The organism is Herbidospora sp. NBRC 101105, from assembly GCF_030269205.1.
Classification (GTDB): domain Bacteria; phylum Actinomycetota; class Actinomycetes; order Streptosporangiales; family Streptosporangiaceae; genus Herbidospora; species Herbidospora solisilvae.
In genome coordinates, this window is record NZ_BSSX01000008.1 from 113565 (window position 1) to 574937 (window position 461373).

Sequence of the window (461373 nt, forward strand, 5' to 3'; positions counted from 1 at the left end):
TCGGGAAAGACGCCCAGGAAGGTCACCCGCCCAAGTATCACCGGTACCTGCGGCGGATCTCGTTGGCGACGGCCCGGATGCGGTCCTGGGTGCGGAGCAGTTTCGCCTCGGCCTGCTCGGTGCGGCCCGCGGCCACCATCCGGCGGTCGCCGGTGCGCCGCCCGATCTCCTGCTTGGCTCTGGCCTTCATCTCACGGAGTTTCGCGTAGAGTCCCATGGCCTTGCGGACTGCCCGATCAAGGGCCCGCCTAACCCATGTGCCGTCCCGACACGAACTCCTGCACGGCGATCTTCGCCTTGATGACCGGACGCCGCCAGCGCTCCTCCCGGTGCAGCGCCTTGGCGAGTTTGCCGGGCCGGCCCCCGTAGAACCAGCGGGCCCACGGCGATCCGGGGCGGGCGAGGCGGACCGCGCCGACGTACCCGAAGACCGGCACGAACACCCCGAGCAGGCCCGACCAGATCTTCCCCTTGAGCAGCGTGACGACGGCGAACACCAGGTTGACGACCAGGACTAGGACGGCGAGCCAGAAGTCGCCGGTGACGTCGTCCCACCCCAGCGGCCGGGCCCCCAGGAGCAGCAGGCCCGTCACGGCGATGGCGACGAAGACGGCGTCGACCGAGGTGCGGCCCGCCTCGGCCCAGTAGACGTCGCGCAGGTGCAGGAGCAGCGCGAACTCGTCGAGGACGAGCCCCGACCCGATCCCGAACAGCGCCGCCGTGACGGCGATCCAGCCCTCGGCGGCCGGGCCGAGCAGCAGCGCGGTCACGCCGCTGGCCATCATCAGGATCACGCCGAACACGACGTGGTGGACGTGCGTCTCGCCCACGCTGACGTTCTTGAACCACCACCGGGCCTGGGCCCGGATCAGCCGCACGTTGATGCGCGTGAAGACGAACGTCACGATCAACGCCACGAAGAAGCAGAACAGCGGCAGCCGGTGGGTGTCGACCACGGCCCGCTGGAAAACCTCACCCATCGGCACGCCCCCCGGGCCGACTCTACCCAGGTGATCTCCTCAGGCCAGGAACCCGCGCAGCAGCGCGGCCGTCCCTTCGAGGTGCTCGGCCACCGCCCGCGAGGCGCCGTCGGGGTCGCCCGCCAGGATCGCCGACACGATCGCCTGGTGCTGCACGGCCGCGTGGGCGATGTTCGGCCCGAGCACCGGAATGGCGTTGAGCAGGTCGGTGACCCGCAGCCGCGCGTCGGCGCACGCCGCGGCGAGCAGCGGCGAGCCGGTCAGTTCGGCGATCGACAGGTGGAAGGCGGTGTCGAGCCGCCGGTAGTCGGCGGGGGCGGCGTCGTTCACCTCCGACAGGCGGCGCAGCAGCACGGCCCGCTGGGACGGGTCGAGGCTCGTGGTGGCCAGGATCTGCGCGGCGCCGCACTCGACGGCCATCCGGAAGGTCAGCGCGTCGGCCAGGTCGCCCGCGCCCATCTGGTTGACCGCCTCGGCGAGGTCGCCGTCCGACGGGTCGGGCGGCCGGTAGAGGACGAACGCGCCACCGTAGCGTCCGCGCCGCACGTCGAGGTAGCCGGCCTCCTGCAGCGACCGGATCGCCTCGCGCAGGGTGACGCGGCTGATGCCCAGGTGGACGGCGAGATCACGCTCCGACGGCAGCCGCTCCCCATGGGGGACGACCCCCAGCTTGATGGCCTGGAGCAGGCGTTCGACGGTCTCCTCGAACGCGTTCCCGGCCCGGACCGGACGCAACAGAGATCCGAGTTGTGTTTCTTTCACCCCACCCTCCCCAGTTGGGCTTCCCATTGGTATTTTTTCATACCGTAGAAGGTGAGGCGCGGTGTGCTGACGGTCGACGAACTACGGGCAGAGGTGCAGGCGGGCCGGATCGACACCGTCCTGCTCGCCGTGACGGACATGCAGGGCCGACTCCAGGGCAAACGCCTGTCGGCGCGGCACTTTCTCGACGAGGTCCTCCACCACGCCGCCGAGGGCTGCAACTACCTGCTGGCCGTCGACGTGGAGATGAACACGGTCGGTGGATATGCGATGTCGTCGTGGGAGCACGGCTACGGCGACTTCGTCATGAAACCCGACCTGGCCACGCTGAGACGGGTCCCGTGGCAGGAGGGCACCGCTCTCCTGCTGGCCGACCTGGTCTGGGAGGACGGCTCCGACGTCGTCCCGAGCCCCCGGCAGATCCTGAAGCGGCAGACCGCCCGGCTGGCCGAACGCGGCTGGACCGCCTTCGTCGGCACCGAACTGGAGTTCTGCGTCTACCGCACCAGCTACGAGGACGCCTGGCGATCCGGCTACCGCGACCTCGTCCCCGGCAACCTCTACAACGTCGACTACTCCCTGCTCGGCACGGCCCGGGTGGAACCGCTGCTGCGCCGCATCCGTCTCAGCATGGAGGGCGCCGGCCTGTACGTGGAGTCGGCCAAGGGCGAATGCAACCTTGGTCAACATGAGATCGCTTTCAAGTACGCCGACGCCCTCACCACCTGCGACAACCACTCCGTCTACAAGAACGGGGCCAAGGAGATCGCGGCCGAGGAGGGCATGTCCCTCACGTTCATGGCCAAGCCGAACCAGCGCGAGGGCAACTCCTGCCACGTCCACATCTCGCTGAGAGACGCCGACGGCACGCCGGTGATGGCCGGCGACGGCCCCCACGGCCTGTCGAAGACCGGCGAGCACTTCATCGCCGGCCAGCTCAGGGCCATGCGCGAGTTCACCCTCCTGTACGCCCCCAACATCAACTCCTACAAGCGCTTCGTGGCCGGCTCCTTCGCCCCCACGGCCGTCAAGTGGGGCGTGGACAACCGCACCTGCTCGCTGCGCCTGGTCGGCCACGGCGGCTCGCTCCGCATCGAGAACCGGGTGCCCGGCGGCGACGTCAACCCCTACCTGGCCGTCTCGGCCCTCATCGCGGCGGGCCTGGCGGGCATCGACGACGAACTCCCGCTGGAGGAGGCCTTCACCGGCAACGCCTACGCCTCGGGCGCCGACACGGTCCCCTCGACGCTGCGTGACGCGCTGGCGGTGTTCGAGGGCTCTACGCTCGCCAGGGACGCCTTCGGCGACGAGGTCGTCGACCACTACGCGAACAACGCCCGGGTCGAGCTGGCCGCCTTCGACGCGGCGGTCACCGACTGGGAGCTCTATCGGGGGTTCGAACGGCTGTGAAGATCATCAACCCGGCCACGGAGCAGGTCCTGGCCGACGTGGAGCTGGCCGACCCCGCCGAGGTCGACCGAGTGGTCGAGCGGGCACGAAGGGCGTACCGGACCTGGAAGGAGGTCGCGCCCGGCGAGCGGGCCCGCCTGTTGCGCGCCTTCGCCACGCTGGTCGAGGAGCACGCCGAGGAGCTCGCGCGGCTGGAGATCGCCAACGCCGGGCACACCGTGGGCAACGCCCGCTGGGAGGCCGGCAACATCCGCGACGTGCTGAACTTCTACGCCGGGGCGCCCGAGCGCAACCACGGCAAGCAGATCCCGGTGCCCGGCGGCGTCGACCTCACCTTCCAGGAGCCGCTGGGCGTGGTCGGGATCATCGTGCCGTGGAACTTCCCGATGGTGATCATGATGTGGGGCGCGGCCCCGGCGCTCGCGGCGGGCAACACCGTCGTCGTGAAGCCCGCCGAGTGGACCCCGATGACCGCGTCGCGGCTATCTGAGCTGGCTCTCGCAGCCGGTCTCCCCGAGGGGGTGCTCCAGGTCGTGCCCGGCGCGGGAGAGGTCGCGGGCGCCCGCCTGGTCGAGCACCCCGACGTCGCCAAGATCGTGTTCACGGGGTCGACCGAGGTCGGCAAGCTGATCGCGGAGCGGGCGGCGCGGCAGGTCAAACGGGTGACGCTGGAACTGGGCGGCAAGTCCGCCAACATCGTGTTCGCCGATTCCGACCTGGAGAAGGCCGCCGCGTCGGCCCCGATGGCCGTCTTCGACAACAGCGGCCAGGACTGCTGCGCCCGATCGCGCATCCTGGTGGAGCGTTCCGTCCACGACGAGTTCCTCGCCCGGCTCACCGAGGCCGTGAAGGCGATCAGGACGGGCGACCCCACGGCTGAGGACACCCAGATGGGCCCGCTGGTCAGCGCCGAACACCTCGCCCGGGTGCGCTCCTACGTGTCGGACCCTTACTTCCAGGGCAGTTGCCCCGAAGGCCCCGGCTACTGGTTCCCGCCGACGATCCTCACCGGCGACGACGACCCGGCCTACCGCGACGAGGTCTTCGGCCCGGTCGTGTCGGTGGTCCCGTTCGACGACGAGCACGACGCCGTCGCCAGGGCCAACGACACGCCCTACGGCCTGTCGGGCTCCATCTGGACCCGCGACGTCGGCCGGGCGTTCCGGGTCGCGCGCGCCGTCGAGGCGGGGAACCTCAGCGTCAACTCCCACTCGTCGGTGCGCTACTGGACGCCCTTCGGCGGCTTCAAGCAGTCGGGCCTGGGCCGTGAGCTCGGCCCCGACGCGCTGGCCGCCTTCACCGAGACCAAGAACGTCTTCATCGCAACGGATTAGGAACCACATGCAACGCTTGCAGGACCGGGTCGCCGTCATCACCGGCGCCGCCGGGGGAATCGGGCTGGCGACCGCGCGCCGGTTCGCCGAGGAGGGCGCCAAACTCGTCCTCGCCGACCTCGACGAGGAGGCGGGCCGCAGCGCCGCCGAGGAGGTCGGCGGCCTGTTCGTCAGGGCCGACGTGTCCCAGGAAGACGACGTGGTCCGGATGTTCGCCACGGCGTTCGCCGAGTTTGGCAGCGTCGACATCGCGTTCAACAACGCCGGGATCTCCCCCGCCGACGACGACTCGATCCTGACCACCGGCATGGACGCCTGGCGGCGCGTGCAGGAGGTCAACCTGACCAGCGTCTACCTGTGCTGCAAGCACGCGATCCCCTACATGCAACGACAGGGCAAGGGGTCGATCATCAACACCGCCTCGTTCGTGGCGGTCATGGGGTCGGCGACCTCGCAGATCTCCTACACCGCGTCCAAGGGCGGGGTGCTGGCGATGACCCGTGAGCTGGGCGTGCAGTTCGCGCGCGAGGGCATCCGGGTCAACGCGTTGTGCCCCGGCCCGGTCGACACGCCGCTGTTGCGCGAGTTGTTCGCCAAGGACCCCGAGCGGGCGCAGCGCCGTCTGGTGCACGTGCCGCTCGGCCGGTTCGCGCGGGCCGAGGAGATCGCCGCCGCCGTGGCGTTCCTGGCCTCCGACGACGCGTCGTTCGTCACCGCCGCCGAGTTCCTCGTCGACGGCGGCATCTCCGGGGCGTACGTGACGCCCCTGTGAGGCCCGTGATCGGTATCACGTGTTACGCCGAACCCGCGCGTTTCACGGTCTGGGACACCCCCGCGGCCCTGCTGCCGTGGGACTACGTCAGGCACGTCGAACGGGCCGGCGGGCAGCCGGTGATCCTGCCGCCCGCCGGCGACCCGGGCGAGCTCGTCGACCGTCTCGACGGCCTGATCCTGGCCGGGGGCGGCGACATCGACCCCGGCCGTTACGGCGGCGTGCGGCACCCGAGGACGGGACACGTCAGGGACTTCCGCGACGACGCCGAGTTCTCCCTCGTCAAGGCCGCGCTCCAGGCCCGCATTCCGCTGCTGGGCATCTGCCGGGGCCTCCAGGTGCTCAACGTGGCGCTGGGCGGCACGCTGGTCCAGCACCTGCCCGACGTGTGCGGCACCGACCGCCACTCCCCCGCGCCGGGCGTCTACGGCCGGGTCCCGGTACGTCTGGAGGAGCCGCTGCGACGGCTCTACGGCACCGGGGAGATCACGCCCGCCCACTACCACCACCAGGCCGTCGACCGCCTGGCGCCGGGCCTGGAACCGATCGCCCGCGCCGACGACGGCACGATCGAGGCCGTCAGGCTCGACGACACCGTGTGGGCGGTGCAGTGGCATCCGGAGGCCGACGAGGAGGCGCCGGTGTTCGGGTCGTTCGTCACCCGCGCCGGGTTTCGTCCGGCCATACGGGGCAGATAGGCTGACCGCACACCATTGATCCCGCGCGGGAGAGCGCCCTGGCAGCCGGCCAGGGACCCTGAAGGAGCAAGCCCTCCCCGCGAACCTCTCAAGGCAAAGGACCGTGCGGGCGAGGTGTCCTCTGGAAAGCAGGCCGGTGGCCTCGCCGAAGGTGAAAGTCCGGCAAAACTCGGGCGAAGCTCTCAGGCACCCATGACAGAGGGGGAGGATGCTGACATCCGACCTTATTCGAGGTGCGCTTCATGTCCCGACCGACCCCGCTGCACGAGGTGCACAAGAGCCTCGGCGCGACCCTGACCGACTTCGCCGGTTGGCTGATGCCGCTGCGCTACGGAAGTGAGTCGGCCGAGCACACCGCCGTCCGCACCGCCGCGGGGCTGTTCGACCTGTCCCACATGGGTGAGATCCACGTGACCGGCGCGGGCGCGGCCGACGCCCTCGACTACGCGCTGGTCGGCAACCTGGGCGCCCTGGAGCCGGGCCGGGCCCGCTACACGATGATGTGCGAGGCCGACGGGGGCATCGTCGACGACCTGATCGTCTACCGGCTGGCGCCGGAGGAGTTCATGGTCTGCGCCAACGCCTCCAACTACCTTCGGGTCGCCCGCGAGCTCACCGACCGCGCGAAGGCCTTCGACGCCGTGGTCGACGACCGCTCCGACGCCTACGCGCTGCTGGCCGTCCAGGGCCCGCGCTCCCAGGAGATCGTCGCCAAGCTCACCGACGCCGACCTGGCCAACCTCAAGTACTACACCGGCCTCCCGGGCACGGTCGCGGGCGTCGGCGCCCTGATCGCCCGCACCGGCTACACCGGCGAAGACGGCTTCGAGCTGTTCGTCGCGGCCGACGACGCGGTGGACCTGTGGGGCGCGCTCATGGAGGCCGGGGCCGCCGAGGGCCTGGTGCCCGCCGGGCTGAGCGCCCGCGACACCCTGCGGCTCGAAGCCGGCATGCCGCTGTACGGCAACGAGCTCACCTCGGCCACCACGCCCATGGACGCCGGTCTGGGCAGAGTCGTGCGCTTCGACAAGCAGGGCGACTTCGTCGGCCGCGCCGCGCTCGACGGGGCCGAACCGGCGAAGCGCCTGGTCGGCCTGGTGATGAAGGGCCGCCGCGTGCCCCGCCACGGCTTCGCCGTCGTCGACGCCGACGGCGCCGTGGTCGGCGAGGTCACCAGCGGGGCCCCGTCGCCGTCGATCGGCCGTCCGATCGCGATGGCCTACGTGACCGCCACCCCCGCCGCCGTGGACATCCGCGGCTCCCACGAACCGGTCGACGTCGTTGACCTGCCTTTCTACAGGAGGAAGAAGTGAGCAGCATTCCCGACGAGCTCAGCTACACCAAGGAGCACGAGTGGGTGGCCGGGCTCGATGACGGTCTGACCGTCACGGTGGGAATCACCGCCTACGCGTCCGAGCAGCTCGGCGACGTCGTGTACGTCCAGCCGCCGGAGGTCGGGTCGAACATCGAGCTGGGCGACGCGGTGGGCGAGGTCGAGTCGACCAAGTCGGTCAGCGACATCTACGCCCCGGTGAGCGGCGAGGTCACCGCGGTCAACTCGACGGTCGTCGACGACCCCTCGCTGGTCAACAGCGACCCCTACGGCGACGGCTGGTTGTTCCAGGTGCGCATCACCGGCACCCCCGACGATCTGCTCACCGCCGAGGAGTACACCGCCCTGATCTCCGGCGACAGCTGATCGTCCGCCCATGGCGATCAGCGTCTTCGACCTGTTCAAGGTGGGCATCGGGCCGTCCAGTTCACACACGGGCGGCCCGATGGCGGCCGCGCACAAGTTCGCGCGCGGCCTGCTGCACGACGGTCTCCTGGAGAAGACCGTGCGGGTGCAGGTCATCCTCTACGGCTCCCTCGGCCTGACCGGCAAGGGCCACGGCAGCGACAAGGCCGTGCTGCTGGGCCTGTCCGGGGAGAAGCCCGAGCTCGTCGACGTCGACGCGGTCGACGGCAAGCTGGCCGCGATGCGCGCGGCCGGCACGGTGTCGCTGATGGGGCAGCGTTCGGTGCCCTTCGTGGTCGGCGACGACCTGGTGTTCGAGCGGAAGGTCTCGTTGCCCCACCACCCCAACGGCATGCGGTTCACCGCGTGGGGCGACAGCGGCGACGTGCTGCGGGAAAAGGTCTACTACTCGGTCGGCGGCGGGTTCGTCGTCGACGAGAACGCCACCGGCGCCGACCGCATCAAACCCGACGACACCCCGCTCCCCCATCCGTTCACCACGGCCGGTGAGCTGCTGGCACAGTGCGCCGAGACGGGTCTGTCGATCTCGGGGCTGATGATGGCCAACGAGCGGGCCTTCGGCCGTACCGAGGAGCAGATCAAGTCGCAGCTGCTGCACCTGTGGCGGGTCATGGACGAGTGCGTGCGGCGCGGGTCGTCGCGCGAGGGCGTGCTGCCGGGCGGGCTGAAGGTGAAGCGCCGGGCCCACCAGCTCCAGCGCCGCCTGCAGAGCGAACCGGCCGACGGCGACCCGCTCCAGGCGATGGACTGGGTGACACTGTTCGCGCTGGCCGTCAACGAGGAGAACGCGGCGGGCGGGCGCATCGTGACCGCGCCGACCAACGGCGCGGCGGGCATCGTCCCGGCGGTGTTGTCCTACTACACCCGGTTCATCCCGGGCGCCGACGACGACGCGGTGGTGCGGTTCCTGCTCACGGCGGGCGCGGTCGGCGTGCTCTTCAAGGAGAACGCCTCCATCTCGGGCGCGGAGGTCGGCTGCCAGGGCGAGGTCGGGTCGGCCTGCTCGATGGCGGCGGCCGGGCTGACCGAGGTGCTGGGCGGCACGCCGGAACAGGTGGAGAACGCGGCCGAGATCGGCATCGAGCACAACCTGGGGCTGACCTGCGACCCGATCGGCGGGCTGGTGCAGATCCCGTGCATCGAGCGGAACGCGGTCGCGTCGGTGAAGGCCATCGCCGCGGCCCGGATCGCGCTGCGCGGCGACGGGAGGCACTTCGTGTCGCTCGACAAGGCCATCAAGACGATGCGCGACACCGGCCGGGACATGCACGCCAAGTACAAGGAGACCAGCCGCGGCGGGCTCGCGGTGAACGTCATCGAGTGCTGAGAAAGTCCTGGGTGTTCCCAATGGGACTGGCGGCGAAACCCCGACAGTGCTGAAATGTCCACCGGAAAGGCGGTGGACATCATTTCCGCAGGCAAGTTCGTCCGGACGCACTGGCTCTTCCTCGTCCTGCTGATGTCGGGGATTGTGATCCGGGTCATCGCGAGCCTGGGGTACCGTCCCGCGTTGTGGTTCTGGGCCGACTCGTTCTCCTACCTGAGCTCGGCCCTGGACCTGCGCCCGCTGGAGTCGCGGCCCTCCGGTTATTCGCTGTTCCTCGCGCCGTTCCACTCGGTGGTCGCCCTCATCACGGTGCAGCACCTGCTCGGGCTGGGCATCGCCGTCTGCCTGTACGCCGTCCTGCGCAAGCGCACCTTCCTGCCGGCCTGGGCCGCCGCCCTGGCGACGGCGCCGGTGCTGCTGGACGCCTACCAGCTCCAGCTCGAACACCTCGTGATGGCCGACCTGCTGTTCACGTTCCTCGTGGTGGCGGCGGTGACGCTGCTCCTGCTCAACCCGCGCAGCTGGGTCATGGTGATCGCCGCCTTCATGCTGCTGGCGTTCTCGGCGACGACCCGCACGCTCGGCCTGCCGCTGATCGGGGTGGCGGCGGTGTGGCTGCTGGTCGCGCGGGCGGGCTGGCGGCGGGTGGTGGCCGGGGCGGGCGCGGCGGGGGTCGCGGTGGCCGGATACGCCTTCTGGTACAACGCCGCCTACGGCAGCCTCGGCCTGGGCAGCAGCAGCGTGTGGTTGTGGTCACGGACGATGACCTTCGCCGACTGCGGCCGGATGAACCCGCCGGAGGACCTGAAGGTCCTGTGCCCCGACATCGGCCCGCGGCTGGCCGCCCCCGCCTACATCTGGGATCCCCAGTCGCCGATCATGAAGACCGGCAAGCAGCGCGACGAGATGGCCTCGGAGTTCTCGATGCTGGCCCTGCGCAGCCAGCCGCTCGACTTCCTGATGACCGGCCTCGGCGACGCGATGTGGGCGTTCCGCTGGGAGCGGGTGGTCTATCCCTCCCCCGGCACCCAGAGCGCCTACGTGTTCCCCGAATACGTGAAACCGCTCACCGACAAGCTCGCCTCGGCCGGGCGGTCGGCCCCGCAACTGATGGTCGAATACCAGGGCAGCCGGGCCGACACCCAGGTGGTCGAGCCGTTCGCGTCGTGGACGCGCACCTACCAGCAGCACGTCTACCTGCGCGGCCCCCTGCTCGCGGCGATCTTCGTCGGCACGTTCCTGGTGATGATCATCAGGTTCCGGGTGGCGACCCTGCTGCCGCTCGGGTTCGCGCTCACCCTCCTGCTGCTGCCCCCGCTGGTCGCCGCCTTCGACCACCGGTACGTCGTCCCGGTCGTGCCGCTCGCCTGCCTGGCGGCGGCGTGCGCGGTGGGGTGGCGGTCACCCGCGGCGAACGTGCAGCGTGACCAGGACCGGAAAGAGCGTGTCCCGGCCCGCCGCGCCGCGCACGCGTGACACCCCCTCGGTGTCGATCCGGGAGACCACCTCGTCGAGGGGGGCGCCGGGGAGGCAGCGTACCGAGATCCGGAGCTTCTCCTCGCCCACGGCCCGGACAGTGATCTTGTCGACCCCGGGCAGGTCCTTGAGCACCATGGCCAGCGTCGCGGTGGCGTAGCCGTGCCGCACCCCGTCCTTGCCCAGCCCGAGCGAGCACACCAGCCAGCGGGCGGCGACGAACACCAGCAGCACGACCAGCGCGGCGGCGACCGACCGGGCCCACGGATGCGCGGTGAACGCGGCCAGTTCCCCGATCTTGTAATCGCCCCGCGCGTCGGACGCGAACAGGACGTAGTTCCCGCCGGTCACCAGCACGACGCCCACCGCCGCCAGCCCGAGACGGTCGCCGTAGGGGGTGCGCATCTTCTCCGGAACCTGCATTCCGACACTCCTCATGAGCTCTTCCGGCGCAGCCGGACGACAACCTCGTGACGGCCGTGGACACCCAGGCCCTCCAGCCGGTCGCCGACGGCGGCGCCGACCTCCTTGAGCAGCCCTCCGGTGCGGTTCCCCCTGGTCAGCACGGTCACCTCGATCTGCCCCCGGCGCAGCCGCACGAAGGCCAGGTCGACCCCCGAGACGGTCATCGCCACGGCGACCAGCGTGCGCTTCAGCCCTGCCCGGGTCAGCCCCAGGACGAGCCCGTCGTCGCCCACCTCAAGGGGAACCAGGCGGGGACGGCCCGGGATCATCGCCAGCAGCAGCAGCGCGGTCCCGCTCACCACCATCAGCGACCCCGTCAGCGCGACCAGCGGCTCGCCCCAGGCCAGGCCGAGCACGCCGGGCAGCCCCGACCAGCCCGTCGGCCATCCGGCGAACGCGCACACCATCTCGCCCACCAGCGCCGTGCCCAGCACCACCAGGGCGCCCGCGACCCCCGCGCCCGCCGGGGTCCGCCCCGGCCGCAGGGCCCGCATGGCCGTGCGGCGGCGGGCCCGGCGGCGGTCCTTGGTCGTCCGGATCTCGTCTACCGCGCTCATGGTCACCCAGGGATACACGGCCGGAGGGCCGCGATCAGCACGCCGGGCCCGGATGACTCGATCTTGTGACAGGTTTTGCCGGGCAAATATGAAACATGCTCACAAAAGGCTAGAGTGCTGCCCATGAGCGACCGGCAGCGATACGACCGGGCCACGTCCCATCTCGACCCCCCGCTGGCCGTCGTCGACCTCGACGCGATGGCCGCCAACGCCCGGTCGATGACCGAACGGGCCGCCGGCACCCCGATCAGGGTCGCGTCGAAGTCGATCCGCTCCCGCGAGGTGCTCCGGCGTGTCCTCGACCTGCCCGGTTACCGGGGGATCATGGCGTTCACCCTGCCCGAGGCCTTGTGGCTGGCCTCCAGTGGATTCCGCGACATCCTGGTCGCCTACCCGACCACCGACCGCGCCGCCGTGGCCGCCCTCGCCGCCGACGAGCACCTGAGCCGCGAGATCACCCTCATGGTCGACTCACCCGAGCAGTTCCCCCTGCTGACCGGACGTCACCCGATCCGGGTCTGTCTCGACATCGACGCCGGTTACGTCGTGGGCCGCTTCCGCGCCGGGGCGCTGCGCTCACCCGTCCGCACCCCGGAACAGGCCGCCGACCTGGCGAGACGAATCGGCAAGAACCCGTCGCTGCGGCTGGTCGGCCTGATGGCCTACGAGGCGCAGATCGCCGGCCTCGGCGACCGCGTCCCCGGCCCCTACGGGGTGGCCGTCCGGTTCGTCCAGCGCCGCTCGCGCCGGGAACTGGCCGTCCGCCGGGCCGCGATCGTCGCGGCGGTGCGCGAGGTGACCGACCTGGAGTTCGTCAACGGCGGTGGCACCGGCAGCATCGAGACCACCGCACGGGAGCCCGCGATCACCGAGGTGGCCGCCGGATCGGGCTTCTACCACCCGACCCTGTTCGACCGGTACAGCAACTTCACCGGCCGCCCCGCGGCCCTCTTCGCCCTCCCGGTCGTCCGCCGCCCCGGCCCCGGCGTCGTGACCGTCCTCGGCGGCGGCTACCCCGCCTCGGGCGCGGGCCCCGGCCGGGCGGCCGTCCCCCACCTGCCCGAAGGCCTGCGCCACAACGGCGACGAGGGCGGCGGCGAGGTCCAGACCCCGCTCCACGGCAGCGCCGCCGACGAACTCAAGATCGGCGACCGGGTGTGGTTCCGCCACGCGAAGGCGGGCGAACTCTGCGAACGCTTCGACACCCTGCACCTCATCGAGGGCGACCGGGTGACCGCCACGGCCCCCACCTACCGGGGCGAAGGCCAAACCTTTCTTTGAGTTACGGCTCCGCCCGCCCGGCCCCGCCCGCCGCCTCCGGACCTCCCCGCGGGCGGCGGCGACCGGCCGCGCCCGGCCCGCCCCTAACGCCTCCGGCGACGCCGCATGATCACGATGACCGCCCCGACGGCGACCGCCACGCCGAGCCCGATCAGTACCGGCGCGATGGGGGACGCCGGGTAGTCGTCGTCCCACGGCTCGTCGGCCGCCGGACGGTGCCCATTGGGGCTCTGCGCCTGCCCCACCATGTCTCCTATGGTCGACACGACCTGCTCGGTCTGCGCCTTGACCTGGGACTTCACCTTGGCCACACTGCGTCCGGCGACCTTCTTGGGGCTGACCCGGTCGGCGATCGCGTCGACCGTCTTGGCCAGTTCGGCGCGAGTGCGCTCTATGCGCCGCTCGAGGGTGTCCGGATCTGGCTCGGCCATGGGGTCGCCTCCTGTCACAGGGTGTGTTCGATCAAGTCTGCCAGGTGCGGGCCGCGCATCCCGCAGCGGCCGAACCGGTAGTTTGTTCGCGTCGAGACACACCGCAACGGAGGCGACATGACCCAGCGACTCGAACCCGGCGACGCCGCCCCCGGCTTCACCCTGACCAGCGCCGACGGCGACGACGTGTCGCTCGACTCACTCCACGGCAAGCGAGTCGTGCTCTACTTCTACCCAGCGGCGATGACTCCAGGCTGCACCAAGCAGGCCTGCGACTTCCGCGACAACCTGGCCGCGCTCACCGGCAAGGGCATCACCGTCCTCGGCGTCTCGAAGGACAAACCCCCCAAGCTCCGCCAGTTCGCCGAACGCGACGCACTGACCTTCCCGCTGCTGTCCGACGAAGACCTGGAAGTCCACAAGGCGTACGGCGTCTACGGCGAGAAGCAGAACTACGGCAAGACCATCATGGGCGTGATCAGGTCGACCTTCGTGATCGACCCCGACGGGAAGATCGAGAAGGCCTTCTACAACGTCCGCGCGACCGGACACGTGGCCCGGCTGCTGAAGGAACTCGGGGTTTCCTGATGCCCGACGGCGGGAGGTAGGATCACTTCCGCCCAGCGGGGTTGTAGCCCAATTGGCAGAGGCACATGACTTAGGATCATGCCAGCGCGGGTTCGAGTCCCGCCAACCCCACTCGCTCGGGACGGCTCGTGGGCGGCGCCTTCGGCGCCTTTCGCGAGCCGTGCCTCGCCTCACCCGGGGGGACGACCCCCCGAACCCCCCGATGCGAAGGGGCTGTCGCCCCCTCGCGCTCCCCCTGGTGCGCTTCGCGCCCCCGGCGTCGCTTCGCTCCGGGTCGCTCTCGCTCCTGGCGAAGGGCTCCGCCCCTCGCGCTCCCTGGAGGGCCTCGCTTCGCTCGGATCGTTCTCGCTTCGCTCGCACTGATCTCGGAGCATGGTGGCGCTTGCCCCTCTGCTGTTTCGGCGGGCGCTCAGCTGGCTTCTAAGAGTCCGTCGGCTCTCGGCCGCCGTCCAGGGCCCTGAGCCTTTTGGCGATCTCGGTCACGTCGTCGAGTTCGCCGGTGGTGACGGCGATGACCACGTTCTCGGCGGCGTCGGCGTCCGTACCGAGTTGCGGTCCCACTCTCAGGACGGCTGTCACTCACTGTCGTACTTCCACGTCTTGAGTTTCAGTCGCTTCTTCGACGTGCCCGGGAAGACCACGACCAGGTGCTCCTCGTCTCCCCCGTTGAGCCGCACATAGACGCGCAGCCGGTAGCGGCCCTTTCCTTCGATCGCCAGGTTCGGCATCGGGGCGTTGGCGCCCACGTCGCCGCCGCCCGCCTCGGGCACGGTCAGGTGACCGTGGGGGGTGGTGATCGGCACCTCGGTGACCTGGTCCCAGCCGGCCAGCCTCAATGGGGGTGCGGTGCGGAAGGCCTTCACGGTGAGGCACAGGTCGATGACGTCCTCGATGTGCCCGACGAGCACCGAACTGCCGGCCACGCCGACCTGCGCGTCGTCCTCGTACAGCCTCTCGATCGCCTGCTCCGCCAGCGTCTCGCCGCGCTCGTCCTTCGGATCGTGGACGTAATAGCCGAAGTCGCCGTCGGCGAACAGGGAGTAGTTGGCCGTGGCCTGGACGACGCCCTTCGTCCGGGGCCACGGGTCGCGGCAGCGGGCGTTCAGCTCGGCGATGTAGGCCTCGTTCGCGGCTTCCATCTCTTCAGACGAGCGCAGCAGCTCGGGCTGGGTCGCGCCGACGATCTCCGGGCAGACGTAGACGAGGTCCGATGAGTCCACGCCCCACGAGGCCCGCTCGCTCCCGGCCCGCCGCAGCAGCGCCTCCTGCTCCTCGCGGTCCTCCGTCCGGCACAACTCCCGCCCGTACGCGAGGATCTGCTGGTCGGACACGGTGTCTGGGAACATGGGCGGCACTCCGCCCATCTGGTCCCGGGCCCGGCACAGGAACGCGTCGTCGCGTTCCTCGGGCTTGAGGTCGCCGAAGGGCGCGAACTCGTAGCAGCCCATCGACCAGCCGCTGAAGGTGGTGCGCGGAGCGGACTCCGGCGGGATCAACGCGACGACCGGCAGTACGACCACGGCCGCCACCGCGACACGGATCAGCCGCTGCCGCGCGGGCGGCAGCGGCTCCGGGGGGAGGCCTCCGGCGGGCATCTCACGGGCGGTCGCCGCGAGCCACACGACGTGCACGAGCGCCACCGCGTCGATGAAGATCGTGAGAACCAGGCTGTCGCTCTCGAAACCTCCGGACAGGTACTGGAGCGGGAACACCAGCAGGTAGCTGTTCAACGACAACCAGCCGGCGGTCAGCGTGCCTCGGCTCCACCGGCCGTCGCGATGCTGCCCGACGAGCGTGAGGACGGTCTCCAGCAGGCCACACACGATCAAGCCGATTCCGACGACCATGCCCGGCCCGAGTTCGGGCAGGTTGAGTTCGTCGAGCACCTCGTTGACCATCCCGGCCACCATGACCGCGAACAACGCTCCGGCCGCCGCACGCAACACCCGGGACCGCCAGCGGATGACGAGCAGGTAGAGGACGTAGATCGCGCTCCACAGGACGATGCAGAACACCAGGTCGACCATGTCCGACAGCAGCCCCAGCGGGAACCACAACACGAGGATGTACGCCACCGCCAGGTACAGCAGCCACCGCAGCGCCCTCTCCCTGCGGTCGAGCGGTCCCGGCGCGGGCACGCGGAGGATCAGCCACAGCAGCGTGGCCTTCACCACGGCCGCCACGATCAGCACCGCCTTCGCCGTGGCGTCGAGACCGTCAGGTGCGTAGAACTCCAGAAGGCTGGGGTGCGTCCATTCGACGGCCACCCAGAGCACGTCGTCGCTGAACACCACGCCCACGGCCGCCGCCGCCAGAACCAGTCCTACTACTGCAATCCTGAAAATCCGCCATAAAAGCATGGGACGCGATCTTAGCGGGGTATGGACGTACCGGCGGACATCTGCAATTTCCGGGCGACGGCGACACTTTCGCGTCAGACCGCCATGCTCACGAGGGTCCACGCGCAGATGGCGATCACCTGCGGAATAGATCCGACACGCTCCCTTATTGCATATTCGGGCTATTCACCGTCAATACCCGACATTGGCAGATGAGAATGTCGCAGCGCATTTCACTTCCCAGCGGAAAACGACCCTGCGAAACCTCGGCCGCTTCACGACGGCCCTCGGCTCGCCGCCGCGCCACCCCGCCCACCCTTCGCGACGGTTCCCACACGGAAGCGGAGGCAGACAGGGTCGCGGCGGCGATTTGCCCTCGGTAAACCGATCGGTTTACGCTGGCCGGAAACAGACCTGTTTACCGGAGGTTCCCATGAAGATCCAAGACGCGACCGTGCTGGTCACCGGTGCCAACCGGGGCATCGGGAAGGCCCTGGCCGAAGAGGCGCTGGCACGCGGGGCGGGCAAGGTCTACGCCGCCGCGCGCAACCCCGAGGCCGTCACCACGCCCGGCGTCGTGCCGGTCAAACTCGACATCACCGACCCCGTCCAGATCGCCGAGCTCGCGGAGCGGCTCACCGACGTCGACGTCGTCGTCAACAACGCCGGCGTCACGCTCGGCACCTCGATCGTGAACGACGACCTCGAGACGATCCGCCGGGAGATGGAGGTCAACTACTTCGGGCCCCTGCAGGTCAGCCGTGCCTTCGCGGCCACACTGACCGCCCGTGAGGGCCACCTGCTGATCGTCAACTCGGTGCTGTCGTGGGCCGTCGTCCCGGGCACCTCCTCCTACGCGGCCACGAAGGCCGCCTCCTGGATGCTGGCCAACGGGCTGCGCCTGGAGCTGTCGCCCAAGGTCGGCGTGACCAGCCTCCACGTCGGATACGTCGACACCGACATGGCCGCGCACGTCACCGGCGACAAGGTGGCGCCGGACGAGGTCGCCCGCGAGGCGTTCGACGGCATCGAGAGCGGCGCCATGGAGGTGCTCGTCGACGGTACGGCCCGGCAGGTCAAGTCGGCGCTGTCCCTCGACCCCAGCGCCATCTACGGAAGCTGAGCGTCGAGCAGGGTCCGCACGGCGGTCAGCAGGCTCTCGGGCATGGGCTCCTTGCGGACCGACGCGTAGGTCATCGCGCCGTCGAAGAGCATCATCAGCTGTTCGGCCAGCTGGCCGGGGTCGGCGGCCCCGGCCAGCCGGGCCTCCGCCTCGAAGTGGGCCTGCATCTTCTTCTTGTACGCCACCGCGGCCACCCGCACCGGATGCGCGGGGTCGCGGATCTCGGCCGCCGTGTTCAGGACCGGGCAGCCCGGATAGTCGTCGATCTCCGACTGGCGGCGGGCCGTGGCGAACAGCGCCATGATGCGCTCGGCGGGCGACAGGCCCGCGTCGGCGGGCGGCAGCAGGTCGGCCAGGACGCAGCTCATCTCCTCGGCCAGGTAGGCCTCGATGAGGTCGTCCTTGGTGCGGAAGCGCTGGTAGAGGCTGCGCTTGGAGACCCCGGCCGTCTCCGACAGCAGGTCGACGCCGGTCACGTTGATGCCCCGGCCGTTGAACAGCCGGCGGGCGCTGGTGAGCACACGGTCGCGTACGTCGTCGGAGGGGATCGTCTCTGCCATGACGCCAAGTCTAGCTCGTGGGGAAACAGATGGGTTTACTCCCCGTCGCAGGCGTCGATGGCCTGGAGGATGTCCTCGGAGCACTGGTGCAGGGAGTCCAGCCGGCTCTCGTCGAGGGCGTCGATCACGAGCTTCCGCACCGTCGCGACGTGGCCCGGGGCCAGCCTCACGAGGTGGGCGTAGCCCTCGTCGGTCAGGATGGCGTTGGTGAACCGGCCGTCGCAGGGGTCGGGCTCGCGCCGGACGAGACCGCGCTTCTCCAGCCGCCGCATCAGGTGCGACAACCGCGACAACTCGGAGTTGACCAGCACGGCCAGGCCGCTCATCCGCATGGTCCGGTCGGGGGCGTCGGACAGGCCGGCCAGCACGTGGTATTCGACGAAGTTGAGCCCGCCCTCGCGCTGGAGCTGCTCCTCCAGGGCCGCGGGCAAGCGGGCCAGCATGAGGCTGAACGACCGCCAGGCCGCCAGTTCGCCGCTGCTCAGCCAGCGCACCCCGTCTGTTGTGGTCATACTCACAGTCTAGGCTATGACTTGAACGTTCATGTCATCGCGGTCTAGTCTCAACTCATTGAAACTTCAACTTCTGAGGAGTACGAGATGAGCAAGCTGAAGATCGCGGTGATCCTCGGCAGCACCCGCCCTGGCCGCAACGGCAAGGCGGTGGCCGACTGGGTCATGACCCGGGCCAAGGACCGCGCCGGCGCCGACTACGAGCTCGTCGACCTGGCCGACCACCCGCTCCCCCACCTCGACGAGGCCTACCCGCCGAGCTTCGGCAACTACGCCGGCGACCACACCAAGGCGTGGGCGGCCACCATCGACTCCTACGACGGCTTCGTGTTCGTCACCCCGGAGTACAACCACTCGACCTCGGGCGTCCTGAAGAACGCCATCGACTACCTCTACAAGGAGTGGAACAACAAGGCCGCCGGCTTCGTCTCGTACGGCTCCCTCGGCGGCGCCCGCGCCATCGAGCACCTGCGGGCGATGCTCAGCGAGCTCCAGGTCGCCCACGTGCGGCAGCAGGTCTCCTTCTCGCTGTTCCACGACTTCGAGAACTTCTCGGTCTTCCAGCCGTCGCAGATCCACGACGCCTCGGCCGACACCCTGTTCGACCAGCTCGAGTCCTGGGCGGGGGCCCTGCGTCAGGTCCGCGCGGGCGTGGCCGCCTGAACGGCTTACGAGCGGGGGAACTCGCAGCGGAAACCGGTGTCGGTCCGCTCGCAGAACCGGGGGAGGTTCTGCCGCGGACCGGGCTGGTCGACGACCACCCCGAACGGCGGCCGCTCGTCCCGCCAGGGCTGATCGACCGCCACCACGAGAAGGGCGCCGAGGATGACGCCCACCAGCCCCGCCGCCAGCAGGGCGACCACACCGAACCGTCGGCGGGGGGCCGGTTCGGAAGCGGAGACGGTACGCCACCCGGGGGCGTCCCATCCGGCCCCGCCGGGTCCGAAGGCGTATCCGGCGGGCGCCGTCTTCGCGGCGGCGGAACCACCGAACCGATAACGGGGCGGCGGAGGCGAGGCGAAACTGCCCGCACGAGGCGCGCCGGCCTCAGGGGAACCCGCACCGGAGGGATCGACACCGGAAGTCCTTGCGCCCAAGGCACCGCCAGGGCCGGTCGGAGCGGAGGGAGCCGCGTCGAATGCCCCAGCACCCGCAGAGCCGGTCGGGGCGGAAGGACCCGCGCCCAAGGCACCGGCAGGACCGGTCGGAGCGGAGGGAGCCGCGTCGAATGCCCCAGCACCCGCAGGGCCGGTCGGGGCGGAGGGACCCGCGTCCACGGAACCGGCCGCCGGGGAACCCGCGCCGGAGCGGGCCGCTCCGAGAGAATCGATGTCAGAAGAACCGGCAGGGCCGTTCTGGGGCTTCGCGCCGAAGGCCCCTGCACGTGCGGGGTCAGGAGCGGAGGCCGTGCCAGGAGGGCTTGCGCCGAAGGCGCCGGTGCCCGGGGAAGCCGGGGCGTCCACCATGGGGATCTCCCTGGTAGGGGAGTCGGCCGGGTCGCGCGGCGCTGTGTTCGTGTCCTCAGTGCCGCGCGGCCCGGCGTCGTGATCCGTCATCGCGAATCTTTTCTCCCTAACACCCCAAGGATGCAGCTCCCGGGATTCATACTGCCCGGCCGCCCGTAAGAGGCGCGTAAGCACCACCCGGACTGCGACCTGGGTCGTAGGGCCGAATCCGCCGCTAGGCGGACCGTGCCGGGAACTGCGCATACGTACTCTTGAGGCGTGCTCGGCAAGCTACGCGCCCTCAGGCGGCGGCACCCCGCGTGGATCGACACGCTGATGGTGACGCCGCTGCTGCTGTACTGCCTGCTGAGCGCGCCCGACATCGGCGCCGGGCTCGACATCACCGGCGGCGAGGGCATCGGGACCTGGGGCGTGCTCGGGCTCTCGGCGCTGCTGGTCGGGCCGCTGTTCTGGCGGCGGCGGTTCCCGCTCGCGGTGATGGCGCTCGTCTCGGGCGTCAGTCTCCTCCAGTGGCTCGGCGACGTCGCGGCGATCCCGGCCAACCTCGCCGTGCTGGTGGCGATGTTCACGGTCGCGGCGTCCTGCTCGCTGCCGTGGGCGGTCGCCGCGGGCGCCGTGGCCGAACTCGGGACCGGCATGGTGCTGAGCGACTGGGGCGAGCTCGACGTCGAGATCTTTCTGAACGCCTCGGTGTTCGTGGTCGCGATCTGGATCGGCGGCATCTACGTCAACATGCGGCGGCGCTTCGTGGAGAACCTGGTCGAGCGGGCCGAACGCGCCGAGAGGGAGCGCGACCAGCAGGCGCTCATCGCCACCGCCGCCGAGCGCGCCCGGATCGCGCGGGAGCTGCACGACGTCGTCGCCCACAACGTCAGCGTCATCGTGGTCCAGGCCGACGGGGCCGGGTTCGCCATCGACAGCGACCCCGACCAGGCCAAACGAGCCGTCGAGGCGATCTCGGCGACCGGGCGGCAGGCGCTCGCCGAGATGCGGCGGCTGGTCGGGGTGCTGCGCGACGACGGGGCGCGGTCGGAGGAGTACGCGCCCCAGCCGGGGCTCGGGCAGCTCGACGAGCTCGTACGCCAGGTGCGCGCGTCCGGGCTGCCGGTGGACATCCGGGTGGAGGGCACGCCCGATCATCTCGCGGAAGGACTACAGCTGGTGATCTACCGGATCGTCCAGGAGGCCCTGACCAACACCCTCAAACACGGCGGGCCCGGGGTGAAGGCCACGGTCCAGGTCGTCTACGGCCCCCGCGACGTGCTGCTGCGCATCGCCGACGACGGCCGGGGCGCCGCCTCGGCCACGGGCGAGGGCGGCCACGGCCTCATCGGCATGCGCGAACGGGTCTCCATGTACGGCGGCGACGTCCACGCCGCCCCCAAGCCCGGCGGCGGCTTCCTCGTGGTGGCGCGCATCCCGGCGGGGGGCCCGCGATGATCCGGGTGATCCTGGTCGACGACCAGGAGCTGGTCAGGGCCGGGTTCCGCATGGTGCTGGGCGCGCAGCCCGACATCGAGGTGGCCGGCGAGGCCGGCGACGGGGCCGCCGCCGTGGAGCTGGTCAAGGGCGGCGTGGTCGCCGACGTCGTGCTGATGGACGTGCGGATGCCGCGCATGGACGGGGTCGAGGCCACCCGGCTGATCACCTCGTTGCCGAACCCGCCCAAGGTCCTCATCCTCACCACGTTCGACCTCGACGAATACGCCTTCGCGGCGATCCGGTCCGGCGCGTCGGGCTTCCTGCTGAAGGACGTGCCCCCGGCCGACCTGCTGAGCGCGATCAGGTCGGTGCACGACGGCGACGCCGTGGTGGCCCCGTCGACCACGCGGCGGCTGCTCGACCTCGTCTCCGCCTACCTGCCCGAGGCGCCCACCGCCCCGGAGCCCGACGGCCTGACCGCCCGCGAGCGGGAGGTGCTCGTCCACGTGGCGCGAGGGCTCTCCAACGCCGAGATCGCCACGCGGCTCACCCTCGCCGAGGCCACGGTGAAGACCCACCTGGGCCGGATCCTGGCCAAGCTGGAGCTGCGCGACCGGGCGCAGGTGGTGGTCTACGCGTACGAGACCGGGATGGTCGGCCGAAAGTCTGACCCGCGGCTACCTCCCCGGTAGCAACAGGAGCCCCGGAGGCGACCCCAGAACCATGGGAAGGCCGTCCCGGCGACCGAAGAAAAGCCGGGGGCGCGTCAATAGCGTTGCTGACCATGACGATGACTACCGACGTCCGCGCCGCCGTGGTGGCACGGGGGCTCAGCAAGATTTACGGCCAGGGCGACGCCGCCGTCCACGCGCTGCGCGGCATCGACGTGAGCTTCGCCACGGGGGCGTTCACGGCGATCATGGGGCCGTCGGGGTCGGGCAAGTCCACCCTGATGCACTGCCTGGCCGGGCTCGACACGGTCAGCGCGGGCCATGTGCACATCGGCGACGCCGACATCACGACCCTGTCCGACAAGCAGCTCACGCTGCTGCGCCGCGAACGCATCGGGTTCGTGTTCCAGGCCTTCAACCTGCTGCCCACCCTGACCGCCCTGCAGAACATCCGCCTGCCGCTGGAGATCGCCGGGCGGCAGGCCGACCAGGTCCTGATGGACCGCGTGGTCGAGACCGTGGGATTGCGCGACCGCCTGTCCCACAAGCCGAGCCAGCTCTCGGGCGGCCAGCAGCAGCGGGTGGCGGTGGCCCGCGCCCTCATCAGCAAGCCCCAGGTGATCTTCGCCGACGAGCCCACCGGCAACCTCGACTCCCGCAGCGGGGCCGAGGTCCTGTCGTTCCTCCGCCGGTCGGTGCGCGAACTCGGCCAGACCATCGTGATGGTCACCCACGACCCGCTGGCCGCCTCCTACGCCGACCGCGTGGTGTTCCTCCGCGACGGGCTGCTGGTCAGCGAAGTGACCCAGCCGACCCCGCAGAGCGTGCACGACATGCTGCTGAAGCTGGAGGCCTGAGCCGTGCTGCGCACCACGCTGGCCGGGCTGGTGGCACACCGGCTCCGGCTGCTGCTCACCTCGCTGGCCATCACCCTCGGCGTCGGCTTCATCGCGGGCACGTTCGTGCTGACCGACACCATCGAGCAGGGCTTCCGCCAGCTCTTCACGGCCGACGCCGACAAGGTCGCCGTCGCGGTCACCCCGAAGGACGAGAACATCCCCGAAGAGGTGCTGGCCAAGCTGAAGACCCTGCCCGGCGTGGCCGCCGCGCAGGGGCTCGTGCGGGGCACCGCGCCGCTGCTCGACAGGTCGGGCCGGGCCGCCGGGTCCACCGCGACGAGCGGCGTCTCCGTCGTCGCCGGGCCGCTCGACCGGACGAACTACGTCAGCGGCCACGCCCCGGCCGGCCCCGGTGAGGCGGTGCTCGACGAGAACACCGCGCGCACGCGGCAGTTCGAGGTCGGCGACACGATCACCGTGCTCGACCTCGCTGAGAAACGGCGCCAGTTCTCCCTGGTCGGCATCATCGACGTGGGCGTCGACCAGAGTCTCGCCTTCACCGGCGCGGTCGGGTTCGACACCGCGACCGCGCTGGAGATGACCGGCGCGAAGGGCTACCACGAGGTCGACCTGGCCGCCGCGGCCGGGGTCTCCCCCGAGGCGCTCAAGAAGGCGGTGTCGGAGGCGCTCGGGCAGACGTACACGATCAGGACCGGTGAGGAACTGGCCCAGAGGCTGGCCGCCGAGAGCAACCTGGAGCTCGACTACCTGGTGCTCGTGCTGCTGCTGTTCGGGTGCGTGGCGATGTTCGTGGCGGCGCTGGTCATCTACAACACCTTCAACATCCTGGTCGCCCAGCGGACCCGCGAGATGGCGCTGCTGCGCTGCATCGGGGCGACGCGCGGGCAGGTGTTCCGGTCGATCCTGCTGGAGTCGGCGATCGTCGGGCTGATCTCGTCGGCGCTGGGGTTGCTGGTCGGGCTCGGGCTGGGCGCGCTCGCCCTCGACGTGATGGGGCGCTTCGACGCTCCCGTCCCGACCGGCGCGAGCATCGCGCTGACGCCGCGCACGATCGTGCTCGGGCTGGTCGTCGGGCTGCTGGTGACCGTGGTCGCGGCGGTGCTGCCGGCCCGCGGGGCGACCCGGGTGGCGCCGATCGCGGCGCTGCGCAGCCAGGTCGAGGAGCAGACGTTCCGGGCGGGGCTGGTCCGGTCCATCATCGCCGGGCTGCTGCTGGCGGGCGGGCTCGGGCTCACCGCCGTGGCGATCTGGGTGCTCGACGGCGACGCCGGGCTGCTGACCGCGATGGGCGGCGGCGCGGTGTTCTTCCTCGGCGTGATCGTGATCGGGCCGATCCTGATGAGCCCGCTCAGCGCGTTCGCCGGGTGGGTGCCGCGCAAGGTCTTCGGCGTGCCGGGGCGGCTCGCCGTCGACAACTCCCGCCGCAACCCGAAGCGGGCCGCGACCACGACGGTCGCGCTGACCATCGGCGTCACCCTGATGACCCTCATCTCGGTGATCACCGCCAGCACCCGCGAGACGGTCGTCGGCAGCCTCGACGAGCAGTTCCCCGTCGACTTCATGATCACCGCGCAGTACGGCCGCGAGGACGGCACGCCCCTCCTGCCCTCCGAGGTGCCCGCGACGCTGCGCGCGCTGCCCGAGGCCGGGCTGGTCGCCGAACTGCGGCGGATCGACCACGGCGGCGTCACCGTCGGCACCCTCCCCGACGGCGCGGCCTTCCGGCCGGAGGTCCGCTCCGGCTCGCTCGCCGCCCTCGGCCCCGGCACCGTCGCGCTGTCCGAGAACCAGGCCAAGGACCTGGGTGTACGGGTCGGCGGCACCGTCCCCCTCGACACCACCGAGGCCGGGAAGGTCGACCTCAAGGTGGTGGCCGTGATCGCCGACGGCAGCTTCAACCAGGCGCTGCCCTACACGGTCACCCTGGCCGACTTCGAGAAGTACTACGGAAAGGTCGGCCCGGCCCGCGTCTACGTCAAGGCCAAGGACCCCGCCGCCGCCGACGCCGCCCGCCGGGCCGTCGAGTCGGCGCTGGTCGCCTACCCGACCGCGCAGCTCTCCAGCGCCGCCGAGGTGCGGGGCGAGTTCGACGAGGCCTTCGACATGATGTTCACGATCTTCGCCGCGCTGCTCGGGCTGGCGATCCTGATCTCCCTGCTCGGCATCGCCAACACCCTGTCGTTGTCGGTGCACGAACGCACCCGCGAGTCGGCGCTGCTGCGCGCCCTCGGCCTCACCCGGCCGCAGCTGCGCGGCATGCTCTCGATCGAGGCGCTGGTGCTGGGCCTGGTCGGGGCGATGGTCGGCGTCGTCATCGGCGTCGCCTTCGGGTGGGCGGCGCTCCAGACGATCCCGAACGAGACCGTCTTCGTCGTGCCGGCCGGCCAGGTGCTGCTCTATCTGGTGTTGTCGGCGCTGGCCGGGGTGCTCGCGGCGGTGCTGCCCGCCCGCCGGGCGGCCAACGCCTCCATCGTGGGGTCACTCGCCTCCAGTTAGCGGGGAACGTGGTCGGGCCACTGCTCGGCCACGAACTCCGGCGCCAGCAGGGGGCGGACGGCCAGTTCGCCGGTACGCCGGTCGATGACGATGCAGCCGCCCCCCACGGTCGCCGGCAGGACGCTCGGGTCCTCCGGCTCGTCGTCTCTGGCCCAGGCCACGAATCCGTCGTCGAAGGCGTAGACGGCGACCTCGGTGGAGCGGGCCCGCCCCCCGTTGAACCATTCTTCGGCCAGCGCGCGGGCGGTGTCCGGGCTCACACCCGCTGACCCGCGCGGTCGAGGACCACGCAGAAGACCCCCGTCACGTTCTCGTACGGCGGCTCGATGGCCATGTGTCCCCGCTGTGCGTCGATCCACAGCACCTCCCCCATTGAGTTCACGGCGTTCCACGCGTGGCTGCCCCCCTGGGGCCAGCGTGTGATGAGCACGGTCGCGGCGCCGTGTCCGGCCGACCGCAACCGCCCGGCCACCACCGCGTAGGCGCGGCGGCCCTGCCCGACGTACTCGAAACGATGGCCGAGCCACTGCTCGGCCCTGGCCACCCCGCCCGCCTCACCCGAGAGGACGGGTTTGCCGACCCGGTCGTATTCGGGCTGGCGGGCCGCCGCGACGACGGGTTCGCCGTGCCACGACGACATGACCGACAGGGCGCAGTCGATGGCATTGGTCGACCGGAACGGGTCGTCGGTCGGCCCTTCGGCGTTGATCAACCGGATCCAGGTGCCGCGCGGATCGGGGAACCTGCCGCTCAACGCCTCGGCGAGATCTCGTTGTGCCTGCGGGTCGGGTCTCGCCAGCCCGCCCGGCACCCCGTAGGGCCGCGACTGCTCCAGCGGACGCGGCCGGGCCGCCCGGTCGAACCAGTCGTCGCCCGCCGGCGGCAACCGGGACGGCAGCGGGGACGGCCGCGGATCGAGGGACGGCGCGGGGGTCTCGGCGGCCTTCTCGTAGTCACGCCACCGGCGCCCGTCACCGGTGACGACGGGATTGTAGACGCCGGTCGGCAACCGCCACCGGGACTGACGCTCGGCCATCGACCCCTTCCCTTCGATGTGACCGATCGTAAGGGGGCGACTCCGTTGAGCAACCGGCTTTCCCGAATCCTGCCGTTCAGGTGGTCTCGATGAGAACCCGGTGGTAGCCGGTGGCGCCGTTCGGCTCCGGCGGGGCGCCGTGGTTGGTCTGCGTCTCGCCGGTCTCGTCGGTGGCCCGGCACGACAGCGTGTGCAGCCCGCTGGTGAGGTCGACGTCGATCGTCCACTGCCGCCAGGTGTCCAGGCCCGGCACCTCGGCCAGCCGCGCCTCCTGCCACGGCCCGTCGTCGACCTTGACCTCGACCTTCGCGATGCCCTTGGTCTGCGCCCAGGCGACCCCGGCGACGACGTTGCGGCCCGGCTTGGTCTTGTTGCGCGGGGTGTCGATGCGCGACTGCGTCTTGATGGGCCCCTTGGCGTCCCAGCCCCGGTCGGTCCAGTACGCCGTCTCCTGGTCGAACCGGGTCACGTTGACGTCGACGACCCACTTGGTGGCCGAGACGTAGCCGTAGAGGCCCGGCACGACCTGCCGGACCGGGAAGCCGTGCGCGACCGGGAGCGGCTCGCCGTTCATGGCGAACGCGAACAGGGCGTCGCGGCCGTCCATGACGACCTCGACCGGGGTGCCCGCGGTCCAGCCGTCGGCGCTGGTCGACAGCAGCATGTCGGCGCCGGCCTTGATCCCGGCCTCGCGCAGCACCCCGGCCATGGCCACGCCGAGCCAGCGGGCGTTGCCGACGTAGGGGCCACCGACCGGGTTGGAGACGCACGTCAGCGTGACGTCGGCCTCGACGATGGGGCGTTTCAGCAACTCGGCGAAGCTGAGCTCGATGGGCCGCTCGACCATGCCGTGGATCTTCAGCGACCACGTGTTCGGGTCGACGTTGGGCAGGGCGAGGGCGGTGTCGACCCGGTAGAAGTCGTGGTTGGGGGTGACGAACGGCGCCAGGTTCGGGATCTTGAAGTCGACCCCGGCGGGCAGCGGCGGCAGCGGCGTGGCCGGTTTCGGCAGCGTGGCCGCGACCTGCGCCCGCTCCGCGGCGACGTTGTTGCGACCGCCGAGCCAGACCCCGGCGGCCCCGGTCACCACGGCGACCCCGGCGCCGGTCGCCACGCCGGTGAACAGGCTGCGCCGGTCGATGGTCCTGAGCCGGTCCCCGGCGAGCATGACCGGCGGCTGCTCAAGCGGCTGAGTCCCGGCCGCGGTGTTGTGCTCGTCGCGCTCGACCGGCGGGGCGGCCTCGTCTCCGGCGGTCTCCTCGGCCGGCTCCCGGACCCGTTCCGCCGTCTCGACCGGTTCCAGCCGCCGGAAGAGCCTGGTCAGCGCCGAGGCTCCGGCCCAGGCCGCGAGCAGTGAGGGGAGCACGTCGAGCATGCCCGCGTCGGGCCGGGTCGCCGCCGCCCACGCGCCGACGACGCCGAACAGCAACAGGGCCAGCCGCCCGTAGCCGACCCGGATCCGGGCCAGCACTCCGAACCCCGCCGCCAGCAGGGCGATCACCACGAAGATCCCGCCGATGAGGACGGTCTTGTCGTTCTCGCCGAAGGTCGCGATGGCCCAGTTCTTGAGCCACGACGGGGACAGGTCGACGGCCGCGTTGCCGACCGCCACCACGGGTGAGGAGTCTCCGCCGATGACGCCGGCCGCGAGCTGGCCGACGCCGACCGCCACGGCGGCGGCGGTCAGCCCGGCGAGTGCCGCGACCCAGGAGGGCGCGGTCGAGCGAGATGTCACACAAGGATCCTACGAACGCCCTGTTCGTACGGGAGCCCCAAGTTCTTACGAAACCGAGAACACCTCGGCCAGGACCGGCACCATCGCCCGCATCGAGATGCCGCGATGGGAGATCGCGTCCTTCTCGGCGGGGGGCATCTCGGCGGTCGTGCGGGTCTCGCCGTCGGGGACGAAGATCGGGTCGTAGCCGAACCCCATGGTGCCCCGGGGCGCCCGGATCACGTGGCCGTGCATGACGCCTTCGACCACCCGCTCCTCGCCCGACGGCAGCGCGAGCGCCGCCACGCACGCGAAGTGGGCCTGGCGGCGGTCGTCGGGCACGTCGTTGATCTGGGCCAGCAGCAGGTCGAGGTTGGCCTTGTCGTCGCCGTGGCCGCCCGACCAGCGGGCCGAGAAGATGCCGGGCATGCCGTTGAGGGCGTCGACGCACAGGCCCGAGTCGTCGGCGATGCAGGGCAGGCCGCTCTGCCGGGCCACGGTGTGGGCCTTGAGCAGCGCGTTCTCGGCGAAGGTCAGACCGGTCTCGGCGACGTCGCCGATCTCGGGGAAGGCCTCCAGGCCGACGAGCTCGATCGGCAGCGCGGCCTCTTCGAGGATGCGCCGCAGTTCGACGATCTTGCCCTGGTTGCGGGTGGCGAGGAGCAGCTTGGTCATGCGAGCGCGGCCTTCTGGAGCTCGGTCAGCTCGGCGCAGCCGAGCGTGGCCAGGTCGAGCAGTTCGTTGAGGGTCGCGCGGTCGAACGGCGCCCCTTCGGCGGTGCCCTGCACCTCGACGAACGCGCCCTTGCCGGTCATCACGACGTTCATGTCGGTCTCGGCCTTGACGTCCTCGACGTAGCAGAGGTCGAGCAGCGGGGTGGTGCCGACGATGCCGACCGAGACGGCGGCGACCGAGTCGACCAGCGGGTCGCCGGGGCACATGCGCTTCTTGCGCATCCAGGCGATCGCGTCGGCCAGCGCGACGTAGGCGCCGGTGATCGCGGCCGTGCGGGTGCCGCCGTCGGCCTGGAGCACGTCGCAGTCGAGCACGATCGAGTTCTCGCCGAGCGCCTTGTAGTCGACGCAGGCCCGCAGGGACCGGCCGATCAGCCGGGAGATCTCGTGGGTCCGGCCGCCGATCTTGCCGCGCACCGACTCACGCTCACCGCGGGTGTTGGTGGCGCGCGGCAACATCGCGTATTCGGCGGTCACCCAGCCGAGGCCGCTGCCCTTGCGCCAGCGCGGCACCCCGCTCTCGACGGAGGCGGCGCAGAGCACCTTCGTGCCGCCGAATTCGACCAGGACCGACCCCTCGGCGTGGGCCAGCCAGTTCCGCGTGATCGTCACCGGCCGGAGCTGGTCGGGCGAACGTCCATCAGTGCGAGCCATGGGCCTCACCCTAGGTCATAGACCGCACCGGATCGGGCCAACTCGATCTCGCCCGAATAGCCGCCCCGGTCGGCGTCGGCGCGCACGCGCGCGTCGTCGTGCCAGGGCACCAGGTGGGTGAGGACCAGCCTCCCGGCCCCGGCCTTGGCGGCGTGCTCGGCCGCCTGGCGGCCGGTCAGGTGGAGGTCGGGCGGGTTGCCGGGCCCGTCGAGGAACGAGGCCTCGCAGAGCAGCAGGTCGGTGTCGCCGGCCAGGCCGACGAGGGCGTCGCACTCGCCGGTGTCGGCCGAGTAGGTGACCGAGCGGCCGCCGTGGGCGACGCGCAGGCCGTAGGTCTCCACGGGGTGGTTGACCAGGGCCGCGGTGACCTGGAAGGGGCCGATCTCGAACGTGCCCGGCGACAGGGCCGTGAAGTCGAAGGCGGTCTCCATCGTGGGCTCCTGCGGCATCCCGTAGGCGGCGTTCAACCGCGCGGGGGCCATGGCGGGGGCGTACACGGGGATCTTGGGAAAGGGGGCGCCGGGGCCGTAGCTGCGGACGACGTGGTAGCTGCACATGTCGAGGCAGTGGTCGGCGTGCAGGTGGGACAGGCAGATCGCGTCGATCTCGAACGGGCTGACGTGACGCTGCAGCGCGCCCAGGGAGCCGTTGCCGAAGTCGACCAGCATCCGGAAGCCCTCGGCCTCGTACAGGTAGCAGGACGACGGGCTCGCCGGGCCGGGGAAGCTGCCGGAGCAGCCGACGACGGTCAGTTTCACGCTGTTCCTCCGAACACGGGCGCGGCCAGTTCGACCGCCTGGATCTCCGGCCCGAGGAACCGCCGCCCGAGGGTCTCGAACAGCAGGGTGTCGCCGGTCGTGCCGAACCGGTGGGCGGGCACGCCCGAGGCCCGCACCAGGCCTCGGTCGCGCAGCACCCGGAAGACGTCTTTGGCGGTCTCCTCGGCGCTCGACACGAGCGTGACGCCGTCGCCGGCGACGTAGGAGATCGCGCCGAGCAGCAGCGGATAGTGGGTGCACCCGAGGATGAGGGTGTCGCAGCCGGCGTCGAGGATGGGCGTCAGGTATTCGCGCACCGCCTCGATGACGGCCTCGCTCTCGGTCTCGCCCCGTTCGACGAACTCGACCAGGCGCGGCGCGGCGACCCCGACCAGCTCGACGTGGGGCGCGGCGGCGAACGCGTCCTGGTAGGCCATCGAGGCGATGGTGGCCTGGGTGCCGATCACCCCGACCTTCCCGTTGCGGGTCGCCGACGCCGCCCGCCGGGTGGCCGGCTGGATGACCTCGACGACCGGCACCCGGTAGCGCTCGCGCGCGTCGCGCAGCACCGCCGCGCTGGCCGTGTTGCACGCGATCACGAGCATCTTGACGTCGTGGGACACCAGATGGTCGAGCAGCTCCAGGGCGTAGGACCTGACCTCGGCGATGCGCTTGGGGCCGTAGGGCTGGCGGGCCGTGTCGGCGACGTAGAAGACCGGTTCGTTGGGCAACTGGTCGATGATCGCGCGGGCTACGGTCAGCCCCCCGAAACCGCTGTCGAAGATCCCGATGGACCCCTGACCATAACTCTCCACCACGGAGTCAGCTTATGGCCGATCATGCGGCGCGTCCCCGTGACACCGAGCACACTCTTCAGCCGCGTCCCACCCTCGCGAGCTGCCGCGACTGCGCGACGAGGCGTCCGGCGGAGTCCCACACCTCGGCGTCCTCGTCGAACCAGCCGTCGCCGACCATCCGCCCGGAGGCGAGGACGGTGAGCCAGCCGGGGGCCGGCAGGGCGCGCAGGTGCCAGGTGAGCTCGACCGTCGGGGCCCAGCCGCGCAGGCCCGCGCTGAAGACCACCGGGGGCAGCGCGTCGACCGCCAGGGCCAGCACGTACGGGTCGGGCTCCTGGCCGTGCCGCAGCCGGAAGTAGGCGCGCGACTCGGGGCGGCCGGTCGGCTCGCCGGTCAGCCAGCCGACGGTGGGCGGGTCGAACAGCAGCTCCATCTGGCCGTTCAGGTACATGTTCGACTCGGGCTTCGGCTCGGGCAGCGGCAGGCAGGCCTCGGGCGGCGGCATCGGGTGGGACGGCTCGCCCAGGTAGACCGGCTCGGCCAGCGGGTCGAGGGTCGCGGTGGTGACCAGCGTCTCCAGGATCGGGCCGTCGGCGCCGACGAGCGAGGCGCGGCTGATCGTCGTCGTCTTGCCGGTCTTCACCTGCTCGACCGTCACCCGGGCCGGGCCCGGCCGCCCGGACCGCAGGAACTGGGCGCCGGTCGAGACCGGGTGCTCGTGCGGCGAGTCGTCGACCGCCGCCCGCAGCAGCACGGCCATCAGATATCCGCCGTTCAGCGGGCCGCCGACCGAGTAGCCCTCGTCGAGGCACACGTCGTAGACGCCCTCGCCGACCCGGACCGCCCGGGTCGCCTCCCCGAAACCGCTCAACGCACCCTCCCGAATGTTGTTCTGGAACACTGTATCTTGACTGGTCCATAGCCGTCCGTACAGGGAGATCCGGGCATTCACCGGCCATGACGGGACGGGAACTGATCGGTCAGTGCGTTTGGGACGTGCGCGGGGTGTGGGTCGGTCACGTGGTGGACGTGCGCATGGTCACCGGCAGCCGCAACCCGTTCAAGAAGAGCGCCGAACCCGAGACCGCCGGGCTGGTCGTGTCGGCCACCCGGGCGCAGTTCCTCCTCGGCGTGCACCGCGACGCGAGCGGCCGGGTCAACGGCACCCTGCAGCAACTCACCCGGCTCCTGTACGCCCGCAGCCTGGTCGTCCCCTGGGATCTGGTGGAAACCAGCGATACAGGAGAAGTGCACCTCAAAGAGCCGAAAGATGTCCTTAAGCGCCAATAGTCAAGAAGGCTGCAAGCGATTCGCTACCGGCACGGCATACTTTCAGACTCGTCGGAGATCACCCCACTTTGCGAGTTGACCCCATGCCTGCCGAGAACCCCCCCGGTTTCCCCTTTGACGTCAGCGGCGGAGACCCGGACCGGACCATCAACTACCGCACGCCGCAGCAGCAGCCGCAGCCGCACGTAGAGCCGACCCGGATCGACTTCGGCGGCACCCAGCAGATGTACGCCCCCCAGCAGCCCCCGCAGCAGGGCCAGTGGCGCCAGCCCGAGGAACTGGGCTACGACCTGCCCCCCGTGGTGCACGCCCCCGTCCAGAAGCGCGGCCCCAAGGGCGCCATCATCGCCGTGATCGTCGCCGTGCTCGTCGGCCTGGTCGGCGGCGGCGGCGTGTGGGCCTTCTCCGCCCTGAGCGGCGGCGGCGCGCAGCCCGCCGAGGTGCTCCCGGCCGGCGCCCTGGCCTACGCCCGGATCGACCTCGACCCGGCCGCCAACCAGAAGCTGGCCCTGTTCAGCATCGCCCGCAAGTTCACCGCCACCAAGGACGCCTTCTCCGGCGACGACCCGCGTGAGGCCCTCTTCAAGGCCATCTCCTCGGACAACGAGAACTTCAAGGACATCGACTACGCGGCCGACATCGAGCCCTGGCTCGGCGACCGCATCGGCTTCGCCGTCATGCCCGGGAAGGACGCGAACGAGCCCGGCTTCGCCCTCGCGATCCAGGTGAAGGACGCCAACGCGGCCCGCGCCGGCATCGCCAAGCTCGACGCCGGCTCCGGCACCAAGACCGGCATGGTCATCCGCGGCGACTACGCCATCGTCTCCCCCACCCAGGCGGAGGCCGACAAGTACGCCACCGGCCCCACCCTGGCCGAGTCGGCCAACTTCACCGCCGACATGGAGGCCCTCGGCGAGCCGGGTGTGCTCTCCTTCTGGGGCGACCTCGGCCAGCTCGCCGCGATGGGCGGCGCCCAGGTCGCCGACCCGGCCCTGACCGACCAGCTGAAGAACGGCCGCTTCGCGGGGGCGCTGCGGTTCGACGGCTCCTACGCGGAACTCGCCGCCATCACCCGCGGCGTCAAGAGCCCGGTCACCGTGCAGACCAGCCCGGTGAAGCTGGGCGAGCTGCCCGACACCACCGCCGGGGCGCTGGCCATCTCGGGCCTCGGCGAGGGCGTCAAGGGCGGCTGGGACCAGATCGTGAAGTCGGTGGAGAGCACCGGCGGCGGCGCCCAGTTCAGCCAGTTCGTCACCCAGGCCCAGCAGCAGTTCGGCCTGACCCTGCCCGACGACCTGGCCACCCTGCTCGGCGACAGCATCACCGTCGCGATCGACTCGCAGGGCCTCGACGGCAACATGCCGAACGCCGGCGCCGTGCTGGCCACCGACCCGGCCAAGGCCGGCGAGGTGCTGACCAAGGTCGAGCAGGCGCTCGCCGTCGCCGGTCAGCCGCTCCAGCTCGCCAAGGCCCCCGGCGAGGGCAAGCTGGTCGTGGCCACCAACCAGGACTACGCGAACAAGCTCGCCGCGGGCGGCACGCTGGCCGACAGCGAAACCTTCCAGACCGCGGTCCCGAACGCCGACTCGGCCGGGTTCGGACTGTTCGTCGACCTCGACAAGATCGAGAACCTCTACCTGCAGGGCATGTCGGAGGAGGACAAGGCCAACCTCCAGGTGCTCCGCGCGGTGGGCATGAGCGGCGGAACTTCGGGGAGCGACGCGAACTTCTCCCTGCGCGTGCTGTTCAATTGACATAAGGGAAGGGCCCCGCCTCAACTCTCAGGGAGGCGGGGCCCTTCTCGTGTATCCGCGGGTCAGGCCCAGAGCTGCCCTTCGAGGCGGTCTTCGGCCTCGTCGAGGGTGCCCTCGTAGGCGCCGGTCGACAGGTACTTCCAGCCGCCGTCGGCGACCACGAACACGATGTCGGCCCGCTCGCCCTCCTGCACGGCCTTGCGGCCCATGCCGATGGCGGCGTGGAGGGCGCAGCCGGTGGAGATGCCGGCGAAGATGCCCTCGGTGGCCAGCAGCTCACGCGTGCGCTTGAGGGCGTCGGCCGAGGTCACCGAGTAGCGGGTGGTCAGCACCGACTCGTCGTAGATCTCCGGGATGAAGCCCTCGTCGACGTTGCGCAGGCCGTAGACGAGCTCGCCGTAACGGGGCTCGGCGGCCACGATCTTGACGTCGGGCTTGTGCTCCCGCAGGTAGCGGCCGACGCCCATGAGGGTGCCGGTCGTGCCCAGGCCCGCCACGAAGTGGGTGACCGTCGGCAGGTCGTCGAGGATCTCGGGACCGGTCGACTCGTAGTGGGAGCGCCAGTTGGCCGGGTTGCCGTACTGGTAGAGCATGATCCAGTCGGGGTGTTCGGCCGCCAGGCCCTTGGCCACCCGGACCGCCTCGTTGGAGCCGCCCGCCGCGGGCGACGAGATGATCTCGGCGCCGTACATGCGGAGCAGCTGGCGGCGCTCCTCGGAGGTGTTCTCGGGCATGACGCAGATCAGCTTGTAACCCTTGAGCCGGGCCGACATCGCCAGCGAGATGCCGGTGTTGCCGGAGGTCGGTTCGAGGATCGTGCAGCCGGGGGTGAGCACCCCGTCCTTCTCGGCCTGCTCGATCATCCACAGGGCGGGCCGGTCTTTGATCGAGCCGGTCGGGTTGCGGTCTTCGAGCTTGGCCCAGATCCGCACGTCGGGCGACGGCGAGAGGCGGGGCAGCCCGACGAGCGGGGTGCGGCCGACCGACTCGATCAGCGAGTCGAAGCGCATGGGTGATCAGCCACCGGCGACGGCGGGGAGCACGGTGACCGTGTCGCCGTCGGAGACGGGGGTGCCGAGCCCGCCGAGGAACCGGACGTCCTCGTCGTTGAGGTAGACGTTCACGAACCGGCGGAGCTTGTCGTTCTCGACGAGCCGGGCCTTGATCCCCGGGTGCCGGGCCTCCAGGTCGCCGATCAGCTCTTCGATCGTGGCGCCGGAGGCGTCGACGGCCTTGGCGCCGTCGGTGTAGGTGCGCAGGATGGTCGGGATGCGGACCTCGATGGCCATGTCTCGTTCTCTCTTCTTGTCTTCAGGTCTGTGGTGTACGGGGAAATGTGAACGTCAATGACAGTCGTAGACCACGACGGAAGGAGAGTGCGCGAAGAGGTACGGTTGCACGCCCAGGGACATGACATCCATTTTAAACGCCCGGTTCCAGGATCTTTACGTCCTCCTCCTCGATCACGCCGTCAACGATCCGGAACGACCGGAACTGGGCGAGCGCGGTGGAGTAGAGGACGTAGTGGGCGCCCGGCTCCGACGCGTAGGAGACGTCGGTGCGCGAGGGGTAGGCCTCGGTGGCCGTGTGGGAGTGGTAGATCACGACGGGCTCCTCGTCGTTGTCGTCCATCTCACGCCAGACGCGGAACTGCTCCATCGAGTCGAACCGGTAGAACGTGGGAGAGCGCTCGGCGTTCTCCATCGGGACGAACCGCTCGGGCACCCCGGCCCGCCCGGCGATGACGCCGCAGGCCTCGTCGGGATGGTCCGCCGTCGCGTGGGCGATGATCCGGTCGACCAGTTCGCGCGAGATCGTCAGCATGGTCGCGAACCTACCAAAGGGCCTGGACGAGGGTGTCCTGCAGGTAGGTCAGCCAGTCGTAGGTGACGAAGGCCGGGTAGCGCGGGTCGTCGTCGGCCATCCCGGCGATCTCCTCATGGGTGTCCTCGGTGACCTCAAGACGTACACCCAGCACTAGCCGGAGGTCGTTGAGGGCGCGCAACCAGGCCTGGGCCTGTTCGGTGGTCAGCGTCACCTTGCCGCCGGCGGCGGTCTCGATCAGCGTGAGCGCGTCGGCCCGCTTGGCGTCGCGCAGATCACCCTCGGTGTAGCGGCGGAACTCGGCGGAGGCGGCGTCGTCGTCGGCGTAGGCCGACGGGAAGAGCCGGGCGAGCACCGGATCGGTCGGCTCGGTGGCGGGCCCGATGCGCAGCGCCCGCTCCAGCGGGTCGTCGCCGGTCTCCCCCGGCTCGACCACGTCGAGCACCATCGAGGCCACCAGCGACCGGAGCACGCCTGCCTCGGCCGCGTCGAGATGGACCGACACGCCCTCGCGCGTCGCCCTGAAACCGTGACCCATCAGCCGTCCTTCTGCAGGGTCGCCCAGAGGCCGTAGGAGTGGAGGGTCTGGACGTCGCGCTCCATCTCCTCCCGCGTGCCGCTCGACACGACGGCCCGGCCCTTGTGGTGGACGTCGAGCATGAGCTTCTCGGCCTTCTCCCGGGCGTAGCCGAAGACGCTCTGGAAGACATAGGTCACATAGGACATGAGGTTGACCGGGTCATTCCAGACGATGGTCACCCACGGCAAATCTGGGCGAACGTCAGCTTTCGGACGCTCAACCTCGATCGGAGCGGTGCTACCCACATCCCCAATCCTGCCTCACCGCGGTCGTAGTCTCGACTCGTGCAAACGTCCATGAGCTCGGCCTTGCTAACAGACATGTATGAGTTGACCATGTTGCGGGCGGCGCTGGCCGGCGGCACCGCCCATCGCCGGGCGGTGTTCGAGGTCTTCGCCCGCCGCCTGCCCGCAGGCCGCCGCTACGGCGTCGTCGCAGGCACCGGCCGGGTCCTCACCGCCATCGAGGAGTTCCGCTTCGGCGACCCGGAGCTGGAGTTCCTGGAGACCATCGTCGACCCGCCGACCCTGTCGTTCCTCGCCGACTTCCGTTTCTCCGGGGATGTGTACGGCTACCGCGAAGGTGAGACGTACTACCCGGGCTCCCCGATCATGGTCGTCGAGGGCACCTTCGCCGAGGCGGTGGTCCTGGAGACGGTGATCCTGTCGATCCTCAACCACGACTGCGCGATCGCCTCGGCCGCCTCCCGCATGACCCGCGCGGCCCAGGGACGCCCGCTGATCGAGATGGGCTCCCGCCGCACCCACGAGAGGGCCGCCGTCGCCGCCGCCCGCGCCGCCTACCTGTGCGGCTTCGCGACCACCTCCAACCTCCAGGCCGGCCGCGAGTTCGGCATCCCGACGGCCGGCACCAGCGCCCACGCCTTCACCCTGCTCCACGACTCGGAGGAGGCCGCCTTCCGCGCCCAGATCGACTCCCTCGGGCCCGCGACGACCCTGCTGGTCGACACCTATTCGGTGGAGGAGGCCGTGCGGACCGCCGTGAAGCTGGCCGGCGGCGACCTGGGCGCGGTCCGGATCGACTCGGGTGACCTGGGCGTGGTCGCCATCGAGGTCAGGCGCCAGCTCGACTCTCTCGGCGCCGACCGCACCCGGATCGTGGTGACGGGCGACCTCGACGAGCACGCCATCGCCGCCCTGGCCGTGGCCCCCGTCGACGGCTACGGCGTCGGGACGAAACTGGTGACGGGCTCGGGCGCCCCCACGGCGAACCTGGTCTACAAGCTGGTCGACCGCGAGGACCTGACCGGGACCATGAAGCCGGTCGCCAAGACCTCGGTGGGCAAGCCGAGCCGGGGCGGCCGCAAGTGGGCCTACCGTTCCCTGGAGGACGGGATCGCGGTCGAGGAGATCGTCTCCAACCGCCCCGACGACTCCCTCGGCCGCCCGCTGCTCGCCCACCTGGTCAGCGGCGGCGAGATCATCGGCCGCGAGCCCCTGGACGACGCCCGCGCCCGGCATCACGAGTCGATGCGCGAATTGCCGCAAATCGCCCATAGCCTGTCGCCGGGCGACCCGGCTGTGCCTACTATTTTCTCCTGATCGCGGGAGAGCGGCGCATGAGGACGACGCCGGTCTCCCGCGATCTTCTAGATTGGGACGTATGACCACCGCGCTTGTGATCGTCGACGTGCAGAACGACTTCTGCGAGGGCGGCAGCCTGGCCGTGACCGGCGGCGCGGGCGTGGCCGCGGCCATCAGCGTCCACGTGGCGCGGGGCGACTACGACCACGTGGTGGCGACGCGCGACTACCACGTCGACCCCGGCGCCCACTTCGCCCTCGACCCCGACTTCATGACGACCTGGCCGGCCCACTGCGTGGTGGGGACGTCGGGGGCGGAGTTCCACGAGAACCTCGACACCGAGCCCATCGAAGAGATCTTCAGCAAGGGCGCCCACGCCGCCGCCTACAGCGGGTTCGAGGGGCACTCCTCCGACGGGGTCGCGCTGGCCTCGTGGTTGCGGACGCGCGGGGTGTCCCGGGTCGACGTGGTGGGCATCGCGACCGACCACTGCGTGCGGGCCACGGCGATCGACGCGCGGGCGCAGGGGTTCGACGTGCGGGTGCTGCTCGACCTGACGGCGGGCGTGATGCCGGTCACGACGGACGCGGCGATGACCGAGATGGCGGCGGCCGGGGTGGAGTTGACGGGCCACCCGATCGTGGCGGACGACCCCGAGGACTGACACCCGGCGTCGGGCGGCCGAGGCCGACCGAAATTTCGGCCTATCGAACCACAATCCGCGCAACAGGCCGGACGACGGACCGGGTTCTCGGCTTCGGGTTGCCATTGCGCAACGTAGGGATACGCTTACCTGGCGTAATATCGTCTAGGTCGGCGGCTGGTCATGTTTGCTCTTGCTCTTGGTGTGTCGTGGTTGGTGCTGACGCCCGTCTGCGTCTGGTTGCTCTTCGGGGTCGGTCAGCCGCTCCGCAACCGCCTCGGCGCCGTCGCGGGGATCGTCGCCCTCGAAGGCGCGACGATCGTCATGGCGTCCACCGGGCACCACCCCGAACCGCCGCCCGTGGCGGCGATCATGTCTCCGCGCCCGGTGCCGTCGCCGGCCGAGTCGGCCTGTCCGGTCCGGCTCCCCCATCCGGATGAGGTACGCCTCTCCCGCACCCACGTCACCATCCTGTGGCCCGCCGTCATCGGCGAGTGCGACACGGCGGCGGTCGTGCTGGGCGAGAAGGGCAACCGCCTGCGGGTGTGGGTGCACGAAGGCGCCCTGGTCGGAAACCACCGGGCGTCGGTGGTCCCGGTCAACATCGACGGGCGCACGGCGTTCGTCGACGTCGCCCGCAAACTGGCCCGGCACCGCTGGGTCGCGGTCGACGGCCGCAGCGGCGAACGCATCCCGACGATCACCCACGGCTGACCTGACCGCGGCCCGGCCACGGACCGGGTGATGCCGGGATCGTCGCACAACCGACGTCCTCAGCTTCATGATCGGTACTGGCGACCAGGCGGGAAAGGGCGACCGTGGTGTGAAGGCGACGATGGTGAGCGTCGCGGCCAGACCCGGCCGTGTGAACGAGGACTTCACCGGAGCCACCCCCACGGCGGCCGTCGTGGTCGACGGCGCCGGCATCCCCGGCGCCGAGTCGACCTGCCGACACGGAGTGGCCTGGTATGCCCACACGCTGGGCGGCAGCCTCCTCTCCCTGTTGTCACTCGCTCCGGGTTCGAGCCTTCCTGCGCTGCTCGCCGAGGCCATCACCCAGGTGACGGACGTGCACCGGCACACCTGCGACGTGACGAATCCCGTCAGCCCGTCGGCGGCCGTGGCCGTGCTGCGGGTGTCGGGCGGCGACCTCGACCACCTGGTTCTGGGTGACACGATCGTCGCCCTCGACCGACCCGCCGGCCCACCGATCGTCACCACGGATCCCCGCGAGCTGAGCGTCAGCCGCGCCTACGAACCCGAGCTGGCGGCCACCATCCCAGGGAGCGACGAGTACAACCGCGTCCTGGCCCACCTGCGCGCCCGCCGAAACCGGCCGGGGGGCTTCTGGGTGGCCAAGGACGACCCGCGAGCGGCGGACGAGGCGGTCACCGGGCGCCGCTCCGTCTCGGAGTTGTCCGCCGCCGTCCTGCTCAGCAACGGCGCCGGCCGGATCGTGGACCTCTTCGGTCTCACCGGCTGGCCACACGCCCTCGCCGTGCTGGCGTCGAACGGACCCGCCGCACTCGTCGACCAGGTCCGGCAGGCGGAGGCAGAACACGCGACGAGGCCGGACGACGCCACCATCGCCTACTGCACCGACCTCGGCGGCCGCTGAGCGCACGTGCACGCCGCTGCCACGGTCGGCGGGTGGGGTCGCGCGCGGGAGGCGGCCTAACCGCAACCGTCGCCCACTCGGCGGCCCGTTGCGCGAACGCCCCACTCCCTAAGGCACCCCGCGCACGTATTCGACCTGGTCGATCAACCCACCCTCGCCGAAGTCGTGGCGCCGGCTCTCCCCCGACTCGACGAACCCCGTCTTCCGGTAGAACCGCCGCGATTGCGGCGTGTCCCGGAACGTCCACAGATGGACCGACCCGAACCCGTCGCGCTCCATCCGCGACAACGTCGCCGCCATCAGCGCCGCCGCGATCCCCGACCCCCACCCGTCGGGATGACCGTAGAAGCCGTAGATCTCCGCGGCGGAAGCCCGGTGAGCGGAGGGGCCGAAGTAGGAGAACGCCAACGGCCGCTCCTCAAGGCGGGCCAGGAGAACCGTCTCGGCCCCCTCGGCCAGCACCGCGTGCCACTTCCCCCGCCGGTGAGCCACCGCCTTCTCGTAGAACGACGGCTCGAAGAACGGCTCGTAGACGATCCAGCCCGCGGCGTGGATCTCCCCTAACGCGTCGCCGTCGTCGGCCCGCGCCACCCCGATCTCGATCGTCATTTACGACCGGCCGCCCACTTGCGGATCATCGCGATGCGCTCGCGGATCTGGTCGGCGGTGGCCTGCGCGATGGCCGGCCCGCCGCAGGACCGCCGCAGCTCGGCGTGGATGACCCCGTGGGGCTGCCCGGTGCGGTGGTTCCACGCCCCGACCAGCCCGTTGAGCTCCTTGCGCAGTTCGGCGATCTGCTCGTGGGGGGCCAGCTCGGGCGGCGCGGCCTTGGGCTTCTTCCTGGCGGCCGCCTGCTGGTCGGCCTGCCGCTTGCGCAGCAGCGAGGCCACCTGTTCGGGCTCCAGGAGGCCGGGGAGCCCGAGGAAGTCTTCTTCTTCGGGGGAACCGGCGGCGGCGGCCGTGCCGAACTCTCCGCCGTCGTAGAGGACGCGGTCGAAGGTCGCCGACGCTTCCAGCGTCTGGAAGGGCAGTTCGTCGCCGAGCGTGTCGGGCTGTTTCTGCTCGCGCTGGGCCTGCTCCAGGAGCAGGTCGTCGAGGCCGTCTTCGTCGCGTTTGCGGCCCAGGACGTGGTCGCGCTCGGCCTCCATCTCGGCCGCGAAGCTGAGCAGCAGCGGCACCGACGGGACGAACACCGACGCCGTCTCGCCGCGTTTGCGCATGCGCACGAAACGCCCGATGGCCTGCGCGAAGAACAGCGGCGTGGAGATGCTGGTGGCGTAGATGCCGACGGCCAGGCGCGGGATGTCGACGCCTTCTGACACCATGCGGACCGCCACCAGCCAGCGCTGCTGCGACGCGCTGAACTCCTTGATCTTGGCGGACGCCCCGGGGTCGTCGGACAACACGACCGTCGCGCCCTCGCCCGTCACCGCGCGCAGGTGTTTGGCATAGGCGCGGGCCGCCTCGTGGTCGGTGGCGATGATGAGGCCGCCCGCGTCGGGCATGCCGCGCCGGACCTCGGTGAGGCGGCGGTCGGCGGCCTGGATGACCTGGCGGATCCAGTCGCCCTTCGGGTCGAGGGCGGCCCGCCAGGCCTGGCCGAGCTGGTCTTTGGTCAGCGGGGTGCCGAGCGTGGCGGTGATCTCGTCGCCGGCGCGGGTGCGCCATTTCATCTCGCCGCTGTAGGCGAGGAAGATGACCGGCCGCACGACGCCGTCGGCCAGTGCGGGCCCGTAGCCGTAGCTGTAGTCGGAGACGCTGCGCAGCGCGCCCTCGGCGTCTTCGGTGTAGCCGACGAACGGGATCGGGTTGTCGTCGGAGCGGAACGGGGTGCCGGTCAGCTGGAGGCGGCGGGTGGCCGGTTCGAACGCCTCGCGCACGCCGTCGCCCCACGACTTGGCGTCGCCCGCGTGGTGGATCTCGTCGAAGATGACGAGCGTCTTGCGGGCCTCGGTGCGGGCGCGGTGGAGCGCGGGATGCATCGCGACCTGGGCGTAGGTCACCGCGACGCCCGTGTAGTCGCGCGAGGTGACGCCCTGGCTGTTCTTGAACTCGGGGTCGATGCCGATGCCGACCCGGCCCGCGGCGTCGGCCCACTGGCGCTTGAGGTGTTCGGTCGGCGTGACGATCGTCACGGCCTTGATGACGCCCCGGCTCAGCAGTTCGCTCGCGATGCGCAGCGCGTAGGTGGTCTTACCGGCGCCCGGGGTCGCGACCGTCAGGAAGTCGCGCGGTTCGCGGGTGAAGTAGAGGTCGAACGCCTCCTGCTGCCACGCGCGCAGCTTCGGGGCGGTGCCCCACGCGGCGCGGTCGGGATATGACGGCGACAGGTGGGACGCGGCCGACGTGCTCACGCGCGCCTCCCGCCGGTCACTCGGACATTGCCGTATCTATCGGTTCCCCTCACGTGGCCACAGACTAGCCGGACCCACCGACAAGACGTGCCGAGGCCGCGAGATCCTCGCCATCGTCGCTGGTAAGTGCTATCGCGCGCCCGTCATGATCGTGTCTATCTCGCGCCGTGCGGCGGGGTCGTCGGGGTGCGCGAGGCCCAGCATCACGACGCTGCGGCCCTCTTCCGCGGTGAGCACGGTCACCCGCAGGAAGGCCGGCTGGTTCACCACGTCGCGGTACCCGGCCCGCACCGCGCGGGTGTGGCCGGTGCGTCCGCCGATCTCGACCTTCTTGTCCTCCACGACGTCGATCGTGTCGCCGTGCAGCAGCAGCCGCGAGTAGGTCTCGGCCAGTTTCAGCAGCGCGGGGCGCGGATCGGCCGCGTCGAGCTTGTCTCCCGGACGGGCCATCACCGTGGCGCGGTCGTCGTTGACGGCGACCGAGGTGAACCCGGTGACGGGCGCGAGCGCGCCCTCGTGCCAGCCCGCCGGTATCGGGTAGGTGAGCCCGGCCAGCCGGTCGGTGACCAGCACCGTTTCGGCCACCGTCTCGACCGGGGCCTCGGGGCGGTTCAGCACGAAGAACACCACGCCCCCGATGACCGCCCCCGCGCCGAGGGACACCAGCGCGATCAGCAGGAGCCGGCGCAGCCTGCGGGGGATGCGGCGCGGCGGTGGAGCGGGCGTGCCGTACCAGCGGGCCGAAGGGGGCAGATCGTCGGCGTCGTCGGTGGGCGGCCAGACCCTCCGCTCGTCCATGCCGCCAAGTCAGTCACGCCGGAGCCCCAGCCGTCAACAAAGATCACGTTTTCGCTATCAGGACAAGAGCCTCGTTCCGTTACGGCTCCGCCCACCCCGGCCCCGCCCGCCGTCCCCGATGAAGGCCGCATCCGGCGCCCACCGGCCCCGCGGGCCGGCCGCCGAAACGGCTCAGCCCCGCCCGCGCGGCAGGAACAACGAGCCGGCCATCCCCGTGTAGGGCCGAGGGGGCGCGATGGGCGCCTGGCCCGCCTGGGTGCCGAGCAGCCCGGACACCATGCTCGACCGCGTCTGCGCCCCCGCGACCCCGCCCCGGTAGGTCACCCACGCCCGCCGCATCCGCAGCCCCTGTCCGGCGGTGAACTGGTTCATGCAGCGGTCGTGCGCGTAGTCCATGAAGTTGTGGATCGGGTCCTCGCCGGGCGCCGTGCACGAGTCGCGCCTCTCGGGGCAACCCTCGGTCGGCGTGGCCTGGAACGGCGTGTCGTCGACGGAGTCGCCCGGCTCGGAACAGCCGTTCTCGAAGGTGTGGACGAGGCCCAGCCAGTGGCCGATCTCGTGGACGCCGGTGAAGCCCAGGCTGAAGTTGCGCAGCGCCCCACCGGGCAGGGTGCGCCAGTCGATGACCACGCCGTCCTGGCTGGGGTTGCCGGCGTACCAGTTGGGATAGGTCGCATAACCCAGCACGAGTTCGCTGAGCTGGGAGACGTACAGGTTGAGGGTCTCCGAGCCGCCCCTGCGCAGGCCGGACTTCATGGGGTCTTCCATGCCGAGCGGGTTGCGGAACCAGTCGCGGTTCTCGGTGCGGGTGATGCCGCGCAGCGCGAACCGCACGCCCGTGTCGGCGCCGCCGTAGCCGCCCGCGTAGGCCCGGTTGAGCACGTTGACCTGCTCGCGGACCGCGGCGTCGGGGGCGCCGGTCTGGCCGTCGGTCAGCACGTGGACCCACAACGGCACGGTCACCGTCGCGGGGATCGGCCCGGGGTGGTTGCGCAGGGCCGCGTTCATCTGGGCGAACTCGGTGGCCGTCAGCGGCCGTGGCTCGGCGCGGCCGGACGTGCGAGCGGGCGACGCGCAGTCGTGGTCATGCGCGTGGTCGTGCCCGTGGTCATGCGCCTGGTCGTGGTCCGCGCCTTCGGCGGGTGGGCCCAGCAGTGAAAAAACGCATGCCAAAGAGACGGCGAGAAGACGCCGGGCCATTCGATTCCCCCGATGCGACCGGTCCGGACCAGAGTTCGAACGCTAGCCGCATCGGAGTCGATCAAGGTGGAGTGACACCCGTCACTTGTCGTCGCCCGACTCGCCCTTGGGGAGACCCTCGTAGATCTCCTTGCATTCGGGGCAGACGGGATACTTCTTCGGATCGCGGCTGGGCACCCACACCTTGCCGCAGATCGCACGGACCGGCGCACCCGTGATGTAGCTCTCGGTGACCTTGTTCCGGTCGGCGTAGTGGCTGAACCGCTCGTGGTCGCCGTCGCCGCCGTGGGACGTGCGCGGGACGACCTCGGTCTTCTGGTCGGGAAGAATCTTCGTACTGCTCACGGAAACCGAGTCTACAAACTCGGATGGCCCCCACCCCAAAAAGGGATGGGAGCCACCGTTTGGGAGTTTCTCAGCCGATGTGCACCGCGGCGCCCTCGGTCTTGCGGCCCGCCTTCACGAGCAGGGCGATGATCGCCGCGAAGACCGCCACGCCGGCGCTGACCTCGAAGCCGAGGTGGAGGCCGTCCATGAACGACAGGTGCGAGGCGTTGGTGACCGCGCCCGCGATCTGCTCGGGCAGGCCCTGGGGGGCGGCGCCGTAGGAGGCGGCGTCCTTGAGCCCGGCGAGCTGGTCCGGGGGGAACGCCTGGGCGGCGGGGCCGAGGTAGCCCTCGTACACCGAGGAGACCTTCGCCGCGACGATCGCGCCGAGGATCGCGGTGCCCAGCGCGCCGCCGACCTGCATGGCCGACTGCTGGAGGCCGCCCGCGACACCCGAGAGCTCCTCGGGGGCGTTGCCGACGATGATCTCGGTGGCGCCGACGAAGACGGGCGACAGACCGAAGGCCAGCAGCACGAACGGGATGGCGCTGTCGACGAACGTCGCGTCGATCGACAGGCGCGACATCAGGAACATCGCGACGGCGGTGATGAGCATGCCGCCCGAGATCATGATCCGCGGCCCGAGCTTGCCGATGAGGAACCCGGCCAGCGGCGAGGCGACGATCATTCCGGCGCTCATCGGCAGCATGCGCAGGCCCGACTCCAGCGGCGACAACCCGTGGACGCCCTGGAAGAAGAAGGTCAGGAAGAACATCGCGCCGAACATGGAGAACGCGGTGAGGATCATCAGGGTCGTACCGACCGAGAAGGACGCGTTGCGGAACAGGCCCAGCGGCAGCAACGGCTGGGAGACCCGGCTCTGCCACCAGAGGAACGCGACGAGGAAGATCACGGCGACGGCGAGGGAGACCAGGGTGCCGGTGTCGCCCCAACCCCATTCGGGGGCCTTGATGATCGCCCAGACCAGCGAGAACATCATGATCGACAGCAGTACGACGCCCAGCCAGTCGACCTTCGAGAGGTACTTGGCCTTGCTCTCGCTCAGCGCCCACCAGCCGACCGCGAGGGCGATGACGCCGACGGGCACGTTGATGAAGAACACCGACTGCCAGCTGACGTGCTCGACCAGCAGGCCGCCCACGATCGGCCCGGCCGCCGACGACAGCCCGATGATGCCGCCCCACGCACCCATCGCCATGTTGAGCCGGTCGCCGGGGAAGGCCATGCGCAGCAGCGCGAGGGCGGCGGGCTGGAGCAGCGCGCCGAAGAGGCCCTGGAGCACGCGGAAGGCGATCAGCGGGCCGATCGACGAGGTGAGGCCGATCGCCAGCGAGGTCAGCGCGAAGCCGACGACACCGATCAGGAACACCCGCTTGTGCCCGAAGATGTCACCGAGCTTGCCGGCGGTGATGAGGAAGACCGCCAGGGCCAGCAGATATCCGCTGGTGACCCACTGGAGGTCGGCGAGCGAGGCCTGAAGTTCGGCCCCGATGACCGGGTTGGCGATGGCGACGACGGTGCCGTCGAGCATCACCATAATCACGCCGAGCGAGACGGCCAGCAGGGTCAGCCACGGACGAGCTGGACCGGCTTCGCCTTGCGCCTCCTTCGGCAGGGCGGTGGTCTGTGACATAACGGGTTCTCCCCCGGATAGAAAGTCAACGCGACGTAGATTATGTCAGTCCATGACAGATGACAAAGTGTTTTATCCGACATATCCTGACAACTGGCAGATGGTGAACTGAATGTTTCGAGGAGGTGACAGGGGTGGGTCTGCGTGAGCGCAAGAAGCTCAAGACACGCGTCGCGCTCATCGACGCGGCCCTCGACCTGTTCCTGGAGCAGGGCTACGAGTCGACGACGATCGACCAGATCGCCGCGGCGGTCGACGTGTCGCCCCGCACGTTCTTCCGCTACTTCGGCTCGAAGGAGGACGTGGCGCTGGCCCCCGCCACCGACGCGCAGGACGTATTTCTATCGGAGCTCCACGCCCGTCCCGGAACCGAGTCCCCCTTTACGGCGCTGGCGCAGGCCATGCGGGCCGCGGTGGCGCTGCTGCGCGACGGCGAGCCGGAGGACAAGCAGCGTTTCCTCAAGGCCAGACAGGTGGTGGAGGCGACCCCGACCATCTTCGCGGGCCAGATGCGCCTGATGCTGGCCAACGAACAGCGGATCCTGGAAGAGGTGGCCAGACGCCGGGGCGCCGACGACCTGCGCAGCCAGTTCGTGACGGCGACCTTCACGAGCACGATCAGAGTGGGCCTGGAGAACTGCACGATCGAGGAACTGAGCGACCTCGACGGCATGACCAAACGTTTGGAAGACACCTTCGCCCTGGTCGACGAGCTGATGGTGGCCGGCTGGGACCGCTGACGCGGATTTCCCCAGGGCCCGGCGGACGCCCCGGAAACGTCGGCCGCCGGGGCGAGGATGCTCCGACCCCGGGTGGGCGGGCCGGTCCTTGGCCCGGGCACCGCTGCAGCATGTCGGCCGCCGCACTGCGGCACACCTCCGGAAACGTCGGTCCGGTGAGCGACGCGTCTGCCCGGGGGCGGGCGGGCTGAGCCGCCTCCGGGCATCGGCACCGCGCGGCAGCACACCCGGAACGCCGCGGCGTGCCCGCTTCGGCGGTCAGTTCTGGGACGGGTCGTCGGGGTAGCTGGCGACGAAGGCCAGTTCGCCCGGTTGCCTTCTGAGGACCGTCCGCCACAACGACGACGGGTCGGGGTGGAAGGTGTCGCCCGGTTCGGAGTCGACGATGTACCAGGCGCCCTGGGCGACCTCCCCGGCGAGTTGCCCATGGGTCCAGCCCGCGTAGCCGGCGAAGATCCGCATCTGGGAGATCTCGCCCGCCAGGATCTCGGGCGGCGCGTCGAGGTCGACGGTGCCGAGGCGGGAGACGCCCCGGCGGCCGGTGTGGAGGCGGCGCCAGCCGAGGGGCTCGGCGCCGCTCATGACGACGGCGAGGGCCAGGGCGCTGTCGGTCTGCACGGGGCCGCCCTCGAACAGCACCGACGGGCCGGTCACCAGAGGATCCCAGGTGGGGAGCACCGACGTGACGCTGATGTCGCTGGGCCTGTTGATCACCACACCGAGCGTGCCGCCGTCTTCGTCGTGCTCCAGGATGAGCACGACACTACGCCGGAAGTTCGGGTCGTCGAGCAGTGGCGTCGCCACCAGCAGCCCACCGACGTAGATCGACTCCGCCATACCCTCCATCATGCGGCAGGAAGGCCGATTCGCGCACGTCACCCCACCCCGTTACTCTGAGTTACGAAATTGAGGGACATGGGAACTCTCCGTACCAGAAGGATCTTGGCCGAGGGGGACCCGTGGGACAGACGAGACCGGCACGCAGGGCATTCGCGCTGCTCGCCGCACCGATGGCGGCGGCGCTGCTGCTGCCCGGCCAGGCGGACGCGGCCCCGCCTCCGCTGCAGGTGAGATACGAGAAGATCGACTGCGAATCCGGCGAGGTCCTGGTCAGCATCACCAACCCGGGCCCCGACGCCCACGAGTTCACCCTCTACCGCGACGACGACGTCATCGCCCGCGGCCGGTCGGCGGCCAACGAGACCGTCGAGGAGTCGGTCCGGATCACCCGGAGCGCCCGCCTCAAGGTCCACGGCGACGGCGAACAGGTCTCCGAACGCTGGATCGACGCCTGCCGCCCCGCCGCCACCACCCGCACGGCCGGCCTCCAGAAACAGGACGGCCAAGGTGCCGAAGACGTCCACCACGGCCTGTTCGACTTCGGCAAGTGGGGCCAGGAACGCGGCGAAGGCGGCGAACGCCACCACGGCCTCTTCGACTTCGACAAATGGAGCCAGGACCGCGAGGAAGGCGGCGAACGCCACCACGGCCTGTTCGACTTCGACAAATGGGGCCAGGAACGCGGCGAAGGCGGCGACCGCCACCACGGCCTCTTCGGCCTCGGCAAATCGGGACAGGACCACGGCGAAGGCGGCGAACGCCACCACGGCCTCTTCGACTTCGACAAATGGGGCCAAGGCCACCACGACCACGGCGAACGCCACCACGGCCTCTTCGACTTCGGCAAGTGGGGACAGGACCACCACGACCACCACGGCGAGTGGTGGGACCGGGGCGACCGGCCGCACGGCGTCTGGTGGAACCGCGAGGAGCACAACTGGTGGGACCGCGACCACCATCACCCCCACGACAACTGGTGGGACCGCGACGACCACCACGGCGGCTGGTGGGACCGCGACGACCACCACGGCGGCTGGTGGGACCGCGAAGACGACCACGGCCCCGACCACGGGGGCTGGGCCGAACGCGACGCCGAGAACATCGGCTGGTGGAACCGCGACCGCGTCCACGACGCGGACGTGCTCCCCTACACCGGCCCGCCCGCCGACCTGTGGGGCAAGGTCGCCACAGCGGGCGGCCTGGTCATCATGGGCGGCGTCTTCTGGTGGCTGGCCCGCGTCTGGCCCCGCCGCACCTTCCCCGTGACCCCGCGCTAGACGAAACGGCCCGGCTGGAATCCCAGACCGGGCCGTAACGCGCCGGGGTATCAGCCCACACCAGAAGGCCGACCCCGCAAGACCGTCAGCGCCATAACCGTCAGCCCGCAAGGCCATCAGCCGCAGGGCCACGCACGCAAGGGCGTCTCCGCTGGGTCATCGCGGGCGACGCCATCCATCCGAAACGCCGTCACACGCAAAGCCCCCAGCCGCAGGGACATCGCGCGCAACCCCATCCATCCGAAACGCCGTCAGCCCGGAAGGCCGTCAGCAGGCGTGCCACGACCCAGGCTCGAGCCGGCCTACGCCTCGGTGAAGCCCCGGGCCTTGCCGCCCGCCGACTCGCGGACCGCCGCCGCGACCGCGCCCGCCACGTCGGGGTGGAAGACGCTGGGCACGATGTAGTTGGGGCCGAGTTCCTCCGGTGACACGACCGCCGCCAGGGCGCGGGCCGCCGCCAGGAGCATCTCCTGGGTCACCCCGTCGGCCTGGGCGTCGAGCAGGCCGCGGAAGACGCCGGGGAAGGCGAGCACGTTGTTGATCTGGTTGGGGTAGTCGGACCGGCCGGTCGCCACGACCGCCGCGTGTTCGCGCGCGTCGTCGGGGGAGACCTCGGGCTCGGGGTTGGCCAGGGCGAACACGACCGCGTCGGAGTTCATCGTCGCGATGTCGTCGCCGGTCAGGATGCCGGGGGCGGACACGCCGATGAACACGTCGGCGCCCTTGACGGCGCCGCGCAGATCTTCGCTGTAGCCCTCGGCGTTGGTGTGCTCGGCGATCCAGCGCAGCGACTCGTCGAGGTCGTCGCGGCCCTGGTGGACGGCGCCGAGGTAGTCGCACACGATGACGTTCCGCGCCCCGGCGGCGAGCAGCAGGCGGAGCACGGCGGTGCCAGCCGCGCCGGCGCCGGCGAGGGTGATGCGGACCTCGGACAGCTCCTTCTTCACGACCCGCAGCGCGTTGGTGAGCGCGGCCAGCACGACGATCGCGGTGCCGTGCTGGTCGTCGTGGAAGACCGGGATGTCGACGAGTTCGCGCAGGCGGCGCTCGATCTCGAAGCAGCGGGGGGCCGAGATGTCTTCGAGGTTGATGCCGCCGAAGCCGGGCGAGATGGCCCGGACGATCTCGACGATCTGGTCGGCGTCCTGGGTGTCGAGGCAGATCGGCCACGCGTCGATGCCGGCGAACCGCTTGAACAGGGCCGCCTTGCCCTCCATCACGGGGAGGGCGGCGGCGGGGCCGATGTTGCCGAGGCCGAGCACGGCGGAGCCGTCGGTCACCACCGCGACCGAGTTGCGTTTGATCGTCAGGCGCCGGGCGTCTTCGGGGTTGCGGGCGATCGCCATCGAGACCCGGGCGACGCCCGGCGTGTAGGCCATCGAGAGTTCGTCGCGGTTGCGCAGCGGCACCTTCGACTTCATCTCGATCTTGCCGCCGAGGTGCATCAGGAAGGTGCGGTCGGAGACCTTGTGGATCGCCACGTCCTCGACCTCGCCCAGGCGGTCGACGATCGCCTGGGCGTGGTCGGTGTCACGGGCGGCGCAGGTCACGTCGATGCGCAGCTTCTCATGCCCGGCGTTGGTCACGTCGAGGGCGGTGACGACGCCACCGGCGTTCTCGACCGCATGGGTGAGCTGGCTCACCGCCTTGCCCCCTGCGGGCACTTCCAGACGGACGGTGATCGAATAGGACACGCTGGGCACGGTAGCCACGTCAATCCGCTCCTTTGCGCATTGGGTGTGCGTCCAATCGTGCCACCATCCAGCAGGTGATATGCCCGGTTCAGAAGAGCGCGGAGGCGAGGCCGCGGCGTGCCTTGGCCACCGACGGGTCGTCGGCGGGCAGGGTCTCGAACAGGCTCAGGAGGTGGACGCGGGCCTTGTCGCGGTCGTCTCCGGCGGTCCGGCGGACCACGGCGATGAGCCGGTCGAAGGCGGCGTCGACCTGGCCGCCGAGCAGTTCGACGTCGGCGGCCTGAAGTTGCAGGGCCACGTCGGCGGGATCGGCGGCGGCCCGCTTCAGCACGTCGGCGGGGTCGAGGTCGAGGGTGCGGCTGAGCAGGCCGACCCCGGCCAGGCCGATCTTGGCCTCCTCGTTGCCGGGCTGGCGGGCGAGCAGCCGCTGGAAGGCCTGGGCGGCGGCGTCGAGGTCGCCGTCTTCGATCGCCATGTCGGCGGCGAGCAGGTCGGGGTCGACGGCCGGTTCCTGCGGAGTGGCCTCGTCGTCGCCGGGCGGGGGCAGCGCCACGCCGAGCTGCTCGAAGACCTGGGCGATGGCCTGGCGGAGCTGCGGCTCGGACAGCGGGCCCTCGAACAGCGGCATGAGCTGCCCCTGGAAGGCCAGGTAGACGGTGGGGATGGCGCGCATGCGCAGTGCCTGGGCCAGCTCGGGGTTGGCCTCGACGTCGACCCTGGCCAGCAACCAGGCGCCCTTGGCCTCGCCGGCGAGCTTCTCGATCGCGTGGCTGAACTCCTGCACCTGGGCGGCCCGCGGCACCGTCGCCTCGACGACGATCGGCACCCCCATCGAGCGTTCCACGACCTCGGTCGTGAAGGTCGCGGCCGTAGCGTCGATGATCTCGGGCGCCGCGCCGGGGGCGGCCGGGTTCTGCGCGGCGGCCTCCCGCCGGGCCTGCGCGTCGAGGGCCTGCTTACGGGCGCCGAGGTCGATGGCGCCGTAGAGCGATCCGGGTCGAGAGAAGTCCGCTGCCATAAGGCCAATCCTGCCGCATCGGCGAGGGCTCCCACTCCGCACCCCGCAAAACCTCTTCTCCGTTACGGCTCCGCCCACCCCGGCCTCCTCCCGCCGCCCGGGGCGCCCGCCGTCCATGGCGTCCAGGACCGCGGGAGCCGGCCGCCGTCACGACGGGCAGACCGGGCCGAGATCAGAACCGGGGCGGTTCGGTGTAGGTGCCCCACTCCTCCCGCAGGACGTCGCAGATCTCCCCGAGGGTGGCCTCGCGGCGGGCGCACTCGATCATGGGCGGCACCATGTTGCCGGTCCCCCGGGCGACCTCGACGAGCTCGCGCAGGGAGGCGTCGACGGCGGCCTGGTCGCGGGCGGCGCGCCGGGCGGCGAGCACCCGGTTCTGCTCCTTCTCCACCTCGTGGCTGATCCGCAGGATCTCCAGCGGCTCCTCGGTCGTGGCGGTGTGGCAGTTGACCCCGACGATCTTCTTCTCGCCCTTCTCCAGCTTGCGCTGGTAGTCGAAGGCGGCCTCGGCGATCTCCGACATGAACCACCCGTCTTCGATGCCCCGCAGGATGCCGCCGGTCATCGTGCCGTCGGGGCCCATCTCGCGGATCTTCGTGAAGATCGCCTCGGCCTCCTCCTCCAGGCGGTCGGTGAGCGCCTCGACGTACCAGGAGCCGCCGAGGGGGTCGGCCACGTTGACGACCTCGGTCTCCTCCATGATCACCTGCTGGGTGCGCAGCGCGATCTCGGCGGCCTTGGCCGAGGGCAGGGCGAGCACCTCGTCGAGCGCGTTGGTGTGGAGCGACTGGGTGCCGCCGAGCACGGCCGCCAGCGCCTCGACGGCGGTCCGGACGATGTTGTTGTCGGGCTGCTGCGCGGTCAGGGACACCCCGGCCGTCTGGGTGTGGAAGCGCAGCCACTGCGCCTTCTCCGACTTGGCGCCGTAGACGTCGCGCATCCAGCGGGCCCAGATCCGGCGCGCGGCCCGGAACTTGGCGATCTCCTCGAAGAAGTCGATGTGGGCGTCGAAGAAGAACGACAGGCCGGGGGCGAACACGTCGACGTCGAGCCCCCGGGACAGGCCGAGCTCGACGTAGCCGAACCCGTCGGCGAGGGTGAAGGCCAGCTCCTGCGCGGCCGTCGACCCGGCCTCGCGGATGTGGTAGCCGGAGACCGAGAGGGGCTTGTAGGCGGGGATCTCGGCGGCGCAGTACTCCATCAGGTCGCCGATGAGGCGCAGGTGGGGCTCGGGGGCGAACAGCCACTCCTTCTGCGCGATGTACTCCTTGAAGATGTCGGTCTGCAGGGTGCCGTTGAGGGCGCGGGCGGGCACCCCCTGGCGTTCGGCGGCGACGACGTACATGCAGAAGATCGGCACCGCCGGGCCGCTGATGGTCATCGAGGTCGTGACGTCGCCGAGCGGGATGCCCTCGAACAGCAGGTCCATGTCGAGGGCGCTGTCGATCGCCACGCCGCAGTGGCCGACCTCGCCGAGCGAGCGGGCGTCGTCGGAGTCGCGGCCCATCAGGGTCGGCATGTCGAAGGCGACCGACAGGCCGCCGCCGCCCGCGCCGAGGATCATCTTGTAGCGCTCGTTGGTCTGCCGGGCGTTGCCGAAGCCGGCGAACTGGCGGATGGTCCAGGGGCGGCCCCGGTAGCCGGTCGGGTGGAGGCCGCGGGTGAAGGGGAACTCGCCCGGCCAGCCGATCCGCCCGAACCGGGGATCGGGGGCCTCCGGGCCGTAGACCGGGTCGACCGGCAGCCCCGACAGGGTGCGGAATTCGCGGTCGCGTTTCGGTGCCGCGTCGAACCTCGCCTGCCACCGCGCCCGGCCGGAGTTGATCTCGTCCATGTGACCTCCCGAGCAGATACTAGGACGTCCTACTAGTTATCGCCACAGTTAGATAGATCAACACCTCAATGTCACACATTGGTAGCGAAATTCCACAGACCTATGACTCCGGGCCGACATCACCAAATATGAGCTGCGTCCCAATCTGCCTACAGGGAGGTGGCAGTGAAGCGCAGCATCGTCATCGCGTCCGCTGTGGTGTTAACCGCGGCGGCGCTGACGGCGCCCGCCACGACGGCGCAGGCCCAGGTGCCGGCCGTCGCAGCCGACACCGCAAGTGAGTACGTCGTCCTTTACAAGGAGGGCGCCGACACCGCCGAGGCCCAGAAGGCCGTCCAGGCGGCCGGCGGCACCGTCGTGAAGGTCAACACGGCCGTCGGCCTCGCCACGGTCAGCACCACCAACGCCGGTTTCGCGACCGCCGTCACGGCCAGCCCGCTGATCAAGGGGGTCGCCCACAACCGGGTGATCGGCCATGCCCCCGAGGTCAACGCCCGCGCCAAGGCCGCGCTGAAGAAGGCCGTCGAGTCGCGCGCCGTCGAGAAGGAAGGCCGCAACCACGGCGGCCAGGTCAACAAGAAGTGGGGCAAGAAGCCCTCCGCCGAGCCGCTCGACGAGGCCCAGTGGGACCTCGACCAGATGAAGGCCAACGAGGCGCACAAGTACGAGACCGGCGACAAGCGGGTCCTCGTCGGCATCCTCGACACCGGCGTCGACGGCACCCACCCCGACATCGCGCCCAACTTCAGCAACCGGCTGAGCCGCAACTTCACCACCGACATCCCGGTCGACGCCAACGGCGACCCGATCGACGGTCCGTGTGAGGACGAGCCCGACCAGTCGTGCAACGACCCGGCGAACGTCGACGAAGACGGCCACGGCACCCACGTCGCCTCGTCGATCGCCTCGCCGCTGAACAAGCTGGGCATCGCGGGCGTGGCCCCGAACGTGACGATCGTCAACATCCGGGCCGGCCAGGACTCGGGCTACTTCTTCCTGCAGCCCTCGGTCGACGCCCTCACCTACGCCGGCGACATCGGCGTCGACGTGGTCAACATGAGCTACTACATCGACCCGTGGCTCTTCAACTGCGTCGACAACCCGGCCGACTCCCCCGCCAACCGCGCGGAGCAGGCGACCATCATCGAGGCCACCCAGCGGGCGCTGAACTACGCGCACCGCAAGGGCGTCACCCTGGTGGGCGCGGCCGGCAACGAGGCGATCGACTACACCAAGACCAACGTCGACTCGGGCAGCCCCGACTTCGCCTCCGAGCCGGGCGAGGTCGCCTACGACCGGACGATCCCGCCGAGCTGCGTCTCGATGCCCGGCGAGGGCGAGCACGTCATCTCCGTCTCCTCGACGGGCATCAGCAAGCGTAAGTCGTACTACTCCAGCTACGGCAACGGGTACATCGACGTCGCGGCCCCCGGCGGCGACACCTACGACACGCCGGGCAACACCCGTGACGTCACCAGGGCGACCCTGTCGGCCTACCCCGAGTCGCTGGCCCGCGCCAACGAGGAGATCGACGAGAACGGCGTCCCGACGGTCGACTACGTGGTGCGCGACTGCAAGGGCTCGACCTGCGCCTACTACCAGTACCTCCAGGGCACCTCGATGGCCTCGCCGCGCGCCGCCGGCGTCGCCGCCCTGATCGTCAGCAAGTACGGCCACGCCCAGCGGGGCGGCGGCTTCGGCCTCGACCCCGGCGTGGTGGAGGCCCGCCTGAAGGCGAGCGCGGTCAAGACGCCGTGCCCGCCCGGCGGCAGCTACACGTACACCCGGCACCTGCCGGCCGGCAACACCGTGACCGCGACGCACATCTGTGAGGGCAACACCCTCCGGAACGGCTTCTACGGTTCCGGCATCGTGAACGCGCTCAAGGCCGTGGGCCACTAAGCCCCGTCAGCCTTCGAAGAGGGCCCGTTCCGCCACCGCGGGGCGGGCCCTTCCCGATGCCCGGCCGCTCCGCTAGTGGGCGGGCGAGTCGCTTCCGGCGTGGAAGTCGCCGGCCGCGACGCGGAGGGTCCGCAGGTTGTCGAACATCTCCTTGAGGGCCGTCTCGTCGTACATGCCGAGACCGAAGTCGGCCCCCATCAGGTCGGCCGTGGCCCCGCGCACGGCCTCGCGCCCCGCGTCGGTGATCTCGGCCAGGACGCCGCGCCCGTCGTTGGGGTTGCGCATGCGCCGGACCAGGCCCGCCTTCTCAAGCCGGTCGACGGTGTTGGTCACGCTCGTCGGGTGGACCATGAGCCGTTCGCCGATCTTCGACAGCGGCAGCGCGCCGGTCCGGCTGAAGGTGAGCAGCACCAGCGCCTCGTAGCGGGCGAAGGTCAAGTCATAGGGCTTGAGCAGCGCGTCCAGTTGCGCGATCAGGATCTGGTGGGCTCTCATGATCGAGGTGACCGCGGCCATGGCGGACGACGGACCGAACCGCTCTCGCCAGGTCTCGGCGGCCCGCTCGATGGGGTCGAACGGCAGGTTGAGGGGCACGCGCCTACCGTAGCGCGGCGATAGTCCGGTTTGGGACTTCACGGACCGTGACCAAACTCAGTCCTTGACCAGAAGAACCACCCCCCAAACATTACGCTCCGTTATGGTTATCGGGGTTCGACGGGGGGTCCTACATGGGGCGTGAGCACAAGGGCGTGTCACGCGAGGAGCTGAAGCAGAGCGCGGTCGTGACGGTGACCGTGCTGCTCGCCCTCGGTCTGGTGACGGCCTGGACGGTGCTCATCCCCGGGGTGATGGCCTGGGACAACATCGTGATCGCGGTGATCGGCTCGGTCCGGCTGACCGGCCCGGTGGCGTGCGCGTTCGCGGCCTGGGTGGCGGTGCGCAAACGCCGGTCGAAGAACCGCCCCGAGTCGTGGCGGGTGCTGAAGGCCCCGCTGGCGATCCTCGCGGTGGTGACCGGCTCGTTCGGGGCGACCGTGATGGTGTTGTCGCTGCGCGCCGTCGCCGACGAGCAGGCCGGGAGGCTGCTGCCCAGCGGCCTGGCCATGGGCGCCGCGGGGCTGGTGCTCTACGTCGTCCTCGGCTGGATCATCGGCTGGCTGATCCCCTATCCGATCACGCCCATGCTCGCCGGCTTCACCGTCTACGCGGTCTTCACGTGGATCTCCGCCCGCACCACCTGGGCCGACCGGCTCGCGCCGGGCACCCGCGAGCCCTACGACCTGTTCGAGGGCCTCAGCACCACCGCGTTCGTCGACCAGACGCTCTGGCTGCTGGGCATCAGCCTGGCCCTGCTCATGGGCTGGACGGCCGCGGTGACCCGCCACTCGGTGGCGCTGGCGGCGGCGATGGTGGCCGTGCTGACGGCCGGGATCGGGGTGGCCCGGCTGGTGGCCGACCACCGTCCCCATCCGGGCCAGGTCGCCTACTCGTGCCAGGACTGGCCGATCACGGTGTGCGTCCACCCCGGCTTGCGAGACGGTCTGCCCGAGCTGGGCACCACCTTCACCGGCATCGCGGCCCGCCTGAGCGGCACCCCGGCGGCCTTCCACCGGGTCGAGCAGCACTCCCGCAAGACCGACGAGACCCTCCAGGGCGGGGTGGTCCCGATCCACGTCGACGACCTCGACACCGGCTACGCCGACCGCGCCGCCCGCGAGTTCGTCGAGCGCCTGTCCCGGCCGTGCCCGGCGCAGCGGTCGGCCGGTTACCGCGAGATCGTGCTGGCCTGGTTGCGCGGCGAACCGCTCCCGCCGGGCGACTACCCCGAACACCAGACGGCCTCGGCCTGGTTCGCGGTGCTCACCGAACAGCAGCGGCGCGAGTGGCTGCGCATGTACTACGCCGACTTCGCCAACTGCCGCCTGCAGGCCGCCCACTTCGGCGCGGCGGCCTACACCCATCCCGTGCCGAGCCCGACGGTGATGTCTGGCCCGCAGGCGAGGTGAAACGGCGGGCTTTGCGGGAAGATGTCCCACCGTGACCGGACAGACTCGCGCACCGCTCGCTCACCCGGCCCCCGTGCGGCGCGGCCCCCGCCGCGCCTGGCGCTGGCTCGCCGGGTTGTTGTTCGCCGCGCTGCTGCTCGTGGTGGGCGGCCGGCTGGCCTGGACGTGGCTCGACCCGTTCGGGGAGCAGAACATCGACCGCAGCCAGCCCGCGCTGCTCCAGTCGATCCAGAACATGAGCCGCTACCAGGCGGCCACCGGCAACTTCCAGGTCATCGTCGACCTGGAGAAGGACGCCGCCTTCCTGCCCGACGCCGTCAAGGGCACCCGCACCCTGTTCGTCGGCGCCGGCACGGTCGACGCCTACGTCGAGTTCGGCGGCCTCACCGGCGAGGCGATCACGGTCTCGGAGGACCGCAAGTCGGTGACCGTGACCCTGCCGCACGCCGCGCTGGAGAAGCCCAGCCTCGACAACAGCCGCTCCTACGTCTACGCGCAGGAACGCGGCCTCATCGACCGCGCCCAGGACTTCCTGTCGTCGAACCCGCCCGACCAGAAGGAGCTCTACCTGCTGGCCGAGAAGAAGATCACCGAGGCGGCCACCGCCAGCGACCTGCGCAACCGCGCCGACCAGAACACCAAGGCCGCCGTCGAGGGCATGCTCAAGGCCCTCGGCTTCACCCACATCACGGTGAAATTCGGTCCCCAGCCATAAGGGTGACGAGGCCTCCGGCCCGGAGGCCTCGTTCGCCCGCTAGAGGTAGCCCCACTTCCGCGCCACGTCGCGGAGCATCTCGGGCACCTCTTCGGGGGCCGGCAGCTCGCGGCCCGGCTGGACCCTCCCGCTCTGGATCTTGTCGCGCCAGTCGCCGATGCCCTTGGTGAAGTCGGTCGGCTTGTTGTGGCGGCCGTAGTCGAGCATCCCGTCCTCGAACGGGATGCCCAGCGTGGCGCAGAGCGCCCGCAGCTCGTTCTCGGGGTCGGCGGTCAGCCTCTCGTAGGTGATCTCGTGCCCGGGCAGGCGGTGGCGGGCCTCCTCCAGGTACTTCATGTACTGGAAGGTGTGCCGCACCGCCTCGTGCATCGGCCGCTTGACCGGGTCGGCCTCGTGCCACGAACGGGCGATCGAGAGCGGGTGGCGCAACAGGAAGACGAACCGCGCGTCGGGCCAGCAGATCGACAGGCGCTTCCACGCGAACACGTTGCTCGGGGTCTTCTCCACGAGGGTCGGCTTGCCCGAGCGGACCAGCTCGCGGTGGAGCAGCCGGTCCCACAGCAGATGTTCGACGTCACTCTGGTTGTGGCCGAGCGCCACGACGGCCTGGCGGACCGGGTCGGTGTTCAGGTTGGTCGAGATGCGCCGGAAGTGGGTCTCGATGGGCGAGTGCAACTGGGAGTGGCTGTTCATCATCGACCGCAGCAGGGTCGACCCCGATCGGGGCGGCGACAGGATGAACACGGGCGCGCGCAACAACCGGTCTGCTTCGAGGTCGGTCGGGGGACGCGCGACGTCGCCCTCAAGACGTGCCGGCATCGGAGACCCCAACGGCTTCGGCGGCGGAGCCGGCCGGGTGGGCAACTTCTGACGCTGGATCGTGTACCCGGTCACGCCCTCAAGGGTCGTATTGACCACTTGCTTCCACTTCATGGCTGGCAACGTAGGGACACCAAGTTAATCGAGGGTTAACTTCGACTGGGAAACTTCGAAGACCGTCAAAGCTCCGCAATCAAATCGTCAGCCGCAGTATAAGGGTCGGCGAGGCCGTCCAACACGTCTTGCGCGAGGCGATATAGCCGCAGGTCACTGGCCGGATCGCCGAATCTGTCCCGCAATGCGCGAAGTGCCGCCGCGGTGATTTCGTCGCGGGCCCGCGCGAGCCTTCTGGCCCTTCCCTCTCCCGTTTCACCCAGATGACGCGCGTGGTCGTCGAGCGCTTTCAGGAGGTCGCCGATTCCCTCCTCCCGGACGGCCACCGTCGGCACCACCGGAGGCCGCCAGGAGCCGCCGCCGAGCGCGATCATGTTGCGCAGGTCGCGCACCGTCGACTGGGCGCCGTCGCGGTCGGCCTTGTTGACCACGAACACGTCGGCGATCTCCAGGATGCCCGCCTTGGCGGCCTGCACGCCGTCGCCCATGCCGGGGGCCAGCAGCACGATCGTGGTGTCGGCGAGGGCGCGGACGTCCACCTCCGCCTGCCCGACCCCCACGGTCTCGACGAGGACGACGTCGAACCCGGCCGCGTCGAGCACCCGCAGCGCCTGCGGCACCGCCCACGACAACCCGCCCAGGTGACCGCGGGTCGCCATCGACCGGATGAAGACGCCGTCGTCGAGCGCGTGGTCCTGCATGCGCACCCGGTCGCCGAGCAGCGCGCCGCCGGTGAAGGGCGACGACGGGTCGACGGCCAGCACGCCCACCTTGTCGCCCCGCGCGCGCAGCGCCTTGACGAGCGCGGCCGTCGAGGTCGACTTGCCGACGCCCGGCGACCCGGTCAGGCCGACGACCCGGGCCCGGCCCGGCGCCCTCAGCTGCTTGGCCGCCTCCCGCAGCTCGGCGTCGGAGCCGCTCTCGACCAGCGAGATGAGGCGCGCGACGGCACGGACGTTGCCGGCGCGCACCTTCCCGACGAGGTCGTTCACGCGGGGACGCGGATGATCAGGGCGTCACCCTGTCCGCCGCCGCCGCACAGGCCCGCCGCGCCGAGGCCGCCGCCCCGGCGGCGCAGCTCGTGGGCCAGGGCCAGCACGATCCGGGCGCCCGAGGCGCCGATCGGGTGGCCGAGCGCGATGCCGCCGCCGTTCACGTTCACCTTGTCGAGGGAGAGGCCCAGCTCCTTGGCCGACTGGATGACGACCTGGGCGAAGGCCTCGTTGATCTCGACGAGGTCGAGGTCATCGGCCGTGAGGCCCTGCTTGGCCAGCGCCTGGGCGATGGCGTTGGCCGGCTGCGACTGCAGCGAGTTGTCGGGGCCCGCGACGTTGCCGTGGGCGCCGATCTCGGCCAGCCAGGTCAGACCCAGTTCCTCGGCCTTGGCCTTCGACATGACGACGACCGCGACCGCACCGTCGGAGATCTGCGAGGCCGAACCGGCGGTGATGGTGCCGTCCTTGGTGAAGGCGGGACGCAGTCTCGCCAGCTTCTCGGCCGTGGTGTCGGGGCGCACGCCCTCGTCGGCCGTGAAGTCGTCGACGGCGACGATCTCGTCGTCGAAGACGCCGTTCTTGATGGCGGCGGCGGCGAGCTGGTGGGACCGGGCGGCGAAGGCGTCCTGGTCCTCGCGGGAGATCTTGAAGCGGGCGTTGTGGCGCTCGGTCGACTCGCCCATGGCGATCTGGTCGTAGGCGTCGGTGAGGCCGTCGAAGGCCATCGAGTCGAGCACCTCGGCCGTGCCGTACTTGACGCCCTTGCGCAGTCCCGGAAGGAGGTGGGGCGCGTTGGACATCGATTCCATGCCGCCCGCGACGACGATGTCAAACTCGCCGGCGCGGATGAGCTGGTCGGCCAGGGCGATCGCGTCGAGGCCCGACAGGCAGACCTTGTTGATCGTGAGCGACGGCACGCTCATCGGGATGCCGGCCTTCACGGCGGCCTGACGCGACGGAAGCTGCCCCGCGCCTGCCTGGAGGACCTGCCCCATGATCACGTACTGTACGTCGGAAGGGGCGACACCGGCCCGCTGAAGTGCGGCCTCGATGGCGACGCCGCCGAGTTCGACGGCGGTCATACCGGAGAGGGCGCCGAGCAAGCGGCCGATCGGCGTGCGAGCTCCGGCGACGATGACGGAACCGGACATTGGAGGGCCTCCTACGCGATATGGGGGCGACGGTGTCACCATACCCAGCAGCGTTCAGCGGATAGTCAAGGAGGGCCGGGCAATGTTTCTGCGGATCGACCACGTGGGCATCGCGTGTCACAACCTCGAGGAGAAGATCGGGTTCTACGAGTCGACGTTCGGCCTCGTCGTGGTGAGCCGCGAGGTCAACGAGGCCCAGGGCGTGCGCGAGGCGATGCTCCACGTGGCCGACGGCGAGGGCGGGACGAGCTACGTGCAACTGCTGGAACCCCTGAGCCCCGAGACGGCCGTCGGCAAGTTCCTGGCGAAGCGCGGCGAGGGTGTGCACCACATCGGTTACGGGGTGGAAGACGTGAGCAAGGCAATGGCGGAAATCGCCGCAAAAGGTGTCAGATTGATTGACGAACGCCCACGTCACGGCTCTATGGGTGCCTCAATCGCGTTTCTCCACCCCAAGGATGTGGGAGGAGTGCTGACAGAGCTGGTCGAGGCTCCGAGGCAGTAATGGAACGTAAGAAAGGTTCATACGTAACAAGTCGCGCAGAAAGTCCGTGGAGGCCTCCAACGGCGCACGCTCGGAGTACGCTGGCCTTCCACCGGACGTGGATCCCACCCTATTGGGCTCCTCGCCTCGGATGTCCCAAACCCCCCGTCCGGCCCGTGTAGCCGTCTCGACAACCCAGGATCGAGCCTCATGCAGTCCGACATCGATGCCCAGCTCAACAATTTCTTCGAAGACGCCCCCTCCCGGGAATTCGACGTGGTGCTTCGCGGCTATGACCGGCACCAGGTCCACGACCACTTGAAGCAGCTCGACACCGATTTGCGGCAGGCGCGCGAGCAGGTCGGCTCGCTCCAGCGCGAGTTGTCCGACTCGCAGCGTCAGTTGCAGGAGCAGGAGCGTCCGACCTACTCGGGCCTCGGCGCCCGGATCGAGCAGCTCCTTCGTCTCGCTGAAGAGCAGGCCACCGAACTGGTGCAGGCGGCACGGTCGGAGGCCAACGAGATCAAGGCCGCCGCCAAGGTCGACGCCGCCGACACCCGGGCCGCCGCCGAGAACGAGGCCGCCGAGAAGCGGGCCCTCGCGACGCGTGAGGCCGACGAGATGCGCACGGCCGCCGAGCGCGACGCCGAGGAGATCCGGGGCACGGCCAAGCGTGAGGCCGACGAGCTGACCAACACGACCGAGCGCGAGGTCGCCAAGCAGCGCGCCACCGCCGACCACGAGGTCGCCGAGAAGCGCGCCGACGCCGAGCGCGAGATCGCCAAGCTGCGCACCACCACCGAGCGTGAGGTCGCCCAGCTCCGCGCCAGCACCAAGCGCGAGCGCGACGAGATCCTCACCACCGCCAAGCGCCAGGCCGACGAGATGCGCGCCCAGGCCCAGCGGGTGCTCGAGGAGTCCGAGGCCAAGCGCGCCCAGGACGAGGCCGAGTTCGAGATCCAGCTCGCCAGCCGCCGCGAGGAGGCCGAGCGTCAGGAGGCCGAGCGCCACGCCACCGCGCAGGCCAACACCCAGAAGCTGGTCGCCGAGGCCGAGCAGCGCGCGGCCACCGCCGAGCAGCGCGCCACCAAGGCCACCCAGCAGGCCGAGCAGACCCGGCGCGAGGCCGACACCCACGCCAAGCAGCTGCTCGCCAACGCCCGCAAGAACGCCGACCAGCTGGTCGCCGAGGCCAAGACGAGCGCCGAGTCGATCACGACCGACGCCAAGAACGAGGCCGAGCGCACCCGCACCGCGATGCAGCGCCAGGTCGACGAGCTGACCCGTCAGCGCGACAGCATCACCAGCCACCTCGCCCAGCTCCGCCAGCTGCTCGGCGGCGCCGCCCTGCCCGGCATGGAGCCGGAGCCCGCGCCCGTCGTGGCCGCCCCCGTCAAGCCCGCCCTGTCGGCGGCCCCGCCGGTCGAGCACAAGCCCGTGCCGAAGCCGGCCGAGCCCGTTGCCGCCAAGGCCGACGACGACGCGGAGTGGTGGCAGGAGTAACCACTCGGCATCGACTCGGGGCGAACGGCTGCAGGACATGAGAAGGGCCCGGCGGGTTTCCCGCCGGGCCTTTTCTCGTCGGTACGACCGGCGGCGCGGCCGGTCGGCGCCGGCTGCGGCGCGGACCGAAGGCGGCGGGCGGCGCCGGCCGGGCGGAGCCGTAACGGAAGACCTAGATCCAGCCCTTGCGCGCGGCCTGCACCCCCGCCTGGAAGCGGCCCGTCGCGCCCAGCCTGTTCAGCAGGGTGGCGATGCGGCGGCGCAGGGTGCGCTCCGACATGCCGAGCTGGCGCAGGATCGCCTCGTCCTTCATGCCGACCGCGAGCAGTTCGAGGATCTGCCGGTCGGCGTCGTCGATCGCGCCCGTGCCGTTGCCCCACACCGGGGAGGCCTCGCGCCACAGGGTCTCGAAGAGGGCGACGAGGGCGTTGGTGAGGGCGCTGCGTCCGACCACGACCGAGGTGAACCGGACGCCTTCCTCCCGGTCGGTGAGCGGCAGCAGGGCGGTGGACCGGTCGACCAGGATGAGCTTGATGGGCACCTCGGCCAGGATCCGGGCCTGCTCCCCCACGGCGGTCACCTGGCGGATCTCGTCGAGCTTCTTGGGGATGTCGAGCACCAGCGAGGAGTAGAGCGCCCGCACCCGCACGCCCCGGGCCAGCGCGGCCGACTCGGCGGCGATGGAGGTGCCGCTGGTGGCGTAGGGCGGGGTGTCGATGGCGAGGATCTCCTCCTGCGCCTGCGCGAGCAGTTCGGCGACCTTGCGCCCGGCGGCGGCGGCCCCTTCGACGACCTCGATGACCCGGCCGGGGTCGGCCCGCAGCAGGCCCTCCTGGAAGTCGGTGGCCAGTTCCTCGGCCTCGACGGCGAGCCGGTCGAGCTCGGCCCGGCGGCGCCGGATCGCCGATCCGATGGCCATCCGCGGGTCGGCGGGCCGGAAGCCGGAAAGGGGGTCGGACTCCATGAGACCGGTGTCCTGAAGGCGCGCCAGCGCGGCCCCCACCGTCTCGGGGGAGGACTCCAGGCGCCGGGCCGCCTCGTCCGGCGTGATCTTGGGGTCACGCAGGAGGAGCCGGTAGAGGCGCTCTTCGAGGGAGCTCAGGCCGATGGCTTCCCACATGGGACAACCTTGGCAGATTCCGGTCACTGACCGGTACCGGCCACCGCAAATCGCGCAATCCATGCGGGATTCACGTCATCGTTGAATCGTCTTCAGACCGGTCGCGCCGGTCCTAGAGGGAGGAAGACAGGTTCGGCCGGCGTTGAGGGAGGCGCCGGCCGTTCTTTTTGCCGGCGGATCTGTGCGTCGTTTCACATGGGCGTGTCGATCACCGCGTAGACGACCTTGCCGCCCGTGACGGGCCGGCGATATCCCCACCGCCGGGTCAGCACCCCGACGAGCATGAGCCCCCGGCCGCCGATGTCGTCGGGGCCCGGGTCGAGCAGCCGGGGCGGCAGGCGCTCGGCGTCCCAGACCTCCACGACGACCGCGTCGCCCGAGCGGTAGACACCCAGTCCGACCTGGCCGCCGGGCTCGCTCACCTTCACCGCGTTGGAGATCAGCTCCGCGGTGACCAGCTCGACCGTGCCCGCCAGATCGCCCCGGCCCCACTGGGCGAGCAGGGCGCCGACACGGTCACGGGCCAGGGCGGCCGACCTCGGATGCGCGGGGAACAATTCGTATCGCGTCGCGACTTCGAGTGCCATGTGCGCATACCACCCGCCCGATCGTAAGCCTCGTTGTACGACATTTGCCTCGAGAATTACATTCCGCCGCTTGCCATATTCCTGAGCGTAAGCATCTCTACACTCGGAGTCAGCGTCCATTCACCGGCTGTCCAGTCGTGTCCGGTCAAGGACAGGACAGCGTTCCCCCCTTACGGCAGGGAGCTGTGCGCACTATGGAGTCATTCGGGGAGGCGCTTCGCCGCCTGAGAGGTGACCTCTCCATTCGTGGCCTCGCCCGCCGGGCCAACTGTTCTCCCAGTTACATCTCCGCGCTCGAATTCGGGAAGAACATCCCGAGTTCGGCTGTGGTGTCGGCCTTGGACGCCGCGCTGGGAGCCGGCGGTGAACTGATCAGGCTGCACGACATGGAGGTGGGTCCGACGGAACGACGAGAGGCGCTCGGCCTGATCGGAATCGTGCTGGGGGGCGCGTCCGGGGCCCTTCCGGCGACCGACGGGCTGGAACGTATCCGGATGCTGGTCGAGCGCCGCCTGGGCGGCCCCGACCTGGGGTTCTGGGAAGAGGTGGCGTGGGAACACGCCCACGGCGTCGGCGCCCACCCGGCCACCGACGGAATAGGGCGTCTGTCGGCCGACGTCCTGGCGCTGGAGACCGCGCTCACCCACGTCAAGGGCAACCCGCCCGCCTGGGCGCGGGTGCGCACCCGGCTGCTCTACCTGCTGGCCTACGCGCTCGGCTCGGCCGGGCGGGAGCACGAGTCGCGGCACTGGTGGGCCGCCGCCCGCCGCGCCGCCGTCGCGGCCGGCGACGACATGCGGGCGTTCGTCGTGGCGCAGGAGGCCATCCAGGCCCTGTACGAGAAGAGGCCCCTCACCCTGGTGCTCTCGCGCGCCGAGGAGGCCCTCGCCGGAGACCGGCCGTCGGTGGCGCGGGCCCGCGCCCTGGGCGCCCGGGCCCACGCGAAGGTGCTGCTCGGCGACCTCGCGGCGGCCTACGCCGACCTCGACGAGCAGGCCCGCGTCTTCGACCGGCTGCCCGCCGACGTGACCGGCGACGCCGCCTCGGCCGAGGGCTGGCCGGTCACCCGCCTGCTGCACAGCCGCTCGCTCGTCTACACCCTGGCCGGGCATCCCCGCGCCGCCGCCGCCCAGGCCGAGGCCGTCGCGGCCTACCCCTCTGCCGCGATCAGGCCGATCGCGCAGATCAGACTGCACGAGGCGATGTCGGCCGTCCGCGGCGGCGAGGTCGTGGCCGGCCTCGCGCACGCCGAACAGGCGTTGACCGCCGCGCAATCTGCCGGATATTCCCACTATGTACGGCAACTGGCGACTATGGTCGCGGATCAGGCGCCGGCCGGACACGAGGCACTGCACTCCTTCCGCGACCGGGTCGCCGGCTTACGCGGAGGCATGTCGTGAACGTCATCTTCACCCACCTGACCGGCCCCGACGCGGCCGTCGTCGTCGACGACGACTACACCGCCGTCTACACGCTCATCAGGGCCGAACCCCCGTACAACTCGGGCCCCCTCTACCACCCCGACCGCTATCGCGAACGCACCGGAAACCAGCTCGACCGCCCCGGCTTCACGCTCGTCGCCGTCGAAGACGGAGCGGCGCTCGCGGGCTTCGCGTTCGGCTTCACCATGCCGGCCGGCCGCTGGTGGGGCGGCGACACCACCCCCGGCCCGCCGGAGGTCGTCGAGGCCGACAAGTTCGCGGTGATCGAACTGAACCTGCGGGCGGAGTATCGCGGCCGGGGAATCGGCAGACGCCTGCTCGCCGAACTGCTCGACGGCCGCCCGGAACGCTACGCGACGTTGTTGTCGCTGCCCGAGGCCGCCGCCCACGACATCTACGAGCACTGGGGCTGGAAGGTGGCGGGCACCTGCCGCCCGGCCCCCGACACGATGCTCGCCGACGTCATGGTGAAGGAGCTGTAGCCGCAGGGCCCGATGTGCTCGACGTGGAACGGCTGCGAAGCCGCCCACCCCAGACCTGGGCCGAGCTTCACGCGAGTGCGGTCAGGAAGTCCGCGACCGCGCGGTTGAAGGTCTCCGGGGTCTCGATGGCCGACAGGTGCCCGGCGCGGCCGATGACCACCAGGCGGGCGTCGGGGAGGGCCTTGGTCATGGCCTCGGCGTCGCCGACCGGGGTGATCTTGTCCTCGTCGCCCGCGATCACCAGGGCGGGCACGTTCAGGCCGCGCAGGGTGTCGAAGGAGTCGGGGCGGGCGGCCATGGCGCGCTGGGCCCAGGCCGCCGCCCGTGCGGGGGCCGAGCCGACCAGGCCGCGCACGCGGCCGACGACCATGCCCCTGCGCTCCAGCGACGTCGTGCCGAGCAGGTTCGGGACCGTGTCGAGGAGGTCGCCGCCGTCGAGGAGCCGTTGCGCGATGGTCTCGCGGTTGGCGGCGGCCTCCGGGGTGTCGGGTGAGGCCTTGGTGTTGGCCAGGATCACCCCCGACAACCGCCCGGGGTGGCGCCGGGCCAGGGCCATCGCCACGTAGCCGCCCATGGACAGGCCGCCGACCACGGCCTTGTCCAGGCCCATGGTGTCGAGGAGCTCGGCCACGTCGTCGGCCATGGCGTCGACCGACGGTTCGTCGTCGCCGAGCGGTGAGCCGCCGAAGCCGCGCAGGTCGGGCGTGACGACGTGGCAGCCGGCGGCCAGGCCGCCGCGTTGGGCCAGCCACATCGCCGACGACAGCGGGAAGGCGTGCAGCAGCACGAGGGGGAGGCCCGTTCCGGCCGTCCGGGTGTACAACTTCACGTCGTCACGGTACTTCGGTGGGCAGGGGCGCCGCCGCCGGGTTCAGCCTCTCGACGATGTGGTTCAGGACGATCCGGACGTACGGCTCCCCCACCCACAGGTGCTTGGCGCCGTCGACGCCGACGACCTCGGCCTGCGGCACCCGCTTGAAGCGGTCGGCCGCCTCGGCGGGGCGCAGGTAGTCGTCGAACTCGGGCACCAGGGCGACCAGCGGCCGGCCGAACTCGGCCCAGGCGTCGAGGTCGGCGTCGGTGGCCCGCTTGAGCGGCGGCGACAGCAGGATCGCGCCCTCGACGAGCGGGTCGCGGCCCCACCGCAGCGCCAGTTCGGTGCCGAACGACCAGCCGAGCAGCCACGGCCGGGGCAGGTCGTTGAACTCGGCGAACTCCAGCGCGGCGGCGACGTCGAGCCGCTCGCCGACGCCCTCTTCGAACGCGCCCTGGGAGGTGCCGCGCTCGGAGGAGGTGCCCCGGGTGTTGAACCGCAACACCGCGACGTCGGCCAGGGCGGGCAGCCGGAACGACGCCTTGCGCAGCACGTGGCTGTCCATCATGCCGCCGTGGGTCGGCAGCGGGTGGAGACAGATCAGCGTGGCGACCGGTGGCGCGGTCTCGGGCAGCGCCAGCTCACCGACCAGCGTCAGTTCGTCGGCGGTCTGCAGCTCGATGTCGCTGCGGCGGGCCGGCAGCACCGTCGACGCCCGGATCTCCACTGTCGTCGTCTCCTCTTCAGTAGCGGGTGCGGCCGGGGCCGCGGTTGAGGCGGTTGCGCCAGCAGGCGGTGTGCCAGTGGCGGCGCTCCTCCTCGCCGCCGGCCCAGTGGGGCCAGCTCACGATGTGGGGCACACCCGGACGGATGGACTGGTCGCATCCCGGGCATCGGTAGGGCCGGTCGGCGGAACCGCCGGTGACCGTGCGGACCACCCAGTCGCCGTCGGCCGCCTCTTCGACGCGGTCGATCCCGGCAGGGCGGATCGGCCCTTTGGGGGACTCGTCGGCTCGGCGGGCGCGGCGGGGGCTCATACGTCCTATTCTTCCAGCTCGGGGAAATCGTCGAGCGACCGCGTCCGGAGGGCGGCGATGGTCTCGAACGGCCCCGACCGATAGCCGCAGCCCAGCTTCATCGCCTCGTCGATGTCGGCCTGGGAGGCGTAACCGCTGCGGAACATCTCGACGGCGTCGACCAGGTAGGGCCGCAGCAGCACCATGGCGTCGAACCCCTCCTCCGTGCCCGGCTTGCCGTCGTAGAAGCCGCCGCCCGTCTTGCGGCCCAGGCGGCCCCGGGCGACCAGGTCGGCGAGCACCTTGGCCGGTTCGTGCCGGGGATCGCCGCCGTCGCGGTGCAGCACGCCGCAGATCTCGTACGCCGTGTCGAGCCCGATCAGGTCGAGCAGCACGAACGGCCCCATCGGCAACCCGGCCTGGACGACCATCGCCGTGTCGATCGCCTCCTTGGAGGCCACCCCGTGGTCGAGCAACTGACAGGCGTGGTTGAGATAGCCGAGCAGCAGCCGGTTGACCACGAACCCCGGACGGTCGCCCACCACGACCGGGCGCTTGCCGATCCTGCGGGCCAGGGCCGCGACGTCGCCGGTGACGGTGCTGTCGGCCGTGCCGACCACCTCGACCAGCCGCATGACCGGGGCCGGGTTGAAGAAGTGCATGCCCACGACCCGCGACGGGCGGCCGGTGTGGCGGGCGATCTCGGTGACGCTCAGGGACGAGGTGTTGGTGGCGAGGATCGCCGACGGCTTGCAGACGCGGTCGAGGTCGGCGAACAAGGGAAGCTTGAGCTCCATGAGCTCGGGGATCGCCTCGACGACCAGATCGGCGTCGGCGAAGGCGGCCCGGTCGGCCGACAGGGTGATCCGCGCCAGGATCGCCTCCTGCTCCTGCGGACTGAGTCTCCCCTTGTCGACGGCCCGGCCGGTCGACCTCTCCAGGTGCCCGCGCCCCCGGGCCAGCGCCGCCTCGTCGGCCTCCACGCCGACGACCGCGAGCCCCGCGCGGGCGAAGACCTCGGCGATGCCCGCCCCCATCGTGCCGAGCCCGGCAACCCCAACCGTCTCCACGAGACCACCTCCGGCTCCGAGTCTCCCAGAGCCGCTTTCGCCGGTAAGGTTCGGGCATGCGGCTGGTCATCGCGCGATGCAGCGTGGATTACGTGGGACGGTTGACGGCACACCTGCCGATGGCGCCCAGGCTCATCCTCATCAAGGCCGACGGCAGCGTGTCGATCCACTGCGACGACCGCGCCTTCAAGCCCCTCAACTGGATGAACCCGCCTTGCAAGATCCGTGAGGACGAAGGCGTCTGGACGGTCACCCACACCAAGACCGGCGAGAAGCTGATCCTCACGATGGACGAGATCATGCACGACTCCAAGCACGAGCTCGGCGTCGACCCCGGCCTGCAGAAAGACGGCGTGGAGGCCCACCTCCAGGAGCTCCTGGCCGAGCACATCACCACGCTCGGCCCGGGCTACACGCTGGTCCGGCGTGAATACATGACCGCGATCGGCCCGGTCGACATCCTCTGCCGCGACCAGAGCGGCGCGACGGTCGCCGTCGAGATCAAGCGCCGGGGCGAGATCGACGGCGTCGAGCAGCTCACCCGCTACCTCGAACTGCTCAACCGCGACCCCCTGCTCGCGCCGGTACGCGGCGTCTTCGCCGCCCAGGAGATCAAGCCCCAGGCCAAGGTGCTGGCCATGGACCGCGGCATCGACTGCGTGACCCTCGACTACGACGGCCTGCGCGGCATCGAACCCGAGAACCCCACGCTCTTCTGAGGGGCGTCCGTCCTCCGTTCGGAGGACAACCCGGTCGGCCGGTCGTAGGTCCCGTGGATCAAGGGTTTTCGCGACATTTGATCCATGACGACAGCGATCCACGTTCGCGGCCTGACCAAGCGTTACGGTGAGGTCCAGGCCGTCGGGGGCCTGGACCTCGACATACACACCGGCGAGGTGTTCGCCATCCTCGGCCCCAACGGCGCCGGGAAGTCCACCACCGTGGAGATCCTCGAGGGCTACCGCAAGCGCGACGGCGGCGAGGTCTCCGTGCTCGGCGTCGATCCGGGCCACGCGACGAGCGCGTGGCGGGCCAGGGTCGGCATCGTGCTGCAGACCGCCAACGACGCCGCCGAGCTCACCGTCCGTGAGACGGTCCGCCACTTCGCCCGCTACTACCCGCACAGCAAGGACCCCGACGAGGTCATCGCCAAGGTCGGGCTGAGCGAGAAGGCCGGGGCCCGCATCCGCCAGCTCTCCGGCGGCCAGCGCCGGAGGGTCGACGTCGCCCTGGGCATCGTCGGGCGTCCCGAGCTGGTCTTCCTCGACGAGCCCACGACCGGTTTCGACCCGGAGGCCCGCCGGCAGTTCTGGGACCTGATCAGGTCGCTGGCCGCCGAGGGCACCACGATCGTGCTGACCACCCACTACCTCGACGAGGCCGAGGCGCTCGCCGACCGGGTCGCGGTCATCGCGAAGGGACGCATCGTCGCCGAGGGCACCCCCCACACGCTGGGCGGGCGGGCCACCGCCGGCGCCCGCGTCACCTGGGCCGACGGCTACGCCGAGACCGACACCCCCACCGCGCTGGTGCGCACCCTCGCCGAGAAGTACGACGGCGAGATCCCCGGCCTGCAGATCGTGCGGCCCTCACTCGAAGACGTCTACCTGGACCTGATCGGGGGCACGGAATGACCGCCACACTGAACATCGGCCTGGCCCGCGCGTCGCTGGAGACCAAGCTCTTCTTCCGCCAGCGCGACGCCGTCATCTTCACCTTCTCCTTCCCGATCATCCTGCTGGTCCTGTTCGGGTCGATCTTCGAGGGCGACCTGGAGGGCACCGGCATCACGGTCGCCCAGCTCTACTCGGCCGGCCTGATCGGCGCGGGCGTGATGGGCGTGGCGTTCCAGAACCTCGCGATCGGCATCGCCATCGACCGCGACGACGGCACGCTGAAGCGCCTGGCGGGCACGCCGATGCCGCGCGCGGCCTACTTCGTCGGGAAGCTGGTCAGCTCGCTGGTGCTCGCGGTGATCGAGGTGGCGCTGCTGCTGGCGGTCGCGGTGCTCCTGTTCGACCTCGAACTTCCCACCGACCCCGCCCGGTGGGCGACACTGGCCTGGGTGCTCACGCTCGGCCTGGCCGGCGCGGCCCTCCTGGGGATCGCGGTGAGCAGCCTGCCGCGCAACGCCAAGAGCGCCGCCGCGGTGGTCTCCATGCCCTACGTGCTGCTCCAGTTCATCTCCGGTGTCTACATCCCCTTCACGGAGCTTCCCTCATGGCTGAACGACGTCGCGGCGATCTTCCCGCTGAAGTGGATGTGCCAGGGCCTGCGGTCGGTGTTCCTGGGCGACGCGGGGGCGGCGCTGGAACTGACGGGGTCCTACGAGCTGCCGAAGGTGGCGCTGGTGCTGGGGCTGTGGCTGGTGGGCGGGCTGGTGCTCTGCCTGGCGACGTTCCGGTGGACCAACCGCGGCGAAAGCTGAGGGCCTTCATGGGCAGGCGGCCCGAGGTGCGGGCCGCCTTCCCCGAGGAGACCAACGCCTGGGAGTCCTTCCGCGGCTGGGAGATCCTGTTCGGCCTGGCCTGGACGACGGCCCTCCTCTTCGTCGTGTACGAGGAGGAGGCCTCCCCCGTGGAGCGGGCCGTCACCATCGGCCTCATGCTTAGCTGCGCGGCCGCCTACCTGCTCATGGGCCGCAAGCTGATCATCGGCGACGAGGAGGACAGCCCCCGGGCGATCCTCTACATCGCCCTGCTCTGCCTGGCGTTCATCCCGGCGACGCTGATCGTGCCGAACGCGTCGTTCGGTCTGTTCACGTTGTGCCCGCAGGTGTTCATGCTGCTCAGCGGCCGGCTGGCCGCCGCGGCGGTGGTGCTGCTCAACATGTCTCCGGCGTTGTGGTTCATCCGGCAGACCGACCTGGCCTTCCCCGACCTGGTCAGGTTCACCGGCACCACCCTGATCGCGATGACCTTCTCGCTGGTGTTCGGGCCGTGGATAACCCGGATCATCCGGCAGAGCGCCGAGCGGGCCGACCTCATCCGGCAGCTGGAGGCGAGCAGGGCCGAGGTCGAGCGCTTGTCGATCGAGAAGGGCGCGCTGACCGAGCGCGAACGGCTCGCCGGGGAGATCCACGACACGATCGCCCAGGGGTTCACCAGCATCATCATGCTCATCCAGGCCGCGCAGGCCGGTCGGGACCCGGCGCGGCATCTGGCTCTGGCCGTGCAGACGGCCCGGGAGAACCTGGCCGAGGCCCGCGCGCTGGTCGCGGCGCTCAGCCCGGCGCCGCTCGACGGCTCCACCCTCGACGACGCGCTGCGGCGGCTCTCGCTGCGGTTGGCGGAGGAGATCGGCGTCGAGGTGTCGCACGCGGTCGAGGGCGAGTCGCGCAAGCTGCCGCCGAGCAGCGAGGTCGTGCTGATCAGGACGACCCAGGAGGCGCTGGCCAACATCCGCAAGCACGCCGGGGCGTCCTCGGTCCGGGTCGTGGTGGGATATGGCCGTAATGACGTCACTTTGACCGTCGCGGACGACGGCGTCGGCTTCGATCCGGCCGCCTCCAGAGGGTTCGGGCTGCGCGGCATGCGCGCCCGGATCGAACAGCAGGGCGGGCGCCTGGACGTCGTCAGCGCGCCCGGAGAAGGGGCGTCCCTGAACGTGACGCTGCCGATGGGAGAGAGATGATCCGGCTCATGATCGTCGACGATCACCCCGTGGTCCGCGAGGGCCTGCGCGGGATGATCGACGGCCATGAAGGCATCACCGTGGTCGGCGAGGCCGGCTCGGGCGACGAGGCCGTCGTCCGGGCCCGCGACCTCACGCCCGACGTGGTGCTGATGGACCTGCGCATGCCCGGCGGCGACGGCGTGGGCGCGACCAGCCGGATCCTCGTGGGGCAACCGGGCGTCCGGGTGATCGTGCTGACCACGTACGAGACCGACCAGGACATCGTGCGGGCCGTCGAGGCGGGCGCGGCCGGTTACCTGTTGAAGGACACCTCGCGCGCCGACCTGCTGGGCGCGATCAAGGCCGCCGCGCGGGGCGAGACGGTGCTCTCCCCCAGCGTGGCGACCAGGCTGGTGACGCGAATGAGAGCGCCCGTAATCGAGTCGCTGTCACCCCGGGAGACCGAGGTACTGTCTTTGGTGGCGCGCGGGCTGACCAACGCCGAGATCGGGCGGGAGTTGTTCATCAGCGAGACCACCGTGAAGACCCACCTGCTGCGGGTGTTCGGCAAGCTGGGCGTCTCCGACCGCACCGCCGCCGTCACCACCGCGCTCAACCGGGGTCTGCTTTAGTGGCGTCCGATAACCAACTTGCATAAAAGAAGCTAATTTCCCGATACTTCCGTTAAAAAGATCTTGCGTCCATAATGGTGCCTTCTGGGGGGCCGGACGGCGAGGTGAAACGGTGACGGGACGAGAATATCGGGGGATGTCGGCGGCCGAACGGGTCGCCGACCGCCGGGAGCGGCTCATCAACGCCGCTTACGGCCTGTTCGCCAATCCCGGCTTCCACGCGACGACGATCGAGCGGCTCTGCTCGACCGCCCACATCTCCAACCGGGCCTTCTACGAGTGCTTCTCCGGCCGCGAGGAGCTGATGCGGGCCGTCTACGAACGCTGCGTCGACGACACCCTGAACGCGGTCGGCGCCGCCATCGAGAACGCCCCGCCCACCCTGGAAGGCCGCATCGTCGCCGGCATCACCGAGTACGTGCGCTACGTGACGCTCGACGTGCGCCGCGCCCGCATCATGCACTTAGAGGTGCGCCGCGCGGGCGACGTGCTGTCGGGGTCGCGGCAGAAGGCGGTCGCCGGGTTCACCCACATGATCGAGAGCTCGCTCAAGGGGCTCCAGGAAGAGCTGCCCGCCGAGCTCCACCTGCTGGCGCTGGCCTTGATAGGGGCGCTCACGGAGCTGCTCATCGAATGGGTCCTGTCGGACGACCGGCCGGAGAAGGACCTGCTGGTCGCCACCGCCGTCCACGTGTTCCGGCGGTCGTTCCAGGCCTGACCACGCATCCGCGGTCCCTGGCCCACCTGTGGTAGGGAGCGGGCCAGGGACCGCAAATATGTGAACACCGGGACCGGCGCCCCGGAGCGGGCGAAACGAGATCACGTTCCGTAGTCACACCATGACACAGAAAGCCGCCACGGGCCCGGAACGACCCGTCAGATCCAGCCCATGTCCTGAGCCGTCCGGATCGCCCCGATCCGGTTGACCGCGCCCAGCTTGGCGATCGCGTTGGACAGGTAGTTGCGCACCGTGCCCTCGCTGAGGTGCAGCGACGCGGCGATCTCGCTCACCGACGCGCCCGAGGCGGCCAGCGCGAGCGCGTCGCGTTCGCGCTCGGTCAGCGGCGACTCCCCGGCCATCATCGCCGAGGCGGCCATCTCGGGGTCGAGGTAACGGCCGCCGGCGTGCACCTTCCGGATCGCGGCGGCCAGCTCCTCGGCGGAGGCGTCCTTGGGGACGAAGCCGCGCACCCCCGCCGCCAGCGCGCGCCGCAGGTAGCCGGGGCGGCCGAAGCTGGTGAGGATCAGCATCGCCTGACCGGGCATCGACTCGGCGACGGTCAGGCCGTCCATGCCGGGCATCTCGACGTCGAGCACGAGCACGTCGGGCCGGTGCTCGGCCACGGCGGGCCCCACCAGGTCGCCCCTGCCGACCTGGACCACGACGGTGATGTCGGGCTCCAGGTCGAGCAGGGTGGCGATGGCCTGCCTGATGAGGTGCTGATCGTCGGCCAGCAGGACTCTGATCACGGCCGGCCCGCCAGCGCGGGTTCCTTCGCCGTCGGCGCGACCGCCCGCAGGACGAAACCGCCCTTCCTGTCGGGCTCGGCCGTCAGCTTCCCGCCGACGGCGCCGAGCCGTTCGGCCAGCCCGGCCAGGCCGCTGCCCTCGCCGTTCTTGACGGCGTCCTTCTGCACGCCGTTGTTGCGCACCTCCAGGATCGTCTCCTCCGGGGTGAGCCGCAGGGTGATCTCGCAGGTGGTGGCGGTGCTGTGGCGGAGCACGTTGGTGACGGCCTCGCGGACCACCCAGGCGAACACCGGGGCGGTCTCACCGGGGGCGTCGCGGTAGGGCAGCTTGAGGTCGCAGGTGATGCCGGCCGCCTCCAGCACCCCCCGCACGCTGGCGAGTTCGGCGGCCAGGTCGAGCTGGCGGTACCCCTTGACGGCCTCGCGCAGCTCGCGCAGGGCGGTGCGGGCCAGGCCGCGCACCTCGGCCATCTCGGCGCTCGCCGGGCTGTCGCCGCCGAGCCGGACGGCCAGTTCGCTCTTGACCGCGATGGCCGAGAGCTGGTGCCCGACCAGGTCGTGGAGGTCGCGGGCGAACCGCAGGCGCTCCTCGGCGACCGCCAGGCGGGCCTGCGCCTCGCGGCCCTCGTGGGCCTCCTCGGCGATGTGCCAGATCCACACCCACAGGCGGTTGGCCCAGGGCAGCGTCCCGCACATCAGGGCGGTGTAGAGGAAGGAGCCGACGACGATCCCGGCCCGGGTGGCCGGGTCGGTCTCGGCCGTGAACTCGATCAACCGGTAGGCGTTGAGCGGCCACATCACCACCAGGGTGGAGACCGCCATGATCCAGGCGGTGCGGGCCCGCACCCCGACCGACGCGACCGACAACCAGGCGAAGGAGACGAACGACCACGAGGTCGGGGCGCCGGTGCCGAGGACCGCCACCACCACCGCGATGCCGGCGCCGGCCACCAGCTCACGCTGGGCGTAGCGCCGGTCGAGGATGGCTCTGGTGACGCGGAAGAACAGCACGCTGAACACGGCGACGAGGGCCACCGAGGGGCCGAGCCGCCACCAGTCGACCGGCCCGGCCTCCTGCTCCGCGAGCAGGCCGATGCCGAGGACGAACCAGACCAGCCCAAGAGTCGTGTTGAGCGTCCAGTAGACGACTCGCCGGACTCTTTTGATCGCTTTGTCCATCATGGCCTGCCCCATCTTAGGTGGGTCACTTCGTGCGGAGAACCTCGGAAACCTTCAACCGCCTGCCGGTACGCAGCACCGCGCGCTCGTAGATGCGCCCGCCCACCATCAGCACCGCCGCGACCGCGACGACCATGAGGACGCCCGACAGCAGGATCGCCCAGAGGGCCACGTCCGAGGCGGCCATCCGCACGGGCATGACCATCGAGGAGAACGGCGGCACGAACGAGAGGATCTCCGACACCGGGTGCCCGGGGTTGGCCGAGGCGAAGAACGACACCCCGTACGAGATCATGAAGAGCAGCATCATCGGCTGCAGCACGTTGCCGACCTCCTCCTGCCGCGACACCAGGGACGCGAGCGACCCGGCGAGGACGGCGAAGAAGGCGTAGCCGAGGATCCACCAGACCACGGCGTTGACCACGATGCCGGCCATCCCGGGCGGGAAGTCGGCGGCGAACCCCGAGAGGAACGCGCCGACGAGGCCGGCCGCCACCACGGCCACGAGGTTGATGAACCCGACGACGCCGAGCCCTAGGATCTTGCCGCCGAGCAGTTGCCAGGGCCTGATCGAGATGAGCAGGATCTCGACGATCCGGCTGCCCTTCTCCTCCACCACGCCCATGGCGACGGTCATGACCGCGCTTATGATCATGAAGAACAGCAGCAGCACGACCACCGTCGCGATGCCCTGCCGGGCCGCCTCATAGCGGGTGTCGACCCCGACCGACTGGACCTGGAGCGGCGTCACGGTCACCCCGGCCGCGCCGATCTGCGCCTCCCGGTTCGCGCTCTGCAGCAGCAGCCCGAGCTCGTCGTCGATCTCGCCGTTGGTCAGCACCCGGGTGCCGTCGACGAGCGCGACGTCGACGTCGCCGTCGAGGACCGCCGTCGTGGCGGCCCGCTCGTCGGGATAGGTCTTCCATGTGATCTTCGCCTCGGGGGCGAGCGCCTGGACGGCCAGTTCCTGACCGCCCACCCGGCCGAGGTTGTACTCGTCGGGCCCGCCGAACAGCTTGGGCGCGAACGCGATGCCGCCGACCAGCAGCGCCGAGACGATCAGGCCGATGACGAAGGCCCGCGTCCTGACCTGGGTGCGGATCTCCCGCCCGGCCACCATCAACAGACCGTTCACGCCACTGCCTCCCTGAAGATCTCGACCAGCGTGGGCCGTTCGACGCCGAAGAACTCGACGTGGCCCGCTTCGACGGCCCTCCGCAGGACCGCCTGGTCGTCGCCCCCGACGACCGTCAGCACGTCGCGGTCGCCGTCCCTGCTCAGCTCACCCGGCAGGCCGTCGGCCCAGCCCGGCTTGGGCTCGCGGACGACCACCCGCAGCCGCCGTCCCTCGGCGTCGCGCAGCTCGTCGACCGTCCCGCTCGCCACCATGCGCCCGGCCGAGACGATCCCGACGGCGTCGCAGAGCCGCTCGACCAGTTCGAGCTGGTGGCTGGAGAAGATGACCGGCACGCCCCCGCGCGCCCGCTCGTGCAGCACCTCGGCCAGCACGTCGACCGCGATCGGGTCGAGCCCCGAGAACGGCTCGTCGAGGATGAGCAGCTCCGGGTCGTGGATGAGGGCCACGGCGAGCTGCACCCGCTGCTGGTTGCCGAGCGAGAGCGACTCGACGGTGTCGTTGACCCGCTCGGTCAGCCCGAGCCGCCCGATGAGCGCGTCCCGCGCCTTGCCGACCGCCCCCGCGTCGAGCCCGTGCAGCCGCCCGAAGTAGTCGATCTGCTCCCCGACCCGCATCTTCTGGTAGAGCCCGCGCTCCTCCGGCATGTAGCCGAAGGTCCGCCGCTCGGCGAAGGTCAGCGGACGCCCGTTCCAGATCACCTCGCCCTCGTCGGCCTGGAGGACACCCATGACGATGCGCATCGTCGTCGTCTTGCCGGCCCCGTTGGCGCCCACGAAGCCGAACATCTGCCCGGCGGGGACCGCGAAGCTCACCCCGTCGAGGGCCACCTTCCCGGCCCCGAACACCTTGCGCAAACCCCTGATCTCCAACATGGCACCATCCTGGCTTTACCCGCCGATGACGCGTAGACGTGGATATCAGCGGCTTGCCGGGGATTCCGCAGCCGATCGGGATGACATTTGCCACATGGCTACGCTTGGCCGCATGACGCCTGACCACAACGACCAGCCGGTCGTGCTGTCGAAGATCTACACGAAGACCGGCGACGACGGCACGACCGCCCTCGGCGACATGTCCCGCACCGCGAAGACCGACCCCCGCCTGGCGGCCTACGCGGACGTGGAGGAGGCCAACGCGGCCATCGGCGTCGCCCTGGCCATGGGCAACCCGCCGGAGGAGATCGGGGCGGTGCTGCTGCGCGTCCAGAACGAGATGTTCGACGTGGGGGCCGACCTGTGCACCCCGGTCGTGCCCGACGCCGAGTTCCCCCCGCTGCGCGTCGAGGCCTCCTACGTGGAGTGGCTGGAGTCGCAGTGCGACGAGTTCAACGCCCGGCTGAAGCCGCTGCGGTCCTTCATCCTGCCGGGGGGCTCACCGGGAACCGCCCTGCTGCACGTGGCCCGCACGGCCGTCCGGCGGGCCGAGCGCACGACGTGGGCGGCGCTCGCGGCCCACGACGACATGAACCCGCTGACGGCGACGTATCTGAACCGGCTGAGCGACCTGCTGTTCATCCTGTGCCGGGTGTCGTCGGACGGGAACGAGATCCTGTGGAAGCCGGGCGGCACCCGCTGACCTGTCACACGCGCCAGACGACATAGGAGATGCGCAGCGGCTCGTCGCCCTCCGGCACCTCGCCGATCCGGATCGCGAGCAGGTTGTCCTCGGCCGTGCGCGCGCAGGCCCACCCGCCCGCCTTCATCGTGCCGACCTCGACCAGGGCGTAGTCGCGCACGGCGAGCGCGTCGGCGCAGGCGGCGCTGTCGGGCACACCCTCGACGGCGGTGATCGGCAGTGCCCCGCCGCCGGCCGTCCAGAGGGAGCGGTAGGGGCTGACGTACCAGACGTCGCTGGCGTTCGGCCGGACCTCGCCGATCATCCCGGTCTCGGCGTCGAGGTAGTCCTGGTCCTTCAGGGTCGCCTCCCCCTCACGCAGCACCTTGCCCGGGGTGACGGGCTCGGCCGCGGCCGCGGCGGCCGGTTCGCCGATGATCTTCTCGATCATCGCACCCGCGACGCCCGCGCCCGTGACGATGAGGGCGATCATGACGAATCCGGGCGCTCTGAGCGGCCGCCCGGACAACACGATGAGCCCGATCACCCCCGACAGCACGGCCAGCAGGCCCGCGACGAGGATGCCCTCGCGCGAGCCGCTGGTGACGAGCTGGGCCACGGCCGCGACGTCGGCGACGGCGCCGAGACCGGCCAGGACGACCGTCGGCCGGTCGGCCCAGGTGGACGACGGCGCCTCGCTCATGACTACTCCCCGGGCAGGGTCACGGCGCGCGGACGTAGGCGACGCCGAACGTATTGTCGCCCGGAACCCCTGTGGCGGTGTGGCAATAGACGTGAACCGACACCCGGGGCGGCGCCGAGTAGGAGTCGATGGTGCCGAGGTGACAGTAACCGCCTGCGGCGCCAGTCGCGCCGACCTGCACGCTGTCGCCGGTCTTTCCCAGGGTCTCCCAGGTCAGGCGGTAGTGGCCGACGCCGAGCCGGGTGACCGAGGGCGTCTCCCCGTTGCCGCCGAACGAACGGGCCGCGTCGACGACGGGCGCGGCCGGATCGCCGGTCACCTGGGCGTAGGCCGCCGGCGTCCCCGCGTCGCGGTGCAGCCCGGCGCCGTCGGTGTAGGAGAGCGTCCACGGCGCGTCGGCCGGCGCACCGGTGCCGATCACGTGGCAGGCGACGGTGATCTCGACCTGCCCGCTTCCCGGCGTGACGCCCACGGCGTTGCAACGGGCCGGGGCTCCGTCGCCGTACGGCGTCACCTGCGCGTAGCCGGTCCCCTCGGCAAACGCCTCGCCCTCGACGACCACCCGGTAGCGGCCGGTGCCCTCGCGCAGGACGCGGTTCACCCCGCCGGCCGTGTTGAGCGTGCCGTCGTTGTAGGACATGCCGTCGCCGCCCTCGTACCTGACGGTGGCGTAGGGCGTCTCCCCCGGGCCGGGCGCGGCGAAGAAGACGGTGAACCACCAGTCCACCGGGGCGCCGGCCTCGTTGAAGCAGCGCACCTCGACGAGCTGGTCGGGCCCGTCGGGGCGGTAGCCGACGACACCGCAGGTCCGGCCGCGGTAGACGGTCCGGTACGGGGTCACGTGCGCGACCCCGGCCGCCGAGGCCACCCCCGGCAGCCGCACCTCGTAGCGGCCGGTGCCCGTGTGGACGACGGTTGCCCGCCGGCCGGCGGTGGCGGGGTCGAGCCGCCCGGTGCTCCACTGCCACTGCGTGGTGAGCGGCGTGACCACGCCGATCGGCGCCTCGGCGACGGTGGCCCGGTCCATGTAGGCGTAGCCCCAGCGGGGCTCCTGCCCCGGCCGGGGCGAGCTCGCCGCGACCAGCGCGTCGACGACCCGCTGCCGGTCGCGGGCGAGCTCGCCGGTGGTCAGTTCGGTGGCCTCGTCGGCGAGCACGGCCCCGCCGCCCTGGCCGCTGTCGAACAGCAGGTCGATGTTCCTCCAGTCGTCGGCGCCCACCAGGCCGGTGTCGTAGCGGAACTGCGCCGGATAGTCGTAGCCCAGGTAGGTTCTGAGCCCGTCGTCACCGGGCACCCTCGCGCTCCGGTCGGTCACCTCCCACGGAGTCTGGCACCGCCCGTTGAGCCCGGCGTAGATGCGCTCGTATCGGCGCAGGTCGTCGTATTCGGGGGTGCGGGGCCGAAGCTGGGTCTCCAGCCGGCCGTTGCCCTCGACGCACTTCTGGAACTCGCCGTTGACGTCGGCCTCGACCGAGGTCTCGCCTGGGGTCGCGTCGGCGTCCCAGTTCAGCGCGGCGGAACCGTCGCCGACCTGGAGGGTGCCCGTGTTGTCCCACCAGGCGGCCATGGCGTGGGTGGTGACGCCGATTCCGGCGGTTTCGTTCAGCTGGCCGCGGTGCAGGGTCGGCAACTTCCGCCGCGACCAGTCGAGCGTGCTCACCTGGTCGAGCGCCTGGAGAAGCCGGGTTCCCCCGTCGGTGGCCGGGCCGTCGCCCGCCAGCTCGCGCCAGGCCTGGATGTCCGGGATGCCGGTGGCCTGGTAGCGGTAGTTCATCACCGACAGGTGGTTCGGCTTGTAGTTGACCTCGTCGGTGCCGCCGTGTTCGAGGCCGAGGGCGTGTCCGAGCTCGTGGACGAAGGTCGCGCTCTGCACGCGGACCGGCGGGTCGGGCATGGTGCCGAGCGTGACCACGAAGTCCCTGCCGTCGCAGCACCAGCCGCTCTCGTCGGTGTTGTTGTGCCGGTATCCCCACAGGTTGTAGCGGAACAACCCGGCCCGGCCCGGCGTGAAGGCGGCGGCGCGGAAGTTCTGGAAGGGGGTGCGGCCGTCGTCTCCCTCGACGTTGAGCGGCGCCTCGCGGTCGGGGGAGAACACGTGGAGTCCGTCGTCGAGGTGAACGAGCAGTTGCAGGCCGGGCTTCTTCTCCTGGGCGTACGGGCAGACCTCCAGCGGGTCGAACGGCGCGGCGGCGAACATGGCCACGGCCTCGTCGACGGCCGCGCGGTCCGGTCCGTCGTCGCCGTCCGCGCTGACGAGCCAGTCGACTTCGACGGCGACGGTGCCCCGGCACGGGTCGGCGCCGTTGTCGGGCAACCACTTGTCCACACTCGAGCCGGTGGGGATGCCCTCCAGCTCGATCCGGTCGCTGAGGCCGTCGCCGTCGCTGTCCAGGTCGAGTGTGTGGAAGACCTGGCCGGCGTTCTTGAAGAACTCGTGCAGCACCTCCCCCGGAGGCGCCGCCTGGTCCACCAGCACGACCCCGGTGTCGAGGTCGGTGATCTTCACCGCGGACAGCGACCAGTTGTCGGCTCGCCAGTCCTCGGCCATGGAGACGTGCTCGAAGGTGAACCCGTCGGCCAGGTCGGCCGGCTTGGCGCACACCGCCAGCCGGCCCTCCCACCGCGGGAGCGTCACTCCGCCCCGGTCTCCCGTGCCGCCCCGGCGATAGGGCCGGGGACGCTCGTTCTCGGCTCCGTCGCCGTCCCAGTCGTCGAACAGGAACGGCTGCCCGCCCAGGCTGACGTGCTCGAAGGAGTCGTCCCTGATCCCCCAGTCCCCGGGACCTGTCGTGATCTCGAAGGCGACCCTGCAGACGCGGCGGGCGGGGTCGGCGGGCGGGCCGGGCTGGTCGCCGACGTCGACGGTGAAGGTCTGGCCGGAGTTCTTCCCGAACTGGTGCAGGTGCCCGACCTCGGGCTCGTCCAGACGGAAGAGGGTCTCTTCGGTCCCGCCGACGATCCGGAAGATCCTGATCGCGGCCAGCCGCCAGTTGTCGGCCTCCCAGTCGTCCGCGAGGGAGACATGTTCGATGGTGAGCTCGCCCGCCACGTCGGCCGGCGAGTCGCACGCCGCCAGGTGAGCGAACCACGGGTCGAGCCACACCCCGCCTTCGTCTCCGGTGCCGCCCCGGTGATAGGGCCGGGGCCGGTCGTCGTCGATCCCGTCGCCGTCCCAGTCTTCGAACAGGAACGGCTGCCCGCCCAGGGTGATGTGCTCGAAGGAGTCGTCCCTGATCCCCCAGTTCTCCCACTCGCCGTTGTCTCCCAGGCCGGTCTTGATCTCGATTCCGACCCTGCAGGTGTCGGCGGCCTGGGCGGCCGGGATTCCGGTGCCCGCGAAGGCGAGGGTCAACAGCAGGGCGGCCAGGACACGCCGGAAAGAGAGTCGCACGGGCTCGACGGTAGGAAGCCCGCGCCGGCCGGCGGAGCGCTCCGGAATTATCCGTACAAGTCCGTACGCCGTAACCTTCGCGGCGGCCGGGCCGACATCCAGATGTGGCCGACGCCGATGACCCGGAGCCGGGGCGGATCCGGGTCCGCCGCGACTTCGCCCGTGAGCTGACCCTGCTGCGGGAACGGGCGGGCCTCACCGTCCGGCAGGTCGCGGCCAGAGTCGGGGTTCAGGGGGCGCACAGCACGATCGGCGACTGGTTCGCCGGGCGCGGGTTGCCGTCCACCACCTCACGGGAACTGCTCGTCCAGGTGCTTGAGGCGTGCGGCGACGAGGCGCGCACCGGCGAGTGGCTGGCGGCCTGGCAGCGGGTGCGGCAGGCACCCGGGCCCCGCCGCGCCGAGCCGGAACCCTACCGGGGGCTGGCCGCCTTCCGGTGCGAGGACGCCGAGTGGTTCTTCGGCCGGGCCGATCTGACCGCCCGCCTGGTCGCCCGGGTGGCGGAGCTGCGCGACCGGGGCGGCGGCCTGCTGGTCGTGGTCGGGCCGTCGGGGGCGGGCAAGTCGTCGCTGCTGGGCGCGGGCCTGCTGGCCGCCGCCGGCGCCGGGACGATCAGGACGCCGGGTGTCCGCCCGATGGACACCCTCCACGGGCTGACCGGGCCGCTGATCGTCTTCGACCAGTTCGAGGAGTTGTTCACCCTCTGCCAGGACGAGGACGAACGCCGCCGGTTCGTCGGCGCCCTCTGCGAGCGCGCCTCCGGCGCCGTGGTCGTGCTGGGGCTGCGGGCCGACTTCTACACCCAGGCGCTCGGCCATCCCGAGCTGGTCGCCGCGATCTCCGAGAATCAGATCGCGATCGGCCCCATGGACGAGACCGGCCTGCGGGCCGCGATCACCGAACCCGCCCGCAAGGCCGGGCTCGACCTCGAACCCGGCCTGGTCGACCTCATTCTGCGCGACCTCGGGCCCGGCGCCGGCGTGCTCCCGCTGCTGTCCCATGCCCTGTACGCGACCTGGCGGCACTGCCGGGGCCGCACCCTGACCATCGACGGCTACCAGGCGGTCGGCGGAATCGCCGGCGCGGTCGCGGTCAGCGCCGACGCCGCCTACCACGAACTCGCCCCGCCACAACGCGAGAGCGCCCGGCGGCTGCTCCTGCATCTGGTCCACCTCTCCCCCGACACCGCCGACACCCGCCGCCGCGTGCCCAGGGCGGGACTGCCCGCCGGGGCGGCCGACGTGCTGGGCCGGTTCGTCGCCCACCGGCTCGTGACCGCCGACGACGGAACCGTGGAGATCAGCCACGAGGCGCTGCTGACCGCCTGGCCGCTGCTGCGGTCGTGGCTCAACGACGACCGGACCGGGTTGCTGGTCGGCCGCCGTCTCGCCGACGACGCCGAGGCGTGGCACGCCGAAGGCCGTGACGCCGCCGCGCTCTACCGGGGTGTCCGGCTGGCCGCCGCCAGGGAGTGGAGCGCGAAGGCGCGGCCGTACAACCGGCCCGGCCCCCTGGCCGTGGAGTTCCTGGACGAATCCACGGCGCTGGAGCGGCGCCAGGCGACGGCCGAGCGCCGCAGCGCCCGCCGGCTGCGGCGGTTGACGGCCGGGCTGGTCGCCCTGCTCCTGCTGGCCTGCGGCAGCGGGGTCGCCGCCCTGCGGGCCGCCGCGTCCGCGAACGAGCAGCGCGACATCGCCCTGTCCCGCCGGGTGGCGCAGGAGGCCGCCGCGATCCGCGCCTCCGACCCGGCCCTGGCCGCGCGGCTCAGCCTGGCCGCCTACACGGTCGCGCCCACCTCGGAGGCCAGGGGCGGCCTGCTCGGCGCGTTCGGCGGCCCGTTCGCCATCCGGCTGACCGGCCACACCGATTACGTCCACGACGTGGAGTACGCCCCCGGCGGCACGGTGCTGGCCAGCGCGGGCGACGACCACACGGTACGGCTGTGGGACCTGCGCGAGCCGCACCGTCCCCGGCCGAAGGCCGTGCTGACCGGGCACACCGACCACGTCACCGTGCTCGCCTTCTCCCCCGACGGGCGGGTGCTGGCCAGCGGGGGCCTCGACGGGACGATCCGCCTGTGGGACGTGGCCACGGCCCGCCCGCGGTCGACGTCGCCGAACGGCGGGGCCGTCGGGGGGCTCGCCTTCACCGCCGACGGACGGTTCCTGGTCAGCGCGGACACGACCGGCCTCATCCGGGTGCGCGTGCCCTCCACCGGCGCGGCCACGGCCACCCTGTCCGGGCACACCGGCGCGGTCACCTCCCTCGCCGTCCACGGACACCTCCTGGCCTCCACCGGCGCCGACGGCACGACTCGGCTCTGGGACCTGACCGTCCCCGGCCCGGTCGCCACGCTGAACGGGCACACGGGAGCGGTCCGGGCGGCCGCCTTCAGCCCCGACGGGCGGCGGCTGGTCACCGCCGGGGAGGACGGCCTGGCCCGCCTGTGGGACCTGTCCGGCCACCCACGCCCGCACGCCGTGCTGACCGGCCACACCGGGGTCGTCCACCGGGTCGCCTACGCCCCCGACGGGGCCACCGTCGCCACGGCCGGGGCCGACAACACCGCCCGGGTCTGGAGCACCTCCGACGGCCGCGAGCTGACCGAGTTCACCTCCCGCGCAGGCGCGGCCATCGACACCAGCACGATCTCCGACGTCGCCTTCAGCCCCGACGGACGCACCCTCGCCACCGCCTCCTACGACCACCTGCTGCGCCTGTGGGACGTGCCCGGCTCCGCGTTGCCCTCGGGTGGCCGGTCACGGCCCGTCTGGGCCTCCCCTGACGGCCGGACGGCGATCACCGGAGATGGCCGCCACGTGCGCCGCTGGGACGTGCACGACCCCCACCACCCCGTCGGACGGGTGCTCGCGCCCACGGAGGGGCTCGTCCAGCTCTCGGCCGACGGGTCGATGATGGTCACGGCCGGGCCGGGCGGCACCGTCCGCCTCTGGGAGCTGACCGGACCGGTCCCCCGGCTGACGGCGATCATGGGCGGCGGCACGTTGCCGCCCGACAGCGCCGAGTTCAGCGCCGACCGCCGCCTGCTCGCCGTCGTCGTCACCGCCGACCGGTCGATCCGGCTCTGGGACGTCGGCGACCCCGCCCGCCCCCGCCCGCTCGCATCGCTGACCGGCCACACCGGCGTCGTGAACGCCATCGACTTCCACCCGGCCCTGCCCCTGCTGGCCTCCTTCGGCTACGACCGCACCGCCCGGTTGTGGGATCTGACCGACCCCGCACGACCGGTCATGGCGGCGGTGCTCACCGGGCACGGCAACGCCGTCTACAACGGCGCGTTCAGCCCCGACGGCACGACGCTGGCCACCACCAGCCAGGACACCACCGCCCGGTTGTGGGACGTCACCGACCCTCGCAGGCCCGCCGCCCTGGCGACGCTGCGCGGGCACGGCGGTTTCGTGGACTCGGTAGCCTTCAGCGGCGACGGCCGGCTGCTCGCGACCGGGGGCGGCGAACCCGCCGTGCACCTGTGGGACCTCACCGACCGCCGTAACCCGGGCCGGTGGGCCGTGCTGGCCGCGGGCGAAGGCCCGGTGGTCGGTCTGCTGTTCGCGGGAAGGTCGCTCGCGGGAGGCGGGGCGGACCGGCCCACCCTGTTGTGGCCCGTCGACCTGGCCGCCGCCGCCACGTCCGTGTGCACGCGGGCGTTTCCGGCCCTCACTCCCGACCAGTGGGCGGAGTACTTCCCCGGCCTCGACCCCGTGACGGGGTGTTGAGTCAGACGGCGTCGAGGTGGGCGCTCGGCGGAGCTGACTCCAGCCAGGCCAGGAAGCCCGTCAGGGCGTCTTCGCTCATCGCCAGGCTGATCGCGCCGGCCTCGACCGTCCAGTAACCCTCCGGCCCCTCGCCCGCCTCTAGGGGGCGGCGGCGGGAAACGACGAGGCCGCGCCTCGCAATCGCGTGGCGCGGCCTCAGACGGATTCCGGCGAAAGGCACCCAGTGGAGCTCTCCTCCGGCGTAGCGGGCTACTCCGCTCTGCCATTTCCGGGAGCCGGTTCGTACACAACAGACGACCGTCCCCCGGCGCGAGGCCAGGGCGACGACACGAACGCAGAACAGGGCAGCGAGCAGAGCCAACCCTATGAGTAGCTCCACCGCTGCCCCTCCTTCTGAAACTCAGACCTCTTCGCCGGCCGCCCGGAGGCGGGCCGCGTTGCGCTTGGCCTCCAGCTGGGCGTCCGCGTCGTCCTGGCTGGACTCGATCGCGGCCTGGGCCCGCTGGAGAGCGTCCTTCGCCGCCGCCACGTCGACCTCGGAACCGAGCTCGGCCGCTTCGGCGAGGACGGACACTTCGTTGGCGGCGACCGAGATGAAGCCTCCGTGCACGGCCGCGACCAGGTCGGCGTTGCCGTCACGCTTCACGCGAAGCACGCCACCCTCGACGAGGACGCCGATAACGGGCGCGTGATTCGGCATAATACCGATCTCGCCCTCGACGGTCTTGGCAATCACCATGTCGGCTTCGCCAGACCAGATCTCACGCTCCGGTGAGACCACGCCCACCTGCAGCTTTGCCATCTCTTCCCTCCAAGAACACCGGCGCGGCCCGGAGGCCGCGCCGGCGCCGCATGATTAGCGGGTCAGTTCCTTCGCCTTGGCGATGGCCTGCTCGATGCCGCCGACCATGAAGAACGCCTGCTCGGGCAGGTGGTCGTACTCACCCGCGCACAGGCCCTTGAAGGAGGCGATGGTCTCGTCCAGCGGGACGAACTCGCCGGGCTGACCGGTGAACGCCTCGGCGGCGTACATCGGGTGGGACAGGAAACGCTCGATGCGGCGGGCCCGCTGAACGGTGACCTTGTCCTCTTCGGAGAGCTCGTCGATGCCCAGGATGGCGATGATGTCCTGCAGTTCCTTGTACTTCTGCAGGATCCGCTTGGTCTCCTGGGCCACCGCGTAGTGCTCCTCGCCGACCACGGTCGGGTCGAGGATGCGGGAGGTGGAGTCGAGCGGGTCGACCGCCGGGTAGATGCCCTTCTCGGAGATCGGACGGGACAGAACCGTCTGAGCGTCGAGGTGGGCGAACGCGTTGTGCGGGGCCGGGTCGGTGATGTCGTCGGCGGGCACGTAGATCGCCTGCATCGAGGTGATCGAGTGACCACGCGTCGAGGTGATGCGCTCCTGGAGCACACCCATCTCGTCGGCCAGCGTCGGCTGGTAACCCACGGCGGAGGGCATACGGCCGAGCAGCGTGGAGACCTCGGAACCGGCCTGGGTGAAGCGGAAGATGTTGTCGATGAAGAGCAGCACGTCCTGCTTCTGTACGTCGCGGAAGTACTCCGCCATCGTCAGGGCCGACAGCGCCACGCGCAGACGGGTGCCCGGGGGCTCGTCCATCTGGCCGAAGACGAGGGCGGTGTCCTTGAGAACTCCGGCCTCCTCCATTTCGAGCCAGAGGTCGTTGCCCTCACGGGTGCGCTCGCCGACGCCCGCGAAGCACGAGGTGCCCGAGAACTTCAGCGCGACTCGACGGATCATCTCCTGGATCAGAACCGTCTTGCCGACGCCCGCGCCGCCGAACAGACCGATCTTCCCACCCTTCACGTAGGGGGTGAGGAGGTCGATGACCTTGATGCCGGTGGGCAGCATCTCGGTGCGCGACTCGAGCTGGTCGAAGGCGGGAGAGGGGCGGTGGATGCCCCACTTCTCGCTGACCTTGAGGGAGGCCGTCGGCACGTCGAGCGACTCGCCGAGGGCGTTCCACACGTGGCCCTTGACGACGTCGCCGACCGGCACCGAGATCGGCGCGCCGGAGTCGGACACCGCCGCGCCGCGGACCAGGCCGTCGGTGGGCTGCATGGAGATGGCCCGGACCAGGTTGTCACCCAGGTGCTGGGCGACCTCCAGGGTCAGGGTCTTGGACTGCGACTCGCCCTCGACCTCAAGGGTTACGTCGACGTTCAGGGCGTTGTAGATGTCCGGCATCGCCTCGACGGGGAACTCCACGTCGACGACGGGACCGGTGACACGGGCGACACGGCCCACGCCGGTCTCAACAGTCTGTGCGGTCATTTCACTCTTTCCCCGCGGCGGCGTCGGCCAGCGCGTTGGCGCCACCGACGATCTCGCTGATTTCCTGGGTGATCTCCGCCTGGCGAACCTGGTTCATCTGCTGGGTGAAGACCCGGATGAGCTCGTTGGCGTTGTCGGTCGCGGACTTCATCGCGCGGCGCCGGCTGGCCTCTTCGGAGGCGGCCGACTGCAGCAGCGCGGAGAAGATGCGCGATTCCACGTAGCGCGGCAGCAGCGAGTCGAGCACGGCACCGGCCGAGGGCTCGAACTCGAAGTAGGGCAGCGGGCCGTCCTTGGGCGCCTCGGTCGTCTCGACGACCTCCAGCGGCAGGATGCGGTTCACCACCACGTTCTGCGTCAGCATCGAGACGAACTCGGTCGAGACGATGTGGATCTCGTCGATCCCGTCTTCGGCCTTGAACGACTCGATCAGCGCGTCGGCGATCTCCTTGGCGTCGCTGTACGACGGACGACGGGAGAAGCCCACCCACTGACCGCCCATCTCGCGATGGCGGAAGGCGTGCCAGCCCACGCCCTTGCGTCCGGAGACGAAGGGCGTGACCTGGATGCCGCGTGACTCCAGCAGGCCGCGCAGGGCCTCGGCCTCGCGCAGCAGGTTGGCGTTGAAGCCGCCGCAGAAGCCGCTGTCACTGGTGATGATCAGCACACCGGCGCGGGCCGGGTTCTCCTTGGCCACCGTGAGCGGGTGGTCGACGGAGGAGGTGTTGCTGACGACGCCGGTGACGGCGCGGGTGATCTCCCGCTCGTAGGGCACGGCCGCCTGCATGCGCTGCTGCGCCTTGACGATGCGCGACGAGGCGATGAGCTCCTGCGCGCGGGTGATCTTCGCCGTGGACTTGACCGACTTGATCCGCCGCCGCAGCAGTCTGAGCTGGGCGCCCATCGGCTACTTCACCTCAGGCTTCCGGACGTGCTTGACGATCTTCTCCTGGCCGACCTCGTCGGCGCCGAGCGGGGCCACCGGCTCGTCCTTGACCAGCAGGTCGCCGGACGAGGTGGTGAAGCCCTTCTTGAACTCGGTGATCGAGTCCTTCAGCACGGTGACGGTGTCGTCGGTGAGCTCACCGCTCTCGCGGATGCCGTCGAAGACGCCCTTCTGGGTGCTGCCGACGTAGTCGAGGAACTCCGACTCGAAGCGGCGGATGTCCTCGAGGGGAACCTCGTCGAGCTCCCCGGAGGTGCCCGCCCACACCGAGACGACCTGCTTCTCGGCCGGGAACGGGGAGAACTGCGGCTGCTTGAGCAGCTCGACGAGGCGGGCGCCGCGCTCCAGCTGGGCGCGGGAGGCCGCGTCGAGGTCGGACGCGAAGGCGGCGAACGCCTCCAGGTCGCGGTACTGCGACAGGGACAGACGGAGCGTGCCGGCCACCTTGCGCATCGCCTTGATCTGCGCCGAGCCGCCGACTCGGGAGACCGAGACACCGACGTTGATCGCCGGGCGGACGCCGGCGTTGAACAGGTCGGTCTCCAGGAAGCACTGGCCGTCGGTGATGGAGATGACGTTGGTCGGGATGAACGCCGAGACGTCGTTGCCCTTGGTCTCGATGATCGGCAGACCGGTCATCGAGCCGCCGCCCATGTCGGCCGAGAGCTTGGCGCAGCGCTCGAGCAGACGCGAGTGCAAGTAGAAGACGTCACCGGGGAACGCCTCACGGCCCGGCGGACGACGCAGCAGCAGCGACACGGCGCGGTAGGCGTCGGCCTGCTTGGTCAGGTCGTCGAAGATGATGAGGACGTGCTTGCCCTGGTACATCCAGTGCTGGCCGATGGCCGAACCGGTGTAGGGGGCGAGGTACTTGAAGCCCGCGGCGTCGGACGCCGGAGCGGCCACGATGGTGGTGTACTCCATCGCGCCGGCCTCTTCGAGGCGGCCCTTCACCTGGGCGATCGTCGAGCCCTTCTGGCCGACGGCGACGTAGACGCAGCGGACCTGCTTCTCGGGGTCGCCGGAGAGCCAGTTCTCCTTCTGGTTGAGGATCGTGTCGACCGCGATGGCCGTCTTGCCCGTGCCGCGGTCACCGATGATCAGCTGGCGCTGGCCACGGCCGATCGGCGTCATGGCGTCGATCGCCTTGAGGCCGGTCTGCAGCGGCTGCTTCACCGGCTGCCGCTGAACCACGGACGGCGCCTGGGTCTCGAGGGCACGACGGCCCTCGGCCTCGATCGCGCCCTTGCCGTCGAGGGGGTTGCCCAGCGGGTCGACGACACGGCCCATGAAGCCGTCGCCCACCGGGACCGAGAGGACCTGGCCGGTGCGGCGCACCGACTGGCCTTCCTCGATCTTGCTGAAGTCGCCCAGAATAACGACACCGATCTCCCGGACGTCCAGGTTCAGTGCCAGGCCACGCGTGCCGTCCTCGAACTCGAGCAGCTCGTTCGCCATCGTCGAGGGAAGGCCGGAGACATGGGCGATACCGTCGCCACAGTCGACGACGGTCCCGATCTCCTCACGTGCCGCGCCTTCCGGCTCGTACGCCTGGACGAAGCGCTCAAGCGCGTCCCGGATCTCGTCCGGCCGGATCGTCAGCTCCGCCATCTCTTCCTGTCTCCCTATTCGCCTAGCCGGCCAACCGGCGGCGGACTTCTTCAATACGTGCGGCGATGGTGGTGTCGATGATCTCGTCCCCGATCTTGATCGAGAACCCACCGAGCACCTTCGGGTCCACCTCGACATTCAGGTGGACGTCACGGCCGTAGGTGGCCCGCAGCCAGTTCGCCAGCCGCTGCTTCTGCGCGTCGGACAGCAGCACCGCGCTGGTGACGACCGCCACCAGTCGCTGCCGCTGGAGGGCGACGAGGCGGCCGAACTCCTCCAGGCCTCGTTCCAGGCTACGTCCGCGCGGGTGTGCGGCGACCTGGGAGACGAGACGCAGGGTGGTCGGCGCGACCTTGGCCCCGAGCAGGTCGGCGAGGAGCGACTCCTTGCCGGTCGCGGCCGGGTCGGCCAGCGCGCGGCGCAGGTCGGGGTTGGCGGCGAGGATGCGGCCGAACCGGAACAGTTCGTCTTCGACGTCGTCGAGACGGCCGGCCCCTTCGGCCTCGCTCGCGGCGGCGATCACGCCGAGCCGCTCCACGGCGTCGGCGAGGTCACCGGAGCGCGACCACTTGGCCTCGACCGCGGCCACCGTCGTCTCCAGCGCCGCCGGCGAGACCTTGCCCTCGAGCAGGGCGCGGATGGTCTGCGCCTTCTGCTCGGCCGGACGCGACGGGTCGGAGAGCGAACGGCGCAGACCGGGCTCCCGGTCGAAAAGCGAGGCGACCGCGAAGAGCTCGTCGGCCAGCGTGCCCAGGTCGGCCGACCCGGCCACGCTGTTGAAACGCTCCTCGATGTCGACCAGAGAGGTCCTGCTCAGGCCCTGCATCAGCGGACCGCCGTCGTCCCGGAGCCCTCGAGCTCCTCGAGGAACCGGTCGACGACGCGACGCTGGCGGGCCTCGTCCTCCAGCGACTCGCCGACGATGCGGCCGGCGAGGTCGGTCGACAGGCGGCCGATCTCGGAACGCAGCTGCGCGAGCGCCTGCGCCTTGTCGGCCTCGATCTGGGCGTGGGCGGCCTCGACGATGCGCCGGGCCTCGGCCTGGGCCTCCTCGCGGAGTTCGGCCTTGATCTGCGCGCCCTGCTCACGAGCCTCCTCGCGGAGGCGGGCAGCCTCCTGGCGGGCCTCGGCGAGCTGGTCGCGGTACTGCTGGAGTGTTGCCTGGGCCTCGGCCTGGGCGTTCTCCGCCTTCTGGATCCCGCCTTCGATCGCCTCGGTGCGCTCGGCCAGAGTCTTCTGGATGCGCGGGGTGAGGATCTTACCGACGACGAGGAAGACGAGCAGGAACGCGAGACCGCCGACGACCAGCTCGTAGGTGTGCGGGAGGAGCGGGTTGTTCTCCTCCGCCGCCAGAACTGTAGCTGCCAGAGTCATGGGCGCAGCCTTCCGTCAGATGGGATAACGCGTCAGGAGGTCGGGTAGATGAACGGCGCGACGAGACCGATCAGGGCGAGGGCCTCGGTCAGAACGAAGCCGAGCAGCATGTTCTGACGGATGAGTCCGTAGGCCTCGGGCTGGCGGGCGATGGCCTGCACACCCTGGCCGAAGATGATGCCCACGCCGACACCGGGGCCGATCGCCGCGAGGCCGTAACCGATCGCGCCGATGTTGCCGGTGACTTCAGCGAGAACGCTCATTGCGGTTTCCTTTACTGGTCGGCCGGTGAGCCTTCTTACTCACCGGTCTGGTCACGTCAGTGGGTGGTTCAGTGGTCCGGGTGCAGCGAGTTGCCGATGTACATCGCGGCCAGCATGGTGAAGAGGAACGCCTGCAGGAACTGGATGAAGATCTCGAAGCCGGTCATCAGCGTCGTCATGAGGAAGCCGACCACGCCGAGCGGCGCACCAAGCGGGGTGAGCTGCTCGATGAGGAAGTGGAAACCGACACTGGCGAAGAAGGCCAGGATGAGGTGGCCGGCGAACATGTTCGCGAACAGTCGGACCGCGTGGGTGAACGGCGCGAGAACCAGGTTCGAAATGAGCTCCAGCGGCGCCATCAGGACGTAGACGCCCTTGGGCAGGCCGGGCGGGAACATCATGTTCTTGAAGTAGCCGATCCCGCCCTGGTGCTTGATGCCCAGGTAGATCTTGATGACGTAGATCGTCACCGCGAAGATGATCGGATAGGCGATGTGTGAGTTCACCGGAATCTGCAGCACCGGGATCACACCGAAGAAGTTCCACAGCAGGATCAGCAGGAACAGCGAGAGGAGCAGCGGCATCCAGCGCTCGGCGTCCTTGCCCAGGAACGGGCGGGCGCACTGGTCGCGGACGAACGTGTAGCCGTATTCGCCGATGTTCTGGATGCCCCGCGGCACCAGCTTCGGGTTGGCGAAGGCGGTCCAGGCGAGCACGCAGATGACCAGGGCACCGAGGACCGCGAGGAGGACCGGCTTGGTGAGCCAGACGGGCGCCCCGGAGTAAAGCGGCGGGAAATTGAAGATCTCCGGCCCGGGAGCCTGGAATTCTCCGTCAGCGGCGAGGAGCGTCAGCGTAGTCACGCGGCGTTCCCTTCAACGTCGTGGACCATCATTGGAAGAATCAGAGCTTGTGCGGGCGCGTTCAGCGGCCGTGCTTGAGGTAGACGAGCCAGCAGGCCAGCCCTACCCCGATAACCACACCTATGGGGATGAACGCGTGCACGCCCGTCCAATGGCTCAGCAACCAGCCGAGGCCACCCCAAAGCAGCATTCCCGACAGCAGATAGCTGGGTACTGACCAGGCGGCGTCGGCGAAGTCGCGGCCGTCGTCCTCGGGCCTGCGCTGCTTCTCGCTCATCGCGGGCACGACGATAGCAGGGACCGCAAGGACTAGTCATATCGGACCCCATCAGTTGCCCTGACCGGGAACTTTGGAGTCTGGTTCGACGTACAGGAGCTTCAGCTTCATGAAGCCGCGCATCTCGCCGAAGGTCCACACGACGGTGAGGACGATCACACTCCAAGCGAACGCCTTGGGGTCGAAGACCGTAGTCGTCTCGAATGCCCTGAGTGTGATCATGATAGCGATCACCTTGACGAGATAGCTCAAAACGGCCGCGGCGAACATGGCCATCGGCGAGATGCGGCCCGCCCAGGTGACCACGATGAGGCCCACGGTGAAGAAGACGGCCACCAGGCCCAGCGCGATGACGGCGCCGAGCGCGCCCGTGAATCCGGCGAAGATCGCCGACACGATGGCCGCGATCACCCCGACCGCCACCGTTGGCACGGCGGCGCCCTTGAGAACGCGCACGTCGTTGGCCTGCATGGACGACTCCAGAACATGTTGTCAACCGAGCGTTTGCTTCGCCCAGACTATGGGCTGCTGTTAGTGAAAGCTATCACAAGCTCCGCGACACAGGCTTTACCTGGCTTTTCGCGGCGAATTCACCCGATTGTCGCCGGGGGATGGTTCGCCGGCGGGCTCCCCGGGCGGTCGGCGGCGTGTGCCCCCTTGCGCCCCTTCGGCCTCGACAACACCACCAGCACCGCGATCGCGACGACGCTGATCAGCGGGAACAGGATGAGCGGCACCCCTTCGAGCGACAGGCCCACGATCGTGAACGCGAAGATGAACGTCCACGCGTACATGATCAGGACGCTCCGCCGGTGGGAGTGGCCGATGTCGAGCAGCCGGTGATGCAGGTGTCCCCGGTCGGGCGCGAACGGCGACAGGCCTTCGCTCGTACGCCGGATCACCGCCATGATCAGGTCGGTCAGCGGCAATACGACCACCGCCAGCGGCAGCAGCGGCAGCACCAGCGCGAACCGGTTGACGTCGAGCGCGGTCGTCGGCACCGACGACGTGATGGTCACCAGCGAGGTGGCCAGGACCAGCCCGATCAGCATCGAGCCGGTGTCGCCCATGAAGATCTTGGCCGGGTTGAAGTTGTGGGGCAGGAACCCGAGGCACATGCCGACCAGCAGGGCCGCGACCACGGCGGTCAGGTTGATGCGGGTCTGCTGCTGGTCCTGCGACAACACCATGGAGTAGACCAGTGTGGCCATCGCCGCGATGCCGACGATGCCGGCCGCCAGGCCGTCGAGCCCGTCGACGAAGTTGACCGCGTTGATGGCGACCACCACGACCAGGATCGTCATCACGGCCTGCAGGTTCGAGTCGAGGAACACGTTGCCGCCCATGCTCTCGGGCAGCGGCAACGACCGCAGCGACACGCCGTAGTAGACCAGCAGGCCACCGGCGGCGACCTGGCCGCCCAGCTTGACCAGGGCGTCCATGCCCAGCCAGTCATCGAGGAAGCCGGTCACCACGATCAGCCCACCGGCGGCGAGCAGCGCGATCGTGGTCTGACCGGACTGTTCGCCGGCCAGCGCCGACCCGACCCACGGCAGGTGGGAGGCGGCCAGCAGCCCGGCGGCCATGCCGCCGAACATGGCCAGGCCACCCAGCCGGGGTGTCGGCACCTTGTGCACGTCGCGTTCCCGGACCTCGGGAGCGGCGCCGATGCGCAACGCGAAGGCCCGGACCGGAGGCACCAGCAGGTAGGTGACAACGGCAGTGACAAGGCCCACGAAGAAGTATTCGCGCACGGCACCAGTTTCCCGGATCAACGGACCAGTTGAGACGGGCGAAATAGCCACACCATCTCTTTGCGACGACGCTAGCGCAGCTTTACGAGTAAGCGTGCGGCGCGCCGGCCTTGCTCGGCACCCAACGGGGGGTGTCGGCGGCCTCGTCACTGATCGAGGTGAGCACGGCCTGCCGGTAGAGCCCCAGGCGGGTGCGCCATTCGGAGATCTGCTCGACATACCGTTTGGCGACGTCGGCGTTCCAGGTGTCGGGGCTCCTGGCCAGCGTGTACGGCCGGTCGAGCAACGTCGAAATCTTCTCCATCAACGGCATGACCTGGAACCACAGGTCGACCAGGCGCTGGTATTCGGGGTTGAACACCCAGGTCGTCGCCTGGCCGCCCGGAATCAGCAGGTCGTTCCCGTTCGCGGCGGGCGGGGTCTCGCCCGGCTGCAGCGGCCGGGGCGCGGGGGGGTCGAGATAGCTCATCGGATCTCCTTACGCGGGCTGACCGGGGGCGACGGAACCGGCGGGGCCGTCGGGCTCGATGTCCTCGGGCACCCATTCGCCCGTGCCCCACTCCCCTGCCGGTACGGAGACACTCGGCATGTCTACCGGCTCGATCTGTGCGTGGACGTCCATCAGGGCGAGGATCGCCTCGTCCGAGACCGGTTTCGCGGGCGCGGAGAGAACGTCACCGGGCTGCTCGGCGGCCAGCCGCCTGGGGTCGGATTGGTCTGGACCATCACCCGCGGCCCCCTGCGCCGGGCCCGCGCCCTGGCCGTGTCCGCCACCCGCCGGACCCTGCCCGGGGCCGCCCTCCGAACCGGCCCCCATGAACGGCGTCTCCTGCGGCCCGATCTGGTCGTCGAACCCGAACAGGGCACGAAGTGCCTGGTCGGAGACGGTGTCAGTCGGCGCCCACAGGACGTCACCGGCCTGTTCGGCGGCGAGCCGCCTCGGGTCGACGTCGCCGCCGGCGTGGCTCGCCGAGGGGGTCTGCGGGGCTGACGCGGAATGGTCTGAACCATTGCCGGAGGGGGCCTGGCCGGGGCCGCCTTCGGTCCCCGATCCTCCGCCGGTCATGGACGGCATCTCCTGCGGACCGATCTGGGAGTCGATGTTCAGCAGCGCGCCGAGTGCCTGGTCGGAGATCGGCTTGGCCGGGGCGGACAGGACGTCACCGGGCTGCTCGGCGGCCAGCTTCTTGGGATCGATTTCAGCCTGACCGGTGGACGCGGCCTGGCCCGTGGAACCGCCATGACCGGCGGATCCGGCCTGACCTGCAGATCCGGCCTGACCTGCGGGGCCGGCCTGACCTGCGGGGCCGGACTGATCGGCGGCGCGGGGCTGATCAGCGGTGCCGGGCTGGCCGACTGACCCCGGCTGACCCGCCGCACCGTAGTGGCCGTCGGCCGACAGGCCCGCGGGGCCGTAGTGAGCCATGGTCGGGCCGGTCGTGAGCCCCGCCTGCCCAGTGGGCGAACCATTCGCCGCCGGATTGTTACCGCCCTGCGGGCCGCACTGACCCTCTTTTCCGCCTTGCTGGCCGGCTGAGTCGCCCGGGTTGCCGGTCTGCTGGGCACCGCCGTCGTTTCCGCTCTGCGACCCCGAAAGACCACCGCTGTGCGAGTTACCGGAGTTCCCACCGGCAGACGTCTGATGTGAACTGCTGTCGCCCCCACCCTGCGAGCCGGAATAACCACCGCTGTGCGAGTTACCCGAATTCCCACCGGGAGACGTCTGCTGAGAACCGGCGTCGCTCCCGCCCTGCGGGCCCGAGAGACCACTGCTGTGCGAGTTACCCGAGTTCCCACCGGCAGACGACTGCTGGGAGCCGCCGTCGTTCGGGCCATGACCGGCCGTCGCCGGGTTGCCGCTGGCGCCTGAGGCCGACCCGCTCCCGTCGGTGACCGTCGGCATGCCCTGGGGGCCGATCTGCGAGTCGTTGTTCAGCAGGGTGCCGAGGGCCTGGTCGGAGATCGGGTTGGCCGGGGCGGAGAGCGCGTCGCCGGGCTGGGCGGCGGCCAGGGCCTTCGGGTCGACGGCGTCGCCGCTCACCAGCGTGGTGTCCGCCGGCAACTGGGGAGCGGAGGCGAGGAACGGGTCTTCCGTCACGTTGTCGGCGGCGGTGCCCACATAGGCGCCGTTGGGGTCGCCCGGTGCCAGGCCGGGCTGGGGCGGGGGCTGGGTCGCCGGGTTGCCCTTGAGGAAGGGGTCTTCCGTCACGTTGTCGGCGGCCGTACCCACGTACGCGCCCATCGGGTCGCCCGGTGCCAGGCCCGGTTGCGGCGCGGGCTGGGTCACGGGGTTGCCCTTGAGATAAGGGTCTTCCGTCACGTTGTCGGCCGCCGTGCCCACATACGCGCCCATCGGGTCGCCGGGGGCCAGGCCCGGCTGGGGAGCGGGTGGGGCGGCGGCGGGGTTGTTCTTGAGGAACGGGTCTTCGGTGACGTTGTCGGCCGCCGTGCCCACGTAGGGGCCCATGGGGTCGCCCGGGTCGAGGCCCAGCTGGGGTGCGGGGTGTTTGACCGTGGGCTCCAGCGGTTCGACGTAGCCGGGCTTGCCGTCGGGCTGGGGGCCGCCGGAGGGTTGCGTACCGGCGGGCTGGGCGGCGTCGTCGATCGGGCGGACCACGTCGAGGTCCTGGTTGAGGGGGTAGGACACCACCTTCGTCCCGTCGACGTCGAGCACGACCCGGCCCTTCGTCTGGTCGATGTCGTCGGGATGGTCCTTCTTCGGGGTGTCGATCGGCTCCTGCTTCGGCGGAGGCGTCTCGCCCTTCGGCGGCGGGGTCTCGCCCTCGCTCTTCTTGGGCGGCGGGTCCGAGTCGCCCCTGTTCGGCGCGGGGGTCTCGGTGTCGCCCTTCTTCGGCGGCTCGGTCTCGGTGTCGCTCTTCTTGGGCGGCGGGTCCGAGTCGCCCCTGTTCGGGGCGGAGGTCTCGGTGTCGCCCTTCTTCGGCGGTTCCGTCTCGCCCGCCGGCTTCTTCGGGGGTTCCGGGTCGCCGGACGGCTGCTTGGGTGGTTCGGTCTCCCCGGCCGGTTTCTTCGGCGGCGGTTCGGTCTCGCCCGCCGTCGGCTTGGGGGCGGGGTTGGCGTCGCCGGACGTCGTCGGGTTGGGCTGGGTGCGCGGTTCGCGTTCGCGCTTCTCCAGGAGGGCCAGGCGGGCGGTGACGTCCTTGTCCATTTCGGCGATGGCGTCGGCCACCGCCGACGGACGGTAGGTCACCGCGGCGGGCACGCCCGCGTTGCGGACCGTGGTGGTCGCCTTGGCCTCGATGGTCTCCATCTCCTTGGCCGCGCGTCGAAGCTCGGCCAGGAGATCGCGGACCAGTTTGGGGTCCATCCCATCGATCTTGGGCATGCGCCAGCCTCCCGGGGTCGAAAACCTCGACTCACGCTAGGCCGCCACGCCCCCGGTGACCCGGTGCGATAGCCAGACGGTATGGATCTACTCCTCGGTCGCGAGGTAGCCCACGACGCCCCGGAGCTTGTCGACCGGGATCCCGCCCTTGCGCAGCACGCGGGGCACCGAGGTGGTCAGGTCGAGGATGGTCGACGGGGTGTTGTCGTTGCACGGCCCGGCGTCGAGGTAGACGGCCACCGACTGGCCCAGCTGCTCCTCGGCCTCGGCCGCCGTGGTGGCGGGCGGGTTGCCCGAGCGGTTGGCGCTGGAGACGGCCATCGGGCCGGTCTCCTTGAGCAGGTCGAGGGCCACCTGGTGGAGCGGCATGCGGATGGCCACGGTGCCCTTGGTCTCGCCGAGGTCCCACTTGAGCGAGCGGTTGGCCTTGAAGACGAGCGTCAGCGGGCCCGGCCAGAACGCGTCGATGAGGTCCTGGCCGTGGGTGCCGAGCGACTCGACCAGCGCCCCGGCGGCCCGGACGGTGCCGACGAGGACGGGCACCGGCATGTCGGGGCCGCGGCCCTTCGCGGTCAGCAGGGCCCGCACGGCCGAGGGCGTGAAGGCGTCGGCGCCGATGCCGTAGACGGTGTCGGTCGGGAGGACGATCAGGTCGCCGGCTCTGATGACCGACGCGGCGTCGATGAGGCCCGACTCGCGCTCGCCGGGGTTGGAACAGAGGTATCGGCGGGTCATGTGATCTCCCTTGTCACTCCAGGCCGAACTTGGCCGTCACGAAGCGGTCGCGGCCGGTCAGATCCTGACGCAGGCGGGCGTCGCGCCAGCCGTTGCTCTCAGGGAACAACCAGTAGACCGCGTTGCCCTGCTCGTCGGCGTGCTCCACCGCGACCAGGCCACCGGGGCGCAGGAGCCGGCGGGCCGTGGCCTCGACCGCCCGGACCTCGCCCAGGCCGTCGTCGCCCGAACCGTAGAGGGCACGGCGAGGATCGTAGTCGCGCACCTCGGGGTCGCGCGGCACCGCCCCCGGCGGGATGTAGGGCGGGTTGCTGATGACCAGGTCGACCTGGCCTTCGAGCTCGGGCAGGCAGTCGGCCAGGTCCTCCGGGTGGAGGGAGGTGCGGCCCTGGCCGTGTTCGAGGATGTTGCGCTTGGCCCAGCGGTAGGCGGCCGGGTCGATCTCCACGGCGTGCACCTGCGCGAGCGCGACCTCCTGGGCGATCGACAACGCGATCGCGCCCGATCCGGTGCCGAGGTCGACCACGATCGGGGAGGCGACGTCCATCTCGTTGAGGCGGTCGATGGCCCAGCCGACCACGACCTCGGTCTCCGGCCGGGGGATGAACACCCCGGGGCCGACCTCGAGCGACAGGTAGCGGAAGAAGGCGCGGCCGGTGATGTGCTGCAGCGGCTCGCGCGACTCCCTCCTGGAGACCCCCTCCCAGAAGAGGGCGTCGAACTCGGAGTCCTTCACCGTGTGGAGGGTGCCGCGGGTCACGCCGTGGACGAACGCCGCGATCTCCTCGGCGTCGGCGCGCGGCGACGGCACACCTGCCTCGGCGAGCCGGGCGGTGGCCAGCGCTATCTCGTCCAGGAGGAAGGTCATGGGCTCAGGTCGCGGCGGCGGCGAGCTTCTCTGCCAGTTCGGCGTCGAGCAGGGCCTGGATCACCGCGTCGAGGTCGCCGTCGAGCACCTGGTCGAGGTTGTAGGCCTTGAACCCGACCCGGTGGTCGGAGATGCGGTTCTCGGGGTAGTTGTAGGTGCGCACCCGCTCGGACCGGTCCACGGTGCGGACCTGCGACTTGCGCTCGGCCATCGCCGCGGCGTTGGCCTCCTCCTCGGCGATGGCCTGCAGCCGGGCCCGGAGGATGCGCATCGCCGACTCCTTGTTCTGGAGCTGGCTCTTCTCGTTCTGGCACGACACCACGACGCCGGTCGGGATGTGGGTGATGCGCACCGCCGAGTCGGTCGTGTTGACGCTCTGGCCGCCGGGACCGCTGGAGCGGTAGACGTCGATCCGCAGGTCGTTGGGGTCGATCTGGACGTCGACCTCCTCGGCCTCGGGGTAGACGAGCACCCCGGCGGCGGAGGTGTGGATGCGCCCCTGCGACTCGGTCGCGGGCACCCGCTGCACCCGGTGGACGCCGCCCTCGAACTTGAGCCGCCCCCAGGCGCCTTCGCGCCCCTTGATGGCGACCGTGACGTCCTTGTAGCCGCCGAGATCCGAATGCTGGGCGTCGATGATCTCGGTCTTGTAGCCGACGCGTTCGGCGTACCGCAGATACATGCGGAGCAGGTCGCCGGCGAACAACATGGACTCCTGGCCGCCTTCGCCGGCCTTGATCTCCATGATGATGTCTTTGTCGTCGTTGGGGTCGCGGGGCACCAGCAGGTGGCGCAGCCGCTCCTCCAGCGCGGGGACGCGGGCCTCCAGCTCGGCCGCCTCCTCGGCGAACGAGGGGTCTTCGCCGGCGAGTTCGCGGGCCGCCTTGATGTCGTCGCGCACCTGGCCGAGCTCGCGGTAGGTGCCGACGATCGGCGTGAGCTGGGCGTAACGCTTCCCGAACTGCCTGGCCTTCGCCTGGTCGGCGTGCACCGCCGGGTCGGCGAGCTTCAGCTCGAGATCGGCGTATTCGCTGATGAGCTCGTCGAGGTTCACCGCGCGTCCCCTCCTGCTGGTCGAATCGAGTAGGCCCTTTCACCACGAACGCCGACCCGGGCGCGCCCCCTGCGAGAGAAGGACGGTTCCGAGCCGGCGTCTGGGAAGGAGCTACTTGCCCGCGGCCTTCTTGCCGAACCGGGCCTCGAAGCGCGCCACACGGCCGCCCGTGTCGAGGATCTTCTGCTTGCCCGTGTAGAACGGGTGGCACGCCGAGCAGACGTCGGCGTGAATCGCGCCGTTCTTGGCGGTGCTGCGCGTGGTGAACGTGTTACCGCACGAACACGTCACATTGGTGACGACGTACGTGGGGTGGATGTCGGCCTTCATACCTTTTTCCTCTCCGGGGCGCGGTCGCCGGATCGCCTCTGTCAGCCTGGATACCAGGGGGGCGGGAACCGGAACCGCAACGGTTCGGCTACCAGTGTGCCAGATCGGAGAACCGTCCCAGGCCATGGCGCATTCCCGAGGTCGTCGCCGAACGATGCCTGGGAAGTCCGTGAGAAGGTCACCGCGCATGTGGACTGGTCACAGGGGCCCCACTAGGCTCGCCCTGCTCAAACCCGAGCTTTTCCCTCAAAATTACCTTAGTTAGGGGATTCGATGAGGAAAGGCCTGCGACTGCTCATTGCAGGCGCCAGCGGGGTGGCACTCTTCGCCAGCGGTGTGGCCATCGCCGCCTCCCCCGCTTCAGCTGTGACCGTCACGGTGACGAACGGTGTCGTCAACGACACCTTCATCCCGCCGGTCTCCCAGGACACCATGTCGTTCTCGTTCGATCTGGCCGGCGCCTATCACGAGAAGTTCGGCGACTCCTGGTCTCCCAAGTACAAGATCTGGGCGCGGGTCACCCCCGACTACAACCCCGGCGCCGGAGTCACGGTGAACTGGCGCACCGCCAGCGTCACCCAGCTCGCCAAGGTCACCACCCAGCCCGGCGCGACCTCGCGGGTCACCGGCAGCTTCACCGTGCAGAACAACGACAAGCCCGGTGACCGCTGGAGGCTGCAGATCTCGGCCGAGCCGATCGCCGCGCCGACCCAGGCGTCTCCGTCGCCTTCTCCCACCGCGACGGCCGCGCCGGACACCTGGCAGGAAGTGAAGACCTTCACGGTCACCCCGGCCACCCGGGTCTCCAACGTCGGCATCGACCCGAACCCCGTCGTGCTCAAGGGCGCGACCGACGTCGGCTTCAGCGCGACGATCGAGAAGTTCGGCGGCGAGACGCTCAAGCAGGTGCGCGCGCTGCACCCGTCGAGCGGCGAGTACTACTCGCTCGGCACCTCGCTCGAGGGCGACGACAAGAGCTACTACAACTTCGTGACCATGGGCACCGACGCTCCGGCCGGTGACTGGCAGATCAAGTTCACGATCTCGCGTGGCACGAAGACCTACGCCTTCACCAAGGGCTTCAAGGTCAGCAAGACCTCCGCCCCGGCGGCGAAGGCCAAGTCGAAGATCACGATGTCCATCGCACCCACCAAGGTGAAGAAGGGCAAGTCGATCAAGATCTACGGCAAGGTCTACCGCGGCGTTAAGTCGTGGGGCGTCTGGAAGAAGAAGGTCCTCAAGCTGTACTTCAAGAAGAAGGGCACCAAGAGCTGGAAGTTCGTCGGCTACGTGGGTGCCAACAACTCCGGCAAGTACAGCAAGACGGTCAAGCCCAAGTACGACGGCTGGTACCGGATGGCGGCGACCTCGACGTCGGCCACGAAGTCCTCGTACTCGCCGTACAAGCTCGTCGACGTTCGCTGATCCTGTACGGCTTGCGCCACCAACCCCTGGCGCAAGCCGTACAGGCGACGAATGGGCTCATGTGTGCACACGTGGGCCCATGTCACGTTATTCTCACAAGCTCTATTTTCTCCCAATACTCACTCATGTAAGGGGCCTTACATGCGCAAGAGCCTGCGGCTCATGGTTGCGGCCGCCACGGGGGCGGTGCTCTTCGCCACCGGCGGGATCGTCGCCGCCTCGCCCGCTTTCGCCGCCGGGTCCGTGTCGGCGACCGGTACCGACTTCGCGGACCTGTTCATCCCGCCGAGCGGGAGTGACAAGATCACCTTCAAGATCAAGGCCACCGACGTCTACGCGGCGCCGGACAAGCCCGGCAAGATCCACGTGCAGTTCCTGAAGCCGGACGAGGCGGAGTCGGGGACGCCCCACGCGGGCACCGCGGCGGACATCCCGAACTCGACGGCCACCCCCGCCCCCACCGGCGACGTCACCGTCGCGGCCTCCATCCCGCTCTCGGCGAGCGACAAGCCGGGCACCTGGAAGTACCGCACGGCCTTCACCGCGAACGGCGTGACGGCCGCACCGACCTTCACGAACCCCTGGCAGTCGATCACCGTCGCCACGGCGACCCGGGTGACCTCGGCGAACGTCGACCCCGACCCGGTCGTGCTGAAGAAGAGCGAAGAGGTCGACGTCTTCGCCAACTTCAAGCTTGAGAAGTACGGCGACGAGAAGGTCACCAACGTCCGCTACGAGCACTCCTCGGGCGACTACTACACGCTGCCCACCGGCCTGGAGGCCGACGACAGCTACCACGGCTCGGCCTCCTTCGACTACCAGGCCCCCGCGGGCTCCTGGCAGCTGAAGGTCACCGTCACGCGTGGCTCGAAGACCTACAGCTTCGTCAAGGGCTTCTCGGTCAAGGGCGCCTCCGCGGCGGCCAAGGCCAAGTCGAAGATCACGATCGCCGTCTCGCCCGCGAAGGTGAAGAAGGGCAAGACGGTCAAGATCTACGGCAAGGTCTACCGCGGCACCAGCAAGTGGGGCGCGTGGTCCAAGAAGATCCTCAAGCTCTACTTCAAGAAGAAGGGCACCAAGACCTGGAAGTTCGTCGGCTACGTGGGCGCCAACTCGACGGGCAAGTACAGCAAGACCGTCAAGCCCAAGTACGACGGCTACTGGCGTCTCCAGGCGACCAGCACCAGCGCGACCAACTCGTCGCTGTCGCCGTACAAGCTGGTCGACGTCCGCTGACGTCCTCCGGCTGAACCAAGGCTTCTACGAGAAGGGGCGTCCCGCACGGGGCGCCCCTTCTCCGTACCTGCCCGAAGGGCCGGGATCGCCTCAGGGTCAGCGCGGACACGGGTCAGCTGAGCGGTGCCTGACCTCTTGACGAATCGCGAGCCGTTTCCACAGGGAGTGGGCGGGCTGGGCGGAAACGTCGGTCCTGGCGGCGAAACTGGCGTGGCTCCCGGGTGGGCGGGCTCACGAGCGGCCGCCCAAGAGGATCACCGAAGCGATCGACATGTCGCCGACGAGCTGACCAGGCCGGCGACAGCCTTTCCACAGGGCCTGGCCATGTCCTGCCAAACGTCAGTCGTGCGGACAAGACTGATCCGAACCCGGGTGGGCGGGCCGACGCGGACCGGACTACAAGCGGCCGACATATGCGCGCATCGCCTCGATCGCCACACATGACCGCATCCGTCGCGAAGGCCGAACTCCAAGCCCGCCAAGTCCCCACGCGTCCCTATTGCCTCTTCGCGCCAACCTTCTCCGCCGTTTCGGCGCGCACCCCGCGCGACCGGTTGGCGCCGGATGCGGTGAGGAAGGGGGCGGTGGGCGGTGCCGGGGTGGGCGGAGCCGTAACGGATGGAAGGATTTTCAGGGCCGGTGCCCGAGATAGGCCAGAACTGCGAGAACGCGCCGGTGGTCGTCGGGCGCCGGGTCGAGGGCGAGCTTCAGGAAGATGCTGGAGATGTGTTTCTCCACCGCGCCCTCCGAGACGACCAGGCGGGCCGCGATGGCGCTGTTGGAGCGGCCTTCGGCCATGAGGGCCAGGACCTCGGTCTCGCGGCCGGTCAGGCGTTCGTGGGGCAGCCGGCGGCGGCCCAGAAGCTGGACCACCACGTCGGGGTCGATCACCGCGCCGCCGGAGGCGACCCTCCTCACCGCGTCGAGGAACTCGGCCACTTCGGCCACCCGCTCCTTCAGCAGGTAGCCGACGGCCTGCGCGCCGGCGCCGAGGAGGTCGGTGGCGTAGCGCTCCTCGACATACTGCGACAACACCAGGATCGGGAAGCCGGGGCGCCGCGACCGGATCTCCAGGGCGGCGCGCAGGCCCTCATCGGTGTGGGAGGGGGGCATGCGCACGTCGACGACGGCCAGGTCAGGGTTGTGTACGTCGACCGCCTCCACCAGCGACGGGCCGTCGCCCACCGCGGCGACGGTCTCGATGCCGCCGTCGGCCAGGAGCCGGGACAGGCCCTCGCGCAGCAGCACCGAGTCTTCGGCGATCACGACACGCATGCCGTCACCATACGCAGGGCAGCTCGGCCCTGATGAGCGTGGGACCGCCGGGCGGGCTGTCGACGGTGAGGACGCCGTCGATGGTGGCCGCCCGGTCGGCCAGGCCGTTGAGGCCCCCACCTGGGCGGACGACGGCTCCCCCGACGCCGTTGTCGGCGATCGCGACGACGACCCTGTCGGCCGCTCTGCTCACTTTCACCTTCGCCTCGGTGGCCTCCGAGTATTTGGCCATGTTGGTGAGGGCCTCCGCCACGACGAAGTAGGCGATGCTCTCGACGGCGGCCGGGGGGCGATCGGTGATCTCGACGGTGACCTCGACCCGCACGGGGGCGCGGGCGGCCAGGGACGAGAGGGCGGCGTCCAGGCCCCTGTCGGTGAGGATGGCCGGGTAGATGCCTCTGGCCAGGTCTCTGAGCTCGGCTATCGCCGCCTTCGCGCCCGCCGCCGCGCTCTCGACCAGGATTCTGGCCTGTACGGGGTCGTCGTCGAACTTGGCCTGGGCGCGGCCCAGATCGAGGGCGACCGACAGGAGGCGTTGCTGGGCGCCGTCGTGGAGGTCGCGTTCGATGCGGCGGCGTTCGGCCTCGGCGGCGTTCACGCCCCTGGCGCGGCTGGCCCTCAGATCCTCGTTACGGGCCAGGAGCAGCGTGCGGTCATCAGTGCCCAGGAGCGCCCGCGCCACCCAGCCGTGGGCCAGTGCGGCGCCTCTGAGGGCGTACAGGGACGCGACCAGGGAGACCACGCCGACCAGCATGACCAGCACGGCCTCCGGGACGGTGGACACCTCGACGAACCAGGCCGTCATCGTGCGGTCGGTCAGAACGATCGGCAACGGGAGGGCGAGGAGCTCCAGGCCCAGCGACCACAGGCCGAAGACGACGAAGAACTCCAGCAGGCCCAGGGGGCAGAGCAGCAGGACGTAGCCGAGGTCCTTCCAGGTGGCCGGGTCGACGAAGAGCCACCGCAGGTGGGCGTAGAGGCCGCCGTCGGGGCGGGGGCGGTAGGGGTCGGGGATGTCGACGCCGAGCGTCCAGCGCACGAACCGGCGCTCCGCGAAGGCGACGGCCCGCCAGAGCAGGATCAGCACCGCCAGCATGGGCAGCCCGACCCAGATCAGGACCAGGACCAGCGAGAGCGGCAACGCCAGGCCCAGGCCGACGAAACAGGCGGTGCCCACGGCGGGGGCGACGATGAAATAGGGCGCCGCCTTCCATGTGACCGGGTCGACGGCGATGCCCAGGGGGCCCCACGGGCCGAAGGGGACCCTGTCCCGCAACCTTCGCTCCATGCGTCGAGGATGCCAAAGCGCAGGCTGCCGGGGGTATGGAGCGAACGGGGTGGGGCTAACCCCCCGATTTGCCCCTGATGTCAGACATGACCGCGACGGATATGTTTGCCTGAGCCTGCCGACGATGCGCTCTCACAACCACCGGCATCTCCATATCCGGGATCCCCGCCCACCAGAGCGCGCGACGAGAACCTCCACACTGCGCTTCCAGGGCGACTTGAGACCTTCTCGCCCTTCTTCGCCGCTCTCCGCGGGTCGACAATCAATGCGGGCCGGCAGCCGGGCGAGCGGAGAAGACGCGTGATGGTGACTGATCGTTCACGTGGCCGGGTGGGGCGCCGACCTGGGCTGTTACTCGGACTGCCGATCGGGGTGATGGCCGTGGCCGCGTGTCTGCCCGTTCTCGGCGATCCCCTGCCGCGGCCCGTGGGGCTCGGGGTGGCCGACGACGGGCGGGTCCGGGTTGTGGTCGCCTTGTGTTCAGGTGAACGGATCGCGTCGGTGACGGTGCACGACCGGGAGACTCAGCTGCCGGTGTGGAAGGTGTCGCAGCCGTCGGGAGCCGTCAGCGTGATCACGGTGGGCGATTCGCGGGGGTTCGCCAAGGTCGACATACCGATGGCGGACGCCATGCCGCAGAACTTCGATGTAACGGTGGAGCTGGCAGGTGGGCACTCGTTCGGGTCCGCCGACTCCGTCGACGAAGTGCGCCGGACCGGAGCGCATACGGGCGTCTTCATGGATGCCGATCGGAACACCGTCACCGAGGACGAGTTCCGGGAGCAGGTGGCCGGCGAATACTGCTGATCGGCGCATTCGTCGGCCGTTGCGGTGCGGCCGGGCGCGGCCGGTTGGCGCCGGTTGCGGCGGGATTCGACGGCGGCGGGCGGGGCAGGGTGGGCGAGAGCCGTAACGGAGGCAAGAAAAAGACCCCGGACGGCGTCCGGGGTCTTTCGCCGTGTGAGCTTCAGGCCAAGAGCTAGTCGCGGTCGTTGCTGACGGTGGTCTTCTGGACCTGCATCAGGAACTCGACGTTGCTCTTGGTCTCCTTCATCTTCTCCAGGAGGAGCTCCAGGGCCTGCTGCATGTCGAGTGCGTGGAGCACCCGGCGCAGCTTCCAGATGACCTGGAGTTCGTCCTTGCCCATGAGGATCTCTTCCTTGCGGGTGCCGGACGCGTCGACGTCGACCGCGGGGAAGATGCGCTTGTCGGCCAGGGAGCGGTTGAGCTTGAGCTCCATGTTGCCGGTGCCCTTGAACTCCTCGAAGATGACCTCGTCCATCTTCGAGCCGGTCTCGACCAGGGCGGTCGCGAGGATCGTCAGCGAGCCGCCGTTCTCGATGTTGCGGGCGGCGCCGAAGAAGCGCTTGGGCGGGTAGAGGGCCGTGGAGTCGACACCACCCGACAGGATGCGGCCCGACGCGGGGGCGGCCAGGTTGTAGGCGCGGCCCAGGCGGGTGATCGAGTCGAGCAGGACGACCACGTCGTGGCCCAGCTCCACGAGGCGCTTGGCGCGCTCGATGGCCAGCTCGGCGACGGTGGTGTGGTCTTCGGCCGGGCGGTCGAAGGTCGAGTGGATGACCTCGCCCTTGACCGACCGCTGCATGTCGGTGACCTCTTCCGGACGCTCGTCGACAAGGACGACCATCAGGTGGCACTCGGGGTTGTTGCGGGTGATCGCGTTGGCGATGGCCTGGAGGACCATCGTCTTACCGGCCTTCGGCGGCGACACGATCAGGCCGCGCTGGCCCTTGCCGATCGGGCTGACCAGGTCGATGATCCGCGTGGTCATGATGTTGGGCTCGGTCTCCAGCCGCAGGCGCTCCTGCGGGTAGAGGGGCGTGAGCTTGTTGAAGTCGGGGCGCTGGCGGGCCTGCTCGGGCTCCATGCCGTTGACGGTGTCGAGGCGGACCAGCGCGTTGAACTTCTCGCGGCGCTCGCCGTCGCGCGGCTGGCGGACGGCGCCGGTGATGACGTCGCCCTTGCGCAAACCGTTGCGGCGGATCTGGGCCAGCGAGACGTAGACGTCGTTGGCGCCGGGCAGGTAGCCGCTGGTGCGGACGAACGCGTAGTTGTCGAGGATGTCGAGGATGCCGGCGATCGGGATCAGGACGTCGTCGTCGCTGACCACGGGCTCGCTGGCGTCGCCGAAACGGTCGCGGCCGCGGCGGTTGCGCTCGCGGAAGCGGCCACGACGGCCGCGCGGGTCGTCGTCCTGCGGGCCGCCCTGGCCGGGACCGCCCTGGTTCTGGCCCTGGTCCTGCCGGGTGTCCTGCTGGCGGTCCTGGCGGTTGTCCTGGCGGTCGTTGCGGCCCCCACGGTCGCCACGCTCGTTGCGGTCGCCACGGTCCTGGCGGTCCTGGCGGTCCTGGCGGTCACCGCGCTCGGCGCGGTCCTGACGGTCGCCGCGCTCCTGGCGGTCGCCCCGGTCGCCGCGCTCACGGCGCTCGCCGCGCTCCCCGCGGCCACGGCGCTCGCGGCGGTCGCCGCGCTGCTCACGGCCTTCGGACGGGGCCTCGGACTGCTCCACGACGGTCGGGGTCGTCTGCACCGTAGGCTCGAGGGATGCCGGCGGGGCGGATTCGACACGCTCTGCGGGAGCCTCGGCCGGGGCCTCGGCGGGCGCCGCGGCGGCGGCGCGGGAGGAACGTTCCCGACGGGCTCGGGCGGGCCGCTCAGCCGGGGCGGCTTCCGCCTTGGGCTCGCTCTTGGGCTCGGGCTTGCTCTCCGCGGCGGGCTGCGCCGCCGCCCCCTGCTTCTCCTGGATGGCCGCGATGAGCTGGCTCTTCCGCATACGGCCGGTGCCGCTGATGCCGAGACCGGAGGCCATCGCCTGCAGTTCGGGGAGCACCATGGCCGACAGGCCGGTGCCGGAGCGGCGACGGCGCGCGGTCGTGGGGGCGTCGCCGACCGGTGCGTCGGCGAGGAGTTCGGTGGTGTCGCTCAACTAAGGGTCCTTCCCAGGGGTCGGGCGCCGGACTGTCTGATTCCGCCGTCCCGGTTATGCGACCCGGCGGGACAGACCGGGTCGGGCTTCGTGGATCTCGTGCGGTCGAGCCGGGTGCCGAGAATCACGAGCGGCACGCTTCCAGGGGAGACCCCCTGGGATGCCACGACCGACCAGATGTCGAGGTGGCTCGAACGCGCATGTCTCCGAACACGCCACCCCCTGCCGCGTCGGCGGATGGAGGAGGTGAGTTCAGGGAAATCGCCACGGCGGCTTCGGCTGTGCGAGGAACCGCGATGTACGAATGACAAGCACGCACCCAACACGGGGGCACCTGGTGCGGCTATCAGCCTAACATCACCGGCGCACACAGCTATTCCCTGAAGGTCGAAGAGGCATCAGCGTGTCTCGGGAAACTGAACGGTCGCACCGGAAGGGTCGACGTTCAGTGGCTGGATTTGCCAGTCGATACCCACTTCGGGCTCGATCAAATCCTGCGTATCCGGCGTGGAAAACGCAAGAACCGTGGGACCCGCTCCCGAAACGACCGCGGGGACCCCTTTCGACCGCAGACGTTCTACCAGATCGGCGGTCCGCGGCATGGCGGGCGCGCGGTATCGCTGGTGGAGACGGTCTTCGGTGGCGGCCAGCAGCACCGAACTGTCCGGCTCCCCGGTCAGCGCGGCGACGAGCAGCGCGGCCCGGCCCGCGTTCGCGGCGGCGTCGGAATGCGGGACCTGATCCGGGAGAAGCCCGCGTGCCTCTTCTGTGGACAACCGGAACGGGGGTATCAGGACCACCGGCCGGATGCCGGCGTGGGGAACGAGCCTGCGCACCCCGGAGTCCCAGGAGATCGTCAGCCCGCCGCGCAGGCAGGGCGCGACGTTGTCGGGGTGGCCCTCGATGGCGGTGGCCAGCGCGAGGGTCTTGTCGTCGTCGAAGACGGCGCCCGACAGCCGCTCGGCCAGCGCGCGGGCGGCCAGGATGCCGGCCACGATCGCGGCCGACGACGAGCCCAGGCCGCGCGCGTGGGGGATCCGGTTGACGCAGGTCAGCCGAATCCCCTCGGGCTGCGCGACGCCGATCTCGTCGAAGGTGCGGCGCATCGTCCGCACGATCAGGTGCCCCTCGCCGGTGTCGACCTCCCCGGCTCCCTCGCCTTCGACCTCGACGGCCGTCGGGTGACCCCCGATCGAGGCCGTCACCTCGTCGTGGAGGTCGAGGGCCAGGCCGAGGGTGTCGAATCCGGGGCCGAGGTTGGCGCTGGTCGCCGGTGTGCGCACCAGAACGGTCAAAGGGTGCTCCCGCAGATCAGGCGAGTTCGAGTGCGGCCGCCGCCGCGTAGGCGTCGATCGGGATGGTCACGGGCGCGGGACCACCGAGATCTGCCGTCACGACAGGGTGGGTCTTTCGCATTCCGCGCCTCATGCCAGTTCCAGTGCGGCCGCCGCCGCGTAGGCGTCGATCGGGATGGTCACGGGCGCGGGAGCGCCCGAGATCGCCCAATCGGGGTCTTTCAACCCGTTGCCGGTGACCGTGCAGACCACGCGCTGGCCGGGCTGGAGCAGGCCCTGCTCGTGGGCCTGGAGCAGGCCGGCGACGCTGGCGGCCGAGGCGAGCTCGACGAACACGCCCTCGCCCTGGGCCAGCAGCTTGTAGGCGGCGGCGATCTGGCGGTCGGTGACGGCCTGGATCACGCCGCCCGACTCGTCGCGGGCCGCCTCGGCGAGCTTCCACGACGCCGGGTTGCCGATGCGGATGGCGGTGGCGATGGTGTGGGGGTGGGTGACCGGGGAGCCGTTGACGATCGGCGCCGAGCCGCTGGCCTGGAAGCCGAACATCTTCGGCGGCTTCGCGGCGTATTCCTGGTAGCCCATCCAGTAGGCGGAGATGTTGCCCGCGTTGCCGACCGGGATGCAGTGGACGTCGGGCGCGGCGCCCAGGGCGTCAACGATCTCGAAGGCGGCCGTCTTCTGGCCCTGGAGGCGGTGCGGGTTCACCGAGTTGACCAGCGCGATCGGGTAGTTCTCTGCGAGCTTCTTGGTCATCTCGAGGCAGTCGTCGAAGGACCCCTCGACCTGGAGCAGCTTCGCGCCGTGGACGAGCGCCTGGGCCAGCTTGCCCATCGCGATCTTGCCGCGCGGCACGAGGACGGCGCAGGTGAGCCCGGCGCGCACGGCGTAGGCCGCCGCCGAGGCCGAGGTGTTGCCGGTGGAGGCGCAGATGACGGCCTGGGCGCCCTCTTCGACGGCCTTGCTGATGGCCACGGTCATGCCGCGGTCTTTGAAGCTGCCCGTCGGGTTGAGACCCTCGACCTTGAGGTACACCTCGCAGCCGACCAGCGCGGAGACCTTCGGCGCCGGCACCAGCGGCGTGCCGCCTTCGAGAAGGGTGACCACGGGCGTCGTCGCGCTCACGGGAAGCCGGTCGCGGTATTCCTCGATGAGTCCACGCCAAACCCTGGACATGCGGATCCTCCATGTCACCTGCGTTATCGGGCACCGAGTCTACGGGCAAACGTTCGAGATCCGGGATTCGGCGTCCGCCAGGTGGGACGACCACCCGAATACGGGGTAGCGCGCCCTTTTTGTCCGCCTAATACGCTCTCAGGAATCTGCCAGGGAGGTTGACTATTGTCGATCACCGTTCCGCAGCAGACCGGCGTACGCGTGAAGGAGATGGCATCGTGACGGGCACCGCCGCCCGGCCCCGGATCCGCCACAACGACTACTCGCCGCTGTCGCCGCCGGAGGCCGGCCACTGGGCGCCGCGCCTCCCGGTCAGCGTGGTCATCCCGGCCCACGGCAACCAGCCGCTCGTCGACCTCACCCTGGCCGCCCTGTCGGCGCAGACCTATCCCGCCCATCTGACCGAGGTCGTCGTGGTCGACGACGGCAGCCTGCCGCCGTTGCGGCTGCCGAGAATTCGGCCGGAGAACACCCGGGTCATCCGCTCGGGGCCCGGCGGCTGGGGGCCCGCGTTCGCGCTGAACGCCGGAATCGCCGTCACCGAGGGCACGGTCGTGCAGCGGCTCGACGCCGACATGGTCGTCTACCGCGACCACCTGGAACGGCTGCTGCGCTGGCACCACCTGACCGACTACCTGGTCACGATCGGCGCCAAGGTCTTCGTCGAGCCGCCCGTGCTCACCCCCGAGCAGGTCGCCGAGGCGGTGGCCGCCGAACGGATCGGCGAGCTGATCGACCTGTCGGCGGCGACGCCGAGCAGCACCGAGCGCACCATCCTGCGGCTCGACGGCATGAAGAAGAGCCGCAACCCCTACCACGTCGTCACCGGCCCGACCCTGTCGCTGCACCGCACCCTGCTGGAGGCGGTCGGCGGGCTCGACGCCGAGGTGCACCGGGGCGAGGACACCGAGTTCGCCTACCGGCTGGCCCAGGGCGGCGCGGTGTTCGTGCCCGACCTGTCGGCGAAGGCCGTCCACATGGGGGTGCCGGCCCAGAAGCGCAACCGGGCGGCCATCGTGAAGGCCGTCGAGCCCTATCACGCGCAGCGCATCCCGCTCCGCCGTGACCTGCGCAAACAGCGGGGGCGTACGTGGCACACGCCGTACGTCGAAGTGGTGTTCGACGTGTCGAAGGCGAGCGAGCGGGAGGTGCGCGACGCCGTCGAGTCGGCGCTGACCGGGTCGATCACCGACGTGCGGGTGCTGCTCGTCGGGCCGTGGTCGTCGATCAGGACGGGGCGCGGCGAGGCCATGGCGGGCCAGGAGTTCGAGCTGCGGCTGATCAGCGAGAGCATGCGCGGCGACCCCCGGGTCCACCTGGCCGACACGGCCCCGGCGACGGCCTTCCCCGTCCCGTTCCGCTACCGCGGGTCGGTGCACGCGCCGCTCGCCTTCGAAACCCTCGAACGCATGACACGGACGATGACAGACGGCCGGCTGGGCGTCCTGGTGACCGAATCCCCCGCCGGGACCGAGGCCGTGATGGAACGCACCGAAGCGGTTTCGCGCGCCCTGCTGCTGGCCGGTCCACGCGAAACCCCCCACGATGTCATCCGCCAGACACACGGGGTCAGGCGGACTCCTCCCGCGGTCTTCTGGCCCGGTCCCGATCCCGGCTCCGACGTGCCCCAGGAGAAGCGGCGAGGGCTAGGGTTGTTTCGCCGTTTGACGTCATGACATGTCGATTCAACGGCAAGATTTCAGCATTCCCGCCAACGAATCATGAGAGATCTTCCAATAGAATCCCGATCCATTCCTTGTTGACACGGAGGCTGACAAAAGATGCCCACGCTCCGCCGTCTGGCGATGCTCGGCGCAGCAGCCGGAACGGTCGTCCTGGCCGCGCTCGCCGCCCTCGTCCTGATGGGCGCGCTTCCCGTGGCCGACGCCCTGTCGCTGGTGCTGTCGGGGGCGTGCCTGGCCGCGCTGGCGCTGGTGCTGTTCAGCGTGCGGCGGCTCGACGGCAAGACCCAGCGGATCGACACCCGCGTGAAGAAGCTCGAGACCAACCTCGCCCGCGTCACCGACACGCTGGGCACGGTCTCCGCTGAGCTGGCCGAGGCCTCCCGGCTGCTGGCCGAGGGCGCGGCCCGCCGTGACGACGACCTGCGCGCGGTGCTGGCCGCCCTCGGCGAAGACCGCGTCAACGCGATGTTCCTGCGCAACGAGGTCGAGGCAGAAATCAAGGAGATCCGCCGCATCACCGGGGCGCCGCCCCGGGTGAGGACCGATGTGGGCGAGCGTTGACGGCACGGGTCAGGCACAACGACTGGAGCTCCCTGCGTCCGGCGCCGCTGGGCGCGTGGACCCCGCGCCTGTCCGTCAGCGTCGTCATCCCGGCCTACCAGTGTCAGGACGCCCTTGACCGCACCCTCGCCGCGCTGGCGGCGCAGAGCTACCCGGCCGACCTGACCGAGGTCGTCGTCGCCGACGACGGCAGCACGCCCGCGCTGAGGCTCCCGCCGCTGGCGCCCCACCGGACCAGGATCGTCCGGGTGCCCGCCGGTTCGTGGGGACGCGGGGCCGCCCGGCAGACCGGGGCCTCGGCCGCCTCCGGCGACGTGATCCACTGGCTCGACGCCGACATGCTGCTCGACCGTGAGCACGTCGAGGCCCACATGCGCTGGCACCACCTGGCCGAATACCTGGTCGTGCACGGCACGATCCGGTTCGTCTCCGCCGAGCACCCCTCCCCCGGCCACGTCTACGCCGAGGTCGCCGCCGGGCGGTCGGCCAACCTGTTCCCGGGGGCGGACGTCCACCCTCATGTGTGGCTGGAGAAGACGCTCGCCGAGACGCGGCACCTGCGCGACGCGCGGTCGAACCCGTCGCGGCTGCACTCCGGCGCCACCACCTCGGTGCGGGCGGCCATGCTGGCGCGGGCGGGCGGCGTCGACGTGACGATGAACATGGGCGAGGACACCGAGCTCGGTTATCGGCTGACCCAGGCCGGGGCCGTGTTCATCCCCGACGCCGAAGCGCTGAGCTGGCACGTCGGCAAGTCGACCGTGATGCTCCGGGAGAAGGAGGTGCACCGGCACAACTGGACCCTGTTCGCCGACCGCATCCCCGACCTCCGCTGGTTGCGCACCCATCCACGGCGGGTCTACTCGGTCCCGTACGTCGAGGTGGTCGTCGCCGCCACCACCTACGAGGAGACCCGGGGGACCGTCGACAGCGCCTTGGCCGGGACGATCCACGACCTCTCGGTCACCATCGAGGGCCCCTGGCAGGAGCTGCCCACCGGCCGCCGGGCCTCGCTCGACGAGCCGATGCTCGACCTGCGGCTGCTCGGCAACCTCTACGCCGGCGAACCCCGCGTGAACCGCGTGGTGCGGGCCCCCTACCGGCTGACCCTCCCGGCGGGCTGGTCGCTCGGCGCCGACAGCGTGGCCCGGCTGGTCAAGCTCGCCGAGACGCAGGGCCACGGGCTGGTCTGCGCCGCCCTCGCCGAGACCCACGACGGCGTGGCGACGGCCCGGCTGGAGCGGACGGCCGCCTACAACCGGGCCCGGCTGTTCCCCGGCGAGGACCCCGACGACGTGGTCGACGAGCTGTTCGGCGCCCACTGGGTCGACGGGGGCGAGTTCGGCATCGTGCCGCTGGCGGAGGCCGAGCCGATCAAGGGCGACGCGCAGACCTGGCGGGCCCTGGCCGAGAAGCACAAGGCCGAGGCGCGCAAGCACCGGGCCGAGGCCGAACGGTGGAAGGCGGAGGCCGCGAAGCTCGCCGCCCAGCCGCCGGCCAAGCGGCGATGGAGGGGCCGATGACGACCTACCGGATCGGCTTCGACGAGGGCGACGACGACCTCGACGGCGATCTCCACCTCGATCCGGAGGCCGAGGTCGCCGAGGTGACGGTGGTCGCCAAGACCCCGACCGACCTGCGCCGGGCGATGACGCTGCAGGCGGCGCTGCCCAGGGCGGCGAAGGTGTCGGTGGTGGTCGCCGAGGCGCCCCACTGGTTCACCGCGCCGAACCCCTCGCTCACCCCGGCCCACCGGTGGCGGGCGCTGACCGAGGTCCGCACGTTCAAGAAGGGCGCCGGCTGGCAGGTCGACGTCACCTTCAACGCCCCGACGCCCTCGGGCCGGGTGGTGGCGGCCGTGGCCCGCGCGTTCGCCGGGAACCGGCTGGAGGCCGGCGCCTCGCCGGTGCCGGTGCTGGCCGGTCCGGGCGCGGCCCACTGGCGGCCGGGCGACCCCAACGCGGCCCTGGCCGACCCGGCGGGCCCGGTGCCGATCCGCATCGGCGCGCCCGCCGGTGACCTGGTGGTGCGCACCGACGCGTCGGCCCCCTGGGCCGGCGACGCCGTGGTCGTCGACCGGCCGGGCTCGCCGAGCTGGGAGGAGATCGGGCGTCCCGGCGGCGAGCGGCTGCTGGCGGCCGGGCTGACCGATCCCGCGCTGGTGCCGCCCGTCGACGACCGGTCGGTCAATCCGATCGGGTTCGTCAGCGTGCCGACGCAGGGGGTCGGGGAGCTCACCGTCGCCGACGACGCCTGGGTGATCCGGTACGACGGCGCGGTGCTCACCCGGATCGCGCGGTCGGGCGCGGTGACGGTCGTGGACGTCAACCGGGTCCGCAAGCTGCGCGGCGTCACGATCGACTGGCGGCGCGCCCACACGCTGGGCAGCACGGGCCCGCTGACCGCCGTCAGGATCGTGGCCGGGCTGGCCGCGGCCGGGGTGCCGCTGACGTGCGACCACGTCCCGGCGTGGGCGGGGGCGCTCGGCCCGGGGCTGGTCGCCCTGCTGGGCGACGCCCCGGAGGGCGTGCTCGACGACGACCTGACCCGCGAGGAGCACAGCATCCGGCTGCGGCGGCGGGCGCTGCGCGACCACGGGGTGAAGGAGCGCTGGGCACGGCTCGGCGCGGTCGGGTCGTATCTGCCGACCACCTCGATCCTGCTGGCCACGCGGCGGCCCGACCAGGTGGCCTTCGCCCTCGAACAGGCCGGACGCCAGCGCGAGGCCGACCTCGAAGTCGTGCTGGCGCTGCACGGCGTGCCCCGCGAGCACCCCGGGGTCGCCGCGGCGATCGAGAAGTTCGACCGGCCGCTGACGGTCTACCAGGCGCCGCACGCCCAGACCTTCGGGTCGGTGCTGAACGCCGCCGCCGAACGGGCCTCCGGCTCGATGCTGCTGAAGATGGACGACGACGACTGGTACGGCCCCGACTTCCTGGCCGACCTGCTGCTCGCCCACTCCTACAGCGGCGCCGACGTGATGGGCACCTCGCCGGAGTTCGTCTATCTGGCTGCCATCGACGTGACCGTCCACCACCAGCAGATCACCGAACAGGTCACCAACTTCATCGCCGGCGGGACGATCCTGGCGACCCGCTCGGCCTTCGACGCGGTGGGCGGCTTCCGCCCGCTGCCCCGATCGGTCGACACCCAGTTCCAGCACGCCGTCCAGGCCGCCGGGGGGACGATCTACCGAGGTCACGGCCTCGGCTACATCCTGCGGCGGGGCAAGGCCACCGAGCACACCTGGCGGGAGCCGATCGGCACCTTCCTCAAACGCAACAAGCGGCAGTGGCGCGGGTTCCGGCCCAACGCCCTGATGGAGCTCCCGGGAGGCAGGTCATGACGGCTCGCGTGCCCCGCAACGACTACGGCGTGCTGGTGCCGCCGTGTGCCGGCTCCTGGCGACCCGGCAAGACCGTGTCGGTCGTCATCCCGGCCCGCGACTGCCAGCCGAAACTCGACCTGACGCTGGCCGCGCTGGCCGCGCAGGACTACCCGGCCCACCTCATGGAGGTGATCGTCGTCAACGACGGCGGCCCTCTCTCGGTGCCGCCGGGGGTGCGGCTGGTGCCCAACGAGGGCTGGGGCATCGCGTGGGCGGTCCGCACCGGGTTCGGCCACGCCACCGGCGAGGTCGTGTTGCGGCTCGACGCCGACGTGGTGCCCTCGCGCGGCCACGTCAGCGCCCACATGCGGTGGCACCACGCGGCCGACTACCTGGTGGTGCTGGGCTCGCTCCGGTTCACCACGTCGGAGTCCGACCTGCCGCCGGCGGCGGAGCTGGCCCAGGCCGTCCGCGAGGGGCGGGAGGGCGCCCTGTTCGAGGAGTGCGAGGGCCACGCCTGGTGGCACAAGCTCGTCGACGAGCACGACGGCCTCCGGAAGGCCCCCAGCCCGGTGCTGCACCGCCTCCACGTCGGGGCCAGCGTCTCCCAGCACCACGCCCTGTGGACGCAGGCCGGCGGCATCGACACCTCGCTCGTGCTGGCCGAGGACACCGACCTCGGCTACCGGCTCACCCAGGCGGGCGCGGTGTTCGTGCCCGAGCTCGACGCGCCGGCCTGGCATCTCGGCCGGTCGACGCTGATGCGGCGGCAGCCCGAGGTCAAGCGCTACAACGCACCGTTCGTGGCCGACCGCATCCCCTACCGGCGGTTCCTGCGCACCGAGGGCGGCCGCCAGTGGCTGGTGCCCTACGTCGACGTGGTCGTCGACACCCGGGGCGCGAGCTACGAGAACGTGCGCGGCACGGCCGACGCGGCGCTGGTCAGCACGCTGCCCGACGTGCGGGTGACCCTGGTGGGCGACTGGCCCGACCTGCACGACGGGCGGCGCTCGGCCTTCGACGACCCGAGGCTCGACGCCCGGCTGATCAAGGGCGGCTACGAGCACGACGGCCGGGTCCGCCTCGTCGAAGACCCCGGCCCGACGTCGGCGCCGGCCCCCTTCCGGCTGGTCTGCCCGCCCGGCTGGACGGTCGCCGCCGAGACCCTGGCCACCCTGATCGCCAAGGCCGACACGGCCGACCTCGGGCTGCTGCACATCGCGCTGACCGAGACCCACGAAGGCATCGTCACCGCCCGGCTCGAACGCACGTCCGCCGTCGCCCGCGCCCATCACGTCATCAAGGACGGCGAGGAGTTCGACGACGTCGTCCACGAGCTGTACGGCTCCGAATGGCTCGACGGCGAGGAGCTGGGGTTCGGCGTGGTCGACACCCGGGTCAAGCCGCCCATCGTGAGCCGGAACACCGAGGCGGCCCACTGGCGGGCCCTGGCCATCGACCGCAAGATCGCCGCCGGGCGGCTGGAGAAGCAGGTCCACGCGCTGGAACGGCAGGTCGCCGCCCTGGAGAAGAAGGCCGCCAAGAGCACCGCCGACACGGCGCGCTGGCGGGCCAAGGCGGAGAACTGGCGGGTGCAGACGGTGCGGTTGCAACGGAGCGGCGAGCGCACGGTGTTCAAGCGCGCGTTGCGCAAGGCCCGGCGGCTGCTGGGCTGATGACCCTCACGGTGAGTCGCGGCCTCCCGGTGCGGGCGGCCGCTCGTGGTCATGGCCCCTGGGTCGGCCTGATCGTCCTGCTCGCGGCCGCCGGATACGGCCTCGTCGGCTACCTGGAGCTGCGCGGCATGCGGGCCGGGGTGCTCGACCTCGCGATCTTCGACCAGGGGGTGCGGAGCTACTCGGAGTTCCGGCTGCCCGAGTCGGTGACCAAGGAGTATCTCGACGGCTTCCACGACGAGGGCTTCTCGCTGCTGGGCGACCACTGGTCGCCGATCCTGGCGCTGCTCGCGCCGCTCTACTGGCTCAACGACGGCCCGTTGTCACTGCTCGTCGCGCAGGGGGTGCTGTTCGCGCTGGCCGTGCCGCCGCTGTGGATGTTCACCCGCCGCCGCCTCGGCGCCGCCGCCGCGTATCCGGTGTCGGTCGCGTACGTCGTCTGCTGGCCGGTCGCCCAGGCCGTCGAGTTCGACTTCCACGAGGTGGCGTTCGCGCCGCCGCTGATCGCGTGGATGGTCGAGCGGCACGACGCCGGCCGCATCCGCGCCGCGCTGGTCATGGGCGGCCTGCTGCTGCTCACCAAAGAGGACATGGGCCTGGTCGTCGCCGGGTTCGGGCTCTACCTGGCGGCCCGGGGCCGGTGGAGGGCCGGGGCCCTGCTGGTCGTGGGCGGGGTGGCGGCCGTGCTGGTGGCGACCAAGGTGCTCATCCCGTTCTTCGGCGGCCGCGACGGCTTCTACTGGCGTTACGAGGACCTGGGCGACGGGCCGTTCGCGGCGCTGGTCCACGTGTTGACGCATCCGCTGCAGACGCTGGCCCTATTGGGCAGCCCGCCGGAGAAGCTCGTCACGATGGGCTGGTTGCTGCTGATGGTGCTGGGGGCGTGCCTGCTGTCGCCGATGGCGCTGCTGTCGCTGCCGCTGCTGGCCGAGCGCATGTTGTCGTCGTATCCCCACTGGTGGGGGGTGGAGTTCCACTACAACGCGTTCCTGGCGATCCCGCTGTTCCTGGCCGCCGTCGACGGGATCGCCCGGTTCGGGCCCCGGGTGAGGGCGACGTGGGCGGCCGGGGTGCTGGTGACCGGGCTGGTCACGGCGCCGATGTTCGCGTACGGGACGATCCTGACGACCGAACTGGGCCCCGAGCCGGCCTATGTGGCGGTCGCCCGCAGGGCGGTCGCGGCGGTGCCGCCGGGGCCGATGGTCGCGGCGGCGCTGCCGGTGGGGGCGAGCCTGACGGCGCGCAACCCGGTCATCCTGTGGCAGCCGGAACCCGACTACGAGAACCCGCCGTGGATCGTGGCCTTCACCCGCTGGAAGACCACGCCGTTCGACCGCGTCGAAGACCAGGTGGCCGAGGTGGCGCGGCTCCGCTCCACGGGCTACGTGACGGTCTTCGACGAGGGCGGTTTCGTCGTCCTGCGCAGGTCCTAGAACTCTTCCCAGGTCGACTTGTCGGGGACCGGTCGGGACTTCCCGCCGATGACGTCTTCGAGGGGGCGGACCGTCGTGCCGTGCTTCTTGCGGGCGTCGAGCCAGGTCAGGAAGTCGTCGAGCACCTTCTCGGTGGTCGAGTAGTCGCCGCAGACGCGGGCGCAGACCTTGTGGACCACCACCGGGAGCAGCCCCCCGCCGGCCCGTTCGGCCGCGACGACCTGCTTCTTGAGGTCGTTGAGGGTGGTGTCGTAGTTGACCGAGCCGTGGGTGCGGATCGAGTAGAGCATCGCGGGCCGCATCGACTCGACCGGCGCGCAGTAGTCGCACGGGCTGACGGCCAGGCCGCCGACGGTGCGGGCGGCGTTGTAGCCGCAGAAGCGGGCGGCGTGCTGGGAGTCGCCGTTGTTCGCGCCGAAGGGGTAGGCGAACGTGGTGACCGGGATCTTGAGCTTGAGGAGGGCGGCCCGGTCGGCGCAGATGTCGACCCGCTGGTCGATGGCGGTCAGGTCGGTCAGCCGCACGTGGTGGAGGGTGTGTCCGCCGATCTTGTGGCCCTGCCGGGCGAGCGCGCGGACCTGGCCGACGCTGAGTTTTCCCTTGGTGTTCAGGTCGCCGCTGTTGATGTAGAACGTTCCGCGCACACCGTGTGAATCAAGGATCTTCGCGGCGGTGAAGTGGGTGGCGTCCCCGTCGTCGAAACCGAGCGCGACGACCGTCTTGACCTTGGCTTTCGGGCGGGCGGCCTGCGCGGGCACGGTGACCAGCAGCATCGGAAGGAGCGTTCCCAACAGGACGCCCACTGCTCCTAAGCGGAGCGAAGACCGCATGACCGACTCCTGTCGTCAAGGTGGTGGGAAGGGGACCAGGCTAGCGGGTAATGCCCCCGAAACCGGCTGCTAGACGCAATCGGTACACACGCATCACTTCGGGCGGATCATGGTGATCCAGGTCGGTTTGCCGTTGCTACTGGCCAGAACGTGCCGGTCCCACTCTTCGGCGCCCTTCGGCGGCGTCTTCTGGCTGAGGGTGGCGACGACGCCGGGGACGCCCTCGGCCGCCTCGGCGACCGACTCCCCGGGTTTCACGATCCGGACCTCACACCCGGTCAGGAACTGGTGGGCCGGGTTGACGGAGACGCCCACGAGGGTGCACGGCCGGGTGACCCCGGCGTTGATCATCTTCTGCACGAACGCCGCCTGGAACTGCCGCAGCGGGTAGTCCTGCCCTTTCACCCCGGCGAAGGCCGTGAACTGGACGACCAGGTAGGCGGCCAGCAGGACCGCGAACGGCGGCCGGAACCGCGCCGCCGTCGCGGCGGCCGGGATCATCAGCAGGGCGTAGGCCGGGAGCAGGAACCGGGGGGCGGCGTAGTCGACCAGGAACAGATAGGGCGCGGCCATCGCGAAACCCGCCAGCAGCGGGACGGGATGGCGCCGGGCCGAGACGAGTGCCAGCGCCGGGAGGGCGAGCCACCAGATCAGCAGGTAGGGCCTGTCCAGCGGGATGTCGCACGGCCGACAGAAGGCGGGCCCGTTGGCGGCCTTGAACTCGTACCAGAACCCGGGCGCGGGCGCGATCCCGCCCTGCACCTCCCCCGCCGCCGCCCACCGCTGGAGCAGCGACCCGAAGCTCGTGTACGCCTCCACCACCCACGGCACCGACCCCAGCGCGGCCGCGACGAGGATGGTCGCGGCGGCGGCCCACCTCCGCCACAGCAGCGCGGCCGGCCCGGCGACCACCCCCAGCCAGAGCACGTCGCTCGGCCGCAGCATCGCCACCCCCGCGAACCCGGCCGCGAGGCCCGCGTAGCCCCACGCGGACGGCGACTCCCGGACGACCAGCAACGATCCGATCGCCAGCACCGCGCCGAAGGCGACGTAGAGGTTGGGCATGACCTGCGGGCCGTACCAGACGCTCACCCAGAGCGTGGCGAACAACCCGGCGGCCAGGACGAGCACCTTGGGCGTGAGCAGCCTCGTCCACGGCAGGAACGCCAGGAACAGGCCCGCCGACGCGAGGACCATCATCCACCAGCGGATCGCCACCGGATCGGTGGTGATCTGGACGATCGGCGCGACCAGCCAGGTCACGCCCCTGGCCCGGGGGGCGGAGAAGACGGCGTCGGGCACCCCCGGGGCGACCTGGCTCGTGTAGACGGCCTCGTCCCATTCGAGGGTCATGTCGGCCGGGACCAGCAGCGCCTGCAACACCAGATATCCCAGCGCGACCAGGCCGAGCAGGGGGACGGGACGGGCGAGCACCGTCTTACCTTGGCGTAAGCGCCGCAAGGGGCGCAAACGACGCCCTGGGACGGCCGCCGAGGCGTGGGCCGGGGCCTGCTCGCCGCTGGAGGTCGCCCCGTGGTCGGCGGCGCTCGGGTCCGAACGCCGCCGTCACACCGGCGGCCCGAAGGTCAGGGCGCTTCGTCGCCTTCGACGCGCATGACGCTGGCCACCGCGCGGACGATGTCGAGCTCGCGCAGGCCCTCGACCGTCGCCGACAGCGCCGCGTCGGAGGCCCGGTGGGTGACCAGGACGAGCTGGGCGTCGTCGCCCCGGCCCTCCTGGCGGACGGTCTGGATCGACACGTCGTGGCGGGAGAACATCTCGGCCACGGTCGCGAGCACGCCCGGCTTGTCGGCCACGTCGAGCGACACGTGGTAGCGCGTCACCGTCTCGCCCATGGGGTGGACCGCGAGGTCGGCGTAGACGGACTCGGACGGGCCGCGGGTGCCGGCGATGCGGTTGCGCGCGACCGCGACGATGTCGCCCAGGACGGCGGAGGCGGTCGGCGCGCCGCCGGCGCCGGCGCCGTAGAACATCAGGCGGCCCGCCGACTCGGCCTCGACGAACACGGCGTTGTAGGCCTCGCGCACCCCGGCCAGCGGGTGGCTGCGCGGGATCATCGCCGGATGCACCCGAACGCCGATCGACCGGCCGTCGTCGGAGCGGGCGCAGATGGCCAGCAGCTTGATGACGTAGCCCATGGCCTTGGCCGAGGCGACGTCGGAGGCGGAGACCCCGGTGATGCCCTCGCGGTGGACGTCGGCGGCGGTGACCCGGCTGTGGAAGGCGATCCCGGCCAGGATGGCGGCCTTGGCGGCGGCGTCGAAGCCCTCGATGTCGGCGGTCGGGTCGGCCTCGGCGTAGCCGAGCGACTGGGCCTCCTCCAGCGCGTCGGTGAACGAGGCGCCGGTGGAGTCCATTTTGTCGAGGATGTAGTTGGTCGTGCCGTTGACGATGCCGAGCACCCGGTGGACCCGGTCGCCGGCCAGCGACTCGCGCAGCGGGCGGATCAGCGGGATCGCCCCGGCCACGGCGGCCTCGAAGTAGAGGTCGGCCTTGTTGGCGGCGTGGAGGGTCGCGCCGTCTTCGGCCAGCAGGGCCTTGTTGGCCGAGACGATCGACTTGCCCTCGGCCATGGCGGCCAGGATCAGGCCGCGGGCGGGCTCGATGCCGCCGATCACCTCGACGACGACGTCGACGTCGGGGCGGGTGACCAGGGCGTGGGCGTCGGTGGTGAGCAGCTCGGGGTCGAGGTCGACGTCGCGCTTGCGGCTCATCTTCCGGACGGCCACCCCGGCGAGCTCCAGCGGGGCGCCCACCCGGGCGGCCAGGTCGTCGGCCTGCTCCTGGAGCAGGCGGGCGACCTGGGAGCCGACGACGCCGCAGCCGAGCAGCGCCACTTTGACGGGTTTACTCACAGCTGCCCCCTGAGCAAGTCTTCTTCGGTCTCGCGCGCCACGATGACTCGTGCCTTGCCGCCGGCGACCGCGACGACCGCGGGCTTGGGCAGGTAGTTGTAGTTGCTGGCCAGCGACCGGCAGTAGGCGCCGGTGCCGGCCACCGCGATCAGGTCGCCGGGCACCAGGTCGGCGGGGAGGTAGAGGTCGCGGACCACGATGTCGCCGCTCTCGCAGTGCTTGCCGACCAGGCGCGACAACATCGGCTGGGCGGCGCTCTCGCGGGAGGCCAGGCGGGCGGTGTAGTCGGCGCCGTAGAGGGCGGTGCGGACGTTGTCGCTCATGCCGCCGTCGACCGAGACGTAGGTGCGCAGACCTTCGACGTCCTTGACCGTGCCGACCTCGTAGAGCGTGACCCCGGCGGTGCCGACGATCGAGCGGCCCGGCTCGACGGTGAGGCGCGGGACAGGCAGGCCCTTGCCCCGGCAGACGGTCGAAACGATCTCGCGCAGCGCGTCGGCGATGACCTTCATGTCGGGCGACTCGTCGCCGTCGACGTAGGGGATGCCGTAGCCGCCGCCGAGGTCGAGCTCGGGCAGCTCGACGCCGTGCTCGTCGCGGATCTGCACCAGCAGGGTGGCCAGCCGCCGGGCGGCGACCTCGAACCCGGCGGTGTCGGTGATCTGGGAGCCGATGTGGCTGTGGAGGCCGACGAGCTCCAGCGACGGCATCGCGAGGATGCGGCGGGCCGCCTCGGCGGCGGCGCCGCTGCTCAGCGACAGGCCGAACTTCTGGTCGTCGTGGGCGGTGGCGATGAACTCGTGGGTGTGGGCCTCGACGCCGACCGTGACGCGGATCAGGACCTTGGGCCGCGCGCCGTGCTTCTCGGCCAGGTAGCCGAGGCGGGCGATCTCCTCGAAGGAGTCGACGACGACGTGGCCGACCCCGACCGTGACGGCCTTCTCCAGTTCGGCGATCGACTTGTTGTTGCCGTGCATGGTGATGCGGTCGGGCGGGAAGCCGACGCTCAGCGCGACGGCGAGCTCACCGGCGCTGCACACGTCGAGGCCGAGGCCCTCCTGCATGATCCACCGGGCGACCTCGCGGCACAGGAACGCCTTGCCGGCGTAGTGGACCTCGCCGTCGTGGAAGGCCTGCCGGAAGTCGACGGCGCGGGCCCGGAAGTCGTGCTCGTCGAGGACGTAGAGCGGCGTTCCGAACTCTTTCGCCAGGTCACGGACGTCGAGCCCGCCGATCGTGAGCGATCCCGCAATCCGCTCGGACGTTCGCGGCCAGATGACCGGGTCGATGGAGTTCAGGTCGGCGGGCGCGTGGGGAGGCCGGTCCTCCGGGAGCACCTCGGCATGCCGGTCACCGGCGGGATGGGCGAATCGACTCACCCGAAGCAGGCTATCCGACTTGAGGTGTCTCCCGAGACAGGTGCTCACGTAGCGAGACGTGACGAAAAGTGGAAATTCGGTCGTCTGACGCCATCATGCCCGGAAGATCTCTTAAATCCTTTCCGGCAGCCGCTCCGCGCTGATCGCCGCGAGCACGGCGGCGACCGCGTCGCCGGTCGCCACCCGCGCCGCCGACGCGCCCGTGAACGCCGCGTCCCCCCTTGGCAGGGGGTTCGCGGCCTCGAACGCGTCGTGATAACGCGCGGCGAGGTGCTCGGCGAAGGTCTTCCACTTTCCTTTACGGCTCCGCCCGCGGCTGGGCAGTTCCGCGAGCAGCCGCACCACGGCCCTCCACTCGGCGGGCAGCGACTCCCACTCGGGGTCGGCGGTCCCGGCCCACCGGCGGGCCCAGCGGGCGCGGGCGAACGCGTAGCGGACCACGAAGCCGGGGTTGGCCCAGGTGCGGGGGAAGTCGGGCCAGGTCTCGGCGGCCAGATTTTCCGGAACCTTGGCGATCTGGTCCCAGGGATACTCCCCGATGACCAGCTCGCCCCGGACGAGATAGGTGGCCTCGTCGGCCCAGTCGCCGACCGGGATCATCCGGGGATCCGGCCGACCACGCGGGCGTACATCCGGGTCGGCGCCACCGCCGCCGTCAGGAAGCCCGGCAGGGCCGGCAGGTCGACGGCGTAGCGCTGGAGGTCGGTGTAGAGCGCGTCGGCGGTCGGCGGGCGATGGTCGGGCGACTTCTCCAGCAGCGCCCCGACCAGGTCGGCCAGCCCGGCCGGGATGTCGCGGACCCTCGGCGGGCGCTCCTTGACCTGGCGTTCGTAGACGGCGTAGTCGGTCGGGCCGGTGAAGAGCTGGCGGCCGGTGAGCATCTCGTGCAGCACGCAGCCGAGGGCGTAGAGGTCGCTGCGGGGGTCGGCCACGCCGCGTTTGATCTGCTCGGGGGCCATGTAGGCGGGCGTGCCGAGGATCTGGCCGGTCCGGGTGAACTGCCCGGCGTCGGCCTCGCGCAGGATGGCCAGGCCGAAGTCGAGCACCTTGACGGTGCCGTCGGGGCAGAGCATCAGGTTGGTCGGCTTGAGGTCGCGGTGGCAGATCGAGAGCGCGTGGGCGGCCGACAGGACGGCGCAGGCCTGGGCGGCGATGGCGGCGGCCCACGGGACGGGCAGCGGCCCGTGCTCGCTGACCACGTCGGCCACGGTGACGCCCTCGATGAACTGCATCACCTGGAAGAGCCGCTGCTCGTGGGTGCCGAAGTCGTAGAGGACGGGCGCGCCGGGGTGGTCGAGCCGGGCCAGGATGCGGGCCTCGCGGATGAACCGGCGTTCCAGCTCCCGGTCGGGCCCGCTGGGGGGACGGAGGAACTTGACCGCCACCTTGCGGTCGAGATGTCTGTCGTGGCCGCCGTAGACGGCGCCCATCCCGCCCTGGCCGAGCGGGAGGTCGTCCAGTTCATAGCGGTCACCGATGACCATGCCGCAACTTTATTGCAGATGTCCGGCCGCTCGACCCGTCTGTTCTATTGCAGATGTCCGGCCGCCAGACCGTCGAGCGCGAGGCGGATGAGTTCCTGGCCGCGTTTCCCCGCCTCGTGGAGGGCGGTGTCGAGGTCGGCGAGGCGGCGGAAGGAGGCGCCGTATTCGCGCTGTTCGGCCAGGGGCAGCCGGGGGACCTTGGTGCGGCGGGCGTCGAGGCGGCTGGCGCCGCGGGACAGGCTCGAACCGGCGCGCAGGAAGCCGGCCAGGAAGTCGGCGTCCAGGCGCGCGGGGTCGACGCGGTAGAGGGTGAGCTGGGGGCCGAGGGCCCAGCCGGGTTCGTGGACGACCCGGACCAGGCCGGTCGGGGTGGCGACCACGTCACCGGGCTCGATCATGACCAGGCCGGGGCCGGGCTCGGCCCAGCCGGTGGGCGGGCCGCCGCCGGCCAGGTCGTCGGCCGTCAGCACGGGCTGGTCGCCCGCGCCCAGGCGGGCCGAGGAGTGGTGGATGGCCAGCGAACCGCCCCTGGCCAGCTCGGCGATGGTCGTCATGGGCGGCTCGCGGGGCGGGTCGACCGGGGCGAGCGCGGGCAGGGCGCCGGTCAGGCCGTCGACGGCGGCGGTGAAGCGGGCGCGGGCGCCCGCGTAGTCGGGCGGCCCGGCGGTGGCGCCGAAGCGCAGCGGGCTGACGTCGACCTCGTCGTCGAGCAGGTCGAGCACGCTCGTGCCGCCCCTGCCGGACCGCTGGAACTCGCGCCAGGCCGGTTCGACCGAGCCGAGGTCGCCGGCGGCGTCGAAGAGCAGCACCCGCGAGGGCGCGCGCTCGCCGGGCTCGGGGCGGCGCAGCAGCCAGACGTCGCTGGTCCCGGCCGCGATCACGGCCCGCAGCGCGCCGGCCCTGAGCAGGTTCGACCGGATGCGGCGGCCCGGACGGCGCGCGGCGGCCGCCGGGGGCATCAGGACGGTCACCGTGCCGCCGGGACGGACCCGGGACAGGCAGTGCTGCACCCAGGCCAGCTCGGGTTCGCCGCGCGGCGGCAGGCCGAACTCCCAGCGCGGGTCGGCGGTGAGCTCCTCGTAGCCCCAGGTCCGCTCGTTGAAGGGCGGGTCGCAGACGACCGCGTCGGCGCCGCCGGGCAGCCGGTCGGCCCGCAGCGAGTCGCCGGTGTGGACGGTCGCCGCGATCCCCCGCATCCGCAGCCGGGTGGCCGTGATGCGGGCGGCGGAGCCGGAGACGTCCTGGCCGCGCGCGGCCTTGGCGGTGAGCAGCAGCGTGCCGAGGCCGCAGGCGGGGTCGAGCAGCACCCCGCCGCCCGACAGGCGCACCATCAGGTCGGCCAGGTCGGGCGGGGTGACCGCGAGCTGGCGCGAGTGGGCCTCGACGTAGCGCTCGCAGAGGAACTCGAAGGCCTCCAGCCGCCCGCGCTCCTCGGCCAGCCCGGCGACGAGCTGGGTGACCTCCCGGGGCAACGCGGACGGACGCCCTTCGAGGAAATCGCCCGCGGCCGCCACCAGCTCCCCTAGCCTCAGGTCATCGCCGCTGGCCCGGAGCCGCTGCCAGGCCAGGTCGGCGGCCGACAACGAGAACGGCTTGCCGTTGCGGCGCAGCCAGTTCTCGACCTCGGTCAGCGAGAACAGCGGGCTGGCGGCGGTACCGCCGACCGGCTGGGGGAAGTCGTCGTGACGGCGACGCCAGTTGGACACCGCGGCCCGGCCGACGTCGGCGAGGCGGGCGATGTCACCGGCGTTCACGTAAGTCACGTGGTTACTCTACACGAAGCGTCCACTTGTGAAGTGCTTCAACCAATGTTTTACTGTGGACATGAACCACAGCACGCTGGGCCTCCGGTACGCCGCCCGCTCCGACGTCGGCCGGCGCCGCCCGGAGAACGAGGACGCTGCCTACGCCAGCCCTCGCCTGCTCGTCGTCGCCGACGGCATGGGCGGCCACAACTACGGCCAAGTGGCCAGCGCGACCGCGATCCGCGTGCTGTCCGGCGCCCACCTGGACGGCGACCCCGTGGTCGCGCTCGAAGGCGCCATCCAGCAGGCGGCGCAGACCCTGAAGGGCATGGCCGACGCCAACCCCGCGCTCAACGGCATGGGCACCACGCTGACCGCGATGTTGTTCGACGGCAGCGGCTTCGCGCTGGCCCACGTGGGCGACTCGCGCGGCTACATGCTGCGCGACGGCGTGCTCTACCAGATCACCCACGACCACACGCTGGTGCAGTCGCTCGTCGACGACGGCCGGATGACCCCCGAGCAGGCGGCCGAGCACCCGCGCCGGTCGATGCTGATGCGGGCGCTGGAGAGCACCGGCAACGTGAGCCCCGACGTGTCGCGCCGGGCCGCCTTCGCGGGCGACCGCTACCTGCTGTGCTCCGACGGCCTGGCGGGCGTGGTCTCGCCCGAGACGCTGCACGAGCTGCTCACCTCCGTCGCCGACCTCGAGCAACTGGTCACGACCCTCGTCGACCTGGCCAACCGGGGCGGCGGCCCCGACAACATCACCTGTGTCGTGGCCGACGTCGTGGCGGGCTGGAGCGGCGACGGACACCCCATCATGGTCGGGTCGGCGTCCGCCGATCAAGACACGCGGCTAGATCAGGGCGAGGGGGCCGGCGGGGACGTACCCCTCCAGACGAGCTGAGCCGAACAGGCGGCCCTCCGCGCGGGCGCGCACGCACACGTAGGAGAAGCGGTCGCCCGAGTAGACCCGGATCCCACCGGAGCGGCACTGCCGCATCAGCGTCTCGTCCCACTCCTCGCTGAGGTCGGCGATGCCCAGGTCGACCAGCACCGACCGGCGGGACACGATCGTGCCGCCGCCGACTTCGGGCAGGAAGCGGAATTCGGCGTCGGGCTGGCGCAGCAGGGTCGCCCCGGCCGCGTGGGCGTAGAACGCGGCCTTGCCGACGATCTCGGTCTCGACCTCGGCGAACCGGCGCAGCGAGTCGGCCAGGTAGTGCTCGCCGTAGAGGTCGCGCGGGTCGATGACGGCCACGTAGTCGCCGTCGGCCAGCAGCAGCGCGTGGGCCAGCGCCGCCCCCCGGGTCGACATCGGCGTCGACCGGACCACCAGCTCGGGCAGCACGCCCTTGTTGTAGCCCTCCTCCCGGGCGCCGACGGCCTGCCGGGCGGTCTTCTCGACCACCCCCGCGTCGACCCCCTCGGCCACCACGACGAGCTGGTCGGGCCGCCGGCGCTGGCCGACGATCTGCGTCACCGCCTGGTCGAGCTCCATCTGGTCGCGTACGGCCACCAGCGCCGTCACCACCTGGGTGTTGCGCACGTCGGGCAGCCCGACGGCGGAGAACACCGGCTCCAGCCGGGCGGTGACCGGGACGGTGGCCCGCCAGGCCAGGTGGGCGCGGCGGTCGCGCTCCTGCGGGTCGGCGGCCAGTTCGGCGGCGCCGGTGGCGACGACCGGGGTGCCGCAGGCCTCGATCTCGGCGATCTCGCGGTCGCTCGCGTCGGGCCCGGCCACGACCACCTCGACCTTGCGCACGGCGGTCAGGAAGTCGTCGTAGCTGGTCTTGTCGTCGCCCTGGGCGGGCAGCGGGTCGCCGCCCTCGGCGGTGCCGAGCGTGGCGACGCCGCCGGTCCGGCCGCCCTCGGCGCGGAAGGTGTTGTGCACCCGGGGCTGCACGCTGTGCGGCAGCACCAGCACGCGGTCGTGCCGCAGCGCCGCCCGCCACTCGCGGGCCCGCTGCTCGGTGGTGGCGAGCACCAGGTCGAACAGCTCGGCGACGGGCACGGCCTTGCCGAGCGAGCCGCCCGAGTGCCAGAAGACGGTCTTGATCCCGCGCTTCTTGCACGCCTCCACCAGGTCGCGCAGCGCCCGGTCCTTCCCGGCCATCGAGTCGAGCCAGCGCCCGCCGTTGCCCTGGCGCGGCCCGGCGTGCAGCGACTCGACGAACAACATCGAGGGCCGGTAGGTGTCGAGCATCGTCGCCCAGTTCTCCGGGCCGAAGTTGGTGACCTGGCGCCATTCGTACCGGAGCAGGGCCTCGGTCCGGCGGTCGACGATCGCCGCGACGGTCATGTAGGGCCGGGTCAGCGGGCCCTTCGGCACGGCGAAGTACTCGGTCAGCGGGGTGGAGAACAGGGGCGCGCGGGGGTCGGGCTCGACCGGCGGGGCCTTGGTCTCGGCGGCCGGGGGCTGGACCGCGGGCTTCTCGACCGGGAAGTCGGTGCGCTTGGGGGCCTTGCCCGCGTTCGGGGAGGAGGCCCGCACCGCGCGGGCGACCGAACCGGGCTTCTTGGCCTGGACCGCCTCCCCTATCTTGATCCAGCGGTTGCCCTGGAGCTTGGCCAGTTTCCACTCGGCCACGGCCGTCTGGTACTTCTGCTCGGCCAGTTGCTTGGCGAGCTGGGTGATCTGGCGGTCGGCCTGCTTCTCGGCCGCCTTGCGCGCCGCCTCGGCGTCGCGGGCCCGGGTGAGAGCCTCGGCCTCGGTGCGGGCGGCCTCGTCCAGCCGGGCCTGGTAGTCGGCGAGCAGACGGGCCAGCTCGGCGGCGCCCTCGGCCTTCTCGACCGCCTGTGCCAGCGCCCGCCGCAGGCTCTCCAGCTCACTCATAAACGCCCACTCCTCCAGGTAACGGCGACAGTCACCATAATCTCAGATCATGGTCTACCTGCATGGAAACCGTCATTAAGGCACCAAGAGTCCATCTGACGTCCGTAAACTCGTCGGAAACCACCGATCGGGGAGGGACCTGAGGTGCGCAAGGGAGAGTGGCCGTCGTTCCGGGCCAGGCCGTACGTCTGTGGCGCCTTCGGGCCGTTCTCCCAGGAGCGGCTCGACCTGCTGGCCCGGTCGGGGCCCACCGTGGAGACCGCCTACGTCACCCGTGACGCCGCCGTGTTGTCGTCGGGCCCGCTCACCATGTACGACTCCTCGCCCACCATGGCCGCCTTCTCGTGGGGCGACCGCACCCCGATCGCGGGCGGCGACTGGCTCCACGTGGCCGAGCACTACGAGGCGCCCGGCTTCATCGACGAGCCGTCGTCGGTCACCCTGCACACCGGCGCGTTCGGCCTGATCGACGTCTACTACCTGACCGACGGCGACGCGGTCTACTTCTCGGGCCTGATCGAGCCGCTGCTCGCCCTCGCCCGCAAGCCCTACGTGGTGAACTGGAACGCCTGGGCGGCGATCCTCAAGCTGACGTACCCGCTGCTCGAAGACACCCCCTACGCCGAGGTCAGACGCCTCCCCGGGGCGACCGCGTTGTCGTGGTCGCGCGACCGGCGGCGGTTGTCGGTCGACAAGCGGGCCCCCCGCTGGGTGCGCGAGGAGCCGTTCGACCACGGGGTGACGGCCCACGACATCGTCAGCCTGCTGCACGAGTCACTGAAGCCGTACGAGAAGGTGCTGGTGCCCGTCAGCGGCGGCTACGACTCCCGGCTGCTGGCGAGCGTGGCCGTGGCGCAGGGCAAGGACGTCGTCTCGTGGACGACCAGCCCCGACGACGGCCTCGACAACGACATCGACTTCGCGGTCGCGGTCACCCGCGAGCTCGGCATCCCCCACCGGGTCATCGACCAGAACGCGGCCGACTTCCCGGCCGAGGCCCTGTGGGCCGCCCGCAGGCTGGAGTTCCTGACCAGCCACCACGCCTGGTACTCGCCGTTCGCCCGCGAGGTCCACGAGGGCGGCCGACCCGTGGTCGACGGCCTGGCCGGCGGCCCGCTGATGAAGAACTTCCTGATGTCGGCCGCCGCGGCGGCCACCACCCCGCTGGAACGCCGCCAGGCGCTGCTGAGGTCGATGACCACCGGCGACGCCCACATCCCGGTGCTCGGCGAGGGCGCGCTGGCCTGGATGGACGACGTCGTCGAGACCACCTTCGCGCAGGCCGTCTCGATGCTGAACGGCCACCGCAGCGAACTGGCCCTGAGCGTGCTGCACACCCGCACCGCCCGGGGCATCGCCCGCTCCCCCGTCAACCTCGTCGGCCCCGAGGCCACCCCGGTCTTCCCGTTCCTGCACCCCGGCTTCTTCGACGCCGCCCTGTCGGTGCCGGTCGGCCGCAAGGAGGGCGGGAAGTTCTACCGGGAGATCCTTTGGGCCGCCAACCCCCGCGTGGCCTCGCTGCCGTCGACCAACGGCGGCCTGCCGCACCGCCGCGTACCGCTGCGCTCGGCCTCGGTCTGGGCGCGCGAGTGGAACCACACGATGCTGCGCCGGGTGGCCCGCGTCCCGGGGCTGCTGTCGCCCCAGATGGCCGACGTGGTCGAGGCCGGGCCCGACGCGCTGGCCGCGTTCGGGTCGTGGAACTCGCGGTTCTGGCTTCGCGGGCTGGTGCTCTTCGGCGCCTGGCTCACCGACTACGACGAGGTCCTGGGCGATCTCACGCCTCCGTGGAGCGCCCGTTAGACCACGGGGAGTAGTCGTCTGACAACCGACGGAAAGCCCGCAGTAAGGGCTACGTAACCGTTCTTTGTCAGGGGCTACCGGGTGGTACCTTCTCCGGAAGGCCGCGCTGAGCTGCGGACATACCCAAATTTCTTTCCCCGTGGAGCGAGGTCTGATGACTGCGGCTGCGCCCTGCCCTGAACCCGTGTCAGAGCCCATTGAGGAATACGAGGTCCAGGACCCCGCCTGGTACAAGAAGGCCGTCTTCTACGAGATCCTCGTCCGCGGCTTCCACGATTCCAACGGCGACGGCACCGGCGACCTGCGCGGCCTGGCCGGCAAGCTCGACTACCTCCAGTGGCTCGGCGTCGACTGCCTGTGGCTCCTTCCCCTGTACGAGTCCCCGCTCCGCGACGGCGGCTACGACATCAGCGACTACCTCAAGATCCTCCCGGAGTTCGGCGACCTGTCCGACTTCGTGAACCTGATCGAGGCGGCCCACGAGCGCGGCCTGCGCGTCATCACCGACCTGGTGATGAACCACACCAGCGACCGCCACCCCTGGTTCCAGGCCTCCCGCCACGACCCCACGGGCCCCTACGGCGACTTCTACGTCTGGACCGACGACCCCACGACGTACGAGGGCGTGCCGATCATCTTCGTCGGCGCCGAAGAGTCGAACTGGACCTACGACCCGGTCCGCGGCCAGTACTACTGGCACCGCTTCTTCCACCACCAGCCCGACCTCAACTACGACAACCCGGCCGTCCAGGAGGCCATGCTGGAGGTCCTGCGCTTCTGGCTGGACCTCGGCGTCGACGGCTTCCGGCTCGACGCGGTGCCCTACCTGTTCGAGCGCGAGGGCACCCAGTGCTCCGGCCTGCCCGAGACCCACGCCTACCTCAAGCGGGTCCGCGCCGAGGTCGACCGCCTCTACCCCGACCGCGTGCTCCTGGCCGAGGCCAACGGCTGGCCCGAGGACGTCGTCGAGTACTTCGGCGACCCGTCGGTCGGCGGCGACGAGTGCCACATGGCCTTCCACTTCCCCCTCATGCCGCGCATCTTCATGGCCGTGCGGCGCGAGTCCCGCGAGCCGATCTCCGAGATCATGTCGCGCACCCCCAAGCTGCCCGAGACCGGCCAGTGGGGCATCTTCCTCCGCAACCACGACGAGCTCACCCTCGAGACCGTCACCGAGGAGGAGCGCGACTACATGCACGCCGAATACGCCAAGGACCCGCGCATGCGCGCCTACCTCGGCATCCGGCGCCGCCTCGCCCCCCTGCTGGAGAACGACCGCGACCAGATCGAGCTGTTCACCGCGCTGCTGCTGTCGATGCCGGGCTCCCCGGTCATGTACTACGGCGACGAGATCGGCATGGGCGACAACATCTGGCTGGAGGACCGCGACGCCGTCCGCACCCCCATGCAGTGGAGCCCCGACCGCAACGCCGGCTTCTCCAAGGCCGACCCCGGCCGCCTCTACCTGCCGACGGTCATGGACCCGATCTACGGCTACCAGGCCGTCAACGTCGAGGCCCAGCTCAAGAACCCCAGCTCGCTGCTCCACTTCACCCGCCGGATGCTCCAGATCCGCCGCGAGCACCCGGTCTTCGGCACCGGCGACTACATCGAGTTGTGGTCGCACAACCCCGCCATCCTCGCCTTCCTCCGCGAGGACGGCGACGACCGGGTGCTGTGCGTCAACAACATGTCCCGCCACCCGCAGCCGGTCGAGCTCGACCTGCGCCGCTTCATGGGCATGACCCCCGTCGAGTGCCGGGGCGGCGTGCCGTTCCCCGTGATCGGCGATCTGCCCTACCTGCTGACGCTGCCCTCCCACGGCTTCTTCTGGTTCTCGCTCACCGAGCGGGAGGACTAGGCTTTCGCGGCATGGCAGGCCGTCCCTTAAACGAGTTGGTGGAACCCGGTTGGGCGAAGGCCCTCGAACCGGTCGCGGACAAGATCGCCGAGATGGGCGACTTCCTCCGCAATGAGATCGCGGAAGGCAGGCAGTACCTCCCCGCGGGCGAGAACGTCCTGCGGGCCTTCAAACAGCCCTTCGCCGACGTGCGGGTGCTCATCATGGGCCAGGACCCCTATCCGACCCCCGGGCACCCCATCGGGCTGAGCTTCTCGGTGGCCGCCGACGTCCGGCCGATCCCCGGAAGCCTCCGCAACATCTACACCGAGCTGATGGAGGACCTGGGCCTGCCCAAGCCCTCCAACGGCGACCTGACCCCGTGGACCGAGAACGGGGTCCTGCTCCTCAACCGCGTCCTGACGGTGATGCCGGGCAAGCCGGCCTCCCACCGGGGCAAGGGCTGGGAGGAGGTCACCGAACAGGCCATCAAGGCGCTCGTCGAGCGCGGCGGCCCGCTGGTGGCGATCCTGTGGGGCCGCGACGCCCGGAACCTGCGCCCCATGCTGGGCCAGGTGCCGTGCATCGAGTCGGCCCACCCGAGCCCGCTGTCGGCCCGGAGCGGCTTCTTCGGCTCCAAGCCGTTCAGCAAGGCCAACGAGATGCTGGAGCGGCAGGGCGCGACGCCTGTCGACTGGAAACTCCCCTAAGATCTGCGACCATGAGCGATGTTACGGATACCGCACGCTATCTCCGTCTCACGGTGGATCTCGTGGTTGAAGTCACCGATGTCGGCGCCCTTCAGGCCGCCGCGCTGAAGGAGATCCGCAGCCCGGAGTCCGACCTCGAGGAGTCCGAGCGCCAGGAGCAGATCGACCTGGTGAACGCGGACGAGACGGGCGCCGCCGCCCTGCAGTGGCTGATCGAGCCCGACCACGTGCTCAGTCTCGTCGAGCACATCGACGAGGTCGAGCCGCGTGAGGCGATGCTGGGTGTCGAGCCGTCAGACGGCGCCCTCGACGACGAAGAAGACGAAGAGCACGACCACGACCACGTGTGAGCCGCCACCTGTCAGACGGGCTCCAGCTTCCGGTGGGGCCCGTCGGGCAGGGTCACCCTGATCTCGTCTCCCGGGCGGATCTCGCCGCCCGTCACGACGACGCCCATGATCCCGGCCTTGCGCACGACCTCGCCGTCGGCGTCGCGGCCGAGCACCTCCTTCATGAGGCCCTGCTGGAACCCGTCGATCTGGGCGCACGGGTTGCGCAGGCCCGTCACCTCGACGACCGCCTCCGGGCCGAGGTGCAGCAGTGTGCCCGCGGGCAGGCCGAGCAGGTCGACGCCCCGTGTGGTGACGTTCTCGCCGATCTGGCCGGGCGCCACGGTGAAGCCCCGCTCCGCGAGTTCCTCGAAGAGTTCGGCGTGGATGAGGTGGACCTGGCGCAGGTTGGGGGCGCCGGGGGTGCGGGCCATCCGGCTGCGGTGGCGCACCGTCTCGCCGTAGTGGGCGTCGCCCTCGACGCCGAGCCCGGCGATCAGCCGGATGACGCCCTCGTTGGGCTTGCTGAAGGTGTACTGCGCCGATCTGCTGACCGCTTCGATGAAGCCCACCCGACATCCCCCCCTGGACGACCGTTACGGGACGATTGTCCCATTCCGCTACTTGTCGAGCATGACGTACACGCCCAGCAGGACGCCGGCGATCACGATCACGAAGCAGACGCCGCCCGCGACGCGGCCCACCGTCCGGCCCGAGGACAGGCCGATCAGGCCGACCGAGAACAGGGCGGCGATGCCGACGCCGCCGACGAGGGAGGCCACCATGACCCGCCACAGGGCGTCGGCGTCGATCCAGCTCATACCGGTGTCCCCACCCGGGTGGGCGTGCCCCTGCCGACCCATTCGTCGTTGACGTTCCCGGCGTTGACGGCCGTCTTCCTGGAGGCCAGGTAGAGCAGGGCGGCGAAGACCACGGCCGCCGTGAAGACCACGATCACGCCGAGGGCGCCGCCGATGAGCTGGGCCGTGCCGAAGGCGGTCGCGCCGACCAGGGCCGCCGCCGGGAGGGTGATCAGCCAGGCGACGCCCATGCGGGCCGCGACGCTCCAGCGGACCTGGGCGAGCCGTTTGCCGAGGCCGGCGCCGATCACCGAGCCGGTGCACACCTGGGTGGTGGAGAGGGGGAAGCCGAAGTGGGTGGAGGTCAGGATGACCGTCGCCGACGAGGTCTCGGCCGCGAAGCCCTGGGGGGTCTCGATCTCGGTCAGGCCCTTGCCGAGGGTGCGGATGACCCGCCAGCCGCCGATGTAGGTGCCGGCGGCGATGGCGGTGGCGCTGGACACGACCACCCAGAAGGGGGTGCCGGCGTGCTGGGTGATGGTGCCGTTGGCGATCAAGGCGAGGGTGATGATGCCCATCGTCTTCTGGGCGTCGTTGGTGCCGTGGGCGAGCGACACCAGGGAGGCCGAGCCGATCTGGCCGATCTTGAAGCCCCTGGTGCGGGTTCTCTCGCCGACCTGCCTGGTCATGACGTACACGAGGTAGGTGCCGACGGTGGCGACGACGATGGCGGCGAGCGGGGCGAGCACGGCCGGGACGATGACGTGGGAGACCAGGCCCTCACCCTTGATCGCCTTGATGCCCGAGGCGAGCAGGGTGGCGCCGACGACGCCGCCGATCAGGGCGTGCGAGGAGCTCGACGGGATGCCGTAGTACCAGGTGACCAGGTTCCAGGCGAGGCCGCCGACCAGCCCGGCGAAGACGACCGTGAGGGTGATCGCCCCGCTGTCGACGATGCCGTTGGCGATGGTGGCCGCCACCTTCAGCGAGAGGAAGGCGCCGACGAAGTTCAGCACCGCGGACAACGCGACCGCGACCTTGGGTTTGAGCGCTCCGGTGGCGATCGAGGTGGCCATCGCGTTCGCCGTGTCGTGGAAGCCGTTGGTGAAGTCGAACGAGAGTGCCGTGAGCACGACCACGATGAGGAGAACCAGGTCACCGTTCATATATCCCGACACTAGGGCGCGGTGCCCGTTGTGTGCCTTGAAATGGGTCAATGCCCGATATGGATTTGGGGTCAACCTCGCCAGATCGGTGAGGTGTAACCGAGGATCGGTGACGGCGCCCGCCAGGGCTCGTGCAGGGTGGCCGTCGGGACGTTCTCCAGCTCGGGCACGTAGCGGCGGATGTACTCGCCGTCCTTGTCGAACTTCTTGGCCTGGCGGACCGGGCTGAGCATCCGGTAGGGCCGGGTGTCGTTGCCGGTGCCGGCCACCCACTGCCAGTTGCCGTAGTTGTTGGCGACGTCCCCGTCGAGCAGCAGTTCCTCGAAGTGGTCGGCCCCCACGCGCCAGTCGATCCGCAACGTCTTGGTCAGGAACGAGGCGACGATCAGTCGGGCCCGGTTGTGCATCCACCCTTCGGCGATGAGCTGGCGCATCCCGGCGTCGACGACGGGCACGCCGGTCATGCCCTCGCGCCAGGCGTCCTCGGCCTCCTTGTCGTGGTGCCACTCGCCCCGGGCGGGCCGGTAGTCGTCGCGGTTGATGCGCGGGAAGGCGAAGGTCACCTGGGCGTAGAAGTCGCGCCAGCAGAGCTGCCGGACGAACTCCTCCGAGGCCCCCGACCGGGTGGCCAGCTCCAGCGGGGAGACGCAGCCGAACCGCAGGTAGGGGCTGAGCCGGGAGGTGTGGTCGCCGGCCAGGTCGTCGTGGCCGTCGGCGTAGTCGCGCAGGCAGTGGCGGAGCCAGAGGTCGAGGCGGCGGCGCACCTCGTGTTCGCCGCCGGGCAGGTGGGGCCTGCGATGGGGCGGGGGGATGTCGCCGGGCCGCACCTCGGGCATGGAGATCGTTTCGGGGGTCTCCACGAGCGGCCGCCAGCGGATCTCCGACCAGGCGCGGTAGAAGGGCGTGAAGACCCGGTAGTGGTCGCCCGTGGCGGGCTTGAGCTGGGCGGGCGGGACGATCGTGATGCCGGGGAAGGTCTGGAAGCCGATGTTCTCCCGCGCGAACCGGCCCTCCCGCTTCCTGGCGCGGGCGGTGACGTCGCCGCTGGCGTAGATCGCGGTGGCGCCGGTCTCCGCCGCCACCTTCATCGTCTCCTCGACCACGTCACCGCGCCGGACCACGAGGTCGGCGCCCCGCTCGCGCAGGGACCGGCGCAGGTCTTCGAGGCACTCGGCGAGGAAGCCGGCCCGGCCGCGCGGGGGGATGGCCGGGTCGATCACGAACAGCGGGACCACCTGGCGCGCGTCCTGGCAGGCCTGGTGCAGCGCAGGGTGATCGGTGATCCGCAGATCCCGGTTGAAGAGGACAATGATGACTTCCGGCACGACCATACTTTCGTGAACGCCATGTGACCGGTTGCATCCGATCGTCGACCCCCTGCGAAAGCACGGGTGAGGAGGTAGGGGACTGTGCCGGAACGGGAACCGACAGCCCCGAGCTACGGCATAGGCGCGGTGGCCCGGCGTTTCGGCCTGCCCGCCCCCACGCTCCGCACGTGGGACCAGCGCTACGGCCTGGGTCCCAGCCTGCGCACGGCGGGCGGCCACCGGCGCTACACCGAGCTCGACGTGCGCCGGATCGAGGAGATGCACCGCCTGGTGCGGGCCGGCGCACCGGCGGCCGAGGCGGCGGAGGTGGCCCTCAGGATCCTGCGGCCCGGCTCCGCGCCCAGACGCCCGGCGGCCGAGGCTCCGCGCGCGGACGAGAGCCGGTCGCCCGCCGGGTGGGACGAGCCCCTCTACTCCGTCACCCAGGTCGTGCGGGCCGCGCTCTCCCTCGACTCCTGGTTCGTCACCGCCGCCCTCGACAACTGGCTGCGTGAGCGGGGGGTCGCGCACACCTGGGACCACCTCGTCATCCCGGTCTTCGCCGCGATCTCGCGCCGCCAGGACGACACCGGCGCCGGGATCGACCTGGAGCACCTGTTCTCCGAACGGGTGCTGGCCGCCCTCGCGCCGCTGGTCGAGCGGCCCGCCGCGCCGGTCCATCCGCGCCCGGTCCTGCTGGCCTGCGCCGAGGAGGAGCAGCACAGCCTGCCCCTGTTCGCGCTGGCCGCCGCGCTGACCGTGGAGCACCGCGTGGAGTGCCGGGTCATGGGGGCCCGGATGCCCTACGACGCCCTCGCCGACGCCATCCGGCGGCTCGCCCCTGCCGCGGTGTTCCTGTGGTCCCACCAGGCCGGAACCGGCGATCCGGCGCCGCTGGCCGGGCTGCCCCGGCTGCGCCCCGCCGCCGCCGTCTTCGTGGGCGGGCCCGGGTGGGGTGATCTCCCCGCGGGTGTCGTCCACCTGCGATCTCTTGACGACGCCATCACGTCGATCTGCGCTGTCCTGCGCTGAGCAGGGCATATTCCCGTCGAACCACTTGCACCTCGCGCCCGACCGTGAGTAGGTTTTGAGTAGGTTCTCAAAGCGGGGAGGTCGCATGGACGGCGAGGAGATCGCGGTGACGGAGTGCTATCGGAGCCACGCGCCGCTGGTCCGCGGATACCTGCGGCATTTCGTCCCGCAGCAGGACGTCGAGGACGTGCTCCAGATCGTGTTCGGCGAGGTCTGGCGGTCGCGCCGGCGCTACGACCCGAGCCGGAGCCTCGAAGGCTGGGTGCTGGGCATCGCCCGCAACCGGGCCATCGACTACCTGCGGGCCCGCCACCCGGCGACGGTGCCGCTCGACGGGGTGCCCGAGCCGCGTGACCACGCCGACCCGGCCCGCCGGCTCGACGACCGCGACCAGGTGCGCCGCGCCCTGCGGCACCTGCCCGAGGTGCAGCGCGAGGCGATCACGCTGGCCTACTACGGCGACCTGACCCAGCGCGAGATCGCCGAACGCCTCGACGTGCCGCTGGGCACCGTCAAGGCCCGCACCGCGCGGGCGCTGCACAAGCTCTCCATCGTGCTGACCGATGTGCTGTCCGAGGCCGCATGAGACCCCGGGTCGGCGTGTCGAGTTGTCTCATCGGGGAGCCGGTCCGGTTCAACGGCGGGCACAGCCGCGACCGCTTCCTGGCCGGTGAGCTCGCCGACCACGTCGACTGGGTGCCGTTCTGCCCCGAGATCGAGGCGGGCCTGGGCACCCCGCGCGAGACGCTCCGCCTGGAGTCGCGCCCGGAGGAGGGCGAGCGGCTGATGCTGCGCAAGAGCCGCGTCGACCTGACCGCGACCATGCGCGAGGTGGCCGGCCGCCGGATCGCCACCCTCGAGGTCGACGGTTACGTCTTCAAGTCGAAGAGCCCGTCGTGCGGCATCCACGGCATCCCCGTGTACGAGGACGACCACCCCGTCCGCCGGACCAGGGGCGTCTTCGCCCAGCGTGTCATCGACGCCTACCCGCTGCTGCCCGTGGAGGACGAGGGCCGCCTCAACGACGCCGTGCTCCGCGAGCAGTTCGTCGAGCGGATCTTCGCGCACGCCCGCCTGCGTGTCCTGTTCGAGTCGGACTGGAGGCCGCGCGACCTGGTCGCCTTCCACTCGTGCCACAAGATGCAGCTGCTCGCCCACGACCCCGAGGGCTACCGGGCGGCCGGGCGGGTGGTCTCCCGGGCGGGCAGCGCCCCGAGGGAGGAGCTGGAGCGCGACTACACGGTCGCCTTCCAGGGCGCCCTGGCCCGCAAGGCCTCGATCGGCCGCAACGTCAACGCCCTGCACCACTGCCTGGGCATGGTCGGCCACGCGCTCGACGACGCCCGGCGGGCCGACCTGCGGGAGGTCATCGCGGCCTACCAGGAGCACCAGGTGGCGATCACCGTGCCGATGACCCTGCTGCTGCACCACGCCAAGGGCGAGGCCGCCGACTACGTGCGCGACCAGACCTTCTTCGCCCCGTTCCCGGCGGATCTGCGGCTCCGCAACCACATACCAAATTGAACCACTAGCGTTACTTTTGTCAGGGAATGCCGGATTTCATGGCCGACCTTCCCTTCCACGACCAGACCGACTTCGCCGACGCCGACCGGGGCTTCGCCGCCCGCCTCGATCCGGCCCTGATCAGGTCGGCCGACGGCCGGATCGTCTGGAACGCCGACGCCTACCGGTTCCTCGACCACGACACCCCCGGCTCCGCCGACCCGAGCCTGTGGCGGCAGAGCCGCCTGTGCGCCCGGCAGGGCCTGTACGAGGTGACCGACGGCGTCTGGCAGGTGCGCGGCCTCGACCTGTCCAACATGACCCTGATCGAGGGCGAACGCGGCGTGATCGTCGTCGACCCGCTGCTGTCCACCGAGTGCGCCGTGGCGGCCCTCGCGCTCTACCGGGGGTACCGGGGCCCCCGGCCGGTCACCGGTGTGATCTACACCCACTCCCACGCCGACCACTACGGCGGTGTACGCGGCGTCACCGACGGCGCCGGCATCCCGATCATCGCCCCGGCCGGTTTCCTGGAGCACGCCGTCGCCGAGAACGTCTACGCCGGCACCGCCATGGTCCGCCGCGGCGTCTACATGTACGGCCTGGCCCTCCCCATCTCCCCCGAGGGCCAGATCGGCTGCGGCCTGGGACTGACCGCCTCGCAGGGCACCGTCAGCCTGCTCCCCCCGACGGTCGACGTCACCACGACCGGCCAGCTCGAAACGGTCGACGGGGTCCGGATCGTCTTCCAGCTCACCCCCGGCACCGAGGCCCCGGCGGAGATGAACTTCCTGCTGCCCGAGAGGCACGCCCTGTGCCTGGCCGAGAACGCCACCCACACCCAGCACAACCTCGGCACGCTGCGCGGCGCCCAGGTCAGGGACGCCCGGTCGTGGTCGCGCTACCTCAACCAGGTGCTCGACCTGTTCGTCCCGCACGCCGAGGTCGCCTTCGCCTCCCACCACTGGCCGACCTGGGGCCGGGAACGGATCACGAAGTTCGTCCAGGACCAGAGAGACCTGTACACCTACCTCCACGACCAGACCCTGCGCCTGATCAACCAGGGCCTCACGGCGGCCGAGATCGCCGAGCGCATCGAGCTGCCGCCCGGCCTGGAGACGGCCTGGAACACCCGCGGCTACTACGGCTCGGCCAGCCACAACGTGAAGGCGATCTACCAGCGCTACCTCGGCTGGTTCGACGGCAACCCCGCCCACCTGTGGGAACACCCGCCGGTCGAGCAGTCACGACGCTACGTCGAGTGCCTCGGCGGCCCCTCGGCCACCGTCGCGATGGCCACCCGCTACATCCAGGACGGCGACCTGCGGTTCGCCGCCACCCTGCTCAACCACGCCGTCTTCGCCTCCCCCGGCCACGCCGAGGCCCGCCGGAGGCTGACCGAGGTCTACACCCGCCTGGGCCAGAGCGCCGAGAACGGGGTCTGGCGCAACTTCTACCTGACCGCCGCCCTGGAGCTCACCGCCCGCCGCACCTTCCCCTCCGGCGCCGACACCGCCGCCCCCGACGTGCTGACCGCGCTCACCCTCGACCAGCTCCTCGACGCGGTGGCGGTCCGGGTCAACGGCCCGAAGGCGTGGAACGAGAGCCTGTCGATCGACTGGAACCTCACCGACACCGGGGAGCTGCGCCGCACCACGTTGTCGAACGGAGCCCTGATCATCGGCCCCGGCGGCCCGGCCGACCTCAGCCTGCGCCTGACCAAACCGGAGTTCCTCGCGGTGCTGAACGGGCAGGAGCCGGGCGACCACGAAGGCGACCTGGGCGTGCTCACCCGGCTGCTGAACCTGCTCGACGACCCCGACCCCGGGTTCGCCATCGTCACACCTGATTGACATGCCCCGCCCCCGCAGGGAGGGGACCTCACGGTCACCCGTGAGGATTCCTGGTTCACCGCCAGTCGCCCGTCAGAGAGATCTCATCAAGGTCTTACACCGGCTCCGCAGGCGTTTCACCTCTCCGCAAGCCCTGCGGCGAGGATGTTTCGGGCGGCGTTGACGTCCCGGTCAAGGGATGCGCCGCACGCGCACGCCCATTCCCGGACGCTCAGCGGCAGGGAAGCAGCGCGAGCGCCACACGCCGAGCACAACTTGCTGGAAGGAAACCATCGGTCGACGACCAACAGCTCGCGCCCATACCAGGCCGCCTTGTAGGCCAGCATCGAACGCAGTTCCCGCCAGCTCGCGTCGCTGATGGCGCGGGCAAGGCACCGGTTCTTGACCATATCGCGAACAGCCAGATCTTCCACGGCGATCACTTGATTCTCGCGAACAAGCCGGGTCGTGATCTTATGCAGATGGTCTCGCCTGCGGTCGGTGATTCGAGCATGGATGCGGGCGACGACGAGCTTGGCTTTGGCCCGGTTGGCGCTGCCCTTGGTCTTGCGAGCAAGCTTTCGCTGAGCTCTGGCGAGTTTCCCCCGGTTGGCCCGCTCCTGCTTGGGGTTGAGCATCTTCTCCCCCGTGGACAGCGTCATCAGGGCGGTGATCCCCACGTCCACGCCGATCATGGCCTCCACCGGGGGCAGTGGAACGATCTTCTCCTCCACCAGGATGGACGCGTACCAGCGTCCTGCCGCATCTCTGGACACGGTGACCGTCGACGGTTGCGCCCCGTCGGGCAGAGCCCGCGACCAGACGATGTCCAGGGGCGCATCCATCTTGGCCAGAGTGAGCCGGCCCTCACGCCAGCGGAACGCCGAGCGGGTGTACTCAGCCGACGCCCGTGACTTCTTCCGCGACTTGAAAACCGGGTGCCGGGCCCGTCCGGCGAAGAAGTTGACGAACGCCGCCTGCAGATGCCGCAACGCCTGCTGTAGCGGCACGCATGACACCTCGTTGAGGAATTTAGCTCCGTCGTCCGCTTCCATGCCGTGAGCGCGGCCGAGGTCTGCCCATAGGAGACTCTCCGGCCCTCCTTGTAGGCACGGGTCCGCTCCTCCAACGCCTTGTTGTAAACCAGACGCACACAGCCGAACGTCCGCGACAGTTCCTCAGCCTGCCCGGGAGTCGGATAGAAGCGGTACTTGTAGGCCCTCTTCACGATCTGCGCCACAGCGCATAACCCAGGCCCAGACCGCTCAGGAATCGTACTGACGTTCGACTCTGTGACGCCAACTTTCTCAGGAGACCTGGATGATCGCCAGTGACAGCGGCGGCAGGTAGAGGTCCTGGCCGGTCAGGATGATCGCCTCGTCGGAGGCCAGCAGGATCCGGCCCGCGGGCACCCGGATCGGCACCGAGGTCTCCCCCAGGTTGGCCGCGACGCGGATCGAGCCGCGCTCGATCACCACCCAGTGGCGGTCGGCGTCGTAGTCGACCTTGACCAGCTCGAACCGGGGGTCGGCCAGATCGGGGTGGGACTTGCGCAATGCGATCAGGTCGCGATACCAGCCGAGCAGGGCGGCGTGTTCCTCTTCGGTGTTCTCGGCCCAGTCGAGTTTCGAGCGCCGGAACGTCAGTTCGTCCTGCGGATCGGGGGCCTTCCAGTCGTATCCGAAATCGACGAACTCCTTTTCCCGGCGTTCTCCCTCGGTCGAGGAAAGGGCCGGGTCGAAATGGTCGGTGAAGAAATAGAACGGCGTCGAGGCGCCCCATTCCTCGCCCATGAAGAGCATCGGAGTAAAGGGCGAGGTCAGCACGAGCCCCGACGCCACCCACAGCTGGTCGACGGTCATCCGGTCGCCGGCCGGGCGGTTGCCGATCTGGTCGTGGTTCTGCGCGCACACCACGAACCGCCATCCGGGCAGCCCGGTCGCCGGGCGGCCGTGGGACCGGCCACGGAACGACGAGAACGACCCGTCGTGGAAGTAGGCCGAGGTCAGCACCTTGGCCAACGAGGCGGGGCCGCCGAAGTCGGCGTAGTAGGCGTGGGTCTCCCCGGTCACGTTGGCGTGGACGGCGTGGTGGACGTCGTCGTTCCAGGTGGCGTGCAGGCCGTAGCGGGTGATCAGCCCGGGGTCGTTGAGGTCGGACTCGGCGATCAGCGTCAGCGGGCGGCCCTGGATGGCCGACAGCAGCTCGACCTCGACGGCCAGCTCCTCCAGGAAGTGGACGGCGCGCTTGTCGTGCAGGGCGTGCACGGCGTCGAGCCGCAAACCGTCGATGTGGTAGTCGCGCAGCCACTGGAGGGCGTTGCCGATGAAGTAGCGCCGCACCTCGTCGGAGCGCGGCCCGTCGAGGTTGACCGCGTCGCCCCAGTAGGAGCCCTTGTAGTCGTGTAAATAGGGCCCGAATTTGCCGAGGTAGTTGCCCGACGGGCCCAGGTGGTTGTAGACGACGTCGAGGATGACGCCGATGCCGTTCCGGTGGCAGGCGTCGACGAGGGTCTTCAGCCCGTCGGGGCCGCCGTAGTCCTCCCGCACCGCCCACAGGTCGACGCCGTCGTAGCCCCAGTTCCGCTTCCCCGGTACGGGCGCCACCGGCATGATCTCGATGAAGTCGACGCCCAGGTCGATCAGGTGGTCGAGCTTGGCCACGGCGGCCTCGAAGGTGCCCGCCGGGGTGAACGTGCCGATGTGCAGCTCGTAGATCACCGAGCCGCGCAGGTCGCGGCCGCGCCAGTTCTGGTCGCCCCACAGGAAGTGGTCGTGGTCGTAGGCCCGGCTCGGCCCTTCGACGCCGTAGGGCTGGCGGAGGGTGCGCGGGTCGGGGAAGGGCCCCTCGCCGTCGACGTACAGGGTGTAGTCGGTGCCGTGGGGCAGGTCGGGGCCGCGCCACCACTCGCCGTCGGCCGTCAGGTCGCGGCGGTCGCCGTCGCTCTCGATCTCGACCCGTTCTGCCGTGGGGGCCCACACCTCGAACATGTTTCAGCTGCCTTCCAGGACGGCGACGGGGAAACGGGAGAGCAGGTGGGCCAGGGGCACCCGGCCGGTGTGTTCGGCCCCGGTCAGCAGGCACCTCCATCGGCCGGGCGGCAACATGATCGTGTCGCCGCCGAACCCGCCACGCCGCTCCAGTGCGGCGGGCAGCCGCGTCGCCACGGCCACCGCCTTGTCACCGCGCGCGAAGGCGACGGCGTTACGCCCCGCCTCGATCGGAACATAGGGTTCATCCGCCGTGAACCGTTTTCTCACACGTAGGCAGGCGGTCACCGTCTGGAGTTTCTGCCCGTCCCAGGTGTCGTCGGGGTCGTCCAGCAGGGCGCGGCGGAAACCGTAGTCGACCGGCCTGCGGTTGTCGGGGTCGACGAGGGAGAAGTCGGTGGTCTCGTTGCCCTGGTAGAGGTCGGGCACGCCCGGCATCAGCAGCTGCACGACCTTCTGGCCCAGCGAGTTGGCGCGGGCGTAGCGGTCGACCACGGCGGTGAAGGAGGCCACAGAGAAGCCGCAGACCTCGACGGCCTTGCGGCAGAAGTCGCGCAGCCCGGCCTCGTAGACCGGGTCGGGTTTGATCCACGAGATCGAGGTCTTCGCCTCGCGGGCCGCCTTGAGCAGGTAGTTCGTGAACCTGTCGACGTCGATCGGCCAGGCCGCCATCAGCGACTGCCAGGCCAGGTAGTCGAGGGCCGGGTCGAACCTGACCTGGCCGCTCCACGACTCGACCGCGTCGGCCCACACGTCGGGCAGCTCCGACAACACGGCCAGCCGGGCCCGCACGTCCTCCGACCGCTTGGTGTCGTGGGTCGACAGGGTCGTCATGGTCGTGGGGGTCATCACGGCGCAGAAGGCGTGGAACTCCTCCGGGGTGACCGCGAAGTGGTCGGGCTCGCCGCCGACCTCGTTGAGGCAGGCCAGCGGGAACCAGCGGTAGAGGGCGGTGTCCTCGACGCCCTTCGCCATGACCGGGCCGCAGGTCTGCTGGAAGCGGGTCACGGCCTCGGCGGGGCCGTACAGGACCTGGTGGGCGACCCGGGCGACGGCGCCGGGGTCGGTGCGGCGGCCCGCCTCGGCGGCGGCCGTCTCGATGATCCGGACCGCCTCGGCCGACGGGGGCTCGCCGGGGTTCACGTAGGCGCGGTAGACGGGCATCGCGGCCAGCATCTCGACGAGCGCGTCGCGCAGGCCCGGCTCCCCCAGGGCGCTTTCGAGCCGGTCGACCTCGCCCTTGAAGAACAGCGACAACACGTGCTTCTTCGCCTCGTAGCGGACCGCGTCGTAGTCGGCGGAGACGCCGGTGCGCTGGGTGAAGGTTGTGATCAGCTTGTCGGCGCCGGCCGGGTCGACGAACAACCGGGTGATCGCGTTGAGCGCCTCGTAGCCGGTGGTGCCCTCGCAGGGCCAGTCGGCGGGCAGCCGCTCGCGGCCGATGACGATCTTCTCCACCCAGACCGGCACGTCGGTGAAGTCCCGGAGCCGCCGCAGGTAGCCGCGTGGATCGGCCAGGCCGTCGGGGTGGTCGACCCGCAGCCCGTCGATCACCCCTTCGTCGATCAGGTCGAGGGTGACCCGGTGGGTGGCCTCGAACACCTCGTTGTCCTCGACCCTGAGGCCGATCAGCGACGAGACGTCGAAGAACCGCCGGTAGCCCGGCGGTTCGGTCCACGGCACGAGCCGGTAGTGCTGGGCCGCGAGCAGTTCGTCGAGCGGCAACCCCTCGGTGCCGGGCCGCAGGGGGAACTCGTGGTCCCAGTAACGCAGCACGTCGCCGTCGACCGTGAACTCGGGGTTCTCGCCCAGCACCGGCAGCGCCACCGGGAAGGTCAGGTCGAACCAGGCGGCGTACGGCGACTCGGGCCCGAGCCGCAGCACCGACCAGAGCTGGGCGTTGCCCGACTCGGGCACCGGCACCGTCATGTGGTTGGGCACGATGTCGGCGACGATCCGGAACCCCTGCCCGGCCAGCTTCCGCAGGCCGTCGACGCCGCCGAACTCCGCGCGCACGCGCGAGTGGTCGGTGACGTCGTAGCCGTGTTGCGAACCGGCGACCGCCTGGAGCGTCGGCGACAGGTAGAGGCCGCCGACGCCGAGACGGCGCAGGTAACCGGTCAGCTCGGACAGCTCGCCGAAGCCGAATTCAGGCGTGAGCTGGACACGGTAGGTCGACGTCACGATTGGCCCCTTACCCCGCTCCTCAGCGGGCAGAAACGTCACAAGCGTCGCAGAACCCGCACGGATCGTCCCGCGACGGGCACCGCCTCACCGGCCCGGCACATCCGGGTGCCGGTCGCGATCGGCATGGCCGTGTCGAGCTCGGTCTCCCACATCTCGCCGTAGTCGTCGGGGATGGTGAACTCGATCGCCTCGTAGTGGGCGTTGAAGAGCAGCAGGAACGAGTCGTCGACGATCCGCCGGCCACGGCTGTCGGGCTCGGTGATCGCCTCGCCGTTCAGGAACACCGCCAGCGCCTTGGCGTAGCCGTTGTTCCAGTCCTGGTCGGTCATCTCGGTGCCCGAGGGGGTCAGCCACGCGATGTCCGAGAGCGAGTCGCCGGAGCCCCGGACCGGACGGCCGTAGAAGAACCGCCGCCGCCGGAACACGGGGTGTTCGCGGCGCAACTTGGAGACCCGCCGGGTGAAGTCGAGGAACAACCAGTTCTCGGTCCAGTCGACCCAGGCGATCTCGTTGTCCTGGCAGTAGGCGTTGTTGTTGCCGCCCTGCGTGCGGCCGAGCTCGTCGCCGTGCGAGAGCATCGGCACACCCTGCGACAGGAACAGCGTGGCCAGGAAGTTGCGCTTCTGCTGCTCGCGGAGCTGCGCGACCGGCCCGGTCGCGGGGCCCTCGACCCCGCAGTTCCACGACCGGTTGTCGTTCGCGCCGTCGCGGTTCTCCTCGCCGTTGGCCTCGTTGTGCTTGTCGTTGTACGAGACCAGGTCCTCCAGCGTGAACCCGTCGTGGCACGTGACGAAGTTGATCGAGGCCGCCGGGCGGCGGGAGTCGAGCTGGTAGAGGTCGCTCGACCCGGTGAGCCGGGAGGCGAACTCGGGCAGCCGGGCGGGCTCGCCCCGCCAGACGTCGCGGATGGTGTCGCGGTACTGCCCGTTCCACTCGGTCCAGCGGGCCGGGAAGTTGCCGACCTGGTAGCCGCCGGGACCGACGTCCCAGGGCTCGGCGATCAGCTTGACCTGCGACAACACCGGGTCCTGCTGGACGAGGTCGAAGAAGGCCGACAGCCGGTCGACGTCGTGCAGCTCCCGGGCCAGCGACGAGGCCAGGTCGAACCGGAACCCGTCGACGTGCATCTCGGTCACCCAGTAGCGCAGCGAGTCCATGATCAGCTGCAGCGCGTGGGGCGACCGCATGAGCAGGCTGTTGCCGGTGCCCGTGGTGTCCATGTAGTAGCGGTTGTCGCTCTCGACCAGCCGGTAGTAGTTGGCGTTGTCGATGCCCCGCATGCTGAGCGTCGGCCCGAGGTGGTTGCCCTCGGCCGTGTGGTTGTAGACGACGTCGAGGATGACCTCGATGCCGGCCTCGTGGAGGGCCTTGACCATGGCCTTGAACTCGAGCACCTGCCCGCCGCGCTGCCCCGAGGAGGAGTAGGCGTTGTGGGGGGCGAAGAACCCGATGGTGTTGTAGCCCCAGTAGTTGGACAGGCCGCGCTTCTCGAGGATGTGGTCGGTGACGAACTGGTGGATCGGCATGAGCTCGATCGCCGTGACCCCCAGTGAGGTCAGGTGGTCGATGATCGCCGGGTGGCCGATGGCGGCGTAGCTGCCCTTGATCCGGTCGGGCACCCCCGGGTGCCGGATCGTCAGGCCCTTGACGTGGGCCTCGTAGATGACCGTGTCGTGGTAGGGCGTCTGCGGCGGCCGGTCGTGCCCCCAGCCGAAGAACGGGTTGATGACGATGCTGCGCGGCACGTAGGGGGCCGAGTCGCTGTCGTCGCGGCTGCCCGGGTCGCCGAAGGTGTAGCCGTAGACCGCCTGGTCCCAGGTCACGGCGCCTTCGATGGCCTTGGCGTAGGGGTCGATCAGGAGTTTGCGCGGGTTGCAGCGCAGCCCCTGCTTGGGGTCGTAGGGGCCGTGGACGCGGTAGCCGTAGCGCTGCCCCGGCTGGATGCCCGGCAGGTAGCAGTGCCAGACGTGGCCCTCCACCTCGGAGAGGGTCACGCACTCCTCGTTGCCCTCGTCGTCGAACAGGCAGAGGTCCACCCGGTCGGCGACCTCGGAGAAGAGCGCGAAGTTGGTGCCCGCGCCGTCATATGTCGCGCCGAGGGGATAGGGATCCCCCGGCCAGATCTCTCGCATCTTCATATGCTCCATCGCGGGAACTCTCTTTGCCCGCATATCGCGAGTTACTCCCACGGGCCGGGAAAACCTCGGTTTCGTGGAGAAACGGACGCGTTACAAACCAGCAACAACCTGGCAGAACAATCTTGTATGGACAGTAGCGAGGTGCGCTTCCTTGAAGTCCACGGGTACAGGCGGGCCTACCGGATAGCCGGGGCGGGACCGCCTCTGCTGCTGATCCACGGCATCGCCGACAGCTCCGAGACGTGGAAGCCCGTCATCGACATGCTGGCCGAGCACCACACCGTGATCGCCCCCGACCTCCTCGGCCACGGCGAGTCCGACCGCCCCCGCGCCGACTACTCGGTGGCCGCCTACGCCTGCGGCATGCGCGACCTGCTCGGCGTGCTGGGCGTGGACGAGGTGACCGTGGTCGGCCACTCCCTCGGCGGCGGCATCGCGATGCAGTTCGCCTACCAGTTCCCCGAACGCTGCGAGCGCATGGTCCTGGTGAGCAGCGGCGGCGTCGGCCGCGAGGTCCATCCCCTGCTCCGCCTGGCCACCGGCCCGCTCGCCGCCGAGACCGGCCTGGCCGTCGCCACCTCGGCCCCGGTCCAGCGGCTGGTCCGCCTCGCCGCGCCGCTGCTGAAGCGGGGCCTGCGGATGGGCCCCGACTTCGACCACGTGCTGGCCCGCTACCAGGGGCTGACCAGCATGACGGCCCGTCAGGCGTTCATGCGCACGCTGCGGGCGGGCGTCGACATGCGCGGCCAGGTGATCACCATGCTCGACCGCTGCTACCTGACGGCCGGCATGCCCACCCTGATCATCTGGGGCGCCAACGACACGGTGATCCCGGCCACCCACGCGACCGTCGCCCACCAGGCCATGCCCGGCAGCCGGCTGGCCGTCTTCCCCCAGACCGGCCACTTCCCCCACCACGACCAGCCCGAGCGCTTCGTCGAGACCGTCGTCGACTTCGTCAAGGCGACCCACCCCCAGAGATACGACCAGGAGAAGTGGCGCGAGTTCCTCCGGACCGGCCACACCTTCCCCCCGGAGACCTCCAGCGGCAGCTAGCGCAGCACGTCGAAGGCGAGCCTGACCCGCCGCCCGGTGATCGTCGGGCCGTGGGCCGTCGCGAGGGCGGTCACCTCCATGGCGGCGAGCTGGTCGAGGTACCCGCCGAAGACCACCGGGTCGAGCCAGGCCCGCCAGGGGCTCAGGCCGGTCGCGAAGCGGTCGACCGCCTCCAGGTGCTCGTCGGCGGGCAGGTCGGCGGCGTCGGCCGTGGGGTGGGGCACCACCGCGCCGAAGCAGTCGGCCGACCAGTAGACGCCGGTGCGGCCGTCGTAGAGGCCCAGGGTGGCGGAGGCGTCGAAGAGGGGCGGGCGGACGGCCGTCAACGTGCGGCCGGCGACCGTCCAGGCCTCGCCGTCGCGGATGTGGCGGATCCGGCGGCGCGGGTCGAGCGGCGGGTGGCGCAGGCGGCCGGTCACCAAGGTGGCGCGGGGGCAGGTCTCCAGTGCGGCGGTCAGGTTGCCCACGTGGTCGGCGTCGTCGTGGCTGACGAAGATCCAGCGGACGTCCGCCGGGTCGACCACGGAGAACACGTCCTCGCGCCACTGGTCGCGGTGGACGGCCGAGCCGGTGTCCACCAGCACCGGCTCCCGGCCCGTGATCACCATGGTGTTGACGAAGCCGAACCCGTCGGCGGCCGGGACGAGGCGTGGGACCAGCACGGTGTCGGGGGCGATGCGATGCGGTTCGAGCATGCGGTCCAGCGTCGCGGCTCCGGCTTGGCCGTTTCTTGCCGGGCACTTGGCCGCCGGGCCGCTCAGTGCGGCATGCCGGCCCTCCGGGCGAACTCCTCGGCCGATTTACGCAGCGCGGAGGAGTCACGGCCCAGCACGTCGGCCAGGCGGGCCAGGCAGCGGTCGGCCACCGCCCAGCCGAGCACACGCCCGGCGCAGACCTCCAGATGGGGGTAGAGGGCCCGCGCCGCCTCCCGGTCGTCGAAGGCCACGATGAGCTCGGTGAGCAGGTCGGGCACGATCCGGTAGGCGAGGTCGCCGACCATCACGGCGAAGCCGTCGCGCGACAGGGCGGCGAAGATCTCCCTCGACTCCTCCTCCCGGCCGACGTCGAGCAGGAGGGCGCAGCGCAGGACCGTCCACATCTGCTCCCGGTGCTCGATCTCCAGGGCCGCCGCCGAGTCGCCCTCGGCGCGCAGCCGCAGGGCGCGCATCAGGTCGGCGCGTGACTTCGGGCCCCGGCCGCCCTCCGGGTGGGCGCGGGCGGCCTCCGCCGCCTCGGCCTCGGCCCCGGCCAGGTCTCCGAGCATGTAGGCCCTGATCGCCGCCTGCCAGGCCGCCAGGCCCACGAGGGCGGGACGGCGCAGCTCCGCGGCGGTCCGGCGCAACCAGTCGAGGATCGGCCGGCCCTCGTCGAAGCGTCCCTGGGTGAACAGCTCGACGTACCAGGCCTCCTGGACCAGCCACTCGTCGACCAGGTCGACGCCGACGCCGCGCATGCGGGCCAGCAGCGCCGCGCGCTCCTCGACGGGGGCGACGCCCCGCGAGAGGAGTTCGGCCGCGCTCAGCGCCCGCAGCAGCGAGCGGTCGTCGGCGGCCTCCTCGATGGCCTGGGCTGCCAGCGCTCGGCTGGCGTCCATCGGGCGGGTGAAGGCGCCGATGATCGCCGAGGCCGACAGCAGCATGGAGCGCCAGCGCGCGCCCGCCCCGCTCAGGGCCCGGTCGATCCGCTCGACCAGGACGGCGGTGGCGTTCAGCTCCTCGTACATGGCCCAGACCAGCGGGTCGGAGAAGCCCAGCGCCGCGCGGGCGAGGCGTTCGCCGTCGCCCAGCTCGTCGGCGACCGCGACGGCCTCGTCCAGAACCGGGTGGACGCGGGAGTTGAGCCCCGCCACGGTCAGCGCCTCGGCCAGCTCGATCAGCAGGTCGCACCGGAGCGCCAGGTCGGTGACGGGCAGCTGGCCCGTGAGGGCCACGGCGTGCTCCAGGTGGACGGCGGCGTCCTCGTGGGCGAACTGGCCGGCGGCGTGCCGGGCGGCGGCGCGGGCGTAGGTGATGGCCTTGGCCGCCATCCCCGAGATGACCAGGCCCTCGCGGTAGTGGTAGGCCAGCTCCCCCGGCTGGGTGCCCCGGCCCTCCAGCACGGCCGCGACCCGGGCGTGCATCCGGCGGCGGCGCAGCGGGGCCAGGCCGTCGCGCAGCACGTCGCGCACGATGTCGTGGCTGAACGAGTAGGTCAGCGACCGCTCGGTCAGCAGCCGGGCCTGGACCGCCGCGTCGAGCACGTCGAGCACCTGATCCTGGGGCAGGTCGAGCACGTCGAGCAGCACGCCCAGCTCGGTCTCCCGGCCGATCAGCGCGGCGGCGCTCAGCACGTCGTGGGCCCCCGGCGGCAGGGCGGCCAGGCGTCCGCGCAGCACCTCGGCCATCGCGCCCGGGGAGTCGCCCAGGCCGAGGAAGAAGGGGTTGCCGCCGGTCCGGCGCAGCTCCACCCCGGCGCGCAGCGGGTCGCCGCCGGAGCGGGCCAGGTACTCGGCCACCGCGTCCTCGGGCAGCCCGCCCAGGGTCACGCCCTCGACGTGGGGCAGGCGGCGCAGCGCCGCCAGCGCGCGGGCCAGCGGCTCGCCGACCTCGGTGTCCCGGTAGGTCGCCAGCACGGTCAGCCCCGGGCACGACCGGGTGGTGGCCAGGAAGTCGAGCAGGCGCAACGAGGCGGCGTCGGCCCACTGGAGGTCGTCGAGCACGACCACCGCCGGGCCGGCCGCGTTGACCAGGCGGGCGACGGCCTCGTACATGGGGAACTCGCCGGTGGCGGCGGTGATCTCGGCGAGTTCGCCGTCGCGGCCGGTCAGTTCGCGCAGCGCCGTCACCCACGGCCAGAACGGCGGCGCGGCGCCGCCGTCCCAGCACCGCCCGACGACCGCCCGCGCGCCGGTCGCCCGGTGGGCGGCGGCCTCCACCAGGCTCGTCTTGCCGATGCCGGGCTCCCCGGCGACCAGCACGATCCGGTGCCCCGGCGCCTCGACGGCGGCGGCCAGCCGGGCCAGCTCGGCCGAGCGGCCCAGGATCTCCGCCTCCGGGGGCGGCGCGACCAGGCGTACTGGGACCGACGGGGCGAGCGCGGCGTCCTGCGCGAGGATGCGCGCCTCCAGCTCGCGGGTGCGCGGCTCGGGGTCGAGGCCGAGCTCGTCGACGAGCAGCCGCCGCCCCTCGGCGAGCAGGGCGAGCGCGTCGGCCTGGCGTCCGGCCTGGTAGAGGGCGTGCGCGGCGTGTCTTCTGACCCGTTCCCTCGTCGGGTACGCCGCCACCAGCCGCACCAGCTCCGGCACCAGCTCCGAACCCCGGCCGAGCGCGAGGTCGGCCTCGTTGGCCTCCTCGACGACGGTCAGCCGCAGCTCGTCGAGCGCGACGCGCTCCTCACGCGCCCAGGGGAGGTTCTCGAACCCGGTCAGCGCGTCGCCGCGCCACTCGCTGAGGGCCAGCCGGAACTCCCGGGCCGCCTTCCCGGCGTCTCCGGCCGCGAGCAGCCGCCGCCCCTCGTCGACCCGCCCGGCCACCCGGCGCAGGTCGACGTCGCCGTCGGCGATGTCGAGGGCGTAGCCGCCGGCCCGCCCCACCAGCACGGCCGCGGCCCCCCGGCGCGACCGGCCCGGTTCGAGCACCCGCCGCAGCTTGGAGATGTACGCCTGGACGGTGTTGACCGCGCTGGCCGGCGGCTCCTCGTCCCACAGGGCGTCGATGATGCGCGTCACGGTCACCGGACGGGGTGAGGCCAGCAGGCAGAGCGCCAGCACCGAACGCTGTTGGAGCGGTCCGATGTCAAGGGCGGCGCCGTCCGCGCCGATCACCGTGATGGGCCCGAGCACCCGGAATTCCATTGGGGGATGCTACCGAAAAAAGGGCTAATGTCCGGCTCTGCGCAACAACCGGCGTGCCGGTCGCGGACCGGTCGTACGCAACCAGATCTGGATGGCCGCGCCGCCCAGCGGCGACCGGTCGACCTTGAGGTGGCCGCCCGTCGACTCGGCCAGCCGGCGGGCGATGTCGAGCCCGAGACCGGTCGACCCCGCGCCGCTGTGGCCGCGCTTCAGCGCGCCCGCCGGATCGTCGATGCCCGGCCCGGCGTCGGCGACGAGGATGCCCACCATGCCCGACCCCTGGTGGAGGGTGACGGTGAAGGCGGTCCGTTCGGGGGTGTGCCGGAACACGTTGCCGAGGGTGGCGTCGATGACCGCGCTCAGGTCGGCCGCCGCGACGGGGACCTTGGCGGGCTCCTCGGTGCCGTACAGATCCCAGGGCCTGGCCTGGTCCTCCGCAAGCGCCGACCAGAAGGCCAGCCGCTCCTTCAGCACCGCGGCGGCGTCGCAGCCCTGCACCGGGCGGGAGGGCCGGCGCGCGGTCTCGATGATGGCGTCGACCTCGCGCTCGAGCCGGTCGACCTGCTCGGCGGCCGGGCCGTGGGTGCCGACGTGCAGGCGCAGGGCGGTGAGCGGGGTGCGCAGCCGGTGGGACAGGTCGGCGGCGAGTTCCCGCTCGGCCGCGAGCAGCCCGGCGACCTGGTCGGCCATGGTGTTGAAGGCCTGCCCGGCGGCGACCAGCTCGGGCGGCCCGGCCGGGGTGATGCGGACCGACAGGTCTCCGGCGCCGAGCGCGCCCGCGGCCTCGCCCAGCGACCGGGTCGCCTTCACCATCCGCGACCCGAGCCGGTCGGCCACGACCACCGAGCCCGCGACCAGCGCGACGGCCACCCCGGTGAGGACCGCCCAGGAGGCCGCGACCCCCTCGCTGAGGGCGGCGTCGGGGACGTACACCTCGATGACCGCGCTTCTCCCCCGGTCGAGCGCGACCGGGCGGAGCACCGCGAACCCGCCCGCGACCCTGATGGTCTGCGCCCGCGCGGTGGCGAGGTCGACGCCGCCGACCCGCGAGACGCCGACCGAGACGCCGTCGAGGTGGACGGCCAGCCGGCTCGCGCCCCCGGCGGCGGTGCTGGCCAGCGCCGGTTCGAGGCGGCCCGGGTCGGTGGTGACGACGAGCGCCGGGACGATCATGCTGGCCTGGCGTTCGGCGTCGTTGAGCGCCCGGCTCTCGGCGGCCTGCTTGACGGCTGCGGCCAGCGGGACCAGGAACGCGAGCGCGACCATGGCCGTCACGGCGACGGCGACGAGCGCCAGGCTCCTGCGCACTAGACGCCCGGGGCGCTGAGACGCACTCCGACGCCCCGCACCGTGTGGAGGTAGCGGGGACTCGACGCGCTCTCCCCGAGCTTGCGCCGCAACCACGACAGGTGCACGTCGATCGTCTGGTCGTCGCCGTAGGACTGCCGCCACACCTCGGTCAGCAGTTCCTTCCGGGAGACGACCCGGTCGGGCCGCGCCCCCAGATAGGCCAGCAGGTCGAACTCCCGGCGGGTCAGCTCCAGCGGCCTGCCGTCGAGCGCCGCCTCACGCCGCGCCGGGTCGACGGTCAGCCCGCCGATCCGGATCGCCGCCGTCGCCGGGACGGTCCGCGCCCGCCGCAGCACCGCCTCGATGCGCGCGTTGAGATGGTCGCCGGAGAACGGCTTGACGAGATAGTCGTCCGCCCCGTCCCGCAGCAGCCGCACGATCTCGGCCTCGTCGTCGCGGGCCGTGGCGATGATGACCGGCACGTTCGAGATGGCCCGCAACATCTTCAGCGCCTCGGCGCCGTCGAGGTCGGGTAAGCCCAGGTCGAGCACGACCACGTCGGGCGGGAAGTGCGCGATGTCGCGCAGCGCGTCGAGCGCGCCACCCGCACTGCGCACGGCGTGGCTGCGGCCCGCCAGATCGCGGATGATCGCCGACCGGACGAACTCGTCGTCCTCCACCACCAGAACCGTCGCCATGGCCCCACACGTTACGACACGTACCAATGGTCTTTAGGGGATAATGCCGCCATATGCGGGCGATCGGGTACATCGTGGCGTGGTGCGGGGCCACCGCCCTCGCCGTCGGAGTGGCCTGGTTCGGCGTGAGCGGCGTCCTGCGGACCGCCCTCGGCGAAGGAGAGCCGCTGACCCCGCTGGTGGTCGCGGCCCCGAACCTGGTCTCGGGAGCCCAGCGCGACCTTCCCCCCGCGCCGGAGGACGAGCCGACGCCCACCCCGGTCGCCGTGCCCTCTTCCGCCGCCCCCGCGGCGACCCCGGCTCCCCGGCCCAAGAGGAAGCCCGCCGCCAGCAGCCGCCCGACGCCCACCCGGACGACCAGCACCCCGGCGCGGGACCCCGTCCCGGCCCCCGCGCCTTCACCGGTCACGGAGGAGAGGCTGCACACCTTCACCCTCAAGGGCGGCCGGGCCACGGTGGCCGTCGGCGAGACCGACTGCCGGATCGTGTCGGCCACACCGGCGGAGGGCTGGGAGCTCAAGACGTGGACGGAGCCGTACTGGTTGCGGATCACCTTCCTGAAGGACAACCAGGAGTCGTCGGCCTTCTGCACATGGAACGCACTGCCACCGAGGCTCGACACCTACGAGAGGTAGCGGCGAACCGGCTACTCACGGATGAATCCCGGGCTTCGTAAGCCGACGGTCCCCCGCGTCGCGATCGAGTGCACGGTCGTCGGCGCCCCGAGGCGTCATCTCGCGTTCGATTCGGGATGAAGCGCCTGTCGAGCACCCCCGGAGGCGGGCCGACGCCGCGTACCTGACAGAGCTTCTCCACCGCACGAAAAAAGGGCGGCCGGGCCGCCCTCTTCAGCCGGAAGTGCTACTTGAGCAACTTCTGATACCTCTGCAGCTCCTTCAGGTGCTTCTGACCTGATTCGATGATCGCGTTGGCCATCTGGATCCCCGGCCCGTACTCGCCGCCGGCCGTCTCCTCCTCGGCCAGGGCCAGCGCGCCCTTCTGGTGCTTGATCATCAACGCTACGAACCGCTCGTCGAAGGCCGCCCCCGCCGACCCGGCCAGATCGGCCATCTCCTTGTCCGAGATCAGCCCCGGCATCGGCTTCCCGCGCTCCAGCGGTTCCACCGCCCACTCCGACAACCAGCTCTTCAACGTCGCCACCTCGGGCTCCCGCGCCGCCCGGATCTCGGCGGCGAAGTCGCGCACCCACTGGTCCCCTGCGGCGGTCGCGGCCAGCCCGGTCAGGTCGTAGGCCTGGAGGTTGTGGGTGATCAACGTCGCGGCGAAGGTCTTGTCCGTCTCGTTGGGCGCGGCGTCGGCGACGACCGCGGGCTCCTCGGTGGCCGTCGGTTCCGCGGCCGCCTCGGTCGCCGGTGGCTCCTGGGTCTCCTGCGACGCCGTCACGGTGGGGATGGCGGCCGGGGAGGAGGAAGCGGCGGCCGGGGAAGGCGTGGCGTCGGTGCCGCTCTCGGCGGAGCACCCGGAGATCAGGGCCATGGCCGCGACGGCGGGCAGGGCGATCCGGCGGAAGGTCGTCATGGGGCGAGACCCTACCGAAACCCACATAAGGGAGTGTTCAGCCAAAGGGCGAAGGGCCACAGACCGGCCAAATCATGCCTCTCGCCGAACTCTCCTAACTCTTTCGGTCAAACCATGGTGCGCTTCCGGAGCACGTGTTCTAACCTGCGATCATGCGCAAGTGGGCAGAAAATCGATGAAAGGTTTCATCCACTTGAAACCTCTGTTGACACGCACGAAACAGTGATACGTTCTTGGGAGCGCTCCCAAGCCGCCGCGTAACACACTTCGGGCCTGAGGAGACCGGATGGCCGATCTTCCCACCCTCGCAGAGGTAGCCGCCGCTGCTGGCGTCTCCCCGGCAACCGCTTCCCGAGTCCTGACGGGCTCGGTCAGAGTGACAACAAGCACCAGGCGACAGGTCCACGACGCCATGTCGCGCCTGGGGTACGTCCGCCGGAGAGCCCCCCGGGGTTCCACCGCGCGCCGTACGGACCAGATCGTCGCCGCAGTGGTCTGTGAGCAGACGCCTCGGTTGTTCACCGAGCCGTACTACGCACGACTGCTGTCGGCCGCCGAAGAGGTCTTCGCCGGCCACGGGGTACCCCTCGTGGTCATGACGGCCACTCCGGCGACCGCCGCGATCGCCGCTCCGCCACTGGTGGCGGGGGCAGTCGACGGGGTGCTGCTGATCGGGGCGCGGGCCCGCCACCCGCTCGCCGTGACGCTCGCCGCCTCGGGGATCCCGGTGCGCAGCGCCGGGCGTCCACCGGACGGCGTGGACCTCCCCTACGTCGACATGGACAACCGCGACGGTGGCCGCCAGGCCGCCGAGCACCTGCTGCTGGGCAACCGGCGGGTGATCGCCACGATCGCGGGGCCGCCGACTCTCCCGGCGGCCAGGGACCGGCTCGACGGGTTCCGGGAGACCCTCCGCGACGCGGGGGTCACCGACATGCCCGTCGCGTACGGCGACTTCACCCACGCCTCGGGCGCGCACGCCATGCAATGGCTGCTGCAACGCGCGCCCAGGCTGGACGCGGTGTTCGCCGCGTCCGACGTGATGGCGGCCGGCGCGATCCAGGCGCTGCGGCGGGCCGGGCGCAAGGTGCCCGACGACGTCGCGGTGGTCGGGTTCGACGACGCCCCCATCGCCCGGCACACCTCGCCGACGCTCACCACGGTCCGCCAGCCCGTAGAGGAACAGGCGGCCCTGGCCGCCCGGATGCTCCTCATGGCGCTCGCCGAAGGCGACGCGCCCAAGGGGAACCCCGTCCTGCCCACGGAACTGATCGTCCGTGAATCGACCTGAGCTGGCCGAAGGCGATGTCCTGACCCGTCGCTATCTGCTCCAGGAGCGGATAGCGACGGGCGGCATGTCGGTCATCTGGAAGGCGTTCGACCAGTCTCTCCAGCGGACCGTCGCCATCAAGCTGCTCGACTCGTCCCTCGACGGCGACAACCCCGGCCGGGAACTCATCCGCCGGGAGGCCAGGGCGACGGCCCGGCTGATCCACCCCGACGCCATCGAGGTCTACGACTACGGCGAGACGGTGACCCCCCGGGGACGCCTGGCCGCCTACGTCGTCATGCGCCTCCTGGAGGGCCGGTCCCTGGCCGACCGCCTGGCCGAGGGTCCGCTCCCCTGGGAGGAGGCCGCCGCCACAGCGGCCCGCCTGGCCCTGGTGCTCGCCGCCGCCCACGAACGCGGCATCGTGCACCGGGACGTGACGCCGGAGAACGTCCTGCTCACCCCCGAGGGCGCCAAGCTCCTCGACTTCGGCATCGCCGCGTTCGCCGGCGAGGCCGACGACGAGCTGGTCAAGGACTTCGGCACGCCGCCCTACGTGGCCCCCGAGCGCCTCAGGGAGTTACCCGCCGCACCCGCGGTCGACGTCTACTCCCTGGGCGTGCTCCTGTACGAGATGCTCAAGGGCCGGCCGCCCTATCCCGAGACGACCTGGGAGGGCATCGAACAGGCCCGCCGCGACGGCCCTCCCCCGGTCCCCGACGGCGTGCCCGGCCTCCCCTCCGAGATCGCCGCCCTCTGCCGCCGGTGTCTGTCGCCTGACCCGACAGAACGCCCCAGCGCCCGGGAGGTCGCCGCCGCCCTGATGCCCGGCGAGGCCGAACGCGAGCCCGGCTGGGTGAAGTGGGGCGCGGCCGTGGCCGGGGTGCTGGCGCTCGGCATCCTGCTCGTCCAGCAGCCGGGCACCCCGGCCGGCCTGGCCGCCGACATCAGCCTGAGCGTGACCCCCACCAGCCAGGCCACCGCCCGCACCCCCGCCGACCACAGCGTCCCCGTCATGGACCCGGCCCCCGAGACGGCCGAGCCCAGGGCGACCGACGCGGGCTCACCGCCGATCGCGGAAGACGAGCCCGAGCACCCGCCGACGAGCCCGCCGCCCCGGCCGACCCCGCGTCCCGGTTCGACGCTGGGCCCCATCCCGCTGGCCAGCCCCGCCCCCGGCGTCCCGACCGTGAAGGCGGCGGCGGCGGAGTTCGACCGCCTGGTGGCCGAGGGCGACAAGTCGGGCCACATCATCGGCTACGCGGCCGACGACCTGCGGCTGGAACTGCGCAACATGATCGCCAACGACGACGCGAACGCGATCGGCAACCTGCGCAGGAAACTCGACGACCGCCTGAGGGAAGAGGTCCTCACCCCGGCCTTCAAGTCCCGCCTGGAAAGAGCCCTCGACCGCCTGTCCGCGGCCTTCGCCGCGAAGGGCACCTGAGAGCGACCCTCCTCGGACTGGCTTGCGTCTGGCCCAGAGCGGGACCTCACGCATGTCCCGACCGCCTGAGTGAGCGCCTGGGACAGGCGGCAGTCGTCTCCAAGCGGAGTGACTCGCTGCTTCAGAGCCGGTATTGCGACACCGGACACCCGATAGCGAGGGCTTGCGCCCTCCAGGCGTTCGGGCAGACTCCATGCGCCGAAAGGCCTGCTGAGAACGGTGTCCCAATGCTGAACGAAGGCCCCGCGCCCAAGAACCGGCCGGATACGGCGGCCGAGCATTTCCCGCGCGGCCGGGTGGGCACGGTGCCGGTCTGACGCTCGTCCTGGTGCCGACGCTGTACGTCATGGCGGAGAAGGCCAAGTAACGGCACCCCCAAGCACAATGCCCTATGTGACAAGACCGGCCCAATACCCACGGCTTGGGCATCCGCTCACACATGCCGAGACAGACATACCTTCACCCCTCCACCGTGCGACCACGCACGCGGACCAGGCCTCGCCTCCCGCAGCTTGGGCATCCGCTCACAGGACGCCGAGGCAGACAAACCTTCGCCCCTCCACCGTGCAACCAAGCAGGCGGAACCGCCGAGGGCCGCGTCGTGGACGCGGTCTGAACTCGTCCGCCAGGAGACGGGCCTCCGGCTGCGCGATGCCAAGTTCGTCACCGAACCGATCAGCGCCGACCGCTACCTCCGAGGCCTCGCACAACTTGGACGTCCGTCTCACGGCCCGCGGCGCAGAACAAACGCCTCACCTTCCGCGCCGACGTGGAAGCACGGAGAAGAGGCGGCAGAGCCCCGTCTTCCCCATCCCGTTGCCGTGCTCTCAGAAAGTGTCAGCCCCACACGAGATGCTCGACCCCCAGGGCGGGCGGGCCATTCCCCCGCCCCGCGAAAAGCCGCGACCAATCACCGGCCGCCCATCCGCCGGGCCATGCGCCAAAACCCCGCGGAGTCCACTCTGTGGAACGCCCGCTGGCGGACCTGCGTCCTGACCCGGCAGAGTAAAGCCAGATCGTGCGGGCCCCCGCACGTGTCCGCACGATCCGCGATTCCTCCGCGCAAAACCCGCGATATCCCGTGGGAGCGCTCCCGTCAATGGGAGCGCTCCCAGAATAAGCATGTGTTTCCTGCCCGTATCGCCTCGGTTGCCGGACCCACCCTTCACCTTCCCGCAAGCCTGCCGAATCTTTCGTACGGATTCTGCGCCTTTCATTGGGTAGCCTGCGGGCCCATGAGCGGATTCAAAAAGTTCCTCCTCCGCGGCAACATCGTGGAGCTGGCGGTCGCCGTGGTCATCGGCGCCGCGTTCGGCGGGCTCGTCCAGGCCGTGGTCGCCGACTTCATCACTCCCCTGGTCAAGGCCATCACCGGCGGCGCGGGGCAGAGCTTCGGCCAGCTCAAGTTCACCGTCAACGGCAGCGACTTCGCCTACGGTCACTTCCTCAACACCCTGTTGAGCTTCCTGATCATCGCGGCGGTCGTCTACTGGCTGGTGGTCACCCCCATGACCCGCCTGATCGCCATGTTCGAGAAGGACAAGGTCGCCACGGAGAAGAAGTGCCCGGAGTGTTTAAGCGACGTACCGGTCGAGGCCCGCAGGTGTGCCTTCTGCACGAGCGACCTGACCCCGGCGGCGGCGGAGCGGCCGCCGGCGTAAGAGTTCATACATAAGGGCGGCGTAAAAGTTGTAAGCGGCGTGAAAGGCCGCCGCAAGTGGGCTCTCCTAGTGTCCCGTCTCGTCAAAGACAACTAGGAAGGCACTCTCCCAATGAAGACCGCTCGCCTCATCCTCGTCGCCGGTGCGACCTCCCTTCTCATGGGCGTCGCCGCGTGCAGCGGCGGCACGACCGAGGTCTGCAACGAGGCCATGAAGGCGTTCACCGACTACAGCACCAAGGTCGGCCAGGCCGCCGGGAACCTCGACGGGATCAACAGCGAGACCCAGGCCCTCGCCACCCAGCTGAAGGGCCTGGCCGACAAGGCCGACGGCGACCTCAAGTCGTCGCTCACCAAGATGGCCGACACGTGGGCGACCCTCAAGATCGACCCGGCGAACCCGTCGGCGGTCACGGAGTTCGCCACGAAGACCTCCGAGGCGACCCAGGAACTCGCCGTCGCCTGCGGCGGCTGACGCCGGCCACACCGCCGGGCCGCCACGACGGCCCGGCGGGGCACATTCTTCTTTCCGTTACGGCTCCGCCCACCACAACCCCGCCCGTCGTCCGAATCCCTCACCGCCCCCGGCGCCAACCGGCCGCGCAGCCCCACCCCGCAACGCCAAGGGACGAACGCGCGGCCCAGGACCGATGGGGCGGCCCGCAAGAAGAGGTGTCGAACCGCCGGACCACCAAGGGCCGGCGAGAACCACCCCGAGGATGCACGAGGGGCCGGGCCGGACCATCAAGGCCACAAAGCGCGCACCGATGCCAAGGGTGCACGAAGGAGTCGGGCCTCGACCGACCCCACAGGCACACAAGACCGCGAAAGAACAGGGCGAACCGCCGAAGGGCCCGGACCGCCAGGCCCACACGGTGATGCATGAGGGGTCGAGCCGTCGACCGCCGGCCCACAAAGGACCGCGATAAAACAGGGCGGGACCGCCAAGGCCCCGCAAGGGCGCATGTCTCCGCGAGGGAACAGGCCGCGAAAGATTCAGCGGCGCCTCGAACGCCCCAAGGCCGCCCGAACCGGGAATCGGCCGCCCCAGTCGATAACGCCAACAAAAAGGCCCCAGCCAGGCGCACCGGCAGGAGCTCGTCCAGCAACGAATAAAAGCGGCCCCACCAGCCAAAACTCCGGCAGGCGCAGATCCCGGCCGCACGACCGGCCGGCGATTCAACCAGCCGGCGGGTCGTCGGACGCTTCACATAGGTCAACCCGAGATCGCCGTACCCATGAAACCGGTACGGCGATCTCGGTGTTTTCCGGACAGTCAGGCTGGGGATCCAGGCCGGGGTGGCATTCCCTGGTGACCCGTCGACTCGGCGCGACGACGGGAGGGACCGAACCGAATCCACCAGGAGACGGAATGGCGGGGGGACTGCGGGAGCCCGGTTCTGGAGGAACCGTCACCCGGGATACATCGGACGTTTTGTAGGAGAAACCACAGATGTCCTACATGTTTCGGGACGATAGATGCGACTTATGATTTTTGTCAACAGAAGTCTGCCGATGGACGAGATTAATTAGCCTCACCGGGCCCCATGTGACGTTGCACTGTCCGCGACTGCCAGCGGGAACACGCTCCCACACGGTTCGGGAACGGTCCGACCGGGGATCACAACCCGGGCCCAGGCCCGTTGACCACCCTCATATCCCGTAGTAACAATGTCATCGATCAGCTCAAGGGCGGTGGCAGCCTGCGGGTCGACACAGAGTCACAGAGACGTGATCGGCGCACGCGTCCCTCACCGAAGAGGAGTAAGCGTGAGCGACACGCATGCCCAACAAGACTCCCTCCGCCGCACCCTGGGGCTGAACCGGCGTCAGTTCATGGCGGCGACCACCGGCGTGGCCGCGGCCACGGCGCTGCCGCTCGCCCTGCCCGGAACCGCCCAGGCCGAGGAGGTGCCCGTGGCCGACCCCGCCGCCACGGCGCTGCCCGACGACCGGAGCGCCCTGGTGCCCGCCTCGCAGCGGGGCATCATCCTCTACACCGTCCGCGACGCCATCAGCCGTGACCCGAACGCGAGCCCGCACCCCTCGGGCTTCAAGGAGGTCTTCGCGGCCCTCGCGGCGATCGGCTACAAGCAGATCGAGTTCGCCGGCTACACCCAGCACGCCAACTCCGAGGGCGGCAACAACCTCGAGTCGGTCGCCGGCGCGACGTTACTGCGGTCGTGGCTCGACGCCAACGGCCTGCGGGCGCAGGGCAACCACGGCTTCATCCCCGGCTCCTGGCCGCTCAGCACCGCCGACCTCGACCGGTGGAAGCGCACGCTGGAGATCGCCAACATCCTCGGCATGCAGCACGTCGGCACGGGCAGCGACCCGACCGGCAGCAACTACAAGGCCGACTGGGACGTCGCCATCGCCAAGTGGCACGCCCTGGGCGAGCTGGCGACCGCCGCCGGTCTGAAGCTCTACACCCACAACCACGACGCCGCCTACAACTTCCTGCTCGACAGCGGGCCGCTCGACGCCCTGGGCCGGCCGACCCGTTCGTCCGGCATCCGCAAGCTCGAGTACTTCCTCAGCCAGACCGACAAGCACCTGGTCTTCCTGGAGATGGACCTGTTCTGGGCCCACGTCGCCCAGTACAAGTTCAGCAACTACACCGCCGCCGACGGCACCGTGGTGCAGGACATCTTCGACCCGTTCACCCTGATCCGGGAGAACCAGAAGCGCTACCCGCTGTTCCACATCAAGGACGGCAAGATCAACCCGGCGATCCCCAACGGCTACGACATGGTCCCGCTGGGCACCGGCAACATCAACTACCGGGAGTTCTTCGAGCGGGTCAAGATCCGCGACAAGCACCACCCGATGTACGAGCAGGACAACGCCCCCAACGGCGCCGACCCGGCGCAGTCTCTCGGGCTCGCCCAGCTGAGCTGGAACAACTGGGCCGACATGCGCGAAGACCGGTACTACGAGTAACCGCCTGCCGCAAACAGACTTCGCAGCCCTGTTCTCCACCGGACCGCCGCGCGGATCCGCCGTTGCCCCGGCGGGCACGGCGGTCCGGTCATCAATACTCCTCGTCCAAGGAGAAGTACCTTCCATGCAGCGTACCCGAAGGGCGCTGGGGGTCCTCGTGACCGCCCTGGCGCTTCCGTTAGGCATGCTCGGCGCCCCGGCGCAGGCCGCCGACGACCCCGCCGTCACCTGGTCGAACTACGAGAAGATCACCCTCACCAAGAACGTCGGCGAGCCCGTCGACATGGCCGTGCTCCCGGACCTGCGTGTCCTGCACACGGCCCGGACCGGCGACCTCCGCCTGACCGACCCGTCGACCGGCATCACCAAGATCGTCAACACGATCCCGGTCTACAACAACTCCGAGGACGGTCTGCAGACCGTCGCGCTCGACCCCGACTTCGCGACCAACAAGTGGGTGTACCTCTACTACGCCCCGCGGACGATGGACCCGCCCTACGTCGCGACCACCCCGACCGGTTCGGCGCCCAACACGCTGCCGGCGGGCCAGACCGACGCCTACTGGGACCAGTGGAAGGGCTACAACCAGCTCTCCCGGTTCAAGTGGGACGGCGAGAAGCTCGACCTGTCGACCGAGCAGGTCATCATCAAGGTCGAGACCCAGCGCGGCCAGTGCTGCCACGTCGCCGGTGACATCGACTGGGACGCCGACGGCAACCTCTACCTCGGTACCGGCGACAACACCCCGGCCTCCGCGCCGGGCGCCAACGGCTACGCCCCGAACAACGACGCCCCCGGCGTCAACCCGGGCAACGACACCCGTCGCGGCGCCGGCAACAGCAACGACCTGCGGGGCAAGATCCTGCGCATCAAGGTCCAGGCCGACGGCTCGTACACGATCCCGGCCGGGAACCTGTGGCCGGTCGGCACGGAGAAGACCCGTCCGGAAGTCTTCGTGACCGGCGTGCGCAACCCGTTCCGCCTGGACGTCGACCCGGCGACCGGCACCCTGTCGTGGGCCGACTACGGCCCCGACGCCGGCGCGCCGAACCCCGACCGCGGTCCGATGGGCTACGTCGAGTGGAACACCACCCCGACGAACAAGCCGATCAACGCGGGCTGGCCGTACTGCACGGGCAACAACTTCAACTACAACAACTGGAACTTCGCGACCAACACGCCGCGTGAGTTCTTCGACTGCGCCGCCGGCCCGATCAGCGGCTCGCGGCACAACACCGGTATCGCGCAGCTTCCGCCGGCCACCCCGGCCGACCTGTACTACGGCGACAACAACACCCACCAGCCGGCCGAGTGGGCGGGTCTGACGGACTTCGACCCGCAGGGTGGCCAGGGCCCGATGGGCGGCCCGATCTACCACTACGACGCCGCGAACCCCTCGCCCTACAAGTTCCCGCAGTACTGGGACGGCAAGGCGTTCTTCGCCGAGTTCTCGCAGGACTACCTGGCGGCCTTCACGCTGGCCGGCCCGGACGGACCGGTCACGAAGATCGAGCAGTTCTTCCCGAACAAGGCGCTGACCCAGGCCGCCATGCCGATCACCGACAGCCCGATCGACATCGAGTTCGGCCCCGACGGCGCGCTCTACGTCCTCGACTACGGCGACGGCTTCTTCCGCGCCAACCCCGACTCCGGTCTGTACCGGATCGACTACGCGGCCGACAACAAGACCCCGCAGCCGAAGATCAAGGTCGACAAGGCCTCGGCCAGCGCGCCGCCGCTGACCGTGAACTTCGACGCCTCGGGCTCGACGGACACCGAGCCGGGCGCCCTCACCTACGAGTGGGACGTCGACGGCGACGGCACCTTCGACAAGACCGGCGTCCAGGTCAGCCACACCTACGCGACCAACGGCCTCTACTTCGCCCGCCTCAGGGTCACCGACTCGGGTGGCAAGTCGGCGCTGGCCTCGGTCGAGATCTCCGTCGGCAACACCGCTCCCGTGGTCAGCGTCAACACCCCCGGCAACGGCGGCTTCTTCGACTGGGGCCAGGCCATCCCGTTCAACCTCTCGGCCACCGACGCCGAGGACGGCCCGAACGCGGTCTGCTCCCGCATGCAGTGGAACTTCGGCCTCGGCCACGACAACCACGCCCACCCGGAGACCCTGGGCACGGGCTGCACCGGTGCCTGGCCGACCCCGGCCAACGCCCCCGAGCACGGTGAGACCGAGAACATCTTCGGCGTCATCGTGATCTCCTACCGGGACAACGGGGCCAACGGCCTCCCGCCGGCGCTGGGCGAGGCCAGCATCATCCTCAACCCCAAGCTCCAGCAGGCCGAGCACGCCGACATCATCAACGGCGCGGTCGACACCGACGACCCGAACGCCTCGGGCCTCGGCAAGATCACCTCGCTCGACCCCGGTGACTCGATCGCCTGGGACCCGGTGAACTTCGCCGGCATCAACAGCGTCAAGGTCCGCGCCTCCGGCGCCGGCACCCTGTCGCTGCGCTGGAACTCGGCCACGGCCGCGCCGTTCGCCACCGCCACCATCCCGGCCGGCGCCGGCTGGCAGGAGGTCACCACCTCCCTCGCCAACGCCCCGACCGGCACCGGTCAGCTCTACGTCACCTCCACCGGCGGCGTCGAGGTGGACTCGTTCACCTACGTCGGCGGCGGCGTGGCCGACACCACCGCCCCGACCGTGACCGCGACGCCGAACCCGGCGCCGAACGCCAACGGGTGGAACGACGGCAACGTCAGCGTCACCGTCGCGGCGACCGACAACGGCACCGTCTCCAGCCGCCAGTACTCCATCAACGGCGGCCAGACCTGGCAGAACGCCAACAACCCGGTCAACATCACCGCCGAGGGCGTGACCACGTTCCTCTACCGGGCCACCGACTCGGGCGGCAACGTCTCCCCGGTCGGCACGCTCACGGTGCGGATCGACAAGACCAACCCGACCGCCGGCGTCACCGGCGTCACCGCCACCGAGTACGGCACGGCCGACGTCGTCACCCCCGTGGTGACCGGCGCCGACGCCCACTCGGGGATCGACACCATGACCGCCACCATCGACGGCGACCCGGTCACCCCCGGCCAGCCGTTCGAGTTGTGGAAGTTGTCGCTCGGCGAGCACACGCTCGTCGGCACGGTGAAGGACAAGGCCGGCCGCACCGCGACCGCCCAGGTCAAGTTCACGGTGACGACCTCGTACGAGGACCTGGAGACGCTGATCCCCAGGCTCCGCGACGCCGGCAAGATCACCGCCAACGGCGCCACGGCGCTGCTGAACCACCTGCGCGACGCCCAGCACAGCCTCAGCCTGAACAAGCCGTCCGCGGCCAGGTCGGAGCTGAACGGCTTCATCCGCACGCTGTCCCAGCGTGACTACGTCAAGGACGCGGAACTGCGCGCGGCCCTCGAAAGGGACGCCAACCAGCTCCTCTCCGAGATCTAGTCCGTAACCCTCAGGAAGAAGGTGGGGAGGCCCCCGTGGCCCCCCGCCTTTTCCATTTCCGGCACGACGAAAGCGGCGAAAGGAGCGCGCGTCCTTCCGCCGCTTTCGCGGTTTCTACACGTCGAATTCGCCGCCCTTCACCCCGTGGACGAACGCGTCCCATTCAGCCGGGGTGAAGGCGAGGATGGGCCCGGTCGGGTTCTTGGAGTCGCGCAGCGCGATGGCGTGGCCCATCAGTGCCACCTCCACGCACTGGTCTCCCTGGCTGTTGGACTTCTCGGCCTTGCGCCAGGTGGCGGCGGAAACGTCGAGGTCGGTGAACTTCACGAGGTCATCTCCTTCTCTGCGGATTCGAGTACTTCCAACGACCGTTCCGGGCTGAGAGCCGCCGCCCGCAAATGGTCGAAGATGTGGGCGCAGCGCCTGAGCTGGTCGGGCGCCTCCAGGTAGAGTTCGCCGCCCGGGTTCTCGAGCAGCACGACCTCCCCGTCGGCGGGCCCGGCGAAGCTGAGGATGCTGAACGGACTGCCCATGCCGAGATAGGCGCCACCACGCAGAGAGAGCACCTGGATCGTGATGTTCGGGCGGTTGGCCAGTTCGTGCAGGTGACGGAGTTGCTCCGCCATCACCCGCGGGCCGCCGACGCGGCGCCAGACGACTCCCTCGTCGAGCACCACCCACATCGCGAAGTCTCGTTGGTCGAGTTTGCGCTGCCGCTGGAGCCGCAGGGCGACCCGGCGGCCGGTGGCCTTCGGGGTCTCCTCTAGAGCGGCGCTGATGACGGCCCGCGCGTAGTCGGCGGTCTGGAGGAGTCCGGGGATGACCACCGATTCGTAGTTGCGCACCGACACGGCCTCCCATTCGAGCCCCACGTAGGGCCCGGGGAGGACGTCACCGTAGGCGTGCCACCAGCCGCGGTCCCCCGCGTCACGGGCGAGGTCGGTCAGGGCGGCCCGGTGGGCGGGGTCGGCGTCGTACAGTTCGAGCAGGTCACGAAGGGTTCTGGCGCGGGGGCGGGTGAGCCCGGTCTCGATGCGGTAGACGGTGGAGAACGCGACACCGAGGTGGCTCGCGACCTCTTCGCGGCTGTAGCCGGATTCGGTGCGCAGGCGGGTCAGTTCAGCGGCGAGGCGGCGTAACCGGATCGTCGGCAGTCGCCCAGTTCCCATTTTACGAATTACCCCCCAGCCGATTTACTGGTAATGCCGGTGTCACGAAGTCTGCCACGCCGCGTTAGGGGCTCCAGGTAATGCGGATTAGTGACGGTGGACATTTCTGCACCGCCGGAGAATCCCAGGTCCTTCTTGGGGTAGCTGGCCTTGCATGAAGCAGATCACGACTGACATTCCCGCGCGGTTAGACCGACTGCCATGGTCGCGTTTCCACTGGCTCGTGCTGCTCGGGCTGGGCACCGTCTGGGTGCTCGACGGTCTCGAGGTCACCATCGTCGGAGTGATCGGGCCCCGGCTGACGAGTGACGCCGGCGGGCTGAACCTGACCGATTCCGAGGTGGGCCTCGCGGCGGGCATCTACGTGCTCGGCGCGTGCCTGGGCGCGCTCTTCTTCGGCCACCTGACCGACCGGTTCGGGCGGAAGAAGTTGTTCCTGGCGACGCTGGCCCTCTACCTGGCCGCCACGGTGGCGACGGCGTTCTCGTTCGAGCCCTGGTACTTCTTCCTGTGCCGGTTCTTCACCGGCGCTGGAATCGGGGGTGAGTACGCCGCCATCAACTCGGCCATCGACGAGCTGATCCCGGCCCGGCTCCGGGGCCGGATCGACCTGATCATCAACGGTTCCTACTGGCTGGGCACGGTCTTCGGCGCGCTGGTGGCCATCCCGCTGCTCAACCCGGAGGTGCTGCCCGAGGACGTCGGCTGGCGTGTGCTGTTCGGGCTGGGCGCGATCCTGGGCATCGGCATCCTGCTGATCCGCAGGCTGGTGCCGGAGAGCCCGCGGTGGTTGTTCATCCACGGCAAGGACGAGGAGGCCGAGAGGATCGTCACCGACATCGAGCGGTCGGTGCATCAGGAGCTGCCGAAGGCCGACCGGCGGATCACCGTCAACCAGCGGGACCACACCCCGCTGTCGGAGGTCGCGATGACGCTGGTGCGGCGTTATCCGCGGCGTACCGTCGTCGGGTTGTCGCTGTTCGTCGGCCAGGCGTTCCTGTACAACTCGATCTTCTTCACCTACGCGCTGGTGCTGGCCACCTTCTTCGGGGTGCCCGACGGCTCGACCCCCTGGTACCTGATCCCCATCGCGATCGGGAACTTCCTGGGGCCGCTGCTGCTGGGCCACTTCTTCGACTCCGTCGGACGCCGTCCGTTGATCGCGGGCACCTACGTGCTGTCGGGCCTGTTGCTCGTCGGCACGGCCCTGCTGTTCGACGCCGGGGTCCTGAACGCGGTGACGCTGACCGTCTGCTGGATGGTGGTCTTCTTCTTCGCCTCGGCCGGGGCCTCCTCGGCCTACCTGACGGTGTCGGAGATCTTCCCGATGGAGACGCGGGCGCTGGCGATCGCGCTGTTCTACGCGGTCGGCACCGGCCTCGGCGGCATCATCGGGCCGGTGCTGTTCGGCCGGCTGGTGGAGAGCGAGCAGGCCGGGCAGGTGACGGTGGGCTACCTGATCGGCGCGGGGCTGATGGTCGCGGCCGGTCTGGTGCAGTGGTTCCTGGGCGTCGAGGCGGCCCGGCGGTCCCTGGAGGACATCGCCGAGCCGCTCAGCGCTCAGACCATCGACCGCGCCCAGGCGTAGTCGGCCTTGCCGTTGGCGTGCCGCCGGACCCGGTCGGCCCGGACGAACGCCTTCGGCACCTTGAACCCGGCGAGCCGGGCGGCGCACGCGCTCTTGAGCGTGGCGTCGTCCGGTTCCCCGGGTTCCCGCGTCTGTACGACGGCCACGACCTCCTGCCCCCACCGCTCGCTGGGCCGCCCGACCACCAGGGCGTCCACGACCCCCTCGACCTCGCGCAGGACGCCCTCCACCTCCTCCGCGAACACCTTCTCGCCCGCCGTGTTGATCACCGTGGCCTCGCGGCCGTGCAGGTCGACGGTGCCGTCCTCGCGCCAGACCGCCCGGTCGCCGGGGACGGCGTACCTGACCCCGTCCACCGTGCGGAAGGTGCGGGCGGTCTTCTCCGGGTCGCCGAGGTAGCCGAGCGGGATCGGGCCCGAGCGGGCCAGCCAGCCCTCCTCCGGGTCGCCGGGCGACAGGACGCGGGTCTGGTCGGCGCTCAGCACGACCGTCCACGGGCCCGCCTCGAACCTCCCGCCGTCCATGCGCACGGCCGAGTTGCCGGTCTCGGAGGAGCCGAGGGTGTCGACGGTCCGCACGCCCGGGATCAGCTCGGCCAGGCGGGCGCGCAGGGCCTCGCCCAGGAAGGCCCCGCTGGTGCCGATCATGCCGAGCCTCAGGTCGTACACCCGGTTCTGGAGCTCTTCCACCAGGGGGCGGGCGAAGGCGTCGCCGACGATGACGGTGCCGGTGACCCGCTCGCGTTCCAGGGTGGCCAGCAGGCTCGGGGCGTCGAAGCGGTCGACGCGGTCGGCGATGACGACCGTCGAGCCCAGGCACCAGCCGTTGAGGGTGAACCAGACTCCGGTGCCGTGCATGAGGGGCGCGGCGGGGAGGATGCGGCGGCGGCTGGCGGCGGCGTGCTCCACCAGTGCGGCCAGGGACGGGAACGGCGAGCCGTCCCTGCGGCGCACGCCCACCGGGCCGTCGAGCAGGTCGCCGATCCGCCAGACGACCCCCTTGGGCATGCCGGTCGTGCCGCCGGTGTAGATGATGTGGTGGTCGTCGGGCGAGGGGGCGACCGGCACCGGTTCCGGCGACGCGGCGGCCAGCGCCTCCTCATAGGGGAGGGCTCCGGGCACCAGGGGGTGGCCCGAGTCGTCCGCGACCTGGAGCAGGAGGGCCGACGGCGGCGCCACCTTCGCGACGAGCGGCGCGAAGGCGGCGTGGAAGACGACGACGGCCGGTCCGGCGTCGGCGAACAGGTAGGCCAGCTCGTCGGCCGTGTAGCGGTAGTTGACGTTGAACGGGGTCACCCGGGCCTTGTGGGCGCCGAGCAGGGCCTCCAGGTATTCGGGGCCGTTGTGCAGGTAGACGGCCATCCGCGCGCCGGGGCCGAGCCCGCGCGCGTGCAGCAGGTTGCCCAGCCGCCGGGTGCGCTCGGTCGTCTCCCGCCACGAACAGCGCCGGTCGCGCCACACCAGGCACTCCCGGTCGGGAACCGCCGCCGCGATCGCCTCATGCAGCGTGGCCAGGTCGAACTGGGTCACCGCACGCCCTCCAGAACAATAGTCCAGAACAATCGTCGGCGACCATTCTCACACAAACCGCATGTGTGATTACTTTCGGTCGAATGGGTATGAATGCCATCGATGACCCACATAGGGCCATCAAAGCCACTTTCGGGGGAAAATATGGCTGAAATGCCTCAGAAGCGCCAGCCCAAGGTCTCGGGCAAGGCCAAGCGCGCCACCATCAAGGACCAGCGTGCGGCCAAGCAGGAGAAGCGCGAGGGCGGCGACGGCCGTCCCGAGCGTGAGGGCATGGGGGGCGGTTCGATGGGCAACCGCATGGGCGGTGGGGAGCGCCAGCAGCCGGGGCACTCCTCGCAGCAGCAGCATCAGCAGCGCCAGGGTGGTCAGCACCACTGACCCGCCTAGTGGGGGTCTGAGGTGAAGGCTCGGGGAAGGGGGCGACCCGTTCCCCGGGCCTGTTCTGCTTTCTCACGGAGGGACGGATGGCGGGCTATCTGCGCTTTCCCACGATCTTCCGCGACGTGGTGGTGTTCGCCGCCGAAGACGACCTCTGGATGGTGCACGCCGACGGCGGCCGGGCCTTCCGGCTGACCGCCGGGGTCGCCGAGGCCGCCTACCCGCGCCTGTCCCCCGACGGCACCCAGATCGCCTTCGTCGGCCGCGAGGAGGGGCCCGAGGAGGTGTACGTCATGCCCGCCGACGGCGGCGCGGCCGAACGCCTCACCTTCCACGGCGCCGACTGCCAGGTCACCGGCTGGGACCCGCACGGCGCGATCGTCTACACCAGCGACGAGGGCCAGCCCTTCCACGGCTACCGCTGGCTGCACCGCGTCGTCCCGGGAGGCGTGCCGGAGCCGCTGCCGTACGGCCCCGCCTCCGCCATCACCTACGGGCCCGGCGGCATCGTGCTCGGCCGCAACACCTCCGACCCGGCCCGCTGGAAGCGCTACCGGGGCGGCACGGTCGGCGACCTGTGGATCGGCGCCCGCCGGTTCCGCCGCCTGATCGCCCTCCCGGGCAACCTCGCCTCGCCCTGCTGGGTGGGCGACCGCGTCTTCTTCCTGTCCGACCACGAGGGCGTCGGCAACGTCTACTCGTGCTCCCCCGACGGCGACGACCTGCGCCGGCACACCGACCACGGCGACTACTACGCCCGCAACCTGTCCTCCGACGGGCGGCGGCTGGTCTACCACTGCGGCGCCGAACTGTTCCTGCTCGACCCCGGCGCCGACGAGCCGCGCCGCGTCGACGTGCGGCTCGGCAGCTCGCTGACCCAGCGCAACCGCCGGTTCGTGCCGGCGGCGGCCTACCTCGACAGCGCGACCCTCAGCCCCGACGGCTCGCGGCTGGCCGTCACGACGCGGGGCAAGGCCTTCTCGTTCGCCTGCTGGGAGGGGCCCGTGCTCCAGCACGGGGAGCCCGACGGCGTCCGCTACCGGTTCCTGACCTGGCTCGACGACGAGGGCGAACGGCTGGTCGCGGCGGCCAGCGACGACGGCGACCGCGAGGTGCTGGTCGTGTTGTCCCACGACGGCCCGGTCAGGCTCGACGACGCCGACACCGGCCGGATCACCGAGCTGGAGGTCTCCCCCAGGGGCGACCGGTTCGCCGTCACCAACCACCGCAACGAACTGCTGGTCGTCGAGCTGCACGACGACGGCGCGACGGTGACCGAGGTGGAGGCCAGCCCGTTCGGCGCCATCGAGGACCCGGCGTGGTCGCCCGACGGGACGTGGCTGGCGTACGCGTGCCCGGTCGCCCGGCAGACCACGATCATCAAGCTGTTCAACGCCGAGACCGGCGAGATCGCCCCCGCGACCGACCCCGTGCTGGTCGACCGGCGGCCCGCCTTCGACCCCGAGGGCCGCTACCTCTACTTCATCGGGCAGCGGGTGTTCAATCCGGTCTACGACGAGCTCCAGTTCGACCTGGGTTTCCCGATGGGCACCCGCCCCTACGCCGTGGCGCTGCGCGAGGGGGTCGGGTCGCCGTTCGTGCCCGAACCGCGGCCGCTCGACCACGAGGACCACGAGGAGCCCGACTTCGAGATCCACACCGACGGCCTGCCCCATCGGATCGTGGCCTTCCCGGTCGAGGAGAACCGCTACGAACGCGTCGCGGGCCTCAAGGGCAAGGTCATCTACACCACAACCCCGGTGGTCGGCGACCACGCCTCCACCCTCCACTGCTACGAGTTCGCCAAGCAGAAGGCCGAGGAGCTCGTCTCCGACGTGGCCGACTTCAGCCTCGGCCGCGACCACTCGACCCTGCTCTACCGGTCGGGCGACCGGCTGCGTGTGGTCAAGGCCGGGGAGTCGCCGTCGGAGGACGACGAGGCCGACCGCAACGACGGCTGGATCGACCTCGACCGCGTGAAGGTGTCGGTCGCGCCCGAGGCGGAGTGGCGGCAGATGTTCCGCGAGGCGTGGCGGCTCCAGCGCGAGAACTTCTGGGACGAGGACATGGCCGGCATCGACTGGGACGGCGTCTACGCCCGCTACCTGCCGCTGGTCGACCGGGTCGGCACCCGGGGCGAGTTCTCCGACCTGCTGTGGGAGCTGCTCGGCGAACTCGGCACCTCCCACGCCTTCGAGTCGGGCGGCGAGTACCGCGACCGCCCCCACTACTGGCAGGGCAAACTCGGCGTCGACTGGCTCTACGAGGACGGCCGCTACATCATCGGCCGCATCGTCACCGGCGACCCGTGGGACCCGCTCGCGACCTCGCCGCTGAACCGCCTCGGGGTGGACGCGGCCCCCGGCGACGTCGTCACCGCCATCAACGGGATGCCCGTCGGCCCCGACGCCTCACCCGGCCGGCTGCTGGTGAACCTCGCCGACGAGGAGGTCGAGCTGACCATCGAGCGCGACGACGAGTACCACCTCGTGGTCGTCCGGGCCCTCTGCGACGAGCAGCCGGCCCGCTACCGCGACTGGGTCAACGGCAACCGCCGTCTCGTCCACGAGCACACGAACGGCCGCGTCGGCTACGTGCACGTCCCGGACATGGGCCCCGAGGGCTTCGCCGAGTTCCACCGGGGCTTCCTGACCGAGTACGACCGCGAGGCCCTCATCGTCGACGTGCGGTTCAACGGCGGGGGGAACGTGTCGGCGCTGCTGCTGGAGAAGTTGTCGCGGCGGCGGCTCGGCTACGACTTCCCGCGCTGGGGCGTGCCCGCGCCCTACCCCGACGAGTCGCCGCGCGGGCCCATCGTGGGCCTCACCAACGAGTGGGCCGGGTCCGACGGGGACATCTTCTGCCACACCTTCAAGCTGCTCGGACTGGGCACCCTGGTCGGAAGGCGGACCTGGGGCGGGGTCGTCGGGGTCTGGCCCCGCCACCGCCTGGCCGACGGGACCTTGACCACGCAGCCCGAGTTCTCCTTCGCCTTCGACGACGTCGGCTGGCGGGTGGAGAACTACGGCGCCGACCCCGACGTGGAGGTCGACATCACCCCGCAGGAGTACGCGATGGGGGTCGACGCCCAGCTCGAACGGGCCGTCGAGATCGCCCTCGACCGCCTCGGCCGGACCCCCGCCCACACCGCCAACCCGGCCGACCGCCCCCGCCGGGTGGTGCCCACGCTGCCGCCCCGGGTGGCCGCCTGGCGGGAAAGCGACGATCGCCGTGGTCGGGGTCGGCTAGCGTAGGCCGGGTGCCGCGCCTGCTACTCGTATCCCTGCTCTTGGTGACCGCCTGTTCTGCCGCGCCCGGTGGCGACGCGGCCGTCGGGAGGACGACCGTGGTGAAGACGGCCGTCGAGAAGGCGGCCCCGGCGAAGACCACGGAGCTCGCGCCGAAGCCGGTCGGCGTGCCCTCCGGCGTCACGACCGGTTATGTCGTGTACGACCGGGTCCAGAAGAAGATCACGGTCAGCAGGAACCCCCACAAGCGCTTCCGGTCCGCCTCCGTCGTGAAGCTGATGATCGCGATCGACCACCTGGAGCGGGTGAAGAAGCCCGACCTGGCGCTGCTCAAGCCGATGTTGCGGGTCAGCGACGACGACGCGGCGACGCGGTTGTGGTCGCTCGGCGGCCAGGGGAAGATCATCCAGCGGGTGGCGAAGAAGCTCAAGCTGACCGACTCGGGCCCACCTCCGACCGGCAAGCCGGGCTTCTGGGGCTACACCGCGATCAGCGCGCTCGACATCGCCAAGGTCTACCGCTACATCCTCGAACAGGCCTCCCCCACGGTCCGGAACACGATCATGGGCCAGCTCCGGCAGGCCGGGCCGTGCGGCAGCGACGGCTTCGACCAGTACTTCGGCATCCCGCGCGGCGTCGCCCGGCCGTGGGCGGTGAAGCAGGGCTGGTCCGGCTACGGCACGGTCCCGCCGGTCCGCTGCAAGGGCAACGGCGCGGCCGCCTCCTACACGGCCCCGGCCCCCGTCGACTTCCGCAACGCGGTGCTCCACACGACCGGCGTCGTCGGCTCCGGTGACCGCTACATCGAGGTCATCCTGACCACGCAGACCTCCCGCTGGTCCGACTCCGTCACGAAGATCACCCGGCTGGCCCGGGACGTCCACCGGGCGGCCCTCACCCGATGAGACTGGGACGACGGGTCGCCGAGGCGGCCGAGATCGCGCTGGCGACCCGCAAATACGTGACGGTCGTCGACGTGCTGACGGGCCTGCGCTGGGTCCACCACCGCCACGTCGAGAGCTGGCGGCAGGGCCGGGCGGGCTCCCTGGAGGAACTGGCCGCCGTCGACGCCGCCCGCATGACCGACGCGGCGGCGCTGCTGGCCGAATGGGCGGGCGACAAGGGCCTGATCGCCGGGGAGACCGTCTACGTCTCCGGCAGCCGCGACCGCTCGGCGCTGCGCTTCACCCGCGACGGCTCCGAGGAGCAGGAGCGGAACTTCCACCGGCAGTGGATCAGCCCCGCGATGTCCGAGGCGCGCCGCCGCCGCCTGACCGAGACCCAGAACCGCCCGCCCGACCTGCGGGTGCTGGTCCCCCAGGAGCCGTGGCGCTGCGCCGGCTGCCGCGACACCGGCCCCTACCTGATCATGGAAGATGCCTCTCCCCACTGCCTGACCTGCGCCGACATGGACCATCTGGTCATGCTCCCGGCCGGCAACGCGGCCCTCAGCCGCCGTGCCAAGAAGGAGAGCGGCCTGTCGGCCGTGGTGGTCGAGTACAACCCCCGCCGCAAGCGCTTCGAACGACGCGGCGTCCTGGTCGAGGAGGCCGCGCTCGCCCGCGCCGAGGAACTCTGCCTGGAGGACGAGGAACTCCGCGCCCGCCGCCGCGACCGCGACGCCGAACGCCGCGCCCACCAGGACGTCGAGTTCCAGGCCCGGATGGCGGCCGAGATCCTCCGCCTGTTCCCCGGCTGCCCGAGAGCCGACGAGATCGCCGCCCACGCGGCGGTGCGCGGCAGCGGCCGGGTGGGGCGCACGTCGGCGGCCAAGGTCCTCGACGAGTCGGCCATCACGCTGGCGGTGGTGGCCTCGGTCCGCCACAAGGACACGGCCTACGACGAACTGCTGATGAAGGGCGTGCCCCGAATGACGGCGCGGGCCCAGATCCGCGACCGGATCGACGCGGTCCTGGAGTCGTGGCGGGCCGGCTGAACCCGGCTCGGTGAACGTTCCGTTCCGGAGTCGGCACGACGATCGGCCGGGGCGCCGGGCCTCGCGGTCGGCGCTGACGGTTCGCCTCGTCCCCCGAGCAAGCCGCCGGACCTCAGTCCGCTCCGGACCTGACCCGGTCGAGCGCCTGCTCGGCCTCGGCGGCCAGCGCGGCGACGAGGTCCTCGGCCGAGGGCAGGTCGCCGATGAGGTCGACGGCCTCCCCGGCCCAGACGGCGGGCGGGACGGCGCCGCTCGCCATCTCGGCCCTGGCCGCCTGCCTGGTCTCCCCCGTGAGCTCGGCCTCCCGGCCGTGCCATCGGTCGATGTACGGGTGCGCGAGGCTGCGCCCGTCGTACTTCTCCGGCCAGTCGACGCCCTTGACGATGTCGAGCACGCTGCTGCGGGCGGTCTGCCCGCCCTGGCTCTCGACGATGGCCTTGGTGATCGCGGGGTCGACGATCGCCTCGGCGGTGGCCTGGAAGCGGGTGCCCAGCAGCGCCCCGGCCGCCCCGAGCACCAGCGCGGCCGCCACCCCGCGCCCGTCGGCGATCCCCCCGGCGGCCAGCACCGGCGTGTCGCCCGCCATGTCGACCACGGTGGGCACGAACGGCAACGTCGAGCGGCCCTTCCGCGCGCCGTGGCCGCCGCTCTCGGTGCCCTGGACCACGATGACGTCGGCCCCGGCGTCCAAGGCCTGCCTGGCCTCGGTCAGGTCGGTGACCTGGATCATCAGCAGCGCCCCGGCCCGCCTGATCGGCTGCAGGAACGGGGTCGGGTCGCCGAACGACAGCAGCACCGCCGCCGGGCCGAACTCCAGGGCGTACTCGACCCCGGCCACGTCGGCCGCCCAGCAGACGAACCCGACGCCCCACGGTTCCCGGGTGCTGTGGGCGACGATCGGCAACTCCCGTTCGAGCCAGTCACGGACGCCGAACCCGCCGCCCACGAACCCGAACCCGCCGCCGCGCGACACGGCCGCCGCCAGCTCCCCACCGGCCGAGAAGGCCATCGGCGCGGACACGATCGGCTGCCGCACCCCGACCAACCTGGTGAAACTCGTCGTCAATGCCATGTGATCATCATGACCCGGCCGGCCTACGAGCCGCCGGGCCGCCACCCCAAGGCCGGACCGAGTCTCGTCGCGATGTCGGTGAGGATCTGGACGTAGTCGTCGTGGTCGAAGGTGAACGGCAGCGCGAACGCGACCTCGTCGATCTCACGATAGGCGGCGTGGGCGTGCAGGCGTTCGGCGATCTCGTCGGAGGTCCCGACGAGGTCGGGCGCGAACATCATGCGGGCCGGCCCCTGGGGCGACGCGGTCCGGGGCAGGCGCTTCTCGGCGAACTCCAGGTATTTGGCCCGCTGCTCCGGGGTCGCGGAGTCGGTCGGGACGACGACGAGCCCCTGGGAGACACGGGCGCGGTCGCCGTCGGGGTGGGCGGCCCGGAAGGCGCGGATGTGCGACAGTTGCACCTCGGCGAAGTCCTCCGACTCCTCGGCCCTGACCACGCTGCTGGTCAGGAAGTTCATCCCGTTCTCCCCGGCCCACCGGGCCGACCCGAGGCCGGCGCCGCCGTACCAGAGCCGCTTCCCCAGGCCGGGCGAGTGGGGCTGCACCCGGTCGGAGAACACCTCGAACCCGTCGACGCCGCTGAAGCCGGTGACCTTCTCCCCGCGCACGAAGCCGAGCAGCCGCCTGACCCGCTCGTAACTGAAATCCTCGGTGTCGGCGCTGGCCGGGTAGAGCGCGTCCTTGACCTCGTCGTAGTGCATCGGCGGCCCGACGCTGACGCCCGGGTTGAGGCGCCCGCCCGACAGCACGTCGAGGGTCGCCAGGTCTTCGGCCAGCCGCAGCGGGTTCTCCCAGCCCAGCGGGATGACGGCCGTGCCGAGCTCGATGCGGCTGGTCCGCTGGGAGGCCGCCGCCAGCACGGCGACCGGCGAGGAGATGCCGTACTGGAAATGGCGGTGCCGGACCCAGACGCTGTCGAAGCCCAGGCGCTCGCCCAGTTCGATGATCTCCAGCGTCGACTCGTGGCCCCGGCGAGGGTCGGCCTCGTCGAACAGGCCGATGGTGAGAAAGCCCAACTTGCGCAGAGGCCGCGAGGTCAACGGACACCCCCAAGTAGCACGGTAGGAGACCATCCTCCCAGGGCCCGCCGGCGTGCTCACTCCGGGGCGGTGGAGCGTTCCTCGACCATGCCCAGTCGTCGGGAGAGCTGCAGGTTCGTCCGGCTTCCTCCCAGCGGCGTGAACGTGAAGGTGTCGCTGAACCTGCCGGTGCCACAACGAGCGGCCAGGAGGGCCGGTTCCTGGTACACGGGCCACTCGGTTCCGGGTTCTCTTCTGTTCCAGAAGTGGAGGAAGACCATGGGATCGGCGACGTTCCCGGTGGCGTACGCGAGGGTCTGCTCGCAATCCGGGTTCGTGCCGAAACGCACGGACGGCGGGCCGAATCGGTGCCGCACCTCGGTGAACAACCTGTCACCGTCGCACAGGGCGGCCAGCTCCGCACGCATCGACGCGTACTCCTCAGCGGTCAGCAGCCGATCGGTGTGCAGCCATCCATGGGCCCTGGCCACCTCCGCGTACACCGACGCCACGGCGAAATCGTCGTCGTCACCGAGAACGTGTCGGACCGCTCCCCGCACACCGGTGGGATACGAGGCGTCGCGCGAGCGCATCGCCGCCTCTTCCTCGCGGTAGACGTGCTCCTTGCCCTCGGTGCAGGCGACATGTTCCAGAAGGAGCCGCAGAGAGATCTCACCGCCCCACATGCCCGACCGGCGCAGCGCCAGGTTGAGCTGGGCGATCAGGTAGTCGCGGATCTCCTCTGCGGAGCGCCAGGTCATCGGTCCTTCAGGGAGGTGATCGCGCCGCCGAGGCGGTCGGCCAGGTGGGTGATGGCGGAGACGGTTCTGGTCGTCGGGTCGTCGTCCTCGCCGCCCATCGCCTTCGCCCTGCGGTAGGCCGCCTTGACCTCCTCCCACCGGACCTTCTGCGTGTCGGTCAGCACCCCACGCAGCTCCGCCAGCTTGAGCAGGTTCGCCTCGGCCCCGGAGGTGAGGGTCTGCGCCTCGCCCAGGTAGTGGTCGTCGATGATGCCCTCCAGTTCGGCGTCCGACAGCACCGGCACCACCCGCTGGGCGAGCTTGTTCATGTTCCGGTACGACCCCTGCAACAGGAAGGGAGGTTCGGTCCGGCCGGCATCGGATTGGGCGGCGGAGGCGATGTAGGCGCGGTTGTTGGCCAGCACCACCTCCTGCAGCCGCAGCATCTTGCGCAACACGCTGAGGATCTGGTCGAGCTCCACCGTGCTGTACGGATGGGACAGCTGGTCGGCGCTGCCCTCGCCGCGCGCCAGCCGCACCAGCTTCTCGACCTCCCCGTGGTCGGACACGGGGGCCAGCACGGAGTTGGCCGTCAGGGCGTTCTCGATGTAGCTCAGCGCGAACAGGTCGTCCTTGCCGCTCAGCACCTCGCCCAGGTTCCACACGTCAGCGCGGTTGGCCAGCATGTCGGGCACCCGGAACACCTGCCCCGACTCGGTGTACGGGTTGCCGGCCATGCAGACCGCGAAGCGTTTCCCCCGCAGGTCATACGTCCGGGCCGTCCCGTTCCACACGCCCTCCATCCGCCGCTGCGCGTCGCACAACGAGATGAACTTCTGCAGCAGCTCAGGCGAGGTGTGCTGGATGTCGTCCAGGTAGAGCAGCACGTTGCTGCCCATCTCCAGGGCGAACGAGATCTTCTCCACCTCCGACCGCGACGTCGCGTCGGGCGCGTCGGCGGGGTCGACCGAGGTCACCTCGTGCCCGAGGGCGGGGCCGTTGACCTTGACGAACACCAGGCCCAGGCGGCTGGCGACGTACTCCATCAGGGTCGTCTTGCCATACCCGGGCGGGGAGATGAGCAGCAGCAGGCCCATCCCGTGGTCGAGCTGCTTGGCCAGGTTGTCGCCGATCAGCGGCAGGTACACCTGGTCGATCAGGGCGTTCCGGACGAAGGAGTCCATGACCTTGGGGCGGTATTCGTCCAGGCGCAGGCGTTTCTTCTCGGCGGCGACCAGTTCGGCGCGGCGGCGCTGGTAGTCCCGGTACGCCGGGACCCGCTCCGCCCGGAAGATCCGGGTCCGGGCCAGGAACTCGTCGAGCCGGATCTCCATCGACCGGCCCCGGATGCGCGGGTGCGCGCCGAGCAGTCCTTCGACGACGCCGTCCAACGTGGCGGCCGACTCGTAGCGCGGCAGGTCGCACAGCAGGAGCGAGACGACTTCCGGCGAGACCTCACCCTTGCCGAAGGCGGCCAGCCAGGCCCGCGCGAGCTGGATGCGGGCGGGCAGGTCCAGTGTCGACAACTCGGCGGTGAACGCGGCGAAGCGTTCGGGGCCGAGGGCCTCGCGGAAGGCGTCGAGGAAGGACCGGGCCGCCGTGGAGGTGACGAATCCGGCGGGGGCGGCGGCGAGTTCCTCGATCAGGTAGTCGGCGGCGAGGGAGGCGGGCCCGTCGAGACAACCATGGGCCTCGATCGCCGAAGCGAGCTCCTCGGCCAGTGCGTTGAGCGCCTCGGTGCCGCCGCCGAACAGTTCCCTGGCCCGGGTGAGGGACTGGGCCCTGATCTCCCAGGTCGCCGAGGGGTTGCCGTGGGCCCAGAAGAACTGCGCCGTCGCGCGCGCCGACGGCAGGTGGCGCAGCAGGCCGGCGGCGGCGTGCAGCCGGGTGACGACGTCGAGGATGCGCACGGTGTCGTGGTCGTGCACGCCGCGCTCGTAGCCCTCGTCGTACCGTGACTCCGCCGCCCGGCGGACCGCCTCGGCCACGTCGCCCTCGACGGGGAACAACGACGCCGCGAGGTATTCGGCCCGGTAGACCTCCGTCGTCTCCGACACGAGCAGCTGGTCCCAGAAGGGGCGGGTGTCGTCGAAGCCGGTGACGGGGGCGCGGTAGTCGGTGCCGGTGACGGCGAACGACAACGTGCCCTCGTGGGGCACCAGGGTCAGGTCGAGCGGCTGGGTGTTGACGGCGAAGCGGTGGCGGCCCAGTTTCACGGTGTCGCCGTCGAACAGGTCGGTGCGGTCCCGCAGGGCGCGGCCGGCCTCCTGGCGGGCGGCGCGCACCCGGCCGTCGAGTTCGTCGGCGCGGACGGAGTCGCCGAGTTCCCGCAGGTCGGCGGCGACCGCGCGGAGCTTGGCCACCATCGGGTCGGCGGCGAAGTAGGCGTTGACCTCGTCCAGGGAGGCCAGGGTCGAGGAGCGGCGGCGGACGGTGCCGAGGATGCGGTCGGCCGACTCGGCGAGCCGGTCGGCGCGCCGCGCGCGGTCGTCGAGGAGGGTCTGCTTGCGGGCCGAGAACGCCTCGTAGACCTCTTCGCGTTTGCGTTCGAGCTGCGCGAGGAAGTCGTCGAACTCGCCGAAGCGCGACTCCAGGCCTTCGATCTGGAGCAGCAGGCGGCCCAGGCGCTCGTCGCACTTCCCGGGGCTGTCGGCGCCGGTCAGCCCGGCCGTCACGGCCTGGCCGAGCAGGCCGAACTCGGCGGCGAACTCGGCCCGGCCCTCGGCGGCGAGGAGTTCCCTCCGTCGCGCGTCGAGGGTGGCGCGCACCCGGTTGATCTCGGCGAGGACCGCGCCGACCTTCTCCAGGATGACGGTACGGGCGGTCGCCTCGACCTCCAGCGTGCCGACCACCTCGATCAGCGTCTCCAGGCCGTCGGACTGGGCGGCCAGCCGCTCCGCCAGGGGTGCGGAAAGAGCCACGGTCGTGATCGCCTCGGCCTCCTCCGCCAGCTCCGACACCGTGGCGTGGAAGCCGGCGAACGCGTCGTCGCGCTGCAGGTCGGCGACCACCTGGGCGGCGGTCTCCGTGACCTGCTGCCCGACGGCCGAGGCGAGCGCGTCGAGGGCCGGGAGGTCGGCGTACCGGCGCTCGCGCAGTGTCACCAGGTGGCCCTGGGTCTGCCGCAGTTCGGCCAGCCGGGCGACGCCGGTCGAGCGGATCGTTGTGAAACGCTCGTGCGCCTCGGCCACCGCCTGGGCGGCGTCCTCGGTGAGGCGCTGCACGTTCTCGAACTCGTCGAGCACCTGCTCGGCCGTCGCCCGCAGCGCCGCCAGCGGCTCGGCGAGGTCGTGGTCGCCGAGCCAGTGGTAGGCGTCGGAGATGCGGTCGCAGGCGGCGATCAGCGCCTCGAAGACGGCCTGCGCGGGCGCCATCTCGCCGACCATCCGCGCCACGGACAGGCAGTCGGAGACGCCCCTGACCAGCTCGCCGTTGCCGATGCGCTCCAGTGGGCCGGTGCCGACCGGGGTGGCCGACTCGACCGCGAACGGGGTGTCCCACACCTGCATCGGGTGCACCCGCGACGGCTCGTCGGAGGTTCCCCGGAACACCACCAGCGTGCCGTCGTCGAACAACGAGTAGCCGTGGCAGGGCAGCGGGTTGGCGACCTCCTTGCGGATCACGTTGTACGGAAGCAGGAGGTAACGCCCCTCCTCCCGCGCGTGGAAGACGTAGAGCACGTCCTCCTCGCCCCGGATGACCCGCTCGAACTCCAGCGCGGCCACGTCGGTCTCGAACGTCTTGGCCACGCCGGTCGTCAGGTAGTAGCCGCCGGGAAAGATGACCCCCTGGTCCTCGGGCAGCCGCTGGCAGGCCTGCCCGATCCCGTCCAGCCTGGTCACGCTCTTGGTACGGGTGTTGAAGACCAGGTAGCGCCAGTCGGTCTCCTTGTAGGGCCGGATCTTGAGCAGGATCAGCGGCCCCACCCGCGCGTGGAACACGTCGGCGTCGGCCAGGCTCTGCAGCCGCTCGGCGACCGGTTCGGAGTAGACGCCCTCCCCCGACTCGGTGTTGTTCTCGACCTTGATGGTCAGGTCGCCGCCGACGGTCTCGACGAACAACTCACCACCGATGGAGATGTGCGGGTGCCGCCCGAGCACGTGGTCGTCGCGGGTCGTCTCGACCCACTCGAAGTCGTGCGAGGGCGGCAGGACGTGGTCGCGCTCGCCCCGCGAGTCGAGATAGGACAACACGCCGTCGGCGGTCATCGTCCAGCGCAGCACCCGGATGTCCTGCGGCCCGGTCTGGAAGATCGCCAGGAGCTTGCCCTCGATCTTCCGCAGCTGCAGCAGCCGGGTGTCCTTGTAGTAGCGGTAGAGCTCGCCGAAGTCCTTCTCGAAGGCCGGGTCGCCGAACACGCTCTCCGAGTTGGAGAAGGTGAACGCGTCGCCGTCGCGCGAGAAGTGGTGGAAGGAGAACACGTCGGAGACGCTGGTCTGCGGGCGCAGGCCGATGAACACGTTGTAGCCGAAGATCATGGTGTCGCCGGCGGAGACCACGTCCCGGGGCACGCAGTTGTTCTCGGTCCGGATGCGCTCGGTCCCCACCAGCCGCATCTCCGAGCCGCCGAACACCGCCAGGCGCCGGGTGTTGAGCTCCTCGGCCCGGCCGGCCAGCTCCTTGGCCTGCTCGGCCAGCCGGGCGCGGAGGATCTCGTAGGTGCCGGCGTCGAGTCCCGTCACTTCTCGGCCGGGGTGATCGCCGGGGCGGCCCCGTTCTTCATCAGGGTGGCGAGGAACGCCGACACGGTCATGTCACGGACGGCGCCCGAGTCGACCCCGGACACGATCTTGGCGAGGTCGGCGCTGAGGCTGGCGTCGCCGTTCAGGTAGGGCTCGGCGAGGGTGCGGGCCACCTCGGAGTTGTCGACGAAGCCGTCGACGCTCTTGCCCATGGTGACCGCGCCGACGAGCTTGTCGAAGAAGACGCTGTCGCCGCCGACGATGTCGATGTTGGCCTTCGACAGGCCGGCCGACAGCACCTCGGCCTGCGCCTCGGCGACCCTGCGGTGCACCTCGACCCCGGCCAGGCGGATCTCCTTCTCGGCCTCCAGCCGCAGGCGGTACTCCTCGTGGACGCGGCTCGCGTCCGACATCGCGGCCAGCGCGGCGGCCTTCTCGGTGAGACCCTCGGCCTCGGCCTTCAGCTTCTCCCCGACCATCATCGCGGCGGCCACGGCCTTGGCCTGCTCGCCGTCGGCCTCGGCCTTCAGCCGCTCACGGGTGCCCTCGGCCGACGCCAGGGCCTTCTCGCGCTCGACGATCGCCTCGGCCTTGCCGACCTTCTCGATCGCGGCGGCTTCGCGCTCCTTGACCTGCACCTCGGCCAGGCCGGTCGCGGCGGCCTCGGCCTGCACGCCCTCCGCGAGGCGGATCTTGGCGCGGGCGTCGAGCTCGGCGGCCTGCTGGCGCGACTCGGCCAGCACCAGCGCCTCCCGCGCCTTGAACTTGGACGCGGCCTCGGCGGCCTCGGCGGCCTTGATGTCCTTGACCAGGTTCTCCTGCGCCTCGGCCTCGGCGGCGATGATCACCGACTGGCGGGTGCGCTCGGCCTCCTCGATCACGCGCAGGCGCTTGATCTGCTCCTCCTGCTCGGCCACCGTCTTCTCGACCGCGATGCGCTCGCGCATGACCTCGGCGATCGAGCGCTTCTCGACCTCGAGCTCCTTCTCCTTGGCGATGCGCGACAGTTCGGTCTCCCGCTCGCGGGCGATGACCTCCAGCAGGCGGTCCTTCTCGATGCGCTCGCTCTCGATGGCGATCACGCGCTCGCGGTTCTTCTCGGCGACGGCGACCTCGCGGGCCTTGTTCTCGCTCTGGACGCCGATCTGCTCGTCGGTCTTGATCGCCGCGGCCTGGGCCTTGAGGCGCTCCTCGGCGCGCACCCGGGAGATCTCCGCCTCCTCGCGGGCCCGCATGGTCTCGACCTCGCGCTTCTGCTTGATCTCGGCGTCGGCCTGGCGGCGCTCCAGTTCGAGGATGGCCTCCCGGGCGTCGACGTTCTGCCGGGTGATCTCCTTCTCCTCGTTGCGCTGGAACTCGTTGGTCCGGACGTGCTCGATCGCGGTCAGCTCGGTGATCTTGCGGATGCCCTGGGCGTCGAGGATGTTGGCGGGGTCGAGCTTGGACAGCGGGGTCTGCTCCAGGTAGTCGATGGCCGCGTCCTCCAGCGAGTAGCCGTTGAGGTCGGTGCCGATGACGCGGATGATCTGGTCGCGGAACTCGTCGCGCTGGGTGTAGAGGTCGACGAAGTCGAGCTGCTTGCCGACGGTCTTGAGCGCCTCGGAGAACTTGGCGTTGAACAGGGCCTGGAGGGTCGACTCGTCGCTGGCGCGGGCGGTGCCGATGGCCTGGGCGACCTTCACGACGTCCTCGGCGGTCTTGTTGACCCGCACGAAGAAGGTGATCTTGATGTCGGCGCGGATGTTGTCACGGCAGATCAGGCCCTCGTGGCCCGATCGCTCGATCTCGATGGTCTTCACCGAGATGTCCATGAACTCGGCCTTGTGCAGCACCGGTAAGACCACGGCGCCGGTGAAGGTGACGTCGACCCGGCGCACCTTCGACACGATCAGGGCCTTGCCCTGCTCGACCTTGCGGAACAACCGGCTGACCACGATCACCAGCGCGATGACGACGATCAGCACGACCGCGATGAGTATGCCGGCTCCCGCCGAGATGACGTCCATGAACTACAGGCCCCCTTCGTATGGCATGACCCAGAAGAACTCGCCTTCCGCGTCATATTGGAAGATCAGCGCGGCCCCGCCCGCGCGGAAGACGTCGGCGCCGGTCTGGCGCACCTGGATGACCGAGGTCGAGCCGTCGACGGCGCGGATCTCGGCCTGACCGAAGTCGGTGGAGACCGACTGGGTCCTGATGACGCAGATCTGCCCGACGAAGTCGTGCCGTGAGGGCACCTTCTCGGGCGCGGGCGTGAGGCGGCGTACCAGGAACGCGGCCCCGAGGCCCAAAATGAGCGCGGCGGCCAGGACCACCCAGCCGAGCGCGGGCAACACCACGGATCCGGCCAGCGCGGCGAACCAGCCGGCGGCCACGAACCCCGAGACCTCGCCCGCGGGCAGACCGTCGAGGTCGACCACGCCGAAGGCCACGAGCAGCCAGAATCCGATGACGACGATCAGCGCGAAGCTGAACAGGACAGCCGGGAAACCTAATGCGGCGTCCAGGAAATCGCGCAACTTCTATCCCCTTTACGGCATTTGTGCCGCCCCCTCTTGCAAACGTGGAATCTATCAGCGGGGTTCCGCAGGGAATAGGGCCATTTATGCCGTACGCCCCTGCCGCGCGACGGCCCAGATTCCCAACGCCGCCAGCGCGGCGATCTCCGTGAACACCAGCCCGCGCTCGACCGCTCCGAGCCCGACCGGCATGGCCCGCCACCAGGGGATACCGTCGCGCGCGGCGGTGTAGCCGATCATGGCGATCCCGGCGATCCACACCACGGCCCCGAACCCGAGCGCCGCCGCCACCCTCGCCATCGGGTCGCGCCACGGCCGGGCCAGCAGCAGCACGGCGACCGGCAGGCAGACGAACGCCACCACACTGCCGACGCGGTGGACCGACCCGGAGAACGACGGCCCGACGGACCAGTCGTGCTTGGGGAAGGTGGCCACGATCAGCAGCCCGAGGCTCCACCCGGCCAGGGCCACGAGCCCCAGCGGCCGGGCCCGGCGCTGCGCGACCAGGGTCGCCCCGATGCCCAGCGACCCCAGCGCGATCAAAGCGACCGAGACGCCGAACAACCAGGCGTGCTCGCCGAGCTGGTGCTCACTGATCGTCCGGCGGGCCAGGTCGATGCCCGAGGAGAACTCAAGGGTCAGGATGGCGGCCGCGGCCACGGTGATGGCACCGAGACCGGCCTGGGCGGGAACGCGCATGCTCTCTAAAATGCCACCATGCTCGTGGTGCAGCGGGTGCTGACTCGCTGGGACAAGGCCGGTCGCGGTGCGGCCGCGGCCACGCTGCGGGGGTCGCTGCCGGATCGGGTGCCGCTGCCGGCCTGCACGGGAGACGCCGTCTTCCACGACGTGACGCTCTCACCACGCGCCGAGACGCTCCGGGAGCTGACCCTGCCCGCGACGGTGGCCGGCCTGCGCATCCATCCCGGCGGCCGGGTGTCCCGGGCCCCGGTGCTCGCCTCTCATCCACGCGACCGGCGGCCGGTCGACCTGTTCACGCTGGCCCCGGGCCAGCGGGCGCGCTACCGGGCCAACTTCCGCTTCAGCGGATACAGCCTGGAGTGGTACTACGAACAGTGGACGGTCACGCTCGCCCACGACGTCGGCCTGGAGGGCGGGTTCGACCACGAGGTCGACGACCGGGTCAGGCTCTATCCCTGAGGGTCTTCAGGGCGCGGTCGGCGTGGTCGGTCATCACGACCTCGTTGTGGATCACGTCGACGACCCGGAAGTCGGTGTCGATGACGAAGGTGACCCGCCGGGTGACGAACGGCCCGACGGCGACCGAACGGCGTACCCCCATCTGCTTGGCGACCAGACCCTCCTCGTCGGACAGCAGCGGGAAGTCGAGCCGGTTGCCCTCGGCGAACATCTTCTGCCGTTTCACCTTGTCCTTGCTGATCCCGACGCGGACCGCTCCAACGGATGTGAATTCGGCGGCCAGGTCACGGAAGTGACAGGTCTCGGCGGTGCACCCGGACGTCATCGCCGCCGGATAGAAGAAGAGCACCACGGGCCCTTCCTTGAGGAACTCGCTCAGGCGACGGGTCTCCCCGTTCTCGTCCGGAAGCGCGAAGTCCGCGACGAGTTCACCGATTTTCATGTGTCACTTTCTACCAGTGCGGGATGTCGGGAATCATCTGCCCGGATCACCACATCCGCCCAATCCTGTGGCCGGACCTCCTCGGCGTACCGCTCGAAGGCGGGCAGCGTCCATTTCTCCTCGGTACGCCGTTCCAGCGCCTTCCTCGACAGGCTCAGGTGGACCGAGAAGTCGATCGGCAACCCCTGCCCGAGGAGCAGCGGCCCGTCGAGGACGACGACGGCGTTCTCCGGGAGCACCTGGTAGGGCGCGCGGGTGGCCCGGTCCCTGACCGGGTCCCACAACGAGGGGATGACCCGGCCGGTGCCGCCCGGTTCGAGCGGCTGGAGGACCTCCCGCGTCAGGCCCTTCACGTCGAGCCAGCCGTCGTAGTAGGAGTCGGGGTCCTGCCGGCCGAACTCGTAGCGGAGCGAGGCGGCTCTGAGGAAGTCGCGGGCCGACACCCTGAGGACGGGGCGACGGACCCGCAGCCTGTCGGCGATCTTGTCGGCCAGCTCCCACGGCCGGGCCGCGTCGGCGCCGTCGACGGCCACCCGCACCCAGCCGGGCCGTTCCGAGATCGTCTCGGCCAGTTCCGTGACGAGCCCCTCGACGGAGACCGGACGTACACCCACCAGACCATCATGCCCTGCTGACAAGATGGGGGCAGTGCCCCCATGTACGGGGGGCAGCGCCCCCCAATACTGCTGAACGTGAGCGATTCGGCCGACCTTCCGCAGTTCCCCGGTGTCCTGGACACCGTGCGCGCCTGGCTCTCCTCCGCCGATCCCCGGCCTCTGGTGCTGACGGGGCCGCCCGGCAGCGGCACCGCGGCGTTGCTGGCCCGGCTCCGCGAGCACCTCGCCGGAGAGCCGTCCGTCGTCGTCTGCGACGACCTCTGTGACGATCCCGCCCGGTTGCCCGCGCGGCCGGGCCTCCGGGTGATCACCCGCGCCCGCCGCCGGCACGACGGGCCGCTCTCGCTTCCGGTGCGGCCCCTGCGCGGCCACGGCCCCGACAGCGAGGTCGTCCGGCACTTCCTGCGGTGCCTGCGCCGCCGCGACCCGACCGCCGTCGTCGCGGCCGAGGACCTGTCCCAGGTGAGCCAGGTCTGCGCGGCCTCGTTCGGGCTCTCCGCCGACGTCGACCTGCTGGCCGGGCTGGTCGCCCGGTACGGCCTGGCGGCCGTGCGCGACGCGGTCGCCGAGGACCACCAGCGCACCCGGCTGGCCGGGCTGCTCGGCGACGCCCACGGCCACCACGACCTGAGCGGCGACGAGATGGTGGTGCTGGCCTCGATCCTGGCCCTGCCGGGCGGGGCGAGCGAGAACGTGCTGCGCCACTCCTTGCCGCGGTGCGACATCGGCGGGCTGACCGCCTCCCTCGTCGAGCGTGGCCTGGTGGTGCGCGCCGAACCCCGGCGCTGGCACCTGCGGGTGAGCGGCTTCCCGGCGGCGAGCTGGTGTGCCGCGCGACCGGAGGTGTCGCTCGACGCGATCCGCCAGGCGCAGGCCGACTACCTGTCCGGCCAGGTCGCACGGCTGGCCGCCGGCGTCCTCACCGACAACCAGCGGGCCGTGTTCGCCGAGTTCGACCACGAACGGCGCAATCTCAACGCCACCCTCGCCGAACTCGTCGGCGGCGGCCGGTACGCCCAGGCCGTCGCCCTCATGCGGGACGCCCTGCCGTTGCTGGCCCGCACCTCCGGCGTCGCCGGGCTGCTGCCGCACCTGCTGCCGGTCATCCGCAGGTACACGCCCGCGACCCCGGCCGAACGGCACACGCTGTCGCGGCTGGCCGTCCGGGTGTTCGCGGCCGCTGGGGAGCAGGAGGCCGCCGCCGTCTGCTTCGAGGCGCTGCCGGAGACCGACCCGGACGTGCCGCTGCTGGCGGCCCTCGTGCAGGCCGGGCCCGACCCGGAGGCGCTGGCCGCCTGCGTGCGGACCGCCCGGGACCAGGGTGACGCGGTCCGGCTCGGCGAGTCGGTCGGCGAGTACGTCGCCTGCCTGGTCCGGCTGCGCCGGTTCGACCACGCCGACGCCGAGTGCCGTACCGCCCTGTTCGAGGCGATGTGCGGCGGGGACGACCACGCCGCGGGGTCGTTGCTGCTCTGGCGCGCGGCCGCCGCCACCGCCCTGGCCACCGGCGACGGCCGCCTGTACGTCGAGCGTGCCCTCGCCAAGCTGCTGCCCCTCGGCCCGGCGGCGGCCATGTCGGCGATCGCCGCCGTGCTCGACGGACGCCACCAGCGCGACCTCCAGCAGAGCGCCGTCGATCTGGCGATGGTCGCCGGGTCGCTCGGCCGGGCCTGCGCGGCCGAGTCGGAGCGTCCGGTGGAGGCCGGCTGGCTGCTCGCCGGGCGGATCGGCGTCCGGCCGGTGCGCCGCTGGGTGACGGCGGGAGAGGGGGTCGACCTCGCCGACCTGCTGTGCGAGCTCCTCCAGCGCCGGTTCGGCGACGACCCGGCCGCCCCCCGGCCCGTGCCCCAGGGCGGCGTCGACCCGCGGGTGCTGCGGGAACGGTCGCGGCTGACCGCCCGCGAGTCGGAGGTCGCCGGGCTGGTCGCGACCGGCCTGACGAACAAGCAGATCGCCCGCCGGTTGCGCATCTCCGAGTGGACGGTGGTCAACCACCTGCGCCAGGTGATGCGCAAGCTCGACTGCGCCTCCCGGGTCCAGGTCGCGCGCTGGGTGCACGACCTGGAGGCCGGGTCAGCCCGTCTCGAACCGGCCGACGGCGACGGTGTGCAGCAGGGCCGGGTCGACCAGCGAGGCGAAGTCGGCGGTGACGCGGCCGGCGTCCAGCGCGCCCATCAGCCCGAGGTGCCGGTCGACGTACGCCGGGGGGTCGATTCCGCAGGAGAGGAGTTCCGCGTACTGCTGCGTCACGGCCAGGGTCGACTCGTACAGTTCGGGCGCGGCGGCGAGCATGCGGTCCCTGACCCGCGTGACCAGCCCGTGGTCGACGTCACCTTCGCGGAACCGCGTTAACACCCGGGTGATCGCCTCGGCCGCGGCCGGGGCGCGGGCGGCGTCCACGAAGCCGCTGACGACGAACACCCCGCCGGAGAAGAACGGCATGAACCGGGCCTCGATGCCGTAGCTGGCCCCCATCCGGCCGCGCAGTTCGCGGTTGAGCAGCGAGTCGGGGCCGCCGCCGAGCAGCTCGCCCGCGACCCGGGCCGACGGCCAGCGCGGGTCGAGCCGGTCGACCGCGAAGCAGCCGAGCACCAGCCGGGTCTGGGGGCCGCCCCGGCCCGGCCGGTGCGCCCGTCCGGGCCGGTCCGCCGGGAGCGGCGGGACGTCGGCGAGGGGCAGGTCGTCTCCGGTGGGCACGTGGGCGAACGCCTTCGCGGCGGCGTCGGCCGCGCCGGTCCCGGCCAGGTCCCCGGCCACGATCAGGGTCATCCGGGCGGCACCGGGCACGACGGCCGTGACGTCGTCCAGGGTCAGCGCCCGCCAGGCCGTCTCCGTGCCGCCGAGCGGGCGGCCGTACCGGGAGCCGGGGGCGAGCACCGACTCGTGGATGAGCTTGTTGCCGAGCGCGATCGGGTCGTCGGACTCCATGGCCCGTTCGGCGACGACCTGGCGGCGCAGCGCCTCGAACGAGCGGGCCGTCGGCGTGAAGGGGTGGACCGTCGCGGCCATCGCCTCGAACAGCCGGGGCAGTTCGGCGGCCGGGCAGTCGCCCATGACGATCGGGCCCCGGTGCCCGCACCGCGTGGTGACCATCCCGCCCGCCAGGGCCAGCGCTCCGACGGTCCCGTCGCGGTGGTGCGGCGCGTCGGCGTTGAGCAGCGCGGCGTACGCCGCCACCACCCCCTCGGTCTCCGGGCGTTCGACCGCCGTGGTCGGCAGCCCGATCGACAGGGCGGCGGTGGCGACGTGCCGTCCGGGCATGTCGGCGAGCAGCACCCGCAGGCCGTTGTCCAGCGTGAACGTCTCCGGCTGGGGGAAACGCCAGGTCACAGGATCCATGAGGGTTCTCCGGCGGCGTGGAAGGCGACGACCGACGGCCGCGCCATCGGCCCGGCGGCCAGCGCGGCCACCTCGGCGTTGGTGACCCGGCGGACGGCGTCGAGCCGCGCGGTGACCCCGGCGGCGTCGCCCGACCAGGCGTGTTCCCGGCACAACTCCTCGGCGAGCGTGCGGGCGGCCCCGAGGACGCCCAGCTGTTCCCTGATCCGCAGGGCCTTGGCGGCGGCCAGCACGTCGGGCGGCAGCCCGTCGCGGGCCACGGCGGCCAGGCGGGCGGCGACGTCCCGTTCGAGCCCGGCCAGGTCGGCCGCGGCCGGGGCCGACAGCTTGACCAGGCCGATCGCGGGCCCGAGCGCGCACCGGGCGTGCTGGCCGAGCGCGCCGAGCAGGCCGGGCCGCGACCCGAGCACCGACCACGGGGCACTGGCCAGGGCCGCCATCACCACCTCGGCCGCGGCCGAACCCGGCGGCAGGGCGAAGGTCAGCCGCACCATGGACGTCGGCTGGCCCTCCTCGACGTCCTCCCGCGCCCCCAGCGGCTCCCCGGTGACCGGCGGCGGGGCCGGCCGCCCCGAAGGCAACCCGGCCAGGTGGTTCCCGGCGAGCTCCACGGCCGCGTCGGGGTCGGCCGCGCCGACGACCGACACGACCAGCCGCTCGGCGCCGTAGTGGGCCTCGACGAACGCGGCCACGTCGTCGGGCGTCACGGCGGCGACCTCGGCGGGGTCGCCGACCGGCGGGCGGCCCGCCGGGTGGTCGCGCCCGAAGAGCAACCGCAACCCGCGCCGCAGCCCCGACCCGAACCGGCCGGGTTCGTCGCGTTCGCGGATCTCCTCCAGCACGATCCGGCGGTGCCCGTCCAGCACGTCCGCGCGCACGCCGCGCCGCCCGCGCCGCACCCGGTCGCCGGCTTCGGCCAGCAGCGCCGGGAGGGCCGTCGGCGGGCCGGTCGCCACGTAGTTGGTGCACTCGTAGCCGGTGGTGGCGTGCGCCGAGCCGCCCTCGGACATGACGTGCTCGACCACGTGGGCCAGGCCCGACCTGCCGGCGGGGTCGTGCAGGGAACCCGCGCCGTGCCAGGCGTTGACCGCGACGAAGCCGAGCCCCGGGTCGGGCCGCACGATCAGCGTCGCGCCGCCCGGCAGCCGGCGGGTGAGCAGCCCGTCCATCACGCGCCCACGGGGTCGGGGGCCGCCTGGGCGTGCACGAACGCCTGGTAGGCGGGGCTGGCCGACGACAACGTCCCGTGGTCGCCCACGGCGGTGACGCGCCCGGCGTCGACGACCACGATCGTGTCGGCCGCGGCGACCGTCGACAGGCGGTGGGTGACCATCACCACGGCCCGGTCGCGGCCCAGGTCGGCGAGCAGGTCGGTGAGCCGCCGTTCGTTGACGCCGTCCATGTGGGCGGTCGGTTCGTCGAGCAGCAGGACCTCGGCGTCGGTCAGCAGGGCGCGGGCGATGGAGAGGCGCTGCTCCTCGCCGCCGGACATCTGGTCGCCCGCGCCGAGCACGGCGTCGAGCCCGGCGGGCAGGGCGCGCACGGCCTGTTCCAGGCCGACGTCGCGCAGCGCGGACCACAACTCGTCGTCGGACGGGCTGTCCGACCGGCCCAGCGCCAGGTTCTCGCGCACGCTCATGGACAGGATCGCCGACCCCTGCTCGACCAGGGCGACCCGGCGGCGGACCTCGGCGGTCGGCCACTCCTGGAGGGGCACGCCGAGGAGCTCCACCCGTCCGGCCTCGGTCTCGACGAAGCCCTCGACCACGTTGAGCAGGGTCGACTTGCCCGCCCCCGACGGCCCGACGATCGCGAGCACCCCGGTGCGCGGCACCTCCAGCGACACCCGGTCGAGCACCGGCTTGCCGCCGAGCGACACCTCGACGTCCGAGAGCCGCAGCGCGGGCGCGCCCGGCGCCACCTCGGGCGTGCGTGCCGCCCCGGCCGGTTCGGTCTCCGCGCCGAGCACCTCGTCGACCCGCCGCGCGGCCGCCTTGCCGACGGCGATGCGGCCCGCGCCCTGCGCCAGCGCCATCAGCGGGTTGACGAGCTGGAACAGGTACATCAGGAAGGCGATGAACGCCGTGGTCTCCAGCGCGCCCGAGGCCAGCCGCACCCCGCCCACGGCCAGCACGCCGATGATGGCGACCTGCTGGCCCAGGCCCATCAGCGGGCTGATCGCCGCCTGGGCCCGCGCCGAGCGCACCGCCGACGCCGCCGCCTCGCCGATCTCGTCCTCCAGCGGGGCGATGGCGCGGTCCTCCGCCCGGTACGCCTTGACCGTCGTCACCCTCGTGAACACCGACTGCGCGGCCTGGGCCAGCCGGCCGAGCGCGGCCTGCTGCGCCTCGGCGGCCCGGCGCATGCCCGCCAGGAACGCCCTGATGGCGATCGCGGCCACGACGAACGTGCCGACCGTCACGGCCAGCATCACCCAGTCGAGGACGCCCATCACGATCAGGTACGCCGTCACCATCACCGCCGACACCGGCATGACCGTGACGCCCGTGTCGGTGATCGCGCGCATCTGGGCGGCGTCCGGCCCCATCCGGGAGACGACCTCGCCGACGCCGATCCGCCGGATCACCGGCACCCGCAACCGCACCGCCCGGCGCACCACGGCCAGGCGCACGTCCTCGATGGCCCGTTCCCCGGCCGCGCTCAGCAGGTAGGACGACCAGCCTCCGGCGAACGCCCCGGCCAGCACGATCACGACGAGCTGCGCCACCGGCCAGACGACGTCGCCGCCCGCCCCGCCGATCACGCCCAGGATGCGGGCGATCAGCAGCGGCGTGACGATCCCGGCCGCGGCCGAGACCAGGGCGAGCACGAGGGAGGCGGCCAGCCGGCCGCGCCGCGCCCTAACCGACCGGGACAACAACCCGAGTGTCGGCGACTCCGCCATCGGACCCTCCCCTCGCGCGCACGGCGGCGAAGATCTCGCGCAGGTCGCGCATGCACTCCTCCTGGCCGTACATGTTGTTGACCGAGCTGGGGTTGACGACGACCTCGTCCACCCCCAGGTCGTGATATTTGGCGATCTCGGCGGCGATGTGGTCGGGGTCGCCGTAGACGTACACCCCGGCCTGCACGAGTTCCCTGGCGCCCGACACCGGGTCGGAGGCGTCCACGTCGAGGCCGGCCTTGCGCAGCATGTCGGTGTAGTGGGGGGCCGACAGGTGGCTGATGCTGCCGTACTGGGCCAGCAGGTTGGCCGAACGGCCGGGCCGGGCGACGGCCGCGTGCACGACCGAGACGATACGCGGCGGCGGCTGCACCCCGGCCGCGCCCTGCGCGACGGCCGGCATGACGACGTCCTCGATGTACTTGAGCGGCGTCAGCCACGTCATCGCCAGGTCGCCGCAGCGGCCGGTGACGCGGGCCATGGCGGGCCGCAGCACCCCCGCGCCGATCTCCACCGGCGGGCAGTCCATCGGCGGCAGCGCGGCGTCGACGGTGAAGTGCTCGCCCCGGTGCCGCACGTGCTCGTTGCGGGCCAGCCTGCGGGCGACGTCGATGAACTCGCCGACGATCGCGGCCGGTTTGGCGTACGGCTCGCCGCGCAGCTGCGTCACGTACTGCGGGTAGGCGGCGCCGTAGCCGATCGCCACCGGCCGCCGCATGAGCCGGGCCAGCGACCGGGCCTGCAACGCCGCGTCGTACGGGTGGCGCAGCACGATCAGCCCGACGGCCATGCCGATCGAGATCCGGCAGCCCGTCCCGGCCAGGTAGGCGACCGCCGGGTGGGACTCGATCCGCAGCGACTGCCCGAGCCACAACCGCGCCGCACCGATCTCCTCGGTCAGCCGCCCGTACGGGACGATCGTCTCGGGGTCCGTCGGCTGGTGCGGGAACATGAACGACACCTTGCGCGAGCTCACGACGCCACCTCCACCAGCGGGCTGTCGGCGTTGCGGTGCGGCGCGAGCGGGTCGGCGTTCGCGTCGGCGAGCGCCTCGGCGACGGCCTCGGCCAGGTCGCGGCCGTCGAACAGGTGCCGCGCCACACCGTCGGCGACCGCCATCGTGCGGTGCTGGCCCAGGCTCATGCGGTCCCATCCGGGCCGGGTGTCGCGCGGCTCCCAGCCGTACGCGACGCCGTCGGCGATCGGGCTGGTCATCACCGAGTGGGCCGGGTTGAGGCCGGGCAGGTTCCGCACCGCCGCGACGACGCCGCCCACGGCGTGCCACGACTCCTCAGTCAGGTAGACGACGATGGCGTCCCGGCGCGGATACTGGTCGGCCTTGGCCAGCACCTTCGCCCGGTACGTCGCCCCGGCGTCCTCCAGCCGGCTCAGCACCGCGTGCCACACGGCGGGCGCCATCGACGGCTCGTCGACGTGCAGGTAGAGCCTCAGCAGGTGGCCGCCGGTCTCGTGACCGCCCGCCGAGCCGTTGACCAGGAAGAAGCCCGGAGAGAGCGTCGGCCTGATCGCGGGCAGCTCCAGCGTGGTGCGGGTGCCGATCTCGGGCAGCGGCGTCGGGCTCTCGTCGCCGGGCACCCGCAGGCGCACCCGTCCGACGTCGAAGAGCACGTGCCGGCCGAGCGGGCTGTCGATCAGGGCCGACCGCACGACCGCCGGGGTGCGGCTGGTGCGGTGGGGGGTGGCCTCCCGCAAGAGGTCCTCGAAGTCGTAGTCGCGGCGCGGGTCCCACTCGCCGGGCCTGGCGGCCGAGCCGCTGTGCCAGTGGCGGTAGAGCACCGGCCCGAGGTCCTGGCGCAGCCGGGTGCGGTTGTCGCCGGTGACCGTCTCGTCCCCGACGGTCACCGAACGGGTGTCCGGGTCGAGGCGCAGGTCGCCGAGCAGGTGGTCGAGCCGGTCGAGGAGACCCTGGTGGGCGATGGTCATGATCAGTTCTCTCCAAGGCCGATGGTGGGGGCGAACTTCTCCGGCGTCGTGAGCGCGTTGCGGCCGATCCCGGCCATGCCGCGCTCCACCGCGCTGAGCCGCGCGCCGTGCACGGCGCCCGCGAGCAGCCGGTCGAAGAAGTGCCACCCGATGTAGCCGGTGGCCCGCACGGCCAGGCCGTCGTCCGGACGGGCGACCTCGCGGTAGCCCTGCCAGAAGCGGCGGATGTGCTCGCGCACGGCCGACAGGTGCCGGTCACCCGCGGCGACGATCGCCGCGTGGGCGGCGCCCGGCGACAGGCCTGTGTCCAGGTCGAGCTCGCGGAACATGCGCGCCACCGCGTGGTGCACGAACTCGCCTGCGAAGCCGCCGACGTCCCGGGCCGGGTCGTGGTGCCGGAACTCCTCCCAGTCGATCACGTAGAGGTCCTCACCCGAGCACAGGAACTGGTCCAGGCGCAGGTCGCCGTGGGTGACGGTGGCGGGGGCGGCGGCCGAGACGCGGTGCAGCGCGGCCAGCGCCTCGACCAGCACGCTGTCGTGCTGGAGCAGCGCCCACGCCTCGACCTCGCCGCCGCTGCAGTTGGCGTAGTCCTCGGGGCTCAGCGCGTAGAAGGCGTTGGCCCGGCGGTCGTCGGCCGACTCGGGCACGTCCTCGGCGCGCGGCAGGGAGTGCACCTCGCCCAGCACCCGGCCCATCCGGTACGCCAGTTCGACGTCGAGCTCCCCTGCCGCCAGCAGGTCGGAGGCGGCGCGGGAGTCCGGCACGTACCCGAAGACCAGCAGGCACTCCTCGGCGTCGGCCCCGTGGAACTCGGGCACCCGCAGTTCGGCCGTCGGGTGGCCGGCGATCAGCCGCTGGAAGGCCAGCACCCGGTTCATCCGGGCGGCGGCGTGCGCGCGGTCCCCCCGCAGGCGCTTGACGAACAGCTCGGGCCCCTCGGCGGTCGGCACCAGCCAGTTGTCGTTGCGGCCGAGGAAGCCGCGCATGCCCTCCACGACGGGCGTGGCCCCGCTCAGCGAGGCGACGGCCTGGACGAACTCCTCCGGGCGCGCCACCGGCCGGGCCGCGACCAGCCGGGTCGTCCGTGTTTCCTCTTTCAGGTCCATGCGCCGAAACCTACGGACGCGGAAAGGCTCCGCGACATCCCAGGAATGCACCGGCAGCAGGCATATGGCAGTTGCCTGGCAGATCCTTGCCGGTCGGCGTTCCCGAATGGCAGGAACCCGGTGACGAGGGCGCGCAGATTCTCGTCATTCCGCCGGGATCGGCGGCCCTGTTTCCTTTCTTCCGACGAAAGGAGATCTCATGCCCGGCGAACTGATCGCGGGATACGCGAACTACGCCAGCACCGAATCGGTCCTCAGCGAGAACACGACCGCCGAGTGGTGGCCGATCACGTCGTACACCGTCTCGCTCTCCACGACGACCACCTCGATCTGGATCTGAGGGGCGCGCCATGTCCGAGCTGATCGCGGGATACGCCAACTACGCCAGCACCGAGTCGCTCCTCCAGGAACACTCCGAGGCCGGTCACTGGACCGAGTGGACCCTCTGGTTCACGGTCACCATGAGCGTCACCCCCACCACGTCCTACTGAACCGCGCGGAAAAAGGAAGACCATGTCCGAGCTGATCGCCGGCTACGCCAATTACGCCTCCACCGAGGCGATCCTCCAGGAACAGGCCGCCGGGCGCGTCCTCGAAGCGGGTCTGTTCTTCTCGGTCACCTTCAGCTTCACCCACAGCAATTCCATCTCCTTCTCCATCTGACAAAAGGAAACGGGAAATGAACGACCTCATCGCCGGTTACGCCAACTACGCCTCCACCGAGGCCATCCTCCAGGAGCGGCAGCTCGCCGCCCGTGAGCCCGAGACGGGCCTGTTCACGCTCACCATCACCATCTCGCTGACCATCACGGTCACGATCAGTCTCTGACCCGGAGGTCCCGATGCACGAGCTCGTCGCCGGTTACGCCAACTACGCCTCGACCGAGGCCCTCCTGTGGGAGCAGGCCGCCGGGATCGAGGCGGGATACCACTCGGTCGTCTACAGCTGGGGCCCCACCAACTCCATCACCCTGACCGTCACCTTCTGACCGAAAGGAAAAGGAAATGAACGACCTCATCGCCGGATACGCCAACTACGCCTCCACCGAGGCGATCCTGCACGAACGGCAGATCGCGAGCCGCGACGCCGAATCGATCAGCGCGACCGTGACGGTCACCTGGACCCTCACCGTCTCCTGGTCCTACTCCTGGTCCTACTAGGAATCGCGCAGCACCGCGGCGTGTTCCCCCAGCGCCGCCCGGTTGGGGAGCCCGGTCTTGGCCAGCAGGCTGGCCACGTGCTTCTCCACCGTCCGCGGTGAGATGAACAACCGTCGGCCGATCTCGACGTTGCCGAGCCGCTCCGCGAGCAACAGCAGAACCTGGTGCTCGCGAACGGTCACGCCGAGGTTGCGCAGTTCGCCGGGCACCCCCTCCCGCCCGGCCCGCCGGTACGACACCGCGGCCCCCGCCTGCCGCAGCAACGTCCGGCAGGCCGCCGTCACCGCCGTGACGCCCGCCTCGTGGAAGTGGTCCTCGGCGGCCCGCAACCACACCACCGGCTCGCCCCACCCGTCGGCCAGCGCGGCCTCCGCGACCAGCCGGGCCCCCAGGTGCGCCGCCTGCGGAAACGGCTCCCCGGCCGCCCGCGCCTCCGCCATCGTCCGGCCGGCCGCCGCGTGCTCCCCCCGCCTGCCCAGCAGCACCGCGCGGGCGAGCAGCAGGAAGTGCCGGTTCCACCGCAGTTCGGCGGCCGGGCGCGCGTGCACGGCCGCCCAGTCGTCCAGGGTGAGCTCGCCGGCCAGCGCGCCCAGCAGCACGGCCAGGCCGTAGCGGCCCGTCATGTAGTAGAGCGTGGGATGGTCGTCCTCCCACGCGCGGGCCCTTTCGAGCAACTCCGCCGCCTGTTCGCGGTCCTCCTCCAGCAGGGCGCAGAACGCCTGGCAGAGGCCGTACACGACGGGGGTGTGCAGGCTCTGCTCACCGCCCCACCTGCGGAACTCGGCCAGGGCGTGCTCCATGGCGTCGCGCCGCCCCTGGTGGGCGGCCAGCGTCGCCTGCGCCATCAGCAGGTACTGCGTGTACGCCGTGTGCCCCAGCCGGATCGTCGTCTCGACGCAGGCGGCGGCGGTCTCGGCGGCGCTCTTGTACTCCGCCCGCAACACCCGCGTCATGACCAGGGACGCCTCCGCGCTGTGGACCAGGCTGATCGCGCCCGCCTGGGTGGCGGCCCGCAGCACCTCCTCAAGCGGCTCGCTCTCCCCGGTACGCATGTTGTGGTTGGCCGCCAGCCGGTACATCGCCCGCAACCGCCACAGGCTCAGCCCGTGCACCTCGGCGATGGCCATCATGCGGGTCAGGCACCGGTCGGGCTCGCCGAACCCGTGCACCCTCGTCAGCATGGCCAGCCGCTCCCACGCCTGGCAGGCCACCTCGGGCAGCGGGATGCGCTCGGCCACCTCGGCGGCCCGTCGCGACAGCGCCTCGGCGGCGGCCATCTCGGCCGGTCCGGCCTCGTTGACGCCGTGGTCGGGGAACAACAACTGCGCCTCGATCACGTCGATCGCGGCGCCGCGCGCCTCGTCGGGCAGGCTCTCCAGCAACCGCCGCACGGCCGCCACGTGGACGCGCCCGGCGGGCAGCTCGCCGATCTCGGCGGCGACCCAGGCCAGTTTGGTGCGCAGGTCGATCTCCTGCCACAGGCCCATCGACAGGTCGTCCGACGGGCCCTCGCGGACCAGCTCAAGCGCCCGGTCGGCCCGGCCGCCCTCGGTCAGCGCGTGCAGCAGCCGCCGCAGCGTGTGGGCCCGGCGCTCGGCGGGCCCGCCCTCCTGGAGCCGGTCGGCCCGTTCGAGCAGGGTCGCCGCGACGTCGGCGGCGCCGCCGTTGAGGTAACGTTCGCCCGCTTCGGCCAGCAGCGCCCCGGCCGTGTGGACCTCCCCGGCCGTCAGGCGCAGGCTCGCGGCGATCTGGAGCCACTCGCCCGGCAGCCCCGGATGCAGGCGTTCGACCGACCGGGCGGCCTGGCGGGCCAGCCGGGCCCGCTCCGCCGGGATCAGCTCCGCCGACAGGGCCTCGGCGGTCAGGGCGTGGCGGAAGGCGTACCACTCGCCGGCCGGTTCGTCGGGCACGACGAGCCGCGCCGTGGTGGCCGCCCGCAGGATCGCCTCGGTCTCCCGGTCGTCCAGGCCGGAGACGTCCTGGATGACCGGCACCGGGAACCGGTTCCCGAACACCGCCCCGGTCAGCAGCAGCTCGTGGGCGGCCGGTACGAGCGTCGCCAGACGCGCCGCGATCCCGCGTGCGCCCGGGTCGTCGTCGAGGGCGTCGACGAACTCCTCGACCAGGTAGGGCACGCCCTCGGTGTCGGCCACGAGCCGGTCCAGCACCTCGGCCGGCAACTCGTCCGGCCGTCCCCGGCAGGCCGCGACGAGCCGGCGGGTCTCGCCGGGCGACAGCGGCGGCAACTCGGCGACGTCCGCCACCTGGCGGCGGGCGCAGTCGTCGGCCAGCTTCCGGGCCGGACCGGCGTGCCCGCGCAGGTTCACCAGGAGCAGCGCCGGCACGCCGGCCAGGTTGTCGGCCAGGTACTCGACCACGCCCAGCGTGCCCGGGTCGGCGTCGTGCAGGTCCTCCAGCACCAGCACGCCGCCGCGCGACTCCCGTCCGAGAACGATGAGCAGCCGCAACACGGCCTCGGCGAGGATGACCGCCGACTCCAGCCGCTGCGCGCCGCCCTCCTCCCGCCACTCGGGCACCAGCGTCGTCAACGCCGGCAGGTAGGGCCGCAGCAGCGGGTCGTCGGGCGGCCTGCGCGAGCGGGCGAGCGAGAACAGGGCCTCGCTCAGCGGCTTGAACGGAATGTCCGCGCTGACCGCGCTTCCCCGCCCGCGCAGGCTGACCAGCCCCAGGTCACCGGCCTTCCGGAGCACCTCCGACGTCAGCCGGGACTTCCCCATGCCGGGATCGCCGACCAGGAAGACGGTTCTCCCGTGACCGTCCCCGACCTGCTCCAGGCACCTGTCGAACAGCGCTTTCTCGGGCTCCCGCCCGATCAGGACCGGCGACCTGGGCACGTTACTTGTGCGACACCGAGACGGGGTTGACGGGGTCGCCCTCCAGTCCGAGCGCGACGGTCGCGCCCGCGGCGGTGTCCGGCGACTTCAGGATCAGGGTCGCCCCGGCGGTCAGCCCCGCCAGCACGAGGGCCCGGGTCACCGGCCTGACGTTCGCCAGCCGCGCGCCGGCCGCGAGCACCGGATTCTGCTCAGTGTTCATCTGTTCTTCGTCACCTCTCGAAAAGGGTGCAGCAACAGCACCGACGGAACCTGCTCGGGCGCGGCCAGCCGGAGCAGACCGTGCCCGATCCCGGCCAGCCCGAGGAGCAGGCCGGGCGTGGAGACGTGGCCGGGGGTGGCACACCGTGCTCCATGGCGGCGCAGGGACGCGAGCACCGACGGGCCCTCGCGTTCCTGGAGTTCGGGGATTTCGAGCCTGCCCACGCGTCCGTGGCACAGGCTGTCGTCGGGCAGGAGCACAGGCGGAGGGGCCGTCCGGCGGGCCGGCAACCCGCCGCACCAGGTGTGGGCGTCCACGGGGCCGATCGGGACGTCGAGCCCGTACCGGCCGAGCGCCCAGGCGATGCCGGCCTGCCCGAACGCGAACCCCTCGGGCAGGTCCGGCGGCAGGTCACGGCCGGTCAGCAGGTCGGCACAGGCCGCCGCGACCGGCTCCGCCCCGATGGCGAGCATCGCCGCCAGGCACCCGGCCAGCCCGTCGTGCACGTCGAGCGCGCTCCGCTCGGAGATCGTCGCCCCGGCCAGCTCGACCGCCCGGCCGGACCACGCGAGCACCTCCGCGTCCCCGAGCAGGCGCCCGATCTGGGCCAGGCCGTAGGCCATTCCCCCCAGCCCGCCGAATCCGCCGCATCCCACGATCTCGGCCAGCGACGGCTCGGCGGCCAGGTGGTCCAGCAGCGCGGGCAGGGGGGAGACGGCCTGCCGCGCGGTCTCCAGGAGGTCGCCGCGCCCGGTGACCGTGCCGGCCTGGGCCAGGAACAACGCCACCCCGAGATACCCGGAGGCCAGCCCTCCGCCCAGGGGCATGACGGCGAGCCGGTCGCCGTCGACGGCCTCCAGCCCCAGCCAGTTGACGGCCGCACCCCGGCGGTGCGCGGTCGTGAGCAGTTCCTCGGCGATCCCGACGGCCGCCGCCAGGTAACCGGCGCGCGGTTCATCCGGCTGGTCAGGGCGTGGCGGATCGCCATCGACCCCTTCCGGGTCATGGCTCGGGGCCCCCGCCCGCGTTGCCAGTGACGCGCGAATGATCCACTCCTGCTTGCCCCGGTCGGCAGGCCCCAGCCCCGTCAGCTTCTCGGCCACCGATTCACGGCCCGTGCGGGCCGACTGCCACGGCACCCCCGTGCCGTCCCCAGCGTAGATCGTAGAGGAGTCAGGTGATGTCCAGAAATAAGGGACATCGCAGGAATTTATGTCCTGGACCTCGAACGGCACCGCGGCCTTTTGCAGGGGATCGTGCCCCGACAGCTCCATGAGCAGGGCATGGGTGCGCTCGCCCGAGTCGTCGAGGGCCGATCGCCATAACAGCTCGGAATAGATTCGGGTCGGCCGCAGGAGCAGTCGCACCCGCATGTTGCCGAACCGGGGGAACAACAACCGGTCCAGGTCCCGCCGCCCCTCGGCGACGGCGTCATAGGCCGTGCGGAAGCCGTCGAGCAGGTCGTCCGCGTACGCGGCCGGGTCGGCGAGCCGCCCGTCCAGCCGGGGACGGTTGGCGGCCCCCGCGAACGGAAGCGGCCCCCGCACCGGCCGCATGAGATCGGTGTCGCGGTCCTCCCACAGGATGCCCGAGAAGGCGTGCACCCCGGGCTCGCCGCCCAGCGCCGAGACGTCCTGGACCCCCTGGTCGCCGATCAGCGGCCGGGGCAGGATCGCGGTCGCGTCGACCGAACGCACCAGCGCGTCGTGGGCCGGATCGGCCAGGTCTCCCGCCAGCACCGGATGGAACAGCGTCTCGGCGTCGACCACCACGGGCTGGTCCCCGGCCGCGACGACGTTCTCGAAGTGCAGGTCGATCGTGTCCAGCGTGTACGCCAGCGCGAGCAGCGCCCCCATCCGGCGGTAGAACCCCGCCACCTCCGCCTCGGACGCACAGGGCCGCGCCTCGGCGAACTCGACCCAGCCATGGCCCTCCCGGGCGACGACCCGCAACGTCCGCAGCCCCAGGCCGGGCACCCGGCCGTTCAGCCAGCCGATCGCGGCGTTCAGGCACAGATGCGCCTCGACCGGTCGCGGCCGGTAGACGACCCGGGCCCCCGAGGCGAACCGCACCACCGACACCGGCCGTCCTCCGGCATGCGGATCACCCGCGGCCGAGAACCCGACCGGTGCCCCGGCGTCCGCGGGCAGCAGGCCGCGCACCGCCGTCTCGTCCTGCCCGAGCCGGTCCAGCAGCTCCGTCGCGTGGCGTGACGCCAGGTCGGCCAGGCCCGCGACGGCCGGATCCGGCGTCCGCGCCGCCCGCCTGGCGAAGTCGGCGTACCTCTCCTCCGGAGTCGCCCCGGACAACTCGCCCCTGGACCTGGCCTCGGCCAGCCGTACGGCCAGCCCCGGCGCGGCCCGCTCCGACAACCGGCCCACCAGATCCGCCGCGAAGGCCTCGGCGAACGCGGCCGTCCCGGGGTGGGCGGCCACCAGGCGCTCGGCGGCACGGCGGGCGACGGGTTCGACGACGGTGGCGAAGGGGTGGGTCACGCCCGCGATTATGTCGACCTGGAGTTCCCGATAAGGGGGGCGAACAGGTACGGAAATGGGCGATCTACAGTGGGCGGATGGGCATGGTGAACACGGTCGGGCTGGTCCTGCATCCGCGCCGCGACTCCAAAGAGGCCATCGACACGATCATCGAGTGGGCTCGCGGACGGGGTGTGACGGTGGTCGGGCTGCCCGAGGAGGTCGGGCGGATCGACTGCACCGCCCTGCCCGTCGGGCCCGCCGAGCTGGCCGCGCGGTCCGACCTGATGGTCAGCCTCGGCGGCGACGGGACCATGTTGCGGGCGATGCGGCTGATCGCGGGGCTGCCGACGCCGGTCCTCGGGGTCAACCTGGGCAAGCTGGGCTTCCTCGCCGAGATCGACGTCGAGGAGCTGCCGCCGGCGCTGACGGCCATCGACGCCCATGAGCACTTCGTCGAGGCGCGGATGGCCGTCCGGACGCTGCTGCCCGACGACGGCGAGGTGCTGGCGTTCAACGACATCGCGCTGGTCCGCCACCCCGGCGACGGGATGGCGGCCGTGGCGGTGTCGGTGGCGGGGCATCCGTTCGTCCGGCTGGCGGCCGACGCGGTGATCGTGGCGACCTCGACGGGGTCGACGGCCTACAGCTTCTCGGCCGGGGGGCCGATCGTCTCGCCCAACGTCGAGGGCTTCCTCGTGGTGCCGGCGGCGGCCCACTCGACGTTCAACCGGGCGCTGGTGTTGTCGGCCGACGAGGAGGTGACGCTGGAGGTGCTGCCGACCAGCGGGCACATCGCGGTCGAGGTCGACGGGACGATCGCCGGGCACCTGTCCCCGGGGCACCGGATCACCGTCACGGCGGTCCGGGCGGCGGCGCGGGTGGTGCGGCTGGGGTCGACGTCCTTCTACGAGCGGGCCCGGCGCAAGCTGCGCGTCAACGGGAGCGCCGAGGTCGACTAGCCGGTCACGTCGTCGAGGCGGGCCAGCAGGTGGCGGCGTTCCGGCTCGCTGCCGACCAGCTCCAGGGCCGCGCGGAACGCCTCCGCCGCCTCGGCCGGACGGCCCAGCCGGCGCAGCAGCTCGCCCCGGGCGGCCGGATAGACGTGCAGGCCGCGCAGCCGGGGCTCCCCGGCCAGGGCGTCGAGCAGGGCCAGGCCCGCTTCCGGGCCGTCGCGCATGGCCACGGCGACCGCGCGGTTCAGGTCGACCACCGGCGAGGGGGTCAGCGACCGGAGGACGTCGTACAGGCCGACGATCTGGGGCCAGTCGGCAGGCTCCTCGTCGTGCAGCGCGGCGATGGCGGCCTGCACGCCGTAGGGGCCGGGCGGGCCGCCGGTCAGGGCGGTGACGACCAGGGGCTCGCCTTCCTCGATCATGGCGCGGTCGTACAGGGAGCGGTCCTGGTCTTCGAGGAGGACCAGCCCGCCGTCGGGGCCGGTGCGGGCGGCGCGGCGGGCGTGGGTGAGCAGCAGCAGCGCCAGCAGGCCGGTGACCTCGCGTTCGCCCGGCAGCAGGCGGTGCAGGATGCGGGCCAGGCGCAGCGCCTCCTCGGCCAGGTCGTGGCGGACGAGGTCGGGGCCGGCGCTGGCGGCGTAGCCCTCGGTGAAGATCGAGTAGATCGCCTGGAGCACGCCGGGCAGCCGCGAGGGCAGCTCGTGGGGTTCCGGCACGCGGAACGGGATGCGCGCCAGGCTGATCTTCTTCTTGGCCCTGACCAGGCGTTTGGCCATGGTCTCCACCGGCACCAGATAGGCCCGCGCCACCTCGGCCGTCGTCAGCCCGGCCAGGTAGCGCAGCGTGAGCGCGCCCCGGTCGGCCTCAGGGAGGGCGGGGTGGGCGCAGGTGAAGAACAGGCGCAGCCGCTCGTCGGGCAGCGCCCCCTCGAAGACCGGCGGCCCGCTCCGGTCGGCCTCGACCTGGAGCAGGGCCAGCCGGGCGGCGTAGGTCTTGTCGCGGCGGAGCCGGTCGACGGCGCGGCGGCGGGCGGTGGTCATCAGCCAGGCCCCCGGGCTGGCCGGGACACCGTCGGCGGGCCAGTGGAGCAGGGCCGCCTCGATCGCCTCGGAGGTCACCTCTTCGGCCAGGTCGAGGTCGCCGAACCGCCGGACGAGCGCGGCCAGCAGCCGGCCGCGCTCCTCACGGAAGATCGCCTCGACCGACGCGTTGACGTCGCCGGTCATGGACGTCAGGTGTACTCGATGATCGGCCGCACCACCATCGAGCCGCCGTAGCGGGCGCCGGGGCAGCGGGCCGCCCAGTCGGTGGCGGCGTCGAGGTCGGGCACGTCGATGATGTAGTAGCCGCCGAGCACCTCACGGGCCTCGGCGTAGGGGCCGTCGGTGACGACCTTCTCGCCGCCGTCGGTGATGTGGACGGTGGTCGACAACGACGGCTCCCCCAGGGGGTTGCCGTCGACGTGGATGCCGGCGTCGCGCAGCGACTTGTCGTAGTCGGCCCACTCCTGGAGCGTGCAGGCGTCGCTCGCGCCGTGGATCAGCAGCAGGTACTTCATCAGTACACCTCGCATTCCCGCAGCACGATCGCGCCGCCCTCCCACGAGCCGGGGCAGCGGGCCGCCCAGTCCAGGGCGGCCTCCTTGTCGGGGACGTCGAGCACGTAGTAGCCGCCGAGCACCTCCCGGGTCTCGGCGAACGGGCCGTCGGTCACGACCCGCTCGGCGCCGTCGACGCGGACGGTGGTGGCCTGGGCGACGTCGGTGAGGGACTCGCCGGAGACGTAGACGCCGGCCTCCTTGACCGACTTGTCGTAGTCCATCCAGGCCTCGAAGTCGCCCGCCGCGCCGCCGCTGTAGATCAAGAGCATGTATTTCATCGAGCCAACGCTCCTCGGTTCTTGTGGTCTGACGGGATGACGACGAACGGGCCCCCTTCAGATGGACACCGGAGCCAAGAAAATATTCCGCATGCTCACCGTGCACAACGCCGCCCTTCGCGGCCGCTCCGGCCGGTGGTCGCTGACCGCCGAGCGGGGCCGCGTCACCTCGATCCGCCCCGACTCCGGCACGACCCCCGCCACCCCCTCGCTCGACGCCGAGGGCAACTTGGTCACCGAGCCCTTCGTCGACGCCCACCTCCACCTCTGCAAGGTCCACACGCTCGACCTGGCGGGCGAGGGGCCGCTGGCGGCGTACACGAAGGGCACCATGGGCGCGGCCATGGACGCCATCGACGGCGCCTCGGCCGTGAAGACCCACCAGACCGAGGAGGCCGTCACCGAGCGCGCCCGCTCGGTCCTGATCGAGTCGGTCCGCCACGGGGTGCGGGCGGTGCAGGCGTTCGCCGACGTCGACCCGGTGGCCGGGCTGACCGGGGTGCGGGCGCTGCTCGCGCTGAAGGAGGAGTTCCGGGAGTTCGTGGACGTCCGGGTCGTCGCCTTCCCCCAGGACGGCCTGCTGAAGGCCCCCGGCACCGAGGAGCTCGTCGAGCGGGCGGTCGACCTGGGCGCCGACGTGGTCGGCGGCATCCCGTGGATCGAGCTCACCGACGCCGACGCCGCCGAGCACGTGCGGCGCATGGTGGCGCTGGCGCGACGCACCGGGAAGAGGGTCGCGATGCTCGTGGACGACGCGGGCGACCCCGGCCTGCGCACCACCGAGACCCTCGCCGCCGAACTCCTCGCCCAGGACATGACCGGCCGGGCGAGCGCCCAGCACGCCCGCGCGATGGCCCTCTACCCCGAGCCCTACCTGCGCCGGCTGACCGCACTGATCACCAAGGCGGGCCTCGGCCTGGTCAGCGACCCGCACACCGGCCCGCTGCACCTGCCCGTCCTCCCGCTGACCGACGCCGGGGTGCCGGTCGCGCTGGGCCAGGACGACATCGAGGACGCCTACTACCCCTTCGGCCGCCACAACCTGCTGGAGGTCGCCTTCCTGGCCGCGCACGTCCTGGGCCCGAGCCGCCTCGACGACCTGTACGACATGATCACCACCACCGCCGCCCAGGTGATCGGCCGCGAATCGGAGGGCCTGAAGGAGGGCGCGGCGGCCGACTTCGTCGTCCTCGACGGCACGACGATCAGGGAGGCGCTGACCCGCCACAACCCGCCCCGGCACGTCGTCGTGGGCGGCCGGGTGGTCGCCTCGACGAAGTCCGCGACCCACTTTCCCGCGTTCCCCGGAAAATCGGCGTAACCCCCTTTATGGTGAGGTCTCGGTGCGGAGTGACGCGTGTACGGACGGTCACCGCAAGAGACCTTTCCCCTGATGGAGGCCCCGTGCAGGCGGACGACCTGGCCGGGCTGGCGACCGACGAGCGGTTCCGCCTGCTCAAAGCACGGTTCCGGCGACTGGCGCTGACGATCGTTGGAGCGTTCCTGGGCTGGTATTTCCTCTACATCGCCCTGTCGGCGTTCGCCCGCGACTTCATGGCCCTGCCCGCGATCGGCAACGTCAACGTCGCGCTGCTGCTCGGGGTGCTGCAGTTCGTCTCGACGTTCGTGCTGGCCTGGCGCTACACCCGGTACGCCCGGCGCAAGCTCGACCCGCTGTCGGCCGAGCTGCGCGACGAGGCCGGCCAGCGCCAGGCCGAACGCGAACGGGAACGCCGCATCCTGGCCGAGCGTCACCGCATCGAGAACTGGACCCGCCGATGACCATCGGGCTGTTCGCCGTCTTCATCGTGATCACCCTCGGGGTGACGATCTGGGCCCGCGTCAACACCAGGGGCACCGACGACTTCTACGCCGGCGGCCGGGCGTTCTCGGGCGCGCAGAACGGCTTGGCCCTCGCGGGCGACTACATGTCGGCGGCGTCGTTCCTCGGCATCGCCGGCCTCATCGCGTTGTCGGGCTACGACGGGTTCCTCTACTCGATCGGCTTCCTGGTGGCGTGGCTGCTGACGCTGCTGCTGGTCGAGCTGATGCGCAACGCGGGCCGGTTCACCATGGCCGACGTGCTCTCCTACCGGGTGGGCAGACGGCCGGCGGTGCGCACCGCCGCCGCCGTCTCGACGGTGACCGTCTCGGTGTTCTACCTGGTCGCGCAGATGGTCGGCGCGGGCGCGCTGGTGTCGCTGCTGCTCGGCATCCATCCCGGCGAGACGTTCATGGGCATCTCGCCGGAGGCCGCGCAGGTCATCACGATCCTGGTCGTCGGCATGATGATGATCTTCTACGTCAGCTACGGCGGCATGAAGGGCACCACCTGGGTGCAGATCATCAAGGCCGTGCTGCTGATGGCCGGCACCACCGCGCTGACCGTCCTGGTGCTCAGCCGGTTCGGCTTCAACCTGAGCGAGATGCTGGGCGCGGCCGACGCCCGCAGCGGCCGGCCCGGCCAGTTCCTCAACCCCGGCCAGCGCTACGCCAAGGACGCCGACGGCATCGTCGGCAAACTCGACTTCGCCAGCCTGGCGATCGCGCTGGTGCTCGGCACCGCCGGGCTCCCGCACATCGTCGGCCGGTTCTTCACCGTGCCCGACGCCCGCGCCGCCCGCACGTCGGTGAACTGGGCGATCGGCCTGGTCGGCGCCTTCTACCTGATGACCCTCGCGCTCGGATTCGGGGCGACCGCGCTGGTCGGCCAGGAGGCCATCACCGCGCAGGACCCGTCGGGCAACACCGCCGCGCTGCAACTCGCGCAGGCGGTCGGCGCGTCGGTCGCCGGCCCGGTCGGCGGCGAGATCCTGCTCGCGTTCATCGGCGCGGTGGCGTTCGCGACCATCCTGGCCGTGGTGTCGGGGCTGGTGCTGGCGTCGTCGACGTCGCTGGCCCACGACTTCTTCGGGCACGTGCTGATGTTCGGCAAGCCGAAGGAGTCGCAGGAGGTCGCGGTGGCCCGCTTCTCGGCGTTCGTCATCGGCGTGTTCGCGGTGTTCCTGGCCGTGCTGGTGCGCGACATGAACGTGGCGTTCCTGGTGGCGCTGGCCTTCGCGATGGCCGCCTCGGCGAACCTGCCCGCCATCGTGTTGTCGTTGTTCTGGCGGCGCTTCAACTCGACCGGGGTGGTCTGCGGCGTCTACGGCGGCCTGGTGGGCTCGATCGCCCTGGTGGCGCTGTCACCGGTGGTGTCGGGCGGCCCGCGTTCGCTGCTGCCCCCGCCGGTCGACTTCCACGTGTTCCCGCTGGAGAACCCCGGCCTGGTGTCGATCCCGTTCGCGTTCCTGTGCGCGGTCGCCGGTACCCTGCTGAGCAGGGAGAAGTCCGACCCGGGCCGCTACTCGGAGTTGTCGGTACGCGCCCTCACCGGCGCCGGCGCCCACGGGCAGCCGACGAAGAATGTCGGTGGCGCTCGTTAGCGTGACCGCATGCCGCTTTCGGGACGAGGTGTTCGTCCGCCACGGCCTCCGGCCCGAGGTGCGCGTGCTCGGGCCGGAGGTGTTCGCGGTGGCGGGTCAGTCGCCCAGGGCCTCCCAGACCTCCCACAGGTGACCGCTGACCGGCTGGTAATAGGCCTTCACCGTGACCGGTCCCGCGTGCCTGATGGCGTTGCGGAAGGCCGTCGCGCTGCACGGCTTGGTGCCGATGCCGGCGTCCTCGTTCGGCACGTTCGCGGTCCAGCCGTCGGAGCAGCTCTTCGTCACGCGGTTGAAACCGAGGTGGGTGTAGCGCAGCTTCACGGCGGCCTTGCCGGGGCGCTTGAACAGCACCGTCCGGTCGTCGACGCGCTTCATCGTGCCGTAGGCGGTGACCGGGTTGGTCGGGACGGCGAGGAACTCGGCGACCGTGGTGAGCGACGGCGTGATGGTGATCTTGACCGGGGCGGGGCCGAGGCTGAGCACGAACTTGAGGTCCAGGGCGTCGCAGTCGGTGGTGCCCAGGCCCTTCTTGTCCTGCCTGATCCGGCCCTCGGTCTCCTTGAGGTCACACGCGGTGGTGATGCGGCGGAAGCGCACGCCGTCGGTGAAGATCCGGCGCTCCTTCGCGCCCGCGACGGTGGTCAGCTGGTAGCGGCGCACGCCGTGCTGCGTCACGAGCCTGGCCTTGGCCGGAGTGATGCGCAGGTGGTTGGAACCGTCCGCCCAGGCGTAGCCGTAGATGGTCTGTGTCTTCGCGGATGTCTTCGCGGATGTCTTCGCGGTGGCGGCGGCGGGTGTGGCCATGAGTGTGCTCGCGGCCAGGGCGGTCACGGCGGCGGCGATCAGCGGGCGGGTCATTCGGTTTCCCCCGGGGGTGGTCGGTTCGTGCTGAAAACGTCTCTCGGGGAGTGGGACTCGCCGATGACGGTGAAAGTTCATGGCCCTCGACGGCCGTGACGCAACTGGAATCGCCCATGGGGGCGGGATGTTCTAGCAATTCGTGGAGGTAATGAGATGTTCACACTGATGGCCGTGCACGCCCATCCCGACGACGAGGTCATGGGGACCGGCGGCACGTTCGCCCACTACGCCGCCCAGGGCGTGCGCACGGTGCTGGTGACGTGCACCAATGGGGAGCAGGGAGACGGGCCCGACGGGGTCAAACCGGGTGAGCCGGGCCACGACGACGAGGCGGTGGCGAAGATCCGGCTGGCGGAGTTGCGCGAGTCGGCCGCCCATCTGGGCATCTCCGACGTGGAACTGCTGGGCTACCGCGACTCGGGCATGGACGGCTGGGACGGCAACCGCCACGAGCGCGCGTTCGCCAACGTCCCGGTCGACGAGGCGGCCGAGCGGCTGGCCGAACTGATGCGGACCTACCGGCCGCAGGTCGTGGTCACCTACGACGAGAACGGCGGCTACGGCCATCCCGACCACATCCAGGCCCACCGGGTGGCGGCGCGGGCGGTCGAGCTGAGCGGCGTGCCGGCGAAGTTCTACTACACCGCGACCCCGCGCAGCTGGATGAAGGAGATGTACGACGGCATGGTCGCCGCCGGCATGGAGACCGAGGGCTGGGACGAGTACGAGAGCTGGACCACCCCCGACGAGAAGATCAGCGCGATCCTCGACACCTCGGCCTACGTCGAGCACAAGATCAAGGCGATCACCGCCCACGGCAGCCAGGGCGACAGCGCGTTCTTCCTGGGCCTGCCGCCCGACGTCCAGCGGAGCATGTTCTCCGGTGAGGCCTACACCCTGGTCAGGTCGACGGTCCCGGCCGCCGACGGCGTCGAGGACGACCTGTTCCGCGGGCTCCGTTAGACCTTGCGGCGGGCGCGTTCGGCGTCGACGTTGAGCGCCGCCCGCACCCCCGCCGGATCGGGCGCCACGCCGGTCCGGCGGATGGTCTCCGAGGTGATCTTCCCGGCCTGGAAGACCTTCGTGGCCTGCACGATCGTCTCCGAGCCGAAGTAGAAGGCGACGGCGACCGTCATGAACTGGCGCAGGGTGTCCCAGAACTCCTTGCGGTCGTCGAGCGGGCCGATGACGAACGCGTAGGTGTTCAGCAGCAGCCACGCCACGAACAGCGCGCCCGCCAGGGCGACCCGCATCTTCCGGACCGACGTGTAGAGGCCGAAGAACGCCACGATGCCGGTCAGCGTGACCGTCGCGCCGACGATCCACTGCTCGGTGAGGGTGGTCGGCACCGTCAGCAGGATCCACGACGTGGTGACCAGCGCCGTGAGCAGGAGGCCGGTGAACACCAGGCCGCGTACCGAGACCTCCTCCGCGTCCCGCGTGTCGGTCAGGGAGAACATCGCGGGGCGCGGCGGCTGCACCGGCTCGGCCATGTGGAACGCTCCTGGGCGTCGATGGTCAGGACAGCCCAGTGTCGGGTCGGCCGGTTAACCCGCGGTTACCGCTTTGAATCGGCCGGGCAACCGATCTATCTCGCCGGCCCCGGCGGCGTCGACCGATACGGACACCGGAGTACCGGCGACCACGAACCCGTCAGCGGAGAGCGCGCCGAGGGGCGCGCCGGTCATCGGGCGCAGCTCGACCGTGCCGCCGGGCACGTCGGGGTAGAGGCCGAGCGCGGCGTGGGTGATCACCACGGCGGCCGCCGCCGACCAGGCCTGCGGGCGGCAGGAGGCCGGGTAGGGCACCGGGCGGCCGACCGCGTCGCGGGCGTCGCCGGAGAGCAGTTCGGGCAGCCGGTTCTCGAACGGCTCGGCCGCGCCCAGCAGCCCCTCGGCGAGCACGGCGGCCTCGGCGCCGAAGCCGTCGCGGGCCAGGCCGGCGATGACGATCGCGGTGTCGTGGGGCCAGACCGAGCCGCAGTGGTAGGACAGCGGGCTGAAGCCCTTGTCGGCCGACGACATGGTGCGCAGGCCGAACCCGGCCGACATCTCGGGTGAGGCGAGGAAGGAGGCTACCCGGGCCGACTCCTCGTGGTTGAGGATGCCGGTCCCGAGCAGGTGGCCGATGTTGCTGGTCAGCGCATCGACCGGCCGCTTGTCGCGGTCGAGCGCGAGAGCGGGGTAACCGCCCTCGACCCAGAACCGCTCGCGGAACCTGGTGGCCATCGCGGCGGCGTACGCGCGCCAGACGTCGGCGCCGGGGCGGCCGAAGGCGTCCAGGAGCGCGGCGCCCTTGACGGCGGCCTCGTAGGCGTAGCCCTGGACCTCGGCCAGGGCGATGGGCGGTTCGGCCAGGCGTCCGTCGTGGAACCTGACCGAGTCGCCGGAGTCCTTCCATCCCTGGTTGGCCAGGCCGCGCCCGCTGGTGTCGATGTACTCCAGGAAGCCGTCGCCGTCGGGGTCGGCGTCGGTGGCGAGCCAGCTCAGGGCCGCCTCCATGGCCGGGAGCAGCGCCTCGACCTCCCCGTCGGGCAGGCCCCAGCGCCAGGCGTCGTGCAGCAGCGTGATCCACAACGGGGTGGCGTCGATCGTGCCGTAGTAGGCGGCCGGGAGCCGGAGGCCGTGCACGGGCACCACGAACTCGCCCCTGCGGAGCTCGTGCATGATCTTGCCGGGGGCCTCGCCGGTCAGCGGGTCGTGCCGGACGCCCTGGCGGCGGGCGAGCACCCGCAGGGTGCCCCGCGCCAGGTCGGTGCCGAGCGGCAGCAGCATGCGGGCGGCCCACAGGCTGTCGCGGCCGAACACGGTCAGGAACCACGGCACGCCCGCGCCCAGGAAGGTGTCGGCGGGGTGGCCGGTCTCGGTGAGGCGCAGGCCGGCGAGGTCGTCGAGGCTCTGCGCGAGAAGTGCCGGGATCCGGCGGTCGGCCGCCGCGACCTTCAGCGGGGACCACTCGACCGGACCGGCAGGGGCCGCCACGACGGCGGCCGGGTCGGTCACCATCACGCGCCAGCACAACGTCGTGGTCCCGCCGGGTTCGAGGGCCACCTCCCAGCGCAGCTCCCGCCCGCGCACCTCGGCCCCCTCCCCCGTCATCGCCACGGTGGTGCCGCCGGAGGTCCAGGTCAGCTCGCCGCCGACCGGGGTCACCGGTTCGGCGTCGTAGCCCGACTTGACGGTCTCGATGGCCGCCAGGTCGCAGTCGACCCGCATCGCCACGGTCATGGCCACGGGCATGGTCGCGGTCGAGGTGATGGTGATCTCCTCGGCCATGCCGTACGCGCGGATCTCACGCAGCCGGTCGACGCGCACCACGGGGTCGGGCTGCACGTCGCCGAGCCAGCGCGCCAGCGAGGTGAACCGGCTGCGGCCGGGACCGGCGGCGGCGTGCGCGATGGGTTCGGCCTCCCGGCCGTCGATCAGCAGGACCGCCTCCGAGACCACCCGCCGGTCGGCGTGGAAGGTCCCCTGCACCCCGGCCGCCCGTATCTGCCCGTCGGCCCCGCTGAGCGCGCTCGTGGGTGCCATGACAGTGCTGACCAGGTCGTGCAGGAGCGGCTGCAACCGGACGTCGGTGGCGGAGGGGGAGTCGGCAGGCACGCGGTGGTCCTTCACGAAGTTGTGTCTTGACAGATCAAGAGCAGGGGTGCAGATTGCGAAACAATTCCCTAACTTGAACGATCAAATCATGCATTACTTCGGTTTGATCGTTCAACCCCCCGAAAGGTACACAGATGGCCGAAAAGGTGACGATCGCCGACGTGGCGCGCGCCGCGGGCGTATCTCGCCAGACGGTCTCCAACACGCTGAACACCCCAGAGGTGGTCCGTGCGGAGACCCGCCGCCGGGTCCTCGACGTCGTCGAGGAGCTCGGCTACCGGGTCAACCAGGCGGCCCGCCAGATGCGGACCGGCCGGTCGCGGCTGATCGCCGCCCGCATCGACCCCGAGCAGGACGGCATCAACGGCTCGGTCGGCGACCGCTTCCTGCACGGCCTCACCGAGACGGCCGCCCGTGAGGGCTACCGGGTGCTGCTCTACACCGCCGACGGCGACGACGCCGAGACCGCCGCCTTCGACGACCTGCTCGGCGCGTACGAGCCCGACGCGTTCGTGCTGATGGCCACCCACCACGGCGACCGGCGCACGAGCTGGCTGGCCGAGCGCGGGGTGCCGTTCGTCACCTTCGGCCGGGCCTGGAGCGACCCGGCCGCCCCGCACTGCTGGGTCGACGTCGACGGCGCCGCCGGCACCGAGGCCGCCACCCGCCACCTGCTCGCCCAGGGCCACCGCCGGATCGGCTTCCTCGGCTGGCCCGAGGGCTCCGGCGTCGGCGACGACCGGCGGGAGGGCTGGCGGCGGGCGCTGGCCGAGGTCGGCCTCGGCGTCACCGGCCTGCACCGCGAGACCGAGGACGACGTCGCCCCCGGCGAACACGCCGCCCGCGACCTGCTCGACCGCGACCCCGGGATCACCGCCCTGGTCTGCGCCAGCGACTCGCTCGCGCTCGGCGCCCTGCACGTCGCGCGCGCCCCCGGCCCCGCCTGGCTCGCGGGCGGCCATTCCCACCGTCCCGTCGCCGTCGTCGGCTTCGACGACACCCCGGTCGCCAAGGCGATCGGTCTCACGAGCGTCCGCCAGCCGATCGCGGAGGTGGCGTCGAGCTGCCTGCGGCTGCTGGCCACCCGGCTCGACGGAGGCGCGGGGGCGCCTCCGGAGTACCTCCTGCTTCCGCCCTCCCTGGTCGTCCGCGCGTCGGGCTGACCGGTCACCACCCCGAAGAAGAGAAACAAAGGAAACGCGATGAAGCGCAGCAACGTCCGGAAGGCGGCCCTGTCGGCGGCCGTCGGCGCCGTCCTGTTGTCCTCCGCCGCATGCGGCGGCGGCAGTGGTTTCGAGGAGACCGACGACCCGGCCGCGCAGCCGAGCCAGGCCTCGGCCGGCCCCGCCCAGCTGCAGGTTCTCATCGGCTCCTCGGGCGACGCCGAGACCAAGGCGGTGACCGACGCCGCCGCCGCGTGGGGCGCGGCCACCGGCAACACCGCGACCGTCACCCCGGCGCAGGACCTCGGCCAGCAGCTCGGCCAGGCCTTCGCGGGCGACACCCCGCCCGACGTGTTCTACGTGGACGCCGGCCGCTTCGCCGACTACGCCAGCGTCGGCGCGCTGGAGCCGTACGGCGACCGGATCTCCAACCCGACCGACTTCTACGAGAGCCTGCGCACCACCTTCACCTTCGACGGCAAGTTCTACTGCGCGCCCAAGGACTTCTCCACCCTGGCGCTCATCGTGAACACCGACCTGTGGAGCAAGGCCGGGCTGACCGACGCCGACATCCCCACCACGTGGGACCAGCTCACCGCGGTCGGCGAGAAGCTGAAGGCCAAGGACATCACCCCGCTGGCGCTGGGCGACACGCGTGACCGGGTGGGCGCGTTCATGGTGCAGGCGGGCGGCTGGATCACCAGCGCCGACGGCAAGACCGCCACGGCCGACTCCCCCGAGAACCTGGAGGCCCTGACGTACGTCCAGAAGCTGGTCAAGGACAAGACCGCCCAATACCCCAAGCAGCTCAGCGCGGGCTGGGGCGGCGAGGCGTTCGGCAAGGGCAGCGCGGCCATGACGATCGAGGGCAACTGGATCAAGGGCGCGCTGACCAACGACTACCCCGACGTGAAGTACAGCGTCCACGAGCTCCCGGCCGGGCCGGCGGGCAAGGGCACCCTGTCGTTCACCACCTGCTGGGGCATCGCCGCCAAGTCCAAGAACAAGGAGGCGGCCATCAGCTTCGTCGAGGCGATGACCACCGCCGAGCAGCAGATGACCTACGCCAAGGCGTTCGGCGTCATGCCCTCGCGCCAGTCGGCCAAGGACGCCTACACCGCCGAGTTCCCGAACGACGCCCCGTTCGTGAACGGCGCCGAGTACGCCCACGGCCCGGTGAACGCCCCCAAGATGGACAGCGTGCTGGCCGACTTCGACACGGGCATCCAGCAGCTCACCTCCATCGCGCCCAAGACGCTGCTCGAGCGGGTGCAGAAGAACACCCAGGCCGCGCTCGGCAACTAGGCAAGTCTCCGCGTCCGGCACTCATCGGGGAGGGTGCCGGGCGCGGTCGTCCCGCGCAAGAGGAGGTACCGCCCATGCGGCTCTCGGCGAAGGCCAGGGAGAACATCGCGGGCTGGTTGTTCGTCGCCCCGGTGATCGTGATCCTGGGCCTGTTCATGCTGCTGCCGATCCTGATGGCGATGTGGGTCAGCCTCACCGGCTGGAACGGGCAGGGCAGCCCGTTCAAGTCGGGCGTCCCGTTCGTCGGCTTCGACAACTACGCGAGGTTGTTCACCGAAGAGGGGCTGACGCGGCAGGACTTCATGACCAGCGTGCGCAACAACATCTACTACGTCGGCATCGTCGTGCCGGTGCAGACGGTGCTCGCGCTGGGCCTGGCGCTGGTGGTCAACTCGCGGATGCTGAAGGGCAAGGGCTTCTTCCGGGCCGCGTTCTTCTTCCCGTCGGTGACCAGCTCGGTCGCGATCAGCGTGGTCTTCCTGTTCATCTTCGCCAGCTCGGGCGCGGTGAACAACCTGCTGGCGTTCTTCGGGATCCAGGGCCCGCAGTGGTTCGCGGACGCGCGCGGCATCCTGCACCTGGCCCTCGGCGGCCTCGGCCTGGTCGACGTGGACAACCCGCCGGCGTGGCTGACCGGCGGCGGCCCGTTCGGGCTGAGCTGGTGGGAGTGGCTGGCCGGTCCGTCGGTGGCGATGTCGACGATCATGCTCCTGGTCATCTGGACGACCTCGGGAACGTTCATGCTGATGTTCCTGGCCGCACTCCAGGACATCCCGGTCACCCTCGAAGAGGCCTCGATGCTCGACGGCGCGGGCCGCTGGAAGCGCCTGCGGTACGTCACGCTCCCGATGCTGAAGCCGACCCTGTTCCTGGTCCTGACCATGGGCATCATCGCCACCTGGCAGGTCTTCGACCAGGTGTACGTCATGAGCCAGGGCGCCCCCGGCAAGACGACGCTGACGCCGGCGTACCTGTCGTACACGCAGGCGTTCGACAACTTCGAGTACGGCACCGGGACGGCCATCTCGTTCGTGCTGTTCGCGATCATCGTGCTGTTCACGATCGTGCAGCGGTGGTTGCTGAGGGAAAGGAACACCTGATGGCCACCGTCAGGGCCGACCACGGGGCGCGGACCGTGGCGTCGACGTTCGTCGGCTACTTCATCCTGATCTTCTTCGCGCTGGTCTTCATCTACCCGTTCGTCATCCAGCTCTCGGCGTCGTTCAAGACCGAGCCGAACGCGGCGCTCAACCCGCTGAACCCGGTGCCCGACCCGTTCGTCACCGACGCCTACCACAAGGTGTTCCTCAGCACCGACATGCCGCTGTGGCTGGGCAACTCGCTCATCGTGACGATCGCGATCACGCTGGGCCGGGTGCTGCTCGACTCGATGGCCGGCTACGCGCTCGCGCGGCTGCGCTTCAGGGGCCGCAAGGCGCTGTTCTCGGCCGTGATCGCCATCCTGGCGGTGCCGGGCGTCGTGTTGTTCATCCCGAAGTTCCTGGTGCTCAAGCAGTTCGGCATGTACGACACGTACACGGCCCTGATCCTGCCGATCATCGCCGACGCGGGCGGCGTGTTCATCATGAAGCAGTTCTTCGAGTCGATCCCCCGCAGCGTGGAGGAGGCGGCCCGGATCGACGGCGCCGGCACGTGGCGCACGTTCTGGTCGGTGGTGCTGCCGATGGGCCGCCCGGCCCTCATCACGCTGACGATCATCTCGTTCCAGAGCTCCTGGAACGAGCTCCCCCACAGCCTCGTGGCGGTGCAGAGCCCCGATCTCTACACGCTGCCGCGAGGCCTGGCGGTGCTGGTCAGCGGATCGCTGGGATCGGGCAACCAGTATCCGCTCAAGCTGGGCGCGGCGGTGCTGGCGACGATCCCGGTCGCGATCATCTTCGTGGTGTTCCAGCGTTACTTCGTGCGCGGCGCCAACGAGGGGGCCGACAAGTAGTACCAGACGGCGAGCTGGACCAGGGCGAGCGTGAGGGCGAAGGGCATCAGCGCCTGCATGCCGACGCCCTGACCCAGCGCCCCGGCCGTCCACGGCAGCAGCGAGCCGCCGATGACCGACCCGCCGTTCAGCACCCCGATGGCGGTCGGCACCAGCCGGGCCGGCAGCAACTCGGGCAGGATCGCCATCGTGGTCGGGAACAGCGGGCCGAGGAAGAACCCGAGCAGCACGAACCCGGCCACCGGCACGACGCCGAGCCAGATCAGCACGGTCGAGGCGGCGACGCCGACGCAGCACCAGAGCGTCGCCCGCGCCGGGGTCAGGCCGAGCCTGCTCGCGACGGGGCTGATGACGAACCGGCCGGCGGTGAGCCCGGCCCAGTAGCCGCTGACCGCGTAACCGGCGATCAGGTGGGTCTCCAGGTTGACCTCACGCAGGTAGGAGTAGGCCCAGTTGCCCACCCCGATCTCCACGCCCAAGTAGACCGTGAGGAACACCGACGCGAGCAGGACGTACTTGTTGCGCAGCGCGGTCGGCAGCAGACCGCGCTCCTTCTCCTCCTCCTTCTCCTGTACGGCCCTCTTCGGGAACGTCAGGTAGAAGGCCACCCCCAGGAGGGCGGTCGCCACGGCCAGCCCCCACCAGACGGCCGTCCAGGGGGCGTAGCCGAGGGTCAGCGCCGCGACGGCCGGGCCGGCCAGGGCGCCGACGCCGAAGAACGCGTGCAGCCGGTTGAGCAGGGTGGCCGCGTCGGGGAGCGCCGCCAGGTGCACGTTCAGCACCGATTCGAGCACCCCCACCCCGTACCCGCAGAAGCCCTGGGCGGCGATCAGCACCCAGAACGACGGCCGCGCCGCCGTGACGACGGCGGCGAGCACGAACACGCCGCTGCCCGCGACGAGCGCCAGCCGCAGCCCCAGCCGCTCGATCAGCGCGCCGTTGGTGAGCCCGGCCAGCAGGAACCCGGCCGAGTTGGTGAAGAAACCGAGCCCGATCAGGGCCTTGTCGACGCCGTAGTCGTCGATCTGCGCGGGTAACAGCACCCCGCCGACCGCGGCGCCGATCCCGACGAGGACGAACGCCGCGTAGGAGAGATAAATCGAGGAACGCATCCCAGGGGACCCCATCTGAGAGGAGTGGCGTTGGGAGCGCTCAAGAACATTAACCCAAAAGCCGCCGTTGTTCCTCCTCGATGATCTGGTGCGCGAGCGCCTGTTCCGAGATGTCGACGGCGGCCGGGCTCGACTCGGCCAGATCACTGCGGCGGGCGTACTCATCGAAGCTCCGCGTCTTCGCCGCGAGGATCTCCAGCAGCCGCTGGTCGACCGAGTCGACGGCGAGCAGCCGGTGCACCTGGACCTTCCGGGTCTGCCCCATGCGGTGGGCGCGCGCGATGGCCTGGGTCTCGGTCGACGGCTTGAGCTGCGGCTCACAGATGATCACCACGGAGGCGGCCTGGAGGTTCAGCCCCACCCCGCCGGCCACGATCTGGCTCAGCAGCACGGCGTGGCCGTCGGCGGCCGAGAACGCGTCGACGAGTTCCTGGCGGCGGTCGGGATCGAGGTCGCCGGTGAGCTTGTGCGGGGTGCCCAGGGTCTGCTCGACGGCGTCGAGCACATCGCGGAAATAGGAGAACACGATCACCTTCAGCCCGTTGGCCTCGGCGTCCTCGACGAGCTCGGTGAGCCGCTTGAGCTTGGCCGACGTCGCCGGATGGGCGAACGCGGCGCGGCGCATCCTCGGGAAGTGCCGGTCGGCGACCGCCTGACGGTAGGCGTCGAGGTCGTCACCAGAGAACTCGACCCACTCGTCGGCCTCGACCCGGTCGGGCAGCTCGTGCAGGACGTCCTCCTGGTTCCGGCGCAGGTAGGTCGCGGCCACCGACTTGCGGAACGCCTGCGGCCCGCCCCGGCTGATCTCCAGCCCCGGGTCGACGTGGGCGACCAGCGCGCGGAACTCCTCGACGCGGTTCTCCATCGGGGTGCCGGTCAGGAACAGCACCCGCTCGACGACACGGCACCAGGCGGCCACCGCCCCGGCCCGTCTGGTGGCCGGGTTCTTGACGTAGTGGGCCTCGTCGACGACCAGCATCGCGACGTCGCGCGTGGGCGTCAGCCGGTGCAGCCCGTCGAGCGTGACGACGGCGACGCCGCCCTCCTTCTCCCACTCGTCGAGGGCGGCCTCCCGGCGCGTCCCGTGGATCTTCTGCGCCTTCAGCGTGCTGCGCGTCTCGATCTCGCGCACCCAGTTGACGACGACACTGGCCGGGCAGACGACCAGGAACCGGCTCGCCCCTTCGGCCGCCAGATGGGCGAGCGCGGCGATCGCCTCGATGGACTTGCCGAGCCCCATCTCGTCCCCGATGATCACCCGCTTCTGCGCGAGCGCGAACCGCGCCCCGAACGACTGATAACCACGCAACGACACCCGGCGGAACGTGTCGTCGAGCGGCTGCGCGTTCACCCGGGCCAGGACGTCGTCGGGCAGCACGCCCTCGGTGACCCGCTCCCCCGCGAGGTCGGCGAGCAGGGCGTAGTAGTCGGCCGACCGGTGCTCGAAGTCGGCCCACGCCTCGTGACCACTCGACGGCGGCCGGAGCAGATCGGTGATGACCTGCGGAAACCCCCTGCCGGCCCGGGTCGCGTCGTCGAGCAGCGCGTCGATCGCCGCGACGGCCTCGTGGGCCTCGGCCCGGCGCCGCCTGCCGGTGGTGACCAGCCGCCACCGGGAACGGGCGGGGTGGGCGGCCCTCAGGAGGGGCGTGAGGGCGGCGTCGACGTCACGGGCGGCCCTGACGTGAAAGGGCAACTCGGTCCCGGCGTCGAGGAGCCGCTTCAGGGCGACGACGAGGGCCTCGGACATCCAGTCGCCACGCTCGATCCGCACGCTCGCCAGCTGCCGGGCGGCCTCCTCGATCTGGTCGGCGGCGGCCTTGATCTGCCGGGCGGTCTGCGCGCCGACGCCCGGGAGCTGCTGGAGACGGTAGACCGACAGGTCGTGGACCTGGAGGACCGTGGTGATGCCGGAACGTTCGAGCATGCCGGTGCGCAGGCGCCCGCCGGTGACGTCTTTCAGGCGGGCGACGGGCATCTGCTCCAGGTCGTCGCGGACGGTGTGCCGGCGGAGGGTGTCGAGGGCGCCGAGGGCCCCGGCCTGGACGGCGGCGTGGTCGGCGAGGAGGGTGCGGGCATTGCGCACCAGGGCCTCCGCGACGCGGCAGAGGTCGTCGGCTTCGCGTACACCCATGATCCCTCCTCTGCCCGGAAAGCTACCGAACAGGCCGGCTCGGTTGGATACGGTGCCGGCCATGACGGAACTCGCGCCCGGCGTCTACGAGAAACTCGTCACTGAAGGATGGCAGCGGCAGCTGACGAAACACGGCGATTTGGCCCAGTCGCGCCGTCTCGATCCGGCCGAGTCGGCCGACGTGCTGACCGCCCATCTCGCCTCGCTGGTCCGGCGGCGGCTGCGCGCCGTGCGGGGCACCGACGAGGAACGGCTCGCGGAGCAACTCGCCATCGCGAACGAGCTGGCCGCGCTCGTCGGCGACCCCGGCGACCAGGCGGTCGACGATCTGCTGCTGGCGGTGACGCGGACCCGGACCCCTGACGGGAAGGCGGTGTTCCCCATCCGGCCGAGCACTCCGCTCGGCGCGAGCGCGCTGCTGGTCAACGGGCACGGGCAGCCCAACGTGGGCAGCGAGTTGCGCAAGGAGATCGGCTCCGCCGACCGGATCGACCTGCTGTGCGCGTTCATCCGGTGGCCGGGGGTGCGGATCCTGGAACGCGAGCTGGCCGAGTTCGTACGCCGGGGTGGCGAGTTACGGGTCATCACCACGACCTACCGGGGGGCGACCGAACGACGGGCCCTCGATCGGCTGGTGGAGCTGGGGGCGACCGTCAAGATCTCATACGAGACCAGGACCACCCGCCTGCACGCCAAGGCGTGGTTGTTCCGCCGGATGTCGGGCTACTCGACGGCCTATGTCGGCTCGTCGAACCTGTCGAAGTCGGCGCTGGTCGACGGGCTGGAGTGGAACGTCCGGTTGTCGGCCATGGAGCAGGCGCACCTGCTCGACACGTTCGCGGCCACCTTCGAGGAGTACTGGGCCGATCCGTCGTTCGAGACCTACGACCCGGCCCGCGACCACGACCTGCTCGACCGGGCGCTCGGCCAGGAGCGGTTCGCCGACCGGGAGATCCTCACCACGATCGACGTCCGGCCCTACGGCTACCAGGCCGAGGTGCTGGCCGACCTTTCGGCCGAACGTGCGCTGCACGACCGGTGGCGCAACCTCGTCGTGATGGCGACCGGGACCGGCAAGACGATCGTGTCGGCGCTCGACTACCGGCGGCTGCGGGCCGAGGGCACGGTCGACTCGTTGTTGTTCGTGGCCCACACGAAGGAGATCCTCGGGCAGAGCCGGGAGGTGTTCCGGCAGGTCATGCGGGACGGGTCGTTCGGTGAACTGCTGGTCGACGGGCAGCGGCCCACCGAGTGGCGGCACGTGTTCGCCTCCATCCAGTCGTTGGCCCGGCTCGACCCCTTCGACGCCGACATGGTGATCGTCGACGAGTTCCACCACTCGGCCGCCACGACGTACACGCGGCTGCTCGACCGGATCACGCCGCGGGTGCTGCTCGGGCTGACGGCGACGCCGGAACGCTCCGACGGGCAGGACGTGCTGCACTGGTTCGGCGGGCGGATCGCCTCCGAGCTGCGGTTGTGGGAGGCGATCGAACGGCAGTTGCTCGCGCCGTTCCAGTACTTCGGGGTGCACGACGGCGTCGACCTGGCCGACTTGCCGTGGCGGCGGGGGCAGGGTTATGACCTGGCGTCGTTGAGCGAGGTCTACACCGGCAACGACGCCCGGGTGCGGCTGGTGCTGCGGGCGCTGCGCGACAAGGTGGGCGACCCGCGCGGGATGCGGGCGCTCGGGTTCTGCGTGAGCATCGCGCACGCCGAGTTCATGGCCGCCCGGTTCACCGAGGCGGGCATCCCGGCCGTGGCCGTCACCTCGCGCACGCCCGACCGGGCCGCGGCGATCAGGGCGCTGGCCGAGCGGACCGTCAACGTCGTGTTCACCGTCGACCTGTTCAACGAGGGCGTCGACATCCCGGCGATCGACACGGTGCTGTTCCTGCGGCCGACCGACAGCGCGACGGTGTTCCTGCAGCAGCTCGGGCGAGGGCTGCGGCTGGCCGAGGGCAAGGCGTGCCTGACGGTGCTCGACTTCATCGGCAACCAGCACCGGGAGTTCCGGTTCGACCGGCGGTTCCGGGCGCTGACCGGGGTGCGGCGGACCGACGTGGTCGCCGAGGTCGAGGCGCGGTTCCCCAGCCTGCCCGCCGGGTGCCACATCGACCTCGACCGCGAGGTCTCCCGGCTGGTGCTGGCCAATCTGCGCACCACCCTCAGCATGCGCTGGCCGGCCATCGTCTCCGAGCTGCGCCAACTGCCTGAGGACACCCGCCTGGCCGGTTTCCTGGAGGCGACCGGGATCGACCTGGACGACCTCTATCGGGGCAACCGTCTCGGCTGGTCGGACCTCCTCCGGGCCGCCGGGCGCGGGCTCCCGCCGGGGCCTGAGGACAAGCGGATCGGGAACGCCCTGGGGCGGGTCCTGCACGTCGACGACGCCGAACGGCTCGACTTCATCGCCCACGCCGTACGGGGCGGCCCGCCCCGGAGCGTCCGGGAACAGCGGTTGCTGGCGATGTTGCGGACGACCGGCCTCGCCGACCTCCGCGAGCATCCCGACCGGGCCGGGGAACTCCTTGAGCTGACCTCACTGCTGGCCGAGCGCAGGCATCGGGTCACCCACGCCGCCGAGGGCGCGGTTCCGCTGCATGTGCATGCGACGTACACGAAGAACGAGGCTCTCGCCGCCTTCGGGGTCGCCAGGCCGGAACACATGCGGGAGGGGGTGGCCTTCGTGCGCGACGCGCGGGCCGACGTCTTCTTCGTGACCATCGACAAATCCGCCACGCATTATTCGCCGACCACGATGTACGCCGACCGTGCCATCACCGACACCCTGTTCCAATGGGAGTCGCAGTCGGGACTCCGGCGGAACACCCCGACGGCCGACCGTTATCGTTCCGGTGAGACGACGGTGCATCTGTTCATCCGGGAGACGAAACAGGGCGCGCCGCCCTATCTCTATGCCGGGCCGATGACCTACCTGTCCGACGAGGGCGAACGTCCCGTCAGGTTCCGGTGGGAGTTGCGGCATCCGCTGCCACCGGACGTCTTCCACTTCGCGAAGGTCACCGCCGGATGAAGTGGCCCGTTCTCGTTTCCGTTCACACCGGGAAATGAACCACTAAGCCGCGAACACCATTTACGGAATCCTCGATTCGGCCGCGGAGAAGTTAGCGTTGTGCGCTCTTTCTCTCCCCATCCAAGGATTCCGCATGCATCCCGTTCCCGTCCGCCCCGCCCGCGGGCTCGCCGTCGTGACCACGGTCGCGATCGCCCTCAATCTGCTCGTCGAGGCCGCCGCCGTCTTCGTCAGCCTCGACCTCTACCAGAAGATCGGCGAGGTGATCGCGAGCCCGCTCGACTTCGACGTGGCCGCGGTGACCGAGAGCGCCGAACTCTACGACTTCACCGGCATCCTCCAGGGCGGCACCCTGCTGCTGGCCGGGATCTTCTACTGGATCTGGCTGTTCCGGGTCCGCGCGAACGCCCAGGCGCTGGCGCCGCACGTCAAACAGCGGCTCGGCGGGTTCTGGCTGGTCTTCGGGTGGATCGTCCCGATCGTCTCGTTCTGGTTCCCCAAGCAGATCGTGGACGACATCTGGACCGCCTCCCACCCGCAGCAGCACAAGCCCGGAGGGCTGGTGACGACCTGGTGGGTGACGTGGGTGCTGGCGGTGTTCGGCTCCAACCTGGTCGCCCGGTTCCTGATCGGCGGCTCGGAGCTGCCCGACCTGCGGAACGCCGCGCTGGTGGAGATGCTGGTCTTCCCGCTGATCCTGGTGTCCGGGGTCCTCGCCATCGTGGTGGTCAACCGGATCACCTCGTTGCAGACGCTCCCCCGGCCCGTGGCGCCGTACCTCAACTAGGTCAGTGGCCGGGGTAGCGGTCGCGGGGCGCGCCGCCCGCGGTCATCTCGCTCACGAAGTCGTCGGCGAGCCGCTCGATCGTGTCGCGGCCCTCCACCCGGTCGATCCACGCGGCCGGGATGCGCACGCCCTCGGCGCCGAGCAGGTTGCCGCAGACGGAGCCGGTGGAGTCGCTGTCGCCCGAGTGGTTGACGGCCAGGACGACGCCTTCGGTGAACGACCCGCTGACGAGGGCGCAGTAGACGCCGATGGCCAGCGCCTCCTCGGCCACCCACGCCTCGCCCAGCGACTCGACCTTCTCCGGCGACGGCGGTCCGGTGTGGGCGAGGTCGACGGCGGCCCGCAGGGCGTCGGCCGTGGCGGTGTCGTCGACGAGCGGGAGCGTGGCCGCGACGGCGTTCTCCAGCGTGGTGTCGTTCACGAGGTGGTGGACGATGGCCGCCAGCGCGCCCGCGGAGGCGGCGGCCGTGGGGTGGCCGTGGGTGAGCCGCGAGCATTCGGCCGCCCACGCGTAGGCTTGGCCGACCGGCCACGGGCCGAGCCCGAAGGGGGCCGAGCGCATGACCGTGCCGCAGCCCTTGGAATCGGCGTTGACCTGGCCGCGCAGGCCCGACAGGCACGCGTTGCCGGGGGCGCGGCGGGCGTAGAGCCAGGTCTGCTCGCGTAACCAGCCGGTGCGGTGGAGCAGGTCACCCGGGTCGGGCGGGGCGGGGTGGTCCTGGGTGTCGAGCCAGCGCAGGTAGGCGTGCCGGACGACCGAGGGGACGTGAGCGTGACCGCGTTCCCGGTCGCGGACGGAGCCGCGGATGAGACCCTCGACGGTGAAGAGGGTCATCTGGGTGTCGTCGGTGACCAGGCCGTCGGTCAGGTCGGTGATGCCACCGGGGCCGTAGTGGGCCCGGATGCGGCCGAGGGAGTCGAACTCGACGGGGGCGCCCAGCGCGTCGCCGATGGCGCCGCCGATGAGACAAGCTCTGACCCGCTCGGGCTTCATGCGATCTCCATCAGTCGGGGTCCTGGAGAAGATACGCCGCGACCGCGGCGGTCGTACGCATGGTCACTCCGTCAGGGGCGGTGACCATGAGGGAATCCTTCCTCGAACATCGAGGCCAGCACGGCCAGGGCGGCGTCGACCCCGGCCCGGTCGCCCGACAGGATCAGGTCGAACAGCAGGCCGCGCGTGGCCGCGAGACTGAGGCGGGCGTAGGCGGGAGCCCGGTCCTCCGGCACCCCGGCCGCCACACACAGGTCCACCAGCGGGGGCAGCCAGCCGTCGATCAGGTCGGCGCGCAGGCCCTCGGTGTGGGGGCGGCCCTGCATGGCGTGGGCGGACAGTTCGAAGAACAGCGGGCCGTAGATGAGCGCCTGGTCGACCAGGCGGTCCCAGTAGACGTCCCAGCCGACCCCGGCCAGGGCGTCGCGCTGGCGGGTCTCGACCTCGCGCACCACCTCGGACAGCAGGCCCTCGCGGGAGCCGAAGTGGTAGATGAGCATGCGGTGGCTGGTGCCGAGGCCGGTCGCGATGGTGCGCAGGCTGGCGTCGCCGACGCCGTGGGCGGCGAAGTAGTCGACCGCCGCGGCCAGCAGTCTGTCACGGGCGTTCACTTCTGGCCTTCAGCCCCTGCCCTTCCTGGTCCAGGTAACGGCGGGTCAGCTTACCGGCCAGCAGGTTCACCAGCGGGGCGAGCGGGCCGGTCTGCTCGATCACCAGGCGGGCTCGGGTGCCGCCGGGTGCCGCCTCGACCTCGTGGACTCCGGCGGTGCGCAGCCCCGGCCCTCCGCTGACCCAGGTGAACCGGCGGCCGTCGACGACCTCGGTCACCCGCCAGACCGCCACCGGCAGGCGGGGCTGCCGGATCCGGGCCCTGCTGCCCACGCGGAGCGGGCCCGGGTCGAGCAGGTCGAGCGTGTCGACGGTGGGGGTCCATTCGGGCCAGCGGGCGACGTCGCTGAAGACCTCCCACACGCGGGAGGGCGGCGCGTCGATGACGACAGTGGATTCGTAGCGCATGTACCAAATGGTACAGTCACGGCACGGTGAGCACCACGTTGGCCCGCGCGTGCTCGGTCTCCATGTAGCGGATGGCCTCGGCGGTGTCGGCCAGTTCATAGGTGCGGTCGACGGCCGGGACCACGAGGCCGGCGTCGGCGAGTTCGCGCAGGGCGGCCAGGGCGGCCCGGCTCGGCGCCGCTTCCAGAACCACGATCCGGTCCTTGACGAACCGGGCGGCCAGCCGGGCCCGGATGATCAGTCCGAGCGGCCCGAAGAGGCTGCCGCCGCTGAAGACCCCGCCGCCCGAGACGACCAGCGTCCCGCCCGGTACGAGGGCCCTGCGCAGGTCGCGCAGCGACCGGTTGCCGACCAGGTCGAAGACCACGTCGTGCCGGTCGCCGGTCGCGGCGAAGTCCTCCTTCCGGTAGTCGACGACGCGGTCGGCGCCCAGGCTCGCGACCAGGCCCACGTTCCGAGTGCTGCACACCGCGGTGACCCGCGCGCCACGGGCCTTGGCGATCTGCACGGCGAACGTGCCGACCCCGCCCGAGGCCCCGTTGACCAGCACCGACCGCCCCTTCTCCACGCCCGCGAGGCCCTGCAGCGCGGTGGTGGCGGCGAGCGGCATCGCGGCGGCCTGCTCGAAGTTGAGGCTCGCCGGCTTGCGGTCGACGAGGCGCGCCGGGACCGCGACGTACTCGGCGAACGCGCCGCCGAACTCGCCGTAGACCTCCTCGCCCGGCTCGAAGCCGTCGCCCGACACGACGACCCCGGCGAAGTCGGTGCCCAGGACCGGCTGCTTGGGGGCACGCAGCCCGAAGCTGAGCCGGGCCAGGTAGGGGTCGCCGCGCAGCACGTGCCAGTCGCGGGCGTTGAGGGAGGCGGCCATGACCTTGACCAGCACCTCCCCCGGTGCGGGGGTGGGCACCGGGACGTCTCTGCACTCCAGGATGTCGGGCGGGCCGTAACGGTCCTGCACAATCGCCTTCACGGAGGTTCCCCTCTCAGTGGGTGTACGGCGTACACCTCGACCATAGGTGTACGCTGTACACCCGTCAAGGAGGCGACGACACATTGGCTCGACTCAGCCGGGAACGTGTTCTGGAGGCCGCCGTGGCCCTGGCCGACGAGGCCGGGCTCGACGGGCTGAGCATGCGCCGGCTCGCCACCGAGCTCGGCGTGGTGCCGATGGCGCTCTACAAGCACGTCGCCAACAAGGACGAGCTGCTCGACGGCATCATCGACGCGGTCGTCTCGGAGATCGACCTCGCCCCGGTCGAGGGCGACTGGAAACCGGCGATCAGGGGCCGCATCCTGGCTGCGCGTCAGACGTTGCTGCGGCACCCCTGGGCGGCGGGCGCCATCGAGGCGCGGCGTGCTCCGACGCCGGCGGTGCTGGCGTACATGGACTCGATCATCGGCCTGTTCCGGGCGGGCGGGTTCGGCGTCGACCTCGTCCACCACGTGATCCACGCCCTGGGCAGCCGGGTCCTGGGCTTCAGCCAGGAGTTGTTCGACGACAGCCCGGCCGACCCCGACGCCCAGGAGAAGGCGGCGCACGCCATGGCCGCGACGTATCCGTGGCTGGCGGAGATGGCGTTGCGGGTGGCCCACGACGAGAAGACGGTCGTCGGGTCGGGCTGCGACGACCAGTTCGAGTTCGAGTTCGCGCTCGACCTCCTGCTCGACGGGTTCGAACGCCTGCGACAGGCCGGATGAAGTACGGTTTGTGCCGTGACGTTGCTGGCCGGCCGTTACCGGCTGCTCTCCCGCATCGGCCAGGGCGGCATGGGCGCCGTCTGGCACGCCGTCGACGAGCTCCTGCGCCAGGAGGTCGCCGTCAAGGAGGTCCTGCTCCCCCGCGACCTCGGCGAACCGCAACTGGCCGAGATGCGCGAACGCACCCTCCGCGAGGCGCGGGCCGCGGCCCGGCTGCGGTCACATCCGTCGATCGTGACCGTCCACGACGTCGTGCTGGAGGACGGGCGGCCGTGGATCATCATGGAGCTGGTCCGTGGACGGTCGTTGCAGGCGCTCCTCCGGAAGGAGGGGCGGCAGACCCCGGAGCGGGTCGCGGCCATCGGGGTGACCGTGCTCGACGCGCTCGCCGCCGCCCACTCGATGGGCATCCTGCACCGCGACGTGAAACCCGGGAACGTCATGGTCACCGACGACGGGCGGGTGCTGCTGACGGACTTCGGCATCGCCAGCGTCGCCGGTGACGTCAACCTGACCCAGACGGGGCTGGTGTCGGGGTCACCGGGATACATCGCGCCAGAACGGCTGCGCGGCGAGCCCGACGGTCCGCCGTCGGATCTGTGGTCGCTCGCGGCGACCCTCTACACGGCGGTCGAGGGGAACGCGCCGTTCCATCGCGACAACCCGGCCGCGGTGATGGCGGCCGTGCTCATGCACGAACCACACCCGATGCGGCGGTCGGGGCCGCTGGGCCAGGTGCTCATGGCGATGCTGGACAAGGACCCGGCCCGCCGGATGCCGGCGGGGCACGCCGCCGCGCTGCTGCGGGACATCGCCGCGGGAGCCGGGGGCACCGCGCCGAAGACGGTGCCGTCGATGCGGCACACGCCGAAGAAGGGCCTGGCTCCGGCGTTCGCGGCCGCCGGGCTGGCCGTGCTGGTGGTGGGGGTCGGCGGCGGTGTGCTCTACCTGAACTCCCCCGGCGACGCCGCCGGAACGCCGACCACGCTCACCACGCTGACGACCCCCACGCAGGCCGCGACGACCCAGTCGGCCGCCAAGCAGCAGAAGGCCGTGCTGACGAGCAACCCCGAGGCGTGTGCCCTGATCACGCCGGCGCAGATCCGCAAACTGCTCGGGACGGCGGCCAAGCAGGAGTTCATGACGAACGACGCCTGCCAGTGGATCACCCCCGGCGGGGAGTACCTCCAGATCCAGAAGGTCCAGCTCGACTCCGAGACCACGGCGCGGCTCACCTTCGACACCAGCCGGGCCACCGAGGAGGACGAGCCCAAGCGCGACCCCGCGACCAGACTCCGGGCCGGCGGGCGGATCGGCGACGCGACCATCGGCTGGACCCGCGACGCCGGGCCGTACAACCAGACCAGGCTGGTCGTCCGCACCGCCAACGTGCAGATGTGGCTCTACTACTCGGGCCCGAAGACGGGATACGGGACCATCGACGCGTTCGCGAAGATCCTCATGGCCTCGCTGCACAAGGCGGGGTGAGGTATATCCTGTTGTTCCGGTAGGAATTGTGTAGATATGCTCTCCGTGCACCATCTACGCAGTTCGGAACCGGGACACCATGAAATCAACCCCCGCCATCGCGACCGCAGCCCTTCTCCTTCTCGGCCTCGCGGCGTGCGGCGGAACCGACGCCGCCGAGACCGCCGAGGCCCCGCCGGCCAAGTCGATCATCCTGATCACCCCCAACCCGGTCGGCACCAACAGCTTCCTCCAGCTGGGCGTCAAGGGCGCCGAGGCCGCCGCCAAGGAGCTCGGCGCCTCCTTCAAGCTGTACGAGAGCAAGGACCCCACCTCCATCGCGCAGAACGTCGACGCGGCCGTCCGGGCCAAGCCGACCGTGATCGTGGGCATCAGCTTCTCCTTCGACGACGTGTTCACCACCGTCCCCAAGGCCAACCCCGGCCAGCAGTTCCTCCAGGTCGACTCGTGCGCCAAGGAGCAGGCGCCCAACCTGGCGTGCGTGTCGTTCAAGGAGCACGAGGCGGCCTACCTGGCCGGAGTCGAGGCCGGCCTGCTCTCCAAGAGCGGCCAGATCGGCGTGGTCGCCGCGCTCGACACCCCGTTCATCCACCGCTGGATCGAGCCGTTCTTCGCCGGCGCGACCTCGGTCAAGCCCGCCGCCCAGGGCACCCCGCTCTACGTCGGCGGCAGCAACCCCTTCAGCGACCCGGCCAGGGCCAAGTCGCAGGCCCAGACCCTCACCGGGCGCGGCGTCGACCTCATCGCGGCGGCGGCCTCCGGCGGCAACCCGGGCGTGTTCGAGGCGGTCGCGGCCTCCGGCGGCAAGGCGTTCGGCGTCGACGTCAACCAGTGCGCGCTGAGCCCCGGCAACGTCGTCGACAACGTCCTCAAGCACGTGGACGTCGCCGAGCACGCCGCCATCAAGGAGATCTTCGAGGGCAAGACCGGTGGCGTGAAGGTCTACGGCCTGGCCGAGGGCGGCGTGGGCGTCAACGCCCTCGGCGACGACCTGGCCTCCTCCGGCTGCACGGTCGCGGCCAGCCCCGACGTGGTGGCGAAGGTCAAGCAGACCCGCGACGACATCGTCGCCGGGAAGATCACCGTCGCGGACCCGCTCCAGAGCTGATGTACGCCGCCGAACTCGTCGGAGTGACGAAGCGGTTCGGCCCCGTTCTCGCCAACGACGGCATCGACCTGGCGGTCGCCAGGGGCGAGGTGCACGCCGTGGTCGGGGAGAACGGGGCCGGCAAGTCGACTCTGATGTCGATCCTGTACGGCCTGCACCGCCCCGACGCCGGGGAGGTCCGCCGCGACGGGCGCCGGGTCGTCCTGCGCTCCCCCACCGACGCCATCCGCCACGGCCTCGGCATGGTCCACCAGCGGTTCCGCCTGTTCCCCGGCCTGACCGTGGCCGAGAACATCGTGATCGGCGCAGAACCGGTCAGGAAGGGCCGCCTCGACCGCGCCGCCGCGAACGAGGCGGTGGCCGCCCTCTCCGAGCGCTACGGCCTGCGCGCCGACCCGTCGGCCCTGGTCGGCGGCCTGCCGGTGGGGGTGCGCCAGCGGGTGGAGATCCTGCGTGCCCTCTACCGCCACGCCGAGGTGCTCATCCTCGACGAGCCGACGGCCGTGCTGACCCCCGGCGAGACCGAGCGCCTCTTCGAGGTGCTCCGCACGGTCGCCGCGACCGGCGTCTCGATCCTGCTGGTCACCCACAAGCTGTCGGAGGTCCTGGCCGTCGGCGACCGGGTGACCGTGCTCCGCCAGGGCCGCGTGACCGGCCGATTCACCACGTCGGAGACCGACGCCGACGAGCTGGTCAACGCGATGATCGGCCGCTCGCTCACCCCGCCGGTCCGCCGCCGCGCCCGCCCTCCGGCGGGCGACCCGCTCCTGGAGGTGCGCGACCTGACGGTCCGCGACGCCGACGGCGTGGCCCGCCTGGCGGAGGTCTCCTTCACGGTGCGCCCCGGCGAGATCGTCGGCCTCGCGGGCGTGGCGGGCAGCGGCCAGCGCGAACTCATCGACTCGGTGACCGGCCTGCGCGGCCGGGTCCACGGCGTGTTCCTCGACGGCACCCCCGTCCTCGCGGGCCGGGACCCTCGTGTGGCCTACGTCCCGGAGGACCGCCACGGCCGGGCCACCGCACCTGCCATGTCGGTGGCCGAGAACGTCCTGATGGGCGCGCAGCGCGACCTGGCCTCCCGGTGGGCCCTGCCCCGCGCGAAGGTCCGCGCCCGCGCCCGCGACCTGGTCGACCGCTTCTCCATCAGCGCCGCGTCGGTCGACGTCCCGATCGGCGCCTTGTCGGGCGGCAACGCCCAGAAGGCCGTGCTGTCCCGCGAACTGACCCGGTCATCCCAGGTGGTGGTGGCCGAGGAGCCGACCCAGGGCGTCGACGTGGGCGTGCGCGAACGCGTCCACGACCTGCTGCGCGCCGTCCGCGACGAGGGCGCCGCCATCCTCCTCCAGTCGAGCGAGCTCTCAGAGCTCCGCGACCTCGCCGACCGCATCCTGGTCCTGTACGAGGGCCGCGTCGTCGCCGAGTTCCCCGGCGACGCCACCGAGAAGGAACTCGGCCGCGCCATGACGGGAGCGACCGGATGACGCCCCACGCGAGGTCCGCACCCCGGAGCGGAGGGTTCGCGTGAGCGCGACCGCCGTCGGCCGCCGCCTGGTGGCCTCCGCGCCCGTCGTGGCGGTGGCCGGGGCGCTTCTGCTGACCACCCTGGTCATGCTGGTGGTCGGCGTCGATCCCACACTGGCCTATCCGGCCCTCGTCAGAGGGGCCGTTCTCGACGGGAACCTCGAGTACACCGTCGCCGCGTTCGTGCCCACGCTCGGCATGGCGCTCGCGTTCGCCCTCCCGCTCCGGGCGGGTGAGTTCAACCTCGGCGGCGACGGTCAGCTCGCCGCAGGCGGGGTCACCGCCGCGGCGGTCGCCCTGCTGGTGCCGCTACCACCGGGAGCGGGCGTCGTGTTGCCGCTGGTCGCAGGCGCGGTCGCGGGCGGGCTGGTGGCGGTGGTCGCCGCGCCGCTCAGCACGCGCCTCGGCATCCCCGCCATCGTCAGCACCCTGCTCATCAGCGCCCCGGCCGTCTCGCTCGCTTCCTACCTGGTGCGGTTCCCGCTGGCCGAACCGAACACCGGCATCGCGCAGACCCCGCCCCTGCCGGACGCGGCCCACCTGCCCGCCCTCGGCGGCAGCGGCTACCTGACGATCGGCCTGCCGCTGATCGCCGCGCTCACCGCCCTGTGGTTGTACGCCGACGGCCGGACCGTCCTCGGCTACGAGATCCGGGCCACCGGCCAGAACCGGGAGTTCGCCCGCTACGGCGGCGTCAGGGTCGACCGGGTGGCCGCGCTCGCGCTGGCGGGCGGCGGCGCGTTCGCCGGGCTCTCGGGCGCGCTGATCGTGCTGGGGCCGCCGCACCGGTTCGTCGACGGCGCGCTGACCGCGCCCGGCTACACCTTCACCGCCGTCGCGGCGGTGCTGCTGGCGAGCGCGCGCCCGGTCGTGGTGCCGCTCACCGTGGCGCTCCTGACGTTCCTCCAGGTCGGCGGCCAGGGCATGGAACGGGAGGCCGGGGTGCCGAGCCAGCTCACCCAGATCGTGCAGGGGCTGATCATCGTGATCGTGGCGGTGCTCGCGACCCTGCGGGCGAGGAGGCCGCGGTGAACGTCTTCGAGTGGTCGTTCCTGGCCGGTGTGCTCACCGCCACCGCGCCGGTGCTGCTGGCCGCGCTCGGCGGGCTGCTCTGCCAGGTCGCGGGCGTGTTCAACATCGCGCTCGAAGGCCAGTTGTTGTGGGGCGCGTTCGTCGCCGTCGTGGTCAGCGACCTGACCGGCAGCGCGTGGACGGGCGTCGCGGGCGCGGTCGCCGCGACCGTGGTGTTCTCGGCGCTGCTGTCGGGGCCCGCGGTGGCGTTGCGGGCCGACCCGATCGTGGTCGCCGTCGGGCTCAACCTGCTCGCGCTCGGGCTGACCGCGTTCCTGATGCGGCAGATCTTCGGCAGCGGCGGCACCTACAGCTCCCCCGACCTGGCCGGCCTGCCCGACCTGGGCGAACTGGGCCTCGACGTCCCGGTGCTGAGGGAGCAGTCGCCGCTCGTGCCGGTCGCGCTGCTGCTGGTCGCCGTGCTGACCTTCTGGCTGACCCGGACCAGGTCGGGCCTGCGGCTGCGGGCCGTCGGCCAGCACCTCGACGCCGCCCAGGCCGTCGGCCTGCGCGTCTCGGGTTACCAGCACGGCGTGACGCTGGTCGCGGGCGCGTTGTGCGGGCTCGCGGGGGCGCAGCTCTCGCTCGGCAACGTGACGCTGTTCAGCGAGGGCATGAGCGCCGGTCGCGGCTGGATCGCCGTGGTGGCGGTCATGCTCAGCGGCGTCTACCCCGGGCGGCTGCTGCTGGCCTGCCTGCTGTTCGGCGTCGCCGAGGCGTTCGGGTTCCGGCTCCAGGGCGCGGGCCTGCCGCAGCAGGCGGCCGACGCCGCCCCCTATGTGATCACGCTGGCCGCGCTGGTGCTCGCCGCCGTGGCGCGGCGGCGGAGGAGGTCGTATGAACACGCCTGAACTGGCGAACTCGGTCCGGCTGAGCGGCGACGCGGTGGAGATCCTCGACCGGCGCGTCTACCCGTTCGAGCGGCGGTGGGTGCGCTGCACGACCAGCGACGAGGTCGCCCAGGCGATCAAGGACATGGTCACGCAGAGCTCCGGGCCGCTGTTCGCGACCACGGCCGCGATGGTGCTGGCCGCCCGTGCCGTCCGGCACCGGCCCCGCGACCTGGCCCTGAAGGAACTCCGGGCGGCCGGTGACCGGCTCGTCGCCACCCGCCCCACCAACAACCACATCCGCGACGCCGTCGCCGCGATCCTCGCCGACGTCCACGAGGGAGACCTGGCCGGGCAGGTCGAGGCGGCGGCCGCCGCCCACGACCAGGCCTACCGCGACCGGTCGGCCGCCCTGGGCCGGCACGCCGCCGGCCTGCTGCCCGACGGCTCGACGGTGCTCACCCACTGCTGGGCCGACTACTACCTGATCGCGACCGTCCAGGCCGCCCAGGAACAGGGCAAGTACCTGGAGTTCGTCTGCACCGAGACGCGCCCCTACCTCCAGGGCGCGCGGCTGACCGCGGCGACCCTGGTCGAGATGGGCTACGAGCCCACGCTGATCACCGACGGCATGGTGGCCGCCGCCCTGGCCAACGGCGTCGCCGACGTCGCCCTGGTCGCGGCCGACCGCGTCACCCTCGACGGCCACGTGATCAACAAGGTCGGCACGCTGGGCGTCGCCCTGGCCGCGAACCGGTTCGGCCTGCCCTTCCACGCGCTGGTCCAGCGCCCCGACCCGCAGGCCCCCACCCCGGCCGACGTGGTGATCGAGCACCGCGACCCGGACGAGGTGCTGCACGTCCTCGGCGTGCGGACCGCCGCCCACGGCGTCACCGGCCACTACCCCGCCTTCGACACGACACCACCTGACCTGGTCACCCGGATCGTCACCGAGAAGGGCGCCTTCCGCCCGGAGAATGTGAGACAAGCACTATGACCAGGCGCATCGTCGTCGACACCGACACGGGCATCGACGACGCCCACACCCTGCTCTACCTGGCGGGCCGCCCCGACGCCGAGATCGTGGCGGTCACCTCGGTGTTCGGCAACTGCGTCGAGCCCGACGCCGCCCGCAACATCGCCTACGTCAACCGCCTGCTCGGCCTCGACGTGCCGATCGCCCGGGGCGCGGCCGAGCCGCTCACCGGCACCGCCCACATCGCCGGATACGTGCACGGCAAGGACGGCCTCGGCGACGTCGGCTACGACCGCCCGCTGCCCGAGACCGGCGGGGAGAGCGCCGCCGAACTGCTGGTCCGTCTGGGCCGCGAGCAGCCGGGCGAGCTCGACCTGCTGGCCCTCGGGCCGCTGACCAACCTCGGCCAGGCGCTGCGCCTCGACCCGGAGCTGTTCACCCGCTACCGCTCGGTCGTGCTGATGGGCGGGTCGGGGCCGTACGCGCCGCCCGGCACCCTGCTGATGGTGGACGCGAACATCAACAACGACCCGGAGGCGGCCCGCGCGGTCTTCTCCGCCCCGCGCAACGAGCTGGTCATGGTCGGCGTGAACGTCACCGCCACCACGATCCTCGACGAGGTCGCCATCAACGCCCTGCGGGCCGCCGGCACCCCGGTCGCCCGGTTCGCGACCGAGATCCTCGACGCCTACCTGGACTTCTACCAGAACGAGTGGGGCCGGCGGATCATCCCGCTGCACGACCCCCTGGCCGCCGGGATCCTGCTCGACCCCACGTTCGCGACCGCGTGGGCCGACGGGCCGGTTAACGTACGGACCGACGGTTTCCTGGCCAGGGCCAGGCTGATGCGGACCCACGACGGCCTGCCGCCGGCCTTCCCCTACCAGCCCGCCCCGCCCACCAAGGTGGTCACCGAGGTGGACGCGGCCCGCTTCGTCGCCGACTTCGTGGAGGTTCTGACCCGATGAGCTGGATCGTGCTGGACATCGAAGGCACCACGAGCTCGACCGAGTCGGTGCACGTGGGCCTCTACTCCTACGCCCGCTCGCGCCTCGGCCCGTGGATCGACGCCCACCGCGACGACCCCGAGGTCGCCCGGGCCGTGCGGGAGACCGGCGGCGCGACCACCGAGGAGACCGTCGCCGTCCTGCACGGCTGGATGGACGGCGACGTCAAGGCGACCCCGCTGAAGACCCTCCAGGGCCAGATCTGGGCGGCCGGGTTCGCGAGTGGCGACCTGACCTCCCACTTCTTCCCCGACGTCGCGCCCGCGCTGCGCCGGTGGCACGCCCGGGGCAGGCGCCTGGCCGTCTTCTCCTCCGGCGCGGTCTCCAGCCAGCGGCCGTGGTTCCGGCACAGCCCCGACGGCGACCTGTCGGTGCTGATCGAGCACCACTTCGACACGGTCAACGCGGGCCCCAAACGTGAGAGCGCCTCCTACGAGCGCATCGCCGCCACGCTGGAGACCGACGACCTGCTGTTCCTGTCGGACGTACCGGCGGAACTCGACGCCGCGGCGGCGGCCGGATGGCAGGCGATCGGGTTGCGGCGGCCCGGCGAGCCGAGCGAGCAGGCCGACTTCGGCGCCCATCGGGTGGTCACGAGCTTCGAGGAGATCGCATGAACAGGGAAGACGTGCTGGCCGCCGGGGGGCGGCTGGCCGTGGAGGCCGCCCGGTACACCGGGATCGGCTGGATGCGCGGCACCTCCGGCAACCTGTCGGAGGTGGTCTCCCGCGATCCGCTGCGGCTCGCGGTGACCGCGAGCGGCCTCGACAAGGGCGAGCTCACCGCCTCCGACGTCGCCGTGGTCGGCGAGCGCGGCGAGCCGGTCGCGGTGCCGGGCGTCGAGCCGCTGACCCCGTCTGCCGAGGCGGGGCTGCACGCGCGGGTCGCGGCGGTGACCGGCGCCGACGCGATCGTGCACGTCCACGCGCTGAACGCCGTGGTGGCCGCCCATCACTGGCCGCAGGGCGTGGTCCTGAAGGACGTCGAGACCCTCAAGGGCATCGGCCGCCTGGCCCACGACGACGAGGTCGTCATCCCCGTCATCGAGAACAGCCAGGACATGGCCGAGCTCGGCGACCGGTTCGAGGCCGGGTACGACGCGGCGACCCCCGCCGTCATCGTCGCCGACCACGGCCTCTACACGTGGGCGCCCACCCTCCACCGGGCCCGGCACGTCACCGAGTGTGTGGAGTGGCTGCTGGCCTACCGGATCGCCATCCGCTAGCTGAGCAGGTCGCCGACCCGGTCGAACAACTCCCGGCCGGGCTCGGCGGTCAGCAGGTGCCGCGCCGCCCGCAACGACCGCCTGATCGCCACGGCCCGCTCCGCCTCGGGCAGCGTCTCGATGTCGCTGACCCGGGCGAACCCGATGACGCGCCGGGCCGCCTTGGCCGCCCCGAACACCGCGGCGTCCCTGCGCACGGCGGCCAGGTAACCCTCCAGCACGCCGTCGCCGTAGATCCGCGGGTCGACCCGGTCGGGCCACAGGGCCCGGAACTCGGTCTCGAAGGCCGCCCACGTCTCCTCGGCCAGCCCGAGCACCCATCGGGCATGAGCGTCGTCTCCCTGTACGAAGCCACGCGCCGCCGCGAGCACGTAGTTGCCCCACAGGGCGCCGAGGTCGAAGCCGACCGGCCCGTAGAAGGCGAACTCGACGTCGAACGCCCGGGTCGACCCGGGCTTCACCAGCACCGAGCCGGTGTGCAGGTCGCCGTGGATCAGCGCCTCGGCGCGGGTCATGAACGCGAGCTTGGCCAGCCCGATCGCGGTCCGCACTTCGGGGTCGCCCACGTAGGCGGCCACGTCGGCCTTGGTGGCGGGCAGGATCTTGTTGTGCTCGTGCTCGATGTACGGCTCGGTGAAGACCAGGTCCTCGGTGATCTCGCACAACTCGGGGTTGACCGCGGCGGCCAGGGCGGCCTTGTGCCGATGGTTGCCCAGGCCGAAGACCGAGGTGCCGAAGGCGACCTTGGCGACGTACCGGCCGAGATCGGCGGCGACCCCGTCGGTGCGCACGCCCTCGTTGAGCAGCCCGCGCCAGACCCGGTGGTCCGAGAGGTCCTCCAGGGCGACGACGTGCCGGTCGTGGTCGACGTCGAGCAGGGCGGGCACGAGACCGGGGGCCACCCGGCCGTGTTCGGCCAGGACGGCGGCCTCGATGCGGTTGCGATCGGGGGTGATCGGCCAGGCCGGGTCGACCCGGACGTAGGGCATCGACTGCTTGAGCACCACGCCGGGGCCGCCCTCGACCTCCACGGCGAAGACGGTGTTCATGTTGCCGTCGCCGATCTCCCGGACCGAGACCGGGTTCGCGAACGCCGCCAGCGCGGGGCGGCTCGCGAGGTAGCCGGGCACGTTGCCGACGGTCAGCAGCTCATAGGCGCTCAACGGAACTCCTGAGGGTGTAGCTCACGACGAGGGCCCCCGCCAGCAGGGCGCCCTGGACGAAGGTCTGGGTGTAGTAGGGGGCGTTCAGCATGGTCATGCCGTTGATCACCACGCCGATGAACACGGCGCCGACGACGGTGCCGACGGTGTTGGGGCGGTTGGCGCCAAGGACGGCGTATCCGATGAGCGCCGCGGCCACCGACTGGAGCAGGTAGGGGTCGCCCGCGCCCACGTCGCCCCGGCCGAGCCGGGCCGACAACATGATCCCGGCGATGGCCGCGCAGAGGCCCGACACGGCGTAGGCGAGGGCCCGGTAGCGGGCCACCCGGATGCCGGCCAGGCGCGCGGCCTCGGCGTTGCCGCCGATGGCGTAGAGGGCGACGCCCCAGCGGGTGCGTTCGAGGAACAGGTAGACGACCACCGCGACCAGCGCGAACACGATGACCGGGACCGGCACCGAGCCGATCTTGCCGGCCCCGATCCAGGCGAAGCCCTCGGTGTAGCGGCCGGGCGCGGGCGCGCCGTCGACGGTCATGCCGGGGGCCACAGACGTGCCGGAGGTGATGATCAGGGCGAGGCCCTGGAACAGGAACATCGTGCCCAGCGTGGCCACCAGGTCGGGGATCTTCGCGACCACGGTGAGCAGCGCGTTCACCCCCGCGACCAGGAGCCCGGTGAGCAGGCCGGCGACGATCGCGGTGCCGCCGGTGAGGTTGAACCGGACCATGGTCAGCGCGGTCACCATGACGACCGCGCCGACCGCCGCGCCGGCCGACAGGTCGAAGCCGCCCGTGGTCATCGACACGGTCACCCCGAGCGCCACCACCCCGACGATCGCCACCGACTGCAGGATGATCAGCATGTTGGCGTACGAGGCGAAGGCGGGCCGGAGCACCGCGAAGACGACCAGCAGGGCGGCCAGGATGACGAGCAGCCCGTACCGGTAGAGCAGACGGGTCACCGAGCGGCCCAGGGCACCCGGGCGACGTCGGGTGTGGTCAGTTCGGGCACGGCGCCGGTGAGCTGCTCGATGTTGGCGATGCCGCCGTCGCGGAGCTGCTTCTGGGTGACCAGGGCGGGCGGGATCTTCAGCTCGGGGCCGACCGGCTCCCCGGCGACCAGCAGCGCGGCGGCCCGCACCGCGATGCGGCCGACGTTCGACGGGTCGGTCGTGGCGGTCGCCACCCACGGGCTGTTCGGCTCGGTGATGACGCCGATGTCGGCGGTGGAGATGTCCGCGCCGTAGATCTTGATCTGGTCCTGGAGGCCGAGCTCCTTGACCGCGATGGCGGCGCCCTTGGCGAACTCGTCGTACGGCGCGAAGATCGCCTTAACGCCGGGGTTGGCCTGGAGGGCGGCCTTGGCCTGGTCGGCGACGGCCGAGGCGGTCGAGTTGTTGACCACGCCGATCTGGGCGACCTCCTTGATGCCCGGGTTGTCCTTCTTGAACTGCGTCCACACCTCGTTGCGCCGGTCGAGGGGGGCGAAGCCGGAGACGTACACGTAGAGGACGTCGCCGGTCCCCCCGGTGTCGGCCTTCAGCGCGCCCAGCGCCAGCTCGGCGATCTGGTGGTCGTCCTGGGTCAGCGCGACGGCCTCGGGCGTGCCCGGGTCGACGTCGAAGGCGACCAGCGGGACGCCGGCGTCGGCGGCCTTCTTGATGGCGGGCTGGACGGTGTCGGCGAACCCGTGGTCGACGATGATCGCGTCGGCCTTCTGCTGGACGGCCTGCTCCAGGTTGAGCGCCTGCTTGTCGTTGTTGCCGTCGCCGCTGGAGACCTCCAGCGTGATCTTGAGGGCCTGCGCCTCGGCCTGCGCCCCCGCGAGCCACTGCTCGAAGTAGTCACCGGACGAGAGCTGGCGGACGAGAGCGACCCGGACTCCCCCGGCGGCGAACTTCGCCGGGACGGAGACGGTGGGCGAAGCGACCGGCGCCGCCGGAGCGGACGAGGGCGCGGAGGTGGTCGTGGTGGAGGTGCCCTGGGAGCATCCCGCGAGCGCCAGAACGCCCAGGAGGAGGGATGCGCCGAGAAGTCGTGCGTGAATCACACTCGGATGCTAGGCAGGCCTGGGAGTATTGTCCACTTTTCAAGTAGGATTTACGCAGATAGCCGCTGATTAGGGACGAAGCCCATGACCTACCTCACCGTGTACACCGACGGCCCGGCCCCCGAGACCCTCCTGCGGACCGACGACCAGGCCGAGATCGCGACGAGCCTGAAGGAGATCGGCGTCCGCCTGCGCCACTGGGAGATCGTCGACGGCCTCGACGGCGCGAGCTCCGACGACGTCCTGGCCGCCTACCGCGACCAGGTCGCCGCCGTCGTCGCCGAAGAGGGCTACACCTTCGTCGACGTGGCCCGGCTCGGCCCCGACGCCCCCGCCGACGTCGCCGCCGCGGCCCGCGCCAAGTTCCTCAACGAGCACACCCACGACGACGACGAGGTGCGTTTCTTCGTGGCCGGCTCCGGCATCTTCTACCTGCACGTCGACGGCAAAGTGCACGCCGTGTTCTGCGAGCCCGGCGACCTGCTGAGCGTGCCCAAGCAGACCACCCACTGGTTCGACATGGGCACCAGGCCCCACTTCACCGCCATCCGCTTCTTCCACGACGACGACGGCTGGATCGGCGACTTCACCGGCGACGACATCGCCTCACGCATCCCCGACTACGACACCATCGCGGCCGGCCGCTAGAGGTCGAGCAGCTGCTCGTGGAAGCCGCCGAAGCCGCGCTCGGCGTCGACCAGGTGGACCTCCAGGATCCAGTGGGCCACCCGCCCGGCCTTGTCAACGCGGCGCATCGGGGTCGTGTTGCCCTCGGCGATGTAGGACTCGATGTCGGCGGCGTCGATCTTCTCGTGCGGGAACTCGCCGACGAGGTGACCGGCGTGGACGTGCCCCAGGATCCAGCCGCGCTCGCGGGCGAGCCGGTCGACCTCGGCGAACAACCGCGCGCCGGTCATCTCGGGGTCGGCGGCGAAGAACCGCCGCCCGGCCTCGAAGACGACGGGCAGGTCGGCGGCGAGCCGGTGCTTCACGGGGTCGTCGCCCAGGACGTAGGTGCGCCCGAGGTCGGCCTCGAACTCCTCGAAGATCGGCCCGAAGTCGCAGAAGACGATGTCGTCGGCCTCGATGACCCGGTTGGGCGGGTTCTCGCGGTAGGGGAGCAGGGTGTTCGGCCCCGACCTGACGATCCGCTTGTGCCAGTGGCGGGTGGTGCCGAACATCTCGTTGGCGAGGTCGCGGACGGCGTCGCTGACGTCCTTCTCGGTCCGGCCCGGGGCGATGAGGCCGCGCCCGACGATCTCGTCGAACAGGGTGATCGCGTTGGCCTGGGCGGTCAGCAGCCGGGTGGCCCGGAACTCCTCGGCGGTGGCGGCGTCGACGTACACCCACGCCTTCTCCCCCGACCGCAGGTCGGCCTTGACCCGCAGGTAGTCGTCGACCTCGTAGGCGTCGGCGGCGGCCAGGTCGGCGGGCGTGAGGGTGAAGACCATGCCCTCGACGGTGTCGGCCGGGTCGCCGGACGGGAGGGCGACGGGGTGCTCGTCGCTGCCGCTGTCGGCCACGACCGAGGCGTCGGTGATCTTCGCCGTCTCCAGGCGGAACCCGACCAGGGCGTCGGGACGGCCGTCCAGCTCACGGCCGAACCGGGCGAGCTGGACCTGCGGAAGCCGCAGCGTCCCGTAGGAGAAGAGCAGATGATCGGACATGGCGAACCCCCATCACGACGCCGGAGACCGCAGGATACCGGGCGCGGAAAAGGGCCCCGGAAGAATTTCCCGGGGCCCTGCTCCGATCAGCGCTCCGGCATCCAGAGAACCTCACGGACGCCGTTCAACGTGCAGGTCATGACCGGGGCGACGGCCCCCCGAAAGGACGGCGGCGCCAGGCTTTCGGGTATTTTCCCCGGATCTCCAGCGGGGGCACCAGGGCGGCGTCCAGGGTGCGGACGTCGATGCTGACCGGCCGGTACGACAGGGTGCGGAGCCGTCTGCCCATGACGGCGTGGGGGCGGTCGACGGTGTCGCGGCGGCCGCTGATGAAGGCCCACTCGTGGGCCGCCGAGCCGAAGTAGACGACCGTCGGGAACGCCGCGATGAAGTTGTGCCACGAGCGGCGCAGGGTGGTCTGCCGCCACATCGTCGGGCAGCCGGCCTGGGTGGAGATGACGCCGCCCGGGGCCAGCGCCCGCGCGCAGAGGCCGAGGAACGTGGAGCTGTAGAGGCGGTCGTGCTGGGCCTGGCCGTCGTCGGTCTCGTCGGGGAGGTCGACGATGATGACGTCCCAGGTGCGCCCGGCCGCGACGGCGGCCTCGACGAAGGCGTAGCCGTCCTCGTAGTGGACGTGGATCGGGCCGTCGTCGCCCTCGGCGGCGGCCAGTTCCTTCTCCGTGTAGCCGTAGGGCAGGCGGCTCGCGCACAACCTCACGGCCTGCTCGTCGATGTCGACGTGGTCGACGCGGCTCGCGCCGCAGGCCACGAGCATCTGGCAGGCGACGCCCTCGCTCGACCCGATGACGAGGCAGCGGTCCACCCGGTCGGCCAGAAGCACCGGCGGGATGGTCAGCGCCTCGTGGTAGACCTCCTGGGTCTGCTCGCTGCTCTGCCGCTCGCCGTTGGCGAACAGGGTGATGCCGTGGGCGGTCCTGGCGAAGTCGAGCGTCTGGAACGGGGTGATCTCGCTGTGGATGACCTCGTCGACGCGCCAGAGCCGTTCCATTCCGTCGGCGATGGGCTCGGCCACCCAGGTGGTGCCGTTGATGGTGATCATGCGGATGCCTCCGGCGAGGGGGTGTCGCCCCGGCGGATCACCTGCACGGTGACCCGGCCGGGCTGGAGCTCGTGGGTGAGCAGGTCGACCGCGGTGCGCGGGTCGGCCGTGCCGCAGGTGAACACGTCGACGAACACGGCGGCGTGCTCCGGGTAGGTGTGCAGCGAGGCGTGGGACTCGGCCAGCAGCGCCAGGATGGTGACCCCCTGGGGGACGAACCGGTGCGAGCTCATCTCCAGGATGGTCGCCCCCGCCGCGGCCAGCGCCCGCTTGAGCGCGACCTCCAGGTGGGCGAGGTCGTCGAGGAGGCCGGCGTCGACCCCCCGGAGCTCGGCGAGCACGTGGCAGCCGGCGAACTCGCCGATCGCGACGGTCATCGCTCCTCCACGCAGAACGTGGGGAGCGCGGGCAGGCCGTTGACGGCGGCGCAGGAGTAGCTGGAGGTGTACGCCCCGGCGTCCAGGATCTCCACCACGTCGCCGGGCGCCAGCGCGAGGGGGAGTTCGTACTGGACCCGCTGGTAGATCACGTCGTCGCCGTCGCTGGTCGGCCCGGCCAGCACGACGGGGGCGGTGGGACCGGTCACGCCGGGGGTGCGCAGCCGGTAGGCGATGGCCTCGCGTTCGGTCTCGACCAGGCCGTTGTAGCGGCCGACGTCCAGGAACACCCAGCGCCGGTGGTCGGCGGCCCGCCCTTCCCTGACGGTCACCACCTCCGAGCGGATGATCCCGGCCGCCCCGACCATCGCCCGGCCCGGCTCCAGGAGGAGACGCGGCCGGTTGCGGCTGCCGAAGTGACGGTTGACCGAGGAGTTGACCGCCTCGCCGAACACCTCGATGAGCGGCCGGTTCCCGAACGCGGGGTTCGGGCTGTACGAGATGGGCAACCCCCCGCCGAGATTGATCATCGGCAGCTTGACGCCGGCCGGCTCCAGCTGGAGCGCGATCTTGGCCGCCGCCGCGATGCCGACGTCCCAGGCGTCGGGGTTGCACTGCTGGGAGCCGACGTGCCAGGTGAGGCCGAGCGGCCGCAGCCCGTTCGCCGCGGCGTCGGCGAGCAGCTGCGCGGCGGCGTCGGGGTCGCAGCCGAACTTGCCGCCGAACGGCATCACCGCGTCGGGCGGCTCGACCGCGATCCGGCAGAAGACGTTCGACCGGGGCGCCCATCGCGCGATGTGGGCCAGGTCGCGGGGGTTGTCGAAGGCGAAGGTGCGGACTCCGAGCCGGTAGGCGGCGGCGATGTCGGCGGCCTTCTTCACCGGGTTGCTGTAACTGAGGAAGCGGCCGGGCACGCCGCGGGACAGGCAGCGCTCGACCTCGCCGATGCTGGCGACGTCGAACCCCGAGCCGAGGTCGAACAGGGTGGAGATCACTTCTGGCGCGGCGTTGGCCTTGACCGCGTAGAGGATGCCGGCGCCGGGGAACGCGGTGGACAGGGCGCGGTAGTTCGCGGCGACCGTCGGCAGGTCGATGAGCAGAGAAGGACTGGGCAGGTGATGGGTTCTGGCGTACGCGCGTGCGCGGAGAATGGCCGGCTCCGGCTGGGGGGACGCGCTCATTGGGCTGACTCTGGGCGGAGGTACGGGTGCAGGGGTTCCATCGGGACTTTCTCCGATTCCGAACTACTACCAATTCAGGCAGGCCCGAGAGTAGTCAAGTACCTTGACACGTTTAGTTGATATCTCTACAAAGCATCGTCGTTACCGTTCCGTTATCAGCGAAAGCCGGTCGGGTCAGGTGACGAAACCCCTGCTCAGAGCGTCACGCACGACACCGACCGGCTGACACCGGAACGACTTCTCTATACAGATCGCGGTTTTATCCCCGCGCCGCCGAAGCGCCCACCGACTCGGCGAGTTCGTGTAGCGCCCATTCGGAGTGGCTGCCCGGCTCGGCGGCCAGGGACACGAACTTCTGGCCGGTGCCGCTGACCGACAGCACCTCCCACGAGAGGCTGAGGTCGCCCAGCCGGGGATGGCGCAGTTCCTTGATCTCGTTGCCGCGCGCCCGCACCTCGTGCAGGGCCCAGATGCGGCGGAACTCCGCGCTCTGGGCGGTCAGCTCCGCCACCAGGCCGCGCAGGTAGGGGTCGTCGGGATCGGCGGCCACGGCGGTGCGGAGCTGGGCCGTCTTGGCGCGGGCGGCCTTCTCCCAGTCGGGGTAGAAGTCGACCGCGACCGGGCTGAGGTAGATCATCCGCACGCAGTGGTCGATGTGGGTCATGCCCTCGTACAGGGCCTCGAGAAGGGGATTGTGGGCCAGCACCTCGAAGCGGCGGCCCAGCACCAGCGCGGGCGCGTGCCGCGACAGGTTGACCAGGCGCAGCAGACTCGGGCTGACCTGGTCCATGACGCCGGTCTCCACCTGGGGCCGGGCCCAGGGGTGGGCCAGCGAGTAGAGGTACTCGGTGGCGTCGGGGTCCAGCCGCAGCACCCGGGCCAGGGCACTGAGCACCTGGGCCGAGGGGTTGCGCTCGCGGCCCTGTTCCAGCCGGATGTAGTAGGAGCCGCTCACCCCGGCGAGCATCGCCACCTCCTCCCGCCGCAGCCCCGGTGTGCGGCGCGAGGGGGCGTGCAGGAAACCCGCCTGGGCTGGACTGGTGGACTCACGCCGGGCGCGCAGGAAGTCGCCGAGGAGATTGTTGCTACCGTTGTCCATTTCATCACCATATGTACGAATTAGTGAGCTACTACGGAACCGTCCGCGCACGTCTCGGCGACCGCGCCGAACAGCGGTAGCCACAGCACGAACCGGGCCCCCGCCACGGAGTCCTCCAAGGTCAGCTTGCCGCCGTGGCGGTGGGCGATGTCGCGGGTGATGGCCAGGCCGAGGCCGCTGCCGCCCGCGTCCAGGCGGCGGGCGTCGTCCAGGCGGATGAAGCGTTCGAAGATCCGCTGGCGGTCGGCGGGCGGGATGCCCGGCCCGTCGTCGGTGACGGCGACGGCCGCCTGGTCGCCGACCCTGGTGAGACTGAGCCGCACCGAGGAGACCGCGTGCCGCCGGGCGTTGCCCAGCAGGTTGGTCAGCGCGCGGATGAGCTGGATGCGCGACCCGCAGATCCACATGTGGCCCTCGACGTAGAGCCGGACCGGCACCCCGTGGCCGGTCCGGTTCACCCGGGCGGTCTCCTGGACGAGGACCTCCGTGAGGTCGACGAGCTCGTGCGGGACGGCGGTCGCCGCGGCGTCCACGCTGGACTGGGCGAGCAGGTCGGTGACGATGGTCTCCAGGCGGTCGACCGAGGCCAGGGCCGCGCGCATGCTGCGCCGCGGATCGTTGTCCTCGGGGTGGTCGAGGGCGTCCTCCAGCTCGGCGCGCAGGCCGGCGAGCGGGTTGCGCAGCTCGTGGGAGGCCAGGGTGGCGAAACCGCGCTGCTGGGCGACCGCCCGCTCCAGGCGGGCGAAGGTGAGGTTGGCGGCCGTGACCAGTTCGGCGATCTCGTCGCTTCCCGGCGGGACGGGCAACCCCCGCCCCAGGTCGTTGGCGGTGATCTTGTCGATGTCGCCGCGGATGGCCTGGATGGGCCGCAGCACCCGGCCCACGGCCCACCAGGTCCCGACCCCGGCGCCGGCGGTCAGCACCAGGCCGAAGCCGATGAGGAGCAGGTCCACGTCGTGCCCGCGGAGCAGCCCGGTGGCGTCGGCGTCCAGGGTGGGGCGGAGGGGCATGACGATCGCGTCCAGCGTGATCAGGACAGCCAGGACGGTCAGGACCAGCAGCAGGGTCGCCGTGGTGCAACGCGTGCGGATGGATCGGGACGGATGGACGATGGTCACGTTGACCTCCGGTCGTTCGTTCAACTGGCCCGCAGGGCCAGGCTTCCGAGAAGACTGAGCGCGTGCTCGGAGGGGCTTTCCGGTTCGGCCTGCAGGGCGAGGACACGGTGTCCCGGCAGGCGGGCGACGTCGAGGACGTCGCAGAACAGCGTGAGTTCACCGACCACGGGGTGGCGCAGGCGCTTGACCCGGCGGGCGTCCGACGACAGGTCGTGCCCGGCCCAGATGCGCCGGAAGTCCCCACTCCGCTCGGTCAGCTCGCCGAGCAGGTCGTCGAGGCCGGGCTGCGGCCCCTCGGCCACGATGGTGTGCAGGACGTCGATCGCGGCGGCGGCGATGTGCGTCCACTCGGTGAAGAAGTCGGTCGCCGCCGGGTCGAGGAAGACCAGCCGGAACAGGTTGTCGGCGTGGCTCAGTCCGCCCAGCAGCGCGGCGCCGAGATCGTTGGCGACGCGCACGTTCATCAACGGGTCGCAGAGCAGGACGGCCACGTCCTGCCAGTCGTCCATGAGCCGCGCCAGGCACGGATCCGGCGGGAAACTGCTGTTCATGCCACCGAACGTAGACCGGATCCGGACAACCAGGGTGGCCGTGACACACCCAGTCAAAACAGACATAAGGCGCATAAGGTGCCTGTATGGAAACCGACAGAAAGCTCGGCGAGTTCCTCCGGGCCCGGCGCGAGCTCACCCCTCCCGCCCGAGTCGACCTGCCGGACGCCGGCTCCCGCCGCACCCCCGGCCTGCGGCGGGAGGAGGTCGCGATGCTGATCGGAGTCAGCACCGACTACTACGTCCGCCTCGAACAGGGACGCGAGCGCAACCCCTCCGACCAGGTGATCGCCGCCCTGACGGAGGTCTTCACCCTGGGCGCCGACGCCGTCGCCCACCTGTACGCCCTGGCCCGGGGCCCCTCCCCGGCCGACCCGGACCCCTGCCCGCCGGACGCCACCGACGAGGTCAGCCCCCACCTGATCCGGCTGATGGACAGCTGGCCCCGCACCCCCGCCTTCGTGATCAACCAGTGCATGGAGACGCTCGCCCTGAACCCCTCGGCCACGGCCTTCTACGAGCGGGGCCTGCGCCGGAAACCGAAGATCGGCAACAACACGCTGCGCGCGATGTTCCTCGACCCGGTCGCCCGCGAGTTCTACGCCGACTGGGAGTCGACCTCCAGGGCCAAGGTCGCCCACTTCCGCGCCACCGCCGGCCGCAACCTCCACGACCCCCGCGTGTCGGAGCTGGTCGACGAACTGACCGACCTGAGCCCCGAGTTCCGCGACGCCTGGGCCCGCTACGACGTCCAGATCGAACCCGGCCGCCTGCGGCGCTTCCGGCACGAGCTGGTGGGCGAGCTGACGGTCATCACCGAGGTGTTCTCGCTGGCGGGGTCACCGGGACAGCACCTGATCACCTTCCAGGCGGGCCACGACCGGCACTCGGCGGAGGCGCTGGAGCAGATGTGCCGCGAGGTGACCTGAGCCCGAGGGGCACGGCTCGAACGGTCGGTCCGGCCGAAACCAGGGGGCGACCCTGGCATATCGGGGCGAAAAGTCCAGGGTGAACGGATCTCGCGGCGGCCCGCAGAATGACGGTGTCGTCGTCTCAGATCTGACAAGGAGCTCGGTCATGCGCTCAGCACTCCCACGCGCGCTGATGGCGGTGGCCATCGCCCTCGCCGCGGTCCTCGTCCCGGCCGGGCCCGCCTCCGCGGGCGTCTGGCAGCTCTCCGACGGCTTCGAACCGGCGTCGAACCCGGCCGCCCGGTGGGCGTTCACCGACCAGGGCGACTGTGACACCCCGTACTTCCAGAGCGTCGGGGTCGCCTCGCCCCGTACCGGCACCGGCATGGCCGGCCTGCGCGTCAGCAACACCGGCGGCTGGTGCGCGATCAGCCGGACCATCGTCCTCACCCCGGTGCCCGCCCACCCCGGCGCCCGCTGCGCCGCGGGCGTCTGGCTGGACCTGCGCAACGCCGCGGCGACCTTCAACCTGGAGGTGATCAACCCGGCCGACTGGACCTACATCGCCCTGAAGACGGTGCCGGTGGACCAGACGGTGGACCCGGGCTGGCGCCTGCACACGGTGAGCTGGACCGCGCAGCGCTCCGACGTCGTGCTGCGGCTGACCGTGGGGAAGGCCTTCAACCACTTGTTCGCCCCACGCGCCGAACTCGACGACGTCGTCGTCCAGTGCGCCTACTGACTCTCCTGGGACGTCGGCACACCGGTCGACATGCAAAAAGGCCCGCGTTCTCGCGGGCCGGTCAGGGTTTCTCACGGTGGATCAGAGGTGCCCCCTGCAAGATTCGAACTTGCGCTCCCGGCTCCGGAGAGGGGTACGGATGCAGGCTCTAACACGTATGAACTGCGGCGACGCGAGGCATTCCTCAGTTCTCAGCGGTCTTGGTCCAGGGCTGGTCCACAACCCCCTCATCCGGCGATCAAACCGGTGGTTCGAATGGACCAGAAGGGGCGATCGGTCGTGTGATTCAGCCCGAGAGGAACCACCGCGGCCCCGACGGCAACGTGATCCCGATCACCCGCGCGGTTCAATCGGGAGCACGACTACATCCTCATAGTTCATTGAGGCTTTTTCATCGTGACTGTGCTGGTCGCAGCAGGTCCGGCGCGTCGGGGTGACATGAGAAGAGGCGCCCGGTAGGACAGCAAATCGACCAAAACCCGATGCCCCGACCGGGAGCCTCGATTGCTGTCCTACCCTGCCTCGATCCCCTTGTCGAACCACACCCTGACCCGCCTGGCCGAACTGATCCGCGCCCACCGCGCCGGCCTGGGCGGCCGATGGCGCCGTCTCAACTCCAGCCATCAGGCGCTGCTGGTCCTGGCCCATCTGCGCAACGGCGACACCTATACCCGGCTCGCCTCCGGTTTTGGGATCGGCACGAGTACCGCCTGGCGATATGTCCGCGAGACCCTCGGCCTGCTCGCCGGGCTGGCCGATGACGTGCATGCTGCTGTGGCACATACCCAACGTCTGGCCTACGCGATTCTGGACGGCACGCTCATCCCGATCGACCGACTGGCCGACGAACAGCCGTACTACTCGGGCAAACACCACCGGCACGGGGTCAACGCCAGGTGCTCGCCGACCCAGCCGGACGCCTGGTCTGGGCCTCCCCAGCCCTGCCCGGAGCCGTACACGATCTGACGGCCGCCCGCACTGCCGGTTTAGTCGACGCGCTGACCAGGGCGGGGGTGAAGGTGTTCGCGGACAGGGGCTATCAAGGCGCGGGAGGGACGATCCGCACCCCGTTCAAACGCCACCGGCACCGACCGCGGCTGTCGAGCGGACAGAAGGCCGTCAACCGCGCGCATGCCCGCATCCGAGCGATCGGCGAACGCGCCGTGGCGACGCTGAAAGCCTGGAAGATCCTCGCCCAGCACGGCTGCTGCCCTCATCGGGCCACCACGATCATCCAGGCCATCCTCGTCCTGCACCACATCGAAACCGGCTATCGACCACGATGAAAAGGGCTCATTGATCGAAAACCAGTTGTTAACCATGGCGGAGTAGGCTGCTTTGAATAGCTGAGGGCCAGCTCTTTTCTTCGCTCTTGAAACACCAGGCGGAACCGGATTGTCACCCGCTGCGAGATCACCGACTGCTGACCGGAGAAGCGCCGAATGACGGATGACATCCTTCTTAAGGCTCCAGATCGCGCCTAACGCCGCCCCCGCATAGTTTAGCGCCGTCAGCAACAGCTCTGCGATCAGACACGCCGGCCCGCACCTACCGCCCTTAGGTCTCATCTGACCAAGGTGGTTCCCTACGGACCGGATTGTCGCGCCAGTCGGGGTACGGCCCCTCCTTTGTGAGCGGCCAAAACTGTTCACCGCAGGAGCAGAAGTAGACCGTCCCACTCTCTCCCGACCAGATCATCTTCTCGCTCCAGAACCGGTGCCCGGTGCGCCAGGCGTGCCACATCGCTCGAATCACAGGGGGCTCTTCCTCGTAGGTGAGTTCCTCAGTGTCCCAGGCCGGCTCCCACTGATTCGCGCACGACCTGGCAGGCGAACTCGACCACGTCGAAGCCGCCGCCGAATGCGCGATGGAACAGCTCGAGGACACCCGCTGCTGTTGGGCATCGACATCCGCGCCCGCGCCTGGCGCGTGGCCCGCCACCTGCGCGAAGCCCGTGAGATCGCCCAGGGGATCTCGGTGGAGGCGGTCAAGTTCAATCTGCAGTTCCGGCAGGAGTTCCTAGAAGCCCTCGAAGTGATGGAAAAGCGCTCCACCAAGCGCAACGAGTACAAGGGGAAGGTTGATCTGTGATGGCACGCTACGCCCCGTCCTTGCAGCTCGTGCAGGACGCGACCATGGACCGGCTGGCCGCGGCCGAGCGCACCGGCAACAGCGTGGACGTCCTGCTCAAGCGCTAAGCCAAGTGTCTGCACGGGTAGGCAGAGCAGATCAACCAGCGCATCGAAATAGCCCTCAAAGCCTGATTCAAGCGAGGCCCATAACCTGCAAGCGCCAATGAGAACGGGCGTTAATCCGTGAGACCAGAGACTCGCCCGTTCATTAAAAGTGGTCAGGGTCTCTCCCGATCCGACACACCAATTTACAGAAGCATTAAATGCTCCACACTTTGTCCAGCGCTTCCTCGCCCAACCGGGCAGCGCGAGACGCTATCTGGTCGTCCGATGGGAACTCGGCTACATCAGCCGACCACGACTCAAGGTCCGGGTCAAAATATGCGCTTCCGCTACGAAGAGCGGCCAACTTGATGGGCAGCTTAGCGTTTCCGAGATCGTTATTTAGCGCTTCCGTAAGTAGCGTTAGATTCCCAATTGAGTAGACAGAATCCTTCGTGTCTTCCCCACCCAACGACTGTGGCTTTATGTGTTCAATCGACCAAGTTTCAAGATTCTGCCCGGCCGGCAACAACATGTGCGACTTGGCGAAAGTCATAAGAACGTACGCTACAAATATCTTTCGTGAACGCAACTTCTGCGCCTGGGTCAGTCGCAGTTTGGGTGCATAGAAGATTTCTTCAAAAGCTTTAGCAGCCAGCTCGCGATTTGGCAGACTTGATTGCAGCTTCTTCCTCAAATCTTTGATCGCAACTGCGACTTCATTCTTGTTTTCAGCCTTCTCAAGGAGAACTGCGAACCTGTTATACCGACCGCGCGTTCCGCCAGTTGACCCGCTATTTGTCAGAGCCGTGAATTGGAAGTGGAAGTTCTCCAGGAGGCGCATAACGTCGATCAGCTGAGATCGACCCAGGAGATTCGTTTCTTGGTATTTTCGTGCGACCGCAAGCACGGCCGAGTTTGCTACCGAGACGTTGAAAATTGCCAGTGCGCGAATGCTATCAACAACCTCCGGAACAGCAAGAGCGTTACGGTGTCCGCTTTTAGCGCGCTGAACCTGGATATGCTCCTGTTCAAGCCATTCATATGCCAAAGAATCTACTTCGAGTTCTTGCAGATAAGCCAGATGTTTCGTGGAATCCGATCCCACCAGCCTGCTAATCTTCTTGAATAGCTCCGGCTCTGTAGCTGCGTCGCGGCGAGAGTTCCAGGACTGCCAGATAAACCGGTCGACAACATCATTGCTGGTACGACCATCTTGCACTCTATCGACGATGCCCTCCCAGCGCGTAGCGATCGCCTTCCTGTCAGGAACATCCCTGGCACCACCCCGAATTAGCAAATTTTTCACCAGATCGGAGAGTAGGAGATCGGCTCCTCGCGTATTTAGGGTTTCGAAGATTAGGAACCCATCTTCCTCTGAAGCTAGCTCGACCTGGATCACCCGAGCCTTTAGGACGTTCGCCCTAATGGCCTTGAGTCGGTCAACCTGCTCCTCGGCGGATCGGCCGCTAAGGTCGCTTATTATTCTACCTTCGAAGAATTTCCTTGCCTCTCCGATCCGCTGCGCACTGCCATTCCATTTGACGCCGGAGGGAATCGCGCTCGGGTTCTGAATATGTTCGTAGAACATATTCTCCGGGCGAACCAAGACCTGATGCTCGACACCATCATCGTCAGTCGCAACGATGTACTTTTGCGTGGCATTCGCCTGGCTCTTTGCGGACTGCGATAACTCTTTTATCCCCTCATTCTTTTTGCTGACATCCAATAGTGCATCGCGAATCACCGAAAGGATGATTGTACTCGTCGTAAGGCGCTGCTGGCCATCGATAATTGAATACGTATCGTTGAACAATTCTCGTTTTTGGCTAACCCAAGTTACGGTAGAACCAAAGAAGAAATCACCTCGCGCAAGAACAACATCATCCCAAAAATCTTCTAGCTGATCTATAGACCAACTATACGGACGCTGAAAATTCGGAACTTCGTAGAGACATTGTTGAAAACAGGTCTGTATAGTTCTTGTTTGGCTCTCCACGGGAATCAGGTCAACATTGACTGCCGGCTCCGGCATGCCTTCTCCTCATCGTTTAAGTTGAGTGACCTAGAGTAGCCGACTAAGGGCTAGAGGTCACGAGGTATGCGGCGGTCATCAAGTCGCCTCCCCCGGCCGGCAGACCATACGACCTACGGCACGCCGCCCTATCCATGTGACTCGACGCGGGGGTGGATCCGGCCACCGTCGCCGAACCGCCCCGGCAAGAGCGTCGAAGTATTGCTCAAGCGCTACGCCAAGTGCCTGGACGGGCAGGCAGAGCAGATCAACCAGCGCATCGAAGCGGTACTCAAAGCCTGATCAAACCCGGCCCGCCGTTGGCCCACAACTGGCCCACAACCAGCGAGCGCCAATGAGAACGGGCGAGTCTCCGTGAGACTGGAGAATCGCCCGTTCAGCGCTATTCATGCTGGTCACAGCTAATTTTTGCTGGTGAAGATCAGGTGCCCCCTGCAAGATTCGAACTTGCGCTCCCGGCTCCGGAGGCCGGTGCTCTATCCCCTGAGCTAAGGGGGCTCAGGAACAACCCTAGGCTACCAGCACTCCACACCGTTCTCGCACACCGTTATGCGACGCGCCCGGGCACACATCCCCCGAAAACCCCGCGCCGACCGCGCCTCCCGGGTAGCCTCGCGGCCGTGGGTGAGGTTTTGGGGCGCGTACTGGTCGTCGACGACGACGAGGTCATCCGGCAGCTGATCGCGGTCAATCTGACCTTGGAGGGCTTCGACGTCTATACGGCCTTCGACGGGCAGGACTGCCTCGACCGGGTCAGGGAGGTCGATCCCGACGTGATCACCCTCGACGTCATGATGCCGCGGCTCGACGGGTGGGAGACGGCCACCAAACTGCGCACCGATCCGCGCACCACCCACGTCAAGGTCGTGCTGATCACCGCGCGGGCGCAGGAGGACGACAAGCGCAGGGGGCTCGGCATCGGGGTCGACTCCTACCTGACCAAGCCCTTCGACCCGGCCGAGCTGATCCAGGTCGTCAGAGACCTGGCCCTGGCGGCGAAGAGCGGCTCCAGGTCACCGGAGATCTAGCCCTATCGTCGGGGGCATGACCTTCGAACTGGCCCTCTGGCACGAGCCCGAACCGATCTCCAAGGAGGAGGCCCGGGACCGCTACCGCAAGGCCGAGTTGTCCCCGGAGATCAGCCGGGCGCTGGCCGCCGCCCTGCCCTCGGCCACCGTCGACGGCGCTCTGGTGTCGGGGCCCGACGAGGCGATCGACGAGGTGGGGAACGCCGCCTTCGCGTTCGCGCGCGAGCACGGGCTGGTCTGTTACGACGCCCGGCGCCACCTGATCCACAACCGGGAGCCGCTGGGGGCGTACCGGGAAGTGCAGTTGCACACCGGTGACGGCGTCGTCGCGCACGATCCCGATCTCAACCTGGTCAACGACGTGCTGGAGACCTTGTCGGCCGAGAACCCGTTCATGGCGCTGGTCGTCTACGGCGGCCATTTCATCCAGGTCTCCCCCGGCTACGAGGTCGACTTCAAGGAGGGCGGCGTCATCCGGTCGACGACCACGCCCGACCGGGAGCAGGTCCGGCGGATGGTGCTGCTCTACCTGGTGGGCGACCGGTCGTTCCTCGACGCTCATGAGTGGACGGTCCGGGGGTAGTGCCCCGGGCATGGAACTGCGCACCGACCGGGTCGGCCTGCTGCTCGACCAGCTGGAGACCTCTCTCACCTTCACCCGCGACCGCCTCCAGGGCCTGACCGACGACGAGTACTTCTGGGAGCCCTCGCCGGGCAACTCCTGGACGGTCCGGCGGCGGCTCGACGGCGACGTGGACGTCTACGGCAAGGGCGACTGGATCGCCGACTTCAGCCCCCACGAGCCCATTCCGCCGCCCGTCACCAGCGTCGCCTGGCGGATGACGCATCTGCTGGCCTGCTTCGAGATGCGCTGGGACTGGACGTTCGGCAACCGGCGCATGCTCTTCGACGACCTGGAGATCCCCCACACGGCCGACGACGCCCAGAAGCGGCTGTTCGAGAGCGTCGAGCGGTGGATGGAGGACGTCGACGGGCTGACGGAGGGGCAGCTCGACACCGTGGGGTTCAGCCAGTTCCCGGCCGGGCTGGACCCCACGGTGCCGTTCATCGCGATCGTGTGGTGGCTGAACCGGGAGTTCGTGCACCACGCGGCCGAGATCGCGCTGCTGCGCGACCTCTACCGGGAGAAGCTGAAGTAGTTCAGGTTGACGAAGTCGGCCGGTTGACCGCTGCTGAAGGTGATGTAGACGGTCTGGGCGCCGGTGACGGGCGAGATGTTGGCCGGGACGGTCCGCCACGACTGCCAGCCGCCGGTGTTCCCCACCGACATCTGGCCGAGCACGGTGCCGGTGGGGCTGCCGAGCCGGACCTGGACGAGCCCGCTCACTCCCCCGGCCGCGCCGGAGGCGACGCGGGCGTTGAACTGGGTCTCACCGGTGAAGTTCACCGAGTAGCGCAGCCAGTCGCCGTTGGAGATGTAGGCGACGTTCTGCCCGCCGCCCGCGTCGGTCGTGGTCTCCAGCTGGGTGCCCTGCTGGGCGGTGTACGACTCGGCCTGGATCACGCCGCCGGTCGGGGGCGACGGAGACGGGGACGGTGACGGGGAGGTGCCGGCGCCGCTCTGCCAGACGGCGACGTAGTCGACCACCATCGGGCGGCCGCTGACGGTGGCGGAGGTCGGGGTGCCGAAGCCGGCCACGCCGTTGGGGAAGCCGCCGCCCATCGCCACGTTGAGCAGCAGGAAGTAGCCCGCGTGGCTGGTCATGTTGGTCCAGGTCGTGGCGTCGAACTGGTTCTGGCTGAGGGTGTGGTAGTTGACGCCGTCGACGTACCAGCGGAACTGGTTCGGGGTGATCGAGCGGTCCCACTCGAAGCGGTAGGTGTGGAAGGCCGACTGGCACGACGACCCGGGACAGGCCCTGGCGGCCCCGAGGCCGTTGGTCTCGTTGCAGTTGCCGCCGGGGGTGACGCCGCAGTGGAGCACGCCCCAGACCTGGTTGATCCCGTTGACGTTCTCCATGATGTCGAACTCGCCGATGCCGGGCCAGTTCCAGTAGTTGCCCCGGTAGGGGGCGCCGAGGGCCCAGAACGCGGGCCAGTAGCCGAGCGCCGCGTTGCCGGTCACGTTGGGCATCTGGATGCGGCCCTCGATGCGCAGGATCCGTCCGGCGGCGGGCTTGAAGTCGGCCCGGCGGCTCTCGATGCGGGCGGAGGTCCAGTTCTGGCCGCTGCCGATCGGGGTGATGCGCAGGTTGCCGCTGCCGTCGAGGCTGAGGTTGCTGGTGCTGGAGGTGTAGTTCTGGATCTCTCCGGTGCCCCAGTTGGCGGGGCCGCCGGGGTAGCCGTGGCCGGTGTCGATGATCCAGTTGGCCGACGAGGGCAGGGTGCCGGCCGTGCCGTTGAAGTCGTCGGACCAGACCAGGGTCCAGCCCGAGGGGGTCGAGGGGACGGCGGCGTTGGCGACGCCGATGCACAGGACCGGGACCAGCAGCGCGGCGATCCACCCGATCAGAGAGCGTTTACCGACTCGTAAGGTCACCATGGGAACCTTTCGGGACGTGGGAAGTCGCAGATTGCCGTTACTGTGCGCCCGGCTTCACACGTCGTCAAGGCCCAAGGTGAAGATCCTAGAGAGCGCTCTCCACGTTCGGGCTCTGAACACGCGCGAGGGCTCCGAGCACTCCGGCGCGCTCCCCCAGTTCACCCTTCACCACGTTGACCGCGCGGGCCGCGCTCGGGATGGCCAGGCGGCCGACCACGGCCATGATCGGCTCGATCAGCAGCGGACCGGCCTCGGCGAGCGCCCCGCCGATCACCACTAGGCCCGGGTTGAGGATGTTGCACAGGCTCGCCACCGCGACCCCGAGGTGCCGCCCCGCGTCGGCGATCACCCGGCGGCAGCCGATGTCCCCGCCGTGCGCCAGCTCGACCAGCCGCGACACCGTGACCTGCCCGTGGGTCGGCCGGACCAGGTCGATCAGCTGCTGGCCGCCGGCCAGCGTCTCCAGGCAGCCGCGGTTGCCGCACCGGCACAACCGGCCGTTCTCGTCGATGGTGATGTGGCCGAGCTCCCCGGCCGTCCCGGTGGCGCCCCGGTAGAGCAGCCCGTTGATCAGGATGCTCGCCCCGACCCCCGTGCCGATCTTCATGTACGCCACCTCGCGGCGCCCCTTGGCCGCCCCCCACGTGGCCTCGGCCAGGGCCCCGAGGTTGGCGTCGTTGTCGACCACGACCGGAACGCCGAGACGTCGTCCCAGCTCAGCCGCCGGATCGACGCCGGCCCAGCCCGGCAGTATGGTGCTCGACCCCATGATCCCCGTCTGCGGGTCGATCGGGCCCGGCAGCCCGAGCCCGACGGCCTTGATCTCGGTACGGCTCACGCCCGCCCGCTCCAGCAGCCCGATGATCAGGCGCTCGGCCGCCGACAACCCCTCGGGCGCCCTGGCCCCCACGTCGAACGGGATCGCCTCCTCGGCCAGCACGCGGTGGGACCGCTCGGCCAGCGCCACCCGCAGGTGGGAGTGCCCGAAGTCGACGCCGACCACGACCCCGGTCTCCCGGGCCGGGGAGATGAGGTGGCGACGGCCGCCGGCCTGGGAGATCTCCACCAGCCCGGCGTCGCGCAGCTCCCTGACGATGGTCGAGACGGTCGCCGGGGACAGGCCCGTCTGGCGGGCCAGTTGTGCCTGGGTGAGGGCGCCGGACTTACGCACCGTTTCCGTGATCAGGCGGCGGTTGGTCTCCCGCAGAGCCGTCAAGGAGTTGGCCATCGAACGATCTCCCTTGTTCAGGGATTGAACGTACACCTATTGACGTTCTGGTGGAACAGGTGTTTTCTGAACAGAGAGCGCTCTCAGTCGGTGGAAAGGGGCAGATATGGCCCCCCGTACGTTCAAGGTCATCATGGATGGAGAGGGCAACTACTCCCTCTGCCCCGCCGATCGCGAACCCCCGGACGGATGGGTCGCGACCGGCGTCGACGGCGTGTTCCAGGAACACCTCGACCACGTGGCCGCACTCTGGGGCGTCGACGGGAAGATTGTGTAAGCGATATGGTCCGGCGGGTGGCTTCCGTCCGCGTCGAGTGCCCGATCTCCGCTTCGCCCGATCACATCTGGGATGTCATCCGTGACGTCGGCGCCGTCCATGAGCGCCTGCTGCCCGGCCGGGTCGCCGGCACGGAAGTCGAGAACGGCCGCCGCTTTCTGACCTTCCCCGACGGCAACGTGGTCGAGGAGCTGATCGTCGCCGTCGACGACGAGGCCCGCCGCTTCGCCTACGCGGTCGTCGCGGGCGCCCGCCCGCCGCTGGAGCACCACCACGCGTCGTTCGAGGTGACACCCGACGGCACCCTGGTCTGGACGGCCGACTTCCTGCCCGACACCGCCGCCGCAGAGGTCCGCGTCCGGATGGAGCGCGGCCTGGCCGAGATGGCGGCGGTGATCGCGAAGAGCGCTAGGCCGACTCCCTGACCACCAGTTCCGTCGGCAGGATCACCGACGACTCCCCCGGGTGGAGCAGCAGCCGGGCGAGCTCGCGGCCCATCCGCATCGTCGGCTGCCGGACGGTCGTCAGAGGAGGGTCGGCGAAGGGCGCGGCCGGGACGTCGTCGTAGCCGATCACGGCCACGTCGTCGGGCACCCGGCGGCCCGCCCTCCGCAGCGCCTGGAGCGCGCCGAGCGCCATCATGTCGGAGGCCGCGAAGACCGCGTCCAGGCCCGGATCGTCTTCCAGGAGCTGGGTCATGCCCTCGAAGCCGCTGTCGCGGGTGAAGTCGCCGATCGCGATGATCGAGCGGCGGCCGGAGTCGCGCAGCGCGTTCCGGTAGCCGGTCAGCCGGTCGATCCCGGCGACCATGTCGGGCGGCCCGGCGATGGTGGCGATCCGGCGGCGGCCCGACTCCAGCAGGTGCCGCACCGCCGACTCCGCGCCTCCGACGTTGTCGATGTCGACGTACGGGAGAGAGGACCCCGTCAGGGGCCGTCCGCTGCACACCACCGGGATGCCCCGGCGGGCCAGCGCGGCGGGCAGCGGGTCGGCGCCGTGCATCGAGGCGACGATCACCCCGTCGACGTGGCCCGACGTCGTGTAGCGCTCGACCCGCTCGTGGCCCCGCGAGGAACCGGCGAGCATCAGGACGACCTGCTTGTCGGCCGCGTCGGCCTCGGTCGAGACCCCGCGGATGATGCCGGCGAAGGTCGGGTCGTCGGAGAAGACACGCACCGGGGGCTCGGAGAAGACGAGCGCGATCGAGTCGGCCCGCTGCGTCACCAGCGACCGGGCGGCCTGGTTGGGGACGTACCCGAGCTCCTCGACGGCCCGCTGCACGGCCACGCGGATGTGCTCGGCGACCGTGGTCGAGCCGTTGACGACGCGGGAGACCGTCGCCCGGGAGACCCCGGCACGGGCGGCGACCTTCTCCAGGGTGGGTCTGCTCACGCCAGGCCGTTCCGGCGGATCACCTCGGCGTACCACTTGGCGCTGTCCTTCGGGACGCGCTCCTGGGTGGCGTAGTCGACGTAGACGAGGCCGAAGCGCTTGTCGTATCCGTAGGCCCACTCGAAGTTGTCGAGGAACGACCAGACCAGATAGCCGCGCAGGTCGACGCCCGCCTCGATGGCCGCGTGGGCGGCGCGGAAGTGGGCGTCGAGGAATTCCACGCGCCGCCTGTCGTCGACTCGGCCCCCGATGAGCGTGTCGTCGAAGGCGGCGCCGTTCTCGGTGATCATGAGCGGCACGCCGGGGTAGTCGCGGGACAGGCTCACCAGGAGTTCGGTGAGGCCCGCGGCCTCGATGGGCCAGCCCATGGCGGTCTTCGGACCGTCGGGGACGGGGAAGCCGATGCCCTCGCTGCCCGGGAAGACCGGGTTGGCGGGCTCCCCGGGGCGGGGCTCGGTGAAGGTCGGGTTGTAGTAGTTGACCCCGAGCAGGTCGATCGGCCGGCTGATCAGTTCGAGGTCGCCGTCGCGCACGAACGACCAGTCGGTGAACCGGGAGGCGCGGGCCACCACGTCGGCCGGGTAGACGCCGCGCAGGACCGGGTCGAGGAAGATCCGGTTCATGATGCCGTCGGGCACCGCCACGGCGTCGGGGTCGCTCCCCCGGACCGGCGAGAGCGCGTGGGTGATGCTGATCTGCTTCGCGCCGAGGGCGCGCAGCTCCGCGGTCGCGAGGCCGTGCCCGAGCAGCAGGTGGTGGGCCGCCGCGAAGGAGGCGGCGACGTCGGTGCGGCCGGGGGCGTGGATGCCGGCCGCGTAGCCGAGGAAGGCCGAGCACCACGGCTCGTTCAGGGTCGTCCAGGTCTCCACCCGGTCGCCGAGGCGGCGGTAGACGGCGGCGGAGTATTCGGCGAACCGCTCGGCGGTGTCGCGGTTGGTCCAGCCGCCCCGGTCTTCGAGGGCCTGCGGCAGGTCCCAGTGGTAGAGGGTGACGATCGGGGTGATGCCGGCGGCGTGGAGGTCGTCGACGAGGCGGTCGTAGAAGTCGAGGCCGTGCGGGTTGGCCGGGCCGCTGCCGCTGGGCTGGACGCGCGGCCAGGCGACCGAGAAGCGGTAGGCCGACATGCCGAGCGAGGCCATCAGCGCCACGTCGTCGCGGTGGCGGTGGTAGTGGTCGCACGCGACCTCGCCGGTGTGGCCCTGGAAGACCTTGCCCGGGGTGGCGCTGAACGTGTCCCAGATGCTGGGGCCGCGTCCCCCTTCGCGGGTGGCCCCCTCGATCTGGTAGGAGGCGGTCGCGGTGCCCCACACGAACCCCTGGGGGAATTCCAGGACCTCCGCCCCCCTCGCCAGATCCGCCGACACGGTCATGCTCGCCGCCCCCACCCGATCGGCTCTCCCTGTGAGAGCGCTCTCAGCCAGCATCCCGGCAAGTCGGCCCACATGTCAACGCGGGACGGTCATCACACGGTTTTCCGGTGACGGGTGAGGCGTTGTTGACGCATGCTTCACTCTCCGTCAGCGATCCGCACCTGAGAGCGCTCTCTATGATGGCTGCCGAGAGGCCGCCCACCCGCCCATGGCGACGGCGGTCGGGAGCCGATCCCGGCCCTCCGCCGAGGGGCGGCGCGGCCCGCTGTCCCTATTTGTTGATACATGCGGAAAAACCCTGACAAGGTCCCGGTGACCGAATCGGAACACAACCGTGGTCGCGCTCCCACCGCCGTCCTCATAACGTGTCCTGAGTTGGCGCTTAGCGCGCTCAATGCCGGGAATGTGACGGTCGACCACCCGCCCTCCACCGGCTGCGACGTCGTCAGAGAGCGCTCTCCATCATTACGGAACTGTCCAATTCACAATGCGGTAACCGTAATCTCACATGGATTGACACGCCGTCGTAACCGGGGTGAAGCTTCCGGAACCGCTCTCTGATGAGAGTTACTGGAAGAACTTTGGAGGAAGGGTCCATGTCGCTCCTCTCACGACCCGCCCGCTTGTCCGCCGTCGCGGCTGGTTTGGGCTTGGCACTCGTGGCCACCGGCTGCGGCAGCTCCGGCGGCGACTCCGCGGAACCGGCGGCCAGCGCCGGCGGCGGCGACGCGGCGTCCGCCGAATGCGCGCCGTTCACGGAGTACGGCAAGTTCGACGGCACGACGGTGAGCATCTACTCACCGATCCGCGACGCGGAGGCCGACCTGTTCGAGCAGGCCTGGAAGCCCTTCGCCGACTGCACCGGCATCAAGATCACGTATGAGGGCACCGGCGAGTTCGAGGCCCAGATCCAGGTGCGCGCCGATGCCGGCAACCCGCCGGACATCGCGTTCTTCCCGCAGCCCGGCCTCCTTGAGCGCTTCGCGAAGGCCGGCAAGCTGAAGCCCGCCTCCGACAAGGTCAAGACCCTCGCCAACGAGAACTGGTCGCCCGACTGGGTCAAGTACGGCACCGTCGACAACGTCTTCTACGGCGCGCCGCTGGGCGCCAGCGTGAAGTCGTTCGTGTGGTACTCCCCCTCGATGTTCGCCGAGAAGGGCTGGAAGGTCCCCACCACGTGGGCCGAGCTGATGACCCTGACCGAGACCATCGCGGCCTCCGGCATCAAGCCGTGGTGCGCCGGCATCGAGTCGGGCGACGCCACCGGCTGGCCCGCCACCGACTGGATCGAGGACGTCGTCCTCCGCGACCTCGGCCCCGACGGCTACGACCAGTGGGTCGCCCACGACCTGCCCTTCAACGACCCCAAGATGGTCGCCGCCGTCGACAAGGTCGGCGCGATCCTGAAGAACGACAAGTACGTCAACGGCGGCTACGGCCCCGTGAAGTCGATCGCCTCGACCGCCTTCCAGGAGGGCGGCGTGCCGATCACCGAGGGCCAGTGCGCCCTGCACCGCCAGGCCTCCTTCTACGCCAACTTCTGGCCTGAGGGCACCAAGGTGGCCGAGGACGGCGACGTCTTCGCGTTCTACCTGCCCGGCAACGACGCCTCCAGCAAGCCGGTGCTCGGCGCCGGTGAGTTCGTGGCCGCCTTCGCCGACCGTCCCGAGGTCCAGGCCGTGCAGGCCTACCTCGCCGGCGGCGACTTCCCCAACCGCCGCATGGCTCTGGGCACCTACGTCTCGGCCAACAAGAAGGTCGACGTCAACAAGGCCCAGAACCCGATCGACAAGCTGTCCATGGAGATGCTCCAGGACCCGAGCACGGTCTTCCGCTTCGACGGATCCGACCTGATGCCGGCCGCGGTCGGCGCGGGCACCTTCTGGAAGGGCATGACCGACTGGATCAACGGCAAGGACACGAAGTCGACGCTCGACTTCATCGAGGCCTCCTGGCCGAAGAACTGATCTAGGGACCGCTGCCCGGCCCCGGAGCCACGAGCTCCGGGGCCGGGCACATCCGCACCCGGGAGCCTTCCCCATGGACTTCTTCTTCGATTTCGCCGCCGAGGCGCCCAAACTCGTCCAGCTTCTGATCGGCGTCGTCGCGTTCCTGGCCTTCGTCGGCCTCATGCTCCTGCTGCTCGACCGCGCCCCCATGAAGGAGCGGTCGTGGGGTCACTCGCTGCTGCTGCTCGGCCCGGCGCTGGTGCTGCTGGCGATCGGCCTGGTGGTGCCGGGCATCCGGACCACCCTGCTCTCGTTCATGAGCGGCGACAGCAGCCAGTTCGTCGGCCTGGACAACTACATCTGGATGTTCACCCAGCCTGAGGCGATCACGGTCCTGCGCAACACCCTGATCTGGGTGCTGCTGGTGCCGTCTCTGGTGACCGCCATCGGTCTCGTGTACGCGGTCGTGGTGGACAAGTCCCGCTTCGAGGCGATCGCCAAGTCGCTGGTGTTCCTGCCGATGGCGATCTCGTTCGTCGGCGCGGGCATCATCTGGCGTTTCGTCTACGCCTACCGTCCCGAGGAGGCCGACCAGATCGGCCTGCTCAACCAGTTCGTGGTCTGGCTCGGCGGCGAACCGCAGCAGTGGTTGCAGAGCGCCCCGACGAACACCCTGTTCCTGATCGTCGTGATGGTGTGGATCCAGGCCGGTTTCGCCACCGTGGTGCTGTCGGCCGCGATCAAGGGCATCCCGTCCGAGATCGTCGAGGCCGCCCGGCTCGACGGCGCGACCCCGCTCCAGATGTTCTTCCGGGTCACGCTCCCCTCGATCCGTCCCGCGCTCGTGGTGGTGCTGGTGACCCAGTCGATCGGCACGCTGAAGCTCTTCGACATCGTCCGCACGATGACGGGCGGCCAGTTCGACACCAGCGTCATCGCCAACGAGATGTACAACCAGGCGTTCCGCTACGGCGAGGCGGGCAAGGGCGCGGCGCTGGCCGTGTTCCTGTTCGTGCTCGTCACGCCCATCGTCGTCTACCAGATCCGCTCGATGCGGCAGCGCCGGGAGGCATGAGCATGACCACCATCGCCCCCGGCATCGCCAAGACGGCCCAGCCGAAGACGGCCGTCGGCCGGGTCCGCAAGCGGCTCTCCGGCCGCGTCGCGAGCCTGATCGCGATCGTCATCGCCCTGCTCTGGACGACCCCGACCTTCGGCCTGTTCCTGTCGTCGTTCCGTCCCGAGGACGACATCAAGCAGACCGGCTGGTGGACGTTCTTCGCCAACCCGCAGCTCACCCTGGAGAACTACCGGGAGGTGCTGTTCGGCAGCTCGTCGTCGTCGGGCCGCCTGGCGTCGTTCCTGATCAACTCGGTCGTGATCACGATCCCGTCGGTGCTGTTCCCGCTGGCGCTGGCCACCTTCGCGGCCTACGCGCTGTCGTGGACGCGCTTCCGCGGCCGTGACTGGGTCTACATCGGGATCTTCGCCCTCCAGGTCGTGCCGCTGCAGATGGCCCTGGTGCCGCTGCTGTCGTTCTTCTCCCAGGGCGTGGAGGTCTTCGGCGTCACGCTGATGCCGGCGTGGAACCTCGAAGGCCCGGGGCAGTTCATCCAGGTCTGGTTCGCCCACACCTGTTTCGCGCTGCCGCTGGGCGTCTTCCTGATCCACAACTTCATGTCGGAACTGCCCGGCGAGCTGATGGAGGCGGCCCGCGTCGACGGCGCCACCCACGGCACGATCCTGCGCAAGGTCGTGCTGCCGCTGGTGGCCCCCGCGCTGGCGGCCTTCGGCATCTTCCAGTTCCTCTGGGTGTGGAACGACCTGCTGGTCGCGCTGATCTTCTCGGGCGGCACGGCCGAGACCGCCCCGATGACGGTACGGCTGGCGCAGATGGCCGGGACCAGAGGAAACGAGTGGCAGCGCCTGACCTCGGGCGCGTTCGTCTCCATGATCATCCCGTTGATCGTGTTCCTGTCCATGCAGCGTTACTTCGTCCGCGGCCTGCTGGCCGGAAGTGTGAAGGGCTAGGGGCCGATATCGTTATCGTCCGCAACCCGAGCCCCGTAGGAGGGATCCGTTGATGAAGCGCCCCACCTTGGAGGCCGTCGCCGCTCGTGCCGGGGTGTCCCGGGCGACCGTCTCCAGGGTCGTCAACGGCCAGTCCACCGTCGGTCCCGAGATCCGCGACGTGGTGCTGCGCGCCGTCCGTGAGCTGGGCTACGTGCCCAACTCGGCGGCGCGCAGCCTCGTCACGCAGCGGACCGACTCGATCGCGCTGGTGGTGTCGGAGCCGACGACGCGGGTCTTCTCCGACGACCCCATGTTCTCCACCGTCATCCGCTCGGCCAGCGTCGAGCTGGAGGCGGCCGACAAGCAGGTCGTGCTGATGCTGAGCGGCTCGGCCCAGTCCCACGCCCGTGTGGAGCGCTACATCGCCAGCGGTCACGTCGACGGCGTCATGCTGATCTCGATGCACGGCGCCGACCCGCTGCCGGCCGCGATCACCCGCATGGGCGTCCCGGCGGTCTCCTACGGCCGCCCGGCCGTGCCCGTGGCCCTGCCCTACGTCGACAACGACAACGTCGGCGGCGCCGAGAAGGCCGTGAAGCACCTGCTCGAACGCGGCCGCCGCCGGATCGCCACGATCGCCGGGCCGCAGGACATGATCGGCGGGCAGGACCGGCTGACCGGCTACCGCACCGCGCTGCGCGACAGCGACCGCCGCTCGATCGTCGCGGTCGGCGACTTCACCCGCGAGTCGGGTGCGATCGCGATGCGCCAGCTCCTCGAAGACGACCCCCAGCTCGACGCGGTCTTCATCGCCAACGACCTGATGGCCATCGGCGCGATGCAGGCGCTGCGCCAGGCGGGCCGCAGCGTGCCCGACGACGTGGCGATCGTGGGCTTCGACGACATCGAGGCGGCCCGCTACACCGACCCGCCGCTGACGACCGTCCGCCACCCGATCATCGAGCAGGCCGCGGCGATGGTGAAACTGCTGCTCAGCCTGCTGGAGCGCGGGGAGACCGCCGCCGACCCGGTGATCCTGGAGACGGAACTGGTGGTCCGCGAGTCGGCCTGAGCCCGCATCGCCGGTTCCGGCCCGCTTCCGGCCTGCCCCGTCCATGGCACAGGACCGCGGCCGTCAGCCCGAGAGCGCTCCGTCGATCCGGCTCAGGACCTTCCGCGAAACCAGGCCATAGGCGAAGAAGTCGACTCCCGCCGCGCCGGCCGCCTTGGCCGCCCTGACCTTGGCGGCCAGGCGTTCGGTCGAGTCGACGTCGCGGCGGCGTTCGCCCCAGCCCTCGATGTCGGGCATGCCCGGCCGCAGCACCGCGCGCAGCTCGCGGTCCTTGCCCACCGAGCGGGAGTAGGCGGCCAGGTCGTCGGCGATCCGGGTCGCGTCGCGGGCGTAGGCGAGCACGGCGAACGACGGGACCAGGTCGCCGAGCGCCACCAGGTCGACGCCGATCTGCCAGGCGTCGTGGGCGCTCAGGCCCGCCGTGGGCAGGCCGTCGGCGGCTCCCTTGAGGGCGCCGGTCGCGTCCATGAACGTGAGCTGCGAGCCCTCCTCGGTGACCGCGGCCGAGACCTCCGCGACCAGCGAGGTCACCGTCTCGGAGCGGGCCCGCGCGTAGGCGACCACCTCGGGGCCCGCGTAGGCGGTCAGCGCCGCGCGGGTGACCTGGCCCTGGGCGGGCGGGTCGCCGTCGAGCACGCCGCCGACGATCCGGGCGCACTCCTCGCGGGCCACCTCGGCGTTCACGCCGAGCTGGGTCGCCCGCAGCAGGCAGTGGTGGCAGAAGCACAGGCCGAGGAGGAAGGCGTCCATGGGGCCGAGGGGGATGTAGGAGCGGTCGGCCCCGAACGCGGCGAAGTGGAGGGAGTCGGCCACGACGCTGTCGACGCCCTGGCGGGCCACCGCGCGGGCCAGCCCGACGGCGTAGGCGCGCACGTCGGGGTTGGCCGGGCACAGGTCGGCGGGCGCGCCGCGGTCGCCGAAGCAGTTGCGGACGGTCACCTCGGGGTGGGCCGCCCCGAGGGTGGGGTTGCGCAGGAAGACCGCCCAGCCGTGGAAGGCCAGGCCCCGCGCCCGGCACGCGGCCCGCAGGTCGTCGAGGATCTTGTCGTCGGCGCCCGGCTGGAGCGGCGGCGAGAGCCGCCCGAACAGGTCGGGCGGCGGCGGGAAGTGCACCCCGTCGTGCCGGAGGATGATCCGGCTGGTGCCGTGGGGGGTGACGTCCGTGGTCTGGTGGACGGCGGCGGCCACGGTCACCCCGGCCACGCCGAGGTCCGTGATCCGGTCGAGCACCGCGTCGACGCCTTCGTCGCGCAGGTCCTCGACGAAGACGTACACCGAAGAATCCACTAACGCCCCTTGTAGGCCACGAAGTCGATTTCCACCAGGATGTTCATGAGCTGCGATCCTACGGTGGTCCTGACCGGATAGGGCTGGGTGAAGTAGGACTTGTACACCTCGTTGTAGGCGGCGAAGTCCTCCTTCAGGTTCTGCAGGTGCACCGTCGACTTGATGACGTCGTCGAAGGTCAGGCCGTGGACGGCGAGCACCGCGCCCAGATTGCGCATGGTCTGGTGGGTCTGCTCGGCGACGTCGGCGCCGACGATCTCGCCGGTCTCCGGGTCGAGCGGCCCCATGCCGGAGGTGTAGACGAAGTCGCCGACCACGAGCCCCTGCGAGTAGGCGCCGACCGGGGCGGCGCCGTCGGTGGTGCGGATCTCTTCCTTCAATGTCGCTCCTAGAAGTACGTGGTGAGCAGGTCGACCACGACGTGGTCGTCGTCGACGACGGGGATGACGCGCCACTTGTCGAAGGCGGTGCACGGGTGGGAGATGCCGAACCTCAGCACGTCGCCCGGCCGCACGAGGCCGCCGGGGTCGCTGAGATAGGTGTGCTGGTCCTGGAGGCCCGTCACCGTGAGCCGGTCGGGGGCGAGCGGGAGATCCAGGTCGTGGGGGATGTCGCGCTTGCCGAGGCCGACAATCGCCAGGCCGGGTTCGGGGGTGGAGACGACCTGGGCGTACACCTCCAGCGCGGGTCTCAGCCGGTCGGCGAAGGGGCTCATGCGGGCGTAGAAGCCCTCGTCATGTCCGATGTAGGCGCCGGGACGCACGATGACCTGGGCGTCCATGCCCGCCAGCTCCTCGGTGACCAGGTCGAAGTAGGAGCTCCCCCCGGCCGAGACGATCGGGGCGCCAAGATCTTCGGCGAGCCCGCGCAGGTCCTTCAGGTAGGCGGTGACGCCGGCGCGGTCGGGCTGGGTGCCCTCGTAGCCGGACACCCCGGCGAACTCGACGCCGTCGGTGGCGTCGATGAGGTTTTTGAGCGCCTTCGCCTCGTCGAGGGTGCGGCAGCCGGTGCGCCCGCCGGGATGCCCCAGTTCGACCAGGATCCGGAAGCCCTTCCCGGCCAGCAGCTCGACGCCCCTGGGCGAGTCGGCGTAGACGAGCAGTTCCATGTCCTGCCGGGCCAGCCAGTCGAGGGCCCTCTCGTCGTAGATCTCGTTGGCGAGCAGGACCCGCTCGACCCCGAGGTGCCGGTAGACCATGACCTGGCTCGCGGTCGCGGCCGTCAGCCCCCAGGCGCCCGCGGCGAGCTGCTTGGCGAACAGCTGCGGCGACATGGTCGTCTTGCCGTGGGGGGCGTGGAGAAGGCCGTGGTCCTGTACGTGTTCCGCCAGCACCCGCACGTTGTGGTCGAGGGCGCTCTCCCGGGCGACCATGAGCGGCCACGTGAACGGGCCGTCGAACAGGTGGTGGCGTGCCGCCAGGAACTCCTCCGCCGTGACCGGCTCCGGCTGGACGAATCCCCGTGTGCGCCAGTCGATGGTCATGCCGGAAATGAGCACTCGTGGATCGTATAGGAGACTACGCCGGTCGCAGGGCCCGGCCGGGGCGGGCTGTGGTCATCTGTCCGTCTTCGAGAACCCGCTCCCCGTTGATCCACACGTCGTCGACGCCCTCGGCGAGCCGGCGGGGGTCGGCGTAAGTGGCCCGGTCGGCGACCTTCTCCGGGTCGACGAGGATCAGGTCGGCCGCCTGGCCGGGGCGGACCAGCCCTCGGTCGAACAGCCGGAACCGGCGGGCCGGATGGGCGGCCAGGTGCGAGGCGGCCTCCGCCCAGCTCAGATCGGCCTTCTCGCGCACGTGGTGGCCGAGGAAACGGGCGAACGCGCCGTAGGCGCGGGGGTGGGGGTGGCCGCCGACGTGCAGGCCGTCGGAGCCGCCGGTGTGGGCGGGGTGTTGCAGGACGCGGCGGACCGACTCCTCGCCCTCGGGTCCCTCGTCGGGGCGGGCGCTGACGCACCCGGCTTCGAGCTCGGTCTCGACCAGGAGGCGGCGGGCGAACCGCGCCGGGCTCTCGTCCCGCCGCTCGGCGGCTTCGGGGATGGTGAGGCCCTCGGACCATTCGAGGCCCGGGGCGTGGGCGATGGTGAGCCGCTCCCAGGCGTAGTCGAGGTCGAGGTGCTCGATCATCGGCAGGGCGGTCGCCGGGTCGGCCGCCGGCACGTCCTGGGGCAACACGATCATCGCCAGGATCGTGCTGCCCCGCAGGTAGGGGTAGGTGTCGAAGGTGGTGTCGCCCTCCAGCAGCGGGAGCAGCACGTCGGCCGGGCCGTGGAAGTGGGAGACGTGCAGCGGGACGCCGGCCCTCCGGGTGACGTCGAGCGCCTCCTTCATCCCGACCGGCGCCGACTGGCCGTAGCCGCGCATGTGGGTGACGTACGGAAGACCTTGGAGGGGCGCGCACAGGGCGGCGAGCTCGGTGGCGTCGGCGTAGCGGCCGGGCACGTATTCGAGCCCGGTGGACAGGCCCGCCGCGCCCTCGTCGAGCCCTTTCTCCACGATCGAGCGCATCGTGCGGAGTTCGTCCGGGGACGCGGTGATCTGAGCGGGCCCGAGCACGTCGTAGCGGATCGTTCCGTGCGGGAGCAGGAAGACGCTGTTCAGCACTGCTCCGTCATGGCTCGCCCTGATCTCGGCCACCGACAGCGGGCCGTCGCCCGGGAAGCCGCCGTTGACGGCGGCGAAGTAGCGGGTGGCGTAGTCGAAGGCGGCCCTGGTGGTGGTCGGGGCGAAGGAGAGCCCGTCCTGGCCGAGCACGACCGTGGTGACACCCTGGCGCAGGTTGGCGAGCTGGAAGGCGGGGTCGTGCACCACCGCGTCGCCGTGGGAGTGGCAGTCGACCATGCCCGGGAGGACGAGCCGACCGGTGGCGTCGACGGCATGGTCGTGCGGCAGCCGCCCGACCGCCGTGACCTTCCCGGCCGAGATCCCGACGTCGGCGCGGAACGGCGGGGCGCCGGTCCCGTCGACGACCCAGCCGTTCGCGATCACCACGTCGAAGGTCACCCGATCAGTATGCGGACCGGTACTTCTCCTCGCACGTCACCGCCCTGTCGACCGGATGCGCGGCGAGGATCTCCGCCGCCTGGCGGCGGGACAGGTTCCAGCCGTTCCACGGGTCGGGGAAGCGCAGGTCCTGTGTCTCGATCACCTCTTGGAGCACGCAGCTCCTGATCGGCTCGGGCAGCCGGTCGAGTCCCGGAATGGCGTCCGCGCTGAGCCGCCCCAGATAGTGGGCGTCGAGGCGGTCGACGCCCCGTACCGACACCTGGGTCTCGGCCACCTGCGCGTCCGGGTTCCAGACCGCGAAGACCATCAGCGACACGGCCGTGAGCAGCACCAGCGCCTTCGGCAACCACGCCCGCCTCTTCACCAGCCCGCCGACCAGCACCAGCACGAACACCGCCGCGATCCACCAGATCGTCGCGCCCACCGAGGCGCGCAGCCGGGTGAAGCCGTAGGCGGCCGTGTAGAGGCCGAGCCGGTGCAGCGCCGAGGCCAGGATGACGAGGGTCAGCGCGCACAGCAGCCCCAGCAGGGTCGCCATGATCCACCGGTCACCCTTGATCATCACGCTGCAGAAGGCCACGATGCACAGGACGAACACGCTGACCGTGATCAGCTCGAAGAAGCCCGACCGGGCGTATTCGGCGAACGTCAGCCCGGCGGTCTCCAGCACCCTGCGGCTGCCGCCGAACAACACCGAGATCTGCACCCCGACGAAGGCTGCGAACAGCAGGTTCACGCCGACCAGCGGGATGACCCACAGGGTGCGGGCCAGGTTGAGTGGGGCGTAGTCGACGCGCGGTTCGGCGACCGGCCGCAGCGCGACCAGGATCGCGGCGGCGGCCAGCACCCCGAAGACGACGAACAGGAAGATCCGCACCGGCAGCGTCCCGGCCCACGCGGGGGCCGAGAACAACTCGCGGGCGAACGAGGAGAAGACCGCGTCGGCCGAGGCGAACAGCACCCCGAAGACCGCGAGCAGGATCGCGGTGATCCCCAGCGACACCAGGACGGGCAGCAGGCTGCGGCGCTTGAGGATCCGGCGCACCGGCCCGCCCAGGAACCACGGCACCGGGAACACCGCCAGCCCGACCGAGAGCAGCCCCCGGGTCACCCCGGCCCAGCCCCGGCCGCCCGACACCGCCAGCGAGGCGACCGCGAAGGCGGCCAGCAGCGTCAGCCCGACCAGCCAGTCGGCGTCCCGGAACAGCGCGACCGACACCAGCCCGTAGGCGGCGACGGCGTAGGCCACGCTCCAGGCGTTGACGCGGTGCCGGACGGCCGGGGCCACCGCGAGCGTCAGCGCGACCGCGGTCAGCACGACCCCGAGGCCGGTCGGCGCGTAGGGGAAGCAGACGGCCGCGACGAGCCCGGTCCCCGCGGCCGCCGGGAGCACCCAGCGAGGGGTGTCCGGCAGGCTCGGACGGGGGAACAGCGGGGGTGGCGTGTACGCGTCGAACTGGCCGCCCGCCGCCTCCGGCGCCGTCCCCACCCGGCCTCCCAGCGAGGCGCCGGCGGCGATGCCGACGCAGACGAACAGCAGGAACGCCCCGGCGGCCTGGATCTCGGTGTTGGGACCGGTGCCGAAGAACACGGCCGCGACCGTGCCCGCGAGCAGCCCGGCGAGCGCCCCGATGATCGCGCCGACGACGGCCCCGCCGAAGGACCGGCCGGGAGGCGGCCCGTCGTTCGTCCCCTGGCGGGCTCCGGGCGGGGAGGTGGGGCCGCCGGGAGCCGTCTGTCCGCGCGGCACGGGCTGCCGGGCGTCGGGAGGAACCACGACGGGGTGCGGCGAGGTGTCGGCGGTACGGATGGAACCGTCGGACGAGACCTGCGCGGGGGCAGCCGCGCCGACCAGCGAGACGGCCGGCGCGATCTCAGGCGAGGCCGGTGGGGAACCGGTCGAAACAGGCGCGGGATGAGCGGCAGCGGCCGAGGTGGCGGGCTCGTCTTGGGGCGCCGCGTGTCCCGGTGAAAGCGCGACCGCCTCGGCTGTGCGGGTGGCCCGCGACTTGCCCGGCTCGCCGTTGGGCACCGCCTGTCCAGGTGAAAGTGCGACCGCCTCGGTTGTTCGGGTGGCCCGAGGCTCGCCCGGCTCGCCGTTGGGCACCGCCTGTCCAGGTGAAAGTGCGACCGCATCGGCTGTGCGGGTGGCCCGCAACTCACCCGGCTCGCCGTTGGGCACCGCGTGTCCAGGTGAAGGTACGGCGGCATCGGTCACCTGGGTGGCTCGCGGCTCGCCTGGGGGCACCGCGCCTCCCGGTGAAAGTGCGGCCGCATCGATCACCTGGGTGACCCGCGCCTCGATCGGCTCGGCCGCCGCGAGTGACGCCGTGGCACCGTTGGCCGAAGAAGTCGTCGGCGAAGAGGCTGCCACCAGCGGTGACCCCCCTACAGCGGCTCCTACCGTCGAGGCGACTCGTTCAGCCGGTGCCGGCGCCTCCGACGGGGAGGTCCTCCGCAGCAGATCCCCGGGAGACGCCGGAGCCGTTCGTGGATCCGGCGCGACGGCCGAGGTCGCCGCCTGGGCGGTTGGGGCTGGTGAGGGGGTCAGCGGAACCGGTGCTTCTGCGCTGTGCGCGCCGGTGTCCGAGGTCGATGCCGTTCGTTCTAGCGGGTCGGTCTGGGTCGGGTCGGGATTCTTCACGGAACCGGCCTCCGTATCGGTTCGTGATCGGCTGGTCGCCGGCACCCGGGTGTGGACCGCGTCCACAGGGGTCCGGCGTTCTCTGACCGCCTTCGGCAGGGTGACCACCATGTGGCAACCCGTGCCGTCGGCGACCGCGATGGTCCCCCCGTGGAGTTCGGCGATCTCCTTGGCGATGGCCAGGCCGAGGCCCGCGCCTCCGGCGTCGGCCGCGCGGCCGGCGTCCAGGCGGGAGAAGCGTTCGAAGACCCGCTGGCGGTCGGCGGGCGGGATGCCGGGGCCCTCGTCGGCGACCTCGATCTCGAGGGTGCCGTCGGCCGAGGCGCGGGAGGTCAGGGTGACCGTCCCGCCGGGCGGGCTGTGCCGGACGGCGTTGTCCAGCAGGTTGGCCAGCACCTGGGCCAGCAGCGAGGGGTCGGCGGTCGTCAGGTGGCGGCCGGGGTCGATCGCGGCGACGACCGTCACGTCGTCGCGGCCCAGTGACGCCTCGCGGACGGCCTGACCGCCGAGGGCGGCCAGGTCGAACTCCTCGGCCTCGATCGGCCGGGCCCCCGAGTCGAGCCGGGACAGGTCGAGGAGCTGCGCGACGAGGCGGCCGAGGCGCTGGGTCTGGGCGAGGGCGGTGCCGAGGATCTCGGGTTCGGGCGGGGAGACGCCGTCGACCACGTTCTCCAGCACGGCCTGCACCCCCGTGATCGGGGTGCGCAGCTCGTGGCTCACGTTGGCGACCAGCTCCCGGCGCTGCCGGTCGACCTCGGCCAGGTCGGCGGCCATCGCGTTGAAGGCCCTGGCCAGTTCGCCGACCTCGTCGCGGCTGGTGGCGGTGACGCGGAGACCGTACGACCCCTTGGCGATGGTCTGCGCGGCGGCGGCCATCTCCCGCAGGGGCTTGGTCATGCCCCGGGCCAGCACCTGCATCATGAGCAGCGCCAGGAACACCGCGAAGGCGATCCGGAGGTCGCGGGGCACGCCCCCGTTGATCCCCACCTCGTTCACCACGAACGCGGTCACCACGGCCCCGACCATGACGATCCCGAGTTTGACCTTGATGCGGCCGAGAAAGTCGAGCGGCCTCATGGGCGCACCAGGGCGTACCCGACCCCGTGAACGGTCCGCACCACCTCGGACCCGAGCTTGCGACGCAGCGCCCGCACGTGACTGTCCACGGTCCGGGTCGCCGCCGCCTCGGAGAAGCCCCAGATGTCGGCGAGCAGCCGCTCCCGCTCGTAGACCTGCCCGGGCCGCTCGGCGAGCCGCCGGAGCAGGTCGAACTCGGTCCGGGTGAGCTGCGCCTCGGCCCCGCGCACGAACACCCGCCGCTCGGCCAGGTTGATCTCGATCTCCCCGACCCGCAGCACCGTCTCCTCGGACGCGAGCTGCGCCGCCCGGTCGACCCGCCGCAGCAGCGCGTGGATGCGCGCGACCAGCTCCCGCATGCTGAACGGTTTGGTGATGTAGTCGTCGGCCCCCACACCAAGCCCGACCAGCACGTCGGTCTCCTCGCCGAGCGCGGTCAGCATGAGGACCGGAACCGGCCGGGCGGCCTGGATCCGCCGGCACACCTCCAACCCGTCCAGTCCCGGCAGCAGCCGGTCGAGCACCACCAGGTCGGGTTCGAAGCGGGCGTAGGCGACCAACGCGCCTTCGCCGTCACCGGCGACGCGAACGTCGAACCCTTCCGCCGTCAGCCGGGTCGCGACCGCCGTCGCGATGGTGTCGTCGTCCTCGACGACCAGCACCCGGCGTTGCTGGGGATAAGCCATGCAGGCAGCGTAGAGGCCGGACGTGCAGAGCTTTCGTGGCTTTTTGTGGAGCTTTCGTGCAGGCGATTCTGTCGGTGGCGGGGTCTAGCGTGGGGTCGTGATCGACGTTGACGGGTACCTTCGACGGCTCCGGCTCTCGGCCGGAAAGCCGAGTGTGGACGGGCTTTTCGCGCTCCAGCAGGCCCATGTGGAGCGTGTCCCCTACGAGACGCTGCCCATCTGGCTGGGCCGGCCCACGAGCGTGGACCCGGCCGAATCGGCCGCCCGGATCGTCGCCGGGCGGGGCGGCTACTGCTTCCACCTGAACGGGGCGCTCTCCGAGCTGCTGTCGGCGCTGGGCTATTCGGTGACCCGGCACTTCGGCGGCGTGCAGGGCTCGGCGGCCGACCCCGCCGGGGCGCGGGGGAACCACCTCGTGCTGACCGTCGACGGGCTGCCGACCGACGAGAACCCCTCTGGTGAGTGGCTGGTCGACGCCGGTCTCGGTGACGCGATCTACTCGCCGATCCCTCTCATCGAGGGGGTCTACGACCAGGGGCCGTTCACCTACCGGCTGCGGCCGTCCGAGGCGGAGCCCGGCGGGTGGCGGCTCGACCACGACTCGCGCGGCAGCTTCGTCGGCATGGACTTCCGCAAGGCGCCGACGGAGATGTCGGCGTTCGAGTCCGAGCACGTACGACTGTCGACGTCGCCGGAGTCGGGGTTCGTGCGCGTGTTCTCCATCCAGCGGCGCGACGCGACGGGGGTCGACGTGGCACGGGGGCTGGTGCTGACCCGGATCGGCCACGACTCGACGTCGACCACGCTCGACCGGGAGACCGACTATTTCGCCGCCCTGGCCGACGTCTTCGACCTCCATCCGACGGCCGAGGAACGCTCGATCCTGTGGCCGAAGCTGGCGGAAAGCCACGAGAGGTGGTTCGCCACCAGAGAAGACATATGAGCCGTCTCGTCCGATGGGCCACTCCGCTGGGACAGCGGCTTCGAGCAGCTCCACAAACGCGAATAGCGCCAGCTTTGCCATCATTCGTCCCTGAGTGACGGTAATGAATGCGGCACTTCACGGCCGATCAGGATCCAGTACGTCTTTGCCGATCAGACAAGAGCATGTGCCATTAAGGTACGGCTGTGCCTTGGTCGTCTTCGGAAACGACGAATCTGATCCGATACAAGCTCTCCCAGTTACGGGCCGAGAACGGCCACCACACGTTCGAGAACCTTTGCCGCCATTACAGCCGCTTGTGCATAGCCGGAAATATCCTGCCCGCAACGGGGCCGGTCGCTGGCAGAGGTGACCAGGGGCGCGATTTCGAAACGTTCCGAACTCTCATCCGAGAATCCGTCGACCACGGGTTCGGCGTGGTGACCGACGACGAGTGCATCGTGTTCGCCTGCACGCTTCAGCAGAGGAACCTGCCGAGAAAGATCCGGACTGACGTCGATGCCGTTATGCATGGCGCACCTGTCACGTCGATCTACGTCTTCTGCGAGGCCGACGTTCAGGTCGGCGAGCGCCACGCACTTCAGAAGTGGGCCGTGGACACCCATAGAGTGCGATTGGAGATCATCGACGGGACGGGGCTGGCGGAGGCGCTCTCAACTGCCGAGATGTTCCCAATCGCACGAGAACATCTGGGGCTGCCGCGCTCGATGGCCCCCCGCCACCGCTCGCGGCTTTGGTTGATCGTGGCGGTCGTGCTGTCGCTTGTCGGAGGGTCGGTGGTCGCCTGGGAGTCATGGAAAGCGGAGCCGCCGCCTGCCGTTCACCTGTCGACGGTCGCCGGGACAGCCTCATGGACGTCGCGCGCTGGGCAGATCGAGTTCAATGGCAACGACCCAAGCAACGATGACGGATATGTCGCTCCCGCTGTCGAGGATCTCGAAGACGGCACCGTGCGGGCCGGTGGACTGATCATGCATCCGAGCTGGGAGAACTATGGCTTCATCCGAGGCTGCTTCCAGCTGTCCGAGCCCCTCGCCGCAAACGATCGGTTCCGGAGCCGCGCAGGATTCATACGGGAGTACGCCGATGCCGGCAACGTGCGATTTCGCGTCACCGTCGCCGACAACAAGGGAAACGTGCGGATCGTCGCCGACGAGACCGACGACCGGGCCAACGAGCAGATGGTCGAGTTCGACCTTTCGCTGGCGGATTACGCCGGGTTGTCAACACTCTGCATCGAGGTGCTGGCGAACGGAGACGCGGGTCAGGACGCGGCCTTCTGGCACGACCCGAGGATCGTCTCCTCCGCCAACCACCTTTAGCACGACGGCCACGAGCCCCCGTCATCTCGCAGCACCCGTCGCGATGTCATAGCTGCCTGAGCCCGCGCAGGGTGGCGGCTACCAGAGGGCCGAGGGTCTCCAGGTGGTAGCCGCCCTCCTGCACCGCCACCGTCGGCACTCCCAGCCCGCCGAGCAGCCGTCCGGTCTCGAAGTAGCCCTCCCGGGTCACCCGCAGGGGGCTCTCCGGATCGTCCGCCGCTGCGTCCACGCCGAGCGAGACCACCAGCGCCTCCGCGCCGAAGGCCTGCGCCGCCTCGCACAACCGGGTCACCCCGGCCAGCCACACCGCGTCCCCCGACTCCGGGGCGACGGGGACGTTCAGGGTCGTCCCGCCGCCGGTCTCGTCGGCGAAGCCCACGTAGTGGGGGAACCAGCCCGCGCCCGGGTCGACGTGCACGCTGCCGTAGAAGACGTCGTCCCGTTCCCAGAAGATGGCCTGGGTCCCGTTGCCGTGGTGGGCGTCCACGTCGATGACGGCGACCTTCGCGCATCCCTCGGCCAGCAGCGTCGTCGCGGCGACGGCGGCGTTGTTCAGGTAGCACGAGCCGCCGTAGCCGTCGCGGGTCGCGTGGTGGCCGGGCGGACGGCAGAGGGCGTACACCAGGCCTTCGGAAGACACCCGCCGGGCCGCGGTCCACGCCGCGCCCGCCGCCGTCAGCGCCGCTTCCCAGGTCCCGGGGCCGACCAGGGTCATCGTGTCGTAGGCGTACCGGCCGGCCCGGCCGTGGACGGCGGCGGGCAGCCGGCCCGGCATGCCGCCGAGCATCGCCTCGGTGGGAAAGACGTAGGGCACCACCCGGTCCTGCGGGTAGCCCGCCGCGACCCACTCCCCGTACACGTCACGCAGATGCCGGAGCAGGCCTTCGGAGTGGACCGAGGTCAGGGCGCTCCAGGGCGCCTCCTCGGCGGGCACCCAGTCGGCGGCGACCGCGTCGCGGATCCGGTGCACCCGTTCGGCCACCTCCGTGCCCGGGGTGCGCAGGCCGATCCAGATCTCCGCCGACGGGTCGTGCCGCAGGGTCGCCGGCGACCAGACGCCGATCACGGGCGGAAGAAGCGGTCGAGCACCCGTACGCCGAACTCCAGCGCGCTGACCGGCACCCGCTCGTCCACCCCGTGGAACATCGCGTTGTAGTCGAACCCCCCGGGCAGCGCCAGCGGCGCGAACCCGTAGGTCACGACGCCGAGCTCGTGGAACGCCTTCGCGTCGGTGCCGCCGCTCATGACGTACGGGACGGGAAGCGCCTCGGGGTCCTCGGCCACCAGGGAGGCGCAGAGGGCGTCGAAGGTGGGGCCGCCGGGGTCGGCCTCGGGGGCGTCCTCGAAGCAGATGAACTCGCGGCTGATCTTCGGGCCCAGCAGGGAGTCGACGGTGGCCAGGAAGCCGTCCCGGGAGCCGGGCAGGAACCGGCCGTCGACCTGGGCGGACGCCGAGCCGGGGATGACGTTGACCTTGTATCCGGCCTCCAGCACCGTCACGTTCGCCGAGTTCCGCAGCACGTGGGCGAACAACTCGCCGACCTGGCCGAGCCGCCGGGCCTCGCCGTCGAGGTCCGACATGTCCAGCTCGCGGCCGAGCGCCCGGGAGATGCCGTCGAGCATGCTCACCACGCCGGGGGTGAGCTGGATCGGCCACTCGTACGACGCCAGCCGCGACAACGCGTGGCACATCTCGGCGACCGCGTTGTCGACCGCCCGGAGCGACCCGTGCTGGGCGACCCCCTTCGCGGTCAGCCGCATCCACGCCATGCCCTGTTCGCCGACCGCCACCGGGTAGATGCGGCGACCGTCGTGGACGACGCAGTAGCCGCCGTCCTCGCTGATCGCCTCGTGCACCCCCTCGAACAGATCGGCGTGCTGGCGCGCCAGGTAGTAGGACCCGTACTCCCCGGTCGCCTCCTCGTCGGCCGTGAAGGCCAGCACGACGTCGCGCGACGGCCGCACCCCGCGCGCCGCCCACTCCCGCACGAGGGCGAGCGTCATCGCGCAGGTGCCCTTCATGTCGACCGCGCCGCGTCCCCACACGACCCCGTCGACGATCTCGCCCGAGAACGGGTGGATCGCCCAGTCGCCGGCCATGGCGGGCACCACGTCGAGGTGTCCGTGGATCAGGAACGGGTCGGCGTCGGAGGAGCCGCGCACGCGGGCGACCACGTTCGACCGGCCCTTCGAGGTCTCCAGGATCGTGGCCGGCACCCCGGCGTCGGACAGCAGCGTCGCCACGTATTCGGCCGCGCCGCGCTCGCCCCGGCCCCGGTTGTCGCCCTCGTTGGTGGTGTCGATCCTGATCAGATCGGAGCAGATCGTCCCGACGTCGCTCATGGCAGGACACAGGCGGCATGGTGGCCGCGGTCGGCGGGCAGCACGGGCAGGTTCTCCTTCTCGCAACGTTCCGCCAGGTCGGCGGGGAGCCCGGCGGCGTAGGCCGGGCAGCGGGGGCGGAAACGGCAGCCGCCGGGGATGCGCGACGGATCGGGCGCCTCGCCCGTCAGCACGATCGGCTCCTGCCGGGCGATCTCCGGCACGACCGACAGCAGCGCCTTGGTGTACGGATGCCGCGGCGCCGTCAGCACCTCGGCCGTGTCGCCGGTCTCGACGATGCGGCCCAGATACATGACCGCCACGCGGTCGGCGATGTTCCACGCCAGCCCGAGGTCGTGGGTCACCACCAGCAACGACAACCCGAGTTCGGTCCGCAGCCGGAGCAGCAGCGCCAGGATCTCGCCGCGCACCGAGGCGTCCAGCGACGACACGGGCTCGTCGGCGACCAGCACGTCGGGTTCCAGCACGAGCGCCCCGGCGATCACCACGCGCTGCCGCTGGCCGCCGGACAGCTCGTGCGGGTAGCGGAGGAAGAACCGCTCCGGCGGGCGCAGCCCGGCCTTGGCGAGCGCGGCGGCGACGCGTTCGCGCTCGTCGCCGGGCACCTTGTGGATCCTGAGCCCTTCGGCCACGGCCTCGTAGACGGTGTGGCGGGGGTTCAGCGACCCGCTCGGGTCCTGGAGGACGAGCTGGACGTGCCGCCGGAACTCCTTCAGCCGGCGGTGGTCGAGCGGGCGGCCGGCGCATTCGACGGCGCCGGCGGAGGGGCGTACCAGCCCGAGAAGGGCGCGGGCCAGCGACGACTTGCCGCACCCGGACTCCCCGACCAGCGCGACGATCTCGCCGGAACCGATCTCCAGGTCGACCCCGTCGACCGCGCGGGCCGTGCCGAAGCGGACCTGGACGCCGCGTGCGGCCAGTGCGGTCATGACGCCTCCTCCGCGAGCAGGCAGGCGGCCCGCCGCCCGGCCTCGACCTGGACCAGCTCGACCTCGGCCTCGGCGCACCGGTCGAGGGCGACCGGGCACCGGGGGTGGAACGGGCAGCCCGGCGGGAGGTCGCCCGGATAGGGGGGATCGCCGGCGAGCCCGGCGGGGGCGTAGCGGAACCGGGGGTCGCCGACACGCGGGAACGCCCCGGCGAGCGCGCCGCTGTAGGGGTGGCGCGAGTCGTCGAACACCACCGAGGCCGGGCCCTCCTCGACGACCTTCCCGGCGTACATGACCGCGACCCGGTCACAGGTGGTGCCGAGCACCGACAGGTCGTGGGAGATCAGCACCAAGGCCAGCCCGAGGTCCCTGACCAGCCCCGACAGCAGTTCCAGCACCTGCGCCTGGACCATCACGTCGAGCGCGGTCGTCGGCTCGTCGGCGATGACGAGCCGGGGGCGGCAGGCCAGCGCGAGCGCGATCATGACCCGCTGCCGCTGGCCGCCGGAGAGCTGGTGGGGGTAGTCGCGGGCGCGCCGGGCCGGCAGCCCGACCTGCTCCAGCAGTTCGCCGACCCGCAGGTCGGCGGCCTTCCTGGACGTCTTGGGCTCGTGCAGGAGGATGGGCTCGGCGATCTGGCGGCCGATGGTCTGCACCGCGTTCAGCGAGTGCAGCGCCCCCTGGAAGACGATCGACGCGGTGGCCCACCTGATGGCGCGCAGGCGGCCGAACGACATCCCGTAGACGTCCTCTCCGTCGAGCAGCACCGACCCGCCGACCGTCGCCGACTTCGGCAGCAGCCGCAGCACCGCGTTGGTGATGGTCGACTTGCCGCACCCCGACTCGCCCGCGACCCCGAGCACCTCGCCCGGCGCGACGCTCAGCGAGACCCCGCGCACGGCCGGCACGTCTCCGGCGTAGGTGACCGACAGGTCCCGCAACTCCAGCAGGCTCATGACCCCTCCCGCAGACGTGGGTTCAGCACGACCTCCAAAGCCCGTCCGACCAGCGTGAACGCCAGCACGACCAGCACCACGCACAGGCCCGGGGGCAGCACGAACCACCATTCGCCGTTCGACATCGCCCCGGTCCCGTAGGCGTTGTCGAGGATGTAGCCCCACGACGGCCGCGTCGGATCGCCGAGCCCGAGGAACGAGAGCGTCGTCTCCGACAGGATCGCCACCGACACGGTCAAGACCACGTGGGCGAGCACGAGCGGCATCACGTTGGGCAGGATGTGCCGGGTCATCTGGTGCCAGTCGCCGCCGCCGAGCGCCCGCGCCCGTTCCATGTAGGGCCGCTCCCGCACGCTCAGCGTCTGCGCGCAGACCAGCCGGGCGGTGCCGGGCCACGACGTCACCCCGATGACGATGACGATGTTCAGCAGCGAGGCCCCGAGCACGGTGGCCATCACGATGGCCAGCGGCAGGAACGGGATGACCAGGAACCAGTCGGTGAGGCCCATCAGCGTCGAGCGGGCCCAGCCGCCGTAGAACCCGGCCATGATCCCGACGATCGTCCCGATGACGATGGCGATGGCGGTGGCGGCGAGCCCGACGATCAGCGACACCCGGGTGCCGTGGATGAGCAGGGTGAGCACCGACCGGCCGTTCTGGTCGGTGCCGAGCCAGTACTCGGCGGACGGCGCCGCGTGCGCCGGGGCGGTCGCCTTGGTGACGTCGAGCCCGGCGGGGTCGGCCAGCACCGAGGCGAACACGGCGACGAACCCGAAGAGGACCAGGATGCCCAGCCCGGCCAGGGCCGACCGGTGGGAGCGGAAGTCGGCCCAGAACCGGGCCGCCGTGGCGCGCCGCCGCTGCCAGGCGATGGCCGTCACCGGGTGCTCACCCGTGGGTCCAGTACGGCGTACAGCAGGTCCGCCAGCAGTGTGAACACGATCACCCCGAGGGAGAAGAGCAGGAACACCGCCTGCAGCAGGGGGATGTCGGGCCCGCGCAGCGCCTCGGCGGTGAGCAGCCCCAGACCGGGCCAGGAGAAGACGTACTCGACGGTGATGGCCCCGCCGATCACGAAGCCGAGGTTGAGGAAGATGAGCGTCATGGTCGGCAGCAGCGCGTTGGGCACCGCGTGCCGCCGCCTGACCAGGTCTTCGCGCAGGCCCTTGGCGCGGGCCAGCGTCAGGTAGTCCTGCCGCAGTTCGTCGACCAGCGACGCCCGCATGATCGAGGTGTACTCGGCCAGGTAGACGATGGCGAGCGCGGTCACCGGCAGCACCATGTGCCAGAGCGTGTCGACCGAGGTCGCGAGGAATCCCGACACGCCGACCGAGTTGATGCCGCCGCTCGGGAAGAACGGCAGCCACATGATCAGCATCATGCCGACCCAGAACTCCGGCATCGCGTAGAGCGTGTTGGTCGTGCCGGTCGTGATCCGGTCGAACCGCGACCCGCGCCGCCATCCGCTGCGGATGCCGAGCCAGACCCCGGCCAGCGCCGCCACCAGCACGGCGGTGCCGACGAGCAGCACGGTCGGCCAGACCCGTTCGCCGATGATCTCCCAGACCGGCCGGTTGAACCGGGTCGAGTTGATCGCCGAGGCGAACGGGTTGGAGAGGTATTCGACGAACTGCTCGCCCATGGGCCGGTTGAGCTGCTGCCGCAGCCGGATGAGCTGCTCGGGCGACATGTTCCGGCCTCGGGTGTAGAGGCCGATCGGGTCGCCCGGCAGCAGCCGGAACAGGAAGAAGTTGAAGACCACGACGAACAGCAGCGTGCCGATCGACCAGCCGACCTTCTTCAGGACGTAGCCGCGCACCGGCTACTCCCGGTCGTCGGCGGAGACCGACGAGCGCCGCCGCGTGACCAGGAACGCCGCGCCGGCCAGCACGACCACCCCGGCCACGATCCCGCCGATCAGCCCGCCGTTGACGCCGCCCGAAGAAGCGGCCTGCGGCTTCTCGGTGGCCGTGACGGGCGCCATCGTCAGATACGAGTGCACGCCGTACTGGAACAACAACGACCCGTCGGGGTCGGGCTGCGGGGTGAAGCCGGTCCAGCGGTCGCTCCGGTAGGCGACCAGGTCGTTGTAGTAATAGGTGATCGCGTACGCCGCGTCGTCGTAGACCAGCTGCTGCATGCGCTTGGCCAGCTCGGCGCGCTTCGCCTGGTCGGTCTCGCCGGCCTGCTGCTCGTAGAGCTCGTCGTAGGCGGGGTTGCAGTAGAAGGAGTCCGACAGGTCGGCGTAGATCGCGTCGCCGTCCTTGTAGCTGCGCTTTCCGCAGGTGAAGACCGACATCTGGTAGTCGGGGTCGGGTTCGACCACCCAGCCCCACTCGAACATGTCGTAGTCGCCCTGGCCGATCACCTCGGTGAGGGTGTCCTCCGACATCACCTTGACGGTGACGTCGATGCCGATCTCCTTCAGCCAGCTCTTCACGAACTCCGCGGTGCTCTGCGAGTCCTGCGACTCCTGCCGCGCGAACAGCCGCAGCGCGAACCGGGTGCCGTCGGCCTTCTTCGGATATCCGGCCGCGTCGAGGAGCTGGTTCGCCTTGGCCAGGTCGAAGTTCTGCGGGGCGGGCGGCGTGTAGTGCAGCAGCGGGTAGACCGGCGGGATGAAGGTGTCACCCGGCGATCCGTGCCCGTTGAGCACCCGGTCGACGAGGGTCCGCCGGTCGATGGCGTGCGAGATGGCGAGCCGGACCTGCTTGTTCTTCAGCGCCTCGTGGCCGTCGCCGATCGGGGTGCCGTCGGCCAGGGCCGCGCCGGTGTTGAAGGCGATCTCGTTGAAGCCGGAGTACTCCGAGCTGCGCGTCGTCACCCCCGGCTTGTCCTTGAGCGAGTTGAAGACGTTGCTCTGCAGGTCGTAGGCGAAGTCGATCTCGCCCCGGACCAGCGCCTGCGCCTCGGCGTCGGCGTTGGTGAACACCCGGAAGACCAGTTCGTCGAACTTCGGCGCGCCCCGCCAGTAGTTCTTGTTCGCGGCGAACCGGAGGTACTGCCCCTTGCGCCGCTCGACGAGCTGGAAGGGCCCGGAACCGACGACCGGCTGACCGTTCTGGGGTTCGTTCGCGTACGACTTGACCGCGTCCCCGTCGACGTCCTTCCAGACGTGCTCCGGCAGGATCGGCACGGCCAGCCGTTCCATGATGGGGGTCGGCTGCTTGACGTGCAGCACGAGGGTGGTGTCGTCGGTCGCCTCGGCCTTGTCGATGTTGACGACGTAGTTGCCGTAGTTGGTCTGCTCGAAGTCGCCGTCGATGATGCGGTTGAAGGTGTACGCGGCGTCGCGCGCGGTCAGCGGCTGCCCGTCCGACCACTTCACCCCGGATCTGATCTTGTACGTCCACGACTTCTTGTCCGGCGCCTCGCTGTAGGACTCGGCGAGGGACGGCTGGGGTGAGACGTCCTTGGCGCTGGAGGTGGTGAGGTAGTCGTACATGAGCGCGTAGGTCTCGTAGGCCTCCACGACGATGCCCGTGAACGGGTTCGTGGAGTCGACGTCCGACTGGATCCCGATCGTGAAAGTGACTTTCGGGGCGGCGGGCGTCGGGCTGAGGGGGGTGGACAGGAGCCCTCCGGCGAGTGCGAAGGTCAGTGCTTTGATGACGAAATGGTGCATATCGTCCTCCGGGGGCGGGAGTCGCTCCAAATCGGTACTGTCCTGCCATGACACACCCGGTAGTGCACAAACTGCACGGCATCGAGCGGATCGACGACCACGCCTGGATGAGAGACCCCGTGGCGGTACGAGACGTGCTCATCTCCGAGCGGCGGCGCTACGAGTCCCGGGTCGCCCACACCGCCCCCTTTCGGCAGCACCTCGCAGCCATAATGGCTGGACGGACGCCTGAGACTGAGTCTTCAGTCAGTTGGCGTCATGGGGCCTTTGTCTACTACACGCAGATTGACGCCGGAAGAGAGTTCGGCGAATTCAGACGAAAGCGTGATGCTTGCGACCAGGTCCTGCTTGACCTCGACGCGTTCGGCGACTACGTCGAACTGGGTGTGCGCGAGGTGTCGCCCGACGGGCGCTGGCTGGCCTACTCGATCGACGTGACCGGCGACGAGGTCTACGACCTGCGCTTCCGCTCTTTGGAAACGCTGGAGGACCTGCCGGTGAGCATCCCCGGCACCTATTACACGGGCGGCTGGGCCGATGGGTGGTTCTACTACACGGTGGTGGACGAGGTGTACCGCCCGTGCGAGGTGCGCCGCTACGACATCTCCACGGGCGCCGACGAGGTGGTGCTCCGCGAGGGCGACCGCCGGTTCGAGCTGACCGTGCGGGCGACCCGGTCGGGCACCCACCTGCTCATCACCGCCGCCAGCCGTGACACGACCGAGGTGTGGTCGGTGGTCGACGGGGTGCCCGAGTCGGTCGGCGGGCGCTGCCCGGGCGTCGAATACCGCTGCGACGCCACCCTCGACGGCCTGGTGACCTGGACCGACGACGGGCACTCGGAGTTCCGCGTGGTCGGCGTGCCGCCGCTGCCCGGGGAGCGCATCCTGTCGGTCGACTGCTTCGACGGCCACCGGGTGCTGACGCTGCGCCGGGGCGGCGACCCGCTGCTGCGGGTGCTCGGCGACGACGGGACGTCGTACGAGGTGCACCCTCCCGTGCCCTGTGGGCGGATCGCCCTGGTGCACAACGAGGAGTACCTGACCGATTCGGTGATCTTCGAGACGGGGTCGTACAGCGAGCCGACGCAGTGGTGGCGGCTGACGCTGGCGTCCGGCGTACGGAAGCTGCTGAAGGAGAACCCCCGCCACGACGGCTACCTGAGCGAACGCCTCTGGGCCCCCGCCCCGGACGGCGCGCTGATCCCCGTCACGGTGGTGCGCCGCGCCGACGTGCCGCTCGACGGCACCGCCCCCTGCCTGCTCTACGGCTACGGCGCCTACGAGGCGGTCTTCGAGCCGACCTGGGACGCGGCCCTGTCGGCCTTCCTCGACCAGGGCGCGGTCTTCGCGCACGCCCATGTCAGGGGCGGCGGCGAGATGGGCCGCGCCTGGTGGCAGGCCGGCCGCCTGTCCCGCAAGCCGACGACGTTCACCGACCACATCGCCGCCGCCGAGTTCCTGCTCGACGGCCACGTCTCGAAGATCGCCACCCGGGGCCTGTCGGCCGGCGGCCTCCTCCAGGCCGCCGTGTACGGCATGCGTCCCGACCTCTGGGCGGCGGTGGTGGCAGAGGTCCCCTTCGTGGACGTCGTCACCACGATGCTCGACGACACCATCCCCCTGACGGTCAACGAGTGGGAGGAGTGGGGCGACCCCCGCCGGTTGGAGGACTTCACCTGGATGCTGGCCTACTCCCCCTACGACAACGTCCCGAGCGGCGACCTGCCGCCGCTGCTGGTGACCGGCGCCGTCAACGACCCGCGCGTGCTGGTCCACGAGCCGGCCAAATGGGTGGCCAAGCTCCGCGCGAACGGCGCCGACCCGCTGTTCCGGGTGGAGGTGGAGGACGGCGGCCACTCCGGCCCGACCGGCCGCTACGCCCGCCTGCACTACGAGGCGGAGATCTTCTCCTTCGTCCTGGAGGCGCTGAAGAAGACGTGAACGACCCCGCCCGCGAGCAGCCCCCAGAACGCGGCCCCGACCCCGAGGAAACCGACGCCTGAGGCGGTCACCAGGAAGGTGATGATGGCCGCCTCCCCCTCGATGTTCCTGATGGCCGAGGTCAGCGCCCCGAGCAGGGCCAGCCCCGCCACCCCCTGGATGAGGATCGGCGGCGACTGCACCACGAACGAGGTCGCCACCGCCGCCGACAGCCCGAGGGCGATCATGGCGACCCCCGAGGTGGTGGACGCGATCCAGCGCCGCGCCGGATCGGGCTCGGCGTCCGGCCCGGCCGACAACGCCGCCGAGATGGCGGCGAGGTTGACGGCGTGCCCGCCGAACGGCGACGCGGCGGCCGACGCGATCCCGGTGACCCGCAGCGCCGCCGCCAGCGGAACCCGATAGCCGAACCCCGCCATGACGGCCATCCCCGGCACGTTCTGGGACGCCATGGTCACCAGGGACAGCGGCACCGCGATCGAGACCACCCCCTGGACCGTGAACCGCGGGGCCGTGAACGCGAGGTGCGGCCACCCGGCGTCGACGGGCGCGGCGATGAGCACGACCGCGACCACCAGCGCCGCCGGGACGGCCCACGTCCGGGCGAACCGCATCAGCACCAGCCAGACCAGCACGACCGGGATGGCGAGCGCCGGCACCTGGACGACCGCCTGCACCGGCGCCAGGCACAGGGGCAGCAGCACCCCCGCGAGCATGGCGGCGGCGATCGGCTGCGGGATCGTCGCGATCCACCGCCCGAGCGGCGTGAACAGCCCGGCGACCACGATCAGCGCCGACGAGACGAGGAACGCCCCGACGGCGGTGGCGAACCCGCCGTCGACCGCCCCGGTGGAGGCCAGCAGGGCCGCGCCGGGCGTGGACCAGGCGACGACGATCGGCATGCGATAGCGCAACGAGAGCCACATCGAGCAGACCCCCACGGCGAGACAGACCGCGAGCAGCCCGGAGGCGGCCTGGGCCGGGCTCGCCCCCACGGCCTGGAAGCCGCCGAGGAGGATCGCGAACGAACTCGCGAACCCGACGACGGCCGTGACGATGCCCGCGACGATGGGCTGGACCATGGGCGTTCCTCCAATCGTTCCGTAAACGGAACGCTTCCCGCGTGAGGGAGGATAGCCGACGTGGACGCCCAAGAGATAGGCCGCCGCCTCCGCGACCTGCGCGAGGCGAAGGGCATGTCGTTGTCGGCCCTGGCCAGGGCGGCCGGGGTGGGGAAGGCGACGATGTCCGGCCTGGAGACGGGGACGCGGAACCCGACCATGGAGACGTTGTGGAAGGTGACGGCGGCCCTGGAGGTCCCGCTGACGGCGTTGTTGTCTTCACCGGCGGTGCTGCCCGACGTGGCGGTCGAGGGGCGGCTGCTCGAATCGTTCACCGACGCGACGGTGACCTACGAGCTCTACCGCCTGGTCATCAAGGCGGGCGGCGCCCAGATCTCTCCGGCCCACGGCCCGGGCGTGACCGAACACCTGACGATCTTCAGCGGCGTGGCCGAGGTGGGGCCGGAGGCGGCACCGCTGACGGGCGGGCCGGGCGACCACCTGGTGTGGACGTCGGACACGCCGCACCTCTACGCGGCGAGGGGCCCGGAGGACGTGCAGGCGAGCCTGCTGATCCGCTACCCCTGAAGGGTCTCCCGCAGCTCCCGCTTAAGGATCTTCCCCAGCGAATTGCGCGGCAGCGCCTCGACGACCTCCAGCCGCTCGGGCAGCTTGTAGGAGGCGATCCCCTGGTCGCGCAGGAACTCCACCAGTGATTCGAGCGTCACCGACGTGTCGGGCTTGGCCACGACCATCGCGCACGCCTTCTCATTCAGCACCGCGTCCGGATATCCCACGATCGCCACCTCGGCCACGGCCGGATGTCCCGCGAGCAGCGCCTCCACCTCGGCCGGCGCGATGTTCATCCCGCCCCGGATGATCAGGTCCTTGGCCCGGTCGACGTACCGCAGATAGCGCCCCTGCGCGAGTTCGAACACGTCCCCCGTGATGAGATACCCGTCGTCGTCGAACGGGTCGGCCTCGGCCGTCCCCGCCAGATAGCCCGCGAACACGGTCGGCCCGGACAGCCGCAGCTCTCCGGGCACCCCTTCCTCCGTGACCTCGGTCCCGTCGTGCGAGAACAGCTTCACCGACGTCCCGCCGAGCGTCCCCGGCCACGAGGTGCCGGGAGCGTCGGGACGCGGGAAGTAACGTGCCCGGTCGTCAGGGTCGGGCATCGTCTCGGGGTCGGAAAGGAGCGCGATCCCCTCGTTCGAGCCGAAGAAGTTGATGATGGCGATCCCGTGCTTCTCCTGCCAGCCGCGCACCATCGGCGGCGGCAGCGGCGCCGACCCCGATCCGATCCGGGTGAGGGACGAGATGTCGAACTGCCCGAGCACCTCGGGCTTGTGCAGCAGCATCGTCAGCAGCGCGGGCGGCGCGAGGGTGTAGGTCACCCGTTCGGAGGCGACCTGCGTCAGGTAGACCGGCAGGTCGAAGGGGTGGTGCTGGATGAGGGCGAAGCCGGTCCGCAACCACGGCATGAAGACGCCGCCGATCCCGGCCATGTTGACCATCGGGAACGGGTTGAGCACCACGTCGGAGGGCCCGAGGCCGACGGCGTCGGCGCAGGTCCAGCCGACCGCGCCCCAGTCGTAGTGGCACCGCGGCACACCCTTGGGCGTCGCCTCGGTGCCCGACGTCCAGCAGATGGTCACGCAGTCGTTGGGGTCGACGTTCAGCGCGGCGAGGTGGGCGGCGAGCTTGCCGGCGTCGCCGGTGACGGTCTCCAGGTCGCCGCCCCATTCGAGGACCGTCTCGACGCCGATCTCGTGGACGACCTCCGCCCGGTCGGCCGACGTGACGAACACCGACGCGGAGGCGAGGGGGGTCAGCTGGGCGAGCTCGTAGCGCCGGAACTGCACCGGGAACGGGGTCACGATCGCCCCGACGCGCACCACGGCGAGCACGGTGACGGCCAGCTCGACCGAGTTCGGTAACTGGACGGCCACGACGTCGGAGGCGGCGACCCCGCGGTCGACGAGGACGGCGGCCACCCGGTCGACCTCGGCGTCGAGCTCGGCCCAGGTCAGCCGCTTGACCTCGGAACCGGCCATGAGGGCGGGCTTGTTCGGGGGGTCGGCCACGGCGAGGGCGGCAGGCCGTTCGGCAACGCGAGCCCGCAACATCCCGTCAATGGTGTCGTCAGTCCACCACCCGGCGGAGGTGTAGCGCTCGACGACATCTTTCGCGTGCAGCCTCATACCGGACTCCCGGACTCTTTGATTGTGCCCGGAACATTAGGCAACCCGGTCCCCAGGGTCAACGAGTTTCGGTTGATTCGTGTGGGTTAGGCGGAGGAGATCAGAAAGGAGGCCACGGATGGACCGCCGCACCACCGTCGAGCCGGATCAGGACCTGGACGTGATCACCGTGCTGACCCGTCAGCACGCTCTGATCAGGGATCTGTTCGATGCCGTGGAGCGCAGTCAGCCCGCCGACCGCAGGGAGACCTTCGGGAGGCTGGTGCGGCTGCTGGCCGTACACGAGGAGGCCGAGGAGGTCGTCGTGCACCCGGTCGCGCTGGCCCGCCTGAACGGCGGGGCAGAGATCGTGGCCAACAGGAGGAGGGAGGCAGGGCACGTCAGAGAGCTCATCAGAACCGTCGATCCGGATTCCCCCGATTTCACCCGCGACCTGGAAGTCCTCCGCGCGACGGTGTTCGCGCACGTCACCGCGGAGGAGAGGTACGAGTACGCCGCCCTGGACTCGGTGACCAGCGCGGCCGAACGCCATGTCATGGCCGAAGAGGTGAAGGAGACCTTCAGGCACTGATGTCGAAGTGCACCTCGCGGCGGGCGAGCACGCCGCCGCAGGCGGTGCACAGCAGGACGGGAGCGAGCCCGGCGCCGCAGGACTTGTGAGTGATGTCGAGTGTGGAACCCGGTGGCGTCGGGAGCTCCCGCTGGGCCCAGGCGACGAGGAACGCGAAGACCTCGAAGAAGGCCAGGCCCCGCTCGGTGAGGCGGTAGCCCGACTCGCAGGCGCGGAAGACGCCGAGGTCGACGAAGCGGCGCAGCCGGTCGGTCAGCACCGACGGCGCGATGCCCATCTCGGCCTGGAAGTCGCCGAACCGCTTCACGCCCAGGAAGGCGGCGGCCAGCACGTGGGTGGACCAGCGGTCGCCCAGGATCTCCATGGCGTCGGGGCAGTAGCCGAGGTAGTCGGGGCGGGGGCCCGCCGTGCGGCGGTGCTGGCGGGGGGCGTGCGCGCTGGCGAAGGTGGCGTTGGGGCCGCGGACGGTGTGGGTGCCGCGGGCGGTCATCACGTTGAGGCAGTGGCCGCAGCCCAGCACGGGGCGCGACTCGTGGCCGCAGACGTCGTGGATGAGCGGGGGCAGCTCGCGGTCGGTCCAGTCGCGTTCCCACGAGTAGATCGCGACCAGCAGCGACCACAGGTCGAGACCGCGCTGGGTGAGCCGGTATTCGTAGCGGATCCGGCCGTTGCGGTAGGCGGCGGTCTCGAAGATCCCGCAGGCCACCAGCTCCTTGAGGCGGGAGGCCAGCACCGATTCGCTGATGCCCAGTTCGTCGCGCCAGCCGGCGAAGGTGCGGACGTGGAGGAGGAAGGCCCGCTGGAGGATCATCAGGACCCACCGGTCGCCGAGGATCGTCAGCGCCCGCCCGATCGGGGTGAGCCGCTCTTCGGCCGGGGCCGAAGGTGGTGCGACCGTCAGGGTGGCCTCAGGCATGAGATTCCTGACAGGTGGTGCTGTGCATGTTTCCCCGCGCTTACTGGATGAACCCGAATATCCCACTCTAAGGGCACATTGACGAGCTGACTTCTTTATCCGTAGCGTCACTGTATGAAAGTTCTGGACGAATCAGGCGAAGACAACCCATACCTCCTGGGGGTGTACGCGCCTGTCCAGGAGGAGCTCACCGCTGACCAGCTGGAAGTCGTCGGCGAGATCCCGAGAGACCTCAACGGCGTCTACCTGCGCAACGGCCCCAACGCCCGCTTCCCCATGCGGGGCCGCTACCACTGGTTCGACGGCGACGGCATGGTGCACGCCGTGCACTTCGAGAACGGCGCCGCCCGCTACCGCAACCGGTGGGTGCGCACGAGGGCGTTCGAGGCCGAGAGCGCGGCCGGCCGGGCGTTGTGGACGGGCGTCATGGAGAACCCCAAGGACAACCCGTTCGGCAACACGCGGGGGCTCAACCTGAAGGACTCCGCCAACACCGACATCGTGTTCCACCAGGGCCGGCTGCTCACGACGTGGTACCTGTGCGGGTCCCCGTACACGATGGACCCCCTGTCGCTGGAGACGCTCGGCGCGCAGACCTTCCTCGACACGCTGACCGGCGACGTGATGGCCCACCCGAAGGTCGACGAACGGACCGGGGAACTGTTCTGGTTCGACTACGGGCCCAAACCGCCGTTCCTCCGGTACGGGGTGGTCGGCCCCCAGGGCACCGTCGACCACGTGGTCGACCTCGACCTGCCGGGCGCCCGGCTCCCCCACGACATGGCGATCACCGAGAATCACGCGATCCTCATGGACCTGCCGCTGTACCAGGACCTCGACGCCGCCCGCCGGGGGCGCTACAAGCTGACCTTCGACCGGTCGCTGCCGTCGCGGTTCGGGGTGATCCCGAAGCGGGGCCGGGCCGACCAGATCCGGTGGTTCGAGGCCAAGCCCTGCTACATCTACCACGTGGTCAACGCGTGGGAGGAGGGCGGCGAGATCGTCATGGACGTCTGCCGCGTCGCCCGCCCGGCCCCCAGCGGCGGCGGCAGCGTGCTCGCCCGCATGATCAGCTACCTCAAGCTCGACGCCCGCATGTACCGCTACCGCTTCGACCTGACCACGGGCGCCACCTCCGAGGAGTACGTCGACGGCGACCACAACACCGAGTTCCCCTCGATCGACCTCCGGACGACCGGCCGCAGGTCCCGCTACGCCTACAACGTCTCCGTCAAACAGGCCCCCACCAACCTCTTCGACGGCCTGGTGAAGTACGACAACCTGACCGGCACGAAGCAGACCTACCACTTCGGCGAGCACCGCTACGGCAGCGAGGCCCCCTTCGCCCCCCGCGACGGCTCGGCCGGGGAGGACGACGGCTACCTGGTCACCTTCGTCACCGACGAACGGGAGGGCCGCTCCGAGGTCCAGGTCCTGGACGCCTCGGACATCACGAAGGGCCCGGTCGCCCGGGTGCTGCTCCCGCAGCGGGTGCCCCTCGGCTTCCACGCCACCTGGGTACGGTCCGACCAGCTCCCCTGATCGTCCACGAACGAAGAACGGCTCCAGATGCTCAGCGTTTCCCTCGGCCTGTGGCAGGACCGGCCGGCCTCCGACGCCCTGCTCACCGCCAAGGCGGCCGACGACCTCGGCTATCCCGGACTGTGGATCGGCGAGATGGCCACCTACGACGCCTTCGCCCTGGCCACCGCCGTCGGCCTGGCCACCGAACGCATCGCCCTGACCCTCGGCCCCTTCGCGGTCGCGGTCCGCGACCCGATGATGATCGCCATGGGCGTGGCCTCGGTCGCCGACCTGGTCAAGCGGCGGGTGGACGTCGCGATCGGCACCTCCAGCCCGCTCGTGGTCGAGAAGTGGCACGGCCGCCCCTACGCGGGCTCGGCGCGGGCGCTGGCCGAGCAGGTGGAGGTGCTGCGCGGCCTGCTCGACGGCGAGAAGTCGGCGCACGCCCGCTCGTCGGGGTATCGGCTCAGGCTCGACCCGCCGCGCTCGACGGTCACGGTCGCCGCCTTCGGCCCGCAGGCGGTGCAGATCGCCGCCACGGCCGGCCGCATGGTCCTCAACCTGATCACCCCCGCGTCGGCCGCCCGGCTGATCGGCGACTTCCGCGCCGCGGGCGGCACGCGGGTGACGGCGTGGGTGACCGCCTCCGCGAGCAGGGATGCGGCCGCGATGGAGCAGCTCCGCCGCGGCGTCGTGGGCTACCTGGCCGCCCCCGGCTACGGCGAGATGTTCACCGAGGCCGGGTTCGGCGACGTCGTGGCGTTCGCCCGCACCCGCCCGCACCCCCGGGAGCTGCTCGCCGAGATCCCCGACGAGCTGCTCGAATCGGTCGGGCTGCTCGGCCCCACCGCCGAGAAGCGGCTGGCCGAATATCGGGACGCGGGAGTCGACGAGATAGCCGTGATACCCGCGAGCACCGACGGCGACCCCGGCGGGGCCGCGACGCTCAGGGAACTGCAGGCCCTGGGCGCACGTTGAGGATCCATCGTCCAGTATTGAGATGCATCGCGAATGATCCGAAGGGGCCCCAATGTCGCCACTCGCCAAGTACTACGTCGGTGCGGGCATCGGTTCGCTGCTCGCCATCTGGCTGCTGCCCGGACTCATCTCGTTCCTGGTGGTGGTCGGGCTCCTCGGGGCGCCCGTCGTCGCCTGGTTCATGCTCGACGAATCACAGCGGCGGCGCATTCTTCGCCTGCGCCGCCGGGGCATCGGCCGCTAGCTAGGCCGCCGCGACCTGGGCGTGAACCCGGTCGGTGACCCGCCGTTCGAAGTAGAACGACAGGAACGGCACCGTCCCGGCGAGCATCACGCCCAGGATGTAGCCCCACGACCAGCGGGCCTTCAGGCCCAGGTTGATGGTGGCGACCAGATAGACCATGTAGAGGAAGCCGTGGATCGGCGAGATGATCTGCGACGGCCCGGGGATGTCGAACCCGTAGCGCAGGACCATCCCGGTCACGAGCACGAGCAGCATGCAGCCCACGATGTAGGCCATCACTCGAAACGGCTTGAGGGCTGATTCCACGGTCACGTCTCCGGCTCGGGTTCGGGGTCAACAGATCGTACGGTGTGGCGTGCGGTCTCTCTCACGGCGTCGCGGACGAAGTGGAACCACATGTAGACCGCGAACGCCGCGAAGATCCACCATTGGGCCGCGTAGGCCAGGTTGCGCCAGGTCAGCGCGGCCCCCTGGGTGGGGGCGGGCACGGCCACCGGGGTGGCCGACAGGGCGGGCGTCTGCTCGGTGGCCACGACGAAGCCGTCGCGCACGTCGCCCGTCCACAGGTTGATCAGCTCGGCCGTCGAGACCGTGGCGACCTGCCCGGCGGGCAGCGTGCCCCCGCGCTGGACCGCGTCGGACTGGTCGGGCGCCCGCAGCCGGCCGGTCACGCTCACCTGACCCGCCGGGACGGCCGCGGCGGGGTCGTCGGGGGAGGCCACCCAGCCGCGTACCACCGGCATGGTCGAGCCGTCGGTGAGGGTCAGCGGGGTGAGCAGCCAGAACCCCTGGCCGGCCGAGGCGCGGCCCCCGGGGGCGGCGACGTCGGGCTCGCGGTCGGCGACCAGAAGCTGCGCGCCGGCGTCGTAGGTGCCGGTCGCGGTGACCCGGCGGCCGATCTCGTCGGCGGTGACGCGCTCACCGGGTTTGCTGAGCTCGGTCAGCGCGACGGGGGCCGGGTCGGCGGCGGCCCGGGGTTGCCCGGAGTCGGTGAAGACGCCGAGCTGCCAGCGGCCGAGCAGGACGAAGGCCACCAGAACCCCGATCACCAGCAGGTGGAGGCCCACCAGCCGGGGAGCGAACAGGGTGCGCAGCATGACTCACAAGGTATCCGCCTTGCACACCGGTCCCGGCCATGGGGCCGGATTCCGCAAAACTAGCAATAACGACATATTGGTGTCTCGTGGGCATGGTGTGTCGCTAGAGTTCGTGACATGTCTGACCCACAGGTTGACCCGGCCGGGAACACGCAGGCCTTCCGCGCCTTCGCCCGCAACCAGGAAGAGGCCGCGCAGGAGGCCCAGCAGCAGGAGTCGTCGCGCCTGCCCCTCTACATCGCCCTGGGCGTCGCCCTGGTGATCGTGGTGGCGGTCGTCGGCTACTTCGCCTTCGTGGCCTAGGAAGACCTCCGCGAGCAGAACCGCCGGCGACCGCGCCCGCCGGCGGTTTTGACATGCCCGGCTAGTCCCGGACGACCAGCGCGCTGCCCCCGCCCCGTCGGGTGGGCTCGGCGACGGCCTGGACCTTGCCGTGCTTCAGGAACTCCAGCGCGGTCGCGGCGCCGATCTCCGGGGTGACCGCGAACGTGTGGCCCTTGGCGGTCAGCTCGGCGCCGTAGCGGTCGATGAAGGCCTGCTCGGCCTGGGTCGCCGCGATGTTGCGCTGCGAGGCGCGCGGGGCGGCCACGGCGTCGGGCAGCGACATGCCGAACGTGAAGCGGTTGAGCAGGATCTGCAGGACCGTCGTGATGATCGTCGCGCCGCCGGGCGAGCCGACCGCCAGCAGCGGCCTGCCGTCCTTGAGCACGATCGTCGGGGCCATCGAGGAGCGCGGGCGCTTGCCCGGGGCGGGCAGGTTGGGGTCGTTCGGCGCGGGGCCGAAGCTGAAGTCGGTCAGCTCGTTGTTGAGCAGGAGGCCCCGGCCGGGCACCACGATGCCCGAGCCGCCGGTCTGCTCGATGGTGATGTTGTACGCCGCCACGTTGCCCCACCGGTCGGAGGCGACCAGGTGGGTGGTCTCGGGCCCTTCGGGCTGCTGCTCCTTGGTCTCGGGCGCGGGAGCGGGCGCGGCGCAGGGGCCGTAGACGCCGTCGGGCTGACCGGGGGCGGCCGGGTGGGGCAGCGCGGTGTCGCCGATCAGGCAGGCCCGCTCCTTGGCGAAGCCCTCCGACAGGAGCTGTTTCAGCGGGACGTCCACGAACGCCGGGTCGCCGACGTAGGCGTTGCGGTCGGCGAAGGCCAGGCGGCTGGCGTCGAGGTACTCGCTCAGCCCGGCCGGGCCCACGTTCTCCAGGATGTTGAGCGCCTCTCCGACGGTGGAGCCGCCGGAGGACGGCGGGGCCATGCCGTAGACGTCCAGGCCGTTCCAGCGGACCCTGGTCGGCTCGGGGGTGAGCGCCCGGTAGGCCCGCAGGTCGGAGACCTCCATCAGGCCCGGCCGCACGTTCCGGGCCGAGCCGGGGGTGACGGGCGGGTTCTTGACGGTGGCGACGATCTCCTGGCCGAGCTTCCCGCCGTAGAGCCAGGAGGGGCCCCGGTCGGCGAGCTCCTGGTAGGTGCGGGCCAGGTCGGGGTTGCGGAAGGTCGAGCCGACCGGCGGCGGGGCGCCGCCCGGCAGGTAGAGGGCGGCCGTCGAGGTGAAGTCGGCGAAGCGGGCCGCGTTGGCGGCGGTCTGGTCGTGGAAGGTCTGGTCGACGGGGAAACCCCTGCGGGCCAGGTCGACGGCGGGCTTCAGGGCCTTCTTCAGCGAGATCGTGCCGTGGCGGCGCAGCGCCAGGTCCCACTGGGCCACCGAGCCGGGCACGCCGACCGACAGACCGCTGGTGACGGCCTGGTCGAAGGGGATGCCCTCGAAGGTCGAGGCGGTCATCTTCGCCGGGGCGGTCTCGCGGCCGTCGACGGTGACCACGCGGCGCGACCGCGCGTCGTAGTAGACGATGAAGCCGCCTCCGGCCAGCCCGGCCGAGTAGGGCTCGGTGACCCCGAGCGCGGCGGCTCCGGCGACGACGGCGTCCATGGCGTTCCCGCCGTCCTTCAGCACGCCGAGGGCGACCTTGCTGGCCTCCAGGTCGACGGTGGCCACCGCCCCGCCGTAACCCTCGGCCACGGGTTTCTTCTCCACCTGAGGCCGGGCCTGGGCGGGCGGCGCGACGAGCGCCCCCATGACGACTATCCCGAGCGCGGCGCCTGTGACGCGTCTCATGGTCACCTCCACTTTGCGATCATCCAAGGATGACCGGACATGTCAAGGCCCGGTACGCCCCGAGGTGTAGTGCGGGCTTCCCCCGCTGATGGATGTCATGCCCGCTGAGGTCGCCTAACGTGACACCGTGGTCGAGCGCAGAGATGTGGTGCACGCCATCGCCGCGGCGGTGGTGCAGACCGTCGCGTCCGTGGGCGCCCAGTGGGCCCAGCCCGACCGCACCCCGCTCGACTGGCGCGGCTACCTGCTGCTGCTCGTCGGCCCGGCGATGATCCTGGCGATGCGGCGGCGGCCGACCGTGGCGATGGCCGTCACCCTGGTGGCGACCTGGGTGTTCCTGCTGTTCGGCTTCGTCTACGGGCCGGTGTTCCTGACGCCCATCATCATGATCGTCCACACCCTGGTCTCCGGGCACCGGCGGCCGGCCTGGGCGTGGGGCATGGCCACCCTCCTGTTCATGATCGTCTACACGACGTGGCTGGTCTCCGGCCCGCCCCGGGGCTGGTATCACAACCTCGCCGTGGCCGCGTTCCTGTTCCTGGTGCTCACCTTCGCCGAGTGGCTGCGGGCCTTCCGCGAGCGCCGGGCCGAGAAGGCGCAGAAGGCCGCCGAGGAGGAGCGCCGGCAGGCCAGCGAGGAGCGGCTGAGCATGGCCCAGGAGCTCCACGACGTGCTGGCGCACAACATCTCGCTCATCCACGTGCAGGCCTCGACCGCGCTGCACCTCATCGAGACCCATCCCGAGCAGGCCCGCAGCGCCCTGTCGACGATCAAGACGGCGTCCAAGGACGTGCTGAGCGAGATGCGCGGCGTGCTCGACGTGCTGCGCGAGGGCGCGCCCCGGAACCCGACCGCCGGGCTCGACCGCCTCGACGACCTGGCCGACCGCAGCTGCCTCGACGTGAAGGTCGTCCGGACGGGGCAGGTCAGGCAGGTCCCCCACGGGCCCGACCGGGCCGCCTACCGGATCGTCCAGGAGTCCCTCACCAACGTGACGCGGCACGCCCCCGGCTCGTCGGTGGTGGTCTGCCTCGACTACGGAGACGACACCCTGCGCGTCACGGTCACCGACGACGGCGCCGGGAAACGCGACGCGGTCACCGACCTGGGCGGCGGCAACGGCATCCCCGGCATGCGCGAACGCGCCTCGGCCCTGGGCGGCTCGCTGACGGCGGGCCCTCACGACGGCGGTTTCCGCGTCGCGGCGACCCTCCCGATCCCCGCCAAGGAGAAGTCATGACCCGGCCCGCCCAAGAAGCGACCGTGATCAGGATCCTGCTGGCCGACGACCAGGCCCTCGTCCGGGCCGGGTTCCGGGCGCTGCTCGACGCGCAGGAGGGCATGAAGGTGGTCGCCGAGGCCGGCGACGGGGCCGAGGCGGTGCGGCTGGCCGGGGAGCACTCCCCCGACGTGGTGCTGATGGACATCCGGATGCCCGGCACCGACGGCTTGACGGCCGTCCGGCTGATGCCGCCGGGGCCGAAGGTGGTCATGCTGACCACCTTCGAGCTCGACGAGTACGTCTTCGAGGCACTGCGCGGCGGCGCGAGCGGCTTCCTGGTCAAGGACACCGAACCGGCCGAGTTGATCCAGGCCGTCAGGGTGGTCGCGGGCGGCGCGGCGCTGCTGTCGCCCGGGGTGACCCGGCGGCTGATCGCCGAATACGCGTCGCGGGCCAAGGCGCCGGTCGTGCCGAAGGAGCTGGGCTCGCTCACCGAGCGGGAACGCGAGGTGCTCGCCCTGGTCGGCAACGGACTGACCAACGACGAGATCGCCGGGAGGTTGTTCATGTCGCCCGCGACGGCGAAGACCCATGTCAGCCGGGCGATGATGAAGCTCGGTGCGCGCGACCGGGCCCAGCTCGTGGTGATCGCCTATGAATCCGGCCTGGTCAGGCCGGGCTGGACGTGATGAAATAGCCGGGTAAGCGCTTTCCGTACTGGCGGCCAGGTGCGGAGGGAGTGGCATCCGGGCTACTTCTCGCGTCCGGCCGGTCACGTTAGGTTGCGCTGGTGATGGCCTTGTTCGCCGGCGGGGTGGGCGCCGGGCTGCTCGCGGGCTCCGTGTCGTGCACGGCCGTCCAGGGTGGGCTGATCGCGGGGGTCGACCGCATCTGGGCCTTCCTGGCCGGGCGGGCCCTCGTCCATGTCGTGCTGGGCGCGCTGCTGGGTCTCGTCGGCGGGGTGCTGGTGCTCGCGCCGCAGGTCAGAGCGCTTGTGCTGGTCGTCGCGGGGCTGGGTGTGGTGGTGGCGGGAATCGTGCTGCTGCGCCGCCCGATGGCGTGCCGGCCGCTGACGGGCAGCCCGTTCGCCCGGGGGGCGGCGACGGTTCTGGTGCCCTGCGGGGTGACGCTGAGCACCGAGCTCGTGGCGGTCTCCAGCGGGTCGGCGTTCGCGGGGGCGGCGCTGATGGGCGGGTTCGTGCTGGGGTCGTCTCCGGCGTTCGCCCTGGTGGGGATCATCTTGAAGCGGCTGGCCCGGTGGGCCGGGGTGCTGGTGATCGCCGCCGGGCTTTTCACCGTCTTCTCCGGCGTACGGCTCGGCGGCTGGCTGCCCGACAGCCCCGCCGTCGCCGCCTCGGCGGGGAACGTGGTCTGGGCGACGCCCGACGGGTTCCGGCCGGCGGCGATCTCGGCTCCGGCCCATCGGGAGATCGTCGTGGTCTTCCGCACCGAGCACAACCGGAGCTGCACCACCACGGTCGCGATCGACGGCAGAGACGTCGCGCTGCCGGAGACCGGGCAGGTGACCATAAGGCTGGGCGCGCGGGGGCCGGGGACGGTCCGATACTCGTGCGGCATGGGCATGTTCTCGGGATTCATCAGCATCCGCTGAAGTAAGAAACTGGCAATCACCCTCCGTGACCAGACTGTTACATGCAACTCTGTCCGGCATGACAATGTGGCCTGAGGTGTCGGCCAGGACCGCGCAGGTCCCGCCGCCCCGCCCCGCCGCCGACGGCGAGGGCGACGACCTGCACGCCGCCGCTCAGGCGGGGGACGCCCGCGCGGCCCACCTGCTCGGGCGGCTCTACGCCCAGCGTGGCGACCGCTCGGCGGCCCGCCACTGGTGGGAGCGGGCGGCCGGGGCCGGCAACGTCGACAGCGCCTTCAACCTCGGCAAGTGGCACGAGAAGCACGGCTCGCTCGACGAGGCCCTGCGCTGGTACGAACTGGCCGCCGGCACCGGCGACGCCGAGGCCGCCGCCAACCTGGCCACGTTGCTGCTGGAGCAGAAGGGCGACGCCCCGGCCGCCTTCCACTGGTACGAGACCGCCGCCACCGCCGGGTCGCGGCGGGCGTCCCGGCGGCTGGCGCTGCTCTGCGAGGACGCCGGAGAACTGACCCGGGCCCGCGACTGGCACCGCAGGGCCGCCCTCGACGGCGACCTGACCAGCGCCCACGACCTGGGCTTCCTCGGCTACTCCGGCGGCGAGGAGGGCGACGCGCGGCACTGGTGGGAGTTCGCGGCCCGGGGCGGGCACGCCGAGGCCGCCTACCACCTGGGGCTGCTGCTGCACGCCCTGCGCGACCCCGAGGGCGCCGAGGTGCTCTACCGGCTGGCTTCCCGGCACGACCACCCGGGGGCCGCCTCCCAACTGGGCAATCTCGCGCTGGCCAGAAGAGATCTGCGCACCGCGCGGGCCTGGTTCGAGCGCGCCGCCGGGACGGGCCGGGTCGACGACCAGCGGATGGCCGGGTTCGTCTGCGTCGAGCTCGACGACGCGCGGGCCGCCTCCCACTGGTTCGGGCGCGCGGCGGCGAGCGGCGACGCCGAGGCGGCGTACAACTTCGGGTTGTTGCTGATCGCCGAGCACGCCGACATGAGCGGCGGCGAGCACTGGTTGCGGCAGGCGGCGGCGCAGGGCCACTACCGGGCGGCGCTGGAGCTGGCCACCCTGCTGACGGCCACCGACCGGGCCATGGAGGCCGAACGGTGGAGCGCCCTGCCGAAGACGCCGGGCTGGGACCGGCCGGCCGAGCCCGAACTGGCCGCGCGGGCCGAACTGGCCGTCGCGGCGGCCGGACGGCGCGGCGAGACCACCCTCGACGTGGCCGAGCTGAGCGAGATCCTCGGCACCTGGGACATGGTCACCCGGCGCCTGCGCGACCCGATCGACCCGATCACGTGGCTGGCCGACAAGAGCGGCCTGCACATCGGCGCGGTCGAGCACCTCGCGGCGGTGCGGGCCACCCTGCTGCGCCCCGGGACCGCCCCCTGGCCCACCCCCACCGAAGTGGAGCGGGTCCTGGAGACGGCCCGTGACCTGCGAAAACGCCTGGGCCTGAGTTAGGCCGCGAGGACCTCGCCGACGGGGGTGTAGGGGAGCTGGTGCGCCACCGCGACCGGCTCGTTGGTGACAAGACCCTGGTGGGTGTTGAGCCCGAGCGCGAGCCCGGCGTCGCCCGCCAGCGCCTTCTTCCAGCCCTGGTCGGCCAGCTTGACCGCGTAGGGCAGGGTGGCGTTGGTGAGGGCGTAGGTGGAGGTGTTGGCCACCGAGCCCGGCATGTTCGCCACGCAGTAGAAGATCGAGTTGTGGACCGTGAAGGTCGGCTCGGCGTGCGTGGTCGGACGGGAGTCCTCGAAGCAGCCGCCCTGGTCGATGGCGATGTCGACGAGCACCGAACCCGGCTTCATGCGGGCCACCAGCGCGTTCGACACCAGCTGGGGGGCCTTGGCGCCCGGGATCAGCACGGCGCCGATCACCAGGTCGGCCTCCAGGCACGCCTTCTCGATGGCGTACGACGTCGACACCAGGGTCTTGAGGCGGCCCTGGTAGATCGCGTCGATGAAGCGCAGCCGGTCGATGTTGACGTCGAGGATGGTCACCTCGGCGCCCATGCCGACCGCGATCTGCGCGGCGTGCAGACCGGAGACGCCGCCGCCGATGACGACGACCTTCGCCGGGGCCACGCCGGGCACGCCGCCGGGAAGAACCCCGCGACCGCCGTTGAAGCGCATCAGGTTGTACGCCCCCACCTGCGGCGCCAGCCGCCCGGCCACCTCCGACATCGGCGCCAGCAGCGGCAGCGCGCCGCCGACCTGGACCGTCTCGTAGGCGATGGCCGTGGTGCGGCTCTCCAGAAGCGCGTCGGTGCACGGCCGGGAGGCGGCCAGGTGGAGGTAGGTGAAGAGCACCTGGCCCTCGCGGAGCCGGTGGTACTCCTCGGCGATCGGCTCCTTGACCTTCAGGACCATCTCCGACTCGGCCCACACCTCGTCGGCCGAGTCGACGATCTTCGCGCCGGCCGCCAGGTACTCCTCGTCGGGGATGTGCGAGCCGAGGCCCGCGCCGCGCTGGACGTGGACGTCATGGCCGTGACGCACCAGCTCATGGACGCCCGCGGGGGTCGCCGCGACACGATATTCGTGGTTCTTGACCTCGGCGGGCACGCCGATCTTCATCTTCGGGGTTCCTTTCTCAGAGCAGAGCCCAGGCTTCGGTGAGGACTCCGCGAAGGATGGATTCGATTTCGTCGAACTCCTTCTGGCCGCAGATGAGCGGCGGGGCGAGCTGGACCACGGGGTCGCCGCGGTCGTCCGCCCGGCAGTACAGGCCTGCCTCGAACAGCGCCTTGGAGAGGAAGCCCCGGATCAGGCGCTCCGACTCGTCGGCGGTGAAGGTCTCCTTGGTGTTCTTGTCTTTCACGAGCTCGACGCCCCAGAAGAACCCGCTGCCCCGCACATCTCCGACGATGGGCAGGTCGTAGAGCCTCTCCAGGGTGGCGCGGAACGCGCCCTCGTTGCGGGTCACGTGACCCAGCAGGTCTTCGCGCTCGAACAAATCGAGGTTCGCCAGCGCCACGGCCGCCGACACGGGGTGTCCGCCGAACGTGTAGCCGTGGGCGAACATCTCGGTCCCCGACTTGAACGGCTCGAAGAGCCGGTCGGAGCAGATCATCGCTCCAAGTGGAGAATACCCGCTGGTCAGACCCTTCGCGGACGTGATGATGTCCGGTACGTAGTCAAATTTTTCCCCGGCGAACATGGTGCCGAGCCGTCCGTAGGCGCAGATGACCTCGTCCGAGACGAGCAGAACGTCGTACTCGTCGCAGATCTCGCGCAGTCGCTTGAAGTAGCCGGGCGGGGGCGGGAAGCAGCCGCCGGCGTTCTGGACCGGCTCGACGAAGACGGCGGCCACCGTGTCGGGGCCCTCCATCTCGATCGCGCGGGCGACCCGCTCGGCGGCCCAGATGCCGTACTGCTCGGGGGTCATGCCGGGGACGCCGGTGATCTCGTCGGCGCGGTAGTGGTTGGTGTTCGGCACCCGGACCGAGCCCGGCACCAGCGGCTCGAACATCTGCTTGAACAGGGGGATGCCGGTGATCGACAGGGCGCCCTGCGGGGTGCCGTGGTAGGCGATCTGGCGGCTGATGACCTTGTGCTTCAGGGGGCGGCCGGTCAGCTTGAAGTACTGCTTGGCCAGCTTCCAGGCGGTCTCGACGGCCTCGCCGCCGCCTGTGGTGAAGAACACCCGGTTCAGGTCGCCGGGCGTGTGCTCGACCAGCCGGGCGGCGAGCTCCACCGCCTTGGGGTGGGCGTACGACCAGAGCGGGAAGAAGGCCAGTTCCTGCGCCTGCTTGGCGGCCGCCTCGGCGAGTTCACTGCGGCCGTGGCCCGCCTGCACCACGAAGAGGCCGGCGAGGCCGTCGAGGTAGCGCTTTCCGTTGACGTCGTAGATGTAGGCGCCCTCACCCCGCACGATCATGGGGACCTCGGCGTGTTCGTAGGCGCCGTGGCGGGTGAAGTGCATCCAGAGGTTGTCGTGAGCCGCTCTCTGCAGGTCTTCGGGGTGCGTCATCTGTACTTCCCTTGGTGTCTGAGCTCCGCTGTCAGTGTGCATTGAGCCGCAGACATCTGCCAAGGGAAAACGTGGTTGCAAATTGAAACGGCTTCGGATTCCTCGACTTCTACGTGTAACAGCGACGAAATTCGTCGGTCGCCTGAACCCTGTCCGGTTTATGGTTCGATGGGGCGCATGACTCCTGGTGACATCGAAGACGCCGTCGCCGCCGCCATGCCACGCGCGGTGGAGGACCTCAAGGCGCTGGTCTCTATCCCGTCCGTCGCCTTCCCCGGGCATCCCGAGGAGGAGGTGCACCGCGCCGCCGCGGCCGTGGAGTCGCTGCTGCGCGACGCCGGTCTGCCGACCGTGCGGCAGATCCCGGTCGAGGGCAGCTTCCCCGCCGTCTACGCCGAGGCCCCGGCGCCTCCCGGCGCTCCCACCGTGCTCCTGTACGCCCATTACGACGTCCAGCCGCCCGGTGACCCCGCCCTGTGGGACACCCCGGCCTTCGAGCCCACCGAGATCGACGGCGCCGTGTACGGCCGGGGCGCCGCCGACGACAAGTCCGGCATCATCACCCACCTCGCCGCGCTGCGTGCCTTCGACGGCCGCTTCCCCGTGGGCGTGCGGGTAATCATCGAGGGCCAGGAGGAGTACGCCGGCGAGCGCCTGGAGCGGTTCGTCGAGGAGAACCCCGAGCTGGTCCGCGCCGACGCGATCATCGTGGCCGACTGCGGCAACCCCGCCGTCGGCGACCCGGCCGTGACCACCTCGCTGCGCGGCATGGCCGCCGTGACCGTCGAGGTGCGCACCCTCCGCGACGCCCTGCACAGCGGCGCCTTCGGCGGCCCGGCCCCCGACGCGCTGGCGGCGCTGATGCGCATGCTGGTCGCCCTCCACGACGACAACGGCGACGTGCGCGTGCCGGGGCTGGAGAAGGGCGTCTTCGACGGCGACGCGGGCACCGACGAGGAGTTCCGCGCGGGCGCCGGGGTGCTCGACGGGGTCTCCCTGGTCGGCAGCGGCTCGATCGCCGACCGCATCTGGGGCTCCTACGCGATCACCGTGACCGGGCTCGACGTGCCGACGGTCTCGGGTGCGGTCAACGCCATCCAGGCGGTCGCGCGGGCCCGGGTGACCATCCGCGTCCCCGCCCAGAACGACCCGAAGACGGCCCTGTCCGACGTGACCGCGTTCCTGGAGGCGCAGACGCCGTGGGGCGCGCACGTCACGTTCTCCGACATCTCGGTCGGCTCGGGCTTCCAGGCCCCGGCGGGCGGCCCGGCCCGTGCGGCCCTCGACCGCGCGATGACCAGGGCGTTCGGCCGGGAGCCGCGCGACGTCGGCCAGGGCGGCGGCATCCCGCTGGTGGCCACCCTCCAGCGGCAGTTCCCCGAGGCCGAGCTGCTCCTGTTCGGCGCCGAGGACGAGGCGGCCCGCATCCACGCCCCCAACGAGCGCGTCGACATCGAGGAGCTCCGCCGCGTGGCCACCACCGAGGCGCTGTTCCTGCTGGAGTACGGCGCGTCGTAAAGAACTTTGGCGGGCCGCCGTTCGTCGGCATATATACCGACACATCCGTGGGAGGCCCGCCTTGCGCCGACGATCCCGCCGGTTCTCTGGGGCAGATTCGCAGCGCGAGCCACGGTCGGCCTCCCGCCGTCCGCGGCTCGCTTCGGCCCTTCTGGTCGCCGCCATCGTGGCGGGCGCGATCGTCGTGGTGGTGCGGACGGTGCACGCCGATCCCGAGTGCACCCCGTCCAAGGCCGGGTTGCGGATCGCGGCCTCCAGCGAGAAGGCCGAGCTGTTACGCCAGATGGCGGCCGGCTACTCCCGCAAGGGCTGCGGGACGGTGACCGTGACGACGATGGCGTCCGGGGCGGCCCTCGACGCGCTGGCCGACGGGTGGACCCGCGCCGACGGGCCGCCGCCCGACGTGTGGAGCCCGGCGGCGTCCGGGTGGCTGACGCTGCTGCGGCAACGGAGCCGCTCGGCGCCGATCCCGGCCGAGGCCCCCTCGATCGTGAAGACGCCGCTGGTCATCGCGATGCCCGAGCCGATGGCCACCGCGCTCGGGTGGCCCGAGAAGGCCCTCGGGTGGGCCGACGTGCTGGACCTGGCCTCCTCCGAGCAGGGGTGGGCGCGGCACGGGCACCCCGAGTGGGGGCCCTTCCGGCTCGGCAAGACGCATCCGGGCTTCTCCACCTCGGGGCTGAACGCGACCATCGGGGCGTACGTCGCGGCGACCAGGGTGTCGGGCGACCTGACCACCCGCGACGTCGCCTCGCCGAAGGTGCGGCGGTTCGTCCAGGGGGTGGAGCGGTCGATCGTCCACTACGGCGACACCACGCTCACGTTCCTGTCCAACCTCCAACGGGCCGACGACGCGGGGGCGGCGATGTCCTACATCTCCGCGGTCACCGTCGAGGAGAAGTCGGTCTGGGACTACAACGAGGGCAACCCGACGGGTGACCCGGCGACGCGGGGGCAGCACGACCGGCCCGACGTACCGCTCGTCGCCATCCATCCCAAAGAGGGCACGCTCTTGTCCGACAACCCCTACGCCGTGCTGAAATGGGCCTCCCCCGCCAAGCGGAAGGTGGCGGCCGACTTCCTGGCCTACCTGCGCGCGCCCGCGCAGCAGCGGCGTTTCGCCGAACACGGCTTCCGCGCCCTCGACGACCCCCTGCCGGTGAAGATCCTCCAGGTCCCGGCGCCGAAGGTGCTCGACGCCGTGCTGGCGAGCTGGGCCGAACTGCGCAAGCCGGCCAACGTGCTGATGGTCATGGACGTGTCGGGGTCGATGGAGGCCGCCGCCTCCCGTACGGGCAGATCGAAGCTCGCCCTGGCGCAGTCGGCGGCCAGACGGGCCGTCGGCGACTTCGGGCCCCGCGACCGGGTCGGGTTGTGGTCGTTCTCGACCAAGTGGACGGAACTCGTGCCGATGGCCACCGGCAACCGCGACGACCTGCGGGCCGAGATCGACCGGCTGCGCCCCCAGGGGGCCACCGGTCTCCATGAGACGGCGCTGGCGGCGTACCGGCACGTACAGGACCAGGCTCGAAGTGACACCATCGACGCCGTGGTGCTCCTCACCGACGGCCGCGACGAGGTCCAACAGACGATCACCCTCGACCACCTCCTGAAGGGCCTGCGCGGGCCCCAGCCGGTGCGGGTCTTCACCATCGCCTACGGCGCCGACGCCGACCTCGGCACCCTGAAGACCATCTCCGAGACGACCAGGGCGGCCTCCTACGACTCCCGCGACCCCGGCGTCATCGACCGGATCTTCACGGAGGTGATCGCCAATTTCTAGGTTCGCCAACCCGTGGGCGCTGCTGCCGGGCGCGGTCGCGGGCCTCGCCTGCCTGGCGCTGCGCCTGCCCGTCGCGGCGGCCATCGCCGCGGCGCTGGCAGGCTGGCTGATCTCCGCCTTCCTGTCCACGCCCGAGCCCGCCGAACCCCCCGGCCCTCCGCCGGTCACCGGCGGCAGCCCGGAGGACCACGCCGTGGCCCGCGCCGAACGCGCCGCGGCCACTTTTGCCGAACTGACCGAGTCGATGCGCGGCCGCCTGCTGGTCGGCCCGGTCGCCTCGATGCGCCCCCAGGTCGACGACACGGTCGCGACCCTGCGGCGGCTGGCCGCCCACACGTCGGTCACGACGGCCGCCCTCGGCCGCCTCGACCCCGCCTTCCTGCGCCAGGAACGCCTGCGCCTGACCCACGCCCGCGAGTCGGCCCGCCCGGAGATCGCGGCCGAACTCGACCGCGCGATCTCGGCCCTGACCGCCCAGGAGGAGGTCCACGCCCGCCTGTCGGCGACCAGGGAACGCCTGCTGGTCCGGCTGGAGTCGACGGTCATCGTCCTGGAGGGCCTGGTGGCCCGGGTCGTCGAACTGTCGGCCCTGGACGCGACCAGCGGCGCCGACACCCCGACGGCCCTCGACCACCTGACGGCCGACCTGGAACTCACCCGCCAGAGCCTCCACGAACTGGACCGGGAAACCCGCGACGACCTCGACTGATCCGGCCTGCGGCCGGATATTTCGGGACATCGACAACGGCGCCGATCGAACGCGACCGCCCACATTCACTCCGGCGCGGCCGAAATTTCGGGACATCCGCAAGGCCGCCGACCGAAGCGCCGCCGCTCACGCCCCACGCCGGCCTGCGGCCGGAAATTTCGGCTTATGCGGTCCCGTGTTCCAGGAGGGCCGTCAGCTCCGCCGGGCCCGCGTTGCCGCCGGACGCGACGATCGCGACCTTCTTGCCCGCGAAGTCGTCGCGCCGCGACAACACCCCCGCCAGGGCCGCCGCGCCCGCGCCCTCGGTCAACGTGTGGGCGTGGGTGAGCATGAGGCGCTGCGCGGCGCGGATCTCCTCGTCGGTCACCAGCAGGAAGTCGGTCAGCAGGTCACGCATGACCTGCTGCGGGAGCGCGTAGGCCGAGCCGGTCGCCAGGCCGTCCACCCGCGTCTTCATCGGGCGCAGGACCAGTTCGCCGAGCCGCCACGCGTCGTGCGCCGCGGGGGCGGCGGCCGACTGGACACCGATCACCTGGCAGCCGGGAGCGAGCGCCCGCGCCACCAGGCAGGCCGCCGCCGCGCCGGTTCCGCTGCCGACCGGGACGACGATCGCGTCGAGGTCCGGCCGCTGGAGGAGGATCTCCAGGTAGAGGGTGCCCACCCCGGCGATGATCTCCGGCTCGTCGGCCGGGCTGATCAGGCGGCGGCCCAGCCGGTCGGCCTCTGCGCGGGCCACGTCCGCCGCCTCGACCATGGTCGCTCCCCCGATGACGACCGTCGCGCCGAGCGCCTCGACGGCGGCGACCTTGGACGGGTTCGGGTTCTCCGGCATCACGATCGCGCACGGCGCCCCGGACAACCGCGCGGCATAGGCGATCGACTGCGCGTGGTTGCCGGTCGAGTAGGCCACCACGCCCCGCGACCGGTCGGGCAGGGCGGCCAGCAGGGTGATCCCGCCGCGCACCTTGAAGGCCCCGATCGGCTGGGTGTTCTCGTGCTTCACCCACAACTCGGCCCCGGCGACCCCGTTGAGGACGGGGTAGCTCCACATCGGCGTCGGGGGGAGGTGCCGGGCGAGCAGGGAGGCGGCCTGGAGGATGTCACGCATGTCGGTCATGCCGACCAGCCTGAACCCACCTGCATCGATAGGTCCAATAGGGAAATATCGCGAAATCCATAGACGGTATCGATGTATTCCCGCCATATACCGGCATGGGTAGCATCGATGAGGTGCTCGACCCCGTCCGCCTGAGGGTACTCGTCGCCGTCGCCCGCACCGGCTCGCTGACCGCGGCCGCCAAGGAACTCCACTACGCCCAGCCCTCCGTCAGCCACCACCTGGCCCGGCTGGAGGCCGAGACCGGCGCCAAGCTGCTGCAACGCGTCGGCCGAGGGGTCCGGCTGACCGACGCCGGACAGTTGCTCGCCGAACGCGCCGCCGAGATCCTTGGGCGGCTCGACTCCGCCGCCGCCGAACTGGAGGCGCTCACCCAGCTCAGGGCCGGCCGGGTCAGGCTCGCCGCCTTCCCCTCCGCGCTGGGGACCTTCGTGCCCGAGGCCGGGGTCCGGCTCGCGGAGGCGTACCCGGGCGTGGAGCTGCACATCACCGAGGCCGAGCCGCCCGAGGCGCTGGCGATGATCAGGGCCGGCGAGGCCGACGTCGCGGTGGTCTTCGGGTACGGACCGGGCGAGGACCCCGACGTCCGCACCCGCCACCTGTTCGACGACCCCGGCCACCTGGTCTACCTCGACGGGCCCACGCTCACGGACCACCGCGACGGCCAGTGGATCGCCGGATGCGAACGTTGCCGCCGCCACCTGCTCGACGTGTGCGCCAAAGAGGGGTTCACCCCGAACATCACGTTCACCACCGACGACTACGTGGCCGTCCAGGCGATGGTCGCGGCCGGGCTCGGCGCGGCGCTGCTGCCGTCGCTGGCCCTGCGCGCCCACCGCGACCCGAGGGTCAGGACCACCGAACTGCCCGGCTCGGTCAGGCACGTCTACGCCGCCACCTACGGAGCCCCGCCCGACCCCCCGGCCACCCAGGCGCTGCTGGAGGCGCTGGCAAAACCCTTGGCGTGATCAGCGGGTTCGTCCCTATCCTCGCGGCATGCCCGATCTGCCGACGCTCGCCGTCTTCTCCGTCGCCACCCTGGCGCTGCTGCTCGTGCCCGGCCCCGCCGTGGTCTACATCGTCACCCGCAGCGTCGCCCAGGGCCGCGCCGCCGGGATGGTGTCGGTGCTCGGCGTGCACGCCGGGTCGCTCGTCCACATCGCCGCCGCCGCGCTGGGCATCAGCGCGATCCTGGCCGCCTCGGCGACGGCCTTCACCATCGTCAAGTACGCCGGCGCCGCCTACCTCGTCTACCTGGGCGTCCGCAAGCTCATGGACCGGACGTCGGCCGCCGAGGCCGTGGTGACCGAAACGCCGAAGGCCCGCCTGTTCGGCGAGGGCTTCGTGGTGAACGTCCTCAACCCGAAGACGGCCATCTTCTTCCTGGCCTTCCTGCCGCAGTTCGCCGACCCGCACGCCGGCCCGCTGGCCCCGCAGATCGTGCTGCTCGGCATGATCTGGGTCGTGCTCGGCATGGCCAGCGACGGAACCTACGCCCTGGCCGCCTCAGCGCTGGCCGGACGTCTGAAGCGGTCGGCGGCGGCCCGGCGGCGGCTCGACGTCGGCAGCGGCGTCGTCTACATCGCTCTGGGCGGGGTGGCCGCGTTCACCGGCGAACCGGGCAAGTAGCCGGTTCTGTCGGTGCCGTCCGGCACGATGGCGGCATGATTCACGCGGGCATCACCATCTCCCTCGACGGTTTCGTCGCCGGCCCGAACTGGGGCCCCGGCCGTGGTCTCGGCGACGGCGGCGAACGCCTCCACTACTGGGTGTTCGGCGGGCCGTGGAGCTACGAGAACCCGTCGTCCGGCCACGACCTCCATCCGGTCGACGCCCAGGTCATCGCCGAGATGAACCAGGCGGGCGCCGCCATCGTCGGGCGCGGCATGTTCGACGCGGCCGGCCAGTGGGGCGGCGAGAACCCGTTCGCCAGCCCGATCTTCGTGCTCACCAACCGCGTCACCGACGACCTGCCGACCGCCTTCACCTACGTCACCGGCGCCGAGGAGGCGCTGCGACAGGCGAGGGAGACGGCGGGCGACCGCCCGATCGGCATCGGCGGCGGCGCCGACGTCATCAGGCAGTATCTCCGGATGGGCGTGGTCGACCGGCTCTCGATCACCATCGCCCCGGTGGTCCTGGGCGGCGGCACCGCCCTGTTCGACGGCACCTTCCAGGCCGACCTCGACCTGGTCGACTGCCGAACCTCACCCCTGGCCACCCACCTGACCTACGACATCAGACGCTGACCTCGGGCTCAGCGGCCAGCCGAACCATCAGCCGACCGTCGGCGCGAATTCCGGCCCCGAGCCAAACCGCTCGCGGACCATTGGCGATCAGCCGGGGTCTGCTCATGGGAACCGGTCGCGGACTCTGACGACCGGCCGTGCCTTCCACTCTGGCGAACCGGCCGCTGACCTCTGACGATCAGTCCGGTCTCCCGCTCAGGTGAACTGCTCGCGGGCCCATCGATAGTCGGCCTTGCCCGAGGGCGAGCGCACCAGTTCGTCCACGAACGCGTACTGCCGGGGCACCTTGTAGCCCGACAGGCGTTCGCGGCAGTGGGTGTCGAGGTCGGTCTCCGTGAGGTCCTTCGTGCGGGGCTCGACGACGGCGGCGACGCGGTGGCCCCAGCGGTCGTCGGGCAGGCCGGTCACGACCGCGTCGAAGACGCCCGGGTGGCCCTTCAAGACGGCCTCGACCTCTTCGGGGAAGACCTTCTCGCCGCCGGTGTTGATGCACTGGGAGCCGCGGCCGTAGACGCGGATGGTGCCGTCCTCCTCAACACGGGCGATGTCGCCGGTGAGCAGCCACTTCACGCCGTCGGCGTCGGTCACGAAGGTCTCGGCGGTCTTCGCCGGGTCCTTGTAGTAGCCGTGGGCGATCCGGCCGGTCTTCGCCACGACGCCCATCTCGCCGGGGGCGACGGGGCGCAGCGCGCCGTCGAGGACGGCCATCGCCGCGTTCGGGTTGGGCTGGTATTTCAGGCCCGCCTCGGGTGACGACCCGGCGACCGCCGAGGCGGTGTAGCCCGACTCCGTCGAGCCGAAGCTGTCCATGATCATGACGTTCGGCAGCAGCGCCTGGAGGCGGTCGCGGACCGCGCCGGTCAGGATCGCGCCGGTCGAGCTGAGCACGAACAACGACGACAGGTCATAGTCGCCGCTCTCCAGCGCGTCGGCCAGCGGGACCGCCATCGCGTCGCCGGTGATGGTGATCGACACCACCCTCTCGCGCCCGATCGCGCGCAGCACCGCGTCGGCCTCGAAGCGCGGCACGTAGACCATCGTGGCGCCCATCCAGAACGCGATGAACGTGCCCATCTGGGCCGCGCCGTGCATGAGCGGGGCCGCCGCCATCATGGTGAGCGGCCCGGCGGTGCGGGCCTGCTCGATCACCGCTTCGGGCGTGGTGTGCGGGGGGCCGTAGGGGTTGCCGCCGCCGAAGGCCATGAACAGGTCCTCGTGCGTCCACAACACGCCTTTGGGCAGGCCGGTGGTCCCGCCGGTGTAGATGATGTAGAGGTCGCGCCCGTCGCGCGGGGCGAAGTCGCGTTCCGCAGAGCCCTGGACCGCTTCCCGATAAGGCACCGCGTCCACGATGGCCGAATCGCCCACGGCGACCAGGTGCCGCATCCGGTCGGTCCGCGCCGCGCCGACCCGGTCGTCGAACTCCGAGGAGTAGACCAGGGCGACGATGTCCGAGTCGTCGTACAGGTGACGCAGCTCCGCCGCGACGTAGCGGTAGTTGACGTTCACCGGCACCGCGCGGATCTTCAGGATGGCCAGCAGTGAGGTCACGTATTCGAGCCCGTTGTACAGGTGGATCCCGACGTGCTCCCCCGGCTGGACGTGCCCGGCGAGGTGGTGGGCCAGCCGGTTGGCGGCGGCGTCGAGTTCGGCGTAGGTCGCCCGGTCGTCGCCGCAGACCACGGCGGTCCGGTCGCCGATCGTGTCGGCCAGGCCCTCGAAGAGGTCGGCGTGGTGGAAGTGCATCGGGCTCATGGCTTCTCCGCTCCGACGATCCACATGGCGAAGAACTGCGCGCCCCCGCCGTACGCGTGCCCGAGGGCCTTCCCGGCCCCCTCGACCTGGTGGTCACCGGCCATGCCCCGGACCTGGAGCGCGGCCTCGGCGAACCGGATGAGCCCGGAGGCGCCGATCGGGTTGCTCGACAGGACCCCGCCGGAGGCGTTCCACGGGATGTCGCCGTCGAGCGCGGTGGCCCCCGCCTCGGTGAGCTTCCAGCCCTCGTTGACGCCGCAGAAGCCGAGGTTCTCCAGCCACATGGGCTCGTACCAGCTGAACGGCACGTAGACCTCGGCCACGTCGAGGTCGCGGCGCGGGTCGGTCACGCCGGCCTGGCGGTACACGTCCGCGGCGCAGTCGATCCCGGCCTGCGGGCTGACCGTGTCGCGGCCCGCCCGGAAGATCGGCTCGGACCGCATCGCGCCGCCGTGCACCCACGCCGGGGTCCCGGTGACCGCCCGCTCCGACGACAACACGATCGCGCACGCGCCGTCGGACGACGGGCAGGTCTCCAGATAGCGGATCGGCTCCCACAACATGGGCGTCGACTCGACCATGGCCCGGTCGATGCCGGGGATGCGCAGGTGCGCGTAGGGGTTCTTCAGCGCGTTCAGCCGGTCCTTGACCGCGACCAGCGTGCCGATGTGGCCGGGCGCGCCCGACCGCCGCATGTACTCGCGGATGTGCGGGGCGAAGTAGCCGCCCGCCCCCACGACCAGCGACGACGTGAACGGCAGATGGGTGGTCAGCGCCCACGTGGCGTTCGACTCGCTCTGTTTCTCGTACGCCACCACCAGCACCCGGTCGTGCACGCCGCCCTGGATGAGCGAGGCCCCGACCAGTGCCGTGGACCCGCCGACGCTCCCGGCCGTGTGCACCCGCGTCATGGGCTTCCCGGCCGCGCCGAGCGCGTCGGCGAGGTAGGCCTCCGGCATCATGACGCCCTCGAACAGGTCGGGCGCCTTGCCGACGACCACGGCGTCGATGTCGGCGAAGGTGAGCCCGGCGTCCTCCAGGGCGCGCAGCGCCGCCTCCCGGACCAGCCCCGCCATGGAGACGTCCCGGCGCCGGGTCGTGTAGTGGGTCTGGCCGACCCCGATGACCGCGCAACGATTGCCCATCACGACTCCTGGGACAGGACGGCGACGAGGTTGTGCTGGAGGCAGGGCCCGCTGGTGGCGTGGGCGACGGCCCGGGTGGCGGTGCCGTCCATGACCCTGGCGGCGGCCTCGCCGATGCGGATGAGCCCGGTCGCCATGACCGGGTTGGCGGCCAGCGGCCCGCCCGAGGGGTTGATGACCGTGTCGGCGGAGAGGCCGAGCGCCTCGGCGAGGATGGTCTCCTCGTGGGCGAACTGGACGTGCAGTTCGGCGACGTCGACAGGGCCCTTGCCGACCCCCGCCGCCGTTGCGGCAGCGGCGGCGGAGGCCGACCGGGCGAGGTCCCTCATGCCCGGATAGTGGGGGTCTATGCGATGCGCGATGCCGTTGATGTAGGCGAGATTCGTGCGTTCGTGGAGGAGATCGCCCGCGACCAGCACGATCGCGGCGGCTCCGTCCGTGATCGGGGCGGTTTCCACGGGTTCGGGGAGCTTGAGCGCGTAGGGGTTGGTCTGCGCGGACTCCCAGCTGCGCCGGGCGATGTCCACGGTCGTCGAGGAGACGGCGCAGCCCTGGAGGCCCGCGTAGGAGAGCTGGTCGAGGCCGAGCGGCGCGAGGTAGTAGGGGTCGAGCTGGAGGGTCATGATCTCGCGCAGGTCGCCCATCGACGACTTGCCGAAGCCGTAGACCAGGGCCGAGTCGACGTCGCCGTGTTGTAATCGCACCCACGCCTCGTAGAGCGCGAAGGCGGCGTCCATCTCGACGTGGCTCTCCTGGATGGGCGGCCACGCGCCGAGCGCGTCGAGGGCCGAGACGAACGAGAACGGCGCCCCGGCCAGGTAGTCGCAGCTCCCCGAGCAGGTGAAGCCGAACCGGGTGAGGCCCGACTGTTCGCGTACCGCCCGGATGACCGGCAGGATCAATTCCGGCTCCGACAGCCCCGTGTCGTGGCCGGTGTGCGTGGTCTGCGCGAACGCCGCGACGGCGACCGGTCTCATCACGCCTCCCGTACCGGCGCGAACCATTTGACGGTCCCGCCCTCGAACACGGCCCGCACCCGCATCCCCTCGGTGACCTCCCCGGCCGCCACCGAGCCCAGCAGCGCGATGATCGGGGTGTCGGCCCCGTCGAGCAGGATGTACGCCGACACGAACGGCACCTGCGGCGCGCGCGGGTCGGGCAGGTTGTTGATCGCGAACGTGGTGACCGTGCCCGACGGCCCGACCTCCAGCTCCTCCTCGATGACCGACCCGCACTGCGGGCACGAGAGCCGGTAGGGCACGTAGACGCTCGAACACGTCGCACACCGGCCGGCGAGGAAGACGTTCCTGGTCAGCGCGTCGAGATACCTCTTCAGAGCGGCGCCCGGCGTCACCGTGTACTCGGTCCGCACGTTCGCCACGATGGTGGTCACCTCGGGCACGAAGCACTCCAGGTCGGTGATCGAGCCGACGCGGTCGTGCCGCCAGCGTGGCCAGACCCGTAACCCGGTCCGCATCGCCTTCACCGGAGCGTCGACCGCGTGCACCAGCGCGGTGTCCGCGCCGTCGAGCCGGATGAGCGCCCAGGCGAACGGCCGGTCGAGCGGGTGGTTCTTGCGCGGTTCCTCGACCCAGGTCCACTCGCGGACGGTCCCGGCCGGGCCGACCTCGACGAACTCGTCCGTGACCGGGTCGCCGGTCGCCGGGTCGTACTCCAACGGCGGCACCAGCACCCGCCGGCCCGCCGTGCGGACGCCGACGATGCGGCCGGCCCGCAGCTCGGTGAGGAAACGGCCGATCACCGGCCCGGTCGAGCGCGTGTAGCCGCCCGGGAACTCCAATACGTGGTTGATCTCGGGGTTGGGTTCAGATGGCACTGGCCCGGCCCTCCCAGTAAGGCGCCCGGAGTTTGCGTTTCAGCAGCTTGCCGTTGGGTTCGCGGGGCATCTCGGCGATGAAGTCGATGGTCTTGGGCCACTTCATCGTCGACAGCCGCCCGCGCAGCGAGTCGAGCAGCTCGGCGGCCAGCTCGGGGCCGGGGATCACCCCTTCGGCGGGCTCGACGACGGCCTTGATCTGCTCGCCCCAGTCGTCGTCGGGGATGCCGAACACCGCGACGTCGGCGACCTTGGGGTGGACGAGAAGCTCGTTCTCGATCTCGGCCGGGTAGATGTTCGCCCCGCCCGAGATGATCAGGTCGGCCTTGCGGTCGCAGAGGAACAGGAACCCGTCCTCGTCGAGGTAGCCGATGTCGCCGACGGTGAAGAAGTCACGCAGCCGGTTGGCCCGGGTCTTCTCGGGGTCGCCCTTGTACTCGAACGCGGCGGCGCCCATCTTCATGTAGACGGTCCCGGGGGTGCCCTGCTCGACGGGGTTCATCTCGTCGTCGACGATGAGCAGCTCGCTGATCGGCCACGCCTTGCCGACCGTGCCGGGGTGCTTCTTCCAGTCCTCCGGGGTGGCGAGGGTGCCGCCGCCCTCGGTGGCGGCGTAGTACTCGTAGACGACGTCGCCCCACCAGTCGAGCATCGCCGCCTTGACCGGCACCGGGCAGGGCGCGGCGGCGTGGATCATCCAGCGCAGCGACGACAGGTCGTAGCGGGCCCGGACCTCCTCCGGCAGCGACAACAACCGCTTGAAGTGGGTCGGGACCAGGTGGGAGTTGGTGACGCGGTGGCGCTCACACAGCCGCAGCGTCTCCTCGGCGTCCCACTTGTCCATCAGCACCAGCGTGTGGCCCATGTGCAGGGCGCTGCCGCCGAACTGGGTGACGGCGGTGTGGTAGGCGGGCGCGGTGACCAGGTGGGCGTTGGGCTGTCCGGGGGTGATGCCGAACAACCTCAGCAGCGACGTCATGAGCTCGGCCATGTCGTCGGGGTCGAGGCCGCTCAGCGCGCGCCGGACCCCTTTGGGGCGTCCGGTCGTCCCGGACGTGTAGTGCATCGTCGCCCCGGCGGTCCGGTCGGCGGGCAGGTCGGCGGGCCCGGTGGGCGGCGGCGCGAAGCCCTCGATCTCCCCGAAGGCGAAACAGCGCTCCGGCCCGAGCCCGGCCCGGCCGCGTGCCCCTTCGACGGCGAACCTCTCGTCCACGAAGTAGGCCTTGGCCTCGCTGTCCTCGACGATGTACGCGATCTCCGGCCCCGTCAGGTGCCAGTTGACCGGCGTGTAGTACCACCCGGCCTGCAGCGCCGCCAGGTAGAGCACCAGCCCGTCGGCCCCGTTGGGCACCAGCCCGCAGACCCCGTCGCCGGGTCGCAGCCCGAGGTCGCGCAGCCCGTGCACCAGCCCGTTCGCGCGGGCCAGCAGGTCACCGGCCGTGTGCTCGGTGCCGTCGGGATCGACCGCGGCGATCCAGGCGGGGTCGGCCTGCGCGAGCCGCCAGAATCCGAGTGAACCCATGAGCGCTCCTTCCAACCAAGCGCTTGATCTCTGGAGGTCGGCGTCGGACAGTACGTACGTGGAACGCCTGCCGATCAGCACCCCGCACTGCCGCGTCGACCGCGACGGCCACGTCGTGATCGTGACCATGGACCGCCAGGAGGCGCGCAACGCCCTCTCCACCGACATGCTCGTCGGGCTGGCGGAGGCCTGGACGTACATATCCGAACAGGAGGACGTCAGGGTCGGCATCCTGACCGGCGCGGGCGGCACGTTCTGCGCCGGCGCCGACCTCAAGGCCATGGCGAGCCCGAGCGAGGACGAGCACGTCCGCGCCAGGGCCGCCCAGATCCCCAACTACCACTGGCGCGGCCTGCTCCGCGAGGCCATGCCCACCAAACCGATCATCTGCGCCGTCGAGGGCTACGCCGTCGCGGGCGGCACCGAACTGCTGGTCGGCACCGACCTGCGGGTGGTCGCCGAGAGCGCGACGCTGGGCCTGTTCGAGGCCAAGCGCGCGCTGTTCCCGATGGGCGGCAGCGCGATCCGGCTGGCCCGCCAGATCCCCTACGCCTTCGCGATGGACCTGCTGCTCACCGGCCGTCCGGTCGGCGCGCACGAGGCGCAGCGCATGGGCCTGGTCAACCAGGTCGTGCCCGACGGCCAGGCGCTCGAAAGGGCCCGGGAGCTGGCCGACGACGTGGCCGCCAGCGGGCCGCTCGCGGTGCGGGCGATCCTGCGGGCCTACCGCGACACGATCGGGCTGCCGGAGGAGGAGGCGCTGAAGATCTCCGACGCGCTCGGCTGGCCCGTCATCGGCAGCGAGGACGCAAAGGAGGGGGCCCGTGCCTTCCGGGACAAGCGGCCCGCCCGGTTCACCGGTCACTGATGGCCCGCAGCCGGTCCATGGCCTCGATGTAGCCCTCGACGAGGTCGAAGACCACCTGCCTGGCCGGTTTGACGTCGTTCATCGTGCCGATGATCTGACCGGCCGGGAAGGTGGCCAGTTCCTTGGCGTCCGACCGGCCGATACGCCGCAGCGCGTCGCTGACCAGCATGAACTGGAGCGGCATCGGCAACGTGCCGGGCGAGTCGGCGGCCTCCCAGGCGTCGGTCCACTCGTTCTTGAGCAGCCGGGCGGGCTTGCCGGTCCACGACCGCGACCTGACCGTGTCACGGGAGGTCGCCGCCAGGATCTTGTCGCGGGCCGCCGCCGGGGTGTCGGCCTCCTCGACGGTCAACCAGATCGAGCCCGTCCAGACCCCTTCGGCCCCGAGCGCGAGCCCGGCGGCGACCTGCCGCCCGTCGCCGATGCCCCCGGCGGCCAGCACCGGCACGTCGACCGCGTCGACGACCTGCGGGATCAGCACCATCGTGGAGATCTCGCCGGTGTGCCCACCGGCCTCGGTGCCCTGCGCCACCACCAGGTCGACCCCGACCTCGACCTGCTTGACGGCGTGCCGGGGCGTGGACGCCAGGGCGGCGACCTTCACGCCTTTGGCGTGGGCCATCTCGACCACGTCGGCGGGAGGCGGCCCGAGGGCGTTGGCGAGCAGCACTATCGGGTGCCTCAGGGCGACCTCGACCTGGGGACGGGCGGTGGCGTCGGTCCAGCCGAGCAGCACCCGCCCGGCCGCGCCGTCCGACTCGGCCACGCCGTGGCGGGCCAGCAGGTCGTCGACGAACTTCCGGTGACCGTCCGGGATCATCCCCTGGAGCCGCCCGACGAGTTCCTCGGGCGCGAACTCCGCCCCCTCGTAGGAGGCGGGCATCACGACGTCGACGCCGTAGGGCCTGCCGTCGACGTTGGCGTCGATCCAGGCGAGCTCGGTCTCCAGCTCTTCGGGCGTGAAGTAGAGGGCGCCGAGGACGCCCATGCCCCCGGCCCGGCTGACCGCGGCGACCACGTCGCGGCAGTGACTGAACGCGAAGATCGGGAACTCAAGGCCGAACATGTCGGCCGCGCGGGTCCGCATGTCCCGACGCTACAACCGAACTGCAACCTGTTCCAGGTCTTGAATCAGGCCTGGAACAGGTTTAGGTAACAGGTTCTTACTTACCCGGCTCGGGGTCGCGGGGCAGGCCGAGCATGCGCTCGCCGATGATGTTGAGCTGCACCTCCGTGGTGCCGCCGTAGATCGTCATGGCCCGGGTGGCGAGGATCGCCCGGTTCCAGTAGCCGGCGTCGCCCAGCTTCCAGTCTGCCGCCGTCACGGCCGCCGGGCCGATCAGGTTCACCGCGCATTCGGAGACGTGCTGCGCGTGCGAGGTCGACAGCAGCTTGCGCACCGACGCGTCGGCGCCCGGCTCGGTGCCGGCGAGCTGCTTCAGCGTGACCCGCAACGACAGGGCGTTGATCGAGTGGCCCTCGCAGACGACCTCGGCGAGCTCCTGCCGCTCGACCGGCGTCAGCTCCCGGCCGAGCCGCCCGGCCAGCCCGAGCAGGTCGGGCACCGACGACCCGGTGCCGCCCGACCCCGACGACAACGACACCCGCTCGTTCGACAGCGTGTTGCGGGCCACCTTCCAGCCCTCGTTCACCGCGCCGACCACGAGCTCGTCGGGCACGAACGCGTCGTCGAAGAAGACCTCGTTGAACAGGTTCTCGCCGGTCATCTCGGTCAGCGGCCGGACCGTGACGCCCTCGGCCTTCATGTCGACGATGAAGTAGGTGATGCCGTCGTGCTTGGAGCCCTCGCTGGACGTGCGGGCGATGCAGATGCCCCACTCGGCGACGTGCGCCACGCTGGTCCAGATCTTCTGCCCGTTGAGCCGCCAGCCGCCCTCGACCCGCTCGGCCTTCATCTGGACGTTGGCCAGGTCGGAGCCCGCCCCGGGCTCGGAGAACAACTGGCACCAGACGAGCTCCCCGCTGAGAGTGCGGGGCAGGAAACGCTGCTGCTGCTCCTCGGTGCCGTACACGGCGATCGAGGGCACCACCCACGCGCCGATGATCATCTGCGGCAGCTTCAGCCCGGCCGCCTTGATCTCCTGCTGGATCAGCACCTGCTCCAGCGGCGGGGCGTTCCGCCCCCACGGCGCCGGCAGGTGGGGCATCACGAACCCGGCGGCGGCCAGCGCCCGCTTCTGCTCGACCCCCTCCAGCGGGACGATCTCGGCGAGTTCGCCGCGGATGCGCTCGCGCAGCGGCTCGGCGTCTTCGGGCAGGTCGAGCCGCATCTCCCGGCTCACGCCGGCCAGGCTCAGCGCGGCCACCCGCTCCTTCCAGTCGGCCGACGAGCCGGTCAGGGCCCGGATCGTGAGGGCGCGGCGGAAGTAGAGGTGGGCGTCGTGCTCGTAGGTGTAGCCGATGCCGCCGAAGGTCTGGATGGCGTCCTTGGCGCACTGCACGGCCGCGTCGGGGGCGACCACCCCGGCGATCGCCGCCGCGTAGTCGCGCTCGTCGCCGGTGGCGCGGGTGGCGTCCCAGACGGTCGCGCGGGCCTGCTCCAGGACGACCAGCATGCGCGAGAGCTTGTGCTTGATGCCCTGGAACTGGCCGATCGGACGGCCGAACTGCACGCGCACCTTCGCGTAGTCGGCGGCGGCGGCGACGCACCAGGCGGCCACGCCGATGGCGTCGGCGCCCAGCAGCACGGCGGCCAGGTGACGCACGGTCTCGGTGGTCAAGCCGTCGAGGACCCGCGCCTCGACGTCGGCCAGTTCGACGCGCGCGACCCCCCGGGTGAGGTCGAGCGCCGGGATCGGGGTCACGGTCGCGGCCGAGGCCTCGACGACCACCCACGTGTCCCCGGCCGGGAGCACCAGGATGTCGGCCTCGGCGGCGCCGAGCACCTGTTCGGCCACCCCGGAGACCCGGCCCGCGCCGGTCAGGTTCGCGTCGAGGGCGAGCGCGCCGGTCAGCGACCCGTCGGCCAGGCCCGACAGCACCTCGCCGAAGGCCTTGCTGTCGGAGGCGTGGATCGCCGCACCGGCCAGCACGGTCGGCACGTAGGGGCCGGGCGCCATCTTCTCGGCCAGGGCCTCGACCGCCACGGCGGCCTCCAGCAGGCCGTAGCCGGAGCCGCCGACCTCTTCCGGCAGGTGCAGGCCGAGCAGACCCTGGTCGGCGAGGCCGGACCAGAACGGAGGCCGTCCCGCCGGCTCGGCCCGCACGACCTGCGGCGTGATGTGCCGCCCCGCCCAGCCCGTCACCGACTCGCGCAGCGCTTCGTGCTCTTCGCTCAGCCCGATCGCCATCTGACCCCTCCACACTCGGCAATGTGGACAGAATCATATTCTAGAAGAAGCTTCGAGGCTACCGGGGGCGAAGCGTCTCAAGCAGGACATTCAGGTCTTTACGCAGCTCTTTCCGTGAATCGGGCACCGAGGCGAAGAGCATCGCGGGCTTTCCTTCCGTCTTCATGAGCGCCACGACCGCCTCGGCGGTCCGGCGCTTGCCCCCGCTCTCCCAGGCCACCCGGTAGCCGAGCAGCCAGCCGGTGCCGTGGCGGGTGCGCTGGGAGGCGGTCCACCGGAACGTGGCCCCTTCGGGCTGGTAGCGGGCGACCGTCCAGCGGGCCGCCCTGGCGGTCAGGGCCCGCCACTGGGCCGCGGTCTTCGGGGTGCCGGGGTCGGCCCCGGGGATCGGGGCGGAGGCGATGACGGCCTGGCCGGCCCGCTGGCGGAACTGGAAGGGGGCGGGTTCGACCCGCTGCCAGGGGGCGGCGAAGGCGGCGTACACGATGCCGGAACGCCGGTCGTCGACGAGGCCGGCGGTGGGCGTGCCGGCACCCGGATAGGTCGCCAGGGCCTTGCGGACCGGCGGCGCGGGCAGCGTGAGCGGGGTGCGGGCGGGCGCGGGGGCGCTGGGCGCCGAATCGGCGGCGGGGAACACGGCCACCTCGCGGACCGGCTCGTCGGCCGAGAACGCGGAGAAGGCGAAGACCACCGCGGCGACCGTGACCAGGGCGGCGAAGACCGTCCATAAGACCCGTGCCCGGTTGCCGGAGGAGGGCGGCGGCGGGGCGGGAGCGGGGGCCGCCTCGGCCTCGGCGGGCGGGCGGTAGACGGGCATCGGGGTGGTTGGCGCGTCGTAGGAACGTGCCGACGGCCGGGCAGGGGTGCCGAGTTCGTCCGCCATGACGGCAGATTACGTCAATATTCATGATCGAAGCCGGACGATGGCACGCTCCAACGGTGCTGGAATCCGGTGATCCACCTGGGTAGACAGGTGCGCATGGAATTCTCGCCGGTCATCACCCGGATCGCCGTTCTCGCCTGTCTCGCGGCGGCGGCAGGCTGCGCAAACTCGTCACCCGGCACGGCGACGGCGACCCCGTCAGCGGCTCCCACGTCGACCGTGCCGGGCGCGCCGGTGACGCCGGCCCAGCAGGCCTTGGGCCTGGAGTCGCTCTACGAGGACGTCATCCACAAAGTGCTCCCGTCGATCGTGCAGATCACCACCGGGAACGCCCTCGGCTCCGGCATCGTGTTCGACAACCAGGGGCACGTCGTGACCAACGCCCACGTGGTGGGCAGCGCCCGTGACTTCGAGGTCACCGTCCCGACCGGTGGCGGGGCGCGCAAGGCCACCCTCGTGAGCTCCTTCCCGGCGGGCGACCTGGCCGTCATCAAGGTCACCGACCCGCGCGGGCTGACCCCCGCCGTCTTCGGCGACTCGACCAAGCTCAGGGTGGGCCAGATCGTGCTGGCCATGGGCAACCCGCTGGGCTTCTCCGGCACGGTCACCTCGGGCATCGTGTCGGCGCTCGGCCGGACGGTCTCCGGCCCCCGCGAGGGCGGCCAGCCGGGCGCGACCATCACCAACGCCGTCCAGACCTCGGCCCCGATCAACCCGGGCAACAGCGGCGGCGCCCTGGTCGACCTGCACGGGCAGGTCATCGGCATCCCGACGCTGGGCGCCAACAACCCGCAGGAGGGCCCGGCCGACGGCATCGGCTTCGCCATCCCGAGCGCGACGGCCACCGACATCACACGACAGATCGTCCAGAACGGCCGGGTGGTCAACAGCCGGCGGGCGGCCCTGGGCGTGCAGGTGGGGACGGCCATCGGCCGGGACGGAGAGCCGATGGGCGTGCAGGTCGGCGCGGTGACCAGGAACGGCCCGAGCGAGCGGGCCGGGATCCGGACCGGCGACGTCATCATCAGCGTGAACGGCAAGGCCACCGAGGACACCGCGACGCTGAGCGAGGTGCTGGCGACGTTGAAGCCCGGCCAGAAGGTGCCGGTCGTGGTGCAACACTCCGACGGCACCCAGGTGACCCTGCAGGTGACGCTGGGCGAACTTCCCGGCGGAAGCTGACATTTCCGTGTAAGAAGTTGGGTGTTCGGTCGGGCCGGTTGTTACGGTCGGGCACGTGACACCAGATCTGGACTCCTTCATCGCCGGTCTGCCCAAAGCGGAGCTGCACGTCCACCACGTCGGCTCCGCCTCCCCCCGGGTGGTGGCCGAGCTCGCCGCCCGCCACGAGGGCAGCACCCCCGTGCCCGCCGACCCCGAGCGGCTGGCCGAGTTCTTCACCTTCCGCGACTTCGGCCACTTCATCGAGGTGTACGTCTCGGTCCTCAACCTGATCCGCGACCCCGATGACCTGTGGCAGCTCTTCTACGGGGTCGGCCGCGACCTGGCGGCGCAGAACGCCCGTTACGTCGAGCTGACCGTGACGCCGTACACCCACCTGATCAACGGGTTCGCCGCGGAGCAGTTCTGCGAGATCATCGAGGACGCCCGCGCCCGGGTGCTGCGCGACCACGGCCTGACCTTCAAGTGGATCTTCGACATCCCCGGCGAGCTGGGTCTCCCGGCGGCCGAGAGCACCCTGCGGATCGCCCTCGACCAGCGCCCCGACGGCCTGATCGGCTTCGGTCTCGGCGGTCCGGAGGTCGGCGTGCCGAGGAAGCAGTTCGCCCCCTACTTCGACGCCGCCCGCGCCGAGGGCCTCCACTCGCTCCCGCACGCCGGGGAGACCACCGGCGCCGAGACCGTGTGGGAGGCGCTGCGCGACCTGAAGGCCGAGCGCATCGGGCACGGCATCGGCAGCGCCGGCGACCCCGCCCTGCTGGAGCACCTGGCCGAGAACCGGATCGCGCTGGAGGTCTGCCCGACGTCCAACGTCTGCACCCGCGCCGTCGCCTCGCTGGAGGAGCACCCGCTGCCCGAGCTCGTGAAGGCCGGGGTCCTCGTCACGATCAACAGCGACGACCCGCCCATGTTCGGCACCTCCCTCAACCAGGAGTACGCCGTCGCCGCCCGGCTGTTGGGCCTCGACCACGCGGGAATCGCCGAACTGGCCGGGAACGCGGTCCGGGCGTCGTTCCTGGACGAGGCCGGAAAGCGCGCCCTGCTGTCCGAAATAGCGGACTACGCCCGTCTATAACGGCATACGCCGGAAAATAACGGTTTCTCCGGCTCCGCCGACGATCAAGGGGTCTATGCTGACCGGAGCCGCGACCTCCATTGGAGCCCTGATGTCGGAGCCGAAGAACCTGTTGCCGTGGTCGTCCCCGCGTGAGGAGAACGCGCCGCGGATCGACACGTCGATCCCCCATTCGGCCCGCGTGTACGACTACTGGCTCGGCGGCAAGGACAACTTCGAGGCCGACCGCAAGGTCGCCGAGGGCACCGCCGCCGCCGCGCCGGGCATCGTCCAGGGAGCCCGCGACAACCGCGCCTTCCTCGGCCGGGCGGTGCGGTTCCTGGCCGAACAGGGCATCACGCAGTTCCTCGACATCGGCACCGGCATCCCCACCCAGGGCAACACCCACGAGGTCGCCCAGCAGGTCAACCCGGCGGCCAGGATCGCCTACGTCGACAACGACCCCATCGTCATGACGCACGCCCGCGCCCTCCTCCGCAGCACCAGGGAGGGCCGCACCTGCTACGTCGAGGCCGACCTGCGCGCCCCGAAGACGATCCTCGACCACCCCGAGATCAACGACGTCATCGACTTCCGCGAGCCGGTGGCCCTGGTCATCGTCGGCACCCTGATGTTCATCACCGACGAGGAGGACCCGCCCGGCCTGGTGCGCCAGTACACCGAGGCGCTCGTCCCCGGCAGCTACTTCGCGGTCAGCCACGTGACGGCCGACTTCTTCCCCAAGGCGGTCGGCAACGCCGCCGACGCCTACCGCACGCCCGACCTCGGCTTCACCCCGCGCACCAAGGCGCAGATCAGCGAGTACTTCAAGGGCTTCGAGCTGGTCGAGCCGGGCATGGTGCCGGTCGCGATGTGGCGTCCCGACGAAGACCCCGAGCTGGCCCCCAAGCGCGAGCACGGCGCCTACGGCGCCATCGGCCGCAAGATCTGAACGCCGTTGCCGTAGAGCACGGCCCGGAGCCAGTCGTCACCGAGGTCCAGCCGGACCAGCGCGCCGACCGCCTCCGCGTAGGAGTAGGGGATGTTCGGGAAGTCGCTGCCGAAGAAGACCCGGTCCCGGTAGTCGAGCAGGCGTGACCGTTCGGAGGCCGGAAACGGCCACGCCTTCTCGGTGAACTCGGTGAACGCCATGGTCGTGTCGAGGCCGACCCCGGGAAACCGCCCGGCCAGGTCGAGGAACGCGCCGTACTCGGGCAGCCCCATGTGGGCCACCACGATCCTCAGCCGGGGATGTCTCTGGAGCACCCCGGTGATCGGCCCCGGCCCGGTGAACCGCCCCGGCACCGGCCCCGACCCGCAGTGGGTCACCACCGGCACCCCCGCGTCGGCGATCATCCCCCAGACGTCGTCGAGCAGCGGGTCGCGGGGGTCGTACTCCCCCACCTGCAGATGCGCCTTGAACACCCGGGCCCCGCCGTCCAGAGCCTCCTGTACGTAGCCTCCGGCGGACTCCTCGGGGAAGAACGTCGCCGTGCGGGCGCAGCCGGGGGTGGCGGCGGCGAACTCCCGCGCCCACGTGTTGAGCCAGGCCGCCATGCCGGGCTTGTGGGGGTAGATCATCGAGGTGAAGGCGACCACGCCGAACTCCCGCAGCCTCTTCACGTGGTCGTCGGGGTCGTTCCCGTGGGCGATCGGCCAGGGGAACCCGAGATGGGCCTCGGCGCCGGCGAAATAGGCCTGCACCTTGTCGAGCACCCGCTGCGGCATGAAGTGGGTGTGCACGTCGACGATGCCGGACAGCCCCAGCCCTCGCCAGACCTCCTCCACCGACATGCCGGCCAGTCTGTCAGACGAGGGTGATGCCCCCGTCGACGGTCAGCACCATCCCGGTCGAGTAGTCCTGCGTCATCAGGTAGAGGTAGGCCTTCGCCACGTCCTCGACCTCGCCCACCCGCCCGGCCAGGCTCGTGTCGGCGATCTCCTGGTACATCTCCTCGACGTGCAGCGTGCCCTGCCACAGTGGCGACCTGATCACTCCGGGGGCGACGCAGTTCACCCGTACGGGCGCGAACTCCACGGCCAGCGCCTTCGTCAACGCCTCCAGGGCCCCCGAGATCGACGCCGGCCCCGCCCACCCGAACCCCGGCCGGTCTTTGGCCACCCCCGCCGTCACGGTGATGCTGCCCGAGTCGGGCATCCGGCCGCGTGCGGCCTTCGCGGCGGCCAGCGCGCCGAAGAAGCGGATCTGGAAGTACTCACGGGCCACCGCGATGTCGAGATGCTCGACCGGGGAGATGTAGAGGGGTTCGCCGGCGGTGTAGACGAGATGGTCGAGCCGCCCGATCCGGCCGATGACGTCCTCGATGGCGTCGGGGTCGCTGAAGTCGGCGACGTCTCCCCAGGCGGAGTCGGGCAACTCATCGAGGGTGCGGCGCACGTTCTCCTCACGCGAGGACACCACGACGACCTCGGCCCCGTTCGCCGCCGCGATCCGGGCGGCCCCGAGTCCGATGCCGGAGGTGCCCCCGAGGAGAACGACGCGTTGCCCGTCCAGTTCCATCTGCATCCCCCTTGACCTGCGCACCCTCGGTTTCTGTCATACCCAGCGGGCAGAATCCGCCTATGAGCAAACCACCAGTCGTATCACCTGAAGAGTGGCAACTTGCCCGCGATAACCTCCTGAAAGCGGAAAAGGAGGCCACAAGGGCGGAAGACGCCCTCGCCGCCCAGCGCCGCCGCCTTCCCATGACCGAGTTCCGGAGCGACTACGTCTTCGAGGGCCCCGACGGCCCCCGAACGCTCCTCGACCTCTTCGAGGGCCGCGACCAGCTGATCGTCTACCAGTTCATGGACAACGGCCCGCGCCACTTCTGCCCCGGCTGCACCAAGTTCACCGACAACGTCCCGGCAGGCGCGCTCGCGTCCCTGGCCGAGAAGGGCGTGAGCTGGGCGACGATCTCCAACATGCCGCTGCCGCAGATCGAGGCCTACAAGGCCGAACGCGGCTGGACCCTGCCGTTCCTGTCGTCGAACGGCACGACGTTCTCCGACGACTGCGGGGCGGGGAGAGGCTTCATGCTGAGCGTCTTCCTCCGCGACGGAGACCACGTCTACCGGACCTACAACACGACGTCGCGAGGGGTCGACCGCCTGGTCTTCGCCCACAACTTCCTCGACCTGACACCATGGGGCCGCCAGGAGGACTGGGAGGACTCGCCGACGGGCTGGCCCCAGTACCCGACCTACGGCTGACCCACGCCGCCAGAGGCCCTGCCCGGGATTTACTTGATGCACGGCTAGATGTCAGGAGGGCCCTATGGCACGTACGGTGATCGACCAAGGCGCCGGGCACGCAGACAAGAAAGACATGGTCGACAGCGCGCTGCGCGAAGTTCTGGAGACCCGTCGCAGGGCCCTGGCGTTGGCACGACTCCGAGAGTCGGCGGAGGAAGGCGCATTCGACCTCGAACTCTTCGAGGACAAGCGGAACTTTCGCCGGTGAAACCCGCGTAGTTTCTCATCGACACCCGCGCACCGGCCCGCTTCATGGCCGGTGACGCCGAACGCCACGGCTGGGATCAGGCCGCCGCCGGCCTGATCGCCACTCGAGTTCTTCTACAACGCCCGCTCCATCGCCGACCGTCAGCGAGGGATCGACTTTGCGACACGTCTTCGGGCAGCCCCCGTCGACGACCGCGCCTGCAAGATCCAGGAAGAACTGACCAGGCGCGGCCGGCACCGCAGCGCGGGCCCGGTCGACCTGGTCGTCGCGGCGACGGCCGAGATCCAAGGAGGACCCTGCTCCACTGCGACCGCCACTTCGGATGCATCGCGGCCGTCACCGGTCAGGCCACGGCCCCCTCGACCGGTAAATGAGACGGGCGCGATAAACAGTTCGCCCCCGCCGTTTCAAACGGCTACGGTTTTCGACAACGGCAGGCCGCTCCACTGAAGCGAGAAAGGACGATTCCATGAGTCACGAAGCCATCAGCCTTCGCTCGGAGGAATCGCTTCTCCTGCGGCACCGGCGTGTCCCCCGCTGAAACAGCGGGAAACGACCACGAAGCCGCCAGGGAGAACCCGGCGGCTTTTTCATTGTCATCGGAAATGAATGACAATCGCACGTCCGTAGCCCAACGGGAGAGGCGCCGGCCCGAGATGCCGGAGGTCGCGGGTTCGAATCCCCCCGGACGTACCAGGCCGCTCTAGCCCAACGGCAGGAGGCACCGTGCTCAGGACACGGGCAGTCGGGGTTCGAATCCCCGGGGCGGTACGCAGGAAAGGCAGGAATACGGAGGGGCCAGCCGACAGACGGCGACGGCCGCGGTTTCGAAAACCGTCGGCGCCCGCAAGGGCGCGTGCGAGTTCGACCCTCGCCCCCTCCGCGCAGGGCCCGTTGGTCTAGTGGTTAGGACGCCTGACTCTCACTCAGGAGATCACCGGTTCGAATCCGGTACGGGTCACGACAGGCACGCCCCGTTGGTCTAGCGGTCAGGACGCTCGGCTTTCACCCGAGAGAACGCCGGTTCGAATCCGGTACGGGGTACACACTGGCTCCCATGAACGGCACCATCGACAAGATCGCCTGGATCTGCCTCCGCGACGGGAGGATCCTGGGCGCCCGGTCCCACGGCAAGGACGCCTACTACGTCCCCGGCGGCAAGCGCGAACCCGGGGAGAGCGACCTCGACACGCTGGTCAGGGAGGTCCGCGAGGAGCTCACCGTGACGATCCTCCCGGCCACGGCCGCCCTGGTCGGCGTCTTCGAGGCGCCGGCCCACGACCGCGCCGACGGCGCCACCGTGCAGATCACCTGCTACACCGCCGACCACGAGGGCGAGCCCGCGCCGGGCGGCGAGATCGCCGAGCTGGCCTGGCTGGCCTACGCCGACCGCGACCGGGTCTCCCCCGCCAACCAGGCCGTCTTCGACCACCTGCACCGGACCGGCCTCCTCCGGTAATCGTAAGGACTGTTGCCCGACAGTCCCTGTTACGAGTTGATGTCGCCCCTTGACCCTTCCGAAAGGCCGTCCTATGGTCCTCAGAAAGTTAGGAAGACTTACTAACTTGCCGTGCACGGTGACCGTACCCCCATAACGCCTGGTCATAGGAGGCACCACGTGCGCTCTCTCCCCCTCGCGGCAGCCGGCCTGCTGGCCCTGACGCTGACCGCGTGCACCGCGGGCACCACGGCCCCGCCCGCCCTCGGCGCCAGACCCACGACCACCTCGACCGGGCCCGCCGCCCTGCCCGCCGCCACGCTGGAGTTGTGGCACGGCTTCTCGACCGACGTCGAGACCAAGGCGTTCGAGGACGCCATCGCGGGCTTCACCACGAAGTTCCCGCAGATCAAGGTGGTCGCGAAGAAGGGCATCCAGGACGCCCAGATCACCCAGGCGATCCGGGGTGGCCAGGCGCCCGACGTGGCGGCGTCGTTCACCACCGACAACGTCGCCCAGTGGTGCAAGAGCGGGGCCTTCCAGGACCTCACGCCGGTCATCGCCCAGGACGGCATCGACCTGAACGTGCTCCCGGCGGCGGCGCGGTCGTACACGGAGTTCGAGGGCAGGCGGTGCACGATGCCGCTGCTCGCCGACGCCTACGGCCTCTACTACAACAAGGCCCTGATGAAGGGCGAGCCGCCGCCGAAGACGCTCTCGGAGCTGACCGAGCTGACCAAGAAGCTCACCGTCCGCGACGCCGAGGGGAACATCGAGGTCGCCGGGTTCATCCCGAGCTTCCAGTACTACGAGAACTCCCCCAGCCACCTCGGGCCGATGGTCGGCGCGAAGTGGTACAACGACGACGGCACCTCGGCCATCGGCTCCGACCCGGCCTGGAAGCAGCTGCTCCAGTGGCAGAAGGAGCTCGTCGACTGGTACGGCTACGACAAGCTGGAGAAGTTCCGCAAGGGCCTGGGCGACGAGTGGGGCGCCGAGCACCCCTTCTTCGAGGGCAAGGTCGCGATGGTCCTCGACGGCGAGTGGCGCAACGCCATGATCGCCGCCGATCCCGAGGCCAAGGACATGGACTACGGCACCGCGCCGCTGCCCGTCGCCGACGACAAGCCCGACCTGTACGGCAGCGGCTTCACCGCCGGCACCGTCATCGGCGTGCCGAAGGGCGCCAAGCACCCGCAGCAGGCCTGGGAGCTGGTCAAATACCTGACCACCGACACCCAGTCGCTGGTGACGCTGTCGAACGCGCTGCGCAACGTGCCCACCACCAAGGCCGCCATGGACCACCCCGACCTGGCCAAGGACGAGCGGTTCGCCACCTTCCTCGACATCTTCGCCCACCCGAAGACCTCGACCCTGCCCGCGAACGTCAACAGCGTCTTCAACCAGGACGCCTTCTCCACCTTCCTGATCGAGTGGGAGAAGGGCGCGGTCAAGGACCTGGACGCCGGCCTGGCCGGGGTCGACAAGCGGATCGACGACAAGATGAAGTTGTCCGGAGGCTGATCGATGGCCTTCACCCGCCGGGAGGGCGTCCGCGCCCTCCTGTGGCTCTCCCCCTGGCTCGTCGGCATCGCGGTCTTCTTCGTCTATCCGCTGGCCTCCACGGTGTACTTCTCCTTCCACCGCTACGACCTGTTCACGCTGGAGTTCATCGGCCTGGACAACTGGCGTTACGCCTTCTCCGACCCGCGCTTGCTGCAGTCGGGGCTCAACACCCTGTGGCTGGTGGTGTTCATGGTTCCGGCGCAGGTGCTCTTCGCGCTGGGCGTGGCGCAGCTGCTGACCAAGATCAAAAGCGGATCCGGCATCCTGCGCACGCTGTTCTACCTGCCGTCGCTGGTGCCGACGGTGGCCGGCACGGTCGCCTTCGTCTACCTGCTCAACCCGGCCACCGGCCCGGTCAACCAGGTCCTCGCCTGGATCGGGATCACCGGCCCCGACTGGTTCGGCAGCGCGGCGTGGGCCAAGCCCAGCCTGACCCTGCTGGCCCTGTGGGGCGCGGGCAACACAGTGATGATCTTCCTGGCCGCGCTGCTCGACGTGCCGAAGCATCTGTACGAGGCCGCCGCCATCGACGGCGCGGGGGCATGGCGGCAGTTCCGGAACATCACGCTGCCGGTCATCTCCCCGGTGCTGATGTTCTCGGCCGTGACCGGGGTGATCTACGCCGTGCAGTACTTCACCCAGGCGATGATCGCCTCCCGGGTCGCCTCGGGGGCGACCGACTCGGCCGGCAGCACGTTCACCCCCGGCTACCCCGACGGCGCGCTGCTCACGTTGCCCCAGCACCTGTTCCACACCGGGTTCCGCGACTGGTCGATGGGCCTGGCCTGCGTGTACGCCATCATGCTGTTCGCCGTCTCGATGGTGTTCACCCTGGTGCTGCTGCGCCAGTTCAACCGGGCGGAGGCGGCCTCGTGACGCGCCGCCGCGGCCTGGTCTGGATCGCCCAGCACGCCATCGCCATCGCCCTGGCGCTGATGTTCCTCGGCCCGGTCGTCTTCATCGTGCTCACCGCGCTCATGACCGACGAACAGGCCCTCACCAGCCGCCTGTGGCCCGACCAGTGGAACTGGCACAACTTCGCGGAGGTGTTCGCCCGCTCCGAACTGCTCACCTGGACGGCCAACACCTTCATGTACGCCTCCCTGGCGACGATCTTCATGCTGGCGTCGTCGATCCCGGCGGCGTACGCGCTGTCGCGCTTCCGGTTCCGGGGCGGCAAGGCGGCGTTCCTCGTGGTGATCAGCGCCATGATGCTGCCGCCGCAGGTGGTCGCGGTGCCGATCTACCTGGTGTGGGCGCGGCTCGGACTGACCGACACGTTGTGGCCGCTGATCCTGCCGATGTTGTTCGGCGACGCCTTCTCGATCTTCCTGCTGCGCCAGTTCCTCATCACGATCCCCCGCGACTACACCGACGCGGCGCGCGTCGACGGCTGCTCTGACGTGCGCATCCTGTTCACCGTCATCCTGCCGATGGCCCGCCCGGCGATCGCCGCGGTGGCGCTGTTCTCGTTCTTCTACTGCTGGAACGACTACTACGGGCCGCTGCTGTACGCCGGTGTCGACCAGGAGGGCTGGACCCTGTCGCTGGGGCTGGCCACCTTCAAGGCCTTCCACAGCGTGCAGTGGAACCTGACCATGGCGGCGACCCTGCTGGTCACCGCGCCGGTGATCGTCCTCTTCCTCTTCGCCCAGAAGGTCTTCATCGAGGGCGTCACGCTGACGGGAGTGAAGGGGTGAGGACGGTGCTCGCGGTCGACGGGGGCAACAGCAAGACCGATCTCGCCCTGGTCGCCGAGGACGGCACGGTGCTCGCCACCACACGCACCGGCCCCTTCCTCCCGCAGAGCGCGGGCGTCGCGGCCGCCGTCGACGTGGTCGACCGGGCCGCCCGCGACCTGCTCGGCGGCGTCGTGCCCTACGCCGACGTGCTGGCCGCCTACCTGGCCGGGGCCGACTTCCCGGCCGAGGAGGAGGCGCTGCGCGCGGAGTTCCTGCGGCGCGGGTGCGCCAAGGAGGTGGACGTCGCCAACGACGTCTTCGCGGTGCTGCGCGCCGGGGCGTCGCGGCCGTGGGGCGTCGCGGTGGTGTGCGGGGCCGGCATCAACGCCGTCGGCGTCGCCCCCTCCGGCGAGGTGGCGCGGTTCCCGGCGCTCGGCCGGCGGAGCGGCGACTGGGGCGGCGGAGAGGAACTGGCCGACTGGATCCTGTGGCACGCCTCCCGGATGGAGGACGGCCGCGGCCCGGCGACCGCGCTGGCCGACCTGGTCGTCGGCCACTTCGGCACGGCCACCGTCGAAGAAGTGGTGCTGTCACTGCATTTCGGCGATTTGTCCCCGGCTAGGCTGCATGAGCTCGTCCCAGGCCTGTTCACCGTCGCGGCCGGCGGCGACCCGGTGGCCAGGGAGGTGGTCACCCGCCAGGCCCAGGAGGTCGCCGTGATGGCGCGCGTCTGCCTCGAACGGCTGAACCTGCTGGACGTCGCCACCGAGGTGGTGCTCGGCGGCAGCGTGCTGACGGCGCGCGACCCGTACACGCACCACCTGATCGAAACCGCGATCGGCGCGGGCGCACCACGCGCCACGGTCGTGGTCGGCACCCTCCCCCCGGTCGCGGGCGCCGCCCTGGCCGGACTGGACCTGCTCCACGCGGACGAGTCCGCGCGCATCCGAGTTCGTGAACACTTCAGGAGGAGCGAATGACCAGGCTGTTCCCCGCCGCCCTCGCGCTGGCGCTGGCGACGTCGATAAGCGCCGCCCCGGCATGGGCCGACGCCACCCCCGCCCACGTGCGGGTGGACCAGGTGGGCTTCCTGCCGGGCGAGAGCAAGCACGCCTATCTGATGACGAGCGGCTCCGGCGGCCGCTTCACCGTGGTCGACCACCGCGGCCGGACCGTGCTCACCGGTCACGCGGGGGCCGACCGGGGCGCCTGGAACAGCGGTTACCCCCACGTCTACGACCTGGACGTCTCGAAGCTGCGCACCCCCGGCCGCTACCGGATCAAGGCCGGCGGCACCACCTCGGCCGAGTTCCAGATCGCCCCCAAGCACAACCCGGCCACCGACATCCTGGGCTTCTTCGGCCTCCAGCGCGACACCACCCACCACAACGACCGGGCGGCGTCCGTCTACGACTGGCCGACGTTCACCGGCCCCGACACCGACCAGATCAAGGGCGAGCTGACCAAGGTCGGCGGCCCGGTCGACGTGGAGGGCGGCTGGTTCGACGCCGGCGACTACCTGAAGTTCACCCACATCCTGTCGTACGTCGACACCCTCCTCTGGGCGGCCCAGCGCGACGGGAAGGTGCACACCCCGGCGCTGCGCGACGAGGCGGCCCACGGCCTGAAGTACCTCGACAAGATGTGGGACGAAAAGTCGAAGACCCTCTACATCCAGGTCGGCGTCGGCGCCGGGAACGAGGAGGGCACCTTCGTCGGCGACCACGACATCTGGCGACTCCCCCAGGCCGACGACGCCGACACCGCCGAGGGCCACCAGTTCATCCGCAACCGCCCGGTGTTCCGCGCCGCCGCCCCCGGCCACCCGATCAGTCCCAACCTCGCCGGCCGCACCGCCGCCGCCTTCGCCCTGGCCGCCCAGCTGGAACCCGACCGCAGGAAGGCCGCCCACCTGCTGGACCAGGCCGCCTCGGTCTACGCGATGGCCAAGACCGAAGGCGTCGGACAACTCGTGACCTCATTGCCGCACGCCTTCTACCCCGAGAGCGTCTGGCGCGACGACATGGAGCTCGGCGCCACCCAGATGACCCTGGCCGCCCAGCGCCTGCGCGACCCGAGGGCCGCCAGGTGGCTGGCCGACGCCGCCCGCTGGGCCCGCGGCTACCTCGACGAGGACCAGGGCGACACCCTCAACCTGTACGACGTCAGCGCCCTCGCCCACACCGATCTGGTCACCGCCATGAGGGCCGCCCGCGCCAGAGGCCTGGCCGTCTCAGAAACGGACCTGATCGCCGGCCTGAAGGCCCAGCTCGACATCGGCGCGGCCCGCGCCGCCAAGGACCCGTTCCGCGCCGGCGCCCAGCACGACGAGTTCGACTCCGTCCCGCACGCCTTCGGCCTGGCCGCCACCACCCACCTCTACCGCAAGGTCACCGGCGACCGCTCCTACGACGCCTTCGGCACCCAGCAGCGCAACTGGAGCCTGGGCGCCAACCCGTGGGGCGTCTCCTTCGTGGCCGGCGCGGGCGCCAACTCCATCGCCTGCCCGCACCACCAGATCGCCAACATCACCGGCAGGCCCGCCAAGGGCGCGGTCGTGAACGGCCCCAACAGCGCCGACCTCTTCGAGGACGGCCTCGGCGGCCACTTCGACGAGATGCCCCCCTGCCCGCCCAACGGCGTCGACGTCTACCACGAGTTCACCGGCCACGGCAGCCGCTTCGTCGACGACGTCCGCTCCTGGCAGGCCTCCGAACCGGCCGACGATTTCGCCGCGATCGCGCTGTACGCTTTGACCCTCACATCGTCATGATCATCGCCGCGGAGATGCAGTGAAGCCTCCCCTTCACGGGACCCCCAGCCTGATGCGCGCGATCAACGAAGGCCGGGCCCTGCGGGTCCTGCTCGAACGCGGCCCGCTGACCCGTCCCGAGATCGGCGAGCTCACCGGCCTCTCCAAACCGACGGCCTTCCAGCTCCTGGCCCGCCTCCAAGAGGCGGGCCTGGTGGTCGCCGACGGCATCCGCGCCGGCCAGCCCGGCCCGACGGCCGAGATCTACCGCATCAACCCCGACGCGGCGTATGTGGCGGCCCTGGACGTGACGCACGACCGCATCAGCGCCCAGATCGCCGACCTCACCGGCACGATCAGGGGCGAACACACCGTCACCCTGACCGAAGGAGTGCGCGGCCCGCTGGTCGACCGCCTGAGGGCGGCGATCGACGCGGCCGGGCCTCCCGGCCCCCTGCGCCGGATCGTGATCGGCGTCCAGGGCGCCGTCGACCCCACCACCGGCCTGCTGTCCTACGCCACCGACGAGGACCTCCCCGGCTGGCGCATCCCCGACCTGCTCCCGACGCTGCGCGAGGGCCTGGGCACGGAAGTCGACGTGGAGAACGACGTCAACCTCGTGGCCCTGGCCGAACAGGCCCACGGCGCGGCCACCGACTTCTCCGACTTCGTCCTGCTGTGGGCCGACGAGGGCCTCGGCTCGGCGTTGGTCATAGGGGGCCGCCTGCACCGAGGCTTCTTCGGCGGCGCGGGCGAAGTGGGCTACATGCCCACACCGGGCGTCGCCACCGCCCGCGACGGCGGCCGCTTCGGCCACCACGGCTACCAGGCCCTGGTCGGCGGCCCAGCGGTCCACGACCTGCTGCGCACCTACGGCGTGGAGGCCCCCGACTTCCGCCGCGCCGTATCGGCCGCGGTCACCCTTTCCGCAGGCACCGACCGCGCGGCCGAAGAGGCCCGCGCGGGCCTGCGCCTGGTGGCCTCACGGTTGGCGGTGGGCCTGGCGGCCATCGCCTCGGTCGTCGACCCGGGGCTGGTCGTGCTGACGGGCGGCCTGCCCGCGGCGGGCGGGGAACTGCTGCGCGACCTGGTCGAACGGGAACTGCACGCACTGACGCATTCGCGGCCGCAGGTCCGGTTGTCGGCACTGGAGGGGAACCCGGTGCTGGCGGGGGCGCTGGAGCTGGGGCTGACGGTCGTACGGGAGGAACTTTTCGAGGGCGTCCTGGTCAGCCGCTCGTAGACCTTGTCGAGTCCGTTGCCCAACTCGCGCGCCTCACAGACCGGTCCCCTCAAGAGGGTCGTGAGACAGCTCCTGATCGATACCGGCGTCCAGATCCGCGCGCAACTCGTCAACATCAAGCGTGCCGGCACCAGCGAAGATCTCCAACGCCTCGCCCACCGGAACGGCACGCCGCCGCATGATCGGTCCAACATCGGCAAGCGGCTCACCATCGATCCTCATACAAACCACTCCCTGAGTCGCTGACGAACTGCGCGGAGCCGATTCGATTCATCGAAGCGAAATTTCCAAAGAACGCGGGGCGACCGCAACTGGGCGGCGGTCGGCGTTGCCCCGCGCGGCCTCGGGTCAGTCTGCGGCTTGCGTCCGTATCTCCGCGAGCCGTTCGATCACGGTCTCGGCGAGCTCGCGAAATTCGGCGCGACATTTTTGCACATAGGTCTGTGTGCTGCCGATGGCCCCGTCTGCCGCTTTGAGATCGAACATCGGCTTGCGGGCATCGTGCGCAAGGGGCATCAGGCTTTGATAGTTCCGTAGCGTCGCGATCTCATGCGACCGATGATCGGATCGCCGTTCGTCGAGCACCGATTCGGCGAAGACGGAGGGAATGCGCTCCAGCCAGCGCCGGTAGGCCTTGACGGGCCGGTCCAGACGCATGGTCGGCTGCATGATCACATAGCCGAGAGGCCGCATGTCACCAGAAGGAGCGGGGATCGTCTTCGGCACCCTCGGCGACACGGTCTGCTGCCAGGTGGAGCGCCACGCTCGCAAAGTGGGACCGAGGTTTCGCAGACCCCGAAGAGAGAACAGGTCCGCGGCAAGAGGCATCAGCACACTGTCCGCCGCAAGGAGTGCGGCCCGGTTGATGGCGCCCAAGTTAGGCCCGACATCGATAAGGACGATGTCGGCATTCACCTTGCGGGCGGCGTCATCGATGATCCGGTAGAAGGCCGTGGTCGTCCGGATGGCGGCATGATCACCCGTGAAGCAGTTCGGCCATGCGGCGGAGAGCTTGTCTTCGAACGCACTCAGTTCGAGGTCTCCGGGGACGAGCCAGAGACCATCGGTAATGCATGTCGGCGCGTAAAAGGCGACGTCGCCGAGACCTTCCATGATCGGTTGAACCGAGGCCGCGACCGTCCCGGCGTCTGGGGTGACCCCGGGGAAGAGCACGTCGGTGAGAATCTGCTGCGTCGGTCCCCAGGATGAGACATCCGGTTCCCCCCAGAGCGTCGCGAGCTCCCGCTCGTCCAGGAACGCAGAAATCAGGTTGGCCTGTGGGTCCAGATCCACGGCCAGCACTCGACGCCCAAGGCGCTGAAGCATGTGGGCCAGATGGTAGGTGAGCGTCGTCTTGCCGACGCCTCCCTTGTTGTTGAAGAGCGCCACCGAGATCATTTTGCTCTCCTCAACGTCACCGACCACGACGATTCGTCGACGACGAACTCCGCGGGAGGATTGCCGTTGGCCTCCAGCGACGCCTGTATCCGGCCGATCCCCCGCCCGAACCGGTTGACGTAGCCCAGTGATTTCATCGCCGCGGCGAGCGACGGGTTCCGGTAGTCACTGACCCTGTCGAAGTTGTCGGCGCGCACCTGCCCGTAAGGTCCACCCGGGTTGGTGATCTCGATACGGTCGGCGAACCAGAGGACACGCACGGGCGCGTAGGAAGTCTCGTAGTTGCGGTGCATGACGGCGTTCATGCAGGCCTCGCGCAGCGCGGCGAGTGGGTAGTCGGGCCGCTGCACTTCCCGGAAGCCCTGGTCGTCCACCACCTGGGTGTGCAGGTGACCGCGGAACAGCGCGTCAAGACGACCGCCCAGGTCGACTATGTTGGACCGCAGTTCTTGGTCGTCAGCGATCGCGGCTTCCAGGCCCAGGCCGTCATACCGCACGAACTGCAGGTAGGCGCCCGGGATGAAACCACCCGGGTTGAACCCGAGAACGAGCAACCCCAGCACAGTCGGCGTGGCCGTCAGGTCAGCCATGCGTAGGCTCGCGAGTTGGTGCTCTTGCGGACGTCCGTTCTCCTCGATGACATCGGCAGAGACTACGGACGGCAGGTAGGTGGACCGGAACAACACCAGATCGAGGTCCTCCAACGTGCTGCCCGGTACGCTCCGCCCGTCGAACGGACCGTCGAGGGATCGACGGCGCTCGGCCAGCACCCGCTCATCCTCCCGGGTTGCCCTGCGTGTCGTCGGCCCCGGCCGCACCCAGACGACGCCGTCATATCGCACGGGCGGAGTCGCCGAGGCCTTAACGTGGATCCGGATCACCGGCCGGCTCTTGTACGTGGCCCTCTCCACGGTCATCGACGGCCGGTCCAGGATCTGGCCGCTATCGCGGTATTCAGTCAGCCTCAGCAGTTCCCGATCACTGGTGTCCAAGACGAGAACCGGCTCACCGTGATCATCCACTCCGATGAGCAGGTCCCCACCGCCACGCCCGCACAGATCGTTGGCGAGCGCGCAGATCGCCTGGCCGATCTCATCGCGACTGGACGCGGACAGCTTGAACTCCAGAACGGTGCTCTCTCTGTCACCAAGCTCGTCAACGAGATCAGTCGTCATGCCAGTCATTGTTCCGCCCAGTCACAGTCCACCGGATCAAAGAGCCCCGGTTCCTGGGCCCAGCCCCGCTGAATGTGCTCGAAGCAGACAACGTGCGATTGGCCGGACTCGGCTTCGCCCCCGGCCGGACAGAAGAGCGGAGTCCAGAAGCCAGGGTCCCACGAGCCTCCGCGGAACCTGACCCAGACCATATGGTCAAGGCCCGGTACCGGCATCACCTCAGCTTCGACGCTCTGCACTGGAGTCGACAGTCTCACCGGAGTCCGTGCCGAAGAAGCCCACGCTCTCCACTAAAAGATGATCATCTGCATGCCGGAGGTTAGCGCATGGAGACGGAACCTAGGTATGCACTCCGCACCCACATATTGAGATGCCCAAAAGAGAGAAGAACCACCAAAAATCCCGCCAAACTCCAGGCCTGCCCCTAAACACACGCGAGCGAAGCGAGCACGATCCGAGCGAAGCGAGGCCCTACCAGGGAGCGCGAGGGGCGGAGCCCTTCGCCAGGGAGCGCCAGCGACCCCGGAGCAAAGCGACGCAAGGGGCGCGACCGCGCACCAGGGGGAGCGCGAGGGGGCAAAGCCCTCTCGTATCGGGGGGTTCGGGGGGTCGTCCCCCCGTGGACAAACGAGAAACGGCTCGTGACAGCCGCCCCGAAGGGGCGTCAACCACGAGCCGTTACGAGTGGAGGTGGCGGGAATCGAACCCGCGTCCTTCAGCACCGAGTCAGGGCTTCTCCGGGCGCAGCCTGTTTAACGTTTTCTCAGCCCCGGCGCTCTCACAGGCGAGTCGCCGACGGGCTCATCCGCTGTTTGATTTCCCACCTTCCCCCGCGGCCGGCGAAGATGGTGGAGCCTCCTAGCGATGCCAGATCCCGGGCCGGAGGCGATCCCGGGCTGACACGGTTTAACTCGTCTGCTTAGGCAGCGAGAGCCAGGGAACCCTGGCTAACCGAAGTGGCCTTGGTATTGGCACTTATTTGTTCGCGGACACAGTGTTAACGAGGTTATGTCCGCCGTCCTCGGCCCGCTTCCCCTGGCTTGTAATGCCAAAGTCGAAACCGGTCACCCCCTGTGCAGTTGTCAAACCCGTCCGCGCAAGCGTCCGGACACCGCAACTTTACCCGTACAACCACCCCGCCGCGAACACGTATTCCCTCATGGCGCGAGCGCGCCGAAGAACGACCCGGCCACGGCGGGGGCTGCGCCGGGCACGCCGGTCTCGACCATGACGGCGATGGCGATGTCGCCCTGCCAGCCGACGAACCAGGAGAGCTGGCGGCGCTGCTTCTTCTCGGTGAAGCCGACGTGGGAGGCGACGCCGTAGACCTCGGCCCCGGCGACCGAGGCGGCCTTGGCGGAGCCGCTGGTCACCCCGGCCCTCATGAGGGTGCGGAGGGTGGCGACGCGGCCGGGGTCGAGGTTGATCGGCTTGGGCGGGGCGGCGGGGGTGACGACCTCGGAGCTGACGTCGGGCAGGGCGGGGCTGCTGACGAGGACGGGCGGGCGCCAGGTGCCCGACTGGACGGCCGCGGCGACCAGGGCCATCGCGAGGGGGCTGACCTGGACGCTGGTGCCGGCGATGACCTTGGCACGGGTGGCGTCGGTGGCGGGGGCGGGGACGTGGCCGCTGTGGCCGGGGAGCGGGAGGGTCCAGTGGGCGCCGATGCCGAACTGCTGGGCGCTGAGGAGCAGGTCGTCGCTCTTGACCATGCGGGCCAGGGAGGCCAGGGCGGTGACGCAGCCGTGGGCGAAGTCGGCCTCGAAGGTGGGGGCGGCGGCGGTGACGCCGACCTGCTGGAAGCGGGCGCCGCCGACGGTGCGGTCGGCGGTGCAGGGGATCTTCGCCTGGGTGTCGAGGTCGTTCTTGAGCAGCGCGTCGGTGGAGACGATGGAGAACGCCGTGCCGGGCGGGAACTTGCCGGCGAGGGCGTCTTTCTGCTGGTGGAGGCCCTTGGTCGCGATGGCGCGGATCTCACCGGTGGAGGCCTGGACGGCCACCAGCGCGGCCGGCTGGGAACCGGCGACGGCCAGGTCGGCGGCCTGCTGCATGGCGGTGTCGAGGGTGGTGCGGACGGGGGTGTTCTTGCGGCCGGGCCACGACTTGAGCTCCTTGACCTGCTCCCACGTCTTGGTGTCGAGGATGACGACGCGGGTCTCGGTGGAGCCGGTGAGCTGGTCTTGGTAGGCCTTCTGGAGGCCGTCGCGGCCGACGGTGTCACCGGCCCGCTGGGGGCCGCCGAGTTGCTGCTCGCTCTCGGGGGTGACGGCGTTGACGCGGCCGACGATCTGGGCGGGCGACTTGGGGGCGACCGGCGGGTGGACCTCGGCGATGGTGAGACCGGTGATCGCCTTGAGCTTGGGGGCCAGCTCGCGGTATTTGTTCGGGCCGAAGGTGGCGAGCTGGACCGCGTCGGTCGGCGGGGCCGACAGGATGCGGCTGAGCAGGCGGTCCTGCGCGAACCCGGTGATCTTGGAGAGCTCCTCGCAGACCTTGGCCGGGTCGGTCAGGTTGGCGGGGATCACCTGGGCGACGAACTGGGTGTCGTCTTCCTGGAGGGTGTCGCCGTTGCGGTCGATGATCGGCTGGCGGCCCTCGGGGTCGATCTTCACCGCGAGCCGCTGGCCCTCGTGGAGGTCGGGGTGGACGACCTCGGGCGACCAGTGCACCTTCCACCGGCCGTCGATCAGCCGCAGCGGGAGCACGCTGTCGTACTCCCACAGCGGGTTGTTCTCACCCAGGTTGACCTCGGCGGAGAAGTCGGCCGACGCCGTGTCGCCCTCGCGGTTGATGGTGCCGAGCGCGAAGCGGATCGAGGCGGCGTCGAGGTGGAGGCTCGCGTCGCCGAGCGCCTTCACCACCGTGGCGGGGTCGGCGTCGGCCCGGCGGGCGGCCATCTCGTAGTCGCCGGTCTGCCAGCCGACGAGAAAGTCGCGGATCGCCTCGTGGGGGGACGGCTCCTCGAAGCAGGCGGTCAGGCCGGGCGCCAGAAGCGCCAGCGTGAGCGCCAACCGAAGGGGACGACGGGCGGTCACGGCCTAGCGGCCCCCTTTGCGCCGGATCGCGCTCGACATGGCCCGCTGCATATCCCGGTTGTCCTGCTTCTCACGGAGGGTCTGGCGCTTGTCGTAGTCCTTCTTACCGCGGGCGATGCCGACCTCGATCTTGGCCCGGCCGTCTTTGAAGTAGAGGGCCAGGGGGATCAGGGTGAGGCCCTTCTCCTTCAGCGTCGCGTGGATCTTGCCGATCTCCTTGCGGTGCAGGAGCAGCTTGCGCTTGCGCTTGGAGGCGTGGTTCGTCCAGGTGCCCTGGGCGTATTCGGGGATGTGGACGTTGTAGAGCCACGCCTCGTCCTCCTCGACGGCGGCGAAGCCGTCGGTGAGGTTGGCGCGGCCCTCGCGCAGTGACTTCACCTCGGTGCCGGTCAGGACCAGACCGGCCTCGTAGGTGTCTTCGATGAAGTATTCGTGACGGGCACGTTTGTTCTGGGCGATGACCTTGCGCCCGGTCTCACGAGGCATGGCAAGAGCCTACCGGCGGCTCGTCACACCCGCAGATAGCGGCGGAGCGTGATGAACGAGGCGAGGATACAGATGATCACGCCGATGGCCATCGTGCCGGAGATGATCCCGGCGACGGTGTTCCAGCCGAGGGCCTCCGGGATGAAGTTCTGGATGCTGTCGAAGATCAGGAGCTTGCTGGTGATCAGCATGACGGCGGCCAGGACGCCGCCGATCAGGCCGGCGATGACACCCTCGAGGACGAACGGCAGCTGGATGTAGACGTTGGAGGCGCCCACCAGCCGCATGATGCCGGTCTCGCGGCGGCGGTTGAAGGCCGACAGCCGGACCGTGTTGCCGATCAGCAGGGTGGCGGCGAAGACCATCGCGAAGGCGACCGACAGGGCCATCCACTGGAGCTTGTCCATGAAGCCGAAGTAGCTGTCGAGCAGCTGGCGCTGGTTGACGATGTTGGAGACGCCGGCCTGGCCGGTCAGCTCCTCGGTCACCGCCGCCGACTGGTCGGGGTCTCCCAGTTTGACCCGGAACGACTCCGGCATGTCCTCGACCTTGAGGAAGGAGGCGAACACGTTGTTCGACTGGTTGTCGAGGAAGTTCTTGTAGGCCGTGGCGGAGTCTTCGAAGATCACCTCTTCGACCTGCGGCATGCCCTTGATGACGGCCTCGAGAGCGGTCTTCTGCTCCTCGGAGATGCCCTTCTTGTCCGTGCACGGCTCGAAGGGGGAGTTCTCCTTGCACAGGTAGACCGAGAGCTCGACCTTGTCGGACCAGTAGCTGGTCATGCTCGAGACCTGTGAGTTGATCATCAGCCCGATGCCGAGCAGCGCCATGCCGACGGCAACGGTCACGATGACCGCGATGGTCATCGTGAGGTTGCGACGGAGGCCGATCCAGACCTCGGAGAAGATGAAATTCGCCCGCATGCTTCCTTCTTAGTAAGCCTGGCCGTAGACACCCCGCGACTGGTCGCGGACGATCTTGCCATCCTCCAGCTCCACCACACGCTTGCGCATGGAGTCCACGATGGCGGCGTCGTGCGTCGCCATGAGGACGGTGGTGCCGGTCCTGTTGATGCGGTCGAGCACCTTCATGATGCCGATGCTCGTCGCGGGGTCGATGTTTCCCGTCGGCTCGTCGGCCAGCAGGATCATCGGTCGGTTGACGAAGGCCCGCGCCATGGCCACCCGCTGCTGCTCGCCACCCGACAGCTCGTCGGGCATGCGGTGGGCCTTACCTTCGAGGCCGACCAGCTCGATGACCTCGGGGACGACCTTGCGGATGAAACGGCGCGGCTTGCCGATGACCTCAAGGGCGAACGCCACGTTCTCGTAGACGTTCTTGTTGGGCAGCAGCCGGAAGTCCTGGAAGACGCATCCGATGCGGCGCCGGAGGTGGGGCACCTTGAAGTTGGACAGCTTGGAGAGGTCCTTGCCGGCGACGTGGATCGCGCCGGAGTTGGGCCGCTCCTCTTTGAGGACCAGGCGGAGGAAGGTCGACTTTCCCGAACCCGACGGCCCCACGAGGAACACGAACTCGCCCTTGTCGACATCGACCGAGACATGGTCGAGCGCGGGGCGATTCTGGTTCACATAGACCTTGGTGACATTATCGAAATGGATCACGGGCGCATCACGGCATGCCAGTCTAGGGGGCGGGGGACATCCATACCGGAGTGCGCCGGTCTCTTTGCTCCAGATCGACTTCCGGTTGGACCAGAGCTCAGTCTAGGGGTAACACTGGCATGGAACGTCCATAACGGAAACAAAACGATTAGGGCATAGGTAAAGGGCCGATGAGCTGCGAACACTTGGTATGCGCCGCGTGCGCCGCACCTGTGGTGGAGGGTCGCTGCCCCTCCTGCCGTGCCGCCAGGGAGAAGATGCACCAGCACGGATTCCTGGGATTGCCACCACTTCTGGTGGCCCTTGTGATAGTGCTCGCCCTCGCCCTGACGGCGCTGAAGGTCGCCTACAGCTGACCTATTCCTGGCCCGACTCCTGGCGGCGCATCCAGCGGATCTCGCCTTCGATGAACTCGTCGAGGTCGCCGTCGAGCACCGCCGTCGGGTTGCCGGCCTCGACCCCCGTGCGCAGGTCTTTGACGATCTGGTAGGGGTGCAGCACGTAGTTGCGGATCTGGGTGCCCCAGGAGCTGGTGGACTCGCCGCGCAGCTCGCTCATCGCGGCGGCCTCCTCCTGCCGCTTGCGCTCCAGGAGCTTGGCCTGGAGGACGGCCATCGCCGAAGCGCGGTTCTGGAGCTGCGACCGCTCGTTCTGGCACGACACCACGATGCCCGTCGGCAGGTGGGTGATGCGCACCGCCGAGTCGGTGGTGTTGACGCCCTGGCCGCCGGGGCCCGACGACCGGTAGACGTCGACCCGCAGGTCGTCTTCGTTGATGTCGATGTGGTCGGTCTGCTCGACCACGGGCACGATGTCGACCCCCGCGAAGGAGGTCTGGCGGCGGCCCTGGTTGTCGAAGGGGCTGATGCGGACCAGCCGGTGGGTGCCGTGCTCGCCGCGCAGGGTGCCGTAGGCGTAGGGCGCCTTGACCGTGAAGGTGGCGCTCTTGATGCCGGCCTCTTCGGCGTAGGAGGTGTCGTAGACCTCGGTGCCGTAGCCCTTGCGCTCGGCCCAGCGCAGGTACATGCGCAGCAGCATCTCGGCCCAGTCGGCCGCGTCGACGCCGCCGGCCTGGGAGTTGATCGTCACCAGGGCCTCGCGGGCGTCGTATTCGCCGGACAGGAGGGTGCGGACCTCCATGGCGCCGATGTCGGTCCGCAGGGAGGCCAGTTCCTTGTCGGCCTCGGCCAGCGTGTCGTCGTCGCCCTCTTCGGCGGCCAGTTCGTAGAGGACCTTGAGGTCTTCCAGCCGGGAGGTCAGCCCTTCGACCCGGTTCACCTCGCCCTGGAGGTGGGAGAGCTTGCTCGTGACCTTCTGGGCGGCCTCGGGGTCGTTCCACAGGTCGGGTGCCGCGGCCTGTTCGCCCAGCTCGGCGATCTGCTTGCGCAGGCTGTCGAGGTCGAGCACGTCCTGAATGCTGTTCAGGGTGCCGGTAAGCTCGTTGATCTCTTCTGCTGGATCGATGGCTGCCACGTTTCTAAAGGGTACGCGAACACCGGACCGACTCAGGTACGGTCCCTTTTGCACAAGGGAGGGGGATTCACCATGCGCCGAGCGCTGATCCTTCCCCTGGCGATCTCGCTGGTCGCGGCGTGCACGACCAAGACGCCGGCGCCCAGGCCGAGCCCGGTCGCCGCCACCACGAAGCCCTCCCCCAGTCCGGCCCCGCCCGCCCTCACCCTCGACGAGGCGGCCAGGGCGGCCGACGTCTTCCTCGGCGCCGACGACGTGATCAGGAGCATGGGCGACGGCCGGATGGCCCTCGACCGGGCCAGAGACGGCCAGGACCCGCTCGTGCTGGCCGAATATCGGTCATCCGAAAACAGGCCCATCCGATACTCCTGGGGGCCGCGCAGACTGATCGTGCCGCGCCTGCAGAAGGGGGTCACGCCGTGGTTCGCGGCGGTGGCCGAGCGGCGCCACGGCAAGGTGAGGCAGACCGCGATCATGACGTTCATGAAGGAGGGCGAGTTCTGGCAGCGCGGGCTCACCACCCTGCTGAACAGCGGCGCGGTCCTGCCCGAGATCGCCGAGGACGCCGAGGGCTACGCCGTCTCCCTCGACGCCCGTGACCAGTCGATCGCGATCAGCCCCAACCTGCTGGGCCCCCTCCACGCGACCGTCGCCGAGGAGGGCCCCGACGGGTTCACCTCCGACCTGATCGAAGAGGGCCCGCTGACCAAGGGGTTCTACGACGACATCCGCGCGCAGGAGTCCGTCTACCTGAGCCGGGGCTTCGACTACATCTCGATCTTCGCCGCCGCCGCGTCCTACCCGGTGCAGGCGGTCCGCACCGCCGACGGGGGCGGCCTGGTCTTCTACACGCTGACCCGGACCACCACCTACATCCCGGAGGTCCTCTTCGCCGAGGGGTCGAGCCTGCCGATCCCCGACGACGCCAAATGGGACCTGACCAACCCCATGATCGTCAAAGACCGGCGGATCCAGGAGACCCAGCAGTTCCTGGCGCTGGTCCCGCCCCGCACCTCTAGGGCGCGGGCCGAGATCATCGCCTACGACGGCCGGATCACCCAGGCCAGCGCTACGGAGTAGCGCGCGGCAGGCCGCTGGTGGCGACCAGGGTCCTGATCGCGCGCAGCGCCACCGACAGGGTCGCCAGGTCGAAGACGTCGCTCTCCCAGATCTCCGACAGGGTCTGCCGCGACCGGGTCACCGCCGCCTCGTTGGCCTCCGACCAGCGGGCCAGCCGCTCCTCGGGCGCCTCGCCCGGCTTGCTGTGCACCAGCACGTCGTGGGTGAGGCTGGCGTGGGCGGCGTAGAGGTCGTCGCGGAGCGCCGAGCGGGCCATCGTGTTCCACCGGCTGTCGCGCGGCAGCGCGATCACGCGTTCGCGCAGGCGGGCGAGCTGGACGCGGTCGGCCAGGTCGAAGTAGACCTCGGCCACCTCGCTGACCGGCCGGTCGGTGGCGACCGCGATCTCGACCAGGTCGAAGGTCGAGTAGGCCGGCACCATCGCGGCCACCCGCTCGGCCAGCTCGTCGGGCACGCCGCGGCCGATGAAGTGGTCGCGGCGCTCCTCGAAGGCGGTCAGGTCGGGACCGGTCAGGAGCTTGGGCAGGTTCGGCAGCAGGGCGGCGCCGTCGGCGAAGAACCGGGCCGAGGCGGCCAGGTCGAGCGGCGGGCGGCGGTTGTTGAGCAGCCAGCGGGTGCCGCGCTCGGACAACTTGCGGCCTTCGAGCAGCATGGCGAGCTGGGTGTCGACGCCGACCCGGTTCTCCAGGCCCTCGACCTGGCGGCGGAACGCGGGCAGGTCGAAGACCTGCCGGGTCACCAGGTAGGCCCGCGCGATGTCAGGCGTGGAGACGCCCAGCTCCTCGTGGAACCGGAAGACGAAGCTGGTGCCGCCGTTGTTGACCAGGTCGTTGGTGACGCCGGTGGTGATGATCTCCCGCCGCAGCGGGTGACCGTCCATGAAGGTCTGGTACGACTCCCGCAACGCCGACGGGAAGTAGGAGATCAGCCATTCGCGCAGCGCCGGGTCGTCGGGCAGGTCGCTGGCGAGCACCTCCTGGTCGACCACCAGCTTGGTGTAGGCCAGCAGCACCGAGAACTCCGGCGCGGTCAGCCCGAGCCCGGCCTGGCGGCGTTCGGCCAGCACCTTGTCGGAGGGCAGGAACTCCAGCGCCCGGTTGAGCTGCCCCTGCCGCTCCAGCCGCCGCAGGTAGCGGGTGTGGATGTGCAGCATCTCGGCGGCCTGCTTGCGGGCCGCGGCGAGCACCACGTTCTGGGCGTGGTTGTCGCGCAGCACCAGGTCGCCGACCTCGCCGGTCATCTGGGCCAGCAGCCCGTTGCGCTGCTTCTCGGTCAGGTCGCCCTCGCGGACCGCCTCGTCGAGGAGGATCTTGATGTTGACCTCGTGGTCGGAGGTGTCGACCCCGGCCGAGTTGTCGATGAAGTCGGTGTTGACCAGGCCGCCGCGCAGCGCGAACTCGATGCGGGCGAGCTGGGTGAAGCCGAGGTTGCCGCCCTCGCCGATGACCTTGCAGCGCAGGTCGGCCGCGTTGACCCGCAGCCCGTCGTTGGCCTTGTCGCCGACGTCGGCGTTCGACTCGGCGGCGGCCTTGACGTAGGTGCCGATGCCGCCGTTCCACAGCAGGTCGACCGGGGCCCTGAGGATGGCGCTGATCAGGTCGTTCGGAGCCAGTGAGCTGACGGCGGCGTCGATGCCGAGCGCGCTCCGCATCTGCGGGGAGACCGGGATCGACTTGGCGGTACGCGGCCACACCCCGCCCCCGGTGGAGATCAGGTCGCGGTCGTAGTCGTCCCACGAGCTGCGCGGCAGGGCGAACAGGCGCTCGCGTTCGGCGAAGCCGCGGGCGGCGTCGGGGTCGGGGTCGACGAAGACGTGACGGTGGTCGAAGGCGGCCACCAGGCGGATGTGCCGCGAGAGCAGCATGCCGTTGCCGAACACGTCGCCCGACATGTCGCCGATGCCGGCGACGGTGAAGTCGGTGGTCTGGGTGTCGACCCCGAGGGTGCGGAAGTGGTACTTGACCGACTCCCACGCGCCCCGGGCGGTGATGCCCATGGCCTTGTGGTCGTAGCCGACCGAGCCGCCGGAGGCGAACGCGTCGCCCAGCCAGAAGCCGTAGTCCTTGGCCACGCCGTTGGCGATGTCGGAGAACGTCGCGGTGCCCTTGTCGGCGGCGACCACGAGGTAGGTGTCGTCGCCGTCGTGGCGCACCACGTCGGCGGGCGGCACGACCTCGCCGTGGACCAGGTTGTCGGTCACGTCGAGCAGGCCGGAGATGAACTGCCGGTAGCAGGCGATGCCCTCGGCGAGGAACTCCTCGCGGCCGCCCTGCGGCGGGTGCTTGACGACGAAGCCGCCCTTCGACCCGGTCGGCACGATCACGGTGTTCTTCACCATCTGCGCCTTGACCAGGCCGAGGATCTCGGTCCGGAAGTCCTCCATGCGGTCGGACCAGCGCAGCCCCCCTCGGGCCACCTTGCCGAAGCGCAGGTGCACGCCCTCGACGCGCCGTCCGTACACGAAGATCTCGAACTTGGGCCTCGGGAGGGGCAGCACGCTGATCGCCTGAGGGTCGAACTTCAGTGAGGTGTACGGCTTGCGCCGGCCCTCGGCGTCGTGCTGGAAGAAGTTGGTGCGCAGCGTCGCGCTGACGCATTCGAGGTAGGCCCGCAGGATGCGGTCCTCGTCGAGCGAGGCGACCTCGTCGAGGGAGGCCAGCACCTCCTCGCGCAGCGCGGCCGACATGTCCTCGCGGGAGGTCTCCGGCAGGCGCGGGTCGAGCCGGGCCTCGAACAGGCGCACCAGCAGGCGGGCCAGCCGCAGGTTCCCGAGCAGCGTCTTCTCGATGTAGTCCTGCGAGAAGGTGGCCCCGGCCTGGCGCAGGTACTTGGCGTAGGCGCGCAGCACCTCGGCCTGCTCCCAGGTCATGCCGGCGGCGAGCACGAGGGCGTTGAAGCCGTCGTTCTCGACCTGGCCCTTCCACAGGGCGGCGAAGGCGTCCTGGAACAGGCGCTTGAAGTCGTCGGCGGGCAGCTCCGCCGACCGGGTGTAGCGCAGCCCGAAGTCGTAGATCCAGGCGTCCTTGGTGCGCGGGTCGTTGTCGCGGTCGACCTGGTAGGGCCGCTCGTCGACGACCTCGACGCCCATCCGCGCGAGCAGCGGCAGCACATGGGACAGGGAGATCGCCGCGCCCAGGCGGTAGAGCTTGAACCGCCACTCCCCCTCGGCCGCGTCGAGCGGCTCGTAGAGGTTCATGGCGATGTCGTCGGCGTCGTCGTCGCTGAGCTGTTCGAGGCGCTTGAGGTCGGCGACGGCGGCGCGGGCCGGGAAGTCGGCCTTGTAGCCCTCGGGGAAGGCGACGCTGTAGCGGCGGGTCAGGCCCGGCACGTCGGCCTCGTCGCACAGGTCGGCGATGGCGGCGGCGAGGTCGTCCTCCCAGGTGCGGGTGGCGGCGGTGACCCTGGCCTCCAGGGCGTCGGCGTCGACGCCCTCGGTGGTCAGCGGCACGCCGCGCTCGCCGCGGATGACGACGTGGAGCCGGGCCAGCGCCGACTCGCCGATCATCGCGCTGTAGTCGAGGGTGTGCCCGCCCAGCGCCTTCATCAGCAGGTCCTGGATCTGCAGGCGGACCTTGGTGGTGTAGCGGTCGCGCGGCAGGTAGATCAGGCAGGAGATGTAGCGGCCGTAGTCGTCGCGGCGCAGGAACAGCTTGACCTGCTTGCGCTCGCGCAGCCGCAGCACGCCGAGGGCGATCGGCACCAGCTCGTCGGCGGAGATCTGGAACAGCTCCGCGCGCGGGTAGGTCTCCAGGATCTCGATGAGGTCCTTGCCGTCGTGGCTGTCGGGCGTGAGCCCCGCCTTCTCCAGCACGGCGGCCAGCTTGCGGCGCAGCAGCGGCACCCGGGAGATCGACTCGTTGTAGGCCACGTGGGTGAACAGGCCGAGGAAGCGGCGCTCGCCGACCACCTCGCCCTCGGGCGAGAAGAGCTTGACCCCGACGTAGTCGAGGTAGGCGGGACGCGAGACGGTGGCCCGGCTGTTGGCCTTGGTGACGATCAGCACCTGCTTCTCGCGGGCCTTGGCGCGCAGCTCCGGCGGCATCGCGGCGAAGCTGCCCGAGCCCGCCCGGTCGGGGCGCAGCACGCCGAGGCCGGTGCCCGGCTGGGAGGTCAGCGTGTCGTCCTCTTCGAGCCGGTATTCGCGGTAGCCGAGGAAGGTGAAATGGCCGTCGGCCAGCCAGTGGAGCAGCTCCAGGCTGTCTTCGACCTCGCCGGGGTCGAGCGGCGGCGGGTTGACCGCCAGGTCGTCGGCGGTGGAGACGGCCAGGGCGCGCATCTTGGCCTGGTCTTCGACCGCGCCGCGCACGTCGTCGAGGACACGCAGCAGGTCGGATTCGAGGAGGCGGCGGGCGACCGGGTCGGTCTGGCGGTCGATCTCGATGTACATCCACGACTCGGCCAGGGTGAGCCCGGTGACGTCCATCTCGTCGGGCCCGAGGAGCCGGCCGGTCATGTCGCGGCGCACCCGCATCTGGGGGTGGACGATCAGACCGGTGCCGAGGTCGTGCCGTTCGATCTCGTTGGTGACCGAGTCGACCAGGTAGGGCATGTCGTCGGTGACGATCTGGACCACCGAGTCGCCGAGGTCGCAGCCGTGCTCGTCGGGGGCCTGGGGAAGCACCCGCACCAGCGCCCTGCCCTGCGGCCGGACCGCGGCGAGCCTGCGGTGGGCCAGCGCCGGACCATAGATATTGGCGGGGTCACGGTCGGCGAGGTCGTCGCGCGGGACGTTGCGGTAGAACTCCCGCAGATAGTCGAGAACGTCGGCGTCGGCGTCGCCGCACGCGGCGGCGGCCGCGCGGAGCAGGTCGTCGAGTTCCCCGGCCGGATCGAGCGGCATCGCGGTCCTCACTCCTTTGTGAGCTGGTGCGAGTTGTGTGAGGGGCCCTCACGTCGGCCGCGGAAGAGGAGGGCGGTCGTGTCAGCATCGCACAGCGCTTCCCGTGAAAGCGGTGATAGATCCACGACACGGGGACGCGACCTCTGGGGCGGGACACCACCGGTCACCGTTGACCGGGGCACTGGGCCACCATCTCTATGGGGCAGATACAAAAGACGAGCCACGATCGGCCTTGGGCCGTTCGCGTCTCGTCTCCGATAACAGCCGAAAACACCGCAGCCGTCAAACTCGTGGTCGACGGCCGCGGTGTCAGGTCACGCGGATCAGTTGGCTCGCTCCGATGAGGACTTCACTCCATCGAGCAGGCCGGGGAGCTCGGACATGGTCTTGAGCTCCTGCCGACACCGCTCACACGCGTCGAGGTGGCGTTCGAAGGCCTCGACGTCGCCGTCGTCAAGCACCCCGAGGGCGTAGGCCGCCACTTCGTGGTGTGACGACTCGGACATCAGCTGGCCACTCCCCTCTCCTTCAGGACCCCGCGGAGGGAACGCAGAGCGTAGTACAGCCTCGATTTCACAGTACCCGGAGGTATCCCCAGTATCACTGCTGCCTCGTTAACCGTACGGTCCCGCAAGTATGTCTGTTCGATAACTTCTCGGTGATCGGCGCTGAGGCCGCGCAAGGCGTCGGCGACGACGATGGCCGCCAGGGTCTTGTCGGCGTCGTCGGGCACCGCGATGCTGTCCGCCTCGGGTGGTTCCACCTCCCGAGGACGGACACCGCGGCGGCGGCGTCCGTCGATCACGATGCGGCGAGAGACGGTGAGGAGCCATGCCCAGAGCAGACTCCTCTCCCATGTCAGTTTCGCCGCGTTACGCCAGGCACGAAGCAACGTCTCCTGAACGACGTCCTCCGCCCACTGAAGGTCGTTGCCGGTCGTCTGCCTGACCTGACGGAGCAACGGACCACCGAACTCGTTATAGAGCTCCCTGATCAGACGATCATCCCAATCAGGGCCTGCTTCGGGGTCCAGACGCTCGAACCGGCTGTCGAGTTGTCGGCGCACAGGCCACATATTTGCATCAGCCTTTGTGGCCTGTACACAACTCTGACAACTCTCGTCATTTCTAACTATTCCTGAACCATCCGTACCAAGGCCGCGTACCTCCCCCCGAAAGAGAGGAGGCGCCATGCGGTTCCGGTTCGGGGAACTGGTGGTCTTCGCGGTTTTCCTGTTCGCGGCGGCCGTCGCCGTCATCGTCGTCGTGCCTCAGGAGCAGGCGACGGCGCAGCAGGGTTTCACTTCGACGCGGTGGGGTCCGTTGAGCCCCGCCGACAGGGACTTCCTCGTGAAGGTGCGCTGGGCGGGGCTCTGGGAGATCCCCGCCGGCCGCTGGGCGCAGGAGCGCTCGACCAACGAGAAGGTCAAGATCGCGGGCAATCACCTGATGGTCGACCACGCCAAGCTCGACGAGGCGGTCCGCGCGGAGGCCGCCGCACTGGGCGTGCTGCTCCCGAACGAACCCAACCCCGACCAGCAGCGCTGGCTGGGTGAGATGTCGAACGCGACCGGCGCCGAGTTCGACCAGATCTTCGCCGACCGGCTGCGGGCCGCCCACGGCAAGGTCTTCGCCACGGTCGCCGCGATCCGCGCCGGGACGCGGAACGAGAGGATCCGCGCGTTCGCCGCGGAGGCCAACGTGGTCGTCATGAAGCACATGCGTGTGCTTGAGGAGACCGGCCTGGTCGACTACTCCGCGCTCCCGGTCCCGCCGGTCTAACCAGGAGGAACAGAAGAACATGCGTAAACGCGCCCTCGCCATGGCGGGAGCTCTGCTGGCCGGGTCCCTGATCCTGCCGAGCTTCCCCACGCCGGCCTTCGCGGCCTGCGACCCACGCATCGGCGGCGCCGAGTGCGACGCACTCGGCCCGGCCCTGAGCGACTTCGTCGACATCCGCCGCGTCGGCCGTGCCAATGGCGTCGTCGCAGGTGGCGGCTCGTTCACCTCGCAGTGTGGCCGCAACGAGAGAGGGCACCGCAACTCCGACAACCACATCGTCGCGCCGGGTGTGACCAACGGCGCGCACCACGTCCACGACTACGTGGGCAACGTCACCACCAACGGGTTCTCCACCGACCAGTCGCTCGCCGCCGGCGGCACGACCTGCCGCAACGGCGACCGGTCCGCCTACTTCTGGCCCATCCTCCGCCTCCGGCCGGACCTGAGGCTGCAGGGCCAGAACAACAACCAGAACAACCAGCGGCAGCAACAGCAGCAGCAGGACCCCAACCAGCAGCAACAGCAACAGCAGGACCCGAACCAGCAACAGCAGGATCCCAACCAGCAGCAGGACCCGAACCAGCAGCAGCAGGACCCCTTCGCCCAGCCCCAGCAGCAGCAACAGCAGCAGGGCGACCAGGCCACTCCCAACGATCAAGCCGTCAATGACCAGGCTGCGCAGCAAGGCGACCAGTCCGTCAATGACCAGGCGGGGAACACCGGCCAGGAACCGCAGGCGAACGCCGGCAACGGCACGGCGCAGAGCTTCAGCAGGCAGCAGCCCCAGCCGCAGAACCAGAGCCGCTTCGGCAACCGCGGAAACAACGGCGGGAACAACAACGGCGGGAACAACAACGGAGGAAACAACAACGGCGGGAACAACGGCGGCCAGCAGCCCCAGCCCGGACAGACCGGCCAGCCTCCACGGCCCGGCCAGGACGGTTCGGAGATCGGCGGCTTCGCGGACGGCAACGTCGGCCAGATCCTGACCCCCCGTGCGGTCCAGCTCCAGTTCCGCGGCAACCGGTTCAGCCGGGTCGTCGCGATGCCCCGCTTCCTGCGGGTGATCACCGGTGACGCCAAGGCGGCCACCAACGGCCCCGCCAACGCGCGGGCGCAGTGGACCTGCTCCGGCTTCCAGAACCGGGCTTCCGACAAGTATCCGATCTGTCCGAGAGGCAGCCTCGTGATGCGCATCCTGGACTTCCCGAGCTGCTGGGACGGCCAGAACACCGACAGCGCCAACCACCGGACGCACATCGTGTTCCCCGACCAGAGCGGCCGCTGCCCCCAGGGCACCCAGGCCGTGCCCCAGCTGCGCATGACCCTGGCCTACGCGGTGCCGCAGGGCGCCAGCTTCGCCGTGGACGCGTTCCCCGAGCAGAAGCACAGCCCGATCACCGACCACGCCGACTTCCACAACGTCATGCCCAACAACCTCATGAACTTCATGGTGCAGTGCATCAACCGTAATCGCCGCTGCTGACGGGCGGCCCAAGAGCCCTCGGTAGATCCCCCCTGACCGGAGGAATCAGTGTCAAAAAGGCGGGCTCATCGGCGATCCGAACGCTTCGACCTCCAGAAACGAGGCGTTCGGATCGTCCTGGGCTCTCTCGCGTTCACCATCATGGCCGGATCCCTGCTCGGCGCCCGTCTGGGCCTGAGCACCCAGGTCCTGCTGATGGCGCAGGAGTTCCTCACGTTCTACGCGGGCGTCTTCTCGCTCGTGGCGCTCACCGCGACCGTCGGACTCGGACTGCTCACGTCCGAGCGCATGATCCTGCCGATCAGGTGGCGGGTCCGGGCGCAACTCGTGCACCGGGGCGCCGCCCTGATCGGGGTCGGCTTCCTGGTCGTCCACATCGGCATGAAGATCGCGGCCGGGCTGGTCCCGTCGTACGGGTCGGTGATTCCCACCACCAACCTGGCGGTGGGGGCCGGCGCCGTGGCGTCGGACCTGTTCATCGTGATCGTCGCCACCGGGGTGATGCGCGGCCGGTTCGCCATGGCCGTCCGCCCCTGGATCTGGCGGGCCCTGCATGACCTGGCCTATCTGGCCTGGCCCGTCTCGATCCTGCACGGCCTGGCGGCCGGGCGTGCCCCCGCGCCCTGGGTGGCATGGAGCTACATCCTCTGCATCGTCGCCGTCGGCACCGCCCTCATGATCCGCGCGATCGTCTCGCTCCGGCCGAAGACGACCATGCAGGACGAGATGGAGGAGCTGCCGATGCCGCAGGAGGACGCCAAGCGCAAGACGAACAGGCTGGCCGAGCGCGAGCAGGCCGCCCAGCCCCAGAAGCTGAGGAGGGTTGTCTAAGACATGATTCCCTACCGCGTCTCCAAGATCCGCAGGCTCGGTCCGGCCCGGCTCACCGCCGGTCTCGACGAGCACCGCCGGATGGACCTCGACACGCACTACGAGATCCACGGCAAACTCGACGGCCAGTCCGTCGACTCACTGATCTCGCTGGCGGAAGAGGTCGACCTGCGGGGACGCGGTGGGGCTGCCTTCCCGTTCGCGCGCAAGCTCAGGGCCGTCCAGGCCAACGCGCGCAACTCCGACACCGTCGTGCTGGTCAACGCCGCCGAGGGCGAGCCGGCCAGCATGAAGGACAAGATGCTGCTCACCCGCAAGCCGCACCTCGTGCTGGAGGGCGCGCTGCTGGCGGCCAGTGCGCTGGACGCCAAAGAGGTGGTCATCGCCACCCCCGCGGGTGAGCTGGCGGAGGGCTCGATGCGCGCGGCCGTGGCCGAGCGCGGGCTCATCGGATACGTCCGGGTGGCCGGCATCCAGGAGCGGTTCATCTCCGGCGAGGGCGGGTCCCTCGTCCGGGCGGTCAACGGCGAACTGGGCCAGCCGTCCGGGCGGAAGGTCCGGACCAGCGACGCCGGGGTGCGCGGACTGCCCACCCTGCTGTCGAACACCGAGACGTTCGCCCAGCTCGCGCTGCTCGCCGAGCTGGGCCCGGAGGAGTACGGCTCCGTCGGCACCGTGCAGGAGCCCGGCACGACCCTGCTCAGCGTGAGCGGGTCGGTGAAGTCGCCGTCGGTCGTGGAGGTCACGCCCGGCGTGCCGCTGGCCCAGGTGCTCGACATGTGCGAGGCGGACGTCGGCGACGGCGTGCTCATCGGCGGCTACCACGGCAAGTGGCTCAGCGCGGCCGACGCCTACGGCGCGATCGTCTCGCGCCGGGGCATGCAGCAGGCGGGCGGTGAGCTCGGCGCGGGCATCATCGTGCCGCTGGGCCCGGACACGTGTCCCCTCGGGGAGACGGTCCGGGTCGCCGCCTACCTCGCCCAGCAGTCGTCGGGCCAGTGCGGCCCGTGCCGCATCGGCCTGCCGGCCCTCGCGCGGGCCCTGTCGGAGCTCACCATGGGCGACCCGCAGGCCCACGACCTGGTGAAGTCGGCCGCCACCGCGGTGAAGGGCCGGGGCGCGTGCTTCCACCCCGACGGGACGACCCGGTTCGTGCTGTCGGCGCTGGAGGCCTTCGCCGAGGACGTCGACGAGCACATCATCAACGGCTCGTGCGGCCGGGGCGTGAAGAACACCCTGCCGATGCCGATCACCGAGGCCAGCGACGTGCGGCTGGTGGTCGACTGGACCCGCTGCCAGGGTCACGGCCTGTGCGCCCACCTCATGCCCGACCTGGTGAAACTCGATCACCACGGCTTCCCGGTGTTCATGGACTCGCCGGTTCCGGCGTGGGCCAAGAGCGAGGCGCAGCGGGCGGTCGAGATGTGCCCGGCGCTGGCGCTCCGAGTCGACTCCCGGAAGTGACCGTTTCGTTATCCACGCGGTCGTCTCACGAGGTAGTACCAACCCTCGGGGAGTGATTGCAGTGGATCGTCGTGAATTCCTGTCCGCGGCGGCGCTCGCGCCGTTCGCGGGCGCGGCGCCCGACTGGGCCGCGCTGGACAGGGCGTTGAAGGGCCGTCTCGTACGGCCCGGCGACGCCTCCTACGCCACCGCGAAACGCGTCTTCAACGTGGCCTTCGACACCGCGACCCCCCGGGCCGTCGCCTACTGCGCCACCGCCGCCGACGTGGCGGCTTGCGTGGGCTTCGCCCGCCGCAACGGCCTGGTGGTGCACCCGAGGTCGGGCGGCCACTCCTACGCCGGCTGGTCGACCGGCTCGGGCCTGGTCGTGGACGTCTCCCAGCTCAAGGCCGTGAAGCTCGCGGGCGGCCTGGCGACGGTCGGGTCGGGGGCCAAGCTCATCGACGTCTACTCCACCCTGGCCAAGAGCGGCGTGAGCATCCCGGCGGGCTCGTGCCCGACGGTCGGGGTGGCCGGGCTCACGCTGGGCGGCGGGATCGGGGTCGTCGCGCGCCGCCACGGGCTGACGATCGACGTGCTGAAGGCGGTGTCGCTGGTCACCGCCGACGGAAAGCTCATCACGGCCTCGGCCGGCAGCCACCCGGACCTCTTCTGGGCGCTGCGCGGAGGCGGCGGCGGGAACTTCGGCATCGCCACCTCCTTCACCTACCAGACCCACCCCGTCCAGGACGTCACCGTGTTCACGATGAGGTGGCCGTGGTCGCAGGCGTTCGCGGTGGTGAAGAAGTGGCAGAAATGGGCCCCCGCGGCGCCCGACGCGCTGTGGTCGAATCTGCACCTCTCCCAGGACCCGGGGCGGTCCGTCTCCGTCACCGGGCTCTATTTGGGCTCCAGATCGCGGTGTGAGGCCCTCCTGAAGGGTTTCCCGCCGTCGACACGGACGGTCAGGTCGATGAGTTACCTCCAGGCGATGTACTTCATGGCCGGGTGCTCGACCCTGGAGGCCTGCCACACCGGGCCGCGCGACCGGTTCAGCGCCAGTTCCCATTTCGCGTACACGGAGATGAGCGACGCGACCATCAAAGCGCTCATCGCCCAGGTGGGCCGGGCCGGGCGGCACACCGTCCTGATCGACGCGCTGGGCGGGGCGGTCGGCCGGGTGGCCCCGGGCGCGACCGCGTTCCCGCACCGGAAGGCGCTGTTCAGCCTCCAGTACTACGCCCACTTCGACGGCGCGGGCGCCTGGGTCCGCTCGGCCCGCGACGCGATGACGCCGCGGCTCGGACGGCACGCCTACGTTAACTATCCCGATATGGCCCTAAAGGACTACAAGGCCCAGTACTACGGCGCCAACGCCGCCCGGCTGGCGGCGGTGAAGAAGGTCTACGACCCGGCCGGCTTCTTCAGGCATCCGCAAGGGGTCTGAAGAAGGCGAGCACCTCGGGGTTGGCCATCGCGTCGGGGTTGGCGGCCTGCTCGACCGGCACCCCCTGGAGGATCTTGCGCACCGGCACTTCGAGCTTCTTGCCCGACAGGGTGCGCGGGATCCCCGGCACGGCCGCGATCTCGTCGGGCACGTGGCGCGGCGACAACTCGGTGCGCAGGGCCGCCTTCAGCTCCTTGACGAGGGTCTCGTCGAGGTCGTGCCCCTCGGCGAGGGCGACGTAGAGCAGCAGGCGGCCCTCCTGGCCGAGCCGGCCGGTGTCGATGACGAGGCTGTCGGCGACGGCGTCGAAGCGCTCGACCACGCGGTAGAACTCGCTGGTGCCCATCCGCACCCCGCCCCGGTTGAGGGTCGAGTCGGAGCGGCCGTAGATGACGCTGCCGCCGTCGGGCAGGATCTTGATCCAGTCGCCGTGCCGCCAGACGCCGGGGTACTCCTCGAAGTACGACTCGCGGTAGCGGCGGCCGTCGGGGTCGTTCCAGAACATGACCGGCATCGAGGGCATCGGCGCGGTGATGACCAGCTCGCCGACCTCGTCGGTGACCGGGTTCCCCGACGGGTCGAACGCCTCGACCCGCGCGCCCAGCGAGCGGCACGGGATGACGCCCGCGCGGACCGGCAGGGTCCGGACCGCGCCGACGAACCCGGTGCAGACGTCGGTGCCGCCGGAGAACGAGCCGAGCTGGACCTCGCGCGACACGTCGGAGTAGACCCAGGCGAAGCCCTCGGGCGGCAGGGGCGAGCCGGTCGAGCCGACGCCCTTCAGCGCCTCCAGCCCGGCGGGCTTCAGGCCGGCCTTCATCGAGGCGACGATGTAGGGCGCGCCGGTGCCGAAGTAGGTCACGCCCTCGTCGGCGACGAGATCCCAGAGGGCGCCTGTCGAGGGGTGGGCGGCCGAGCCGTCGTACAGGACGACCGTCGCGCCGACCAGCAGGCCGCCGATGAGGTAGTTCCACATCATCCAGCCGGTGGTGGTGTACCAGAAGAACCGGTCGCCCTCGCCGAGGTCCTGGTGGAAGGTGAGCGACTTCAGGTGTTCCACGACGATGCCCCCGTGGCCGTGCACGATGGGCTTGGGCAGCCCGGTCGTGCCGGAGGAGTAGAGCACCCAGAGCGGGTGGTCGAAGGGCACCCGGTCGAAGGCCAGGTCACCGGGCCGGGTGAAGGAGTCCCACTCGGCGACCCTGACGGTCGCGTTGAGCGAGGGCAGCCGCGCGGCGATGTCGGCGACCACGCCGGTCCGGTCGAAGTGCCTGCCGTTGTAGGTGTAGCCGTCGACGGCGATCAGGACCTTCGGCTCGATCTGGGTGAACCGGTCGATGATCGCCGGGGCCCCGAAGTCGGGCGAGCACGACGACCAGATCGCCCCCAGCGACGCGGTGGCCAGGAAGGCGATCAGCGCCTCGGGGATGTTCGGGAGATATCCGGCGACCCGGTCGCCCATTCCCACCCCGAGCCGGACGAGCCCGGCCCGCGCTTTCGCGACTTCGTCGCGCAACTCCCCGAGGGTGTACGTCCGCCGCCCGCCCGTTTCATCCCGAAATATCACCGCAAGGCGGTCGGACGGACCTTTTAGCGCATTTTCCGCATAATTAATGGCACTACCGGCAAACCACTGCGTTTGCGGCATATCTCCGGAAATGACCGGACCATTCCCGCGGTCCCCGACGACGCCGAAGTAATCCCAGACGGCGGTCCAGAAAGCGGCGGGGTCCTCGACCGACCACGACCACAACCCGTCGTAGGAGCCGGGCCGGCCGACCGCCTCCTGGAAACGGGTGATCCGGGCATCCCGGATGACCTCGGCCGATGGGACCCAGAGCACGTCGCCTTCGCTAACCATGGCCCCATCCTGCTGCGAGGTCAGGGGGATGTCACTGTCGGCCCCCCACATAACGGTCGGTCAGCCGGGCCACCGCGGCGACCACCTCGGAGGCGTTCGTCAGGTCGGGCAGCACGATGTCGGCCCCGGCCTCGGTGAGCTCGGCGGCGGTCGACCGGCCCGAGGCGACCGCGATCATCGCCGCGCCCGCGATCCGGGCGGCCTGCACGTCGCGGGTCGAGTCGCCGATCAGGACGGCCTCGAAGGGGGCGCGGTACTTCTCCTTGGCCCGGCCCTGGGCGACCTGGAGGAGGCTGGCCTTGGGGTAGACCTCCTCGCCGTAGCCGCCGACCTCAAAGTCGACGTACTTGTGCAGGCCGAAGGCCATCAGCTTGTGGATGGCGTTCGACTTGATCGTGCCGGTCAGCACCGACTGGACCGTGCCGTCGAGGCGGGAGACGGCGTGCAGGGCGTCCTTGGCGCCGGGCATCGCCCGGCCCTCCTTGGCCAGCCGCTTGCGCCGGTCGCCGAACGACCGGGCCAGGGCCTCGATGAACCTCGGCAGGTGACTGTCGTCGACCGCGATGCCGTTGATCGCCAGGGTCTCGAAGATGATCTCCGAGTCGGGCCGTCCCATCGCGGGCGCCAGCTTCACGAGCGGACGCCCGGTGACCGCGCGGAACGCCTCGGCGTAGGCGTCCCGGGTGACGATCGTGACGTCGACCAGGGTCAGGTCGACGTTCCAGAGGACGAGTCGGCGGTCGATGGCTGCCTCCGGGGAGAAAGTATGGGTTCGCCCAGGGTAAGGCCCTCTGCCCTCAATCGGGTCAGATCAGATCCATTGCGTCTGAAAGCGAGTCGACGACCGGGAAGCCCAGCGCGGCGAGCTCGGCGCGGCTGGTCATGCCGCCGGTGTAGAGGATGGCGCGGGCCCCGACGTGCTGCGCCGCGACGCCGTCGTCGACGCTGTCGCCGATCACCACGACCGTGGCGGGGTCGAGATCGAGGGCCTTGACGTGGGCCTCCATGTGGTCGGCCTTGTGGTCGGCGCGGCCCGACGGGCGCAGGCCGTCGACCCGGGTGAAGTGGTGGTCGATGCCGAACTCGGTGATCTTGGGGACCAGCCGCTCGTGCTGCCACATCGACAACAACGACTGGCTGCGACCGGAGTCGCCCCAGGCGGTGAGGCTGGCGACCGCGCCCTCGGCCAGGAGGCAGGCCTCCATGAGCCGGTGGTAGTGGTCGTGGAAGCCCTTGTCGAGCAGCTCCCACTCGCCCTCTTCGAGGGCCCGGCCGATGATGCGTTCGTACGCGACCCAGATCGGGCGGCAGTAGACGCTGCGGAACCCGTCAAGGTCGATGGGGGCCACCCCGTAGGGGCGGAAGATCTCGTTGGTGGCGCTCACGACGGCGTCGGAGTCGTGAAAGAGGGTGCCGTTCCAGTCCCAGACGATGTGTGTCATAAGAGCCCCAGGTTATCCAAGGACGTCGGGGATCTCCTGGGTGGCGTACCAGAGCAGTTCGTGGGCCTCGGCGCCGTCGACGGTGAACTGGGCGTCGTCGTCGCCGGCGTCGGCCGCCTTCAGCGCCAGCGCGGCGGCCTCGACGTCGGGCACCGCCGACTCCTCGTCGACGTGGGCCGCCTGGATCAGCCGCATCGGGACCGGCGCGCCGAGCCTGACCCGGCCGCGCTCGGCGACGTCGGGGCTGACCTGGACGTCGGCGTCGGGCACCTCGGCCGCGATCACCACCCGGCGGGCGGGGGCCGTCACGCCGTCGGCGAGGTCGGCGGCGATCATCCGCAGCGACGCGCGGGCCGCCTCCGTGAGGGCCACGTATTCGAGCTCCTCGGTGTCGCCGGAGACGTACCACTCCACGAGTGCGGGCGTCACGGCGAAACCGGTCAGCGGCGCGGGGCCCAGCTCACCCGCGGCGGCCGTGCGGGCCAGCGCGGAGAGCGTGCACGGAAGGTAGACACGCATGCGACGAGTGTGCCAGCAAGTCACGGAAGGGCGCGCAACGGCACCTTCAGCAGCGTCTCCAGTTCGGCGATGGTCGAGTCGGCGTGGGTGTGCAGGATGCCGGTGAAGCCCAGCTCCCGCGCGGCGACGATGTTGCCCTCGATGTCGTCGATGAAGACGCACTCCGACGGTTCGAGCCCGACCAGGCCGACGGCGTGGGCGAAGATGCGCGGCTCCGGCTTGCGCATGCCGACCTCGCCCGAGATGACGACGGCGTCGAACGCCTCGTCCCAGCCGGTGCGGTCGTACTCGTTGCCCCACGAGTTGGACACCAGGCAGGTCTTGTACCCGGCCTTGCGGGCCCTGCGGAGCATCTCGAACATCGCCTCGACCGGCAGGAACCCGGCGAACATCCGGGTCAGCAACCCTTCGGCGACCGGCGGGACCCCGTCGAGCGTGCGCAACTCGGCGGCCAGACCGGTCTCGAAGGCCAGCGCGGTAATCTCCCCGCGCTCCAGCGTGTGGATCGGGTTCTCGGCGCCGCCGCCGTACGCCGCCGTGATGAGGCCGCGCATGACGTCGCGGTAGTGGTCGGCGTCGATGTTGTCGCCGACCAGCCACGTGTTGATGGACTCGGCCATGCTCGTGGTGAGCACTCCGGCCCAGTCGATTAGCACCCCTTTGACCGTCATATGGTCAAAGGGTAGTCATTTCGCGGCGGTGCTGATCCGCCGGGCCACGGCCCGGTGCTCGCCGGTCTTCATGAGCTTCACAGCCTCGGCCGGGGTCGGGAAGGTGCGCGGGCTGTCGAGGCGGAACTCCCGCTTGAGATGCAGGATGCGCTCGACCGACTGGTTCAGCCGGGTCGCGCTGATGCGGCCCGACTCCACCGCCGCGAGCACCGCGTCACGCGCCACGTCGAAGTCGGGCGGCATGAGCAGGATGTCGGCCCCGGCCAGGATCGCCCGGACGGCCACCTCGCCGTCGCCGTACTTCTTGCGCACGCCGTCCATGTTCAGCGCGTCGGTGAAGACGACGCCGTCGAAGCCGAGCTCGCCGCGGAGCACCCCGGTGAGGATCTTCTTCGACAGGGTGGCCGGGTCGCCCGACGGGTCGAGCGCGGGCATCACGATGTGGGCGCTCATGACGGCGTCGACGTCGTTGGCGATGGCCTCCTTGAACGGCGGCGCGTCGAGCTTCTCCCACTCCTCGCGGGTGTGGTCGATGACCGGCAGCGAGGTGTGGCTGTCGACGTTGGTGTCGCCGTGGCCCGGGAAGTGCTTCACCGTCGCGGCGACCCCGCCGTCGCGGAAGCCCTGCACGGCCGCGCCGACCATGTCGGCGACCTTCTCCGGATCGTTCCCGTAGGCGCGCGGCCCGATGACCGGGTTGTTCGGGTTGACGTTCACGTCGGCGACCGGCGCGAAGTCGAGCGAGATGCCGAGCGCGTTCAGCTCCTCGGCGGTGACCCGGGCCGCGTCGCGGGCGTTGCGCAGGTCGCCGGTCTGGCCGATCACCGAGGCGCCGGGCATCTCGGTGACGATGCCCTTGAGCCGGGAGACGATGCCGTTCTCCTGGTCGACGCCGATCAGCAGCGGCACCTTCCCGGCCGCCGAGCGCAGCCCGGCGGTGAACGTGGCGACCTGGCGGGCGCTCTGGATGTTGCCCGTGCCGGGGAACAGGATCACCCCGCCCAGGTGGTACTTCCTGATCACCTCGGCCGGGCTGCCGACGCCGTAACGGGCCAGGTTCTCCTGGTGGGCCGCTCTGGCCGACGAGCCGTAGAGCACCGGCATGAGGAGCTGGCCGACCTTCTCCTCGACCGTCAGCTCCGCCGTCGGATCTTCGGTGGGAGACGGCGACGGGGGAGGAGGCGGGGCGACGACCGTGGTCGTCGGGGAACTGGGGAGAGCGGTGCGTGGCGGGGTGGTCGAACACCCCGCCACCACGACGAGCAGACCGGCGCCGAGCAGCGCCCTGTGGAGGGACACCTCAGACACCGTAGTGGTTAGAGCCCCAGATCACCCAGGCCGGTCAGGCAGGCCCTGGCCGCCTCCTTCGCCTCGGACGCGCCCGGTGCCGACCGGGCGGCGTCGGCCGCCGCGCGGCACTGGTCGAGGGTGTGCCGGGCCAGCGACGCACGCACCCACGGCAGCGCGGGGGCGCCCATCGACAACGACGTCACCCCGAGTCCGACCAGCACACAGGCCAGCACCGGGTCGGCGCCGGCCTCGCCGCACACGCCGCAGCCCTTCCCGGCCGCGCCCGCCGCCCCGGCGGCCAGCGCGATCAGGTCCAGCACCGCCGGGTGCCACGGATCCTGCAGCTCGGAGACGCCGGCGACCTGGCGGTCGGCGGCCATGGCGTACTGGGTGAGGTCGTTGGTGCCGATCGAGAAGAAGTCGACCACCTTGGCCAGGTCGCGGGCGCGCAGCGCGGCCGACGGCACCTCGATCATGATGCCGGCGGTCTCCAGCCCGGCCGCGTGGCAGGCGTCGGCGAACCAGGCCGCCTCGGCGACGGTCGCCACCATCGGGGCCATGACGTAGGGGATCGCCTCGGCGCCCTCGGCGGCGCGGGCCAGCGCGCCGAGCTGGGCGGCCATCATGTCGGGGTAGCGGCGGAACATGCGCAGGCCGCGTTCGCCGAGGGCCGGGTTGGGCTCCTCGCCGGGCGGCGGCAGGAAGGCCAGCGGCTTGTCGGCACCCGCGTCGAGGGTGCGGACCACCACCCGGCCGCCGGGGAACGCGTCGAACACGGCGCGGTAGGCGGCCTGCTGCTCCTCCTCCGAGGGGGCGTCGGCGCGGTCGAGGAAGAGGAACTCGGTGCGGTAGAGGCCGACGCCCTCGGCGCCGTTGGCCAGCGCGGCTTCGAGGTCCTTCGGGCCGCCGACGTTGGCGAGCAGCGGGACGGGGTGCCCGTCGGCGGTGGCGCCGGGCCCGGTCGTGCCCGACAGCGCCTCGGCGCGGGCCCGCGCGGTCGCGACGGCGGCCTGCGCGGCGGCGGGTTCGGGCTCGATGACGACCTCGCCGGTCGCGCCGTCGACCAGCAGCAGCGTGCCCGGCACGAGGGCGGTCGCGCCCGCGCAGCCGACGACGGCCGGCACGCCCATCGCGCGGGCCAGGATCGCGGTGTGACTGGTCGGCCCGCCGTCTTCGGTGACGAAGGCGGCGACCAGGTTCCGGTCGAGCAGCGCGGTGTCGGCCGGGGCCAGGTCACGGGCCACCAGGATGTACGGCTCCGCCGCGTCGACCGGCACCCCGGGCATCGGCGCCCCGGTCAGCCGGGCGACGGCGCGGTCGCGGATGTCGTCGAGGTCGGCGACGCGCTCCCCCAGGTATCCCCCGGCGGCGGCCAGCAGGTCGCGGTAGGCGCCGAAGGCCTCGTACACGGCCCTCTCACCGGAGACCCCCGCGTCGACCAGTTCGTCGACGCCGTCGGCCAGGCCGGGGTCGCGGGCCATCATCGCCTGGGCCGACAGCACCTCGGCGGCCTCTCCCCCGGCGCGCTCGCCGCGGGCCTCCAGGTCGGCGGCCACCTCTTCGAGCGCGGCCTGGACGCGGGCCTTCTCGGCCGCGGCGTCGCCGTCGTGGACGGCGCCCTTCGGGGGCTCGGGGATCGAGCCGACGAGCAGGTGGGCGGCGGCGTAGCCGGTGCCGGGGCTGACCCCGGAGCCCTTGAGCGTGGTGGCCATCAGGGCGCCCCGGCGATCGAGGCGAGTTCGTCGAGCAGCTCCTCGGCGCCGTCGCCTTCGGTGCTGATGGTGATGGCGTCGCCCTTCTTCACGTCGAGGGCCAGCACCGACAGGATGCTCTTGGCGTTGACCGGCGCGCCGTCGCCCTTGGCGACGGTCACGGTGGCCGGCGATCTGGTCGCGGTCTGCACGAACGTGGCGGCCGGACGGGCGTGCAGGCCCACCTCCGCCTCGACGATGAGCCTTCGTTGCGGCACGCTGCCTCCTCAGGGTCCGGCGGTCCGGACCACTCATCCAAACACCCGGTTCGGGGTCAATGCCAGTCGAAGAGGGGATCGCCCGCTTCGACCGGTCCGCTCACCACGCCGGAGACGCTCTCCGGCCCGGCGTCCAGGGCGATCACCGGACAGACCGGCGAATACCCCTCCTCGTCGACGGCATGCGGGTGCCAGGCGACGACAGGTTGCCCGGCCGTGACGAGGTCGCCTTCCACCACCAGCAGCTCGAAGCCGGCACCGCGCAGCTTCACGGTGTCGACCCCGAGATGGGTCAGCACGCCCCGGCCGTCGTCGCCGACGACGATGTAGGCGTGCGGGTGCAGCTTGACCAGCCGCCCGGCGATCGGCGCGACCGCGACCTGCGGCCCCCGCGCCGGGTCGACGGCCGCCCCCGGACCCACCATGGCCTGCGAGAACACGGGGTCGGGCACGGCCGGCAGCCCGACCACGCGGCCGTTCACCGGAGAGTGGACGGTCGTCAAGCGGAGTCCAGCAGGTCGTCGATGTCGCTGGCGATCGTGTCGGCCTCCGGCCCGACGACGACCTGCACGACGTTCCCGGTGACCATCACGCCGTGCGCGCCCGCCCGCTTGAGGACGTCATGGTCGACCTTGGAGGCGTCCCGCACCTCGGTGCGGAGCCGCGTGATGCAGGGCTCCACCTCGATGATGTTGGCCGGCCCGCCCAGTGCCGCGACGATCTTTGCCGCATCCGCCATGACGCCTCCCTCTGGATCTCTGGCCGAACCCTACTCGTCGGTCTGGGTGACCTTGTTCAGCCCGCGGGGGGCGTCGGGGTCGTACCCGAGCCGGCGCGCCAGCGCCTCGGTGAGCAGCTGGCCGGGCACGATCAGCCCCAGCGGCGCCACCCATTCGGGCAGGTCGGGACCGTTGAGCGAGGCCGTGGAGGCGCTCGCGAGCGCGTGCCCGCCGCCGACGCCGTAGGCCGCCGCGCCCGCGCCGGTCACCCGCTCGGCCAGCGCGATCGTGCCCGGCAGGGTCGGCCCCTCGCCGGCGGCGACCAGGATCGCCGGGGTGTCGGCGTCGACGACCGCGATCGGCCCGTGCAGCAGGTCGGCGTAGGACAGGCCCATGGCGTGCAGGTAGCAGGCCTCCTTGAGCTTCAGCGCCAGTTCGAGCGCGGTCGAGAAGGCCAGCCCGCGCCCCGACACGACCACGCCCGGCTTGTCGGCCAGCCCCTCGACCAGGGCGTCGAGGTCGCCCGGGTCCTCGATGAGCTTCTGGATCGCGTCGGGCGCCTTCTGGAGATCGTCCTTGTGGACGTCGGCGCCGAGGCCCAGCGCCAGCACCGCCATGGCCGCCAGCTGGGTCGTGTACGTCTTGGTCGCCGGCACCGCCTTCTCCTCGCCCGCCACCGTGCACAGGGCGAGGTCGGCGGCCTGGGCCAGCGGGCTCTGCTCCCCGCCGTTGGTGATGGCCACGGTCTTCGCGCCGCAGTCGCGGGCCCAGTCGAGGGTCTCGACGATCTCCTCGGTCCGCCCCGACTGCGAGACGGCCACGGCGAGCACGCCGTCGAGGTCAATCCTGCGGCGGTAGGTTGTGGCGATGGACGGCGCGGCCAGCGCCGCCATCCGCCCGGCGTGCGACTCGATCAGGTAGCGGCCGTAGATCGCGGCGTTGTCCGAGGTGCCGCGGGCGATGAACAACAGGTGGCGGGTCTGTCCGGCGAGAGAGGTGACATCGGGGATTCGGGGGAGCAGGGCGTCCAGCGTGGCGCGCAGGGCGGCCGGCTGTTCGGCGATCTCACTGCGCATCTTCGTCGTCGTCACGTGCCCATCCTGTAATCGGTCCGTACGTTGACAGACATTTCGGCGGTGTGGTCTAGTCCGGACTAGACCAGTACGAACCATAACAAAGCGGAGAGGGGAGGCGACAGTGGCCGGCATCGACGCCCGGGGGACCGGCGCCACGATCGACCCCGACAGCCCAGTCCCGAAGTACTTCCAGCTCCGCGAGATCATCCTCGACCTCATCGAGAGCAACGAGTTGCCCATCGGCGCGGCGATCCCGTCGGAACGGGAGCTCTGCCAGCGCTTCGGCCTCTCCCGCATGACGGTACGCCAGGCGGTGGATCACCTGGTCAGCGAGGGGCGGCTGCACCGCGTACCGGGGAAGGGCACCTTCGTCGCCCGCCCGAAGATCGAGCTGGCCCTCCAGCTCACCTCGTTCAGCGACGACATGCGCGCCCGCGGCCTGGAGCCCGGCAGCCGCGACCTCGACCGGCGGGTGGTCCGGGCCAGCGCCCACCTGGCCCGCGAACTCGGCATCGCCCCGGGTGACGAAGTTCACTTCATCGAACGCCTCCGCACCGCCGACGGCGAGCCCCTGGCGATCGAACGCGCCCACATCCCCCTGGCCCTCGCCCCCGACCTGGAGAGCTACGACCTCTCCGGCCGATCCCTGTACGCGCTCCTGGAGTCCCGGTACGGTCTGATCCTCGACGCCGGGGAACTCACGATCGACGGCGGAATCGCCGACCCGAGCGACGCCGACCTGCTGAAACTCCCGCGCGGCGGAGCCGTCCTGCTGCTCTCCCGCCGGTCCTACGCCGGTGGTGTCTGCGCCGAGCTGGGCGTGTCGACCTACCGGGCCGACCGCTACCAGCTCCGTACACTCCTGGAGCCACGGCGGGCCTAGAGACCCGGGAGGAACGATGGCCGCCACGATGACCGTGTTGTCGCGGATCGGGCGCTCCCTCATGCTCCCGATCGCGGCCCTCCCGGCCGCGGCGATCCTGCTCCGGATCGGCCAGGACGACCTGCTCGGCCGCACCTCCAATGAGACCCTCGACAAGGTCGCCCGGATCGTCGGCGGCGCGGGCGGCGCCCTGTTCGACGCCCTGCCCCTGCTGTTCGCGATCGGGGTGGCCGTCGGCTTCGCCCGGAAGTCCGACGGCTCGACCGCCCTGGCCGCCGTGGTGGGCTACCTGGTCTGGGACCGGGTCACCCACCTGATGTTCTTCGACTCCTCGCTGCGCCCCCGCGTCGCCCAGACCGTGGTGACCGCCGGCACCCCCGCCGAGACCCTCAACCTGGCCGCCGCCAACCCCACCGGAGTGCTGGGCGGCATCCTGATGGGCCTGGTGACCGGCCTGCTGTGGCAGCGCTACCACCGGATCAAGCTGCCCGCCTGGCTGGCCTTCTTCGGCGGACGCCGCTTCGTCCCCATCCTGACCGCCCTGGCCGGGCTGCTCCTGGGGGTGCTGTTCGGCCTGATCTGGCCCCCGATCGGCCAGGCGCTGTCGTCGTTCGGCGACTGGCTGGCGACCCACTCGACACTCGGGGCCGGCATCTACGGCGTGGTGAACCGGGCCCTGATCCCGCTGGGCATGCACCACTTCGTGAACTCGATCGTGTGGTTCACCGTGCCCGAGTGCACCGTCGGCGGCGTCCACACGGCGGGCGACCTGAACTGCTACTTCGCCGGCCAGGACGGCGCGGGCGCGTTCATGGCCGGGTTCTTCCCGGTGATGATGTTCGGCCTCCCGGCGGCGGCCATCGCGATCTGGCGCGCCGCTCCCCCGCACCGCCGCAACGCGGTCGGGTCCATCATGATCTCCGCCGCGCTGGTGTCGTTCGTCACCGGCATCACCGAGCCGATCGAGTTCGCCTTCATCTTCGTGGCGCCCGTCCTCTTCGTGGTGCACGCCCTGCTCACCGGGTTGTCGATGGCCCTGGTGGCCGGGCTGGGCGGGCGGCTGGGCTTCGGCTTCTCGGGCGGCGCGATCGACGCGGCCCTCAACGCGACCAAGGACAACACCCACGGCTTCGCGCTGATCATGGCCATCGGGGTCGTCTACTTCGTGGTCTACTACGCGGTCTTCACGTTCCTGATCAGGCGCCTGAACATCATGACCCCGGGCCGCGACCCGGAGTCCGACCTGGACGCCACGACCTGACCCGGCTTCCGGCCTCGCACTGTCAGTTGAAGTGACCATCGCCGGATCGTCCGGCGGTCCATACCAACCTCGCCGCTTCTATCGGCATGTATGCCGATCCGGCCACCCCGGTGCGACGGGAAACCTACGGTCGCGTATCCGAGCGCTCCGCCCGAAACCTCTATCAGGTGTCCCTAACCACCGACGTCCCGGAGCCTCGATGCCTCTCCCCCGGCTCGCCCCGATCCCCACGCCCGACCCCGTGTACGGCCACCTCGCCGACGTCCACCCGCTCGTCCCCCGCACCGAAGAACCGCCGCGCCACCCGGCCCCTCTGACGCACGGGTCCCTGGCCCTGGCCGCCGAGCTTCCCTCACCGGCCCCCGACGAGCGGCGGCTGCGCGCCCTGGTCCAGGCGCTGGCCGAGATCCTGGCCGGACGTCGCCCGCCGCAGACCATCCAGAACCGGCTGAGCGCCCCGGCCTACGCGAGCCTCCTGCGCGCCGGGAAGATGATCGACAGCACCCGCCCGCCGTGGGTCGGCGTGCCCCGCGTCCAGCACCCGAACGACGACACCGTGGAGATGTGCGCCCTGGTCCGCTGCACCCCGCGCAGCCGCGTCCTGGCGGCCCGGCTGGAGCGCCGCGGCGTGCAGTGGGTGCTGACGGAGTTCGAGACGGCCTGACCCTGTCTGGGCCGCTGTGCGCCGCCTGGCGAGGGCCGGCGCATGGCGGCCGGCCATCGGACAGGCGAAAGCCCTCTCCTTCACGATGAAGGAGAGGGCTTCAGCTTGGTGAGGTCAGGCGGTCGCGTTCTTCGGGTCGCCGTGGCAGCGCTTGAACTTCTTGCCCGAGCCGCAGGGGCACGGGGCGTTGCGCTCGACGTTGCCGTAGTTGGCGCGCTGTTCCGGGGTCGAGCGGCGGACCTCGACCTCGCCGTCTTCGCCGGGGCCCGAGTAGCTCATCTGCTGCGGGCGACGGAGCGCGTTGGCGATGATCGAGCCGGCCTCGGCCACGGCCGCGTTGGGCTGGGCTCCCGCCTCGTAGGAGATCGGGCTCTCCGCGACCGGCTGCGGGGGCTGGTAGCGGAACAGGAAGTTGACCGAGTTCTCCTTGATGCCCTCGAGCATCGCGGCGAACATGTCGTAGCCCTCGCGCTGGTATTCGATCAGCGGGTCGCGCTGGGCGTAGGCGCGGAGGGCGATGCCCTCCTGGAGGTAGTCCATCTCGTAGAGGTGCTCGCGCCACTTGCGGTCGAGCACGTCGAGGATGACCCGGCGCTCGGCGTCGCGCAGGACCTCGGCGCCGAACTCCTCCTCGCGCTTGCGGTAGGCGGCCAGGATGTCGGCCTTGACCCGCTCTTCGAGCAGCGCGGCGTCGATGCCCTCGCGGCCACCGGCCTCCTCGGCCAGGTCGTCGATCTTGAGGGAGATCGGGTAGAGCTGGCGGAAGGCGTTCCAGAGCTTGTCGAGGTCCCACTCTTCGGCGAAGCCCTCGGAGGTGGCGCCCTTCACGTAGCCGCTGACGACGTCTTCGATGAAGGTGTTGACCTGGTCGTGGAGGTCGGCGCCCTCAAGGACCTTCTGGCGCTCGGCGTAGATCACCTTGCGCTGGCGGTTCATGACCTCGTCGTACTTGAGGACGTTCTTGCGGATCTCGAAGTTCTGCTGCTCGACCTGGTGCTGGGCCGAGGCGATCGCCTTGGACACGATGCCCGACTCGATCGGCTGGTCTTCGGGGATGTTCAGCCGCGTCATGATCATCTCGACCCGGGCCGAGTTGAACAGGCGCATCAGGTCGTCTTCGAGCGACAGGTAGAAACGCGACTCGCCGGGGTCGCCCTGACGGCCGGACCGGCCGCGCAGCTGGTTGTCGATGCGGCGGGACTCGTGGCGCTCGGTGCCCAGGACGTAGAGGCCGCCGAGGGCGGTGACCTCTTCGTGCTCGGCCTTGACGGCTTCCTTGGCCTTCTCCAGCGCCTCGGCCCAGGCCTTCTCGTATTCCTCGGCGGTCTCGACCGGGTCGAGGCCGCGGCTGCGGAGTTCGAGGTCGGCGCGGAACTCGGGGTTGCCGCCGAGCATGATGTCGGTGCCTCGACCGGCCATGTTGGTGGCGACGGTGACGGCGCCCTTGCGGCCCGCCTCGGCGATGATCGCGGCCTCACGCGCGTGGTTCTTCGCGTTCAGCACCTCGTGGCGGACGCCCTTGTGCTTGAGCATGCGCGACAGCCGCTCGGACTTCTCGACGGAGGTGGTGCCGACGAGGACCGGCTGACCGGCCTCGTAGCGCTCCTTGATGTCGTTGACGACCGCCATGAACTTGGCGTCTTCGCTCTTGTAGACCACGTCGGACTGGTCTTTGCGGATCATCGGCCGGTTCGTCGGGATCGGCACGACGCCCAGCTTGTAGGTCTGGTGGAACTCGTTGGCCTCGGTGGCCGCGGTGCCGGTCATGCCGGACAGCGTGGTGTAGAGGCGGAAGTAGTTCTGGAGGGTGATCGTGGCGAGAGTCTGGTTCTCGTCCTTGATCTTCACGCCTTCCTTGGCCTCGATGGCCTGGTGCATGCCCTCGTTGTAGCGGCGGCCGTGGAGGACGCGGCCGGTGAACTCGTCGACGATCAGGACCTCGCCGTCGACGACGATGTAGTCCTTGTCCTTCTTGAACAGTTCCTTCGCCTTGAGGGCGTTGTTGAGGAACTGGACGAGGTGGGTGTGCTCGGGCTTGTAGAGGTTGTCGATGCCCAGCAGGTCTTCGACCTTCTCGACGCCCGCCTCCAGGATGCCGACCGTGCGCTTCTTCTCGTCGACGACGTAGTCGCCGGTGCTCTCGGTGCCGTCCTTGCCCTCGACGCCCTTGCGGAGGCGGGGGACGATCTTGGCGAACTCGGAGTACCACTTGCCGGACTGCTCGCCGGGACCGGAGATGATCAGCGGCGTGCGGGCCTCGTCGATCAGGATCGAGTCGACCTCGTCGACGACGGCGAAGTTGTGGCCGCGCTGGACGAGCTCCTCGATCGACCACGCCATGTTGTCGCGCAGGTAGTCGAAGCCGAACTCGTTGTTGGTGCCGTAGGTGATGTCGGCGGCGTACTGCCGGCGGCGCTCGTCGGACGGCATGTTGGCGAGGATGCAGCCGACCTCGAGGCCGAGGAAGCGGTGGACGCGGCCCATGGTCTCGGAGTCGCGCTTGGCCAGGTAGTCGTTGACCGTGACGACGTGGACGCCCTTGCCGGAGATGGCGTTGAGGTAGGCCGGGAGAGTACAGGTGAGGGTCTTGCCCTCACCGGTGCGCATCTCGGAGATGTTCCCCATGTGGAGGTTGGCGCCGCCCATGATCTGGACGTCGAAGTGGCGCTGGCCCAGCACCCGGCGGGCCGCCTCGCGGACCACCGCGAAGGCCTCCGGCAGCAGGTCGTCGAGGGACTCGCCCTCGGCGTGGCGATCGCGGAACTCCTGGGTCTGTGCCCGCAACTCCTCGTCGGAAAGGCTCTTGAAGTCCTCTTCAATGGAGTTGACCTGCTCGGCGATACGCTTCAACTTCCGCAGCGTCTTGCCTTCGCCGGCGCGGAGAATCTTGTCGAGAATGGCTGCCACTTTTGTAAAGCTCCTCGCAGGTCTGAGGACGAGACACACTTCCCCTGTGCCATGGTAGGCCGTTCGACCACCAGACACAGCCACCACGGGATTCAGCGGGGAGCGGCGCGGCGGACCGGGGGACGGGGTCGATAGGCTCAACCCTGTCAAACGTAGGGAGACCGTCCGGTGTTCCGGTCAGGAACGCACAGGGCGCGAGTCGGGTAGGGCGGAATGGCAGAGACCTCACACCAGGGAAGCCACGCGGGCAGCGCGAAGTCGTGGGTGGCGGTGACGACGATCCTGATCGGCACGATCATCAGCGGCGCGGGCCTCACCGGCCTGGGCGCCGACACCTCCAACTGGACCATGGTCTGGGTGGGCGTCGGCGTGTCGGCCGTGGGCGCGGTGCTCGCCCTGGTCTTCGACGTCTTCTCCGACGTCGTGATCGACGCCCCGCGCGTCATGGACGCCCGCGACCACCACAGCCCCTTCGAGCACTGAGCCGAATTGTCGGTCCGCCCGACTACAGTCGGCCGGATGGACCTCACGGCCGATGAAGCACGGCGGCTGATCCTGCGCGCCCAGGGGTTCCTGGGCGCCGGGGGCCGCAAGGGCGGCCCCGCGGGCATGTTGCGCCGCCTGGGCGCCGTGCAGCTCGACACGATCTCGGTGCTGGCCCGCTCCCACGAACTGGTGGCCTATGCCCGCCTGGGCGCGATCGGCCGCCCGGCGGTCGAACAGGCCTACTGGAGCGGGTCGGCCTTCGAATACTGGTGCCACGCCGCCTGCATCCTGCCCATCGAACACTGGCCGGTCTACGCCTTCCGCCGCCGCGCCTACCGCGAACGCAGGTTCCGCTGGCACGAGGTGCCCGCCACGGTGGGCGACATCCTGGAGCGGGTCCGCCGCGACGGCCCCCTGACCACCGGAGACATCGGCGGCGCCAAGAAGGGCGGGCCGTGGTGGGACTGGTCCGACGCCAAGATCTCCATCGAGTTCCTGCTCGACGTCGGCGACGTGGTCTGCGTACGGCGCGAGGGCTGGCGCCGCGTCTACGACCTGGCCGAACGCGCGATCCCCGTCGAGCACCGGGAGATCGACCTGACCGACGAAGAGTGCGTGACCCGGCTGACCTCGATCGCGGGCCGGTCCCTGGCCGTGGCGACCCGGGCCGACCTGGTCGACTACACGAGGGTCCGCGACAAACACGCCGCGATGCTCGACGACGCCCTGCTCAGCGGCGCGAGCGGGCTGCTCCCGGTGACGGTGGCGGGCTGGCCGGCGGCCAGAAAGGGCGGCCCCAACGCCTGGGCCGACCCCGAGGCGCTGGCCCTGGGCGAGGCGCGAGGCCGCCACCGCACCACCCTGCTCAGCCCCTTCGACTCCCTGATCTGGGAACGGGCCCGCGCGGAACGCGTCTTCGGCATGGCCCACCGCCTGGAGGCCTATGTCCCGAAGGAGAAGCGCGTCCACGGCTACTTCGCGATGCCGGTCCTCCACGGCGGCAAACTGATCGCCCGGGTCGACCCCGCCCGCGAGGGCACCACCCTGGTCGCCCGGCGGGTCACCCTGGAGCCCGGCGTGAAGAAGCTCGACGCCGTCGAAGAGGCCCTGCGCGAGGCGGCCACCTGGGTCGGCTGCACGGGCCTGCGCGTCGAGGAGATCAGGTGATCTCTAGCAGGCGTTCCCTGACCGCGTAGACGACCGCTTCCATCCGGCTGTGCAGTTGCAGCTTCTCCAGGATGTTGCGGACATGGTTCTTGACCGTGTTCTCGGAGATGAAGAGTTCCTTCGCGATTTCGCGGTTGTTCATCCCCTTCGCCACCAGCCGGAGCACTTCCATCTCGCGGTCGGTCAGGCGGGGCACCGGAAGCTGGGGCGGCCGTTCGGCCTCTTTGCGGCTGATGCTGGCGAACTCGGTGATCAGCTTGGTCGCCATGGCGGGGTTGATGAACGACTGCCCGCTGTGCACTCCCCTGACCGCGTCGGGGACCTCGTCGATCTGCACGTCTTTCAGCAGGTAGCCGGTCGCGCCGGCCTTGAAGGCCTCGAAGAGGTCCTCCTCCTCGTCGGAGGCGGTGAGCATGATGATGCGGGTCGTCGGCATGCTCTCCTTGATCGCCCTGGTCGCCTCGATGCCGTCGCGTCTGGGCATCCGCACGTCCATCAGCACGACGTCGGGCAGCAGCTTCTCGGCGAGCGCCACGGCCTCCTGACCGTCGCTCGCCTCACCGGCGACCTCGATGTCCGCTTCGGCCTGGAGGGCCAGCACCAGGCTGCGGCGGATCAGCGAGTGATCGTCGACGATCAGCACACGGATCGGCTCACCGCGCCCGGTGGGGCGGCTTGCGTCGTCTCGCACGCTGCGGTCACTCACAGCTCCTCCTCGTCGGGGGGCCAGGTAGCTGGATCGCCATCATGACATGGCTTCCGCTACTGGCGAGGATCTCGCACGCCATGCGCCCCGCACCGGGCGGGGCGCATGGTCGTTCAGGTTGGAAGGGGTGGCGCGAATCAGCCCTCGACGAGCCGCAACACGCCGTAGTCGTATCCGCGACGCCGATATACGACGCTCGGGTGGCCGCATTCTTTGTCACGGAAGAGGAAGAAATCGTGGCCGACCAGTTCCATCTCCAGCAGGGCCTGGTCGATGGTGATGGCGTCGGACTGGTGGAACTTCTCGCGGACGACGAGGGGGCCGTCGCCGTCCTGCTCTATCGGGATGATGGGTTCGGTGTAGCCCTTGTCTGGCTTCTGCGGCGGGATGTAGTCGTCGTGGAGCAGTTCCGGCTCGGGCAGCTTCGCCACCGGTTCGCCCAGGCCGCCGTTGTCGGCCAGGGTCGCGGTGAACTCGGCCACCGACGGAGGGCAGTTCTTCCCGTGATGGATCTTGCGGCGGTCGCTCAGCCGCCGCAGGCGCGATTCCAGCTTGCCCAGAGCGATCTCGAGCGCGGCGAACCGGTCGTCTGCCGCCGCCTCGGCCCGGACCGCCGGGCCCTTGGAGTGGATGGTGAGTTCCACCCTCTCCCTCTGGTCGCTCATCCTGGGGTTCTTCTCTCGCGAGACCTCTACGTCAACCCGGATGAGTCGGTTGTCCAGTCGCTCGATCTTGGCCAGCTTGGAAGTCACGTGATCGCGGAAACGGTCGCTCACTCCGGTGTGCCGTCCCTTGACGATGATGTCCACGCAAAAGCCCCCTTCGCCTATCGACTGACATGAAGGAGCACCCGTTCGGCCGACCTGGTCTTCGTCCCCACATCCGCCTGCTGAGGGGTTCGCAGCTCCACGCCACTACTGCCCTTCTCTTCTGGCAAGAATCATCTGGATTCTTGGGAAGGCAGGTCTTACCTCTAAGCCGCACCGTGATCGGTCGACCAAGAGTCGCCTTACGTGGACCGTTTCGCCTGCGGCTGGCATCGGCTAGCCAGGCCGAACCCCGGTGGGGACTCGGTCCGGCGCAACCACGGACCCGAACGGGTGCCATGTCCTGAACGCTAGTCGCTGACCGGCCGTATGTCAGCCGCGAGCCACGCCAAAGGATCACTTTCGGTGATTTTTCCTGGGGATGCGGAGGCCTTCGGGGGCATAGAGGCAGGCGGGGCGGGGTGCCGGACCGCCTGGTCAAGGCGCTCCCGAACTGGGAGTTCGCAAGTTTGCCGACACCCGGTTGTCACTCCGAGGCCAGGTCGTTATTTGACTGTTTCTTTACCCAGAGTGATGTCGGCGAATTTGTGACCGCCGGGCGTGTCGCATGACCGGCACCCGTTTTCGGGTCGCCGCAACGGTGACCGCGAAGGCGGTCTGGGCACCGGCCGCGCGCAGCGCACGGGCCGCCTCGGCGAGCGTCGCACCGGTGGTGACCACGTCGTCGACCAGCACGACCCGGCCCTTCGGCACGGCTCCGGAGGTGAACGCCCCGGCCAGGTTGGCGGCCCGCTGGGCGGAGGTCAGGCCCGACTGGTCGGCGACCTTCCGGGCGGGCCGCAACACCGGCGCCACCGTCACGTGGGCGCCTCCGGCGCGCAACCGCCTGGCCGCGACCTCGGCGATCCGGCGTACCGGATCATGGCCTTTGGCTCTTCTCGACCGGCGGGTGCTGGGCACCGGGACCAGCACCAGCGGGCCCGCCTCCAGCGGCAGGCGGGCGAGGGCGCCGGCCAGGCAGGCGCCCAGCGCGGCGCCGAGGGCGGTGCGGCCCCGTTCCTTGTACGCGATCAGCACCCGCCGGGCCACCCCGTCGTAACCGGCGGCGGCCCAGCACTCGGGCAGGCCGTCGGGGGGCGCCTCAGGCAGGTGGAGGTGGGGCGCGGCGGTCAGTTCGGCGGCGCATTTCGCGCAGACCAGGGCCCCCCGGCCGCCGCAACCGGCGCACCGAGGGGGGACGAGCAGATCGAGCACCGCGTCGAGCACGCGGACCACCATGACACTCCCTGCCGACACTGACGAAAGTTCACCCCAGAGGGTAGGCGGGGAAGCTGGAGCCGTCGTCGACGAGGGTGGTCCACTTCTTGCCGTCCCACACCGTGATGGCGCCGTTCTCGTCTCTGGCCAGGATGCGCGAATCGGTGCTCGTGATGGACGTGAGGCGCTTGGACAGCTCGATCGGGGTCTTCTCGTCGCCGTCCATGATCGGGTAGGCTGCCAGAGCCTGCTGGGGGCCGTTCGGGGAGTCCTTCTCGGTCAGCACCAGCAGGGTGGTGGCGTCTCGCCAGGCCACGTCGATGATCTCCTGGCCCTCCTCCGCGGGCACCAGGGTCTCCAGCGCCCCGACCCGGTAGGTCGGGCTGCGCACGATCGAGCCTATCTGAACGGTCGGCCCCGCCCCGTTGTCGGCGACGACCGCGACCCTGACCCCGTCACGGGCCACCCTGAACGCGGTCACGCCGGCGTTCTCCAGCTCGGGGGCCAGCACGGGCGACTGGTGGCCGGCCGTGGTGGCGTGCCAGACCTGCGACTTGCCGCCGGCCGTCTCGACCGCCCAGACCTGGCCCTCGCGGTCCCACGACGGCGGGGTGAGGCGGCCCTGGGCGTTGATCCAGCGCTGCCACGGGCTGCCGGCCACCAGCTGGGTGACCCAGATCCCCGTCTCGTCGCCCATCAGGGCGGCCACCTGGTCGCGGCCCTCGGCGGAGACCGCGGTGTGGTTGAACGGCCGGGTCGGCTGCCCGGCCGCGCCGAGCACGGCCGTCGGCTGCTCCTCGTCCTTGCCCGCGACCCGGAACATCCGGCCGTCGCGGACGAAGTATCCGGCGGCGTCGCCGGTGATCACCGACGGGTTGTAGGTCGGGTATTCGGTCGGCTTGAACCGCATGCCGCCGCCCGGGAACGCCTCGCCGTTGACGAGGATCTCGATGTAGCGCCCGCCGACCCGGTCGGCGCCCAGCGACCAGGCGAGCTGCGCCTTCATCGCCTTGATGCGGTCGGGGCTGTTGCGCAGGCCCGCGATCGCCGACGAGAAGTCGACGTAGAGCGTGTCGCCCTCGATCTCGATGCCGTTGAGCTCGGTGCCCTTGGGGAAGACGTTCTCGACCGCGCCGGCCAGCGGGCCCGTCGGGCCGTTCAGCAGGGTCCGGATGAGCGACTCGGGCAGGCCACGGCTGGGGTCGATCGGCACCCGCACCCGGTCGGCCACCAGGCCGTTGAACGACGGGTTGGGGAAGTAGACCTCCACGGGGGCGTACGCCCTCGTGAGGTCGGCGCGGAGCAGGATCAGGCCCTGGGGGGCCTCGGCGATGCGCCACTCGCCGTTGACCCGGACCAGCGTGAACGCCTCGTCGAGCGTGCCCTCGGAGGCCGCGCGGTAGCGGCCGCCCGCCTCCAGGGTGCCGACCTGGCGGCCCTTGAACGACACGACGAACTTCTCGGCGTCCTCTTCGGGCAGGTCGTCGGCGAAGCGGCAGTCGCAGACCCGCGTCGCGGCGGCCCAGGGTTGCCAGGTGGCCGCCGCCGCGCCGGTCAGGTACTGCCGGGCGATCTTGCGCTCGGGGTCATCGAAGCTGGCCATCGCGGCCTGGAAGCCGCGCACGATCTCCACGGCAGTCGCGTCGGGCCGGGGCGGGGAGGCCAAGATCCGGACGTAGGTCTGGCTGAGGATGTCGCCCCCGCGCTCGTCCTCGCTGGCCGTGGGCGGGTTGCCGCTGGCCGGCACGATCGTGCAGCCCGTGAGGGTGGCGAGCGTCGCCACCAGCGCCAGAACCCGTCTCCTAGTCGACATCGAACACCCCCGACTCCCCCGCGGCGGCCGACAACACGGGCGTGGCGTGCCCGCGCCAGGTCCGGCGCATCTCGACCTCCGGCGGCACCAGCGGCAGCGGGGAGCCCTTCAGCACGCTCCCGGCCGTACGCGGCAGCGAGAGCCGGAACTGGGTGCCCTCGCCCGGCGAGCCCCAGGCCTGGAGCCAGCCGCCGTGCAGGATCGCGTCCTCGCGGGAGATGGCCAGGCCGAGGCCGGTGCCGCCGATGGTGCGGGCGCGGGACGGGTCGGCCCGCCAGAAGCGGTCGAAGACCATGTTCTCCTCGCCCGGCCGCAGGCCGACGCCGTGGTCGCGCACGGCCACGGCCACCGCGTCGCGGTCGGCGCCGAGGGTGACCACGATGTCCTTGCCCTCGCCGTGCTCGATCGCGTTGAACAGCAGGTTGCGCAGGATGCGCTCGATCCGCCGGGTGTCGCACTCGGCCATGCACGGTTCGGTGGGCAGCCGCAGCTCGAAGCGGGTGGCGTGGCGTTCGGCCAGGGCCTCGGAGTCGCCGACCGCGCGCAGCACGACGTCGCGCATGTCGACCGACTCGAGGTCGAGGGTGGCCGCGCCGGCGTCGTAGCGGCTGATCTCCAGCAGGTCGGCCAGCATCGACTCGAACCGTTCGAGCTGGGCCTGCATGAGCTCGGCCGAGCGGGCGGCCATCGGGTCGAAGTCCTCGCGGGCGTCGTAGAGGAGGTCGGCGGCCATGCGGACGGTGGTCAGCGGGGTGCGCAGCTCGTGGGAGACGTCGGAGACGAACTGGCGCTGCACCTGGGAGAGCTCCTCGAGCTGGTGGATCTTGAGCGCGAGGTTGGAGGCCATCTCGTTGAACGAGGTGGCGAGGCGGGCCAGGTCGTCTTCGCCCCGGACCTTCAGGCGCTCTTCGAGGCGGCCGGACGCCAGCCGCTCGGCGGCCTGGCGGGCCAGCCGCACGGGGGTGACGACCTGGCGGGTGACCAGCGAGGCGATGGCGGCCAGCAGCAGCACCAGGCCGGCGCCGACCAGCACGAGCAGCTGGAGGACCGAGCTGAGGGTCTCCTCCTCCTCGTTGAGCGGGAACAGGTGGTAGACCTCGTAGGTGCCGTTGACACCGCTGAAGACCCGCGAGCCGATGACCAGCCCCGACACGGTCTCACCGGTCAGGTAGCGCAGCGGGCTGTAGCGCGACTCCGTCTGGTCGGTGGTGTCGGTGCGCACCTGCTGCCGGAACCCCCGCGGCACGCTCTTGTTGGCGTCGATGTTGAGGGTGGCCCGGTCCTGGCCGACGATGCTGTCGTTGAAGATGACCACCGCGTAGCGTGCCCCGGCCCGCTGCGCCAGCACGTTGATGGCCTGGTCGGCGGGGTCGAGCGGGACCTGCGTGTCGGGGTCGGACTGCTCGCCCGCGTCGGGCTCGCCGTTGCCCGCCAGGTAGTCGGAGACCGTCAGCACGTTGGCGCGGGCCTCGGCGGTGGCGGCGTCGGTCCGGCCGGCCAGCATCGTCTTGTTGATCGACTGGAACAGGAAGACGCCCAGCACGGCCACGACGACCATCGAGATCAGCATGGTGGAGGTGACCACCCGCATCTGGAGGGAGCGCCGCCAGGCCGAGCGCGCCCTGCCCGCGATGCGCCGAGCACGGCGACGGACCCCCCGGGCGATCTGCCGGGGGGTCCGTCGGGGCCGTGGCTTGGGCATTCAGATCACAGGGGCGGGATCAGGCTGGACCGGCTTTGTAGCCGACGCCGCGCACCGTCACGACGATCTCGGGGTGCTCGGGGTCCTTCTCGATCTTCGCGCGGAGCCGCTGCACGTGGACGTTGACCAGTCGCGTGTCGGCGGCGTGGCGGTAGCCCCAGACCTGCTCCAGCAGCACCTCACGGGTGAACACCTGGCGCGGCTTGCGGGCCAGCGCGACGAGCAGGTCGAACTCCAGCGGCGTGAGGTTGATCGTCTCGTCGAACCGCTTGACCGAGTGCCCGGCGACATCGATCGTGATGTCTCCTATCTGCAGGATCTCGGGGGTCGGCTCGTCGGTGCGGCGCAACCGGGCGCGGACCCGGGCCACGAGCTCCTTGGGCTTGAAGGGCTTGACGATGTAGTCGTCGGCGCCCGACTCGAGGCCCAGCACGACGTCGATGGTGTCGCTCTTGGCGGTGAGCATCACGATCGGGACGCCCGACTCGGCGCGGATGCGCCGGCAGACGTCGATGCCGTCGGCGCCGGGCAGCATCAGGTCGAGCAGGACGAGATCAGGGCGGGTGTCGCGGAACGCGTCGAGCGCCTTGTCGCCGTCTGACACGAAGGACGGTTCGAAACCCTCCCCGCGCAAGACGATGCCGAGCATCTCGGCGAGAGCGGCGTCGTCGTCGACGACCAGCACGCGTCCTTTCATGGCCCCTCATTCGTTACTTCGGCGCAGCTAAGGAGGTATTTGGGCGATTTATCGGAAGGTTACCCGTGACCCTGCGGTGGATGAAACACGACCGTGACAAAGGACGAAGTTTAGGCCCAAATAGCTGGCCGTGCCGCTACCGTAACGAGAATCCCAAGAACAGGTCACGTTCCAAGTGTGCTCCACGCGGACCCGCGGCGGGCGTTCGTCACGCCGAGACGAGCCAGGACAGGCGCGGGCGGGCAACGCGGAAGGAGTCACCCATGACCGCCAGGGCACTCATCATGCCAGGATTGGGACATGACAGACGGCCCCGGCGATCGTGAGCAGCCACCTCCCGGCTGGTCGCCCCAGCAACCGCCCGCCTACGGTGCGCCCGGCCCCTGGGCCGACCCCAACGCCCCCGGCTCCTATCCGCCGCCCGGCGGCTACCCGCCCCCGCCGCCTCCCCCGCCCGGCGGCCACTACGGCGGCGGCCACTACGGCGGCGGTTACTACGGAGCGCCGGTGCTCAAGCCCGGCATCATCCCGCTGCGCCCGCTCCAGATGAGCGACATGTACAACGGCGCGGTCTCGTTCATCCGGGCCAACCCGAAGGCGACGCTGGGGCTGTCGGCGCTGGTGGTGACGGTCGCCGAGATCATCACGCTGGCGATCCAGCTTCCGATGTTCGGCGCCGTCGCCGACATCGCGCTGATCACCCCCGAGGCGGCCGAGGCCGACCCCGAGGCCGTTCTCGGCCCGGTGTTCGCGTTCCTGGGCAGCGCGCTGCTGGGCGGCGTCGTGACCGCGGTGGCCATGGTGGTGCTGACCGGCATGCTCACCGGGATCATCGGCCGGTCGGTCTTCGGCGAGCAGATCTCCATCGGCCAGGCCTGGGACATCGTCAAAGGCCGGATCCTGCCGCTGGTCGCGCTGGCACTGCTGCAGGCGCTGATCGTGTTCGGCGTCTTCCTGGTGCCGGTCTTCCTGGTCGCCCTGCTGGGCGCGGCCGGGTTGCCGACCGGGGCGGTGGTGCTGCTCGCGCTGGTCCTGTTCACCGGCGGCGTCTGCCTCGCGGTGTTCCTCTACACCAAGCTCAGCCTGGCCGGTCCGGCGATCGTGCTGGAGGGCATCGGCGTCGGCACCGCGATGAGCCGGTCGTTCCGGCTGGTCAAGGGCGACTTCTGGCGGGTGTTCGGCATCCTGCTGCTGACCGCGGTCGTGGTCGGCCTGGTCGCCGCGGCGGTGTCGGCGCCGTTCTCGCTCCTCACCTCGTTCGGCGACCCCGCCGCGTCGGTCAGCACGGCGGAGTTCTACGTCGGCGCCGTCCTCGCCGGCGTCGGCGCGATCATCGCCGGCACCATCACCAACCCGTTCTCCGCCGGGGTCACCACTCTCCTGTACGCCGACCGCCGCATGCGCGCCGAGGCGTTCGACCTGGTTCTCCAGACCGAGGCCGTGGAGCGTCAGCAGGGCGCGCCGGGCACCGCCCCCGAGAACCTGTGGCGCCCGCGCAACCCCTGGTCATGAGTCGATGGTCATAGACGTCCCCGTCGAGATCGGCCGGGAGGCCGCCAGAGAGGCCGCCCTCCGGGAGCTCGCCGACCCGGCCTACCCGAAGCCGTCGTGGCTCGACCGGGTGCTCGACCGGGTCTGGCAGTTCATCGCCGAGCTGATCGCGCGGGCCGAGGGTGTTCCCGGCGGGTGGTTGTCCCTGACGGTGCTCGTGCTGATCCTCGCGGTCATCGTGGTCGTGCTGGTGCGGGCGGCCCGGAAGGCGCCCCGCACCCGGCGGCCGGGCGTCGACGGCCTGTTCGGGCAGACCCGGTTGTCGGCCGCCGAACACCGGGCCCTGGCCGAGCGGCACGCCGCGGCCGGAGAGTGGGCCCGGGCGATCCGGGAACGTCTCCGCGCCGTCGCCCGTGAGCTGGAGGAGCGCACGATCGTGGAACCCATGCCGGGGCGTACGGCCGGTGAGCTGGCCGCCGAGGCGGGCGGGGCGCTGCCCGCGCTGGCCGCCGACCTCGACCGGGGCGCCCGGACGTTCGCCGACGTCACCTACGGCGGGCGTCCGGGCACCCCCGAGGGGTACGCCCTGCTCACCGAGCTCGACACGGCGGTCCGCGGCGCGAAGGCGACCCTGCGATGACGTCCATAACTCCCACGATCACCGACCGGTGGCGCTCGTGGCGCGGCGTGCTGGGGGCGCTGGGCCTGATCGTGCTCGCGGCCACGCTGATCGTGCTGCTGGGCGGCTCCCGCAACGGCGGGCGGCTCGACATCGAGGCGACCACGCCCTGGGGCGCCCGCGCGCTGGCCGAGCTGCTGCGCGCGCAGGGCGTCGAGGTGAACCAGGTGACGACGTTCGACGACGCCGTCGAGCAGGCCGAGGGCTCGCTGCTGGTGGTGGCCCGGCCCGAGTTCCTGGCCGACCCCGCCAGGCTGGCCGAGCTGGTCGGCCGGCCGGGGGCCCGGCTGCTGATCGCGCCCACCGAGCCGGTGCTGCGGGCGCTGGCGCCCGGAGTGACCGCCTTCCCCGGCTCCCCCGAGACGGTCCGGAAGCCCGGCTGCGGCCTGAGGGCGGCCGTGCTGGCCGGGGACGCCCTCGTCGGCGGCTCGACCTTCACCGACGCCACCTGCTACGGCGGCACGGTCGCCGTCGTCGGCGACACCACCCTGGTCGCGTCGGGCTCGTTCCTGACGAACGGGAGACTGGCGGAGAACGGCAACGCCGCGCTCGCGATGAACCTGGCCGGCACCCACCAGAGGGTCACCTGGTTCGCGCCCCGCGCCCCGCTCGGGGCGCCCGAGGGCGGCGAGAAGTCCATCGAGCAGCTGATCCCCGCGAACGTGGGCTGGTTCACCTGGGCGCTGGTCCTGGCGGTGCTGCTCACCGCCCTGTGGCGGGGCCGCCGCCTCGGGCCGGTGGTCGAGGAGCGGCTGCCGGTGGTCGTCCGGGCCGCCGAGACCGTCGAGGGACGGGGCCGTCTCTACCGCGCCCGCGCGGCCCGCGACCGGGCGGCGCTGGCGCTGCGCGAGGCCGCCCTGGCGCGGATGACCCCCCGGCTGGGGCTCACCGCGACGGCCGGCGAGAACGAGATCGTCACGGCGGTGGCCGCCCGGACCGGGCAGGATGACGGACAGGTTCGCCGGACCCTCTACGGCGACGCCCCCGGCGGAGACGCCGCCCTGGTCGCCCTCGCACGCGACCTCGACACCATCGAAAGGCAGGTACTGGACTCGTGACGACACCTGACGCCTCCAGGGAGGCGCTGGCGGCGCTGCGCGCGGAGGTCGCCAAGGCCGTGGTCGGGCAGGACGCGGTGGTCTCCGGTCTGGTGATCGCGCTGCTCTGCCGGGGCCACGTGCTGCTCGAAGGCGTGCCGGGTGTGGCCAAGACGCTGCTGGTGCGGACGCTGGCCACGGCGCTGTCGGTCGACTTCAAGCGGGTGCAGTTCACCCCCGACCTGATGCCGGGCGACGTGACCGGGTCGCTGGTCTACGACGCGCGCACCGCCGAGTTCGAGTTCCGGTCGGGGCCGGTGTTCACCAATCTGCTGCTGGCCGACGAGATCAACCGCACCCCGCCGAAGACCCAGGCCGCCCTGCTGGAGGCCATGGAGGAGCGCCAGGTCAGCGTCGACGGCCTGCCCCGGCCGCTGCCCGACCCGTTCATCGTGGCGGCGACCCAGAACCCGGTGGAGTACGAGGGCACCTACCAGCTTCCCGAGGCGCAGCTCGACCGTTTCCTGCTGAAGCTGACCGTCCCGCTGCCCGGCCGCGACGACGAGATCGCGGTGCTGCGGCGGCACGCCGAGGGATTCGACCCCCGCGACCTGTCCCACGTGAAGCCGGTGGCGAGCGCGCAGGACCTCGCGGCCGGGCGGGCGGCGGTCGCCGAGACCCACGTGTCGCCCGAGGTGCTCGCCTACGTCGTCGACCTGGCCAGGGCGACCCGGCAGTCGCCGTCGCTGGGCCTTGGGGTCTCGCCGCGCGGCGCGACCGCGCTGCTGGCGGCGGCCCGCGCCTGGGGCTGGTTGTCGGGGCGCGACTACGTGACGCCCGACGACGTGAAGGCGCTGGCCCGGCCCGCGTTGCGGCACCGGGTGCAGCTCCGTCCGGAGGCCGAGCTGGAGGGCGCGACCGCCGACGGGGTGCTCGACGGCATCCTGGCGTCCGTCCCCGTGCCGCGCTGATGGCGCTGACCGGGCGGGCCGCGCTGCTGGCGGTCGCGGGGGCGCTGGTCGTGCTCGCCGCGCCCGCGCCCGCTCTCGCGTTCTGGCTGGTCGTCGCGGTGATCGTGCTGGCCGTCGGGGTCGACCTGGCGCTGGCGGGCAGTGTGCGGGCGTTGCGGTTCGAGCGCTCCGACGATCAGCGGGTACGTCTCGGCGAGAGCGCCGAGGTCACCCTGCTGGTGGCCAATCCGGGCCGCCGCCGGGTGCGCGGCGTGCTGCGCGACGCCTGGCCCCCGAGCACCCGTCCGGCCCCCAGGGAGCACGAGGTCGACGTCCCGGCCGGGGAGCGCCGCCGGGTGACCACCACCCTGCGTCCGCTCCGCAGGGGCGATTTCACGGCCGCCGCGGTGACGGTGCGGGCGCTGGGCCCGCTCGGCGTGGCGGCCCGGCAGGGCTCCCACCGGGTCGACGGGCGGATCAGGGTGCTGCCGCCGTTCCTGTCCCGTCGTCACCTGCCGGCCAAGCTGGCCCGGCTGCGGGCGATCGAGGGGCTGAACCCGGTCCAGATCCGCGGCCAGGGCACCGAGTTCGACTCGCTGCGCGAGTACGTCGTCGGCGACGACGTCCGCTCGATCGACTGGCGGGCCACCGCGCGCCGGGCCGACGTCGTGGTGCGCACCTGGCGGCCCGAACGCGACCGGCGGGTGCTGATCGTCCTGGACACCGGCCGCACCTCGGCCGGGCGGGTGGGCGTCGACCCGGCGTCGGGCGACCCGAGCGGCTGGCCCCGGCTCGACTGGGGCATGGACGCCGCCCTGCTGCTGGCCGCCCTCTGCGCGCGGGCGGGCGACCGGGTCGACTTCCTCGCCTACGACCGGGCGGTCCGGGCCCAGGTGAGCGGCGGCGGCCGGGGCGACCTGCTGCCCGGCCTGGTGACCGCGATGGCGCCGCTGGAGCCGGCGCTCGTGGAGGCCGACGCCCACGGGATGGTGGCCGCCGTGCTGGCCCGCGCGCGGCGGCGCTGCCTGGTGGTCGTGCTGACCGACCTCAACGCGACCGCGCTCGACGAGGGCCTGCTGCCGGTCCTCCCCCAGCTCTCCTCCCGTCACCTCGTGCTGCTGGCCGCCGTGGCCGACCCCCGGGTGGCGGCGCTGGCGGCCGGACGCGACGGCGCGGCCGAGGTGTTCGAGGCGGCGGCGGCCGAACGCCAGCGGGTGGAGCGCCGCCAGGTGACCGCGCGGCTGCGCCGTCACGGGGTCGAGGTCGTCGACGCCCTGCCGGGCGACCTGGCCCCGGCGCTGGCCGACGCCTACCTGAACCTGAAGGCCGCGGGCCGCCTCTAGGCCGTCGGCACGTGGTCGGGGGCGTCGGCGATGTCGCCCGTCTCGCCGGCTCGCGCGGCGCGGCGGCCGTAGCGGACGACGTACAGCAGGAAGAGGATCTCCGCGGCGGCGCCGATCGAGATGCGGGCCCAGGTCGGCAGCGGCGAGGGGGTGACGAGGGCCTCGATGAGGCCCGAGACCAGCAGCACCACCGCGAGCCCGAGCACCACCGCGACCACCGCGCGGCCCTGTTCGGCGAGCACCTGCGCGCGGGGGCGCGGGCCCGGCGCGATCAGCGACCAGCCGACCCGCATGCCCGCCCCGGCGGCCAAGAACACCGCCGTGAGCTCCAGCAGCCCGTGGGGCGTGATCAGCCCGAAGAACACGTCGCCGCGCCCCGAGTCGATCATGATGCCGCCGACCAGCCCGACGTTGGCGGCGTTCTGGAAGAGGATGTACGGGATCAGCACGCCCCCGATCACCGACGAGGCGACGCACTGGGCGGCCACCCACGCGTTGTTCACCCAGACGTGGGTGGCGAACGACCCGGCCGGATTGGCGCTGTAGTAGTCGGCGAAGTCGTGCTCGACCAGCTGCCTGATCTCTTCGGGGGTGCCCATCGCGGCCCGCACGTCGGGGTTGGCCGCCACCCACACCCCCACCGCCACCGCGACGACCGACGACGCCACGGCCGCGCCGAGCCACCACCGCCACGACCGGTAGCAGACCACCGGGAAGGAGACCGTCCAGAACCGGAGGAACTCCCGCCAGGCGGGCGCGTGGGCGCCGGTGACGGCCGACCGCGACCGGGCCACCAGGGCGGAGAGGCGGCCGGTCAGCACGCCGTCGCGGGACACCGAACGGGCGATCGACAGATGGGTGGACACCCGCTGGTAGAGCTCGACCAGCTCGTCGACCTCGGGGCCGGTCAGCTTCCGCCGCCTCTTCACCAGGTCGTCGAGCCGGTCCCAGGTCGGCTGGTGGGCGGCTCGGAAGGCGTCGATGTCCACGATCGCGAGCCTAGTAGGGTCAGGACATGTCCGATGTGCCGCGCCCTGACGTCGTGACCGGCGACGCCGTGGCGCTCGACGTGCCGCTGGCGCAGTTGCCGATCCGGGTGGTCGCCTTCCTGCTCGACCTGGTCGTGCAGATCGTGCTGCTGGTCGGGGCGCTGCTGCTGATCGCGTTCGCCGCGGGCGACATCGACGAGTCGCTGGCCACCGCCCTGATCATCGTCTCGATCGTGGCGGTCGTGGTCGGCTACCCGGTGACCTTCGAGACCCTGTCGCGGGGCCGCAGCCTCGGCAAGATGGCCCTCGGCCTGCGGGTGGTCGCCGACGACGGCGGGCCCGAACGGTTCCGGCAGGCGTTCTTCCGCGGCCTGACGGCCGTCGTCGAGATCTACATGCTGACCGGCGCCCCGGCGGTGATCTGCGCGCTGGCCAACCAGAAGGGCAAGCGGCTGGGCGACCTGTTCGGCGGCACGCTCGTGATCTCGGAACGGGCGCCGAAGGAGACCGGGTCCCCGCCCGAGATGCCGCCGCAACTCGCCGCCTGGGCGGCCACGCTGGAGCTGACCGGCCTCACCGACGACCTGGCGACCGTGTCACGGCAGTACCTGACCCGGCTGCCGGAGCTCTCGCCGATCGCCGCCCACGAAATGGGTTTGCGGATCGCCTCACAGGTCTCCGCGCGCGTGCAACCCCCGCCCCCACCTGGGGTTCCGCCCTATGCCTACCTGGCCGCCGTGCTCGCCGAACGCCGCCGCCGCGACATCGCGAGGTTTAGCCAAAAACGGCAGGGGCAGTTGTGACGAACGCAGGCATGGGGCACGCCTGCAGTGGGGTTGGGCGGGTACGTCCGGAGCGCAGAGGGAGAGGCGAACCGGTCGTACCCGCCCGTCATCTCGGCTCAGGTGACTGGCCTTGAGCGAACCGAGTGATATGACCGTAGTACGGCAGATTGCCGGTATCCATGGGGTAACACAACTGTTTCTACGAACCTGAACGCCAGCTGTGCAGGTAGGCCTCTTGATCGGCGGTCAGCCCGTCGATCGTGATGCCCGCCGCCGCCAGTTTCAGCCCCGCCACCCGCGCGTCGATCCCGTCGGGCACGTCGTAGACCCCTGGCTTGAGCGAGGCGTGCTCGGCCGCCAGCCAGGCCACCGTGAGCGCCTGGGCGGAGAACGACATGTCCATCACCGCCGCCGGATGTCCCTCGGCCGCCGCCAGGTTGACCAGCCGGCCCTCGGCCAGCAGCAGCAACCGCCGGCCGTTCACGACGAACTCGTCGGTGTTGGGCCGCACCTGGTAGTGGACCTCCTCGGCCATGGACTCCAGGGCGCGCACGTCGATCTCGACGTCGAAGTGGCCCGCGTTGGCCAGGATCGCGCCGTCCTTCATGAGGGCCAGGTGTTCGGCCCTGATGACGTCGCGGTTGCCGGTGACCGTCACGAACACGTCGCCGATCGCGGCCGCCTCGGCCATCGTGGCCACGCCGTAGCCCTGGAGCGAGGCGTCGAGCGCCTTCACCGGGTCGATCTCGGTCACCACCACCCGCGCGCCCAGGCCCTTGGCCCGCTCGGCCACGCCCCGGCCGCAGTAGCCGAAGCCGGCCACCACGACCGTCCGGCCCGCCAGCAGGGTGTTGGTGGCCCGCATGATGCCGTCGAGCGTCGACTGGCCGGTGCCGTAGCGGTTGTCGAACATCCGCTTGGTGCGGGTGTCGTTCACCGCCACCATCGGGAACCTCAGCGCCCCCTCGGCGGCCATCTGGCGCAACCGGATGATCCCGGTCGTGGTCTCCTCGCAACCGCCCTTGACCACCAGGTCGGAGCGTTCGGTGTGCAGGATGTTGACCAGGTCGCAGCCGTCGTCGAGGACGATGTCGGGCCCGATGTCGAGGGCCCGGTGGATGTGCCGGTAGTAGGTGTCGCGGTCGACCCCCGCCCTGGCGTGCACGGCGATGCCGTAGCCGGCCAGGGCGGCGGCGACGTCGTCCTGGGTCGAGAGCGGGTTGGAGGCGGCCAGCGCGATGTCCGCGCCGCCCGCCTTCAGCGCGCCCATGAGCACCGCCGTCTCGGCCGTGACGTGGAGGCAGGCGGCGACCTTCAGCCCGTCGAGCGGGCGGTCGCCGCCGAACCCCGCGCCGATCGCGGTGAGCACCGGCATGGCGCGCGACGCCCACCCGATCCGGCGCTCACCGGCCTCGGCCAGCACGGCATCCATGATCAGTAGCGGTAGTGGTCGGGCTTGTAGGGGCCCTCGACGTCGACGCCGATGTACTCCGCCTGCTTCTTGGTCAGCGTGGTCAGCTTCACGCCGAGCGCGTCGAGGTGGAGCCGGGCGACCTTCTCGTCGAGGTGCTTGGGCAGCACGTACACGCCGATCGGGTAGGCGTCGGTCTTGGTGAACAGCTCGATCTGCGCGATCACCTGGTTGGTGAAGGAGTTCGACATGACGAACGAGGGGTGGCCGGTGGCGCAGCCCAGGTTCATCAGGCGGCCCTCGGCCAGCACGATGATCTGCTTGCCGTCGGGCCAGCTCCAGGTGTGGACCTGGGGCTTGACCTCCTCCTTCACGATGCCCGGGATGCGGGCGAGGCCGGCCATGTCGATCTCGTTGTCGAAGTGGCCGATGTTGGACACGATCGCGTTGTGCTTCATCTGCGCCATGTGCTCGGCGGTGATGATGCCGAAGTTGCCGGTCGTGGTGACGAAGATGTCGGCGATGCCGACGACGTCCTCCAGGGTGGTGACCTGGAAGCCGTCCATCGCGGCCTGGAGGGCGCAGATGGGGTCGATCTCGGTCACGATGACGCGGGCGCCCTGGCCGCGCAGCGCGTCGGCGCACCCCTTGCCGACGTCGCCGTAGCCGGCGACCACGGCCACCTTGCCGCCGATCAGCACGTCGGTGGCGCGGTTGAGGCCGTCGATCACCGAGTGGCGGCAGCCGTACTTGTTGTCGAACTTCGACTTGGTGACCGAGTCGTTCACGTTGATGGCCGGGAAGAGCAGCTGGCCGTTGTTGAACATCTCGTAGAGGCGGTGGACACCGGTGGTGGTCTCCTCGGTGACGCCCTTGATCGCCTCGGCGGTCTTGGTCCAGCGCTGGTCGTCGTTGACCGTGCGGCGGAGCAGGTCGAGGATGATGCCCCACTCCTCGGGGTCGTCTTCGGAGGCGGTCGGCACGACGCCGCCGGCCTTCTCGAACTCCGCGCCCTTGTGGACGAGCAGGGTGGCGTCGCCACCGTCGTCGAGGATCATGTTGGGGCCGGTGCCGTCAGGCCACTGCAGGGCCTGGTCGGTGCACCACCAGTACTCCTCCAGCGTCTCGCCCTTCCAGGCGAAGACCGGCACGCCCTTGGGCTCCTCGACGGTCCCCTCGGGGCCGACGACGACCGCGGCGGCGGCGTGGTCCTGCGTGGAGAAGATGTTGCACGAGACCCAGCGCACGTCGGCGCCGAGGGCGACCAGCGTCTCGATCAGGACGGCGGTCTGGATGGTCATGTGCAGCGAGCCCATGATCTTCGCGCCCCGGAGCGGCTGGGAGGCGGCGAACTCCTTGCGCGTCGCCATCAGGCCCGGCATCTCGTGCTCGGCGAGGCGGATCTCCTTGCGGCCGAAGTCCGCGAGCGACAGGTCGGCGACCTTGAAGTCCATCTTGGGGTGTCCCCTCTCGTAGCGTCCTCTGCCACTGTAGGGCCGAACACCACCTGCGAGCGCCGAACCTGACACAAGAATGTAAGAATAGGCGTATGCGCATCACGGAGGCCGCCGCCAAATTGGGCATGTCGCCCAGAATGCTGCGATACCGGGAGGCCCTCGGGCTGCTCCCGCCCGTCCGCGATCTCGGTTCCCACCGCCGCTTCGGCGACGAGGAGCTCGCCGCCGTCACCCAGGCGATGGAGCTGGAGAAGCGGTTCGACGTCTCGCCCGGCGAACTCGCCTTCGCGCTGCGGGCGTTGTCGGAGCCGGTCGTCGCCCAGGCCGTGAGAGACCTGGGCGTGCGGATCGGGCGCATCCAGGCGCCCCGCAGGGCGCTGGACTTCGAGAAGGAGAAGGCGCTACGACTGCTGCGCGGTCGTTGACGACGACGCGTCGATGGCCGGTTCGAGGTAGATGATCCGGGCGATCGGCACGGCCGCGCGGACCCGCTGCTCGGCCTCGTCGATGCCCCGGGCGACCTCGGCGGCGGTGTCGTCGTGCTCGACGGCGATCTTGGCGGCGACGAGCAGCTCCTCGGGGCCGACGTGGAGGGTGCGCATGTGGATGACGCGGGTCACCTCGGGCGCGCTCTGCAGGGCCTCGCGGATCTGGGCGTCGATCTCGGGGCCGGCGCTCTCACCGATCAGCAGCGACTTGGTCTCAATGGCCAGCACGATCGCGATCGCGCCGAGCAGCACGCCGATCATGATGGTGCCGATGCCGTCCCACACGGGGTTGCCGGTGACCACGGCCATGGTGACGCCGAAGAGGGCGAAGATCAGACCGAGCAGCGCGCCCAGGTCTTCGAGCACGATGACCGGCAGCTCGGGCGACTTCGACCGGCGGATGAACTGCCACCAGGTCAGGTTGCCCTTGTGCGGCAGCGACTCCTTGATCGCGGTCCGGAACGAGAACGCCTCGGCGATGATCGCGAAGATCAGCACGCCGAACGCCCACTGCGGCGTGCTGAGGTCTTCGGGGGCCTGGATCTTGTGGATGCCCTCGTAGAGGGAGAACAGCGCGCCGATCGTGAACAGCACGACCGCCACCACGAACGAGTAGAAGTAGCGCTCACGGCCGTAGCCGAACGGGTGCTGTTCGGTGCGCTCCCTGGCCGCCCGCTTGCCGCCGAGCAGCAGCAGCGCCTGGTTCCCCGAGTCGGCCACGGAGTGGACCGCCTCGGCGATCATGGACGACGATCCGGTGAACAGGTAGGCGACGAACTTCGCCGCCGCGATCGACAGGTTGGCGACCAACGCCGCGACGATCGCCTTCGTTCCGCCACTGGCGCTCACGATGACACTCCCTCAGTTTTCGGCCAAAAGATCCTAACGGGCAATTCTGGCCTTCAACTCCCGGACCGCGCTCACCGGAGTGGGATCGATTCCATAACCAAGTGCCAGATAGACGCTGGCGAAGTCGGCCAGCCCGATCAGCGTCGCCAGCCGTTCAAGCGGATGACGCCCCTCGGCCATCAGCTCCGACACCCGCACGTCGCGGGTTTCGGCCAGCCGTACCGTGGTGCCGCGGGTGCGGGTCTCGCGTTCGTCCTCGTCGGTGTCGCGGAGCACGAACAGCCGCAGCTGGCGGCCCTGCGTGTCGGCGAAGATGTCGCGCTCGGCGAGCGGGCCGTCGAAGGCGGCCACCTGGTTGTGGGCGGCCTCGGGCAGCTCGCCGAAGATCGCCGGGTATTTGGCGTTCTCGTAGAGCTGGTGGACCAGCCGGTGGGCGGCCACGATCGGCAGCGCCGAGGAGCCCCACACCATCGGCACCGACTCGGCCAGCTCCATGGCCAGCGTCTTGCCGGGGTTGATGAACGTGTCGCTCGACGGCCGGCACCGGTGGGCCAGGTCTTCGAGCAGGGTGGCGGTGGATTCGTACACCGGCTCGGGGACGTCGGCCAGGCCCAGCGACGACGCCGCCACGATGAGCGGGACGGTCAGCGCCCACAGCGCCGCGCGGGCGTGGCCCTGCGCGGCGTCGACCGGGACGAACGGCGCCCCGCGCTGCGTGCACAGCGCCTGGAGCGGGGAGCCGGGGCGGCCGACGCCGACCAGGCGGCAGCCGCGCCGGGCGGCCTCCCAGGCCAGCCCGAGGGTCTCCTCGGTGGCCCCGGAGGCCGACACGGCGAACACCAGGTCGTTGGCGCCGATCCAGCCGGGCAGCCGGTGGCCGCTCGCGGTCGTGACCGGGATCGGCGCGCCGTTGCCGCAGATCGCCCTGAGGATCTCGCCCGAGACGCCGCTGACGCCCATGCCGAGCGTCACGACCGCCCTCGGGCGGCCCTCGGTGGCGACCACCCCCACGCCCGCCTCGGCGGCCAGCCGGCGGCCGGTGCGGACCTGGGCGGCCGCCGAGGCGACCGCGGGAAGCATGCCCGAGGGATCGGCCGCGACCAGATGGGCCTGGTCGTCGAGCAGCTCAGGCTCCCAGATCATGCCTTCCGTGCCTCGTCGACCAGCAGCACGGGAATGTCGTCGCGGACCGGGTAGACCAGGCCGCAGCTCGCGGAGGTGCAGGCCAGTTCGTCGGCCTCGGCCCGGAGCGGGGACTTGCACGCCGGGCAGGCCAGGATCTCCAGCAGCCAGTCGTCGATCTTCAAATCCCTCGAACCTCTTTCAGAACGTCGTCGCGCACGCCGGCCATGGTCACCTCGTCGTCGCCCTCGGCGTTGAGCCGGAGCAGCGGTTCGGTGTTGGACGGGCGCAGGTTGAACCACCAGGTCGGACCGGTGACGGTCAGGCCGTCCAGCTCATCGAAGGTAACACCCTCGCGGGACCCGAACACCTCGCGCACCTTGGCGGTGGCGGCGGCCTGGTCGGCCACCGTGCTGTTGATCTCGCCGGAGGCCGAATAGCGCGCGTAGGCGGCCAGCACCTCCGACAGCGGGCGGTCCTGCTCGCCGAGGGCGGCCAGCACGTGGAGGGCGGCCAGCATGCCCGAGTCGGCGTACCAGAAGTCGCGGAAGTAGTAGTGGGCGGAGTGTTCGCCGCCGAAGACGGCGCCGGTCCGGGCCATCTCGGCCTTGATGAAGGAGTGGCCGACGCGGGTGCGGACGGGCACCCCGCCGTTCTCCTTGATGATCTCGGGGACGCCGCGCGAGGTGATCAGGTTGTGGATGACCGTGGCCCCGGGGTGCTTGGCCAGCTCGCGCGCCGCCACCAGCGCGGTGATCGTCGACGGGGAGACCGAGGCGCCCTTCTCGTCGATCACCCAGCAGCGGTCGGCGTCGCCGTCGAAGGCGATGCCGAGGTCGGCCCCGTGCTCCACGACGGCCTTCTGCAGGTCGACCAGGTTGGCCGGCTCGATCGGGTTGGCCTCGTGGTTGGGGAAGGAGCCGTCGAGCTCGAAGTAGAGCGGCACCAGGTCGATCGGCAGCCCGGCGAACACCTCGGGCACGGTGTGGCCGCCCATGCCGTTGCCGGCGTCGACGACGACCTTCAGCGGCCGGATGGCCGACAGGTCGACGAGCGACTTCAGGTGGGCCGCGTAGCCGGGCAGCATGTCCTGGGTGGTGACGCTCCCGGTCGGGTCGGCCACCGGGACGCCCAGCAGCCCGAGCGCCCGGTCGCGGATCTCGGTCAGGCCCGTCTCGGAGCCGATCGGCACGGCCCCGGCGCGGCACATCTTCATGCCGTTGTACTGGGCCGGGTTGTGGCTGGCGGTGAACATGACGCCCGGCAGGTTCAGAGTGCCGCTGGCGTAGTAGAGCAGGTCGGTGGAGCCCAGTCCGGCGTTGATCACATCGGCGCCCCGGGAGGTCGCGCCGCGGGCGAAGGCCGCCGCGAGCGGGCCGGAGGACTCCCGCATGTCGTGGGCGATCACGATCCGATCGGCCCCCACCACCTCCGCGAAGGCCGCCCCCACGGCCTCGGCGATCTCCTCGTCGAACTCGTCCGGTACGACACCGCGTACGTCATACGCCTTGAAGATCTTGGCGAGGTCGCCCAATTCCGCCCCTATATGTCGCAGATCCCTAGGGTTGGAAGCCTAGTGGCCGCGCGCCTTCAGCGGTCGCGATTGGACTTGAGGACCCGGAGGTGACCACGACGGCCCACCTCGACGGCCTGGCCGGTCGGCTCGCCCGGCGCGGGGGCCGGACGGGCGGCCTCGCGGACGGCGTTGGCCAGCGCCTCGAGGTCGTCTCCGGACGGCGCGCCCGGCTCATAGGGCAGCCGCACGACCTCCCAGCCGCGGGGCGCGGTGAGCCGCTCGGCGTGCTCCGCGCACAGGTCATAGCAGTGCGGCTCGACGTACGTCGCCAGAGGGCCAAGAACCGCGGTCGAGTCGGCGTAAACGTACGTGAGTGTGAAGACGGCAGGCTGCCTGCAGGCGGTACGGGAACAGCTGCGGACGGGGCTCACGGAGGGACCGTATCCGGTCCGCCCGCACATTGCCACCACCCCGCCCCTCTTAACGAGCGTGTCGCCACAATCCGGACACCACCTGAACACGGCCCGAGCCCTAAGCTGACCTGATGACTCCTCGACGACGGGACCGCCACGGGCGGGGCATGCGGGGCCCCCTCGCGCCGTCCCACGTGCCGATCGCCAAGTCGCGCGGCGAGCGGTTCGACGACCTCGTGCTCGACGCCGTCGACCGGCTGCGCGTGCGATGGGCCAAGGAGCTGGCGGCGGTCGACTTCGGCGTCGAGGAGGTGCCCCCGGTCGCCGAGCTCCTCGACGGCCCGGCGCGGCTGGCCTCCGACCCGATCCCGTTCGGCCGGGCCGAACCGGCGCTGCGCGGCGACCCGGCGATGGTCGTGGTCTACCGGCGCCCGCTGGAGGCGCGCGCCCGCGACCGCGAGAGCCTGGCCGCGCTGGTGCACACCGTCGTGGTCGAGCAGGTCTCCACGCTTTTGGGGCTCACCCCCGAACAGGTCGACCCCGGCTACGACGGCTGAGACAGCACCGCCGACGGCTGCTCGGCGACCGGCGGCACGAGCGTCCAGGTGCGCGCCACGGCCAGCGGCTGGGCGGTGACGAGCTGCCCGCCCGCGGCGCGTTCCTCCATCACCCGCCCGCCGTAGACGGGCCCGGAGCCCGTCTTCGGCATGACGACCACGCTGAAGCCCTTGGCCGGGCCCTTCAGGATGATCTCCTTGGTACGGGCGGCGGGGATCGCCACCTCGATCGGGTCGGGCGCCTTCCCCTCGCGCGGCAGCAGCGTCACGGTGACGTCGGCGGCGGCGTCGGGCGCGCTCAGGATCAGCCGTGAGGTGACGGTCTTGGTCGAGCGGGCGTCGGCCACGACGCTGCCGAGGTCGATCGGCGGCGCCCCGGCGGTGAAGGCGACGTCGGTCCGGCCGCCGGTGCCGACGATCTTCAGTCCGGCGACCACGGGGGTCTCCGAGGTCAGCACGATCGCGGCGGGCTGGCCGGTCACCCCGGTCGACAGGTCGACGGTGACGACCGATCCGGCGGGCACCTCGACGGTCTCGCGGTTCTCCAGGGCGTAGGAGCCGTCTTTCAGCACGGCCTTGACGTGGACCACGGCGTCCGACTCGCCGGGGGCGGCGACGTAGAGCTCGCGGCGGCCGGCGCTGCCGGGCAGGCCCGGCACCACGACGCGCCCGGCCGGGGCGGTGGTCTGCGGCAACCAGTCGACGCCCTCGGAGGTGGCCGCCTCGACGGCGGCGGCGACCCGGCCCCGGCCGGTCGACACGTTCAGCGCCATGACCAGCGGCGACGGCGCGACCTTCTTGAGGTCGACGACGCGGTGCTCGCCCGGTTTGAGCAGCAGGCCGCTGGCCCGGTCGGCGATGACCTGGCCCTCGCCCGAGTAGACGACCAGCGCCACGTCGGCGGGGGCCGACTCGACGTTGGCGAGGTGGAGCCTGAGGTCTCCGGCGGCCGGGCCGGGCCCGACGAACCAGGCGTCGGCGCCGGGGTCGACGCACCGCACCCCCGCCAGGCCGCGGGCCTCGCCGCTCAGCGCGCGCCGGGTCTGGGCGGCCTCCAGCCCGGAGGCCATCGCGCCGGTCGCGTGCACCCGCATGGGGTCGGCGCCGGAGGCCATGGTCTTCTGCCAGAGCTTGCCGGGCTCGTCGACCGTGGCCGACTCGTCGCCGTCCTCGATGATGGTCTGGCCCGTGCCCTGGGCGTTGGGCGGGGTGACGGCGGTGACCGTGGCGCCGCCCGGGTCGGGGCAGACCGTGGAGACGGCCGCGATGGGCGCCCGCACCGGTTCGGCCTTCACCGGGGCGACGGGGGCCGGGCGGCTGACGAAGGCGACGCCGTAGACCGCGCCCAGCGCGATCAGCACCAGCGCCAGCATGCCGAACCGGTTCTCGATGAGCCGTCTCACGCCGCCACCCGCTCCCGACCGGCCGAGATCTCCTCGATCGTCTCGGTTTCGGCGGTACGCGCCCCCGGCGCCGCCAGGATCAGCACGATCACCACGAGCGCCCCCTGCCCGTAGAGCCACCATCGGTGCCACGCGTCGCCGGCCGGCGGTCTTTCCGGGGTGACCGGCCCGGTCATCCGCCAGAGTCCGGCCCGGTCCGTGAGGGTGACCCGGGCCATGGTCGGCTCGGAGTCGAGGGCCCGCCGCAGGGCCGGGTCGATCGGCGCCGGGACGCTGACGAACGCGATGCCCCGCCCGGCCAGCGCGGCCGCGTCGCCGCCGCCCCGGCCGGAGGCCAGCCCCGCCACCGCGTCGGTGAAGTCGGAGCCGTAGGCGGCCCGTTCGGACTCGCCGATCACCGGGATGCGGCCGTGCAGGACCGTGTACGTGAGCCCCGTGTCCGCCGTCCGGATCAGCAGCGTGCCCTGACCGGGCTTCGACTGCGCCTCGGCGATGGCCGGGAGCGGCGAGCGCACGTTCCGCCGGAGCGGCCCGTCCGCCTGGTCCATGATCCACAACGTGGCGGCGGCGACCGGGGTGGCGAAGGCGACCAGCACGATCAGGAACGCGCCCGCCTTCCGCAGCCCACCGGCCCTGCGGAACTCGGCGACGCGATGGGCGGCCAGCGCGGTCGACACCAGCAGCCCGGTCGCGGCGAAGGCCAGCGGCACCCCGGGCCAGGTCGACATGCGGCTGACCACGGTCGCCGCCAGCACGCCGACGATCGCCACGCCCCACCCGACGGCCACGATGAACTGGTGGCGGCGCAGCAGCAGCGCGCCCAGGGCGACGGCGAGCAGCCCCGCGGTGGCCCAGATCGGCGGCGTGCCGGGCCCGCCGGGGTTGAGGGTGAGCAGCGCCTCGGGGGCCAGCCGGGGCGAGGAGGTCATCGGCAGCCCGGCCTCCCGCAGGATGCGGGCCGGGTCCTGGACGATCGTGGCGAGCCACGGCCCGAGCAGGATCAGCGGGACGCCCAGGGCGATGAGCAGGTTCCCGCCGACCCCGCGCCGGACTCCCCCGAACGACAGGGCGGCGAGCAGGCCGAGGACGGCGACGAAGACGTACAGGATCGGGGCGAACGCGGTGCCCACGGCCAGCAGCAGGCCCAGCCCCCAGGCCGCGCGGCGGGCCGGTTTCCGGGTGTCGGCCAGGACCTTCGTGGCGAGCGAGGCGTAGACGGGCAGCAGGATGAACACCACCGCCGAGCCGATCCGCCCGGCCGCCACCACGCCGGTCGCGACCGGGAGCAGGGCGTAGGTGGCCGCCATCCACACCCGGGCGGGCCGGTAGGAGACGAAGCTCCTGGTCGCGAGGTAGGCGCTCAGTCCCGACAGCGGCACGCAGCCCAGCAGGAGGATCGACACCGCCAGCCAGGTCTTGCCGAAGGCGACGGTCGACAACACGGCCAGCACCGCGACGTAGGGCGGCGCCCACTCGCCGGTGTAGAACGCCCACAGGTCGGAGGCCCCGCCGGCGACCGGCACCAGCGCGCCGCCGCCGAGCATGCCCCCGGTCAGCAGGTCGCGCTCGGCCGCGACGGCGACCGCCATGAGCAGCACGAACAGCCGCACGCCGGGACTGGCGAAGGTGCGCCGCAGGAAACCGTCGTCGTCGTTGAGCAGTTCGTCGCCCTCTTCGGCGCCCGGTTGCTGGACGGCGTGATGACGGCCGGCCGAGTCCATCGGGCCACCGCCCGACAGCTGGTTCTGGACCATCTCCCAAGCCCGCCGGAACGCCAGGCTCGGCGGGCTGAACATGGGTTTGACCAGCCGATATCCGGCTCTGCTGCCCTTGCGCGCCTTCCTGGCCCGGCGCAGCCGCAGCGGATGGAACAACACCGAGCCGATCGCGGCGAGCTCGTCGACGGCGTGCGCGGGCTGCTTGGCGACCAGGAACAGCACGGTACGGATCAGCGACCCGACCGTGTTGCGGAGCAGCGACCAGAGCATCGTCCAGAACGGCAGGTTCGCCATCAGCACGAACAGCGAATAACGCCGGGCCAGCCGCCGGGGGTGGTCGTCACTGGCGGCGATGCGGCGGCGGCGCTTGGACGACGCCTCGGCGTGCCAGGCCACCGCGGCGGTCACCGCGAGCACCCGGTGCCCGGCGGCGCGGGCCCGCCAGCAGAAGTCGAGGTCGTCGCGGAACAGCGGGAGCCGGGCGTCGAGGCCGCCGAGCTCGTCCCAGACGTCGCGGCGGATCAGCATCCCGGCCGACGACACCGCCAGCACGTCGCGCACGCCCCGGGGCTCGGCGTCGTGCTGGCCCTGGTCGTACTCGCGCGCCTCCAGCCCGGTCTCGCGGCGGCCCGAGCGGGCGACCGTGACACCGACCTCCAGCAGCAGCTTCCGGTCGAGCCAGTCGCGCAGTTTCGGACCCAGGACGGCGGTCTCGGGGTACTCGTCGGCGGCGTGGAGCAGGAACTCCAGCGCGCGGGCGTCGGGGGCGCAGTCGTCGTGGAGCAACCAGATCCACTCGGTGTCGCCGGGCGCCTTCGGAAGCCGCCGGACGACCTCGTGCACGGCCTCGGCGAACCCGCTGCCCCGCGGCATCTGCACGACGCTGTGTTTGCCGAACGCCTCGCCGAGCAGGTCACGGCTGCCGTCGCGGCTGCCGTTGTCGACCCCGACCCCCCGGTCGACCGGCCGGGTCTGCGCGAGCACCGCCCGGAGGGTGTCCCGGAGCCAACGGGAGCCATCATGGGCGACCACGATCGCGGTGACCGAGTGCACGGCGGGATCCTTGGGGGTATGTGCGGCTTTTGCGCGCCAACACTACGGCACCCCGCACCGGCCACCGACCCAAATGACAAGCGGAGGCCACAAATGTGACCCCCGCGTGTCGCTTCCGGCTAGTGCCCGGCTATAGGTGTCAAACGGCCTGGCGCTTCATGCGTCGGCGCTCGCGCTCCGACAGTCCGCCCCAGATTCCGAATCGTTCGTCGTGTTCCAACGCGTACTCAAGGCACTCCGCGCGCACTTCACACGCGCGGCACACCTTCTTCGCCTCTCGGGTGGAGCCGCCCTTTTCTGGAAAGAACGCCTCCGGGTCGGTCTGAGCGCACAATGCGCGCTCCTGCCAGCCCAGATCTTCACCGTCGAGCGCCTGTGCGATGACCAGCTCGGTCACGGCACACCTCCCTGTCGCCCGCCCGTCACCAACCCCGAAAGTTGGTGCCCCCCTATGGACGCCCTCCCCTTACCCACCTCGGAGAAGGCGTAACAACATGGCTGTAATTACACGCGTGTAAGTCGTGCCCCGTCAAGCGCCATGGGGATACCGGGGGGATACCAGGGGAAAGGGCCGGTCTTGTCAGACCCGGCTCGGATCACCGATCCCGGCGGTCCGGACTGTACCAATGAGCGGTGGCCTCCGAATCGAGGGATGCCGGATCGGCAGGAAGACCTTCCCCGGTCTTTGCCGGGCGATAGATGGCCACCGGGTCGATCGGGTCGAGCAGGTCCTCGGCGCGGAGCGGGTCGCTCAGCGGGTCGCCCTGGTAACGCTGCGGCCGGGCCGGGGGCTGGCCGAAGGGGTTGCTCTGGCGGTAGGCGTCGGGCTGCTGCTGGTAGCTCTGCGCCTGCTGGTAGGCCTGGGCGAGCTGCTGCTCCCTTATGTCGCCCTCGTAGCCGGGCTCGTAGGGGGCGCCGTAGACGGGGGGCTGGGTCGCGTAGGCGCTCTCGCGGGCCGGGGGCTCGTAGCTCGGTTCGAGCACCGGGGCGCCGTAGACCGTCTCGTTCGTGGCCAGGACGGAGCTGTCGAACGGCGTCTCGATGACGGGAGGACGCGGGGCGGCAGGGGCCTCGGCCGCCGGGGGCTCGTAGGCCTGGCGGGCGAACTGGGGGCCCGAGAAGCCGGAGAACGGCGAGGAGTCCCAGGAGGCGGGGGTGTCGTCGTAGACCGGCTCGGGGTAGTCGTACGGCTCGGCCCGCTGGGCGGCCGGGGCGACGGGCGTCACCGGCGGCAGCGGGGTCTCCTCGACGACCTGCTGGCCCGCGTAGCCGTTCTGGTCGAAGACCGGGCCCTGCGGGTAGGGCGGGTAGTCGGGCTCGGCCGGCAGGTTTTGCACGGGATGGGCGTCGCCCGTCTGCGGGAACGGGATGGCCGGGGGGACCACGGAGAGCCGCCGCGACTTCTTCGGCTTGACCGCGCCCGCCGGCAGCGGGGACACCAAGGTCAGCACATAGACCAGCGCGAGGCCGGTGAGGGCGAAGGTCGGCACGCCGAGGAGCAGCGTCTCGAGCTTGCCGCCGAACCCGAGCCCGCTGAACAGGGAGCCGAGCAGGCTGATCGCGCCGAAGAGCGTGGCGACGGCGAGGGTGCCGGCGCCGCCCATGGTGATGAGGCCGCTCTTGGGGGTGGGGGCGCCGCCGAAGCGGGTGGAGAGGAGGACCGCGCCGAGGACCAGCGCGGCGTTGACCGGGGAGGTCAGTTCCGACAGGGCGACGACCGACCGGATGCCGAACTCGGCCGCTCCCCCGAGCGGTGAGGAGTCGCCGAAGACGAGTCGGACGACGCCGACCAGAACGGTCGTGCCCGCGGCTGCCACCAGGAGCCACGCGGCGGGCTCTCGGAGCCTCACCGGGTCAACCTTCACCACAGTTACCCCCAGGAATTCATGCGGCTTATGGGAACTGAGTTTTGCATATGCCTGACATGGATGCCCGGCGACCCATCAATCTCGCGTTTCGCATGGAATGCCAGACTGTCAGGCATGCGCATCGTGTCCCTCGCGGGCGGAATCGGCGGGGCCCGCTTCCTCCGCGGCCTCAAGGCGGCGGCTCCCGGATCCGACATCACCGTCATCGGCAACACCGGCGACGACATCACCCTGTTCGGCCTGCGGGTGTGCCCCGACCTCGACACCGTGATGTACACGCTCGGCGGCGGCATCAACGAGGAGCAGGGCTGGGGCCGCGCGGATGAAACGTTCACCGTGAAAGAGGAGCTGGCCGCCTACGGCATGCAGCCCCAGTGGTTCGGCCTGGGCGACCGCGACTTCGCCACCCACATCGTGCGCTCGCAGATGCTCGCGGCCGGTTACCCCCTGTCGGCGGTGACCGAGGCGTTGTGCGACCGCTGGCGGCCGGGCGTGCGCCTGCTGCCCATGACCGACGACCAGACCGAGACCCACGTCGTGATCGAAGACGAGCGGGGCCGCCGCGCGGTGCACTTCCAGGAGTGGTGGGTGCGCCTGCGCGCGTCCACGCCCGCCCTGGAGATCGCCCTGGTCGGAGCCGCGTCGGCGACGCCCGCGCCGGGCGTGCTGGAGGCGCTGGAGCGGGCCGACGTGGTGATCCTGCCGCCGTCGAACCCGGTGGTGAGCGTCGGGACGATCCTCCAGATCCCCGGCATCCGCGAGGCGGTGGCCGCCAAGACCGTGGTCGGGGTCTCCCCCATCATCGGCGGCGCGCCCGTGCGGGGCATGGCCGACGCGTGCCTGACCGCGATCGGCGTGGAGACCTCGGCGCAGGGCGTGCTGGAGCTCTACGGCGCCGACCTGCTCGACGGGTGGCTGGTCGCCGAAGAGGACGCCGCGACCTCGCTGGAGGGTGTGGCCGTGGAGGCCCGGCCCCTTCTGATGTCCTCCCCCGAGGCGACGCGCGACCTGGCCGCCGCGGCGCTCGACCTGGCCGGGAAGGTGGCGGCGTGATCACCATCAGCGGAGTGCAGGGGCTGCCCGAGATCGGCTACGGCGACGACATCGCGGCCCTGGTCGCCAAGGCCGCCCCCGGCCTGGCCGACGGCGACGTGGTCGTGGTCACCTCGAAGATCGTGAGCAAGGCCGAGGGCCGGGTGGTCCGGGCCGACGACCGCTCGGGAGCCATCGAGGCCGAGACGGTCCGGGTGGTCGCGCGGCGCGGCGACACCGTCATCTCCCAGACGCGGCACGGCTACGTGATGGCGGCGGCCGGGGTCGACGCGTCCAACACCGCGCCGGGGACCGTGCTGCTGCTGCCCGAGAACCCCGACGCGTCGGCGTCGGCGATCCGGCGGCGGCTGGCCGAGCTCGCCGGGGTGCGGGTGGGCGTGATCGTCTCGGACACCTTCGGACGCCCGTGGCGGCACGGCCTGACCGACGTCGCGCTGGGCGCCTCGGGCGTCCGGCCCCTCGACGACCTGCGCGGCACCACCGACGCCTACGGCAACCCGCTGAACGCCACGGTCACCGCCCTGATCGACGAGATCGCGGCGGCGGCCGAACTGGTGAAGGGCAAACTGAGCGGGGTCCCGGTGGCCGTGGTCTCGGGCCTGGGCCACCTGGTGACCGACGCCGACGGTCCCGGCGGGGCCGCGCTGATCCGCCCCGCCGACGAGGACCTGTTCCGCTACGGCTCCGCCGACGTCGTGTTCGCCCGGCGCACCATCAGGAGGTTCTCCGGCGCGGCGGTCGACGGCGCCGCCGTCCGCCGCGCGGTCGCCGCCGCCATCTCGGCCCCCGCGCCCCACCACACGACGCCGTGGCGGTTCGTGCTGCTGGAGACGGCGGCGGCCCGGCTCGCGCTGGTCGACGCCATGCGCGAGGCGTGGATCGCCGACCTGCGCGGCGACGGGTTCACCGAGGAGTCGATCGCCAAGCGGATCAAGCGCGGCGACGTGCTGCGCGACGCCCCCTACCTGGCGGTGCCGTGCCTGGTCATGGACGGCTCCCACACCTACCGCGACGACCGCCGCAACGCCTCCGAGCGGGAGATGTTCGTGGTCGCGACGGGGGCCGGGGTGCAGAACTTCCTGGTCCAGCTCGCGGTCGAAGGGCTGGGGTCGGCGTGGGTGTCGTCCACGATGTTCTGCCGCCCGGTGGTCCGGGAGGTCCTGAACCTCCCGGACACCTGGGACCCGATGGGCGCGGTGGCCATCGGCCACGCGGCCGAACCGCCGAGGCAGCGCCCGCCGAGGTCGGCCGAGGACTTCTACGTCACCCGTTAGACCACCGGCAGCACCCGTCGCACGCTCGCGCACACCCCGTCGCTCGCCTCCGCCGCCGCCCGGCGCTCGGGTGACGGGGTGCCGTACTCGGTCGTCCGCTGCCGAAGGGGACGGCCGCTGAGCTCGACCATGGCGCGCAGCTCGGAGATGGTCTTGTACGACCCGTTCTCCGACCCCGCCATGCGGCTGATGGTCTCCTCCATCAGGGTCCCGCCGATGTCGTTCACGCCCCCGGCCAGCACCTGGCGGCACAGGTCGTCCTGGAGCTTCACCCACGAGCACTGGATGTTGGCGATCGCGCCGTGCAGCAGCAGCCGGGACACCGCGTGGACGGCGCGGTTCTCGGCGGCCGTCGGCCCCGGGCGGGCGATGCCGGCCAGGTAGATCGGGGCGCTGTGGTGCACGAACGGGAGCAGCACGAACTCGCTGAAGCCGCCCGTCTCCTCCTGGAGCCGGCGGATCAGCCGGATGTGTCTCACCCAGTGGGCGTGGGTGTCGACGTGGCCGTACATCATCGTCGAGGTCGTCGGGATGCCCACCCGGTGGGCCGTGGTGATGACGTCGATCCACTCGCGGGCGGGCAGTTTGCCCTTGGTGAGCACCCAGCGGACGTCGTCGTCGAGGATCTCGGCCGCCGTGCCGGGCAGGGAGTCGACGCCGGCCTCGCGGGCGCCGGTCAGCCAGTCTTCGATCGACAGGTTCATCCGGCTGGCGCCGTTGATGACCTCCATCGGGGAGAAGGCGTGCACGTGGATGTCCGGTGTGCGGGCCTTCACCGCGCGCGCGATGTCGAAGTAGGCGCTGCCGGGCAGGTCGGGGTGGATGCCGCCCTGCATGCACACCTCGGTCGCGCCGGCCGCCCAGGCCTCCTCGGCCCGGTCGGCGACCTGGTCGAGGCTCAGGGTGTAGGCGTCGGCGTCGGTGCGGCGCTGGGCGAAGGCGCAGAAGCGGCAGCCCGTGTAGCAGACGTTGGTGAAGTTGATGTTCCGGTTGACGACGTAGGTGACGTCGTCACCGTTGACCTCGCGGCGCAGGCCGTCGGCCAGCGCGCACAGTTCGTCGAGCGCCTCGCCGGTCAGGCTCAGCAGCGCCTCGGCCTGGGCGTCGGTCAGCGCCAGCGGGTCGCGGGCGGCCTGGCGGAGGGCCTCGGCGCCGTCGCCCGTCATCGACACGGCCGTGGGGAGGCGGTCCTTCAGCGCGTCCCAGTCGCCGTAGACGTGGTCGAAGTCGTCGCGGCGGTCGTGGGTGCGGCCCGTGGTGTCGACCTCGGTGTGCAGGTCGACCCGGCCCGACGGGGTGAAGCCGCCGTCGGGCTCCTGCCACGGCCGGGGTTCGGGCCGCACGTCGAGGGCCATGCCGTCGGGCCCGGCCAGCGCCGCCACGTGGGCGCTCAGGCGCGGGTCGAGCCAGGGTTCGCCGGCCCGGACGTACTCGGGGTAGATCGTCAGGCGTTCGCGCAGGTCGAAGCCGGATTCGGCGGTGCGTTCCGCGAGGGCGTCGATCATCGGCCACGGGCGTTCGGGGTTCACGTGGTCGGGGGTCAGCGGGGAGACGCCGCCCCAGTCGTCGATGCCGGCGCGAATCATCAGGGCGTACTCGTCGCCGATGAGGTTCGGCGGGGCCTGCACGCGCATGCGGGGCCCCAGCACCATGCGGGTCACCGCGATCGTCGCGGCGAGTTCCTGCAGGTCGGCGTCGGGCAGGCCGCGCATCGCGGTGTCGGGCTTGGCGCGGAAGTTCTGCACGATCACCTCCTGGACGCCGCCGTACTCGCGCGCCACCCGGCGGATCGCGAAGATCGACTCGGCCCGGTCGAGGATCGTCTCGCCGATGCCGATCAGGATGCCGGTGGTGAACGGCACGTTCGAGCGGCCGGCGTCCTCCAGAACACGCAGGCGGACGGCCGGGTCCTTGTCGGGCGAGCCGTAGTGGGCGCCGCCCTTCTCGGTGAACAGGGCCGTCGAGGTCGTCTCCAGCATCATGCCCATCGACGGCGCGACCGGCTTGAGCCGCTGGAAGTCGCGCCAGGTCAGCACGCCCGGGTTGAGGTGGGGCAGCAGGCCGGTCTCCTCCAGCACCCGGATCGCCATGGCGCGCACATAGGAGAGGGTGTCGTCGTAGCCGTGGGCGTCGAGCCACTCGCGGGCGGCCGGCCAGCGGTCCTCGGGGCGGTCGCCCAGGGTGAACAGGGCCTCCTTGCAGCCCATCGCCGCGCCCTCCCGGGCGATGGCCAGCACCTCGTCGGGAGACAGGAACGCGCTCGGCAGCTTGGCGGGGGCGGTCGCGAAGGTGCAGTAACCGCAGCGGTCGCGGCACAACCGCGTCAGGGGGATGAAGACCTTGCGGCTGTAGGTGATCACTCCGGGGCGGCCCGCCGCCTCCAGTCCCGCGTCGCGCACGCGGGAGGCGTGGTCGAGCAGGGCGTCGAGGTCGGCGCCGCGGGCCTCCAGGAGAATGGCCGCCTCGGCCACGTCGATCGTCTTGCCGTCGCGCGCGCGTGCCAGCGCCCGCCGCATTGCTGCCGTCATACCTGCACACTACGTTGATCAGAAATTGCGGTAGTCGCGGGGAGCCATGCGCGGGCCCCGGCCCGGCGGGCGGCGCCCGCTCAGCTCGATCAGGCGGACCACCCGGTGGCGGTGCCCGGCGAAGGGTTCGAGCAGCCGCAGCATGCCCTCGTCGTCGGTCTTCTCCCCGGTGAAGGCGAAGCCGACCAGGCCGGGGATGTGGTAGTCGCCCACACTGGGGGCGTCGGCGTCGCCCCAGACCCGCTGGCGGATCTCGGCGGAGGTCCAGACGCCGATGCCGGGCAGGGCCCGGAGCAGGCGGTCGGCCTCCCACGTGGTGCTCGCCGTCTCCAGCTTCCCCTCGTGGCGGGCCGCGTTGAGGATCGTGCGGGCCCGTACGGCCTCCGCCCCCGCCCGGTGCCAGTCCCACGACGGCACGAGCCGCCAGGTGCCGGGCGACGGCGGCACCCTGAGCCCTTCGGGGCCGGGCCCGGGAGCGGGGTCGCCGTACTTGCGGACCAGCCAGCGCCAGGCCCGGAAGGCCTCCCGGCCCACCACCTTCTGCTCCAGCACGGCGGGCACCAGCGCCTCGAAGACCCGCCCGGCCCGGCCGATCCGCATCCCGGAGGCGTGTTGGTGCAGCCCCTTCAGGAACCCGGCGACCGGGTCGTCGCCCATCGCGTCGAGCAGCGCGCCGAACCCGGCCGGGTCGTCGGCCGCGCCGAGCAGGTCGGGCATCGTCTCCAGGAGCCATTCGGCCCCGAGCCCCCACGCCATGCCGTGGACCTGACCCGCGACGACGGAGATCCGGAGCGTTCCCGGGCCTTCGGGGGTCCGGCAGGCGCGCCAGAGCGCCCCGTCGGGTGTGGTCTGCCAGACGGGGTCTCCCGAGCCGTGCCGGTGCGGCGCCACCGTCAGCCCCAGGTTCAGCGGGCCGTCGGGGCGCCAACTTCGTTCAGGCATCGCTGGAGAATCTCACCGCGCATTCCGGCAGGTCGACGCCGGGCCACACCCGGGCCCCCGCCGTCAGTTCGTTCCGCGCCCCGATGGACGCCCCGTCGCCGACGACCGTCTCGCGCACCACCACCCCCTCGGCGATCGTGGCGCCCGCCCCGATCACCGAGTCGATCACCGTCGCGCCGGGCGCGATGGCGGCGTCGTCGGCCACCACGCTACCGCGCACGGTCGCCCCGGCCCCCACGGCGGCCCTGGCGCCGATGACCGAACCGCCCGTGACCTTGGCCTCGGGCGAGACGGTCGCGCCGTCGAGCAGCAGGGCCTCCCCCGGTGCGCCCGGGAGGGCGGGGGAGGCGAGGAGGCCGCGTACGAGATCGGCGGAGCCCTGGACGAACGCCGCCGGAGTGCCCACGTCGAGCCAGTAGGAGGAGTCGGCGAAGCCCATGACCGTGTGGCCCGACTCGATGAGGCCGGGGAAGGTCTGCCGCTCGACCGAGACGACCTCGCCGGCCGGGATCGTGTCGATGACCGACCGCGTGAAGACGTAACAACCGGCGTTGATCCGGTTCGTCACGGGGTTGGGGGTCTTCTCCAGGAACGCCGTCACCCGGCCCCGCTCGTCGGTCGGCACGCAGCCGAACCGCGACGGGTCGTCGACCTCGGTGAGATGGAGCGTGACGGCGGCGTCGCTCTCGACGTGCCGGGCGATCTGGGCGGTGATGTCGTGGCCCGACAGGATGTCGCCGTTGAGCACCAGCACCGGCGCGTCGCCGGAGACGGTCAGCCCCTCGGCCGCGTTGCGGATCGCGCCGCCGGTGCCGAGCGGGCTCTCCTCGGTCATGTAGACGATCTCGAGCCCGAACGCCGACCCGTCGCCGAAGGCGTCGGCGAACATCTCGGCCTTGTAGGACGTCGCGAAGACGATCCGGGTCACCCCGCAGGCCCGCGCCTTGGCGAGCTGGTGGGCGAGGAACGGCACGCCCGCGGTGGGCAGCAGAGGTTTGGGGGTGAAGAGGGTCAGCGGGCGTAGCCGCGTCCCCTGCCCGCCGACCAGGAGAATCGCCTCAAGCTGACCGGGTTGGGGCAAAGAAGGCTCCGTCACATGGGCGAGGCTAACTCAATGTTCCGTCGCACGCTGATAGGAAACCAGATGTGCGTGAGCGGACATCTGCCACGTGAATTCACGGCTTCTCGCGAGCCCCGCGGCGCCCAATTCGACCCGTCTGGCGGGTGAATCGAGCAGCGTCCGCAGCGCCGCCGCGATGCTGTCGGAATCGGGTTCGGTGTACGCCACCGCGTCCCCGCCGACCTCCGGGAGAGACGTGCGCTGGGTCGTCAGAACCGGGGCGCCGCACGCCATCGCCTCCAGCACGGGCATGCCGAACCCCTCGCACCGCGACGGGAACGCCGCCGCCAGCGCGCCGCCGTAGAACCCGGCCAGGTCACCGAACGGCAGGTAGCCGGTCCGCACGACCGTGACGCCCTCGGGCAGCGACCGCATGGCCGCCTCGACCTCCCGGCCGCTCTCGGCGGGCCCGGCGATGACCAGGGCGGGCGGGTTCTCCCGGCCTTCGACGGCCTTGGCGAAGCCCCTGATCAGGTTGGGCGCGTTCTTACGTGGCTCGGCCGGGCCGACGAAGGCGATGTAGGGACGGCCGTGGATGCCGAGGCGGCTCGTCACCCGGCGGATCTCGGCCTCGGCCGGCGGGTGGAACAGGTCGGGGTCGACGCCGTGGTAGGCGACGTCGATGCGGGTCGGGTCGGCGCCGACGACCCGGATGAGCTCGTCGCGGGTGGCCTTGGAGGGGGTGATCACCCGGCGGGCGGCCCGGACGGCGGTCTTGGTGGCCGAGCGGAAGAAGGCGGCGCGGTCGGACTCGTACTGGTCGGCCTCGGTGAAGCAGGCGACGTCGTGCACGGTCACCACACTCGGCACCTCGGAGCGCAGCGGCACCGAGTAGAAGGGGGCGTGGATCACGTCGGCGCCGACCTTCTGGGCCAGCAGCGGCACCCCGGTCTGCTCCCAGACGAGGCGGGCGCCGCGGTTGGCGATGGCGTGGGGGCCGGGCACGATCGTCGCGCCGGGGGCGAGACGGGCGTACCGTTCGGCGTCGGCCCGCTGGCAGACGATGACCAGGTCGGCGCCTTGGCGGTCGAGCGCGGCGAGCAGTCCGTCGACGTATCGGATCAGGGCGCCTCGGTCGGCCGGTACGGCCGCGGCGTCAACGAGCACTCGGGGTTTCAAGAGATCGCTCCCCTCAACGCACGGCGAAGGAAGACCGTGACGGAAGGCCCCGATTTCCCTCGCCCTTGTGTCTCACTGTAGGCCGCCTGGAATGCCCATCTTGAGCGAAATCACACGATTCGCCGCGTTCCAGAAACGGATTCCGTAGCTATTCCACGGTTTTTTCCGTTTTGCGGGCCCGCCAACCCGCGAAGGCGGCACAGACCAGATCACCTGCCGAGACCACCACCCGCGACACCAGCGCCGCCGCGATGGCCGACCCCTGGTCGAGCACCGGGGCCAGCGCCGCCACCATGGCGACCTCCCGCACCCCCGCCCCGGCCGGGGCCAGCACGAACACGAACCCCAGGCACCAGGCGAGCGCGAACGCCCCGAAGCTGAGCACGACGGCCCTCGGCCCGGTCGCCCCCAGCCCGTGGACGATCACCGCGAGCTGCGCCCCGTAGGCGGCCCACCCGGCGAAGGCCCACCCGGTGGAGGTCAGCACCCCCCGGGCGGTCAGCGGCCGTTCCAGCGGCGGCCGCCTGAGCAGCCTGAACCCCAGGTTCAGCACCCCGTTGACGACCTTGGGATGCAGCCCGACCGCGAGCACCGGCAGCAGGAGCAGCAACCAGGCGTACCCCGCCACTGAGTCACCCGCGAACGCGGGCAGGGTGGCGACGGCGACCAGCAGCCCGGTCGCCAGATAGATCGGGTACGTCAGGAAGAACGCCGCCGCGCTCCTGGCCCGCGGGATGCCGTGGTCCTTGCCCATCTCCATCTGGGCCAGCACGGGCCAGACCGAGCCGGGGATGTACTTCCCGAGCTGCCCGATGAAGAAGATCTTCCCGGCGTCGGTGAGCCGCAGCGGCGACCCGAGATCGGCCAGCAGCGCCCGCCACATGAGCATCCCGGCCAGCAGCGCCCCGACGACCGCGACCAGCGACACCCCGAGCACCGCCCACGAGAGCCGGGCCAGCCCGGCGCTGATGGCGTCCCACTGGGACACGACCGCCCAGACCCCGAACCCGAGCGCGACAGCGAGAAACCCGAACCGGACGACCTTCTTGACCACCGACTTACCCGGCGACACGTCTGAGGTCTCGCCGCGATCTGGGCTGGCCCCAGACTCGCGAGAACCGCTCGGCCCGCTAAGGTGCCCAGGCTCGCGAGAACCATCGGGCCCGCCGAACTGCCCGGGTTCACGAGAGCCGCCGGGCCCGCTGAAGCGCCCGGGTTCATCGGGGCCGCCCTGGACCCCGTGTTCGCCTGGTCCGCCTGCGCCGTTCTCTGTCACGCCGGATTTGTCAGGCCTTTTCACGACGCCGAGGTTCGGGTCGGCACCGGCTCAGGCGGTTGCGGCAACGCCATGCCCGCCGGGCGGCGCGCGGACTTGGTCGCCACCCAGATATAGGTGGGCACGATCGGCAGCAGGGCCCGCAACGCCGGCCGGGGCGTCTTCTCCAAGGTCGCCTTCACCGCCTTCCCCGCCGCGCCCGCGAACAACTCGCCGCCGGCGAAGGCCTCGGGCGTCGCCAGGACCGGGAAGGTGTAGTCCCACACGTGGAAGTCGCCCAGCATGCGCCGCAGGCCGCCGCGCGTCCGGAAGCGCTCGTAGTAGTTGTCGGCCCGCCCGAACGCCCGGACGTACCGGTCGGCCGCGCGGGGCGGCAGGTAGGAGAGGAACGGCAGCTTGTAGTGGGGTTCCATGACGCCCAGGCGGTTGCCCAGGCCCAGGTAGAGCACGCCGTCGTCGGCCAGCACCCGGTGCATGTCGGCGATCACCGCGTCGGGGTCGACGACGTGCTCGTAGATGTGGTTGAAGACCAGGACGTCGACGGAGCCGTCGGGGAACGGCAGCCGGGTCCCGTCGCCGCACACGAACGCCACCCGCTCGCCGAACCGCCCGGCGGCCTTGCGCAGGCCCGGGACGTCGATGTCGATGCCGAAGGTGTGCCGGGCCCCGGCCAGGGCCAGTTCGTCGGCGATGAAACCGGCCGAGCAGCCGATGTCGGCGACGGTCAGGCCCTCAAGGGGGCGTTCGCCGCGGCCCAGGAAGTGGGCCAGCACCGCGATGATCTTGGCGGCCTTGCGGCGGCGCTTGGCCTCGTCGAGCATCGCCGACTGGAACTCGGAGTACTCCAGTTGCGCGGCGCGTTCGGTGCCCACGGGCGTCCTTCCTCTTGCTGAACCTGCCGGCCGGTCAGAGCGCGGCCAGATAGGCGGACCAGTACGGCTCGGGGTCGACCGCCTTGACCCCCGCCCGGAGACGCTCCGGGGTGCCCGGTTCGTAGAACCGGCGCAGGGCGTCGGCGAGGGCGTCGGCGGAGCCCGGTTCGACCAGCAGGCCGTCGACGTCGTCGGTCACATTGTCGGCCAACGCGCCGACTCGTGTGGCGATGACCGGGACACCGTGTTCGTGCCCGAGCCACACGTTCTGGGAGGCGGTCGCCGACCGGTAGGGCAGCACGAGCGCGTCGGCCCCCGCGAACAGCTTGGGCACGTCGTCGGCGGGCACGTACCCGGGGCGCAGTTCGACCCGGTCGGCCAGGCCGAGCTCCCGGATCAGCGCCGTGGTCGCCTCGGCGCCGCCCCAGAACTCCCCGGCCACGGTCAGGTTCACGTCGGGCACCTGGGCCAGCGCGCGGAGCAGCAGGTCGAGGCCCTTGTACGGCCGCACGATGCCGAAGAACAACAACCGCCGGTTCAGCCCGCCCTCGCCGGTGACCCCGGCCGACGGCAGGTGCGGCGGCAGCGGCACGACCTTCACGAACGGCTGACCGAGTTCCCGCGCCAGCGCCCCCTGGGCCTCCGAGTGGGCCAGCACGCCGTCGACCCGCTTGAGCAGCGCCTTCATCAACGGCCGGTCGTAGGGCTTGGGCTCGTGCGGCAGCACGTTGTGGCAGAGCGCGACCACGCGGGCCCGCCTGCGCAGGCCGTACAGGATGCCGAGATAGGGCGGCACCTGGACCGGGCTCAGCACGGTGAGGATCACCAGGTCGGCGCCGCGCAGGCGGCGGCCGCAGGCGACCCAGCCGTCGGGACGCCGCCAGTCGAGCGAACGCCGGGTGCCCGGGAAGGGTTCGCCCTCGGGGGTGTCGATGGTCTGCACGCCCGGATAGAGGAACGACGGATACTGCGCCTTCCACGACTCGATCAGGACGTCGTGCCCGGCCCGCGCCAGGCGGTGGGCGAGCTCGGTCGTGTGCTGGGCGCCGCCGCCCTTGTAGGGGAAGGTCGGCCCGACGATCGCGACGCGCATCACTCGGTGCCGCGGGATCGCACGATCAGGTCGGCCAGCAGCGCCACCGAGCCGATGAGCATGCCGGACAGGAAGATCACGATGGCGTTGCTGGTCAGGTAGAAGCCGTAGTTGACCACGTCGTAGGCGCCCTTGACCAGGCCGATCCCGACCAGCCACAGGGCCGGCGGCATGAGCACCTTGAGCGGGTTGAAGTACATGATCATCCGCAGCACCTGCAGGATGTAGCGGTAGGCGTCGCCGAAGAAGCTGAACTTCGACTTGCCGGCCCGCTTGGCGTAGTCGATCGGCAGGTAGTAGACGTCGTGCTGGTTCGACAGGAACGCCAGGGTGATCGTCGTGACGCACGAGAACCCGGGCGGTAGCAACCGCAGGTAGGGCTTGGCGACCGACTTGCGGAACGCCCGCAGGCCCGAGTTCAGGTCGGGGATCTTCTGCCCGGCCAGCCGCTCGGCGACCTTGCGGATCACCCACTTGGCCGGCACCCGGAGCAGCTTGTGGGAGCCCTCTTCCGTGGTGCGGGCGCCGACGACCTGGTCGACCGTCGGGTCCTTCTCCAGGATCTGGACGAGGTCGGGGATGCGCTCGTTCGGATAGGTCATGTCGGCGTCGGTCCACACGACGATCTCGCCGCGGGCCTCCTGCGACCCGATGCGCCGGACCGTGCCCGAGCCGCCGTTGCGGTGGAAGGCCCGGATCCGCATGTTCGGGAACCGCGGCGCCGCCTCACGCAGCCGGTCGAGGGTGGCGTCGGTCGAGCAGTCGTCGACGGCGACCAGCTCGTAGGTGTAACCCGAGGAGTCCATGGCCGCGCTGATGCGCTCGACCTCGTCGATCACATGGTCCTGCTCGTTGTAGCAGGGCAGCACGATCGTGACGTAGGGGTTGTCGCTCACCACTGGTCCACTCTCCGGGGGCATGTCCACGTCGGAAGAGGGTACTCTGCCCAGTCGCACCCCGACCGCACATCACGGCACGGCGAGCCAGACGTCGACGCTCAGCGACCACGTTCCGTCCGGCGCCTTGACGAGAGAACGCTCGTCCTGGCGGGTCCGCAGGGCCATGACCTGCCGGGGCGTGCCGTAGGCGGTGAGCTGCTCCGGCTCGGCCGCGAGCAGCACGGGGCGATGCGTTCTGGCGATGATCCTGCGCACATCGGCTTCGAGCGGGACGTTCTCCCCTTCCGGGTAGGCGACTCTGGCCGTCGGGAAGCCGCACTGGCCCCTGACCACCTGGGTGAACCGGTCGCCGGTGACCCGCTCGACGATCAGGACCGTCGAGCCGTCGGGGATCGCGTCGCACATCTTCCGTACGGCGGCCAGCTCCCCCCGCTCGATCGGGGTGAACGCGGTGCCGATCGAGGTGATGACCGGCGGGACGACCAGCAGCGCGGCGGTCGCCCAGACCGGCAGCCGCCGCGCGCCCCAGACGGCCAGCAGGATCAGTCCCGGGATGATCACCGGGACCAGGCGGCGGGCGGCGAACGGGTGGTCGGCCGTGATGGCCGGGCGGTAGAGCGTGGTGACGGTGGTCCACAGGATGATCGCCGTCGGCAGCAACCACGGTTTCTCCATCTTCCGCATCAGCGTGACCGCGCCGAAGACGGCGAGGAGGAGGGCCGGGAGGCCGACGTACCAGATCACCCAGTAGAGCGAACTCTCGTAATAGAGACGTGTGGGGTCGATCGGGAGCCCGTTGGCCTTCTGCACCGCCCCGATCATCTGGGCGGTGAGCGCGTCCTCCGGGTTGGTCACCGGTCTCTTCACCGTCTCGACCAGCGGCCTGACCGCGAGGGCGAGCACCCCGAGCACCACCCCGGCCGCCGCGACATCAGGCAACCACCGAGGGACCTTCGTCACGAACGGCGCGACGGCCAGCACGACCGCGCAGACGGCCAGCAGCGGCAGCAACGAGCCGCTCAGGTAGTCGAAGTAGGGCCGCGACAACACGAATCCCGCGCCGAACCCGATGCCGCCGCCGACGACCACCCCGGCCAGCAGCCTGCGCTGCGCGACGACGCCGAAGACGAGCACCGGCAGGATGTCCCGCAGCCCGTCGATTCTGATCAGCAGGGCCAGCCCGAACACCAGCCCGGCGACGAACATCCGCCGCCCGGCCAGCACCAGCACGATCCCGCCGAACAGCAGCACCAGCGAGGGGATCTCGCTGAAGGTGGTCCGCGAGGTGTAGAGGATCGGCAGCGCGACCGCGAACGCCAGCGCCCCGATCCAGGCCGACCGCGCGTTCACGAGCCGGGCGGTGACCCCCCCGACGGTCAGCACGGCCAGCGCGCCGAGCAGCGCCGGGGTGAACCCGGAGGCGTAGAGGATCGGCGCGCCCGGCATGAACTGCGGCACGATCGCGCCGTCGTGGGCGTAGAACCCCATGCTCGCGAAGCGCAGCGCCTCGTCGGGGCCGCCGAACGCCTCCGTCCCCGGCGGGATCGGCAGCCCGCCGTGGTTTCGCAACCAGATGGCGTACTGCTGGTAGGTGGCCGGGTCGCGGCGCACGATGTACTGCTGCGAGGCGTAGACGGTGTTGAACACCCCCGAGGCGGCGGCGACCAGGAACACCGACCCGGCCTGCCACCACGTCGACTCGACCGTGTCCTTCGGCCACCCCGCCCAGACGAACAGCGCCGCCGCCGGAACCCCGAACAGGACCGTCTGCCAGACGCCGAACCAGCCCAGGAAGACCAGCGCCAGCCCCGCCAGCAGCCAGCCCGACAGGGCCAGCGCGGGCAGCACCGACCCGACGGCCAGCAGCCGTCCCGGTGACAGGTCGATCCTCAGCGCGCGAATGGGCCAGAGCCTAGCGGTGTACCGTGGCCGGGCGACGCGCCCCTCCGACCGGCCCTGACCTGGAGCCAGATGAACGACCACCGCCCACCCCGCCCGGCTCCCCCGGTGCCGGGCCGCGTGCCGGAACACCCGCGCTCCGGGGCAGGGCGAAGCGCGGGCCGCCGCGTGCCGGCCGTCGCACCCGAACGCCCGCGCCCCGTGGGAAAGCGAGGCACGGCCGGCCGCCTTGGCGCCGTGCCGCAGGTCTCTCGGTCGGTCGTGTTCCCTTGGCCGGTCGCGTGACCGCTGAGGACGTGAGCGCCGAGCGCCCGGCCGCGCCCGCGACGCCGTCCCGGATGCGCCGGGGGCTGGCATGGGTGCGGGAGAACCCCTGGTTCTCCGGGGTGTTCGGCGTCGGGTTGCTGCTGCGGGTGCTGGCCGTGGCCGGTTATCAGCCGGCGCTCTGGTTTCCCGACACCTACACCTACGTCGTGACGGCGATCCGGCCCCGGCCCGATCTCGTCCGGCCGGCCGGGTACTCCTTCTTCCTCCGGTTGTTCGAGCCGTTCCACAGTTTCGGGCTGGTCGTGGTCGTCCAGCATCTGCTGGGGCTCGCCACCGCGGTGCTGATCTACACCGCGATCCGGCGCAGGGTCCTCGGGGCGGTCGCGGCGGCGGTGGTGCTGCTGGACGCGTACCAGATCCAGCTCGAACACCTCCTCGTCTCCGACACGCTCTTCCTGTTCCTCGTCGTCGCGGCGACCGTGCTGGCGCTCAGGCCGGTCACCTGGCGCACGGCGCTCGCGGCCGGGCTGCTGCTGGCGGCGGCGACGATCACCCGGACCGCCGGGTTGCCGCTGATCCTCGTCTTCCTGGTCCTGTACGGATGGCGCGCCCGCCGGCTGACCGTGGTCTTCGCGGCCGGGGCGCTGCTGCCCGTCGTCGCCTACGGAGTGTGGTTCCACGCGGCCCACGACCGGGTCGGAATCGTGGGGGCCAACGGGGCCTTCCTTTACGTCCGCGTCATGCCCTTCGCCGAATGTCAGGTCATGAAGCCGCCCGCCGACCTCGCCGTGCTCTGCGACGACCGCCGACCGAGGCCGCCCGCCCAGGACTACGTCTGGGACGACACCTCTCCGCTGGTCAGGCTGCCCGGCGAGACGTTCACGGCCGAGAACGACACCCTCGCGCAGCGGTTCGCGCTGCTCGCCATCGCCCGCCAGCCGGGCGACTACCTCGCGGCGGTGGCCCGGGACCTGGTCAGGGCGTTCGAGCCGGGCCGGCCGGTCTACCCGAACCCCGAGGTGTACGCCGCCTACGAGTTCCCCGTCACGGTCCCGGCCGAACCGCCGACAAAGGACACACTTGGGGTCGAACTCGCCCGCCGATACGAGAACGGGCCCATATCCACGCAAGTGATCGAACCTGTGGCGGGCTGGCTCCGTACCTATCAGAGTGTGCTGGCGCTACCGGGGCCGCTGCTCCTGCTCGTTCTGCTCGTTCCCGTCATCGCGACGCGGCGTTCGGACGTCCTCATTCCGTGGGCGGTCGCATGGGCGCTCCTGGTGGTCCCGGCCGCCACGGCGGTCTTCGACTACCGGTACGTCCTGCCCGCCGCCCCCCTGGCGTTCATGGCCGCCGCGCTGGCCCTTCCACCTGCGACGTCGGTGAAATGCAAGTAAAGCTCAGTACAACCGCATACCGTGAAATGTCCGCAAATGAGTATGCTGTCCGCCAGCCCAAATCGGAGATCGCTGGGCCGGGCGACCGCATCGTGACCTAATCTCGAAGGCGCAATGAGCGAGCGAATCATTCACGACGCCGCTGCCTTCGACACGTTTTCAGTCGAGGAGACGGTATGAGCGACCACCGGCACGTCCCCTCGTCCGACCAACCCGGTTGGGGCACCGGTGCTTACTCCTATGGCGGCAACCCCGGCGTCCCGCAGCAGCCCGCGTTCGAGCCGCCGCCCATGTACGCCGAGCAGGCCTCCCGCCGCCGCGAGACCGAGGGCGACCCCGACTTCGACGAGCACCGCTGGGGCGTCGGCGACCGCTGGGACGATGACGACGACGAGCCGCGCCGGTTCCGCTGGCTGAAGCGCCGCAAGAACGACGAGGAAGACGACGTCGACGACGCCCCCGTCGCGGTCGGCGCCGTGCCGGCGGCCGCCTCGGCCCGGCAGGCCGCCTACACCGTGCCCGTCGCGGGCATGGGCATGGGCATGGGCGCCCCGCCCGGTCCCCCGCCGCAGGCCCCCGGCAAGGGCGGCGCGGGCGGCGGCCGGGCGAAACCGGGCCTCGGCGCGCTGGGCTGGGTGAGCGTGGTGCTCACCACCGTGCTGGTGGCCGGCAGCCTGACCGCCTACACCGTCTACCGCAGCACGTTCGGCAACATCAAGACCCGGAGCATCGCCGAGGAACTGGGCGAGAACCGGCCCCAGAACCAGACCGGCGCCCTCAACGTGCTGCTGGTCGGCTCCGACACCCGCGAGGGCGACAACGCCAAATACGGCCAGCGGGCCGCCCGCGAAGACCACACCGAGCGCACCGACACGATCATGATGCTCCACGTGTCGCCGCAGCGTGACCAGGCCCGGCTGATCAGCTTCCCGCGCGACTCGATGGTGCAGATCCCATCGTGCAAGAACACCCAGACCGGCCAGCCCATGCCGCCTCGGCTCGACATGATCAACTCCGCGTTCAACAACGGCGGCATCGTCTGCACGATCCAGACCATCGAGGCGCTCACCCGCATCCGCGTCGACCACTACATCAAGGTCGATTTCACCGGCTTCAAGAACATCGTCAACGCACTCGACGGCATCGAGATCTGCCTGCCGCAGGCGGTCGACGACCGCGCCTCCAAGCTCACCCTCCCGGCGGGCCGCCAGGTCGTACGGGGTGAGGAGGCGCTCGGTTACGTCCGCATCCGCAAGATCGGCAACGGCAGCGACCTCGAACGCATCAAGCGCCAGCAGGTGTTCCTCTCGCAGGTCGTGAAGAAGGCCACCAGCAGCGACCTGATCACCGACCCGACGAAGCTGCTCGGCGTCGTCAGCGCCGCGACCAAGTCGGTCGAGATGGACGACCAGCTCAACACCGAGACGCTGGTCGAGATCGCCAAGAGCGCCCAGAAGCTCACCGCCAAGGGCTTCAAGGCGATGACCGTCCCGGTCGAGGCCTATGTGGCCGACCCCAACCGGGTGCAGTGGAAGCAGCCGGCGGCCAACAACCTGTTCCAGGCGATCCTCACCGACAGCGAGGTCTCCACGGCCGCCCCCACTCCGCCTCCGTCGGCCGCGCCCGCCGAGGGCGGCTCGAACCAGGGCGGCGGCGAGGCCAAGCCGTCCGCGCCGCCGGCGCCGAAGCCGACCGAGGCCGCGCAGGTGCGGGTCCAGGTCGTGAACGGCACCAACACGACCGGCAAGGCCAGCGAGGTCGCCGAGGCGCTGACCGCACAGGGCTTCAAGGTCACCCAGATCGGCGACGGCCGCAAGGCCGACGGCTCCGACCAGGAGACCACCTCCGTCGCCTACAAGGGCGAGGGCTGGGAGGGCTCCAAGCTCCTCATCGCGTCGCTGCTGAAGACGGTCGACCCGTCGACGACGCCGCTGCCGGTCGCCAACGTCAAGCCGTTCACGCCGACCACTCCCCCGCCGGGCAAGCCGAAGAAGGCCGTCGGCCCGATCATCCAGCTCGTCGTGGGCAAGGACTTCGGCGGCGTCAAGGTCCCGCTGTCGGCGGCCGAAGACGAGTCGACGGTCGACGCGAACACCGACATCTGCGCGACCTGATCCCCGGTTTTCGAGAGGTTTTTCGGTCGCAGGAGGGCTGATTTTGGGATTTCCCGGAGATTCCGCCCTCCTGCGACATCCCGGCGACAAGAACGTTAAGGTGGGGTGTCCGGCCTGGGCGCCCCGGTCTCCCGTCTGCCACCCTGGGGGCGTTTGTCAGGCCTCGTCTGGTTCCGCCCTCTGACAGATAGCTGAGCGTTCTTCCGTGAGTGACACGTGAGCGACATCCGAAACCGCCCCCCGGTTCCGAATCCGGACGCTGAAGACGCACCAACGGGGGTGATGGGCCGGATCACCGACGACACCCACCTCGACCTCCCCGCCATCCAGGGCGACCCCTTGGCCCCCGGCCAGCCGGTCGACACGCACGACCCGTCGATGACCAGCCCCCAGCGAGTGGTCGACCTCGGCAGCGGCCCCCACGCCCATGGGGTGCACTCGACCGGGCCGCAGCAGGTCCCGCAGAACCCCTACGCCTCGGGCGGCCACCTGGCCGACTCCTTCGCGCCCCAGAAGCCCGGCCCGGACGCCCCCTTCCCCGGCCCTTTTGACGGCCCGGGCGCGACCGTAACCCCCGGCTCCGGAAGCCCCGGGCGCTTCCCCGGCCAGCCGGGTTCCCCCTCGGGCACGGGCGCGTTCAGCATGCCCGGCGCCTTCCCCGGCTCGAGCGCCCCTGGAGCGCCCGGTTCCTTCCCGGGTGCCGGCGCGCCCGGTGGGGGGCCGCTGGCCGCGCCGACCCAGACCTCCGCCGACCCGCTGCCGCAGCGCAAGCCCCGGGACCGGCGGCCCCAGAAGGAAGACGCGCCCGCCGAGGGGTTCGACTACTTCGGCGGCGGCGGCGCCAAACCCGCGCAGCCGCACCACCCGCAGACGGCCACCCGCATCCCCCACACGCCCGACCCGCACCAGGGTCAGCGCATCCCGCACGCCCAGCAGGCGCCGCCCGGCGTGGGGCAGGTCGACTACCCCGACCCGCCCGCCGACTGGAGCCCCTGGCAGCGGCGGCGTTCGCCCTACGACCCGCCGTCGGCGCCGCTGCCCACGCAGCCGCCCGGCTTCGAGAACTTCCAGACCGACACCTTCGCCGCCGTCGGCTCCCAGACGGGCGGCCACGCCGGAAGCACGACGGGCGGCTTCCCCGAGTCCCCGTCCATGCCGCTCCCGGCGTGGGCCGCGAACCCGCCGACGACGGCGCCGCCGGCGTACCGGGAGGAAGAGGAGCCCAGCCCGGCCAAGAAGCCGCGGTCGCACCACCTCGACAACGTCAAGTTCGTGCTGATCGCGCTCGTCATCTCCAGCCACGCGCTCCGTGACACGGTGGGCGCCGACGCGGCGAACAAGGCCGGGTACATCTGGGCCTTCGCGTTCCACATGCCGCTGTTCGTCATGATCAGCGGCTACCTGTCGCGGAACTTCTGGGACTCCCGGGGCAAGGTCAACAAGCTCGTCGACACGATCCTCATCCCCTATGTGATCGTGGAGGTCGGCTACGCCCTGCTGCGCTGGGGCCTGGGCGGCAAGTGGTCGCTGACCATCACCGACCCGGCCTGGCTCAACTGGTATCTGGTCGCGTTGCTGCTCTGGCGGGTGACGGTCCCGGTGTGGAAGCGGGTGCGCTGGCCGTTCACGGTCGCGGTCGTGGTCTACCTGCTCTCGGGCTTCTCGCAGCTCGAACAGGACTTCAGCATGGACCGGTTCTTCGGCCTGCTGCCCTTCTTCGTGCTCGGCATGGTCCTCAAGCCGGAGCACTTCGAGTGGCTGCACAAGTCGTGGGTGCGCATGATCGGCGCGTTCGTCCTGGCAGCCTGGACGGCCGCCGCGATCGTGCTCGCGCCGCAGCTCGGGCTGAAGATCTTCTACAACCGGTACAGCTACGCCGACCTCAACATGAACGACTGGTGGTACGCCATCGGTTTCCGCCTGGCGTTCTTGGTCGGCGTGCTGGCGTTGTGCTTCTCCGTGCTGGCGATCATCCCCAAGCGGGAGACCTGGTTCAGCGACCTCGGCGTCCGTACCCTGTACGCCTACCTCCTCCACGGCATCCCGATCCTGATCCTCAAGGACTTCGGGTTACTGAAGCTGGAGTGGCTCGAAGGGCCGCTGGGCACCCTGGCGATCATCGCGAGCTCCTTCGTACTGGCGATAATCCTCTGCCTGCCGATCACCCGGTCCATCTTCAAGTGGCTGCTCGAACCACGCCTGACCTGGCTCTACCGGAAACCGCAGGCGGAAGTTCAGCCGTAGTTCGGCTGCGGTTAACGCTCCGCATCCGGGCATGTCGGACCTGCCGGTCAGCCTCGCTGCATGAAGGTATGTGTCGGCACGGTCGTCCACCATCCGGAGGACGCCCGGATCATGCACCGGCAGATCCGGGCGCTGCTGGACGCGGGTCACCAGGTCACCTACGTGGCGCCGTTCACGCACTGCAACGTGACGCCGCAGCCCGAGATCCGGGCCATCGACGTGCCCCGGGCCGTCGGGCTGCACCGGGCCAAGGCGCTGCGCGCGGCGCGGAGCGCCCTGAAGCGGGGCTGCGCCGACGCCGATCTTCTGCTGGTGCACGACATCGAGCTGCTCCTGGCGCTGCCGAGGCGGCGTCCGGTGACGGTGTGGGACGTGCACGAGGACACGGTGGCCGCGCTGGAGGCGAAGCCGTACCTGCCGGACTTCGCGCGCAGCACGCTCCCGCCGCTGCTGCGCAACCTGGAGGCGCGCGCGGAGCGCCGCCTGCACCTGATCCTGGCCGAGGAGTCCTACCGGTCCCGGTTCGCCGCCGACCACCCGGTGGTGCCCAACCACACCTACGTCGCCGAGACCGCGCCGCCTCCGCCAGGCGAGTCGCGGGTGGTGTACGTCGGCCACATCTCCGCGGCACGCGGCGCCGCCGAGATGGTCGAGCTGGCGAAGCTGCTGCGGCCCCATGGCATCAGGCTCGACCTGATCGGCCCCGCCGACGCCGACGTGCGGCCGATGCTGCGCGACGCCCAGCGCACCGGCCTGCTCGACTGGTTCGGCTACGTCCCCAACCGGCACGCCCTGCGCATGGCCCAGGGCGCGCTGGCCGGTCTGTCGCTGCTGCACGACGTGCCGAACTACCGCGAGTCGACGCCGACCAAAGTGATCGAGTACATGGCCCAGGGCGTGCCCGTCATCACCACGCCGCTGCCCAAGGCCGTGGAGGCGATGAAGGGCTGCGGCACGGTCGTCCCGTTCGGCGACGTGGACGCCGCCTACCGGGCGGTGCTGGAACTGCGCGACGACCCCGCGCGCCGCGCGAAGGCCTCCGCCGACGGCCACGCCGAGGCACGCGCCGCCTACCACTGGCCCGACCGGGCGCCGGAGTTCGTGTCCCTCCTGGAGAACTGGGCCGCGGCCCGCGGCCGGGTGCCCGTTCCGGGCGGGCACCGCGCCGTGGCGGTCTGAGACTGTACGGGCCGGGCCTCGCGTTGATGTACTGGGGTTATGGCTAGCCATCTCATCCAGGGCCGCCGGGTGGACCTTCCGGTGGAGGTCAGGGACGCGGCGGCGGGCGCGGCGACCTATCTCGTGCGGGCCGACGCGGCCCGTGCGGTGATCGCCTACTCGGGGCTCGACGTGACCGAGATCCTCCCGGGGAAGGCGCTGTGCACGCTCGTCTTCGCCGAGTACAAGGACTCCGACCTGGGGGCCTATCACGAGTTCGGGGTCGTCTTCTGGGTCCGTCCACCCGAGGCCGGGCCGCCGCCCCGCCGGTCGGCGCGGGCGGGGGTGCTCGACATCCGGGAGAGCGGGTCGGCGGCGTTCGTGCACTGGTTGCCGGTCGACCAGACGTTCACGCTGGAGGCGGGCCGGGAGATCTGGGGCTTCCCGAAGGAACTGGCCGACATCGACGTCCGCCAGACGAGCCCCTACAAGCGTTGTGTGCTGCGCAAGGACGGGCGGCTGGTGCTCGACCTGCTGATCCGGCCGGGGGTGCCGCTGCCGAACGCCGGGTTGCCGGCGCTGGAGGCGTTCGCGCACCGCGACGGCGGGACCCGGCGGACCGGCTGGAGCGTGCGGGCGTCCGGGGTCAGGGCCCGGCCGGGTGGCGCGCTGATCCGGCTGGGCAACCATCCGATCGCCAAGGAGCTCAGCGAGCTCGGGCTGCCGAAGCGGGCGCTGGCCACCATGACGGCGGCGCACGTGTCGATGAGCTTCGGCGAGGCGTTCTAGCCGGCCGTTAGACGATGGGCGGGCGGCCGAGCTTGAGCATGTGCCAGGCCGTCCGCCACGCCATCGGGCGGCGTTCGCCCGCCGGCTCGCGCCAGCCTTCGGCGAAGCCGCGGAACCAGGCCCGCAGCGCGAACGGCGAACGGTCGCGGATGAGCGTCAGCAACATCCAGTTGCCCAGGTAGAGCAGCACCAGCGGCCACGGCAGGTTGCGCCGGGCCAGCCAAACGCGGTTGCGCGCGTTGAGCCGGTAGAAGTCGGCGTGGCGGGTGGGCAGCACGAGCGGGTGGAACATGACGGTCTGGGCGTCGTACTCGATCCGGTAGCCCTCGCCGAGCAGCCGCCAGGCCAGGTCGGTCTCTTCGTGGGCGTAGAAGAACTTCTCCGGCAGGCCGCCGACCTGGAGGAACGCCGACCGCCTGATGGCGCAGGCGCCGCCGAGGAAGGTCGTCACGGGCGAGCTGCGCTCGGGGTCGCCGGCCCGCAGGCGGGGCACGTGGCGGCGCTGCACCACCCCGGCGTCGGGGTCCATCACCCGGAAGGAGATCACGGCCAGGTCGGGTTCGGCGGCGAACCGTTCGCGGATGTGCGCGGCGACCTTGTCGTTGGCGTACCAGCCGTCGTCGTCGAGGAAGAGCACGACGTCGCCCGAGCATTCCTGCACGCCCCGGTTGCGCCCTTCGGGGATGCCGACGTTGTGGGCGAGGCGGACGGTCTTGACGGTGGCCGAGGACCCGGGCAGCGGTTCCACCGAGAGCGGCGGAACCTCGACCCCGTTGCCCACAATGACCACTTCGATATCACCGTCGACCTGCGTCAACGCGGATTCGACCGCGCGGTCGAGCTCCGGAATGCGATTACCCATCGTGAGGATGACACAGGAAATCTTCATGCGTCATCGCCCCGGCACGAGGTGGGAGACACACGATTTCATGATCACCGAGTCTATTTGGGCGGGCAAATCCGGACTAAGCGTATCGGAACCAGCGGCGAACACCCACCAAACACGAAGTGTCCGGGCAAGAGAGATCGCCGCAAAACTCAAGCGAGCCGCCGTGAGGCGAGAATGCTCACCAGGTGCAGAATAAGTTGCACTCCGGCGATGATCGCGCACGCCACGACGAGAATCCTCGTCGCCGGGAACCAGAAGTCGAGAACAGCCGCGACCACCACGATAAGTGACAACTCGACCGCTTGGATCACCCGGTGGAAGCGTAGCGCCGCCGCCGCCCGCCGGGCCATCGCCAGCTTGCGCGACTGGAACTGGGTCGCCGACACCTCGGTCGCCGCGACCAGCCCCGAGCGGGCCCGCGCGACGTCGACCAGGTCGGTCTCCGACTTGATCAGGATCGCGCCGAGCGCGGCGGCGAAGCCGAGCACGGTGTACCAGTCGGGCCACGTCTCGGAGGCCCGGAAGCCCAGCCCGATGAGGATCGCCGCCTCGGCGAAGTAGTGGCCCACCCGGTCGAGGTAGACCCCTGTCAGCGAGGTGCGCCCGGTCCACCGGGCCAGCTCGCCGTCGGAGCAGTCGAGCAGCAGGTAGACCTGCACCAGCAGGGCCGCCAGCACGGCCGCGGCCAGGCCCGGCAGCACCAGCACCGCGCCCGCCGCCACCCCGGTCACGATCATCAGGCCGGTGACCTGGTTGGGCGTGATGGGGGTGCGGGCCAGCGCCCAGGTGACGTAGATCGACAGCTTGCGCATGTAGAGCAGGCCCGCCCAGTGTTCCCCGTTGCGGCGCTCCAGGGTCATCTCGGGCTGCGCCTTGGCGCGGACCTCAGCGACCGACGGCGTGGACATAACCCTCAACTCGATCACGGATCTCGCCCTCGGTCAGGCGGAGATGCTCAAGGATGGTGTAACGACCCGGACGGGTCGACGGCGCGAGCGCGATCGCCTCGGCGAACTGCTCGGTCGTCAGGCCCACGTCGAGGTGGGTGACCGGCAGGTCGTGGCGGCGCAGGCAGTCGACGATCTGACCCAGCCGGGCCGCGTCGTCGCGCAGGTGGAAACAGAACGCGGCGCCGATGCCGGCCAGCTCGCCGTGGTTGGAGGTGCCGGGGAAAAGCTGATCCACGGCATGCAGGATCTCATGATCGCCGCCACTCGCAGGACGGCTTGACCCGGCTATGACCATCGACATTCCGGAAAGGATCAAAGCCTCCGCCAAGACGGTCAGGAACGCGTCGGACTCGACGGAGTCGGCGCGCCCCATGACGGCCTCGGCGGCCGTGCGGGCCATGGAACAGGCCAGCCCGTCGATGGGCTCGCCCCGCTCGGCGTTGCCGAGCTGCCAGTCCTCGATCGCCGACAGGTTGCTGATCACGTCGCCGACGCCCGAGCGCACCAGCGCCTGGGGGGCGTCGTGGACGAAGTCGAGGTCGACCATGATCGCCACCGGCATCGGCACGCCGAACGAGCCCTTGCCGCTCTCGTGGGTGAGCGAAGCGGTCGGTGAGCAGATGCCGTCGTGGGCCAGGTTGGTCGCCACCGCGACCATGGGGATGCCGGCCAGCGAGGCGGCGTACTTGGTGGCGTCGATGGTCTTGCCGCCGCCGATGCCCACCAGCGCCTCGTAGGCGCCCTTGCGCAGGTCGGCGCCGAGCGAGACGGCCGCGTCGACCGAGCCGTCGGGCACCCGGAAGACCTCGGCGTCACCCAGCGAGGGCGCGATGACCTCGGTGATGCGGTCGCCCAGGCCCGCGCCCACGGCCACCGCCACCCGCCCGGAGGTCGCCACCCGGCTGTCGGCCAGCAGCGACCCGAGCTGCGCGATCGCGCCCCGGCGCACCTCCATGGTGATGGGTGCGGGGAGCATCCTCGCCAGAATCGGCATGTGCCCCCCTCTCAGTAGGTCGCGGCGATGAGGCGGGCCTTGGCGAGGTCGTCGTGGTTGTCGACCTCCACCCACTGCACGTCGCCGATCGGCGCGACGTGGATGGTCTCGCCGCGCTCGACCATCTCCTGGTAACCGTCTTCGTAGTAGAGCTGGGGGTCGCGCTCGAAGGTGGTGCGCAGCGCGTCGGCCAGGCGCTCGGCGGCGCCCGGCCGGATGAGGGTGGCGCCGATGTACTCGCCGTAGGCCTCGGAGGGGTCCATCAGCTTGGTGATGCGCTTGAGCTGTTCGCCGCCGAGGGTGACCTTCATCTCCTCGTCGCCCAGCGTCTTCACGTCGTCGACCGCGAGCAGCACGTCACTGGTCTCGGGAGCGTTCAGCAGGGTGTGCTCGACCGAGACGGGGTGGACGGTGTCGCCGTTGACCAGCAGCACACCGTGGGAGAAGTAGTCGCGGGCGCACCAGAGGGAGTAGGCGTTGTTCCACTCTTCGGCCTTGTCGTTGAAGACCAGGGTGAGGTTGACGCCGTGGCGGTCTTCGAGCGCCGCCTTGCGGTCGACGACGGCCTGCGCCTGATATCCCACGATCACCACGACCTCGCGGAGGTCAACCGCGGCGAGGTTGCCCAGGGCGATGTCCAGGATCGTCGTCTCCCCGTCGACCGGCACCAGCGCCTTGGGCAGAGTGTCGGTGTAGGGCCTTAGACGGCGGCCGGCTCCGGCGGCCAGCACCATTCCCAGCAACGTGCGCTCCTTGGGGTCGAACTGCGTGTAACCCCACAGGTTAGTTGCCAACCGGACCTGATCGTGTAATCCGAATGAGGGCTGTTGTTCAGATTAATCGTTGATGCCGAGATTGGCGGCCTCCGTACCGGAACGCGGGGCCGCCAGCCAGCAGGTCACGCTCTCCCAGCCGAACATGCCCCACAGGTAGAGCGCGAGGAGCACGAACACCGCCGCCACCCCGTCGAACCACGCGCCCGCGGCGACCACGAGCATGCGGCCCTCCCAGCCGAACCCGGCCGCCGCGAGCCAGGCGGGCGGGTAGACGTGCTGACGCACTCGGTAGACGAGGTCGTAATGGTGGAAAAGGATAGCGCCGAGAAGCAGAAAGATGATCACCGGGGGCACCCCGTGGGCGAACCCGACCGACGCCACGAAGCCATACTCGGTGACGCGCAGGATCGGCGGCACCAGCCAGTCGAGCCGGCCGTCGTGGCGGTGGGAGGAGCCCGGCCCGGCCAGCAGCAGCGCGACCGCCGGGGCGAACACGGCCAGGCCGTCGGCGCCCGCGACGCCGAGGGTGAGCAGCACCCCGGTCACGAACATGCCCGCCAGGGCCGGTGGCAGCGGCGGGATCTGGCCGGAGACCATCGTGCCCATCGCGGCCGACAGCGGGCCGTCGTCGCGGTAGGCGACCACGTGACCGGCGGGCACCGGAGACAGGTGAGTCGTCGTCATCAGAGCGACCTCGCGATCCGTCCGGTGAGTGTGTAGAGGGCGGCGATTGTGCCCCAGACCAGCAGGGCGACGAACGTGACGTAGGCGTTGAAGAACGCGGCCGTGACCGCGATGAGCGCCATGCGCTCGCCGATCGGCAGCACCACGATCTTCTTGGCCCACCGGGTGGCGGTGCCCTTCTCCAGCTTGCCCGCCAGTTGCACCAGCCGGGCCCCGTCGGCCGCCACGGCCAGCGAGCGCCGCGAGTTGCCCCACGCCGAGCCCACCCTCGCGGCGTCGGCGACGGCTCCGGCGTACGAGAAATCGATCATGTGCCGGACCGCCTGGAGCAGCATCGCGGCCACCGCGAGCGCCCAGATGTTCTGCGGCCCGGTGGGTCCGCCGACGATGCCCCCGGCGTAGCCGATGGCCAGCCCGACGTAGACCACGTACTCCTTGACGCGGTCGAACGTCGCGTCGAGCCAGGCGCCGATCGGGCTGAACCGGCGCGTGTAGCGGGCCAGCTGCCCGTCGACGCAGTCGAGCACGAACGACAGGTAGAGCGCGACCGCCCCGGCGAGCTGGGCGGCCCGGGTCCCGGTGGAGAACCAGACGGCGGCCATCACCGCCAGGCCGACCGAGATGCCGGTCACGCCGTTGGGCGTCAGCCGCAACCAGGCCGCGGCCTTCACGACGTGGCGCGACCAGGTGCTGACGGCGTAGGTGGCGAAGAAGCCGTCGTCCTGTTTGACGGCGGCGTCGAGCCGGGCGCGTTCCTCGTCGACCGCGCCGAGACGGCCGAACGCCGCGTCGGCGGCCTCCTGCCCGGTCACCCGTTCGGCGTGCAGGACGCCGAGCGGGACCGCCGCGACCGGCACGCCCGAGCGCACCAGCCCGGCCAGCAGCAGGTCGGCGGCCTCGTCGTCGCGCGCGTCGCCGAGCAGTTCGTCGGCGGCCAGGTCGCTCAGCTCGGCCGCGACCGCGGCCAGGCGCGGCAGGTCGGAGGCGCCCACCTGGAGCACGCCGCGGAAGGTGGCGTTGGGGCCGACGAGCTGGTGGAAGGAGTTCCCGGCCGCCGCGACGCGGTCGTTCTCGACCCTGACCGGGCTGCCGCCGGGGCCGGGCTCGCCCGCGGCGACCAGCGCGCCGGTGCCCCGGGCCGGGTGTTCCAGGAGTGCGGCGATGGCCTCGGTGTGGGCGACCACGTCACCTGAGATGATGGCCAGCGGCGCGGAGCCGGCCCGGGCCACGACGGCGATCTCCCTGAGGTCGTCGGCGAGGTGGCCGCCCGCGTGGCCGACCACTCTGACCGCGACCGGGATTGAGGTGAGCTGTTCGGTGAGCCGTCCGAGCACGGTGCCCCCGTCGCAGGCCAGCCGGGCCGCGGGAGTGTTGGCGAGCACGACCGCCACGGTCTGCGTGACGGACTGAACCTGCATGTCAGACCCCACTTCCGTCGACGCCCGCGCTAACCCGAAAAGTAACCGAGTGATCACTAATGGGCAATCACCGTGGCGGGTATGGTGCGGGCGGGGAGGATCAAGATGATCGAATCACGGTTGCGCACGGTCGGCGTCGTCCTGGCCGGAGGCGTCGGGCAGCGGGTGGGGCTCAACACGCCGAAGCAGCTCCTCAAGATCGCGGGCCGGACCATCCTGGAGCACACCCTCGCCGTCTTCGACGGCCACCCCGACGTCGACGAGGTCGTCGTGCTGATGACCCCGGGGTTCGGCGACGAGGTGCGGGCGCTCGTGGAGCGTAACGGTTTCACGAAGGTCAGCAAGGTGATCGACGGTGGAACCAGCCGGACCGAGTCGACCTGGCTGGCCCTTTCCGCCCTGGGAGACGAGGAATGTGACGTCCTTCTCCACGACGCCGTGCGGCCCCTGATCGAGCCGCGCATCATCGCCGCGTGCGTCGAGAAGCTGCAGGAGTTCCAGGCGGTCGACGTCGCGATCCCGTCGAGCGACACCGTGGTGGTGGCCGTGCCGGGGCCGTCGGGCGAGATCATCCGCGACATCCCCGACCGGTCGGGGCTGCGCCGCGGGCAGACCCCGCAGTGCTTCCGGTTGTCGGTGATCCGCGACGCCTACCGGCGCGCGCTGGCCGACCCCGACTTCGACCGGCGGCCCGCCACCGACGACTGCGGCGTCATGCTGCGCTACCGCCCCGACGTGCCGATCGCGATCGTGCCCGGCAGCGAGCACAACATGAAGGTGACCCACCCGGTCGACGTCTACATCGCCGACAAGCTGTTCCAGCTCGCCGCGGCCACCCCGCCCGACCCGCAGCCCGGCCTCGACCTCACCGGCAAGGTGATGGTCGTCTTCGGCGGCTCCTACGGCATCGGCGCCGACGTCGTCGACCTGGCCCGCAAGCACGGCGCCGACACCCACGTCTTCTCCCGCACCGCCGGCGGGGTCGCGGTGCAGGACCCGGCCGCGGTGGCCGAGGCCCTCCGGGCGGTGCACGCCGCCACCGGCCGCATCGACTTCGTCGTCAACACCGCCGCCGTGCTGCACATGGGCAAGCTGGCCGACACCGACCCCGCGACCGTCGAGGAGACGGTCGCCGTCAACTATCTGGGCCCCGTCAACGTGGCGAGGGCCGCGTTCGGATACCTCGCCGAGACGCGCGGCCACCTGCTGCTCTACACCTCCTCCTCCTACACGCGCGGCCGGGCCGACTACAGCCTCTACTCCTCGGCCAAGGCCGCCGTCGTGAACCTCACCCAGGCGCTGGCCGACGAGTGGGCGCCCCAGGGCATCCGGGTCAACTGCGTCAACCCCGAACGCACCGCCACGCCGATGCGGCAGCGCGCGTTCGGCGACGAACCGCCGACGTCGCTGCTGTCCCCCTACGCCGTGGCCGAGACCAGCATCGATGTGCTGGTGTCCCCTTTGACCGGACAGGTGATCGATGTGCGGCTGACTGGGTAACCCCCCTCTATGGGGAAGAAAGTCCTGGTCACGGGCGTTCTGCTGGCCTCGTGCCCAGTGCTGGTGACGGCCGCGCTCGCGCCGTCGCCGTGGTTGTTCGCCGCCGCCGTGCTCGTGTCGTACGCCGCCGAACCGGTGCTGCCGAAGGCGGCGGCCGACCGGCTCAGCCGGGTGCACCTCGGGGTGACGGTCCGGTTCCTGGCCCGCGAGGTGGCGGCGGTGCTGCTGCTGGCCCGGCTGGGCCTGCCGTTCGTGCTCCTGGCGGGCGGGTTGTTCGTCTTCCACGCGATGCGGGCGACCCAGACCGGGTTGGCGTTGTGCCTGCACCGGTGGCACCACCTGCGGCCGGTCGAGTCGCGCAACCTCCAGGTCGCGCTGCCGGAGGCGCCGCCCGCCCGGCTGCTCGGGCAGCGCGGCACCCGGCTGCTCTACTTCGACGTCCCGCCGGTCGTGCTGGCGGCGGTCGCCGGTCTCACCGGCGAGACCTGGCCGGCCGTCGCGGGGATCGCGGTGACGCTGGCCGCCATGGCGGTGGTGACGGTCGTGCTCGGGCTGCGGCTCCGCGGGGCCGCGCCGGTGGCCGACCGCCGCCGTGTCATCCATCTCGTGGACGAACGGGTCAGGGCCTACGACCCCGAGGTCATCCTGTACTTCTCCGGCGCGGCCAACGCCGTCTACCAGGCCTCGATGTGGCTGCCGGTCCTGGAGGCGCTGCCCCGGCGGTCGATCGTGGTGCTGCGCGAACGGCCGCTGTTCACCGCGCTGGCCCCGACGTCGCTGCCGGTGCTGTGCATCCCCTCGGCGGTCGACATGATGAACTTCCGCGGGCTCGACAGCGCGCGGGTGGCGCTGTTCGCCGCCAACGTCGGCAACAACATCCACATGCTGCGGGTGCCGGGCGTGGTGAGCGTGTTCGTCGGCCACGGCGACAGTGACAAGGAGGCGTCGTTCAACCCGTACACGAAGGTCTACGACCAGGTCTGGGTGGCCGGGCCGGCCGGCCGCGACCGCTACCGGCGGGCCGGCGTCGGGGTGCGCGACGAGGTGATCGTCGAGGTGGGGCGGCCGCAGCTGGCCGGGATCAGCGAGAAGGGGCCGCAGACGCGGTCGGTTCTCTACGCGCCCACGTGGGAGGGCTGGACCGACGACCTGTTCCACAGTTCGGTGGCGGCGATGGGGCCCCATCTGGTCGACGCGCTGCTCGCCGAAGGGGTCAGGGTCGTCTACAAGCCCCACCCGCTGACCGGCCACCGCTCGATGACGGTCCGCCGCGCGCACGGCGCGATCATGGCGCGGCTGCGCCGTGAACACCCCGACGCGGGCACGGTGGTGCTCGGCCCCGAGCCGAGCCTGTACGACTGCTTCAATGACGCCGACCTGCTGATCAGCGACATCTCGAGTGTGGTCGCCGACTTCACGGCGTCAGGCAAGCCCTATGTCGTCACCAACGTCGCCGCCCGGGACCGGGCCGAGTTCGTCACCCGCTATCCGTCGGCCGGCGCGGCCTACCTGCTCTCGGAGGACCTGCGGGAGCTGCCCGAGATCCTGGCCCAGTTGTCGAAGGAGCCGGGCGAGGACGAACTCGCCGACGCCCGCCGCGCCCTGCGCGCTCACCTGCTCGGCGACGGCGAACCGATGGCCCGGTTCGCCGCGGCCGTCGAGGACGCCTACGAGCAGGGGCTAATGAAGCAGGTCCTGTAGCCCGACCGTCTCGTGCTTCTTGCGCAGCCGCTTCGGGCTGGTGATGAAGCCGGTGCCCCACGACAGGTGCATGGCGGCGTAGACGACCGGGAGGCGGACCAGCGCGGCCGGTTCGAGGTCGCGGCCGGTCAGCACCGAACCGGCGACGATGGCCAGCGCGTAACCCGCCGGGACGACGAACGCGGGCGGCCAGAAGAAGCCGGCGACCAGGCCGAGCACGATCAGCGAGACCGCGATCGGCGGGGCCAGGTAGCGGAGGTTGATGGTGCCCTGGTGGGTGCGGGCCACCACCCGCCGCCAGCGGCCGTAGTGGAAGTACTGACTGGCGAGGGCTCTGACGGTGGCGCGTGGCCGGTAGGAGACGCGCATCTTCGGCTGGAACCACACCAGGCCGCCGGTCTCGCGGATGCGGTGGTTCATCTCCCAGTCCTGCGCGCGCTGGAAGTGTTCGTCGTAGCCGCCGACCCGCTCCAGCGCGGTGCGCCGGAACACGCCCAGATAGACGGTGTCGGCCGGGCCGCCCTCGCCGCCGACGTGGAACGCGGCGTTGCCGACCCCGATCTTCGAGGTCATCGCGCGCGCGACCGCCTTCTCGAACGGGCTGACCCCCTCGGCGGCCATGATGCCGCCGACGTTGTCGGCGCCGGTCTGCTGGAGCGTCTCCACGGCGGTGCGGACATAGTCGCGGGGCAGCATGGCGTGCCCGTCGACCCGGGCCACCACCTCGCCCTTGGAGGCGTTGATGGCGGCGTTGAGCGCATGGGGGGTGCGGCCCGTCGGGTTGGGCACGATGGTCACCCGGGAGTCGGCCGCGGCGATCGACTCGGCGACCTCCTGCGTGCGGTCGCGGGAGGGGCCGACTGCCAGGACGACGTCGATCGGGCCCGCATAGTCCTGGTCGAGGACCTGCTGGACCGCTTCGCGTAGATGCCGTTCTTCGTTGAGCACCGGCATGATGACGGAGACCGCGGGGGGCGCGTCGAGGAAGGGGTTCATGGCTGCGCTCACGCTACTGTACGAGGGGGCGTGGACGGCAACCTCGAAGGGGGAGCGCGTGGAGGACTCGGGTGTTCACGTGGGCGGAGACGCCTACGGAGGGGTCCGGGTAGCAGCTCCCCGCAAAGGCCGCCGGCACCGCCGGGCGAGCATGCGCTCCATCGTCGTCACCGGCACCCTGTCGAGCCTGGTGCTGGTCGGCTCGGGCCTCGCGTGGGCGCTGCCCAACTACGTCTCCGGCCGCATCACCTCGGTCGACGCCGGCACCGCCGGTTCGGCCACCCGCGGCGCGATGAACATCCTTTTGGTGGGCGTCGACAAGCGCGACGACCTGTCGCGCCGCCAGCAGAACCAGCTCCACCTGGGCCGCGAGGTCGGGCAGCGCACCGACACGATGATGGTCGTGCACGTCTCGGAAGACCACAAGAAGGTGACAGTGGTCTCGCTCCCGCGTGACACGTGGACCGAGATCCCCGGCCAGGGCACCCACAAGATCAACAGCGCCTACCAGTTCGGCGGCGCGAAGCTCGCCGTCCGGGCGGTGCAGCAGGCCACCGGCATGCGCATCAACCACTACGTCGAGGTCAACGTGCTGGGCTTCATCGACGTGGTCGACTCCCTCGGCGGCATCACGGTCTGCACGCCGGTCCCGATCAACGACGACAAGACCAAGCTCGTCCTGACGGCCGGCACCCACAACCTCGACGGCGTCAACGCCCTCGCGTACGCCCGCACGCGCGCCACCGCCCGCTCCGACCTCGACCGCATCGACCGCCAGCAGCAGGTCATCTCGGCCATGTTGCAGCAGGCGCTGAGCGGCGGCACGCTCACCAACCCGGCCAAGCTGGGCGCCCTGGTCAACTCGACGCTGCGCACCCTCACGGTCGACGACGAGTTGTCCGGCAACATGCTCGACCTCGCCACCCAGCTCAAAGACGTGTCGACCGACGACGTGTCGTTCGCGACCGTGCCGATCGCCGACGTCGACTACACGACCCCGACAGGTGAGTCGGCGGTGCTCTGGGACAAGGCGGCCGCCGCCGAGATGTTCCGCCGCATCGACAACGACGAAGACCTCGCCAAGCCGGCCAAGCCGTCGCCGTCGGCGACCCCCTCGGCCACGGCGTCCGCGACCCCGACGCTGAGCCGGTCGGCCCCGCTGTCGGTGCCGCCCAACCGCATCCGGCTGAAGGTCCTCAACGGCACCCTCGTCACGGGTCTGGGCGCCCGCACCCGCGACGCCCTGCTCGGCGCGGGTTTCCTGGTGCCCGAGCAGGCGGGCGACACCGGCCGCCGCGACTACGAGAACACGGTGGTCCGCTACGCCGCCGGCCGTGAGGACTCCGCCCGCACGGTCGCCGCCGCGCTGCCCGGGGCCGAGATGCGCCAGGTCGACGTCGAGGGCATCGAGGTCATCATCGGCGCCGAGAACCACGACGTCGAGAAGGTGACCGTGCCGACGGCCGCGCCGACCCCGTCGAAGGCGCCGACCCCGGCGGCCCGGACCGCCACGCAGAACATCTGCAAGCCTCAGGCGTGAACGTATTCGTTGACCACCACGCCTGAGGTGTAGGGCGTGCTGCGCTCCAGCCGGAAGGTGTGCGGGGCGTAGGGGGCGGCGAACAGCGGCGGGCCGTCCTGGAGCACGACCGGGTTGACCTTCAGGACCATCCGGTCGATCTCGTCGACGAGCGCACCGGCGAGCAGGCCGCCGCCGCAGAGCCAGATGCCGGCGCCCTCCTCCTTCTTCAGCCGCCGCACGACCTCCACCGGGTCCTCGCCGGTGAGGGTGATGTTCTCCGGCACGTCGCCGGGGCCCCGGGTGCGGGAGAAGACGTACTGGCGGGTGTGCGGATAGGGGTCGCGGGTGTGCGCGAAGCCCGCGGCGTAGGTGTTCCAGCCCATCAGGGCCGTGTCGAAGCGTGACCCGTCGGCGGTGAGGCCGAGCATGCGCAGCCCGACGTCGGAGAGGGTGTCGCGGTAGTCGCGCTTGATCATCTCGATGTGGTCGCCCTCGACCGGGAACGCCGAGAAGTCGTCGGCGGGACCGGAGATCCGGCCGTCGAGCGAGACGGCGACGTAATAGGTGAGCTCTCGCATCCGTTCTCCAACCACAGCAGTTGTAGTGATTGGCCAGAATGTACTACAGCCGTCGTGGTTGCGCTACTCTCGACGTCATGGCGCGGAACGCGGGACGACGGGCGGAGCTGGCCGACGCCGGCATCAGGGTGCTGGCCCGGGAGGGCTCGCGAGGTCTCACCCACCGGGCGGTCGACGCGGAGTGCGGGGCCCCGACCGGCACGGCCTCCAACTACTTCCGCTCCCGCGCCGACCTGCTCGAAGGGCTGGTCGCCCGGATCGGCGAACGCTTCGCGCCCGATCCCGAGGTGCTGGCCGAACTCGCCTCCCACCCGCCCGACCGCGCCTCCTTCGCCCGCCACGTGCGCGACATCGTCCGCCGGCTGAGCGCCGACCCCGACGTCACGCTGGCCTGGTTCGAGCTGCGGCTGGAGGCGGCCCGGCGGCCCGAGGTCGCCGACCTGATGCGGGGCGTGCTGCTGGAGGGCTTCCGCGCCGACGTCGCCTACAACCAGGCCGCCGGGCTGCCGGGCGGCAAGGCGGAGATCGCGCTGTTCCACTACGCCGTCGACGGCCTGCTGCTCGACCGGCTGACCGTCCCGATCGACCCCGAGACCTCCACCGACGCGGTGGTCGAGGCGCTGGTCGAGGGGCTGCTCTAGTCGAAGTCGGTGCCCCGGCTCACCTTCTCCCAGGCCAGCGCCTCGGCCTGCGCGCGGGCGTACGCGCCGAGGACGTTGTCGGCCGCGTCGTTGCCGAGCGCCAGCCGCAGCGGCGTGTGCTCCGCGTCGAGCGCCCGCAGGATCGCGGCGGCGGCCTTGGCCGGGTCGCCCGGCTGCGCGCCGTCGGTGGCGGGCAGGCCGGTTCGCAGCGGGCCGGTGATCGGGTCGTAGGCGGCGATCCGCGGCGAGTGCAGCAGCGCCGACGGCCCGGCGAACGAGGTGCGGAAGGCCCCCGGCTCCACGATCAGCACCTTGATGCCGAACGGGGCGACCTCGCCGTGCAGCGCCTCCGACCAGCCCTCCAGGGCGAACTTGCTCGCCGAGTAGCCGCCGACGCCCGGGAACGACATGCGCCCGCCCATGCTGCTCAGCTGCACGATCGCGCCCGTGCCCCGATCCCGCATGTGCGGCAGGACCGCCCGGGTGAGCGCGGCGGGGCCGAAGAAGTGCAGGTCCATGAGGTCGCGCAGCTCGGCGTCGGTGGTCTCCTCGGCGGCGCCCACGAGGCCGCGTCCCGCGTTGTTGACCAATACGTCGATCCTGCCGTGCCAGAGCAGCGCCTCGGCGACGGCCCCGGCGATCCGCGACCGGTCGGTCACGTCCAGGGCGACGGGGTGGACGTTCGGGTGGGGGGCGATCTCCCCCGGACGCCGGGCGGCGGCCACGACCAGGTCCCCGGCCGCGACGGCGGCCTCGGTCAGGGCCCGCCCGAAGCCCGAATTGGCGCCGGTGATCATCCAGATGCGGTTCGTCATGGCATCCGTTATGGCGGCCGGACGGGCCAGGCGTCCAAGACACGTCGGCGGCAGGACGATAAGCGGCGCTTATGATCGCAGGATGGAGCTTCGCCAGCTGCGTTATCTGGTGATCATCGCCGAGACCGGCAACCTGGGCCGCGCCGCCGAGAGGCTCTACGTCAGCCAGCCCGCCCTGTCGCAGACGGTCCGGGCACTGGAGGGCGAGCTGGGGGTGCGCCTCTTCGACCGCCACCCCGGCGGGGTCTCCCCCACGGCCGTCGGGCGCGACGTCGTCGAGGCGGCCCGGCGCACGCTCGCGGCGGCCGAGGGCGTGCGGGCCGCGGCGGCCCGTGTGCTTCGGGTGGGGTTCGAGGCCAGCGGCGCGGGCGACCTCACCAGCCGGGTCAGGGCCGAGTTCGCGCGCCGCCACCCGGAGGCGCGCCTGGAGCCGAAACGCTACGACTGGGGCGGCGAGGCGGAGGCCCTGCGCGCGGGCCTGGTCGACGTGGCGTTCGTCTGGTTGCCCGCCGACCTGACCGGGTTCGCCCACGAGGTCGTCCACCGGGAGCCCCGGGTCGTCGGGCTGCCCGAGAACCACCGGCTCGCCGGGCGCGCCGGCCTGACCGTCATGGACGTCGCCGACGAACCCCTCATGTGGACCGAACGGGCCCCGCGCGAATGGGTCGACTGGTGGGCGGTGAACCCGCGCCCCGACGGGTCGGCGCCGAAGTGGGGGCCGACCAACGACAACGTCGAGGAGATGCTCGACCAGGTCGCCGACGGGGTGGCCGTCTGCTTCGGCCCGGCCAGCATGGCGCGCTACTACACCCGGCCCGGCCTGGTGTGGGTGCCGCTGGTCGGCGCCGAACCGCTGCGGGTGGCGCTGGCGTGGCCCGCCGGTTCGGCGAATCCGCTGGTCGCCGCGTTCGTCGCGGTGGTGCGGGAGCTCAGTCGTCCGTGACGACGGTACGCGGCACGTCGCCCTCGCAGTGGGTCTCCACCTCGACCTCGGCCTCGCCCCGCTCGAACTTGACCTTGGCGTGGCCGCCGGGGCCCGGTTCGACGTCGTCGGTCTGCCAGCCCTGGGCGGGGGTCCACGAGGTGAGCTGCGCGCGGCCGGCCGTACAGGACACGACGACCGTGCCCCCTTCGGTGGAGACGACCCGGCTCGCCGTGGCGGCGGCCGAAGGGCGGGGCGTCGGCGAACTGACCGGCGGCGCGGGCAGCGCGAGTTCGCGGCGGACCGCCTCGGCCGAGAGCGCCTGGTCGCCCGGTCCCCGGAACGCGCCGCCGAAGGCACCGATGACGACCAGCCCGGCGACGGTCGCCGCGAGCGCCGCGACCACCCAGCCCGCGACCGCGAAGACGAGACGCCGATCCATGCCGCCCACCATCCCTGCTCCTGGGCTAAGGCCGGGTTAACACGACGCTAAGGCCCATCGCCACCGAACCGGACATTGACTAACGTGTCGGGCACCATGGCGAGTCTGCTGCTCATCGAAGACGACGTGACGATCCGGACCGCGCTGGTCCGCGCCCTCCGCGACAAGGGACACGCCGTCGCGTCGGCGTCGTCCGCGCTCGACGGGCTGCGGATGGCCCTCGACGACCGACCCGACCTGGTCGTGCTGGACCTGGGCCTGCCCGACCTCGACGGCGCCGAACTGCTGCGCATGCTGCGCGCGGTGTCGGCGGTGCCGGTCATCGTGGCGACGGCCCGCGACGGCGACGCCGAGTCGGTCCGGGTGCTGGACGCCGGGGCCGACGACTACCTGGTCAAGCCGTTCACGGCGGCCCAGCTCGACGCGCGGGTGCGGGCGGTGCTGCGGCGCACCGGATCGGCGCCGGGCGACCCGACCGTGACGGTCGGCGGCCTGCGCGTCGACCCGCGCGGCCGGGAGGCGCTGCTCGACGGCCGCACGCTCGACCTGACGCCGCGCGAGTTCGACCTGCTGCTCTACCTGGCCTCGCGGGCCGGGCAGGTGGTGACGAAACGGGAACTGCTCATCGAGGTGTGGCAACTGCCGTACGGCGGCACCGACAAGACGGTCGACGTCCACCTGTCGTGGTTGCGCCGGAAACTGGGCGAGACCGCCCAGGAACCCCGCTACCTGCACACCATGCGCGGAGTCGGGGTCAAGCTGGTGTCGCCGTGAGGAGCCGGCTCGCGCTGCTGGTGGCCGCGACGACCTCCCTGGTCCTGGTCGCCATGCTGGTGCCGCTGGCCCTGCTCGTGCGGGCGACCGCCGAGAACAACGCGATCACGCAGGCCACCGCCGAGGCGCAGTCGGTCGGGGCGGTGATCGGCACCGTCGACGAGGCGACGCTCGCCCTGGCCGTCAGCCGCGCCGAGGCGGCGGGCGGGCACGACGTCGCGGTCTTCCCGCCCGGCGCCCGGCCGGTCTCCGAGGCCGTCGAACTGGCCCGGCGCGGCCGCAGCTTCACCGCGGTCTCCCCCGGCGGCGGCCGTGAGGTCCTGGTCGCGGTGCAGGGGCCGGGCGGCACGAGTGTGGTCCAGGTCGTGCTGACCCCCGGCGACCTGACCCGTGGCGTCGGCGAGACCTGGCTCGGGCTGCTGCTGCTCGGGGTGGTCCTGATCGGGCTCGGGGTGGCCCTCGCCGACCGGCTGGCGGTCGCCATCACCCGCCCGATGACCGCGCTGGCCGGGGTGTCCCACCGGCTGGCCGGAGGCGACCTGGAGGCCCGCGCGGTGCCGGGCGGGCCGCCGGAGGTGCGCTCGGCCGGGCTGGCGCTCAACCATCTCGCCGGCCGCATCGGCGAGCTGCTGGCCGAGGAGCGCGAGACGGTCGCCGACATCTCCCACCGGCTCAGGACCCCGCTGACCGGCCTGCGCCTGGAGGCCGAGTCGCTGCGCGACCCGGCCGAGGCCGACCGCATCGCCGCCCGTGTCGACGCGCTGGAGAAGGCGGTGACCTCGGTGATCCTCGACGCCCGGCGGCGTACCCGGGAGAAGGGCTCGTGCGACGCCGCCGTGGTGGTGCGCGAGCGGGCCGAGTTCTGGTCGGTGCTGGCCGAGGAGCAGGAACGCGCCTTCTCCGTGACGGTCCCGCCCGGCCCCGTCGAGGTGCCCGTCTCGGCCCCCGACCTGGCGGCGGCCCTGGACGCGCTGTTCGAGAACGTGTTCGCCCACACCGACGAAGGGGTCTCCTTCTCGGTACGCCTGACGCCCCGCGACCTGGTCGTGGAGGACGACGGCCCCGGCTTCGGCCCCGCCGCGCTGGAACGCGGCCACAGCGGAGCCGGGTCGACCGGGCTGGGCCTGGACATCGTGCGCCGGACCGTGCCGAAGACGCGCCTGGAGAGGTCCCCCGGCGGTGGCGCGCGGGTGGTGCTGACGTTAGTGACGTCTTAGCGTGCCGCTATCCGCCTTCCGGCGAGTCTGAGGGCATGAGAATCCGATACGCACTGGCCGCCGCGGTCACCGTCCTGGGCCTGACCGCCGCCGCCACCCCCGCCGTCGCCGCCACGACCGCCGCCGTCACCAAGGCGCAGGCCGTGAAGATCGCGAAGAAGAAGGTGCCCGGCGCGTACGTGAGCGAGGTCGAGCGCGAGTACGAGCACGGCCGGCGCACGTGGAAGATCGAGCTGGAGAAGGGGAACTGGGAGTACGACGTCTACGTCGCCGTCTCGGACGGGCGCATCGTCAAGTTCACCCGCGACTACGACGACTGACACCCTCGACGCCACCTGAGCCGCGATCCACACTGGGAGCATGCCGAGCCCACGGTTGATCGGAGAACGGTTCAACCTGCCGTTGGTCCTTGACCGGCTCCCCGCCCCCGACGCCCACTCCCCGGACAATCCGGTGCTCATCAGCGTCTTCGCCGAAGACCAGGCCGACCGGGTCGGCACCGCCCCGGCCGAGGGCCGCCCCGACCGCGACCGGGCCCGCCGGGCCAAGGTGATGCGGCTGCTGGGGAGTGGGCACGTGCGGTCGCCGCGCGACTACTACAACGCGGCGATGGTCCTGCAGCACTCCTATCTGGTGGAGCACTTCCACCTGGGGCACGTGCTGGCCCGGCTGAGCGCGCTGGCCGGATACGGCCCGGCCAAATGGCTGGCCGCGGCGGCGATGGACCGCTGGCTGATGCACCAGGGCCTGCCGCAGCACTACGGCACCCAGTACGTCGAGGACGGCGAGGGGTTCCGGTTGTGGGACGTGGAGCCCGGCACGACCGACGAGGAGAGGGCCGAATGGAATGTGCCGCCACTCGGCGAGGCGGTGCGAATGGCGGCCGAGTTCCCCGTCTGAGGCCGCCTCAGGCGGCCTTCTTCTCCGTTCCCCGCTTCCGATAGGCCGCCGGCGACACCCCGTACTCCTCCAGGAAGACCCGCGAGAAGTGCGAGCACGACCGGAACCCCCAGCGCTGCGCGATGACCCCCACGGGCACCCCCGTCATCCCCGGCGAACCCAGTTCGTCGCGGCACTTCTCCAGCCGCCGCGACCGGATGTACCGCGCCGCCGACAGCCCCCTGGCCTCGAACATGCGGTAGAGCCCGCGAATCGATAAGTAGTGCGCCGCGGCGATGGTGGGCGGGCAGAGGTCCGGGTCCCCGAGGCGGTGGTCGATGTAGGCCACGATGCGTGCCATCAGGTGATCATCCATGGTCATCCGTGACATGTGGCCCAACGTAGGACGCGCCTGTATAGCCGCCGTATATTGGGCGGCCCGCCGCTCCTTGACCGCACCCATGATCGCAGCTGGTCAAACCCTTGTCCGTGCCCATCTGTGCCGGTTTGCGGCCACGGGGATAAGCACGTCATGTGCCGCCTCTTCGGGTTGTCCGCCGCCCCGCACCGCACCAAGGCCACGTTCTGGCTCCTGGAGGCCCCCGACTCCCTGACCGCCCAGAGCCACCGCGACCCCGACGGCGCCGGCCTCGGCTTCTACGACCACGGCGCGGCCCACACCCACAAGGCCCCGATCGCCGCCTACGAGGACCGCTGCTTCGCCCACGAGGCGAAGGAGGAGTGCTCGGCGACCTTCATCGCGCACGTCCGCTACGCCTCGACCGGCGGGCTGGAGCGGAAGAACACCCACCCCTTCAAGCAGGACAACCGGCTGTTCGCGCACAACGGCGTCGTCGAGGGCCTCGACCGGCTGGAGGCCGAACTCGGCCCCGACCGGAGACTGGTCAAGGGCGACACCGACTCCGAACGGGTCTTCGCGCTCATCACCCGGGAGATCCGCGCCAACGGCGGCGACGTCAGCGCCGCGATCGTCTCGGCGGCCCGCTGGATCGCGGAGGAACTCCCGCTGTACGCGCTCAACCTGATTCTCATATCGGACACGCAAATGTGGGCGCTGCGGTATCCGGAGACCCATGAGTTGTACGTCCTGGAACGCCGCGGCGGCCTTCTCTGCCATGAGGGGACCGGCGGCAGAATCAGGGTGGAGAGCGCCGACCTGGCCGACCGGCAATGCGTCGCGGTGGCCAGTGAGCGAATGGACGACGACCCCGGCTGGCGCCTCCTGGAACCGGGCGAACTCCTGCACGCCGACCGGAGATCGGCCGTGCACAGGAACCTCGTGCTGCCCCACCCGCCGCGTCATCAGATGACTTTGCGGGATCTGCGTCCGGAAGCGGCGGCCTCACAACACGGCGCGTGACTCTCCACTGATCCGCCGCTGACACGTTCCGCGCGGTTCTCCAGCCCGTCAGCTCGTGAGGATCACCAGCTCCTGCGTGGCGCGGGTCATGGCGACGTACCGATCGACCGCCCCCTCGATGCCCTCGCCGAACCTGTCGGGGTCGACCAGCACGACCAGGTCGAACTCCAGGCCCTTCGACAGTTCGGGCGTCAGCGACCGCACCCGGGCGGTCGGCCGGAAGTCCGGGTCGCCGATCACGCAGGCGATGCCGTCGCCCTGCCAGGCGTCGAGCACCGAAGCCAGCTCCGACGCCGCGCCGTGGCGGACGGGGAGGCCGCCGGTCCGGATCGAGGTCGGCACGTTGGCGTCGGGCAGGGCCGCCCGGATCACCGGCTCGGCCTCGGCCATGATCTCCTCCGGGGTGCGGTAGTTGACCGTGAGCCGGGCCAGGGTGACGCGGTCGAGGCCGATGCGGCGCAGGCGCTCCTCCCAGGTCTCGGTGAAGCCGTGGCGGGCCTGGGCCCGGTCGCCGACGATCGTGAAGCTCCGCGACGGGCAGCGCAGCAGCAGCATCTGCCACTCGGCGTCGGTGAGCTCCTGGGCCTCGTCGACGACGACGTGCGCGAACGGACCGGCGAGCACGTCGGGTTCGACGCCGGGGGCCACGGTCTCGTCGACCAGGGCGTCGCGCATGTCCTGGTTGTGGAACATGGTGATCAGGCCCTCGCCGTCGTCGTCGGTGTCGAGCAGGCGGTCGATGACGTGGCCGGTGCGCTCCCGTTCGACCGCGATGGCGGCCTGCTGGCGGCGCTTGATCGCGGCGGCCTCCGGATCGCCGAGCCGCTGCCGGGCGGCGTCGAGGAGGGGCAGGTCGGAGACGGTCCAGGCCTGGGCCTCCGGCCGCTGGAGCAGCCGGATCTGCTCGACGGTCAACCAGGGGGCGCACAGGCGCAGGTAGGCCGGGACGGTCCACAGGTCGCCGACCAGGTCGGCGGCCTCGATCAGCGGCCAGGCCCGGTTGAACGTCTTGACCAGCTCGCGGTCCTGGAGCAACGAGCGGCGCACCATGTCACGGGAGGCGTCGCCCTCGTACTTGTCGGTCAGGATCGTGAGCAGTTCCTGCCAGATGACGTCGCGCGCCTCGTTGTGGGGGGTGTCGGGGTCGGGGGCGTCGAAGGCCTCGGCCCAGTCGTCGGGGCTCAGCCAGATCTTCGCGTCGGTGACCTCCATGCCTTTGTCCGGCCGGTTCTCGTAGAACCGCACGGCGGGTTCGATGGCCTTGACCATCTCGGCCGAGGCCTTGAGGCGGGCGACCTCCGGGTCGGTCTCGGTCGTGGCGGTCGCGCCCTCCTTGACGAGGTCGCGCAGGGTGCAGGTCCGCACCCCCTCCTCGCCGAGGCTGGGCAGCACGTCGGCCACATAGGCCAGATAGTGCTGGTGGGGCCCGACGAAGAGCACGCCGCCCCGGTGGTGGCCGAGCCGGGGGTCGGAGTAGAGCAGGTAGGCCGACCGGTGCAGGGCGACGACCGTCTTGCCGGTGCCGGGCCCGCCGTCGACGACGAGCGCGCCGCGTGACGACGCGCGGATGATGGCGTCCTGGTCGGCCTGGATGGTGCCCAGCACGTCGCGCATGCGGCCCGAGCGGTTGCCGCCGAGGCTGGCGATGAAGGCCGACTGGTCGTCGAGGGCGGCGGCGTGGCCGTCGAAACCGTCCTGGGTGAAGACCTCGTCCCAGTAGTCGCTGATCCGCCCGGCGGTCCAGCGGTAGCGGCGGCGGCTCGCCAGTCCCATGGGGTTGGCGTGGGTGGCCCCGAAGAAGGGCTCGGCGGCGGGTGAGCGCCAGTCGAGCAGCAGCCGCCGCCCGGAGCTGTCGGTCAGTCCCAGGCGGCCGATGTAGACGGGCTCCTGGTCGTCTTCCGCGACCATGTGGCCGAGGCACAGGTCGAGGCCGAACCGGCGCAGGGCGCGGAGGCGGGCGGTCAGCCGGTGCACCTCCTGGTCGCGGTCGAACGCCGCGCGCCCCTGGCCGCCCGGGGCCCTGCGCTCGGCGTCGAGACGGTCGGACAGGTCGGTGATCGACCGGTGGAGGCTCTCCGCGATGGCGGCGAAGTGCTTCTCGTCCCGGGCGATCAGGGCCGGGTCGGCCTTGGGCGACAGGTGGTCGGGCAGGTCGAACGCACTGGTGCTCAGTGGATTCACGTCTGCGTCCCCCGGTTTTCGCAGATTGTGGGCTTGGCCGGACGATTCTGCGGCATGACGGGGGGCTTGTGGCAAGCCCGGGGGTGCGCTATAGGTTGAAAATGGAGGGGCCTAGGAGGGTGTCCTGGGCAGGCGCAGCACAAACCGGGCCCCACGCTCGCTGTCCTGGATCGTCAGGCTCCCGCCGTGCGCTTCGGCGATCTCCCGCGCGATGGACAGGCCCAGCCCCGTTCCGCCCGCGTCGCGCGCCCGCGAGGCGTCCAGCCGGGTGAACCGGTCGAAGACGATCTCCCGGTGCTCGGGCGCGATCCCGGCCCCGTCGTCGATCACCTCAAGGGTGGCGCAGGTCGCGTCGCCCCGCACCCGCACGGTGATCTGCGAGGTCGCGTGGCGTTCGGCGTTGTCGAGCAGGTTGCCCAGGACCCGGGTGATGCGCAGCCGGTCGCAGTCGACCCGGACGTTGTCGGCCAGGTCGGTGACGATCTTCTTCCGGTACGCCCGGCGCTTCAGCTCCCCGCCCACCAGCGCGCCCAGATCGGTCGGCGAGCGGTCGACCGGCGCGCGGGCGTCGAGCCGGGCCAGCGTCAGCAGGTCGGTCACGATGGCCTGGAGCCGTTCCACCCCGGCGAGGACCTCCGTGCTCATCGTCGGCCAGTCGGTGCTGTCGGGGTGCATCAGCGCCTCCTCCAGCTGTGCCCGCATGGCCGTGATGGGGGTGCGCAGGTCGTGGGAGGCGTCCTGGGTGAAGCGGCGGAGCTGCTGGTAGGCGACCTCCAGCCGGTCGAGGGTGGCGTTCACCGTCTCGGCGAGGAGCTGGATCTCCTCGTACTTGTTCGACACCGGGACCCGGCGGTCCAGGCCGGTGGCGGTGATCTCGGCCATCCGCGCGCGGATGGCGTTCACGGGGGCCAGGGCCTTGGTGAGGTCGCGGAAGGTCCAGGCGGTCAGCACCGAGATCACCAGCAGCGACACCCCGACCGCCGTGACGATGGAGGTGACGCTCCCGTACCAGGCGACCACGGGCAGCGCCATGTAGAGCAGCCAGAACCCGCCGGGCTGGTAGACCTTGTACGACAACACGGTCGCGCATCCGTGCAGCCCCGCCGGCGGGCACAACGTCCGCTCCGCCCGCACGCTCGCGCGGTCGGCGTGGAAGTCGGCCATCGGGCCCTTGCCCGCCAGTTGGGGGGTGGCCGCCACGACGTGCCCATGGGCGTCCACCACCTGCACGGCGTTGACGGAGTCGTCCTTCAGCGTCTTCGGCAGCGGGCCCTCCCGGATGAGCGGGACCACGTGGCCCCACGTCATGGTGGCCCGCGCCTGGACGCTGTCCATCTCCTTGTAGCCTGCGAACAGCAGGAAGAGGACACTGACCCCGACACACACCAGGGTCGTCACCAGGGCGGTCGCCACGGTCCTCCGGACTCGGAAAGCTCGCGTCATCCAAAGCCCCTTCGGCTTCGCGGAAAGGGAACGCGAAAAGGCCGGTCGAGTCTCTGCCCGAAGTCGGCCGGTGAGCTGTCAGGAGATCGCGCGGTCTTTTCCGCTGTTTGCGAGAGGCGTCCGGGCCGAGGCCGGAGTCGCGAGAGACCTCGACGGCGATTCTCTGGGGAGGCGGACGGCCTCGTTTTCACTTTGAGTCTATGACGTGAAGTTCACCCGGCCAAAACCTGTTCTGGCAGGTGGGCGCGGTGAATCCCGCCAGGCCCTACGCCTGGCGGGGTTCACGTTGGGCAAAGTTTTTACTCCTCGATCGTTTTCTAGACACCGGTCCGAAAATCATGGACGGTTCAGGGCGCCACCTTGATGATCGTCCTGCCGGAGGCGGCGGACTTGCGCGCGCATCCGTCGGCCGCCTCGGCCAGCGGGCGCACCTCGCCCACCAGTACGCTCAGCCGTCCGTCCCTGACCCGCTGGACGAGATCGGCCAGCCGGGCCCGGTCGGGTTCGACGACGAAGAACAGCGCCCGCCCGTCCTTGGGCCGCACGTCCGGCGGCATGGCGACGCTGACCAAGGTGCCGCCCGGACGGACCAGCTCGGCCGACCGGGCCAGCACCTCGCCGCCGATGACGTCGAACACCACGTCGACCTCACCGGCGTCCCGCACGTCCTCGGCGTCGAGGTCGAAGAAGCGCTGCGCCCCGAGACCCAGCACGAGCTCGCGGTCGCGGGCCCGGCCGGTGGCGACCACGACGGCGCCCGCCTCCCGCGCGAGCTGGACGGCGATCGAGCCGACGGCCCCGGCGGCGCCGCTGATCAGGACGGTCTGCCCGGTCGTGAGCCGGGCGTGGTCGAACAGCCCCTGCCACGCGGTCAGCCCGGAGATGGGCAGCGCGGCGGCCACGGTGTGGTCGACGTCGGCCGGGACGGGCGCGAGGTTGCGGGCCTCCACGGCGATGAACTCGGCCAGCGACCCGTTCCTGGCCCAGTCGGTCAGCCCGAACACCCGCTGGCCCACGGTCAGGCCGGTGGTCCCGTAGCCGAGCTCGACCACGACCCCCGACATCTCGTGGCCGGGGATGGTGGGCGTGCGGTCGCGGCCGGCCCGGTCGATCCACGTCGCCGGCCAGTCGAGCTCCCCGCGGGTGAACCCGGCGGCGTGCACGCGCACGATGACGTCGTTCTCGGCCGCGTGGGGATAGGGCATCTCGGCCAGCGCCAGGCCGCCGGCCCCGGCGTCGCGCTCCCGCGCGATGACGGCGCGCATCAGCTCGGCCAGGGGGAGTTCAGGATGCGCTCGACCGTCGTCGTCCGCCGGAATCCGGGGACGAAGTGTTCGAGCACATCGGCGTTGACGGTCCCGAACGTGGTCTCCGGGCGGTCCTTCTGCCCGTCGACGTACACCCGCAGGAACTCGTTCTTGAAGTCGCCCCGGGGGTGGGCGGCGAGGATCTCCTCGAGCTGGCCGTGGGCGAACCCGTCGAGGCCGAAGCCGACCACGTCGGTCAGCACGCCGAGGTGGGTGGCCGCGATCTCCGGGGCCATCCGGCCGGGCACGCCCGGGGTGGTGTGCAGGGCGATGGCCGTCCAGACCGTGTCGGCCGCGGCCGAGGAGAAGCCCCGCTCCGTGAGGAAGGCCCGCGCGTGGTCGGCGCCGTCGACCTCGAAACGCTGCTCCTCCTCGGAGAAGGGCGTCCGCAGGCCGGTGTCGTGGAACATGGCCGCGAGGTAGAGCAGTTCCGGGTCAGGTTTCACGCCGAGCCGGTTGGCGTGGATCAGCCCGAAGAAGAAGACCCGCCGGGAATGGTGGTAGATGAGGGGACCGGTCATATCCTGAGCGATCTTGGTCGCCTCGGCGACCGCCGTCGTCTCAGGGATCTCCAGCCCCGCGATGGCCTCTGGCATCGCCGCTGACCCTTTCAGCCGTGGAAGGAATGTCCGTTTCCATGCTGCCTGCGGATCGGTCCGCGGCGCCGCCCTTATCCGGCCAGAAATCACTCATATACCGACAAACAGGAAGCTTCTTCTCGCCAGGAACCGGCCGCCTGGTTCTCGATCAAACAAGTGAGCAGGGCGAACGCTTGCCGGAGACCTCACTCATCTTTGACCACCTTCCGCCTTCGCCCAGCCTGGACTCGGCGTGTCATCGGCGGAGGCCGATCTGACGTTCTGCCGACTCAACGAGGCGAAAAGGCGGCCAGGGCTCCGTTCCTGCGGGCCCGAGAATCCCATAGTCGAGCCCGGTCCATCGGACAGGTCGGCTTGCGGTCACACGCGGCGATCTCACGGTGAGCGGTTGAGAAGGGGTCGGCCACCCGGCCTGGCCTTCCCAGCACTACGGTGCCCCCTGGCATTTCGGCCGGCGGGGGCGCTCAGGAAGAGGTCGTCGGGCCTGGTGCAGGTTTGCGGACAGGCCCCTACCCACAATGCCTGTTTCAGCACGAAGAAGACCAAGACGGTCAAGCGGGATATGCGAAGAGCAGCGCTTACGCGCAGCGGAGAGTTTTACTTATGTGTGGAGTGGGGGCATCGAAGCAGGCGTCGATAGTTCGCCAAGGCAGGCTGGAACGTCGCGATCAATGCCTCGGTTTCAGGCTCCTCCACGAGAAAGGAACGCCTTGCACCTACTTCAACGCCGACTTCGGCTAATGAGGGAGTTCGAGCAACCACCAGCAGGGCGAAAGGGCTGGTGTGGTTCCGCGACACCAGTCGTGACCACAGGGTCCCAGTCGGCTAGTATGACTCGGGACCCCGTGGTCATACCGTGGTTTCATCGATTTCGACGTAAGGCGATCATGAAGACTGCGTCGTTTCGATTATTGCTCTGCGCGGTCGTCCTGGGATCTGCGTGCACCTCTGCCGCCGAGGCGAAAAAAGATTCGCCGGGACAATCGAGTCGGGCTGCGAGTCCAACGCCGGATCGGTACGAAAACTCAGGCGCGGGATCCATATATTCGGGAGGCCGCGTTCAAGTGTGCACGCAGAGCCCCGTCATCAACGTGTGCCGATCCTTCCTGGTTCGATACAGCAAGCAGGAGAAGAAGGTCTGGCCCATCGAGGTCTCGCCTTACTGGCATACGCGTTACGTCTCGGCCAAGCAGTTGGACACGCCGGACAAGCCCGTCGGCTCCTACTACGCCGCATTGGACGATAGAGAGGAGAGCGGATACAAGAACACATTGTCGGCGAGATTCACGGGGGGCCTCGATGGTTCGGTGTGTCTTCTGCGAATGAATTTCTTCACAGACGCGACGGGCGCGTACGACTATGGCTGGACAGTAGATTGCGAGTAGTCGGCCGTCAGGAAGCGACCCGTCCTGTTGCAGAGGCGGACACCCATGAGAATCAGACCCCAAAGCGTCAGCAAGTCGCTGGTGCCTGCCGAGCCATCCATACCGGCCGGGGTCGGCC

General features: G+C 70.9%; 418 protein-coding genes, 7 tRNA genes, 1 other RNA gene, 3 pseudogenes and 2 riboswitches (1 of these 431 cut by a window edge). Of the genes and pseudogenes, 187 read left to right on the forward strand and 242 right to left on the reverse strand.

What is annotated here, in order from left to right; translation table 11 throughout:
- The 4 genes in view from QSK34_RS30195 to QSK34_RS30210 are tightly spaced (at most 58 nt apart) and all read right to left on the reverse strand, a layout consistent with a single transcriptional unit that may run on beyond the window.
- A protein-coding gene (locus tag QSK34_RS30195; protein ID WP_285589030.1) for a hypothetical protein crosses the window boundary here: on the reverse strand, positions 1–26 show its start. Its footprint begins 607 nt before the window's first position; 26 of the gene's 633 nt are visible here — the first part of the coding sequence; it begins with the start codon at positions 24–26; the stop codon falls past the left edge of the window.
- An 11-nt stretch (positions 27–37) separates the two neighbouring features.
- On the reverse strand, positions 38–190 hold the full coding sequence (locus QSK34_RS30200; protein ID WP_202610320.1) for a CsbD family protein: 153 nt from the start codon (positions 188–190) through the stop codon (positions 38–40).
- A gap of 58 nt (positions 191–248) precedes the next feature.
- Entirely contained in the window at positions 249–980 is a 732-nt protein-coding gene (locus tag QSK34_RS30205; protein ID WP_161481302.1) for a hypothetical protein, read from the reverse strand.
- A 39-nt stretch (positions 981–1019) separates the two neighbouring features.
- Complete coding sequence (locus QSK34_RS30210) at positions 1020–1769, reverse strand: FadR/GntR family transcriptional regulator (protein WP_285589033.1); 750 nt, start codon at positions 1767–1769, stop codon at positions 1020–1022.
- Positions 1770–1808: 39 nt separating this feature from the next.
- On the opposite strand from QSK34_RS30210, the gene QSK34_RS30215 reads away from it, so the two are divergent.
- The 8 genes from QSK34_RS30215 to QSK34_RS30250 all read left to right on the forward strand — a co-directional run bounded on the left by QSK34_RS30215 (position 1809) and on the right by QSK34_RS30250 (position 10518).
- On the forward strand, positions 1809–3152 hold the full coding sequence (locus QSK34_RS30215) for a glutamine synthetase family protein (RefSeq protein WP_202610370.1): 1344 nt from the start codon (positions 1809–1811) through the stop codon (positions 3150–3152).
- Positions 3149–4486: an aldehyde dehydrogenase family protein gene (locus QSK34_RS30220; RefSeq protein ID WP_285589034.1), complete on the forward strand. Its 1338-nt coding sequence runs from the start codon at positions 3149–3151 to the stop codon at positions 4484–4486. Before QSK34_RS30215 ends, QSK34_RS30220 begins: the two co-directional genes overlap by 4 nt.
- Positions 4487–4493: 7 nt before the next feature.
- A complete protein-coding gene (locus tag QSK34_RS30225; protein ID WP_285589037.1) occupies positions 4494–5258 on the forward strand; it encodes a 3-oxoacyl-ACP reductase in 765 nt (254 codons plus the stop codon).
- A gap of 5 nt (positions 5259–5263) precedes the next feature.
- Complete coding sequence (locus tag QSK34_RS30230; RefSeq protein ID WP_285589039.1) at positions 5264–5956, forward strand: gamma-glutamyl-gamma-aminobutyrate hydrolase family protein; 693 nt, start codon at positions 5264–5266, stop codon at positions 5954–5956.
- 16 nt (positions 5957–5972) lie between these two features.
- A riboswitch (glycine riboswitch) is annotated at positions 5973–6070 on the forward strand.
- Positions 6071–6165: riboswitch (glycine riboswitch) on the forward strand. It abuts the riboswitch before it with no gap.
- Positions 6166–6198: 33 nt separating this feature from the next.
- A complete protein-coding gene (gcvT, locus tag QSK34_RS30235) occupies positions 6199–7269 on the forward strand; it encodes a glycine cleavage system aminomethyltransferase GcvT (protein WP_285589041.1) in 1071 nt (356 codons plus the stop codon).
- Positions 7266–7655 (forward strand): glycine cleavage system protein GcvH, encoded by a 390-nt coding sequence (gene gcvH / locus QSK34_RS30240; RefSeq protein ID WP_161481309.1) that lies wholly within the window; start codon positions 7266–7268, stop codon positions 7653–7655. Before gcvT ends, gcvH begins: the two co-directional genes overlap by 4 nt.
- A gap of 10 nt (positions 7656–7665) precedes the next feature.
- A complete protein-coding gene (locus tag QSK34_RS30245) occupies positions 7666–9042 on the forward strand; it encodes an L-serine ammonia-lyase (RefSeq protein WP_285589043.1) in 1377 nt (458 codons plus the stop codon).
- A 54-nt stretch (positions 9043–9096) separates the two neighbouring features.
- Complete coding sequence (locus QSK34_RS30250; RefSeq protein WP_285589046.1) at positions 9097–10518, forward strand: hypothetical protein; 1422 nt, start codon at positions 9097–9099, stop codon at positions 10516–10518.
- Here the strand turns inward: QSK34_RS30250 and QSK34_RS30255 are convergent.
- Positions 10444–10941: a hypothetical protein gene (locus QSK34_RS30255; protein ID WP_285589048.1), complete on the reverse strand. Its 498-nt coding sequence runs from the start codon at positions 10939–10941 to the stop codon at positions 10444–10446. The two genes, QSK34_RS30250 and QSK34_RS30255, sit on opposite strands and share 75 nt — an antisense overlap.
- Before the next feature lie 11 nt (positions 10942–10952).
- Positions 10953–11540, reverse strand: coding sequence for a DUF6286 domain-containing protein (locus tag QSK34_RS30260; RefSeq protein ID WP_285589050.1), 588 nt, complete (start codon positions 11538–11540; stop codon positions 10953–10955).
- A 123-nt stretch (positions 11541–11663) separates the two neighbouring features.
- Between QSK34_RS30260 and QSK34_RS30265 the strand changes: the two genes are divergently transcribed.
- Positions 11664–12821 carry an amino acid deaminase/aldolase gene (locus QSK34_RS30265; protein WP_285589052.1) on the forward strand — a complete coding sequence of 386 codons (1158 nt, stop codon included), beginning with the start codon at positions 11664–11666 and terminating at the stop codon, positions 12819–12821.
- An 83-nt stretch (positions 12822–12904) separates the two neighbouring features.
- On the opposite strand, the gene QSK34_RS30270 is transcribed toward QSK34_RS30265, so the two are convergent.
- Positions 12905–13252 (reverse strand): DUF3618 domain-containing protein, encoded by a 348-nt coding sequence (locus tag QSK34_RS30270; RefSeq protein WP_161481314.1) that lies wholly within the window; start codon positions 13250–13252, stop codon positions 12905–12907.
- A 117-nt stretch (positions 13253–13369) separates the two neighbouring features.
- Between QSK34_RS30270 and bcp the strand changes: the two genes are divergently transcribed.
- Positions 13370–13840, forward strand: coding sequence for a thioredoxin-dependent thiol peroxidase (bcp, locus tag QSK34_RS30275; RefSeq protein ID WP_285589055.1), 471 nt, complete (start codon positions 13370–13372; stop codon positions 13838–13840).
- Between the two features lie 37 nt (positions 13841–13877).
- Positions 13878–13951, forward strand: a tRNA-Leu gene (locus QSK34_RS30280).
- A gap of 309 nt (positions 13952–14260) precedes the next feature.
- Here QSK34_RS30280 and QSK34_RS30285 read toward each other — a convergent pair.
- Positions 14261–14419 carry a hypothetical protein gene (locus tag QSK34_RS30285; protein ID WP_285589058.1) on the reverse strand — a complete coding sequence of 53 codons (159 nt, stop codon included), beginning with the start codon at positions 14417–14419 and terminating at the stop codon, positions 14261–14263.
- Positions 14416–16200, reverse strand: coding sequence for a hypothetical protein (locus tag QSK34_RS30290; protein ID WP_285589060.1), 1785 nt, complete (start codon positions 16198–16200; stop codon positions 14416–14418). Before QSK34_RS30290 ends, QSK34_RS30285 begins: the two co-directional genes overlap by 4 nt.
- 412 nt (positions 16201–16612) lie before the next feature.
- Between QSK34_RS30290 and QSK34_RS30295 the strand changes: the two genes are divergently transcribed.
- Entirely contained in the window at positions 16613–17302 is a 690-nt protein-coding gene (locus QSK34_RS30295; RefSeq protein WP_285589062.1) for an SDR family oxidoreductase, read from the forward strand.
- Here QSK34_RS30295 and QSK34_RS30300 read toward each other — a convergent pair.
- Positions 17290–17862, reverse strand: coding sequence for a TetR/AcrR family transcriptional regulator (locus QSK34_RS30300; RefSeq protein ID WP_285589065.1), 573 nt, complete (start codon positions 17860–17862; stop codon positions 17290–17292). The two genes, QSK34_RS30295 and QSK34_RS30300, sit on opposite strands and share 13 nt — an antisense overlap.
- A gap of 35 nt (positions 17863–17897) precedes the next feature.
- Positions 17898–18374, reverse strand: coding sequence for a MarR family winged helix-turn-helix transcriptional regulator (locus tag QSK34_RS30305; RefSeq protein ID WP_285589067.1), 477 nt, complete (start codon positions 18372–18374; stop codon positions 17898–17900).
- Between the two features lie 87 nt (positions 18375–18461).
- On the opposite strand from QSK34_RS30305, the gene QSK34_RS30310 reads away from it, so the two are divergent.
- Positions 18462–19037, forward strand: a complete 576-nt coding sequence (locus QSK34_RS30310) for an NADPH-dependent FMN reductase (RefSeq protein ID WP_285589069.1) — start codon at positions 18462–18464, stop codon at positions 19035–19037.
- 5 nt (positions 19038–19042) lie between these two features.
- Here QSK34_RS30310 and QSK34_RS30315 read toward each other — a convergent pair whose 3' ends face one another.
- Positions 19043–19237: a hypothetical protein gene (locus QSK34_RS30315; RefSeq protein ID WP_030455597.1), complete on the reverse strand. Its 195-nt coding sequence runs from the start codon at positions 19235–19237 to the stop codon at positions 19043–19045.
- Positions 19238–20098: 861 nt separating this feature from the next.
- On the opposite strand from QSK34_RS30315, the gene QSK34_RS30320 reads away from it, so the two are divergent.
- From QSK34_RS30320 to QSK34_RS30335, 4 genes are all read left to right on the forward strand, one after another.
- Positions 20099–21280: a sensor histidine kinase gene (locus QSK34_RS30320; RefSeq protein ID WP_285589072.1), complete on the forward strand. Its 1182-nt coding sequence runs from the start codon at positions 20099–20101 to the stop codon at positions 21278–21280.
- Complete coding sequence (locus tag QSK34_RS30325; protein ID WP_161481322.1) at positions 21277–21954, forward strand: response regulator transcription factor; 678 nt, start codon at positions 21277–21279, stop codon at positions 21952–21954. The genes QSK34_RS30320 and QSK34_RS30325 overlap by 4 nt, the downstream gene beginning before the upstream one ends.
- Before the next feature lie 92 nt (positions 21955–22046).
- Positions 22047–22790 (forward strand): ABC transporter ATP-binding protein, encoded by a 744-nt coding sequence (locus QSK34_RS30330; RefSeq protein WP_285589075.1) that lies wholly within the window; start codon positions 22047–22049, stop codon positions 22788–22790.
- A 3-nt stretch (positions 22791–22793) separates the two neighbouring features.
- Positions 22794–25289: an ABC transporter permease gene (locus QSK34_RS30335; protein WP_285589077.1), complete on the forward strand. Its 2496-nt coding sequence runs from the start codon at positions 22794–22796 to the stop codon at positions 25287–25289.
- On the opposite strand, the gene QSK34_RS30340 is transcribed toward QSK34_RS30335, so the two are convergent.
- The 8 genes from QSK34_RS30340 to QSK34_RS30375 form a co-directional block, all read right to left on the reverse strand.
- Positions 25286–25549 carry an SUKH-4 family immunity protein gene (locus QSK34_RS30340; RefSeq protein ID WP_030455592.1) on the reverse strand — a complete coding sequence of 88 codons (264 nt, stop codon included), beginning with the start codon at positions 25547–25549 and terminating at the stop codon, positions 25286–25288. The two genes, QSK34_RS30335 and QSK34_RS30340, sit on opposite strands and share 4 nt — an antisense overlap.
- Complete coding sequence (locus QSK34_RS30345; RefSeq protein WP_030455591.1) at positions 25546–26325, reverse strand: toxin glutamine deamidase domain-containing protein; 780 nt, start codon at positions 26323–26325, stop codon at positions 25546–25548. The genes QSK34_RS30340 and QSK34_RS30345 overlap by 4 nt, the downstream gene beginning before the upstream one ends.
- Before the next feature lie 76 nt (positions 26326–26401).
- The gene (locus QSK34_RS30350) at positions 26402–28060 is read right to left on the reverse strand and encodes a molybdopterin-dependent oxidoreductase (protein ID WP_285589081.1); all 1659 of its coding nucleotides are present in this window, start codon (positions 28058–28060) and stop codon (positions 26402–26404) included.
- A 45-nt stretch (positions 28061–28105) separates the two neighbouring features.
- Entirely contained in the window at positions 28106–28714 is a 609-nt protein-coding gene (gene rdgB, locus QSK34_RS30355) for an RdgB/HAM1 family non-canonical purine NTP pyrophosphatase (protein ID WP_285589082.1), read from the reverse strand.
- Positions 28711–29427 (reverse strand): ribonuclease PH, encoded by a 717-nt coding sequence (rph, locus tag QSK34_RS30360; RefSeq protein WP_030455588.1) that lies wholly within the window; start codon positions 29425–29427, stop codon positions 28711–28713. Before rph ends, rdgB begins: the two co-directional genes overlap by 4 nt.
- A 5-nt stretch (positions 29428–29432) precedes the next feature.
- Positions 29433–30185, reverse strand: a complete 753-nt coding sequence (locus QSK34_RS30365; protein ID WP_285589083.1) for an MBL fold metallo-hydrolase — start codon at positions 30183–30185, stop codon at positions 29433–29435.
- Entirely contained in the window at positions 30182–31003 is an 822-nt protein-coding gene (gene murI, locus QSK34_RS30370; RefSeq protein ID WP_232320494.1) for a glutamate racemase, read from the reverse strand. Before murI ends, QSK34_RS30365 begins: the two co-directional genes overlap by 4 nt.
- 55 nt (positions 31004–31058) lie before the next feature.
- Positions 31059–31853, reverse strand: a complete 795-nt coding sequence (locus tag QSK34_RS30375) for a thioesterase family protein (protein WP_285589084.1) — start codon at positions 31851–31853, stop codon at positions 31059–31061.
- Between the two features lie 86 nt (positions 31854–31939).
- Here QSK34_RS30375 and QSK34_RS30380 point away from each other — a divergent pair, with 86 nt between their 5' ends.
- Together QSK34_RS30380 and QSK34_RS30385 are read left to right on the forward strand one after the other, a co-directional pair.
- Positions 31940–32272 carry a hypothetical protein gene (locus QSK34_RS30380; RefSeq protein ID WP_161481330.1) on the forward strand — a complete coding sequence of 111 codons (333 nt, stop codon included), beginning with the start codon at positions 31940–31942 and terminating at the stop codon, positions 32270–32272.
- 83 nt (positions 32273–32355) lie between these two features.
- Entirely contained in the window at positions 32356–34026 is a 1671-nt protein-coding gene (locus tag QSK34_RS30385) for a DUF3352 domain-containing protein (protein ID WP_285589086.1), read from the forward strand.
- A gap of 62 nt (positions 34027–34088) precedes the next feature.
- On the opposite strand, the gene QSK34_RS30390 is transcribed toward QSK34_RS30385, so the two are convergent.
- The 5 genes from QSK34_RS30390 to clpS form a co-directional block, all read right to left on the reverse strand.
- Positions 34089–35036, reverse strand: a complete 948-nt coding sequence (locus tag QSK34_RS30390; RefSeq protein ID WP_161481332.1) for a PLP-dependent cysteine synthase family protein — start codon at positions 35034–35036, stop codon at positions 34089–34091.
- Between the two features lie 6 nt (positions 35037–35042).
- Positions 35043–35315 carry a MoaD/ThiS family protein gene (locus QSK34_RS30395; protein ID WP_030455581.1) on the reverse strand — a complete coding sequence of 91 codons (273 nt, stop codon included), beginning with the start codon at positions 35313–35315 and terminating at the stop codon, positions 35043–35045.
- 133 nt (positions 35316–35448) lie between these two features.
- A complete protein-coding gene (locus QSK34_RS30400) occupies positions 35449–35850 on the reverse strand; it encodes a M67 family metallopeptidase (protein WP_161481333.1) in 402 nt (133 codons plus the stop codon).
- 10 nt (positions 35851–35860) lie between these two features.
- A complete protein-coding gene (locus QSK34_RS30405; RefSeq protein WP_285589087.1) occupies positions 35861–36388 on the reverse strand; it encodes a DUF2017 domain-containing protein in 528 nt (175 codons plus the stop codon).
- Positions 36388–36675 carry an ATP-dependent Clp protease adapter ClpS gene (gene clpS / locus QSK34_RS30410; RefSeq protein WP_034385731.1) on the reverse strand — a complete coding sequence of 96 codons (288 nt, stop codon included), beginning with the start codon at positions 36673–36675 and terminating at the stop codon, positions 36388–36390. Before clpS ends, QSK34_RS30405 begins: the two co-directional genes overlap by 1 nt.
- 39 nt (positions 36676–36714) lie before the next feature.
- Between clpS and QSK34_RS30415 the strand changes: the two genes are divergently transcribed.
- The 4 genes from QSK34_RS30415 (at position 36715) to QSK34_RS30430 (ending at position 40235) form a co-directional block, all read left to right on the forward strand.
- Entirely contained in the window at positions 36715–37992 is a 1278-nt protein-coding gene (locus QSK34_RS30415; protein WP_502875552.1) for a nicotinate phosphoribosyltransferase, read from the forward strand.
- Between the two features lie 61 nt (positions 37993–38053).
- The gene (locus QSK34_RS30420) at positions 38054–38638 is read left to right on the forward strand and encodes a nicotinamidase (RefSeq protein ID WP_285589088.1); all 585 of its coding nucleotides are present in this window, start codon (positions 38054–38056) and stop codon (positions 38636–38638) included.
- A gap of 183 nt (positions 38639–38821) precedes the next feature.
- Positions 38822–39331 carry a hypothetical protein gene (locus QSK34_RS30425; RefSeq protein ID WP_285589089.1) on the forward strand — a complete coding sequence of 170 codons (510 nt, stop codon included), beginning with the start codon at positions 38822–38824 and terminating at the stop codon, positions 39329–39331.
- Between the two features lie 67 nt (positions 39332–39398).
- On the forward strand, positions 39399–40235 hold the full coding sequence (locus tag QSK34_RS30430) for an integrase (RefSeq protein ID WP_285589090.1): 837 nt from the start codon (positions 39399–39401) through the stop codon (positions 40233–40235).
- A 108-nt stretch (positions 40236–40343) separates the two neighbouring features.
- On the opposite strand, the gene QSK34_RS30435 is transcribed toward QSK34_RS30430, so the two are convergent.
- The 6 genes from QSK34_RS30435 to QSK34_RS30460 form a co-directional block, all read right to left on the reverse strand.
- Positions 40344–40844, reverse strand: coding sequence for a GNAT family N-acetyltransferase (locus QSK34_RS30435; protein WP_285589091.1), 501 nt, complete (start codon positions 40842–40844; stop codon positions 40344–40346).
- Entirely contained in the window at positions 40841–42589 is a 1749-nt protein-coding gene (locus tag QSK34_RS30440) for a DEAD/DEAH box helicase (RefSeq protein WP_161481337.1), read from the reverse strand. Before QSK34_RS30440 ends, QSK34_RS30435 begins: the two co-directional genes overlap by 4 nt.
- A 129-nt stretch (positions 42590–42718) precedes the next feature.
- Positions 42719–43387, reverse strand: a complete 669-nt coding sequence (locus QSK34_RS30445) for a hypothetical protein (RefSeq protein WP_285589093.1) — start codon at positions 43385–43387, stop codon at positions 42719–42721.
- Positions 43388–43558: 171 nt separating this feature from the next.
- The gene (locus tag QSK34_RS30450; protein ID WP_285589094.1) at positions 43559–44587 is read right to left on the reverse strand and encodes a zinc metalloprotease; all 1029 of its coding nucleotides are present in this window, start codon (positions 44585–44587) and stop codon (positions 43559–43561) included.
- Between the two features lie 81 nt (positions 44588–44668).
- Positions 44669–44932, reverse strand: coding sequence for a DUF3039 domain-containing protein (locus tag QSK34_RS30455; RefSeq protein ID WP_030455569.1), 264 nt, complete (start codon positions 44930–44932; stop codon positions 44669–44671).
- Positions 44933–45002: 70 nt separating this feature from the next.
- On the reverse strand, positions 45003–46568 hold the full coding sequence (locus QSK34_RS30460) for a DHA2 family efflux MFS transporter permease subunit (protein WP_285589096.1): 1566 nt from the start codon (positions 46566–46568) through the stop codon (positions 45003–45005).
- 134 nt (positions 46569–46702) lie between these two features.
- Here QSK34_RS30460 and QSK34_RS30465 point away from each other — a divergent pair, with 134 nt between their 5' ends.
- Entirely contained in the window at positions 46703–47308 is a 606-nt protein-coding gene (locus QSK34_RS30465) for a TetR/AcrR family transcriptional regulator (protein WP_285589098.1), read from the forward strand.
- Between the two features lie 258 nt (positions 47309–47566).
- On the opposite strand, the gene QSK34_RS30470 is transcribed toward QSK34_RS30465, so the two are convergent.
- Entirely contained in the window at positions 47567–48145 is a 579-nt protein-coding gene (locus QSK34_RS30470) for a YqgE/AlgH family protein (protein ID WP_161481343.1), read from the reverse strand.
- A 122-nt stretch (positions 48146–48267) separates the two neighbouring features.
- Between QSK34_RS30470 and QSK34_RS30475 the strand changes: the two genes are divergently transcribed.
- Positions 48268–49425, forward strand: a complete 1158-nt coding sequence (locus QSK34_RS30475) for a hypothetical protein (RefSeq protein WP_285589099.1) — start codon at positions 48268–48270, stop codon at positions 49423–49425.
- A gap of 302 nt (positions 49426–49727) precedes the next feature.
- On the opposite strand, the gene QSK34_RS30480 is transcribed toward QSK34_RS30475, so the two are convergent.
- From QSK34_RS30480 to icmA, 3 genes are all read right to left on the reverse strand, one after another.
- The gene (locus QSK34_RS30480; protein WP_030455564.1) at positions 49728–51137 is read right to left on the reverse strand and encodes an NAD-dependent malic enzyme; all 1410 of its coding nucleotides are present in this window, start codon (positions 51135–51137) and stop codon (positions 49728–49730) included.
- A 70-nt stretch (positions 51138–51207) separates the two neighbouring features.
- Positions 51208–52137 (reverse strand): tetratricopeptide repeat protein, encoded by a 930-nt coding sequence (locus tag QSK34_RS30485; protein ID WP_285589101.1) that lies wholly within the window; start codon positions 52135–52137, stop codon positions 51208–51210.
- Positions 52138–52309: 172 nt separating this feature from the next.
- The gene (gene icmA, locus QSK34_RS30490; RefSeq protein ID WP_161481347.1) at positions 52310–53971 is read right to left on the reverse strand and encodes a coenzyme B12-dependent isobutyryl-CoA mutase large subunit; all 1662 of its coding nucleotides are present in this window, start codon (positions 53969–53971) and stop codon (positions 52310–52312) included.
- 165 nt (positions 53972–54136) lie between these two features.
- On the opposite strand from icmA, the gene QSK34_RS30495 reads away from it, so the two are divergent.
- A complete protein-coding gene (locus QSK34_RS30495; RefSeq protein WP_285589104.1) occupies positions 54137–55873 on the forward strand; it encodes a S8 family serine peptidase in 1737 nt (578 codons plus the stop codon).
- A 72-nt stretch (positions 55874–55945) separates the two neighbouring features.
- On the opposite strand, the gene QSK34_RS30500 is transcribed toward QSK34_RS30495, so the two are convergent.
- A complete protein-coding gene (locus tag QSK34_RS30500) occupies positions 55946–56467 on the reverse strand; it encodes a MarR family transcriptional regulator (RefSeq protein ID WP_285589106.1) in 522 nt (173 codons plus the stop codon).
- A 134-nt stretch (positions 56468–56601) separates the two neighbouring features.
- On the opposite strand from QSK34_RS30500, the gene QSK34_RS30505 reads away from it, so the two are divergent.
- Positions 56602–57879 carry a hypothetical protein gene (locus QSK34_RS30505; RefSeq protein WP_051760724.1) on the forward strand — a complete coding sequence of 426 codons (1278 nt, stop codon included), beginning with the start codon at positions 56602–56604 and terminating at the stop codon, positions 57877–57879.
- 31 nt (positions 57880–57910) lie between these two features.
- Entirely contained in the window at positions 57911–58594 is a 684-nt protein-coding gene (locus QSK34_RS30510; protein WP_285589109.1) for a DUF4230 domain-containing protein, read from the forward strand.
- 39 nt (positions 58595–58633) lie between these two features.
- On the opposite strand, the gene QSK34_RS30515 is transcribed toward QSK34_RS30510, so the two are convergent.
- The 3 genes from QSK34_RS30515 to QSK34_RS30525 all read right to left on the reverse strand — a co-directional run bounded on the left by QSK34_RS30515 (position 58634) and on the right by QSK34_RS30525 (position 61673).
- Positions 58634–59527 (reverse strand): sulfotransferase family protein, encoded by an 894-nt coding sequence (locus tag QSK34_RS30515; RefSeq protein WP_285589110.1) that lies wholly within the window; start codon positions 59525–59527, stop codon positions 58634–58636.
- 65 nt (positions 59528–59592) lie between these two features.
- Positions 59593–60519, reverse strand: coding sequence for a methylmalonyl Co-A mutase-associated GTPase MeaB (gene meaB / locus QSK34_RS30520; protein ID WP_285589112.1), 927 nt, complete (start codon positions 60517–60519; stop codon positions 59593–59595).
- Positions 60516–61673, reverse strand: coding sequence for an acetyl-CoA C-acetyltransferase (locus tag QSK34_RS30525; RefSeq protein WP_285589115.1), 1158 nt, complete (start codon positions 61671–61673; stop codon positions 60516–60518). Before QSK34_RS30525 ends, meaB begins: the two co-directional genes overlap by 4 nt.
- 82 nt (positions 61674–61755) lie before the next feature.
- Here QSK34_RS30525 and mce point away from each other — a divergent pair, with 82 nt between their 5' ends.
- Both mce and QSK34_RS30535 read left to right on the forward strand, forming a co-directional pair.
- Complete coding sequence (gene mce / locus QSK34_RS30530) at positions 61756–62178, forward strand: methylmalonyl-CoA epimerase (RefSeq protein ID WP_030455554.1); 423 nt, start codon at positions 61756–61758, stop codon at positions 62176–62178.
- 189 nt (positions 62179–62367) lie between these two features.
- The gene (locus tag QSK34_RS30535) at positions 62368–63660 is read left to right on the forward strand and encodes a DivIVA domain-containing protein (protein WP_030455553.1); all 1293 of its coding nucleotides are present in this window, start codon (positions 62368–62370) and stop codon (positions 63658–63660) included.
- A 172-nt stretch (positions 63661–63832) separates the two neighbouring features.
- On the opposite strand, the gene QSK34_RS30540 is transcribed toward QSK34_RS30535, so the two are convergent.
- Together QSK34_RS30540 and QSK34_RS30545 are read right to left on the reverse strand one after the other, a co-directional pair.
- On the reverse strand, positions 63833–64780 hold the full coding sequence (locus tag QSK34_RS30540; RefSeq protein ID WP_285589120.1) for a winged helix-turn-helix transcriptional regulator: 948 nt from the start codon (positions 64778–64780) through the stop codon (positions 63833–63835).
- Between the two features lie 191 nt (positions 64781–64971).
- Complete coding sequence (locus QSK34_RS30545) at positions 64972–65367, reverse strand: ATP-binding protein (protein WP_285589123.1); 396 nt, start codon at positions 65365–65367, stop codon at positions 64972–64974.
- 194 nt (positions 65368–65561) lie between these two features.
- On the opposite strand from QSK34_RS30545, the gene QSK34_RS30550 reads away from it, so the two are divergent.
- Both QSK34_RS30550 and QSK34_RS30555 read left to right on the forward strand, forming a co-directional pair.
- Complete coding sequence (locus tag QSK34_RS30550; protein ID WP_285589126.1) at positions 65562–66767, forward strand: helix-turn-helix domain-containing protein; 1206 nt, start codon at positions 65562–65564, stop codon at positions 66765–66767.
- The gene (locus QSK34_RS30555) at positions 66764–67291 is read left to right on the forward strand and encodes a GNAT family N-acetyltransferase (RefSeq protein ID WP_285589128.1); all 528 of its coding nucleotides are present in this window, start codon (positions 66764–66766) and stop codon (positions 67289–67291) included. Before QSK34_RS30550 ends, QSK34_RS30555 begins: the two co-directional genes overlap by 4 nt.
- A gap of 67 nt (positions 67292–67358) precedes the next feature.
- Here QSK34_RS30555 and QSK34_RS30560 read toward each other — a convergent pair whose 3' ends face one another.
- The 4 genes from QSK34_RS30560 to QSK34_RS30575 are packed head-to-tail and all read right to left on the reverse strand — an operon-like array spanning position 67359 to position 70191.
- Positions 67359–68120 (reverse strand): alpha/beta fold hydrolase, encoded by a 762-nt coding sequence (locus QSK34_RS30560; protein ID WP_285589131.1) that lies wholly within the window; start codon positions 68118–68120, stop codon positions 67359–67361.
- Between the two features lie 4 nt (positions 68121–68124).
- Entirely contained in the window at positions 68125–68832 is a 708-nt protein-coding gene (locus QSK34_RS30565) for an alpha/beta hydrolase (RefSeq protein ID WP_161481359.1), read from the reverse strand.
- Between the two features lie 16 nt (positions 68833–68848).
- Complete coding sequence (locus tag QSK34_RS30570) at positions 68849–69142, reverse strand: Rv1322 family protein (protein ID WP_062438964.1); 294 nt, start codon at positions 69140–69142, stop codon at positions 68849–68851.
- 5 nt (positions 69143–69147) lie between these two features.
- Positions 69148–70191: a 3-hydroxyacyl-CoA dehydrogenase gene (locus QSK34_RS30575; protein ID WP_285589139.1), complete on the reverse strand. Its 1044-nt coding sequence runs from the start codon at positions 70189–70191 to the stop codon at positions 69148–69150.
- 56 nt (positions 70192–70247) lie between these two features.
- Between QSK34_RS30575 and nucS the strand changes: the two genes are divergently transcribed.
- The 6 genes from nucS (at position 70248) to QSK34_RS30605 (ending at position 75156) form a co-directional block, all read left to right on the forward strand.
- Positions 70248–70910, forward strand: coding sequence for an endonuclease NucS (nucS, locus tag QSK34_RS30580; RefSeq protein WP_285589140.1), 663 nt, complete (start codon positions 70248–70250; stop codon positions 70908–70910).
- 84 nt (positions 70911–70994) lie between these two features.
- The gene (locus tag QSK34_RS30585) at positions 70995–71825 is read left to right on the forward strand and encodes an ABC transporter ATP-binding protein (RefSeq protein WP_285589143.1); all 831 of its coding nucleotides are present in this window, start codon (positions 70995–70997) and stop codon (positions 71823–71825) included.
- Positions 71822–72619 (forward strand): ABC transporter permease, encoded by a 798-nt coding sequence (locus QSK34_RS30590; protein WP_285589146.1) that lies wholly within the window; start codon positions 71822–71824, stop codon positions 72617–72619. Before QSK34_RS30585 ends, QSK34_RS30590 begins: the two co-directional genes overlap by 4 nt.
- Positions 72620–72627: 8 nt before the next feature.
- Positions 72628–73824 (forward strand): sensor histidine kinase, encoded by a 1197-nt coding sequence (locus tag QSK34_RS30595; protein WP_285589148.1) that lies wholly within the window; start codon positions 72628–72630, stop codon positions 73822–73824.
- Positions 73821–74438, forward strand: a complete 618-nt coding sequence (locus QSK34_RS30600; RefSeq protein ID WP_161481365.1) for a response regulator — start codon at positions 73821–73823, stop codon at positions 74436–74438. Before QSK34_RS30595 ends, QSK34_RS30600 begins: the two co-directional genes overlap by 4 nt.
- Before the next feature lie 112 nt (positions 74439–74550).
- Positions 74551–75156 carry a TetR/AcrR family transcriptional regulator gene (locus QSK34_RS30605; protein ID WP_285589151.1) on the forward strand — a complete coding sequence of 202 codons (606 nt, stop codon included), beginning with the start codon at positions 74551–74553 and terminating at the stop codon, positions 75154–75156.
- 158 nt (positions 75157–75314) lie between these two features.
- Here QSK34_RS30605 and QSK34_RS30610 read toward each other — a convergent pair whose 3' ends face one another.
- The 4 genes from QSK34_RS30610 to QSK34_RS30625 are packed head-to-tail and all read right to left on the reverse strand — an operon-like array spanning position 75315 to position 79096.
- A complete protein-coding gene (locus QSK34_RS30610; RefSeq protein WP_285589153.1) occupies positions 75315–75908 on the reverse strand; it encodes a response regulator transcription factor in 594 nt (197 codons plus the stop codon).
- Entirely contained in the window at positions 75905–77089 is a 1185-nt protein-coding gene (locus QSK34_RS30615) for a sensor histidine kinase (RefSeq protein ID WP_285589155.1), read from the reverse strand. Before QSK34_RS30615 ends, QSK34_RS30610 begins: the two co-directional genes overlap by 4 nt.
- 22 nt (positions 77090–77111) lie before the next feature.
- Positions 77112–78221, reverse strand: coding sequence for an ABC transporter permease (locus QSK34_RS30620; RefSeq protein WP_285589157.1), 1110 nt, complete (start codon positions 78219–78221; stop codon positions 77112–77114).
- Positions 78218–79096, reverse strand: a complete 879-nt coding sequence (locus tag QSK34_RS30625) for an ABC transporter ATP-binding protein (RefSeq protein ID WP_285589159.1) — start codon at positions 79094–79096, stop codon at positions 78218–78220. Before QSK34_RS30625 ends, QSK34_RS30620 begins: the two co-directional genes overlap by 4 nt.
- Before the next feature lie 112 nt (positions 79097–79208).
- Here QSK34_RS30625 and QSK34_RS30630 point away from each other — a divergent pair, with 112 nt between their 5' ends.
- Positions 79209–79799, forward strand: a complete 591-nt coding sequence (locus QSK34_RS30630) for a cob(I)yrinic acid a,c-diamide adenosyltransferase (RefSeq protein ID WP_285589161.1) — start codon at positions 79209–79211, stop codon at positions 79797–79799.
- A 4-nt stretch (positions 79800–79803) separates the two neighbouring features.
- Here QSK34_RS30630 and QSK34_RS30635 read toward each other — a convergent pair whose 3' ends face one another.
- The gene (locus QSK34_RS30635; RefSeq protein WP_285589162.1) at positions 79804–80481 is read right to left on the reverse strand and encodes a hypothetical protein; all 678 of its coding nucleotides are present in this window, start codon (positions 80479–80481) and stop codon (positions 79804–79806) included.
- A gap of 19 nt (positions 80482–80500) precedes the next feature.
- The gene (locus QSK34_RS30640; RefSeq protein ID WP_285589163.1) at positions 80501–83872 is read right to left on the reverse strand and encodes a zinc metalloprotease; all 3372 of its coding nucleotides are present in this window, start codon (positions 83870–83872) and stop codon (positions 80501–80503) included.
- Positions 83873–83976: 104 nt separating this feature from the next.
- Between QSK34_RS30640 and QSK34_RS30645 the strand changes: the two genes are divergently transcribed.
- Positions 83977–87609: an nSTAND1 domain-containing NTPase gene (locus QSK34_RS30645; protein WP_285589165.1), complete on the forward strand. Its 3633-nt coding sequence runs from the start codon at positions 83977–83979 to the stop codon at positions 87607–87609.
- Between the two features lies 1 nt (position 87610).
- Here the strand turns inward: QSK34_RS30645 and QSK34_RS30650 are convergent, their stop codons facing one another.
- From QSK34_RS30650 to rpmE, 18 genes are all read right to left on the reverse strand, one after another.
- Positions 87611–87988, reverse strand: a complete 378-nt coding sequence (locus QSK34_RS30650) for a DUF2550 family protein (RefSeq protein WP_161481372.1) — start codon at positions 87986–87988, stop codon at positions 87611–87613.
- Between the two features lie 21 nt (positions 87989–88009).
- Positions 88010–88411, reverse strand: a complete 402-nt coding sequence (locus QSK34_RS30655) for a F0F1 ATP synthase subunit epsilon (protein WP_030450992.1) — start codon at positions 88409–88411, stop codon at positions 88010–88012.
- A gap of 54 nt (positions 88412–88465) precedes the next feature.
- Entirely contained in the window at positions 88466–89905 is a 1440-nt protein-coding gene (atpD, locus tag QSK34_RS30660) for a F0F1 ATP synthase subunit beta (protein WP_062344258.1), read from the reverse strand.
- Between the two features lies 1 nt (position 89906).
- Positions 89907–90809, reverse strand: coding sequence for a F0F1 ATP synthase subunit gamma (locus tag QSK34_RS30665; RefSeq protein ID WP_161481373.1), 903 nt, complete (start codon positions 90807–90809; stop codon positions 89907–89909).
- Positions 90810–90812: 3 nt separating this feature from the next.
- Positions 90813–92462 carry a F0F1 ATP synthase subunit alpha gene (gene atpA / locus QSK34_RS30670; protein ID WP_161481374.1) on the reverse strand — a complete coding sequence of 550 codons (1650 nt, stop codon included), beginning with the start codon at positions 92460–92462 and terminating at the stop codon, positions 90813–90815.
- Positions 92463–92484: 22 nt separating this feature from the next.
- Complete coding sequence (locus QSK34_RS30675) at positions 92485–93288, reverse strand: F0F1 ATP synthase subunit delta (RefSeq protein ID WP_285589172.1); 804 nt, start codon at positions 93286–93288, stop codon at positions 92485–92487.
- The gene (locus tag QSK34_RS30680) at positions 93288–93836 is read right to left on the reverse strand and encodes a F0F1 ATP synthase subunit B (protein WP_285589174.1); all 549 of its coding nucleotides are present in this window, start codon (positions 93834–93836) and stop codon (positions 93288–93290) included. The genes QSK34_RS30675 and QSK34_RS30680 overlap by 1 nt, the downstream gene beginning before the upstream one ends.
- Before the next feature lie 32 nt (positions 93837–93868).
- Positions 93869–94099 (reverse strand): ATP synthase F0 subunit C, encoded by a 231-nt coding sequence (gene atpE, locus QSK34_RS30685; RefSeq protein WP_062335818.1) that lies wholly within the window; start codon positions 94097–94099, stop codon positions 93869–93871.
- 68 nt (positions 94100–94167) lie between these two features.
- Entirely contained in the window at positions 94168–94962 is a 795-nt protein-coding gene (atpB, locus tag QSK34_RS30690) for a F0F1 ATP synthase subunit A (protein ID WP_285589177.1), read from the reverse strand.
- A 61-nt stretch (positions 94963–95023) separates the two neighbouring features.
- Positions 95024–95239 (reverse strand): hypothetical protein, encoded by a 216-nt coding sequence (locus QSK34_RS30695; RefSeq protein ID WP_051759411.1) that lies wholly within the window; start codon positions 95237–95239, stop codon positions 95024–95026.
- A 51-nt stretch (positions 95240–95290) separates the two neighbouring features.
- The gene (locus tag QSK34_RS30700; protein WP_285589180.1) at positions 95291–95710 is read right to left on the reverse strand and encodes a Cg1360 family ATP-synthase-associated protein; all 420 of its coding nucleotides are present in this window, start codon (positions 95708–95710) and stop codon (positions 95291–95293) included.
- A 119-nt stretch (positions 95711–95829) separates the two neighbouring features.
- The gene (locus QSK34_RS30705) at positions 95830–96993 is read right to left on the reverse strand and encodes a glycosyltransferase family 4 protein (protein ID WP_285589182.1); all 1164 of its coding nucleotides are present in this window, start codon (positions 96991–96993) and stop codon (positions 95830–95832) included.
- An 82-nt stretch (positions 96994–97075) separates the two neighbouring features.
- Positions 97076–97462: a hypothetical protein gene (locus tag QSK34_RS30710; RefSeq protein ID WP_285589183.1), complete on the reverse strand. Its 387-nt coding sequence runs from the start codon at positions 97460–97462 to the stop codon at positions 97076–97078.
- Positions 97463–97471: 9 nt separating this feature from the next.
- The gene (locus QSK34_RS30715; protein WP_285589186.1) at positions 97472–100336 is read right to left on the reverse strand and encodes a hypothetical protein; all 2865 of its coding nucleotides are present in this window, start codon (positions 100334–100336) and stop codon (positions 97472–97474) included.
- 87 nt (positions 100337–100423) lie between these two features.
- Complete coding sequence (locus QSK34_RS30720; protein ID WP_030451005.1) at positions 100424–101071, reverse strand: L-threonylcarbamoyladenylate synthase; 648 nt, start codon at positions 101069–101071, stop codon at positions 100424–100426.
- 13 nt (positions 101072–101084) lie between these two features.
- Positions 101085–101939 carry a peptide chain release factor N(5)-glutamine methyltransferase gene (gene prmC / locus QSK34_RS30725; RefSeq protein WP_030451006.1) on the reverse strand — a complete coding sequence of 285 codons (855 nt, stop codon included), beginning with the start codon at positions 101937–101939 and terminating at the stop codon, positions 101085–101087.
- Between the two features lie 4 nt (positions 101940–101943).
- Positions 101944–102993, reverse strand: coding sequence for a peptide chain release factor 1 (gene prfA / locus QSK34_RS30730; protein ID WP_030451007.1), 1050 nt, complete (start codon positions 102991–102993; stop codon positions 101944–101946).
- Between the two features lie 111 nt (positions 102994–103104).
- Positions 103105–103323, reverse strand: coding sequence for a 50S ribosomal protein L31 (gene rpmE / locus QSK34_RS30735; protein WP_030451008.1), 219 nt, complete (start codon positions 103321–103323; stop codon positions 103105–103107).
- 366 nt (positions 103324–103689) lie between these two features.
- Between rpmE and QSK34_RS30740 the strand changes: the two genes are divergently transcribed.
- Positions 103690–104748, forward strand: coding sequence for a hypothetical protein (locus QSK34_RS30740; RefSeq protein ID WP_285589193.1), 1059 nt, complete (start codon positions 103690–103692; stop codon positions 104746–104748).
- 141 nt (positions 104749–104889) lie between these two features.
- Positions 104890–105984 (forward strand): hypothetical protein, encoded by a 1095-nt coding sequence (locus QSK34_RS30745; protein WP_285589195.1) that lies wholly within the window; start codon positions 104890–104892, stop codon positions 105982–105984.
- A 630-nt stretch (positions 105985–106614) separates the two neighbouring features.
- On the opposite strand, the gene QSK34_RS30750 is transcribed toward QSK34_RS30745, so the two are convergent.
- Positions 106615–107259, reverse strand: a complete 645-nt coding sequence (locus QSK34_RS30750) for a response regulator transcription factor (protein ID WP_161481383.1) — start codon at positions 107257–107259, stop codon at positions 106615–106617.
- Between the two features lie 4 nt (positions 107260–107263).
- Positions 107264–108547, reverse strand: a complete 1284-nt coding sequence (locus tag QSK34_RS30755) for a sensor histidine kinase (protein ID WP_285589198.1) — start codon at positions 108545–108547, stop codon at positions 107264–107266.
- A gap of 381 nt (positions 108548–108928) precedes the next feature.
- On the opposite strand from QSK34_RS30755, the gene QSK34_RS30760 reads away from it, so the two are divergent.
- Entirely contained in the window at positions 108929–109354 is a 426-nt protein-coding gene (locus QSK34_RS30760) for a hypothetical protein (protein ID WP_285589200.1), read from the forward strand.
- Between the two features lie 172 nt (positions 109355–109526).
- On the opposite strand, the gene rho is transcribed toward QSK34_RS30760, so the two are convergent.
- The 3 genes from rho to thrC all read right to left on the reverse strand — a co-directional run bounded on the left by rho (position 109527) and on the right by thrC (position 113962).
- Positions 109527–111494, reverse strand: coding sequence for a transcription termination factor Rho (rho, locus tag QSK34_RS30765; RefSeq protein WP_285589202.1), 1968 nt, complete (start codon positions 111492–111494; stop codon positions 109527–109529).
- A gap of 398 nt (positions 111495–111892) precedes the next feature.
- Positions 111893–112789 carry a homoserine kinase gene (thrB, locus tag QSK34_RS30770; RefSeq protein WP_285589207.1) on the reverse strand — a complete coding sequence of 299 codons (897 nt, stop codon included), beginning with the start codon at positions 112787–112789 and terminating at the stop codon, positions 111893–111895.
- 129 nt (positions 112790–112918) lie between these two features.
- A complete protein-coding gene (thrC, locus tag QSK34_RS30775; RefSeq protein ID WP_161481387.1) occupies positions 112919–113962 on the reverse strand; it encodes a threonine synthase in 1044 nt (347 codons plus the stop codon).
- 218 nt (positions 113963–114180) lie between these two features.
- Here thrC and QSK34_RS30780 point away from each other — a divergent pair, with 218 nt between their 5' ends.
- The 6 genes from QSK34_RS30780 (at position 114181) to QSK34_RS30805 (ending at position 122645) form a co-directional block, all read left to right on the forward strand.
- Complete coding sequence (locus QSK34_RS30780; protein WP_285589209.1) at positions 114181–115638, forward strand: glycosyltransferase family 2 protein; 1458 nt, start codon at positions 114181–114183, stop codon at positions 115636–115638.
- Positions 115639–115743: 105 nt separating this feature from the next.
- The gene (locus tag QSK34_RS30785) at positions 115744–116208 is read left to right on the forward strand and encodes a hypothetical protein (protein ID WP_161481389.1); all 465 of its coding nucleotides are present in this window, start codon (positions 115744–115746) and stop codon (positions 116206–116208) included.
- Positions 116205–117731 carry a glycosyltransferase family 2 protein gene (locus QSK34_RS30790; protein WP_285589211.1) on the forward strand — a complete coding sequence of 509 codons (1527 nt, stop codon included), beginning with the start codon at positions 116205–116207 and terminating at the stop codon, positions 117729–117731. The genes QSK34_RS30785 and QSK34_RS30790 overlap by 4 nt, the downstream gene beginning before the upstream one ends.
- On the forward strand, positions 117728–119554 hold the full coding sequence (locus QSK34_RS30795) for a glycosyltransferase family 2 protein (protein ID WP_285589213.1): 1827 nt from the start codon (positions 117728–117730) through the stop codon (positions 119552–119554). The genes QSK34_RS30790 and QSK34_RS30795 overlap by 4 nt, the downstream gene beginning before the upstream one ends.
- A complete protein-coding gene (locus QSK34_RS30800; RefSeq protein WP_285589215.1) occupies positions 119551–121212 on the forward strand; it encodes a glycosyltransferase in 1662 nt (553 codons plus the stop codon). Before QSK34_RS30795 ends, QSK34_RS30800 begins: the two co-directional genes overlap by 4 nt.
- Positions 121212–122645 carry a DUF2079 domain-containing protein gene (locus QSK34_RS30805; RefSeq protein ID WP_285589217.1) on the forward strand — a complete coding sequence of 478 codons (1434 nt, stop codon included), beginning with the start codon at positions 121212–121214 and terminating at the stop codon, positions 122643–122645. The genes QSK34_RS30800 and QSK34_RS30805 overlap by 1 nt, the downstream gene beginning before the upstream one ends.
- Here QSK34_RS30805 and QSK34_RS30810 read toward each other — a convergent pair.
- The 7 genes from QSK34_RS30810 to QSK34_RS30840 all read right to left on the reverse strand — a co-directional run bounded on the left by QSK34_RS30810 (position 122642) and on the right by QSK34_RS30840 (position 130977).
- Positions 122642–123418 carry a polysaccharide deacetylase family protein gene (locus QSK34_RS30810; protein WP_285589220.1) on the reverse strand — a complete coding sequence of 259 codons (777 nt, stop codon included), beginning with the start codon at positions 123416–123418 and terminating at the stop codon, positions 122642–122644. The two genes, QSK34_RS30805 and QSK34_RS30810, sit on opposite strands and share 4 nt — an antisense overlap.
- Before the next feature lie 150 nt (positions 123419–123568).
- Complete coding sequence (locus QSK34_RS30815) at positions 123569–124909, reverse strand: glycosyltransferase family protein (protein WP_285589222.1); 1341 nt, start codon at positions 124907–124909, stop codon at positions 123569–123571.
- Positions 124910–125061: 152 nt separating this feature from the next.
- Positions 125062–126351: a homoserine dehydrogenase gene (locus QSK34_RS30820; RefSeq protein ID WP_285589225.1), complete on the reverse strand. Its 1290-nt coding sequence runs from the start codon at positions 126349–126351 to the stop codon at positions 125062–125064.
- Positions 126348–127730 (reverse strand): diaminopimelate decarboxylase, encoded by a 1383-nt coding sequence (gene lysA, locus QSK34_RS30825; protein WP_285589228.1) that lies wholly within the window; start codon positions 127728–127730, stop codon positions 126348–126350. Before lysA ends, QSK34_RS30820 begins: the two co-directional genes overlap by 4 nt.
- 111 nt (positions 127731–127841) lie before the next feature.
- Positions 127842–128330, reverse strand: a complete 489-nt coding sequence (locus tag QSK34_RS30830; protein WP_285589230.1) for a hypothetical protein — start codon at positions 128328–128330, stop codon at positions 127842–127844.
- Positions 128327–129214 carry a serine/threonine-protein kinase gene (locus QSK34_RS30835; protein WP_285589232.1) on the reverse strand — a complete coding sequence of 296 codons (888 nt, stop codon included), beginning with the start codon at positions 129212–129214 and terminating at the stop codon, positions 128327–128329. Before QSK34_RS30835 ends, QSK34_RS30830 begins: the two co-directional genes overlap by 4 nt.
- A 44-nt stretch (positions 129215–129258) precedes the next feature.
- Positions 129259–130977 (reverse strand): HsdM family class I SAM-dependent methyltransferase, encoded by a 1719-nt coding sequence (locus tag QSK34_RS30840; RefSeq protein WP_285589234.1) that lies wholly within the window; start codon positions 130975–130977, stop codon positions 129259–129261.
- Between the two features lie 61 nt (positions 130978–131038).
- Here QSK34_RS30840 and QSK34_RS30845 point away from each other — a divergent pair, with 61 nt between their 5' ends.
- The gene (locus QSK34_RS30845) at positions 131039–131869 is read left to right on the forward strand and encodes a PP2C family protein-serine/threonine phosphatase (protein WP_285589235.1); all 831 of its coding nucleotides are present in this window, start codon (positions 131039–131041) and stop codon (positions 131867–131869) included.
- Here QSK34_RS30845 and QSK34_RS30850 read toward each other — a convergent pair.
- On the reverse strand, positions 131819–133798 hold the full coding sequence (locus QSK34_RS30850) for a CgeB family protein (RefSeq protein WP_285589236.1): 1980 nt from the start codon (positions 133796–133798) through the stop codon (positions 131819–131821). The two genes, QSK34_RS30845 and QSK34_RS30850, sit on opposite strands and share 51 nt — an antisense overlap.
- A 144-nt stretch (positions 133799–133942) precedes the next feature.
- Between QSK34_RS30850 and QSK34_RS30855 the strand changes: the two genes are divergently transcribed.
- From QSK34_RS30855 to QSK34_RS30870, 4 genes are all read left to right on the forward strand, one after another.
- Complete coding sequence (locus QSK34_RS30855; protein WP_285589238.1) at positions 133943–135601, forward strand: asparagine synthetase B family protein; 1659 nt, start codon at positions 133943–133945, stop codon at positions 135599–135601.
- A gap of 154 nt (positions 135602–135755) precedes the next feature.
- The gene (gene treS, locus QSK34_RS30860) at positions 135756–137462 is read left to right on the forward strand and encodes a maltose alpha-D-glucosyltransferase (RefSeq protein WP_161481403.1); all 1707 of its coding nucleotides are present in this window, start codon (positions 135756–135758) and stop codon (positions 137460–137462) included.
- Positions 137463–137473: 11 nt separating this feature from the next.
- Positions 137474–138151: a uracil-DNA glycosylase gene (locus QSK34_RS30865; RefSeq protein ID WP_161481404.1), complete on the forward strand. Its 678-nt coding sequence runs from the start codon at positions 137474–137476 to the stop codon at positions 138149–138151.
- Positions 138152–138213: 62 nt separating this feature from the next.
- Positions 138214–138501: a hypothetical protein gene (locus QSK34_RS30870; protein WP_232327006.1), complete on the forward strand. Its 288-nt coding sequence runs from the start codon at positions 138214–138216 to the stop codon at positions 138499–138501.
- Positions 138502–138512: 11 nt separating this feature from the next.
- Here QSK34_RS30870 and QSK34_RS30875 read toward each other — a convergent pair whose 3' ends face one another.
- The 4 genes from QSK34_RS30875 to QSK34_RS30890 form a co-directional block, all read right to left on the reverse strand.
- On the reverse strand, positions 138513–139052 hold the full coding sequence (locus tag QSK34_RS30875) for an MOSC domain-containing protein (RefSeq protein WP_285589248.1): 540 nt from the start codon (positions 139050–139052) through the stop codon (positions 138513–138515).
- 48 nt (positions 139053–139100) lie between these two features.
- Entirely contained in the window at positions 139101–139301 is a 201-nt protein-coding gene (locus tag QSK34_RS30880; RefSeq protein WP_285589250.1) for a hypothetical protein, read from the reverse strand.
- Positions 139298–140446, reverse strand: coding sequence for an inorganic phosphate transporter (locus tag QSK34_RS30885; RefSeq protein ID WP_285589252.1), 1149 nt, complete (start codon positions 140444–140446; stop codon positions 139298–139300). Before QSK34_RS30885 ends, QSK34_RS30880 begins: the two co-directional genes overlap by 4 nt.
- 71 nt (positions 140447–140517) lie before the next feature.
- Positions 140518–141777 carry a cryptochrome/photolyase family protein gene (locus QSK34_RS30890; protein ID WP_502875553.1) on the reverse strand — a complete coding sequence of 420 codons (1260 nt, stop codon included), beginning with the start codon at positions 141775–141777 and terminating at the stop codon, positions 140518–140520.
- 78 nt (positions 141778–141855) lie between these two features.
- Here QSK34_RS30890 and QSK34_RS30895 point away from each other — a divergent pair, with 78 nt between their 5' ends.
- The 4 genes from QSK34_RS30895 (at position 141856) to QSK34_RS30910 (ending at position 146141) form a co-directional block, all read left to right on the forward strand.
- Positions 141856–142785, forward strand: coding sequence for a MerR family transcriptional regulator (locus QSK34_RS30895; RefSeq protein WP_285589256.1), 930 nt, complete (start codon positions 141856–141858; stop codon positions 142783–142785).
- An 85-nt stretch (positions 142786–142870) separates the two neighbouring features.
- Positions 142871–143371: an RNA polymerase sigma factor gene (locus QSK34_RS30900; protein WP_285589258.1), complete on the forward strand. Its 501-nt coding sequence runs from the start codon at positions 142871–142873 to the stop codon at positions 143369–143371.
- Positions 143368–144309: a YbgA family protein gene (locus tag QSK34_RS30905; protein ID WP_285589260.1), complete on the forward strand. Its 942-nt coding sequence runs from the start codon at positions 143368–143370 to the stop codon at positions 144307–144309. The genes QSK34_RS30900 and QSK34_RS30905 overlap by 4 nt, the downstream gene beginning before the upstream one ends.
- Positions 144310–144347: 38 nt before the next feature.
- Positions 144348–146141, forward strand: a complete 1794-nt coding sequence (locus tag QSK34_RS30910; protein ID WP_285589262.1) for an alkyl/aryl-sulfatase — start codon at positions 144348–144350, stop codon at positions 146139–146141.
- A gap of 116 nt (positions 146142–146257) precedes the next feature.
- On the opposite strand, the pseudogene QSK34_RS30915 reads toward QSK34_RS30910, so the two are convergent.
- The 4 genes and pseudogenes from QSK34_RS30915 to glgX all read right to left on the reverse strand — a co-directional run bounded on the left by QSK34_RS30915 (position 146258) and on the right by glgX (position 153429).
- Positions 146258–147360: pseudogene (locus QSK34_RS30915) on the reverse strand (RNA-guided endonuclease InsQ/TnpB family protein).
- Between the two features lie 67 nt (positions 147361–147427).
- A complete protein-coding gene (treZ, locus tag QSK34_RS30920) occupies positions 147428–149110 on the reverse strand; it encodes a malto-oligosyltrehalose trehalohydrolase (protein ID WP_285589264.1) in 1683 nt (560 codons plus the stop codon).
- A gap of 3 nt (positions 149111–149113) precedes the next feature.
- Positions 149114–151294 carry a malto-oligosyltrehalose synthase gene (gene treY, locus QSK34_RS30925; protein ID WP_285589266.1) on the reverse strand — a complete coding sequence of 727 codons (2181 nt, stop codon included), beginning with the start codon at positions 151292–151294 and terminating at the stop codon, positions 149114–149116.
- Between the two features lie 38 nt (positions 151295–151332).
- Complete coding sequence (glgX, locus tag QSK34_RS30930) at positions 151333–153429, reverse strand: glycogen debranching protein GlgX (RefSeq protein WP_285589268.1); 2097 nt, start codon at positions 153427–153429, stop codon at positions 151333–151335.
- Positions 153430–153576: 147 nt separating this feature from the next.
- Here glgX and QSK34_RS30935 point away from each other — a divergent pair, with 147 nt between their 5' ends.
- Positions 153577–154491, forward strand: coding sequence for an alpha/beta fold hydrolase (locus QSK34_RS30935; protein WP_285589270.1), 915 nt, complete (start codon positions 153577–153579; stop codon positions 154489–154491).
- On the opposite strand, the gene QSK34_RS30940 is transcribed toward QSK34_RS30935, so the two are convergent.
- From QSK34_RS30940 to QSK34_RS30955, 4 genes are all read right to left on the reverse strand, one after another.
- Positions 154488–155186 carry an oxygen-binding di-iron domain-containing protein gene (locus QSK34_RS30940; protein ID WP_161481417.1) on the reverse strand — a complete coding sequence of 233 codons (699 nt, stop codon included), beginning with the start codon at positions 155184–155186 and terminating at the stop codon, positions 154488–154490. The genes QSK34_RS30935 and QSK34_RS30940 overlap by 4 nt on opposite strands.
- A gap of 62 nt (positions 155187–155248) precedes the next feature.
- Positions 155249–158323 carry an ATP-binding protein gene (locus QSK34_RS30945; protein WP_285589272.1) on the reverse strand — a complete coding sequence of 1025 codons (3075 nt, stop codon included), beginning with the start codon at positions 158321–158323 and terminating at the stop codon, positions 155249–155251.
- 24 nt (positions 158324–158347) lie between these two features.
- Entirely contained in the window at positions 158348–159631 is a 1284-nt protein-coding gene (locus QSK34_RS30950; protein ID WP_285589274.1) for a sensor histidine kinase, read from the reverse strand.
- Complete coding sequence (locus QSK34_RS30955; RefSeq protein ID WP_285589276.1) at positions 159631–160311, reverse strand: response regulator transcription factor; 681 nt, start codon at positions 160309–160311, stop codon at positions 159631–159633. The genes QSK34_RS30950 and QSK34_RS30955 overlap by 1 nt, the downstream gene beginning before the upstream one ends.
- A gap of 53 nt (positions 160312–160364) precedes the next feature.
- On the opposite strand from QSK34_RS30955, the gene QSK34_RS30960 reads away from it, so the two are divergent.
- Positions 160365–160946, forward strand: coding sequence for a hypothetical protein (locus QSK34_RS30960; protein WP_285589278.1), 582 nt, complete (start codon positions 160365–160367; stop codon positions 160944–160946).
- Between the two features lie 226 nt (positions 160947–161172).
- On the opposite strand, the gene QSK34_RS30965 is transcribed toward QSK34_RS30960, so the two are convergent.
- Positions 161173–161850 (reverse strand): DUF305 domain-containing protein, encoded by a 678-nt coding sequence (locus tag QSK34_RS30965; RefSeq protein ID WP_285589281.1) that lies wholly within the window; start codon positions 161848–161850, stop codon positions 161173–161175.
- A 286-nt stretch (positions 161851–162136) separates the two neighbouring features.
- Here QSK34_RS30965 and QSK34_RS30970 point away from each other — a divergent pair, with 286 nt between their 5' ends.
- The 6 genes from QSK34_RS30970 (at position 162137) to QSK34_RS30995 (ending at position 172594) form a co-directional block, all read left to right on the forward strand.
- Positions 162137–163141, forward strand: a complete 1005-nt coding sequence (locus QSK34_RS30970) for a LacI family DNA-binding transcriptional regulator (protein ID WP_030451054.1) — start codon at positions 162137–162139, stop codon at positions 163139–163141.
- Positions 163128–164567 (forward strand): serine/threonine-protein kinase, encoded by a 1440-nt coding sequence (locus QSK34_RS30975; protein ID WP_285589287.1) that lies wholly within the window; start codon positions 163128–163130, stop codon positions 164565–164567. Before QSK34_RS30970 ends, QSK34_RS30975 begins: the two co-directional genes overlap by 14 nt.
- A gap of 1235 nt (positions 164568–165802) precedes the next feature.
- A complete protein-coding gene (gene mscL, locus QSK34_RS30980) occupies positions 165803–166228 on the forward strand; it encodes a large conductance mechanosensitive channel protein MscL (RefSeq protein ID WP_285589290.1) in 426 nt (141 codons plus the stop codon).
- A gap of 111 nt (positions 166229–166339) precedes the next feature.
- Entirely contained in the window at positions 166340–166702 is a 363-nt protein-coding gene (locus QSK34_RS30985) for a DUF8711 family protein (RefSeq protein ID WP_285589292.1), read from the forward strand.
- Between the two features lie 1295 nt (positions 166703–167997).
- Positions 167998–169170 (forward strand): sugar phosphate isomerase/epimerase family protein, encoded by a 1173-nt coding sequence (locus tag QSK34_RS30990; RefSeq protein WP_285589294.1) that lies wholly within the window; start codon positions 167998–168000, stop codon positions 169168–169170.
- A gap of 124 nt (positions 169171–169294) precedes the next feature.
- The gene (locus QSK34_RS30995) at positions 169295–172594 is read left to right on the forward strand and encodes a PQQ-dependent sugar dehydrogenase (protein WP_285589296.1); all 3300 of its coding nucleotides are present in this window, start codon (positions 169295–169297) and stop codon (positions 172592–172594) included.
- A gap of 114 nt (positions 172595–172708) precedes the next feature.
- Here the strand turns inward: QSK34_RS30995 and QSK34_RS31000 are convergent, their stop codons facing one another.
- Positions 172709–172921: a DUF397 domain-containing protein gene (locus QSK34_RS31000; protein WP_285589298.1), complete on the reverse strand. Its 213-nt coding sequence runs from the start codon at positions 172919–172921 to the stop codon at positions 172709–172711.
- Positions 172918–173763 (reverse strand): helix-turn-helix domain-containing protein, encoded by an 846-nt coding sequence (locus tag QSK34_RS31005; protein WP_285589300.1) that lies wholly within the window; start codon positions 173761–173763, stop codon positions 172918–172920. The genes QSK34_RS31000 and QSK34_RS31005 overlap by 4 nt, the downstream gene beginning before the upstream one ends.
- A 223-nt stretch (positions 173764–173986) precedes the next feature.
- Between QSK34_RS31005 and QSK34_RS31010 the strand changes: the two genes are divergently transcribed.
- Positions 173987–175351: an MFS transporter gene (locus tag QSK34_RS31010; RefSeq protein ID WP_285589302.1), complete on the forward strand. Its 1365-nt coding sequence runs from the start codon at positions 173987–173989 to the stop codon at positions 175349–175351.
- Here QSK34_RS31010 and QSK34_RS31015 read toward each other — a convergent pair.
- Positions 175324–176880: an AMP-binding protein gene (locus tag QSK34_RS31015; protein WP_285589305.1), complete on the reverse strand. Its 1557-nt coding sequence runs from the start codon at positions 176878–176880 to the stop codon at positions 175324–175326. The genes QSK34_RS31010 and QSK34_RS31015 overlap by 28 nt on opposite strands.
- Before the next feature lie 153 nt (positions 176881–177033).
- Between QSK34_RS31015 and QSK34_RS31020 the strand changes: the two genes are divergently transcribed.
- The 4 genes from QSK34_RS31020 (at position 177034) to QSK34_RS31035 (ending at position 182445) form a co-directional block, all read left to right on the forward strand.
- Positions 177034–177261 carry a hypothetical protein gene (locus tag QSK34_RS31020; RefSeq protein WP_030451064.1) on the forward strand — a complete coding sequence of 76 codons (228 nt, stop codon included), beginning with the start codon at positions 177034–177036 and terminating at the stop codon, positions 177259–177261.
- An 86-nt stretch (positions 177262–177347) separates the two neighbouring features.
- Positions 177348–180515, forward strand: a complete 3168-nt coding sequence (locus QSK34_RS31025; RefSeq protein WP_285589307.1) for a S41 family peptidase — start codon at positions 177348–177350, stop codon at positions 180513–180515.
- 5 nt (positions 180516–180520) lie between these two features.
- Positions 180521–181414: a serine hydrolase gene (locus tag QSK34_RS31030; RefSeq protein WP_285589309.1), complete on the forward strand. Its 894-nt coding sequence runs from the start codon at positions 180521–180523 to the stop codon at positions 181412–181414.
- Positions 181411–182445, forward strand: a complete 1035-nt coding sequence (locus QSK34_RS31035; protein WP_285589311.1) for a DUF2293 domain-containing protein — start codon at positions 181411–181413, stop codon at positions 182443–182445. Before QSK34_RS31030 ends, QSK34_RS31035 begins: the two co-directional genes overlap by 4 nt.
- Positions 182446–182557: 112 nt before the next feature.
- On the opposite strand, the gene QSK34_RS31040 is transcribed toward QSK34_RS31035, so the two are convergent.
- The 7 genes from QSK34_RS31040 to QSK34_RS31070 all read right to left on the reverse strand — a co-directional run bounded on the left by QSK34_RS31040 (position 182558) and on the right by QSK34_RS31070 (position 193176).
- Positions 182558–183517, reverse strand: coding sequence for a nitronate monooxygenase (locus QSK34_RS31040; protein ID WP_285589313.1), 960 nt, complete (start codon positions 183515–183517; stop codon positions 182558–182560).
- A 23-nt stretch (positions 183518–183540) separates the two neighbouring features.
- Positions 183541–184533, reverse strand: coding sequence for an LLM class flavin-dependent oxidoreductase (locus QSK34_RS31045; RefSeq protein WP_285589314.1), 993 nt, complete (start codon positions 184531–184533; stop codon positions 183541–183543).
- 80 nt (positions 184534–184613) lie between these two features.
- Complete coding sequence (locus QSK34_RS31050; RefSeq protein WP_285589316.1) at positions 184614–185297, reverse strand: hypothetical protein; 684 nt, start codon at positions 185295–185297, stop codon at positions 184614–184616.
- The gene (locus QSK34_RS31055) at positions 185294–189958 is read right to left on the reverse strand and encodes a DNA repair ATPase (RefSeq protein ID WP_285589317.1); all 4665 of its coding nucleotides are present in this window, start codon (positions 189956–189958) and stop codon (positions 185294–185296) included. The genes QSK34_RS31050 and QSK34_RS31055 overlap by 4 nt, the downstream gene beginning before the upstream one ends.
- On the reverse strand, positions 189955–191964 hold the full coding sequence (locus QSK34_RS31060; protein WP_285589321.1) for a flotillin family protein: 2010 nt from the start codon (positions 191962–191964) through the stop codon (positions 189955–189957). Before QSK34_RS31060 ends, QSK34_RS31055 begins: the two co-directional genes overlap by 4 nt.
- 3 nt (positions 191965–191967) lie before the next feature.
- Entirely contained in the window at positions 191968–192477 is a 510-nt protein-coding gene (locus QSK34_RS31065) for a hypothetical protein (RefSeq protein WP_285589323.1), read from the reverse strand.
- Between the two features lie 84 nt (positions 192478–192561).
- Positions 192562–193176, reverse strand: a complete 615-nt coding sequence (locus QSK34_RS31070; RefSeq protein ID WP_285589324.1) for a DUF998 domain-containing protein — start codon at positions 193174–193176, stop codon at positions 192562–192564.
- An 18-nt stretch (positions 193177–193194) separates the two neighbouring features.
- On the opposite strand from QSK34_RS31070, the gene QSK34_RS31075 reads away from it, so the two are divergent.
- The gene (locus tag QSK34_RS31075; protein WP_285589325.1) at positions 193195–193638 is read left to right on the forward strand and encodes a hypothetical protein; all 444 of its coding nucleotides are present in this window, start codon (positions 193195–193197) and stop codon (positions 193636–193638) included.
- Here QSK34_RS31075 and QSK34_RS31080 read toward each other — a convergent pair.
- Positions 193622–194080, reverse strand: a complete 459-nt coding sequence (locus QSK34_RS31080; protein ID WP_285589326.1) for a peroxiredoxin — start codon at positions 194078–194080, stop codon at positions 193622–193624. The two genes, QSK34_RS31075 and QSK34_RS31080, sit on opposite strands and share 17 nt — an antisense overlap.
- Positions 194077–194694: a nucleoside/nucleotide kinase family protein gene (locus QSK34_RS31085; RefSeq protein ID WP_285589327.1), complete on the reverse strand. Its 618-nt coding sequence runs from the start codon at positions 194692–194694 to the stop codon at positions 194077–194079. Before QSK34_RS31085 ends, QSK34_RS31080 begins: the two co-directional genes overlap by 4 nt.
- Positions 194695–196341: 1647 nt before the next feature.
- Here QSK34_RS31085 and QSK34_RS31090 point away from each other — a divergent pair.
- Positions 196342–196737 (forward strand): annotated as a pseudogene (locus QSK34_RS31090) (helix-turn-helix transcriptional regulator); the annotation flags it as partial.
- Positions 196738–196770: 33 nt separating this feature from the next.
- Here the strand turns inward: QSK34_RS31090 and QSK34_RS31095 are convergent.
- From QSK34_RS31095 to lxmK, 6 genes are read right to left on the reverse strand one after another with little or no spacing between them, the layout of a single operon-like run.
- On the reverse strand, positions 196771–198036 hold the full coding sequence (locus tag QSK34_RS31095; RefSeq protein WP_285589329.1) for a M16 family metallopeptidase: 1266 nt from the start codon (positions 198034–198036) through the stop codon (positions 196771–196773).
- Positions 198024–199205, reverse strand: a complete 1182-nt coding sequence (locus tag QSK34_RS31100) for a M16 family metallopeptidase (RefSeq protein ID WP_285589331.1) — start codon at positions 199203–199205, stop codon at positions 198024–198026. The genes QSK34_RS31095 and QSK34_RS31100 overlap by 13 nt, the downstream gene beginning before the upstream one ends.
- Positions 199205–200941, reverse strand: coding sequence for an ABC transporter ATP-binding protein (locus QSK34_RS31105; protein ID WP_285589333.1), 1737 nt, complete (start codon positions 200939–200941; stop codon positions 199205–199207). Before QSK34_RS31105 ends, QSK34_RS31100 begins: the two co-directional genes overlap by 1 nt.
- Entirely contained in the window at positions 200898–201917 is a 1020-nt protein-coding gene (locus QSK34_RS31110; RefSeq protein WP_161481446.1) for an LLM class flavin-dependent oxidoreductase, read from the reverse strand. Before QSK34_RS31110 ends, QSK34_RS31105 begins: the two co-directional genes overlap by 44 nt.
- Complete coding sequence (locus QSK34_RS31115; protein WP_285589338.1) at positions 201914–202885, reverse strand: T3SS effector HopA1 family protein; 972 nt, start codon at positions 202883–202885, stop codon at positions 201914–201916. The genes QSK34_RS31110 and QSK34_RS31115 overlap by 4 nt, the downstream gene beginning before the upstream one ends.
- Positions 202886–202887: 2 nt before the next feature.
- Positions 202888–203994: a class V lanthionine synthetase subunit LxmK gene (gene lxmK / locus QSK34_RS31120; RefSeq protein ID WP_285589340.1), complete on the reverse strand. Its 1107-nt coding sequence runs from the start codon at positions 203992–203994 to the stop codon at positions 202888–202890.
- 199 nt (positions 203995–204193) lie between these two features.
- Here lxmK and QSK34_RS31125 point away from each other — a divergent pair, with 199 nt between their 5' ends.
- From QSK34_RS31125 to QSK34_RS31150, 6 genes are read left to right on the forward strand one after another with little or no spacing between them, the layout of a single operon-like run.
- Positions 204194–204334 carry a hypothetical protein gene (locus tag QSK34_RS31125; protein WP_285589342.1) on the forward strand — a complete coding sequence of 47 codons (141 nt, stop codon included), beginning with the start codon at positions 204194–204196 and terminating at the stop codon, positions 204332–204334.
- Between the two features lie 10 nt (positions 204335–204344).
- Positions 204345–204485: a hypothetical protein gene (locus QSK34_RS31130; RefSeq protein WP_161481450.1), complete on the forward strand. Its 141-nt coding sequence runs from the start codon at positions 204345–204347 to the stop codon at positions 204483–204485.
- A gap of 22 nt (positions 204486–204507) precedes the next feature.
- The gene (locus tag QSK34_RS31135) at positions 204508–204657 is read left to right on the forward strand and encodes a hypothetical protein (RefSeq protein ID WP_161481451.1); all 150 of its coding nucleotides are present in this window, start codon (positions 204508–204510) and stop codon (positions 204655–204657) included.
- 16 nt (positions 204658–204673) lie between these two features.
- Positions 204674–204823, forward strand: a complete 150-nt coding sequence (locus QSK34_RS31140; RefSeq protein WP_156045242.1) for a hypothetical protein — start codon at positions 204674–204676, stop codon at positions 204821–204823.
- Positions 204824–204836: 13 nt separating this feature from the next.
- Positions 204837–204983 carry a hypothetical protein gene (locus tag QSK34_RS31145; RefSeq protein ID WP_156045243.1) on the forward strand — a complete coding sequence of 49 codons (147 nt, stop codon included), beginning with the start codon at positions 204837–204839 and terminating at the stop codon, positions 204981–204983.
- A 16-nt stretch (positions 204984–204999) separates the two neighbouring features.
- The gene (locus QSK34_RS31150; protein WP_156045245.1) at positions 205000–205155 is read left to right on the forward strand and encodes a hypothetical protein; all 156 of its coding nucleotides are present in this window, start codon (positions 205000–205002) and stop codon (positions 205153–205155) included.
- Here the strand turns inward: QSK34_RS31150 and QSK34_RS31155 are convergent.
- Genes QSK34_RS31155 through QSK34_RS31165 form a run of 3 tightly spaced genes read right to left on the reverse strand, consistent with a single transcriptional unit; the run spans position 205152 to position 210707 of the window.
- On the reverse strand, positions 205152–208010 hold the full coding sequence (locus QSK34_RS31155; RefSeq protein ID WP_285589347.1) for a helix-turn-helix transcriptional regulator: 2859 nt from the start codon (positions 208008–208010) through the stop codon (positions 205152–205154). The two genes, QSK34_RS31150 and QSK34_RS31155, sit on opposite strands and share 4 nt — an antisense overlap.
- A 1-nt stretch (position 208011) precedes the next feature.
- Positions 208012–208212 (reverse strand): hypothetical protein, encoded by a 201-nt coding sequence (locus QSK34_RS31160; RefSeq protein ID WP_161481454.1) that lies wholly within the window; start codon positions 208210–208212, stop codon positions 208012–208014.
- A complete protein-coding gene (locus QSK34_RS31165; RefSeq protein ID WP_285589350.1) occupies positions 208209–210707 on the reverse strand; it encodes a type 2 lanthipeptide synthetase LanM family protein in 2499 nt (832 codons plus the stop codon). The genes QSK34_RS31160 and QSK34_RS31165 overlap by 4 nt, the downstream gene beginning before the upstream one ends.
- A 77-nt stretch (positions 210708–210784) precedes the next feature.
- Between QSK34_RS31165 and QSK34_RS31170 the strand changes: the two genes are divergently transcribed.
- Positions 210785–211648, forward strand: coding sequence for an NAD(+)/NADH kinase (locus tag QSK34_RS31170; protein WP_285589352.1), 864 nt, complete (start codon positions 210785–210787; stop codon positions 211646–211648).
- Here QSK34_RS31170 and QSK34_RS31175 read toward each other — a convergent pair.
- From QSK34_RS31175 to QSK34_RS31185, 3 genes are read right to left on the reverse strand one after another with little or no spacing between them, the layout of a single operon-like run.
- On the reverse strand, positions 211645–212868 hold the full coding sequence (locus QSK34_RS31175) for an RNA polymerase sigma factor (RefSeq protein ID WP_285589354.1): 1224 nt from the start codon (positions 212866–212868) through the stop codon (positions 211645–211647). The genes QSK34_RS31170 and QSK34_RS31175 overlap by 4 nt on opposite strands.
- A 5-nt stretch (positions 212869–212873) precedes the next feature.
- Positions 212874–213200: a YciI family protein gene (locus QSK34_RS31180; RefSeq protein ID WP_161481457.1), complete on the reverse strand. Its 327-nt coding sequence runs from the start codon at positions 213198–213200 to the stop codon at positions 212874–212876.
- Positions 213200–213520, reverse strand: a complete 321-nt coding sequence (locus QSK34_RS31185) for a YciI family protein (protein ID WP_161481458.1) — start codon at positions 213518–213520, stop codon at positions 213200–213202. The genes QSK34_RS31180 and QSK34_RS31185 overlap by 1 nt, the downstream gene beginning before the upstream one ends.
- A 91-nt stretch (positions 213521–213611) precedes the next feature.
- Between QSK34_RS31185 and QSK34_RS31190 the strand changes: the two genes are divergently transcribed.
- The 3 genes from QSK34_RS31190 to QSK34_RS31200 all read left to right on the forward strand — a co-directional run bounded on the left by QSK34_RS31190 (position 213612) and on the right by QSK34_RS31200 (position 216945).
- Positions 213612–214841, forward strand: coding sequence for an amidohydrolase family protein (locus tag QSK34_RS31190; protein ID WP_285589359.1), 1230 nt, complete (start codon positions 213612–213614; stop codon positions 214839–214841).
- An 83-nt stretch (positions 214842–214924) separates the two neighbouring features.
- Positions 214925–215302, forward strand: coding sequence for a DUF485 domain-containing protein (locus QSK34_RS31195; RefSeq protein WP_063765536.1), 378 nt, complete (start codon positions 214925–214927; stop codon positions 215300–215302).
- Entirely contained in the window at positions 215299–216945 is a 1647-nt protein-coding gene (locus QSK34_RS31200; RefSeq protein ID WP_285589361.1) for a monocarboxylic acid transporter, read from the forward strand. The genes QSK34_RS31195 and QSK34_RS31200 overlap by 4 nt, the downstream gene beginning before the upstream one ends.
- Positions 216946–217041: 96 nt before the next feature.
- Here QSK34_RS31200 and QSK34_RS31205 read toward each other — a convergent pair whose 3' ends face one another.
- The gene (locus QSK34_RS31205) at positions 217042–217803 is read right to left on the reverse strand and encodes a hypothetical protein (RefSeq protein WP_285589362.1); all 762 of its coding nucleotides are present in this window, start codon (positions 217801–217803) and stop codon (positions 217042–217044) included.
- Between the two features lie 156 nt (positions 217804–217959).
- Here QSK34_RS31205 and QSK34_RS31210 point away from each other — a divergent pair, with 156 nt between their 5' ends.
- Positions 217960–218769, forward strand: a complete 810-nt coding sequence (locus tag QSK34_RS31210) for a PIG-L family deacetylase (RefSeq protein ID WP_285589364.1) — start codon at positions 217960–217962, stop codon at positions 218767–218769.
- Here QSK34_RS31210 and QSK34_RS31215 read toward each other — a convergent pair.
- On the reverse strand, positions 218766–219299 hold the full coding sequence (locus QSK34_RS31215) for a hypothetical protein (RefSeq protein ID WP_161481464.1): 534 nt from the start codon (positions 219297–219299) through the stop codon (positions 218766–218768). The two genes, QSK34_RS31210 and QSK34_RS31215, sit on opposite strands and share 4 nt — an antisense overlap.
- A 54-nt stretch (positions 219300–219353) precedes the next feature.
- The gene (locus QSK34_RS31220) at positions 219354–221408 is read right to left on the reverse strand and encodes an amylo-alpha-1,6-glucosidase (protein ID WP_285589367.1); all 2055 of its coding nucleotides are present in this window, start codon (positions 221406–221408) and stop codon (positions 219354–219356) included.
- A gap of 134 nt (positions 221409–221542) precedes the next feature.
- On the opposite strand from QSK34_RS31220, the gene QSK34_RS31225 reads away from it, so the two are divergent.
- The 4 genes from QSK34_RS31225 to QSK34_RS31240 all read left to right on the forward strand — a co-directional run bounded on the left by QSK34_RS31225 (position 221543) and on the right by QSK34_RS31240 (position 225830).
- Positions 221543–222571, forward strand: coding sequence for a LacI family DNA-binding transcriptional regulator (locus tag QSK34_RS31225; protein WP_285589369.1), 1029 nt, complete (start codon positions 221543–221545; stop codon positions 222569–222571).
- A gap of 39 nt (positions 222572–222610) precedes the next feature.
- Positions 222611–223876, forward strand: a complete 1266-nt coding sequence (locus tag QSK34_RS31230; protein ID WP_285589372.1) for a sugar ABC transporter substrate-binding protein — start codon at positions 222611–222613, stop codon at positions 223874–223876.
- A 74-nt stretch (positions 223877–223950) separates the two neighbouring features.
- Positions 223951–224976 (forward strand): carbohydrate ABC transporter permease, encoded by a 1026-nt coding sequence (locus tag QSK34_RS31235; RefSeq protein WP_285589375.1) that lies wholly within the window; start codon positions 223951–223953, stop codon positions 224974–224976.
- Positions 224976–225830, forward strand: a complete 855-nt coding sequence (locus QSK34_RS31240; RefSeq protein WP_062438616.1) for a carbohydrate ABC transporter permease — start codon at positions 224976–224978, stop codon at positions 225828–225830. The genes QSK34_RS31235 and QSK34_RS31240 overlap by 1 nt, the downstream gene beginning before the upstream one ends.
- On the opposite strand, the gene QSK34_RS31245 is transcribed toward QSK34_RS31240, so the two are convergent.
- Together QSK34_RS31245 and QSK34_RS31250 are read right to left on the reverse strand one after the other, a co-directional pair.
- A complete protein-coding gene (locus QSK34_RS31245; RefSeq protein WP_285589382.1) occupies positions 225791–226942 on the reverse strand; it encodes an MFS transporter in 1152 nt (383 codons plus the stop codon). The genes QSK34_RS31240 and QSK34_RS31245 overlap by 40 nt on opposite strands.
- A 49-nt stretch (positions 226943–226991) precedes the next feature.
- Positions 226992–229076, reverse strand: a complete 2085-nt coding sequence (locus tag QSK34_RS31250; RefSeq protein ID WP_285589384.1) for a DEAD/DEAH box helicase — start codon at positions 229074–229076, stop codon at positions 226992–226994.
- Positions 229077–229137: 61 nt separating this feature from the next.
- On the opposite strand from QSK34_RS31250, the gene QSK34_RS31255 reads away from it, so the two are divergent.
- Positions 229138–232113, forward strand: coding sequence for a DEAD/DEAH box helicase (locus QSK34_RS31255; RefSeq protein ID WP_285589389.1), 2976 nt, complete (start codon positions 229138–229140; stop codon positions 232111–232113).
- Positions 232114–232246: 133 nt separating this feature from the next.
- A complete protein-coding gene (locus QSK34_RS31260) occupies positions 232247–232900 on the forward strand; it encodes a DUF4328 domain-containing protein (RefSeq protein ID WP_285589391.1) in 654 nt (217 codons plus the stop codon).
- Position 232901: 1 nt separating this feature from the next.
- Here QSK34_RS31260 and QSK34_RS31265 read toward each other — a convergent pair whose 3' ends face one another.
- From QSK34_RS31265 to QSK34_RS31280, 4 genes are all read right to left on the reverse strand, one after another.
- Positions 232902–233894: an ADP-ribosylglycohydrolase family protein gene (locus QSK34_RS31265; protein ID WP_285589393.1), complete on the reverse strand. Its 993-nt coding sequence runs from the start codon at positions 233892–233894 to the stop codon at positions 232902–232904.
- 71 nt (positions 233895–233965) lie between these two features.
- Positions 233966–234505, reverse strand: a complete 540-nt coding sequence (locus QSK34_RS31270; RefSeq protein WP_285589395.1) for a TetR/AcrR family transcriptional regulator — start codon at positions 234503–234505, stop codon at positions 233966–233968.
- Positions 234492–234911, reverse strand: a complete 420-nt coding sequence (locus tag QSK34_RS31275) for an SRPBCC family protein (protein WP_161481476.1) — start codon at positions 234909–234911, stop codon at positions 234492–234494. Before QSK34_RS31275 ends, QSK34_RS31270 begins: the two co-directional genes overlap by 14 nt.
- Positions 234912–234927: 16 nt before the next feature.
- The gene (locus QSK34_RS31280; RefSeq protein ID WP_285589396.1) at positions 234928–235884 is read right to left on the reverse strand and encodes an NAD(P)-dependent alcohol dehydrogenase; all 957 of its coding nucleotides are present in this window, start codon (positions 235882–235884) and stop codon (positions 234928–234930) included.
- A gap of 83 nt (positions 235885–235967) precedes the next feature.
- On the opposite strand from QSK34_RS31280, the gene QSK34_RS31285 reads away from it, so the two are divergent.
- The 10 genes from QSK34_RS31285 to mtnB all read left to right on the forward strand — a co-directional run bounded on the left by QSK34_RS31285 (position 235968) and on the right by mtnB (position 245838).
- Positions 235968–236612 carry a TetR/AcrR family transcriptional regulator C-terminal domain-containing protein gene (locus QSK34_RS31285; protein WP_285589398.1) on the forward strand — a complete coding sequence of 215 codons (645 nt, stop codon included), beginning with the start codon at positions 235968–235970 and terminating at the stop codon, positions 236610–236612.
- A 15-nt stretch (positions 236613–236627) separates the two neighbouring features.
- Complete coding sequence (locus QSK34_RS31290; protein ID WP_285589400.1) at positions 236628–238100, forward strand: serine/threonine-protein kinase; 1473 nt, start codon at positions 236628–236630, stop codon at positions 238098–238100.
- 79 nt (positions 238101–238179) lie between these two features.
- Positions 238180–239208, forward strand: a complete 1029-nt coding sequence (locus tag QSK34_RS31295) for a BMP family ABC transporter substrate-binding protein (RefSeq protein ID WP_285589402.1) — start codon at positions 238180–238182, stop codon at positions 239206–239208.
- Between the two features lie 23 nt (positions 239209–239231).
- Complete coding sequence (locus tag QSK34_RS31300; protein ID WP_285589404.1) at positions 239232–240689, forward strand: ABC transporter ATP-binding protein; 1458 nt, start codon at positions 239232–239234, stop codon at positions 240687–240689.
- Between the two features lie 40 nt (positions 240690–240729).
- On the forward strand, positions 240730–241761 hold the full coding sequence (locus QSK34_RS31305) for an ABC transporter permease (protein WP_285589406.1): 1032 nt from the start codon (positions 240730–240732) through the stop codon (positions 241759–241761).
- A complete protein-coding gene (locus tag QSK34_RS31310) occupies positions 241758–242651 on the forward strand; it encodes an ABC transporter permease (protein WP_285589408.1) in 894 nt (297 codons plus the stop codon). The genes QSK34_RS31305 and QSK34_RS31310 overlap by 4 nt, the downstream gene beginning before the upstream one ends.
- Positions 242638–243627, forward strand: coding sequence for an S-methyl-5-thioribose-1-phosphate isomerase (locus tag QSK34_RS31315; protein ID WP_285589412.1), 990 nt, complete (start codon positions 242638–242640; stop codon positions 243625–243627). Before QSK34_RS31310 ends, QSK34_RS31315 begins: the two co-directional genes overlap by 14 nt.
- The gene (locus tag QSK34_RS31320; RefSeq protein ID WP_285589415.1) at positions 243624–244574 is read left to right on the forward strand and encodes a nucleoside hydrolase; all 951 of its coding nucleotides are present in this window, start codon (positions 243624–243626) and stop codon (positions 244572–244574) included. Before QSK34_RS31315 ends, QSK34_RS31320 begins: the two co-directional genes overlap by 4 nt.
- Positions 244571–245230 carry an acireductone synthase gene (gene mtnC, locus QSK34_RS31325; RefSeq protein ID WP_285589417.1) on the forward strand — a complete coding sequence of 220 codons (660 nt, stop codon included), beginning with the start codon at positions 244571–244573 and terminating at the stop codon, positions 245228–245230. Before QSK34_RS31320 ends, mtnC begins: the two co-directional genes overlap by 4 nt.
- Positions 245227–245838: a methylthioribulose 1-phosphate dehydratase gene (gene mtnB / locus QSK34_RS31330; protein WP_285589420.1), complete on the forward strand. Its 612-nt coding sequence runs from the start codon at positions 245227–245229 to the stop codon at positions 245836–245838. The genes mtnC and mtnB overlap by 4 nt, the downstream gene beginning before the upstream one ends.
- Here mtnB and mtnK read toward each other — a convergent pair.
- From mtnK to QSK34_RS31345, 3 genes are read right to left on the reverse strand one after another with little or no spacing between them, the layout of a single operon-like run.
- A complete protein-coding gene (mtnK, locus tag QSK34_RS31335) occupies positions 245835–247001 on the reverse strand; it encodes an S-methyl-5-thioribose kinase (RefSeq protein ID WP_285589421.1) in 1167 nt (388 codons plus the stop codon). The two genes, mtnB and mtnK, sit on opposite strands and share 4 nt — an antisense overlap.
- On the reverse strand, positions 246988–247962 hold the full coding sequence (locus QSK34_RS31340; RefSeq protein ID WP_285589423.1) for an ABC transporter permease: 975 nt from the start codon (positions 247960–247962) through the stop codon (positions 246988–246990). The genes mtnK and QSK34_RS31340 overlap by 14 nt, the downstream gene beginning before the upstream one ends.
- Entirely contained in the window at positions 247959–249050 is a 1092-nt protein-coding gene (locus QSK34_RS31345; RefSeq protein ID WP_285589425.1) for a substrate-binding domain-containing protein, read from the reverse strand. The genes QSK34_RS31340 and QSK34_RS31345 overlap by 4 nt, the downstream gene beginning before the upstream one ends.
- Positions 249051–249134: 84 nt before the next feature.
- Here QSK34_RS31345 and QSK34_RS31350 point away from each other — a divergent pair, with 84 nt between their 5' ends.
- Positions 249135–249698, forward strand: a complete 564-nt coding sequence (locus QSK34_RS31350) for a 1,2-dihydroxy-3-keto-5-methylthiopentene dioxygenase (RefSeq protein ID WP_285589427.1) — start codon at positions 249135–249137, stop codon at positions 249696–249698.
- Here the strand turns inward: QSK34_RS31350 and QSK34_RS31355 are convergent.
- From QSK34_RS31355 to QSK34_RS31385, 7 genes are all read right to left on the reverse strand, one after another.
- A complete protein-coding gene (locus QSK34_RS31355; protein WP_285589429.1) occupies positions 249695–250717 on the reverse strand; it encodes a M24 family metallopeptidase in 1023 nt (340 codons plus the stop codon). The two genes, QSK34_RS31350 and QSK34_RS31355, sit on opposite strands and share 4 nt — an antisense overlap.
- 136 nt (positions 250718–250853) lie before the next feature.
- Entirely contained in the window at positions 250854–251777 is a 924-nt protein-coding gene (locus QSK34_RS31360; RefSeq protein WP_285589432.1) for a spermidine synthase, read from the reverse strand.
- Entirely contained in the window at positions 251774–252154 is a 381-nt protein-coding gene (gene speD, locus QSK34_RS31365) for an adenosylmethionine decarboxylase (RefSeq protein WP_285589434.1), read from the reverse strand. Before speD ends, QSK34_RS31360 begins: the two co-directional genes overlap by 4 nt.
- Positions 252151–253335, reverse strand: a complete 1185-nt coding sequence (locus QSK34_RS31370) for a type III PLP-dependent enzyme (RefSeq protein ID WP_285589436.1) — start codon at positions 253333–253335, stop codon at positions 252151–252153. Before QSK34_RS31370 ends, speD begins: the two co-directional genes overlap by 4 nt.
- A 259-nt stretch (positions 253336–253594) precedes the next feature.
- On the reverse strand, positions 253595–254434 hold the full coding sequence (locus QSK34_RS31375; protein ID WP_285589438.1) for a helix-turn-helix domain-containing protein: 840 nt from the start codon (positions 254432–254434) through the stop codon (positions 253595–253597).
- Between the two features lie 20 nt (positions 254435–254454).
- Positions 254455–255552 (reverse strand): sensor histidine kinase, encoded by a 1098-nt coding sequence (locus tag QSK34_RS31380; RefSeq protein ID WP_285589441.1) that lies wholly within the window; start codon positions 255550–255552, stop codon positions 254455–254457.
- 20 nt (positions 255553–255572) lie between these two features.
- Positions 255573–256103 (reverse strand): MmyB family transcriptional regulator, encoded by a 531-nt coding sequence (locus tag QSK34_RS31385; protein WP_285589443.1) that lies wholly within the window; start codon positions 256101–256103, stop codon positions 255573–255575.
- 86 nt (positions 256104–256189) lie between these two features.
- Between QSK34_RS31385 and QSK34_RS31390 the strand changes: the two genes are divergently transcribed.
- The 4 genes and pseudogenes from QSK34_RS31390 (at position 256190) to QSK34_RS31405 (ending at position 259847) form a co-directional block, all read left to right on the forward strand.
- A complete protein-coding gene (locus tag QSK34_RS31390; protein ID WP_285589445.1) occupies positions 256190–257032 on the forward strand; it encodes a helix-turn-helix transcriptional regulator in 843 nt (280 codons plus the stop codon).
- Positions 257033–257180: 148 nt separating this feature from the next.
- Complete coding sequence (locus QSK34_RS31395; protein ID WP_285589446.1) at positions 257181–257756, forward strand: hypothetical protein; 576 nt, start codon at positions 257181–257183, stop codon at positions 257754–257756.
- 504 nt (positions 257757–258260) lie between these two features.
- Positions 258261–259042 (forward strand): annotated as a pseudogene (locus tag QSK34_RS31400) (transposase family protein).
- Between the two features lie 610 nt (positions 259043–259652).
- Entirely contained in the window at positions 259653–259847 is a 195-nt protein-coding gene (locus tag QSK34_RS31405) for a hypothetical protein (RefSeq protein WP_285589448.1), read from the forward strand.
- Between the two features lie 300 nt (positions 259848–260147).
- Here the strand turns inward: QSK34_RS31405 and QSK34_RS31410 are convergent, their stop codons facing one another.
- Complete coding sequence (locus QSK34_RS31410; protein WP_285589450.1) at positions 260148–261965, reverse strand: DUF262 domain-containing protein; 1818 nt, start codon at positions 261963–261965, stop codon at positions 260148–260150.
- A 426-nt stretch (positions 261966–262391) separates the two neighbouring features.
- Positions 262392–262463: transfer RNA gene (locus QSK34_RS31415), tRNA-Arg, on the reverse strand.
- Between the two features lie 122 nt (positions 262464–262585).
- Here QSK34_RS31415 and QSK34_RS31420 point away from each other — a divergent pair.
- From QSK34_RS31420 to QSK34_RS31430, 3 genes are read left to right on the forward strand one after another with little or no spacing between them, the layout of a single operon-like run.
- Positions 262586–262993, forward strand: coding sequence for a response regulator transcription factor (locus QSK34_RS31420; RefSeq protein WP_285589452.1), 408 nt, complete (start codon positions 262586–262588; stop codon positions 262991–262993).
- A gap of 16 nt (positions 262994–263009) precedes the next feature.
- The gene (locus QSK34_RS31425; RefSeq protein WP_285589454.1) at positions 263010–263576 is read left to right on the forward strand and encodes a hypothetical protein; all 567 of its coding nucleotides are present in this window, start codon (positions 263010–263012) and stop codon (positions 263574–263576) included.
- A gap of 10 nt (positions 263577–263586) precedes the next feature.
- Positions 263587–264153, forward strand: a complete 567-nt coding sequence (locus QSK34_RS31430; protein ID WP_285589455.1) for a DinB family protein — start codon at positions 263587–263589, stop codon at positions 264151–264153.
- Here QSK34_RS31430 and QSK34_RS31435 read toward each other — a convergent pair.
- Both QSK34_RS31435 and QSK34_RS31440 read right to left on the reverse strand, forming a co-directional pair.
- The gene (locus QSK34_RS31435; protein ID WP_285589458.1) at positions 264132–265496 is read right to left on the reverse strand and encodes a glycoside hydrolase family 16 protein; all 1365 of its coding nucleotides are present in this window, start codon (positions 265494–265496) and stop codon (positions 264132–264134) included. The genes QSK34_RS31430 and QSK34_RS31435 overlap by 22 nt on opposite strands.
- An 85-nt stretch (positions 265497–265581) precedes the next feature.
- Positions 265582–266724 carry an ROK family transcriptional regulator gene (locus QSK34_RS31440; protein WP_285589461.1) on the reverse strand — a complete coding sequence of 381 codons (1143 nt, stop codon included), beginning with the start codon at positions 266722–266724 and terminating at the stop codon, positions 265582–265584.
- 106 nt (positions 266725–266830) lie between these two features.
- On the opposite strand from QSK34_RS31440, the gene QSK34_RS31445 reads away from it, so the two are divergent.
- Both QSK34_RS31445 and QSK34_RS31450 read left to right on the forward strand, forming a co-directional pair.
- Entirely contained in the window at positions 266831–267001 is a 171-nt protein-coding gene (locus tag QSK34_RS31445) for an MbtH family NRPS accessory protein (protein WP_081898284.1), read from the forward strand.
- 17 nt (positions 267002–267018) lie between these two features.
- Positions 267019–267426 (forward strand): SRPBCC family protein, encoded by a 408-nt coding sequence (locus tag QSK34_RS31450; protein WP_285589463.1) that lies wholly within the window; start codon positions 267019–267021, stop codon positions 267424–267426.
- Here QSK34_RS31450 and QSK34_RS31455 read toward each other — a convergent pair.
- Positions 267410–268393 (reverse strand): LacI family DNA-binding transcriptional regulator, encoded by a 984-nt coding sequence (locus QSK34_RS31455; protein WP_161481502.1) that lies wholly within the window; start codon positions 268391–268393, stop codon positions 267410–267412. The genes QSK34_RS31450 and QSK34_RS31455 overlap by 17 nt on opposite strands.
- Positions 268390–269763, reverse strand: a complete 1374-nt coding sequence (locus QSK34_RS31460) for a GH1 family beta-glucosidase (RefSeq protein WP_285589464.1) — start codon at positions 269761–269763, stop codon at positions 268390–268392. Before QSK34_RS31460 ends, QSK34_RS31455 begins: the two co-directional genes overlap by 4 nt.
- A gap of 659 nt (positions 269764–270422) precedes the next feature.
- Between QSK34_RS31460 and QSK34_RS31465 the strand changes: the two genes are divergently transcribed.
- The 4 genes from QSK34_RS31465 to QSK34_RS31480 all read left to right on the forward strand — a co-directional run bounded on the left by QSK34_RS31465 (position 270423) and on the right by QSK34_RS31480 (position 274797).
- A complete protein-coding gene (locus QSK34_RS31465; RefSeq protein ID WP_353051448.1) occupies positions 270423–271730 on the forward strand; it encodes an ABC transporter substrate-binding protein in 1308 nt (435 codons plus the stop codon).
- Positions 271731–271803: 73 nt separating this feature from the next.
- Positions 271804–272787 carry a carbohydrate ABC transporter permease gene (locus QSK34_RS31470; RefSeq protein ID WP_161481505.1) on the forward strand — a complete coding sequence of 328 codons (984 nt, stop codon included), beginning with the start codon at positions 271804–271806 and terminating at the stop codon, positions 272785–272787.
- A 2-nt stretch (positions 272788–272789) separates the two neighbouring features.
- Positions 272790–273743 (forward strand): carbohydrate ABC transporter permease, encoded by a 954-nt coding sequence (locus QSK34_RS31475; RefSeq protein WP_161481506.1) that lies wholly within the window; start codon positions 272790–272792, stop codon positions 273741–273743.
- 52 nt (positions 273744–273795) lie between these two features.
- On the forward strand, positions 273796–274797 hold the full coding sequence (locus tag QSK34_RS31480; protein WP_062344518.1) for a LacI family DNA-binding transcriptional regulator: 1002 nt from the start codon (positions 273796–273798) through the stop codon (positions 274795–274797).
- A 63-nt stretch (positions 274798–274860) separates the two neighbouring features.
- Here QSK34_RS31480 and QSK34_RS31485 read toward each other — a convergent pair whose 3' ends face one another.
- Genes QSK34_RS31485 through QSK34_RS31510 form a run of 6 tightly spaced genes read right to left on the reverse strand, consistent with a single transcriptional unit; the run spans position 274861 to position 283496 of the window.
- Positions 274861–276084: a hypothetical protein gene (locus tag QSK34_RS31485; protein ID WP_285589470.1), complete on the reverse strand. Its 1224-nt coding sequence runs from the start codon at positions 276082–276084 to the stop codon at positions 274861–274863.
- Positions 276084–276464 (reverse strand): Rid family detoxifying hydrolase, encoded by a 381-nt coding sequence (locus QSK34_RS31490; protein ID WP_161481508.1) that lies wholly within the window; start codon positions 276462–276464, stop codon positions 276084–276086. The genes QSK34_RS31485 and QSK34_RS31490 overlap by 1 nt, the downstream gene beginning before the upstream one ends.
- Positions 276465–276472: 8 nt before the next feature.
- The gene (locus QSK34_RS31495; protein ID WP_285589789.1) at positions 276473–277567 is read right to left on the reverse strand and encodes an alanine racemase; all 1095 of its coding nucleotides are present in this window, start codon (positions 277565–277567) and stop codon (positions 276473–276475) included.
- A 34-nt stretch (positions 277568–277601) separates the two neighbouring features.
- A complete protein-coding gene (locus QSK34_RS31500; protein WP_285589473.1) occupies positions 277602–279086 on the reverse strand; it encodes an N-acyl-D-amino-acid deacylase family protein in 1485 nt (494 codons plus the stop codon).
- 4 nt (positions 279087–279090) lie between these two features.
- The gene (locus tag QSK34_RS31505) at positions 279091–282810 is read right to left on the reverse strand and encodes a DUF4153 domain-containing protein (RefSeq protein WP_285589475.1); all 3720 of its coding nucleotides are present in this window, start codon (positions 282808–282810) and stop codon (positions 279091–279093) included.
- Positions 282807–283496 (reverse strand): response regulator transcription factor, encoded by a 690-nt coding sequence (locus QSK34_RS31510; protein WP_030451153.1) that lies wholly within the window; start codon positions 283494–283496, stop codon positions 282807–282809. The genes QSK34_RS31505 and QSK34_RS31510 overlap by 4 nt, the downstream gene beginning before the upstream one ends.
- Before the next feature lie 97 nt (positions 283497–283593).
- Between QSK34_RS31510 and QSK34_RS31515 the strand changes: the two genes are divergently transcribed.
- Positions 283594–284439 carry an arylamine N-acetyltransferase family protein gene (locus QSK34_RS31515; RefSeq protein WP_285589479.1) on the forward strand — a complete coding sequence of 282 codons (846 nt, stop codon included), beginning with the start codon at positions 283594–283596 and terminating at the stop codon, positions 284437–284439.
- A 419-nt stretch (positions 284440–284858) separates the two neighbouring features.
- Positions 284859–285761 (forward strand): hypothetical protein, encoded by a 903-nt coding sequence (locus tag QSK34_RS31520; protein ID WP_285589481.1) that lies wholly within the window; start codon positions 284859–284861, stop codon positions 285759–285761.
- A 46-nt stretch (positions 285762–285807) separates the two neighbouring features.
- Here the strand turns inward: QSK34_RS31520 and QSK34_RS31525 are convergent, their stop codons facing one another.
- Genes QSK34_RS31525 through QSK34_RS31555 form a run of 7 tightly spaced genes read right to left on the reverse strand, consistent with a single transcriptional unit; the run spans position 285808 to position 293614 of the window.
- Positions 285808–286827, reverse strand: a complete 1020-nt coding sequence (locus QSK34_RS31525) for an arginase family protein (RefSeq protein ID WP_285589483.1) — start codon at positions 286825–286827, stop codon at positions 285808–285810.
- Positions 286824–288104, reverse strand: a complete 1281-nt coding sequence (locus tag QSK34_RS31530; protein ID WP_285589485.1) for a M20/M25/M40 family metallo-hydrolase — start codon at positions 288102–288104, stop codon at positions 286824–286826. The genes QSK34_RS31525 and QSK34_RS31530 overlap by 4 nt, the downstream gene beginning before the upstream one ends.
- The gene (locus QSK34_RS31535; RefSeq protein WP_285589487.1) at positions 288101–289033 is read right to left on the reverse strand and encodes an ABC transporter ATP-binding protein; all 933 of its coding nucleotides are present in this window, start codon (positions 289031–289033) and stop codon (positions 288101–288103) included. The genes QSK34_RS31530 and QSK34_RS31535 overlap by 4 nt, the downstream gene beginning before the upstream one ends.
- Positions 289030–289989, reverse strand: a complete 960-nt coding sequence (locus tag QSK34_RS31540; RefSeq protein WP_285589488.1) for an ABC transporter ATP-binding protein — start codon at positions 289987–289989, stop codon at positions 289030–289032. The genes QSK34_RS31535 and QSK34_RS31540 overlap by 4 nt, the downstream gene beginning before the upstream one ends.
- Positions 289986–290870, reverse strand: a complete 885-nt coding sequence (locus QSK34_RS31545; protein WP_285589490.1) for an ABC transporter permease — start codon at positions 290868–290870, stop codon at positions 289986–289988. Before QSK34_RS31545 ends, QSK34_RS31540 begins: the two co-directional genes overlap by 4 nt.
- Entirely contained in the window at positions 290867–291808 is a 942-nt protein-coding gene (locus QSK34_RS31550) for an ABC transporter permease (protein ID WP_202610336.1), read from the reverse strand. Before QSK34_RS31550 ends, QSK34_RS31545 begins: the two co-directional genes overlap by 4 nt.
- Before the next feature lie 3 nt (positions 291809–291811).
- Positions 291812–293614, reverse strand: coding sequence for an ABC transporter substrate-binding protein (locus QSK34_RS31555; RefSeq protein WP_285589493.1), 1803 nt, complete (start codon positions 293612–293614; stop codon positions 291812–291814).
- Between the two features lie 47 nt (positions 293615–293661).
- Between QSK34_RS31555 and QSK34_RS31560 the strand changes: the two genes are divergently transcribed.
- On the forward strand, positions 293662–295557 hold the full coding sequence (locus tag QSK34_RS31560) for a prolyl oligopeptidase family serine peptidase (RefSeq protein WP_285589496.1): 1896 nt from the start codon (positions 293662–293664) through the stop codon (positions 295555–295557).
- Here QSK34_RS31560 and QSK34_RS31565 read toward each other — a convergent pair.
- Positions 295506–296639 (reverse strand): benzoate/H(+) symporter BenE family transporter, encoded by a 1134-nt coding sequence (locus QSK34_RS31565; protein WP_285589499.1) that lies wholly within the window; start codon positions 296637–296639, stop codon positions 295506–295508. The genes QSK34_RS31560 and QSK34_RS31565 overlap by 52 nt on opposite strands.
- Positions 296640–296699: 60 nt before the next feature.
- Between QSK34_RS31565 and QSK34_RS31570 the strand changes: the two genes are divergently transcribed.
- Positions 296700–297206 (forward strand): XRE family transcriptional regulator, encoded by a 507-nt coding sequence (locus QSK34_RS31570; RefSeq protein WP_285589501.1) that lies wholly within the window; start codon positions 296700–296702, stop codon positions 297204–297206.
- Here QSK34_RS31570 and QSK34_RS31575 read toward each other — a convergent pair.
- Positions 297197–298747: a class I adenylate-forming enzyme family protein gene (locus tag QSK34_RS31575; RefSeq protein ID WP_285589503.1), complete on the reverse strand. Its 1551-nt coding sequence runs from the start codon at positions 298745–298747 to the stop codon at positions 297197–297199. The two genes, QSK34_RS31570 and QSK34_RS31575, sit on opposite strands and share 10 nt — an antisense overlap.
- 193 nt (positions 298748–298940) lie before the next feature.
- On the opposite strand from QSK34_RS31575, the gene QSK34_RS31580 reads away from it, so the two are divergent.
- Positions 298941–299393, forward strand: a complete 453-nt coding sequence (locus QSK34_RS31580; RefSeq protein ID WP_285589505.1) for a hemerythrin domain-containing protein — start codon at positions 298941–298943, stop codon at positions 299391–299393.
- Here QSK34_RS31580 and QSK34_RS31585 read toward each other — a convergent pair.
- The gene (locus QSK34_RS31585; protein ID WP_285589507.1) at positions 299383–300309 is read right to left on the reverse strand and encodes a winged helix-turn-helix transcriptional regulator; all 927 of its coding nucleotides are present in this window, start codon (positions 300307–300309) and stop codon (positions 299383–299385) included. The two genes, QSK34_RS31580 and QSK34_RS31585, sit on opposite strands and share 11 nt — an antisense overlap.
- Before the next feature lie 114 nt (positions 300310–300423).
- On the opposite strand from QSK34_RS31585, the gene QSK34_RS31590 reads away from it, so the two are divergent.
- Genes QSK34_RS31590 through QSK34_RS31600 form a run of 3 tightly spaced genes read left to right on the forward strand, consistent with a single transcriptional unit; the run spans position 300424 to position 303055 of the window.
- Positions 300424–301851: a carotenoid oxygenase family protein gene (locus QSK34_RS31590; RefSeq protein WP_285589509.1), complete on the forward strand. Its 1428-nt coding sequence runs from the start codon at positions 300424–300426 to the stop codon at positions 301849–301851.
- A gap of 27 nt (positions 301852–301878) precedes the next feature.
- On the forward strand, positions 301879–302811 hold the full coding sequence (locus QSK34_RS31595; protein WP_285589511.1) for an LLM class F420-dependent oxidoreductase: 933 nt from the start codon (positions 301879–301881) through the stop codon (positions 302809–302811).
- A 52-nt stretch (positions 302812–302863) separates the two neighbouring features.
- Positions 302864–303055 carry a tail-anchor membrane protein gene (locus QSK34_RS31600; RefSeq protein WP_030451175.1) on the forward strand — a complete coding sequence of 64 codons (192 nt, stop codon included), beginning with the start codon at positions 302864–302866 and terminating at the stop codon, positions 303053–303055.
- On the opposite strand, the gene QSK34_RS31605 is transcribed toward QSK34_RS31600, so the two are convergent.
- Positions 303056–303367, reverse strand: coding sequence for a DUF3817 domain-containing protein (locus tag QSK34_RS31605; protein ID WP_034383168.1), 312 nt, complete (start codon positions 303365–303367; stop codon positions 303056–303058).
- Complete coding sequence (locus QSK34_RS31610; RefSeq protein WP_161481525.1) at positions 303364–304152, reverse strand: SURF1 family protein; 789 nt, start codon at positions 304150–304152, stop codon at positions 303364–303366. The genes QSK34_RS31605 and QSK34_RS31610 overlap by 4 nt, the downstream gene beginning before the upstream one ends.
- Before the next feature lie 117 nt (positions 304153–304269).
- Between QSK34_RS31610 and QSK34_RS31615 the strand changes: the two genes are divergently transcribed.
- Positions 304270–304455, forward strand: coding sequence for a hypothetical protein (locus QSK34_RS31615; RefSeq protein WP_030451178.1), 186 nt, complete (start codon positions 304270–304272; stop codon positions 304453–304455).
- A gap of 61 nt (positions 304456–304516) precedes the next feature.
- Here the strand turns inward: QSK34_RS31615 and ggt are convergent, their stop codons facing one another.
- On the reverse strand, positions 304517–306256 hold the full coding sequence (ggt, locus tag QSK34_RS31620) for a gamma-glutamyltransferase (RefSeq protein ID WP_502875554.1): 1740 nt from the start codon (positions 306254–306256) through the stop codon (positions 304517–304519).
- A gap of 127 nt (positions 306257–306383) precedes the next feature.
- Here ggt and QSK34_RS31625 point away from each other — a divergent pair, with 127 nt between their 5' ends.
- The 4 genes from QSK34_RS31625 to QSK34_RS31640 all read left to right on the forward strand — a co-directional run bounded on the left by QSK34_RS31625 (position 306384) and on the right by QSK34_RS31640 (position 310549).
- The gene (locus QSK34_RS31625) at positions 306384–307496 is read left to right on the forward strand and encodes a sensor histidine kinase (RefSeq protein WP_285589514.1); all 1113 of its coding nucleotides are present in this window, start codon (positions 306384–306386) and stop codon (positions 307494–307496) included.
- Between the two features lie 23 nt (positions 307497–307519).
- Complete coding sequence (locus QSK34_RS31630) at positions 307520–308167, forward strand: response regulator transcription factor (RefSeq protein WP_030451181.1); 648 nt, start codon at positions 307520–307522, stop codon at positions 308165–308167.
- 104 nt (positions 308168–308271) lie between these two features.
- Complete coding sequence (locus tag QSK34_RS31635) at positions 308272–309090, forward strand: sulfite exporter TauE/SafE family protein (RefSeq protein WP_285589793.1); 819 nt, start codon at positions 308272–308274, stop codon at positions 309088–309090.
- 58 nt (positions 309091–309148) lie between these two features.
- Positions 309149–310549 carry a tetratricopeptide repeat protein gene (locus QSK34_RS31640; RefSeq protein WP_285589516.1) on the forward strand — a complete coding sequence of 467 codons (1401 nt, stop codon included), beginning with the start codon at positions 309149–309151 and terminating at the stop codon, positions 310547–310549.
- Here the strand turns inward: QSK34_RS31640 and ald are convergent.
- Complete coding sequence (gene ald / locus QSK34_RS31645; protein WP_030451184.1) at positions 310546–311661, reverse strand: alanine dehydrogenase; 1116 nt, start codon at positions 311659–311661, stop codon at positions 310546–310548. The genes QSK34_RS31640 and ald overlap by 4 nt on opposite strands.
- 16 nt (positions 311662–311677) lie before the next feature.
- Positions 311678–313057 (reverse strand): aspartate aminotransferase family protein, encoded by a 1380-nt coding sequence (locus QSK34_RS31650; protein WP_030451185.1) that lies wholly within the window; start codon positions 313055–313057, stop codon positions 311678–311680.
- Between the two features lie 177 nt (positions 313058–313234).
- Here QSK34_RS31650 and QSK34_RS31655 point away from each other — a divergent pair, with 177 nt between their 5' ends.
- The 3 genes from QSK34_RS31655 (at position 313235) to QSK34_RS31665 (ending at position 317067) form a co-directional block, all read left to right on the forward strand.
- The gene (locus QSK34_RS31655) at positions 313235–314575 is read left to right on the forward strand and encodes a M20/M25/M40 family metallo-hydrolase (protein ID WP_285589522.1); all 1341 of its coding nucleotides are present in this window, start codon (positions 313235–313237) and stop codon (positions 314573–314575) included.
- Positions 314576–314636: 61 nt separating this feature from the next.
- Positions 314637–316358 carry a substrate-binding and VWA domain-containing protein gene (locus tag QSK34_RS31660; protein WP_285589523.1) on the forward strand — a complete coding sequence of 574 codons (1722 nt, stop codon included), beginning with the start codon at positions 314637–314639 and terminating at the stop codon, positions 316356–316358.
- A gap of 193 nt (positions 316359–316551) precedes the next feature.
- Positions 316552–317067 carry a hypothetical protein gene (locus QSK34_RS31665; protein ID WP_285589525.1) on the forward strand — a complete coding sequence of 172 codons (516 nt, stop codon included), beginning with the start codon at positions 316552–316554 and terminating at the stop codon, positions 317065–317067.
- Between the two features lie 163 nt (positions 317068–317230).
- Here QSK34_RS31665 and QSK34_RS31670 read toward each other — a convergent pair whose 3' ends face one another.
- Positions 317231–318184, reverse strand: a complete 954-nt coding sequence (locus QSK34_RS31670) for a threonine ammonia-lyase (RefSeq protein ID WP_285589527.1) — start codon at positions 318182–318184, stop codon at positions 317231–317233.
- A gap of 113 nt (positions 318185–318297) precedes the next feature.
- Between QSK34_RS31670 and QSK34_RS31675 the strand changes: the two genes are divergently transcribed.
- From QSK34_RS31675 to QSK34_RS31685, 3 genes are read left to right on the forward strand one after another with little or no spacing between them, the layout of a single operon-like run.
- Positions 318298–319152 (forward strand): LysR family transcriptional regulator, encoded by an 855-nt coding sequence (locus QSK34_RS31675; protein ID WP_502875556.1) that lies wholly within the window; start codon positions 318298–318300, stop codon positions 319150–319152.
- A 28-nt stretch (positions 319153–319180) separates the two neighbouring features.
- Positions 319181–319813, forward strand: a complete 633-nt coding sequence (locus tag QSK34_RS31680) for a LysE family translocator (protein ID WP_161481533.1) — start codon at positions 319181–319183, stop codon at positions 319811–319813.
- A 35-nt stretch (positions 319814–319848) separates the two neighbouring features.
- Positions 319849–320433 carry a dihydrofolate reductase family protein gene (locus tag QSK34_RS31685; protein WP_285589530.1) on the forward strand — a complete coding sequence of 195 codons (585 nt, stop codon included), beginning with the start codon at positions 319849–319851 and terminating at the stop codon, positions 320431–320433.
- Positions 320434–320628: 195 nt separating this feature from the next.
- On the opposite strand, the gene QSK34_RS31690 is transcribed toward QSK34_RS31685, so the two are convergent.
- Genes QSK34_RS31690 through QSK34_RS31710 form a run of 5 tightly spaced genes read right to left on the reverse strand, consistent with a single transcriptional unit; the run spans position 320629 to position 326692 of the window.
- A complete protein-coding gene (locus QSK34_RS31690; RefSeq protein WP_353051445.1) occupies positions 320629–322188 on the reverse strand; it encodes an acyl-CoA synthetase in 1560 nt (519 codons plus the stop codon).
- On the reverse strand, positions 322185–323333 hold the full coding sequence (locus QSK34_RS31695) for a thiolase family protein (protein WP_285589531.1): 1149 nt from the start codon (positions 323331–323333) through the stop codon (positions 322185–322187). Before QSK34_RS31695 ends, QSK34_RS31690 begins: the two co-directional genes overlap by 4 nt.
- On the reverse strand, positions 323333–324310 hold the full coding sequence (locus tag QSK34_RS31700) for a thiolase family protein (protein ID WP_285589533.1): 978 nt from the start codon (positions 324308–324310) through the stop codon (positions 323333–323335). The genes QSK34_RS31695 and QSK34_RS31700 overlap by 1 nt, the downstream gene beginning before the upstream one ends.
- Entirely contained in the window at positions 324310–325170 is an 861-nt protein-coding gene (locus QSK34_RS31705) for a Zn-ribbon domain-containing OB-fold protein (protein ID WP_285589535.1), read from the reverse strand. The genes QSK34_RS31700 and QSK34_RS31705 overlap by 1 nt, the downstream gene beginning before the upstream one ends.
- Complete coding sequence (locus QSK34_RS31710) at positions 325160–326692, reverse strand: acyl-CoA synthetase (RefSeq protein WP_285589537.1); 1533 nt, start codon at positions 326690–326692, stop codon at positions 325160–325162. Before QSK34_RS31710 ends, QSK34_RS31705 begins: the two co-directional genes overlap by 11 nt.
- Before the next feature lie 58 nt (positions 326693–326750).
- Here QSK34_RS31710 and QSK34_RS31715 point away from each other — a divergent pair, with 58 nt between their 5' ends.
- On the forward strand, positions 326751–327560 hold the full coding sequence (locus QSK34_RS31715; protein ID WP_285589538.1) for a crotonase/enoyl-CoA hydratase family protein: 810 nt from the start codon (positions 326751–326753) through the stop codon (positions 327558–327560).
- Here the strand turns inward: QSK34_RS31715 and QSK34_RS31720 are convergent.
- From QSK34_RS31720 to QSK34_RS31730, 3 genes are all read right to left on the reverse strand, one after another.
- On the reverse strand, positions 327547–328647 hold the full coding sequence (locus QSK34_RS31720; RefSeq protein ID WP_285589539.1) for an NAD(P)H-dependent flavin oxidoreductase: 1101 nt from the start codon (positions 328645–328647) through the stop codon (positions 327547–327549). The genes QSK34_RS31715 and QSK34_RS31720 overlap by 14 nt on opposite strands.
- Before the next feature lie 76 nt (positions 328648–328723).
- Positions 328724–330871: an acyl-CoA dehydrogenase family protein gene (locus tag QSK34_RS31725; protein ID WP_285589540.1), complete on the reverse strand. Its 2148-nt coding sequence runs from the start codon at positions 330869–330871 to the stop codon at positions 328724–328726.
- A gap of 58 nt (positions 330872–330929) precedes the next feature.
- A complete protein-coding gene (locus QSK34_RS31730; RefSeq protein WP_285589541.1) occupies positions 330930–331754 on the reverse strand; it encodes a hypothetical protein in 825 nt (274 codons plus the stop codon).
- 96 nt (positions 331755–331850) lie between these two features.
- Between QSK34_RS31730 and QSK34_RS31735 the strand changes: the two genes are divergently transcribed.
- From QSK34_RS31735 to QSK34_RS31745, 3 genes are all read left to right on the forward strand, one after another.
- A complete protein-coding gene (locus QSK34_RS31735; protein ID WP_285589542.1) occupies positions 331851–332936 on the forward strand; it encodes a S1C family serine protease in 1086 nt (361 codons plus the stop codon).
- A 55-nt stretch (positions 332937–332991) separates the two neighbouring features.
- The gene (locus tag QSK34_RS31740) at positions 332992–334011 is read left to right on the forward strand and encodes an adenosine deaminase (RefSeq protein ID WP_161481543.1); all 1020 of its coding nucleotides are present in this window, start codon (positions 332992–332994) and stop codon (positions 334009–334011) included.
- Between the two features lie 91 nt (positions 334012–334102).
- Positions 334103–334942 (forward strand): SAM-dependent methyltransferase, encoded by an 840-nt coding sequence (locus tag QSK34_RS31745; protein ID WP_285589543.1) that lies wholly within the window; start codon positions 334103–334105, stop codon positions 334940–334942.
- On the opposite strand, the gene QSK34_RS31750 is transcribed toward QSK34_RS31745, so the two are convergent.
- Together QSK34_RS31750 and QSK34_RS31755 are read right to left on the reverse strand one after the other, a co-directional pair.
- Positions 334915–335784 carry an amidohydrolase family protein gene (locus tag QSK34_RS31750; RefSeq protein ID WP_285589544.1) on the reverse strand — a complete coding sequence of 290 codons (870 nt, stop codon included), beginning with the start codon at positions 335782–335784 and terminating at the stop codon, positions 334915–334917. The two genes, QSK34_RS31745 and QSK34_RS31750, sit on opposite strands and share 28 nt — an antisense overlap.
- Before the next feature lie 13 nt (positions 335785–335797).
- On the reverse strand, positions 335798–336517 hold the full coding sequence (locus tag QSK34_RS31755) for an SDR family oxidoreductase (protein WP_285589545.1): 720 nt from the start codon (positions 336515–336517) through the stop codon (positions 335798–335800).
- 56 nt (positions 336518–336573) lie between these two features.
- On the opposite strand from QSK34_RS31755, the gene QSK34_RS31760 reads away from it, so the two are divergent.
- The 14 genes from QSK34_RS31760 to QSK34_RS31825 all read left to right on the forward strand — a co-directional run bounded on the left by QSK34_RS31760 (position 336574) and on the right by QSK34_RS31825 (position 346134).
- The gene (locus tag QSK34_RS31760) at positions 336574–337203 is read left to right on the forward strand and encodes a DUF899 domain-containing protein (RefSeq protein ID WP_285589547.1); all 630 of its coding nucleotides are present in this window, start codon (positions 336574–336576) and stop codon (positions 337201–337203) included.
- A gap of 64 nt (positions 337204–337267) precedes the next feature.
- A complete protein-coding gene (locus QSK34_RS31765) occupies positions 337268–337453 on the forward strand; it encodes a type II toxin-antitoxin system VapB family antitoxin (RefSeq protein ID WP_285589549.1) in 186 nt (61 codons plus the stop codon).
- Positions 337454–338073: 620 nt separating this feature from the next.
- Positions 338074–338149, forward strand: a tRNA-Leu gene (locus tag QSK34_RS31770).
- Between the two features lies 1 nt (position 338150).
- Positions 338151–338224: transfer RNA gene (locus QSK34_RS31775), tRNA-Leu, on the forward strand.
- Positions 338225–338244: 20 nt separating this feature from the next.
- Positions 338245–338336, forward strand: a tRNA-Ser gene (locus QSK34_RS31780).
- Between the two features lie 5 nt (positions 338337–338341).
- Positions 338342–338414, forward strand: a tRNA-Glu gene (locus QSK34_RS31785).
- Between the two features lie 10 nt (positions 338415–338424).
- Positions 338425–338497 (forward strand) — tRNA-Glu (locus QSK34_RS31790).
- 13 nt (positions 338498–338510) lie between these two features.
- Positions 338511–338912, forward strand: a complete 402-nt coding sequence (locus QSK34_RS31795; protein ID WP_285589551.1) for an NUDIX hydrolase — start codon at positions 338511–338513, stop codon at positions 338910–338912.
- Between the two features lie 159 nt (positions 338913–339071).
- Positions 339072–340415, forward strand: a complete 1344-nt coding sequence (locus tag QSK34_RS31800; RefSeq protein WP_285589552.1) for an extracellular solute-binding protein — start codon at positions 339072–339074, stop codon at positions 340413–340415.
- Positions 340416–340418: 3 nt separating this feature from the next.
- Positions 340419–341333, forward strand: coding sequence for a carbohydrate ABC transporter permease (locus tag QSK34_RS31805; protein ID WP_285589555.1), 915 nt, complete (start codon positions 340419–340421; stop codon positions 341331–341333).
- Positions 341330–342157: a carbohydrate ABC transporter permease gene (locus QSK34_RS31810; protein WP_285589558.1), complete on the forward strand. Its 828-nt coding sequence runs from the start codon at positions 341330–341332 to the stop codon at positions 342155–342157. Before QSK34_RS31805 ends, QSK34_RS31810 begins: the two co-directional genes overlap by 4 nt.
- The gene (locus QSK34_RS31815; protein WP_285589561.1) at positions 342154–343119 is read left to right on the forward strand and encodes an N-acetylglucosamine kinase; all 966 of its coding nucleotides are present in this window, start codon (positions 342154–342156) and stop codon (positions 343117–343119) included. Before QSK34_RS31810 ends, QSK34_RS31815 begins: the two co-directional genes overlap by 4 nt.
- On the forward strand, positions 343116–344912 hold the full coding sequence (locus tag QSK34_RS31820) for a glycoside hydrolase family 9 protein (protein ID WP_285589563.1): 1797 nt from the start codon (positions 343116–343118) through the stop codon (positions 344910–344912). The genes QSK34_RS31815 and QSK34_RS31820 overlap by 4 nt, the downstream gene beginning before the upstream one ends.
- Positions 344913–344931: 19 nt before the next feature.
- Complete coding sequence (locus QSK34_RS31825) at positions 344932–346134, forward strand: ROK family transcriptional regulator (RefSeq protein ID WP_285589565.1); 1203 nt, start codon at positions 344932–344934, stop codon at positions 346132–346134.
- 33 nt (positions 346135–346167) lie between these two features.
- On the opposite strand, the gene QSK34_RS31830 is transcribed toward QSK34_RS31825, so the two are convergent.
- The 9 genes from QSK34_RS31830 to prfB form a co-directional block, all read right to left on the reverse strand.
- Positions 346168–346356, reverse strand: a complete 189-nt coding sequence (locus QSK34_RS31830) for a hypothetical protein (RefSeq protein WP_285589568.1) — start codon at positions 346354–346356, stop codon at positions 346168–346170.
- Positions 346357–346482: 126 nt separating this feature from the next.
- Positions 346483–347532 (reverse strand): ParA family protein, encoded by a 1050-nt coding sequence (locus QSK34_RS31835; protein ID WP_285589570.1) that lies wholly within the window; start codon positions 347530–347532, stop codon positions 346483–346485.
- Positions 347529–348707: an ATP-binding protein gene (locus QSK34_RS31840; protein WP_285589572.1), complete on the reverse strand. Its 1179-nt coding sequence runs from the start codon at positions 348705–348707 to the stop codon at positions 347529–347531. Before QSK34_RS31840 ends, QSK34_RS31835 begins: the two co-directional genes overlap by 4 nt.
- Positions 348708–349389: 682 nt before the next feature.
- Positions 349390–349779, reverse strand: a transfer-messenger RNA (tmRNA) gene (gene ssrA, locus QSK34_RS31845).
- Between the two features lie 85 nt (positions 349780–349864).
- Positions 349865–351742: a penicillin-binding transpeptidase domain-containing protein gene (locus tag QSK34_RS31850; protein WP_285589574.1), complete on the reverse strand. Its 1878-nt coding sequence runs from the start codon at positions 351740–351742 to the stop codon at positions 349865–349867.
- A 3-nt stretch (positions 351743–351745) separates the two neighbouring features.
- Positions 351746–352228 carry an SsrA-binding protein SmpB gene (gene smpB / locus QSK34_RS31855; protein ID WP_030451216.1) on the reverse strand — a complete coding sequence of 161 codons (483 nt, stop codon included), beginning with the start codon at positions 352226–352228 and terminating at the stop codon, positions 351746–351748.
- A 23-nt stretch (positions 352229–352251) separates the two neighbouring features.
- Complete coding sequence (gene ftsX, locus QSK34_RS31860) at positions 352252–353151, reverse strand: permease-like cell division protein FtsX (protein ID WP_161481557.1); 900 nt, start codon at positions 353149–353151, stop codon at positions 352252–352254.
- A 9-nt stretch (positions 353152–353160) separates the two neighbouring features.
- Entirely contained in the window at positions 353161–353850 is a 690-nt protein-coding gene (gene ftsE / locus QSK34_RS31865) for a cell division ATP-binding protein FtsE (protein WP_030451218.1), read from the reverse strand.
- Between the two features lie 357 nt (positions 353851–354207).
- Entirely contained in the window at positions 354208–355323 is a 1116-nt protein-coding gene (gene prfB / locus QSK34_RS31870) for a peptide chain release factor 2 (RefSeq protein ID WP_285589578.1), read from the reverse strand.
- A 72-nt stretch (positions 355324–355395) separates the two neighbouring features.
- Here prfB and QSK34_RS31875 point away from each other — a divergent pair, with 72 nt between their 5' ends.
- Positions 355396–356403 (forward strand): DUF8094 domain-containing protein, encoded by a 1008-nt coding sequence (locus QSK34_RS31875; protein WP_285589580.1) that lies wholly within the window; start codon positions 355396–355398, stop codon positions 356401–356403.
- Here the strand turns inward: QSK34_RS31875 and QSK34_RS31880 are convergent.
- From QSK34_RS31880 to QSK34_RS31890, 3 genes are all read right to left on the reverse strand, one after another.
- A complete protein-coding gene (locus tag QSK34_RS31880; RefSeq protein WP_285589581.1) occupies positions 356393–361243 on the reverse strand; it encodes an NAD-glutamate dehydrogenase in 4851 nt (1616 codons plus the stop codon). The two genes, QSK34_RS31875 and QSK34_RS31880, sit on opposite strands and share 11 nt — an antisense overlap.
- 323 nt (positions 361244–361566) lie before the next feature.
- Positions 361567–361749, reverse strand: a complete 183-nt coding sequence (locus QSK34_RS31885) for a zf-HC2 domain-containing protein (RefSeq protein ID WP_030451223.1) — start codon at positions 361747–361749, stop codon at positions 361567–361569.
- Positions 361749–362309, reverse strand: coding sequence for a sigma-70 family RNA polymerase sigma factor (locus QSK34_RS31890; RefSeq protein WP_285589584.1), 561 nt, complete (start codon positions 362307–362309; stop codon positions 361749–361751). Before QSK34_RS31890 ends, QSK34_RS31885 begins: the two co-directional genes overlap by 1 nt.
- A 124-nt stretch (positions 362310–362433) precedes the next feature.
- Between QSK34_RS31890 and QSK34_RS31895 the strand changes: the two genes are divergently transcribed.
- The 5 genes from QSK34_RS31895 to QSK34_RS31915 all read left to right on the forward strand — a co-directional run bounded on the left by QSK34_RS31895 (position 362434) and on the right by QSK34_RS31915 (position 368231).
- Positions 362434–363024, forward strand: a complete 591-nt coding sequence (locus QSK34_RS31895; protein WP_285589586.1) for a DUF4142 domain-containing protein — start codon at positions 362434–362436, stop codon at positions 363022–363024.
- A 19-nt stretch (positions 363025–363043) separates the two neighbouring features.
- Complete coding sequence (locus QSK34_RS31900) at positions 363044–364510, forward strand: DUF1996 domain-containing protein (RefSeq protein ID WP_285589588.1); 1467 nt, start codon at positions 363044–363046, stop codon at positions 364508–364510.
- A gap of 141 nt (positions 364511–364651) precedes the next feature.
- Entirely contained in the window at positions 364652–365341 is a 690-nt protein-coding gene (locus tag QSK34_RS31905) for a hypothetical protein (protein WP_285589590.1), read from the forward strand.
- A 3-nt stretch (positions 365342–365344) separates the two neighbouring features.
- The gene (locus QSK34_RS31910; protein WP_285589592.1) at positions 365345–366805 is read left to right on the forward strand and encodes an NADH-quinone oxidoreductase subunit NuoF family protein; all 1461 of its coding nucleotides are present in this window, start codon (positions 365345–365347) and stop codon (positions 366803–366805) included.
- Positions 366806–366866: 61 nt separating this feature from the next.
- The gene (locus QSK34_RS31915) at positions 366867–368231 is read left to right on the forward strand and encodes an FAD-binding oxidoreductase (protein WP_285589593.1); all 1365 of its coding nucleotides are present in this window, start codon (positions 366867–366869) and stop codon (positions 368229–368231) included.
- Here the strand turns inward: QSK34_RS31915 and QSK34_RS31920 are convergent.
- From QSK34_RS31920 to QSK34_RS31970, 11 genes are all read right to left on the reverse strand, one after another.
- Positions 368209–370092 carry an acetoacetate--CoA ligase gene (locus QSK34_RS31920; protein WP_285589595.1) on the reverse strand — a complete coding sequence of 628 codons (1884 nt, stop codon included), beginning with the start codon at positions 370090–370092 and terminating at the stop codon, positions 368209–368211. The two genes, QSK34_RS31915 and QSK34_RS31920, sit on opposite strands and share 23 nt — an antisense overlap.
- Positions 370093–370123: 31 nt before the next feature.
- Positions 370124–370837: an HAD family hydrolase gene (locus tag QSK34_RS31925; RefSeq protein WP_285589796.1), complete on the reverse strand. Its 714-nt coding sequence runs from the start codon at positions 370835–370837 to the stop codon at positions 370124–370126.
- A 61-nt stretch (positions 370838–370898) separates the two neighbouring features.
- Entirely contained in the window at positions 370899–371534 is a 636-nt protein-coding gene (locus QSK34_RS31930; RefSeq protein WP_161481567.1) for an HAD family hydrolase, read from the reverse strand.
- Between the two features lie 12 nt (positions 371535–371546).
- Entirely contained in the window at positions 371547–372053 is a 507-nt protein-coding gene (locus QSK34_RS31935) for a DUF6912 family protein (protein ID WP_285589599.1), read from the reverse strand.
- Positions 372054–372073: 20 nt separating this feature from the next.
- Positions 372074–372724: an HAD family hydrolase gene (locus QSK34_RS31940; protein WP_161481568.1), complete on the reverse strand. Its 651-nt coding sequence runs from the start codon at positions 372722–372724 to the stop codon at positions 372074–372076.
- A 15-nt stretch (positions 372725–372739) separates the two neighbouring features.
- Positions 372740–374023, reverse strand: a complete 1284-nt coding sequence (nagZ, locus tag QSK34_RS31945) for a beta-N-acetylhexosaminidase (RefSeq protein WP_285589603.1) — start codon at positions 374021–374023, stop codon at positions 372740–372742.
- A 17-nt stretch (positions 374024–374040) separates the two neighbouring features.
- Entirely contained in the window at positions 374041–375726 is a 1686-nt protein-coding gene (ptsP, locus tag QSK34_RS31950; RefSeq protein WP_285589605.1) for a phosphoenolpyruvate--protein phosphotransferase, read from the reverse strand.
- A complete protein-coding gene (locus QSK34_RS31955) occupies positions 375726–375983 on the reverse strand; it encodes an HPr family phosphocarrier protein (protein WP_161481570.1) in 258 nt (85 codons plus the stop codon). The genes ptsP and QSK34_RS31955 overlap by 1 nt, the downstream gene beginning before the upstream one ends.
- A gap of 56 nt (positions 375984–376039) precedes the next feature.
- Positions 376040–376486, reverse strand: a complete 447-nt coding sequence (locus QSK34_RS31960) for a PTS sugar transporter subunit IIA (protein ID WP_161481571.1) — start codon at positions 376484–376486, stop codon at positions 376040–376042.
- Positions 376483–376722 carry a PTS sugar transporter subunit IIB gene (locus QSK34_RS31965; RefSeq protein ID WP_030451238.1) on the reverse strand — a complete coding sequence of 80 codons (240 nt, stop codon included), beginning with the start codon at positions 376720–376722 and terminating at the stop codon, positions 376483–376485. The genes QSK34_RS31960 and QSK34_RS31965 overlap by 4 nt, the downstream gene beginning before the upstream one ends.
- A 30-nt stretch (positions 376723–376752) precedes the next feature.
- The gene (locus tag QSK34_RS31970) at positions 376753–377778 is read right to left on the reverse strand and encodes an SIS domain-containing protein (RefSeq protein ID WP_285589799.1); all 1026 of its coding nucleotides are present in this window, start codon (positions 377776–377778) and stop codon (positions 376753–376755) included.
- A gap of 121 nt (positions 377779–377899) precedes the next feature.
- On the opposite strand from QSK34_RS31970, the gene QSK34_RS31975 reads away from it, so the two are divergent.
- The 3 genes from QSK34_RS31975 (at position 377900) to QSK34_RS31985 (ending at position 380586) form a co-directional block, all read left to right on the forward strand.
- Positions 377900–378661: a GntR family transcriptional regulator gene (locus tag QSK34_RS31975; RefSeq protein WP_231515337.1), complete on the forward strand. Its 762-nt coding sequence runs from the start codon at positions 377900–377902 to the stop codon at positions 378659–378661.
- A gap of 16 nt (positions 378662–378677) precedes the next feature.
- A complete protein-coding gene (locus QSK34_RS31980; RefSeq protein ID WP_285589615.1) occupies positions 378678–379922 on the forward strand; it encodes a PTS transporter subunit EIIC in 1245 nt (414 codons plus the stop codon).
- Positions 379923–380121: 199 nt separating this feature from the next.
- Positions 380122–380586, forward strand: a complete 465-nt coding sequence (locus QSK34_RS31985; protein WP_285589617.1) for an Rv3235 family protein — start codon at positions 380122–380124, stop codon at positions 380584–380586.
- 114 nt (positions 380587–380700) lie between these two features.
- On the opposite strand, the gene secA is transcribed toward QSK34_RS31985, so the two are convergent.
- The gene (gene secA / locus QSK34_RS31990) at positions 380701–383493 is read right to left on the reverse strand and encodes a preprotein translocase subunit SecA (RefSeq protein WP_161481574.1); all 2793 of its coding nucleotides are present in this window, start codon (positions 383491–383493) and stop codon (positions 380701–380703) included.
- 213 nt (positions 383494–383706) lie between these two features.
- On the opposite strand from secA, the gene QSK34_RS31995 reads away from it, so the two are divergent.
- Both QSK34_RS31995 and QSK34_RS32000 read left to right on the forward strand, forming a co-directional pair.
- Positions 383707–383976, forward strand: a complete 270-nt coding sequence (locus QSK34_RS31995) for a hypothetical protein (RefSeq protein WP_030451244.1) — start codon at positions 383707–383709, stop codon at positions 383974–383976.
- Positions 383977–384012: 36 nt separating this feature from the next.
- Positions 384013–385146, forward strand: coding sequence for a winged helix-turn-helix domain-containing protein (locus QSK34_RS32000; RefSeq protein WP_285589621.1), 1134 nt, complete (start codon positions 384013–384015; stop codon positions 385144–385146).
- On the opposite strand, the gene QSK34_RS32005 is transcribed toward QSK34_RS32000, so the two are convergent.
- The 6 genes from QSK34_RS32005 to mtrA all read right to left on the reverse strand — a co-directional run bounded on the left by QSK34_RS32005 (position 385139) and on the right by mtrA (position 392088).
- Positions 385139–385852 (reverse strand): response regulator, encoded by a 714-nt coding sequence (locus QSK34_RS32005; protein WP_062344665.1) that lies wholly within the window; start codon positions 385850–385852, stop codon positions 385139–385141. The two genes, QSK34_RS32000 and QSK34_RS32005, sit on opposite strands and share 8 nt — an antisense overlap.
- A gap of 137 nt (positions 385853–385989) precedes the next feature.
- Entirely contained in the window at positions 385990–386661 is a 672-nt protein-coding gene (hpf, locus tag QSK34_RS32010; RefSeq protein ID WP_285589624.1) for a ribosome hibernation-promoting factor, HPF/YfiA family, read from the reverse strand.
- A 519-nt stretch (positions 386662–387180) separates the two neighbouring features.
- The gene (locus tag QSK34_RS32015; RefSeq protein ID WP_285589627.1) at positions 387181–387897 is read right to left on the reverse strand and encodes a ComF family protein; all 717 of its coding nucleotides are present in this window, start codon (positions 387895–387897) and stop codon (positions 387181–387183) included.
- A gap of 28 nt (positions 387898–387925) precedes the next feature.
- A complete protein-coding gene (locus QSK34_RS32020; protein ID WP_285589629.1) occupies positions 387926–389689 on the reverse strand; it encodes an LpqB family beta-propeller domain-containing protein in 1764 nt (587 codons plus the stop codon).
- A complete protein-coding gene (gene mtrB, locus QSK34_RS32025) occupies positions 389679–391391 on the reverse strand; it encodes an MtrAB system histidine kinase MtrB (RefSeq protein ID WP_285589631.1) in 1713 nt (570 codons plus the stop codon). The genes QSK34_RS32020 and mtrB overlap by 11 nt, the downstream gene beginning before the upstream one ends.
- A gap of 19 nt (positions 391392–391410) precedes the next feature.
- Positions 391411–392088: an MtrAB system response regulator MtrA gene (gene mtrA / locus QSK34_RS32030; protein ID WP_030451251.1), complete on the reverse strand. Its 678-nt coding sequence runs from the start codon at positions 392086–392088 to the stop codon at positions 391411–391413.
- Positions 392089–392388: 300 nt separating this feature from the next.
- Here mtrA and QSK34_RS32035 point away from each other — a divergent pair, with 300 nt between their 5' ends.
- From QSK34_RS32035 to QSK34_RS32055, 5 genes are read left to right on the forward strand one after another with little or no spacing between them, the layout of a single operon-like run.
- On the forward strand, positions 392389–393600 hold the full coding sequence (locus tag QSK34_RS32035) for a DUF7847 domain-containing protein (RefSeq protein ID WP_285589635.1): 1212 nt from the start codon (positions 392389–392391) through the stop codon (positions 393598–393600).
- Between the two features lie 4 nt (positions 393601–393604).
- Positions 393605–394219 carry a DUF4129 domain-containing protein gene (locus QSK34_RS32040; RefSeq protein WP_285589637.1) on the forward strand — a complete coding sequence of 205 codons (615 nt, stop codon included), beginning with the start codon at positions 393605–393607 and terminating at the stop codon, positions 394217–394219.
- Positions 394216–395316: a DUF4350 domain-containing protein gene (locus QSK34_RS32045; protein ID WP_285589638.1), complete on the forward strand. Its 1101-nt coding sequence runs from the start codon at positions 394216–394218 to the stop codon at positions 395314–395316. The genes QSK34_RS32040 and QSK34_RS32045 overlap by 4 nt, the downstream gene beginning before the upstream one ends.
- Positions 395313–396266 (forward strand): AAA family ATPase, encoded by a 954-nt coding sequence (locus QSK34_RS32050; RefSeq protein WP_285589639.1) that lies wholly within the window; start codon positions 395313–395315, stop codon positions 396264–396266. Before QSK34_RS32045 ends, QSK34_RS32050 begins: the two co-directional genes overlap by 4 nt.
- A complete protein-coding gene (locus QSK34_RS32055) occupies positions 396266–397588 on the forward strand; it encodes a DUF58 domain-containing protein (protein ID WP_285589641.1) in 1323 nt (440 codons plus the stop codon). Before QSK34_RS32050 ends, QSK34_RS32055 begins: the two co-directional genes overlap by 1 nt.
- Here the strand turns inward: QSK34_RS32055 and QSK34_RS32060 are convergent.
- Complete coding sequence (locus QSK34_RS32060) at positions 397585–398577, reverse strand: stage II sporulation protein M (protein ID WP_285589644.1); 993 nt, start codon at positions 398575–398577, stop codon at positions 397585–397587. The two genes, QSK34_RS32055 and QSK34_RS32060, sit on opposite strands and share 4 nt — an antisense overlap.
- Before the next feature lie 26 nt (positions 398578–398603).
- Between QSK34_RS32060 and QSK34_RS32065 the strand changes: the two genes are divergently transcribed.
- Positions 398604–399380 carry an RDD family protein gene (locus QSK34_RS32065; protein WP_285589646.1) on the forward strand — a complete coding sequence of 259 codons (777 nt, stop codon included), beginning with the start codon at positions 398604–398606 and terminating at the stop codon, positions 399378–399380.
- Between the two features lie 181 nt (positions 399381–399561).
- On the opposite strand, the gene QSK34_RS32070 is transcribed toward QSK34_RS32065, so the two are convergent.
- The gene (locus tag QSK34_RS32070) at positions 399562–400794 is read right to left on the reverse strand and encodes an adenosylhomocysteinase (protein WP_161481586.1); all 1233 of its coding nucleotides are present in this window, start codon (positions 400792–400794) and stop codon (positions 399562–399564) included.
- A 2-nt stretch (positions 400795–400796) separates the two neighbouring features.
- A complete protein-coding gene (ahcY, locus tag QSK34_RS32075; RefSeq protein WP_161481587.1) occupies positions 400797–402227 on the reverse strand; it encodes an adenosylhomocysteinase in 1431 nt (476 codons plus the stop codon).
- A 95-nt stretch (positions 402228–402322) separates the two neighbouring features.
- Here ahcY and QSK34_RS32080 point away from each other — a divergent pair, with 95 nt between their 5' ends.
- Positions 402323–402655 carry a MerR family transcriptional regulator gene (locus QSK34_RS32080; RefSeq protein WP_161481588.1) on the forward strand — a complete coding sequence of 111 codons (333 nt, stop codon included), beginning with the start codon at positions 402323–402325 and terminating at the stop codon, positions 402653–402655.
- Here QSK34_RS32080 and QSK34_RS32085 read toward each other — a convergent pair.
- The 5 genes from QSK34_RS32085 to QSK34_RS32105 are packed head-to-tail and all read right to left on the reverse strand — an operon-like array spanning position 402632 to position 406636.
- Complete coding sequence (locus tag QSK34_RS32085) at positions 402632–403567, reverse strand: cation diffusion facilitator family transporter (protein WP_161481589.1); 936 nt, start codon at positions 403565–403567, stop codon at positions 402632–402634. The genes QSK34_RS32080 and QSK34_RS32085 overlap by 24 nt on opposite strands.
- A gap of 33 nt (positions 403568–403600) precedes the next feature.
- Positions 403601–404710: an SIS domain-containing protein gene (locus QSK34_RS32090; protein ID WP_285589652.1), complete on the reverse strand. Its 1110-nt coding sequence runs from the start codon at positions 404708–404710 to the stop codon at positions 403601–403603.
- On the reverse strand, positions 404707–404874 hold the full coding sequence (locus tag QSK34_RS32095; RefSeq protein WP_081898290.1) for a Trm112 family protein: 168 nt from the start codon (positions 404872–404874) through the stop codon (positions 404707–404709). The genes QSK34_RS32090 and QSK34_RS32095 overlap by 4 nt, the downstream gene beginning before the upstream one ends.
- The gene (locus QSK34_RS32100; protein WP_285589657.1) at positions 404871–406223 is read right to left on the reverse strand and encodes a phosphomannomutase/phosphoglucomutase; all 1353 of its coding nucleotides are present in this window, start codon (positions 406221–406223) and stop codon (positions 404871–404873) included. Before QSK34_RS32100 ends, QSK34_RS32095 begins: the two co-directional genes overlap by 4 nt.
- Before the next feature lie 56 nt (positions 406224–406279).
- Positions 406280–406636, reverse strand: a complete 357-nt coding sequence (locus QSK34_RS32105) for a DUF3499 domain-containing protein (protein ID WP_030451265.1) — start codon at positions 406634–406636, stop codon at positions 406280–406282.
- 113 nt (positions 406637–406749) lie between these two features.
- Here QSK34_RS32105 and QSK34_RS32110 point away from each other — a divergent pair, with 113 nt between their 5' ends.
- On the forward strand, positions 406750–407175 hold the full coding sequence (locus tag QSK34_RS32110; RefSeq protein ID WP_030451266.1) for a metallopeptidase family protein: 426 nt from the start codon (positions 406750–406752) through the stop codon (positions 407173–407175).
- Here QSK34_RS32110 and QSK34_RS32115 read toward each other — a convergent pair.
- The 4 genes from QSK34_RS32115 to QSK34_RS32130 form a co-directional block, all read right to left on the reverse strand.
- On the reverse strand, positions 407163–408578 hold the full coding sequence (locus tag QSK34_RS32115; RefSeq protein WP_285589662.1) for a DUF5719 family protein: 1416 nt from the start codon (positions 408576–408578) through the stop codon (positions 407163–407165). The genes QSK34_RS32110 and QSK34_RS32115 overlap by 13 nt on opposite strands.
- Positions 408575–411349, reverse strand: a complete 2775-nt coding sequence (locus tag QSK34_RS32120) for a glycosyltransferase family 2 protein (protein WP_285589664.1) — start codon at positions 411347–411349, stop codon at positions 408575–408577. The genes QSK34_RS32115 and QSK34_RS32120 overlap by 4 nt, the downstream gene beginning before the upstream one ends.
- Before the next feature lie 139 nt (positions 411350–411488).
- The gene (locus QSK34_RS32125; RefSeq protein WP_030451269.1) at positions 411489–411746 is read right to left on the reverse strand and encodes a WhiB family transcriptional regulator; all 258 of its coding nucleotides are present in this window, start codon (positions 411744–411746) and stop codon (positions 411489–411491) included.
- A gap of 199 nt (positions 411747–411945) precedes the next feature.
- Positions 411946–413199, reverse strand: a complete 1254-nt coding sequence (locus QSK34_RS32130; protein ID WP_285589666.1) for a hypothetical protein — start codon at positions 413197–413199, stop codon at positions 411946–411948.
- A 132-nt stretch (positions 413200–413331) separates the two neighbouring features.
- On the opposite strand from QSK34_RS32130, the gene cofD reads away from it, so the two are divergent.
- Positions 413332–414270: a 2-phospho-L-lactate transferase gene (gene cofD, locus QSK34_RS32135; protein ID WP_285589668.1), complete on the forward strand. Its 939-nt coding sequence runs from the start codon at positions 413332–413334 to the stop codon at positions 414268–414270.
- Positions 414267–415544, forward strand: a complete 1278-nt coding sequence (locus QSK34_RS32140; RefSeq protein WP_285589670.1) for a coenzyme F420-0:L-glutamate ligase — start codon at positions 414267–414269, stop codon at positions 415542–415544. The genes cofD and QSK34_RS32140 overlap by 4 nt, the downstream gene beginning before the upstream one ends.
- Here the strand turns inward: QSK34_RS32140 and QSK34_RS32145 are convergent.
- From QSK34_RS32145 to QSK34_RS32185, 9 genes are all read right to left on the reverse strand, one after another.
- Positions 415541–418060: a bifunctional FO biosynthesis protein CofGH gene (locus tag QSK34_RS32145; protein WP_285589801.1), complete on the reverse strand. Its 2520-nt coding sequence runs from the start codon at positions 418058–418060 to the stop codon at positions 415541–415543. The genes QSK34_RS32140 and QSK34_RS32145 overlap by 4 nt on opposite strands.
- A gap of 30 nt (positions 418061–418090) precedes the next feature.
- The gene (locus QSK34_RS32150) at positions 418091–419014 is read right to left on the reverse strand and encodes a DNA-3-methyladenine glycosylase family protein (protein ID WP_285589672.1); all 924 of its coding nucleotides are present in this window, start codon (positions 419012–419014) and stop codon (positions 418091–418093) included.
- Positions 419007–420110 (reverse strand): mannose-1-phosphate guanylyltransferase, encoded by a 1104-nt coding sequence (gene manB / locus QSK34_RS32155; protein ID WP_285589674.1) that lies wholly within the window; start codon positions 420108–420110, stop codon positions 419007–419009. The genes QSK34_RS32150 and manB overlap by 8 nt, the downstream gene beginning before the upstream one ends.
- A 15-nt stretch (positions 420111–420125) precedes the next feature.
- A complete protein-coding gene (locus QSK34_RS32160) occupies positions 420126–421241 on the reverse strand; it encodes a glycosyltransferase family 4 protein (RefSeq protein ID WP_285589676.1) in 1116 nt (371 codons plus the stop codon).
- A 160-nt stretch (positions 421242–421401) separates the two neighbouring features.
- Positions 421402–422325: a lysylphosphatidylglycerol synthase transmembrane domain-containing protein gene (locus tag QSK34_RS32165; protein ID WP_285589678.1), complete on the reverse strand. Its 924-nt coding sequence runs from the start codon at positions 422323–422325 to the stop codon at positions 421402–421404.
- 224 nt (positions 422326–422549) lie between these two features.
- Positions 422550–423401 (reverse strand): class I SAM-dependent methyltransferase, encoded by an 852-nt coding sequence (locus tag QSK34_RS32170; RefSeq protein ID WP_285589680.1) that lies wholly within the window; start codon positions 423399–423401, stop codon positions 422550–422552.
- Positions 423402–423435: 34 nt separating this feature from the next.
- On the reverse strand, positions 423436–424494 hold the full coding sequence (locus QSK34_RS32175) for a glycosyltransferase family 4 protein (protein ID WP_285589682.1): 1059 nt from the start codon (positions 424492–424494) through the stop codon (positions 423436–423438).
- Positions 424494–425414, reverse strand: a complete 921-nt coding sequence (locus QSK34_RS32180; RefSeq protein WP_285589803.1) for a glycosyltransferase family 2 protein — start codon at positions 425412–425414, stop codon at positions 424494–424496. Before QSK34_RS32180 ends, QSK34_RS32175 begins: the two co-directional genes overlap by 1 nt.
- A gap of 48 nt (positions 425415–425462) precedes the next feature.
- Complete coding sequence (locus tag QSK34_RS32185) at positions 425463–427376, reverse strand: hypothetical protein (RefSeq protein ID WP_285589684.1); 1914 nt, start codon at positions 427374–427376, stop codon at positions 425463–425465.
- A 197-nt stretch (positions 427377–427573) separates the two neighbouring features.
- Here QSK34_RS32185 and QSK34_RS32190 point away from each other — a divergent pair, with 197 nt between their 5' ends.
- The 5 genes from QSK34_RS32190 (at position 427574) to QSK34_RS32210 (ending at position 435261) form a co-directional block, all read left to right on the forward strand.
- Positions 427574–428956 (forward strand): hypothetical protein, encoded by a 1383-nt coding sequence (locus tag QSK34_RS32190; RefSeq protein WP_285589686.1) that lies wholly within the window; start codon positions 427574–427576, stop codon positions 428954–428956.
- Between the two features lie 176 nt (positions 428957–429132).
- Positions 429133–431070, forward strand: coding sequence for an LCP family protein (locus QSK34_RS32195; protein ID WP_285589687.1), 1938 nt, complete (start codon positions 429133–429135; stop codon positions 431068–431070).
- 282 nt (positions 431071–431352) lie between these two features.
- Positions 431353–433314, forward strand: coding sequence for an acyltransferase family protein (locus tag QSK34_RS32200; RefSeq protein ID WP_285589689.1), 1962 nt, complete (start codon positions 431353–431355; stop codon positions 433312–433314).
- 60 nt (positions 433315–433374) lie between these two features.
- Positions 433375–434493 carry a glycosyltransferase family 4 protein gene (locus tag QSK34_RS32205; RefSeq protein WP_285589691.1) on the forward strand — a complete coding sequence of 373 codons (1119 nt, stop codon included), beginning with the start codon at positions 433375–433377 and terminating at the stop codon, positions 434491–434493.
- Positions 434494–434532: 39 nt separating this feature from the next.
- Positions 434533–435261, forward strand: a complete 729-nt coding sequence (locus tag QSK34_RS32210) for an acetoacetate decarboxylase family protein (RefSeq protein WP_285589693.1) — start codon at positions 434533–434535, stop codon at positions 435259–435261.
- A gap of 7 nt (positions 435262–435268) precedes the next feature.
- On the opposite strand, the gene QSK34_RS32215 is transcribed toward QSK34_RS32210, so the two are convergent.
- From QSK34_RS32215 to QSK34_RS32240, 6 genes are all read right to left on the reverse strand, one after another.
- The gene (locus tag QSK34_RS32215) at positions 435269–436150 is read right to left on the reverse strand and encodes a glycosyltransferase family 2 protein (RefSeq protein WP_161481604.1); all 882 of its coding nucleotides are present in this window, start codon (positions 436148–436150) and stop codon (positions 435269–435271) included.
- Positions 436151–436299: 149 nt separating this feature from the next.
- Positions 436300–437058, reverse strand: a complete 759-nt coding sequence (locus QSK34_RS32220) for a CDP-alcohol phosphatidyltransferase family protein (RefSeq protein ID WP_030451288.1) — start codon at positions 437056–437058, stop codon at positions 436300–436302.
- A complete protein-coding gene (locus tag QSK34_RS32225; protein WP_285589703.1) occupies positions 437036–438076 on the reverse strand; it encodes an iron-containing alcohol dehydrogenase family protein in 1041 nt (346 codons plus the stop codon). Before QSK34_RS32225 ends, QSK34_RS32220 begins: the two co-directional genes overlap by 23 nt.
- Positions 438077–438105: 29 nt before the next feature.
- On the reverse strand, positions 438106–438837 hold the full coding sequence (locus QSK34_RS32230; RefSeq protein ID WP_285589804.1) for a phosphocholine cytidylyltransferase family protein: 732 nt from the start codon (positions 438835–438837) through the stop codon (positions 438106–438108).
- Positions 438838–438930: 93 nt separating this feature from the next.
- On the reverse strand, positions 438931–439554 hold the full coding sequence (locus tag QSK34_RS32235) for a DUF5941 domain-containing protein (RefSeq protein ID WP_285589706.1): 624 nt from the start codon (positions 439552–439554) through the stop codon (positions 438931–438933).
- A complete protein-coding gene (locus QSK34_RS32240; RefSeq protein ID WP_285589707.1) occupies positions 439554–440972 on the reverse strand; it encodes a CDP-alcohol phosphatidyltransferase family protein in 1419 nt (472 codons plus the stop codon). Before QSK34_RS32240 ends, QSK34_RS32235 begins: the two co-directional genes overlap by 1 nt.
- A 105-nt stretch (positions 440973–441077) precedes the next feature.
- On the opposite strand from QSK34_RS32240, the gene QSK34_RS32245 reads away from it, so the two are divergent.
- Both QSK34_RS32245 and QSK34_RS32250 read left to right on the forward strand, forming a co-directional pair.
- Entirely contained in the window at positions 441078–442472 is a 1395-nt protein-coding gene (locus QSK34_RS32245; RefSeq protein WP_285589709.1) for a bifunctional cytidylyltransferase/SDR family oxidoreductase, read from the forward strand.
- 9 nt (positions 442473–442481) lie between these two features.
- Positions 442482–444173, forward strand: coding sequence for a CDP-glycerol glycerophosphotransferase family protein (locus QSK34_RS32250; RefSeq protein ID WP_285589711.1), 1692 nt, complete (start codon positions 442482–442484; stop codon positions 444171–444173).
- On the opposite strand, the gene QSK34_RS32255 is transcribed toward QSK34_RS32250, so the two are convergent.
- Positions 444153–445169 carry a glycosyltransferase family 2 protein gene (locus QSK34_RS32255; protein WP_285589807.1) on the reverse strand — a complete coding sequence of 339 codons (1017 nt, stop codon included), beginning with the start codon at positions 445167–445169 and terminating at the stop codon, positions 444153–444155. The genes QSK34_RS32250 and QSK34_RS32255 overlap by 21 nt on opposite strands.
- 151 nt (positions 445170–445320) lie before the next feature.
- Here QSK34_RS32255 and QSK34_RS32260 point away from each other — a divergent pair, with 151 nt between their 5' ends.
- Positions 445321–446709, forward strand: a complete 1389-nt coding sequence (locus tag QSK34_RS32260; protein WP_285589713.1) for an LCP family protein — start codon at positions 445321–445323, stop codon at positions 446707–446709.
- On the opposite strand, the gene QSK34_RS32265 is transcribed toward QSK34_RS32260, so the two are convergent.
- Positions 446700–447269, reverse strand: a complete 570-nt coding sequence (locus QSK34_RS32265) for a dihydrofolate reductase family protein (protein ID WP_285589716.1) — start codon at positions 447267–447269, stop codon at positions 446700–446702. The two genes, QSK34_RS32260 and QSK34_RS32265, sit on opposite strands and share 10 nt — an antisense overlap.
- A gap of 77 nt (positions 447270–447346) precedes the next feature.
- On the opposite strand from QSK34_RS32265, the gene QSK34_RS32270 reads away from it, so the two are divergent.
- Complete coding sequence (locus tag QSK34_RS32270; RefSeq protein ID WP_285589718.1) at positions 447347–447910, forward strand: TetR/AcrR family transcriptional regulator; 564 nt, start codon at positions 447347–447349, stop codon at positions 447908–447910.
- On the opposite strand, the gene QSK34_RS32275 is transcribed toward QSK34_RS32270, so the two are convergent.
- Positions 447907–448725 carry an oxidoreductase gene (locus QSK34_RS32275; RefSeq protein WP_285589720.1) on the reverse strand — a complete coding sequence of 273 codons (819 nt, stop codon included), beginning with the start codon at positions 448723–448725 and terminating at the stop codon, positions 447907–447909. The two genes, QSK34_RS32270 and QSK34_RS32275, sit on opposite strands and share 4 nt — an antisense overlap.
- Positions 448726–448807: 82 nt before the next feature.
- Between QSK34_RS32275 and QSK34_RS32280 the strand changes: the two genes are divergently transcribed.
- Complete coding sequence (locus QSK34_RS32280; RefSeq protein WP_285589722.1) at positions 448808–449668, forward strand: LysR family transcriptional regulator; 861 nt, start codon at positions 448808–448810, stop codon at positions 449666–449668.
- Here QSK34_RS32280 and QSK34_RS32285 read toward each other — a convergent pair.
- On the reverse strand, positions 449655–450089 hold the full coding sequence (locus QSK34_RS32285; protein ID WP_285589724.1) for a hypothetical protein: 435 nt from the start codon (positions 450087–450089) through the stop codon (positions 449655–449657). The genes QSK34_RS32280 and QSK34_RS32285 overlap by 14 nt on opposite strands.
- Positions 450090–450185: 96 nt before the next feature.
- Between QSK34_RS32285 and QSK34_RS32290 the strand changes: the two genes are divergently transcribed.
- From QSK34_RS32290 to QSK34_RS32305, 4 genes are read left to right on the forward strand one after another with little or no spacing between them, the layout of a single operon-like run.
- Complete coding sequence (locus QSK34_RS32290; protein ID WP_285589809.1) at positions 450186–450863, forward strand: response regulator transcription factor; 678 nt, start codon at positions 450186–450188, stop codon at positions 450861–450863.
- The gene (locus QSK34_RS32295) at positions 450860–452080 is read left to right on the forward strand and encodes a sensor histidine kinase (RefSeq protein WP_285589726.1); all 1221 of its coding nucleotides are present in this window, start codon (positions 450860–450862) and stop codon (positions 452078–452080) included. Before QSK34_RS32290 ends, QSK34_RS32295 begins: the two co-directional genes overlap by 4 nt.
- Before the next feature lie 35 nt (positions 452081–452115).
- Complete coding sequence (locus QSK34_RS32300; RefSeq protein ID WP_285589728.1) at positions 452116–452400, forward strand: PepSY domain-containing protein; 285 nt, start codon at positions 452116–452118, stop codon at positions 452398–452400.
- A 40-nt stretch (positions 452401–452440) separates the two neighbouring features.
- The gene (locus QSK34_RS32305; protein WP_161481619.1) at positions 452441–452980 is read left to right on the forward strand and encodes a hypothetical protein; all 540 of its coding nucleotides are present in this window, start codon (positions 452441–452443) and stop codon (positions 452978–452980) included.
- A 7-nt stretch (positions 452981–452987) separates the two neighbouring features.
- On the opposite strand, the gene QSK34_RS32310 is transcribed toward QSK34_RS32305, so the two are convergent.
- On the reverse strand, positions 452988–453320 hold the full coding sequence (locus QSK34_RS32310; RefSeq protein WP_197038523.1) for a helix-turn-helix domain-containing protein: 333 nt from the start codon (positions 453318–453320) through the stop codon (positions 452988–452990).
- A 171-nt stretch (positions 453321–453491) separates the two neighbouring features.
- On the opposite strand from QSK34_RS32310, the gene QSK34_RS32315 reads away from it, so the two are divergent.
- Positions 453492–454340: a class II glutamine amidotransferase gene (locus QSK34_RS32315; RefSeq protein ID WP_285589733.1), complete on the forward strand. Its 849-nt coding sequence runs from the start codon at positions 453492–453494 to the stop codon at positions 454338–454340.
- 48 nt (positions 454341–454388) lie between these two features.
- Here the strand turns inward: QSK34_RS32315 and helR are convergent, their stop codons facing one another.
- The 4 genes from helR to QSK34_RS32335 form a co-directional block, all read right to left on the reverse strand.
- Positions 454389–456521, reverse strand: coding sequence for an RNA polymerase recycling motor ATPase HelR (helR, locus tag QSK34_RS32320; protein WP_285589735.1), 2133 nt, complete (start codon positions 456519–456521; stop codon positions 454389–454391).
- Positions 456522–456632: 111 nt separating this feature from the next.
- Positions 456633–457964: a sensor histidine kinase gene (locus QSK34_RS32325; RefSeq protein ID WP_285589736.1), complete on the reverse strand. Its 1332-nt coding sequence runs from the start codon at positions 457962–457964 to the stop codon at positions 456633–456635.
- 347 nt (positions 457965–458311) lie between these two features.
- The gene (locus QSK34_RS32330; RefSeq protein ID WP_285589738.1) at positions 458312–459229 is read right to left on the reverse strand and encodes an NADP-dependent oxidoreductase; all 918 of its coding nucleotides are present in this window, start codon (positions 459227–459229) and stop codon (positions 458312–458314) included.
- A complete protein-coding gene (locus tag QSK34_RS32335; protein WP_285589740.1) occupies positions 459229–459867 on the reverse strand; it encodes an HD domain-containing protein in 639 nt (212 codons plus the stop codon). Before QSK34_RS32335 ends, QSK34_RS32330 begins: the two co-directional genes overlap by 1 nt.
- Positions 459868–461373: the final 1506 nt, after the last annotated feature.

Bases quoted from the DNA above. Each gene is read 5' to 3' on its own strand.
- QSK34_RS31190 (WP_285589359.1), top strand. From the start codon at position 213,612: ATGCTCACCGTGCACAACGCCGCCCTTCGCGGCCGCTCCGGCCGGTGG.
- gcvT (WP_285589041.1), top strand. From the start codon at position 6,199: ATGTCCCGACCGACCCCGCTGCACGAGGTGCACAAGAGCCTCGGCGCG.
- QSK34_RS32045 (WP_285589638.1), top strand. From the start codon at position 394,216: ATGACGTCCATAACTCCCACGATCACCGACCGGTGGCGCTCGTGGCGC.
- QSK34_RS31040 (WP_285589313.1), bottom strand. From the start codon at position 183,517: ATGGCATTGACGACGAGTTTCACCAGGTTGGTCGGGGTGCGGCAGCCG.
- QSK34_RS31805 (WP_285589555.1), top strand. From the start codon at position 340,419: ATGGCCTTCACCCGCCGGGAGGGCGTCCGCGCCCTCCTGTGGCTCTCC.
- QSK34_RS32055 (WP_285589641.1), top strand. From the start codon at position 396,266: ATGGCGCTGACCGGGCGGGCCGCGCTGCTGGCGGTCGCGGGGGCGCTG.
- QSK34_RS31245 (WP_285589382.1), bottom strand. From the start codon at position 226,942: ATGCGTTCCTCGATTTATCTCTCCTACGCGGCGTTCGTCCTCGTCGGG.
- QSK34_RS32175 (WP_285589682.1), bottom strand. From the start codon at position 424,494: ATGCGCGTCGCGATCGTCGGGCCGACCTTCCCCTACAAGGGCGGCGGC.
- QSK34_RS31075 (WP_285589325.1), top strand. From the start codon at position 193,195: ATGCTCGTGGTGCAGCGGGTGCTGACTCGCTGGGACAAGGCCGGTCGC.
- QSK34_RS30250 (WP_285589046.1), top strand. From the start codon at position 9,097: ATGTCCACCGGAAAGGCGGTGGACATCATTTCCGCAGGCAAGTTCGTC.
- rph (WP_030455588.1), bottom strand. From the start codon at position 29,427: ATGGCTCGCACTGATGGACGTTCGCCCGACCAGCTCCGGCCGGTGACG.
- rdgB (WP_285589082.1), bottom strand. From the start codon at position 28,714: ATGACCAAGCTGCTCCTCGCCACCCGCAACCAGGGCAAGATCGTCGAA.
- QSK34_RS31690 (WP_353051445.1), bottom strand. From the start codon at position 322,188: ATGAGCCCGATGCACTTCCACCACGCCGACCTCTTCGAGGGCCTGGCC.
- QSK34_RS30695 (WP_051759411.1), bottom strand. From the start codon at position 95,239: ATGAGCGAGAAGCAGCGCAGGCCCGAGGACGACGGCCGCGACTTCGCC.
- QSK34_RS31685 (WP_285589530.1), top strand. From the start codon at position 319,849: ATGATTCACGCGGGCATCACCATCTCCCTCGACGGTTTCGTCGCCGGC.
- atpE (WP_062335818.1), bottom strand. From the start codon at position 94,099: ATGAGCGTTCTCGCTGAAGTCACCGGCAACATCGGCGCGATCGGTTAC.
- QSK34_RS31735 (WP_285589542.1), top strand. From the start codon at position 331,851: ATGGAATTCTCGCCGGTCATCACCCGGATCGCCGTTCTCGCCTGTCTC.
- glgX (WP_285589268.1), bottom strand. From the start codon at position 153,429: ATGCGAGAGATCTGGCCGGGGGATCCCTATCCCCTCGGCGCGACATAT.
- QSK34_RS31390 (WP_285589445.1), top strand. From the start codon at position 256,190: ATGGAAACCGACAGAAAGCTCGGCGAGTTCCTCCGGGCCCGGCGCGAG.
- QSK34_RS32225 (WP_285589703.1), bottom strand. From the start codon at position 438,076: ATGCTCCCCGCACCCATCACCATGGAGGTGCGCCGGGGCGCGATCGCG.
- QSK34_RS31480 (WP_062344518.1), top strand. From the start codon at position 273,796: ATGAAGCGCCCCACCTTGGAGGCCGTCGCCGCTCGTGCCGGGGTGTCC.
- QSK34_RS30295 (WP_285589062.1), top strand. From the start codon at position 16,613: ATGAAGATCCAAGACGCGACCGTGCTGGTCACCGGTGCCAACCGGGGC.
- QSK34_RS32220 (WP_030451288.1), bottom strand. From the start codon at position 437,058: ATGTCCACGCCGTCGGTCGCTGAGGTCCGCGCCAAGGCGCAGCCCGAG.
- QSK34_RS30680 (WP_285589174.1), bottom strand. From the start codon at position 93,836: ATGACTCTGGCAGCTACAGTTCTGGCGGCGGAGGAGAACAACCCGCTC.
- QSK34_RS31175 (WP_285589354.1), bottom strand. From the start codon at position 212,868: ATGACCGGCGACGTCAACGCGTCGGTCGAGGCGATCTTCCGTGAGGAG.
- QSK34_RS32260 (WP_285589713.1), top strand. From the start codon at position 445,321: ATGCGCTCCATCGTCGTCACCGGCACCCTGTCGAGCCTGGTGCTGGTC.
- QSK34_RS30590 (WP_285589146.1), top strand. From the start codon at position 71,822: ATGACCGCCACACTGAACATCGGCCTGGCCCGCGCGTCGCTGGAGACC.
- QSK34_RS30755 (WP_285589198.1), bottom strand. From the start codon at position 108,547: ATGGAGCGAAGGTTGCGGGACAGGGTCCCCTTCGGCCCGTGGGGCCCC.
- QSK34_RS30300 (WP_285589065.1), bottom strand. From the start codon at position 17,862: ATGGCAGAGACGATCCCCTCCGACGACGTACGCGACCGTGTGCTCACC.
- QSK34_RS31140 (WP_156045242.1), top strand. From the start codon at position 204,674: ATGAACGACCTCATCGCCGGTTACGCCAACTACGCCTCCACCGAGGCC.
- QSK34_RS30595 (WP_285589148.1), top strand. From the start codon at position 72,628: ATGGGCAGGCGGCCCGAGGTGCGGGCCGCCTTCCCCGAGGAGACCAAC.
- QSK34_RS32275 (WP_285589720.1), bottom strand. From the start codon at position 448,725: ATGACGAACCGCATCTGGATGATCACCGGCGCCAATTCGGGCTTCGGG.
- QSK34_RS31350 (WP_285589427.1), top strand. From the start codon at position 249,135: ATGACCTACCTCACCGTGTACACCGACGGCCCGGCCCCCGAGACCCTC.
- QSK34_RS30325 (WP_161481322.1), top strand. From the start codon at position 21,277: ATGATCCGGGTGATCCTGGTCGACGACCAGGAGCTGGTCAGGGCCGGG.
- QSK34_RS30570 (WP_062438964.1), bottom strand. From the start codon at position 69,142: ATGAGCCCCCGCCGCGCCCGCCGAGCCGACGAGTCCCCCAAAGGGCCG.
- QSK34_RS31670 (WP_285589527.1), bottom strand. From the start codon at position 318,184: ATGACCGACATGCGTGACATCCTCCAGGCCGCCTCCCTGCTCGCCCGG.
- QSK34_RS30400 (WP_161481333.1), bottom strand. From the start codon at position 35,850: ATGCTGACGATCTCGCGCGAACTGGTCGACCGGATCATCGCCCACGCG.
- QSK34_RS31100 (WP_285589331.1), bottom strand. From the start codon at position 199,205: ATGGACGGGCTGCTCACCCGCCGGCTGCCGGGCGGCGCGACGCTGATC.
- QSK34_RS31130 (WP_161481450.1), top strand. From the start codon at position 204,345: ATGTCCGAGCTGATCGCGGGATACGCCAACTACGCCAGCACCGAGTCG.
- QSK34_RS30865 (WP_161481404.1), top strand. From the start codon at position 137,474: ATGGCAGGCCGTCCCTTAAACGAGTTGGTGGAACCCGGTTGGGCGAAG.
- QSK34_RS31930 (WP_161481567.1), bottom strand. From the start codon at position 371,534: ATGACACACATCGTCTGGGACTGGAACGGCACCCTCTTTCACGACTCC.
- QSK34_RS31910 (WP_285589592.1), top strand. From the start codon at position 365,345: ATGATTCCCTACCGCGTCTCCAAGATCCGCAGGCTCGGTCCGGCCCGG.
- QSK34_RS31730 (WP_285589541.1), bottom strand. From the start codon at position 331,754: ATGGCGGACGAACTCGGCACCCCTGCCCGGCCGTCGGCACGTTCCTAC.
- QSK34_RS31115 (WP_285589338.1), bottom strand. From the start codon at position 202,885: ATGACCATCGCCCACCAGGGTCTCCTCGACCGGCTCGACCACCTGCTC.
- QSK34_RS32205 (WP_285589691.1), top strand. From the start codon at position 433,375: ATGAAGGTATGTGTCGGCACGGTCGTCCACCATCCGGAGGACGCCCGG.
- QSK34_RS30910 (WP_285589262.1), top strand. From the start codon at position 144,348: ATGGCCGACCTTCCCTTCCACGACCAGACCGACTTCGCCGACGCCGAC.
- QSK34_RS32290 (WP_285589809.1), top strand. From the start codon at position 450,186: ATGGCGAGTCTGCTGCTCATCGAAGACGACGTGACGATCCGGACCGCG.
- QSK34_RS32280 (WP_285589722.1), top strand. From the start codon at position 448,808: ATGGAGCTTCGCCAGCTGCGTTATCTGGTGATCATCGCCGAGACCGGC.
- QSK34_RS31985 (WP_285589617.1), top strand. From the start codon at position 380,122: ATGCCTCTCCCCCGGCTCGCCCCGATCCCCACGCCCGACCCCGTGTAC.
- QSK34_RS31530 (WP_285589485.1), bottom strand. From the start codon at position 288,104: ATGAGCGACGTCGGGACGATCTGCTCCGATCTGATCAGGATCGACACC.
- QSK34_RS32265 (WP_285589716.1), bottom strand. From the start codon at position 447,269: ATGCGAGAGCTCACCTATTACGTCGCCGTCTCGCTCGACGGCCGGATC.
- QSK34_RS30505 (WP_051760724.1), top strand. From the start codon at position 56,602: ATGGGGCGTGAGCACAAGGGCGTGTCACGCGAGGAGCTGAAGCAGAGC.
- QSK34_RS32215 (WP_161481604.1), bottom strand. From the start codon at position 436,150: ATGAAGATTTCCTGTGTCATCCTCACGATGGGTAATCGCATTCCGGAG.
- QSK34_RS30715 (WP_285589186.1), bottom strand. From the start codon at position 100,336: ATGCCCAAGATCGATGGGATGGACCCCAAACTGGTCCGCGATCTCCTG.
- QSK34_RS32065 (WP_285589646.1), top strand. From the start codon at position 398,604: ATGTCCGATGTGCCGCGCCCTGACGTCGTGACCGGCGACGCCGTGGCG.
- QSK34_RS31725 (WP_285589540.1), bottom strand. From the start codon at position 330,871: ATGGCGATCGGGCTGAGCGAAGAGCACGAAGCGCTGCGCGAGTCGGTG.
- QSK34_RS31680 (WP_161481533.1), top strand. From the start codon at position 319,181: ATGCCCGATCTGCCGACGCTCGCCGTCTTCTCCGTCGCCACCCTGGCG.
- QSK34_RS30200 (WP_202610320.1), bottom strand. From the start codon at position 190: ATGAAGGCCAGAGCCAAGCAGGAGATCGGGCGGCGCACCGGCGACCGC.
- QSK34_RS31460 (WP_285589464.1), bottom strand. From the start codon at position 269,763: ATGACCGTGTCGGCGGATCTGGCGAGGGGGGCGGAGGTCCTGGAATTC.
- QSK34_RS30830 (WP_285589230.1), bottom strand. From the start codon at position 128,330: ATGATCCCGGTCGGCGACTGGGCCGACGAGGCCACCTATCTCGTCCGG.
- QSK34_RS30795 (WP_285589213.1), top strand. From the start codon at position 117,728: ATGACGACCTACCGGATCGGCTTCGACGAGGGCGACGACGACCTCGAC.
- QSK34_RS32245 (WP_285589709.1), top strand. From the start codon at position 441,078: ATGATCGAATCACGGTTGCGCACGGTCGGCGTCGTCCTGGCCGGAGGC.
- QSK34_RS30260 (WP_285589050.1), bottom strand. From the start codon at position 11,540: ATGAGCGCGGTAGACGAGATCCGGACGACCAAGGACCGCCGCCGGGCC.
- QSK34_RS30390 (WP_161481332.1), bottom strand. From the start codon at position 35,036: ATGCGCTTCGACTCGCTGATCGAGTCGGTCGGCCGCACCCCGCTCGTC.
- QSK34_RS31585 (WP_285589507.1), bottom strand. From the start codon at position 300,309: ATGCCTGAGGCCACCCTGACGGTCGCACCACCTTCGGCCCCGGCCGAA.
- QSK34_RS30805 (WP_285589217.1), top strand. From the start codon at position 121,212: ATGACCCTCACGGTGAGTCGCGGCCTCCCGGTGCGGGCGGCCGCTCGT.
- QSK34_RS31070 (WP_285589324.1), bottom strand. From the start codon at position 193,176: ATGCGCGTTCCCGCCCAGGCCGGTCTCGGTGCCATCACCGTGGCCGCG.
- QSK34_RS30965 (WP_285589281.1), bottom strand. From the start codon at position 161,850: ATGACGACCTTCCGCCGGATCGCCCTGCCCGCCGTCGCGGCCATGGCC.
- QSK34_RS31315 (WP_285589412.1), top strand. From the start codon at position 242,638: ATGAACACGCCTGAACTGGCGAACTCGGTCCGGCTGAGCGGCGACGCG.
- QSK34_RS31940 (WP_161481568.1), bottom strand. From the start codon at position 372,724: ATGACGGTCAAAGGGGTGCTAATCGACTGGGCCGGAGTGCTCACCACG.
- QSK34_RS31900 (WP_285589588.1), top strand. From the start codon at position 363,044: ATGCGTAAACGCGCCCTCGCCATGGCGGGAGCTCTGCTGGCCGGGTCC.
- QSK34_RS31200 (WP_285589361.1), top strand. From the start codon at position 215,299: ATGACCATCGGGCTGTTCGCCGTCTTCATCGTGATCACCCTCGGGGTG.
- QSK34_RS32240 (WP_285589707.1), bottom strand. From the start codon at position 440,972: ATGCAGGTTCAGTCCGTCACGCAGACCGTGGCGGTCGTGCTCGCCAAC.
- QSK34_RS31435 (WP_285589458.1), bottom strand. From the start codon at position 265,496: ATGGTGACCTTACGAGTCGGTAAACGCTCTCTGATCGGGTGGATCGCC.
- treZ (WP_285589264.1), bottom strand. From the start codon at position 149,110: ATGTTCGAGGTGTGGGCCCCCACGGCAGAACGGGTCGAGATCGAGAGC.
- QSK34_RS32150 (WP_285589672.1), bottom strand. From the start codon at position 419,014: ATGCCTGAACGAAGTTGGCGCCCCGACGGCCCGCTGAACCTGGGGCTG.
- QSK34_RS30210 (WP_285589033.1), bottom strand. From the start codon at position 1,769: ATGGGAAGCCCAACTGGGGAGGGTGGGGTGAAAGAAACACAACTCGGA.
- mscL (WP_285589290.1), top strand. From the start codon at position 165,803: ATGAGCGGATTCAAAAAGTTCCTCCTCCGCGGCAACATCGTGGAGCTG.
- nucS (WP_285589140.1), top strand. From the start codon at position 70,248: ATGCGGCTGGTCATCGCGCGATGCAGCGTGGATTACGTGGGACGGTTG.
- QSK34_RS31575 (WP_285589503.1), bottom strand. From the start codon at position 298,747: ATGTTGCGGGCTCGCGTTGCCGAACGGCCTGCCGCCCTCGCCGTGGCC.
- QSK34_RS30655 (WP_030450992.1), bottom strand. From the start codon at position 88,411: ATGGCAAAGCTGCAGGTGGGCGTGGTCTCACCGGAGCGTGAGATCTGG.
- QSK34_RS31935 (WP_285589599.1), bottom strand. From the start codon at position 372,053: ATGCGTGTCTACCTTCCGTGCACGCTCTCCGCGCTGGCCCGCACGGCC.
- atpA (WP_161481374.1), bottom strand. From the start codon at position 92,462: ATGGCGGAGCTGACGATCCGGCCGGACGAGATCCGGGACGCGCTTGAG.
- QSK34_RS31840 (WP_285589572.1), bottom strand. From the start codon at position 348,707: ATGACGACTGATCTCGTTGACGAGCTTGGTGACAGAGAGAGCACCGTT.
- QSK34_RS30445 (WP_285589093.1), bottom strand. From the start codon at position 43,387: ATGGACGAGCGGAGGGTCTGGCCGCCCACCGACGACGCCGACGATCTG.
- QSK34_RS31025 (WP_285589307.1), top strand. From the start codon at position 177,348: ATGGCGGGCTATCTGCGCTTTCCCACGATCTTCCGCGACGTGGTGGTG.
- QSK34_RS32330 (WP_285589738.1), bottom strand. From the start codon at position 459,229: ATGCGCGCCGTCATCGCGCGGGAGCGCGACGCCGGGGCCGGCGGCCTG.
- QSK34_RS32235 (WP_285589706.1), bottom strand. From the start codon at position 439,554: ATGACGACGACTCACCTGTCTCCGGTGCCCGCCGGTCACGTGGTCGCC.
- QSK34_RS30810 (WP_285589220.1), bottom strand. From the start codon at position 123,418: ATGCTGCTGGTCACCGTGCCCGCGCAGGCCGCCCGCCCGAAAGCCAAG.
- QSK34_RS30550 (WP_285589126.1), top strand. From the start codon at position 65,562: ATGGAGTCATTCGGGGAGGCGCTTCGCCGCCTGAGAGGTGACCTCTCC.
- QSK34_RS30615 (WP_285589155.1), bottom strand. From the start codon at position 77,089: ATGATGGACAAAGCGATCAAAAGAGTCCGGCGAGTCGTCTACTGGACG.
- QSK34_RS31295 (WP_285589402.1), top strand. From the start codon at position 238,180: ATGAAATCAACCCCCGCCATCGCGACCGCAGCCCTTCTCCTTCTCGGC.
- QSK34_RS30905 (WP_285589260.1), top strand. From the start codon at position 143,368: ATGAGACCCCGGGTCGGCGTGTCGAGTTGTCTCATCGGGGAGCCGGTC.
- QSK34_RS31590 (WP_285589509.1), top strand. From the start codon at position 300,424: ATGAAAGTTCTGGACGAATCAGGCGAAGACAACCCATACCTCCTGGGG.
- ald (WP_030451184.1), bottom strand. From the start codon at position 311,661: ATGAAGATCGGCGTGCCCGCCGAGGTCAAGAACCACGAATATCGTGTC.
- QSK34_RS30545 (WP_285589123.1), bottom strand. From the start codon at position 65,367: ATGGCACTCGAAGTCGCGACGCGATACGAATTGTTCCCCGCGCATCCG.
- QSK34_RS32145 (WP_285589801.1), bottom strand. From the start codon at position 418,060: ATGCGGCGGGCGCTGGCACGCGCGCGCGACGGCAAGACGATCGACGTG.
- QSK34_RS30265 (WP_285589052.1), top strand. From the start codon at position 11,664: ATGAGCGACCGGCAGCGATACGACCGGGCCACGTCCCATCTCGACCCC.
- QSK34_RS30700 (WP_285589180.1), bottom strand. From the start codon at position 95,710: ATGCAGGCCAACGACGTGCGCGTTCTCAAGGGCGCCGCCGTGCCAACG.
- atpD (WP_062344258.1), bottom strand. From the start codon at position 89,905: ATGACCGCACAGACTGTTGAGACCGGCGTGGGCCGTGTCGCCCGTGTC.
- QSK34_RS31970 (WP_285589799.1), bottom strand. From the start codon at position 377,778: ATGCGCAGTGAGATCGCCGAACAGCCGGCCGCCCTGCGCGCCACGCTG.
- QSK34_RS31430 (WP_285589455.1), top strand. From the start codon at position 263,587: ATGGAACTGCGCACCGACCGGGTCGGCCTGCTGCTCGACCAGCTGGAG.
- QSK34_RS31655 (WP_285589522.1), top strand. From the start codon at position 313,235: ATGACTCCTGGTGACATCGAAGACGCCGTCGCCGCCGCCATGCCACGC.
- QSK34_RS31060 (WP_285589321.1), bottom strand. From the start codon at position 191,964: ATGGACGTCATCTCGGCGGGAGCCGGCATACTCATCGCGGTCGTGCTG.
- QSK34_RS30900 (WP_285589258.1), top strand. From the start codon at position 142,871: ATGGACGGCGAGGAGATCGCGGTGACGGAGTGCTATCGGAGCCACGCG.
- QSK34_RS31375 (WP_285589438.1), bottom strand. From the start codon at position 254,434: ATGGACAACGGTAGCAACAATCTCCTCGGCGACTTCCTGCGCGCCCGG.
- QSK34_RS31440 (WP_285589461.1), bottom strand. From the start codon at position 266,724: ATGGCCAACTCCTTGACGGCTCTGCGGGAGACCAACCGCCGCCTGATC.
- QSK34_RS30665 (WP_161481373.1), bottom strand. From the start codon at position 90,809: ATGGGCGCCCAGCTCAGACTGCTGCGGCGGCGGATCAAGTCGGTCAAG.
- QSK34_RS30940 (WP_161481417.1), bottom strand. From the start codon at position 155,186: ATGCTCGAACCGCATCGCATCGCCCCCGACACCGTGCTGGTCCCACGC.
- QSK34_RS30625 (WP_285589159.1), bottom strand. From the start codon at position 79,096: ATGTTGGAGATCAGGGGTTTGCGCAAGGTGTTCGGGGCCGGGAAGGTG.
- QSK34_RS30535 (WP_030455553.1), top strand. From the start codon at position 62,368: ATGCAGTCCGACATCGATGCCCAGCTCAACAATTTCTTCGAAGACGCC.
- QSK34_RS30845 (WP_285589235.1), top strand. From the start codon at position 131,039: ATGAACCACAGCACGCTGGGCCTCCGGTACGCCGCCCGCTCCGACGTC.
- QSK34_RS32335 (WP_285589740.1), bottom strand. From the start codon at position 459,867: ATGCCAGAGGCCATCGCGGGGCTGGAGATCCCTGAGACGACGGCGGTC.
- QSK34_RS32040 (WP_285589637.1), top strand. From the start codon at position 393,605: ATGGTCATAGACGTCCCCGTCGAGATCGGCCGGGAGGCCGCCAGAGAG.
- prmC (WP_030451006.1), bottom strand. From the start codon at position 101,939: ATGACCTTCCTCCTGGACGAGATAGCGCTGGCCACCGCCCGGCTCGCC.
- ggt (WP_502875554.1), bottom strand. From the start codon at position 306,256: ATGAGACGCGTCACAGGCGCCGCGCTCGGGATAGTCGTCATGGGGGCG.
- QSK34_RS30630 (WP_285589161.1), top strand. From the start codon at position 79,209: ATGACGCCTGACCACAACGACCAGCCGGTCGTGCTGTCGAAGATCTAC.
- QSK34_RS31095 (WP_285589329.1), bottom strand. From the start codon at position 198,036: ATGGATCCTGTGACCTGGCGTTTCCCCCAGCCGGAGACGTTCACGCTG.
- QSK34_RS31255 (WP_285589389.1), top strand. From the start codon at position 229,138: ATGACGGAACTCGCGCCCGGCGTCTACGAGAAACTCGTCACTGAAGGA.
- QSK34_RS30970 (WP_030451054.1), top strand. From the start codon at position 162,137: ATGGCCGATCTTCCCACCCTCGCAGAGGTAGCCGCCGCTGCTGGCGTC.
- treS (WP_161481403.1), top strand. From the start codon at position 135,756: ATGACTGCGGCTGCGCCCTGCCCTGAACCCGTGTCAGAGCCCATTGAG.
- QSK34_RS31225 (WP_285589369.1), top strand. From the start codon at position 221,543: ATGGCCGAAAAGGTGACGATCGCCGACGTGGCGCGCGCCGCGGGCGTA.
- mtrA (WP_030451251.1), bottom strand. From the start codon at position 392,088: ATGAAAGGACGCGTGCTGGTCGTCGACGACGACGCCGCTCTCGCCGAG.
- QSK34_RS31695 (WP_285589531.1), bottom strand. From the start codon at position 323,333: ATGGGCAATCGTTGCGCGGTCATCGGGGTCGGCCAGACCCACTACACG.
- QSK34_RS32325 (WP_285589736.1), bottom strand. From the start codon at position 457,964: ATGACGCGAGCTTTCCGAGTCCGGAGGACCGTGGCGACCGCCCTGGTG.
- QSK34_RS30405 (WP_285589087.1), bottom strand. From the start codon at position 36,388: ATGGGTCACGGTTTCAGGGCGACGCGCGAGGGCGTGTCGGTCCATCTC.
- QSK34_RS32300 (WP_285589728.1), top strand. From the start codon at position 452,116: ATGAGAATCCGATACGCACTGGCCGCCGCGGTCACCGTCCTGGGCCTG.
- speD (WP_285589434.1), bottom strand. From the start codon at position 252,154: ATGACCGTCGCGATCGGCGAGTTCGCCGGCTGCCACGTGCTCGCCGAG.
- QSK34_RS30710 (WP_285589183.1), bottom strand. From the start codon at position 97,462: ATGAGCTATCTCGACCCCCCCGCGCCCCGGCCGCTGCAGCCGGGCGAG.
- QSK34_RS30675 (WP_285589172.1), bottom strand. From the start codon at position 93,288: ATGCAGGGCCTGAGCAGGACCTCTCTGGTCGACATCGAGGAGCGTTTC.
- QSK34_RS32285 (WP_285589724.1), bottom strand. From the start codon at position 450,089: ATGGATCGGCGTCTCGTCTTCGCGGTCGCGGGCTGGGTGGTCGCGGCG.
- QSK34_RS30600 (WP_161481365.1), top strand. From the start codon at position 73,821: ATGATCCGGCTCATGATCGTCGACGATCACCCCGTGGTCCGCGAGGGC.
- QSK34_RS31180 (WP_161481457.1), bottom strand. From the start codon at position 213,200: ATGAAGTACCTGCTGCTGATCCACGGCGCGAGCGACGCCTGCACGCTC.
- QSK34_RS31835 (WP_285589570.1), bottom strand. From the start codon at position 347,532: ATGATCTCGGTGGCGCTCTTCAACAACAAGGGAGGCGTCGGCAAGACG.
- QSK34_RS31320 (WP_285589415.1), top strand. From the start codon at position 243,624: ATGACCAGGCGCATCGTCGTCGACACCGACACGGGCATCGACGACGCC.
- QSK34_RS31005 (WP_285589300.1), bottom strand. From the start codon at position 173,763: ATGGGAACTGGGCGACTGCCGACGATCCGGTTACGCCGCCTCGCCGCT.
- QSK34_RS31565 (WP_285589499.1), bottom strand. From the start codon at position 296,639: ATGGTCCAGCCCATCGTCGCGGGCATCGTCACGGCCGTCGTCGGGTTC.
- QSK34_RS30450 (WP_285589094.1), bottom strand. From the start codon at position 44,587: ATGGCCCGGCGTCTTCTCGCCGTCTCTTTGGCATGCGTTTTTTCACTG.
- QSK34_RS31710 (WP_285589537.1), bottom strand. From the start codon at position 326,692: ATGGGTTCACTCGGATTCTGGCGGCTCGCGCAGGCCGACCCCGCCTGG.
- QSK34_RS30460 (WP_285589096.1), bottom strand. From the start codon at position 46,568: ATGTCACAGACCACCGCCCTGCCGAAGGAGGCGCAAGGCGAAGCCGGT.
- QSK34_RS31495 (WP_285589789.1), bottom strand. From the start codon at position 277,567: ATGACCATCGACTGGCGCACACGGGGATTCGTCCAGCCGGAGCCGGTC.
- rpmE (WP_030451008.1), bottom strand. From the start codon at position 103,323: ATGAAGGCCGACATCCACCCCACGTACGTCGTCACCAATGTGACGTGT.
- QSK34_RS31635 (WP_285589793.1), top strand. From the start codon at position 308,272: ATGGCCTTGTTCGCCGGCGGGGTGGGCGCCGGGCTGCTCGCGGGCTCC.
- QSK34_RS32035 (WP_285589635.1), top strand. From the start codon at position 392,389: ATGACAGACGGCCCCGGCGATCGTGAGCAGCCACCTCCCGGCTGGTCG.
- QSK34_RS31830 (WP_285589568.1), bottom strand. From the start codon at position 346,356: ATGAGGATCGATGGTGAGCCGCTTGCCGATGTTGGACCGATCATGCGG.
- QSK34_RS32200 (WP_285589689.1), top strand. From the start codon at position 431,353: ATGGGCCGGATCACCGACGACACCCACCTCGACCTCCCCGCCATCCAG.
- QSK34_RS31700 (WP_285589533.1), bottom strand. From the start codon at position 324,310: ATGAGACCGGTCGCCGTCGCGGCGTTCGCGCAGACCACGCACACCGGC.
- QSK34_RS31795 (WP_285589551.1), top strand. From the start codon at position 338,511: ATGAACGGCACCATCGACAAGATCGCCTGGATCTGCCTCCGCGACGGG.
- QSK34_RS31755 (WP_285589545.1), bottom strand. From the start codon at position 336,517: ATGCAGATGGAACTGGACGGGCAACGCGTCGTTCTCCTCGGGGGCACC.
- QSK34_RS31615 (WP_030451178.1), top strand. From the start codon at position 304,270: ATGTCTGACCCACAGGTTGACCCGGCCGGGAACACGCAGGCCTTCCGC.
- QSK34_RS30255 (WP_285589048.1), bottom strand. From the start codon at position 10,941: ATGCAGGTTCCGGAGAAGATGCGCACCCCCTACGGCGACCGTCTCGGG.
- QSK34_RS31135 (WP_161481451.1), top strand. From the start codon at position 204,508: ATGTCCGAGCTGATCGCCGGCTACGCCAATTACGCCTCCACCGAGGCG.
- QSK34_RS31820 (WP_285589563.1), top strand. From the start codon at position 343,116: ATGACCAGGCTGTTCCCCGCCGCCCTCGCGCTGGCGCTGGCGACGTCG.
- QSK34_RS30305 (WP_285589067.1), bottom strand. From the start codon at position 18,374: ATGACCACAACAGACGGGGTGCGCTGGCTGAGCAGCGGCGAACTGGCG.
- QSK34_RS31275 (WP_161481476.1), bottom strand. From the start codon at position 234,911: ATGCGCTACGAATCCACTGTCGTCATCGACGCGCCGCCCTCCCGCGTG.
- QSK34_RS30330 (WP_285589075.1), top strand. From the start codon at position 22,047: ATGACGATGACTACCGACGTCCGCGCCGCCGTGGTGGCACGGGGGCTC.
- QSK34_RS31205 (WP_285589362.1), bottom strand. From the start codon at position 217,803: ATGACCCGCCCGCTGATCGCCGCCGCCGTGACCGCCCTGGCCGCGAGC.
- QSK34_RS31610 (WP_161481525.1), bottom strand. From the start codon at position 304,152: ATGCTGCGCACCCTGTTCGCTCCCCGGCTGGTGGGCCTCCACCTGCTG.
- QSK34_RS30540 (WP_285589120.1), bottom strand. From the start codon at position 64,780: ATGTGGGAAGCCATCGGCCTGAGCTCCCTCGAAGAGCGCCTCTACCGG.
- QSK34_RS31885 (WP_030451223.1), bottom strand. From the start codon at position 361,749: ATGTCCGAGTCGTCACACCACGAAGTGGCGGCCTACGCCCTCGGGGTG.
- QSK34_RS30290 (WP_285589060.1), bottom strand. From the start codon at position 16,200: ATGCTTTTATGGCGGATTTTCAGGATTGCAGTAGTAGGACTGGTTCTG.
- mtnB (WP_285589420.1), top strand. From the start codon at position 245,227: ATGAACAGGGAAGACGTGCTGGCCGCCGGGGGGCGGCTGGCCGTGGAG.
- QSK34_RS31250 (WP_285589384.1), bottom strand. From the start codon at position 229,076: ATGGGTGTACGCGAAGCCGACGACCTCTGCCGCGTCGCGGAGGCCCTG.
- QSK34_RS30890 (WP_502875553.1), bottom strand. From the start codon at position 141,777: ATGGTCGTGCCGGAAGTCATCATTGTCCTCTTCAACCGGGATCTGCGG.
- QSK34_RS31905 (WP_285589590.1), top strand. From the start codon at position 364,652: ATGGCCGGATCCCTGCTCGGCGCCCGTCTGGGCCTGAGCACCCAGGTC.
- QSK34_RS30395 (WP_030455581.1), bottom strand. From the start codon at position 35,315: ATGGCCATCGAGGTCCGCATCCCGACCATCCTGCGCACCTACACCGAC.
- QSK34_RS31765 (WP_285589549.1), top strand. From the start codon at position 337,268: ATGGCACGTACGGTGATCGACCAAGGCGCCGGGCACGCAGACAAGAAA.
- QSK34_RS30785 (WP_161481389.1), top strand. From the start codon at position 115,744: ATGCCCACGCTCCGCCGTCTGGCGATGCTCGGCGCAGCAGCCGGAACG.
- QSK34_RS31370 (WP_285589436.1), bottom strand. From the start codon at position 253,335: ATGAGCGCGTCCCCCCAGCCGGAGCCGGCCATTCTCCGCGCACGCGCG.
- QSK34_RS31875 (WP_285589580.1), top strand. From the start codon at position 355,396: ATGCGCCGAGCGCTGATCCTTCCCCTGGCGATCTCGCTGGTCGCGGCG.
- QSK34_RS31385 (WP_285589443.1), bottom strand. From the start codon at position 256,103: ATGAACAGCAGTTTCCCGCCGGATCCGTGCCTGGCGCGGCTCATGGAC.
- ftsX (WP_161481557.1), bottom strand. From the start codon at position 353,151: ATGCGGGCGAATTTCATCTTCTCCGAGGTCTGGATCGGCCTCCGTCGC.
- QSK34_RS31880 (WP_285589581.1), bottom strand. From the start codon at position 361,243: ATGCCGCTCGATCCGGCCGGGGAACTCGACGACCTGCTCCGCGCGGCC.
- QSK34_RS32000 (WP_285589621.1), top strand. From the start codon at position 384,013: ATGGACCTCACGGCCGATGAAGCACGGCGGCTGATCCTGCGCGCCCAG.
- QSK34_RS31560 (WP_285589496.1), top strand. From the start codon at position 293,662: ATGACACACCCGGTAGTGCACAAACTGCACGGCATCGAGCGGATCGAC.
- QSK34_RS31145 (WP_156045243.1), top strand. From the start codon at position 204,837: ATGCACGAGCTCGTCGCCGGTTACGCCAACTACGCCTCGACCGAGGCC.
- QSK34_RS31745 (WP_285589543.1), top strand. From the start codon at position 334,103: ATGTCGGAGCCGAAGAACCTGTTGCCGTGGTCGTCCCCGCGTGAGGAG.
- QSK34_RS30225 (WP_285589037.1), top strand. From the start codon at position 4,494: ATGCAACGCTTGCAGGACCGGGTCGCCGTCATCACCGGCGCCGCCGGG.
- QSK34_RS30720 (WP_030451005.1), bottom strand. From the start codon at position 101,071: ATGACCCGCCGATACCTCTGTTCCAACCCCGGCGAGCGCGAGTCGGGC.
- QSK34_RS32020 (WP_285589629.1), bottom strand. From the start codon at position 389,689: ATGTCGACTAGGAGACGGGTTCTGGCGCTGGTGGCGACGCTCGCCACC.
- QSK34_RS30245 (WP_285589043.1), top strand. From the start codon at position 7,666: ATGGCGATCAGCGTCTTCGACCTGTTCAAGGTGGGCATCGGGCCGTCC.
- QSK34_RS30270 (WP_161481314.1), bottom strand. From the start codon at position 13,252: ATGGCCGAGCCAGATCCGGACACCCTCGAGCGGCGCATAGAGCGCACT.
- QSK34_RS30430 (WP_285589090.1), top strand. From the start codon at position 39,399: ATGATCGGTACTGGCGACCAGGCGGGAAAGGGCGACCGTGGTGTGAAG.
- QSK34_RS31535 (WP_285589487.1), bottom strand. From the start codon at position 289,033: ATGACCGCACTGGCCGCACGCGGCGTCCAGGTCCGCTTCGGCACGGCC.
- QSK34_RS31895 (WP_285589586.1), top strand. From the start codon at position 362,434: ATGCGGTTCCGGTTCGGGGAACTGGTGGTCTTCGCGGTTTTCCTGTTC.
- QSK34_RS30435 (WP_285589091.1), bottom strand. From the start codon at position 40,844: ATGACGATCGAGATCGGGGTGGCGCGGGCCGACGACGGCGACGCGTTA.
- QSK34_RS30485 (WP_285589101.1), bottom strand. From the start codon at position 52,137: ATGGCAGCGGACTTCTCTCGACCCGGATCGCTCTACGGCGCCATCGAC.
- QSK34_RS31185 (WP_161481458.1), bottom strand. From the start codon at position 213,520: ATGAAATACATGCTCTTGATCTACAGCGGCGGCGCGGCGGGCGACTTC.
- QSK34_RS30310 (WP_285589069.1), top strand. From the start codon at position 18,462: ATGAGCAAGCTGAAGATCGCGGTGATCCTCGGCAGCACCCGCCCTGGC.
- QSK34_RS30470 (WP_161481343.1), bottom strand. From the start codon at position 48,145: ATGGCGGAGTCGATCTACGTCGGTGGGCTGCTGGTGGCGACGCCACTG.
- QSK34_RS31260 (WP_285589391.1), top strand. From the start codon at position 232,247: ATGCATCCCGTTCCCGTCCGCCCCGCCCGCGGGCTCGCCGTCGTGACC.
- QSK34_RS31080 (WP_285589326.1), bottom strand. From the start codon at position 194,080: ATGAAAATCGGTGAACTCGTCGCGGACTTCGCGCTTCCGGACGAGAAC.
- QSK34_RS30945 (WP_285589272.1), bottom strand. From the start codon at position 158,323: ATGGAATTCCGGGTGCTCGGGCCCATCACGGTGATCGGCGCGGACGGC.
- QSK34_RS32195 (WP_285589687.1), top strand. From the start codon at position 429,133: ATGAGCGACCACCGGCACGTCCCCTCGTCCGACCAACCCGGTTGGGGC.
- icmA (WP_161481347.1), bottom strand. From the start codon at position 53,971: ATGGACGAGATCAACTCCGGCCGGGCGCGGTGGCAGGCGAGGTTCGAC.
- QSK34_RS32180 (WP_285589803.1), bottom strand. From the start codon at position 425,414: ATGCCCCCGGAGAGTGGACCAGTGGTGAGCGACAACCCCTACGTCACG.
- QSK34_RS31995 (WP_030451244.1), top strand. From the start codon at position 383,707: ATGGCAGAGACCTCACACCAGGGAAGCCACGCGGGCAGCGCGAAGTCG.
- QSK34_RS30525 (WP_285589115.1), bottom strand. From the start codon at position 61,673: ATGTCCGGTTCCGTCATCGTCGCCGGAGCTCGCACGCCGATCGGCCGC.
- QSK34_RS31470 (WP_161481505.1), top strand. From the start codon at position 271,804: ATGGACTTCTTCTTCGATTTCGCCGCCGAGGCGCCCAAACTCGTCCAG.
- QSK34_RS30995 (WP_285589296.1), top strand. From the start codon at position 169,295: ATGCAGCGTACCCGAAGGGCGCTGGGGGTCCTCGTGACCGCCCTGGCG.
- QSK34_RS31760 (WP_285589547.1), top strand. From the start codon at position 336,574: ATGAGCAAACCACCAGTCGTATCACCTGAAGAGTGGCAACTTGCCCGC.
- QSK34_RS31920 (WP_285589595.1), bottom strand. From the start codon at position 370,092: ATGGTTAGCGAAGGCGACGTGCTCTGGGTCCCATCGGCCGAGGTCATC.
- QSK34_RS32070 (WP_161481586.1), bottom strand. From the start codon at position 400,794: ATGGATGCCGTGCTGGCCGAGGCCGGTGAGCGCCGGATCGGGTGGGCG.
- QSK34_RS32270 (WP_285589718.1), top strand. From the start codon at position 447,347: ATGGCGCGGAACGCGGGACGACGGGCGGAGCTGGCCGACGCCGGCATC.
- QSK34_RS31540 (WP_285589488.1), bottom strand. From the start codon at position 289,989: ATGAGCCTGCTGGAGTTGCGGGACCTGTCGGTCACCTACGCCGGAGAC.
- QSK34_RS32250 (WP_285589711.1), top strand. From the start codon at position 442,482: ATGGGGAAGAAAGTCCTGGTCACGGGCGTTCTGCTGGCCTCGTGCCCA.
- QSK34_RS31355 (WP_285589429.1), bottom strand. From the start codon at position 250,717: ATGTCCGATCATCTGCTCTTCTCCTACGGGACGCTGCGGCTTCCGCAG.
- QSK34_RS31505 (WP_285589475.1), bottom strand. From the start codon at position 282,810: ATGAGGCCGCTCGACTTTCTCGGCCGCATCAAGGTCAAACTCGGGATC.
- QSK34_RS32090 (WP_285589652.1), bottom strand. From the start codon at position 404,710: ATGATCTGGGAGCCTGAGCTGCTCGACGACCAGGCCCATCTGGTCGCG.
- QSK34_RS31125 (WP_285589342.1), top strand. From the start codon at position 204,194: ATGCCCGGCGAACTGATCGCGGGATACGCGAACTACGCCAGCACCGAA.
- QSK34_RS30745 (WP_285589195.1), top strand. From the start codon at position 104,890: ATGCGCAAGAGCCTGCGGCTCATGGTTGCGGCCGCCACGGGGGCGGTG.
- mtrB (WP_285589631.1), bottom strand. From the start codon at position 391,391: ATGCCCAAGCCACGGCCCCGACGGACCCCCCGGCAGATCGCCCGGGGG.
- QSK34_RS31160 (WP_161481454.1), bottom strand. From the start codon at position 208,212: ATGAACACTGAGCAGAATCCGGTGCTCGCGGCCGGCGCGCGGCTGGCG.
- QSK34_RS31240 (WP_062438616.1), top strand. From the start codon at position 224,976: ATGGCCACCGTCAGGGCCGACCACGGGGCGCGGACCGTGGCGTCGACG.
- QSK34_RS31980 (WP_285589615.1), top strand. From the start codon at position 378,678: ATGGCCGCCACGATGACCGTGTTGTCGCGGATCGGGCGCTCCCTCATG.
- QSK34_RS31580 (WP_285589505.1), top strand. From the start codon at position 298,941: ATGGACCGCCGCACCACCGTCGAGCCGGATCAGGACCTGGACGTGATC.
- QSK34_RS30750 (WP_161481383.1), bottom strand. From the start codon at position 107,259: ATGCGTGTCGTGATCGCCGAAGACTCGGTGCTGCTGCGCGAGGGCCTG.
- QSK34_RS31360 (WP_285589432.1), bottom strand. From the start codon at position 251,777: ATGATCACCATCAACGGCACCACCTGGGTGGCCGAGCCCATCGCCGAC.
- QSK34_RS31395 (WP_285589446.1), top strand. From the start codon at position 257,181: ATGCGCTCAGCACTCCCACGCGCGCTGATGGCGGTGGCCATCGCCCTC.
- QSK34_RS30635 (WP_285589162.1), bottom strand. From the start codon at position 80,481: ATGAGCGAGGCGCCGTCGTCCACCTGGGCCGACCGGCCGACGGTCGTC.
- QSK34_RS31425 (WP_285589454.1), top strand. From the start codon at position 263,010: ATGACCTTCGAACTGGCCCTCTGGCACGAGCCCGAACCGATCTCCAAG.
- QSK34_RS30515 (WP_285589110.1), bottom strand. From the start codon at position 59,527: ATGAAGTGGAAGCAAGTGGTCAATACGACCCTTGAGGGCGTGACCGGG.
- mtnC (WP_285589417.1), top strand. From the start codon at position 244,571: ATGAGCTGGATCGTGCTGGACATCGAAGGCACCACGAGCTCGACCGAG.
- QSK34_RS30585 (WP_285589143.1), top strand. From the start codon at position 70,995: ATGACGACAGCGATCCACGTTCGCGGCCTGACCAAGCGTTACGGTGAG.
- QSK34_RS31265 (WP_285589393.1), bottom strand. From the start codon at position 233,894: ATGAAGCCCGAGCGGGTCAGAGCTTGTCTCATCGGCGGCGCCATCGGC.
- QSK34_RS31050 (WP_285589316.1), bottom strand. From the start codon at position 185,297: ATGACCTGGCGCTCCGCAGAGGAGATCCGCGACTACCTGATCGCCCAG.
- thrC (WP_161481387.1), bottom strand. From the start codon at position 113,962: ATGTCCAGGGTTTGGCGTGGACTCATCGAGGAATACCGCGACCGGCTT.
- mce (WP_030455554.1), top strand. From the start codon at position 61,756: ATGTTTCTGCGGATCGACCACGTGGGCATCGCGTGTCACAACCTCGAG.
- QSK34_RS31475 (WP_161481506.1), top strand. From the start codon at position 272,790: ATGACCACCATCGCCCCCGGCATCGCCAAGACGGCCCAGCCGAAGACG.
- QSK34_RS30885 (WP_285589252.1), bottom strand. From the start codon at position 140,446: ATGAACGGTGACCTGGTTCTCCTCATCGTGGTCGTGCTCACGGCACTC.
- QSK34_RS32110 (WP_030451266.1), top strand. From the start codon at position 406,750: ATGACTCCTCGACGACGGGACCGCCACGGGCGGGGCATGCGGGGCCCC.
- QSK34_RS31235 (WP_285589375.1), top strand. From the start codon at position 223,951: ATGCGGCTCTCGGCGAAGGCCAGGGAGAACATCGCGGGCTGGTTGTTC.
- QSK34_RS30985 (WP_285589292.1), top strand. From the start codon at position 166,340: ATGAAGACCGCTCGCCTCATCCTCGTCGCCGGTGCGACCTCCCTTCTC.
- QSK34_RS31650 (WP_030451185.1), bottom strand. From the start codon at position 313,057: ATGACGCACCCCGAAGACCTGCAGAGAGCGGCTCACGACAACCTCTGG.
- QSK34_RS31210 (WP_285589364.1), top strand. From the start codon at position 217,960: ATGTTCACACTGATGGCCGTGCACGCCCATCCCGACGACGAGGTCATG.
- QSK34_RS30835 (WP_285589232.1), bottom strand. From the start codon at position 129,214: ATGGTCATCGGTGACCGCTATGAACTGGACGACCTCCCGCTCGGCCAG.
- ahcY (WP_161481587.1), bottom strand. From the start codon at position 402,227: ATGGACTTCAAGGTCGCCGACCTGTCGCTCGCGGACTTCGGCCGCAAG.
- QSK34_RS30205 (WP_161481302.1), bottom strand. From the start codon at position 980: ATGGGTGAGGTTTTCCAGCGGGCCGTGGTCGACACCCACCGGCTGCCG.
- QSK34_RS31150 (WP_156045245.1), top strand. From the start codon at position 205,000: ATGAACGACCTCATCGCCGGATACGCCAACTACGCCTCCACCGAGGCG.
- QSK34_RS30960 (WP_285589278.1), top strand. From the start codon at position 160,365: ATGCGGGCGATCGGGTACATCGTGGCGTGGTGCGGGGCCACCGCCCTC.
- QSK34_RS32305 (WP_161481619.1), top strand. From the start codon at position 452,441: ATGCCGAGCCCACGGTTGATCGGAGAACGGTTCAACCTGCCGTTGGTC.
- QSK34_RS31595 (WP_285589511.1), top strand. From the start codon at position 301,879: ATGCTCAGCGTTTCCCTCGGCCTGTGGCAGGACCGGCCGGCCTCCGAC.
- QSK34_RS32255 (WP_285589807.1), bottom strand. From the start codon at position 445,169: ATGAACCCCTTCCTCGACGCGCCCCCCGCGGTCTCCGTCATCATGCCG.
- QSK34_RS31105 (WP_285589333.1), bottom strand. From the start codon at position 200,941: ATGGCGGAGTCGCCGACACTCGGGTTGTTGTCCCGGTCGGTTAGGGCG.
- QSK34_RS31555 (WP_285589493.1), bottom strand. From the start codon at position 293,614: ATGCACCATTTCGTCATCAAAGCACTGACCTTCGCACTCGCCGGAGGG.
- QSK34_RS30345 (WP_030455591.1), bottom strand. From the start codon at position 26,325: ATGGCCGAGCGTCAGTCCCGGTGGCGGTTGCCGACCGGCGTCTACAAT.
- QSK34_RS30850 (WP_285589236.1), bottom strand. From the start codon at position 133,798: ATGAGTGAGCTGGAGAGCCTGCGGCGGGCGCTGGCACAGGCGGTCGAG.
- QSK34_RS32210 (WP_285589693.1), top strand. From the start codon at position 434,533: ATGGCTAGCCATCTCATCCAGGGCCGCCGGGTGGACCTTCCGGTGGAG.
- QSK34_RS32310 (WP_197038523.1), bottom strand. From the start codon at position 453,320: ATGGCACGCATCGTGGCCTACATCGACCACCGCCTCGGGGACCCGGAC.
- QSK34_RS31170 (WP_285589352.1), top strand. From the start codon at position 210,785: ATGGGCATGGTGAACACGGTCGGGCTGGTCCTGCATCCGCGCCGCGAC.
- QSK34_RS32015 (WP_285589627.1), bottom strand. From the start codon at position 387,897: ATGGTGGTCCGCGTGCTCGACGCGGTGCTCGATCTGCTCGTCCCCCCT.
- QSK34_RS31750 (WP_285589544.1), bottom strand. From the start codon at position 335,784: ATGTCGGTGGAGGAGGTCTGGCGAGGGCTGGGGCTGTCCGGCATCGTC.
- QSK34_RS30800 (WP_285589215.1), top strand. From the start codon at position 119,551: ATGACGGCTCGCGTGCCCCGCAACGACTACGGCGTGCTGGTGCCGCCG.
- QSK34_RS31965 (WP_030451238.1), bottom strand. From the start codon at position 376,722: ATGGCGGATGCGGCAAAGATCGTCGCGGCACTGGGCGGGCCGGCCAAC.
- QSK34_RS30385 (WP_285589086.1), top strand. From the start codon at position 32,356: ATGCCTGCCGAGAACCCCCCCGGTTTCCCCTTTGACGTCAGCGGCGGA.
- QSK34_RS30955 (WP_285589276.1), bottom strand. From the start codon at position 160,311: ATGGCGACGGTTCTGGTGGTGGAGGACGACGAGTTCGTCCGGTCGGCG.
- QSK34_RS30880 (WP_285589250.1), bottom strand. From the start codon at position 139,301: ATGAGCTGGATCGACGCCGACGCCCTGTGGCGGGTCATGGTGGCCTCC.
- QSK34_RS31445 (WP_081898284.1), top strand. From the start codon at position 266,831: ATGGCCCCCCGTACGTTCAAGGTCATCATGGATGGAGAGGGCAACTAC.
- cofD (WP_285589668.1), top strand. From the start codon at position 413,332: ATGCGCATCGTGTCCCTCGCGGGCGGAATCGGCGGGGCCCGCTTCCTC.
- QSK34_RS31410 (WP_285589450.1), bottom strand. From the start codon at position 261,965: ATGCCGGAGCCGGCAGTCAATGTTGACCTGATTCCCGTGGAGAGCCAA.
- QSK34_RS30420 (WP_285589088.1), top strand. From the start codon at position 38,054: ATGACCACCGCGCTTGTGATCGTCGACGTGCAGAACGACTTCTGCGAG.
- QSK34_RS32080 (WP_161481588.1), top strand. From the start codon at position 402,323: ATGCGCATCACGGAGGCCGCCGCCAAATTGGGCATGTCGCCCAGAATG.
- QSK34_RS31215 (WP_161481464.1), bottom strand. From the start codon at position 219,299: ATGGCCGAGCCGGTGCAGCCGCCGCGCCCCGCGATGTTCTCCCTGACC.
- smpB (WP_030451216.1), bottom strand. From the start codon at position 352,228: ATGCCTCGTGAGACCGGGCGCAAGGTCATCGCCCAGAACAAACGTGCC.
- QSK34_RS32315 (WP_285589733.1), top strand. From the start codon at position 453,492: ATGTGCCGCCTCTTCGGGTTGTCCGCCGCCCCGCACCGCACCAAGGCC.
- QSK34_RS31020 (WP_030451064.1), top strand. From the start codon at position 177,034: ATGCCTCAGAAGCGCCAGCCCAAGGTCTCGGGCAAGGCCAAGCGCGCC.
- QSK34_RS31640 (WP_285589516.1), top strand. From the start codon at position 309,149: ATGACAATGTGGCCTGAGGTGTCGGCCAGGACCGCGCAGGTCCCGCCG.
- ptsP (WP_285589605.1), bottom strand. From the start codon at position 375,726: ATGGCCACCACGCTCAAGGGCTCCGGGGTCAGCCCCGGCACCGGCTAC.
- QSK34_RS31510 (WP_030451153.1), bottom strand. From the start codon at position 283,496: ATGGCTTATCCCCAGCAACGCCGGGTGCTGGTCGTCGAGGACGACGAC.
- lxmK (WP_285589340.1), bottom strand. From the start codon at position 203,994: ATGGACCTGAAAGAGGAAACACGGACGACCCGGCTGGTCGCGGCCCGG.
- QSK34_RS31035 (WP_285589311.1), top strand. From the start codon at position 181,411: ATGAGACTGGGACGACGGGTCGCCGAGGCGGCCGAGATCGCGCTGGCG.
- bcp (WP_285589055.1), top strand. From the start codon at position 13,370: ATGACCCAGCGACTCGAACCCGGCGACGCCGCCCCCGGCTTCACCCTG.
- QSK34_RS30380 (WP_161481330.1), top strand. From the start codon at position 31,940: ATGACGGGACGGGAACTGATCGGTCAGTGCGTTTGGGACGTGCGCGGG.
- QSK34_RS31600 (WP_030451175.1), top strand. From the start codon at position 302,864: ATGTCGCCACTCGCCAAGTACTACGTCGGTGCGGGCATCGGTTCGCTG.
- QSK34_RS31230 (WP_285589372.1), top strand. From the start codon at position 222,611: ATGAAGCGCAGCAACGTCCGGAAGGCGGCCCTGTCGGCGGCCGTCGGC.
- QSK34_RS31720 (WP_285589539.1), bottom strand. From the start codon at position 328,647: ATGCGGACCCGCGCGGCCGACATGTTCGGCCTTGAGTTCCCGATCTTC.